At 57.2% G+C, this 454,035-nt stretch carries 446 protein-coding genes, 4 tRNA genes, 1 other RNA gene, 3 pseudogenes and 1 riboswitch (2 of these 455 only partly in view); of the genes and pseudogenes, 215 read left to right on the top strand and 239 right to left on the bottom strand.

The window, feature by feature from the left end; genetic code table 11:
* On the bottom strand, window positions 1-83 hold the 5' portion of the coding sequence (locus ACTYEO_RS02555) for a hypothetical protein (RefSeq protein ID WP_449322135.1). Its footprint begins 85 nt before the window's first position; the window shows 83 of its 168 coding nt (coding positions 1-83); it begins with the start codon at window positions 81-83; its stop codon lies off the left edge, out of view.
* Window positions 84-263: 180 nt separating this feature from the next.
* On the bottom strand, window positions 264-1,871 hold the full coding sequence (locus ACTYEO_RS02550; RefSeq protein ID WP_449322134.1) for a bifunctional metallophosphatase/5'-nucleotidase: 1,608 nt from the start codon (window positions 1,869-1,871) through the stop codon (window positions 264-266).
* Between the two features lie 123 nt (window positions 1,872-1,994).
* Here ACTYEO_RS02550 and ACTYEO_RS02545 point away from each other — a divergent pair, with 123 nt between their 5' ends.
* Genes ACTYEO_RS02545 through arsC form a run of 3 tightly spaced genes read left to right on the top strand, consistent with a single transcriptional unit; the run spans window position 1,995 to window position 3,719 of the window.
* Window positions 1,995-2,333: a DUF952 domain-containing protein gene (locus tag ACTYEO_RS02545; RefSeq protein ID WP_449322133.1), complete on the top strand. Its 339-nt coding sequence runs from the start codon at window positions 1,995-1,997 to the stop codon at window positions 2,331-2,333.
* A gap of 1 nt (window position 2,334) precedes the next feature.
* Complete coding sequence (locus ACTYEO_RS02540) at window positions 2,335-3,387, top strand: quinone-dependent dihydroorotate dehydrogenase (protein ID WP_449322132.1); 1,053 nt, start codon at window positions 2,335-2,337, stop codon at window positions 3,385-3,387.
* Entirely contained in the window at window positions 3,378-3,719 is a 342-nt protein-coding gene (gene arsC / locus ACTYEO_RS02535) for an arsenate reductase (glutaredoxin) (RefSeq protein WP_449322131.1), read from the top strand. The genes ACTYEO_RS02540 and arsC overlap by 10 nt, the downstream gene beginning before the upstream one ends.
* A gap of 76 nt (window positions 3,720-3,795) precedes the next feature.
* On the opposite strand, the gene ACTYEO_RS02530 is transcribed toward arsC, so the two are convergent.
* Genes ACTYEO_RS02530 through ACTYEO_RS02520 form a run of 3 tightly spaced genes read right to left on the bottom strand, consistent with a single transcriptional unit; the run spans window position 3,796 to window position 6,090 of the window.
* Complete coding sequence (locus ACTYEO_RS02530) at window positions 3,796-5,121, bottom strand: MATE family efflux transporter (RefSeq protein ID WP_449322130.1); 1,326 nt, start codon at window positions 5,119-5,121, stop codon at window positions 3,796-3,798.
* The gene (locus tag ACTYEO_RS02525; protein ID WP_449322225.1) at window positions 5,114-5,623 is read right to left on the bottom strand and encodes a PaaI family thioesterase; all 510 of its coding nucleotides are present in this window, start codon (window positions 5,621-5,623) and stop codon (window positions 5,114-5,116) included. Before ACTYEO_RS02525 ends, ACTYEO_RS02530 begins: the two co-directional genes overlap by 8 nt.
* Window positions 5,623-6,090, bottom strand: a complete 468-nt coding sequence (locus ACTYEO_RS02520) for a PaaI family thioesterase (protein WP_449322129.1) — start codon at window positions 6,088-6,090, stop codon at window positions 5,623-5,625. Before ACTYEO_RS02520 ends, ACTYEO_RS02525 begins: the two co-directional genes overlap by 1 nt.
* Before the next feature lie 130 nt (window positions 6,091-6,220).
* On the opposite strand from ACTYEO_RS02520, the gene ACTYEO_RS02515 reads away from it, so the two are divergent.
* From ACTYEO_RS02515 to ACTYEO_RS02470, 10 genes are all read left to right on the top strand, one after another.
* Window positions 6,221-6,595 carry a MerR family transcriptional regulator gene (locus ACTYEO_RS02515; protein ID WP_449322128.1) on the top strand — a complete coding sequence of 125 codons (375 nt, stop codon included), beginning with the start codon at window positions 6,221-6,223 and terminating at the stop codon, window positions 6,593-6,595.
* 241 nt (window positions 6,596-6,836) lie between these two features.
* Window positions 6,837-7,241: a MerR family transcriptional regulator gene (locus ACTYEO_RS02510; RefSeq protein WP_449322127.1), complete on the top strand. Its 405-nt coding sequence runs from the start codon at window positions 6,837-6,839 to the stop codon at window positions 7,239-7,241.
* Between the two features lie 56 nt (window positions 7,242-7,297).
* Window positions 7,298-9,076: an acyl-CoA dehydrogenase C-terminal domain-containing protein gene (locus tag ACTYEO_RS02505; RefSeq protein ID WP_449322126.1), complete on the top strand. Its 1,779-nt coding sequence runs from the start codon at window positions 7,298-7,300 to the stop codon at window positions 9,074-9,076.
* Window positions 9,077-9,084: 8 nt separating this feature from the next.
* Window positions 9,085-9,297 carry a hypothetical protein gene (locus ACTYEO_RS02500; RefSeq protein WP_449322125.1) on the top strand — a complete coding sequence of 71 codons (213 nt, stop codon included), beginning with the start codon at window positions 9,085-9,087 and terminating at the stop codon, window positions 9,295-9,297.
* 283 nt (window positions 9,298-9,580) lie between these two features.
* Window positions 9,581-10,228 carry a glutathione S-transferase family protein gene (locus ACTYEO_RS02495; protein WP_449322124.1) on the top strand — a complete coding sequence of 216 codons (648 nt, stop codon included), beginning with the start codon at window positions 9,581-9,583 and terminating at the stop codon, window positions 10,226-10,228.
* A 4-nt stretch (window positions 10,229-10,232) separates the two neighbouring features.
* Window positions 10,233-11,444, top strand: coding sequence for an acetyl-CoA C-acetyltransferase (locus ACTYEO_RS02490; RefSeq protein ID WP_449322123.1), 1,212 nt, complete (start codon window positions 10,233-10,235; stop codon window positions 11,442-11,444).
* A complete protein-coding gene (locus ACTYEO_RS02485; RefSeq protein WP_449322122.1) occupies window positions 11,444-11,920 on the top strand; it encodes a cupin domain-containing protein in 477 nt (158 codons plus the stop codon). Before ACTYEO_RS02490 ends, ACTYEO_RS02485 begins: the two co-directional genes overlap by 1 nt.
* Complete coding sequence (locus ACTYEO_RS02480; RefSeq protein WP_449322121.1) at window positions 11,913-14,117, top strand: 3-hydroxyacyl-CoA dehydrogenase NAD-binding domain-containing protein; 2,205 nt, start codon at window positions 11,913-11,915, stop codon at window positions 14,115-14,117. Before ACTYEO_RS02485 ends, ACTYEO_RS02480 begins: the two co-directional genes overlap by 8 nt.
* A 111-nt stretch (window positions 14,118-14,228) precedes the next feature.
* Complete coding sequence (locus ACTYEO_RS02475) at window positions 14,229-15,860, top strand: AMP-binding protein (RefSeq protein WP_449322120.1); 1,632 nt, start codon at window positions 14,229-14,231, stop codon at window positions 15,858-15,860.
* 79 nt (window positions 15,861-15,939) lie between these two features.
* On the top strand, window positions 15,940-16,959 hold the full coding sequence (locus ACTYEO_RS02470) for a hypothetical protein (protein WP_449322119.1): 1,020 nt from the start codon (window positions 15,940-15,942) through the stop codon (window positions 16,957-16,959).
* 66 nt (window positions 16,960-17,025) lie between these two features.
* Here ACTYEO_RS02470 and ACTYEO_RS02465 read toward each other — a convergent pair whose 3' ends face one another.
* From ACTYEO_RS02465 to ACTYEO_RS02425, 9 genes are all read right to left on the bottom strand, one after another.
* Window positions 17,026-18,246 carry an SPOR domain-containing protein gene (locus ACTYEO_RS02465; protein WP_449322118.1) on the bottom strand — a complete coding sequence of 407 codons (1,221 nt, stop codon included), beginning with the start codon at window positions 18,244-18,246 and terminating at the stop codon, window positions 17,026-17,028.
* A 66-nt stretch (window positions 18,247-18,312) separates the two neighbouring features.
* Entirely contained in the window at window positions 18,313-18,945 is a 633-nt protein-coding gene (upp, locus tag ACTYEO_RS02460; protein WP_449322117.1) for a uracil phosphoribosyltransferase, read from the bottom strand.
* Window positions 18,942-19,925, bottom strand: a complete 984-nt coding sequence (locus tag ACTYEO_RS02455) for an adenosine deaminase (protein ID WP_449322116.1) — start codon at window positions 19,923-19,925, stop codon at window positions 18,942-18,944. The genes upp and ACTYEO_RS02455 overlap by 4 nt, the downstream gene beginning before the upstream one ends.
* Entirely contained in the window at window positions 19,922-21,130 is a 1,209-nt protein-coding gene (locus ACTYEO_RS02450) for a phosphopentomutase (protein ID WP_449322115.1), read from the bottom strand. The genes ACTYEO_RS02455 and ACTYEO_RS02450 overlap by 4 nt, the downstream gene beginning before the upstream one ends.
* Window positions 21,130-22,440: a thymidine phosphorylase gene (locus tag ACTYEO_RS02445; protein WP_449322114.1), complete on the bottom strand. Its 1,311-nt coding sequence runs from the start codon at window positions 22,438-22,440 to the stop codon at window positions 21,130-21,132. The genes ACTYEO_RS02450 and ACTYEO_RS02445 overlap by 1 nt, the downstream gene beginning before the upstream one ends.
* Window positions 22,441-22,447: 7 nt before the next feature.
* Window positions 22,448-22,843 carry a cytidine deaminase gene (cdd, locus tag ACTYEO_RS02440; protein WP_449322113.1) on the bottom strand — a complete coding sequence of 132 codons (396 nt, stop codon included), beginning with the start codon at window positions 22,841-22,843 and terminating at the stop codon, window positions 22,448-22,450.
* 80 nt (window positions 22,844-22,923) lie between these two features.
* Window positions 22,924-24,819: a propionyl-CoA synthetase gene (locus ACTYEO_RS02435; protein WP_449322112.1), complete on the bottom strand. Its 1,896-nt coding sequence runs from the start codon at window positions 24,817-24,819 to the stop codon at window positions 22,924-22,926.
* A gap of 221 nt (window positions 24,820-25,040) precedes the next feature.
* Window positions 25,041-27,320 (bottom strand): NADP-dependent malic enzyme, encoded by a 2,280-nt coding sequence (locus tag ACTYEO_RS02430; RefSeq protein ID WP_449322111.1) that lies wholly within the window; start codon window positions 27,318-27,320, stop codon window positions 25,041-25,043.
* Between the two features lie 126 nt (window positions 27,321-27,446).
* Window positions 27,447-28,214 (bottom strand): NAD kinase, encoded by a 768-nt coding sequence (locus tag ACTYEO_RS02425; protein WP_449322110.1) that lies wholly within the window; start codon window positions 28,212-28,214, stop codon window positions 27,447-27,449.
* A gap of 221 nt (window positions 28,215-28,435) precedes the next feature.
* Here ACTYEO_RS02425 and glyA point away from each other — a divergent pair, with 221 nt between their 5' ends.
* Entirely contained in the window at window positions 28,436-29,731 is a 1,296-nt protein-coding gene (gene glyA / locus ACTYEO_RS02420; protein ID WP_449322109.1) for a serine hydroxymethyltransferase, read from the top strand.
* A 196-nt stretch (window positions 29,732-29,927) separates the two neighbouring features.
* Window positions 29,928-30,974 carry a fatty acid desaturase gene (locus tag ACTYEO_RS02415; RefSeq protein ID WP_449322108.1) on the top strand — a complete coding sequence of 349 codons (1,047 nt, stop codon included), beginning with the start codon at window positions 29,928-29,930 and terminating at the stop codon, window positions 30,972-30,974.
* Here ACTYEO_RS02415 and ACTYEO_RS02410 read toward each other — a convergent pair.
* Complete coding sequence (locus ACTYEO_RS02410; RefSeq protein ID WP_449322107.1) at window positions 30,938-31,519, bottom strand: TetR/AcrR family transcriptional regulator; 582 nt, start codon at window positions 31,517-31,519, stop codon at window positions 30,938-30,940. The two genes, ACTYEO_RS02415 and ACTYEO_RS02410, sit on opposite strands and share 37 nt — an antisense overlap.
* 21 nt (window positions 31,520-31,540) lie before the next feature.
* On the opposite strand from ACTYEO_RS02410, the gene ACTYEO_RS02405 reads away from it, so the two are divergent.
* From ACTYEO_RS02405 to ACTYEO_RS02380, 6 genes are all read left to right on the top strand, one after another.
* Window positions 31,541-31,852 (top strand): hypothetical protein, encoded by a 312-nt coding sequence (locus ACTYEO_RS02405; RefSeq protein WP_449322106.1) that lies wholly within the window; start codon window positions 31,541-31,543, stop codon window positions 31,850-31,852.
* An 89-nt stretch (window positions 31,853-31,941) separates the two neighbouring features.
* On the top strand, window positions 31,942-33,228 hold the full coding sequence (locus tag ACTYEO_RS02400; RefSeq protein ID WP_449322105.1) for a homoserine dehydrogenase: 1,287 nt from the start codon (window positions 31,942-31,944) through the stop codon (window positions 33,226-33,228).
* A 123-nt stretch (window positions 33,229-33,351) separates the two neighbouring features.
* Entirely contained in the window at window positions 33,352-34,323 is a 972-nt protein-coding gene (glpX, locus tag ACTYEO_RS02395) for a class II fructose-bisphosphatase (protein ID WP_449322104.1), read from the top strand.
* 6 nt (window positions 34,324-34,329) lie between these two features.
* Complete coding sequence (locus ACTYEO_RS02390; RefSeq protein ID WP_449322103.1) at window positions 34,330-34,893, top strand: cysteine hydrolase family protein; 564 nt, start codon at window positions 34,330-34,332, stop codon at window positions 34,891-34,893.
* The gene (recJ, locus tag ACTYEO_RS02385) at window positions 34,890-36,635 is read left to right on the top strand and encodes a single-stranded-DNA-specific exonuclease RecJ (RefSeq protein ID WP_449322102.1); all 1,746 of its coding nucleotides are present in this window, start codon (window positions 34,890-34,892) and stop codon (window positions 36,633-36,635) included. The genes ACTYEO_RS02390 and recJ overlap by 4 nt, the downstream gene beginning before the upstream one ends.
* A gap of 108 nt (window positions 36,636-36,743) precedes the next feature.
* Window positions 36,744-36,818, top strand: a tRNA-Glu gene (locus tag ACTYEO_RS02380).
* A 758-nt stretch (window positions 36,819-37,576) separates the two neighbouring features.
* Here ACTYEO_RS02380 and ACTYEO_RS02375 read toward each other — a convergent pair.
* The 5 genes from ACTYEO_RS02375 to ACTYEO_RS02355 are packed head-to-tail and all read right to left on the bottom strand — an operon-like array spanning window position 37,577 to window position 41,975.
* Complete coding sequence (locus tag ACTYEO_RS02375; RefSeq protein WP_449322101.1) at window positions 37,577-39,055, bottom strand: aldehyde dehydrogenase; 1,479 nt, start codon at window positions 39,053-39,055, stop codon at window positions 37,577-37,579.
* Window positions 39,056-39,063: 8 nt separating this feature from the next.
* Window positions 39,064-40,098, bottom strand: coding sequence for an LLM class flavin-dependent oxidoreductase (locus ACTYEO_RS02370; RefSeq protein WP_449322100.1), 1,035 nt, complete (start codon window positions 40,096-40,098; stop codon window positions 39,064-39,066).
* 11 nt (window positions 40,099-40,109) lie between these two features.
* Window positions 40,110-40,625: a flavin reductase family protein gene (locus ACTYEO_RS02365; protein ID WP_449322099.1), complete on the bottom strand. Its 516-nt coding sequence runs from the start codon at window positions 40,623-40,625 to the stop codon at window positions 40,110-40,112.
* Window positions 40,622-41,404: an alpha/beta fold hydrolase gene (locus tag ACTYEO_RS02360; RefSeq protein WP_449322098.1), complete on the bottom strand. Its 783-nt coding sequence runs from the start codon at window positions 41,402-41,404 to the stop codon at window positions 40,622-40,624. Before ACTYEO_RS02360 ends, ACTYEO_RS02365 begins: the two co-directional genes overlap by 4 nt.
* Complete coding sequence (locus tag ACTYEO_RS02355; protein WP_449322097.1) at window positions 41,376-41,975, bottom strand: amino acid synthesis family protein; 600 nt, start codon at window positions 41,973-41,975, stop codon at window positions 41,376-41,378. Before ACTYEO_RS02355 ends, ACTYEO_RS02360 begins: the two co-directional genes overlap by 29 nt.
* A gap of 108 nt (window positions 41,976-42,083) precedes the next feature.
* Here ACTYEO_RS02355 and ACTYEO_RS02350 point away from each other — a divergent pair, with 108 nt between their 5' ends.
* Entirely contained in the window at window positions 42,084-42,920 is an 837-nt protein-coding gene (locus tag ACTYEO_RS02350) for a LysR family transcriptional regulator (RefSeq protein ID WP_449322096.1), read from the top strand.
* 5 nt (window positions 42,921-42,925) lie between these two features.
* On the opposite strand, the gene ACTYEO_RS02345 is transcribed toward ACTYEO_RS02350, so the two are convergent.
* From ACTYEO_RS02345 to ACTYEO_RS02295, 11 genes are all read right to left on the bottom strand, one after another.
* The gene (locus ACTYEO_RS02345; protein WP_449322095.1) at window positions 42,926-43,699 is read right to left on the bottom strand and encodes a LamB/YcsF family protein; all 774 of its coding nucleotides are present in this window, start codon (window positions 43,697-43,699) and stop codon (window positions 42,926-42,928) included.
* Window positions 43,700-43,702: 3 nt separating this feature from the next.
* Entirely contained in the window at window positions 43,703-44,719 is a 1,017-nt protein-coding gene (locus ACTYEO_RS02340; protein WP_449322094.1) for a 5-oxoprolinase subunit C family protein, read from the bottom strand.
* Window positions 44,716-45,483 (bottom strand): 5-oxoprolinase subunit B family protein, encoded by a 768-nt coding sequence (locus ACTYEO_RS02335; RefSeq protein WP_449322093.1) that lies wholly within the window; start codon window positions 45,481-45,483, stop codon window positions 44,716-44,718. The genes ACTYEO_RS02340 and ACTYEO_RS02335 overlap by 4 nt, the downstream gene beginning before the upstream one ends.
* A gap of 51 nt (window positions 45,484-45,534) precedes the next feature.
* The gene (locus ACTYEO_RS02330) at window positions 45,535-46,071 is read right to left on the bottom strand and encodes a hypothetical protein (protein WP_449322092.1); all 537 of its coding nucleotides are present in this window, start codon (window positions 46,069-46,071) and stop codon (window positions 45,535-45,537) included.
* 129 nt (window positions 46,072-46,200) lie between these two features.
* Window positions 46,201-47,646: a Do family serine endopeptidase gene (locus ACTYEO_RS02325; RefSeq protein ID WP_449322091.1), complete on the bottom strand. Its 1,446-nt coding sequence runs from the start codon at window positions 47,644-47,646 to the stop codon at window positions 46,201-46,203.
* Between the two features lie 254 nt (window positions 47,647-47,900).
* The gene (locus ACTYEO_RS02320) at window positions 47,901-48,095 is read right to left on the bottom strand and encodes a DUF2065 domain-containing protein (RefSeq protein WP_449322090.1); all 195 of its coding nucleotides are present in this window, start codon (window positions 48,093-48,095) and stop codon (window positions 47,901-47,903) included.
* A 9-nt stretch (window positions 48,096-48,104) separates the two neighbouring features.
* Window positions 48,105-48,992, bottom strand: coding sequence for a protease modulator HflC (gene hflC, locus ACTYEO_RS02315; protein WP_449322089.1), 888 nt, complete (start codon window positions 48,990-48,992; stop codon window positions 48,105-48,107).
* Window positions 48,992-50,131, bottom strand: coding sequence for an FtsH protease activity modulator HflK (hflK, locus tag ACTYEO_RS02310; RefSeq protein ID WP_449322088.1), 1,140 nt, complete (start codon window positions 50,129-50,131; stop codon window positions 48,992-48,994). Before hflK ends, hflC begins: the two co-directional genes overlap by 1 nt.
* 105 nt (window positions 50,132-50,236) lie before the next feature.
* Window positions 50,237-51,676, bottom strand: a complete 1,440-nt coding sequence (gorA, locus tag ACTYEO_RS02305) for a glutathione-disulfide reductase (protein WP_449322087.1) — start codon at window positions 51,674-51,676, stop codon at window positions 50,237-50,239.
* A gap of 41 nt (window positions 51,677-51,717) precedes the next feature.
* The gene (rpiA, locus tag ACTYEO_RS02300; protein WP_449322224.1) at window positions 51,718-52,506 is read right to left on the bottom strand and encodes a ribose-5-phosphate isomerase RpiA; all 789 of its coding nucleotides are present in this window, start codon (window positions 52,504-52,506) and stop codon (window positions 51,718-51,720) included.
* Between the two features lie 82 nt (window positions 52,507-52,588).
* On the bottom strand, window positions 52,589-53,284 hold the full coding sequence (locus ACTYEO_RS02295; protein WP_449322086.1) for a thiamine diphosphokinase: 696 nt from the start codon (window positions 53,282-53,284) through the stop codon (window positions 52,589-52,591).
* Between the two features lie 106 nt (window positions 53,285-53,390).
* On the opposite strand from ACTYEO_RS02295, the gene ACTYEO_RS02290 reads away from it, so the two are divergent.
* Window positions 53,391-55,649, top strand: coding sequence for a hypothetical protein (locus ACTYEO_RS02290; RefSeq protein WP_449322085.1), 2,259 nt, complete (start codon window positions 53,391-53,393; stop codon window positions 55,647-55,649).
* Window positions 55,650-55,719: 70 nt separating this feature from the next.
* On the opposite strand, the gene ACTYEO_RS02285 is transcribed toward ACTYEO_RS02290, so the two are convergent.
* The gene (locus ACTYEO_RS02285; protein ID WP_449322084.1) at window positions 55,720-55,950 is read right to left on the bottom strand and encodes a DUF2842 domain-containing protein; all 231 of its coding nucleotides are present in this window, start codon (window positions 55,948-55,950) and stop codon (window positions 55,720-55,722) included.
* A 9-nt stretch (window positions 55,951-55,959) separates the two neighbouring features.
* Window positions 55,960-57,255: an adenylosuccinate synthase gene (locus ACTYEO_RS02280; protein WP_449322083.1), complete on the bottom strand. Its 1,296-nt coding sequence runs from the start codon at window positions 57,253-57,255 to the stop codon at window positions 55,960-55,962.
* A gap of 313 nt (window positions 57,256-57,568) precedes the next feature.
* On the opposite strand from ACTYEO_RS02280, the gene secG reads away from it, so the two are divergent.
* The 15 genes from secG (at window position 57,569) to ACTYEO_RS02205 (ending at window position 73,117) form a co-directional block, all read left to right on the top strand.
* Window positions 57,569-57,949, top strand: a complete 381-nt coding sequence (gene secG, locus ACTYEO_RS02275) for a preprotein translocase subunit SecG (protein WP_449322082.1) — start codon at window positions 57,569-57,571, stop codon at window positions 57,947-57,949.
* Between the two features lie 169 nt (window positions 57,950-58,118).
* Window positions 58,119-59,762 carry a CTP synthase gene (locus ACTYEO_RS02270; RefSeq protein WP_449322081.1) on the top strand — a complete coding sequence of 548 codons (1,644 nt, stop codon included), beginning with the start codon at window positions 58,119-58,121 and terminating at the stop codon, window positions 59,760-59,762.
* A gap of 89 nt (window positions 59,763-59,851) precedes the next feature.
* Window positions 59,852-60,631, top strand: coding sequence for a 23S rRNA (adenine(2030)-N(6))-methyltransferase RlmJ (locus ACTYEO_RS02265; RefSeq protein ID WP_449322080.1), 780 nt, complete (start codon window positions 59,852-59,854; stop codon window positions 60,629-60,631).
* A gap of 57 nt (window positions 60,632-60,688) precedes the next feature.
* A complete protein-coding gene (locus ACTYEO_RS02260; RefSeq protein WP_449322223.1) occupies window positions 60,689-61,129 on the top strand; it encodes a tellurite resistance TerB family protein in 441 nt (146 codons plus the stop codon).
* 103 nt (window positions 61,130-61,232) lie between these two features.
* Complete coding sequence (locus ACTYEO_RS02255; protein ID WP_449322079.1) at window positions 61,233-62,060, top strand: ABC transporter ATP-binding protein; 828 nt, start codon at window positions 61,233-61,235, stop codon at window positions 62,058-62,060.
* 31 nt (window positions 62,061-62,091) lie between these two features.
* The gene (locus tag ACTYEO_RS02250) at window positions 62,092-62,811 is read left to right on the top strand and encodes a transporter substrate-binding domain-containing protein (RefSeq protein ID WP_449322078.1); all 720 of its coding nucleotides are present in this window, start codon (window positions 62,092-62,094) and stop codon (window positions 62,809-62,811) included.
* Between the two features lie 112 nt (window positions 62,812-62,923).
* A complete protein-coding gene (locus ACTYEO_RS02245) occupies window positions 62,924-63,805 on the top strand; it encodes an ABC transporter permease (RefSeq protein WP_449322077.1) in 882 nt (293 codons plus the stop codon).
* Window positions 63,802-64,641: an ABC transporter permease gene (locus ACTYEO_RS02240; RefSeq protein ID WP_449322076.1), complete on the top strand. Its 840-nt coding sequence runs from the start codon at window positions 63,802-63,804 to the stop codon at window positions 64,639-64,641. The genes ACTYEO_RS02245 and ACTYEO_RS02240 overlap by 4 nt, the downstream gene beginning before the upstream one ends.
* Entirely contained in the window at window positions 64,638-65,972 is a 1,335-nt protein-coding gene (locus ACTYEO_RS02235; RefSeq protein ID WP_449322075.1) for a glutamine synthetase family protein, read from the top strand. The genes ACTYEO_RS02240 and ACTYEO_RS02235 overlap by 4 nt, the downstream gene beginning before the upstream one ends.
* Before the next feature lie 77 nt (window positions 65,973-66,049).
* Entirely contained in the window at window positions 66,050-66,736 is a 687-nt protein-coding gene (locus ACTYEO_RS02230; protein ID WP_449322074.1) for a type 1 glutamine amidotransferase, read from the top strand.
* A complete protein-coding gene (locus ACTYEO_RS02225) occupies window positions 66,733-68,097 on the top strand; it encodes a glutamine synthetase family protein (protein ID WP_449322073.1) in 1,365 nt (454 codons plus the stop codon). Before ACTYEO_RS02230 ends, ACTYEO_RS02225 begins: the two co-directional genes overlap by 4 nt.
* A complete protein-coding gene (locus tag ACTYEO_RS02220; RefSeq protein WP_449322072.1) occupies window positions 68,094-69,395 on the top strand; it encodes an NAD(P)/FAD-dependent oxidoreductase in 1,302 nt (433 codons plus the stop codon). Before ACTYEO_RS02225 ends, ACTYEO_RS02220 begins: the two co-directional genes overlap by 4 nt.
* Window positions 69,396-69,491: 96 nt before the next feature.
* Complete coding sequence (locus tag ACTYEO_RS02215) at window positions 69,492-70,715, top strand: DegT/DnrJ/EryC1/StrS family aminotransferase (RefSeq protein WP_449322071.1); 1,224 nt, start codon at window positions 69,492-69,494, stop codon at window positions 70,713-70,715.
* A 169-nt stretch (window positions 70,716-70,884) separates the two neighbouring features.
* Complete coding sequence (locus tag ACTYEO_RS02210; protein ID WP_449322070.1) at window positions 70,885-72,252, top strand: aminotransferase; 1,368 nt, start codon at window positions 70,885-70,887, stop codon at window positions 72,250-72,252.
* 94 nt (window positions 72,253-72,346) lie between these two features.
* Window positions 72,347-73,117, top strand: a complete 771-nt coding sequence (locus tag ACTYEO_RS02205; RefSeq protein ID WP_449322069.1) for a class I SAM-dependent methyltransferase — start codon at window positions 72,347-72,349, stop codon at window positions 73,115-73,117.
* Window positions 73,118-73,213: 96 nt separating this feature from the next.
* On the opposite strand, the gene ACTYEO_RS02200 is transcribed toward ACTYEO_RS02205, so the two are convergent.
* From ACTYEO_RS02200 to phaC, 4 genes are all read right to left on the bottom strand, one after another.
* Window positions 73,214-73,822, bottom strand: coding sequence for a hypothetical protein (locus tag ACTYEO_RS02200; protein WP_449322068.1), 609 nt, complete (start codon window positions 73,820-73,822; stop codon window positions 73,214-73,216).
* A 425-nt stretch (window positions 73,823-74,247) separates the two neighbouring features.
* Complete coding sequence (phaR, locus tag ACTYEO_RS02195; protein ID WP_449322067.1) at window positions 74,248-74,841, bottom strand: polyhydroxyalkanoate synthesis repressor PhaR; 594 nt, start codon at window positions 74,839-74,841, stop codon at window positions 74,248-74,250.
* A gap of 160 nt (window positions 74,842-75,001) precedes the next feature.
* Complete coding sequence (locus ACTYEO_RS02190) at window positions 75,002-75,457, bottom strand: Phasin (RefSeq protein ID WP_449322066.1); 456 nt, start codon at window positions 75,455-75,457, stop codon at window positions 75,002-75,004.
* A gap of 136 nt (window positions 75,458-75,593) precedes the next feature.
* Window positions 75,594-77,369 (bottom strand): class I poly(R)-hydroxyalkanoic acid synthase, encoded by a 1,776-nt coding sequence (phaC, locus tag ACTYEO_RS02185; protein WP_449322065.1) that lies wholly within the window; start codon window positions 77,367-77,369, stop codon window positions 75,594-75,596.
* A 170-nt stretch (window positions 77,370-77,539) separates the two neighbouring features.
* Between phaC and phaZ the strand changes: the two genes are divergently transcribed.
* A complete protein-coding gene (gene phaZ, locus ACTYEO_RS02180; protein ID WP_449322064.1) occupies window positions 77,540-78,805 on the top strand; it encodes a polyhydroxyalkanoate depolymerase in 1,266 nt (421 codons plus the stop codon).
* 23 nt (window positions 78,806-78,828) lie between these two features.
* On the opposite strand, the gene ACTYEO_RS02175 is transcribed toward phaZ, so the two are convergent.
* Window positions 78,829-79,527 (bottom strand): alpha/beta fold hydrolase, encoded by a 699-nt coding sequence (locus tag ACTYEO_RS02175; protein WP_449322063.1) that lies wholly within the window; start codon window positions 79,525-79,527, stop codon window positions 78,829-78,831.
* Window positions 79,528-79,727: 200 nt separating this feature from the next.
* Window positions 79,728-80,474 carry an alpha/beta hydrolase gene (locus tag ACTYEO_RS02170; RefSeq protein ID WP_449322062.1) on the bottom strand — a complete coding sequence of 249 codons (747 nt, stop codon included), beginning with the start codon at window positions 80,472-80,474 and terminating at the stop codon, window positions 79,728-79,730.
* A 164-nt stretch (window positions 80,475-80,638) separates the two neighbouring features.
* Here ACTYEO_RS02170 and thrS point away from each other — a divergent pair, with 164 nt between their 5' ends.
* The 5 genes and pseudogenes from thrS to ACTYEO_RS02145 all read left to right on the top strand — a co-directional run bounded on the left by thrS (window position 80,639) and on the right by ACTYEO_RS02145 (window position 85,467).
* Complete coding sequence (gene thrS, locus ACTYEO_RS02165) at window positions 80,639-82,591, top strand: threonine--tRNA ligase (RefSeq protein ID WP_449322061.1); 1,953 nt, start codon at window positions 80,639-80,641, stop codon at window positions 82,589-82,591.
* Between the two features lie 356 nt (window positions 82,592-82,947).
* A complete protein-coding gene (locus ACTYEO_RS02160; protein WP_449322060.1) occupies window positions 82,948-83,238 on the top strand; it encodes a BufA1 family periplasmic bufferin-type metallophore in 291 nt (96 codons plus the stop codon).
* A gap of 80 nt (window positions 83,239-83,318) precedes the next feature.
* Window positions 83,319-84,167 (top strand): annotated as a pseudogene (gene bufB, locus ACTYEO_RS02155) (MNIO family bufferin maturase).
* Window positions 84,168-84,172: 5 nt separating this feature from the next.
* Entirely contained in the window at window positions 84,173-84,913 is a 741-nt protein-coding gene (locus tag ACTYEO_RS02150) for an HvfC/BufC N-terminal domain-containing protein (RefSeq protein ID WP_449322059.1), read from the top strand.
* Window positions 84,910-85,467 carry a DoxX family protein gene (locus ACTYEO_RS02145; RefSeq protein WP_449322058.1) on the top strand — a complete coding sequence of 186 codons (558 nt, stop codon included), beginning with the start codon at window positions 84,910-84,912 and terminating at the stop codon, window positions 85,465-85,467. Before ACTYEO_RS02150 ends, ACTYEO_RS02145 begins: the two co-directional genes overlap by 4 nt.
* On the opposite strand, the gene ACTYEO_RS02140 is transcribed toward ACTYEO_RS02145, so the two are convergent.
* On the bottom strand, window positions 85,449-85,772 hold the full coding sequence (locus ACTYEO_RS02140; protein ID WP_449322057.1) for an arsenate reductase family protein: 324 nt from the start codon (window positions 85,770-85,772) through the stop codon (window positions 85,449-85,451). The genes ACTYEO_RS02145 and ACTYEO_RS02140 overlap by 19 nt on opposite strands.
* Before the next feature lie 231 nt (window positions 85,773-86,003).
* On the opposite strand from ACTYEO_RS02140, the gene ACTYEO_RS02135 reads away from it, so the two are divergent.
* A complete protein-coding gene (locus ACTYEO_RS02135; protein WP_449322222.1) occupies window positions 86,004-86,210 on the top strand; it encodes a cold-shock protein in 207 nt (68 codons plus the stop codon).
* A gap of 73 nt (window positions 86,211-86,283) precedes the next feature.
* On the opposite strand, the gene ACTYEO_RS02130 is transcribed toward ACTYEO_RS02135, so the two are convergent.
* The 3 genes from ACTYEO_RS02130 to ACTYEO_RS02120 form a co-directional block, all read right to left on the bottom strand.
* A complete protein-coding gene (locus ACTYEO_RS02130; RefSeq protein ID WP_449322056.1) occupies window positions 86,284-86,688 on the bottom strand; it encodes a DUF2177 family protein in 405 nt (134 codons plus the stop codon).
* Between the two features lie 90 nt (window positions 86,689-86,778).
* Window positions 86,779-87,255, bottom strand: coding sequence for a dihydrofolate reductase (locus ACTYEO_RS02125; protein ID WP_449322055.1), 477 nt, complete (start codon window positions 87,253-87,255; stop codon window positions 86,779-86,781).
* Window positions 87,255-88,070 carry a thymidylate synthase gene (locus tag ACTYEO_RS02120; RefSeq protein ID WP_449322054.1) on the bottom strand — a complete coding sequence of 272 codons (816 nt, stop codon included), beginning with the start codon at window positions 88,068-88,070 and terminating at the stop codon, window positions 87,255-87,257. Before ACTYEO_RS02120 ends, ACTYEO_RS02125 begins: the two co-directional genes overlap by 1 nt.
* Before the next feature lie 195 nt (window positions 88,071-88,265).
* On the opposite strand from ACTYEO_RS02120, the gene ACTYEO_RS02115 reads away from it, so the two are divergent.
* Both ACTYEO_RS02115 and ACTYEO_RS02110 read left to right on the top strand, forming a co-directional pair.
* Window positions 88,266-88,694, top strand: coding sequence for a VOC family protein (locus ACTYEO_RS02115; protein WP_449322053.1), 429 nt, complete (start codon window positions 88,266-88,268; stop codon window positions 88,692-88,694).
* Window positions 88,661-89,386, top strand: coding sequence for a DUF1194 domain-containing protein (locus ACTYEO_RS02110; protein WP_449322052.1), 726 nt, complete (start codon window positions 88,661-88,663; stop codon window positions 89,384-89,386). Before ACTYEO_RS02115 ends, ACTYEO_RS02110 begins: the two co-directional genes overlap by 34 nt.
* A gap of 66 nt (window positions 89,387-89,452) precedes the next feature.
* Here the strand turns inward: ACTYEO_RS02110 and ACTYEO_RS02105 are convergent, their stop codons facing one another.
* From ACTYEO_RS02105 to ACTYEO_RS02075, 7 genes are all read right to left on the bottom strand, one after another.
* A complete protein-coding gene (locus ACTYEO_RS02105) occupies window positions 89,453-89,806 on the bottom strand; it encodes an Mth938-like domain-containing protein (protein WP_449322051.1) in 354 nt (117 codons plus the stop codon).
* Between the two features lie 19 nt (window positions 89,807-89,825).
* Complete coding sequence (locus ACTYEO_RS02100; RefSeq protein ID WP_449322050.1) at window positions 89,826-90,578, bottom strand: sulfite exporter TauE/SafE family protein; 753 nt, start codon at window positions 90,576-90,578, stop codon at window positions 89,826-89,828.
* Complete coding sequence (gene secF / locus ACTYEO_RS02095; RefSeq protein ID WP_449322049.1) at window positions 90,571-91,539, bottom strand: protein translocase subunit SecF; 969 nt, start codon at window positions 91,537-91,539, stop codon at window positions 90,571-90,573. The genes ACTYEO_RS02100 and secF overlap by 8 nt, the downstream gene beginning before the upstream one ends.
* Window position 91,540: 1 nt before the next feature.
* Entirely contained in the window at window positions 91,541-93,205 is a 1,665-nt protein-coding gene (gene secD / locus ACTYEO_RS02090; protein WP_449322048.1) for a protein translocase subunit SecD, read from the bottom strand.
* A gap of 23 nt (window positions 93,206-93,228) precedes the next feature.
* The gene (gene yajC / locus ACTYEO_RS02085; protein WP_449322047.1) at window positions 93,229-93,510 is read right to left on the bottom strand and encodes a preprotein translocase subunit YajC; all 282 of its coding nucleotides are present in this window, start codon (window positions 93,508-93,510) and stop codon (window positions 93,229-93,231) included.
* Window positions 93,511-93,944: 434 nt separating this feature from the next.
* Window positions 93,945-94,853, bottom strand: coding sequence for a hypothetical protein (locus ACTYEO_RS02080; RefSeq protein WP_449322046.1), 909 nt, complete (start codon window positions 94,851-94,853; stop codon window positions 93,945-93,947).
* The gene (locus ACTYEO_RS02075) at window positions 94,850-95,761 is read right to left on the bottom strand and encodes an FkbM family methyltransferase (protein ID WP_449322045.1); all 912 of its coding nucleotides are present in this window, start codon (window positions 95,759-95,761) and stop codon (window positions 94,850-94,852) included. Before ACTYEO_RS02075 ends, ACTYEO_RS02080 begins: the two co-directional genes overlap by 4 nt.
* A 323-nt stretch (window positions 95,762-96,084) precedes the next feature.
* Between ACTYEO_RS02075 and serS the strand changes: the two genes are divergently transcribed.
* The 5 genes from serS (at window position 96,085) to ACTYEO_RS02050 (ending at window position 100,909) form a co-directional block, all read left to right on the top strand.
* The gene (gene serS / locus ACTYEO_RS02070) at window positions 96,085-97,377 is read left to right on the top strand and encodes a serine--tRNA ligase (protein WP_449322044.1); all 1,293 of its coding nucleotides are present in this window, start codon (window positions 96,085-96,087) and stop codon (window positions 97,375-97,377) included.
* On the top strand, window positions 97,370-98,086 hold the full coding sequence (locus ACTYEO_RS02065) for a hypothetical protein (RefSeq protein ID WP_449322043.1): 717 nt from the start codon (window positions 97,370-97,372) through the stop codon (window positions 98,084-98,086). The genes serS and ACTYEO_RS02065 overlap by 8 nt, the downstream gene beginning before the upstream one ends.
* Before the next feature lie 133 nt (window positions 98,087-98,219).
* A complete protein-coding gene (surE, locus tag ACTYEO_RS02060; RefSeq protein ID WP_449322042.1) occupies window positions 98,220-99,005 on the top strand; it encodes a 5'/3'-nucleotidase SurE in 786 nt (261 codons plus the stop codon).
* A complete protein-coding gene (locus ACTYEO_RS02055; protein WP_449322041.1) occupies window positions 99,002-99,643 on the top strand; it encodes a protein-L-isoaspartate(D-aspartate) O-methyltransferase in 642 nt (213 codons plus the stop codon). Before surE ends, ACTYEO_RS02055 begins: the two co-directional genes overlap by 4 nt.
* A gap of 132 nt (window positions 99,644-99,775) precedes the next feature.
* On the top strand, window positions 99,776-100,909 hold the full coding sequence (locus ACTYEO_RS02050) for a peptidoglycan DD-metalloendopeptidase family protein (RefSeq protein WP_449322040.1): 1,134 nt from the start codon (window positions 99,776-99,778) through the stop codon (window positions 100,907-100,909).
* A gap of 5 nt (window positions 100,910-100,914) precedes the next feature.
* Here ACTYEO_RS02050 and ACTYEO_RS02045 read toward each other — a convergent pair whose 3' ends face one another.
* Window positions 100,915-102,144, bottom strand: coding sequence for a class I SAM-dependent methyltransferase (locus tag ACTYEO_RS02045; RefSeq protein WP_449322039.1), 1,230 nt, complete (start codon window positions 102,142-102,144; stop codon window positions 100,915-100,917).
* A 481-nt stretch (window positions 102,145-102,625) separates the two neighbouring features.
* Here ACTYEO_RS02045 and carB point away from each other — a divergent pair, with 481 nt between their 5' ends.
* Window positions 102,626-105,955 (top strand): carbamoyl-phosphate synthase large subunit, encoded by a 3,330-nt coding sequence (gene carB / locus ACTYEO_RS02040; RefSeq protein WP_449322038.1) that lies wholly within the window; start codon window positions 102,626-102,628, stop codon window positions 105,953-105,955.
* A 100-nt stretch (window positions 105,956-106,055) separates the two neighbouring features.
* On the opposite strand, the gene ACTYEO_RS02035 is transcribed toward carB, so the two are convergent.
* Window positions 106,056-106,514: a hypothetical protein gene (locus ACTYEO_RS02035; RefSeq protein WP_449322037.1), complete on the bottom strand. Its 459-nt coding sequence runs from the start codon at window positions 106,512-106,514 to the stop codon at window positions 106,056-106,058.
* 109 nt (window positions 106,515-106,623) lie between these two features.
* Here ACTYEO_RS02035 and ACTYEO_RS02030 point away from each other — a divergent pair, with 109 nt between their 5' ends.
* A complete protein-coding gene (locus ACTYEO_RS02030) occupies window positions 106,624-107,205 on the top strand; it encodes a thymidine kinase (RefSeq protein ID WP_449322036.1) in 582 nt (193 codons plus the stop codon).
* Window positions 107,206-107,255: 50 nt separating this feature from the next.
* On the opposite strand, the gene ACTYEO_RS02025 is transcribed toward ACTYEO_RS02030, so the two are convergent.
* From ACTYEO_RS02025 to ACTYEO_RS02005, 5 genes are all read right to left on the bottom strand, one after another.
* Entirely contained in the window at window positions 107,256-108,203 is a 948-nt protein-coding gene (locus tag ACTYEO_RS02025; protein ID WP_449322035.1) for a 2-hydroxyacid dehydrogenase, read from the bottom strand.
* Between the two features lies 1 nt (window position 108,204).
* Window positions 108,205-108,537 carry a tRNA-binding protein gene (locus ACTYEO_RS02020; protein ID WP_449322034.1) on the bottom strand — a complete coding sequence of 111 codons (333 nt, stop codon included), beginning with the start codon at window positions 108,535-108,537 and terminating at the stop codon, window positions 108,205-108,207.
* 3 nt (window positions 108,538-108,540) lie between these two features.
* Window positions 108,541-109,353 (bottom strand): pyrroline-5-carboxylate reductase, encoded by an 813-nt coding sequence (gene proC / locus ACTYEO_RS02015; RefSeq protein ID WP_449322033.1) that lies wholly within the window; start codon window positions 109,351-109,353, stop codon window positions 108,541-108,543.
* Window positions 109,354-109,384: 31 nt separating this feature from the next.
* Entirely contained in the window at window positions 109,385-109,888 is a 504-nt protein-coding gene (locus tag ACTYEO_RS02010; protein WP_449322032.1) for a YbjN domain-containing protein, read from the bottom strand.
* Window positions 109,889-110,237: 349 nt separating this feature from the next.
* Window positions 110,238-110,486 carry an accessory factor UbiK family protein gene (locus ACTYEO_RS02005; RefSeq protein ID WP_449322221.1) on the bottom strand — a complete coding sequence of 83 codons (249 nt, stop codon included), beginning with the start codon at window positions 110,484-110,486 and terminating at the stop codon, window positions 110,238-110,240.
* A gap of 112 nt (window positions 110,487-110,598) precedes the next feature.
* Here ACTYEO_RS02005 and lgt point away from each other — a divergent pair, with 112 nt between their 5' ends.
* From lgt to ACTYEO_RS01985, 4 genes are all read left to right on the top strand, one after another.
* Window positions 110,599-111,510: a prolipoprotein diacylglyceryl transferase gene (gene lgt, locus ACTYEO_RS02000; protein ID WP_449322031.1), complete on the top strand. Its 912-nt coding sequence runs from the start codon at window positions 110,599-110,601 to the stop codon at window positions 111,508-111,510.
* Window positions 111,507-112,571 carry a class I SAM-dependent methyltransferase gene (locus ACTYEO_RS01995; RefSeq protein WP_449322030.1) on the top strand — a complete coding sequence of 355 codons (1,065 nt, stop codon included), beginning with the start codon at window positions 111,507-111,509 and terminating at the stop codon, window positions 112,569-112,571. Before lgt ends, ACTYEO_RS01995 begins: the two co-directional genes overlap by 4 nt.
* A 34-nt stretch (window positions 112,572-112,605) precedes the next feature.
* Window positions 112,606-113,355: a peptidoglycan editing factor PgeF gene (gene pgeF, locus ACTYEO_RS01990; RefSeq protein WP_449322029.1), complete on the top strand. Its 750-nt coding sequence runs from the start codon at window positions 112,606-112,608 to the stop codon at window positions 113,353-113,355.
* Window positions 113,356-113,645: 290 nt separating this feature from the next.
* Window positions 113,646-113,780, top strand: coding sequence for a hypothetical protein (locus tag ACTYEO_RS01985; RefSeq protein ID WP_449322028.1), 135 nt, complete (start codon window positions 113,646-113,648; stop codon window positions 113,778-113,780).
* 77 nt (window positions 113,781-113,857) lie between these two features.
* Here ACTYEO_RS01985 and ACTYEO_RS01980 read toward each other — a convergent pair whose 3' ends face one another.
* Window positions 113,858-114,361: an Lrp/AsnC family transcriptional regulator gene (locus tag ACTYEO_RS01980; protein WP_449322027.1), complete on the bottom strand. Its 504-nt coding sequence runs from the start codon at window positions 114,359-114,361 to the stop codon at window positions 113,858-113,860.
* Window positions 114,362-114,575: 214 nt separating this feature from the next.
* Here ACTYEO_RS01980 and trxB point away from each other — a divergent pair, with 214 nt between their 5' ends.
* Window positions 114,576-115,526: a thioredoxin-disulfide reductase gene (gene trxB / locus ACTYEO_RS01975; protein ID WP_449322026.1), complete on the top strand. Its 951-nt coding sequence runs from the start codon at window positions 114,576-114,578 to the stop codon at window positions 115,524-115,526.
* Between the two features lie 205 nt (window positions 115,527-115,731).
* Window positions 115,732-117,441, top strand: a complete 1,710-nt coding sequence (locus tag ACTYEO_RS01970) for a bifunctional sulfate adenylyltransferase/adenylylsulfate kinase (protein WP_449322025.1) — start codon at window positions 115,732-115,734, stop codon at window positions 117,439-117,441.
* A gap of 57 nt (window positions 117,442-117,498) precedes the next feature.
* Here the strand turns inward: ACTYEO_RS01970 and ACTYEO_RS01965 are convergent, their stop codons facing one another.
* Complete coding sequence (locus tag ACTYEO_RS01965; protein WP_449322024.1) at window positions 117,499-119,079, bottom strand: MORN repeat-containing protein; 1,581 nt, start codon at window positions 119,077-119,079, stop codon at window positions 117,499-117,501.
* Window positions 119,080-119,211: 132 nt separating this feature from the next.
* On the opposite strand from ACTYEO_RS01965, the gene ACTYEO_RS01960 reads away from it, so the two are divergent.
* The 3 genes from ACTYEO_RS01960 to ACTYEO_RS01950 are packed head-to-tail and all read left to right on the top strand — an operon-like array spanning window position 119,212 to window position 122,898.
* A complete protein-coding gene (locus ACTYEO_RS01960; RefSeq protein WP_449322023.1) occupies window positions 119,212-120,876 on the top strand; it encodes an NAD+ synthase in 1,665 nt (554 codons plus the stop codon).
* Window positions 120,857-122,029: an alpha-D-ribose 1-methylphosphonate 5-triphosphate diphosphatase gene (locus ACTYEO_RS01955; protein WP_449322022.1), complete on the top strand. Its 1,173-nt coding sequence runs from the start codon at window positions 120,857-120,859 to the stop codon at window positions 122,027-122,029. Before ACTYEO_RS01960 ends, ACTYEO_RS01955 begins: the two co-directional genes overlap by 20 nt.
* Window positions 122,029-122,898: a DMT family transporter gene (locus ACTYEO_RS01950; RefSeq protein ID WP_449322220.1), complete on the top strand. Its 870-nt coding sequence runs from the start codon at window positions 122,029-122,031 to the stop codon at window positions 122,896-122,898. The genes ACTYEO_RS01955 and ACTYEO_RS01950 overlap by 1 nt, the downstream gene beginning before the upstream one ends.
* Here the strand turns inward: ACTYEO_RS01950 and ACTYEO_RS01945 are convergent.
* Window positions 122,868-123,314, bottom strand: a complete 447-nt coding sequence (locus ACTYEO_RS01945; protein WP_449322219.1) for an NUDIX domain-containing protein — start codon at window positions 123,312-123,314, stop codon at window positions 122,868-122,870. The two genes, ACTYEO_RS01950 and ACTYEO_RS01945, sit on opposite strands and share 31 nt — an antisense overlap.
* A gap of 88 nt (window positions 123,315-123,402) precedes the next feature.
* Here ACTYEO_RS01945 and ACTYEO_RS01940 point away from each other — a divergent pair, with 88 nt between their 5' ends.
* Window positions 123,403-124,152, top strand: a complete 750-nt coding sequence (locus ACTYEO_RS01940) for an esterase/lipase family protein (RefSeq protein WP_449322021.1) — start codon at window positions 123,403-123,405, stop codon at window positions 124,150-124,152.
* On the opposite strand, the gene ACTYEO_RS01935 is transcribed toward ACTYEO_RS01940, so the two are convergent.
* From ACTYEO_RS01935 to ACTYEO_RS01925, 3 genes are read right to left on the bottom strand one after another with little or no spacing between them, the layout of a single operon-like run.
* Window positions 124,149-125,225 (bottom strand): 5-(carboxyamino)imidazole ribonucleotide synthase, encoded by a 1,077-nt coding sequence (locus tag ACTYEO_RS01935; protein ID WP_449322020.1) that lies wholly within the window; start codon window positions 125,223-125,225, stop codon window positions 124,149-124,151. The genes ACTYEO_RS01940 and ACTYEO_RS01935 overlap by 4 nt on opposite strands.
* On the bottom strand, window positions 125,218-125,706 hold the full coding sequence (gene purE / locus ACTYEO_RS01930; protein WP_449322019.1) for a 5-(carboxyamino)imidazole ribonucleotide mutase: 489 nt from the start codon (window positions 125,704-125,706) through the stop codon (window positions 125,218-125,220). The genes ACTYEO_RS01935 and purE overlap by 8 nt, the downstream gene beginning before the upstream one ends.
* Window positions 125,707-125,763: 57 nt before the next feature.
* A complete protein-coding gene (locus ACTYEO_RS01925) occupies window positions 125,764-125,982 on the bottom strand; it encodes a YdcH family protein (protein ID WP_449322018.1) in 219 nt (72 codons plus the stop codon).
* A 198-nt stretch (window positions 125,983-126,180) separates the two neighbouring features.
* On the opposite strand from ACTYEO_RS01925, the gene ACTYEO_RS01920 reads away from it, so the two are divergent.
* Window positions 126,181-126,639: an Hsp20 family protein gene (locus tag ACTYEO_RS01920; RefSeq protein ID WP_449322017.1), complete on the top strand. Its 459-nt coding sequence runs from the start codon at window positions 126,181-126,183 to the stop codon at window positions 126,637-126,639.
* On the top strand, window positions 126,632-126,859 hold the full coding sequence (locus tag ACTYEO_RS01915; RefSeq protein WP_449322016.1) for a DUF1150 family protein: 228 nt from the start codon (window positions 126,632-126,634) through the stop codon (window positions 126,857-126,859). Before ACTYEO_RS01920 ends, ACTYEO_RS01915 begins: the two co-directional genes overlap by 8 nt.
* A 206-nt stretch (window positions 126,860-127,065) precedes the next feature.
* On the opposite strand, the gene groL is transcribed toward ACTYEO_RS01915, so the two are convergent.
* Together groL and ACTYEO_RS01905 are read right to left on the bottom strand one after the other, a co-directional pair.
* Window positions 127,066-128,718: a chaperonin GroEL gene (gene groL, locus ACTYEO_RS01910; RefSeq protein ID WP_449322015.1), complete on the bottom strand. Its 1,653-nt coding sequence runs from the start codon at window positions 128,716-128,718 to the stop codon at window positions 127,066-127,068.
* Between the two features lie 48 nt (window positions 128,719-128,766).
* Window positions 128,767-129,054, bottom strand: a complete 288-nt coding sequence (locus ACTYEO_RS01905) for a co-chaperone GroES (RefSeq protein WP_449322014.1) — start codon at window positions 129,052-129,054, stop codon at window positions 128,767-128,769.
* Between the two features lie 242 nt (window positions 129,055-129,296).
* Here ACTYEO_RS01905 and ACTYEO_RS01900 point away from each other — a divergent pair, with 242 nt between their 5' ends.
* The 6 genes from ACTYEO_RS01900 (at window position 129,297) to ACTYEO_RS01875 (ending at window position 134,237) form a co-directional block, all read left to right on the top strand.
* Window positions 129,297-130,220, top strand: coding sequence for a manganese-dependent inorganic pyrophosphatase (locus ACTYEO_RS01900; protein WP_449322013.1), 924 nt, complete (start codon window positions 129,297-129,299; stop codon window positions 130,218-130,220).
* Window positions 130,221-130,330: 110 nt separating this feature from the next.
* Entirely contained in the window at window positions 130,331-131,203 is an 873-nt protein-coding gene (locus ACTYEO_RS01895) for a TIGR01459 family HAD-type hydrolase (RefSeq protein ID WP_449322012.1), read from the top strand.
* 119 nt (window positions 131,204-131,322) lie between these two features.
* Complete coding sequence (locus ACTYEO_RS01890) at window positions 131,323-131,775, top strand: MaoC family dehydratase (protein WP_449322011.1); 453 nt, start codon at window positions 131,323-131,325, stop codon at window positions 131,773-131,775.
* A gap of 43 nt (window positions 131,776-131,818) precedes the next feature.
* The gene (locus ACTYEO_RS01885) at window positions 131,819-132,745 is read left to right on the top strand and encodes a bifunctional riboflavin kinase/FAD synthetase (RefSeq protein WP_449322010.1); all 927 of its coding nucleotides are present in this window, start codon (window positions 131,819-131,821) and stop codon (window positions 132,743-132,745) included.
* A complete protein-coding gene (locus ACTYEO_RS01880; RefSeq protein ID WP_449322009.1) occupies window positions 132,742-133,188 on the top strand; it encodes a YcgN family cysteine cluster protein in 447 nt (148 codons plus the stop codon). The genes ACTYEO_RS01885 and ACTYEO_RS01880 overlap by 4 nt, the downstream gene beginning before the upstream one ends.
* Window positions 133,185-134,237: a threonine aldolase family protein gene (locus ACTYEO_RS01875; protein WP_449322008.1), complete on the top strand. Its 1,053-nt coding sequence runs from the start codon at window positions 133,185-133,187 to the stop codon at window positions 134,235-134,237. Before ACTYEO_RS01880 ends, ACTYEO_RS01875 begins: the two co-directional genes overlap by 4 nt.
* 32 nt (window positions 134,238-134,269) lie before the next feature.
* Here ACTYEO_RS01875 and ACTYEO_RS01870 read toward each other — a convergent pair whose 3' ends face one another.
* Window positions 134,270-134,869, bottom strand: a complete 600-nt coding sequence (locus ACTYEO_RS01870; RefSeq protein WP_449322007.1) for a DsbA family protein — start codon at window positions 134,867-134,869, stop codon at window positions 134,270-134,272.
* 100 nt (window positions 134,870-134,969) lie between these two features.
* Between ACTYEO_RS01870 and ACTYEO_RS01865 the strand changes: the two genes are divergently transcribed.
* Window positions 134,970-135,998, top strand: a complete 1,029-nt coding sequence (locus tag ACTYEO_RS01865; protein ID WP_449322006.1) for a ribose-phosphate pyrophosphokinase — start codon at window positions 134,970-134,972, stop codon at window positions 135,996-135,998.
* Window positions 135,999-136,034: 36 nt separating this feature from the next.
* On the opposite strand, the gene ACTYEO_RS01860 is transcribed toward ACTYEO_RS01865, so the two are convergent.
* The 7 genes from ACTYEO_RS01860 to ACTYEO_RS01830 all read right to left on the bottom strand — a co-directional run bounded on the left by ACTYEO_RS01860 (window position 136,035) and on the right by ACTYEO_RS01830 (window position 142,424).
* Window positions 136,035-136,385 carry an H-type lectin domain-containing protein gene (locus ACTYEO_RS01860; protein WP_449322005.1) on the bottom strand — a complete coding sequence of 117 codons (351 nt, stop codon included), beginning with the start codon at window positions 136,383-136,385 and terminating at the stop codon, window positions 136,035-136,037.
* Between the two features lie 137 nt (window positions 136,386-136,522).
* A complete protein-coding gene (locus ACTYEO_RS01855) occupies window positions 136,523-136,945 on the bottom strand; it encodes a F0F1 ATP synthase subunit epsilon (RefSeq protein WP_449322004.1) in 423 nt (140 codons plus the stop codon).
* A gap of 12 nt (window positions 136,946-136,957) precedes the next feature.
* Window positions 136,958-138,382, bottom strand: coding sequence for a F0F1 ATP synthase subunit beta (gene atpD / locus ACTYEO_RS01850; protein ID WP_449322003.1), 1,425 nt, complete (start codon window positions 138,380-138,382; stop codon window positions 136,958-136,960).
* Window positions 138,383-138,400: 18 nt separating this feature from the next.
* Window positions 138,401-139,276: a F0F1 ATP synthase subunit gamma gene (locus ACTYEO_RS01845; protein WP_449322002.1), complete on the bottom strand. Its 876-nt coding sequence runs from the start codon at window positions 139,274-139,276 to the stop codon at window positions 138,401-138,403.
* Between the two features lie 12 nt (window positions 139,277-139,288).
* The gene (gene atpA / locus ACTYEO_RS01840) at window positions 139,289-140,827 is read right to left on the bottom strand and encodes a F0F1 ATP synthase subunit alpha (protein ID WP_449322001.1); all 1,539 of its coding nucleotides are present in this window, start codon (window positions 140,825-140,827) and stop codon (window positions 139,289-139,291) included.
* Window positions 140,827-141,387, bottom strand: coding sequence for a F0F1 ATP synthase subunit delta (locus tag ACTYEO_RS01835; RefSeq protein ID WP_449322000.1), 561 nt, complete (start codon window positions 141,385-141,387; stop codon window positions 140,827-140,829). The genes atpA and ACTYEO_RS01835 overlap by 1 nt, the downstream gene beginning before the upstream one ends.
* A gap of 254 nt (window positions 141,388-141,641) precedes the next feature.
* Window positions 141,642-142,424, bottom strand: coding sequence for a class I SAM-dependent methyltransferase (locus ACTYEO_RS01830; protein ID WP_449321999.1), 783 nt, complete (start codon window positions 142,422-142,424; stop codon window positions 141,642-141,644).
* Between the two features lie 68 nt (window positions 142,425-142,492).
* Between ACTYEO_RS01830 and gloB the strand changes: the two genes are divergently transcribed.
* From gloB to ACTYEO_RS01815, 3 genes are all read left to right on the top strand, one after another.
* Window positions 142,493-143,278, top strand: a complete 786-nt coding sequence (gene gloB, locus ACTYEO_RS01825; protein WP_449321998.1) for a hydroxyacylglutathione hydrolase — start codon at window positions 142,493-142,495, stop codon at window positions 143,276-143,278.
* A gap of 214 nt (window positions 143,279-143,492) precedes the next feature.
* On the top strand, window positions 143,493-145,829 hold the full coding sequence (gene clpA / locus ACTYEO_RS01820) for an ATP-dependent Clp protease ATP-binding subunit ClpA (protein ID WP_449321997.1): 2,337 nt from the start codon (window positions 143,493-143,495) through the stop codon (window positions 145,827-145,829).
* The gene (locus ACTYEO_RS01815; RefSeq protein WP_449321996.1) at window positions 145,826-146,797 is read left to right on the top strand and encodes a M23 family metallopeptidase; all 972 of its coding nucleotides are present in this window, start codon (window positions 145,826-145,828) and stop codon (window positions 146,795-146,797) included. Before clpA ends, ACTYEO_RS01815 begins: the two co-directional genes overlap by 4 nt.
* Here ACTYEO_RS01815 and ACTYEO_RS01810 read toward each other — a convergent pair.
* From ACTYEO_RS01810 to ACTYEO_RS01800, 3 genes are read right to left on the bottom strand one after another with little or no spacing between them, the layout of a single operon-like run.
* A complete protein-coding gene (locus ACTYEO_RS01810) occupies window positions 146,794-148,449 on the bottom strand; it encodes a peptidoglycan -binding protein (protein ID WP_449321995.1) in 1,656 nt (551 codons plus the stop codon). The two genes, ACTYEO_RS01815 and ACTYEO_RS01810, sit on opposite strands and share 4 nt — an antisense overlap.
* 6 nt (window positions 148,450-148,455) lie before the next feature.
* Window positions 148,456-149,679 carry a biopolymer transporter ExbB gene (locus ACTYEO_RS01805; protein WP_449321994.1) on the bottom strand — a complete coding sequence of 408 codons (1,224 nt, stop codon included), beginning with the start codon at window positions 149,677-149,679 and terminating at the stop codon, window positions 148,456-148,458.
* 39 nt (window positions 149,680-149,718) lie between these two features.
* A complete protein-coding gene (locus tag ACTYEO_RS01800) occupies window positions 149,719-150,288 on the bottom strand; it encodes a gamma-glutamylcyclotransferase (protein WP_449321993.1) in 570 nt (189 codons plus the stop codon).
* 70 nt (window positions 150,289-150,358) lie between these two features.
* Between ACTYEO_RS01800 and ACTYEO_RS01795 the strand changes: the two genes are divergently transcribed.
* Window positions 150,359-151,360: a DUF2125 domain-containing protein gene (locus ACTYEO_RS01795; RefSeq protein WP_449321992.1), complete on the top strand. Its 1,002-nt coding sequence runs from the start codon at window positions 150,359-150,361 to the stop codon at window positions 151,358-151,360.
* A 65-nt stretch (window positions 151,361-151,425) separates the two neighbouring features.
* Here ACTYEO_RS01795 and ACTYEO_RS01790 read toward each other — a convergent pair whose 3' ends face one another.
* From ACTYEO_RS01790 to ACTYEO_RS01775, 4 genes are all read right to left on the bottom strand, one after another.
* Window positions 151,426-152,469 carry an extensin family protein gene (locus ACTYEO_RS01790; RefSeq protein ID WP_449321991.1) on the bottom strand — a complete coding sequence of 348 codons (1,044 nt, stop codon included), beginning with the start codon at window positions 152,467-152,469 and terminating at the stop codon, window positions 151,426-151,428.
* On the bottom strand, window positions 152,466-153,404 hold the full coding sequence (locus tag ACTYEO_RS01785; protein ID WP_449321990.1) for a prephenate/arogenate dehydrogenase family protein: 939 nt from the start codon (window positions 153,402-153,404) through the stop codon (window positions 152,466-152,468). The genes ACTYEO_RS01790 and ACTYEO_RS01785 overlap by 4 nt, the downstream gene beginning before the upstream one ends.
* The gene (gene hisC / locus ACTYEO_RS01780; RefSeq protein WP_449321989.1) at window positions 153,401-154,486 is read right to left on the bottom strand and encodes a histidinol-phosphate transaminase; all 1,086 of its coding nucleotides are present in this window, start codon (window positions 154,484-154,486) and stop codon (window positions 153,401-153,403) included. The genes ACTYEO_RS01785 and hisC overlap by 4 nt, the downstream gene beginning before the upstream one ends.
* A 64-nt stretch (window positions 154,487-154,550) precedes the next feature.
* Window positions 154,551-156,743: a primosomal protein N' gene (locus ACTYEO_RS01775; RefSeq protein WP_449321988.1), complete on the bottom strand. Its 2,193-nt coding sequence runs from the start codon at window positions 156,741-156,743 to the stop codon at window positions 154,551-154,553.
* A gap of 20 nt (window positions 156,744-156,763) precedes the next feature.
* On the opposite strand from ACTYEO_RS01775, the gene ACTYEO_RS01770 reads away from it, so the two are divergent.
* From ACTYEO_RS01770 to ACTYEO_RS01755, 4 genes are all read left to right on the top strand, one after another.
* Window positions 156,764-156,958 (top strand): hypothetical protein, encoded by a 195-nt coding sequence (locus tag ACTYEO_RS01770; RefSeq protein WP_449321987.1) that lies wholly within the window; start codon window positions 156,764-156,766, stop codon window positions 156,956-156,958.
* 208 nt (window positions 156,959-157,166) lie between these two features.
* The gene (locus tag ACTYEO_RS01765) at window positions 157,167-157,880 is read left to right on the top strand and encodes a DUF484 family protein (protein WP_449321986.1); all 714 of its coding nucleotides are present in this window, start codon (window positions 157,167-157,169) and stop codon (window positions 157,878-157,880) included.
* Window positions 157,881-157,884: 4 nt separating this feature from the next.
* The gene (locus ACTYEO_RS01760; protein ID WP_449321985.1) at window positions 157,885-158,808 is read left to right on the top strand and encodes a tyrosine recombinase XerC; all 924 of its coding nucleotides are present in this window, start codon (window positions 157,885-157,887) and stop codon (window positions 158,806-158,808) included.
* A gap of 57 nt (window positions 158,809-158,865) precedes the next feature.
* The gene (locus ACTYEO_RS01755; RefSeq protein ID WP_449321984.1) at window positions 158,866-159,555 is read left to right on the top strand and encodes a CDP-alcohol phosphatidyltransferase family protein; all 690 of its coding nucleotides are present in this window, start codon (window positions 158,866-158,868) and stop codon (window positions 159,553-159,555) included.
* An 85-nt stretch (window positions 159,556-159,640) separates the two neighbouring features.
* Here the strand turns inward: ACTYEO_RS01755 and ACTYEO_RS01750 are convergent, their stop codons facing one another.
* Entirely contained in the window at window positions 159,641-160,438 is a 798-nt protein-coding gene (locus ACTYEO_RS01750; protein ID WP_449321983.1) for an inositol monophosphatase family protein, read from the bottom strand.
* A 74-nt stretch (window positions 160,439-160,512) separates the two neighbouring features.
* A complete protein-coding gene (locus ACTYEO_RS01745; RefSeq protein ID WP_449321982.1) occupies window positions 160,513-161,457 on the bottom strand; it encodes a LysR substrate-binding domain-containing protein in 945 nt (314 codons plus the stop codon).
* 94 nt (window positions 161,458-161,551) lie between these two features.
* Here ACTYEO_RS01745 and metF point away from each other — a divergent pair, with 94 nt between their 5' ends.
* The 5 genes from metF to argF all read left to right on the top strand — a co-directional run bounded on the left by metF (window position 161,552) and on the right by argF (window position 165,853).
* Complete coding sequence (gene metF, locus ACTYEO_RS01740; RefSeq protein WP_449321981.1) at window positions 161,552-162,418, top strand: methylenetetrahydrofolate reductase [NAD(P)H]; 867 nt, start codon at window positions 161,552-161,554, stop codon at window positions 162,416-162,418.
* 166 nt (window positions 162,419-162,584) lie between these two features.
* A complete protein-coding gene (locus ACTYEO_RS01735) occupies window positions 162,585-163,046 on the top strand; it encodes a PaaI family thioesterase (RefSeq protein WP_449322218.1) in 462 nt (153 codons plus the stop codon).
* A 79-nt stretch (window positions 163,047-163,125) separates the two neighbouring features.
* Window positions 163,126-164,319, top strand: coding sequence for an acetylornithine transaminase (locus ACTYEO_RS01730; RefSeq protein WP_449321980.1), 1,194 nt, complete (start codon window positions 163,126-163,128; stop codon window positions 164,317-164,319).
* On the top strand, window positions 164,306-164,851 hold the full coding sequence (locus ACTYEO_RS01725) for a GNAT family N-acetyltransferase (protein WP_449321979.1): 546 nt from the start codon (window positions 164,306-164,308) through the stop codon (window positions 164,849-164,851). The genes ACTYEO_RS01730 and ACTYEO_RS01725 overlap by 14 nt, the downstream gene beginning before the upstream one ends.
* A gap of 75 nt (window positions 164,852-164,926) precedes the next feature.
* Window positions 164,927-165,853 carry an ornithine carbamoyltransferase gene (gene argF, locus ACTYEO_RS01720; protein WP_449321978.1) on the top strand — a complete coding sequence of 309 codons (927 nt, stop codon included), beginning with the start codon at window positions 164,927-164,929 and terminating at the stop codon, window positions 165,851-165,853.
* A gap of 6 nt (window positions 165,854-165,859) precedes the next feature.
* Here the strand turns inward: argF and ACTYEO_RS01715 are convergent, their stop codons facing one another.
* The gene (locus ACTYEO_RS01715; RefSeq protein ID WP_449321977.1) at window positions 165,860-166,678 is read right to left on the bottom strand and encodes an ABC transporter permease; all 819 of its coding nucleotides are present in this window, start codon (window positions 166,676-166,678) and stop codon (window positions 165,860-165,862) included.
* A 143-nt stretch (window positions 166,679-166,821) separates the two neighbouring features.
* Here ACTYEO_RS01715 and ACTYEO_RS01710 point away from each other — a divergent pair, with 143 nt between their 5' ends.
* Complete coding sequence (locus ACTYEO_RS01710; protein WP_449321976.1) at window positions 166,822-167,430, top strand: GcrA family cell cycle regulator; 609 nt, start codon at window positions 166,822-166,824, stop codon at window positions 167,428-167,430.
* Between the two features lie 79 nt (window positions 167,431-167,509).
* Here ACTYEO_RS01710 and ACTYEO_RS01705 read toward each other — a convergent pair whose 3' ends face one another.
* Window positions 167,510-167,998, bottom strand: a complete 489-nt coding sequence (locus ACTYEO_RS01705; protein WP_449321975.1) for a transglycosylase SLT domain-containing protein — start codon at window positions 167,996-167,998, stop codon at window positions 167,510-167,512.
* Window positions 167,999-168,118: 120 nt separating this feature from the next.
* Window positions 168,119-170,155: an AsmA family protein gene (locus ACTYEO_RS01700; RefSeq protein ID WP_449321974.1), complete on the bottom strand. Its 2,037-nt coding sequence runs from the start codon at window positions 170,153-170,155 to the stop codon at window positions 168,119-168,121.
* Window positions 170,156-170,277: 122 nt separating this feature from the next.
* Here ACTYEO_RS01700 and rimO point away from each other — a divergent pair, with 122 nt between their 5' ends.
* Window positions 170,278-171,642, top strand: coding sequence for a 30S ribosomal protein S12 methylthiotransferase RimO (rimO, locus tag ACTYEO_RS01695; RefSeq protein WP_449321973.1), 1,365 nt, complete (start codon window positions 170,278-170,280; stop codon window positions 171,640-171,642).
* Here rimO and ACTYEO_RS01690 read toward each other — a convergent pair.
* On the bottom strand, window positions 171,639-172,340 hold the full coding sequence (locus tag ACTYEO_RS01690) for a M48 family metalloprotease (protein WP_449321972.1): 702 nt from the start codon (window positions 172,338-172,340) through the stop codon (window positions 171,639-171,641). The two genes, rimO and ACTYEO_RS01690, sit on opposite strands and share 4 nt — an antisense overlap.
* Window positions 172,341-172,454: 114 nt before the next feature.
* On the opposite strand from ACTYEO_RS01690, the gene ACTYEO_RS01685 reads away from it, so the two are divergent.
* The 5 genes from ACTYEO_RS01685 (at window position 172,455) to ACTYEO_RS01665 (ending at window position 176,254) form a co-directional block, all read left to right on the top strand.
* Window positions 172,455-172,700 (top strand): hypothetical protein, encoded by a 246-nt coding sequence (locus ACTYEO_RS01685; protein WP_449321971.1) that lies wholly within the window; start codon window positions 172,455-172,457, stop codon window positions 172,698-172,700.
* A gap of 74 nt (window positions 172,701-172,774) precedes the next feature.
* A complete protein-coding gene (locus ACTYEO_RS01680) occupies window positions 172,775-173,635 on the top strand; it encodes a DMT family transporter (RefSeq protein ID WP_449321970.1) in 861 nt (286 codons plus the stop codon).
* 81 nt (window positions 173,636-173,716) lie between these two features.
* The gene (locus ACTYEO_RS01675; protein ID WP_449322217.1) at window positions 173,717-174,823 is read left to right on the top strand and encodes a class II histone deacetylase; all 1,107 of its coding nucleotides are present in this window, start codon (window positions 173,717-173,719) and stop codon (window positions 174,821-174,823) included.
* Window positions 174,824-174,919: 96 nt separating this feature from the next.
* Window positions 174,920-175,624, top strand: a complete 705-nt coding sequence (locus tag ACTYEO_RS01670) for a CoA transferase subunit A (RefSeq protein WP_449321969.1) — start codon at window positions 174,920-174,922, stop codon at window positions 175,622-175,624.
* A 3-nt stretch (window positions 175,625-175,627) separates the two neighbouring features.
* On the top strand, window positions 175,628-176,254 hold the full coding sequence (locus ACTYEO_RS01665; protein ID WP_449321968.1) for a 3-oxoacid CoA-transferase subunit B: 627 nt from the start codon (window positions 175,628-175,630) through the stop codon (window positions 176,252-176,254).
* Between the two features lie 60 nt (window positions 176,255-176,314).
* Here the strand turns inward: ACTYEO_RS01665 and ACTYEO_RS01660 are convergent, their stop codons facing one another.
* The gene (locus ACTYEO_RS01660; protein WP_449321967.1) at window positions 176,315-177,130 is read right to left on the bottom strand and encodes a lytic transglycosylase domain-containing protein; all 816 of its coding nucleotides are present in this window, start codon (window positions 177,128-177,130) and stop codon (window positions 176,315-176,317) included.
* 248 nt (window positions 177,131-177,378) lie between these two features.
* Here ACTYEO_RS01660 and ACTYEO_RS01655 point away from each other — a divergent pair, with 248 nt between their 5' ends.
* Window positions 177,379-177,606 carry a Flp family type IVb pilin gene (locus tag ACTYEO_RS01655; protein ID WP_449321966.1) on the top strand — a complete coding sequence of 76 codons (228 nt, stop codon included), beginning with the start codon at window positions 177,379-177,381 and terminating at the stop codon, window positions 177,604-177,606.
* 78 nt (window positions 177,607-177,684) lie between these two features.
* Here ACTYEO_RS01655 and ACTYEO_RS01650 read toward each other — a convergent pair whose 3' ends face one another.
* Complete coding sequence (locus ACTYEO_RS01650) at window positions 177,685-177,825, bottom strand: hypothetical protein (RefSeq protein WP_449321965.1); 141 nt, start codon at window positions 177,823-177,825, stop codon at window positions 177,685-177,687.
* Window positions 177,826-178,262: 437 nt separating this feature from the next.
* Here ACTYEO_RS01650 and ACTYEO_RS01645 point away from each other — a divergent pair, with 437 nt between their 5' ends.
* The 14 genes from ACTYEO_RS01645 to pdeM all read left to right on the top strand — a co-directional run bounded on the left by ACTYEO_RS01645 (window position 178,263) and on the right by pdeM (window position 193,349).
* Complete coding sequence (locus tag ACTYEO_RS01645) at window positions 178,263-178,502, top strand: hypothetical protein (protein ID WP_449321964.1); 240 nt, start codon at window positions 178,263-178,265, stop codon at window positions 178,500-178,502.
* Between the two features lie 209 nt (window positions 178,503-178,711).
* Window positions 178,712-179,533: a Flp pilus assembly protein CpaB gene (cpaB, locus tag ACTYEO_RS01640; RefSeq protein ID WP_449321963.1), complete on the top strand. Its 822-nt coding sequence runs from the start codon at window positions 178,712-178,714 to the stop codon at window positions 179,531-179,533.
* Between the two features lie 217 nt (window positions 179,534-179,750).
* On the top strand, window positions 179,751-181,139 hold the full coding sequence (locus ACTYEO_RS01635) for a type II and III secretion system protein family protein (protein ID WP_449321962.1): 1,389 nt from the start codon (window positions 179,751-179,753) through the stop codon (window positions 181,137-181,139).
* 4 nt (window positions 181,140-181,143) lie between these two features.
* Window positions 181,144-181,782, top strand: a complete 639-nt coding sequence (locus tag ACTYEO_RS01630; protein ID WP_449321961.1) for an OmpA family protein — start codon at window positions 181,144-181,146, stop codon at window positions 181,780-181,782.
* Between the two features lie 289 nt (window positions 181,783-182,071).
* Window positions 182,072-183,331, top strand: coding sequence for an AAA family ATPase (locus ACTYEO_RS01625; protein ID WP_449321960.1), 1,260 nt, complete (start codon window positions 182,072-182,074; stop codon window positions 183,329-183,331).
* Window positions 183,332-183,343: 12 nt separating this feature from the next.
* Window positions 183,344-184,819 (top strand): CpaF family protein, encoded by a 1,476-nt coding sequence (locus tag ACTYEO_RS01620; RefSeq protein ID WP_449321959.1) that lies wholly within the window; start codon window positions 183,344-183,346, stop codon window positions 184,817-184,819.
* A gap of 16 nt (window positions 184,820-184,835) precedes the next feature.
* Window positions 184,836-185,792, top strand: a complete 957-nt coding sequence (locus ACTYEO_RS01615; protein WP_449322216.1) for a type II secretion system F family protein — start codon at window positions 184,836-184,838, stop codon at window positions 185,790-185,792.
* 12 nt (window positions 185,793-185,804) lie between these two features.
* Window positions 185,805-186,782 (top strand): type II secretion system F family protein, encoded by a 978-nt coding sequence (locus ACTYEO_RS01610; protein ID WP_449321958.1) that lies wholly within the window; start codon window positions 185,805-185,807, stop codon window positions 186,780-186,782.
* Window positions 186,783-186,801: 19 nt separating this feature from the next.
* Window positions 186,802-187,371 carry a tetratricopeptide repeat protein gene (locus ACTYEO_RS01605; protein WP_449321957.1) on the top strand — a complete coding sequence of 190 codons (570 nt, stop codon included), beginning with the start codon at window positions 186,802-186,804 and terminating at the stop codon, window positions 187,369-187,371.
* A gap of 32 nt (window positions 187,372-187,403) precedes the next feature.
* Window positions 187,404-188,258 carry a tetratricopeptide repeat protein gene (locus ACTYEO_RS01600; RefSeq protein WP_449321956.1) on the top strand — a complete coding sequence of 285 codons (855 nt, stop codon included), beginning with the start codon at window positions 187,404-187,406 and terminating at the stop codon, window positions 188,256-188,258.
* A complete protein-coding gene (locus ACTYEO_RS01595) occupies window positions 188,258-188,755 on the top strand; it encodes a prepilin peptidase (protein WP_449321955.1) in 498 nt (165 codons plus the stop codon). The genes ACTYEO_RS01600 and ACTYEO_RS01595 overlap by 1 nt, the downstream gene beginning before the upstream one ends.
* A gap of 86 nt (window positions 188,756-188,841) precedes the next feature.
* A complete protein-coding gene (locus ACTYEO_RS01590) occupies window positions 188,842-190,167 on the top strand; it encodes an ATPase (RefSeq protein ID WP_449321954.1) in 1,326 nt (441 codons plus the stop codon).
* Window positions 190,168-190,237: 70 nt separating this feature from the next.
* Window positions 190,238-192,649 carry a ligase-associated DNA damage response DEXH box helicase gene (locus tag ACTYEO_RS01585; protein WP_449321953.1) on the top strand — a complete coding sequence of 804 codons (2,412 nt, stop codon included), beginning with the start codon at window positions 190,238-190,240 and terminating at the stop codon, window positions 192,647-192,649.
* A 40-nt stretch (window positions 192,650-192,689) separates the two neighbouring features.
* On the top strand, window positions 192,690-193,349 hold the full coding sequence (pdeM, locus tag ACTYEO_RS01580) for a ligase-associated DNA damage response endonuclease PdeM (RefSeq protein WP_449322215.1): 660 nt from the start codon (window positions 192,690-192,692) through the stop codon (window positions 193,347-193,349).
* Window positions 193,350-193,364: 15 nt separating this feature from the next.
* On the opposite strand, the gene folD is transcribed toward pdeM, so the two are convergent.
* The 12 genes from folD to ACTYEO_RS01520 form a co-directional block, all read right to left on the bottom strand.
* A complete protein-coding gene (folD, locus tag ACTYEO_RS01575; protein WP_449321952.1) occupies window positions 193,365-194,258 on the bottom strand; it encodes a bifunctional methylenetetrahydrofolate dehydrogenase/methenyltetrahydrofolate cyclohydrolase FolD in 894 nt (297 codons plus the stop codon).
* A 73-nt stretch (window positions 194,259-194,331) separates the two neighbouring features.
* A complete protein-coding gene (locus ACTYEO_RS01570; protein ID WP_449321951.1) occupies window positions 194,332-196,008 on the bottom strand; it encodes a formate--tetrahydrofolate ligase in 1,677 nt (558 codons plus the stop codon).
* Between the two features lie 172 nt (window positions 196,009-196,180).
* A complete protein-coding gene (ftsH, locus tag ACTYEO_RS01565; RefSeq protein ID WP_449321950.1) occupies window positions 196,181-198,097 on the bottom strand; it encodes an ATP-dependent zinc metalloprotease FtsH in 1,917 nt (638 codons plus the stop codon).
* Between the two features lie 79 nt (window positions 198,098-198,176).
* Window positions 198,177-199,424: a tRNA lysidine(34) synthetase TilS gene (gene tilS, locus ACTYEO_RS01560; RefSeq protein ID WP_449321949.1), complete on the bottom strand. Its 1,248-nt coding sequence runs from the start codon at window positions 199,422-199,424 to the stop codon at window positions 198,177-198,179.
* Window positions 199,425-199,450: 26 nt separating this feature from the next.
* Window positions 199,451-200,278: a tol-pal system protein YbgF gene (gene ybgF / locus ACTYEO_RS01555; protein ID WP_449321948.1), complete on the bottom strand. Its 828-nt coding sequence runs from the start codon at window positions 200,276-200,278 to the stop codon at window positions 199,451-199,453.
* A gap of 4 nt (window positions 200,279-200,282) precedes the next feature.
* Window positions 200,283-200,783, bottom strand: coding sequence for a peptidoglycan-associated lipoprotein Pal (gene pal, locus ACTYEO_RS01550; RefSeq protein WP_449321947.1), 501 nt, complete (start codon window positions 200,781-200,783; stop codon window positions 200,283-200,285).
* A gap of 83 nt (window positions 200,784-200,866) precedes the next feature.
* Complete coding sequence (gene tolB, locus ACTYEO_RS01545; protein WP_449321946.1) at window positions 200,867-202,207, bottom strand: Tol-Pal system beta propeller repeat protein TolB; 1,341 nt, start codon at window positions 202,205-202,207, stop codon at window positions 200,867-200,869.
* Window positions 202,204-203,361, bottom strand: a complete 1,158-nt coding sequence (locus ACTYEO_RS01540; protein ID WP_449321945.1) for an energy transducer TonB — start codon at window positions 203,359-203,361, stop codon at window positions 202,204-202,206. The genes tolB and ACTYEO_RS01540 overlap by 4 nt, the downstream gene beginning before the upstream one ends.
* Window positions 203,362-203,368: 7 nt before the next feature.
* Complete coding sequence (locus ACTYEO_RS01535; RefSeq protein WP_449321944.1) at window positions 203,369-203,842, bottom strand: ExbD/TolR family protein; 474 nt, start codon at window positions 203,840-203,842, stop codon at window positions 203,369-203,371.
* A complete protein-coding gene (tolQ, locus tag ACTYEO_RS01530; protein ID WP_449321943.1) occupies window positions 203,842-204,534 on the bottom strand; it encodes a protein TolQ in 693 nt (230 codons plus the stop codon). The genes ACTYEO_RS01535 and tolQ overlap by 1 nt, the downstream gene beginning before the upstream one ends.
* A 110-nt stretch (window positions 204,535-204,644) precedes the next feature.
* On the bottom strand, window positions 204,645-205,058 hold the full coding sequence (ybgC, locus tag ACTYEO_RS01525; protein WP_449321942.1) for a tol-pal system-associated acyl-CoA thioesterase: 414 nt from the start codon (window positions 205,056-205,058) through the stop codon (window positions 204,645-204,647).
* Window positions 205,055-205,684: a hypothetical protein gene (locus tag ACTYEO_RS01520; RefSeq protein WP_449321941.1), complete on the bottom strand. Its 630-nt coding sequence runs from the start codon at window positions 205,682-205,684 to the stop codon at window positions 205,055-205,057. The genes ybgC and ACTYEO_RS01520 overlap by 4 nt, the downstream gene beginning before the upstream one ends.
* A 149-nt stretch (window positions 205,685-205,833) precedes the next feature.
* Between ACTYEO_RS01520 and ACTYEO_RS01515 the strand changes: the two genes are divergently transcribed.
* From ACTYEO_RS01515 to ACTYEO_RS01505, 3 genes are all read left to right on the top strand, one after another.
* The gene (locus ACTYEO_RS01515; protein ID WP_449321940.1) at window positions 205,834-206,661 is read left to right on the top strand and encodes a GAF domain-containing protein; all 828 of its coding nucleotides are present in this window, start codon (window positions 205,834-205,836) and stop codon (window positions 206,659-206,661) included.
* A 2-nt stretch (window positions 206,662-206,663) separates the two neighbouring features.
* Entirely contained in the window at window positions 206,664-206,978 is a 315-nt protein-coding gene (locus ACTYEO_RS01510; RefSeq protein ID WP_449321939.1) for a hypothetical protein, read from the top strand.
* Between the two features lie 268 nt (window positions 206,979-207,246).
* Window positions 207,247-207,819 carry a GAF domain-containing protein gene (locus ACTYEO_RS01505; protein ID WP_449321938.1) on the top strand — a complete coding sequence of 191 codons (573 nt, stop codon included), beginning with the start codon at window positions 207,247-207,249 and terminating at the stop codon, window positions 207,817-207,819.
* A gap of 16 nt (window positions 207,820-207,835) precedes the next feature.
* Here the strand turns inward: ACTYEO_RS01505 and ruvB are convergent, their stop codons facing one another.
* The 3 genes from ruvB to ruvC are packed head-to-tail and all read right to left on the bottom strand — an operon-like array spanning window position 207,836 to window position 210,052.
* On the bottom strand, window positions 207,836-208,867 hold the full coding sequence (gene ruvB, locus ACTYEO_RS01500; RefSeq protein ID WP_449321937.1) for a Holliday junction branch migration DNA helicase RuvB: 1,032 nt from the start codon (window positions 208,865-208,867) through the stop codon (window positions 207,836-207,838).
* Between the two features lies 1 nt (window position 208,868).
* Window positions 208,869-209,549 (bottom strand): Holliday junction branch migration protein RuvA, encoded by a 681-nt coding sequence (gene ruvA, locus ACTYEO_RS01495; protein WP_449321936.1) that lies wholly within the window; start codon window positions 209,547-209,549, stop codon window positions 208,869-208,871.
* The gene (gene ruvC, locus ACTYEO_RS01490) at window positions 209,546-210,052 is read right to left on the bottom strand and encodes a crossover junction endodeoxyribonuclease RuvC (protein WP_449322214.1); all 507 of its coding nucleotides are present in this window, start codon (window positions 210,050-210,052) and stop codon (window positions 209,546-209,548) included. Before ruvC ends, ruvA begins: the two co-directional genes overlap by 4 nt.
* 337 nt (window positions 210,053-210,389) lie before the next feature.
* Between ruvC and ACTYEO_RS01485 the strand changes: the two genes are divergently transcribed.
* A complete protein-coding gene (locus ACTYEO_RS01485) occupies window positions 210,390-210,584 on the top strand; it encodes a DUF1127 domain-containing protein (protein ID WP_449321935.1) in 195 nt (64 codons plus the stop codon).
* 59 nt (window positions 210,585-210,643) lie between these two features.
* On the opposite strand, the gene ACTYEO_RS01480 is transcribed toward ACTYEO_RS01485, so the two are convergent.
* The 4 genes from ACTYEO_RS01480 to ACTYEO_RS01465 all read right to left on the bottom strand — a co-directional run bounded on the left by ACTYEO_RS01480 (window position 210,644) and on the right by ACTYEO_RS01465 (window position 214,727).
* A complete protein-coding gene (locus ACTYEO_RS01480; protein WP_449321934.1) occupies window positions 210,644-211,027 on the bottom strand; it encodes a hypothetical protein in 384 nt (127 codons plus the stop codon).
* 63 nt (window positions 211,028-211,090) lie between these two features.
* On the bottom strand, window positions 211,091-211,966 hold the full coding sequence (locus tag ACTYEO_RS01475; RefSeq protein ID WP_449321933.1) for a 50S ribosomal protein L11 methyltransferase: 876 nt from the start codon (window positions 211,964-211,966) through the stop codon (window positions 211,091-211,093).
* A gap of 62 nt (window positions 211,967-212,028) precedes the next feature.
* Complete coding sequence (locus ACTYEO_RS01470) at window positions 212,029-213,258, bottom strand: MFS transporter (protein WP_449321932.1); 1,230 nt, start codon at window positions 213,256-213,258, stop codon at window positions 212,029-212,031.
* Window positions 213,259-213,314: 56 nt separating this feature from the next.
* Window positions 213,315-214,727, bottom strand: coding sequence for a YcjX family protein (locus tag ACTYEO_RS01465; RefSeq protein WP_449322213.1), 1,413 nt, complete (start codon window positions 214,725-214,727; stop codon window positions 213,315-213,317).
* Window positions 214,728-214,832: 105 nt separating this feature from the next.
* Between ACTYEO_RS01465 and truA the strand changes: the two genes are divergently transcribed.
* Genes truA through ACTYEO_RS01450 form a run of 3 tightly spaced genes read left to right on the top strand, consistent with a single transcriptional unit; the run spans window position 214,833 to window position 218,021 of the window.
* Window positions 214,833-215,597 carry a tRNA pseudouridine(38-40) synthase TruA gene (gene truA / locus ACTYEO_RS01460; RefSeq protein WP_449321931.1) on the top strand — a complete coding sequence of 255 codons (765 nt, stop codon included), beginning with the start codon at window positions 214,833-214,835 and terminating at the stop codon, window positions 215,595-215,597.
* 9 nt (window positions 215,598-215,606) lie between these two features.
* Window positions 215,607-217,778, top strand: coding sequence for a selenide, water dikinase SelD (gene selD / locus ACTYEO_RS01455; protein ID WP_449321930.1), 2,172 nt, complete (start codon window positions 215,607-215,609; stop codon window positions 217,776-217,778).
* A 60-nt stretch (window positions 217,779-217,838) separates the two neighbouring features.
* Entirely contained in the window at window positions 217,839-218,021 is a 183-nt protein-coding gene (locus ACTYEO_RS01450) for a hypothetical protein (protein WP_449321929.1), read from the top strand.
* 10 nt (window positions 218,022-218,031) lie between these two features.
* Here ACTYEO_RS01450 and ACTYEO_RS01445 read toward each other — a convergent pair whose 3' ends face one another.
* The 5 genes from ACTYEO_RS01445 to ACTYEO_RS01425 all read right to left on the bottom strand — a co-directional run bounded on the left by ACTYEO_RS01445 (window position 218,032) and on the right by ACTYEO_RS01425 (window position 223,764).
* The gene (locus ACTYEO_RS01445) at window positions 218,032-219,516 is read right to left on the bottom strand and encodes an FAD-binding domain-containing protein (protein ID WP_449321928.1); all 1,485 of its coding nucleotides are present in this window, start codon (window positions 219,514-219,516) and stop codon (window positions 218,032-218,034) included.
* A 170-nt stretch (window positions 219,517-219,686) separates the two neighbouring features.
* Window positions 219,687-220,739, bottom strand: coding sequence for a tRNA 2-selenouridine(34) synthase MnmH (gene mnmH / locus ACTYEO_RS01440; RefSeq protein ID WP_449321927.1), 1,053 nt, complete (start codon window positions 220,737-220,739; stop codon window positions 219,687-219,689).
* Between the two features lie 4 nt (window positions 220,740-220,743).
* Window positions 220,744-222,012 (bottom strand): glycerate kinase type-2 family protein, encoded by a 1,269-nt coding sequence (locus tag ACTYEO_RS01435; protein WP_449321926.1) that lies wholly within the window; start codon window positions 222,010-222,012, stop codon window positions 220,744-220,746.
* Between the two features lie 3 nt (window positions 222,013-222,015).
* Window positions 222,016-222,900 carry an NAD(P)-dependent oxidoreductase gene (locus tag ACTYEO_RS01430; protein WP_449321925.1) on the bottom strand — a complete coding sequence of 295 codons (885 nt, stop codon included), beginning with the start codon at window positions 222,898-222,900 and terminating at the stop codon, window positions 222,016-222,018.
* Between the two features lie 84 nt (window positions 222,901-222,984).
* Window positions 222,985-223,764: a hydroxypyruvate isomerase family protein gene (locus ACTYEO_RS01425; RefSeq protein WP_449321924.1), complete on the bottom strand. Its 780-nt coding sequence runs from the start codon at window positions 223,762-223,764 to the stop codon at window positions 222,985-222,987.
* 159 nt (window positions 223,765-223,923) lie between these two features.
* Between ACTYEO_RS01425 and ACTYEO_RS01420 the strand changes: the two genes are divergently transcribed.
* Complete coding sequence (locus tag ACTYEO_RS01420; protein WP_449321923.1) at window positions 223,924-224,748, top strand: bifunctional allantoicase/(S)-ureidoglycine aminohydrolase; 825 nt, start codon at window positions 223,924-223,926, stop codon at window positions 224,746-224,748.
* A gap of 3 nt (window positions 224,749-224,751) precedes the next feature.
* Here ACTYEO_RS01420 and ACTYEO_RS01415 read toward each other — a convergent pair whose 3' ends face one another.
* The 3 genes from ACTYEO_RS01415 to pcaQ all read right to left on the bottom strand — a co-directional run bounded on the left by ACTYEO_RS01415 (window position 224,752) and on the right by pcaQ (window position 227,139).
* Window positions 224,752-225,234 carry an ureidoglycolate lyase gene (locus ACTYEO_RS01415; protein WP_449321922.1) on the bottom strand — a complete coding sequence of 161 codons (483 nt, stop codon included), beginning with the start codon at window positions 225,232-225,234 and terminating at the stop codon, window positions 224,752-224,754.
* Window positions 225,231-226,160 carry a LysR family transcriptional regulator gene (locus ACTYEO_RS01410; protein ID WP_449321921.1) on the bottom strand — a complete coding sequence of 310 codons (930 nt, stop codon included), beginning with the start codon at window positions 226,158-226,160 and terminating at the stop codon, window positions 225,231-225,233. The genes ACTYEO_RS01415 and ACTYEO_RS01410 overlap by 4 nt, the downstream gene beginning before the upstream one ends.
* A 61-nt stretch (window positions 226,161-226,221) precedes the next feature.
* The gene (gene pcaQ / locus ACTYEO_RS01405; RefSeq protein ID WP_449321920.1) at window positions 226,222-227,139 is read right to left on the bottom strand and encodes a pca operon transcription factor PcaQ; all 918 of its coding nucleotides are present in this window, start codon (window positions 227,137-227,139) and stop codon (window positions 226,222-226,224) included.
* Window positions 227,140-227,233: 94 nt separating this feature from the next.
* Here pcaQ and pobA point away from each other — a divergent pair, with 94 nt between their 5' ends.
* From pobA to ACTYEO_RS01375, 6 genes are read left to right on the top strand one after another with little or no spacing between them, the layout of a single operon-like run.
* Window positions 227,234-228,403, top strand: a complete 1,170-nt coding sequence (pobA, locus tag ACTYEO_RS01400; RefSeq protein WP_449321919.1) for a 4-hydroxybenzoate 3-monooxygenase — start codon at window positions 227,234-227,236, stop codon at window positions 228,401-228,403.
* Entirely contained in the window at window positions 228,403-229,191 is a 789-nt protein-coding gene (gene pcaD, locus ACTYEO_RS01395) for a 3-oxoadipate enol-lactonase (protein WP_449321918.1), read from the top strand. The genes pobA and pcaD overlap by 1 nt, the downstream gene beginning before the upstream one ends.
* The gene (gene pcaC / locus ACTYEO_RS01390) at window positions 229,184-229,573 is read left to right on the top strand and encodes a 4-carboxymuconolactone decarboxylase (RefSeq protein WP_449321917.1); all 390 of its coding nucleotides are present in this window, start codon (window positions 229,184-229,186) and stop codon (window positions 229,571-229,573) included. The genes pcaD and pcaC overlap by 8 nt, the downstream gene beginning before the upstream one ends.
* A complete protein-coding gene (gene pcaH / locus ACTYEO_RS01385; protein WP_449321916.1) occupies window positions 229,563-230,303 on the top strand; it encodes a protocatechuate 3,4-dioxygenase subunit beta in 741 nt (246 codons plus the stop codon). Before pcaC ends, pcaH begins: the two co-directional genes overlap by 11 nt.
* Entirely contained in the window at window positions 230,303-230,914 is a 612-nt protein-coding gene (gene pcaG / locus ACTYEO_RS01380) for a protocatechuate 3,4-dioxygenase subunit alpha (protein ID WP_449321915.1), read from the top strand. Before pcaH ends, pcaG begins: the two co-directional genes overlap by 1 nt.
* Before the next feature lie 3 nt (window positions 230,915-230,917).
* The gene (locus ACTYEO_RS01375; RefSeq protein WP_449321914.1) at window positions 230,918-231,751 is read left to right on the top strand and encodes a 3-keto-5-aminohexanoate cleavage protein; all 834 of its coding nucleotides are present in this window, start codon (window positions 230,918-230,920) and stop codon (window positions 231,749-231,751) included.
* Between the two features lie 9 nt (window positions 231,752-231,760).
* On the opposite strand, the gene ACTYEO_RS01370 is transcribed toward ACTYEO_RS01375, so the two are convergent.
* The 3 genes from ACTYEO_RS01370 to ACTYEO_RS01360 all read right to left on the bottom strand — a co-directional run bounded on the left by ACTYEO_RS01370 (window position 231,761) and on the right by ACTYEO_RS01360 (window position 235,166).
* Window positions 231,761-232,528, bottom strand: coding sequence for an SDR family NAD(P)-dependent oxidoreductase (locus ACTYEO_RS01370; RefSeq protein ID WP_449321913.1), 768 nt, complete (start codon window positions 232,526-232,528; stop codon window positions 231,761-231,763).
* A gap of 2 nt (window positions 232,529-232,530) precedes the next feature.
* Complete coding sequence (locus ACTYEO_RS01365; protein WP_449321912.1) at window positions 232,531-232,995, bottom strand: MarR family winged helix-turn-helix transcriptional regulator; 465 nt, start codon at window positions 232,993-232,995, stop codon at window positions 232,531-232,533.
* Window positions 232,996-233,099: 104 nt separating this feature from the next.
* Complete coding sequence (locus tag ACTYEO_RS01360) at window positions 233,100-235,166, bottom strand: FAD-dependent oxidoreductase (protein WP_449321911.1); 2,067 nt, start codon at window positions 235,164-235,166, stop codon at window positions 233,100-233,102.
* A 70-nt stretch (window positions 235,167-235,236) separates the two neighbouring features.
* Here ACTYEO_RS01360 and ACTYEO_RS01355 point away from each other — a divergent pair, with 70 nt between their 5' ends.
* Window positions 235,237-236,025: an enoyl-CoA hydratase-related protein gene (locus ACTYEO_RS01355; RefSeq protein ID WP_449321910.1), complete on the top strand. Its 789-nt coding sequence runs from the start codon at window positions 235,237-235,239 to the stop codon at window positions 236,023-236,025.
* A 51-nt stretch (window positions 236,026-236,076) separates the two neighbouring features.
* On the opposite strand, the gene ACTYEO_RS01350 is transcribed toward ACTYEO_RS01355, so the two are convergent.
* The 18 genes and pseudogenes from ACTYEO_RS01350 to ACTYEO_RS01265 all read right to left on the bottom strand — a co-directional run bounded on the left by ACTYEO_RS01350 (window position 236,077) and on the right by ACTYEO_RS01265 (window position 254,416).
* The gene (locus ACTYEO_RS01350; RefSeq protein ID WP_449321909.1) at window positions 236,077-236,994 is read right to left on the bottom strand and encodes a helix-turn-helix transcriptional regulator; all 918 of its coding nucleotides are present in this window, start codon (window positions 236,992-236,994) and stop codon (window positions 236,077-236,079) included.
* Between the two features lie 80 nt (window positions 236,995-237,074).
* Entirely contained in the window at window positions 237,075-237,506 is a 432-nt protein-coding gene (locus ACTYEO_RS01345) for an acyl-CoA thioesterase (RefSeq protein ID WP_449321908.1), read from the bottom strand.
* A 16-nt stretch (window positions 237,507-237,522) separates the two neighbouring features.
* Window positions 237,523-238,710, bottom strand: coding sequence for a benzoyl-CoA 2,3-epoxidase subunit BoxA (boxA, locus tag ACTYEO_RS01340; protein ID WP_449321907.1), 1,188 nt, complete (start codon window positions 238,708-238,710; stop codon window positions 237,523-237,525).
* Window positions 238,703-238,879 (bottom strand): hypothetical protein, encoded by a 177-nt coding sequence (locus ACTYEO_RS01335; protein ID WP_449321906.1) that lies wholly within the window; start codon window positions 238,877-238,879, stop codon window positions 238,703-238,705. The genes boxA and ACTYEO_RS01335 overlap by 8 nt, the downstream gene beginning before the upstream one ends.
* A gap of 62 nt (window positions 238,880-238,941) precedes the next feature.
* Window positions 238,942-240,393 carry a benzoyl-CoA 2,3-epoxidase subunit BoxB gene (boxB, locus tag ACTYEO_RS01330; RefSeq protein ID WP_449322212.1) on the bottom strand — a complete coding sequence of 484 codons (1,452 nt, stop codon included), beginning with the start codon at window positions 240,391-240,393 and terminating at the stop codon, window positions 238,942-238,944.
* 107 nt (window positions 240,394-240,500) lie between these two features.
* Complete coding sequence (gene boxC / locus ACTYEO_RS01325; protein ID WP_449321905.1) at window positions 240,501-242,162, bottom strand: 2,3-epoxybenzoyl-CoA dihydrolase; 1,662 nt, start codon at window positions 242,160-242,162, stop codon at window positions 240,501-240,503.
* A gap of 150 nt (window positions 242,163-242,312) precedes the next feature.
* Window positions 242,313-242,774 carry a DUF309 domain-containing protein gene (locus tag ACTYEO_RS01320; RefSeq protein WP_449321904.1) on the bottom strand — a complete coding sequence of 154 codons (462 nt, stop codon included), beginning with the start codon at window positions 242,772-242,774 and terminating at the stop codon, window positions 242,313-242,315.
* Window positions 242,771-244,324, bottom strand: a complete 1,554-nt coding sequence (locus tag ACTYEO_RS01315; RefSeq protein WP_449321903.1) for a 3,4-dehydroadipyl-CoA semialdehyde dehydrogenase — start codon at window positions 244,322-244,324, stop codon at window positions 242,771-242,773. The genes ACTYEO_RS01320 and ACTYEO_RS01315 overlap by 4 nt, the downstream gene beginning before the upstream one ends.
* Entirely contained in the window at window positions 244,321-245,145 is an 825-nt protein-coding gene (locus ACTYEO_RS01310) for an alpha/beta fold hydrolase (protein WP_449321902.1), read from the bottom strand. The genes ACTYEO_RS01315 and ACTYEO_RS01310 overlap by 4 nt, the downstream gene beginning before the upstream one ends.
* Window positions 245,142-246,683 (bottom strand): benzoate-CoA ligase family protein, encoded by a 1,542-nt coding sequence (locus tag ACTYEO_RS01305; RefSeq protein ID WP_449321901.1) that lies wholly within the window; start codon window positions 246,681-246,683, stop codon window positions 245,142-245,144. The genes ACTYEO_RS01310 and ACTYEO_RS01305 overlap by 4 nt, the downstream gene beginning before the upstream one ends.
* A 30-nt stretch (window positions 246,684-246,713) precedes the next feature.
* The gene (locus tag ACTYEO_RS01300; protein WP_449321900.1) at window positions 246,714-247,181 is read right to left on the bottom strand and encodes a 4-hydroxylaminobenzoate lyase; all 468 of its coding nucleotides are present in this window, start codon (window positions 247,179-247,181) and stop codon (window positions 246,714-246,716) included.
* 124 nt (window positions 247,182-247,305) lie between these two features.
* A complete protein-coding gene (locus ACTYEO_RS01295) occupies window positions 247,306-247,728 on the bottom strand; it encodes a hypothetical protein (RefSeq protein ID WP_449322211.1) in 423 nt (140 codons plus the stop codon).
* A gap of 45 nt (window positions 247,729-247,773) precedes the next feature.
* Window positions 247,774-248,496, bottom strand: a pseudogene (locus tag ACTYEO_RS01290) (thiolase family protein); the annotation flags it as partial.
* A gap of 10 nt (window positions 248,497-248,506) precedes the next feature.
* Window positions 248,507-250,306 carry a feruloyl-CoA synthase gene (locus ACTYEO_RS01285; protein ID WP_449321899.1) on the bottom strand — a complete coding sequence of 600 codons (1,800 nt, stop codon included), beginning with the start codon at window positions 250,304-250,306 and terminating at the stop codon, window positions 248,507-248,509.
* Between the two features lie 63 nt (window positions 250,307-250,369).
* Window positions 250,370-251,137: a crotonase/enoyl-CoA hydratase family protein gene (locus ACTYEO_RS01280; protein ID WP_449321898.1), complete on the bottom strand. Its 768-nt coding sequence runs from the start codon at window positions 251,135-251,137 to the stop codon at window positions 250,370-250,372.
* 44 nt (window positions 251,138-251,181) lie between these two features.
* Window positions 251,182-252,678 carry a TRAP transporter large permease gene (locus ACTYEO_RS01275; protein ID WP_449321897.1) on the bottom strand — a complete coding sequence of 499 codons (1,497 nt, stop codon included), beginning with the start codon at window positions 252,676-252,678 and terminating at the stop codon, window positions 251,182-251,184.
* Window positions 252,675-253,262: a TRAP transporter small permease gene (locus tag ACTYEO_RS01270; RefSeq protein WP_449321896.1), complete on the bottom strand. Its 588-nt coding sequence runs from the start codon at window positions 253,260-253,262 to the stop codon at window positions 252,675-252,677. Before ACTYEO_RS01270 ends, ACTYEO_RS01275 begins: the two co-directional genes overlap by 4 nt.
* A gap of 107 nt (window positions 253,263-253,369) precedes the next feature.
* Window positions 253,370-254,416, bottom strand: coding sequence for a TRAP transporter substrate-binding protein (locus ACTYEO_RS01265; RefSeq protein ID WP_449321895.1), 1,047 nt, complete (start codon window positions 254,414-254,416; stop codon window positions 253,370-253,372).
* A 533-nt stretch (window positions 254,417-254,949) separates the two neighbouring features.
* Between ACTYEO_RS01265 and ACTYEO_RS01260 the strand changes: the two genes are divergently transcribed.
* Window positions 254,950-256,644, top strand: a complete 1,695-nt coding sequence (locus ACTYEO_RS01260) for a helix-turn-helix transcriptional regulator (RefSeq protein ID WP_449321894.1) — start codon at window positions 254,950-254,952, stop codon at window positions 256,642-256,644.
* Window positions 256,645-256,669: 25 nt separating this feature from the next.
* Here ACTYEO_RS01260 and ACTYEO_RS01255 read toward each other — a convergent pair whose 3' ends face one another.
* The 10 genes from ACTYEO_RS01255 to ACTYEO_RS01210 form a co-directional block, all read right to left on the bottom strand.
* Window positions 256,670-259,180, bottom strand: a complete 2,511-nt coding sequence (locus tag ACTYEO_RS01255; protein ID WP_449322210.1) for a GDSL-type esterase/lipase family protein — start codon at window positions 259,178-259,180, stop codon at window positions 256,670-256,672.
* A 360-nt stretch (window positions 259,181-259,540) separates the two neighbouring features.
* Window positions 259,541-260,575 (bottom strand): ABC transporter ATP-binding protein, encoded by a 1,035-nt coding sequence (locus ACTYEO_RS01250; RefSeq protein WP_449321893.1) that lies wholly within the window; start codon window positions 260,573-260,575, stop codon window positions 259,541-259,543.
* Window positions 260,563-261,984, bottom strand: coding sequence for a mannitol dehydrogenase family protein (locus tag ACTYEO_RS01245; RefSeq protein WP_449321892.1), 1,422 nt, complete (start codon window positions 261,982-261,984; stop codon window positions 260,563-260,565). The genes ACTYEO_RS01250 and ACTYEO_RS01245 overlap by 13 nt, the downstream gene beginning before the upstream one ends.
* Window positions 261,981-262,874 carry a helix-turn-helix domain-containing protein gene (locus tag ACTYEO_RS01240; protein ID WP_449321891.1) on the bottom strand — a complete coding sequence of 298 codons (894 nt, stop codon included), beginning with the start codon at window positions 262,872-262,874 and terminating at the stop codon, window positions 261,981-261,983. The genes ACTYEO_RS01245 and ACTYEO_RS01240 overlap by 4 nt, the downstream gene beginning before the upstream one ends.
* Before the next feature lie 4 nt (window positions 262,875-262,878).
* Window positions 262,879-263,640, bottom strand: coding sequence for an SDR family oxidoreductase (locus ACTYEO_RS01235; RefSeq protein WP_449321890.1), 762 nt, complete (start codon window positions 263,638-263,640; stop codon window positions 262,879-262,881).
* Complete coding sequence (locus tag ACTYEO_RS01230) at window positions 263,640-264,476, bottom strand: carbohydrate ABC transporter permease (RefSeq protein WP_449321889.1); 837 nt, start codon at window positions 264,474-264,476, stop codon at window positions 263,640-263,642. The genes ACTYEO_RS01235 and ACTYEO_RS01230 overlap by 1 nt, the downstream gene beginning before the upstream one ends.
* Before the next feature lie 11 nt (window positions 264,477-264,487).
* Window positions 264,488-265,426: a carbohydrate ABC transporter permease gene (locus ACTYEO_RS01225; protein ID WP_449321888.1), complete on the bottom strand. Its 939-nt coding sequence runs from the start codon at window positions 265,424-265,426 to the stop codon at window positions 264,488-264,490.
* A 168-nt stretch (window positions 265,427-265,594) separates the two neighbouring features.
* Window positions 265,595-266,890 carry an ABC transporter substrate-binding protein gene (locus ACTYEO_RS01220; RefSeq protein ID WP_449321887.1) on the bottom strand — a complete coding sequence of 432 codons (1,296 nt, stop codon included), beginning with the start codon at window positions 266,888-266,890 and terminating at the stop codon, window positions 265,595-265,597.
* A gap of 325 nt (window positions 266,891-267,215) precedes the next feature.
* Entirely contained in the window at window positions 267,216-268,868 is a 1,653-nt protein-coding gene (locus tag ACTYEO_RS01215) for a sulfatase-like hydrolase/transferase (RefSeq protein WP_449321886.1), read from the bottom strand.
* Entirely contained in the window at window positions 268,865-269,389 is a 525-nt protein-coding gene (locus tag ACTYEO_RS01210; protein WP_449321885.1) for a MarR family winged helix-turn-helix transcriptional regulator, read from the bottom strand. Before ACTYEO_RS01210 ends, ACTYEO_RS01215 begins: the two co-directional genes overlap by 4 nt.
* Window positions 269,390-269,519: 130 nt before the next feature.
* Between ACTYEO_RS01210 and ACTYEO_RS01205 the strand changes: the two genes are divergently transcribed.
* The 3 genes from ACTYEO_RS01205 to ACTYEO_RS01195 are packed head-to-tail and all read left to right on the top strand — an operon-like array spanning window position 269,520 to window position 273,338.
* Window positions 269,520-270,575 (top strand): TAXI family TRAP transporter solute-binding subunit, encoded by a 1,056-nt coding sequence (locus ACTYEO_RS01205; protein ID WP_449321884.1) that lies wholly within the window; start codon window positions 269,520-269,522, stop codon window positions 270,573-270,575.
* Between the two features lie 23 nt (window positions 270,576-270,598).
* Window positions 270,599-272,899, top strand: coding sequence for a TRAP transporter permease (locus ACTYEO_RS01200; protein WP_449321883.1), 2,301 nt, complete (start codon window positions 270,599-270,601; stop codon window positions 272,897-272,899).
* The gene (locus ACTYEO_RS01195) at window positions 272,880-273,338 is read left to right on the top strand and encodes a DUF3237 domain-containing protein (RefSeq protein ID WP_449321882.1); all 459 of its coding nucleotides are present in this window, start codon (window positions 272,880-272,882) and stop codon (window positions 273,336-273,338) included. The genes ACTYEO_RS01200 and ACTYEO_RS01195 overlap by 20 nt, the downstream gene beginning before the upstream one ends.
* 7 nt (window positions 273,339-273,345) lie before the next feature.
* Here ACTYEO_RS01195 and fahA read toward each other — a convergent pair whose 3' ends face one another.
* Genes fahA through ACTYEO_RS01165 form a run of 6 tightly spaced genes read right to left on the bottom strand, consistent with a single transcriptional unit; the run spans window position 273,346 to window position 279,299 of the window.
* Window positions 273,346-274,578, bottom strand: a complete 1,233-nt coding sequence (gene fahA, locus ACTYEO_RS01190; protein ID WP_449321881.1) for a fumarylacetoacetase — start codon at window positions 274,576-274,578, stop codon at window positions 273,346-273,348.
* Between the two features lie 12 nt (window positions 274,579-274,590).
* On the bottom strand, window positions 274,591-275,217 hold the full coding sequence (gene maiA, locus ACTYEO_RS01185) for a maleylacetoacetate isomerase (RefSeq protein ID WP_449321880.1): 627 nt from the start codon (window positions 275,215-275,217) through the stop codon (window positions 274,591-274,593).
* Window positions 275,214-276,560, bottom strand: coding sequence for a homogentisate 1,2-dioxygenase (gene hmgA, locus ACTYEO_RS01180; RefSeq protein WP_449321879.1), 1,347 nt, complete (start codon window positions 276,558-276,560; stop codon window positions 275,214-275,216). The genes maiA and hmgA overlap by 4 nt, the downstream gene beginning before the upstream one ends.
* A complete protein-coding gene (locus tag ACTYEO_RS01175; RefSeq protein ID WP_449321878.1) occupies window positions 276,557-276,754 on the bottom strand; it encodes a DUF2783 domain-containing protein in 198 nt (65 codons plus the stop codon). The genes hmgA and ACTYEO_RS01175 overlap by 4 nt, the downstream gene beginning before the upstream one ends.
* Entirely contained in the window at window positions 276,751-278,352 is a 1,602-nt protein-coding gene (locus ACTYEO_RS01170; protein WP_449321877.1) for an FAD-dependent oxidoreductase, read from the bottom strand. Before ACTYEO_RS01170 ends, ACTYEO_RS01175 begins: the two co-directional genes overlap by 4 nt.
* On the bottom strand, window positions 278,349-279,299 hold the full coding sequence (locus ACTYEO_RS01165) for an MBL fold metallo-hydrolase (protein WP_449321876.1): 951 nt from the start codon (window positions 279,297-279,299) through the stop codon (window positions 278,349-278,351). The genes ACTYEO_RS01170 and ACTYEO_RS01165 overlap by 4 nt, the downstream gene beginning before the upstream one ends.
* 109 nt (window positions 279,300-279,408) lie before the next feature.
* On the opposite strand from ACTYEO_RS01165, the gene ACTYEO_RS01160 reads away from it, so the two are divergent.
* From ACTYEO_RS01160 to ACTYEO_RS01125, 8 genes are all read left to right on the top strand, one after another.
* Window positions 279,409-279,882 (top strand): MarR family winged helix-turn-helix transcriptional regulator, encoded by a 474-nt coding sequence (locus ACTYEO_RS01160; protein ID WP_449321875.1) that lies wholly within the window; start codon window positions 279,409-279,411, stop codon window positions 279,880-279,882.
* A gap of 61 nt (window positions 279,883-279,943) precedes the next feature.
* The gene (locus ACTYEO_RS01155; RefSeq protein ID WP_449321874.1) at window positions 279,944-280,090 is read left to right on the top strand and encodes a hypothetical protein; all 147 of its coding nucleotides are present in this window, start codon (window positions 279,944-279,946) and stop codon (window positions 280,088-280,090) included.
* Between the two features lie 11 nt (window positions 280,091-280,101).
* Window positions 280,102-280,785 carry a D-lyxose/D-mannose family sugar isomerase gene (locus ACTYEO_RS01150; RefSeq protein ID WP_449321873.1) on the top strand — a complete coding sequence of 228 codons (684 nt, stop codon included), beginning with the start codon at window positions 280,102-280,104 and terminating at the stop codon, window positions 280,783-280,785.
* Between the two features lie 483 nt (window positions 280,786-281,268).
* Window positions 281,269-282,255, top strand: a complete 987-nt coding sequence (locus ACTYEO_RS01145; protein WP_449321872.1) for a TAXI family TRAP transporter solute-binding subunit — start codon at window positions 281,269-281,271, stop codon at window positions 282,253-282,255.
* Window positions 282,252-282,728, top strand: a complete 477-nt coding sequence (locus tag ACTYEO_RS01140; RefSeq protein ID WP_449321871.1) for a DUF1850 domain-containing protein — start codon at window positions 282,252-282,254, stop codon at window positions 282,726-282,728. Before ACTYEO_RS01145 ends, ACTYEO_RS01140 begins: the two co-directional genes overlap by 4 nt.
* 5 nt (window positions 282,729-282,733) lie before the next feature.
* Window positions 282,734-284,743, top strand: coding sequence for a TRAP transporter permease (locus ACTYEO_RS01135; RefSeq protein ID WP_449321870.1), 2,010 nt, complete (start codon window positions 282,734-282,736; stop codon window positions 284,741-284,743).
* 4 nt (window positions 284,744-284,747) lie between these two features.
* Complete coding sequence (locus ACTYEO_RS01130; RefSeq protein ID WP_449321869.1) at window positions 284,748-286,487, top strand: sensor histidine kinase; 1,740 nt, start codon at window positions 284,748-284,750, stop codon at window positions 286,485-286,487.
* The gene (locus ACTYEO_RS01125) at window positions 286,484-287,812 is read left to right on the top strand and encodes a sigma-54-dependent transcriptional regulator (protein WP_449321868.1); all 1,329 of its coding nucleotides are present in this window, start codon (window positions 286,484-286,486) and stop codon (window positions 287,810-287,812) included. Before ACTYEO_RS01130 ends, ACTYEO_RS01125 begins: the two co-directional genes overlap by 4 nt.
* Window positions 287,813-287,949: 137 nt before the next feature.
* Here ACTYEO_RS01125 and ACTYEO_RS01120 read toward each other — a convergent pair whose 3' ends face one another.
* Window positions 287,950-288,849, bottom strand: coding sequence for a LysR family transcriptional regulator (locus ACTYEO_RS01120; protein WP_449321867.1), 900 nt, complete (start codon window positions 288,847-288,849; stop codon window positions 287,950-287,952).
* A 116-nt stretch (window positions 288,850-288,965) separates the two neighbouring features.
* Between ACTYEO_RS01120 and ACTYEO_RS01115 the strand changes: the two genes are divergently transcribed.
* From ACTYEO_RS01115 to ACTYEO_RS01075, 9 genes are all read left to right on the top strand, one after another.
* Window positions 288,966-289,388, top strand: a complete 423-nt coding sequence (locus ACTYEO_RS01115) for a DoxX family protein (protein WP_449321866.1) — start codon at window positions 288,966-288,968, stop codon at window positions 289,386-289,388.
* 151 nt (window positions 289,389-289,539) lie between these two features.
* Window positions 289,540-290,271: a DODA-type extradiol aromatic ring-opening family dioxygenase gene (locus ACTYEO_RS01110; protein ID WP_449321865.1), complete on the top strand. Its 732-nt coding sequence runs from the start codon at window positions 289,540-289,542 to the stop codon at window positions 290,269-290,271.
* 76 nt (window positions 290,272-290,347) lie between these two features.
* A complete protein-coding gene (locus tag ACTYEO_RS01105) occupies window positions 290,348-291,019 on the top strand; it encodes an NAD(P)-dependent oxidoreductase (RefSeq protein ID WP_449321864.1) in 672 nt (223 codons plus the stop codon).
* A gap of 340 nt (window positions 291,020-291,359) precedes the next feature.
* Window positions 291,360-292,661 carry an extracellular solute-binding protein gene (locus tag ACTYEO_RS01100; RefSeq protein WP_449321863.1) on the top strand — a complete coding sequence of 434 codons (1,302 nt, stop codon included), beginning with the start codon at window positions 291,360-291,362 and terminating at the stop codon, window positions 292,659-292,661.
* A 67-nt stretch (window positions 292,662-292,728) separates the two neighbouring features.
* Entirely contained in the window at window positions 292,729-293,610 is an 882-nt protein-coding gene (locus ACTYEO_RS01095; RefSeq protein ID WP_449321862.1) for an ABC transporter permease subunit, read from the top strand.
* A gap of 12 nt (window positions 293,611-293,622) precedes the next feature.
* Window positions 293,623-294,492 carry an ABC transporter permease subunit gene (locus ACTYEO_RS01090; RefSeq protein WP_449321861.1) on the top strand — a complete coding sequence of 290 codons (870 nt, stop codon included), beginning with the start codon at window positions 293,623-293,625 and terminating at the stop codon, window positions 294,490-294,492.
* A gap of 12 nt (window positions 294,493-294,504) precedes the next feature.
* Window positions 294,505-295,551, top strand: a complete 1,047-nt coding sequence (ugpC, locus tag ACTYEO_RS01085; RefSeq protein WP_449321860.1) for a sn-glycerol-3-phosphate ABC transporter ATP-binding protein UgpC — start codon at window positions 294,505-294,507, stop codon at window positions 295,549-295,551.
* Window positions 295,551-296,540 (top strand): endonuclease/exonuclease/phosphatase family protein, encoded by a 990-nt coding sequence (locus ACTYEO_RS01080; RefSeq protein ID WP_449321859.1) that lies wholly within the window; start codon window positions 295,551-295,553, stop codon window positions 296,538-296,540. The genes ugpC and ACTYEO_RS01080 overlap by 1 nt, the downstream gene beginning before the upstream one ends.
* Before the next feature lie 12 nt (window positions 296,541-296,552).
* On the top strand, window positions 296,553-297,365 hold the full coding sequence (locus ACTYEO_RS01075) for a sugar phosphate isomerase/epimerase family protein (RefSeq protein ID WP_449321858.1): 813 nt from the start codon (window positions 296,553-296,555) through the stop codon (window positions 297,363-297,365).
* A 545-nt stretch (window positions 297,366-297,910) separates the two neighbouring features.
* On the opposite strand, the gene ACTYEO_RS01070 is transcribed toward ACTYEO_RS01075, so the two are convergent.
* The 4 genes from ACTYEO_RS01070 to ACTYEO_RS01055 all read right to left on the bottom strand — a co-directional run bounded on the left by ACTYEO_RS01070 (window position 297,911) and on the right by ACTYEO_RS01055 (window position 302,152).
* A complete protein-coding gene (locus tag ACTYEO_RS01070; RefSeq protein ID WP_449321857.1) occupies window positions 297,911-298,903 on the bottom strand; it encodes an ester cyclase in 993 nt (330 codons plus the stop codon).
* A gap of 3 nt (window positions 298,904-298,906) precedes the next feature.
* Complete coding sequence (locus ACTYEO_RS01065; protein WP_449321856.1) at window positions 298,907-299,785, bottom strand: carbohydrate ABC transporter permease; 879 nt, start codon at window positions 299,783-299,785, stop codon at window positions 298,907-298,909.
* A gap of 10 nt (window positions 299,786-299,795) precedes the next feature.
* A complete protein-coding gene (locus ACTYEO_RS01060) occupies window positions 299,796-300,821 on the bottom strand; it encodes a carbohydrate ABC transporter permease (RefSeq protein ID WP_449321855.1) in 1,026 nt (341 codons plus the stop codon).
* Between the two features lie 83 nt (window positions 300,822-300,904).
* On the bottom strand, window positions 300,905-302,152 hold the full coding sequence (locus ACTYEO_RS01055) for an ABC transporter substrate-binding protein (RefSeq protein WP_449321854.1): 1,248 nt from the start codon (window positions 302,150-302,152) through the stop codon (window positions 300,905-300,907).
* A 266-nt stretch (window positions 302,153-302,418) separates the two neighbouring features.
* Between ACTYEO_RS01055 and ACTYEO_RS01050 the strand changes: the two genes are divergently transcribed.
* From ACTYEO_RS01050 to ACTYEO_RS01005, 10 genes are all read left to right on the top strand, one after another.
* Window positions 302,419-303,474, top strand: coding sequence for an ABC transporter ATP-binding protein (locus ACTYEO_RS01050; RefSeq protein ID WP_449321853.1), 1,056 nt, complete (start codon window positions 302,419-302,421; stop codon window positions 303,472-303,474).
* The gene (locus tag ACTYEO_RS01045) at window positions 303,464-303,949 is read left to right on the top strand and encodes an ester cyclase (protein ID WP_449321852.1); all 486 of its coding nucleotides are present in this window, start codon (window positions 303,464-303,466) and stop codon (window positions 303,947-303,949) included. The genes ACTYEO_RS01050 and ACTYEO_RS01045 overlap by 11 nt, the downstream gene beginning before the upstream one ends.
* Before the next feature lie 5 nt (window positions 303,950-303,954).
* Entirely contained in the window at window positions 303,955-305,268 is a 1,314-nt protein-coding gene (gene hisD, locus ACTYEO_RS01040) for a histidinol dehydrogenase (RefSeq protein WP_449321851.1), read from the top strand.
* A 96-nt stretch (window positions 305,269-305,364) separates the two neighbouring features.
* Window positions 305,365-306,129, top strand: a complete 765-nt coding sequence (locus ACTYEO_RS01035; RefSeq protein ID WP_449321850.1) for an SDR family NAD(P)-dependent oxidoreductase — start codon at window positions 305,365-305,367, stop codon at window positions 306,127-306,129.
* A complete protein-coding gene (locus tag ACTYEO_RS01030; protein WP_449321849.1) occupies window positions 306,129-307,151 on the top strand; it encodes a LacI family DNA-binding transcriptional regulator in 1,023 nt (340 codons plus the stop codon). Before ACTYEO_RS01035 ends, ACTYEO_RS01030 begins: the two co-directional genes overlap by 1 nt.
* Window positions 307,148-308,116: a nuclear transport factor 2 family protein gene (locus ACTYEO_RS01025; RefSeq protein WP_449321848.1), complete on the top strand. Its 969-nt coding sequence runs from the start codon at window positions 307,148-307,150 to the stop codon at window positions 308,114-308,116. The genes ACTYEO_RS01030 and ACTYEO_RS01025 overlap by 4 nt, the downstream gene beginning before the upstream one ends.
* A 66-nt stretch (window positions 308,117-308,182) precedes the next feature.
* Window positions 308,183-309,148 (top strand): cupin domain-containing protein, encoded by a 966-nt coding sequence (locus ACTYEO_RS01020; protein ID WP_449321847.1) that lies wholly within the window; start codon window positions 308,183-308,185, stop codon window positions 309,146-309,148.
* Between the two features lie 12 nt (window positions 309,149-309,160).
* Window positions 309,161-310,285, top strand: a complete 1,125-nt coding sequence (locus ACTYEO_RS01015; RefSeq protein ID WP_449321846.1) for a cobalamin-independent methionine synthase II family protein — start codon at window positions 309,161-309,163, stop codon at window positions 310,283-310,285.
* Window positions 310,282-310,971 (top strand): alpha/beta fold hydrolase, encoded by a 690-nt coding sequence (locus ACTYEO_RS01010; protein ID WP_449321845.1) that lies wholly within the window; start codon window positions 310,282-310,284, stop codon window positions 310,969-310,971. The genes ACTYEO_RS01015 and ACTYEO_RS01010 overlap by 4 nt, the downstream gene beginning before the upstream one ends.
* Window positions 310,971-311,666 (top strand): RraA family protein, encoded by a 696-nt coding sequence (locus ACTYEO_RS01005; protein WP_449321844.1) that lies wholly within the window; start codon window positions 310,971-310,973, stop codon window positions 311,664-311,666. Before ACTYEO_RS01010 ends, ACTYEO_RS01005 begins: the two co-directional genes overlap by 1 nt.
* A 67-nt stretch (window positions 311,667-311,733) precedes the next feature.
* Here the strand turns inward: ACTYEO_RS01005 and nanR are convergent, their stop codons facing one another.
* From nanR to ACTYEO_RS00980, 5 genes are all read right to left on the bottom strand, one after another.
* On the bottom strand, window positions 311,734-312,459 hold the full coding sequence (gene nanR, locus ACTYEO_RS01000) for a transcriptional regulator NanR (protein ID WP_449321843.1): 726 nt from the start codon (window positions 312,457-312,459) through the stop codon (window positions 311,734-311,736).
* Between the two features lie 78 nt (window positions 312,460-312,537).
* Window positions 312,538-313,812 (bottom strand): TRAP transporter large permease, encoded by a 1,275-nt coding sequence (locus tag ACTYEO_RS00995; RefSeq protein ID WP_449321842.1) that lies wholly within the window; start codon window positions 313,810-313,812, stop codon window positions 312,538-312,540.
* The gene (locus ACTYEO_RS00990; RefSeq protein WP_449321841.1) at window positions 313,809-314,306 is read right to left on the bottom strand and encodes a TRAP transporter small permease; all 498 of its coding nucleotides are present in this window, start codon (window positions 314,304-314,306) and stop codon (window positions 313,809-313,811) included. The genes ACTYEO_RS00995 and ACTYEO_RS00990 overlap by 4 nt, the downstream gene beginning before the upstream one ends.
* Window positions 314,307-314,382: 76 nt before the next feature.
* Window positions 314,383-315,363 (bottom strand): TRAP transporter substrate-binding protein, encoded by a 981-nt coding sequence (locus ACTYEO_RS00985; RefSeq protein ID WP_449321840.1) that lies wholly within the window; start codon window positions 315,361-315,363, stop codon window positions 314,383-314,385.
* Window positions 315,364-315,419: 56 nt separating this feature from the next.
* Window positions 315,420-316,250 (bottom strand): phosphogluconate dehydrogenase C-terminal domain-containing protein, encoded by an 831-nt coding sequence (locus ACTYEO_RS00980; RefSeq protein WP_449321839.1) that lies wholly within the window; start codon window positions 316,248-316,250, stop codon window positions 315,420-315,422.
* 117 nt (window positions 316,251-316,367) lie between these two features.
* Here ACTYEO_RS00980 and ACTYEO_RS00975 point away from each other — a divergent pair, with 117 nt between their 5' ends.
* Together ACTYEO_RS00975 and ACTYEO_RS00970 are read left to right on the top strand one after the other, a co-directional pair.
* Window positions 316,368-317,747: a four-carbon acid sugar kinase family protein gene (locus ACTYEO_RS00975; protein WP_449321838.1), complete on the top strand. Its 1,380-nt coding sequence runs from the start codon at window positions 316,368-316,370 to the stop codon at window positions 317,745-317,747.
* Window positions 317,744-319,015 (top strand): ribulose-bisphosphate carboxylase large subunit family protein, encoded by a 1,272-nt coding sequence (locus ACTYEO_RS00970; protein WP_449321837.1) that lies wholly within the window; start codon window positions 317,744-317,746, stop codon window positions 319,013-319,015. The genes ACTYEO_RS00975 and ACTYEO_RS00970 overlap by 4 nt, the downstream gene beginning before the upstream one ends.
* Before the next feature lie 25 nt (window positions 319,016-319,040).
* Here the strand turns inward: ACTYEO_RS00970 and ACTYEO_RS00965 are convergent.
* From ACTYEO_RS00965 to ychF, 4 genes and pseudogenes are all read right to left on the bottom strand, one after another.
* A pseudogene (locus ACTYEO_RS00965) lies at window positions 319,041-319,310 on the bottom strand (transposase); the annotation flags it as partial.
* Window positions 319,311-319,795: 485 nt separating this feature from the next.
* Entirely contained in the window at window positions 319,796-320,092 is a 297-nt protein-coding gene (locus tag ACTYEO_RS00960; RefSeq protein ID WP_449321836.1) for a DUF1330 domain-containing protein, read from the bottom strand.
* Between the two features lie 449 nt (window positions 320,093-320,541).
* Window positions 320,542-320,631, bottom strand: a tRNA-Ser gene (locus ACTYEO_RS00955).
* Between the two features lie 80 nt (window positions 320,632-320,711).
* Window positions 320,712-321,809, bottom strand: coding sequence for a redox-regulated ATPase YchF (gene ychF, locus ACTYEO_RS00950; RefSeq protein ID WP_449321835.1), 1,098 nt, complete (start codon window positions 321,807-321,809; stop codon window positions 320,712-320,714).
* 127 nt (window positions 321,810-321,936) lie between these two features.
* Between ychF and trpA the strand changes: the two genes are divergently transcribed.
* On the top strand, window positions 321,937-322,728 hold the full coding sequence (trpA, locus tag ACTYEO_RS00945; RefSeq protein WP_449321834.1) for a tryptophan synthase subunit alpha: 792 nt from the start codon (window positions 321,937-321,939) through the stop codon (window positions 322,726-322,728).
* Window positions 322,729-322,803: 75 nt separating this feature from the next.
* Window positions 322,804-323,967, top strand: a complete 1,164-nt coding sequence (locus ACTYEO_RS00940) for an alpha-hydroxy acid oxidase (RefSeq protein WP_449321833.1) — start codon at window positions 322,804-322,806, stop codon at window positions 323,965-323,967.
* A 77-nt stretch (window positions 323,968-324,044) separates the two neighbouring features.
* On the opposite strand, the gene ACTYEO_RS00935 is transcribed toward ACTYEO_RS00940, so the two are convergent.
* Window positions 324,045-325,196, bottom strand: a complete 1,152-nt coding sequence (locus tag ACTYEO_RS00935) for an MFS transporter (protein ID WP_449321832.1) — start codon at window positions 325,194-325,196, stop codon at window positions 324,045-324,047.
* 146 nt (window positions 325,197-325,342) lie between these two features.
* On the opposite strand from ACTYEO_RS00935, the gene ACTYEO_RS00930 reads away from it, so the two are divergent.
* Window positions 325,343-325,978 (top strand): 50S ribosomal protein L25/general stress protein Ctc, encoded by a 636-nt coding sequence (locus ACTYEO_RS00930; RefSeq protein WP_449321831.1) that lies wholly within the window; start codon window positions 325,343-325,345, stop codon window positions 325,976-325,978.
* A 61-nt stretch (window positions 325,979-326,039) separates the two neighbouring features.
* Here the strand turns inward: ACTYEO_RS00930 and ACTYEO_RS00925 are convergent, their stop codons facing one another.
* Entirely contained in the window at window positions 326,040-326,756 is a 717-nt protein-coding gene (locus ACTYEO_RS00925; RefSeq protein ID WP_449321830.1) for an FkbM family methyltransferase, read from the bottom strand.
* Between the two features lie 111 nt (window positions 326,757-326,867).
* Here ACTYEO_RS00925 and pth point away from each other — a divergent pair, with 111 nt between their 5' ends.
* Window positions 326,868-327,596, top strand: coding sequence for an aminoacyl-tRNA hydrolase (gene pth, locus ACTYEO_RS00920; protein WP_449321829.1), 729 nt, complete (start codon window positions 326,868-326,870; stop codon window positions 327,594-327,596).
* 79 nt (window positions 327,597-327,675) lie between these two features.
* Window positions 327,676-328,065: a DUF2237 family protein gene (locus tag ACTYEO_RS00915; RefSeq protein WP_449322209.1), complete on the top strand. Its 390-nt coding sequence runs from the start codon at window positions 327,676-327,678 to the stop codon at window positions 328,063-328,065.
* Here ACTYEO_RS00915 and ACTYEO_RS00910 read toward each other — a convergent pair.
* The 13 genes from ACTYEO_RS00910 to ACTYEO_RS00850 form a co-directional block, all read right to left on the bottom strand.
* Window positions 328,057-328,605 carry a helix-turn-helix transcriptional regulator gene (locus ACTYEO_RS00910; protein WP_449321828.1) on the bottom strand — a complete coding sequence of 183 codons (549 nt, stop codon included), beginning with the start codon at window positions 328,603-328,605 and terminating at the stop codon, window positions 328,057-328,059. The genes ACTYEO_RS00915 and ACTYEO_RS00910 overlap by 9 nt on opposite strands.
* Window positions 328,606-328,629: 24 nt before the next feature.
* The gene (locus ACTYEO_RS00905; protein WP_449321827.1) at window positions 328,630-329,058 is read right to left on the bottom strand and encodes a hypothetical protein; all 429 of its coding nucleotides are present in this window, start codon (window positions 329,056-329,058) and stop codon (window positions 328,630-328,632) included.
* Between the two features lie 52 nt (window positions 329,059-329,110).
* Window positions 329,111-329,575 (bottom strand): PepSY domain-containing protein, encoded by a 465-nt coding sequence (locus ACTYEO_RS00900; protein WP_449321826.1) that lies wholly within the window; start codon window positions 329,573-329,575, stop codon window positions 329,111-329,113.
* Between the two features lie 173 nt (window positions 329,576-329,748).
* Window positions 329,749-330,975 (bottom strand): tryptophan synthase subunit beta, encoded by a 1,227-nt coding sequence (trpB, locus tag ACTYEO_RS00895; RefSeq protein WP_449321825.1) that lies wholly within the window; start codon window positions 330,973-330,975, stop codon window positions 329,749-329,751.
* 78 nt (window positions 330,976-331,053) lie between these two features.
* Window positions 331,054-331,689 carry a phosphoribosylanthranilate isomerase gene (locus ACTYEO_RS00890; protein ID WP_449321824.1) on the bottom strand — a complete coding sequence of 212 codons (636 nt, stop codon included), beginning with the start codon at window positions 331,687-331,689 and terminating at the stop codon, window positions 331,054-331,056.
* Between the two features lie 9 nt (window positions 331,690-331,698).
* Window positions 331,699-332,058, bottom strand: coding sequence for a LapA family protein (locus ACTYEO_RS00885; protein WP_449322208.1), 360 nt, complete (start codon window positions 332,056-332,058; stop codon window positions 331,699-331,701).
* 27 nt (window positions 332,059-332,085) lie between these two features.
* Window positions 332,086-332,364, bottom strand: a complete 279-nt coding sequence (gene ihfB, locus ACTYEO_RS00880; RefSeq protein ID WP_449321823.1) for an integration host factor subunit beta — start codon at window positions 332,362-332,364, stop codon at window positions 332,086-332,088.
* Between the two features lie 202 nt (window positions 332,365-332,566).
* Window positions 332,567-332,643 (bottom strand) — tRNA-Arg (locus ACTYEO_RS00875).
* Between the two features lie 404 nt (window positions 332,644-333,047).
* A complete protein-coding gene (locus ACTYEO_RS00870) occupies window positions 333,048-333,524 on the bottom strand; it encodes a hypothetical protein (protein ID WP_449321822.1) in 477 nt (158 codons plus the stop codon).
* A 323-nt stretch (window positions 333,525-333,847) separates the two neighbouring features.
* Window positions 333,848-334,819, bottom strand: a complete 972-nt coding sequence (locus tag ACTYEO_RS00865) for a DMT family transporter (protein WP_449321821.1) — start codon at window positions 334,817-334,819, stop codon at window positions 333,848-333,850.
* A gap of 425 nt (window positions 334,820-335,244) precedes the next feature.
* Window positions 335,245-335,574, bottom strand: a complete 330-nt coding sequence (locus ACTYEO_RS00860) for a nuclear transport factor 2 family protein (protein WP_449321820.1) — start codon at window positions 335,572-335,574, stop codon at window positions 335,245-335,247.
* A gap of 378 nt (window positions 335,575-335,952) precedes the next feature.
* Window positions 335,953-336,029: transfer RNA gene (locus ACTYEO_RS00855), tRNA-Arg, on the bottom strand.
* A gap of 54 nt (window positions 336,030-336,083) precedes the next feature.
* The gene (locus ACTYEO_RS00850) at window positions 336,084-336,395 is read right to left on the bottom strand and encodes an ETC complex I subunit (protein WP_449321819.1); all 312 of its coding nucleotides are present in this window, start codon (window positions 336,393-336,395) and stop codon (window positions 336,084-336,086) included.
* A gap of 366 nt (window positions 336,396-336,761) precedes the next feature.
* Between ACTYEO_RS00850 and uvrB the strand changes: the two genes are divergently transcribed.
* Window positions 336,762-338,948, top strand: a complete 2,187-nt coding sequence (gene uvrB, locus ACTYEO_RS00845) for an excinuclease ABC subunit UvrB (protein WP_449321818.1) — start codon at window positions 336,762-336,764, stop codon at window positions 338,946-338,948.
* 196 nt (window positions 338,949-339,144) lie between these two features.
* On the opposite strand, the gene ACTYEO_RS00840 is transcribed toward uvrB, so the two are convergent.
* Together ACTYEO_RS00840 and ACTYEO_RS00835 are read right to left on the bottom strand one after the other, a co-directional pair.
* The gene (locus ACTYEO_RS00840) at window positions 339,145-339,669 is read right to left on the bottom strand and encodes an REP-associated tyrosine transposase (RefSeq protein ID WP_449321817.1); all 525 of its coding nucleotides are present in this window, start codon (window positions 339,667-339,669) and stop codon (window positions 339,145-339,147) included.
* Window positions 339,670-339,739: 70 nt separating this feature from the next.
* Window positions 339,740-340,318 (bottom strand): rhodanese-like domain-containing protein, encoded by a 579-nt coding sequence (locus ACTYEO_RS00835; protein WP_449321816.1) that lies wholly within the window; start codon window positions 340,316-340,318, stop codon window positions 339,740-339,742.
* A gap of 115 nt (window positions 340,319-340,433) precedes the next feature.
* Between ACTYEO_RS00835 and ACTYEO_RS00830 the strand changes: the two genes are divergently transcribed.
* Together ACTYEO_RS00830 and ACTYEO_RS00825 are read left to right on the top strand one after the other, a co-directional pair.
* Window positions 340,434-340,868, top strand: coding sequence for a hypothetical protein (locus ACTYEO_RS00830; RefSeq protein WP_449321815.1), 435 nt, complete (start codon window positions 340,434-340,436; stop codon window positions 340,866-340,868).
* 77 nt (window positions 340,869-340,945) lie between these two features.
* Complete coding sequence (locus ACTYEO_RS00825) at window positions 340,946-342,193, top strand: lytic murein transglycosylase (protein ID WP_449321814.1); 1,248 nt, start codon at window positions 340,946-340,948, stop codon at window positions 342,191-342,193.
* Window positions 342,194-342,205: 12 nt separating this feature from the next.
* Here ACTYEO_RS00825 and ACTYEO_RS00820 read toward each other — a convergent pair whose 3' ends face one another.
* Together ACTYEO_RS00820 and ACTYEO_RS00815 are read right to left on the bottom strand one after the other, a co-directional pair.
* Window positions 342,206-342,697, bottom strand: coding sequence for a tRNA (cytidine(34)-2'-O)-methyltransferase (locus tag ACTYEO_RS00820; protein ID WP_449321813.1), 492 nt, complete (start codon window positions 342,695-342,697; stop codon window positions 342,206-342,208).
* The gene (locus ACTYEO_RS00815; RefSeq protein WP_449321812.1) at window positions 342,690-343,286 is read right to left on the bottom strand and encodes a carboxymuconolactone decarboxylase family protein; all 597 of its coding nucleotides are present in this window, start codon (window positions 343,284-343,286) and stop codon (window positions 342,690-342,692) included. Before ACTYEO_RS00815 ends, ACTYEO_RS00820 begins: the two co-directional genes overlap by 8 nt.
* A 97-nt stretch (window positions 343,287-343,383) precedes the next feature.
* Between ACTYEO_RS00815 and ACTYEO_RS00810 the strand changes: the two genes are divergently transcribed.
* Window positions 343,384-343,860, top strand: coding sequence for a HugZ family pyridoxamine 5'-phosphate oxidase (locus tag ACTYEO_RS00810; protein ID WP_449321811.1), 477 nt, complete (start codon window positions 343,384-343,386; stop codon window positions 343,858-343,860).
* A gap of 71 nt (window positions 343,861-343,931) precedes the next feature.
* Here ACTYEO_RS00810 and ACTYEO_RS00805 read toward each other — a convergent pair whose 3' ends face one another.
* The 3 genes from ACTYEO_RS00805 to ACTYEO_RS00795 form a co-directional block, all read right to left on the bottom strand.
* Window positions 343,932-346,223 (bottom strand): right-handed parallel beta-helix repeat-containing protein, encoded by a 2,292-nt coding sequence (locus ACTYEO_RS00805; protein WP_449321810.1) that lies wholly within the window; start codon window positions 346,221-346,223, stop codon window positions 343,932-343,934.
* A 177-nt stretch (window positions 346,224-346,400) separates the two neighbouring features.
* Window positions 346,401-346,814 carry a DUF4864 domain-containing protein gene (locus tag ACTYEO_RS00800; protein ID WP_449321809.1) on the bottom strand — a complete coding sequence of 138 codons (414 nt, stop codon included), beginning with the start codon at window positions 346,812-346,814 and terminating at the stop codon, window positions 346,401-346,403.
* A gap of 77 nt (window positions 346,815-346,891) precedes the next feature.
* Complete coding sequence (locus ACTYEO_RS00795; protein WP_449321808.1) at window positions 346,892-348,475, bottom strand: lysine--tRNA ligase; 1,584 nt, start codon at window positions 348,473-348,475, stop codon at window positions 346,892-346,894.
* 117 nt (window positions 348,476-348,592) lie between these two features.
* Here ACTYEO_RS00795 and ACTYEO_RS00790 point away from each other — a divergent pair, with 117 nt between their 5' ends.
* A complete protein-coding gene (locus ACTYEO_RS00790; RefSeq protein WP_449321807.1) occupies window positions 348,593-349,012 on the top strand; it encodes a tellurite resistance TerB family protein in 420 nt (139 codons plus the stop codon).
* Between the two features lie 4 nt (window positions 349,013-349,016).
* Here ACTYEO_RS00790 and dacB read toward each other — a convergent pair whose 3' ends face one another.
* Both dacB and ACTYEO_RS00780 read right to left on the bottom strand, forming a co-directional pair.
* The gene (gene dacB / locus ACTYEO_RS00785; protein WP_449321806.1) at window positions 349,017-350,498 is read right to left on the bottom strand and encodes a D-alanyl-D-alanine carboxypeptidase/D-alanyl-D-alanine endopeptidase; all 1,482 of its coding nucleotides are present in this window, start codon (window positions 350,496-350,498) and stop codon (window positions 349,017-349,019) included.
* A gap of 80 nt (window positions 350,499-350,578) precedes the next feature.
* Complete coding sequence (locus tag ACTYEO_RS00780; RefSeq protein ID WP_449322207.1) at window positions 350,579-351,217, bottom strand: nicotinate-nucleotide adenylyltransferase; 639 nt, start codon at window positions 351,215-351,217, stop codon at window positions 350,579-350,581.
* Window positions 351,218-351,332: 115 nt separating this feature from the next.
* On the opposite strand from ACTYEO_RS00780, the gene ettA reads away from it, so the two are divergent.
* On the top strand, window positions 351,333-352,988 hold the full coding sequence (gene ettA, locus ACTYEO_RS00775) for an energy-dependent translational throttle protein EttA (RefSeq protein WP_449321805.1): 1,656 nt from the start codon (window positions 351,333-351,335) through the stop codon (window positions 352,986-352,988).
* Between the two features lie 304 nt (window positions 352,989-353,292).
* Here the strand turns inward: ettA and ACTYEO_RS00770 are convergent, their stop codons facing one another.
* The 4 genes from ACTYEO_RS00770 to ACTYEO_RS00755 all read right to left on the bottom strand — a co-directional run bounded on the left by ACTYEO_RS00770 (window position 353,293) and on the right by ACTYEO_RS00755 (window position 356,069).
* On the bottom strand, window positions 353,293-353,703 hold the full coding sequence (locus ACTYEO_RS00770) for a GFA family protein (RefSeq protein WP_449321804.1): 411 nt from the start codon (window positions 353,701-353,703) through the stop codon (window positions 353,293-353,295).
* A gap of 37 nt (window positions 353,704-353,740) precedes the next feature.
* Complete coding sequence (locus ACTYEO_RS00765; RefSeq protein ID WP_449321803.1) at window positions 353,741-354,655, bottom strand: AEC family transporter; 915 nt, start codon at window positions 354,653-354,655, stop codon at window positions 353,741-353,743.
* Between the two features lie 64 nt (window positions 354,656-354,719).
* Window positions 354,720-355,457 (bottom strand): SDR family NAD(P)-dependent oxidoreductase, encoded by a 738-nt coding sequence (locus ACTYEO_RS00760; protein WP_449321802.1) that lies wholly within the window; start codon window positions 355,455-355,457, stop codon window positions 354,720-354,722.
* A 9-nt stretch (window positions 355,458-355,466) separates the two neighbouring features.
* Entirely contained in the window at window positions 355,467-356,069 is a 603-nt protein-coding gene (locus ACTYEO_RS00755) for a glutathione S-transferase family protein (protein WP_449321801.1), read from the bottom strand.
* Between the two features lie 91 nt (window positions 356,070-356,160).
* On the opposite strand from ACTYEO_RS00755, the gene ACTYEO_RS00750 reads away from it, so the two are divergent.
* Window positions 356,161-356,640, top strand: a complete 480-nt coding sequence (locus ACTYEO_RS00750; protein WP_449321800.1) for a winged helix-turn-helix transcriptional regulator — start codon at window positions 356,161-356,163, stop codon at window positions 356,638-356,640.
* Between the two features lie 21 nt (window positions 356,641-356,661).
* A complete protein-coding gene (locus ACTYEO_RS00745; RefSeq protein WP_449321799.1) occupies window positions 356,662-357,372 on the top strand; it encodes an enoyl-CoA hydratase/isomerase family protein in 711 nt (236 codons plus the stop codon).
* Window positions 357,373-357,808: 436 nt separating this feature from the next.
* On the opposite strand, the gene ACTYEO_RS00740 is transcribed toward ACTYEO_RS00745, so the two are convergent.
* Window positions 357,809-358,219: a PaaI family thioesterase gene (locus ACTYEO_RS00740; RefSeq protein WP_449321798.1), complete on the bottom strand. Its 411-nt coding sequence runs from the start codon at window positions 358,217-358,219 to the stop codon at window positions 357,809-357,811.
* A gap of 577 nt (window positions 358,220-358,796) precedes the next feature.
* On the opposite strand from ACTYEO_RS00740, the gene ACTYEO_RS00735 reads away from it, so the two are divergent.
* Entirely contained in the window at window positions 358,797-359,303 is a 507-nt protein-coding gene (locus tag ACTYEO_RS00735) for a hypothetical protein (RefSeq protein WP_449321797.1), read from the top strand.
* 17 nt (window positions 359,304-359,320) lie between these two features.
* On the top strand, window positions 359,321-359,647 hold the full coding sequence (locus ACTYEO_RS00730; RefSeq protein ID WP_449321796.1) for a nuclear transport factor 2 family protein: 327 nt from the start codon (window positions 359,321-359,323) through the stop codon (window positions 359,645-359,647).
* Window positions 359,648-359,770: 123 nt separating this feature from the next.
* Here ACTYEO_RS00730 and ACTYEO_RS00725 read toward each other — a convergent pair whose 3' ends face one another.
* Window positions 359,771-360,391 carry an IS6 family transposase gene (locus tag ACTYEO_RS00725; protein ID WP_449322206.1) on the bottom strand — a complete coding sequence of 207 codons (621 nt, stop codon included), beginning with the start codon at window positions 360,389-360,391 and terminating at the stop codon, window positions 359,771-359,773.
* On the opposite strand from ACTYEO_RS00725, the gene ACTYEO_RS00720 reads away from it, so the two are divergent.
* Window positions 360,314-360,637, top strand: coding sequence for a hypothetical protein (locus ACTYEO_RS00720; RefSeq protein WP_449322229.1), 324 nt, complete (start codon window positions 360,314-360,316; stop codon window positions 360,635-360,637). The genes ACTYEO_RS00725 and ACTYEO_RS00720 overlap by 78 nt on opposite strands.
* Window positions 360,638-360,829: 192 nt before the next feature.
* On the opposite strand, the gene ACTYEO_RS00715 is transcribed toward ACTYEO_RS00720, so the two are convergent.
* Window positions 360,830-360,982 carry a hypothetical protein gene (locus ACTYEO_RS00715; protein ID WP_449321795.1) on the bottom strand — a complete coding sequence of 51 codons (153 nt, stop codon included), beginning with the start codon at window positions 360,980-360,982 and terminating at the stop codon, window positions 360,830-360,832.
* A gap of 133 nt (window positions 360,983-361,115) precedes the next feature.
* On the opposite strand from ACTYEO_RS00715, the gene ACTYEO_RS00710 reads away from it, so the two are divergent.
* Complete coding sequence (locus tag ACTYEO_RS00710) at window positions 361,116-361,637, top strand: DUF4329 domain-containing protein (protein WP_449321794.1); 522 nt, start codon at window positions 361,116-361,118, stop codon at window positions 361,635-361,637.
* Between the two features lie 39 nt (window positions 361,638-361,676).
* Here the strand turns inward: ACTYEO_RS00710 and gcvP are convergent, their stop codons facing one another.
* From gcvP to gcvT, 3 genes are all read right to left on the bottom strand, one after another.
* Entirely contained in the window at window positions 361,677-364,514 is a 2,838-nt protein-coding gene (gene gcvP, locus ACTYEO_RS00705; RefSeq protein ID WP_449321793.1) for an aminomethyl-transferring glycine dehydrogenase, read from the bottom strand.
* A gap of 87 nt (window positions 364,515-364,601) precedes the next feature.
* Window positions 364,602-364,964, bottom strand: coding sequence for a glycine cleavage system protein GcvH (gcvH, locus tag ACTYEO_RS00700; protein ID WP_449321792.1), 363 nt, complete (start codon window positions 364,962-364,964; stop codon window positions 364,602-364,604).
* A 21-nt stretch (window positions 364,965-364,985) separates the two neighbouring features.
* Window positions 364,986-366,086: a glycine cleavage system aminomethyltransferase GcvT gene (gene gcvT / locus ACTYEO_RS00695; RefSeq protein ID WP_449321791.1), complete on the bottom strand. Its 1,101-nt coding sequence runs from the start codon at window positions 366,084-366,086 to the stop codon at window positions 364,986-364,988.
* A gap of 138 nt (window positions 366,087-366,224) precedes the next feature.
* Window positions 366,225-366,315, bottom strand: a riboswitch (glycine riboswitch).
* 74 nt (window positions 366,316-366,389) lie between these two features.
* On the opposite strand from gcvT, the gene ACTYEO_RS00690 reads away from it, so the two are divergent.
* Window positions 366,390-366,965: a gamma-glutamylcyclotransferase family protein gene (locus tag ACTYEO_RS00690; RefSeq protein ID WP_449321790.1), complete on the top strand. Its 576-nt coding sequence runs from the start codon at window positions 366,390-366,392 to the stop codon at window positions 366,963-366,965.
* A 44-nt stretch (window positions 366,966-367,009) separates the two neighbouring features.
* On the opposite strand, the gene gltX is transcribed toward ACTYEO_RS00690, so the two are convergent.
* From gltX to ACTYEO_RS00675, 3 genes are all read right to left on the bottom strand, one after another.
* Window positions 367,010-368,332 carry a glutamate--tRNA ligase gene (gene gltX, locus ACTYEO_RS00685; RefSeq protein ID WP_449321789.1) on the bottom strand — a complete coding sequence of 441 codons (1,323 nt, stop codon included), beginning with the start codon at window positions 368,330-368,332 and terminating at the stop codon, window positions 367,010-367,012.
* Between the two features lie 135 nt (window positions 368,333-368,467).
* Entirely contained in the window at window positions 368,468-369,997 is a 1,530-nt protein-coding gene (locus ACTYEO_RS00680) for a cryptochrome/photolyase family protein (RefSeq protein ID WP_449321788.1), read from the bottom strand.
* Window positions 369,991-370,659: an SDR family NAD(P)-dependent oxidoreductase gene (locus tag ACTYEO_RS00675; protein WP_449321787.1), complete on the bottom strand. Its 669-nt coding sequence runs from the start codon at window positions 370,657-370,659 to the stop codon at window positions 369,991-369,993. Before ACTYEO_RS00675 ends, ACTYEO_RS00680 begins: the two co-directional genes overlap by 7 nt.
* A gap of 276 nt (window positions 370,660-370,935) precedes the next feature.
* Here ACTYEO_RS00675 and ACTYEO_RS00670 point away from each other — a divergent pair, with 276 nt between their 5' ends.
* The 7 genes from ACTYEO_RS00670 to ACTYEO_RS00640 all read left to right on the top strand — a co-directional run bounded on the left by ACTYEO_RS00670 (window position 370,936) and on the right by ACTYEO_RS00640 (window position 379,315).
* Window positions 370,936-372,498 carry a 2-isopropylmalate synthase gene (locus ACTYEO_RS00670; RefSeq protein ID WP_449321786.1) on the top strand — a complete coding sequence of 521 codons (1,563 nt, stop codon included), beginning with the start codon at window positions 370,936-370,938 and terminating at the stop codon, window positions 372,496-372,498.
* 182 nt (window positions 372,499-372,680) lie between these two features.
* Window positions 372,681-373,721 (top strand): rod shape-determining protein, encoded by a 1,041-nt coding sequence (locus ACTYEO_RS00665; RefSeq protein WP_449321785.1) that lies wholly within the window; start codon window positions 372,681-372,683, stop codon window positions 373,719-373,721.
* Window positions 373,722-373,767: 46 nt separating this feature from the next.
* A complete protein-coding gene (gene mreC, locus ACTYEO_RS00660; protein WP_449321784.1) occupies window positions 373,768-374,688 on the top strand; it encodes a rod shape-determining protein MreC in 921 nt (306 codons plus the stop codon).
* Complete coding sequence (locus ACTYEO_RS00655; protein WP_449321783.1) at window positions 374,685-375,218, top strand: rod shape-determining protein MreD; 534 nt, start codon at window positions 374,685-374,687, stop codon at window positions 375,216-375,218. The genes mreC and ACTYEO_RS00655 overlap by 4 nt, the downstream gene beginning before the upstream one ends.
* Window positions 375,215-377,170 carry a penicillin-binding protein 2 gene (gene mrdA / locus ACTYEO_RS00650; protein WP_449321782.1) on the top strand — a complete coding sequence of 652 codons (1,956 nt, stop codon included), beginning with the start codon at window positions 375,215-375,217 and terminating at the stop codon, window positions 377,168-377,170. The genes ACTYEO_RS00655 and mrdA overlap by 4 nt, the downstream gene beginning before the upstream one ends.
* Window positions 377,167-378,306: a rod shape-determining protein RodA gene (rodA, locus tag ACTYEO_RS00645; protein WP_449321781.1), complete on the top strand. Its 1,140-nt coding sequence runs from the start codon at window positions 377,167-377,169 to the stop codon at window positions 378,304-378,306. Before mrdA ends, rodA begins: the two co-directional genes overlap by 4 nt.
* Before the next feature lie 64 nt (window positions 378,307-378,370).
* Window positions 378,371-379,315 carry a 2-hydroxyacid dehydrogenase gene (locus tag ACTYEO_RS00640; RefSeq protein WP_449321780.1) on the top strand — a complete coding sequence of 315 codons (945 nt, stop codon included), beginning with the start codon at window positions 378,371-378,373 and terminating at the stop codon, window positions 379,313-379,315.
* Between the two features lie 70 nt (window positions 379,316-379,385).
* Here the strand turns inward: ACTYEO_RS00640 and odhB are convergent, their stop codons facing one another.
* The 6 genes from odhB to mdh form a co-directional block, all read right to left on the bottom strand.
* Window positions 379,386-380,906 carry a 2-oxoglutarate dehydrogenase complex dihydrolipoyllysine-residue succinyltransferase gene (odhB, locus tag ACTYEO_RS00635; protein WP_449321779.1) on the bottom strand — a complete coding sequence of 507 codons (1,521 nt, stop codon included), beginning with the start codon at window positions 380,904-380,906 and terminating at the stop codon, window positions 379,386-379,388.
* A gap of 6 nt (window positions 380,907-380,912) precedes the next feature.
* Window positions 380,913-383,873, bottom strand: coding sequence for a 2-oxoglutarate dehydrogenase E1 component (locus ACTYEO_RS00630; RefSeq protein WP_449321778.1), 2,961 nt, complete (start codon window positions 383,871-383,873; stop codon window positions 380,913-380,915).
* A gap of 60 nt (window positions 383,874-383,933) precedes the next feature.
* The gene (gene sucD / locus ACTYEO_RS00625; RefSeq protein ID WP_449321777.1) at window positions 383,934-384,815 is read right to left on the bottom strand and encodes a succinate--CoA ligase subunit alpha; all 882 of its coding nucleotides are present in this window, start codon (window positions 384,813-384,815) and stop codon (window positions 383,934-383,936) included.
* 19 nt (window positions 384,816-384,834) lie between these two features.
* A complete protein-coding gene (locus tag ACTYEO_RS00620) occupies window positions 384,835-385,437 on the bottom strand; it encodes a succinyl-CoA synthetase subunit beta (protein WP_449321776.1) in 603 nt (200 codons plus the stop codon).
* Window positions 385,438-385,455: 18 nt separating this feature from the next.
* Window positions 385,456-386,649, bottom strand: coding sequence for an ADP-forming succinate--CoA ligase subunit beta (gene sucC / locus ACTYEO_RS00615; RefSeq protein WP_449321775.1), 1,194 nt, complete (start codon window positions 386,647-386,649; stop codon window positions 385,456-385,458).
* 412 nt (window positions 386,650-387,061) lie between these two features.
* The gene (gene mdh, locus ACTYEO_RS00610; RefSeq protein ID WP_449321774.1) at window positions 387,062-388,024 is read right to left on the bottom strand and encodes a malate dehydrogenase; all 963 of its coding nucleotides are present in this window, start codon (window positions 388,022-388,024) and stop codon (window positions 387,062-387,064) included.
* A gap of 158 nt (window positions 388,025-388,182) precedes the next feature.
* Here mdh and ACTYEO_RS00605 point away from each other — a divergent pair, with 158 nt between their 5' ends.
* From ACTYEO_RS00605 to ACTYEO_RS00555, 11 genes are all read left to right on the top strand, one after another.
* The gene (locus ACTYEO_RS00605) at window positions 388,183-388,935 is read left to right on the top strand and encodes a sulfite exporter TauE/SafE family protein (protein WP_449321773.1); all 753 of its coding nucleotides are present in this window, start codon (window positions 388,183-388,185) and stop codon (window positions 388,933-388,935) included.
* 116 nt (window positions 388,936-389,051) lie between these two features.
* Window positions 389,052-389,918, top strand: a complete 867-nt coding sequence (locus tag ACTYEO_RS00600) for an HpcH/HpaI aldolase/citrate lyase family protein (protein WP_449321772.1) — start codon at window positions 389,052-389,054, stop codon at window positions 389,916-389,918.
* A complete protein-coding gene (locus tag ACTYEO_RS00595; RefSeq protein WP_449321771.1) occupies window positions 389,918-390,469 on the top strand; it encodes an NnrU family protein in 552 nt (183 codons plus the stop codon). Before ACTYEO_RS00600 ends, ACTYEO_RS00595 begins: the two co-directional genes overlap by 1 nt.
* A 4-nt stretch (window positions 390,470-390,473) precedes the next feature.
* Window positions 390,474-390,677 carry a DUF1737 domain-containing protein gene (locus ACTYEO_RS00590; RefSeq protein ID WP_449321770.1) on the top strand — a complete coding sequence of 68 codons (204 nt, stop codon included), beginning with the start codon at window positions 390,474-390,476 and terminating at the stop codon, window positions 390,675-390,677.
* 2 nt (window positions 390,678-390,679) lie between these two features.
* Window positions 390,680-391,717: a MaoC family dehydratase gene (locus ACTYEO_RS00585; protein WP_449321769.1), complete on the top strand. Its 1,038-nt coding sequence runs from the start codon at window positions 390,680-390,682 to the stop codon at window positions 391,715-391,717.
* Window positions 391,718-391,968: 251 nt separating this feature from the next.
* Window positions 391,969-392,352 carry a succinate dehydrogenase, cytochrome b556 subunit gene (gene sdhC, locus ACTYEO_RS00580; protein ID WP_449321768.1) on the top strand — a complete coding sequence of 128 codons (384 nt, stop codon included), beginning with the start codon at window positions 391,969-391,971 and terminating at the stop codon, window positions 392,350-392,352.
* 12 nt (window positions 392,353-392,364) lie between these two features.
* Window positions 392,365-392,736, top strand: coding sequence for a succinate dehydrogenase, hydrophobic membrane anchor protein (gene sdhD, locus ACTYEO_RS00575; protein ID WP_449321767.1), 372 nt, complete (start codon window positions 392,365-392,367; stop codon window positions 392,734-392,736).
* A 22-nt stretch (window positions 392,737-392,758) separates the two neighbouring features.
* Window positions 392,759-394,567 carry a succinate dehydrogenase flavoprotein subunit gene (gene sdhA, locus ACTYEO_RS00570; protein ID WP_449321766.1) on the top strand — a complete coding sequence of 603 codons (1,809 nt, stop codon included), beginning with the start codon at window positions 392,759-392,761 and terminating at the stop codon, window positions 394,565-394,567.
* A 9-nt stretch (window positions 394,568-394,576) separates the two neighbouring features.
* Window positions 394,577-395,416 (top strand): sulfotransferase domain-containing protein, encoded by an 840-nt coding sequence (locus ACTYEO_RS00565; RefSeq protein ID WP_449321765.1) that lies wholly within the window; start codon window positions 394,577-394,579, stop codon window positions 395,414-395,416.
* A complete protein-coding gene (locus tag ACTYEO_RS00560; protein ID WP_449321764.1) occupies window positions 395,413-395,700 on the top strand; it encodes a hypothetical protein in 288 nt (95 codons plus the stop codon). The genes ACTYEO_RS00565 and ACTYEO_RS00560 overlap by 4 nt, the downstream gene beginning before the upstream one ends.
* 27 nt (window positions 395,701-395,727) lie before the next feature.
* Window positions 395,728-396,507: a succinate dehydrogenase iron-sulfur subunit gene (locus ACTYEO_RS00555; protein ID WP_449321763.1), complete on the top strand. Its 780-nt coding sequence runs from the start codon at window positions 395,728-395,730 to the stop codon at window positions 396,505-396,507.
* Between the two features lie 237 nt (window positions 396,508-396,744).
* Here the strand turns inward: ACTYEO_RS00555 and ACTYEO_RS00550 are convergent, their stop codons facing one another.
* Window positions 396,745-397,284, bottom strand: a complete 540-nt coding sequence (locus ACTYEO_RS00550; protein WP_449321762.1) for a hypothetical protein — start codon at window positions 397,282-397,284, stop codon at window positions 396,745-396,747.
* 205 nt (window positions 397,285-397,489) lie between these two features.
* On the opposite strand from ACTYEO_RS00550, the gene ACTYEO_RS00545 reads away from it, so the two are divergent.
* Both ACTYEO_RS00545 and ACTYEO_RS00540 read left to right on the top strand, forming a co-directional pair.
* Window positions 397,490-398,350 (top strand): urea carboxylase-associated family protein, encoded by an 861-nt coding sequence (locus tag ACTYEO_RS00545; protein WP_449321761.1) that lies wholly within the window; start codon window positions 397,490-397,492, stop codon window positions 398,348-398,350.
* A 221-nt stretch (window positions 398,351-398,571) separates the two neighbouring features.
* Complete coding sequence (locus ACTYEO_RS00540) at window positions 398,572-399,744, top strand: type III PLP-dependent enzyme (protein WP_449321760.1); 1,173 nt, start codon at window positions 398,572-398,574, stop codon at window positions 399,742-399,744.
* A 172-nt stretch (window positions 399,745-399,916) separates the two neighbouring features.
* Here the strand turns inward: ACTYEO_RS00540 and deoD are convergent, their stop codons facing one another.
* The 3 genes from deoD to ACTYEO_RS00525 form a co-directional block, all read right to left on the bottom strand.
* A complete protein-coding gene (gene deoD / locus ACTYEO_RS00535; RefSeq protein ID WP_449321759.1) occupies window positions 399,917-400,621 on the bottom strand; it encodes a purine-nucleoside phosphorylase in 705 nt (234 codons plus the stop codon).
* 2 nt (window positions 400,622-400,623) lie between these two features.
* Window positions 400,624-400,932: an H-NS histone family protein gene (locus ACTYEO_RS00530; RefSeq protein WP_449321758.1), complete on the bottom strand. Its 309-nt coding sequence runs from the start codon at window positions 400,930-400,932 to the stop codon at window positions 400,624-400,626.
* A 138-nt stretch (window positions 400,933-401,070) separates the two neighbouring features.
* On the bottom strand, window positions 401,071-403,038 hold the full coding sequence (locus ACTYEO_RS00525) for a methylmalonyl-CoA mutase family protein (RefSeq protein ID WP_449321757.1): 1,968 nt from the start codon (window positions 403,036-403,038) through the stop codon (window positions 401,071-401,073).
* Window positions 403,039-403,197: 159 nt separating this feature from the next.
* Here ACTYEO_RS00525 and ACTYEO_RS00520 point away from each other — a divergent pair, with 159 nt between their 5' ends.
* Both ACTYEO_RS00520 and ccrA read left to right on the top strand, forming a co-directional pair.
* Window positions 403,198-404,598, top strand: coding sequence for a 1-acyl-sn-glycerol-3-phosphate acyltransferase (locus ACTYEO_RS00520; protein ID WP_449321756.1), 1,401 nt, complete (start codon window positions 403,198-403,200; stop codon window positions 404,596-404,598).
* 153 nt (window positions 404,599-404,751) lie between these two features.
* Window positions 404,752-406,047: a crotonyl-CoA carboxylase/reductase gene (ccrA, locus tag ACTYEO_RS00515; RefSeq protein WP_449321755.1), complete on the top strand. Its 1,296-nt coding sequence runs from the start codon at window positions 404,752-404,754 to the stop codon at window positions 406,045-406,047.
* Window positions 406,048-406,118: 71 nt separating this feature from the next.
* Here ccrA and rpe read toward each other — a convergent pair whose 3' ends face one another.
* The gene (gene rpe / locus ACTYEO_RS00510) at window positions 406,119-406,799 is read right to left on the bottom strand and encodes a ribulose-phosphate 3-epimerase (RefSeq protein WP_449321754.1); all 681 of its coding nucleotides are present in this window, start codon (window positions 406,797-406,799) and stop codon (window positions 406,119-406,121) included.
* A gap of 155 nt (window positions 406,800-406,954) precedes the next feature.
* On the opposite strand from rpe, the gene deoC reads away from it, so the two are divergent.
* Window positions 406,955-407,956, top strand: a complete 1,002-nt coding sequence (gene deoC / locus ACTYEO_RS00505; protein ID WP_449321753.1) for a deoxyribose-phosphate aldolase — start codon at window positions 406,955-406,957, stop codon at window positions 407,954-407,956.
* A gap of 46 nt (window positions 407,957-408,002) precedes the next feature.
* Window positions 408,003-410,357, top strand: coding sequence for an aldehyde dehydrogenase family protein (locus ACTYEO_RS00500; protein ID WP_449321752.1), 2,355 nt, complete (start codon window positions 408,003-408,005; stop codon window positions 410,355-410,357).
* A gap of 169 nt (window positions 410,358-410,526) precedes the next feature.
* Here ACTYEO_RS00500 and ACTYEO_RS00495 read toward each other — a convergent pair whose 3' ends face one another.
* Both ACTYEO_RS00495 and ACTYEO_RS00490 read right to left on the bottom strand, forming a co-directional pair.
* Window positions 410,527-411,126 carry a DUF1523 family protein gene (locus ACTYEO_RS00495; protein WP_449321751.1) on the bottom strand — a complete coding sequence of 200 codons (600 nt, stop codon included), beginning with the start codon at window positions 411,124-411,126 and terminating at the stop codon, window positions 410,527-410,529.
* A 21-nt stretch (window positions 411,127-411,147) separates the two neighbouring features.
* Complete coding sequence (locus ACTYEO_RS00490; protein ID WP_449321750.1) at window positions 411,148-411,408, bottom strand: hypothetical protein; 261 nt, start codon at window positions 411,406-411,408, stop codon at window positions 411,148-411,150.
* 105 nt (window positions 411,409-411,513) lie between these two features.
* On the opposite strand from ACTYEO_RS00490, the gene ACTYEO_RS00485 reads away from it, so the two are divergent.
* Window positions 411,514-412,794, top strand: coding sequence for an acetylornithine deacetylase/succinyl-diaminopimelate desuccinylase family protein (locus ACTYEO_RS00485; protein ID WP_449321749.1), 1,281 nt, complete (start codon window positions 411,514-411,516; stop codon window positions 412,792-412,794).
* 3 nt (window positions 412,795-412,797) lie between these two features.
* Here the strand turns inward: ACTYEO_RS00485 and ACTYEO_RS00480 are convergent, their stop codons facing one another.
* Complete coding sequence (locus ACTYEO_RS00480) at window positions 412,798-412,983, bottom strand: hypothetical protein (protein ID WP_449321748.1); 186 nt, start codon at window positions 412,981-412,983, stop codon at window positions 412,798-412,800.
* A gap of 185 nt (window positions 412,984-413,168) precedes the next feature.
* Here ACTYEO_RS00480 and ACTYEO_RS00475 point away from each other — a divergent pair, with 185 nt between their 5' ends.
* Window positions 413,169-414,641, top strand: a complete 1,473-nt coding sequence (locus ACTYEO_RS00475; protein ID WP_449321747.1) for an ABC transporter substrate-binding protein — start codon at window positions 413,169-413,171, stop codon at window positions 414,639-414,641.
* A gap of 72 nt (window positions 414,642-414,713) precedes the next feature.
* Here ACTYEO_RS00475 and hemC read toward each other — a convergent pair whose 3' ends face one another.
* Window positions 414,714-415,664, bottom strand: coding sequence for a hydroxymethylbilane synthase (gene hemC, locus ACTYEO_RS00470; protein WP_449321746.1), 951 nt, complete (start codon window positions 415,662-415,664; stop codon window positions 414,714-414,716).
* Window positions 415,665-415,763: 99 nt separating this feature from the next.
* On the opposite strand from hemC, the gene hemE reads away from it, so the two are divergent.
* From hemE to ACTYEO_RS00455, 3 genes are all read left to right on the top strand, one after another.
* Complete coding sequence (gene hemE / locus ACTYEO_RS00465; protein WP_449321745.1) at window positions 415,764-416,801, top strand: uroporphyrinogen decarboxylase; 1,038 nt, start codon at window positions 415,764-415,766, stop codon at window positions 416,799-416,801.
* 140 nt (window positions 416,802-416,941) lie between these two features.
* On the top strand, window positions 416,942-418,105 hold the full coding sequence (locus ACTYEO_RS00460; protein ID WP_449321744.1) for an NAD(P)/FAD-dependent oxidoreductase: 1,164 nt from the start codon (window positions 416,942-416,944) through the stop codon (window positions 418,103-418,105).
* 27 nt (window positions 418,106-418,132) lie between these two features.
* On the top strand, window positions 418,133-419,197 hold the full coding sequence (locus ACTYEO_RS00455) for a glycosyltransferase family 4 protein (protein WP_449321743.1): 1,065 nt from the start codon (window positions 418,133-418,135) through the stop codon (window positions 419,195-419,197).
* A 10-nt stretch (window positions 419,198-419,207) separates the two neighbouring features.
* On the opposite strand, the gene hemF is transcribed toward ACTYEO_RS00455, so the two are convergent.
* Window positions 419,208-420,089 carry an oxygen-dependent coproporphyrinogen oxidase gene (gene hemF, locus ACTYEO_RS00450; protein WP_449321742.1) on the bottom strand — a complete coding sequence of 294 codons (882 nt, stop codon included), beginning with the start codon at window positions 420,087-420,089 and terminating at the stop codon, window positions 419,208-419,210.
* A 264-nt stretch (window positions 420,090-420,353) separates the two neighbouring features.
* On the opposite strand from hemF, the gene ACTYEO_RS00445 reads away from it, so the two are divergent.
* Window positions 420,354-421,895 (top strand): serine hydrolase, encoded by a 1,542-nt coding sequence (locus tag ACTYEO_RS00445; protein WP_449321741.1) that lies wholly within the window; start codon window positions 420,354-420,356, stop codon window positions 421,893-421,895.
* A gap of 18 nt (window positions 421,896-421,913) precedes the next feature.
* Here the strand turns inward: ACTYEO_RS00445 and ccoS are convergent, their stop codons facing one another.
* The 9 genes from ccoS to ccoN form a co-directional block, all read right to left on the bottom strand.
* Window positions 421,914-422,072 (bottom strand): cbb3-type cytochrome oxidase assembly protein CcoS, encoded by a 159-nt coding sequence (gene ccoS, locus ACTYEO_RS00440; protein ID WP_449321740.1) that lies wholly within the window; start codon window positions 422,070-422,072, stop codon window positions 421,914-421,916.
* Window positions 422,073-422,138: 66 nt separating this feature from the next.
* Window positions 422,139-424,331 carry a heavy metal translocating P-type ATPase gene (locus ACTYEO_RS00435; RefSeq protein WP_449321739.1) on the bottom strand — a complete coding sequence of 731 codons (2,193 nt, stop codon included), beginning with the start codon at window positions 424,329-424,331 and terminating at the stop codon, window positions 422,139-422,141.
* Window positions 424,332-424,341: 10 nt separating this feature from the next.
* A complete protein-coding gene (locus tag ACTYEO_RS00430) occupies window positions 424,342-424,800 on the bottom strand; it encodes a FixH family protein (protein ID WP_449321738.1) in 459 nt (152 codons plus the stop codon).
* Complete coding sequence (gene ccoG, locus ACTYEO_RS00425; RefSeq protein ID WP_449321737.1) at window positions 424,800-426,218, bottom strand: cytochrome c oxidase accessory protein CcoG; 1,419 nt, start codon at window positions 426,216-426,218, stop codon at window positions 424,800-424,802. Before ccoG ends, ACTYEO_RS00430 begins: the two co-directional genes overlap by 1 nt.
* A 153-nt stretch (window positions 426,219-426,371) precedes the next feature.
* Window positions 426,372-426,821 carry a hypothetical protein gene (locus ACTYEO_RS00420; protein WP_449321736.1) on the bottom strand — a complete coding sequence of 150 codons (450 nt, stop codon included), beginning with the start codon at window positions 426,819-426,821 and terminating at the stop codon, window positions 426,372-426,374.
* A gap of 205 nt (window positions 426,822-427,026) precedes the next feature.
* On the bottom strand, window positions 427,027-427,920 hold the full coding sequence (gene ccoP, locus ACTYEO_RS00415) for a cytochrome-c oxidase, cbb3-type subunit III (protein ID WP_449321735.1): 894 nt from the start codon (window positions 427,918-427,920) through the stop codon (window positions 427,027-427,029).
* Window positions 427,917-428,126, bottom strand: a complete 210-nt coding sequence (locus tag ACTYEO_RS00410) for a cbb3-type cytochrome oxidase subunit 3 (protein WP_449321734.1) — start codon at window positions 428,124-428,126, stop codon at window positions 427,917-427,919. The genes ccoP and ACTYEO_RS00410 overlap by 4 nt, the downstream gene beginning before the upstream one ends.
* Before the next feature lie 12 nt (window positions 428,127-428,138).
* Complete coding sequence (gene ccoO / locus ACTYEO_RS00405) at window positions 428,139-428,861, bottom strand: cytochrome-c oxidase, cbb3-type subunit II (protein ID WP_449321733.1); 723 nt, start codon at window positions 428,859-428,861, stop codon at window positions 428,139-428,141.
* Window positions 428,862-428,876: 15 nt separating this feature from the next.
* Window positions 428,877-430,478: a cytochrome-c oxidase, cbb3-type subunit I gene (gene ccoN / locus ACTYEO_RS00400; protein WP_449322205.1), complete on the bottom strand. Its 1,602-nt coding sequence runs from the start codon at window positions 430,476-430,478 to the stop codon at window positions 428,877-428,879.
* Between the two features lie 199 nt (window positions 430,479-430,677).
* Between ccoN and ACTYEO_RS00395 the strand changes: the two genes are divergently transcribed.
* On the top strand, window positions 430,678-431,517 hold the full coding sequence (locus tag ACTYEO_RS00395) for a universal stress protein (RefSeq protein ID WP_449321732.1): 840 nt from the start codon (window positions 430,678-430,680) through the stop codon (window positions 431,515-431,517).
* Window positions 431,518-431,563: 46 nt separating this feature from the next.
* On the opposite strand, the gene fnrL is transcribed toward ACTYEO_RS00395, so the two are convergent.
* The 6 genes from fnrL to ACTYEO_RS00365 form a co-directional block, all read right to left on the bottom strand.
* Window positions 431,564-432,310 carry a transcriptional regulator FnrL gene (fnrL, locus tag ACTYEO_RS00390; RefSeq protein ID WP_449321731.1) on the bottom strand — a complete coding sequence of 249 codons (747 nt, stop codon included), beginning with the start codon at window positions 432,308-432,310 and terminating at the stop codon, window positions 431,564-431,566.
* A gap of 166 nt (window positions 432,311-432,476) precedes the next feature.
* Window positions 432,477-434,072 carry an ABC transporter ATP-binding protein gene (locus ACTYEO_RS00385; RefSeq protein WP_449321730.1) on the bottom strand — a complete coding sequence of 532 codons (1,596 nt, stop codon included), beginning with the start codon at window positions 434,070-434,072 and terminating at the stop codon, window positions 432,477-432,479.
* Window positions 434,069-435,211: an ABC transporter permease gene (locus ACTYEO_RS00380; RefSeq protein WP_449322204.1), complete on the bottom strand. Its 1,143-nt coding sequence runs from the start codon at window positions 435,209-435,211 to the stop codon at window positions 434,069-434,071. Before ACTYEO_RS00380 ends, ACTYEO_RS00385 begins: the two co-directional genes overlap by 4 nt.
* Window positions 435,212-435,241: 30 nt before the next feature.
* Window positions 435,242-436,399, bottom strand: a complete 1,158-nt coding sequence (locus tag ACTYEO_RS00375; RefSeq protein ID WP_449321729.1) for a microcin C ABC transporter permease YejB — start codon at window positions 436,397-436,399, stop codon at window positions 435,242-435,244.
* Between the two features lie 5 nt (window positions 436,400-436,404).
* A complete protein-coding gene (locus ACTYEO_RS00370) occupies window positions 436,405-438,312 on the bottom strand; it encodes an extracellular solute-binding protein (RefSeq protein ID WP_449321728.1) in 1,908 nt (635 codons plus the stop codon).
* A 166-nt stretch (window positions 438,313-438,478) separates the two neighbouring features.
* Window positions 438,479-439,003 carry a c-type cytochrome gene (locus tag ACTYEO_RS00365; RefSeq protein ID WP_449321727.1) on the bottom strand — a complete coding sequence of 175 codons (525 nt, stop codon included), beginning with the start codon at window positions 439,001-439,003 and terminating at the stop codon, window positions 438,479-438,481.
* A 109-nt stretch (window positions 439,004-439,112) separates the two neighbouring features.
* Here ACTYEO_RS00365 and ACTYEO_RS00360 point away from each other — a divergent pair, with 109 nt between their 5' ends.
* Window positions 439,113-439,943 carry a prephenate dehydratase gene (locus ACTYEO_RS00360; RefSeq protein WP_449321726.1) on the top strand — a complete coding sequence of 277 codons (831 nt, stop codon included), beginning with the start codon at window positions 439,113-439,115 and terminating at the stop codon, window positions 439,941-439,943.
* Between the two features lie 177 nt (window positions 439,944-440,120).
* On the opposite strand, the gene ACTYEO_RS00355 is transcribed toward ACTYEO_RS00360, so the two are convergent.
* Entirely contained in the window at window positions 440,121-440,981 is an 861-nt protein-coding gene (locus ACTYEO_RS00355) for a hypothetical protein (protein ID WP_449321725.1), read from the bottom strand.
* A 359-nt stretch (window positions 440,982-441,340) separates the two neighbouring features.
* Window positions 441,341-443,479 carry an esterase-like activity of phytase family protein gene (locus ACTYEO_RS00350; RefSeq protein WP_449321724.1) on the bottom strand — a complete coding sequence of 713 codons (2,139 nt, stop codon included), beginning with the start codon at window positions 443,477-443,479 and terminating at the stop codon, window positions 441,341-441,343.
* Window positions 443,480-443,707: 228 nt separating this feature from the next.
* On the opposite strand from ACTYEO_RS00350, the gene ACTYEO_RS00345 reads away from it, so the two are divergent.
* Window positions 443,708-444,628 carry a DMT family transporter gene (locus ACTYEO_RS00345; RefSeq protein WP_449321723.1) on the top strand — a complete coding sequence of 307 codons (921 nt, stop codon included), beginning with the start codon at window positions 443,708-443,710 and terminating at the stop codon, window positions 444,626-444,628.
* A 13-nt stretch (window positions 444,629-444,641) separates the two neighbouring features.
* Here the strand turns inward: ACTYEO_RS00345 and ACTYEO_RS00340 are convergent, their stop codons facing one another.
* Both ACTYEO_RS00340 and nudC read right to left on the bottom strand, forming a co-directional pair.
* A complete protein-coding gene (locus tag ACTYEO_RS00340; protein ID WP_449321722.1) occupies window positions 444,642-445,106 on the bottom strand; it encodes a hypothetical protein in 465 nt (154 codons plus the stop codon).
* Between the two features lie 62 nt (window positions 445,107-445,168).
* Complete coding sequence (gene nudC / locus ACTYEO_RS00335) at window positions 445,169-446,143, bottom strand: NAD(+) diphosphatase (protein WP_449321721.1); 975 nt, start codon at window positions 446,141-446,143, stop codon at window positions 445,169-445,171.
* A gap of 141 nt (window positions 446,144-446,284) precedes the next feature.
* Here nudC and ACTYEO_RS00330 point away from each other — a divergent pair, with 141 nt between their 5' ends.
* The 5 genes from ACTYEO_RS00330 to ffs all read left to right on the top strand — a co-directional run bounded on the left by ACTYEO_RS00330 (window position 446,285) and on the right by ffs (window position 451,176).
* Window positions 446,285-448,225 carry a bifunctional 2',3'-cyclic-nucleotide 2'-phosphodiesterase/3'-nucleotidase gene (locus ACTYEO_RS00330; protein WP_449321720.1) on the top strand — a complete coding sequence of 647 codons (1,941 nt, stop codon included), beginning with the start codon at window positions 446,285-446,287 and terminating at the stop codon, window positions 448,223-448,225.
* Window positions 448,226-448,388: 163 nt separating this feature from the next.
* Window positions 448,389-449,402: an ABC transporter substrate-binding protein gene (locus tag ACTYEO_RS00325; RefSeq protein ID WP_449321719.1), complete on the top strand. Its 1,014-nt coding sequence runs from the start codon at window positions 448,389-448,391 to the stop codon at window positions 449,400-449,402.
* Between the two features lie 62 nt (window positions 449,403-449,464).
* The gene (locus ACTYEO_RS00320; RefSeq protein ID WP_449321718.1) at window positions 449,465-450,262 is read left to right on the top strand and encodes an ABC transporter ATP-binding protein; all 798 of its coding nucleotides are present in this window, start codon (window positions 449,465-449,467) and stop codon (window positions 450,260-450,262) included.
* Entirely contained in the window at window positions 450,259-451,026 is a 768-nt protein-coding gene (locus ACTYEO_RS00315) for an ABC transporter permease (RefSeq protein WP_449321717.1), read from the top strand. Before ACTYEO_RS00320 ends, ACTYEO_RS00315 begins: the two co-directional genes overlap by 4 nt.
* 51 nt (window positions 451,027-451,077) lie before the next feature.
* An RNA gene (gene ffs / locus ACTYEO_RS00310) (signal recognition particle sRNA small type) lies at window positions 451,078-451,176 on the top strand.
* A gap of 59 nt (window positions 451,177-451,235) precedes the next feature.
* On the opposite strand, the gene ACTYEO_RS00305 is transcribed toward ffs, so the two are convergent.
* Window positions 451,236-451,574, bottom strand: a complete 339-nt coding sequence (locus ACTYEO_RS00305) for a hypothetical protein (RefSeq protein ID WP_449321716.1) — start codon at window positions 451,572-451,574, stop codon at window positions 451,236-451,238.
* A gap of 122 nt (window positions 451,575-451,696) precedes the next feature.
* On the opposite strand from ACTYEO_RS00305, the gene ACTYEO_RS00300 reads away from it, so the two are divergent.
* The 3 genes in view from ACTYEO_RS00300 to recR are tightly spaced (at most 18 nt apart) and all read left to right on the top strand, a layout consistent with a single transcriptional unit that may run on beyond the window.
* Window positions 451,697-453,454, top strand: a complete 1,758-nt coding sequence (locus ACTYEO_RS00300) for a DNA polymerase III subunit gamma/tau (RefSeq protein WP_449321715.1) — start codon at window positions 451,697-451,699, stop codon at window positions 453,452-453,454.
* 18 nt (window positions 453,455-453,472) lie between these two features.
* On the top strand, window positions 453,473-453,817 hold the full coding sequence (locus ACTYEO_RS00295) for a YbaB/EbfC family nucleoid-associated protein (RefSeq protein ID WP_449321714.1): 345 nt from the start codon (window positions 453,473-453,475) through the stop codon (window positions 453,815-453,817).
* 9 nt (window positions 453,818-453,826) lie between these two features.
* On the top strand, window positions 453,827-454,035 hold the beginning of the coding sequence (recR, locus tag ACTYEO_RS00290) for a recombination mediator RecR (protein ID WP_449321713.1). It continues 391 nt past the right edge of the window; the window shows 209 of its 600 coding nt (coding positions 1-209); its start codon is at window positions 453,827-453,829; its stop codon lies beyond the right edge, outside the window.

The raw sequence follows: 454,035 nt of genomic DNA, 5'->3' as shown, positions 1-454,035 counted from the left end.
AAGCGCGAAAGCTCGGCGATGGTCTGGTTATAGGCCGCACGTTTTTGGGCCGCGCTGCGGAGTCGAGCAATGACATCGATCATATTTCAGGTCCTTATTTGGGCCATGGCGGGAAATCCGTCGGGTTCATGACCATAAAATAAGGGAGGCGAGGCCCATTGCACAAATGCCGATAGGGTCAAGCCGCTCTGCAAATGCTGCATAGCAGCAAAAAGGGCCGACGCATGGGAATGCGCCGGCCCTTTCGCTACATGGAATGGGGATTAGTCGACGCTGGTGATACGACCATCCACATAAGGCGTATAAGGCGAATTGGCCGCGACATAATCGGCAACCACCTGCTCAAGGCCTGGCCCGAAATCATAGGCGTTCATGCCATCGCTGGAGAACACCCGATACCCGTCACCACCACCACGCATGTAGTTATTGGTGGCCAGAATATAGGTGGCATCCGCGCTGATCGGCGCGAAAGACCCATCGGGCATTTCAACCTCAACCGACGCGATGCGGCTTCCAGGCTCGGCGCTTGCACTCCAAGTGTAGCGCATACCTGCAACCTGCGGGAAACGACCTGCGCCATCGGCAACTTGGCTCACACCATTTTCAAGCGCCGCGATGACGCCCGCACCTGTCAGCTGGAAGGTGGCAAGCGTGTTCTGGAACGGCAGAACCGTCAGAATTTCGCCCATCGTAATCTCGCCCTCATCGATCGAGGCACGAAGACCACCACCATTCTGGATGACCAATTGCACGCCCTGATCGCTGGTGCGGTCCAGCATGGCATCGGCGACCAGATTGCCCATCGGGCATTCCATGGCACGGCACACATCGCGCGAGCCTTCGATGAATTCGGACGCATCGCCGATTACCTCGGCCATGGCCTCCTCGATGGGACCTGCCAATTCGGCCACACGCGCGGCAATCTCTGGGTCAGGCTCGACCGAGGCATCCAGCACCATGGTATCGCCACCTGCATAGATCAGGTTGCCCGCGTCATCGAATGTGGCTTCCAGATGGCCCAGATATTTCGAATAGGCATAGGCTTGCACGATTGGCACCATTGTGCCCTCGGGGTTCTGGGTCCATGTCGGGTAAGGGCCCGCACGATCTTCATCGGAGGACGACAGATAGGTGTGCGAATGGCCGCCCACGATCAGATCAAGCCCCGTCACCGCCTCGGCGATCCGCATATCCTGCGGCAGGCCAACATGGGTCAGCGCGATGATAATATTCACGCCCTGCTCGGTCAGTGCATCCACATCTTCCTGAATCGAAGCGATCTCGTCACCGAACACAACATTCGGGCCTGGGCTAGAGGTTTCAGCCGTGTCACTTGCGAGTGCCGAGACGATCCCGACCTGAACGCCGTTCACATCCAGAACCAATGTGTCCGCTACCCGCCCGTTCAACAGGTTCGAGCCGCTCAGATCCAGATTGCCCGAAACGACAGGAAAGCTCACCCGATCAAGGAAATCGCTCAAGCCCTCGGGGCCATCGTCAAATTCATGATTGCCGACAGCCATCGCATCAAACCCGATGGCTTCCATCATCTCGGCCTCGACCTCGCCCTTATAGGTCGTGTACATCAGGGAGCCTTGGAACTGGTCGCCCGCATCCAGAACGAGGACATTTTCGCCCTCAAGCTCGGCGCGCATCTGATTGATGGCCGTTGCAACACGGGCCACACCGCCAAAGCATTCGCCTGCGGCGTCATCTTCGGCGTTACAGGTGGAATCAAAGCGGTTAATCGGCTGAATCCGGCTATGCAAATCATTGATATGCAGGATGTGCAGGGTGGTCTCGGCGGCAACAGGTGCAGCAAGGGCCAGACCTGCCACCACGGCGGTCGAGCCTAAAACACGTGCGAGCATTTCTCATCTCCCATATTTAAGTTTACCAAAACAGCTTGGTCACGCATCGACTGCAAGTAAAGAGGCTTCGTAACGACAACACGACACTTGACCTCGGAGCGCTTATTTCGCATGCGACATGCCATGCAGATATACAAAATATTACACAGCGCCGAATGGGATGCGCTTCAAACCAAGGGCGAGACCTTGGGCGCGCCCATTGATCTGGCCGATGGCTATGTCCATTTCTCCACCGCCGAACAGGCCCGTGAAACAGCCGCCAAGCATTTCGCAGGGGCCGAAGGGCTGGTTCTTGTCGCCATGGATGCCGAGGCCCTCGGCCCTGCCCTGAAATGGGAAGTCTCGCGCGGCGACGCGCTTTTCCCGCATCTCTATGCGCCGCTGCGCCTAAGCGATGTGATCTGGCACAAACCCCTGCCTCTGGTCGATGGCCTTCATGCCTTCCCGAAGGAGATGATCTGACATGTGGGAACGCTTCGGCCTCTCGATCATGCACCGCCTCGATCCCGAGCGCGCGCATCATTTGGCAATCGCTGCCCTCAAGACAGGCCTCATGCCCGCAAGCGGCCCCGTCACCTCGCCGCGTCTTGCAACGCAGGTTGCAGGCATGGAGATGCCGAACCCCATCGGGCTTGCCGCGGGTTTTGACAAAAACGCCGAAGCCGTGACGCCCCTGTCAAATGCAGGTTTCGGCTTTCTGGAGGTCGGCGCCGCCACCCCCCTGCCCCAACCGGGAAATGCCAAACCGCGCCTGTTCCGCTTGAGCGAAGATAAAGCCGCGATCAATCGCTTCGGCTTCAATAATGACGGCATGGAGATCATTGCGAAACGGCTACAAGACGCGCCGCGCAGGGTCCCTGTTGGCCTCAATCTCGGCGCCAATAAAACCAGTGACAACCGCGCCGCCGATTTCGCCCGCGTGCTCAGCCGCTGCGGCAGCGTGGTGGATTTTGCCACCGTCAATGTCTCCTCCCCCAATACCGAAAAGCTGCGCGACCTTCAGGGCAAAGCAGCCCTCGCCGCCTTGCTTGCGGGTGTGATGGAGGCCAATTCAAGACTCGCCACCCGCATTCCGATCTTCCTCAAGATCGCGCCTGATCTGTCAGGGGATGAATTGGCAGATGTGGCCGAGGTTGCGATCTCCTCACGCATTGACGGGTTGATTGCCACCAACACGACCTTGTCGCGTGACGCGCTGCAAAGCGCACAAAAATCTGAGGCTGGGGGCCTCTCCGGCCAGCCCTTATTCGAGAAAAGCACCCGCATCCTTGCGCAGCTATCGCAAATGACCGAGGCCAAATTGCCGATCATCGGTGTCGGTGGCGTCGCAAATGCCGAGCAAGCCTATGCAAAAATTCGCGCAGGCGCTTGCGCAGTGCAGCTCTACACGGGCCTCGTCTATGGCGGCATCACTTTGGGTGGCCGCATCGCCCAAGACCTCGACGCGCTGCTGGCCCGCGATGGCCATGCCACGGTCGCCGAGGCCATTGGCACGGGGCGCAGCGAATGGCTTTAACCCTGTGGCATAACCCGCGCTGCTCGAAATCCCGCCAAACCTTGCAGCTGCTGCGCGACAAGGGTCTTGAGCCTGAGATCCGCCTCTACCTGACCGATCCGCCATCAGTGCAAGAATTGCAGACGCTGCTTGACCAGCTTAATCTCTTCGCCCGTGACCTCGCCCGCAAATCCGAGGCCGTCTTCAAGGAACAAAGCCTGAAACACGCAGATGACGCGACCCTGATAAGCGCCATGGCAGAAAATCCGATCCTGATCGAGCGCCCGATCCTGATCGCCGCAAACAAAGCCGCCATCGGAAGACCACCCGAAGCCGTCCTCGCGATTCTCTAGGGCCTTCCGCTCTGAAATTTTTGCTTTCAAAATACTTCCGCCGGAGGCCATAGCGGCGCAAAGGGCTCAATGCCCTTTAAGCCGCTGCCCGCTCCAAGGCAGGATAGCGCAGGCAAAGCGTCACGCCTCGCAGCACGAACATGCCAATCAATGCCGCCCAAAGCCCGTGATTGTCAAAAGCGGGGATGAACAGAAAACACATCGCCACATAGCCCGCGAAAGACAGAGCCATCATATTGCGCATATCGCGGGTTCTTGTAGCGCCTATGAAAATCCCGTCCAAAATCCATGCCCAACAGCCCAGAAGCGGCGCCAGCACCATCCAGAAAAGATAGACCCGAGCTTCCTCGCGCACCTCGGGCGCGGTGGTCAGGATATCAATGATATGCCCCCCAAACAGCCAAAACCCGAGAGCCATGGCAACACCCGTTCCCGCGCTCCAATAGGTGTTTAGCAGCGCCGCGCGGCGCAAAACCTTGGGGGAGCGCGCGCCCATGGCCTTGCCAACCAGCGCCTCGGCGGCAAAGGCAAACCCGTCCATCGCATAGGCAGTGATATACAGGAATTGCAGCAAAATCTGGTTCGAGGCCAAGGTGATATCCCCGAAATCTGACCCCAGAAACATGAAGGAGGTAAAGCCAGCCATCAGCAGCACTGAGCGGATCAGAATATCGGTATTCACGGCGGCCATATGGATCAGCCGCAGACGGTCAAACACACGCGGCCAATCCCGCCATGCAGGCACTGCAAAGGCCTTGCGACACAGCCACAGCCCCATAGCCAGACCTGTCCATTCCGCCACAACAGTTGCGAGCGCCACACCCTCAATTCCAAAGCCAAGCCCCAGAACCAGCACAACCGATAGCGCGATATTCAAACCGTTCATCCAAAGCTGTAGCGCAAAGACCGATGTCGTCCTTTCCTGCGCAATCAGCCACCCCGTAATCCCGTAAAGCGCGATGGCGGCGGGCGCAGAATAGATGCGGATTTGCATATAGCTACGTGCCAGCCCTTCGACCTCGGCACTGGCAGGCGCGATCTGGAAGGCGGCCCAGAAAATCGGCACCTGCAAAACGATCAGCGCCAACCCCGCAACCGCCCCAATCATCAGCACACGTGACAACAGCGCCGAGACCTCGGCATGGTCCTTGGCCCCCAAGGCTTGGCTGGTCAGCCCGACCGTGCCCATCCGCAAAAAGCCGAACACCCAATAGATGGTCGTCAGGATCACAGCCCCGATCCCAACCGCGCCAATCGGCGCTGGATCACCCAATTGGCCAACCACGCCTGTATCGACGATCCCCAACAAGGGCACCGTCACATTCGACAAGACGACTGGCACCGCAATCTTTAGAACGCGCTTATTGGAAAGCTCCGATGCGGATATGTCCGTACTAGCCATCCGAGTCAGGCATCAAGAAATGCCCCGTGGCCTGCGCGAAGGGGCGGGCATGGTTATCCTGCCATGCCTCGACATGCACACTCGCATAGCGCCGCCCCGAGCGGTTGACCCGCGCCCTTGCATAGGCGTCACGCGGCAGGCCTGATCGCAGATAATCCACGGTAAAATCGATGGTCTTGGGCATTCTGGGCAGGGTCTCGGGCGTCAGCGCTTCGGCATCCAAAGCCCCCGATTCAATATCATCCCACAGCATCTGGAACCCCAGATTAACAATCGCTGTCACTTCCAGAAATGATGCAGTTGCGCCTCCATGAATGGCGGGCAGCATCGGGTTTCCGATCAACTTCTCATCATAGCTCATCACAGCCGTCAGCTCATCCCCGCGGCGGTCGAAATGCACCCCCATGAAACGGATATAGGGCACTCCGCCCACCATGGCGGCCAACGCCTTGTCGCGGCGGTTCTTGATGACTTGAACGGATTCGGGGGGCATGCGCTTGATCATGAGGCCGCCTTCCGTGGCCGTGTGGTTTGCACGGTGAAGGCCCCCGTCGCGGTGGCGATGGGGCGCGCGGTATCCTCATCCCAAGCGGTTGCCCGCATGAAGGCGACCGAACGGGTGACATGATAGCATTCCGCACGCGCCGTGATTCTCTGACCAGGCGTTGCGGGGCGCATGTAATCAATTCTCAAATCCAAAGTCGCGGTGATGCTCGGCGTATCGGGATGGCTCATCACCGCAGCACCGCCGCAGGTATCCATCAAGGCCGAGACGGCCCCGCCATGGATCACCTTGCTGGACGGGTCCCCGACAAGCTCGGCCGCGTAAGGCATCGAAATAACGGCCAAACCATCGCTCAACTCATCCACCCGCATTTGCAGCGCTTTTGAAAAGGGCAAAGCATCAATGAATTGCCCCGCAATACGGGCCTTATCAATCACGATCTCGTCTTCGCTTTTATCGGACAATGGGAACCTCTTGGATGGCGCCCCCTCACCTACGCATTCTGCGCATGAGCGCGCAAGAGGGAACGCCTCTTGGCTTTTCCGCTTGGCTGGTGTGAAACTAGACAAGGACGATAGGAGGCGCAGTGACCGCATGACGAGTGAACGTATTGATTTCAAACAAATGTGCACCCGCTTTGGCGTCACACCCAGAACCCTTCGCCATTACGAATATATCGAATTGCTCGCACCCTCGCGCGAGGGGCGCACCCGCTATTACGGCCCACGCGAAGTGGCGCGGATGACCCTGATCCTCAGGGGGCGGCGCTTCGGCTTCAGCCTTGAAGAAATCCGGCAATGGCTGGAGCTTTACGACAAAGACCCCGAGGGCAAGCTGCAGCAGGAAGCATGGATCGCAATGGCGGACCGCCAATTGGAGGATCTTGAAAAGCGGCGCGCCGAATTGGACGAGATCATAGAGGAGTTGCGCAGCCTTCGCGCCCAAACCGCAGCCCATGATCTGGGGTAACCCCGAAAGTCAGAGCAAGATGGGCACAGCGCATGCCTGCCCTGAGATCTCATAGCCTTGTCAGGTATTTACGGCCCGATTTAGCAGAAAGCCGTCCAAAATCCGCCGAAAAGTAACGTTTGGTCATCAAAAAGTTGACGCAACGTTCAATTTACGTCAACGTCATCTTTATGTGTAGAGATACCCCTGCCAGAAATTCAAAGGAGGGGTGGATTCGATGTTTGACTGGACAAGTGACACTATGCCGACTGACACTCTGACGATCCGCGAGATGTGTGAAACCTATGATGTGACACCGCGCACATTGCGATTTTACGAATCCAAAGAGTTGTTATTCCCGATCCGTGACGGCCAAAAACGCCTGTTCACCAAACGGGATCGCGCGCGTCTGAAACTGATTTTGCGCGGCAAGCGTTTTGGCTTCAGCCTCGAGGAAATCCGGCAATTGCTGGAGTTGTATTACCTCGGTGATCAGCAGGCCACGCAGCTCAGCCGCACCTTGGATGTCGCGGGCGAACGCTTGAGCGATATGGAGAGGCAACGCGCCGAACTTGATATCGCGATCGAGGAATTGCGCGCCCAGATGGGCATGGTCGAAGATATGCTGACCGAGCGCAAAGCCGCCGAAGCCAACGCATCCGAATAATTGGGCCCGTAAGCCGTGCCCTATGCCTATACATGCTTTTCGTAAGGTTTTGACCCATGACAAGTTACACCGCGCCATTGAAAGATATTCAGTTTGTTCTGCATGATCTGCTGCAACTCAGCACACAGGACATCGAAGGTTTCGATGATATGGAGCCGAGCTTTACCAATGCTGTTCTTGAAGAGGCGGGCAAAATCGCCTCCGAGGTGCTGTTGCCGCTGAATACATCCGGCGACACCCAAGGCTGCCATCTGGAAAACGGTGCGGTGCGCACGCCCGACGGGTTCAAAGAGGCCCTGACCCAGATGAAAGAGGGCGGCTGGCCCGGCATCGATATGCCCGAGGCCTATGGCGGCCAGAACATGCCCCATGTGATTGGCAGCGCCGTCGGCGAGATGTTCTCGGCCGCCAATATGGCCTTCATGATGTATCAGGGCCTGACCCATGGCGCGGCCTCAGCCATTCTTGCCCATGGCTCCGAGCAGCAAAAAGACACCTATCTGCCCAAGATGGTCTCCTGCGACTGGACGGGCACGATGAACCTGACCGAGCCCCATTGCGGCACCGATCTGGGGCTGATGCGCACCAAAGCCGAACCTCAGGGTGATGGCAGCTTCAAGATCACCGGCCAGAAGATTTTCATCTCCGCAGGCGAGCATGACATGGCCGAGAATATCGTCCATCTGGTCCTCGCCAAGATCCCGGGTGGGCCAGAGGGCATCAAGGGCGTGTCGCTCTTTATTGTTCCCAAATTCATGGTCAATGAAGATCAAAGCCTTGGCGCGCGCAATGCCCTGTCTTGCGGCAAGATCGAAGAGAAAATGGGCATTCACGGCAATGCCACCTGCGTGATGAATTACGATGGGGCAACGGGCTATTTGCTGGGTGAGGAACATAAAGGCATGCGCGCCATGTTCACCATGATGAACGAGGCGCGACTGGCCGTGGGTATGCAAGGCTTGGCGCAGGCCGAAATCGCCTTCCAGAATGCGCGCGACTACGCCAAGGACCGCCTTCAGGGGCGCGATGTGACGGGGCCGCAAAACCCTGATGGCCCCGCCGATCCTTTGATCGTGCATCCCGATATCCGCCGCAACCTGATGGAGCAGAAAAGCTTCACCGAAGGCGCGCGCGCCCTGATGCTTTGGGGCGCTAACTTGATCGACCGCTCCCACCGCAACGGTGATGCACAGGCCGAGGGGCTGATTTCGCTCCTCACCCCAGTGATCAAGGGCTTTGTGACCGATAAGGGCTATGACATGACCGTGCAGGCCCAACAGGTCTTGGGCGGGCATGGATATATCGAGGAATGGGGCATGTCCCAATTCACGCGCGATGCACGGATCGCCATGATCTATGAGGGTGCAAACGGTGTTCAGGCGCTCGATCTTGTGGGGCGTAAGCTGGCACAGGATGGCGGCAAGCATATCATGGGCTTCTTCGATCTCGTGAAAGCGGAGATCAAGGACGATGACAGCGATGACATGATCAAGGCCGATTTCCTTGATCCGTTGAAACAGGCTTCAAAAGACCTCCAGACGGCCGCGATGTATTTTATGGCAGAGGCCATGAAGAACCCCAATAACGCGCTGGCAGGCTCCTATGATTTCATGCATCTCTTTGGCCATGTCTGCTTGGGTCTTCTCTGGACAAAGATGGCAAAAGCCGCGCAACGTGGCTTGGCCGCTGGCGCATCCGACACCGCTTTTCTGGAAAGCAAACTGGCAACAGGGCGCTTCTACATGCAGCGCCAATTGCCCATGACCGCCACCCATCTGGCGCGCATCCAATCTGGCGCTGATCCCGTCATGTCACTTGATGCCGCAAATTTCTGAGGAGCCCGATGCCCAAACGCCTTCGCCTAACCCGACGCCCCAATATCGCAATGAGCGAGGACGGTTTCCGCAAACTCCGAACCTTGAGTTCCGAGGCTGGTCTGGATGAGGGAGAGTTCCTCTCCTTCCTCTTCGAGAATTGGAACAGCGTCACAGATGCCGACAATCTGACGGCGCGGCTGCGGATCTTCAATTCAGAACTGGAAGACAGAAAACGCTAAGCATAGCGCCAATCATTCATGAGGAGGTTTCGTATTTATGGAAAGATGAAGGAAAAGGAACGCCTTGCCCATCCGAGTGTTCTCCTTGGTATCCGGATACCAAGTTGCGCTGCACGAACAGGCAAGACACCTTCACCTTTCACGGTCATCGGCTCGACAGCCTGTACCGCGACCTGATCTTGGCCCGTGATGCTTAACAAAGCGTTATGAGCCTTCATCTTTCCAAAAATACGAAAATCACGGCATCAGCCAAAGGCGCAAGCTGGCGGAAAGGGAGAGAGACATGACCAACACGCTCTATTGTTTCGGGGAATCCGGAAACGCCTATAAGGCCGCCTTGGCGCTGGAACTGGCAGGTGTTCCTTGGGAGGCGCGCTTTGTGGATTTCTTCAATGGCGAGGCGCGCGAGGCGGCGTTTCGCGCGATCAACCCGATGGGTGAGGTGCCCGTGCTTGACGCGAATGGCACGGTACTGAGCCAATCCGGCGTCATTCAAGATTGGGTGATGGCCGAGACAGGAAAGCTCTGTGGAGATGGCACCCAAGAGACACGGCGCGAAATTTTGCGCTGGACCATTTTCGACAACCAGAAAGTATCGGGCATGGCAGGCCCCTTGCGCTTTTTGATGAATTTCCTGCCCGAAGACAAACGCCCGCAAGAAGTGATCGGCTTTATGACAGGACGCCTGAAAGCCGCCCTTGGCGTGCTTGAGGCCGAGTTGAGCACCCGCGACTGGCTGGTGGGCGATGCGGTGAGCTGCGCTGATATTTCTTGCGCGGGATATCTCTACTACCCAGAGCCCTTCAATTTTGATCGGGCCTCTTATCCCGCACTCGACCGCTGGCTGGACCGTTTGGCGGCTTTGCCCAATTGGAAACACCCCTATGACCTATTGCCGGCCCCGACGCTCGGCACAGATGATCGGAGCTAATCTCATGACCGATGCCTATATCTATGACGCGATCCGAACCCCACGCGGCAAGGGGCGCAAGGATGGTGCTTTGCATGAGGTGACCGCCGCGCGGCTTTCCGCCTTCACCCTGAACGCCTTGAAAAACCGCAATGGCCTTGATGGCCATGCCGTTGAGGATGTGATCTGGGGCAATGTCACCCAAGTCGGCGAACAGGGCGGTTGCCTTGCCCGCACGGCTGTTCTCTCTTCTGAGCTGGATGAGAGCATTCCGGGCCTTGCGATCAACCGCTTTTGCGCCTCGGGGCTTGAGGCTGTGAACCTTGCGGCAAACCAGCTGAGCGGAGGCGCGGGGGCGGCCTATATCGCAGGCGGGGTCGAAATGATGGGCCGCGTGGCCATGGGTTCGGACGGCGCAGCAATTGCCGTTGATCCCTCCATCGCGATGGAGACCTATTTTGTCCCCCAAGGCATTTCGGCAGATATCATCGCCACCGAATACGGCTTCAGCCGTGATGACGCCGATCGGCTCGCGGTGGAAAGCCAGAACCGCGCGGCCATTGCATGGGCCGAGGGGCGCTTTGCCAACTCCATTGTGCCTGTCACCGATATGAATGGGCTGAGCATTCTGGAGAGCGATGAATATATGCGACCCGGAACCGATATGCAGGCTTTGGGTGCCCTCAAACCCGCCTTCAAGGATATGGGCGAGGTGATGCCGGGCTTTGATCAGATCGCGCTGATGAAATACCCGCATTTGGAGGAGATCAACCATATCCATCATGCTGGCAATTCATCGGGTATCGTGGACGGGGCCGCGGCCCTTTTGATCGGGAACAAGGCGTTTGGCGAGGCCTATGGCCTCAAGCCGCGCGCACGGATCCGCGCCACCTGCAAAATCGGCACCGACCCCACCATCATGCTCACGGGGCCAGTTCCTGCCACGCAGAAAATCCTGAAAGACAGCGGCATGTCGATCTCGGATATTGACCTCTTTGAAGTGAATGAGGCGTTTTCCTCGGTTGTTTTGCGTTTCATGCAGGCCTTTGATGTCGATCATGACCGCGTCAATGTGAATGGCGGCTCGATCGCCATGGGGCACCCGCTCGGGGCCACAGGTGCTATGATCATTGGAACGCTGCTCGATGAGCTAGAGCGCAGCGGAAAAGGCACAGGGCTTGCGACGCTTTGTGTGGCCAGCGGGATGGGGGCTGCCACCATCATCGAGAGGCTCTGATGCCCAAGATCGATCTCAGCGCAGTGCCTGTTCACACAGGCTCAGGCTACCCCGCCCCCTATGCAGACGCGATGGGAGGGCGCAGCAGCCTGCGCGTGGGCGATGCAGGTGGCTTGACCCAATTCGGCGCAAATATCGTGATCCTCGCGCCCGGAGCGCGGTCATCGCTTAGGCATTGGCACGAAAATCAGGATGAATTCGTGATCGTCCTGCAAGGTGCATGCACCCTTATCGAGGATGATGGCCCGACGATCCTGCAGGCTGGCGATTGCGCCAGTTTCAAAGCGGGTGTGGCCAATGGCCATTGCATTGCAAACCATACCGACCACGAAGCGCACTTTCTGGTAATCGGCACAAGAACACCGACCGAGACGGCTTGGTATAGCGATATCGATATGATGGTGCGGGTGGAAAATGGCCAATTCGACTTCACACATAAAGACGGCACCCCATTCAGGGAGAAACAAGATGACTGATTTCACAATGGAAAAAGGCAGTGATGGCGTTGCCGTCATCACATGGGATGTGCCCGGAAAATCAATGAATGTCCTGCAGCGCGAGGCCTTTGCCGAATGCGAGCGCCTGTTTGATGAGGCCTTGGCCGATGATGCCATTCGCGGCATCGTCATCACCAGCGGCAAGGATACATTCGCAGGTGGCATGGACCTCAATGTATTGAGCTCGATCAGCGCCGAAGCGGGCGATGAGCCTGCCCAAGCCTTGTTCGATTTCACGATGAACGGCCACCGCATCCTGCGCAAGATCGAACGCGCGGGCATGGACCCCAAGACCAATAAGGGCGGCAAGCCTGTGGCCTGCGCCATCCCCGGAACTGCGGCGGGTATCGGCACCGAGATTGCCCTTGCCTGCCATCGCCGTTTCATGGCCGACACTCCCAAAGCCAAAATTGGCCTGCCTGAAATTCTAGTTGGTCTGTTCCCCGGCGCAGGCGGCACCACGCGGTATTCGCGCATGGTAGGGGCAATGGCGGCCGCGCCTGTTTTGCTGGAGGGGCGGATGCTCGACCCGAAGAAAGCGAAATCCGCGCAATTGATTGATGAAGTAGTCGCCCCCGACGCCCTGTTGCAGGCGGCCAAGGATTGGGTGCTGCAAGCCAGCGATACCGATATCGTCAAACCATGGGATCAGAAGGGCTGGAAAATGCCCGGTGGCGCGCCGTATCACCCCGCAGGTTTCATGACCTTTGTTGGCGCATCCGCTATGATCAACGGCAAGACCAAGGGCGTTTATCCCGCCGCCAAAGCGCTGCTTTCATCGGTTTATGAAGGGGCTTTGGTGCCGTTCGACACGGCCCTGAAAATCGAGGCGCGTTATTTCACGCATATCCTAATGCACCCTTCCTCCAGCGCGATGATCCGTTCGCTCTTCATCAATAAGGGCGCATTGGAAAAAGGCGCGAACCGACCTGAGGCCCCTGATCAGGCAGTCAGGAAACTGGGAGTCATCGGGGCTGGCATGATGGGGGCGGGCATCGCCTATGTCTCGGCCAATGCGGGGATCGAGGTTGTCCTGATCGACGCTGCCCAAGACGCCGCCGAGCGCGGTCGCGCCCATGCCGAAAGCCTGCTGGATAAAAGCATGTCGCGCGGCAAGGTAACTGCAGAGAAGAAAGAACAGGTCTTGGGCCGCATTTCAGCCACAACAGAATATGACGCCCTGAAAGGCTGTGATCTGATCGTTGAGGCCGTTTTTGAGGATGTCGGCGTCAAAGCCGAGGTCACAAAAAAGGTGCTGGCAGCAGTCGGCCCTGATTGCATTTTCGCGACCAATACATCGACCCTGCCCATCACCGAGCTTGCCAAAGCCTCGGGCACGCCTGAGCAGTTTATCGGCATCCATTTCTTCAGCCCTGTCGACAAAATGAACCTTGTCGAAATCATCAAAGGCAAGGAAACGGGGGATATCGCGGTGGCAAAATCGTTGGATTTTGTTCGCCAGATCCGCAAGACCCCGATCGTTGTGAATGATGCGCGCTTCTTCTACGCAAACCGCTGCATCATCCCCTATATCAACGAAGGCATTCGCATGGTCCGCGAGGGCGTCGCGCCTGCGCTGATCGAAAATGCCGCTAAGCTGGTGGGCATGCCGCTTGGGCCGCTTCAATTGGTGGATGAAACCTCGATTGATCTGGGTGTCAAAATCGCCAAAGCGACCAAGGCCGCGATGGGAGAGGCCTATCCCGATGATGCGGTTGATGAGGTCTTGTTCTGGATGGCCGATCAGGGGCGCATGGGGCGCAAATCAAAGTCGGGCTTCTATGCCTATGACGAGGCTGGAAAGCGCAGCGGGATATGGGATGGCTTGGCCGCGCAATATCCCCAAGCCGCCGAGCAACCCGATTTGATCGATGTTCAGCACCGGCTGCTCTTTGCTCAAGTGCTGGAGGCCGTGCGCGCATTGGAAGATGGTGTGTTGACCGATATCCGCGAGGGCGATGTTGGCGCGATCCTTGGTTGGGGCTTTGCGCCTTGGTCGGGGGGGCCGTTCAGTTGGCTGGATATGCTCGGCTCGCCCTATGCGGCGGATCGTTGCGACGATCTGCAGGATCGCTTCGGGGCGCGCTTTGCCTGCCCTGCCCTGCTGCGTGAAATGGGCGATAAGGGCCAAAGCTTTTACGGGCGCTTCGGAGCGGAGGCCAAACCAGCCGCCTGACGCATCGCTGTTCAAAGTTAAGGCAGGTCGCGCTCAACCTCATGCGCCCTCTTCCCTTGCCATCTGCGCCGTGCAAGTCTGAGCCCGCAACTTGGCAAGGGAGGCCGCAATATGGGTTGGATGAAGGATGAAACAGGGCTTGAGAAGACCAAGGCCAATTACGTGCCTCTCACCCCTTTGTCGCATCTGATCCGCGCCAATCGCGTGTTCCCAAACCGAACGGCGCTGGTCGATCGGGGCTTTCGCTGCAGCTATGCCGAATATTTCATCCGCGTCACCCGCCTTGCCTCTGCCTTGGCCAAACGCGGCATAGCGCCCGGTGATGTGGTGGCATCCGTCCTGCCCAACACGGCCCCGCAGGTCGAAGCGCATTTCGGAGTGCCTGCCTGCGGCGCGGTCCTCAATGCGATCAATGTGCGTCTTGATGTCGGTACAGTCGCCTATATCCTGAGCCATGGCGAGGCGAAGATCGTGCTCGCCGATACCCAATTTCTGGGCACGGTCGAAGACGCAATCGCCACCATGGAGGGTACCCCGCCCCTGATCATCGAGGTGCCCGATGAGGCAGCAGGCTTTCCCGCTACAGGCCACCATCCCACCTATGAGGCACTGCTGGCAGAGGGTGATCCCGATTTCGAATGGATCATGCCCGAGGATGAATGGGAAAGCCTTGCGCTGAATTACACCTCAGGCACCACGGGGCGGCCCAAAGGCGTGGTTTATCATCATCGCGGGGCCTATCTGATCACCATGGGCACGCCGATTTCTTGGCGCATGACGCTCTATCCGATCTACCTCACCATCGTGCCTTTGTTTCATTGCAACAATTGGTGCCATGTCTGGACCATGCCGATGATGGGCGGCACCACTGTGTGCTGTCGTGACATCACCGCCAAGGCCATCAATGACGCCATCGCCGATGAGGGCGTGACCCATTTTGGCGGCGCACCGATTGTGTTGAGCATGCTGGTCAACGCAAAGCCTGAGGAGCGCCGCAGCTTCGACCATATCGTCGAGGTCTTTACCGCAGGCGCGCCACCTGCCGCCGCCACTTTGGCCGCGATCGAGACCATGGGCTTCAATGTGACCCAAGTCTATGGTCTGACCGAGGTCTATGGCCCCGCCACCGAATGCACTTGGCAAGATGATATCTGGGGTGATCTGCAAGGACCGGATCGCGCAGCGATCAAAGCGCGCCAAGGGGTTGCCATGCCCAATATGGACGACATCACCGTGATGGAGCCCGAAACCATGACCCAAATCCCGATGGATGGAACAGCCTTGGGCGAGATCATGATGCGGGGCAACTCGACCATGAAGGGCTATTACAAGAACCCGCAAGCCACGTCCGAGGCCTTCAGGGGCGGGTATTTCCACACCGGCGATATCGCCGTGCAGCACCCCGATACCTATGTTCAGATCGCCGATCGCGCCAAGGATATCATCATTTCGGGCGGCGAGAATGTTTCCTCGGTCGAGGTGGAGGGCGCGCTCATGCATCACCCTGCCGTGTTGCTTTGTGCCGTTGTGGCCAAGGCTGACGAAAAATGGGGCGAGGTGCCCTGCGCCTTCATCGAATTGAAAGACGGTGCCACCACCAGTGAGGACGAGATTATCGCTTTCGCACGCGACCGTTTGGCAGGCTTTAAAACGCCCAAAAAAGTCGTCTTTCAGGAATTGCCCAAAACCTCGACGGGCAAAATCCAGAAATTCGAACTCCGCAGGACCGCTCAATCTCTTTAGCGCGTATCGGGACTGTTGTCGGCGGGCCTGCGCTCGGCTATCCTTGGGGCAAATATAACAAAGCAGAACCCATGCAGGCATGACCGCGCTTGAGCAATATCAGCGACTGGAGGCGACAGGCCTTTGGCGCGCAACGCCCGATAGCCAACGCCGAGAGGTTGTGGTCAGCATCGGCAATGCCACGCTGGTGATCTCGACCCTGACTGAAACCGCCCTTTCGCATTGGTCCCTGCCTGCGGTCGAGCGCCTGAACCCGGGTCAAAGGCCCGCGATTTACGGCCCCGATACCAGCGGCGACGAAACGCTTGAGCTTGAAGATGACGAGATCATCGCCGCAATCGAGAAACTGCGCGGGGTGATTGAACGGCAGCGCCCTCATCCCGGTCGATTGCGCAATCTGATCGGGCTTGGTGCGGGCGTGGTCCTGTTTCTGGGGGCGGTTTTATGGCTGCCGGATGCTTTGCTACGCCAGACGGTCTCGCTTCTGCCTGACGCCAAACGCGCGCAAGTCGGGCGGGATGTCTTGAGCGAAATCACGCGGCTTACAGGGCGCAATTGTGCCTCGCCCGAGGGGAGCGTAGCGCTCGGCCAATTGGCGCGCCGCGTCTTCGGCGCAACCGATACCCCGCAGATTGTCGTCCTGCGCAACGCCGCGTTAGAGAGCGCGCATTTGCCGGGCAATATCATCATCATCAATCGCAATCTGGTTGAGGATTATGAAAACCCCGAAGTGCTGGCAGGGTTCCTTCTGGCCGAAGATATCCGCCGCGAGACAAGCGCGCCGATGGAACGGCTCCTCTCCGAGGCAGGCTTGCCCGCCACATTTGTGATGCTGACCACAGGGGATATCAGCGATGACCACCTCCATGATCACGCCGCGAATATCCTGACGAGCGATCCTGCCCCAGTTTCAGATACAGCGCTGTTGGAGCGGTTTGGCGAGGTGCAGATACCCGCCGAAACCTATGCCTATGCTTTGGATATTTCGGGCGAGACCACCCTGCCCCTCATCGAAGGCGACCCGATGCGCGGGCAAACACATAGCCCCTTGATGAGCGATGGAAGCTGGATCGCCTTGCAGGAAATCTGTTCGGAATAGAGCACGGCCTGCACAAAAGAAAACCCGCGCCGAAGCGCGGGCCAATTCTTTCACATAACAGATGTCTTAACGCGTTGTGGCGCTTGGGAACCCTGCGCTGCGTGCAGCGGCCAGACCTTGTGCCAAAGCGGCTGATGTCTCGTAAGGTCCTGCCAGAATGGTGTAGCTCGTCTGCCCGCCACGCTGAACATGACCGATCCGTGCGGTCAGGCCCTGCGATGCAAGACGACGCCCCGCAGCCTCCGCCTCGGCGCGGGTTGCGAAATCTGCCGCCCGCACAAAACGATGCGCCGAGTTCGCAGTGATGCGCGTTCCCTGCGGTGCAGATGCGCTTGGCGCGCGGGTGGAGGTCGTGGTTCTCAGGCGTGGCGTGGTGTCACGCGGATTGCTGGAAGACACGGTTGGCGCGGCATAGACCGTGTTGGACTGGATCAATTCACGCGGCACGGTCTGCGTCCAGATCGCATTCATCTGGGCGTCTCCCGCGGCGCTGCGCGGCCCGCGTGCAGGGTTCAAGCGACCGTCATTCCAAGCAGGGCGGAAGCCCGCAGGGGCGGCCGCGGCCACTGAGCCAACGCTTGAATAATTGGACTGACCCACACCGATGAGGCTGCCCTGCTGGCCACGTGCCAGATCACCCGGATGAACGGCTTGTGGTCCACAACGAACAGGGTTGCGGCCTTGGGACAGAATGGTGGTTCCATTGATGGTTTCCCAACGGCAGCCACCGCTATTGACCGTGCGTGCGGCCGGTGCCGCGACAGCAGCTGGTGCTGTAACGGTGCGCGCAATGCTTGCGCTGGTTCTGGGCTGCGCAATGGCTGTGTTCACGCTTGGCGCCGTGACAGTGCGCACAGGTGCCGCACTTGGTGCGATGGTGCGAATAGCCGTTGTCGTGGGGGCCGCAGAAACCGTTGTTGTGCGCGGTGCGGCAACGCGAGTGGTTGGCGCAGGGTTTTGCATATTCGCGGTCAAATCCACCACCCGTGACGGGGCGGGATTTGCAGGCGCGCTGGCTGTTGCCACTTGTGTGCTGCCAGATAGGGATGGGCGATAGCCGCATACCACTTCGCGGGCGCGGTTCACACGTGGCACCCATGAGGTCTGCTCGCCTCGGCCCACGCGGATATACACACATCCTTGGCTATCTACATATTGATTGGACGAAAAGCTGGCTGGTGGCTGCTCGGCCGGTACGGGTGATTGTGACACGCTGCGCTGCGCGACCAAAGGGGCCGCGATCAGCGCCAAGCCTGCACAAACAAAAACAACAATCGGCGTCCGCATGACACTCTCCTTATTTATGACAACAAATTGCCGTAAAAAAGCTTAAGTGTAAAGGCGCGTGATGGCTTATTTTGTGCCGAACATGCGGTCACCCGCATCACCTAGTCCTGGCAGGATATAGCCTATGTCATTCAACTGACGGTCGAGCGAGGCGGTGACAATCGGCACATCGGGATGGGCCTCCTTCATCCGCGCAACGCCTTCAGGGGCCGCCAAAAGGCAAAGGAAGCGGATATTCTTGGCCCCTGCCTCCTTGAGCATATCGATCGCGGCGGCGGAGGAATTACCTGTGGCCAGCATCGGGTCCACGACGATTGTGATCCTGTCTTCCAGCTTGGTGGGCACCTTGAAATAGTATTTCACGGGCTTGAGCGTCTCATGATCACGGTAGAGGCCGACAAATCCGACACGGGCCGAGGGCACCAGTTCCAAAATACCGTCCAGCAAGCCATTGCCCGCCCGCAAGATCGAGATCAGCGCAAGTTTTTTGCCCTCGATTTCAGGCGCGTCCAACTCCTCCAAAGGGGTTTCGATTTTACGCGTCGTCATGGGCAGATCACGGGTGATCTCATAGGCCAGAAGCAGGCTAATCTCGCGCAGCAATTGGCGGAACTCGCTGGTCGAGGTTTTGGTTTCGCGCATCAGGGTCAGCTTGTGTTGCACAAGAGGGTGATCAACGATTGTGAGGTGCTCGGTCATGTTGAAAGTCCTAGTTTTGGGCGCAGCTTGTCTTTGGTGGCCTCGTTGCAAAAGGCCGCTTCAAGCGCAGTGGTATTGATCTGGGTGAAAATCTCGTCGGTCCAGCCGAATGTATGGGCGAGGTTTTCATACTCAGCGGTCATGGTGGTGTGAAAGAAGGGCGGGTCATCCGTTGAAACCGTGACCTTCACGCCCCGTTCGCGCAAAATCTCGATAGGGTGTTTGTCCAAGGAGGGGAACACCCCCAAAAACACATTCGAGCCTGGGCAGCATTCCAGAACGATCTGCTCCTCGACCAAACGATCGACAACAGCCGCGTCATAAATCGCCTCCACGCCATGGCCGATCCGCTCGGGCGACAGCGCATCCAGCGCGTCACTGACCGATTGTGCCCCGCCCCATTCGCCTGCGTGAACGCTCAGCTTCAATCCTGCCTCGCGCGCGCAATCAAACGCCCATTTATAATCGGATGGCTTGCCTGTCTTTTCATCCCCCGCCATTCCGAAACCAACAATCCAATCCCCCGCGGTCTCCGCTGCACAGCGTGCGATGGGTTTGGATTTCTCGGGCCCAAAATGGCGAATACAGGTGATGATGCCGCGCAAGGTGATGCCGAAATCGCGCTCGGCCTCATCTGCGGCCTCCTGCATTGCCGCGAGATATTCGCGCCACGCGCCAAGATCGCCCCCGCCGCAAAAATCGGGTGACAGGAAAGTCTCGGAATAAACCACGCCATGGGCTGCACTTTCCTCAAGCACAGCACGGGTCAGGCGCGCGTAATCCTCAGGCGAGGTCAGAACACTTGTGGCGGCCTCATAGACCTCGAGAAAATGCCAGAAATCGCGGTAATCATAGGAGCCGTCTTCGCGGAAAATCCGCGACAGATCGGTTGATTTTTCTTTGGCCAAGCCACGGATAAAGGCAGCTGGCGCGCCACCTTCAAGATGCAAATGCAGCTCAATCTTCGGTATCTCTTTCATAGAAAACTCCGCCCCGGTCCTTGTGATGGAATGCCCAGATGGGTCGCAATTCCCGCCGCCACATCTGCAAAAGCCCGTATCCCCACCTGCCCCGAAACAGGGGCTTGTGCAACCAAGGGCACCCGCTCGCGCGTATGATCGGTGCCCGCCCAAGTCGGGTCATTACCGTGATCGGCGGTGAAGATCATCAAATCATCAGGACGCAAAGCCGCCAAGACGGGGCCAAGGGCTGCATCGAACCATTCCAGATGGCGCGCATAGCCCGAGACATCGCGGCGATGCCCATAAAGGCTGTCAAACTCGACGAAATTGGCAAAGGTCAGGCTGCCCTCTTCTGCGGTTTTCACACAAGCCTCCAAATGGGGCATCAACTCCGCATCCGTGCCTTTCAAGGCGTGATCCACGCCGCGCCCTGCAAAGATATCTTTAATCTTGCCAATACCATAGGTGGTGCGCCCTGCCTTTTGCGCCCAATCCAGCAAGGTGGGGGCGGGCGGCGTTATTGCGAAATCACGGCGGTTTTTTGTACGGGTATACGCGCCCGTCTGCCCGATAAAGGGCCGCGCGATCACCCGCCCCACATTCATCGCATGCAAACTGGGTGCGATCTCTTCGCAAAGCTTGAGCAAACGCTCCAAACCGAAACTGTCTTCATGAGCGGCAATCTGAAAAACGCTATCGGCAGAGGTATAGCAAATCGGCCAGCCCGTTTTTTGATGCTCCTCGCCAAGCGCGCTGAGGATCGCGGTACCAGAGGCGTGGCAATTGCCAAGAATACCCTCAACCCCCGCAAGGGACCTCACTTCTTCTACAAGATTTGATGGAAAGGTATCGGGCTGGTCAGGGAAGTAATGCCACTCCCAAGGCACAGGCAGCCCCGCCAATTCCCAATGCCCCGAAGGCGTGTCCTTGCCGCGGCTGACCTCCTGCGCACAACCCCAGAGCCCTTGAGGTCGCGCCCCCAGCCCCGCCACCTCGAAGCCTGATGCAAGATGCAACGCCGCGCCCAAACCAAGCCGATCCAGATTGGGCATGTGTAACGGACCGCTTCGGCCCTCATCGGCGCGGCCAGCGGCACAGGCCTGCGCGATATGGCCAAGCGTATTTGCCCCCGTATCGGGTAAATCACCATTGAAAAAAGCCCCCGCATCAGGCGCACCGCCGCAGCCGACCGAGTCCATCACAACCAGAAAGGCGCGCGGCATCAGGCGATCCTTTCATGGATAAGTGGGGGCGTTTCAGTCTTTTTGTCCGACAGGGTAAAGGCCTCAACCACCTGCCCCATCAATTCCCGCGCCATGGCATCGCTGACGGCATTCAGGCGCAGCAAAGGCTGTTCGCCATCCACACGCTCGCCAATCCGCGCAATCTCGGAAAGGCCAACAGCGGGATCAATCCGGTCATCTTCGCGCAAACGCCCCCCGCCCAGATGCACCACAACCTCGCCCAAAGCGCGCGTATCAATCGCGCTTACAAAACCTGCATGAGGCGGATGCACATCCACCACCACCCGCGCGGCTGGCAAGCGGTCGCGCCAGCGATCCACGAAATCCATCGGGCCACCAAGCGCTGCAATCATTTGGCCAAACACTTCTACGGCTTGGCCCGAGGCAATGGCATGATCGATCCGCCCTTCTCCGTCTGCCGCATCGGCCGCAAGCCCGCCAAGCGCCAGCACCTCACCGCCCAAAGCCACTGTCAAACGGTGCAGCGGCGTGCCCACAGCCGCACCTGTCAGCGCATCCATCACCTCGATCACTTCCAGAGCATTGCCAGCCGAACGCACCAAGGGCTGGCTCATATCGCTGACCAAGGCAGATGTCATACAGCCCGCACCCTGCGCCGTATCCACAAGAGATTGCGCTAAGGCCACAGCTTGCGCCGCATCCCCCATGAATGCGCCCGAGCCTGTTTTGACGTCCAGAACCAAGCCATCGAGACTGGCCGCCAACTTCTTAGATAAGATTGAGGCAGTAATCAGATCGATGCTTTCTACAGTGGCGGTCACATCACGCACCGCATAGAGCCGTTTATCCGCAGGCGCGATATCGCCACTGGCCCCGACAATCGCACAGCCGATATCGGCCACGATCTCCTGCAACTCGGCATTCGGTATCTGCGTGCGATATCCGGGGATTGCTTCGAGCTTATCTAGCGTGCCGCCCGTATGCCCCAAACCCCGCCCCGAAATCATCGGAACATACGCCCCGCAGGCCGCCAAGGCGGGCGCAAGCATCAGAGAGACACAATCCCCCACCCCACCCGTGGAATGTTTATCAAGCACAGGACCATCAAGATCCCATGCCAGAACATCGCCTGATTGCAGCATCCCATGCGTAAGTTGCACGCGGTTCTTGCGGCTCAAGCCCTGTTGGCACACGGCCATAGCAAAAGCCCCTGCCTGCGCATCCGACACGAAGCCCGTGGCCAAGCCTTTGGCAAACCATGTCATCTCGTCTTCCGACAGCTCCGCACCATGGCGCAGCTTGGACAGAATGGCGCGCGCATCGGCCATGGGGTGCCTAGCCTTCCTTATCCATCGAGGATTTCACAAAGGCGCCAGGCAGCAATTCGGCCATGCTCATGGTGACCTGTGCGCCGCGCGTGGTGACCATGGTCACGGGCATGTCGGGGGCGGAAAACTCGGCCAGTTTCTGGCGACACCCCCCGCAAGGGCTGACGGGATCAGGGCTATCGGCGATCACCGCCACTTCGACAATCTCGCGCTCGCCTGCGGCACACATCGCGGCAATCGCACCCGCTTCGGCGCAGGTGCCTTCGGGATAGGCTGCATTTTCAACATTCACACCTGTGAAAACCTTGCCGCTTTTCGTGCGTATCGCCGCCCCCACCTGAAATTCGGAATAGGGCGCATAAGCATTCAGACGGATCGCGCGCGCGTCATCAATCAGGGACATGGGTGAGCCTCGGGTAAAACTGCGTTTTTCACAGTTTGAATAGCCCGAGGCCCAAGCGCAAGCCTCGCTTGATGCCAAGCTCAACTTGACTTGGGGTAGCCCAATGTGGCGAGAGCGGTGGAAATCTCGTCCAAGATCACAGGATCATCAATGGTTGCAGGCGTTTTGAACGTCTGCCCATCCGCGATCTTGACCATCGTGGCGCGCAAAATCTTGCCAGACCGCGTTTTTGGCAAACGGTCCACGACAACAGCCAGCTTGAAGGCCGCGACGGGGCCGATCTTTTCGCGCACCAGTTTGACGCAGTCTTTGACCACATCTTCGGGGGCTGTCTTGGAATTGCTATTGAGGCAGAGAAAGCCAAGCGGCAACTGGCCTTTCAAATCATCGGCAACACCGATCACGGCGCATTCCGCCACATCTGGGTGCCCCGCCAGAACCTCTTCCATGCCGCCCGTGGACAATCTGTGGCCCGCCACATTGATCACGTCATCAGTACGCGCCATGATATAGAGATAGCCATCCTCATCCTTATAGCCCGCATCGCCCGTCTCGTAGTAACCGGGGAAATGTTCGAGATAGGCTCTGAAGAACCGCTCCTCTGCGTTCCAGAGCGTGGGCAAGGTGCCGGGCGGCAAGGGCAGCTTGACGGCGATTGCGCCAAGATCACCATCTTTGACGGGATGGCCACCCTCATCCAAGATTTGCACATCATATCCTGGCATCGGCACAGAAGGTGAGCCGATCTTGACGGGCATAGCTTCGATGCCAAGCGGGTTGCCCGCGATGCACCAGCCTGTCTCAGTCTGCCACCAATGGTCGATCACGGGCACGCCAAGCTTGTCCTGCGCCCAAATGATCGTATCGGGATCAGCCCGTTCCCCCGCCAAAAACAGGCTCTCAAGGCTCGAGATGTCATAATTCCCCATTAATTCGCCCTGCGAGTCCTCGCGCTTGATCGCGCGGAAGGCTGTGGGGGCGGTGAAGAGGCATTTGACCTTATGATCTTGGATCACGCGCCAGAACGTGCCCGCATCGGGCGTGCCAACTGGTTTGCCCTCAAAGACAATCGTGGTGCAGCCAAAGGTCAGCGGCGCGTAGCAAATATAGGAATGCCCCACGACCCAACCCACATCCGAGGCCGCCCAATAGACCTCGCCGGGGTTCATGTCATAGAGATTGCGCATCGACCAATTCAGCGCGACCAGATGGCCCGCGGTATGGCGCACAACACCTTTGGGCTGCCCCGTCGTGCCCGACGTGTAGAGAATATAGGCAGGGTGATTGCCCTCAACAGGGACGCATTCAGCAGGCTCGACCCCGAATTGGAACCCGTGCCAATCCAGATCGCGCTCGGGCACCATCTCGGCCACTTGCTGGTCACGTTGGAAGATCACGCAGAAATCGGGCTTGTGGGTAGCTCCTTCAATCGCGCCATCCAGCAGCGGCTTATAAGCCACCACGCGCCCCGGTTCGATCCCGCAGGAGGCTGCAATGATGCATTTGGGCTTGGCGTCATCAATCCGCACCGCCAATTCATGCGCCGCAAAGCCCCCGAACACGACCGAATGGATCGCGCCAAGCCGCGCGCAGGCCAGCATCGCCTCCAACGCTTCGGGCACCATCGGCATATAGATGATAACGCGGTCGCCTTTGCCGATCCCCTTGGCACGCAACGCCCCCGCCAGGGACGCCACGCGATCGCGCAGCTCGGAATAGGTGATTTTATGAACCGAGCCCGTTACGGGGCTGTCATGGATAATGGCCAAACGCTCGCCATGGCCCGCCTCGACATGACGGTCGACAGCATTCCAGCAGCCATTCAATTTGCCATCTGCAAACCATTCATAAATCGGCGCATTCTCGGCAAAGAGCGCTTTCGAGGGGTCTTCATCCCAATCGATGCCAGACGCGGCCTCCATCCAGAAACGCTCGGGGTCGGATGTCGCTTGGGCGTATATCTGTTGGTAATCCATGATGGCTCCTCCTCAAAAGCCATCAATTGATACGAGACCAAAGATGCAAACGGCAAGCCTCTTGGGGCAAATCAAAGGGCGAAGGGTTCAAAAATTTGCATATTTATGGATAAGCCCACAGACAAATTTGCAAAGCCCACAAACCAGCATAACAAGGATGCAAAACGGGGCAGAGTTTGCAAACCCTGCCCCGTTTGATCCGCTAAAATCGCGCCCTAAGCCTAGCCGTAAAACGACACAGGCGTCCCTGCGAGGGCCGAGATATTCAAAAGCCCGCGCGCCGTGATCGACGGGGTCACGATCTGCGCCTTATTGCCCATCCCCATCAGGATCGGGCCAACCTCCAGCCCGCCTGCTTTCATCTTAAGCACATTGCGCGCCGCGCCTGCCGCATCGGTATTGGCGAATACCATCGCATTGGCCGCCCCCTCCAGCCGCGATTGCGGGAAGATGCGTGCACGCAGTTCGGCATCCAGCGCGGAGTCGATATGCATCTCACCCTCATAGGCAAAATCAAGCTCCATCGCGTCGAGGATGTCCAAAGCCGCCCGCATGCGCCGGCCGCTATCGCTGTCGAGATTGCCAAACTGGCTGCCCGAACAAAGCGCAATTTTGGGCGCGATCCCGAAGCGTCTGACATGGCGCGCCGCACCCAGCACTGTTTCGGCAATCTGCTGAGGGGTTGGCGATTGGTGAATATGGGTATCGGCGATGAATAATGGGCCATCTTCCAGCACCATCAAGCTCAACGCCCCTACGGGGTGGCGCCCTTCCCCGCCCAAAAGCTGGGTGATGTAGTTCAGATGCCATAGATACTGACCAAATGTCCCGCAAATCAGGCTGTCGGCCTCATCACGGTGGACCATCACAGCCCCGATCGCGGTTGAATTGGTCCGCATGATGGCCCGTGCCAGATCGGGCGTGACGCCTTTGCGCGCCATCACCGAATGATAGGTCTGCCAATAGTCGCGGTAGCGCGGGTCGTTTTCGGGGTTCACCAATTCGAAATCCACGGAAGGCCTGATCGTCAGGCCCGCCCGCTCGGCGCGCGCCTCGATCACATCAGGGCGCCCGATCAGGATCGGCTTGTCGGTGGTTTCCTCCAGCATGGCTTGCGCGGCGCGCAGCACCCGCTCGTCTTCACCCTCGGCAAAAACAATGCGGCGTGTGGTGGTGGCCGCTGCTTGGAAGACGGGGCGCATGATCAATGCCGAGCGGAACACGGCTTGGTTCAACTTGGCCTTATAGGCCTCCACATCCTCCAAAGGCCGCGTGGCCACGCCCGAGTCCATCGCCGCCTTGGCAACGGCACTTGCAACAACCCCCATCAGGCGCGGGTCGAAAGGTTTCGGGATCAGATATTCAGGCCCGAATGTCAGTTGTTCGCCCTTATAGGCAGCGGCGGCTTCGGCGCTTGTGGTGGCGCGCGCCATTTGCGCGATGCCTTCGATACAGGCAATTTTCATTGCATCATTGATCTCGGTCGCACCGACATCCAAAGCCCCTCGGAAGATGAAGGGGAAGCACAACACATTGTTCACCTGATTTGGGAAATCCGAACGGCCCGTGGCGATCAGCGCATCAGGGGCAACTGCGCGCACCTCATCCGGCTGGATTTCGGGCGATGGATTGGCCAAGGCGAAGATGATCGGTTTTGGAGCCATTTTAGCGACCATGTCTTGGGTCAACACACCCGGGCCAGACAGACCGAGAAACAGATCGGCCCCTTCAATCACATCGGCAAGCGTCGCGGCGCTTTCCCCTTGCGCATAATCCGCTTTCTGCGGGGTCATGCCCGCCTCGCGGCCTTTATAGACCAGCCCATCTAGATCACAGAGAAAGACATTCTCGCGCTTCACACCCAGCTTCAGAAGCATATTCAGACAAGCAATGCCCGCAGCCCCGCCACCCGTGGAGACAACTTTGATATCTTCAAACGCCTTGCCTGCCAGATGCAGCGCGTTTGTTGCGGCAGCCCCCACCACGATGGCGGTGCCATGCTGGTCATCATGGAAAACGGGGATATTCATCCGCTCACGGCAGATTTTTTCAACGATAAAGCAATCGGGCGCTTTGATATCCTCAAGATTGATCGCCCCGAAGGTCGGCTCGAGCGCGCAGACGATATCGGCCAGTTTCTCGGGGTCGGGTTCGTTCAATTCAATATCGAAGCAATCAATGCCTGCGAATTTCTTGAACAGAACTGCCTTGCCTTCCATCACAGGCTTAGACGCCAGCGCCCCGATATTGCCCAAGCCCAGAACCGCCGTGCCATTGGTGACAACAGCCACCAGATTGCCGCGGCCTGTGTAGCGGGCCGCGTTCGCAGCATCGGTTTTGATCTCGAGGCAGGCCTCGGCCACCCCCGGACTATAGGCCAGAGCAAGATCGCGCCCGTTTGCCAAAGGCTTGGTCGCCCTGATCTCCAGCTTACCCGGCTTTGGATTCTCGTGATAAAACAGGGCAGCGGCGCGCAGTCCGTCTTTGTGATCTTCGGTCATTTGGCCTCTCGAAACGTCACGGTCTGAAATTTGGTTTAGCCTTAAACTACTTTCTAACGCCGCACCAGCAGGCAGCGGTTTGCTCAGTCAATTTAATCCCAATCACGGCTTTCGAGCCTGTCGAAATTAAACAAATTGCTCCCGCAACAGCCGCTCTTCCAACCCATGACCCGGATCAAAGAGGATACGATGCTCCACATCCGTTTCCGAGCGGATTTCCACCTCATGCACATCCAGTACCGAATGGCTGTCCGCATCGGCCATCACAGGGCGGCGTTCGGGATCAAGCACCTCGAATTTCACGACCGCCTTTTTCGGCAGCAAGGCGCCGCGCCAGCGACGAGGGCGGAAGGCGGCAACAGCCGTCAAAGCCAGCACATCCGAGCCGATTGGAAGGATCGGCCCATGCGCCGAGTAGTTATAGGCCGTGGACCCCGCTGGCGTGGACAAAAGCGCACCATCGCAAACCAGCTCAGACATCCGTTCCTTGCCATCAACATAAATGCGCAGCTTGGCGGCTTGCGGACCTGCACGAAGCAAACTGACCTCGTTGATAGCCAGCGCCTCGGTTACGCGACCATTGCCCGACACGGCCCGCATATGAAGCGGGTTCAGCACAGCCTCCTCGGCCGCCTCCAACCTCTCGATCAGGCCATCTTCGGTATATTCATTCATCAAAAACCCGACCGTTCCGCGATTCATGCCATAGACGGGCGCTTCAATCGCTTGGGTCGCGTGCAAGGTGGCAAGCATAAAGCCATCCCCGCCCAGCGCGACGATAACATCGGCATCTTGCGGGCGATGTTGACCATAGCGCTCGGACAAACGCGCCTGCGCCTCTTGGGCAAGCGGGGCGTCCGAGGCCAGAAAGGCTATGTTGCGCGCTGCGGGCATGATCTCTCTCGAGCTATGGCTTAATTGCTGTGACCATCCACCGCGCCGATTGGAAACTCAATCCCCGATCCGCTCCCAAATCGACTGGAAAGCGCATGTGATGCCTCTATATGACGCTGATGCGACGGAATCCGCACTTTTCGACAGGCGGGTTCTGCCTTAAAGGATGCAGAACGACGCTTCCCGTCGACCCCATACAAGCTGCCCCGAGGAGATAGCTCATGAACGCGCCCCACCGTGACGCAGGATTCTTTACCGAAACGCTAGAAACGCGCGATGCCGAGATTTTCGGCGCGATCCGCAAGGAACTCGGTCGCCAACGCGACGAGATTGAATTGATCGCATCCGAGAACATCGTCTCCGCTGCCGTCATGGAAGCGCAGGGTTCGGTGATGACCAATAAATACGCCGAAGGCTATCCGGGCCGTCGCTATTACGGTGGTTGCGAATTCGTCGATATCGCCGAGAACCTCGCGATTGAGCGCGCCTGTGCGCTGTTCGGCTGCGACTTTGCCAATGTGCAGCCCAATTCGGGCAGCCAAGCAAACCAAGGTGTGTTCACAGCCCTTCTCCAGCCTGGTGATACGATCCTCGGTATGAGCCTTGATGCAGGCGGACACCTGACGCATGGCGCCAAGCCGAACCAATCGGGCAAATGGTTCAACGCCATCCAATACGGCGTGCGCAAGCAAGACCTCGAAGTTGACTATGACGCGATCGCCGAATTGGCGCTTGAGCATAAGCCGAAAATGCTGATCGCAGGTGGCTCGGCCATCCCGCGCATCATCGATTTCGCAAAAATGCGCGAAATCGCGGATAGCGTTGGCGCATATCTGCTGGTCGATATGGCGCATTTCGCGGGTCTGGTGGCTGCTGGCCATTACCCATCGCCCTTCCCCCATGCGCATGTGGCTACAACCACCACGCATAAAACCCTGCGTGGCCCCCGTGGCGGCATGATCCTGACCAATGACGAGGCGATTGCAAAGAAATGCAACTCGGCCATCTTCCCTGGCATTCAGGGCGGCCCCTTGATGCATGTTATCGCGGGCAAGGCGGTTGCCTTTGGCGAAGCGCTGCGCCCCGAATTCAAGGATTATCAGGCCCAAGTCATCCTGAACGCCCAAGCCTTGGCTGATCAGTTGATGAAAGGTGGCCTTGATATCGTGACAGGCGGTACCGATACGCATTTGATGCTGGTTGACCTGCGCCCCAAAGGCGTGAAGGGCAATGCCACCGAGAAGGCACTCGAGCGGGCGCATATCACCTGCAACAAAAACGGCATCCCCTTCGATGACGAAAAGCCGATGATCACCAGCGGTGTGCGCCTTGGCACCCCTGCAGGCACAACCCGCGGTTTCGGCGAGCCTGAATTCCGCCAGATCGCGGATTGGATCGTCGAAGTGGTGGATGGACTTGCCGCAAACGGCCCTGATGGCAATGCCGAGGTTGAAGCGAAGGTTGCCGCTGAAGTCAAAGAACTTTGCGCACGCTTCCCGATCTACCCATCCCAGTAATGCCCAATACCTACGCAGGGCGGCTTATCTTTAGCCGCCCTGCGTTAACTAATTTCACAAAAACAGCCCCTTGATCCGCGCAGGATTGAGGCCAAATTAGAAGCAGGGCACACTGCGTGGGAAGCAGGGGTTTACTGCCCGACGCGCGGTATATTTCGCCGCATGTGGTGTTTTTAATTTCGGTGGGGGCTTTGTGATGTCTTCCAAGCTGGCGTTTGAACAGGTTTTTCGAAAAGAAGCGGAACGCGAAATTCGCGCGTTCACGCGCGAATGGGCCAAGCGCGATGACAGGATCGCAGCGGTCTCGTATTCAGCGACTTTCCTTGTTTATTTCACCACGCTCTTTGCCGCGCTGGCCTCATGGCCGAACCTCTGGCTCAGCCTGCCTGCGATCTTGCTTACGGGTTTGGCCAGCGTCAGGCTGTATGTGCTGCAACATGATTGCGGCCATGCCTCGCTGTTTTCCACCACAAGACGCAATACTTGGGCAGGCTATGGCTTGTCGGTATTCACCCTGACGCCCTTTAGCGTGATGCGCTTCAACCATAATGAGCATCACACCCATATCGGCAATCTTGATGAGCGTCATACGACCGAGATCAAGACAATGACCTTGCGCGAATGGGAGGAGGCCCCTTTTGTGCAAAGGCTGTTTTACCGGCTCTATCGCAACCCATTCCTGATGATCCCGATTGGCGGGTTATACACCTATGTGCTGGCCTATCGCTGGCCGCGCAATGTCGCCAAAATCGGCATACGCGAGGTGGTTCTCCACAATCTCGGCATCGCGCTTTGGGTCGCCCTGATCTGGAGCGGCTTCGGTATTACAGGCGTCGCGGTCTATCTCTCAACGGTATTTGTCGCGGGCTCGGTCGGGGTCTTCCTTGTCTATCTGCAACATAATTTCGAAGACACCTATTGGGATCGAAAGCCTGATCTGAATTATGCGCAAGCCGCCCTTCAAGGGGCCTCAGCGCTTGATCTTGGCTGGTGGTTTGACTTGGCGGTGGCCAATATCACCTATCACGACATCCACCATTTCAACGCCAATATCCCCTCATACAGACTGCGCAATTGTCACCGCGCCCTACGTGAGCATTATGATATTCCAACAATTCGTTGGCGCGAAGCCTTTCGCAGTTTCACCTTGAAGCTCTGGGATGAAGACGCAGGACGGCTTGTGCCCTTCCCCAAAGAAAAGGCCCCTCAGGCCGCGACTGCCTTGCGCACCATATCCCAATAGATCGCTTCGACCTCCAAACGGTCCAAACGCCCGCCCTCGCGAAACCATGTGGTCACGCCCGTCAGCATGGCGATGATGGCCATGGTCGCCAATTTGGTATCGGGCACCGCAAAATCGCCCGCCGCCTGCCCTGCCCGTAGCACCGCTTCAAGCCGTTCTTCATAATCGCGGCGCAGGCCTTCGATGATGGCGAAATTCCCCACCTCCAGATTTCTGAGTTCCATATAGGCGATGAAGACCAATTCGGGCCGCTCAAGGTGAAACCCGATATGATGGCGGGTGAAATCCTCAAGCTGCTGCAAGGGCGGCGCATCAGGTGGCACCCAATCGGCCAAAAGCTCTTCCATATGGCCGCGCATCAACTCGAATAGAAGGGCCTGTTTATCGGGCGTATATAGGTAGAGCGCGCCTGCCTGCACCCCGACCTCCGCCGCGATCTGGCGCATGGAAACAGCCGCAAACCCGTGCCGCGCAAAGAGTTTCAGCGCAGCGGCGCGCACTTTCGGACCCGTGATATCAGCGTGACTGCCTTGTTTTCTTGCCATGCGCGCATTCTATATGAACAGATGTTCAATTCAAGCGCGCTGGACCTGCGCGCAAAGGCGCTGTATCGAGACGGCATGCGCATTCTAGGCCTCATATTTCTGGGCATCGCCATGACCCTCTCCGCCTGCGGAGACCCGCTTCCGGGATTGGACGCGCGTTTGAGCGAAACCTCCCAGAATGCTGATTTCCCCGAATTGGTGCCGCTCGGGCCCCTTTTGAGCCAGCGCGACGCCCTTGAGCCGCTGGATACCGCTGCGGAAGGCGAAACACTGGAAGCCCGCGCCGCCGCTCTGCGAGGGCGCGCTGCCATCTTGCGAAATATGGCTCTGTAAAACTCTGCACGCCTGCGTTGCACCTCCCATCCGAGTTGGGTAACAGGAACGGGTCATTGAACTTGCCTTTGCCTGATTGGAGATCTCCCATGTCTGACCCCTTGCGCCTTGGAATTGCAGGCCTTGGAACCGTCGGCGTGGGGGTTGTGAAAATCATCCAGCGCGAAGCCGATCTATTGGCCAAGCGCTGTGGCCGTCCGATCGAGATCGTTGCCGTCTCAGCCCGCTCCAAAGACAAGGATCGCGGCGTGAACCTAAGCCGCTTTGCATGGGAAGATGACCCTGTCGCCTTGGCCAAACGCGATGATATCGACGTCTTTGTTGAATTGATGGGTGGCTCGGAAGGCCCTGCCAAAGACGCAACCGAGGCCGCGATCGCCTCGGGCAAAGATGTGGTCACCGCCAATAAGGCCCTTTTGGCCCTGCATGGGCAGGCTTTGGCGGAAGCGGCCGAAGACACCTCCCTTGCCTTGCGGTTCGAGGCCGCCGTTGCGGGTGGCATTCCCGTCATCAAGGCCCTGACTGAAGGCTTGGCAGGCAATCAGATCACCCGCGTGATGGGGGTAATGAATGGCACATGCAATTACATCCTGACCCGTATGGAAAATGCAGGCCTCAGCTATCAAGAAGCCTTTGATGAAGCAGACGGGCTTGGCTATCTGGAGGCAGACCCGAATTTGGATGTCGGCGGCATTGATGCGGCCCATAAGCTGACCCTTCTCAGCTCCATCGCCTATGGCACCAAGGTTGATTTCGCCTCGGTCGCTTTGGAAGGCATCGGTGCGATTACAATCGAAGATATCCGGCGTGCGTCCGATATGGGCTATAAGATTAAACTGCTTGGCGTGGCCCAGATGACGGGCCGTGGCCTTGAGCAACGCATGTCCCCCTGCCTTGTTCCCGCGACATCGCCGCTTGGCCAGTTGGAAGGCGGCACCAATATGGTTGTGCTTGAAGGCGATAGCGTGGGCCAGATCGTGCTGCGCGGCGCGGGCGCGGGCGAAGGCCCCACCGCCAGCGCTGTGCTGTCGGATATTTGCGATCTGGCGCGCGGCATTCGTGTGCCAACCTTCGGCCAGCCCGCTCGCGGCCTGATGGACGCACCCGCCGCAAGCGCATCGGGGCCTTGCCGCTACTACATCCGTATGGATCTCAAGGATAAGCCCGGCGCTCTGGCCAAGGTCGCGACCGTTCTGGGAGATAATGGCATCTCGATCGACCGGATGCGCCAATATGATCACCCCGAAGATCACGCGCCCGTTTTGATCGTCACGCATAAAACCGCGCGCCCGTCACTGGATGCGGCCCTAAAGGATTTGCCCGAAACAGGCGTCTTGGAAAGCACCCCCGTTGCGCTGCGCATCGAAGAGGTCTGACCCAAGCCGTCCCTTTTTTGGTTTTTTCTCGATGTTAGCGCAGACAGTCGCCTGTCGGTGACTTGCCGATGCCGCGACGGACAGGTAACCCCAAGGATAGTATCTCCTAGGTAAGGAAAACCGATGTCTGCCAATTCAACGACCGATTTCAATGACCGTATGCTCTCGCTCGGCCTCGCGCGTGTTTCAGAAGCGGCGGCCCTTGCCTCGGCAGACCTGATCGGACGCGGCGATGAAAAGGCAGCGGACCAAGCCGCCGTGAACGCGATGCGTGAGCAGCTCAACAAGCTCGATATTCGTGGCACCGTTGTGATTGGTGAGGGCGAGCGTGACGAAGCCCCGATGCTCTATATCGGTGAGGAAGTGGGCACAGGCTCAGGGCCTGAGGTGGATATCGCACTCGACCCGTTGGAAGGCACCACGCTGACCGCCAAGGATATGCCAAACGCCTTGACCGTCATCGCGATGGGGCCGCGCGGCTCGATGCTGCATGCGCCAGACACCTATATGGACAAACTGGCCATCGGCCCGGGATTTGCCAAGGATGTTGTCAGCCTTGATATGTCCCCCACCGAGCGGGTTGCAGCCCTTGCCGAGGCGCGTGGCTGTGCGGCCTCCGATATTACCGTTTGTGTGCTAGAGCGCCCGAGACACGAAGCCATGATCGCCGAAATCCGCAGCACAGGCGCTGCGATCCGCCTGATCACCGATGGGGATGTTGCAGGCGTGATCCACACCGCCGAGGCCGAGCTGACGGGCATTGATATGTATATGGGCCAAGGTGGCGCGCCCGAGGGGGTGTTGGCCGCCGCCGCGCTGAAATGCATGGGCGGGCAGATGTGGGGCCGCCTTTTGTTCCGCAACGAGGATGAAAAGGCCCGCGCCGCCAAAGCAGGCATCACCGATCTGGACCGTATCTATAACCGCGATGAGATGGTCACACAGGATGTGATCTTCGCGGCGACGGGCGTGACCTCAGGATCCATCCTTGCAGGGATCAAGCGCGAGCCCGGATATATGACGACCGAGACAATCCTGATGCGATCGAAAACGGGCTCGATCCGCCGGATGACCTATCGCAACCCAACAACGTGAGCCCAGATGCAAGCGGCGTTAATCCTGATTGATTTCCAGACAGGCTTTGACGCCCCCCTTTGGGGCGCGCGCAACAACCCTGATGCCGAAGCAAAAGCGGGCGCGCTGCTGGCCCATTGGCGCAAGCACGGCGCGCCCGTGTTGCATGTGCGCCATCTCAGCACTGAGCCCGGCAGCCCCTTGGGCGCAGCCACGGGCGGGATTGATTTCAAGCCCGAGGTCACACCGATTGGCGGCGAACCCGTTTTCGAGAAATCGGTCAATTCCGCCTTCATCGGCACAAACCTTGAGGCCCATCTGCGCAGCAATGCCATCTGTGATCTGGTGATCTGCGGCCTGACCACGCCGCATTGCGTCTCGACGACCACTCGGATGGCGGCCAATCTGGGCTTTGGCGTCCGCCTTGCCCATGACGCCTGCGCAAGTTTCGCTGTTAATGCCGATACAAGCTGGCAGGCTGGCCTTGCGCCATTGGAGCCCGAGGCGATCCATCAAACCGCGATCTCACATTTGCACGGTGAATTCGCGCAAGCGGTCTCGGTGGCGGAGCTTCTGGATGGCCAGCCATGACGGCTTTTCTGGGCGTTGATCACTCACTGACGGGGCGGCGTTGGGTCGGGCCTGATAGTGCCGAGGAACGCCTTTCAGATGCCATCGCCCGCGAAGCTGCCTTGCCCCCTGCCGTAGCGCAGGTTCTGGCCAAACGCGGGGTAGCCCCTGAAGCCGCGCAAAGCTTTCTCAAACCCGCCTTGCGCGACCTGCTGCCCGACCCGATGACCATGAAGGATATGGAGCCTGCCGCCTTACGGGTACTGGCCGCAGTCAAGGCCAAGCAACGCGTGGCGATCTTTGCCGATTATGACGTGGATGGCGGCAGCTCGGCCGCCCTGCTGATAGATTGGTTCCGCCAGATGGGGCTGAACACCACCCTTTATATCCCCGACCGCATTGATGAAGGCTATGGCCCGAATGAAGCCGCCATGGCCGATCTGGCCCGCGCGCATGATCTGATCATCTGTGTGGATTGCGGAACTCTATCGCATGGCCCGATTGCCGCCGCGAAAGAGGCGGATGTGATTGTGCTGGATCACCACTTGGCAGGCGTTGAGCTTCCGGATTGCGTGGCTGTCGTGAACCCGAACAGGCAGGATGAGGATGGCGCGCTCGGCCATCTCTGCGCGGCGGCCGTGGTGTTTATGCTGCTGGTTGATGTCAATCGCAGGCTGCGAGCTGAGGGCGTTGCAGGCCCTGATCTGATGGCGATGCTTGATCTGGTGGCGCTGGCCACCGTGGCGGATGTGGCGCAGCTTACAGGGGTCAACCGTGCCTTTGTACGGCAGGGGCTGACCGTGATGGGGCGGCGCGACCGTGTGGGGCTTGTGGCGCTTGCCGATATTGCGCGGCTGGACCGTGCGCCTTCCTCCTATCATCTTGGGTTTGTTCTGGGGCCGCGCATCAATGCAGGCGGACGCATCGGTGAGGCTGATCTGGGCGCACGCCTTCTGGCCAGCACCGACCCGCATCAGGCCGCCACGATGGCCAAACGGCTTGATAATCTCAATACAGATCGCCGCGAGATCGAGGCGCGGGTGCGCGACGAAGCCATGGAGCAGGCCAAAACCCGCGGCGCGGAGGCTCCTCTGGTCTGGGCTGCCGCCGATGGCTGGCATCCAGGCGTTGTGGGGATTGTGGCCAGCCGCCTGAAAGAAGCCACCAACCGCCCCGCCATTGTGATCGGCTTTGACGGCGATGACGGAAAAGGCTCGGGGCGGTCTATCTCGGGCGTTGATCTGGGTGCCGCGATCCAGAAACTCGCGGCTGAGGGCTTGTTGCTCAAAGGCGGCGGGCACCGCATGGCCGCAGGCCTTAGCCTGACCCGCGCACAGCTTGAACCTGCAATGGCGCGCTTGACGGAGTTGATGGCCAAACAGGGCGCAGGCGAGGCGGGCCCCGCCGATCTGCGCCTTGACGGTGTGATGATGACCGAGGCCGCAACACCCGAATTGATCGACCAGATCGAGGCCGCTGGCCCCTTTGGTGCAGGCGCCCCCGCCCCGCGCTTTGTCTTTCCCGATATGCGCATCAAATTCTGCAAACCTGTCGGCGAGGGGCACCTGAAACTGACCCTTGGCGATGGTGGCCCCGTGACGCTGGATGCGATCTGCTTCAATGCGGTGCAATCGGGCCTGTTTGACGCGCTTTCAAACCATCAGGGCCGCAAACTCCATGCCGCTGGCCGGATCGAGGTCAATCACTGGCAAGGACGCCAGCGCACCCAACTGCGTTTGGATGACGCAGCATGGAGCAGCTAGAGCCGCGTTTTCTTTGGTGTTTCGCGGGACACTCAAAAAAGATTTGAGCCAAGCGAGAATCCTCTTGCGCCCCCCCTCGGGTTTTCCTAATAACCGCCCACCACGAGTGGCCCGTTCGTCTATCGGTTAGGACGCCAGGTTTTCAACCTGGAAAGAGGGGTTCGATTCCCCTACGGGCTGCCACTTCTCCGTAAATCACCAAATAAATTTAATGGCTTAGTAAACATTAAAGCCTCGCACCCCCATATTCGTCCCCACAGCGCATGACGCTTTCACAAGTAAATGGCGATACGTGCAGGCCAAAAAATTTCTTAAAATAGACTGATCTGGCAAATCATGCGCCGAACTCAGACATAATGTTACGATTAGCGCGAGCCACCGTCCCACGCGCGTGGCTGCGTGTTTGCTCCCGCCCGCGCGCGCGTTGCTTCCGCTTTGCCCTAGATAAGGTCGGCAGCTCACGCCGCTCCAGCGCAGTCCTTGGGGTGGAAATGCGGTTTTAGGGCATAAGGTTAGACGTGCAGTTTAGAACCGCGCAGCGATACCGATGCTGGCTCCCCAGCTGCTGTCGGCGTTGCTACTGTCCAGTGCCATGGCTTCAGCACTCACAACTGCGCCGTTGGCAAGGCTGTGTCCTACGCCAAGGCGGAGGGACGTGATAGTGTCGTCGTATACGCCGCCGTTGTAGCTCACTGCCGTGTCGTTGATGGTATAACTTGCAGTCGCGCCGCTCCGCACGTCACGGCGCCAAGCACCAGCTATGCCGTATAGACGTGTGCTGTTAGATGCCTGATAGCCGAGGGTGAGTTCTGCCTTAGCATGGGCCTGAACAATCGTGCGGCTATCCCACGCGAAGTAGTTCTGCTCGGAGTAAGAGCCTACACGGGGGCAGAAAACAAAAAGACAACTGGATAAAGTCGACGCAACAACAGGTCGCGCCTTCAGCGCATGACGAAGGGGTTTGCCATCGGCGCGTCCGAGGTATTGATCCAGACAGTTTTGGTCCGTGTGTAATCCAGCACCGCCTCCACACCCGCTTCCCGACCATATCCCGATTGATTGAACCCGCCAAAAGGCGCCATCGGCGAGATCGCGCGATAGGTGTTGACCCAGCAAATCCCGCTGCGAAGACGGCCCGAAACACGATGCGCCCGCGCGATATTCTGGGTGAAAATACCTGAGCCAAGGCCAAACTCGGTGCTATTGGCCAGCGCGATGGCCTCCTCCTCGGTGTCAAAGGGCAAGAGCGACATCACGGGGCCAAACATCTCGATCTGCAAGGTGGCGGTTTGCGGGCTTGCGCATTCGATCAGCGTTGGTGCCATGTAATTGCCCGCCCGATCCTCAGGCGTGCCGCCGAAATGGATGCGCGCACCTTGGGTTTGCGCCTTGGCCAAGGTGGATTTGATCACGTCGATCTGCGCTTTGGTGCAAAGCGGCCCGACATGTGTGCTTGCCTCCAGAGGGTCGCCCACCACAATGCCAGCCGCCTTTTCCGAGATCTTCGCAATCAGCTTTTCCAAGACGGGGCGATGGATCAACCCGCGCGATCCCGCCACGCAGCTTTGGCCCGATGCGCCAAAATTGCCTGCGATCAACCCATTGGCGGCACCATCCAGATCGGCGTCGTCAAACACAATAATCGGGGATTTGCCGCCAAGCTCAAGCGTTGTCACCGCGAAATTTTCGGCCGAATTGCGCACAACGTGGCGCGCGGTTTCCGGCCCACCCGTAAAGGCGATACGGTCAATCATGGGGTGGCGCGTCAAAGGAATGGCGCAATTCTCGGCGTCGCCCGTGACCACTGATACCACACCGCGCGGAAAGCCCGCTTTTTCGATCAAATGCGCAAATTCCAGCATTGGCGCAGGCGCGATTTCCGAGGCTTTGAGAACAGCGGTGCAGCCTGCGGCCAAGGCTGGCCCCAGCTTGGTCGCAGTCAAAAACATTTGCGCATTCCAAGGCACAATCGCGGCCACAACCCCGATCGGTTCGCGCCGCGTGAACACATGCATATCGGGCTTATCGATTGGCAAAACCGCGCCTTCGATCTTATCGGCCAGCCCCGCATAATAGCGGTAGTAATCGCCCACATAGCCCGTTTGGCTGGAGGTTTCCGCCAGCAGCTTGCCGCTGTCCATCGTTTCGACCCGGCCAAGATCGGCCGCATGTTCCACGATCAGATCAGCCAAACGATACAGAAGCTTGCCACGCGCCGTCTGCGTCATGTCGCGCCATTCGGGGTCCTGCAAGGCACGGTTGGCCGCCTGCACGGCGCGCTCAACATCATCCGCGCTGGCGCAAGCAAAACTCGCCCAAGTGTCACCCGTTGCGGGGTTGCTTGAGGTCATCACCTGACCTTCGCTGCCCTCGACCCATTCGCCATCAATGAAAAGCTTGTAATGCGCAATCTGTTCCATACCCGTCCCTAACCGAATGCTGGCATCACGTCACCGATAAAGCGGGCAAGCGAGGCCCGTTTGCGCTCGGCGCTCATGCCGCTATCGATCCAGAATGCAAATTCATCATAGCCAAGATCTTCATACCGCTTGATGCGGTCAATAACCTCGGAGGCGGTGCCAATGGTCAAATCGCGCGCCATGTTTTCTGGCGCCATCATTTTATTGGCCGCTATATCCTCATCACTCAGCCGCTCGATCATGCCTTGCTGGACGGGGCGCTTATTCTGGAACCATGCGCCAAAGTAATTGTAAAAGCGCGATAGCTCCGTTGCTGCTTGGGCCACGTCATCAGCATCGGAACCGACATAGGAATGATGCAAAAGCATGACCTTGGGACGGGGTCCTTCATATGTATCGCAGGCTTCATTGAAACGCGACATCAGGGTTTCCACCTCCTCCATGCCTTGCCAGAGTGGGGTCACCTGCACATTGAAACCGTTATGGACGGCAAATTCATGGCTGTTCGGGTCACGCGCCGCGATCCAGATTGGCGGGCCATCGGCTTGGGCGGGTTTGGGGGCGGATGTGGTGGCTGGAAAGCTGTAAAATTCACCCTCATGCGCATGATCGCCAGCCCAAAGCTTGCGCAGCAAAGGCGTGCTCTCGCGCATACGCTGGCCCGCCTCCCACGCATCTAATCCGGGATGCAGGCGTTCATATTCATAGGAATAGGCCCCACGCGCGATCCCGATCTCCAAGCGTCCTTTGGTCATCAAATCGGTTGCAGCCGCCTCGCCCGCCAGCTTGATCGGGTGCCAGAAGGGCGCAACCACGGTTCCTGTTCCAAGGCGCACATTCTTGGTGTGATGGGCTAGATCGACAATCGACAAGAACGGGTTCGGGGCGATGGTAAATTCCATCCCGTGATGCTCCCCCGTCCAGATCGCGTGCATACCGCCGTCATCAGCCATTTTGCACAGGCCGATAAAATCCTCGTAAAGATCATCATGAGGCTGGTTGGCATCAAGCCGTTCCATATGAACAAAGAGCGAGAAATCCATATGCATCTCCTTCAGGTTGTGGGGGCATGAACGGGGGCGTTTGACGGACCGTTCCCAAGTTGAAAATATGCGCCATCTGCGTAGCCGAGGCCGGCTGCATCATTGCGCGCGGCATCCCGCACCTCCCCCATCAAGACGACATGATCGCCCGCGGGGATGATCTTGGCCGTGACACAGGAAAACTGCGCCGCCGCACCATCAATCACCGGTACATCATGGAGGTCGTAGCTGTGGCGCACACGGGCGAAACGATCACCTTTGAAGCGCGCGAATACATCCAAGACCTCCTGCTGATCCGCCGCCAAAACGCTGACCGCAAAATGCGAGCAGGTGGAAAACACCTCAAAGCTGGACAAAAACTGCCCCGGACAGACCAGCAATAGCGGCGGGTCAAGCGAGACCGAGGTAAAGGAATTGGCCGTAAAGCCCACAGGGCTTCCCTGCGCATCCCGCGCCGTGACAACCGTGACACCTGTGACATAGTCCCCAAATGCTGCGCGCAGGCTGGATTGATCGATCACAGTCATTGGATGCATCCCTTGACGAAATCACAAAGCAAATGCGCAACATCCTCGGCATGGGTCATCGGCATCATATGGGCGGCCCCTTCAATGATCGTGGCGTGGCCATGAGGAGCCAGATCGGCCATGGATTTTGACATGGCGGGGGTGGAGTTCGGCTCCTGCGCGCCAGTGACGAAAAGGGCGGGTATCGCAAGCTGGCTCAAAGCCGCATCGCTTGGCGCATCGGCGCGGGCAAACACGCTATAGGCCGCGCGGTAGCCGGCTGGATCAACACCACCAAGCCACGCAGCACAGGCTTGGCGCTCAGGGTTATCGGCGTTGCCGAACCAGCGGTTCAAAGTTGGCTCGGGGTCAGGCAAACTGGTGCCATCCAGCGCATCCGCGCGGGCAAGAACAGCCTCCTGCGCCTCAGCCCCCCGCCTATAGATCGCGTTAAGCGCCGCGATGCCCACCACTTTCGCAGGGTAGCGCACTGCCATATCAAGGGCGATCATCGCCCCCATGGAATGGCCTATGACAATTGCGGGCCGATCAAGGGCTACCGCCATGGCATCCGTAAAGTCCTGCAAATCCGCAATGGGCTGCAGGCCCGCGCTGTGACCGTGACCTGGCATATCCACCGCGCGCAGCTCGCCCAATTGGGCCAAGCTCTCGCGCTGCCCGCCCCAAGCTTCTGCACGCAGCCCAACCCCGTGGATCAGGATGATCAAAGGATCACCCTGCCCCGCCGCGATCAGCGACAGTCGGCCTATGCTAGACCGAGGCTGGGTTATCCACGTCATGTCCGAGATCCTTAAGGTCTTGATAGCGGTCACCGATACGATGATGTGGACGGCCCGTTGTGGCAGCCCCGAGGACGACGACAATTTCATCGGCGCGCGGCGCATCGGGGATAGCGAATTGAATGGTCAAATAATGCGAGCGCCGACCCGCATCATTTTTATCCATCAAAGGCACCATGATCGGCGCATTGGCGGGCCCGCGCGTATTGGTGAAGGACAGGTAGGATTTCGCATCCACAGCCTGCCTGTAATGATTGCCAAAACGCAGGGTGTGGATCAGCCCCGAGGCATGCTCCACCTCGCCATCAAGGCCGACAACCGCCGCCTTGCCATAGGCCTCGATCGCGTCACCGCTGCCAGCAAGCGCGATCATGCGGTCGGTTAGCAATTCACCCAAAACCGGGCCGTAGGCTTGGATTTCGGGCTTGAGGTCTTCGACAAAGCGACCAGCCCAAGGGTTTTTCACCACAGCCGCCACGGCAAACATCCGCCAAGGCGTCTCGGCTGCGCGATACCCCTCGATGAGGACCTCTTCATCGAAGGTGACGATTTTTCTGATTTCAGGGGTCATCTTTTCCTCTTGGCATTTGTGCGCCCATCTCGCGGATCGGGCCGCGTTTTGACAAACGAAAGAAATGATGGCTTAGGTATTAGGAATATTAATATCGGGATTGACTCCATGGCGCGCAGCCTTCCTCCGCTGACTTGGTTTCGAACCTTTGAAGCCTCGGCACGACATCTGAATTTCACCGCCGCCGCTCAAGAATTGGGTCTGACCCAATCGGCTGTCAGCCAGCAGATCAAAAGCCTCGAGACCCGCCTGAGAACGGCCCTTTTCACACGCCATGCGCGCGGCCTGTCCTTGACCGATGAGGGGCGCAAACTGCTGCCCACAATCGCCAAAGCCCTTGATACGCTGACCCAAGCGACCGAGACCTTTGCACCTGGCCCCGCGAAAACCAGTGTAAGCGTTGCGGCGTCCGTCAGCCTGTTGCAATGGGTGATCTCGCCCAAGATCAAGGCCTTCACAGCCGCGCATCCCGAGTTGAATATCCATTTCAAAGGCACGATCTGGTCCGATGAATTCAGCGCTGTCAGAGCCGATGTCGATATCCGCTTTGCCTCGGAAAAACAGGCAGGCCCTGCGGCGCAGCGGCTTTTCCCTGATCGCTTGGTCGCCGTGCGCGCACCTGATTTTGACCAAGACATCTCGCAAGCCCCGTTGATCGAGGCGGTTGGCGTCTCAAGCGGGTGGCGCAAATGGGGGGATACGGCGGGTTTCGGCCTGCTTCAGCCTAACCTGTTTTGTGATTCTTATGGCACCGCGCTGCAAATGGCAGCCGATGGCGCAGGCATTGCCCTGACAAGCGAATATCTTGCATTGCGGGCGATCAAGTCAGGCCGCTTGATCCGTGCCGATGATCACGCAATCGAAGCGGAGGAAACGTATTTCCTGAACCGCAACACCGATACGATGGCCGCGCGGTCCTTTTGTGACTGGATACTCTCGCTCTAGCGGGATCAGCCGCGCGCGCCTTCAAAGGCCCTGACCGCAACGCCTGCCCCTTCCAACTCACGGCGTAGCCCGCCAGCGATCTGCACCGCCTCGGGCGTGTCGCCATGCAGGCAGATCGTGTCGATCCGAGTAGGGATATGCTTGCCGCTTTCCGAGATGATCGCACCTGCGCACAGCATTTCGAGAATACGCGCCGCCGCACGCTCGGGGTCATGAATAACAGCGCCCGCCTTGCGTCGATCCACCAAAGTGCAATCATCGTTATAGGCACGGTCAGCAAAAATCTCGCAGGCCATTTTGCACCCCAGATCGGTTGCGGCCTGTTGCTGTGCTGTGCCTGCCAAAACCATGATGATGATCTCGGGCGCGACCGACAGGGCCGCCTCGTAGCAGGCCCGCGCCATATCAACATCCTCTGAGGCCATATTGGCCAAAGCGCCATGCAGTTTAAGATGCCTGACCGAACCACCCGCCGCCCGCGCCATCGCTTGCGCCGCGCCTATCTGGTAGCGGACGAGGTTTCCCAGCTCTAAATGGTTCAAATCCATTCGCCTGCGGCCAAAGCCTTGCAGATCGGCAAAGCCAGGATGCGCACCGATCCCGACATCGCGCGCCACCGCCTGCGCCATGACACGCGCCATCACATCCGCATCGCCCGCATGAAACCCGCAAGCAATATTGGCCGAGGAAACCACCTCCAACAGAGCATCATCCGCGCCCATTGGCCATGGGCCGAACCCCTCGCCCATATCGGCATTCAGATCGACACTTGCCTGCATGTGTTACTCCTCCTCGGTTCCAGCGATCACACCACTGATCAAGTCATAGGCCAGAAGATCGCGCATGTCCTGCGGGTCGCGCACGAGCCGCGTGAGATTGGCACGCAACCCCTTGCGCGATTGCGCGGCCGCGCGTTCGGCTATGAGGGCCTCTTCAAGGCTTACAAAGCGGAATTTCAACCTCGCACCAGGGGCGGCTTGTGCTATGCGCGGCAGATCGCAAGGCAGGACCGAGCCGATCCTTGGATAGCCGCCCGTGGTTTGGCATTCTGATAGAAGAACAAAGGGCGTGCCATCGCCCGTGATCTGGATATCCCCCGGCACAATCGCCTCGGATAAAACCGATAAACCCGCCTGTGATTGAAACCCTTCCCCCTCAGGCACAAGACGCACGCCCATCCTGTTGCCGCGGCTGTCCCGCGTGAAGCTTTCAGCTTCAAAGCGCGCGATTTGGTCCGCGCTGAACAGGCCCGTTTGTAATCCCGCCACAACCCGCAGCACACCGCCATTGAAACGGGTATCAGCAGCAAGGCACAGCCCTGTCTCAGTGGCCCTTCCATCAGGCCCGAGGTCCAGCTTGGCCCCGTCTGCAATCACCTGCCCCAGCCCCGCCGTCACATGAACCGAACGCGCGCCAAGTGTACGTGCACCCACAATGCCACCGCCCAAATGGAGGTAACCGTAAACACCTTCCACCGCAGGCCCGATCACCAGCCGCGCGCCTTTTCGCAAAAGATGCGAGGCATTCCAGACGAGCGGGGCGCCATCAATACTGGCGCGCATTTGCGCCCCTGTCAGGGCGATGCGGCTGTCTTGTGTAACCTCGAATTCGCCGCCCATGCCCGCCATTTCCAACACGGCGCAATCCTCACCCTGCCCCAGAAGCGCCGCCCCTTCGGCAAGCGCCAAACGGTCCACCGCACCGCCCCGCGACAGGCCGAAAGCCAGATACCCTGTTCGGCCAAGATCCTGCACAGTGAGCGCAGGCCCTGCTTTATGCACATGCAATTGAGCGCTCATGCGATCACCTGCGCCTTGGCGCCGCCATCGGGGCCATCCATCCGCATCCGTTCATAGGTGTCGCGGCTCACAGCCTCAAACAGCACCTCATCTCCGGGACGAAGAACAAAAGCTTCCTCCGCCTCGGGGCGAAACAGGCGAAAAGCCGTTTGCCCGATATGCCGCCAGCCTGTGGGGGTTGAGACGGAAAATAACACCAATTGCCGGATCGCCACGACCAATGCGCCAACGGGGACTTTATCGGTCAGGGCCTGCTGGCGGGGAATGTTCCATGGAGGGGGCAATTCGCCCAAATAGGGCTGGCCAGGTGCGAAACCGATGGTCTGCACGCGCACAGGGGTTGATGATATCTCGGCAATAGCGTCCGCCGCGCTCATGCCTGCGGCAGCGGCGGCTTCTTCCAATTGGGGGGCAAGGTCGGTGCCGTAAACCGTGGGAATACGCCAGAGCCGCCTGCCTTGTGGCAGCTCGGCCCCATACCAATCACGGCTTTCCAGCAGATCCCGCAGCCGCGCAATCAGCGCATCATGGGGCAGTTCAAAGGGGTCGAATTTCACCAATGTCGAGACAAGCGATGTTGAGGTCTCGCAGAGGCCTGCCAAACCTTCGCGCTCAACCGCATGGCGAAAGGCCAAGGCCGCGCGATTGGCAGGCTCGCTCAAGCTGTCGCCAAAGCTGACAAGCACACCATCCACCCCAAGCGTACGGATCGCGGGCCAGATGATCTCTGGGGTTTGGGACTGAAGGGTGCTGGATGCGCTCATGGCGCTAGAATGCACCGCAATGCGCTGATGTCCAGTTCGGACGGGCGAGGATCACTGCGGATCAGCATCCTCAGGGGCAAGGGTGGCAAGCTCGGGGGTCTCCACCACAGGCTCGGCACAGGCGGCGGCCAAACGGGTGCTCAGCGCGATCCCACCATTTGCAACCTCATCGATGCGCCAAGCAGGACCGCTTGAGAGCAGGGTGAAGGTGATCACCTCTTGCACCACCTCGCGCTGCAGGACCGACACGGCGATCTGGGCGGCCGAGCTTGTCTGGGCCAGCGTATCAACACGGTAGCTTGCGCGGCGATAGTCCTGCGTAGGCAGAAGCGGGTTGAAATCGAGCGAGGCCGCACTTTGCGTGATCGCGCATGTCTCGGCTGCCGCGATCTCTTGGGACAGGCTTGGCGTGAAGAAGGAGGCGCGCTGCGCAGGGTCGGCGAAGGCATCAATCTGGACGCTGCGCCCATCATAGATGCGGGCCATCAGGCCTTGCGGGCCGCTCAATGGGGCCGATGGTTCAGACGCTACACAAGCGCCAAGCGCCAGAACTGTCATCAGTAAAATCGCAGGTCTCATCATCACCATGCCCCAAATTCAATATGCGCTGGCTCCTACCCCATTCGACGCGTCGAGGGAAGAGGTTTGCCCATGGCGGGAAAAGGAAAGCCGCCCATAGGCAAGTATGGGCGGCTTTCGGATTGCTGTTTGGTCAGATCAGTCTTCGAGGCTCAGCGCCACAAAGCGGGGGTTGCCCGCGCGGCGGATCAGCAAAAGAATGCTCTTTTGTCCCGCCTCGCTTGCCTCCGAGATACGCTCCTCGAAGGAAGCGAGATCAACAACCGCTTGCTGCCCCACTTCGGTGATCACATCCCCTGCCTGCAGGCCTTTTGCAGCCGCATCGCTTTCGACGTCAACGGCCTCGATAACCAGCCCTTCAACCCCTTGCGCGCCCAATTGTTCGCGCAGCTCGTCGGTCAGGGGGGTGACGGTCATGCCCAGAACCTCGCCCGAGCTTGGCTCAACACTTGGCTCTTCACCGGGCATGGCCTGATCGGCTGTCTCGGCCGTTTCGCGGCGGCCCAAGGTCACCCGCAGGGTTTGTGTCTGGCCATCACGGAAGACAACCATGCGAACCGTCTCGCCCACGGGGGCTGCGGCCACCACACGGACAAGCTCACGCGTATCCTGAACATCACGACCATCGAAATTGAGGATCACATCCCCCACTTCAACGCCCGCATCGCGTGCAGGGCCTTCTGGCACATCTGTCACCATCGCGCCGCGCGCATCCTCAAGCGCGAGGCCTTCGGCGATATCTGCGGTGACATCCTGAATGCGCACACCCAGCCAACCACGACGGGTTTCGCCAAATTCATTGAGCTGCGAGACCACATCCTCAACCACGGCCGAGGACATCGCAAAGCCAATCCCGATCGAGCCGCCATTGGGGCTGAGGATCGCGGTATTCACGCCGATCACGTCCCCTTCAAGATTAAACAAAGGGCCACCCGAATTGCCGCGATTGATGGCGGCATCGGTCTGAATATAGTCATCATAAGTGCCAGACAGGGCGCGCTCACGGGCCGAGACGATCCCCACCGAGACCGAGAAGCCCTGACCAAGCGGGTTGCCCACGGCCATCACCCAATCGCCAACACGCATCGCATCGCTATCACCAAAAGCCACAAAGGGAAGCGCCGCGTCAGGCTCTACCTTCAACAGCGCGATATCGGTATTCGGGTCTGTCCCGACAATCGTTGCTTCCAATTCTTGGCCTGAGCGAAACTCGATGATGATCTCGTCCGCGCCTTCAATCACGTGGTTATTTGTGACGATGAACCCGTCCTCGGAAATCACGAAACCCGAGCCAAGCGCCTGACTGCGACGTGACTGGTTTTCACCCGGACCGTTGCGGTTCATGAAGTCATTGAAGAAATCTTCCAAAGGGGAGCCTTCGGGCACAACAGGCTGTGGCCCAGTGCGGCCCGCCACAATCGCCGATGTGGTGATATTGACCACCGAGTCGCCAACCTGATCGACCAGATCAGCAAAGCTGTTGGGGGGCGCGGATTGCGCGCGCGCAGGGTTGGCGCTCAGGATCGCTGCCAGCAACAGCATGGCCGACATCAAGATCAGCATAGCAAAACGATATGATGTCATGCGGTCTTGGGTTTGCGCCCGAGCGACGCTCTGGCTTTTGGATTGAACACGCTCTTGGCTATTCACGAACATTCCTCCTGTTCTGCCGTTAACAAGCGCAGGCAGGCCGCGCTTATTCGTTCCCAGTAATATTTGCCTTCGCATCCCATCAATCAAGCGCGTGAGATGAATTCTGCGTCACATGGACGTGATGGCGTCTGTACCTTGGCGCTGCCTCTTGGCCTCAGACAGGGCGCGGCTCACGGGACCCCTCCTCAAATCAGGCTCATCCCCAATGAGACAAGCACAGCCCCCAAGGCAACCGCCGCCAATCCAACCAGCCGCCGCGTCTCAAGCGGTATCTGCGCGATCAGCCGCAACATATCTTCGAAGCGTGAAGGGGCCAGTGCGAACACCAGCCCCTCAAACACAAGCACCATTCCGATGCCCAATATCAGCAGATCGAACATGCCCGACCCTTATTGTGCAGGGACCACTCCGCCAGATGCACCCAGATACTCGAAAAATTCGCTATCTGGGCTGATCACCATGGTCGAATCCGTTCCATCCAGCGCACGGCTATAGGCGGCCATGGAGCGATAGAATTCAAAGAATTCCTCGTCCTGTGTAAAGGCCTCGGCAAAGATACGGTTCCGCTGCGCATCCGCTTCACCGCGAATGATCTCGGCTTCACGATTGGCGTCCGAGACCAGCTCGACCACCGTACGATCAGCCTGCGCGCGCACACGCTGCGCGGCTTCCGCACCACGGGCCCGCTCATCGGTGGCTTCCCGCTGACGTTCGGCCTCCATACGTGCGAAAGTCGCTTCAAGGTTTTGCTGTGGCAATTCCGTCCGCTTCAAGCGCACATCAAGCACTTCCAGACCAAGACGTTCACCCAAGCTGCGGGCGCGCAATGTGATCTGCGCCATCAAGGCGGCCCGTTCATCAGAGAGGATGGTGTTCGATGTAACGCCATCCGCACCAAGCACGGCACGAATTTGCGGGTTCAAAATATCCTCAAGCTGGCCTTCGGCGGCGCGCATGCCACCTGCGCCAACCGCCTGACGGAACGCCACAACATCGGAAATCCGGTACCGCGCGAAAGCGTCAACAACCAAACGACGATCATCCGAAGGCGTGACCTCGATCGGGGTGGTGTCGAGCGACAGGATACGGTCATCATAAAAGACAACTTCCTGAATGAACGGCACTTTGAATGCCAAACCCGGCTCTTCAATCACTTGGCGAATTTGACCAAATTGAAGGACCAGCGCCTTCTGGCGTTCATCCACGATGAAGATCGAGCTGAGGACCAAAGCCACCGCAAGGAAGACGACAGGGATAAGATAGGTAATGCGTTTCATCAGTTATTCTCCCCAGTCGAGCCACGGCGCAAATCATTGAGCGGCAGATAGGGCACAACGCCATTGCCGCCGTTTTCGCCTTCGCCAAGGATAACGAGGTTAACGTCACCCAAGACCTGCTCCATTGTTTCGAGATAAAGACGACGACGGGTCACGTCGGGTGCGCCTTGATATTGTTCCAGAACAGCGAGGAAACGGCTGGCCTCACCTTCCGCCTCATTGACCACGCGGGCGCGGTAACCTTCGGCTTCTTCCAGAACCTGAGCCGCTTCACCACGTGCACCCGCAAGGGCTTGGTTGGCATAGGCATCGGCCTGACGCTCAAGACGGTCACGTTCCTGCTCGGCGGCCTGAACGTCGCGGAATGCGTCGATCACTTCGGCGGGCGGGTCAGCGCGGTCAAGGTTAAGACGCACCACATTCACACCAGCATCATAGCTATTCAGCGTGGTCTGGATCAGTTCACGAACATTTTCCGCAATCAATTCACGATCCCTGTTCAGGATCGGCGAAAGCTCGGATTGTGCGATAACTTCGCGCATCGCAGCTTCCGACACCGCGCGCACAGTCGCTTCGGGATCGCGCAGGTTGAACAGGAATTCGGCTGGATCATTGATGTTCCAGACAACCTGGAAATCGATATCGACGATGTTTTCATCGGTGGTCAGCATCAAACCTTCTGCATCACGGGCAATGCCCAATGCTTCGGTTCGCTGAGTTGTCACCTCGATCACTTCGGCAGTCACGAAAGGCCAAGGCGCGATATGGGGGCCATCACCTGTGGTGCGGGAATATTCGCCAAGGAACAGTTCGACACCCTGCTGCGAAGGCTGCACCGTGTAGAAGGAGGCGAAGAACCAAGCTGCCACAACACCCGCTGCACCCAGTGCAAACATGCCCTTGGTAGGCTTGAAGCCTTCACCATTGCCACCGCCGCCGCCATTGGGGCGATTGCCGCCACCACGACCGCCCATCAGGACGCGCAATTGTTCCTGACCTTTGCGCACGATCTCGTCGATCTCGGGCAACTGCTGGCCGCCATTATCCTCGGGCCTGCGCCCGCCACGATTGTCATTATCACCGCCGCGGTTTCCACCACCGGGGCCGCCGCCCCAAGGTCCGCCATTATTGCCAGCCATCCTGTGCCTTTTCCTCCGTTATAACCGCCCTGCGCTGTTGAGAGCGCCAGATACGCGATGCGCATCAAAGGCCTTGCTGGGTAACTGTGCGTTTTCAGCCATATTTCAAGCCGTACGCACAGGTTCTTTCATTGTCACAAGCTCTTCGGACATTGTCGGATGCACTGCAACCGTCCGATCGAAATCTTCTTTTGTCGCGCCCATCTTCACCGCGATGCCCGCAAGCTGGATCATTTCACCCGCCCCCGGCGCGACGATATGGCACCCCAAGACCTTACGCGTGGCCTGACTGACCACAAGCTTCATCAAAACCCGATCCGAGCGGCCCGCAAAGGCGCTTTGCATCGGTTTGAAGGAGGTGCAGTAAATCTCGACAGGTTCAATCTCGCGCGCGTCTTCCTCGGACAGGCCGACCGTGCCGAATTCAGGCTGGGTGAAGACCGCCGAAGGGATCAATGCGTGATCAACCTTGGTGGGGTTTCCTTTAAACACCGTCTCGACAAAGGCCATCCCCTCGCGGATCGCAACAGGCGTGAGGTTCACGCGGTTCGTCACATCGCCGATCGCATAGATCGACGGAACCGAGGTCTGGCTATAGTTATCAACCAGGATTTCACCGCGACGCCCGATCTCGACGCCAAGCTCTTCCAGCCCGAGGTCTCGGCTGTTCGGATCACGCCCAGTTGCAAACAGAACCGCATCATAAACGGCTTCTTGCCCATTGGAGGATTTAACCCAAACAGGGCCTTTGGTCTTGGCGCTATCACCTTGTGATACATCACTTTGTGTCATCGGGGCACCCATGCCCGCGCTGTCAATCGTGACATCCGAGGCAGGCATCATATCGATGATATTGGTGCCCAGATGCAGATTGATACCCTTCTCGCACATCATATCCGAGATCAGCCCGCGCGCTTCTTCATCAAAGCCGCGCAGAATTTGCGCCCCACGGTAGAATTGCGTGACCGCTACGCCCAATCCGTTCAACACGCCTGCAAATTCACACGCGATATAGCCGCCGCCCACGATCAGGATGGATTTTGGCAACTCAGGCATTTGGAACAGGTCATCCGAGACCATGCCGAGATGGGCATTCTTCATATCGGGGCGCACGGGATGGCCGCCTGTGGCGATCAGGATATGCTTGGCTGTCTTTTCCTCACCCGAGGATAACAGCACGGTATGTGCGTCTTTCAACTTTGCGCGCGCGTCAAAAATCTCGACCTTGGAGCCATCCAGCAGCTTGCGATAGACACCTTCGAGGCGGTCTAACTCGGCATTCAATTTGCTGCTGAAACCTGTCCATTCAAAAGCACCTGCCTCGACATCCCAGCCATAGGAACGGGCATCTTCGAACATGTCGCGATAGCCGCTGGCAAACACCATGATCTTTTTGGGCACGCAGCCACGGATAACGCAGGTGCCGCCCATGCGGCTTTCTTCGGCCAGCGCTACCTTCGCGCCTTCGGCCGCCGCCACCCGAGCCGCACGCACGCCGCCAGAGCCGCCGCCGATTACAAAGAGATCATAGTCAAAATCACTCAACGTTCTTCCCCCTCGTGTCGCAGCGCAACCTCTGGCCTTGTTTAGCTTTCGTTATCCGCGAACAGATTATCCGTCTCGATTATATCGATGCGCTCATGCTCGACCGTGCCACTATTGATATCGCGCACTTCCACTGTGCCATCCGCATTGCCGATCACAACGATGTCGCAGATATCAAGGAAGAGGCCATTTTCAACCACACCAGGGATCTGGTTCAGCACAAGGCTGGTCTGCTGTAGCTTGGGAATGCGCTTGAGATGCAGATCGATGATCAGGTTGCCCTCATCCGTGCGGAACGGGTCATCCCCGTTCAAACGCAAAGAGGTCGTGCGCCCCAAGACATCAAGATTGGTCAGCATTTCCTCGATCAATGCTTTTGTGGTTTGCCAGCCAAACGGAATAACCTCGACAGGCAAGGGAAAGGCCCCAAGCGTGGCGACCTGTTTGCTGGCATCCGTGATCACGACCATCTGGTCTGATGCGGTTGCCACGATCTTTTCCTGCAACAGCGCGCCGCCCCCGCCTTTGATCAGGTTCAGGTCGGCATCGAATTCATCCGCGCCATCAATCGTGAGGTCGAGCCATTTTACCTCATCAAGGGTTTTGACCGGAATGCCCACTTCGCGCGCAAGCTCGGCCGTGCGTGTCGAGGTTGCGACACCTGTGATCCGCATCCCCTCATCGCGCACCATTTCGCCAAGACAGCGCACCATCCATGCCGCCGTAGAGCCTGTTCCAAGCCCCACACGCATCCCGTCTTCAACGAGTTCCACAGCCCGCTTTGCGGCCACGAATTTCGCTTTGTCTATCGGGTTAAGCTCCGCTGACATCATGCGCGCTCCATCTTTCCAGTATTGTTCCCCCGCAAACCTTTACAGAAGCGCGCGGCCCGTTGCGAGAGGGAATCCCACCTCATTGAAGCGCTTGCAGCACCAATGGCAAAACCTCGCGTGGCAAAATCACCAAAAGTCCCGCATCATCGCTTTCCAAAACCATTTTGGAAGATGTGGTCTCGTTCGAGGTGCCAATACGCGTCCAAGGGGACATCTGCAGGTTCTCGACAGGCCAGCGTAACCCCGTGGCTTGAACAGAGACTTGCGCCATTGGAAACAGGGAGACACGGGTCGCAAGCGGCAGGGATAATTCAATGCGGCCATTCAGATGGAAGGCCAGATCATCCTCGCCCAGAATAATGCACGGCATGGCAGGGCGGGTGATCAGCGTGTGATAGGCCGCCAATTCATGGTCGATCCGACGCCCCGTAAACCCGACCGCCAAAACACCTTTGGCATCTATATTGCGCAGGGCTTTGTCAAAATCGGTGCTGTCTTGCTCCTCTATCGGGTGTAACACATCCGCGCCAAGGCTCTCACGCGCCTGAGATGAAAGCGAATCCATATCCCCGATCACCGCAACAGGGCTATGGCCAAGCGCCAAGGCCTGATCCGCACCGCCATCGGCAGCCACCAAGACAGGCGCAAAGCCCAAAGCCTGCTCAAGCGTGGCGGGATTAACGGCCCCGCCACCTAAAAGTGTTACAAAAGTGGCCGATTGGATAATCACAGGTGTTTGAGGCACATTCTCGCCATGTTTCAGGGGAAAGATCATTGAATGGTCTTAATACTGTCCCGTTTTATTGGAATCATTTGGATATACCACAGCCAAGTGGAACAATTTCGGTCAATCGCCGAACGAGCAGAATTTGAGTGAGCTGATGAGTGACGCACATAAAATTTTAACGGTATCCTACGGAACCTTCTCCTGCACATTGGAAGGCTTCGATGATCCGTTCTCCGCCATGAAGGGCATTGCGGAGTATTTTCGCGATCTCGCGGCTGATGATCGCTATTTCGGCGCTGAGCCTCCGACCCCTGACGCAAAGATGCTGCAGCAGATCACCGAGCAGGCCAGCCAGCGCCGCGTAAATGCTCAGATATCGGATCAAGGCATGGTTATGCGCCCTGACGTTGAGGATGCGCAGGAAGCCAAGCCCGCTGCGGCTCCTGCTGCGCCAGCGGTCGCTGAACCTACCCCCCAGGCTAAAGATCAGCCCGTCGATCAGGCGGACACCAATATTGCAAATGCTCTGAGTGCCGCGGCCCCTATTGCCGAGCAAGCGGCCCCTGAGCAGCCCGAGGCCCCGACAGCCCCTCTCGCTCAAGCCGCTCAGTCCGAGCAGGCCGAGGCATCAGAGCCCAGCATTGAAGACAGCATTTCACAGCTGACTGAACAGACCGCCAATGAAGCGCCCGTTGCCGAGGCCGAAGTCGCAGAGCCTGTAGCTGAGCCTGTTCTGGCCGAAGCCGCCACACAGACCGAAGAAATTGCCACCACCGAGCCTGAAGCAGCGGAGCCAGATGTCGTCGCTGAACCCGTCGAATCTGTCGCGGCACGCCTTGCACGCCTTCGCGGCGACACGGCTCAAGCAGCTGCCCCGCAGGCGACCGATGCCGATAGCGTTGCTGCCAAGCTTGCGCTCATGCGCCAAATCTCCAACGATGACGCGCCCGCCGACGACGAACCCGCATTCAGCGAAGACCAGCATGCGGAAGCAGGCGAGACAGACCAAGACTTGAGCGAAGTCATCTCGCGGATTGAAACGGGTACAACGCCTGATCTTCCCGCAGAGGCCGAGGAAGAGGCCGCAGAAGGGATTGAAGAAGTTCTCGACCCCAATGAAGAAGCAGAGCTTATGGCTGAATTGGCAGCCATTGAGGCCGAAACCAAGTCACAAGACTTGGCTCAGGATGCCGCCGATGCCAGTGAAACTCCCGAGATCGACCTTTCCGCAATCGCGGATCAGGTAGAAACAGCAGCACCCGCTGTGGTTGCAACTGCTGGTGTTGTACAGGCCGCGCCCGAAGCCGAGGACACTTTGCTTGGCGAAGACACGCTTTCCGCCATCGCGGGTGTCATGGACAGCACGCAAGAAAACATTTTCAACGCGGACCAAACCGAGGAGGTACCTTCCGAAGAGGTCGCCATTGCGGCTGACGAAGATGAAGCGCCTGCCCCCCGCTCGGAGCCGTTCAACAACGCCGCCGACGAAGAGGTATCGCGCCTTCTGGATGCAACCGATGATCGTTTGGCCAGCTCTGAGACCTCGCGTCGCCGCGCCAATATCGAGCATCTGAAAGCGGCGGTTGCCGCGCGTCATGCCGATGAGGAACTGGCAGATGGCGACCAGCCCGCGACAGATGAAAAAGCCGAGTATCGCGAAGATCTGGCGCAAGTGATGCGCCCGCGCCGTGTTCAGGTCGCAGTTGAGCGTCGCGCCAAACGCCCCGAGCAACGTCCAAGCCCGCTGCTTCTGGTTTCGGAACAGCGCGTTGATGAAGAGCCATCCACCCAACCCGCAACACCCGTTCGCCCGCGTCGGGTTAGTGCAGGCGGTCTGGCCCTTGCCGATCAAGACGATGCACAAAGCCCGAACCCGATGCGCCTGACAGCAAGTCAGCTTGATCAGGCCACCGCAAATGCGCAGGCCCAATTGGCGCAGCCCCCTCGCAAGGTCGCACGCGGTCTGGCCGCCTTGGCCGCACGCGCCAGTCGCGTTCTGGAAGGCAACCCTGAGGTGCAGGAGACACCAACGCAGGTCACAGAAGCCACCCCAGCGCCTGAAGCGGCGCCTGTTGCAGCGCCTACACCTGCCCCGGCCCCTGAGGTAGCACGCTCCAACACGGCTGCACCCGCAGCCGCAAGTGATGGAAGTTTTGGCGAATACACCGCAGCCTTTGCTGGTGCCGCGCCTGAAACCATCCTTGAATTGTCGGCCGCCTATCTGACCAAGGTTCAAAGCCAACCCGTCTTCACCCGCAACGAGATCATCGAGCTGGCTGAAACAGCCGATGCATCGCAGATTGCACGCGAAGACAGCTTGCGCGCTTTTGGTATCCTGCTTCGTGAAGGTGTCCTGATCAAAGAAGCGCGGGGACAATATTCACTGTCGCGCAAATCGCAGCATTACCGCTAAGCGATCCGACAAAATGAAAAAACGGCCGCAGCTTTCCCAGCTGCGGCCGTTTTTCATTCAAATCAGGTGATCAATCGGCTGGGTCTTCTGCGTCAGGATCAGCTTTGCCAACCCCTTTGAACACAGCCTTGAGCGGTAGGGCCCAAAGAACGCCCAAGAAAATATACACCAGCAATTCTACCAAGACGGACGGCCGATCGAACAGGCTGACAACAAACCATGCCGCCGCGATATAGGCAGGCAGCCCAAAGAGCAGAACAAAGATCGACAGTCTTTTGCGTGTTTTATAGCTCAGAGCCATGCTGTGTCCTCAATCGGTGAACGGGTCCGTCACAAGGATTGTGTCGTCGCGTTCAGGCGAGGTTGAAAGTAGGGCGACAGGGCATTGGATCAACTCTTCGATATGGCGCACATATTTCACCGCATTGGCGGGAAGGTCATTCCATGACCGCGCACCTTCGGTCGACTCGCTCCAGCCATCAACCTCTTCATAGATGGGTTTACAGCGCGTCTGCTCTTCGGCAGCCGTCGGCAGGTAATCAAGGCGCTCTCCATCAAGCTCATAGCCAACACAGATTTTGAGCTTCTCGAACCCGTCCAGCACATCCAGCTTGGTCAGAGCGATGCCTGTGATCCCCGAAATGGCGCATGTCTGGCGCACAAGGGCGGCATCGAACCATCCGCAACGGCGCTTGCGCCCTGTCGTGGTGCCGAATTCATGGCCGCGCGTTCCAAGACGCTGGCCATCTTCATCATCAAGTTCGGTCGGAAACGGACCTTCGCCAACGCGAGTGGTATAGGCTTTCACAATCCCCAGCACATAGCCAATGGCATTGGGCCCAAGCCCAGTACCAGCCGAGGCCTGCCCCGCAACCACATTGGACGAGGTCACAAAAGGATAGGTGCCAAAATCAATATCCAGCAGCGAACCTTGCGCGCCTTCAAACAAGATACGTTTGCCAGCTTTGCGCTTTTCGTTCAGCTCGTGCCAGACAGGTGCGGCATAGGGCAGAATCTGGGGGGCAATCTCGCGCAAAGCCGTCAGCAGGGCTTCCCGGTCAACGGGATCAATACCAAGGCCCTTGCGCAGCGGATCATGGTGCTGCAAAGCACGGTCCACACGCGCCACAAGCGTCGCGTCATCGGCCAGATCGGCCACGCGGATCGCGCGGCGACCAACCTTGTCTTCATAGCAGGGCCCGATACCGCGGCCGGTTGTTCCGATCTTGGTGCCTTTGCTGGCCGCTTCTTCGCGGGCGCGGTCCAATTCACCGTGGATCGGCAGGATCAGCGGTGTGTTCTCGGCGATCATCAAGGTCTCAGGGCTGATATCTACGCCTTGCGCGCGGACGGTCTCAATCTCTTTGATCAAGTGCCATGGGTCAAGAACAACGCCATTGCCGATCACCGAGAGCTTACCACCCCGCACAACGCCAGATGGCAGGGCGTGCAGCTTATACACATTCCCGTCGATCACCAAAGTATGGCCCGCGTTATGACCGCCCTGAAAGCGGCAGATCACATCCGCACGCTCGCTCAGCCAATCAACGATTTTGCCTTTGCCCTCATCGCCCCACTGAGCGCCAACGACCACAACATTTGCCATATCCAAGGCTCCTTTTCGGAGATCATGTAGTGAAAACCCTCGCCGCTATACCTATCCAAAGCCTGAGGTGAAACCGAATTCTTGCTGCGGCGGCACAAGCCAGCACATAAAGCTGCGCGCCCGCCTGCCCTGAAATCCAAGGAAGACAGCCGTTTGCGGCCAGATCACCACCCAAATCCGTCGCTAAATTCGTGTCTTAATGGGGCGTTTACATCTATATGTGTTGTTGAGTTGGGCTTGCGGCGGCAGGTCGCATCCCCTAAGTAGACGCAAATTCGAAGCAAGTGACTTTAAGGTCGTACGGAACCCACCCATGGAAAATATCATCCTCGTTGTACATCTGATCCTCGCCATCTGTTTGATTGGCGCAGTCCTTCTACAACGCTCTGAGGGTGGTGGGCTTGGCCTTGGTGGCGGCGGTGGCGGCGGCGTGATGAGCGGCCGTCAGGCAGCGACAGCCGTTGGCAAGCTGACTTGGGGTTTCGCGATCGCCTTTCTGGCCACATCGATCACGCTAACAATTCTTGCGGCGCAGAATTCCTCCACCGACTCGGTTCTGGACCGTATCGGCGCAGGCGAGCCTGCCGCTGTTGAGGGCGAAGCGCCTGCCGATGGCACGGCCCTGCCGCCTGTTGGTGATCTTCTGCCACCCACCTCTGGTGATGCGCCCGCCCTTCCGCCCCGCGCGGATTAAGGCAGTTTTCAATAAATATTGGGGCAATGCCCCACCCGCTAACATCATCTAGCGTGTAGGGTTGCCCTACCCGCCCGAATCCTGTTATTCTCAAATCCCGTGATACAGGGATTGGAGCTTGATGCTGGAACGCGCCTTCCAGCCAGCCCACACGGGAGTTTACGACTTTATGGCACGTTATATTTTTATCACCGGTGGTGTGGTTTCTTCTCTTGGAAAAGGCCTCGCCTCGGCGGCTCTGGGTGCGCTTTTGCAAGCCCGTGGCTACACCGTTCGCCTGCGTAAACTCGACCCTTATCTCAATGTTGACCCCGGAACGATGTCGCCCTTTGAGCATGGCGAGGTTTTCGTCACCGATGATGGCGCGGAAACCGACCTCGACCTCGGGCATTATGAGCGCTTCACAGGCGTGGCCGCGCGCAAAACCGATTCCGTTTCTTCAGGCCGCATCTATTCCACCGTTTTGGAAAAAGAACGCCGTGGCGATTACCTCGGCAAAACCATTCAGGTGATTCCCCATGTCACCAATGAGATCAAGGAGTTCATCGCCATTGGCGATGACGAGGTTGATTTCATGCTCTGCGAAATCGGCGGCACCGTGGGCGATATCGAAGGTCTACCCTTCTTCGAGGCGATCCGCCAATTCGGCCAAGACAGACCGCGCGGCGAATGTATCTTCATGCATCTCACCCTGCTGCCCTTTATCAAAGCCTCGGGCGAGTTGAAAACAAAGCCGACCCAGCACAGCGTCAAGGAACTCCGCTCGATCGGTCTAGCCCCTGATATTTTGGTGTGCCGTTCCGAGGGGCCGATCCCCGAGAAAGAGCGCGAGAAGCTGGCCCTGTTCTGCAATGTCCGCCCTGATGCCGTGATTGCTGCACAGGACCTTTCCACCATCTATGACGCCCCCCTCGCCTATCACCGCGAAGGCATGGATCAGGCGGTTCTTGACGCCTTCCAGATCAGCCCCGCGCCCAAGCCCGATCTGTCGCGTTGGGAAGATGTCTCGGACCGCATCCATAACCCTGAAGGCGAAGTGCGCGTGGCCATTGTGGGCAAATACACGCAGCTTGAAGACGCCTATAAATCGATCGCCGAGGCGCTGACCCATGGCGGCATGGCCAACCGCGTGAAGGTGCGCGCCGAATGGATCGACGCAGAAACCTTCGACCGCGAAGATCCTGCCCCCTGTCTCGAAGGCTTCCATGCGATCCTTGTGCCGGGTGGTTTTGGTGAACGGGGAACCGAGGGTAAGATCAAAGCCGCAGAATTCGCGCGCACCCGCAAAATCCCCTATCTGGGTATCTGCCTTGGCATGCAAATGGCCGTGGTCGAGGCCGCGCGCAATCTGGCGGATATGCCCACTGCAGGCTCTGAAGAGTTTGACCATGAAGCGGGCAAGAAGCGGTTTGAGCCTGTTGTCTATCACCTCAAGGAATGGGTGCAGGGCAATTACAAGGTGACCCGCAATTCCGACGATGACAAAGGCGGCACCATGCGCCTTGGTGCCTATAATGCGGTTTTGAGCGAAGGCTCCCGCGTGGCGCAAGCCTATGGCACCTGCAATATCGAGGAACGTCACCGCCACCGCTATGAGGTGGATATCAAATACCGCGAACAGCTCGAGGCCAAAGGCCTGATCTTCTCGGGCATGTCACCTGATGGCAAACTGCCCGAGATTGTCGAGGTAAAGGACCATCCATGGTATATTGGCGTGCAATTCCACCCCGAACTCAAATCAAAACCCTTTGCTCCGCATCCCCTGTTCCGCGATTTCGTGCGCGCTGCGAAAGATGTGAGCCGTCTGGTCTGATCCGAATTCAGCATAAGCGCCAATTGCACCCCGAGGCTCGGCGCCTCTCGCTGAGTAAATGCCTGTAAACGCTTCTGAGAGGCCACAACATGCTCTCCTACCAGCACATCTACCATGCCGGAAATCTGGCCGATGTGCATAAGCACGCGCTTTTGGCTTGGATGCTGTCCTACCTCACCCAAAAGGACAAACCGCTCTCTTATCTCGAAACCCATGCAGGGCGCGGCCTCTACCAGCTTGATGCCGAGCAAGCCCTGAAAACGGGTGAAGCCGCCGCAGGCATCGGCAAACTGGCCGAAGCTTTCGCCAAAACCCACCCCTATCGCCGCTGCCTTGATGAGGTGCGCACCCGCTACGGCGCCCATGCCTATCCCGGATCACCGCTGATCGCGGCGCTGTCCTTGCGGGCCCAAGACAGCCTGCATCTGGCCGAGTTGCACCCGCAGGAACATGAAGCCCTGCTTGAGGCGATGTATGAATTCCCAGCCTACCCCCATAAGCAGGACGGGTATGAAATGGCCCAATCGCTTTGCCCGCCCATGCCGCGGCGCGGGCTTTTGCTGATTGATCCACCCTATGAGCTCAAAGATGACTACACCCGCTTGCCGCGCATCATCGAGACACTGCACCGCAAGTGGAATGTGGGCATCATAGCGCTTTGGTATCCGATCCTTGGATCGGGGCTGCATAGCCAGATGCTCGCTGAACTGACCGCCGCCCATCCCGATGCCCTGCGCCATGAGGTCAAGTTCGGCCCCGCCCGCGAAGGTCACCGCATGATCGGCTCGGGCATGTTCATCGTGAACCCGCCCTATGGTCTGCAGGACGAGGTCAAGCGGCTGGCCCATATCTTTCGAGCCCATATTTGACCAAGCCAAAGCAGAATGCCCCTTCACCCCGCAAGGCGCGCGCCCTATATCAAACCCATGTTTGGTGAATTGCTCCGCCGTTTGACGGCACAAGAACCCGCCCCCCTTGATCACGGGGATGCCCGCCTAGCTCTGGCTGCACTGCTTGTGCGCATTGCCAGAAGCGATGGCGATTATGCTCAATCCGAGATCGAGAGGATCAGCCACGTGCTGGCCACGCGCTACAGCCTGTCCGAGGCGGATACGGCCGATCTGCGCCGCAATGCCGAAGCGCTTGAGGCCGAAGCCCCCGATACCGTGCGCTTCACCCGCGCGATCAAAGAGGCGGTGCCTTTTGACGACCGTATCGAGGTGGTCGAAGCCCTTTGGGAAATCGTGCTGGCCGATGGCGAACGCGATAGCGAGGAAAATTCCCTACTGCGCATGATCGCACCGATGCTGGGTGTAAATGACCGCGACTCGAACCTTGCGCGGCTTAGGGTCGATCAACGGGGCTGAGGCACCGCCAGAAATCCAGCCGCGCCTGATATTTGATCACCCGCCCTAAAAACTGGCAAATTTCGTCAATTCCCCAGCGTCATCTGGCGATCAGACGTTGCATATGCACGCATATTCAGCACAAATCGTCCAAACAATCGGGAAACGCTCAGTGACCTCTGCACAACCGCCGGTCATTCAAATCACCGGCCTGCATAAAAGCTATGGACATCTCGAGGTGCTGAAAGGCGTCGATATGACCGCGCGTGCGGGCGATGTCGTGTCTTTGATTGGCTCCTCAGGATCGGGGAAATCCACGCTATTGCGCTGTGCCAATTTGCTCGAAGACAGCCAGCGCGGCGATATCCTGTTTGAAGGCGAAGCAGTGACATGGCGCGGCACAGGGCTCAACCGCACCCCTGCCGATCCTGCCCAAATCCGCCGCATCCGCACGAACCTGTCGATGGTGTTCCAGCAGTTCAACCTCTGGTCCCATATGAGTATCCTGCAAAATGTGATGGAGGCCCCCGTGACGGTCTTGGGTCAGGATAAAGCGCAGGTCGAGGCCCGTGCACGCCTGCTTCTCGACAAAGTCGGGATCGGCGACAAAGCCGATGCATGGCCCGCGCAATTGTCAGGTGGCCAACAGCAACGCGCCGCGATTGCGCGCGCCCTTTGCATGGAACCCCGCGCTCTGTTGTTTGATGAACCCACCTCCGCGCTTGATCCTGAACTGGAGCAAGAGGTGGTCAAGGTTATCCGCGACCTCGCCACCGAGGGGCGCACCATGATCCTCGTGACCCATGACATGCGGCTGGCCCGTGATGTCTCGGATCACGTTGTCTTTCTTCACCAAGGCCTCATCGAAGAAGAAGGCCCGCCTGAAGACCTCTTTGGCGCACCGAAATCAGCGCGCCTTCAACAATTCCTCAGTCACACGCATGCGGCCTGAGGCGATCTCAACCAAAACTGGGAGCTATTTCATGAAAAACCTGATCCTTTCCGCTGGCATCATTGCCTTGACCGCAACTGCGGCCTTTGCCCAAGACGTTGTCCGCATGGGCACCGAGGGCGCCTACCCTCCCTATAACTTCATCAATGATGATGGCGAAGTCGACGGCTTCGAGCGCGAGCTTGGCGATATGCTGTGCGAAATGGCCGGCCTGAGCTGCGAATGGGTCACCAACGAATGGGACTCGATCATCCCCAACCTGACCTCGGGCAATTACGACACCATCATCGCAGGCATGTCGATCACCCCCGAGCGCGAGGAAATCGTTGATTTCACGCAAAACTATATCCCACCTGCAAGCTCGCTTTTCATCGCGCTTTCTGATGATGCCGATCTCGAGGGCGGCGTAATCGCGGCGCAAACCAACACCATTCAGGCAGGCTATATCGCTGAAACTGGTGCCACCTTGCTGGAATTTGCCACCCCTGACGAAACCGTCGCAGCCGTACGCAATGGCGAGGCCGATGCCGTTTTCGCCGATGGCGACTACCTGCTGCCCATCGCCAATGAAGATGCCGATCTGATGGTTGTCGGTGATCCCGTCCAATTGGGTGGTGGCGTTGGCATGGCCATGCGTGAAGGCGATGAGCGCCTCGACGCGTTCAATGCAGCAATCCAATCCATGAAAGATGACGGCTCGCTCAACGAAATGATCACCCGTTGGTTCGGCGAAGAAGCCGCAACCTTCTGAGTGTCACAGAGGGCGCGCGCGGCAATGGTCGCGCGCGCCTCTTTCATCTTTCTCCAAATACGAAAACAGCACCATGTGCCATTTGGAGCCGCCCTTCCTCCTCTGAGGCAAAATGTTCGAAATCTGCGCAGATCCAAGCCAATTAAAAACCCTCGTCTGGTTTGGGTGCTACCTGACCAATGGCGCGCATTTTCTATTCTACCAAAGTTTCCTGATTGTCTTCGCCATCCTTGCGCTCACGGCCCCGACAGCATTGGCATTCGGCTTTGCCGCCGCTGCCGCTGCACGCTCCAATATTCTGCCCATCCGCTGGCTGGGGCGGCTTTATACGGCGATGGTGCGCGGTGTTCCCGATATCGTGTTTTTCCTCTTTTTCGTCCTCGTGCTGGATCAGGGCATCGAATACCTGTTCCACGTCACACTCTGCCCCGATTGGGACGAGCCGATCCGCCAAGGCCCGAATTTCATCGTCTGTGATGCTGCGCGCACGCCCCAAAGCAATTCGCCGCAATGGGTGCATGAGACCTATAATTTCACCCTCGCCATCTTCACCTATGCGATCGTGTTCGGGGCGTTTTGCGCCAATGTCCTTTTTGGCGCCATGCAGGCCGTTCCGCGCGCGCAGCTTGAAACTGCCGAGGCCTATGGCATGTCGCGCCGCCAAATTTTCTGGCGCGTTCTGGTGCCGCAAATGTGGATTTATGCCCTTCCGGGCCTGAGCAATGTCTGGATGATCCTGATCAAAGCCACCCCGCTTTTGTTCCTGCTTGGCATCGAAGATATCGTCTATTGGGCGCGCGAATTGGGCGGCTCGCGTACCTCAGCCTATCAATACCCGCACCCCGATTGGCGGTTTTGGTATTTCCTTGGCCTGTTGATCTTCTATCTCGCCTTCACCCGAGTCTCGGAATTGGTGCTGTCGCGCCTGACGGCACGACTGTCACGCGGGCAGGCCACCTTGGCGGGCGAGCAAATGCGCAGGGCAGATATATGAGTTGTTGGGACAGCCTCCATGCCTATGGTCTGCGCTCCATCGGGATTGGCGAGCGGCTTTTGCCGCGCACGGATATCACCCTATGCGACCAGATCGTTCTGATCGGCTCGGGCATGATCTGGAATGTGTATTTCGGGGTGCTGGCGCTTGGCTTTGGGTTCTTTTTCGCCGTGGCCTTAGCGCTAGGCAAAAACTCGGCGCGGGCAATCGCGCGCAAGCCTGCGGAATGGTTCATCTTCATCTTCCGCGGGTCCCCCCTCTTCATCCAGTTTTTCATGGCCTATGAGGCCTTTGTGATGCTGCCGCGCCTTGGTGTCGAATTCGAGGTTTTCGGCATCATGATCGAGGCCGAGACCCGCTGGTTTGCGCGTGCATGGCTTGGCGCGCTGCTGGTCCTGTTCTGCAATACATCCGCCTATGCCGCCGAGATTTTCTATGGGGCGTTGCGCTCGGTTCCCAAGGGCGATCTTGAGGCCGCCGATGCCTATGGAATTACAGGCTGGAGCAAGTTTCGCCGCATCACCTTTCCCACCATGATGCGTCTGGCATGGCCCGGCTATACGAATGAGGCGATCTTTTTGTTCCATGCAACAGCGCTTGTGTTCTTCTCCTCCTTCCCCGCTTTCCAGCAAAAGGGGGACGCGCTCTATTACGCGAGCTATTTTGCCGATCGCACCTTTAACCCCTTCGTGCCCTACCCGATTGTTGCGGTCTATTTCGTGGCCCTTACATTGGTGATCATCACCTTGTTCGGATGGATCAATCGCAGGCTGAACAGCCATCTTCCAAAGACCGAACGCCCACGCCTTCGCATTCGTATGAACCTGATCAGATGACCGATTTCCTGCTGGAAAACCCCGAAATCAAAACGATCCGCGTTGCGGCATCCGATCTCAATGGGCAGCCGCGCGGCAAACGGATCGCGCGCCGCTTTGCAGGCAAGGCTCTCGAGGAAGGTACGCGCTTTCCCTTCTCCGTCCTGAACCTCGATATCTGGGGCGAGGATATTGATGACAGCCCCTTGGTCTTTGAAAGCGGCGATCCCGACGGGGTGCTGCTGCCTACGGAACGGGGCTTTGTACCGATGCCATGGTTGCAGGCCCCCACGGCGCTTTTGCCGCTTTGGATGTTCCATGAGGATGGCCGCCCCTTCGCAGGCGATCCGCGCCATGCACTAGCCACAGTGGTCGAGCGCTACAAAAAACTGGGGCTGACACCTGTGGTGGCGACCGAGCTGGAATTCTACATCATCGATGACAAAGGGGCAGAATTGCGCGTGCCGCGCTCGCCACGCTCGGGCAAACGCCGCCAACAGGCCGAAATTTTGGCGCTGCGCCAGCTTGATGCTTTTGATGAGTTTTTCACCGATCTCTATGACCATTGTGAAGCCATGGATATCCCCGCCGATACCCTGATTTCCGAGGCAGGCCCAGGGCAGTTCGAGATCAATATGATGCATCAAAACGATGCCCTGAAGGCCGCCGATGACGCATGGCTTTTCAAACTATTGGTGCGCGGGCTTGCGCGGAAATACGGCTTTGCCGCCAGCTTCATGGCCAAACCCTATGTCGATTATTCGGGCAATGGCATGCATATGCATTTCTCGGTTCTCGATGCGCAGGGAAAGAACATCTTTGATGATGGGACCTCCAAAGGCGCTGATAAATTGCGCCATGCCGTGGCGGGCTGCATGAAGGCGATGGCGGGCTCGATGCTGGTTTTTGCGCCGCATGCCTCAAGCTATGACCGTCTTGTGCCGGGGGCCCATGCGCCCACTGGAATTGCTTGGGCATATGAAAACCGCACTAGCGCGCTGCGCATCCCCTCGGGCGCGAACGCCGCCCGCAGGATCGAGCATCGCGTCGCAGGCGGCGATACCAACCCTTATCTGCTGATCGCGGCCATCCTTGGCGCGGCGCTGAACGGTATCGAAGATGGCAAGGCCCCCCCCGCGCCCATCACGGGCAATGCCTATGACAAAGACCTCACCCATCTGCCCGCCACATGGGGTGGCGCGATTGACGCCTTTTCCGAAAGCCCCGAGATCGCGCGGATTTTCCCCAAAGGCCTGATCCAGAATTTCCTCGCCACCAAAAGGCAGGAATTGAAATATATGGAAGATCTCAGCCCCGATGAGCAATTGGAGCTTTATCTCGACACCGTATGAGCCACGCGATCAAATCCCCTTGCCCGCATCCAGCCTGAAGCATACCGTATCCAAGTAACCCTGTTGACGAGCACCCAATGAAAATCGGCATCCTTCAAACTGGCCATCTGCCCGACGATATGCGGGCAGCGCATGGCGATTACGCGGCTATGTTTGCAAATCTATTTGACGGGCGCGGCTATAGCTATGTCGTGTTCAATGTGGTCGATATGGAGTTTCCCGACAGTCTTGATGCAGCGGATGCATGGCTGGTCACAGGCTCCAAACACGGGGTCTATGAAGATCACGCCTTTATCGCACCGCTTGAAGACCTGCTTCGTGCCATCCGCGACAAGGGCGCGCCCTTGGTGGGGATCTGTTTTGGCCACCAGATCATCGCGCAAGCCTTTGGCGGCCATGTCGAAAAATTCGCAGGCGGCTGGTGTGTCGGGCGGCAGAATTACTTAATCAATGGCGAAAGGCTGCACCTCAATGCATGGCATCAGGATCAGGTGATCACCTTGCCTGAAGGGGCGCAAACCCTTGGGTCATCAGATTTCTGCGCCCATGCCGCGATTGCCTATGGTGAGCGTATCCTGACAGTCCAGCCCCATCCTGAATTCCAAGCCCCCGTGGTCAACCACCTGATTGAGACCCGTGGACGCGGCGTGGTGCCTGATGATTTGCTGGCAAAGGCCGAAGACGGTCTGGCCCATGCCACACAGAATGAAAGGCTGGCCGAAATGCTTGCCGCCGTTCTGGACAAGGCACAGGTGCCCGCATGAGCACCTCTGAGGACTTTTTGGACAAGCTTCCCGAGGTCGCGCGCCTTTTTCTGGAGAACCGTCGCCTTGATGAGGTGGAATGCATCGTCTCGGACCTTGCAGGTGTAGCGCGCGGCAAGGCGATGCCTGGCCCGAAATTCGCGCGCCAGTCGCATTTCTACCTGCCCAATTCGATCTTTTTCCAGACCATCACGGGCGATTGGGCCGATGCCTCATCCGATGGATATACCGAACCTGACATGGTCCTGACACCTGATTGGGAGACCGCCCTGCCCGCCCCTTGGACGGCAGATTGGACGCTTCAGGTGATCCATAATATCGACGACCAACAGGGCAGGCCTGTTCCCTTTGCGCCGCGCAATGTGCTCAAGCGTGTGGTCGAATTGTATAACGCCAAAGGCTGGGATCCGATCGTCGCCCCCGAGATGGAATTCTACCTCGTCGCCCCCAATACCGACCCCGCCCGCGAGATCGAGCCGCCGATGGGACGCTCGGGCCGCAGGGCTGCCGCGCGGCAGGCCTATTCGATGAGCGCGATTGATGAATACGGCCCCGTGATCGACGATATCTATGATTTCGCTGAAGCCATGGGCCTCGAAATTGATGGCATTTTGCAAGAAGGCGGCGCGGGCCAGATCGAGTTGAACCTGCGCCATGGTGAGCCTGTGCGTCTGGCCGATGAGATTTTCTTTTTCAAACGGATGATCCGCGAAGCCGCGCTGCGCCACAACTGCTATGCCACATTCATGGCCAAACCCATCGAGGGCGAGCCTGGAAGTGCGATGCATATCCACCACTCCGTCGTCGATCAGGCAACGGGCAAGAATATCTTCTCACATCCCGATGGCTCGGAGACGCCTGCTTTCCTGCATTTCATCTCGGGCATGCAGCGCCATATGCCATCGACCATCGCTTTGCTGGCCCCTTATGTGAACAGCTACCGCCGCTATGTGCCTGATTTCGCAGCGCCCATTAACCTTGAATGGGGGCGCGACAACCGCACGACAGGGCTGCGCGTTCCTGTCTCAGATCCTGCCAGCCGCCGCGTTGAAAACCGCCTTCCCGGCATGGATAGCAACCCCTATCTCGCCCTCGCGGCCTCATTGGCCTGTGGCTATCTGGGCCTGACCGAAGGCAAGGACCCCAGCCCCGAATTCAAGGGCGATGCCTATGCCAGCGATGATGGAATCCCGCGCGGACTTGGCGATGCGCTTGGGCTTTTCTCGGAAAACGAAGCCATGGCAGAGACCCTCGGGCCTGAGTTCTGCCGCGTCTACACGGCGGTGAAGGAATTGGAATATAAAGAATTCCTGCAAGTCATCAGCCCGTGGGAGCGCGAACATCTGCTGACGAATGTATGAACCCGCTTTATCGCAATGACAGGCTTGGGCAGCACGCGCCCTCCAGCTATCTGGCGGGCCTGCCTACCCCGCCCGAGCGCCCGAAATTTCAGGGCCATATCAGTGCAGATGTCGCCGTCATCGGCGCAGGTTTCACGGGGCTTTGGGCCGCTTTGACCTTGGCACGCGCGGGCAGGCGCGTGGTTGTGCTGGATGCCCATCGCGTTGGCTTTGGCGCATCGGGCCGCAATGGCGGGCAGGTCCATTCTGGCTTCAATAAATCGCAAGACTGGCTGGAACAGAAACTGGGCCAGACCCGCGCCCATGCGCTATGGGACATCTCGCAAGAGGCCAAGGCGCAATTGCGCAATTTCTGCAAGGATCACGCGCCCGAGGCCAAGTATAAATCGGGCATCGCGCATGGCGAATACAAACAAGCCGATCTGGCCCATGCCCGCGCCGAGGCCGAGCATCTGGCCGAACGCTACGGCCATCACACCGAGGTCATGGAGCGCGAGGCCTTCGCAACCCTTGTGAAATCCCCGCTTTATGTTGGTGGCACAATCGATGCATCGGGCGGGCATCTTCAACCGCTGGCCTATGCTTTGGCCCTAGCGCGCGAAGCCGAAGCGGCAGGTGCCTTGATCTTCGAGCAAAGCGAAGTGACCGATGTTCAGATGGGCAGCAAATTGCGGCTGATGACGCGTGGCGGCTCGGTCAGTGCGGGGCATGTGATTGTCGCGGGCAATGGTTATCTCCCCGATATCCTGCCGCAAGTGAACACCAAGGTCTTGCCGATCAATTCCTTCATCGCCGCAACCGCGCCTCTGCCCGATCGTTGGCAGGAAGTTCTTGCAGAAGATTTCGCCGTATCGGATAGCAAATTCGTGGTGAATTACTATCGCTTCGACGATGAAAAGCGCTTTCTCTTTGGCGGGCGCGAGAGCTATTCCATCGGCTTTCCCCGCGATATCTCCACAGCGCTTATTGCGCGGATGGAACATCTTTTCCCGCAACTCAAAGGCGTGGCGGTTGATCACGTCTGGGGCGGGTCGCTGGCCGTGACGGTCACCCGCTTGCCACATGTGGCCCGCATCGCGCCCAATGTCTTGTCGGGTGCGGGGTTTTCGGGCCATGGCGTGGCGCTTTCGGGCATGGCAGGGCGCGTGATGGCCGAGGCCGTCTTGGGCCAAGAAGAGGGTCTGGCCACATTCGACGCGCTGCCCGTCCCGACCTTTCCAGGTGGGGATGCATTGCGCAGCCCGATGCTGACCCTTGCCATGACTTGGTTCGCCTTGCGCGACAGGCTCGGCATTTAACCGCGACAAGACGAAGTGTCACAAAAGCTTCGCTGGAATTTTATCCCCGCTTCATGTAAAGAAATTTGAAAGAGAGAATTTCAAAAAGGTTAATTCATGGCCCTCGCACCGAACGTCTATGATGCCGAACCCATCCCAGAAGCTGCACGTGCGGAAATAGACCGCCTTTTGCAGTCAGGTGACCTCTTTCGCTACACTGCGCCCGCAGACGCCCCCGTGGCCCTGCTGGAGCGTGAATTTGCGGATATGATGGGCTCGAAATACGCGCTGGCGGTTTCAAGCTGCTCAGCCGCGCTGTTCTTGTCGCTCGAAGCGCTTGGCCTTGAAGCGGGTGCACGCATCTTGATCCCCGCATTCACTTTCGCGGCCGTGCCATCCTCAATCGTGCATGCCCGCATGCAGCCCGTTCTGGTCGAGGTTGGCCCGAATTACCGAATTGATATGGACGACTTCAAAGCCAAGCTGGATGACAGCATCAACGCCGTCATGATCAGCCATATGCGCGGCCATACCTCCGATATGGATGCAATCATGGCGCTTTGCGATGCGCGCGGCATTCCTGTAATCGAGGACGCCGCCCATTCGCTTGGCACGCAATGGCATGGCAAAAAGATCGGCACGATTGGCAAGATCGGCTGTTTCAGCTTCCAATCCTACAAGATGCTCAATGCAGGCGAGGGTGGCATTCTGATCACCAATGACGCCGATGTTGTGGCGCGCGCAGTGATCATGTCGGGCGCATATGAGCATAACTGGAAAAAGCACAAAGGCCCGAATGGTCAGAACGACCCCGAATTGGCCGAGGCGTTCGCCCGCTGGCAGAACAAACTGCCGCTCTATAATCTTCGGCTGCAAAACCTCTCTGCGGCTGTGATCCGCCCCCAGATCGACGAGCTTCCGCGCCGTGTGCGCGACGGTTTGGCCAATCATGATTATGTGGCTGATCGGCTGAACGGCTCGGCTTGGCTCGATGTGCCACCCCCCCTCGGCCCTGAGGAGCGTGCGCCAGATTCGATCCAGTTCAATCTGGTCGGGTTCGACAGCGATGAAGATGCCCGTGCATTCCAAGCCGCAGCCGATGCCCGCGGTGTGAAAGTGCAGGTCTTTGGCCTCTCGACAGATAATGCGCGCGCCTTCTGGAACTGGCAGTTTATCCCTGGCGATATGCCCGAGCTGCCACAGACCCGCGACATGCTGATGCGGGCCTGCGATGTGCGCCTGCCTGTGCGCCTCACAAAGCCCGAACTGGATTTCGTTGCAGACGCCCTGCTGGCGGCCGCCGCAGATGTGATGGAACAGCCACGCGCCTACGGCACCTAAAGCCGAAACATCTCATTTCTCGAATTGAACGCGCGCCCTGCAAGGCGCGCGTTTTTTAATGCCTCACATGCCAAGACAGATGAGTGCGACCGCTGGATCCCATAATCCAGATTGCGGCGTCTCAATCCCCGCGATAGCCTTTACCTACATGTCACCCAATGAGGCCATCATGACCGACCATGCCCCCAATTCATGGGAAGCCCGCGCCGAGGAATTCAGCCTCTACGGCTTTACCGACCTACCCTCGATCCGCGATCGGGGAACCGTTGTTCTGACCCACGGGGAAGGGCCCTATGTCGTCGACACCCATGGCAAACGCTATCTCGATGCCAATTCGGGCCTTTGGAATATGGTTGCAGGCTTTGATCACAAGGGTTTGGCCGAAGCTGCAAAAGCCCAATATGACCGATTTCCAGGCTATCACGCTTTCTTTGGCCGCATGTCGGACCAAACTGTTGCCCTATCCGAGCGGCTGGTCGAGGTCTCGCCCTATCCGCGCGGCAAGGTCTTCTATACCAATTCCGGCTCAGAAGCGAATGACACCATGGTCAAGATGCTGTGGTTTCTTAACCGCGCCGAAGGCCGCCCGCAGGCCCGCAAAATCCTGACCCGTCATAATGCCTATCACGGGGTGACGGCTGTTTCGGCTTCGATGACAGCGAAACCCTATAACGAGTTGTTCGGCCTGCCGATGGATGGCTTTGTTCATCTGAGCTGTCCGCATTTCTGGCGCTTTGGCGCGGAAGGCGAGACCGAAGCCCAATTCACGGCGCGTCTGGCGCAGAAGCTGGAAGATGTCATCGCCCGTGAAGGCGCTGACACCATCGCAGGCTTTTTCGCCGAACCCGTCATGGGCGCAGGCGGGGTCATCCCACCATCCGAGGGGTATTTCCAAGCGATCCAGCCCATCCTCAAGAAACACGGCATCCCCCTGATCGCCGATGAGGTGATCTGCGGCTTCGGGCGCACGGGCAATATCTGGGGCTGCGAAACCTATGACTTCATGCCCGATGCCATCATCTCCTCCAAAGTGCTGACGGCGGGGTATTTCCCTATGGGCGCGGTGATCCTCGGGCCTGACATGGTGGACCGCCTGCAAGCCGCCATCGATCCGGTCGAGGAATTCCCGCATGGCTTCACCGCCTCGGGCCATCCTGTGGGCTGTGCGGTCGCGCTCAAGGCGATTGATGTGGTGCTCAACGAAGGCCTGCTCGAGATGGTGCGCGACGGCGCGCCGCGCATGGAGGCGGGGCTGGCCGAAATCGCCAAACACCAAAATATCGGCGAGCTACGTGGCATCGGTTATATGTGGGCCCTTGAGGCCGTGCGCGACAAGGACAGCAAAACACCCTTCGAGGGGCATCTTTCCGTCAGTGAGCGCATCGCAAATACCTGCACCGATCACGGGCTGATCTGTCGTCCTCTGGGTCAATCTGTCGTGCTCTGCCCGCCATTCATCCTGAGTGATACGCAGATGGACGAGATGTTTGATAAACTCGACGCCGCGCTGAAATCGGTTTTTGCTGAACTGGGGTGAAACTTCGCAGACGGGCCAAAAATAGTTACCCCCCTCCCCCGAAGTGAACGCGTTATGCTATGATCGCCCTGTGTGACCAGCCGGAGCAAAAGCCATGACCCGCGATCATGTGTCCGTCAATCGAGATATCTGGAACGCCGATGCCGCCAATTGGGTGGCAACTGGCACGCGCCTTTGGGCGGCGACCGAGCCTGAATGGGGCAATTGGGGCCAGCCTGAGACCACTTTGAATATGTTGCCCCGTGACATGGCGGGCATGGATGCCATCGAGCTGGGGTGCGGCACAGGCTATGTCTCGGGATGGATGGCGCGGCGCGGCGCATGCGTCACGGCCATAGATGTTTCACCCGCACAACTGGAAACAGCGCGGCGACTGGCCCGCGAAAACGCGGCTGATATCACCTTTATTGAAGGCAATGCCGAGCAGACAGGCCTGCCAGATGCCAGTTTCGACTTTGCCATTTCCGAATATGGCGCGGCAATCTGGTGTGCGCCGAAACTCTGGCTGCAAGAGGCATGGCGATTCCTCCGATCCGGCGGAGAACTGTTTTTTCTGGGCAACCACCCCCTATCACTCATCTGTTCCCCTCTGGATGGCGCCCCTTGCGACAGGCAGCTTCACCGCCCCTATCGCGGCATGTGGGGGGCGGATTGGACCGAGGTTGAATTCGAGCCCAGTGGTGTGTGTTTTAATCTGACCCTATCCGGTTGGATGGCGCTCTTCTCAGAAATCGGCTTCGCGGTGACAAAATACCAAGAGGTCTACGCACCCAATTGGGCCGAGGGGACCCGCGGTGCCATCCCCGCAGACTGGGCGAAAAGCTACCCGATTGAGCAGGTCTGGCATCTGCGAAAGCCTGACTGAGGATCGAGGGGCATCCTATGGGTGACCTGAAGCAATGCTGCGTTACTGCGGGTCGGCAGAGAGCCCAGAGCCGACGCCTTAGCTAGTCCCGGCGAATTACGCCTCCCTCTCGAACAGCATAAGTTCAATGCAACGGACTTGTGACGGAGAATAGTCGTGATGGGCCTCGATGGCTTCGGCAACAGATTCCAACCAAGAGTAGGTCTTGGCAAGTTCTGAGTGAACAAAGTCGAAGTATCTCAGATAGGCTTGCTTGGTATTGATCTGGTAAGAATGGTTAAGCTTGAAGTTTCTTCTTGCAACCCTGCTGTCCCAGATCGGAAAGCTCTCAGAGCTCAAGAAGTGCAGAAGTTTACTCGTGCCAACCCAAGAACGATTTATCGGAGCAATCTCGTCTATCGCCTCAAGAAAAGTACGAGCGGAATTGACCGTCTTAGCACCTCTAATCGAAGCGATAGGATTCGGACAATTGAATTTCTCGGGTTCAAAATGCTTTAAGATCGTCGGCATCCAGCCGTAACTCGCGCAAGCCAGTGCATGTAATCCGTCCTCGGATTGATCGTCTTCGATTTGGGAGGCGAGTTTAACGAGCGCACGATGCGACCCATAATATTCCTGCGAATGCAAATTCTCGACAGCACTATTTTGAGTTAGGCTGCCAAGGTAAGAACTTGCCCCACTTGTATCCCAGCTTTTTAAAGTCATGAAGTGAATACCCTCGCATTGATATGGTTCGTCTAGGTGACTAAAATTGCACACAAATTCTTAGTCTGTGCAATGCGTTCCTACTGGAATGTCTCTGAGCCCGTTCGACAAGCATCTTGGGCTGCCTTAGAGGAATCTCTTTCTTCTGAAGCGCCTTAGATCGGCCCAATAATCGTATGGACAGAATGCCCCCTTTGTCCGCACAGCCGACGTTCCACGCAGCATAGCGCAGGCGTCCACTTTTGCCCATCTCGCCATTCGGAACCTAATCCGCTACGGGGCTGAGAGCAGCGATAGAGCCACATATGGTGAACAGCAGCAAAGCCCCGCAAAACCGATAGCAGGCAGGCGTCTCAGTGGCAGCGCTTACCGCCCCGCCCCACGCATCGCGAGGCGGTCATGGGCGGCCCCGAAGGCTCCAACTCCTAAATCTTGGAAAGCTTCGACTGCAATTCCGCCAATTGCTTGCGAATTTCCGCCAGCTCTTCGGCGCTGCTCGGCTCGGCGCTTGGCTCGGGGGATGCCTCCTCGGGCGCAGGGGCCGACCAATTGGTGGCAAGCCCGCCTGTCATGGCTTTCATGAAGGCCTCTTGCTGCGCGCGCATCGCGTCAAACCCTGGCATATTGGTCATGTTCTCAAGGCCTGGCACAGCCGCAATCGGGTTGATCGCCGTCATGCTTTCCATCATCTGCGACTGTCCTTGCTTGAGCATATCAAAGCTCATGGCAAGGAAATCAGGCACAACGCTATTGGCCTGCGAGGTGTAGCTTCTGACCAGATCGGTCAAAACACCAATGGGCAGCACGCTTTCGCCACGGCTTTCATGCTCGGCGATGATCTGCAGGAGATATTGCCGCGTCAGGTCATCACCAGATTTCAGATCGATGATATTGACCTCACGACCTTCGCGAATGAACCCCGCGATATCCTCGAGGGTCACGTAATCCGACGTCTCCGTGTTATAGAGGCGGCGGCTGGCATATCTCTTGATCACAAGGGGATCAGTGGGTGTAGGCATACTGGAGTTCTCTCCCTCTCCTGCAGTGCAGAATGAGCTTACGCTCTCGCAGCAGAATTGCAAGCCGCAGCGCGGCATATGAAAAGGGCGGACCTTTTTAGGCCCGCCCTCTCAAGGTCGTATCTATCGGGGAGGACGATGATGCGAGAAACCTAGTGACTTACTTCGCTGCAGCAGTTGCTTTCTTAGCGGCAGTTGTCACTTCGCTTGTTGCTTTCTTGACAGCGGCAGTTGCTTCTTCCGAAGCTTCTTTGCCAGCAGCCATCAGCAACTCAACAGTTTCCATCTGAACTTTTTTCGCAACTTCTGCGAAAGCGGCCATGGATTCTGTGGCCATTTCAGCTTGTGCCGAAGCAAAATCGGTTACGGACTGGCCGTACTCTGCTGGCTCTGCTTTGGTTTTTGCGACATCGCTGAGTTTCGCGATTGTGTCTTTTGCCCAAAGGGTGTGGATCTCGGTGGACTTTTCAGCCGCTTCGAGCGCGACCTTGGAAAACTTCTCGCCGAGTGCGGCGGAGTTTTTGAATGCGTCGGTCATTGCAGACATATCCATTGGGTACGACCCCATCAGGTCTGTCATGTATTTCGTGAAATCGGGCGCTGCTGCTTTAGCCATGATAGTTCTCCTGAGGTAACGTTTACGCGTGAGGCGGCGATGACTTCGCTGCATCTGCAAACATATATCTATGCTGCAGCGCAGAATGTCAACAGTTTTTCTGCATCGCAGCAAAATCACTCAAGGAGACAGCAGCTCAATCCTCAAGCTGCTCGCTGACATAGGTGCCTGGTGCGTCACATAAAGCGGGATAGCCCGCCTCACCCGGAATGCGGGCCGCAACTTGCTTGCCCGATTGCTTGGAGAGCCATGTTTCCCAACGCGGCCACCATGACCCTTCATTGAAATCCGCGCCCTCGCGCCAATCGGAATTGGACAGCGAGATATCGTCATTGGTGTAATGGCCGTATTTCTTTTTAGAAGGCGGATTAACGATGCCCGCAATATGGCCTGACTGCGACAGGATGAAGGTCTTGCTCTTGGAGCCCATTTTCTGGACCCCGCGGTAGCTGTCCTTCCATGCCGCGATGTGATCGGTCTCGCAGGCAATGGCGCAGACAGGCACGGTCACATCGCTGATATGAAGCACCTCGTCAAAGAGCGAGAACCCGTCCCCCGCCAGCGCATTGCTCTGACACAGACCCCGAAGATACTGGATCGCCATTTTCCCGGGCAGGTTGGTGCTGTCGCCGTTCCAGAACAACAAATCAAAGGCAGGCGGGGCCTCGCCCATCATATAGCTGCGCACGGCAGGCGCATAAACGAGGTCATTGGCGCGCAAATAGCTGAAGGTCTTGGACATGAAATAGCTGTCCAGAATGCCCGTTTCCTCAACCTGTCGCTCAATCGCATCGACAAAGTCGTTCTGAAGGAAGACCGTGAACTCACCTTGATCCGCGAAATCCACAAGCGTGGTGAAGAAGGTCGCCGATTTAACGGGCGTCTCGCCACGCTTCTTTAGCAGCGACAAGGTCAGGCTGAGGGTCGTGCCCGCGATGCAATACCCAACGGCATTGACCTGTTTCTCATCGGTGATCTCACGAACGACATCAAAGGCCTTAAGGTAGCCATCCTCGATATAATCCTCGAGGCCCGTATCGGCATAGCTTTGATCGGGGTTTTTCCAACTGACCACAAAGAGGGTATAGCCCTGATCCACGATCCATCTGATCAGGCTATTCTGTGGCTTGAGATCCATCACATAGAATTTGTTGATCCAAGGCGGGAAGATGATAAGCGGTGTTTTATGGACCGTGTCGGTGGTCGGCGCGAATTGGATCAGCTCCATCATACGGTTGCGATAGACGACCTTGCCCTTGGCTGTGCCGATATTTTCCCCAAGCGCGAAAGCGTTCGGATCGGCAAGGGTGGGCAAAAACTCGCCCTTATGCGCTTCGATATCGCGCACAAGGTTCTCCATGCCCTTCACAAGGCTTTCCCCATCGGTTTCGACCGCGCGTTCCAAAGCATCGGGATTGGTCGCAAGGAAATTGGTGGGCGAGAACATATCGATCATCTGGCGCGCGAAGAACTCGACGCGGTGTTTATCCTTGCCCTCAAGCCCCTCAAGCCCAAGCACCGCCTCCTCAACCGCTTTGGCCGAGGTCAGATATTGCTGTTTAACAAAGTTGAAATAGGGGTGCGTTTGCCAAAGCGGGTTTGAAAACCTGCGATCCGTCGCCTCGTCCTCAGCGGGGGGAACTTTGAAGCTGCCGCTGGCAATGGCGTTTTGGGCATCCATGTAATGGGTCAACGTCTCGGCCCAGTATTGGACCTGCTGTTCCATCAATTTGGCGGGGTTGTTCATCATATCCTGCCAATAGGCCATGCCCGCCTTGAGATAGACCTCCTGCCCCGGACCATAGAGACCCGCATCCCCGGGTTCACGCTGTGACAGGGCTGCGACAAGCCTTTGGCTGAGTTCCTCAACCCTTGCGAGATTGGCGTTCAAGCGCTCGAGGTTTTCCCCCATTTTAGCCAACTCCCTTTTCGTTCCCTGACGTCTCAACTTGATTTTGCATCAAAAATGCTGCATGTGCATTGTAAGCTTTGACACGGAGAGGGGTCAAAGCAACCAATTGCAACTGGGTTTGTCCTGACTCTAGGCACTTAATCCAGTTTGTCACGGCAGGAATGAGCATAATGAAATACCTTCTCACCTATGATCTGATCGAATCGATGCGCGTCACCAACCAATGGTTGGGCTCCACCGCACGTGCGATGTGCTCTTATCCCCAGCTTGGCCTCATGGCCAATCCTGCCATTCAGATGACCGCCGCTTGGGGCGAGGTCATGGAGCGCAGTTTCGCGCGCATGGTTGCCAAACCCGATTGGGGCATCGACTCGATCGCTGGCCCAGACGGGCGCGACCATACGATCTCGATCGAAACAGTTTTGGCGCGCCCCTTTGGCGATTTGATCCGCTTCAAGGTAAATGACCGCGCGCCAACAGGCCGTAAGGTTTTGCTGGTCGCTCCGATGTCTGGACATTACGCCACGCTGCTGCGTTCGACCGTGGTCAGCCTTTTGCCCGATTGCGATGTCTATATCACCGATTGGCACAATGCCCGCGACATCCCCGTCAGCGTCGGCAAATTCGATATCGAAGATTACACGCTCTATCTGGTGGATTTCCTGCGCGAGATGGGGCCTGACAGCCACGTCATCGCCGTGTGCCAGCCAGCGCCCCTTGCCTTGGCGGCCACCGCCTATCTGGCCGAGGAAGACCCTGACGCACAGCCGCGCACCCTGACCCTGATCGGGGGACCAATCGACCCAGACGCGGCCGCAACAGATGTAACCGATTTCGGAAATCGCGTCACAATGGGGCAGTTGGAACAGCATGTGTTGCAGCGTGTAGGCTTCAAACATCCTGGTGCAGGGCGCATGGTCTATCCGGGCTTGCAGCAGCTTAGCAGCTTTATTGCCATGAATGCCGAAAAGCATGGCAAGGCCTTCAGTGACCAGATCATTCGGGTCGCCAAAGGCGAGGCCTCGGATCAGGATAAGCACAATAAATTCTACGATGAATATCTCGCCGTGATGGATATGACGGCCGAGTTCTATCTCTCCACCGTGGAGCGCATTTTCAAAAATGGTGAGATCGCGCAGAACCGTTTTGTTGTGGATGGCAAGCAAGTTGATCTTGGCAAAATCACCACTGTGGCGGTTAAAACGGTTGAAGGCGGCAAGGATGACATCTCGGCACCCGGTCAATGTGTTGCCGCTTTGCGGTTATGCACGGGCCTGCCCGAGGCGAAAAAGGCCAGCTATCTCGAACCCGAAGCAGGGCATTACGGGATTTTCGCAGGGAAAAGCTGGCGTCAGAATATCCGCCCGCTTGTCATCGATTTCATTGATGCCAATTGCGATGTGCCCAAAGCGCGAGCCTCACACGCTGCCGAGTAATTGGCGCCTGTAACGCGGGCGCGTCAGGCCTCCAGCCAGTTGCGAAGGACGTGCAGCGTTTCGCTTGGCCGCTCCAAAATCGGGATATGGGATGCCCCCCCGATGATCTCCAGATTGGCACGCGGGATCAGGTCGGCCATTTGCTCATGCCTGCGCGGCGGGGTCAGCGCATCAAATTCACCGCACACCACAGAACAGGGCACCCTGATCCGCGGCAAGGTTCCTTGCTGATCATCGCGGCGCTGTAGCGCGCGGGATTGCGCGACAAAAACATCCGGCCCCAAGCTCAAGGCCATATCCAACATCAATTCCGCAATATCATCCCTTTTATGGTCGGCGCGCAAAAGGCTGGGGATCACCTCGTCGCGCATCACATATTCCAGACGCCCCGCTTTTACGCGGGTGATATGCGGCTCGCGCGCGGCGGCTTGGTTGGGGGTTTCAGCCAAAGGCGAGGTATCCATGAACATCACCCGCGTCACCCGTTCAGGCGCGCGGCGGATCACCTCCATGGCAACAATGCCGCCCATGGAAAACCCCAGCATCGCGAATTTCTCAGGGGCGCTGACCAGCACTGCTGAAGCCATTTCAGAGATCGTCTCAGCCCCCGCGATCGCGGGGAGATGCAGGCTGCGTTCAGCCGAGAGCTCCGACAAAAACGGCCACCACAGCCGCGCGTCGCACATCATTCCAGGTATCAGGACCAATGGGTCAACTGACATCTTCGCTCTAAGCATTTTGCGTTCCCTCTAACTCGGTCACATTCTCTCACAGCGGGAAGGGCGTCAACATCGCGCGCGAGGTCAGAGGCGGAAAGACAGGGGAAATGCGCAGGGCCCGATGAGCCGAAATTGTGGGGGACCGGGTATCAGACCCTGCGCGCCGATATCGGCAAGGCCTAGCGTGCATAATCCGTGCCAAATCAGGCTTGCGGCAAAAGCGCCTCTAGGGCCGCTTCAATCACGCCCAGACAATGCGCATCCGAAAACCTGTGATCCGCCCCTTTGACCAGTTCCAAATGAACCTGCGGGCCGTTCAAATGCTCAAGCAGGCGGAGGGCCACTGACATATCCACGGCATCATCGGCTGTGCCTTGCAACAATCGCACAGGCACGTTCAGATCAAGCGGCTCGCGCAGCACCAACTGGTGGCGACCATCCTCGATCATGCGCCGTGTGATGATCATCGGCTCGCCATATTCTGACGGAAGCGCCACCTGCCCGTCCTCCATGATCTGGCGGCGCTGCTCCTCCGAGAATTCGGCCCACATGCCATCCTCGGTAAAATCGGGCGCGCCCGCGATGGTCACAAGGCCTGCCATCCTCTCGGGCATGCGTTTGGCCAGCAAAAGCGAAATCCAGCCCCCCATGGAGGAGCCTACAAAGACCTGTGGGCCTGTCGTCAACGCAGAAATCGCCGCCTGCGCGTCCTCAGCCCAATCGCCAATACAGCCTTGCGTAAATTCGCCCGAGCTTTGGCCATGGCCAGAATAGTCAAACCGCAAAAAGGCTTGGCCACGCGCCTTGGCCCAATCTTCCAGAAACAGCGCTTTCGAGCCTTCCATATCCGAGCGCAAGCCACCCAGAAACACAACACCAGGCCCCGCGCCTTCATGCTTGTGATAGGCGATTTGGCGGGATTGGGCAGTCTCGAGATATTGCGGTGTCATCTGGTTTTCCTTCCTCAATGCCTCTTTGTGCAGAGACTTCACCAAAACGGCAAGACCACCTAGCAAGCCCCGTTGACTTGGACGCATCTGCAAGGCACATAGCCCCTGAACCCTTACCCGCAACCGGGCGTTTTGTAGGCGCCAAACTGACGAGGAGACAGGCCATGAGCCAGATTTCCCTTAAATTCCCCGACGGCAATGCCCGCGACTATCCCGCTGGCATCACGGCTTTTGCCGTTGCAGAAAGCATCGCGCCCTCGCTGGCCAAGCGCGCGATTTCCGCGACGCTGGACGGTGCCCATATCGATCTGGCCTGGCCGATTGACGCCAGCGGCGAGATCGCGATCAACACGATCAAGGATAATGACGCCGAGGCGCTGGAACTGATCCGTCACGACTTCGCCCATGTCATGGCGCGCGCGGTGCAGGAAATCTGGCCTGACGTCAAAGTCACCATCGGCCCCGTGATCGAAAATGGCTGGTATTACGATTTCGACCGCGAACAGCCCTTCACGCCCGAAGATCTCGGACAGATCGAAGCCAAGATGAAAGAGATCATCAACAAGCGCGACCCGATCCGCACCGAGCTGTGGGAACGTGACCGCGCTGTTGCCCATTACGAGGCGTCTGGCGAACCCTATAAGGTAGAGCTGGTCGGCATGATCCCCGAAGGCCAGCCGATCCGCATGTATTGGCATGGCGAGTGGCAGGATTTGTGCCGTGGTCCGCATCTGCAGCATACAGGCCAATTGCCCGCCGATGCCTTCAAACTGATGAAGGTGGCGGGGGCCTATTGGCGCGGCGATAGCGACCGCCCGATGTTGCAGCGTATTTACGGCGTGGCCTTCAAGAACCGTGATGACCTCAAGGCGCATCTCAATTTTCTTGAGGAAGCCGAAAAGCGTGACCACCGCCGCTTGGGCCGCGAGATGGACCTGTTCCATATGCAGGAAGAGGCCCCCGGTCAGGTGTTCTGGCACCCCAATGGCTGGAGCATCTATACCAATCTGCAAGACTATATGCGCCGCAGGCAGCAGCTAGGCGGTTATGTCGAGGTCAATACCCCGCAAGTGGTGGACCGCAAACTCTGGGTCGAGTCTGGCCATTGGGAAAAATACCAAGAGCATATGTTCATCGTCGAGGTTGACGAAGAGCATGCCCGCGAAAAAGCAGTCAACGCGCTCAAGCCGATGAATTGCCCCTGCCATGTGCAGATTTTCAACCATGGCCAGAAATCCTATCGCGACCTGCCTTTGCGCATGGCCGAATTCGGATCCTGCAACCGTTATGAGCCTTCGGGCGCATTGCATGGCATCATGCGGGTGCGTGGCTTTACCCAAGACGATGCGCATATCTTCTGTCGCGAAGAACAGATCAAGGAAGAGACCCGCATCTTCATCGAGCTTCTGTCTTCAGTCTACGCGGATTTGGGCTTTGAAAGCTTCAAGATCAAATTCTCTGACCGCCCCGAGGCGCGCGCTGGATCGGATGAGGTTTGGGACAAAGCCGAAAGCGCGCTGAAAGCCGCGACCGAGGCCGCAGGCTGCACCTATGAACTCAACCCCGGTGAAGGGGCGTTTTACGGCCCAAAACTGGAATTCGTTCTGACCGACGCAATCGGACGTGACTGGCAATGCGGCACGCTGCAGGTGGATTTTGTCCTGCCCGAGCGCCTGGATGCCAATTACACCGCCGAGGATGGGGCCAAACACCGCCCCGTCATGCTGCACCGTGCGATCCTCGGCTCTTTCGAGCGTTTCCTTGGCATTCTGATCGAGAATTTCTCGGGCAAACTGCCCTTCTGGTTGGCACCACGTCAGGTTGTTGTGGCCTCGATCGTGTCGGATGCGGATGAATATGTGCTGGAAACGGTTGCGATGCTCAAAAGGCTTGGCCTGCGCGCCGAAGCTGATCTGCGCAATGAGAAGATCAATTACAAAATCCGCGAGCATTCGGTCGGTAAGGTTCCGGTGATCCTTGCGGTCGGGCGTAAGGAAGTTGAAGAGCGCACTGTGACCGTGCGCCGCTTGGGAGAAAAGCAAACCCGTGTCGAGGCTTTGGATGACGTGGCCGCCGCCTTGGCCGCCGAGCGTATCCCGCCCGATCTTCGCGACTAACACACCGCGCAAGCACAATAACGAATCTGAAACGGGGGCAGGAGACTGCCGCCGTTTTCTATTTGCACCTTCACGCGTTGAAACATTCGTCCGTTAGAGCGGGCTTCAACCCCATATAGAAATGAAACATTCTGACCCCGCATGTGGCCCGAAACAAAATTTTTCCAATTTTTCTCAGTGGCTTAAACCTGACCCAAACTCATACAGGTCTCTCACATGATCTTCGCAACCGCTCACGACGCCGTGCCACACATGTCTGTGATTGGTTTGTGAACACGGCCTGACCCTAGTCTGCTCTCAGTCGGATGAAGCTTCATCAGGCATTTTGAAATTCAACTTTTCGGGGAGCAACCCATATGACTACTCAGATCAAATCCGCCGCCGTTCTTGGTGCAGTTGCCGCAGCCGTAACCGCTTATGGCACCATGCCTGCCGCCGCTCAGGAGCAAGAGAAATGCTATGGCATCAGCCTCGCTGGTGAGAATGACTGCGCAGCAGGCCCTGGCACCACTTGTGCGGGCACATCCACTGTAGATTATCAGGGCAACGCATGGACATTCGTTCCTGCGGGCACCTGCGCCGATGTTGAACTGCCTGATGGCCGCATGGGCGCGCTCGAAGAGCTGGACCGCGACCTACCTGCATAAACCAAGGCAAACCCCCAAGGCGCCTTTGCCTTGGGGGTTTTCTACATCGCCTGCCTACGCATAATTCCGGAGCCACCAATATGCTCGACATGACCCCAACCCCCCTTCCGACCGCGGCAGGCGTCGGCTTCAAATCGCAGCATTTTGCAGAGGTTATGGAAGATGCAGGGCCGATCTCATGGCTCGAGATTCATGCCGAGAATTACATGGGGGCTGGTGGCCGCCCGATTGCTCAACTCAAAGCGCTGGCCGAAAAATTTCCGATCTCGGTACATGGCGTGGGTCTGTCCATCGGGGGCGAAGCGCCGCTGGACCGCGACCACCTTGCGCGGCTGCGTCATCTTTGTGACTGGCTCAACCCTGCCTCATTTTCCGAGCATCTTGCATGGTCCAGCCATGATGTCGGCTTTTTGAACGACCTTCTGCCCCTGCCCTATACCGAGGCCACCTTGGCCCGCGTTTGCCACCATATCGATCAAACGCAGGATGCGCTTGGCCGCCGTATGTTGCTGGAAAACCCTTCGACCTATCTCGCCTTTACCGAGACGACCCTATCGGAGGTCGAGTTCCTGACCGAGATTGCGACCCGTACGGGCTGTGGCCTGTTGCTGGATGTGAATAATGTTTTTGTATCTGCCGCCAACCAGAATTGGGATGCGCGCGCCTATATTGATGCCTTCCCTCTGCATCTGGTCGGCGAAATCCATCTGGGCGGGCATGATGAGGATAGCGACGAGCATGGCGCGCCCTTATTGATCGACAGCCATGGCCGCGCGGTGGTGGACCCTGTCTGGAACCTTTACGCCCATACCATCGCCGCCGCAGGCCCCAAGCCCACATTGATAGAATGAGACACCGATGTGCCGACGCTTGATACGTTGAAGGCGGAAGCCACGCGTGCCGCGCAACTCCTTCCCGCCACGGTATGACCCCAATGCAAAACGGTTTCACCCAAGCCCTTCTTGATGGCGCTCAGACGCCACCCGCTGGTCTGGTCGACCCCCAAGGTCGCCCCGCAACCAAGCGGTTTGGCGTCTATCGCAACAATGTTGCGGTCAGTCTGACATCGGCCTTGGAAACGGGCTTTCCTGTGATCGCCAAATTGGTGGGCCCTGAGTTTTTCAAGGCCATGGCGGGCGTGTTTCTGCGTGCCCATCCGCCCGAGACCCCCTGCATTGCCACCTATGGCACCCGCTTTCCCGGCTTTTTGCAAAGCTTCAAGCCTGTCGCGCATTTGCCCTATCTGGCCGATGTCGCGAAACTGGAACTGGGTTTGCGCCAATCCTATCACGCAGCCGACAGCACCCCTTTGAATGTCCAAGGGCTGGAGCCTGCAGCCGTGATGCAATCGCGCCCGAGAATGGCCCCTGCAAGCCTTGTGCTGCGCTCGAACTATCCGGTGTTCTCGATCTGGCAGGCCAATATGACACAGGACGCGCCCAAGGTTGTGATGCAGCCCGAAAATGTCCTGATCACCCGCCCCCTGTTTGACCCTGCCCCCCATTTGATGCCCGAAGGCGGCTTTGATCTGGCACGCAGCCTCAAGGGGCGCAGTACCCTCTCAGATGCGATGGCCGCGTCACTGGCCGCTTGCCCTCAGGCCGATCTGGGCGCTGTACTGGCTTTATTTATGACAAAATCTGCATTGACCTTGGATGAAGGACCCCAATTATGAACGCGCTCATTTCCTTGCATAATCGTGGCTTTGACTGGCTCGAAGCCCGCATCGCCCCTGCTCTGCTGCCGACATTGGCGCGGCTGGTCTTTGCAGGGACGCTCTTGGTGTATTACTGGAAATCGGGCCTGACGAAATTGGGGGACGGGATCACTGGCTTGTTCAATCCGGGCTTCGGAGCTTACGGCCAAATTCTGCCGCGCGTCTTTGAGGCCTCGGGCTATGATCTGAGCCAGATCGGCTTTTTGCCGCGCATGGTGGTTTTGGCAGGCACTTGGGCCGAGTTCATCCTGCCTGCCCTGCTTCTGATCGGCTTGGCCTCACGATTGGCAGCACTTGGCATGATCGGTTTTGTTGCCGCGCAATCTTGGGTCGATATCAACGGACATAACTTGGCCGCTGCCGATATCGGCACATGGTTCGATGGCAACCCAGCCTCCTTGATCGTGGATCAACGCGCCTTCTGGGTTTTTGTGCTGCTCATGATCGTCCTCAAAGGTGCGGGACCCATTTCGGTCGATGCAATGCTATCGCGCTACAAAAGGGCCGCCTGAACATCCTTGCCCCAACCCAGATGATATACGTCCCCATCCACAATCACGGGGCGTTTCATCAGGGTTGGATGCGCGCCAAGCAGTTCCAAGGGCAGCTTCTCGCGCTCCTCCTCGGATAGCTGCCGCCATGTGGTGGATTTACGGTTCACCAAGGCATCTTTGAAATAATGCAAGAATTTCACCTGCTCAGCCATGGTGAGCGGCTCGGTTCGGACATCGCGGAAGGTTACATCCTTGCCCGCTTCTTCCAGAGCCTTAACCGCCTTACGGCAGGTATCGCAGGTCTTAATTCCAATCACATCCATGTTGCTGCCTTTTTCATCACGTCAGTCAATTTCTGCCAAGTGGCTCTACCGTCACCAGAGTTTCACTTGATTTTTTATAAATCCCAACCAATTTTTGTGACTATGGTTGGGTTTTCGTCCGGTCTGCCCCGTAAAAAAGGGCAACATAAAAGGCGCGCGCCCGTCATGATCACCACTCCGCCGAAGAAGTCTGGCGGGTTGTTAGACCTGAGAAAGAAAGTCGAGAGCACCATGCCCACTGGCACAGTAAAGTGGTTCAACACCACAAAAGGATTTGGTTTCATTGCCCCCGATGGCGGCGGCACGGATGTATTTGTCCATATTTCGGCCGTTGAACGCGCCGGAATGAAGGAACTCCCCGATAATATGAAGATCGGTTATGAATTGCGCGAAGGCCGTGATGGTCGCTCCTCAGCGGTCGAGTTAACGGCCCTCTAAAGCGCTTCGCGTTCGACGTGACCGAGTGGACATGGTTGACCCGCAGGGCCTTGCGGCTTTGCGGTCACTGGCTTTATGCGAACAATGCCCGCGTGGCCAATACGCCACCCCATGCAGCGCCCCCTGTAAGCACGCTGCCCCAAATCACATCCATAGCCACCATTTGCGGATGCCAATCCCGCATCACGGCCCATGAGGTGAACTCATAGGTGCCATAGGCCACCAGCCCCAAAATCGCACCATTCAGCAAGGCCTGCGACGGCACCCCAGCCTGTAGCGCAGGCCATGAGGCGAAATACATCACCCCGCCCATATAGGTGAAATAGAACAAGAGCGCAGGCAGCAACCTGAAGCCCCCCTCATAGAGCAAATCCCCCAGATGCCGCGCAAATACAGGATGCAGAACCGAGCGCAGCATGATCGCATCGGCCACAAGAAAGAGGACCGAGGTGATCAGGAACAGGGTCAGGAATGTCATTTGGTCGCTCTCCGGTATGCTTTATTCAAGGAACCTAGTGCGACAGGCAGGGCTGCCAAGGCCTCGGCAATGGTGGCCAGATGTGGCAGTTTAGCGCCTCACCAACTCTCTCAATTCACAGCGCGGACCTTCCTCGCGGATCACCGAGCGGCCCAATTCCCGCCACGCGCTTTCGTCCAGTTGCGGGAAAAAGGCATCGGCCTCCTCGATCTCCAGATCGACCTCGGTCAGAAGCAGACGGTCGGCCAGCGGCAACATCTCGGCATAGATGCTTTGCCCCCCGATGCCATAGACGCGCCGATAGCCCGAAGCATAGGCCAAAGCCACGGCCGCCTCGACGCTGCCCACAACATGCTCAGACAGCGAGGTATCACGGCTGACCACGATATTGAGTCTGTTCTTGAGCGGTTTGAACGGCAGGCTGTCCCAAGTGCGCCGCCCCATGATGATGGCCCCACCCGTGGTTTCGCGCTGGAACATGGCAAGATCTTCAGGCGCATGCCACGGGATGTCATTGCCCTTCCCGATGGCTCCGTTCTTGGCGCGCGCAACGATGAGGCTCAGCATTACACAGCCACCGGCGCTTTGATGGCGGGGTGCGGATCATAACCCTCGAAGATGAAATCCTCATAGCGGAAATCAAAGATCGAGCTTACATCCCGCGCCAATTTGAGTTGCGGCAAGGGCCGTGTCTCGCGGCTGAGTTGCAGCGCGACCTGATCCATATGATTGGAATAGATATGCGCATCCCCGATGGAATGCACAAATTCGCCCGGCTCATAGCCTGTGACATGGGCCAGCATCACGGCCAGAAGCGCATAGGACGCGATGTTGAAAGGCACACCAAGGAACATATCGGCCGAGCGCTGATAGAGTTGAAGGTTCAGCTTGCCGTCCAGAATGCGCACTTGCCACAATGTATGGCAAGGCGGCAGCGCCATCTGATCAACCTCTCCGGGGTTCCAAGCTGATACGATCAAGCGGCGGCTATCGGGTGTTTTGCGGATCGCCTCGATCAAAGTCGTGATCTGGTCGACCTCACCTATGATGACCTGCTCGCCTTCGCGGGTGATCTTGGGGAAATGACGCCATTGATGGCCATAGACAGGCCCCAGATCGCCATCCTCATCGGCCCATTCATTCCAGATCGAGACGCCGTTTTCCTTGAGATAGGCGATATTGGTATCGCCCGCGAGGAACCAGAGCAATTCATGCACAATGGATTTGAGATGCAGCTTCTTGGTCGTGACCAAGGGGAAGCCCTCGCTCAGGTCATAGCGACATTGCAGCCCGAAATAGGAGGTCGTGCCCGTGCCCGTGCGATCCGTCGAGGTCGCCCCTTTCTCAAGAACTGTGCGAAGCGCATCCAGATATTGCTGCATCAGGGGTCCTTTCGACCAATCTCGGGGGTGGCGACTCGGGCTATACCATATTTTGCCGCAAGACTTGGGACAACCACCATATACTGCAAGACTGCTCAGAAGAGACCAACGGGAAATTTACATCTCTTGGGGGTGTGCAAGCGGCAGCTTGGCGCTAGGCTGTTTTGAACGAAACGCAAAAGAGAGAGCGCCCAGATGGGATTGAAATACCTTCATACCATGGTCCGCGTGCAGGATCTGGATGCCAGCATCGCCTTTTTCACCCTTCTGGGCATGACCGAGACCCGCCGCCATGAAAGCGAAGGTGGCCGTTTCACATTGGTGTTCATGGCCCCGCCCGAAAACCCCGATTGCCCAGTTGAGCTGACCTATAACTGGGATGGGGATGAGGGGCTGCCCTCCGATAGCCGCCATTTCGGCCATCTCGCCTATGCGGTTGATGATATCTATGCCACCTGCCAGCATTTGATGGACAACGGCATCACCATCAACCGCCCCCCGCGTGACGGCCATATGGCTTTTATCCGCTCACCCGATAATATTTCGATCGAGTTATTGCAGGCGGGTGAGGCTTTGGCCCCTGCTGAGCCGTGGGCCTCCATGCCCAATACGGGCCATTGGTAAGGCGGCTCACCCGAGCCATATGTTTTGCCGGAGCGCTTGCCGCTCCGGCCCCTGCGCTTGCGCAAAACGAGCAATGCCGCCTAGCGCTGCTTTTGGCACTGGATGTATCGGCCTCGGTGGATGCCGATGAATATGCCCTTCAAATGCAAGGCCTTGCCTCGGCCTTGATTGACGAGCAGATCACACGCGCTTTTCTGGACGGGCCCGGCCCTGTTGCTCTCTCGATCTATGAATGGTCGGGCAGGTTCCAGCAGGACCTTCTGGTGGATTGGACGATGATCACGTCTCAAGCAGATCTGCTGGCCATTGCAGAACGGCTTGCCAATGCACAGCGTGGCTATTCCGATTTCCCCACCGCTATTGGCTATGCGCTTGGCTTTGCCGCCGAGCACTTCGCCTCGGCACCACCCTGCCTGTTCCAGACCCTTGATGTCTCGGGCGACGGGCAAAACAATGACGGCTTCCCACCCGCCTTGGCCTATGAGCATTTTCCTTTGGACAATGTAACCGTGAACGGGCTGGCCATCGGTGGGGCATCGCGCCAGATTCAGGAGTATTTCGCTGAAGAGATTATCCGAGGGCCTGGCGCATTTGTGGAATACGCGCCCAATCACCAAGCCTTCGAGCAGACCATGCGCCGCAAGCTAGAACGCGAATTGCGCGCGATGATCCTTGGCAGTCTGTCAGAGTGACGGCATGGCGTGGAACGCGCATCGGATTTTCGTATTTTTGGAAAGATGAAGACGGGCGCGATGCACTCAGACGGGCAGCAAAGCGGCCCCGATGCGGCGCCCTTCCCCAAGCAAGACGTTATATGTGCGCGCGGCTGAGGCCGAGGCCATGATCTCTACGCCGAGGCCGATACCTTCGAGGGCTTGGCGCAGATCGCTTGGGATATGGGCGATCTCAGGGCCTGTTCCAATGAGCAGCACGTCTATCTTGCCAATCGCTGCCAGAAGCGGGCCGCGATCCTCATAGCCCGCCCATTCGCTGACCGAGCCGGGCATTACGAGTGTTGGTCCTTGGATGACCTCGCCCCCGACGCGGAAAAAACCCGGGCCATAGCCGTCAATCGGGGTGCCTGTCTCGAAACTCACTTCCGTCAAACGCATGCGCGGATGTCCTTTATCCTCAATCCCAGATCGGAAGGCCCGAAAGCCCCGCCAAGCCGATCAAACCGAAGGCCAGCGCGCGATAAAATCTTGCGCGATGGGGCGCGAAAGCCCAAGCGCCGAGCCTTGTCCCGATAGCATAAGGCAAGAGCAGTATAATCCCAAGCCAAAGCGCGCGTTCACTCAAAAGACCCTGCACCCAAAGCTGCGGCAAAAAGCTCAGCGAGCTTATGGTGAGAAACACGGCCAGATTGGCGCGGGTGACCTCGACAGGTTGATCGGAGCCGAGGTTGAAAAGGATAACAGGGGGGCCGTTCAATCCTGTTGCTCCGCCGAAGATGCCCGAGAGGCCTCCGATACCGACCCTGAGGCCCCAGCCGCCCTTTGCGGGCACTTTCCAGCCGAAAATCAGAACCGCCAAGGTGATCAGGGTCAGGCAGGAGATGACCAAGCGGATGCTGTCAGCAGGCGCGATGCGCAACAGCGCGACCCCCATAGGGGTTGCCACAATGGCCGCGAGAAGCATGACGCCCACGACCTTTCGATCAGCCACGCGCCACGCGCCCGGCACGACTGTAACCAGAGAGGCCAGCGCCGAGAGAGAGAACGCGCCGATGGCCACCGCCGGAGGTAAGAAAATCGCTGATAGAGGCATGAAGATCAGGGCCGAGCCAAAGCCCGCAAAACCGTAAACCAGCCCTGCCAGAAGCGAGACCAAAGCGATCAGGGACAGCGCGGGCTCGGCCAGCGCTGCCAGCAGAGCCTCAGGCATCAATATTGGAGAATTGCGTGCCAGCCTTGTTGTCAGGCTTTGTCCAGTCACGCTTCACGCCGATCATCAGCACCACATTCTTGGCAACATAGATCGAGGAATAGGTGCCCACGATCACGCCCCAAGTAATGGCGAAGACAAAGCCGCGGATCACATCACCGCCCAAAACCAAAAGTGCGATCAGCGCCAACAGCGTGGTGCCCGATGTCATCAAGGTACGGCTCAGCGTTTCATTGGCCGAGATATTCATGACCTCTTGCAGATCACGCTTTTTGTATTTGATCAGGTTTTCGCGCAGGCGGTCGAAGATCACCACGGTGTCATTGATCGAATAGCCGATGATCGTCAGCAGGGCAGCGATGGTGGCCAGATCAAACCGGATTTGCAGCAAGCTGAACACGCCGATGGTCAGCACCACGTCATGGACCAAGGCCGCAACAGCCCCCACCGAGAACTGCCATTCGAACCGCAGCCAGATATAGATCAGGATCGCGACGAGAGAGGCCCCGACAGCCAGCATCGCCGTCATGATCAACTCGCCCGACACTTTCGGGCCCACGGACTCAACGGACGGAAAACTCAAGCCCGGGTCATAGGCAAGCAAGGCCTGTTCAATCGCGGCTATGGTTTCGGGGGTGACCGATTCAGCGCCCTCTTGCGCCTGGATGCGGATCATTCCGACATGTTGATCCGCCGCAAAAGTGGGGTCGAAAACTTCGGTGATCGAGATGTCGCCAAGACCCAATGGATCAAGCGCTGCGCGATATTCGGCAACATCCACTGCTTGGGAGGATTCCGTGCGGATCGTCGTGCCGCCCAGAAAATCGATGCCGAAATTCAGCCCCATCGAGAGCCAGACGGCAAGCGACAGGACCATCGCCACCACCGAGGCCCCGAAGGTCAGGCGGGCATATTTGAAGAAATTGATCGTCGTGTTGTCAGGAACCAGCTTCAAGCGCATCTCAGACCTCGATGGATTTTGGACGCGCCCGGTCAAACCAGGTCACGATCAGAAGACGGGTGACGTAAATCGCGGTGAAGACCGAAGTCAAAATCCCGATCCCCAAGGTGATGGAGAACCCGCGCACAGGGCCCGAGCCAAGCACGAAGAGGATCGTCGCGATGATGAAGGTTGTGATATTGGCATCCGTAATCGCCGAGAGCGCACGGGAATAGCCAAGCTCGATCGCGCGGGCGGGGCCGCGGGCGGTCTTGAGTTCCTCGCGGATACGCTCAAACACGAGCACATTGGCATCAACCGCCATACCGATTGTCAGAACGATCCCTGCAATACCGGGCAATGTGAGTGTAGCTCCGATCAGGCTGAGGATGCCGAAGATCAGCGCCACATTGAAGATCAGCGCGATATTGGCGAAGAGGCCGAACAACCCGTAGCTGGCAATCATGAAGACCAGCACAGCCGCAAAAGCGACAACCGCCGCGATGCGACCTGCCTCAATGCTATCGGCGCCCAATTCGGGGCCAATGGTGCGTTCCTCAAGAAAGGTCATTTCGGCGGGCAATGCGCCTGCGCGCAGCAATACCGCAAGCTCGGTTGAGCTTTCGACGGTGAAATTGCCGCTGATCTGGCCAGAGCCGCCTGTGATCGCCTGACGGATCGTGGGGGCCGAGATCACCTCGCCATCCAGCACAATCGCAAACGGCGCGCCGACATTGGCCGAGGTGTATTCACCAAACAGGCGCGCGCCATGGGTGTTGAAGCGGAAGGACACATTGGGCTGGCCGTTTTGCTGGTCAAATCCCGGCTGGCTGTCAACAAGATCATCCCCTGTCACAACGGGGGTTTCCTCGAGGATATAGAAGCTTTGCGGGTCTTCGATATCGGGCAGGATGATCTGGCGCAGCCCTGCGCCCTCGGCACTGTCGCTGCGACCGATCACGGGGTGGAAGGTCAGGCGCGCGGTGGTGCCGATGAGCTCTTTAAGCTCTTGTGCCGAGCCGATGCCAGGCACCTGAATAAGGATGCGATCTGTGCCTTGACGCTGGATCGTCGGCTCACGGGTTCCGGCCTCATCAACGCGGCGGCGCACGATCTCGACGGATTGCTGCATGGTGCGGTCATCGGTAGCTTGCTGCTCGGCCTCCGAGAGCGTCACGATCACGATATCACCCTGCCCCTGCACATCCAGCGTAGAGGAGCCGACCCCTGTCAGGCTGACCACAGGCTCGGCCAGTGTACGCACGGCGGCGACGGCCTCGCCCATGCCCTCCTGCTGGCTGATCTGGACACGCAATTCACCGGCGGGGGCGTCTTGGCGACGGATCGTTCCGACCGTCTCGCGTTCCTCGCGCAGCACATCGCGCACTTCAGGCCAGAGCGCATCCATCCGCGCGGTATAGACATCTTCGACCTCAACCTCGGCCAGCAGATGCGCACCACCCCGCAGATCAAGGCCTAGATTGACAAGGCTCGAGGGCAGGACGGACGGCCAAGCGGCTGCATCCGCATCAAGGGCCGCCGTGCTGGCCCCCGTTGCTTCGATCGCGGCCAGCGCATCATTGTGACGCTCGACCCGTTCATAGAACAGATTGGGCATTGCGAGCGCGACCCCAAGGGCCAGAAGCCCCCAGATCAGCACGCGGTTCCAGAGAGGGATTTGCAGCATAATGCACTCGCGGCCTTATCAGATCAGTTATTGGCGGGTTCGGTCTTGGAAATCACTTGAGTGATCGTCGAGCGCACAACACGTACATTGACGCCCGAAGAAATCTCGACCTCGACCTCAGTTTCATCCTTAACCTTGGTCACTTTGCCCAAAAGGCCGCCCGCAGTCACAACTTGGTCGCCACGACGCAGCGCCTCGACCATGGCCTGATGCTCTTTGGCTTTCTTTTGCTGGGGACGGATCAACAGCAGATACATGATTGCGAAAATCAGGATCAGGGGGAAGATTGATTCGAAGCCTTGCATAGGTTTTCCTCTTTTATGGCGCGCAGCCGAGGGGGCTTCCCTCAGGCCGAAATCGGCGGAACGTTAATTGCGGGTCCCATCGAAGGCAAGCCACGGACCTTACAGCCACAAACCCCGCCCCCAAAAGGTGTTCTGAGGCGATATGGGGCATGGCAGGCGGCTTGTCACCCCAATTCGGGGGCAAATTTTTTCCTCGCCCTTTGTAAGTTGTGCTTTTTTTTGGGGGGGGTGTGGGGGGAGGGCGATGGAATATCCACTTTGGTTCTGTGATCGAATGCTTGCTGGACCTGTCACGGGCATGCTCAAAGCCTCATGTCACACCCAGGTTGCAATTTCCGACCAAGTTCTCGCCAGTAACGGATTACGGCATATGCCTTGTTTGCCATAGTGCAAACTGACGTCCCCCTCGGCTCAATCCTAATTGGTGTGCGGCTCTATTGGGTTTGTGAATCTATTTGCTCGTAAAAGTGACTGAACTCAGAAATCGCCATGCTGGCTGCCTGATCGCCAAATAATTCCTTTAGCCAATCAAAAACCTCAAGGGCGCTCGGCCACGAAGACAGCCACTTAAAGTCATGATAATGCATGAAATATGGTTTAAATTCCGGAATGTAAGCTCTTGCCGAGATTGCATAATTAAATTCATCAGGGCATATGTTGTATTCTAATCCAAATCTCTTCAAGGTCACCGGCAAAGAGATTTGGTCAAGCCACGGTCTTTTTAATGCGACCGGACAATTGAAATCGATTTCGCGCGCGGTATCCAACCATAAATCCCCAAAGCCCTTATCAGGTTTTTTCAAAACGCCATCTTCAAATAGAACAAAACCTGCATTGAAATACGGTACAAATTCCACGCGCTTGCGGCGAGCCATCCTTATGGTTTCACTTGGGAAAGCAAGATCGAAGTGATCATAGACACGTTGCCACCGATCTGTGCCATACCCCCAGGTTGGTGTCCCTTCGGGCGCGACAGAAACAGCATTAGAGCGCTTTATCTGAGTTAGATCCAACTGCTTTGTACAAATTAGGTCGGTATCAAGAAAAGCGGACCATCGGCCTGCTCTATGCAATCGTGCAGCAAGAATCTTGTTGCCGTGAGGGTAAGGTTTTTTCCAAGTTTCCGGAGGGACATCGAACGTTACAAGTTCGATCTCTGCAAGAGAGAGGACTTCTCTTGTAACCGGCGACAGTCGGTCAAGGCTATCGCGGGGTACATATGCATAAATATTGAAACACCCCTCATTGTGTTTGTGCAAACTCGTCGCCAGAAGGATTGCCTGTGCTTCAAGCTTTCCAATGTCCACAATAAAGAATAGGTTGTCCTTGTTCCTATCAGTCATCGAAAGTCTTTCTGGATCATATCGCGAGGCATCAGTTCAAGATAGGATTCAGGCACTGACGCATCGAGCGTGCCGCGTCGAACCAGCTCATCCAAAGCGTAAATACAGACCGAATGGCTTTCGATAACCATCGACGACAAGATCGCGAGCGACAAGACCTTTTCCGTATTCCAATTCGCAATTGTATTGAGATCCCTAATGTAGGTCGCGTCCCCATCGACAAGCTGATCGGCCACTCGTTTATCTCGTATCTTTGCGCTTTGCGAGTTGTGGATAGCCATAGATTTGTTAAAATCGAACTTGTGTAGAACAAACCCATTTTGACGAAGAATACGGTCCACTTCACCAAACATAGGTTCGTTTTCGTAGAGAGAAAGATACCGGACTTCGGTCGTAACAAGAATGCATGAGGCAAGTGTATTGGATGCGCCTTGGAACACCGAATGCTCACCGCCCTGAATATCTATCTTCAAGTAATCACAAGCCTGTACTTCCTCGACATCATCTAGTCTTGAGGTGGACATTTCGACTTCTTCAGAAATATGGGGCCAATGAAACATACCCAAAAGGCGCATATTTATTGCATTTGGCAAGAACTGAGATGTGAGGCCAGGTGAGCGATATATCCGAAGCGTGATGTTCGTTCCGTTGCCAGCGGCTTTTTGAACATACGTCTCGAATTCTTTTCCTTCCGCTTGCAGCTTTTTGAATTGCGCCTGGTTTGGTTCAAAACCATAGACATGGCACAGCTCAGCATCAACTATGGACTGATAGTTGGGGCGATTGATGGGGCTCGCGCCAACGTCAACGACAGACACAGGTGGTGTTAATGACTGCCCATGGCTTTTCATTATTCTTCGAAAGAACTCCATCTTCGCAAAGTTAGACTCGTTTAATGACTGGTCCATTGTCTCAACAAAACCGTTTCGCAGTGTTCCCAGCGGCAGACTTGACTGGTCCAGACAATAGTTGCAAGCGCGATCCAAAAATTCACAACGCAACTATGGTTCAAGAGCAATGAATGAGATCCGCGCGACCCCTGATGCCTTTGACGTTGCGCCGTCCAAAGTTCCGCCTCACGCGCCCACGATCCGCTCCAGCTCTCCTTTAGTCGCAGCACCCAACACACACTTCCCAAACCAGCCCCTGAACCTAACCCCCTTCCCCCGCGTGCTCCAATATTGCATACCGCCCTCATCAAACCACTAAGCCGCAACCCGAGGCCCGACCCATGCATGATATCCGCGCGATCCGTGACACCCCTGATGCCTTTGACGCCGCTCTGGCGCGCCGTGGGCTATCGGCGCAATCGCCCGCGATCCTCGCCCTTGATGAGGCCCGCCGCGCCTGCATCCTTGCCGCCGAAACAGCGCAAGCCGATCGCAACGCCGCCTCCAAGCTTGTGGGCGCCGCCAAAGCCAAGGGGGACGAGGCCGAATTCGAACGGTTGCGCGCCCTCGTGGCCGAAAAGAAAGATGAAATCGCCCGCCTCGAAGAGGACGCCAAGGCCAAGGATGAGGAGTTGCGCAGCCTGCTCGCAGCCCTTCCCAATCTGCCCGCCGCCGATATCCCCGATGGCGCAGATGAAGACGACAATGTCGAGATCGGCCGCTGGGGCACGCCGCGCAGCTTCGATTTCACCCCGAAAGAGCATTACGAGTTGGCAGGCGTTGCCCCCAATATGGATTTTGAGACCGCGGCCAAACTCTCGGGTTCGCGCTTCGTGCTGCTTGGCGGGGCCATCGCCCGTATCCACCGCGCGCTGGCGCAATTCATGCTCGACACCCATGTCGACCAGAACGGGCTGACCGAAATGAACGCCCCCGTTCTTGTGCGCCCCGAAGCGATGCAAGGCACGGGGCAATTGCCGAAATTCGGCGAGGACAGCTATGAAACCACCAATGGCTGGTGGCTGATCCCCACCTCTGAGGTCTCCCTAACCAATATCGTCTCGGGCGAGATCGTCGAGGAACCCTCCCTGCCTTTGCGCTACACCGCCCATTCGCTCTGCTTCCGTTCCGAGGCAGGCTCGGCAGGCCGCGATACCGCAGGCATGTTGCGCCAGCATCAATTCGAAAAAGTCGAGATGGTCTCGGTCACCCACCCGGACACATCCGATGATGAGCAAAAACGCATGCTGCGCTGCGCCGAGGGCATCCTAGAGGCGCTTGGCATTCCCTATCGCACAGTGGTTCTTTGTGCAGGCGATATGGGCTTTGGCGCAGTGCGCACCTTTGATATCGAAGCATGGCTGCCCGGTCAGGACACCTATCGCGAGATCTCTTCGGTCTCCAATTGTGGCGCGTTTCAAGCCCGTCGGATGAATGCCCGCTTCCGCCCCGAGGGCGGCGGCAAGCCTGATTTCGTCCATACGCTGAACGGCTCGGGGCTGGCTGTGGGGCGCTGCCTGATTGCGGTGCTGGAAAACGGCCAACAGGCCGATGGGTCGGTTGACCTACCGCAAGTTCTGCACCCCTATCTGGGCGGCAAAACACAGCTTGACGCGGAGGGCGCCCTTGTCTGATTTCGCAACACCCAAAACCAAAGCGGCCCTCGTTCTTCTGACCAGCATCGCTTTCGCGATCTCACCCGTCTTCACAGCGCCCTTTACTGGCTTTGATCCTGCGTTTTTCACCACCACACTCGAGCGCCCGCCGGTCCAGCCCGCAGGCTACGCGTTCTCGATCTGGGGGCTGATCTATATCTGGCTCATCGCCGCCGCGGTTTTTGGTTGGCTCAAACGCCGCGAGGATGCAGGCTGGGATGCCACGCGCCTGCCGCTTCTGGTCAGCACAGGGATCGGCGCGACATGGATCGCGGTCGCCAATACCTCGCCAATCGCCGCGACCCTGTTGATCTTTGCCATGCTGATCACCGCGCTCATGGCCCTATTCCGCGCGCCGATTTCGGATAAATATTGGCTCCGCGCACCGCTTGGCCTTTATGCAGGCTGGCTCAGCGCGGCCAGCTTCGTGTCGCTGGCAACTATCCTCGCAGGCTATGGCATTTTCTCGCGCGAGGCCGCAGGCTGGCTCGGCCTTCTGGGCGCGCTGGCAGTTGCCGTCACCTTAGCCAATAACCTGCGCGCGCCAGGCTATGGGATCGCCGTGATCTGGGCACTGATCGGGATCATCGTGGCGCAATGGCAAAGCGATACGCTTCTGGCAGGTGCTGCAGCAGGTGGCGTTGTGGCTGTCCTGACCTATACCCTGCGCCCCCGCGCCGCGGCCTGATACAGCTTCTCTATCCCCCAAAATACTCAGGGGTAGGCGGCCCCGCCGCCGCAGGGGCAGCGCCCCTGTTCTGCTTGCCGTATCGCGGACCCTCCGTTAACACCTGTTGCAAGCAGCACAGATAGGAGCAGGCATGCGCATTCTCATCACCAATGACGACGGGATCAATGCACCGGGGCTCAAAGTGCTCGAAGCAATCGCCACTGAGGTCGCAGGCCCCAAGGGCGAAGTCTGGACGGTCGCGCCTGCATTCGAGCAATCGGGCGTTGGCCATTGCATCTCTTATGTGCACCCCACCATGATCGCGGAACTCGGCCCCCGCCGTTTTGCCGCCGAAGGCAGCCCCGCTGATTGCGTGATGGCTGGCCTGCATGATGTCCTCAAAGACAGCCCCCCTGACCTTATTCTTTCGGGCGTCAATAAAGGCAATAACGCCGCCGAAAACGTGCTTTACTCGGGCACGATCGGCGGCGCGATGGAGGCCGCTCTGCAGGGTCTTCCCGCCATTGCCCTGTCGCAATATTTCGGCCCCGATAACGCCCATCTCGATGATCCATTCGACGCCGCCGCAAAACATGGTGCCGAAATCGTACGCGCGCTGGTCGAGCAGGGCCATTGGGATCAAGAGGATTACCGCCTCTTTTACAACGTCAATTTCCCACCCGTGGCAGGTGCGGATGTCAAAGGCCGCCGCGTCACGCCTCAAGGGTTCCGCCGCGGCACGGGCTTCGGCATGGAGCCCCATATCGCCCCCAATGGCCGCCGCTTCCTCTGGATCAAAGGTGGCCCACAAAACATCCCGACCGAGCCTGGCACAGATGCCCATGCAAATCTCGAAGGCTATGTCTCGATCACGCCGATGCGGGCCGACCTTACAGCCCATGACAGCATCTCCGATCTGAAAGCCGCGCTGGAATGAGCCTCGACCCCGAGATGCAGATGCAATTTCTTTATGCCCTGCGCTCGAAAGGGGTAACGAATACCCGTGTCCTTGCCGCCATGGAAAAGGTGGATCGTGGTGCCTTTGTGCGCGGCCATTTCGCCGATCGGGCCTATGATGATATGCCCTTGCCGATTGCATCGGGCCAGACAATCTCACAACCCTCGGTTGTCGGCATGATGACCCAAGCGCTTGACGTGCAACCGCGCGATAAGGTGCTCGAAGTGGGAACAGGGTCGGGCTATCAGGCCGCCGTCCTGTCGCATCTGGCACGCCGCGTCTACACAATCGACAGGCACCGCAATCTCGTCCGCGAAGCGGAACGGCTGGTGCATGAACTTGGGTTGAGCAATGTTACTGTGATGTCGGGCGATGGCTGCTTCGGCATTCCCGAACAAGCTCCATTCGACCGGATCATTGTCACCGCCGCCGCCGAAGACCCGCCCGGACCGCTGATGGCGCAGTTGAAAATCGGCGGCACGATGGTGGTACCTGTCGGCCAGTCAGACTCGGTCCAGAGCCTGATCAAAGTGACCCGCAGCGAAAGCGGATATGACTATGACGAACTCATGCCTGTGCGCTTTGTGCCCCTGATGGAAGGTGTTGCAAGCGAATGAGCGCGCATCTCGCAAGCAGGGCTGGAAAACCCCTCTAATCTTGGTGTATGCTGCAGCTGCAAAGGCACAGGTCGATTTTCGACAAAATAATAATCAGTGCCGTTATTTGAGACACATGAGGATGAGCAGCCCATGACCCGCCGCAACCCGATGCTTCTGCTTGCTATTTGCACGCCCCTTCTCACTGCCTGCATCGGCGCAGGCGGACCGATTGATTTCGATTTCCGCGGCAATGCCATCTCGAATGCGAATGCGCCTGAAACGGCCGCACGCCCCGAACCTGATGCGCAAGGGCTGATCACCTATCCGAATTACCAAGTTGTCGTTGCCCGCAGCGGCGATACGGTCGGCACGGTTGCAACCCGTATCGGGATAGAGGGCGAGGAGCTTGCCCGCTTCAATGGCCGCACCGTCAATGACCCGATGCGCGGCGGTGAAGTGCTGGCCCTGCCCCGTCGTCTGGACCCCGCCGCAGGCACCACCGCAACCACCACCGATATCACCCAGATCGCCACAAGCGCGATTGATGCCGCAGAGGCCAGCGCGCCACCACAGACCATCGAGGTTCAAGATGGCCAAGAGCCCGTGCGCCACCGCGTCACCCGAGGTGAAACCGCCTATTCCGTTGCGCGGCTATATGGCGTCTCGGTGCGCGCCTTGGCCGATTGGAACGGGCTGGGGCCCGATCTGTCGGTGCGCGAAGGCCAATTCCTGATCATCCCGCTGGTCATCGAAGAGGCAAGCACGGCCCCAGATGCCGCCGCCCCTGGCGCCTCGGCGACGCCCGAGCCCCCTTCGGCCGCAACAGCCTTGCCAGAGCCCATTGCCACAGCCGCGGTCCCCGCCGCGACCTCAAATGAGACAACCGCCGCCCCTGCCCCGACACCTGCACCGGCAGCAACCCCATCCGCCTCAAGCAATGGGCAGCTGTTGCGCCCTGTCTCGGGGGATATTCTGCGGCCCTTCTCGGGATCAAATGAAGGCATTGATATCTCGGCGGCCACAGGCACCAATGTCAGCGCCGCCGCTGCGGGCGAGGTCGCGGCCATCACCCGCGATACCGATCAAATCCCGATCCTCGTGCTGCGCCACCCCGACAATATGCTGACGGTCTATGCCAATATCCAGAATATCCGTGTCAGCCGCGGCGACACGATCACCCGCGGCCAGACCGTCGCCGATGTTGGCCCGGGCGATCCGTCCTTCCTGCATTTTGAAGTGCGCCGCGGGTTTGAAGCCGTGGACCCAACCAACCTGTTTGAATAGAGGCGTCACTCCGCAGCTTTGAGCCGCGCCTCGCTTTCCTGTTCAGAATAGAGATAGTCCCGCGTCAACGGCACGGCCGTTTGGTCACGCGCCAATTGGTATTGGAACACGGTCTGCCCCGTATGCCGAAAGGCATATTCCGAGGCCTTCAGGTAATAGCGCCACATGCGGCAGAACCTGTCATCATAAAGGGCGAGAGCGTCACTTTGGCGGGTCATGAAGCGGTCATACCAATGCTTCAAGGTCTCGGCATAATGCAGCCGCCAAATCTCGATATCAGTGGCGCAGAGCCCCTCTTTTTCTACGGCCGCCGACATCTCAGACAAAGCAGGCACATATCCGCCTGGAAAGATATATTTCGTGATCCAAGGACTGGTCGTGCCAGGCGGGCCGCTGCGCCCGATTGTGTGGACAAGCGCTACGCCATTCTCTTTTAAACGCGCGTGGATATGTCTGAAATACTCACGGTAATGCGGGGCGCCCACATGCTCGAACATGCCGACCGAAACGACACGGTCGAATTGGCCCGTGACGGTTCTGTAATCGCGCAATTCAAACCTGACCTTATCGGACAGACCCATATCACGCGCCCGCGCGCTGGCGATCCGATGTTGCTCTGTCGATAGCGTTACACCAAGAACCTCAACCCCGTAATCGCGCGCCAGACTCAGGCTCAGCCCGCCCCAACCGCTGCCGATCTCCAGCACCTTCATTCCCGGCTGCAGAAGCAGTTTTCTGCCGATATGGCGCTTTTTCGCCTCCTGCGCTGCCTCAAGTCCCATATCGGGATGCCGAAAATACGCGCAGGAATATTGGCGGTCCTCATCAAGGAAAAGATCATAGAGCCGTGCATCAAGATCATAGTGATGGGCCACATTCGATCTTGCGCGCGAGATTGGGTTCCACTGATCAAACACACGCCTGAACCTGCGCCCTCTTAAGATCGCATTGCGCCACCACAGCCCTCTTGAGCGTGCGATATTGACCGCAACCAAAGCCATGAAACCATCAATATCATCGTCAACAATCTCCAAGGCACCGTCCATATAGGCCTCACCCAGAGCCAAATCCGTGCGCAAAACCAGGTTTTTCGGAAGATCCTCAGCCTGCAAACGGATCTGGACGGGCGCGTCGCCCTCGCCGTAAAGCCTTGCCTGCCCGTCGGGATAGACAACCCGCAAAGCGCCTTCAGTAATGAAGCTGCGAAACATCGCATCAAGGATCAGGGTCCACATGCCATACCTCATTGCTTGAGACAAAACGTGCCGGTTCCTGTCGGGCAGATTACTTCAAATTGCCAAAAAACTCAAAATACGGGAAAGCGTGGGCCCGCCTCAAGCTGCCACAGGCAGCCCTCACCGCGCCCATTTGCCTTCGGCGAGAGTATTTTGGGGATGAAGAATAGAGCGACGCGCTTTTAGCAAAAAATTCACCAAATTGCGCTGAACTCCGAGGGCGGTACAGGCGGGAGCGCCGATGACCGTGGATGGAGAAGGCCTCTGCCCCTCGGATTGTCCCGGGCAGAGGCTGGACCTTTCCGGCTTCTCTATCCCAAAAATACTCATCAACACCTGCCAAGCAGCGCTGTGGGTGGTCTTTTGGCGATTATCTCCCGCTCATCCCCTTGCGCCCCCACGCCCCATGTCTATAACGCATTCAATTTGCGCGCGAGGACATCTCTGCGCGCCCCAATTGCTGCCGCACCCGGGGGTCGAAATGCCAAAAAGAACCGATATCCAATCCATCATGATCATCGGAGCGGGGCCTATCGTTATCGGTCAGGCCTGCGAGTTCGATTATTCTGGCGCACAGGCCTGTAAGGCACTGCGCGAAGAAGGCTACCGTGTCATCCTCGTGAACTCGAACCCCGCGACAATCATGACCGATCCCGGCCTTGCCGATGCCACCTATATCGAGCCGATCACCCCTGAGGTCGTGGCCAAGATCATCGAGAAAGAACGCCCTGATGCGCTTTTGCCGACAATGGGCGGGCAGACGGGTCTTAATACCTCACTCGCACTTGAGGAAATGGGTGTGCTGAAGAAATTCGGCGTTGAGATGATCGGCGCAAAGCGCGATGCGATCGAGATGGCCGAGGATCGCAAGCTCTTCCGTGAAGCAATGGACCGGATCGGGCTGGAAAACCCCAAAGCGACCATCGTGACATCGCCCAAGCTCGAGAACGGCAAATACGACATCAAGGCCGGTATCGCCGAGGCATTGGACGCGCTGGAAGATATCGGTCTGCCCGCGATCATCCGTCCTGCCTTCACGCTTGGCGGCACCGGTGGTGGCGTGGCCTATAACCGCGACGACTATGAGCATTTCTGCCGCTCGGGCCTTGAGGCCTCGCCCATGTCGCAAATCCTGATCGATGAAAGCCTGCTTGGCTGGAAGGAATTCGAGATGGAGGTTGTCCGCGACAAGGCGGATAACGCGATCATCGTATGTGCGATTGAGAATGTGGACCCGATGGGGGTGCATACGGGCGACTCGATCACCGTGGCCCCTGCGCTGACGCTGACGGATAAAGAATACCAGATCATGCGCAATGGCTCGATCGCTGTTTTACGCGAGATTGGCGTCGAAACGGGCGGCTCCAATGTGCAATGGGCGATCAACCCTGCCGATGGCCGAATGGTCGTGATCGAGATGAACCCTAGGGTCTCCCGCTCCTCAGCGCTGGCCTCGAAAGCGACGGGTTTCCCGATCGCCAAGATCGCCGCGAAACTGGCCGTGGGCTATACGCTGGACGAGTTGGACAATGACATCACCAAGGTCACGCCTGCCAGCTTTGAGCCGACTATCGATTATGTCGTCACCAAAATTCCGCGCTTTGCTTTTGAGAAATTCCCTGGCTCCAAGCCGGAACTGACCACCGCCATGAAATCGGTGGGTGAGGCCATGGCCATCGGTCGGACCTTCCACGAATCGATGCAAAAAGCGCTGGCCTCGATGGAAACAGGGCTGACCGGTTTTGACGAGATCACCATTCCGGGTGCGCCTGAAAAGGCCGCCATCACCAAAGCCCTGAGCCAGCAGACACCAGACCGCATCCGCGTGATCGCGCAGGCCATGCGCCACGGTTTATCTGATGAAGATATTGCAGCCGTCACCAAATTCGACCCGTGGTTCCTTGCCCGCATCCGCGAGATCATCGAGACCGAAGAAGTCATCCGTGAAGCGGGGCTGCCAACCGATGAAGATGAGCTGCGCAAGCTGAAGATGATGGGCTTCTCAGATGCCCGCCTTGCCGCACTTACGGGCCGAAGCGAGGCCAGCATTCGCGCGGCCCGCGTGGCCCAAGGCGTGACAGCCGTTTTCAAGCGGATCGATACCTGCGCGGCGGAATTCGAAGCGCAAACGCCTTATATGTATTCAACCTATGAAGCCCCCGTGATGGGCGAGGTGGAATGCGAAGCGCGCCCCTCGGATGCCAAGAAGGTCGTCATTCTGGGTGGTGGTCCGAACCGTATCGGCCAAGGTATCGAATTTGATTATTGCTGCTGTCATGCCTGTTTCGCCCTGACCGATCAGGGCTATGAAACCATCATGATCAACTGCAACCCCGAGACTGTCTCGACCGATTATGACACCTCGGACCGCCTCTATTTCGAGCCGCTGACCTATGAGCATGTCATGGAGATTTTGCGCGCCGAGCAAGAGGCAGGCACATTGCATGGTGTGATCGTGCAATTCGGCGGGCAAACCCCGCTGAAACTGGCCAATGCGCTGCATGATGCAGGCATTCCGATCCTTGGCACCACGCCCGATGCCATCGATCTGGCCGAAGATCGTGAGCGCTTTCAGCAATTGGTCCAGCGGCTTGGCCTGAAACAGCCAGAAAACGCGATTGCCCATTCCGATACCGAAGCCAAAGCCGCCGCCGAGGCGCTTGGCTACCCGCTGGTGATCCGCCCCTCCTATGTTCTGGGGGGCCGTGCCATGGAGATCGTGCGCGATACAGCGCAACTCAATCGCTATATCGCCGAGGCTGTTGTGGTCTCTGGCGACAGCCCTGTTCTGCTCGACAGCTATCTCGATGGCGCGGTCGAAGTGGATGTCGATGCGCTTTGCGATGGCGAAGCGGTCCATGTCGCGGGCATCATGCAGCATATCGAAGAGGCGGGCGTGCATTCGGGCGATAGCGCCTGTTCGCTGCCACCCCATACCCTTTCGACCGAGACGCAGAACCGCATCATCGAGCAGACCGAGGCTTTGGCGAAAGCGCTGAATGTTGTCGGCCTGATGAATATCCAATTCGCCGTCAAAGGAGAGGATATCTACCTGATCGAGGTCAACCCGCGTGCTTCGCGCACCGTGCCTTTCGTGGCCAAGGCCACCGATAGTGCCATCGCCTCGATTGCCGCGCGTTTGATGGCGGGCGAAAAGCTTTCGGCTTTCCCCTTGGCCAAGCCGCATAAACAGGTTGATGATGACACCATCATTCCGATGGGGGATCCGCTATCGCTGGCTGATTTCCGCACCCCTTGGTTCAGCGTGAAAGAGGCCGTCTTGCCCTTCGCCCGCTTCCCCGGTGTCGATACCCTCTTGGGGCCAGAAATGCGCTCGACAGGCGAGGTTATGGGATGGGATCGCACCTTCCCGCGCGCCTTCCTGAAAGCGCAGCTTGGCGCAGGCACGCAATTGCCTGATAGCGGCACGGTATTCCTGTCGATCAAGGATGCGGACAAGACGGATCAACTGGTCGAGACTGCCCAGACCCTGACCGAGCTTGGCCTGACCATTCTTGCCACCTCCGGCACCGCGAAATTCCTTGAGGGCCACGGGATCGCATCGGATGTGGTGAATAAGGCCTATGAAGGCGGGCGCACCATTGTTGATATCATGAAGGATGGCATGGTCAGCCTTGTGCTGAACACCACCGAAGGCGCACAGGCTGTTGAGGATAGCCGTTCCATGCGCTCGGTCGCACTTTATGACAAAATCCCCTATTTCACCACGCTGGCTGCCAGCCATGCAGCCGCTTTGGCGATGAAAGCCTCCCGCGAGGGGGAATTGGGTGTGCGCTCGCTTCAGGGCTAAGACTTGATCAAGCAAACCACCTTGGGCCGTTACGGCGGCCCTTAGGTGTTTCGGAGCGAATGACGGATGGCTTTGGGTTCTTCGCTTTAAACGCGAAGCTTCAGGTTTCCGCCTCGAGGTGGAGCTTGATTTCCACCAGCACCTTTTGCAGCTCGACCGTTTCATGCAACAGCCGCTTGGCCTCATTATTCGAGATTTTGGCATCCTGAATGGCTTGGTGATATTCCGCCATCAATAGGGCAAAGCGCTGGCTCAACTCTACCACATGGCTGTTCACCCCACCGACGCTGCGCGGGCCTTGCGTGGGTTTGTCATGGCTCAGCGATATCCCGTTCAGCTCGGCCATTGCGCTGGTGACATGCGGATAGCTGGCAACCGCTTCCAGTTGAACGGCCGTATCAATTGGCATGAAACGGTTAACATGCTCGGATGCGTCAGAATAATACCGCCCCAAAGTCGCCTTGGACTTCCCCGTGACCTCGCAGGCCGTGGCATAGCCCACATCCTTGATCAGCGCCTCGGAATGTTTCTTCAGGTAATTTGTCACTCTATCGGTCATCTGATCTCTCCTGCATCCGACATGTAGCAGAACCTTTTTTGCCCATGCAGGTCAATGAAGCGCGGATAGATGCTTGCGAAACTGCCTTGGCTTGAGGCAAATGCAAAACATGGCAAAACTATACTTCAACTACTCGACCATGAATGCGGGCAAATCGACCCTGCTGCTTCAGGCATCCTATAACTATATCGAGCGCGGGATGCAGACCTATCTGTTGACCGCCAATTTTGATGATCGTGCAGGAACGGGCAGCATTGGAAGCCGCATTGGCATCAAGGCCGAGGCCGATACCTATACCCAAAGCGATGATCTTTTTGCCAAGATCAAAGCCCGTTTGGAGCAAGGCCCTTGTGCCTGTGTCTTGGTGGATGAAGCCCAATGGATGACCAAGGATCAGGTCTGGCAACTGGCCCGCGCCGTGGATGATCTGAACACGCCTGTGATGTGCTATGGCCTCCGCGTTGATTTTCAGGGAGAGCTGTTTCCAGGCTCTGCGGCATTGCTGGCGCTGGCCGATGAAATGCGTGAAGTGCGCACTATTTGCCATTGCGGCAAGAAGGCCACCATGGTGATCCGCACCGATGAGCATGGCAATGCCGTCACGCAAGGGGCGCAGATCGAAGTGGGGGGCAATGACCGCTATGTATCGCTCTGCCGCACCCACTGGCGCGAAGCCACAGGCGACCGCTAGGGCGCACGCCAGCTCTCCCCCTGCATTGAACAGAAAAAACCGCGCCCAGTTCACACGGGGTTGGGCAATTCCTGTCCCTCTTCAAAGGCGATGATATTGGCCAGCGCCAAGCGCCCCATATCCTCACGCACCTCTAAGGCGGCTGTGCCCAGATGCGGCAGGAGGGTGACATTTTCCATTCGGGTCAAAGCCTCAGGAAGCGCGGGCTCGAATTCATAAACATCAAGGCCAGCGCCACCGATCTGCCCTGCCTCCAAGGCGGCAACAAGGGCCTGTTCATCCACCACATCCCCGCGTGAGATATTAACCATGATCGCATGGGGCTGCATCGCGGCCAAAGCATCCTTGCTGAATAAATGATGGGTCTCAGCCCCGCCAGGTGTCGCCAGCACAACCACATCCGCCGCGCCGATCGCATCCAGAAGCTGCATCTGCTCGGCGGGAAACTCCATATCCTTGGCCGAGCGGTTGGCATAAACAATGCGGCAGCCAAAGCCGAAATGGCAGCGCCGCGCGATGGCCTGACCGATGCGGCCCATTCCGATCACACAAACCGTCTTGCCGCTGAGATGCAGGCCAAGCATCTGGGTCGGGTGCCAGCCCTCCCATTTGCCAGCCCGCACCATCCGCTCGCCCTCGCCAGCGCGGCGCGCGGTCATCAAGATCAGGGTCATAGCGATGTCAGCCGTGGCATCTGTCACAGCACCGGGCGTATTGGTTACGGCAACCCCGGCTTCGCGGGCGGCATCCACATCGATATGGTTATACCCGACCCCGAAATTCGCCAGCAGCTTGCAGCGTGGGTTTGGCGCGGCCTCAAAAGCGGTGGCGCGAAAGGCATCGCCCAAGGTCGGCAGGACCACGTCATAATCACGCAAACCCGCAACCGCTTCGTCATGATCCATAGGTTGGGTTGTTGAACGGGTCGTCACCTCGAACCGTGCTTCCGCCTTGGCCATCACGCTGTCAGGCAAGCGGCGGGAAATCAGCAATTTCATATCAGGCCATCCTTGCGCCATCGGGAACGGGTGTATCGGGCGCGATCAAAACAACCGCTCCCTTTTCATCGTGCAGTCCAAGCACCAAGGCCTCGGACATGAAAGGCCCGATCTGGCGGGGCGGGAAATTCACCACCCCCATCACCTGCCTGCCAATCAAATCCTCTGGGGTATAATGCGCCGTGATCTGGGCCGAGCTTTTCTTGACCCCGATCTCACCACCGTAATCAACCCAAAGCTTGATCGCTGGCTTGCGCGCCTCAGGGAAGGTTTCGGCGTGGGTCACTGTGCCCACACGGATATCGACCTTCATGAAGTCATCAAAGGAAATCATCGCTCAGCCTTTCAATTCACGAGACCGGTTGGCCGCCGCCCCGACAGTGCGACGGATCAAAGGGGCAAGCCCGCTGTCCTTATCCATCAAGACCTCAAGCCCCGCCTGCGTCGTGCCATTGGGCGAGGTGACATTGATGCGCAATTGCTCGGGCGTCTCGGGCGCATCTTCGGCCAAGGCGCCAGCCCCCGCGACGGTGGCTTTGGCCAATTGCATCGCCATATCCGCAGGCAAGCCTTCGGCGCGGGCGGCGGCGGCAAGCGCGTCAATCATATAAAAGATATAGGCAGGGCCGGAGCCAGACACGCCTGTAACCGCATCAATCTGGTCTTCATTGTCCAGTTGCACCACCTGACCGACCGCCTCCAGCAGGGAGGAGGCCAGTTCCAGATCAGAGGTGCTGGCCGCCACATTCCCGACAATCGCCGTGATCCCTTTGCCAACAGCCGCGGGCGTATTCGGCATGGAGCGGACCACGCGGCTATCCGCGCCAAGATGGTCTTCGAAAAAGGAAATCGGCGTGCCCGCCGCGACCGAGATAATCAGGCTTCCACCGCCGCCAAAACGGGCGATCTGGGGCAAAGCCTCGATCATCATTTGCGGCTTTACGGCCACCACGACCACGGCTGCATCATCAGGCGGGGCTTGGTTGATCTGCACGCCCTGTGCCAGCAGCCAATGCGATGGATAGGGGTCAATCACATGGACCGAGCTTGGCGCAAGACCCCGCCCCAACCAGCCCTGCAACATGGCCGATCCCATCTTGCCGCAGCCCAACATCACCAGACCGCGGCGTTTCACGTCGTCGAAATTCATCCTGCCTCCCGAGGGTTAACTCGGGCTCAGGTTAGGCGCGACCGTAGGTCTCTGCAATGGCGACCTGCATCGCTTGCTGCGGCGTCTCGTTGCCCCAGCATGCCAATTGGAAGGCAGGATAATAGCGCTCGGCGGCGAATACGGCTGTCTCGACCATGCATCCGATCTGCTCGGGGCTTGCCAATTGATCGCCCGCAAGGACCAGACCGTAACGATAGACCATCAAGCGCTGTTCGAGCCAATAGCTGAAAGCCCCCGCCCAACATTTGTCATTGGTCAGGTTCAGCACCTCATAGAGCTTTGGCAGGCTATCCTCGGGTGGCTCCATGTCGAAGGTGCAAATCATGCGCAGCGTTTCGTCATAGGAAGACCAAGCCAATGTGATGGAATAGGTGCGCCACTGACCTTCAATCGCCATGGCGATCTGGTCATCAGCGACACGATCAAAATCCCATTCATGGCGCGTGGCCAGATTTTCTACGATATCAATGGGATGGAGATCATCGACGTCAAGATATTCTTCGGATAGCGACATTGCCCAGGCCTCTTTGTTGGCAGCCGTGCGGGGCCTCGGTTATCGCTCCAAGACGCCCACCAATGGCTGGGTGCATCTACCATGGGTCGCCGGAACAGCCCGACCCCATACCAAATATGGTGATGCGACTTGAGCCACCTGTAAAGCGATATTTTGATGACGGCACTGCAAATCGTGTTTGAGGCGGTATCTGTCCACAAGATTTTGGGTGCTGTGCATTATTCTGCGGCGCTGTGAAAACTTATCCCCAAGCGCATAGGATTGTCGCCAAAGGATGGGTCGGCAGATCTGGACTGCAGAAACGAAAACGGGCGCCAAAGCGCCCGCCTATCCTCCGCTAAGGCGAAGATTATTTTTTAGGCTTGGTTTCCAGCGCGTCTAGACGGGCCTTCAAAGCCTCATTCTCTTCGCGGGCTTTTTGCGCCATGGCGCGCACTGCGTCGAATTCATCGCGGGTGACGAAATCACGATCGGCCAGCCAGCGATCCATCATGGATTTCATCGCGTTTTCGGCTTCATCCTTGGCACCTTGCGCCACGCCCATGGCGTTGGTCATCAATTGACCGATATCTTCCATGATTTTATTGCGGGTCTGCATCATGTGCTCCTCTTTTGCTGACCCTTATATGGGGTAGCTTTGCGCCTGCATCAAGGTTGACATCGCCGCATCCCCCAATCATCCAAGCGGTAAATCTTCATTCGGAGCGCCCATGAACACCGCGATCCCCTTTCCCGACCTCTCGCCCGAGATTTTCGCGATCTCGATAGGCGGGTTCGAGTTTGCGCTGCGGTGGTATGCGCTGGCCTATATTGCAGGCCTGCTGCTGGCATGGTGGCTGGTGGTCAGGCTGATGGCGCGGGCCGATCTGTGGCGCAACACCACCCCGCCCATGACCAAGGAACAGGTCGAGTCGCTTCTGACTTGGATGATCCTTGGGGTGATCTTGGGGGGGCGGCTTGGCTTTGTGCTGTTTTATCAGCCCGCCTATTACCTGCAAAACCCAATCGATATCCTGAAGGTCTGGCAAGGCGGCATGGCCTTTCACGGCGGCCTATTGGGCGTTGTCGTCGCGGGATACGGCTTTGCGCGGCTCAATAATATCCCCGCGCTCAGCCTTGGGGATGCCGTGGCCATGTCAGCCGCACCGGGGCTGTTTTTTGGCCGTATCGCCAATTTCATCAATGCCGAATTATGGGGCCGCCCCACGGATATGCCATGGGGTGTGATCTTCCCCGGAGAGGCCGCCCAAACCTGCCCCGGCCCTGAGGGCTTGATCGAGCGGGCTTGGCAAACGCTCTGCGCACGTCACCCGTCACAACTCTATGAGGCCGCCCTTGAGGGTCTGATCCTTTTTGCGATTCTGCTTTGGCTGGTCTATCGCCGTGGTTGGCTGAAAATTCCGGGCCAGACCATAGGGCTGTTCTTTGCAGGCTATGGGCTGTCGCGGTTCATCGTCGAATATTTCCGCCAACCCGATCTGCAATTCTTTGAAAACCATCCCCGCGGCTATGCAATCTGGATGAGTGACACAGTTGGATTGACCATGGGGCAAATTCTGTCGCTGCCGATGCTGCTGCTGGGGATTGCGCTGATTATCTATGTCAGACGGGCGGCGCGATGACGGCGCTTAAGGAGTCCTTGCTGCGGCGGATCGAACAGTCTGGCCCGCTGAATGTCGCTGAATATATGGCCGAGTGCCTGCTGCATCCGAAGCATGGCTATTACACAACGCAAAGCTCGGTCGGGGCTGAGGGCGATTTCATCACTGCGCCCGAGATTTCCCAGATGTTTGGCGAGGTGATCGGGCTGTGGTTGGCGCAAGTCTGGCTGGACCAAGGCGCGCCCAAGCCCTTTTATCTAGCCGAGCTTGGCCCGGGTCGTGGCACCTTGATGGCGGATATTTTGCGCGCTACGGCAGCTGTACAGGGCTTCCATGATGCGATGCAGCTTCATTTGGTAGAGGCCTCACCAATTTTGCAAAAGGCCCAAAGTGACGCTTTGCAGGGGCATGACATCACCCATCACCTATCCGTCGCCGATTTGCCCGAAGGCCCGCTGTTCCTTGTCGCTAACGAGTTCTTCGATGCCCTGCCCATTCGGCAATTCCAGCGCAGCGGGAACGCATGGCGCGAGCGTCTGATTGGCGCGAAAGACGGGGCGCTGCATTGGGGCCTTGGCCCTGAAGGCGCCATCCCGCCCCTACAGCACCGCCTTGCCGACACGGAAGAGGGGCAGATCATCGAGCTCAACCCCGCCTCCGAGGCGATCGCAGAAGATATCGGGCGCAGGATTGCCGACCATGGTGGCGCGGGTTTGATCATCGATTATGGAGATGCGCTGAGCCGCGAAAACACCTTTCAGGCTGTTAAAACCCATGCCTATACCAACCCGCTGGAAGAGCCGGGTCTTGTTGATCTGACCGCCCATGTAGCCTTCGGGCCTTTGGCACAGGCCGCACAGCCCGCGCGGGCCTCGAAGCTCACAGCGCAGGGCGTGTTTCTGGAACGTCTCGGCATCACGCAACGCGCGCAAACGCTGGCCGCGGCCCTAAGCGGCGAGGCCCTGAATACCCATATCGCCGCACATAGGCGGTTGACCCATCCCGAAGAAATGGGGAACCTGTTTAAAGTGCTCGCCCTGACGCCAGCCTCCGCTCCCCTGCCCCCTGCCCTAGACGTGTAGCGAGACCATGTGCCCACACTCTCTCAAACTGGAAATGATATCCTCGCCTTTGCTTGAGGGAACGCATCACGGTTTTTTCACCCGTCGCGGTGGCGCATCATCAGGCATATTTGAAGGGTTGAATTGCGGGCCAGGCTCTTCTGATCAGGCAGGGATTGTGGAGACCAACAGGCAGCGCGTGGCCGATGCGATGGAGGTGCCGATTGAGCAGCTCTTTACCATCCACCAGACCCATTCCGCCGATGTGGTTGTGGCCGACACGGAGCAGCCCGCCACCAAACCGAAGGCAGACGGCCTTGTCACTGCCACCCCCGGCACAGCGATTGCGATTTTGACCGCCGATTGCCAGCCCGTCCTTTTTGCCGATACGAAAGCCCGCGTCATCGGAGCAGCCCATGCAGGCTGGCGCGGTGCACTGGATGGCGTCTTGGACCAAACCATCGAACAGATGATCGCGCTTGGCGCGACGCGCGAGAATATTCACGCCGCAATCGGCCCCTCGATCAGCCAAGCCGCCTATGAAGTCGGTGAGGAGTTTTTCGAACGCTTCTATGATGATGACCCTGACAATGCGCGCTTCTTTGCAAATGGCAAAGAGGCGGGGAAATATATGTTCGATCTTCCAGCCTATGGTTTGATGCGCCTGCGCGCCGCAGGCATCGGAGATGCGGAATGGACGCGGCACTGCACCTATTCCGATGATACCCGCTTCTTTTCGTTCCGCCGCTCCGTGCATCGCAAGGAAGCGGATTACGGTCGTCTGATCTCGGCGATTCGACTCTAGGGGTGGCCAGATTCGGGCAAAGATGCCCAACTTGGCGACGTCCCGCGAAAGATTGCGGCACCTTGGCGGCAGGCCGCGCCACGGGCTTGCCCCAATCGCATCACGCCGACCTCGAAATGTTTCATAAAATACCCGTAAAATAAGGCGGAATGATCGCCACAGAAATGCCCCAAGTATTTACCGAATATTATGATCTTGGTCGCAAGACTGCCTGAAAGCTGAAGCAAATTGTCTGCAAGTCAGAAACAAAAGACCGAATGGTCGCTCAGCAGTTGAATAGGAACAAGACAATGAAAACACGTCGTTGGATGCAGGCAGTTTTGGAAGAATCCAAGAAGGACCAAATCGAGATGCCGTGGGCCCGTGAGCTTCGCGCAAAACGCCGCGAAGAGGCCGCGTTGGAAGAATTTCAACAAGCCAGCTAATTTAGAACAAGCGAATGCTTGCGAAGGGGCGGCCAGAATGGCCGCCTTCTTTCATTTAAACGACAGAGATTTTGCGCCTAGGTTGCTGCGCGGCTCAAGCGCTCTTCCATGACATCAAAGGGCACGCCCGGTTCATCCTTGGCACCACGGATCACCAAAGATGTGCGCACACTGGCCACATTCGGGGCCGAGGTCAGATGTTCGGTCAGAAAGCTTTGGAAGGTCGATAAATCAGGCGCCACGCATTTGAGGATGAAATCGATCTCCCCGTTGAGCATGTGACATTCCCGAACAAAGGGCCATGACCCGCAACGCTCCTCGAACGCGACAAGATCGGCCTCGGCTTGGCTATGAAGCCCGACCATGGCGAAAACCTGCACTTCGAATCCCAATTGGCGCGCATCGACCTCGGCGTGATAGCCCTTGATATACCCAGCCTCTTCCAAGGTGCGCACACGGCGCAAGCAAGGTGGCGCAGAGATGCCAACCCGTTTGGCAAGTTCCACATTGGTCATGCGCCCGTCATCCTGAAGCTCGGCCAGAATCTTGCGGTCAATCGGGTCGAGTTTGCTCGTTGACATATTGGTCGCTCTCCAAGGGTTTTCAGAAATAATCAACACGTGCGTCCGTTGCGCAACTTTATTTCACAACTGCGCAATATATGGAATAGGAACCCTGCGAATGCAAGGCTCTCGCAGGGCTTTCCACTCGGAGGACAGGTGGCTATATCCGAGGAAAGCCCATAGTTACGCCGCGCGGGTCATGGGGCCTGCGCAAGATGCAAGGAACACTGCCATGTCCGAGACCCGACATACCCGCCTTTTGATCATCGGCTCCGGCCCTGCTGGTTATACGGCCGCTGTTTACGCCAGCCGCGCGATGTTGGAGCCGATCCTTGTGCAAGGCATCCAGCCAGGCGGTCAGCTGACCATCACGACCGATGTTGAAAACTGGCCAGGTGATGCAAGCGTTATGGGCCCCGATCTTATGGTGCGCATGGAAAGCCATGCCCGCGAAATGGGCACCGAGATCATCTCGGACCATATCACAAGCCTTGACCTTCAGAACCGCCCCTTCACCGCAAAAGGCGATACAGGCACGACCTATACCGCCGATGCGATTGTTCTTTGCACGGGCGCACAGGCCAAATGGCTTGGCCTTCCTTCTGAGGAACATTTCAAAGGCTTTGGCGTCTCGGCCTGCGCCACCTGCGACGGTTTTTTCTATCGTGGACAAGAGGTTGTCGTGATCGGCGGCGGCAACACCGCCGTAGAAGAGGCGCTGTTTCTGACGAATTTCGCCTCCAAGGTCACGCTTGTGCATCGCCGCGACAGCCTGCGCGCCGAAAAAATCATGCAAGAGCGTCTCTTTAAGAACCCGAAGGTGGAAATCCTGTGGGATCACTCCATCGATGAGGTGGTCGGCGGCGACAACCCGCGCGGCGTTGAAGCGGTGCGTGCCAAACATGTCGAAACAGGCGCGATCACCGAGATTCCCTGCAAAGGCTTCTTTGTGGCAATCGGCCATGCCCCTGCGAGCGAGTTGATCAAAGACCAGCTCGAGCTGCAGAATGGCGGCTATGTGAAGGTGGAACCAGGCACCACACGCACCTCAATCAAGGGTGTGTTTGCGGCAGGCGATCTGACCGATGATGTCTACCGCCAAGCGGTCACCAGCGCGGGAATGGGCTGCATGGCTGCCCTTGATGCCGAAAAATACCTCGCCGAGCTTGATGGCGACGCCTAAGGGCTAACCCGATGTTCCAAGGCGTGACACATCCTGCGAACTTGCGTTCGCGGGATGGGGTAAATTTGGAACGCTTCCTCTCAATTCCCTAAAAGCAACACGCCCAAGCTTGAATCTGGCCTTATTGAGACGTTAGAGAGCGCGTGGTGTCGCCCGTTTGCGCGCCAATTTGCCCTTAATTGATACTGATTTGGATATACGCCTCATGGCCATGCCGCACCACGCCCCGATCCCCGAACTCTATGTCTCCTATGACAGCGCGCAGAAGCTGAAACTCGAAGCGGCCGAGCTGCCTTCTTGGGATCTGACCCCGCGCCAGATCTGTGATTTGGAACTGCTGATGAATGGCGGGTTCAACCCGCTCAAAGGGTTCCTCGGGCAGGAAGATTACGACAGCGTTGTCGAGACGATGCGTCTGGCGGATGGCACGCTTTGGCCCATGCCCATCACCCTCGATGTATCCGAGAGTTTCGCCGACACGATCGAAACGGGCAAAGATATCGCCCTGCGCGACCAAGAAGGCGTTATCCTCGCGATCCTGTCGATCTCGGATAAATGGGTTCCCAATAAAGCACGCGAGGCCGAGAAGGTTTTCGGGGCCGATGACATCGCCCATCCTGCGGTGAACTACCTGCACCATGTCGCGGGGCCTGTTTATCTGGGCGGTGCGATTACGGGCATCCAGCCCCCCACCCATTATGATTTCCGCGCCCGCCGCGACACGCCCAATGAACTGCGCGCCTATTTCCGCAAGCTCGGCTGGCGCCGCATCGTTGCCTTCCAGACCCGCAACCCCTTGCACCGCGCGCATCAGGAACTGACCTTCCGCGCCGCGAAAGAGGCGCAGGCCAACCTGCTGATCAACCCCGTTGTCGGCATGACAAAACCGGGCGATGTGGATCATTTCACGCGCGTGCGTTGCTATGAGGCCGTTCTGGATAAATACCCTGCCGCAACCACCACGATGAGCCTGCTCAACCTTGCTATGCGCATGGCTGGCCCGCGTGAGGCCGTCTGGCACGGGCTGATCCGCAAAAACCATGGCTGCTCGCATTTCATCGTGGGCCGCGACCATGCGGGCCCAGGAAAGAACTCCAAGGGCGAGGATTTCTACGGCCCCTATGACGCGCAAGTTCTGTTCAAGGAACATGAAGAAGAAATCGGCCTCGAAATGGTTGATTTCAAGCATATGGTCTATGTGCAGGAACGCGCGCAATATTACCCCGCAAACGAGGTTCCCGAGGGCACAACCGTTCTCGATATCTCGGGCACTGAGCTGCGCCGCCGTCTGGCTGAAGGCTTGGAGATCCCTGAATGGTTCAGCTTTCCCGAGGTTGTCTCGGAGTTGCGCCGCACGCGCCCCGCGCGGTCCAAACAGGGCTTCACCGTATTTTTTACAGGGCTGTCAGGCTCGGGCAAATCGACCATCGCCAATGCGATCATGGTCAAATTGATGGAAATGGGCGGCCGCCCTGTGACGCTTCTCGATGGCGATGTGGTGCGCAAGCATCTGTCATCCGAGCTTGGCTTCTCCAAGGAACACCGCGATATCAACATTCGCCGGATCGGCTATGTCGCCTCCGAGATCACCAAGAATGGCGGCATCGCAATCTGTGCGCCGATCGCGCCTTATACGGCCACCCGCCGTTCGGTGCGCGAAATGGTCGAGGATTTCGGCGCCTTTGTAGAAATTCATGTCGCAACCAGCCTTGAGGAATGCGAACGCCGCGACCGTAAAGGCCTCTACAAGCTGGCCCGTGAAGGTAAGATCAAGGAATTCACAGGCATCTCGGACCCATATGAAGAACCCGAAACGCCTGAGCTGAGGCTTGATACCGTAGGCTCCGAGGTGGATTACTGCGCACAGCAGGTTCTGCTGAAACTTGAAAGCATGGGTCTGATCACCGGCAATTAAGGGCGATCAACCTTCAACCATTCAAAGGCGGAACCTTGATACTGGGTTTCGCCTTTTTTATTGGGTTTCTGCTGGAAGCTCGGCTGGCGCTTCGGTTGGCACATCGGGGGCCTGCTGAGGGGTCACAGGCTCAGGCACAGCCTCCGGTGCGGGCGCATCCTCGCTTGCGGAATTCAGCCTGCCATCTTCCCATTCACCTTCGGCAACCTCACCTGTGGCATAGCGCATTGTGCCATCGCCCTGCCGCCGCCCGTTGACAAAATTGCCCTCATAGACATCACCGCTGGAATAGGTCGCGATGCCCGCGCCATTCATTTCGCCATCCTGCCATTCGCCTTCATAGCGGAAGCCATCGGCCATCACCAAAACGCCTTGCCCGCTGCGCTGACCTTCCTCGAAACCGCCCTCATAGGAGGTTCCATCGGCATATGTCGCAATGCCCTGCCCATGGCGGAGCCCGTCTTCCCAAGCCCCTTCATAGCGATACTCGAACTGGGGCTCAGCGCCTGCGCTATCGGTGTCGGATACCTCGCGCGGCAATGTCATGACGCCTTGGCCATGCTGGACCGCGTTGAGGAACTGCCCCTCATAAATCAGCCCATTGGTATAGCTTGCAATCCCAAAGCCTTGGATCACACCATCGGCCCAATCGCCCTCATAGGTGGAGCCGTCAGGATAGGTGATTTTGCCTGTGCCATGCGCCACATCATTGCGGAACTGGCCTTCATAAATTGATCCGTCAGGATAGGTCACCAGACCCTGCCCTTCGATGCGGCCATCGGTCCATTCCCCGACATAGCTATAGCCCTCGGAGCCTGTGAAACTGCCTTGACCATGGCGCCTATCCTCGAGGAATTCACCCTCATAGACATCGCCATTGCTGTAGCGCACGACGCCTTGCCCTTGGCGCTGTCCATTGACCAACTCGCCTTCATAGCTGTCGCCATTGGTTTGCGTCAAAAGACCGGTGCCATTGATCTGGCCCTCGGCCCATTGGCCGTCATAGACCATACCATCCGCCATCTCGAGGCGTCCCTGCCCCGCGCGCTGGCCCGCAACAAAGCTGCCCTCATAAATCGCGCCGTCAGGATAGGTGATGCGGCCCTGACCCTCTTTCAAACCGTTGACCCAAGCTCCCTCATAGCGGTAGCCGTCGGGGTTCATCATGGTGCCTTGCCCGTGATGCAGCGAATTGAGGAATTCGCCCTCATAGCTCACGCCATTGCTGTAATAGGCGATGCCCGATCCATTGATCCGCCCGCCAACCCATTCACCCTCATAGCTGGAGCCATCCGCAAAGGAGATCGCGCCAAACCCTTCGGGCTGGCCCGCAACAAAGCTTCCCTCATAGACCGAGCCATCAGGGAATACCGCGCGCCCTTGGCCGCGAATTTCACCATCGACCCATTCGCCCGTGTATTCATAGCCATTGGGCAAACGATAGGTGCCAGTGCCATGCTGGATACCATTGCGGAATTCACCTTCATAAATGCCGCCATTGTCATATTGCTGCACATCGACGCGCGTTGCGTCTTCTTGTGCGTGAAGGGGCAAGGCAAAAAATGCAGCCACAAGCCCCAGACGAGCCCCTTGCCAAATTGTGCCGCGATTGCGTTCTTGCACGTGATCCTCCGTCATGGGGTCAAAATTCCATTGAACCAAATCTAAGTGACCCATAGACCACCCGCAATGGCTTTTGACCACAGCGTCTTGGCCTTGGGCCATGATCTGCTAAGAAGCGACTGACCCAATCGAAAGGCAGCCCCATAAATGGCCGACCGCTTCCGCCTGAGCCTTGCGCAATTGAACGCAACCGTCGGAGACCTTGCAGGCAATGCTGCAAAGGCCAAAGCGGCATGGGAAACAGCCCGTGATGCAGGTGCTGATTTCATCGCCCTGCCCGAGATGTTCCTGACGGGGTATCAGTTGCAAGACCTTGTGCGCAAACCCGCTTTCGCCGCCGATGCTCACCGCATTTTGGACGAATTGGCCGCCGAATGCGCCGATGGCCCCGCCCTTGGCATTGGCGCGCCGATGCTTGGCGGCGACAAGCCTTTCAACGCCTATTACATCCTTGAGGGCGGCAAGATCACGGCAGAGATGCTCAAGCATCACTTGCCGAATTCCTCCGTTTTCGATGAAAAGCGCTATTATCACGCGGGCAATGTCTCGGGGCCTGTGCGGATCGGGCCAATGCGGGTCGGCATCCCGATTTGTGAGGATGCTTGGCATGAGGATGTCTGCGAAACGCTGATGGAATCGGGTGCCGAGATTTTGGTTGTGCCCAATGGCTCGCCCTATCACCGCAATAAATTCGGGCTGCGCCAATCGCTGATGGTCTCCCGCGTGATCGAAACTGGCTTGCCGCTGGTCTATCTCAACCTGCTTGGCGGGCAGGATGATCAGGTGTTTGATGGCGCAAGCTTCGTACTGAACCCGCATGGTGTTTTGACCCACCAGATGCCCGCCTTTACCGAGGCGATCACCCATGTCGATTTCGAGCGTGGCGATGCGGGCTGGCAGGCCATCGAGGGCGAAAAGGCCCATCTGCCAGATGAATGGGAGGCCGATTACCACACGATGGTCTTGGCCCTGCGCGACTACATGCGCAAAACAGGCTTTGGCAAAGTGCTGCTTGGCCTGTCAGGCGGGATCGATTCCGCCATTGTCGCCGCCATCGCGGCGGATGCGCTCGGGCCCGAGAATGTGCGCTGTGTGATGCTGCCCTCGCGCTATACCTCGCAAACCTCGCTGGATGATGCAGCCGATGTTGCACATAGGCTTGGCACGCGGCTCGATACCGTTTCGATCACAGGCCCGCATGAGGCCGTTTCTGATGCGCTTGCGCCGCTTTTTGAAGGCACCAAACCAGATGTAACCGAAGAGAATATCCAGTCACGGCTGCGCGGCGTAACGCTGATGGCCTTGTCGAATAAATTCGGGGAAATGCTGCTGACCACAGGCAATAAATCCGAGGTCGCAGTGGGCTATGCTACGATCTATGGCGATATGGCGGGCGGCTATAACCCCATCAAAGACCTCTATAAAACCCGCGTTTTCGAGACCTGCCGCTGGCGCAATGCAAACCATCGTCCATGGATGATGGCCCCCGCAGGCGAGGTTATCCCCCCGCGCGTGATCGACAAGCCCCCCACCGCGGAACTGCGCGACAACCAGAAAGACGAAGACAGCCTGCCGCCTTATGAAGATCTCGACGTGATGCTGGACATGCTGATCGACAAGGACGCGTCAGTCGCGGATGTCGTGGCCATGGGCTATGATCGCGACACCGTGAAAAAGATCGAACACTTGATCTACATCTCGGAATACAAGCGCTTCCAATCTGCCCCGGGCGCACGCCTGACCGAACGCGCCTTCTGGTTGGATCGGCGCTATCCCATCGCCAATCGCTGGCGTGACCCAAGCCACGACTGATCCAGTGACCAGCCCGCTGCCTCCCCTCACGATCACTTGTGCACAGGTGCTGCGCCCTGACGGGTTGAGCGATACGCCATTGTCGCTGGCAGGTGGTGTGATTGTGGCCAAGACGGGCCGCGAGATTGATTTGTCGGGCTATCTCGTCCTGCCCGGAATTGTGGATGCCCATGGCGACGGGTTTGAACGCCATCTTGCCCCGCGCCGTGGGGCTTTGGGCAGCCCCGAGGCGGGATTGCAGGCCGCCGATGCGGAATTGGCGGCCAACGGGATCACCACCGCCGTGTTGGCGCAATTCTTCTCATGGGAAGGGGGCATGCGCGGCCCCGATTTCGCGGAACGCATGGCCGAGGCTTGGCTTGCCATGCGCGCCGACAGCCAGACGGATATGCAGCTGCAATTGCGGCTCGAAATCAATCTGCTGGATGAATATGACCGTGCACTGGCCTTGATTGACCATGCAGGGATCAAATTCGTCGTCTTCAATGACCACCTGCCCCATAGGGCTTTGGCCGCAGGAAAGCGGCCCCCACGGCTGACGGGGCAAGCGCTTAAATCAGGCCGCTCGCCTGAGGCGCATCTGGCGCTTTTGCAGGGGCTTCATGCAAGGCGAGACGAGGTTCCAGACGCGCTGGAGAAGCTCGCTCAGAAACTGACCGCGCGGGGCATACGGCTTGGCAGCCATGATGATCACTTCCCCGAAGATCATCTGCGCATGGCCCGTATCGGCGCTGTCATAAGCGAATTCCCCGAAACCGAGGCCGCCGCGAAAACCGCCTTTGAGGCAGGCCATCCCGTGATCATGGGCGCGCCCAATCTGGTGCGCGGTGGATCACATGATGGCAGGGTGTCTGCCGCCCAAATCATCGAGCGCGGCTATGTCACGGCGCTCGCCTCGGATTACCACTACCCCGCGCCGCGCCAAGCCGCTTGGAAACTGGTGCAGGGCGGTATGCCCTTGCAGCAGGCTTGGGCCTTGGTCTCCTCAGGGCCTGCCGAACTGCTGGGGCTGCCCGATCGCGGCCATATAACCGTAGGTCTGCGCGCCGATCTGACGATCTTGGAGGCCGAGACCAAACGTGTTGCCGCCACCATCACGGGCGGGCGGTTGGCCTATCTCTCAGGCGATATCGCGCAGAGGTTTCTTTCGTGATGCGCCTCGCTTTGCTGACCGCGCTGACCATGCTGGCCTTTGCCGCCAATTCCATCCTCAATCGCGCAGCCATGGGCGCGGGCCATATCGAGGCAAGTGATTTCGCGCTGATCCGCGTGATCGCGGGCGCAGTGACGCTGGTGGCCCTCGCCATTCTCGGCAAGCGCCAGCTCGCGCTGCTGTTGCCATCGCGCCTATGGGGGGCGGTGACGCTCAGCCTCTATCTCATCGGGTTTTCCGTGGCCTATCTCAGCCTCGATGCGGGTCTTGGCGCTTTGATCCTGTTTGGCGGGGTGCAGGTGACCATGTTTGTAGGCGCGGCCCTTGCGGGTGATGCCTTGCCCGCCCGCAGATGGATCGGATCAGGCTTGGCTTTTGCTGGTTTGGTCTGGTTGCTCTGGCCTACAGGCGCGGTTGCCGTACCTGTGGCGGCGGGGCTTGCCATGTGCATCGCAGCGCTTGGCTGGGGGCTGTATTCCTTGGCAGGGCGGGGCAGCAAAGACCCATTGGCCGATACGGCGGCGAATTTTCTGCTGGCCGTGCCGCTTTGCGGCCTTGCCGTTGTACTGACACCCGAAGCCGCACAAGACACTCCGATCACACAAACGGGGCTGACCCTTGCGATCACCTCTGGCGCTGTGACATCAGGGCTTGGCTATGCCCTCTGGTATCAACTGCTGCCGAAACTTGAGGCCTCGGTCGCGGGTTTGGTGCAATTGTCTGTCCCCGTGATTGCCATTTTGGGCGGGATCATTTTGCTGAGCGAACCCCCCAGCCTTCGGTTGATCGGTGCGGGCATTTTGGTGCTTGGCGGGATTGCCTATGGATTGGGCGCGCTTCAGCGCAGGATCGGCTCAAGCGGGTCATAAAATATCCCCCCATCCCAAGCGATCTCGGCCAAACTGTCGGGTTTGACACGCAGGCCCGCAAGCTCTTCGCGCGTGACCAAGCGCCGCTCGGTCACAACCCCTTCGGGATCGGTCCAAGGGGCTGCGGGATCACCCGAGATCAAGCTGACACGGAAATACACATCGACCTGATGGAAACTGCCATTCGGGTCATGAAACTCGTTCACAAGGCAGGGCTCTCCCACCGAAATGACAAGCCCCGTTTCTTCATGAAACTCTCTGATCAGGTTGTCAGGCAGGGAACTACCCGCCTCAACACCGCCGCCCGGCGCGCAGAGCAGGTCGCTTTTGCCATCAGGCCATGCATTGACCAGTAGCAAACGGTTTTCGATCAGAAGAAGGCCTCGGACAGCCAAACGGGGACGCGCGCGGATCATGGAGCAACACTGGCCCGCAGGGTGACGTAGCGCAAGGCTGACCTCCCACCTTCTCGAAAGTTTCATACTTAACCCCTAGATAGAGGGTATGAACCGCTTCACCACCGTTTTGACCCTCGGCCTGATAGGTCTCGGCGCGCCCGCCTCGGCAGAATGCGTGATCTTGCTGCATGGCTTGGCCCGCAGCGAAGTCTCACTGACGATCATCGAAGAAACACTCGAAAACGAGGGGTATCAGGTTCTCAACCAAGGTTACCCGTCCACATCAGCCCCGATCAGCACGCTTGCGCCAGAAACGATCGACCCTGCCATCGCACAATGCGGCGATGAGCCGATCCATTTTGTCACCCATTCCATGGGCGGCATCTTGGCCCGCTATTATTTCGCGGAACATGAGATCGCGAATCTAGGCCGTGTGGTGATGCTGGCCCCGCCAAATCGCGGATCGGAACTGGTGGATGTCTTGGGGCATCTACAGGCCTTTGAATGGATCAATGGCCCCGCAGGCATGCAGCTTGGAACCGAAGATGGCTCCCTCCCGAACCGGCTGCCGCCCGTTGATTTCGATCTTGGCGTGATCGCAGGAGATCGTTCTTTGAACCCTGTCTATTCCGCACTGATTGAGGGGCCAGATGATGGCAAAGTGGCCGTGCAAAGCACAAGCGTGGCGGGCATGGCCGACCATATCACGCTGCCCGTGACCCATACTTTCATGATGAACAACCCCGTCGTCATCGCCGAGGTCGTGGCCTTCCTTGAGGCAGGCGCGTTCAACCATGACATGAACTTCTTTGAGGCTGTGGGCGATCTCGTCGAGAAGCGGCGCAACTCACCCTAATCGTTGGGTCCCGTTACTCGGTTGATATGGGCCATCTTACGACCGGGCCGTGTCTCGGCCTTGCCGTAAAGATGCACCTGCACGCCTCTCTCGCCTGCAAGCTCGGCCACCCGCTCCACATCATCCCCGATGAGGTTCTCCATCACCACATTCGCATGCCGCGAGCCGTCGCCCAAAGGCCAACCGGCAATGGCGCGAATATGCTGCTCGAACTGGTCAACGGCGCAGCCCGCCTGTGTCCAATGGCCTGAATTATGCACTCGAGGCGCGATCTCGTTTACGATCAACCCCTCTCGGGTCACAAACAGTTCCACCCCCATGACACCGACATAATCAAGCGCATTCAGAATGCGCGAAGCGATCAATACCGCATCTGTGACCAGCGATGAGGGCATCGCGGCGGGTACGGTGGTGGTGGATAAAATGCCATCGACATGGACATTCTCACCCGGATCAAAGGCCGCCATCGAGCCGTCTTGCCCACGGGCTGCAATGACCGAAATCTCCTTGGAAAACTCGACAAACCCTTCCGCAATCGCAGGCGCGCCTTTGAGGCTCTCAAACGCAGCGCTTGCCTCAGATGGCGCCATCACACGGGCTTGTCCCTTACCGTCATAACCGAAACGGCGGGTTTTCAAGATGGCGGGAACAGCCGTGCTGGCCAAAGCCGCGTCCAGCCCTTCGGCCCCGTCAATTGCTGCAAATGCTGCCGTTTTCAGCCCCAACCCCGCCAGAAAGCTCTTTTCCAGCAAGCGATCCTGACTGGTTTCAAGCGCGCGTTGATCAGGGAAAAGCGGGCAGGTTTGCGACAGGATTTCCAGCGCGGGCGCGGGAATATTCTCGAACTCAAAGGTGATCAGATCGCAGCTTTGCGCAAAACGCTTCAACGCCTCCAGATCATCATAGCCCGCGGTTGTCACTGCATGGGCAACATCGCCTGCGGGCGGGTTTGGGGCAGGCTCGAAAATATGGGTCTTATAGCCCAAACGCGCCGCCGCCATCGATAGCATCCGGCCCAATTGGCCGCCGCCCAAAATCCCGATAACCGACCCTGCCGCAAGACGCTCACTCATCAACGGGTTCCTCAGGGATCGAGGCCGACAAATCAGCGCGCCATTGATCAAGCCTTGCGGCCAATTCCTCATCCTGCGTGGCCAAGATGCCAGCCGCCATCAGGCCCGCATTTGCAGCCCCCGCCGCCCCGATTGCCATGGTGGCCACAGGAAATCCGCGTGGCATCTGCAAAATGGAATAAAGCGAATCGACCCCCGACAGCGCCTTGGTCTGAACCGGAACGCCAATCACAGGCACCCGCGTTTTCGAGGCCATCATGCCTGGCAAATGCGCGGCTCCACCTGCGCCTGCGATGATCACTTTCAACCCTCTGGAGACAGCGCTTTTGCCATACTCCCACAGCCTGTCAGGCGTGCGATGCGCCGATACGATCTTCGTTTCATAGGGCACGCCAAGCGCATCCAGCATTTCGGCTGCTTCACGCATTGTGGGCCAATCAGACTGGCTGCCCATAATGATCCCGACCTGAATTTCTGCCATATCCCGCGCCCCTTTGCGCCCATCAAAAGAAGCGCGCACTATAGCCACGCGATCAAGTTACGCAATGATATCAGGCGTCAGTTCATCTTCGATTTTGGCGATGCTGTCTTTGAGGAAGAGTTTTTGCTTTTTCAACCGCCGCAAAGTCAGAGGATCGGGCCGCGTAACCTGCTCCAAAGCGAGGATCGCGTCGTCAAGATCGCGATGCTCACGGCGCAGCACCTCCAACTTGATGCGCAGCACCTCCTCATGGGACATTTCGGTCGGGGCGTTCATCAAATAATCCGTGCCTTGTTCTGGCCTGCTCAAGCAACGAGTCGGCCCGCAGAGTGAGAGGATACCCCCAAAACCATCGCTGGCAAAGGTTAAGCAACCCTTGCAAGGACAAATTCACCACCCCATATTCCTTTACAGACGGGCTGCCAATCATGGGGCCCAAAACGCGCAGATCGCTTTGCTGTAAAGGATGTGCTTATGACGAAACTGACACTTGCCTCGCATCCCTTCCTGTTGGGATTCGACCAGCTTGAACGGCTGGTGGAGCGCACGGCCAAATCCGGCAATGAGGGCTACCCGCCCTATAATATCGAACAATATGGCGAAAACGCCTATCGCATCACCTTGGCCGTTGCAGGCTTCCGCGAGGATGACCTCTCGATCACGGTTGAGGACCGCCAATTGGTGATCCGCGGCCGCCAATCCGATGAGGATAGCAACCGCGTCTTCCTGCATCGTGGCATCGCAGGGCGCCAGTTCCAGCGCAGTTTCGTGCTGGCCGATGGTGTCGAAGTTGCGGGCGCCACAACCGAACATGGCTTGCTGCATATCGATCTCACACGCGCCGTGCCCGAAACCGTGGTGCGCACCATCGAGATCAAATCCCAGAAAGCCGATGCAAAACAAATGAAAACCGGAGGTAAGACAAATGCATGAACCCCATAACGTGATCGCACAAGATGGCAGCAAGATTGTCTATATCCGCGAAGTCGCCGCCGCTGACCTTCCCGACAATATTCGCGAACAAGCCGGTGACGTCGAAAGGCTCTATGCGATTGGCAATGAAAAGGGTGAACAACTGGCCTTGGTCATTAACCGCGACCTCGCATTCGATGTCGCCCGTCAACATGACATGGAGCCTGTGAGCGTGCACTGACCTACTCCCAATCTCAAAACTACCCTAAGGCCCTCGCATCGCGGGGGCTTTTTCATGCCGAGAGGGCACCCACATCAAAAGCGATAAGAAGCGTGGCGCGCCCTGCCCATCTTTGCTTCAAAAATACTTAAATGAAAAAAGGCCCCACATTTGCGGGGCCTTTCCAAACTCGGGGCAGGTGATGCCCTTTCGCAAAAGCGAAAGGATTACATCATGCCGCCCATGCCGCCCATGCCGCCCATATCGGGCATGCCGCCGGCAGCTGCGCCGCCGTCTTTGGATGGCTTATCCGCAACCATGGCTTCTGTTGTGATCAACAGGGCCGCAACCGATGCTGCATCTTCCAGAGCAGTGCGCACAACTTTTGCAGGGTCAATCACGCCGAATTTGAACATGTCACCATATTCTTCGGTCTGCGCGTTGAAGCCGAAAGTCTTATCGCTCGACTCGCGGATTTTGCCGGCAACAACTGCACCGTCAACGCCTGCATTCTCGGCGATCTGACGCAGTGGTGCTTCCAGCGCGCGACGCACGATGGAGATACCTGCATTCTGGTCAGCATTCTCAGCTGTCACACCTTCAAGCGCCTTGGCACCTTGGATCAGAGCAACACCACCACCAACAACGATGCCTTCTTGAACGGCAGCACGTGTGGCGTTCAATGCGTCATCAACGCGGTCTTTGCGCTCTTTCACTTCGATTTCGCTCATGCCGCCAACTTTGATGACCGCAACGCCGCCTGCCAGTTTGGCAACACGCTCTTGCAGCTTCTCTTTGTCATAGTCGGAAGATGTTTCTTCGATCTGCTGACGGATCTGGCCAACACGGGCTTCGATCTCGGCTTTGTCGCCTGCGCCGTCGATGATTGTGGTGTCATCTTTCTTGATGAGCACTTTCTTCGCGGAACCCAGCATATCGAGCGTAACGCTCTCAAGCTTCATGCCCAGATCTTCCGAGATCACCTGACCGCCTGTCAGGATAGCGATATCCTGCAACATGGCCTTACGGCGATCGCCAAAGCCGGGTGCTTTTACGGCGGAGATTTTCAGGCCGCCACGCAGCTTGTTGACCACGAGGGTCGCAAGCGCTTCGCCTTCAACATCTTCAGCAATGATCAAAAGCGGCTTTTGCGACTGGATCACGCTCTCGAGAAGCGGAACCATTGGCTGCAGCGAAGACAGCTTTTTCTCGTGCAACAGGATGAGGCAGTCATCAAGATCTGCGATCATCTTGTCAGGGTTGGTCACGAAATAGGGGCTGAGATAGCCACGGTCGAACTGCATGCCTTCGACAACATCAACCTCGGTCTCGAGGCCTTTGTTTTCTTCGACAGTGATAACACCGTCATTGCCGACTTTCTGCATCGCGTCCGCAATCATGCGACCGATCTGCGCTTCGCCATTGGCCGAGATAGTGCCGACCTGAGCAACTTCATCGGAATCAGCAACCGCACGGGCCGAGGCCTTGATGCTTTCGATGACGGTTGCAACCGCAGTGTCGATACCGCGCTTGAGGTCCATCGGGTTCATGCCAGCAGCAACCGACTTCATGCCTTCTTTAACGATGGCTTGCGCAAGTACAGTTGCAGTGGTTGTGCCGTCGCCGGCTTCGTCATTGGTGCGGCTGGCGACTTCTTTCACCATCTGCGCGCCCATATTCTCGAACTTGTCTTCCAGTTCGATTTCCTTGGCAACCGATACACCATCCTTGGTGATGCGCGGTGCGCCGAAGGATTTGTCGAGAACAACATTGCGGCCTTTTGGGCCGAGGGTAACTTTCACCGCGTCAGCGAGAATATTTACACCTTTGAGCATGCGATTGCGTGCGTCGGTGCCGAACTTTACGTCCTTAGCAGCCATGTTTGGCTCCTCCTTGGAATGGGTTTGTATTTAGGAAACCGGATCGGCTCAGGCGATGAGGCCGAGGATGTCCGATTCCTTCATGATCAACAGCTCTTCGCCATCAACGGTGACTTCTGTGCCGGACCATTTGCCGAACAGAACACGGTCGCCCGCTTTAACAGCCATCGGGATCAGCTCACCCGAATCTTTGCGAGCACCTTCGCCACAAGCGATGACTTCGCCTTCAGCTGGTTTTTCTTTCGCGCTTTCAGGGATGATAAGACCACCTTTGGTCTTCTCGTCGCTCTCAACGCGGCGCACAAGAACGCGGTCATGCAGCGGTGTGAATGCCATTTGTCGAACACTCCTTAGGTTCGTGATTACTCTCCCGTTAGCACTCACCGTCTGCGAGTGCCAACAGTCGGGAGATAGGGAGGGGAGCCGACCCTGTCAACGCTTCACCAATAAAAAAAATCGCACCGATTTCCGCCCTTAATTCTTCTTGCGACATTGCAACGCCACAAGGCCCTCGTGACATTGTACCGCCCCGCGCCTATAAGGCGGCAAAACTCCAAATCGACAAACGGATTACCCATATGACCACTCTCGTTTTTGGCCACAAATCGCCTGATACGGATTCCACCGGCTCGCCCATCATCTGGGCGTGGTATCTCAATGAAATTCAGGATGTGAAGGCACAGGCCCGTCTGCTGGGTGAACCCAATACCGAAGCCGCTTTTGTGTTGAAGCGCTGGAACCTCGACAAGCCCGAGATCATCTCGGAGGTGGCCGCCGATACACCCGTTGTGATCGTGGACACGAACAACCCCGCCGAATTGCCTGACGCGATCAATGCCACCGATATCCGCCAAATCATCGACCACCACAAGCTGGTCGGCGGGTTGGAAACGAAAGGCCCCATCGATATCCGGATCGAACCTTTGGCCTGCACCGCCACGATCATGTATAAAATGATCGGAAAGGACATGGCCCAAGCCCCGACAGCCATCAAAGGTGCGATGCTGTCCTGCATCTTGTCGGACACGCTGGAATTCCGCTCGCCCACCACTACACAGGAAGACCGCGCCATCGCAGAAGCACTGGCAAAGGATCTGGAGATCGATATCCCCTCCTATGCGGCTGAGATGTTCGCGGCGAAATCCGATGTCTCGACCTTCTCGGATGCGGAATTGCTGCGCATGGATTCCAAAACCTTCGAGGTCAGCGGCAAGACCTTCCGCGTCTCGGTTCTGGAAACCACATCGCCCGACACCATTCTGGCGCGCAAGGACAGCCTGATGGAAACGATGACCGCTGTCGCAACCGAAGACGGTGCCGATCAGGTGCTGCTCTTCGTGGTGGATATCCTGAACGAGCAAAGCACGCTGTTGGTGCCCAATGATCTGGTCAAGCAAGTGGCCGAGAAAAGCTTTGCCACGCTTGTCGGCGATGGAGATACCGTGGTTCTTCCCGGTGTGGTCAGCCGTAAGAAACAGATCATTCCAAACCTGACACTTTAATATAATTAATATAAGGGGCGGCCAGAACGGGCCGCCCTTTTTTCTATCTTACCCCTTCCCTTTCGGCGGCCCCTTAGCCCGCCCGTCCAGACCCATATTGCAGGATCCCAATGAGCCAGATCATCGAGCACCTCTCCGATATCTCTGACCGCTATGACGCGCTGTTTTGTGACCTCTGGGGCTGCGTCCATAACGGGATCGCACCCTTCGCCGAAGCGATCAGCGCCTTGCAAGCCTTCCGCGCCAAGGGCGGCACCGTCTTGCTGCTGACCAATGCGCCGCGCACACGGGCTTCGGTGCAGCGGCAGCTGGAACGGATGGCGCTGCCTGATGATACTTGGGATGTGATCGCAACCTCGGGCGATAGCGCGCGGGCTGCCATGCTGCGCGGCGCTGTAGGTGAAAAGGTCTATTTCATCGGCGAAGATCGCGACCAAAGCTTTTTCGACCCGATGGAGCTGATCGACAATCCTTTGACGATAACACAAGTCCCGTTGGAAGAGGCCGAGGGCATCGTGTGCACAGGCCCATTCGACGCCCTTGCCGACCCCACCGTGTTGCGCCCCGAATTGCTTTTGGCCAAAACCAAGGGCCTGAAATTCCTCTGCGCCAACCCCGATATCGTGGTAGACCGTGGCGAAAGCCGTGAATGGTGCGCTGGTGCATTGGCGGCCCTTTACACCGAAATGGGGGGCGAAAGCCTCTATTTCGGCAAGCCGCATCCCCCCATCTATGACCTTGCGCGCAACCGATTGCGCCAGATCGGCAAGGATATCCCCGATGAGCGTATCCTTGCGGTCGGCGATGGCATCTTCACAGATGTCACAGGCGGGATGGGCGAGAATATCGACACATTGTTCATCACAGGTGGCTTGGCAAAAGAGGAAACCGGTACCGAGCGCCAGCCCGTGCCAGAGAAACTTGATACAATGCTGGCCAAGGCGCAGGCCAACCCAACCTATTCCATCGGCTATCTACGATAAATCTGTGCGCAACATAGTTGCAGCTATATCGCCTTAAATTGAATTTTTATTACTCAGCGGATTGCCGTGACCCCTTCCTTGCGCTATTCAAAGCGCATTGAAGCTGGGGAATCTATTTGATGTTGGACACAACACATAACCTGCCGCGCGGCACGATCTGCATCGAAGATATCGAGATCGGCATGATGCGCCATCTGACCAAGACGGTCACAGATCGTGATATTGAGCTTTTTGCCGAAGTCTCGACCGACAGAAACCCTGTTCATCTTGATGATGATTACGCCCAAGATACCATTTTCGAGGGCCGGATTGCCCATGGCATGCTGACCGCAGGGCTGATCTCGGCTGTGATCGGGGAACAGCTTCCCGGACATGGCACCGTCTATATGGGTCAAACCCTGAAGTTCATGGCCCCCGTTCGCCCCGGTGATCAAGTGCGGGTCGAGGTTGAGGTAACGGCTGTTGATTACACCAAGCGCCGCGTCACGCTGGACACCCGCTGTCTGGTCGATGGCAAACCCGTCCTCAAAGGCGAAGCGGTGGTTTTGGCCCCGTCCCGCAAGTTCGACTAAGCGCCTTCTTGCACCTTGCATCGCGCGCGTTTAAGCCCGTTTTATGCGCATCGTACGTGACCACCAATATGTAAACCCGGATGACCGAGGGGCCTCGGTTGCCATCGGCAATTTCGACGGCGTTCATCTGGGCCACCAACATGTGATCGAACTTGCCCGCCGCGATGACGCGCCGCTTGGTGTGCTGACCTTCGAACCCCATCCGCGCGAATTCTTTGCCCGCGACGCAAGCCCCTTTCGCCTGATGAATGCCGATGCCAAGGCCAATCGCCTTGAGAAGCTCGGCGTTGATATCTTGTATGAATTGCCCTTCAACCGCGCCCTGTCGGAATTGGAGGCCGAGGCTTTCGCCCGCGATATCCTGAGCGAGGGTCTGGGCCTGACCCATGTCGTGGTTGGCGCGGATTTCTGTTTTGGCAAAGGCCGTATTGGAACCGCCAAAGGCTTGGTCGAATTCGGCAAACGTTTCGGCTTTGATGTCACGATCGCCGAATTGCTTGCAGGCCAAAGTGGCGCTGTGTCTTCAACCGCGATCCGTACCGCACTGAGCGAGGGCCTCCCGCGCGATGCCGCGAAAATGCTGGGGCATTGGCACCGCATTGAGGGGCCAGTGATCCATGGTGAGAAGCGCGGGCGACAATTGGGCTACCCCACAGCGAATATGTCCCTTGAGGGGCTGCATGTGCCGCGTTTGGGGGTCTATGCCGTGTTGGTGGATGTGCTCGATGGCCCGCATGCTGGCAGCTATAACGGCGTGGCCAGCCTTGGCGTGCGACCCATGTTCAACGGGGAAGAGCCCAATCTGGAAACCTTCCTCTTTGATTTTACGGGTGATCTCTACGGGGCAGAAATGTCTGTTGCGCTGATTGATTTCCTCAGGCCCGAAGCGAAATTCGACGGTTTGGACGCCCTGATCGCACAGATGGATAATGACAGCGCACAAGCCCGCGCACTTCTGGCGGCCCTATGAGAAAGCGGTTTTGGGAAACTGTCCCCATGGCCAAAATGACAGCGCAGGAATGGGAAGCGCTGTGCGATGGCTGCGGGAAATGCTGCCTCAACAAGCTTGAAGATGAAGACACGGGCGAAGTGGCCCTGACCCGCGTGGCTTGCCGCCTGCTCGATGATCAAAGCTGCCGCTGCGGGCAATATGACATCCGCAAGAGCCTTGTGCCCGAATGTATCCAACTGACCCCCAAGACGATGGGGGATGTCGCCTATTTCATGCCCGAAACCTGCGCCTATCGCTTGCTGCATGAAGGCAAACCCTTGCAAGAGTGGCACCCTTTGGTGTCGGGTGATCCCGAGACGGTCCACACGGCAGGCGTTTCAATGCGCGGCATGACGGTGCCTGAATTCGAAATTCCCGAAGAGGACTGGGAAGACTATATCATCGAGGAACCCGGAACATGATCTTTGCCTCCGACAATACTGGCCCCGCCCATCCCAAGGTGATGGAGGCCGTAATGCGCGCCAATGAGGGCTATGCCATGCCCTATGGCAATGACCCGATCATGCCCGATGTCACCGCAAAACTGCGCAGCCTGTTTGAAGCGCCCGAGGCCAGCGTGCATCTGGTCTCGACCGGGACGGCCGCGAATTCGCTGGCGCTGGCCTGTATGGCCAATCCATGGGACGCGATATTCTGTCACCGTGTGGCGCATGTGGAAATGGATGAATGCGGCGCGCCCGAGTTCTATTCCAACGGGGCCAAGCTGACGCTGGTCGATGGCCATGATGCCAAGATGACGCCCGAGGGCTTGCGCGCGGCCATCCTGCAAACGGGCGATAAAGGTGTTCACGGCGTCCAGCGTGGCCCTGTGACGATCACCAATATCACCGAAGTGGGCACCGCCTATAGCTTGGCCGAGATCAAGGCCCTGACAGATGTCGCCAAGGAATTCGGCCTCAAGACCCATCTCGATGGGGCGCGTTTTGCCAATGCCTGTGCCGCGCTTGGCTGCACGCCCGCCGAGATGACCTGGAAAGCAGGCATTGATGCGGTCAGCTTTGGCGGCACCAAGAACGGCTGCATGGCCGTGGAGGCAGTGATCTTCTTTGACCCCGCCCAGTCATGGGAGATGGAGTTGCGCCGCAAACGCGGGGCGCATCTTTGGTCGAAGCATAAATACATGTCGGCGCAAATGGATGCCTATGTCACCGACGGGCTGTGGCTGGAATTGGCGCAGGACGCAAACGCCCATTGCGCCACGCTGGCCGAAGCAATCCGCGCCCTTCCAGGTGCAAAGCTGGCCTATGAGCCTGCGGGGAACATGATTTTTGCAGAACTTCCCCGCGCCGCGCATCGCCGCGCGATGGAGGCAGGGGCGCAATATTACCTCTTCCCCTTCTCAGCCACGCTCGAAGGACCGGATGATGAGCCAATCCTGTGCCGCTTGGTGACCGATTGGTCATGCAGCAAGGACAACGTCGATCAGATCACAGCGCTCTGGCGCGGCTGAGCGGCCCGCGGGCGGGCTTACGTTTTTTCAGATCAAAGCTTTCCAGCAAGATACAGATCGAGGTCTTCGATCCTGTCTTGGCCCCAGAAATGCGCGGTATTATCGACCACATAGAAAGGCGCGCCGAAGACGCCTGAATTCACCGCATCTTCGAGATTGCGGCCATATTCTTCGGCGCTGGCCAACATATCGCGATCGGCCAAAGCGGGATCAAAGCCTGCTTCTTCCAAACAGGCGCGGATCACCTCATCTTGCGAGATATCCTTTTCATCGGCCCAAACAGATCGGGTCAGCGCATGCACCAAAACACCCAAATCACCCCCGCCCGCCTTCTGCGCCGAGATGATCGCAAAAGAGGATGGCGCGGGGTTGGCGGGCCAAAACATCGGTTTTTCGTTCAGGGCAAACCCTGTTTTCTTCGCGCTGCGCACAAGGTCCTGTAGGCGGTAAGCCTGCCGCGACGGATGCCTGTCCTTGGGGGGCGTGCCGCCCGTGCGTGCGAAAAGTGCCATAATGTCCAAGGGTTTGAAGGTGACCGTGCAGCCATGCTTGGCCGAAACCTCCGCCAGCCGCTGCCCCGAGAGATAGGTATAGGGCGACAAGGTCGCGAAGTAATAATCGATATGGGCCATGAGCCGCTCCCTTTTGACTTTGCGAAGACGGTAGTCGGATGATAGTGGGTGTCAACGGGCATTGGGGGCCCAAATAAACACGACAAGGAACACCAAAGATATGGCTGCCAGCGACCCTAAACTGATCTCAGGAAATGCAAACCGAACTCTGGCCGAAGCGATGGCGCGGCGCATGTCGATGCATCGGGGTTTGGCAGTCGATCTTGTTGACGCGCGGGTTGAGCGTTTCAACGACCAAGAGATTTTCGTCGAGGTCTACGAGAATGTCCGCGGCGAAGATATGTTCATCGTCCAGCCAACCTCAAAGCCTGCCAATGACAACCTGATGGAGCTGTTGATCATCTCTGATGCTCTCAGACGTTCCTCGGCCAGCCGTATCACCGCCGTGATCCCTTATTTCGGCTATGCCCGTCAGGACCGCCGCACAAAGGCGCGCACACCTATCTCGGCCAAGCTGGTGGCCAATCTCATTGCCGAGGGCGGTATTGAGCGCGTTTTGACGATGGACCTGCATGCAGCCCAGATTCAGGGCTTTTTCGACATCCCCGTGGACAACCTTTATGCGAGCCCCATTTTCGCGCTCGATATCCTGCACCAATTCGAAGGCGATGTATCCGATGTGATGGTGATTTCGCCAGATGTCGGCGGTGTGGCCCGCGCACGCGAGCTGGCACAGCGGATCGGTGCCCCCCTCGCGATCGTGGATAAACGCCGCGAGAAACCAGGCGAGATTGCCGAGATGACCGTGATCGGTGATGTCCGCGGCAAGAAATGCCTTATCGTCGATGACATCTGCGACACGGCCGGCACCTTGTGCAAAGCAGCCGAGGTCCTTGTGGAGCATGGCGCGACCGAAGTGCATGCCTATATCACCCATGGTGTCCTATCAGGCCCCGCAGTGGAGCGGATCACGAATTCGGTGATGAAAGCGCTCGTCATCACAGACACGATAGAACCCACTGATGAAGTAAAGGCCTGCAAGAACATCCGCATCGTGCCAACAGCGCCAATGTTCTCCCAAGCTATTCTGAATATCTGGAACGGCACCAGCGTCTCGTCGCTGTTTGATACGAAGACGCTCTCACCGATCTATGAGGGGCTCTATCCCAATGGCATGTATGGCCGCTAAAGCGCAAAGGGCCGCCTTGGCGGCCCTGACTAAGCGTCAGTAAAGCTGCCAGTCATCCTCATTGGACAACTCGCCAATGGACATCCAATCCGCACGGACCCGCGCCACGCGGCTATCGCCCCATGTTTTGAAAACGATCTCGAATGAGGTTTCGGTTATATTCTCGGCCTTGAGATCCGCGCGCTGATTGGTCTTGCCATCCGTATCCCACATGGTGAGGGATACATGCACTACGGGTGGCGTTTTATAGGCCTTGCCGAATTCGGTTGGAAAGCGGGCCTCACGGGGGCCTTCCCCCGTCCACATCACGCCTCCTTCCTCAAAATCCGAGAACAGGATGCGCGACCCTTGATCAATACCAACACTATTTGCGTTTAGCTGCTTCATACTGATTTTGCCTGTTTTCTTCTACCTAAGGATCAATTGGACCCAGTCCAAGCAAAAAGTGGTTAACAACAAGAAAGCCCCCGAAGACACGCGGTCTGCGGGGGCTTTGAAACCATTATCCTAAGATGGAATGTAGCTCAGTTTCCGATCTGGATATGATCGCCAAGCGCAACCATGTCAGACAGAAGCTTTGCCGCATCATCAACAGGACCAGGCTGATTCTCGAAGCCATCTTTCGCAGCTTCATGGGCCGCGCGATATTCCTCGACCCATTCGGCGAACAGCTCTTTGGAGACCTCAGCGCGCGGCAAAGCACGCTCGGCCAGAACGGTAACACCTGCAGGTGAGATATCGGCAAAGCCGCCAATGACCACATATTCATCAACGCCACCCGCATGGGTGACCTTAAGAACACCTGGACGCAGCGTGGTGATCGTAGGTGCATGATTGGCCATGGCCGTCATGTCACCGTCAGCACCCGGGATCTGCACTTCACTCGCTTCGACCGAGGCCAGACGGCGCTCGGGCGAAACCAGATCGAACTTCATTGCGTCGGCCATAAGGCCCTCCTATCAGGCTGCGTCTGCGGCCAGCTTTTCGGCCTTGGCTTTCACGTCCTCGATGCCGCCCACCATGTAGAAGGCTGCTTCGGGGAGGTGGTCGTATTCGCCAGCAACAACCGCCTTGAACGAGGCAATCGTATCTTCCAACGGCACCTGAATGCCATCAGAGCCAGTGAAGACTTTCGCCACGTCGAATGGCTGCGACAAGAAGCGTTCAATCTTACGCGCACGGGCAACGGACAATTTGTCCTCTTCAGACAATTCGTCCATGCCGAGAATGGCGATGATGTCCTGCAAAGACTTGTAACGCTGCAGGATTTTCTGAACGTCGGTCGCAACCTTGTAATGCTCTTCACCCAAGATCATCGGATCAAGCAGACGCGAGGTCGAACCAAGCGGGTCCACAGCAGGATAGATACCTTTTTCCGAGATCGCACGATCCAGAACGGTTGTCGCATCGAGGTGGGCGAAGGATGTCGCAGGCGCAGGGTCGGTAAGGTCATCCGCAGGCACGTAAACGGCCTGAACGGAGGTGATCGAACCGTTCTTGGTCGAGGAAATCCGTTCCTGCATCGCGCCCATATCGGTTGCGAGTGTTGGCTGATAGCCCACAGCGGAAGGAATACGGCCAAGAAGCGCAGACACCTCAGAGCCAGCCTGTGTGAAGCGGAAGATGTTGTCCACGAAGAACAAAACGTCCGAACCCGTATCGTCACGGAACTGTTCCGCAAGCGACAGACCGGTCAAAGCAACACGCATACGCGCACCGGGAGGCTCGTTCATCTGGCCATAGACCAGTGCAATCTTCGAGTCTGGCAGGTTATCGGGAACGATAACGCCGGATTCGATCATCTCGTGGTAAAGGTCGTTGCCCTCACGGGTCCGCTCACCAACACCCGCGAATACGGACACACCCGAGTGTACCTTCGCGATGTTGTTGATCAATTCCATGATCAAAACGGTTTTACCAACACCAGCACCACCGAACAGACCAATCTTACCACCCTTGGTATAGGGCGCGAGAAGGTCGATGACCTTGATGCCTGTTGTCAGGATTTCAGTCGCGGTGGACTGCTGGTCGAAGGTAGGGGCATCACCGTGGATCGAACGTGTTTCTTTCGCGTCCACAGGGCCTTTTTCGTCAACAGGGTCGCCTGTGACGTTCAGGATGCGGCCCAATGTGCCTGAGCCGACTGGAACCTGAATTGGGGCGCCAGTATCCGTGACCACTGCACCACGAACGAGACCTTCCGTCGCGTCCATAGCGATGGTGCGAACTGTGTTCTCACCAAGGTGCTGCGCCACTTCGAGAATAAGGCTTTTGCCATTGTTCTCGGTCGTGACAGCGTTCAGGATCTCCGGCAGGTGATCTTCGAACTGCACGTCGACGACGGCGCCGATGACCTGCGTAATTTTACCGACTGCTTTTGCCATGTCGTGTCTCCGGTTTCCTTAGAGCGCTTCCGCGCCCGAGATAATTTCAATCAGTTCATTGGTGATGACCGCCTGACGCGAGCGGTTAAACTCGATGGTCAGTTTGTCGATCATCTCGCCTGCGTTGCGGGTTGCGTTATCCATTGCAGACATACGCGCGCCCTGCTCCGAGGCGGCATTTTCAAGAAGGGCGGTGAAAATCTGCGTTGCCACACCACTTGGCAATAGATCTTCAAGGATCGCCTCTTCCGAGGGTTCGTAATCATAAGGCGTCTCGTTTGTCGCCTCACCTTCCGTCTCGAAGACGGCAGGGATGATCTGCTGTGCTGTTGGCACCTGACTGATCACAGATTGGAAGCGGTTGAAGAAGATCGTGGCAACATCAAACTCGCCTAGATCAAACCGTTCCATCACGTCTTTTGCGATGTCAGCCGCATTGGCATAGCCAACACGCTTCACATCACCCAGATCGATATGGGCAACCATATGATCCGCAAAGTCACGGTTCAGTTGCTCACGGCCTTTTTTGCCAACAGTGAGAATTTTCACTGTTTTGCCTTGGGCCAGAAGCTCCTGCACGCGGGCCTTCGCCAGACGCACGATCGTGGAGTTGAAACCACCGCACAGACCCCGCTCCGAGGTCATCACGACCAGAAGCTGGGTTTGATCGGAACCGGTACCAGCCAGAAGGCGCGGCGCGCTTTCGGACTGTCCAACCGACGCCGCCAAACCACCAACAACAGCCGTCATCTTCTCGGCATAGGGCCGAGCGGCTTCCGCAGCTTCCTGCGCACGGCGCAGTTTAGCCGCGGCCACCATCTGCATGGCCTTGGTGATCTTGCGGGTCGATTTGACCGACTCGATCCTGTTTTTTAGGTCCTTGAGACTTGGCATACCAAGGCCCCCTTACGAAAAGTCTGCAGCGAATTCTTCGATGACTTTCTTCAGTCGATCAGCAGCATCACCTTTGATTTTCGGATCGTCATTCGTGATCCAATCGAGGGTGTCTTTATGCTTGCCGCGCAGGTGCTGCAGAAGGCCTTTTTCAAAGCGACCTACATCACTTACCGCGATTTCGTCGAGGAAGCCTTCGGTACCTGCGAAGATCACGCAGACGATTTCAGCATTGGTCAAAGGCGCATATTGTGGCTGCTTCATCAATTCGGTCAGACGCGCACCACGGTTCAGCAAACGCTGTGTCGAGGCATCAAGGTCGGAACCAAACTGGGCGAAGGCCGCCATTTCACGATACTGCGCCAATTCCAGCTTAACCGGACCAGCAACTGTCTTCATCGCATTGGTCTGCGCGGAGGAGCCAACGCGGCTTACCGAAAGACCTGTGTTCACAGCAGGACGAATGCCCTGATAGAACAGATCGGTTTCGAGGAAGACCTGACCATCGGTGATCGAAATCACGTTGGTTGGAATAAAGGCCGAAACGTCACCACCTTGGGTTTCAATGATCGGCAAAGCCGTCAGGGAGCCCGAGCCGAACTCTTCATTGAGCTTCGAAGACCGCTCAAGCAGGCGGGAGTGGAGATAGAACACGTCACCAGGATAGGCTTCACGTCCGGGTGGGCGACGCAGAAGCAGCGACATCTGGCGATAGGCAACCGCTTGCTTGGAAAGGTCATCATAGATGATCAAAGCATGCTTGCCGTTGTCGCGGAAATATTCAGCCATCGATGTGGCAGCATAAGGCGCAAGGAACTGCATAGGTGCAGGATCGGACGCGGTCGCTGCAACCACGATTGAATATTCGATCGCACCGGTTTCTTCGAGCTTTTTCACCAGCTGAGCAACGGTCGAGCGCTTCTGGCCGATCGCAACATAGACGCAGTAGAGCTTCTTGCTCTCGTCGTCGCCCGCGGCGTCGTTATAGCTTTTCTGGTTCAGGATCGCGTCGAGCGCCACGGCTGTCTTACCAGTCTGACGGTCGCCAATGATCAATTCGCGCTGGCCACGGCCAATCGGGATCATCGCGTCAACGGCTTTGAGGCCAGTCGCCATCGGCTCATGCACCGATTTACGAGGGATAATGCCAGGCGCTTTCACGTCCGCAACACTACGGTCCTTGGATTTGATCGGGCCCTTGCCATCCAGCGGGTTGCCAAGACCGTCAACAACGCGGCCAAGCAATTCTGGACCAACAGGCACGTCCACGATGGAGTTTGTGCGCTTGACCGTGTCACCTTCTTTAATGTCACGGTCGGAGCCGAAGATCACGACACCGACATTGTCAGTCTCGAGGTTGAGCGCCATTCCCATGATACCACCTGGGAATTCGACCATTTCACCGGCCTGCACGTTATCGAGCCCATATACGCGGGCGATACCATCACCTACGCTAAGCACGCGGCCAACTTCGGCCACTTCGGCATCCTGACCAAAACTTTTGATCTGGTCCTTCAGGATTGCAGAAATCTCTGCTGCTTGGATCGCCATTATCCGACCTCTTTCATAGTGTTCTGGAGGGAGTTGAGCTTGGAGCGGATCGACGTGTCGATCATCTTCGAGCCCACCTTAACAACAAGACCGCCGATGAGGGTTTCATCAACGGTCGCATTCAGTTTCACGTCTTTGCCAACGCTGGCCTTCAAGGATTTGGCCAGTTTGTCAGCCTGCGTCTTGGTCAAGGCCTTGGCAGAGACCACATCCGCAGTAATTTCACCTTTATGATCCGCGATCATGTCGCGCAAAACGCGCAACAGGGCCGGAAGCACAAAGAGCCTACGCTTCGACGCCATCAGCAACAGCGTGTTCGTCGAAATTTCGTTGAGGGACATCGCCTTGGCGACAGCGCCAATCGCGGCCTGCGCTTCATCGCGGCTGTAGATTGGCGAGGAAATGACATCGCGCAGATCGGCACTTACAGCAAGCGCGGCCTCCAGCGCATCGACGTCTTGTTCCAATGCGGCGAGAGCTTTCGCCTCCGTGGCCAGATCAAACATCGCGGTCGCATAACGAGAGGCAATGCCGGTAGAAATGGAAGCTGGTTCGGACACGTCCACCCTTTCAACGTAATGGCCCAGTCACGCGAGAGTTGCGCGCCGGACGTTCAAAATACAGGCCAAACACTCGGCCCGAGTTTGCGTTAATTTCGCGTCGATTTAGCAGAGGGTGTTTCATGCTGCAACCGCTCAAAGACAATTAAAGCTGCGGCGCTTTTGCTTTATTTTAAAGGCCTTCTTCGATGTTCAGAAAACTGCGACGCTTTGAAGCTGCAAGATTCCGACAAAATTGGCAGGGATTCTTGCCTTTAATCGTCCAAATGCATGGAATGACTCGGCCCCACCAAGCCTGAGGCACCCGCTGGCTTTGGAACGCCTTCCAGCACTCGAAGCGGTTGGCGCACGCGTTCGGCAAGCCCGGGTCTTGTCGGGGCATAGACCTGTTTGGACGCCTCCACCATAATCACGCCGCCCGCGTAGTAAGATGATAATTTGCGCCCGACACGCTCGACCATGCCTGATGATTTCAACCAGAACCGTCCATGGCTTGGTGGCGCGAACAAGGCCGCGACATGACGCTCGGGCACAAAACCGTGCCGTTTGAGCTGCGCTTCCAACTGGCTGAGCGAATAGGGCCGCCCGAAACCAAAGGGCGTTGCGTCCCGCCGCGACCACAGCCCGCTGCGATTGGGCACGATAAACAAGGCGCGCCCACCCGGCCCCAAAACGCGCGAGGCTTCCTCTAATACGGCCGAGGGATCTTCCGAGGTCTCCAACCCATGCAAGCAAACCAGCCTATCCACAAACCCTGTCTGGATCGGCCATTGCCCTTCGCGGCTGAGCGTGGACACATTCTCCATACCCGCAGGCCATGGCATCACGCCTTGCTCGGCAGGCATCAACCCGATGACCCTGCGCGCTTTGGGCAAATAGGGCCGCAACAGAGGAACCGCGAAGCCAAAGCCAACCACGGTCTGGCCGTCTGCTTCTGGCCAAAGCGCAAGCATTTGATCGCGGATCGCCTTTTGTGCGATCCGGCCCAATCTAGTTCGATAATAAAACTGGCGCAGGTCCAGCACATCCAGATGCATTGCAAACCCCGATGCGGTGCGCGAAGGTCATGTTGACGCTCACCTTAGCCCCTCGGAAGAATAAAGCCATGCCTGAGACAACCCCTTCCGCTGAAATCGTCACGATCCCCTGCCTGCAGGATAATTACGCCTATCTGCTGCATGACAAGGCGACAGGCCAGACCGCTGTGATTGACGTGCCAGAAGCCGCCCCGATCGCCGCCGCGCTAGAGGCCAAGGGCTGGGTGCTGAGCCATGTTTTGATCACGCATCATCATTATGACCATGTCGATGGCTTGGCTGAATTGCTGAATGGCAGAAAAGGCGTTCAGGTGCTTGGTGCCACCAAGGATGCCCATAGGCTACCCCCGCTGGACCGCGCTTTGAGCGAAGGCGAAAGCATCACGATTGGTGATCTGACGGGGCATGTCTTGGACGTCTCGGGCCACACGGTCGGGCATATCGCTTTTCACTTCCCGCAAGCGCGCGCCGTTTTCACCGCCGATAGCCTGATGGCGCTTGGCTGCGGCCGCCTTTTTGAAGGCACGCCCGCGCAGATGTGGGAGAGCCTGTCAAAACTGGCCAAATTGCCGCCAGAGACGCTGGTCTGCTCGGGCCATGAATATACCGCCGCCAATGCAAATTTTGCGCAAAGTATTGAACCCGCCAACTCAGAGCTTAAGTCCCGTTCAGAGATGATCACACAGCATCGCACACAAGGTCTGCCGACTGTTCCCAGCCTTCTCTCGGAAGAATTGATGACAAACCCGTTCCTGCGGGCCCATCTTCCCGAGGTGAAAGCGGCAATCGGCATGCAAGATGCCTCTGATGTGGATGTCTTTACCGAGATACGATCACGAAAAGATCACTTCTAACCCGCGCAGCACCAGATGCGCCCGTAAAATATGCTGCGAAAAAGTGCATGGGGGCCAGTTTTCCCCCGCTAAAAGGTCAGATCGCAGCGTCAACCGCATTTTTTTCGTAAGTTTTGCTTGAAACCCGCGAAATAAAACCGAACGTTATAGTTATGAGGCCAAAGTCAGGCGGGCCACTGAAACACCCGTCGACGCAACGAAAGGAGCACATATCGTGCCGTCGTTTTCAAACACTCTTGAGCAGGCCATTCACGCAGCGCTGGCCCAAGCCAATGCGCGTAAACACGAATTGGCAACATTGGAGCATTTGCTGCTCGCCCTTCTGGATGAACCAGACGCGCTAAAGGTCATGAAAGCCTGTAGCGTTGACGTAGATGAATTGCGCACGACCGTCGTGACCTTCATCGACGAAGATCTGTCCACACTGGAAACCGATATTGAAGGAAGTGAAGCGGTTCCTACCGCAGCCTTCCAGCGCGTGATCCAACGCGCCGCGATCCATGTGCAATCCTCGGGCCGTACCGAGGTGACGGGTGCAAATGTGCTTGTCGCGATTTTCGCCGAACGCGAATCCAATGCCGCCTATTTCCTGCAAGAACAGGATATGACCCGTTATGACGCTGTGAACTTTATCGCGCATGGCGTTGCCAAGGACCCATCCTATGGCGAAAATCGCCCCGTTGCAGGCTCCTCGGACGAGGATGAAGACCCGATGTCCTCGGCACAGACAGGCGAAGGCGAGGCGGATAAAAAAGAATCCGCGCTTGCGAAATACTGCGTTGATCTAAACGACAAGGCCAATAAGGGCGATGTTGACCCCTTGATCGGCCGCGATCATGAGGTTGAGCGCTGCATTCAGGTGCTGTGCCGCCGCCGCAAGAACAACCCGCTTTTGGTTGGCGATCCAGGCGTTGGTAAAACAGCGATTGCCGAGGGTTTGGCCAAGAAGATCGTGGAAGGCCAAACGCCTGAAGTCCTGTCGAAATCGACCATCTATTCCCTAGATATGGGCGCGCTTTTGGCTGGAACGCGGTATCGCGGTGATTTTGAGGAACGCCTCAAGGCGGTCGTGACCGAGCTGGAAGATCACCCCGATGCGGTGCTATTCATCGATGAAATTCACACCGTAATCGGTGCGGGTGCGACATCGGGCGGTGCGATGGATGCCTCCAACCTGCTCAAGCCTGCGCTTCAGGGCGGCAAGCTGCGCTGTATGGGGTCGACCACTTATAAGGAATTCCGCCAGCATTTCGAAAAGGACCGCGCGCTCAGCCGTAGGTTCCAGAAAATCGACGTGGCCGAGCCATCCGTGGATGACGCGGTGAAAATCCTGCGTGGGATCAAATCCTATTTTGAAGACCATCACCATGTGAAATACACCGCTGATGCGATCAAGACCGCGGTGGAGCTGTCCTCGCGTTACATCAACGACCGCAAATTGCCGGACAAAGCCATTGATGTGATCGATGAGGCGGGTGCCGCGCAGCATTTGCTACCCGATAGCAAGCGCCGCAAGACCATAGGCACCAAGGAGATCGAATCTGTTGTCGCCAAGATCGCCCGCATTCCGCCCAAGAACGTCTCCAAGGATGACGCCACGGTCCTCAAGGATCTCGAGGTCACCCTCAAGCGTGTGGTCTTTGGGCAGGACAATGCCATCGAGGCGCTGTCCAGCGCGATCAAACTGGCGCGTGCAGGATTGCGTGAGCCTGAAAAGCCAATTGGCAATTACCTCTTCGCGGGCCCAACAGGTGTGGGCAAAACCGAAGTTGCCAAGCAATTGGCAGATACGCTCGGCGTGGAATTGATGCGCTTTGACATGTCGGAATACATGGAAAAACACGCCGTTTCCCGGCTGATCGGCGCCCCTCCCGGCTATGTCGGCTTTGATCAGGGCGGGCTGTTGACCGATGGCGTTGACCAGCATCCGCATTGCGTCTTGCTGCTCGACGAGATCGAAAAGGCCCATCCCGATGTGTTCAACATCCTGCTGCAAGTCATGGATCATGGGACCTTGACCGACCATAACGGTCGCTCGGTCGATTTCCGCAATGTGATCTTGATCATGACATCGAATGCGGGTGCAGCCGAACAGGCAAAAGCGGCAATCGGCTTTGGCCGTGATCGTCGCGAAGGTGAAGACACTGCCGCGATTGAACGGACCTTCACGCCTGAATTCCGCAACCGTCTGGATGCCGTGATCAGCTTCGCGCCACTTGGCCGCGAGATCATCATGCAGGTGGTCGAGAAATTCGTGCTCCAACTCGAAGCGCAATTGATGGACCGCAATGTGACGATCGAACTGACACAGCCCGCCGCTGCTTGGTTGGCCGAGGAAGGCTATGATGATCGCATGGGCGCGCGCCCGCTTGGCCGCGTGATCCAAGAGCATATCAAGAAACCGCTGGCCGAAGAATTGCTATTCGGCAAGCTTGCCAAGGGCGGAAACGTCAAAGTGGGCGTCAAGGATGGCAAAATCGATCTGCGGATCGAAGAGCCTGAGAAAGCGCGCATTTCGTCTAAAAAGCCCCCGCTTCTCACGGCGGAATGACACAGCGCAGTTTAAGCTTTGCGGCGGCCCTTTCGGGGGTCGCCGTTTTTGCATCCAGCGCCCTTGCCGATGCCCCCTCCCTGCTCTTCCCAGTCGATTGCGAATTGGGCGAGACCTGTTTCCTGCAACAATTCGTTGACCGCGACGCAGGGCCCGATGCCCGCGATTTCACCTGTGGGCCGCAAAGCTATGACGGGCATCAAGGCACCGATATCCGCCTCGCCGATTTTGAGGCGCTGAGCCTTGGCTGGCCCGTGCTGGCCGCTGCCAGCGGAACCGTTCTGGGCAGCAGAGATACCGTCGCCGATGACGGCATCGCGATGATGCCTGAGGGGCAGGATTGCGGGAATGGTGTGGTGCTGGACCATGGGGATGGCTGGCAGACCCAATATTGCCATTTGGCCCAAGGCTCGGTCACGGTTCAGCAGGGCGATACGGTCGAGGCGGGGGCCGCTTTGGGCCAAATCGGGTTCTCTGGCCGCTCTGAGTTTCCCCATCTTCATATGACGCTGCGCCATAACGGGCAGGTCATCGACCCATTCGATCCGACCGAGACCGCAAGCTGCGGGATCGGTGCGCCTGACCTTTGGATTGAGGATATCAGCCATAATGCGGGCGATGTGATGTCGGCGGGCTTTGCGCAAGACATCCCCGAATTCGAAGCCATCAAACAAGGCACTGCCGATGCCGCCTTCCTGACCCGAACCGCCCCTGCCCTTGTGCTTTGGGGCTTTGTTCACAGTGCCCGCGCGGGCGACCAGATCAGGATCTTGATCACTGATCCCGACGGCGTGGTGTTTCATGACCAATTGGTCGAGTTAAACAGGACCCAAGCACAGCTTTTCCGCGCCTCGGGCCGCCGCGCACCAAATGGGGGTTTGCAGGCAGGCCTGTATCGCGGGCAAGTCTCACTGCTGCGCGGCGGGCTCGCGATCAGCCAGCGCAACACCCAGATCGAAATCCGTTAGCGCTCGGTCAGTTTCAATTCGATACGGCGATTCTGCGCCCGTCCATCCGCGCTGTCATTGCTTGCAATCGGGCGGAATTCACCAAAGCCCGTGGCGGCCAAACGGAAAGGCGGGATGCCCAGTTCTTCGCTCATATAAAGCACCACTGACAAAGCGCGTGCTTGGCTCAACCGCCAATTCCCTGCCCCGTTATCCGCGCCGAAAAGCGGGATATTATCGGTGTGACCATCCACGCGGATAATCCAATCAATGGCCTCGGGTATGTCATCGGAAACCTCAAGCAAAAGCTGCGCGACATTGGCAATCTGCGCGCGCCCCTCAGGCAGCAATTCCGCAGAAGCCGAGGTAAAAAGCACCTCCGAGGAGAATACAAAACGGTCCCCTTCGATCCGCACGCCTTCGCGTCCCTCAAGCAATTCACGCAAACGCCCGAAAAACTCTGAGCGGTAGCGTTCAAGATCCTGCGCCTCAAGCGCCAGCCGCGCGGCTTCCGCCGCCTCAAGATTGGCCCGCGCGCTTTGCTCGGCCGCAACCTGCGCCAGCGCAGCATTCAGGCGGCTACCCAAAGCCTCGATCTGCACCAAAGCTTCGGCATCCCGCGCCTCAGAGGCATCGAGCAGCGCTTGCAACGCGCCCAATTGTGACCGCAAGGCCGCGATCTGCTCATTAAGAACCGCAATGCGACGCTGCCCTTCGGCTGATTGCGCCTCCACCTCGGCCAATTGCTGGTTGGCCACCGCAAGCAGCGCGGCTTGGCGTTCCGCCTCGGTGAGTTGACGGTCTTCCATCTCGGCAATTTGGGCCGCCAATTCATCCCGAGAAAACGAGGCCGCGGCCAGCATGGTCAGGGTTTCCTCGGCTTCGCGACGCTGTTCTTCCAAGGCCAATGTCATCGCGGTCAACTCGGCATCAGCATTCTGAAGGCGTTCGCGCAAAGCCTCAGCCGCGGCGGCCTCCACAAGACGGGCGGCCTCCTCCTCAGAAAGGGCTGTCTGGAGGCGGTCAATTTCGCTCAATTGCCCTTCGGTTTGCGTCTCCAGATCAGCCACCAGAGCCTCAAGGGCCTCGCGACGGGCGGCTGCCAAACGTGCGGCTTCTGCGGCGGCATCTATCTCGCTGCGGGCCTGTGCAAGCGCAAGGTTGAGCGCCTCGCTTTGGCTCAGGCTTTCGGCCAATTCGGCGGCCGTAGCATCTAACTCGGTGGCCGTGGCATCCCGCTCGGCAATCGTAGTATTCAGCTCGGCGGTCAGCTCGGAATTTGCGGCCAGAAGCGAGGCAACCTGTTCCTCGAAACTGGCAATCTGCGCGGTCTGTTGGGCATTTGCCGCATTCAGCGTTGCGATCAGGCTTTGTTGCGCCTCGATCTCGGCATTGGCCTCCTCAAGGCTGGTGCCAAGGGTGGCCACCCGCGCCTCCAAGCGATCCGCGCGCCCCTGTTCGAGGCCCAATGCATCCGCCAGTTCATTGAGTTGCGAATTGAGAAGGTTCAGTTCTTCGTCTTGCGTGCTGATCTCTTCGCTTAGAACAAATTGAACCACCATGAAGATGGTCAGCAGGAAGATCATCACCATCAAAAGGGCAGTGATCGCATCCACAAATCCCGGCCAGATCGCGGCGGTAAATCGGTTGCCTGTCCTACGGTGGAAGGCCATCGCGGATTACTCTTTCGCCTTGGGCGCGCGGCGCGGCGCGGGGGCATCATTGGGTTCCGGCGTCGCAGCCGCTTGGGTCAAGGCGCGCAAGGCCGAGCTGAGTTCGTTGATATCGCCGCGCAGGGCCGAAATTTCCTGCTGCCGCCCTGCCCCGATTTCCTCAAAAATCTTGAGCAATTGCACATCAATCGAGCGCAGGCGCATCTTGGCCTCGTCATCCATACCGCCGCTATCGCCCTGCATCGACAGCATGGCCTCAGATAGGCGATCTTGCGCCACAGCCAGACGCTCCGTGGCAGCCACCTGCCCCGGGCCCAGTCTTTCCGTCAAATTCTCGACCGAAGCCGCCAATGAAATCAGGCGGTCTTCTGTCTCGGCGCGGCGTGTCTCGGAGCGTGCAAAGAGGCTCTCGAGGCTGTCGATCTGATCCACCATGTGGTCCAAAACGGTCGCCACCGCTGCGCGGTCAATACCGCCGCCCTCGCCATCGCCCGTGGAGAACCCGACACGCGTGATGGTCGAGAGCCATTCCTCCATCTCGCGGTAAAAGCGGTTCTGGCCATGGCCTGCGAACAACTCCAGCAGGCCCACAACCAATGATCCCGCAAGCCCAAGCAGCGAGGACGCAAAGGCTGTGCCCATGCCGCCCAATTGATCCTCAAGCCCTGCCATCAGCCGCCCGAAGACAGCCATCCCCTCCTCGCCCTCGGTTGGTTGCAGCGAGCGGATCGTTTCAACAACGGCAGGAACGGTGGTGGCGAGACCAAAGAATGTACCCAAAAGGCCAAGGAAAATCAGAAGGTTCGCAATGTAGCGTGTGATATCGCGGCTTTCTTCCATCCGCGCACCGACCGAATCCAGAACCGAACGCGACGAGGCGGTTGAAAGCTGCATCCGCGCGCCACGCCCCCGCAGGACACCCGCCAAGGGCGCCAAAAGCTGGGGGACACGATTGCTTTGCGGGCCTTGCAAGCCCGATGCGGTGTTCTCGATCCATGAGACCGAGGAATAAAGCTGCAATACCTGCCAAAAACAGGCCAGCACACCCACGAGAAACACAACGGCGATTGTGCCGTTCAGATAGGGATTGGCCAAAAAGACAGGCTGGACCATCGGGAAGATCAGCACACTCCCGAAGGCAAACAGCCCGCAGATGATCAACATCAGCAAAATCTGACGCGTCGGTCTGGTGAAACGAAGCGCCTCGGCGCTGTCTGCTCTGCTTGTCATTGCGGTTCTCTGACGCTTGCTTGGCCTGTCGCGGACAGACTAGCCGCGTTCCGCCGCGCTGCCAACACTCGCCTTTAGCTGCAGCACGCGCTCGACAAGCCAATCAAGATCGGGGTCTGCCAACCCCAGAGAGGCCAGATGCGATGCGGTTTGGAGAAGATATTCATCATTCGGGCCACGCCCCCCCACCGCTTGGGCGATGATTTGGGCTTGGTCCTCCAAGGGCATGCCGCCCAGATATTGCTCATGATCGCCGTCGATCACATAGGTCAGCACATCGCCTTGCGCGGGACCATCATGGAATTGGAGCCTCTGACGAGTTTCGACATAGGCCGAGGAAATCAGTTCACGTTCGCGCAAATAGGCAATCGTGGCCTCTTCACTGCCCGTTTCCGCGCGAAAGGCGATCCCGTCGCAATAACTGTCAGGCGCAACATCAAGGGCCAGCACCAAGCCCGGAGCCTCGGGCGTGCCGCGATGATGGATAGAGGACATGCAAAAAGACCGATGCCAACCGTCGAGCCGCGCAACACGGCGCTCGGCCACTGGAAAGCCGGGGTTCCAGATCAGGCTGCCATAGCCAAACACCCAAAGAGGATCATGCGACATCGGATTGGTCCTTTCTTCAACTCTTGCCTATATGCAGGGTAAAGGCGGGTTTGAAGGGGAATCGAAGCCAATGCGGAAACTGATCTGGGTTATCGTCATCTTGACCGCTGGTTGGGGGGCGATCTGGTTTGCAGGGTCAAAGGCCAGCGAAGCGCTTTTGGCGGGCTGGCTGGAGGATCGCGCGGCCGAGGGCTGGCTGGTGAATTATGCCGAGCTCTCGACAGGCGGGTTTCCAAGCTTGCTCAGAACCGAGATTTCGCAATTGCAACTGGCCGATCCCGAAACAGGATGGGCATGGGAAGCGCCCTTGGTCATTTTACAACAACGCCCGTTGCGCGCCGATCAAGTCACCGCCATCTGGCCAGATCAGCAAAGCCTTGCCTCGCCCTTCGAGCGGCTGGAGATCACCAGCAGCGAGATGACCTCGGATCTGGATCTGCGCCCCTCGGCCAATCTGGCCCTTGATCTCTCGGAGACGCAATTGCGCGATCTGGCGATTGCCAGCAGCGCGGGTTGGTCCAGCAGCCTACGCACAGGCACGCTTGTGGCGCAACGGGTCGAGGGCGAAGATCAGCTTTATGATCTGGTCTTCGAGGCCGAGGGCTATGTACCGCCCGAAGGCGCATCCCGCATTCTGGACCCTGCGGGGCTTTTGCCTCAGGAAATCGAAACCCTGCGCATCGAAGGGCAGTTCGGGTTTGACCGCCCATGGGATCTGGATGCGATTGAGGTTGCGCGCCCGCAATTCACCTCAATCGAGCTTGAGGAAGCGCAAGCAGTGTGGGGCGATATGCGATTGCGCGCCTCAGGTGATTTGGTGGTGGATAGCTCGGGCAGACCCGCAGGCGAGATCGCCATCCGCGCCGAAAACTGGCGCGCGATGCTTGATCTCGGCGTGAATGCGGGCGTAATTACAACGGATGCGCGCCGCATGATTGAGCGTGGTTTGGGCTTTCTGGCAGGGCTTGGCGGCGATCCAGATAATCTTGACGCGCCTTTAAGCTTTCGGGATGGGCTGATGTTTTTTGGTCCGATACCGATCGGGCAAGCGCCACAATTTGTTCTGCGTTAGGGGCTTTGCCCCTTTTGGCCTATGGCCAATTCACCCCAAAGTATTTGGGAAGCAAAGATGCAGGCTCAGCGGCAATACGGACCCGAGCGGTAACTTGCGACATCAAAATGGAAATGGTCGCGGTGGAACCGATCAGAATTCGGGCCAAGCACAGTGCCAAAGGGGCCACAGGCTTCTTGATGCATGCGGCGCAGCAGGCGCGAGCTTTGACCCGAGCGCCATCCCGTAAGCACCGTTAATTCCGTGCCATTCACAAGACCGATGCCCGCGATATCAATCGCATTGCCTGTGGAATGTTCGGACAGGCGCGCGCCGGGTTGGTTATTGCGGGTGCGGCAGGCATAGGAGGCCACCACGCGGAGCGAAGACACACCGCCACCTGTGCGCCCAACCACGGGCACAACGCCCTCCCGCAACCATGTTTGCAGCGCGAGGGCTGCATCACAATTCAAGGTGGCCGGCTGGTTCAGCGTGACGCCATCGATTTCGCGAACACGCACTGGCTCGGGGATGCCGCAGCCCCTGATCCGACCGGGGATGGTTTCAAGCCGATCTCCCAAAATGCCTGCGCTGCCGCAAAGCGCTCCTCGAGCTCCGGGCTGCGTTACCCGCCCTGGCGTTGCGCGTGTGGAAGCCGCGCGGCTGCGTTCCTCCAAGCCGTCAGGGCGTAAGCTGGGGCGGAGCGAGATGGCAGCCGCATATTGCGTGGCACCTTCGATCACCCGCACCTCGACACTGCGGCGCACAGTCCCGAAAAGACCACGCCGTTCGATAACTTGTGTCGTGGTTTCAACGCTGACAGGAGTTGCATCGGCCTGAACGGGGACGGAGGACTGAACGGGCGGCATGCCGCCGCGTTCTTGCGGGCGCAAAGATCCGCGCGGGGCCAGTGATGAAGCCCGAAGAATAACGGTCGTCGCCGCGGCGGGCCCTGTCGGGGCACGCACGGGCTCGGCCGTTTCGATCTGATCAGCAGGTGTAGGAACGGATGGTACAGGTGAGGCTTGGGGGCGCGCGATCGGACGTAGTGAATTAGACGGAGCCTCCGCCAAGAGCGGTTGCGCTGTCATCACCAAAACTGCCCCCAAAACACCCCAAATTCGCATCATGGCATTTTGGGTGGCCGTGGTTTGGAACTTGTGCGCCCGAAATTCGGCGCATCCGTATCCTGCCCCGCTTCGATGATGCCTCGACGAATTTCGCGGGTGCGGGTGAAGTAATCATGCAAATGATCGCCATCGCCCGTGCGGATCGCGCGCTGAAGCGCGAAGAGCTCCTCGGTGAAACGGCCAAGGATTTCCAGCGTGGCCTCTTTGTTCGACAGGAAAACATCGCGCCACATGGTCGGGTCAGAGGCCGCGATCCGCGTGAAATCGCGGAAACCTGCGGCGGAATATTTGATCACTTCGCTGTCTGTTACGCGGCGCAGATCATCTGCCACACCCACCATCGTATAAGCGATCAGATGCGGCGTGTGGGAGGTAACGGCCAGCACCAGATCATGGTGATCGGCATCCATTTCCTCGACATTGGCGCCGCATTTTTCCCAAAGCAGGCGCAAATTGGCGACCGCTTGGGGGTCTGCCTTGGGCTCGGGTGTGATGAGGACATAGCGGTTGTCGAACAATTCGGCAAAACCCGAATTGGGGCCAGAATGCTCGGTTCCCGCCAAAGGGTGGGCGGGGATGAACTGCACATTTTCAGGCACATGCGGGCCAACCGCGCTGATCACATCCCGTTTGACCGACCCGACATCAGTGAGCGTTGCCCCTGCCTTGAGATGCGGCGCGATCTGTTCAGCGACCTGCGCCATCACGCCCACGGGCACGCAAAGTACAACCAGATCGGAATCTTTCACGGCTGAGGTAAGATCATCCTCGATCCGGTCGCAAAGCTGGATATCGCGCGCGATCTGGCGGCTGCCTGCAGAACGGGCATAGCCCACCACTTCCCCCGCCAGCCCCGCGCGTTTGATCGCGAGCGACAAAGAGCCTGCAATAAGGCCAAGGCCGATGAGCGCCACTCGGTCATAAATCTGGCTCATTGCGCCCCCTTGAAACCCGCAAGCGCATCCAGCACGCGGGTATTGTCATCAGGTTGGCCCACGGTGATGCGCAGGCATTGCGGCAGCTTATAGCTTTTGGGATGGCGCACGATAATACCGCGGGATTTGAGATAGGCATCCGCTGCATCAGCCTCGGCCTCATCCTTGAAGCGCGCCAGAACAAAATTGGCATAGCTTTCATCGCAAGGAATACCGATCTGGCGCAAGCTTCCGGTCAGCCTTGCGCGTTCCTCGGCATTGATCCGCACACAGTCCTGCGCGAATTCGGTATCAAGCGCTGCCGCTTGCGCCCCTGCCAATGCCAAGGTCGACAGATTGAAAGGTTGGCGGATACGCCCCAGCACATCGATGATGGATTGGTCGGCATAGCCCCAGCCAACCCGTAGACCGCCCAAACCATAGAGCTTGGAAAAGGTGCGTGTCATGACAACATTCGGCCGCGCTTCGACCAAGGCCTTGCCGCCATCATAGCCTTCGGCAAATTCGGCATAGGCGGAATCGATCACCAAAAGGCACCGCTCGGGCATGGCATCGGCCAGACGTGCAAGCTCATCCGTGCCAAGCATGGTGCCTGTGGGATTGGCGGGGTTGGCGATGAAGACAAGCCGTGTCCGATCGGTCAGGCCCGCAATCAGATGGTCGATATCGACGCGGCGCTCGACCTCGGGAACCTCAACGGGGGTTGCCCCCACCATCAGCGCACAGATGCGATACATCGAGAAACCGTGCTCGGTATAAAGCACCTCATCGCCCAGCCCTGCATAGGCATGACACAGGAATTGCAGCACCTCATCCGAGCCGACACCGCAGATCACGCGGGCAGGATCAACGCCGTGGATTTGGGCAATCGCGTCGCGCAGCTCGGCATGATCGGTGGAGGGGTAGCGATGCATTTCCTCGGCTGCGGCCTTGATCGCGGCTACGGCTTTGGGGCTCGGGCCGAACGGGTTTTCGTTCGAGCTGAGCTTGAGCACATCGTCTTGGCCGTCGATCTTACTTTGCCCTCCTTGGTAGAGGGCGATCTCCAAAATGCCGGGTTTGGGCTGCATTGGCGCGGACATGGGGCGGGATTCCATTAAATGTTTCGAGGGTTTTAGCGAGGCAGGCCGCGCAAGGGAACCGCAATCAGTAGAAGCTTTGCGGATCGATATCGACCGAGAGGCGCAAAGTGTTGGGCAGCTTGAGATTACCCGTCCAACGCGCAATGGCGGCTTGCAGGGCAATACCTTTGGGGGCCTTGACCAACAACCTGACACGGTGGCGGCCACGCACACGGGCAATGGGGGCGGGCGCGGGGCCGTAGACAATGGCCCCCACATCGCGCAAGGGCTGGTCATTTCGCGCCAAATGCGCGCCCAAATCAAAAGCCTGCGCGGCATCGGGCGAGGAGATGATTATGCCTGCCAGCTTGCCATAAGGGGGCATGCCCGTTGCCTGCCGTTCCTCTGCTTCGGCCTGCCAGAACCCTTCATCATCGCCTGCAAGCGTGGCGCGGATCACGGGGTGTTCTGGCTGGAAGGTTTGCAACAAAGCCTCCCCCGTTTTTTCGGCACGCCCCGCGCGCCCCGCAACTTGGCGCATCAATTGGAAGGTGCGTTCAGCCGCGCGCAAATCCGAGCCTTGCAAGCCAAGATCGGCATCAATCACGCCCACCAAGGTCAGGCGTGGGAAATTATGCCCTTTGGCCACAAGCTGCGTGCCGATGATGATATCGGTCTCGCCTGCGGCAATTTCCTCGATCTGGGATTTCAACGCGCGCGCCGAGCCAAAGAGATCAGAGGAGAGGATCGCCTGTTTTGCATCGGGGAACAGCATAGCGGCTTCTTCGGCCACACGCTCAACCCCGGGCCCCACAACAGCCATTTTCCCCTCGACCTTGCAGGACGGGCAGACCTGCGGCACGGGTTTGGTTTCACCGCATTGATGGCACATCAGCCGCTTTTGAAAACGGTGCTCGACCATGCGTGCATCGCAATGGTCACAGCCCACCTGTTCGCCGCAAGCACGGCACAGGGTGACAGGCGCATAGCCACGACGGTTCAGGAACAACAGCGATTGCTCGCCCGCTGCCAAACGCTGCTTCACGGCCATTTGCAGGCTTGGGGAAATCCATGACCCTGAGGGCAAATCCTCGACCCGCATATCAACGGCATGCATGGCAGGCAGCTCGGCCGCGCCAAAGCGGGCCTGAAGATCAAGGCGGGCATATTTGCCTGCTTGCGCATTGGACCAGCTTTCAAGCGAGGGGGTGGCCGAGGCCAGAACGACTTGCGCCGAATTGAGCGAGGCACGCAGCACGGCCATGTCGCGGGCATTATAAAGAACACCGTCCTCCTGCTTGTAGGAGGTGTCATGTTCCTCATCGACCACGATCAAACCAAGATCGCGGAAAGGCAAAAACAGCGCCGAACGGGCCCCCACCACCAATTGCGCCTCACCAATCCCGACCATTTTCCAGCAGCGCCGACGCTCGGTCATGGTCACGCCCGAATGCCATTCGGCGGGCTTTGCGCCAAAACGCGCTTCAACGCGGGTTAGGAATTCACTGGTCAGGGCAATTTCGGGCAAAAGCACCAAAGCCTGTCGTCCTGCCTTGAGGCACGCCGCAACCGCTTCAAGATACACTTCGGTTTTGCCCGACCCCGTTACCCCTTTCAGCAAGGTGGTGCCGTAGATGCGCGATGTGATCGCCTCGCGCAGGATTTTTGCAGCCAGCGCTTGGTCTGTCGTCAAAGCCTTACTCGGCAGGTCGGGATCAAGCGGCAAATAGGGCGTATCGCGCGGGGTATCGACTTCCTCGACCGCGCCTTGAGCAGCAAGCCCCTTCACCACGCTTGAAGTCACGCCCGCCATTTCGGCCAGTTCTTTCAAGGTGAAGCCAAGCCCGCCATATTCCTCAAGCACCGCCAGAACACGGGTGCGCGCATCGGTCATACGGTCGGGTGTTGTGGCTCCAAGACGGTAGATTTTGCGCATCGAAGGCGGATCGGACAGGCCAGGCGCGCGGGTTGCCAAACGCAGCATCGCAGACATGGGCGTCAGCGTGTAGGCGCCTGCCTTTTCCAAGAAGCTGCGCAGCTCTGCACGCATCGGGGCCACATCGAGAACGCGGCGCACTTGGCGGACTTTGGCAATATCCCAATCCCCCTTGCCTGCCCCCCAAACAACACCCAAGACCTTGCGCGGACCAAGCGGCACTTCGACGAAGGCACCAAGCCAACACCCGCCCTCGGGCGCTTTGTAGTCAAGCACCCGATCAAGCGGCTCGGCCGTCAGCACGCCAACCAATTCGCCTTGTGTGAAATAGTCTTGGGTCATGCTTTCCCGCTGGCAGGGCATTGCGCTACTGGGCGGCAACACACATCGACTATGCCTTAAAAGCCAGCACAGCCATTAAATTATTTATAGACACCGCCGATATCGATGCGATCCGCGCGTTCAATGATTTTGGTCCAGCCGATGCTCTGACCATGACCCGTTCTATCATCATGAAATCCAGCAATGACATCAAGGATGTGACCAAGGAATTCTGAGATACGCGCAATGAACCCGTTTTTGCCAAGACCATTTCGCTGGATACCAAGCGGGATTGCTTGCTGTGATCAAAGCGATAGCCGATCAAACCCCTTGCGATAACGGCTAGGACACGTTCATGAGGGATGAAGCAAAAAACAGGGCAGAAAATCCTGAAGAGATCGTGTATGGTCGCGCCAAATCATAAAAAACACTTGAGGCATACCGGTGACTGAACGAGCAGAATTGTTGGAAGATTGGCGCGAACGCGTCTTGGCAGACCCCGAACTGGTGCTCGAGGATCGCGACCTGATGCGGGCGCTGATCTCGGCAAATGACCGCCAGATGGGCGGCAATATCGTGGATATGCGCGGCATCGCGATGGAGCGTCTGGAAAACCGGCTCGACCGGCTTGAAGATACGCACCGCTCGGTGATTGCGGCGGCTTATGAGAACCTTGCAGGCACCAACCAAGTGCATCGCGCCCTTCTCAAGATTCTGGAACAACCCGATTTCGAGACCTTCCTCAAAGCACTTGGCAACGAAATTGCCGAGATTTTGCGCGTGGATCGCATCAGGCTTGTTCTGGAAAGCAAGGATGTCACCGAAAGCTCTGCCGCAACTGTGCAGAAGCTGGAAGACGTGCTGACAGTCGTGCCCGCTGGCTTCATCGATCTTTATCTCTCGGCAGGGCGCGACGTGCCACAGCGGATAGTCACGCTCAGGCAGGTCGGTGACAGTTCCGAGGAAATCTTCGGCGATGCAGCAAGCTGGATCGGTTCCGAGGCGCTGCTCCGGCTTGATCTGGGCAAGGGCCGCTTGCCTGGTATGTTGGTGATGGGCGCGGAAGATCCGCACCAGTTCCGCCCCAACCAAGGCACCGATCTTTTGGCCTTTTTCACGGGCGTGTTCGAACGCGCGATGTGGAAATATCTGGACTGAGGCAATGAGCCTCGCCCTTTCCCCTGCGGCCCGCGATCTGCTTCAACGATGGCTTGCACATGTGCAATCCATCGATGGGGCATCAGACGCCACGATCGACGCCTATACCCGCGACCTGCTGGGATTTCTCAGCTTTCAATCCGTTTATGCAGGTGACAGCCTCGGGCTGGGGCCGCTGCAAAGGCTCGGGGTTCGCCAGATGCGCGCATGGATGGCCGAGGAGCGCGGGCGCGGTGTGGGCGCGCGGTCTCTGGCGCGCAAATTATCGGCAGTGAAAAGCTTTTATCGCTGGTGGTCGGACCATGAGCGCTTTGACCCTACGCCCGTCCTTTCGGTGCGCGCCCCGAAATACCAACGCCCCCTGCCCCGCCCTTTGAGCGAAAGCGCCGCTAAGGATGTGCTGGAGGTTGTGGGCCAGCAAGACGCGCGTGATTGGGTGCAAGCCCGCGACACTGCAATTGTGACCCTTCTTTATGGCTGCGGCCTGCGCCGCTCCGAGGCGCTCGGGCTCACGGGGGCAAATCTGCCCATGGGGGATGCTCTGCGCATAACAGGCAAGGGCGGGAAAGACCGCGAGGTGCCCGTACTGCCTGCCGCGCGGGACGCCGTGGCCCGCTATGTTGCCCTCTGCCCCTATCGCTCCGATCAAAGCGAGCCCCTTTTTCGCGGTATCCGCGGCGGGCCGCTCAACCCGCGCCAGGTGGCAAAAATGGTTGAACAGGCGCGTTTGCAACTGGGCCTTCCCGCAAGCGCCACCCCCCATGCCATGCGCCACAGCTTCGCAACCCATCTGCTCAATGCGGGCGGCGATTTGCGTGCCATTCAGGAATTATTGGGCCATGCGTCATTGTCGACCACGCAGGCCTATACGGCGGTTGATACCGCGCGTTTGCTCGAGGTCTATAACGCCGCGCATCCGAAAGCGTGAGCGGTCAGTGTCACAGAACTGTTGCACTCTCTCCCACAAGGAGGCATGAGGCATCAAATGACCCAACGCCATAAAGCCTTCCTGATCCATATGTTGACCGCCGTGGGCGCATCGCTTGCGATGCTGGCCCTGCTTGAGGCGATGCAGCACAACTGGGCGGGCATGGCGCTTTGGCTGGCAGTTGCCTTTGTGGTCGACGGGATCGACGGGCCCTTGGCGCGCCATTACGAAGTCAGCGAACATGCCCCCGAGATTGATGGTGTGATCCTCGATCTCATGGTCGATTTTCTGACCTATGTGATGATTCCCGCCTATGCGCTTTACGCCTCGGGGCTTTTGCCTGGATGGAGTGGCTGGGTCGCGGTTTTGCTGATCCCTTTTGCCAGTGCGATTTATTACGCAGACACGCGGATGAAGACGGCGGATTACAGTTTCAGGGGTTTTCCCGGGTGCTGGAACATGCTGGTTTTGCCGCTTTTGGTGATCGTTCCACCTTGGTGGGTCACGCTTGGTCTGGTGGTGCTTTTGGCGGCAGCGATGTTTGTGCCCCTGAAATTTATCCATCCCGTGCGCACCAAGCGCTGGCGGCCCTTCTCTCTCGGCATGGCTGTCCTTTGGACGGCTGGCATCACCTATGCCGCTTGGACGGATTTCGCATCAAACCCCGCGCTCACAATGGTAGTGGCCGCGACATCCGTTTACCTGATGGTCGCAGGTATCCTTCAGCAAATGACGGAAAACCACTGAAGCCTAGAGTTAGGAACGCCTAATGCCGCCTGAAATCACAGATTTCGGCGCGTGATGCTTCGCTCAACACCTGAGGGTGAATGCTTTAGTCTTTCGCGCTGCGAATGACTTTTGCGAAAGACTCGAACATCGTGCCCGAACCCGCAATCAGATGGCCGTCTTCCAAGATATTCTGATCCTCGCGGATAGGCTCGACAAACCCGCCTGCTTCGCGCACCAAAATGATGCCCGCTGCGATATCCCACGCATTGAGATCATATTCCCAATAGCCCTCATAGCGACCGGCCGCGACATAGGCCAAATCCAGCGATGCAGCGCCCCAACGGCGCACACCCGCCGTCATCGGCAAAAGCTGCCCCAGATCACGCAGAGCGGCGGGAAGGTATTTCTTGCCGCCAAACGGAAGACCCGTGGCAAAAACCGACTCGATCATCCGGTTGCGCCCTGAGACGCGAATGCGCTGGCTGTCATTAAGCCACGCGCCCGAGCCTTTTTCAGCATAGAACATCTCGTCCTTGGCAGGGTCAAAGACCACGCCTGCAACGATCTCGCCCTTATGCTCAAGCGCGATGGACACGGCCCAATGCGGCATGCCGTGCAGGAAATTCGTGGTGCCATCCAGCGGATCAACGATCCAGCGGCGGGTTGGATCAGTGCCCTCGATCGAGGTGCCCTCTTCGCCCAAGAACCCGTAATTCGGGCGCGCCAGCATCAGCTCTTCCCGCAAGATATCCTCGGCGGCCTTATCGGCACGGCTCACGAAATCTCCGGGGCCTTTGGAGGAGACCTGCAGGTTTTCCACTTCGCGGAAGTCTTTCACGAGGCTGCGCCCTGCTTTGCGGGCCGCCTTGATCATGATGTTGAGATTGGCTGAACCTTGCATAGTCTTATCCTTGGGCGTGCGACAAGCGCGGCGTATAGCGGGCAGTGCGCCTTATGCCAAGGGGGGCAAATCCTTTAACTTGCCGCCCTTTGGCCAAGGGTTGCCCCAGTTTGATCGCGCCGCTGGAGTTTCGGTGGCTCGGTACGGGCCAGCTTCAAGACATGCGACATGAAAGGTTTGGTCGTATCATCACGTCGCGTCGCCCCATAGAGCCGCTTGGTCAGGCCCGTTTTTGTCAGCGGTTTGGTCACAAGGCTGGAGCTCTGCCCCTGCCCGCGCACCACCCAATCGGGCAAAACCGCAACGCCTCGATTAGAGGCGACCAAAAGCAGGATCACCGCCGATAGCTCCACCTGCCGTATGGTTTTCGGCTCCAGCCCTGCGGGCATTAAAAGCCCCGTGAACACGTCAAGCCGCGTGCGTTCAACAGGATAGGTGATCAGCGTCTCATTGGTGAAATCCGAGGCCTCGATATATTCTTTCTGGGCCAGAGGATGCTGGTTTGAGCAAATGAAAACAGGCTCATAATCAAAAAGCGGCGTGAAATCGACGCCTGGCAAATCTTCTGGGTCCGAGGAGACGACCAAATCCACCTCCTCGCGCAGCAATGCGGGCAAGGCCTCGAATTGCAGACCGGGGCGGATATCAACATCAATATCAGGCCATGCTTGCCTGAAGGCTTCCAGCACGGGCAGCAACCAATCAAAACAGGCATGACATTCGATGGCGATATGCAAGCGCCCCGTCTTGCCCGAGCGCAGGCCACTGAAATCTTCCTCCAAGGCGGCGATCCTTGGCAGGATGTCTTCGGCCAAGCGCAGCAGCTTCATTCCCGCAGGCGACAGCTTCATCGGCTTTGAGCGCCGCACGAACAACTCAACCCCCGCCTGATCCTCAAGACCCTTGATCTGATGGCTGAGGGCAGATTGCGTGATATGCAGGGTATCCGCCGCTTTCGCGAGGCCACCCGATTCATGAATGGCCTTGATGGTTTTCAGATGTCGAAACTCGATATGCATGTGCGGCTCATATAGATGATGAGTTTTATGAATTTGTCTCACTAGAGCAATCTATGCGACATCATGGGGTAATAGATCAAGGATTGAGAATCACATGACTACGCCGCGCGTTTCCTTCGAATTCTTCCCGCCCCAGTCGATCGAGGCGTCATTCAAGCTGTGGGATACGCTCGGAGTTCTGGCACCGCTCTCGCCTGAATTCGTCTCGGTAACCTATGGCGCGGGCGGCACAACGCGTGATCTGACCCATGATGCGGTCAAAACAATCCATGCCAATTACGGGGTAAAGGTTGCGGCGCATCTGACCTGTGTGAAAGCCACCCGCGAAGAAACCCTTGAGATCGCCAATAGCTATGCCGCCGCTGGCGTGACCGATATCGTAGCGCTGCGCGGCGACCCGCCAAAGGGCGAAGGCCATTTCACACAACATCCCGGCGGCTTTGCCAATTCGGTCGAACTGATCGAAGCCTTGGCCGAGACAGGCAAGTTTAACATCCGCGTTGGTGCCTACCCAGACCCACATCCCGAGGCCGCTGACATGCAGGCCTGCGTTGACTGGCTCAAGCGCAAGGTGGATGCAGGCGCGTCCTCGGCGATCACGCAGTTTTTCTTTGAAGCCGAAACCTTCTTCCGTTTCCGTGACGCCTGCGTAAAGGCGGGCATTGATGCAACGATCATTCCGGGCATCCTGCCGATCAATAAATGGAAAGCGGTCCGCCGCTTTGCCGCGGCCACTGGGGCCTTCATTCCAACTTGGGTGGATGAGGCCTATGACAAAGCCGAGCGTGATGATCGCGAACATCTTCTATCCACCGCGATCTGTACTGAGCTTTGCTCGGACCTGATCGAGGGCGGTGTAGAGGACCTGCATTTCTACACCCTCAACACCCCTGACCTGACCCGCGAGATTTGCGCAGCCCTTGGCGTGACCCCTCAGGCCAGCCTTGCCGAAGTCGCCTAAGGCATTTCTTTTACGATCACCGTTATGAAAGGGTGCGAGCCAGCTCGCGCCCTTTTTCGTTGCGTCGGTTTTTAGCGCGGCCTCTTGCCCAATCACGGAAGGCAGGCCAGCATAGCTCCTATACAAATAAGGAGCGCCCATGGCCGAACCGATTTTCGCAAGTGATATGAACGGGCTTGTCTCCCGCGAGGTGCTGACCTCGATGTCGGGCTATGACTTCATGCGCGCAATCCTTGAAGGGCGCCTGCCCCATCCGCCGATTGGCCAAGGCATCAATTACCGTCTCGCCAGTGTTGAGGATGGCCGCGTCACTTTCCACGGCTGCCCTGAGTTCGAGCATACAAACCCGATGGGAACGGTGCATGGCGGTTGGTATGGCACATTGCTTGATAGTGCGATGGCCTGCGCCGTCATGACCAAAGTGCCCAAGGGCGCGGTCTATACAACGCTTGAATACAAGGTAAACATCACCCGTTCGATCCCATTGGGCATGGAGATTGTCGCGGAAGGTGTGGTCTCGCATGCGGGGCGCTCCACGGGTGTTGCCGAGGGTACTATCCGCGGCGTGCAGGATGGCAAGCTCTATGCGACAGGCTCGACCACCTGTATTATCATGAATGCTGCTTGACCCCATAAGCGGCCTTTAATTGACTTGGGCGTGGCTTTCGGGCAAGCAAATCCCTTCGATTCAATCCAAGGAGATTCCGATGATTTCGCCGGTCCTGCCAAGCTACTCGCGCGCACCTCTCTCTTTCGTCAAAGGCGAAGGGGCATGGTTGGTCGAGGCAGATGGCCGACGTTTTCTCGATTTCGCCTCGGGCATTGCGGTCATGGCGCTTGGTCATGGCCACCCTGCGGTTGTGGGGGCCTTGAAAGATCAGGCCGACCAGCTTTGGCACACCTCGAACCTTTATAATGTGCCCCAGCAGGAAGCGCTGGCTGAAAAGCTTGTTGAGCATACTTTCGCGGATACCGTGTTTTTCTGTAATTCCGGCACGGAAGCTGCGGAACTGGCCATCAAGATGGCGCGGAAATACTGGTATGAAAAAGGCCAGTCTGAGCGCACAGGCATCATCACCTTTGAGGGCGCGTTCCATGGCCGCTCCACGGGTGCGATTGCGGCTGCGGGTGCCGAGAAGCTGACCAAGGGCTTTGGTCCCTTGATGGAGGGCTTCCTGCATCTGCCATTCGGCGATCATGAGGCGCTGACCAAAGCCGCCGCACAGGCTGATATCGGCGCGATTATGATCGAGCCTATTCAGGGCGAAAGCGGGATCCGCCCACTGCCTGATCAATGCCTCAAAGGCCTGCGTGATCTCTGCGACGAACATGGCCTGCTGCTGATCCTTGACGAGATTCAATGCGGCATGGGCCGGACGGGCAAGCTCTTTGCGCATGAATGGGCGGGCGTGAACCCCGATATCATGATGGTCGCCAAGGGCATCGGCGGGGGGTTCCCGCTTGGCGCTTTGCTGGCCACGGAAGCTGCCGCATCTGGCATGACGGCAGGCACGCATGGCTCCACCTATGGTGGCAATCCGCTTGGCTGCGCGGTTGGCTGCGCTGTGGTGGATGAGTTGACCAAAGACGGCGTGCTGGATGATGTGAACCACCGCGCGGGGTTCCTGCGCCAAAAGCTCGAAGGGATTGTTGCGGCGCATCCCTCAATCTTTGAAGGCGTCCGTGGCCAAGGCTTCATGATTGGTGTGAAATGCAAAATCCCCAATCTTGATGTGGTCAATGCGGGCTATGATGCGGGCCTGCTGACAGTACCGGGCGGTGATAATGTGATCCGTGTTCTGCCCTCGCTCTTGATCAGTGAGGACGAGATCAATGAAGGGCTTGAGCGGCTGGACAAAGCCGCGACCGCCTTGGAGGCAAAGGCCCATGCCGCAGAATAGCCGCTATCATTTCCGCGCCATCACGCGCGCCGATTATCCGATGATCAGGGATTGGCTCAACCAGCCCCATATCGGCGGTTGGTGGGGTGAGGCCGCGCTGGAGATAGCCTTGATCGAGGAAGATCTTGAGAACGGCCCCACGGATATGCGGATTGTTGAGCTTGCGGGCGCGCCCTTTGCCTTTGTGCAAGACTACCCCGCGCATCATTGGCCCGCCCCGCAATATCGTGGTGAGGCTGAGGATGCGCGCGCGATTGACACCTTCCTTGGCGATCCTGCTTTTCTGGGCAAAGGTCATGTCCAAGCCTATCTTCGCCAGCGGGCAGAAGAATTGATGGCGCAAGGCACCTCAACAGTCTTGGTTGACCCCGACCCGAATAATGCCCGCGCGATTGCGGCCTATAGAGGTGCAGGGTTTGTGCCCCTTGAAGACCGCATTTGCGAGGATGGCGACCGCGTGCTGGTCATGCGCTACCGACAAGACGCCGCCCCTTTCCCAAAAGAAAAGGCATTCGCGCAGTCTGTTTGCTGATACCCAGACCCAGACCTGTTCGATCGAAATTTCAATCCATGGGCGCGCGCTCGTCCAAAGAACAAAGACATCCAGATGAACCATTTTCTCGACATCAATAAAACCGACCCAGCCGCATTGAGACATATGATCGATAATGCGTCATCCATGAAAGCCGCCCGCGCGGGCCGCCCCAAGGGCGCGCTTGATGATGATCTTCCGCTCAAAGACCATATGGTCGCGTTGATCTTCGAAAAGCCCTCGACCCGCACGCGCGTGTCATTCGATGTGGGTGTGCGCCAGATGGGTGGGCAGACAATGGTGCTATCAGGCTCGGAGATGCAGCTTGGCCATGGCGAAACAATTGCCGATACAGCACGCGTTCTCAGCCGCTATGTCGATATGATCATGATCCGCACCTTTGAAGAAGATGTCCTGTTGGAACTGGCGGAATATGCGACGGTGCCTGTGATCAACGGCCTGACAAACCGCACCCATCCCTGCCAGATCATGGCCGATATCCTGACCTATGAGGAACATCGCGGCCCGATCAAAGGCAAGAAGGTCACTTGGTGCGGCGATGGCAATAATGTCTTTGCCAGCTTTGCCCATGCTGCCGGCCAGTTCGGTTTTGATCTGACCTTTGCAGGCCCTGAAACGTTGGACCCCGAAAAGGTCTTTCTGGATGAGGCGCGCGCCAAGGGCGTCAGGGTCGAAATCACCCGCGATGCTGTTGAAGCCGTGACCGATGCCGATCTGGTGGTGACCGATACTTGGGTGTCGATGCATGACAGCCAATCCGCCCGCGAAAGACGCCATAACCAGTTGCGCGGCTATCAGGTGAATGCCGATCTGATGAAACATGCAAAAGACGACGCGCTTTTCATGCATTGCCTGCCTGCCCATCGTGAAGATGAAGCAACCTCAGAGGTTATGGATGGCCCCCATTCGGTGATCTTTGACGAGGCCGAGAACCGCCTCCATGCGCAAAAGGCCATCATGCAATGGTGTCTGGGCCAATAAAGCGCCCTAGCTTTTGAGGCGGTAGCCCGTCTTGAACCAGCGCCATGCAAGGGTAATCACGGCGGCTGTGGCAAAACTCGCCACTGCCAGCCCCTTCCATGGCGAGCTGTCCGAAACACCCAAAACCCCATAGCGCGCCCCGTCGATCAGGTAAAAGACGGGATTCCAATGGCTGATCGTGTTCATAAAGCCCGGCACTGCTTCAATCGAATAGAAGGTGCCTGACAAAAAGCTGAGCGGGATCACAAGGAAATTGGTGATTGCAGCGATCTGGTCGAATTTCTGCGCCAGAATGCCCGCGACCACGCCAAGCGCGCTAAGGAAGGCTGCCCCCAGCAAAACGAAGACAAGCGCCCAGACAGGATGCGCAATTCCCAGCCCCAAAATCGGGAACAAGATCACGGCCACCGCAACCGCCACGCATAGCCCGCGCATCACACCGCCCGTGACATAGCCAATGACCAATTCAATCGGGCTGAGCGGCGGCATCAATGTATCAACGATATTGCCTTGCACGCGCGAAATCACGATGGAGGAGGAGGTATTTGCAAAACTGTTCTGGATCACCGTCATCATCAAAATGCCCGGTGCGATGAAATGCAGGAAGCTTACCCCCATCACATCTCCACGCTGACCACCGATCGCGAGCGAGAAAATCAGGATGAAAAGACCTGCCGTCACCAAGGGGGCCAGCAAGGTTTGGGTCCAGACGGTTGTAAACCGCATCACCTCACGCCAACTTAAGGTATACAGACCCAGCCAGTTCATACGCCCGAAACGGCGCACGCCCATGCCTTCATTCGTGCTTTGCTCTGCCTGTGACATCAGTTTCCGCTTTCTTTTCCTGTGTCCGCCATTGTGTCTGCCACTGGGGAAGGTAAAATGGCTCTTCCAATTCGCGCGTAAGCGCTCCATATGCAAGGGTCCCTTTTGAAGGGGCTTTGTGCACAGATGATCAGGAGGACGGAATGTCCTGGACCGACGAGCGCGTCGAAATTTTGAAAAAGATGTGGGGAGAGGGCCAATCGGCCAGCCAGATCGCCAAGGAACTTGGTGGTGTGACCCGCAATGCGGTAATCGGCAAGGTGCATCGCCTTGGCCTGTCCAATCGTGCAACAGCAAGCGGAGCCTCGGCTTCCAAAGCTAGCAAGGACAGCAGCGCCAAGGCCGCCCCTGAGGCCAAGCCAAAGGCCGCCGCACCCAAACGCGCGCCTGCCAAGCCCGAAGCCGTAGCCGAGCCCGCCAATTCGCCAGAGCCTGCCCCCGCGCCGCGCCCGACGAATATCATGCCTTTGCGCAAGCCAATCGTGCCTGCGGGCCAGCCTTTGCCACCCCAGCCTTCGGCCAATGAAATCAGCCCCGAGGCTTTGGCCAAGGTAAGCGAAGTCGAAAAGCACGCCAAGAAGATCAGCTTGATGGAACTGACCGAGCGGACCTGCAAATGGCCCATCGGCGACCCCGCAACTGATGATTTCTACTTCTGCGGCCTGCCCGTTCAGCAGGGCAAACCCTATTGCGAAGCGCATGTGGGCGTGGCCTTCCAACCGATGAGCGCGCGCCGCGACCGTCGCCGCTAGGGCATAGACCACGCGAAAAAACAAAAAGCCCGGAGCGCATTCGCCTCCGGGCTTTTTTGTTTGTGGTCGACAGGATGACCTAGCCGCAATGGCGCGCGATCTCGCGGGTCCGCAGACCTGTTTCAACCAACTGGCATCGGTCACGCGCCTCATAATAATAGCCGCGCGCATACCACATCACCGCCTCGTCGATATCGCCGTCCGACACCAACCAAGCCCCGCGCAAATACCGCACCGCGTAGCGCAGATTGGTTTCGGCATCCAAAAGATCATTGGCCGTGCCTTCAAACCCCATGCCTCGCGCAGTCTCGGGCAGGATTTGCATCATCCCGTAATAGGGCCCATTCCGAGCCGCAGGCCTGTAGTCGCTTTCGCGCTGGATAACGCGATGCACCAATTCACGCGGGATCTCGTTTTCATCGGCATATTGATTAACCAATACCCTGATTTCAGCCGTCTCACCTGGAAATAGTGCGGGGTTATAGCCCGAGGATGACACCCCGCCACCGCCCGAGCCGCAGGCGGCAAGCAAAGCCAAGCTGGACAAAAGATAAGCCAATAGCCGCATGTAACACCCTTAGACCCTGTTTCGTGATCTGCTCACCTAGACCAAAAGCACGATCTCTGACCAGTGGGTAGCCGCTGCCATGTCAGGGATCGGCGGGAAACTGCCCTTGGCCCTTTGGCGTTAATCGCGCTGAAACAGGTTTCGCAGCTGTTGTTCGGCCTCTTGGCGCAGGCGATCTTCCAGACTGTCTTGGATCTCTTCGGTGGTCGTCTCGCTATTCACATCCACGCCAAGGGCTTGGCCCACCTCTTCCTGCACCCGCTCACGTGCCTCTTGCTCAAGGCGGTCACGCTCTTCCTCTAGGCGGGCGCGGGCCTCGGCCTCCAAGCGCTCCCGCTCGGCAGCCAATTCTTGTTCTGCCAGAAATTCAAGATCAGGCCGGAAGCTCAGATCAGCCCAAGGCCCACGGATCAGGATCGGGACGCTCAAGCCGTTTTCGCCACGGGTGACCGTTGGAATAACGCGATATTCCAGCGTTTGACCGCCCAGATCAGCGCGCCCTGCCCCGCTGACGCCACCCCATGGGGCGGAAAGCAGCAGATCGTCATTTTGCAAAACACCGGATGCAATGGCGAATGTGGCGGTGACACTGTCATAGACCGTGCGCTGCCCTTCACCGCGATAGCCTGCATCGAAATTGCGGATCATCCCCGCCAGATCAAAGCCCTCAATCGCGCCCTGACCGAAGGTGATCGAGCCACCGCCATCAAGGCTCTCCATGATCGCCTGAAGCGATGCGCCCGAGCCAAGGAATCGCACCGCGATATCGCCACTGCCGCTTAGCCGCTCAAAATCGGCCAATTCGGTGAGCAAAGGCTGCAATTGCACGCCGCGAAACGCGAGATCACCGCGCATCGAATTGCCCCCGCGCCCATTGAGAACCATCTCGCCCGAGAGCGTGCCACCATAGGCATCCGCACGCGACAGGCTCATGACCATGCGGCCATTATCAAGCGTGGTGCGCAGATCGATATTCGAAGTCTCGAGATAACCGAAATCAAGAACACCCAAGCCCAAAACCAGTTCTGCATCCACAGCGAACAGCCCCGACAGATCAATCGGATCGCGCGGCCAGCCCGAAGCGCCACCGCCCGAGGAAGAGCCGCCCTGTGCCGCATCGCTGCCTGTCAGCGCCGAAAGGTCCATGGACGCACCGCTTAAAGACCCGCGCAGACGCGGGCGCTCATCACCTTGGTACAGATCCAGCGCCGCATCGAATTGGCGGCCATCCAGTTCGATCTGGCCATCGCGCAGATGAACCGAGCCTTCGGGCGCAAGAACCACTTGCCCCGATACGCCAATACTGTCGCGGCCAAGCCCTGCGGGCAAAGGCGCAAGCTGGGTGCCCGCCAAGGCGGCAAGTGGGGAAAAATCACTTGCGTCAATCTCGGTCTGGGCATCCAGAACAAGCGGGTCCAAGCCTGCCACACCATCAATAACAGCCGTGCCGCCATCCCATTCGACACGCAGGGAGATCGGCTGCACCTCGCCATCCAGCAGGCCTGCAACACTTTCAATCTGCGCATTGCCCGACAGGCGCTGGCCATTCACGCGCGCCGAATAAGCGGCCGCGCCTTGGGCGGCAGCGCTTGGCATGGACAGGGTCAGGTCAAGCTCGGTCACCACGATATCGGTGCCTGTGCTTCTATCAATATAACGCATGGCGCCATTGGTGATCCGCGCCTCATCAAAGCCGAGGCTGGCAATGGCCGACCCGCTGCCCTCAGCGGCGGCGGCCTCAGGCTGATCGGCTGCGACATCTGCTGTGGCTTGTGAAAAATCCCAGCTTTCGCGCCCGTCAGCCGCACGCACCAAAGTGATGTCAGGGCCTTCAAGAATGGCCTCTTCAATCTGGATTTGGCCCGAAAAAAGCGGCGTCAAAGCCACGCCTACGGCCAAGGCATCTGCGGTGATCAAAGGGCCATCGGCTTCGGCCCAATCAGGGTTGCCGATCTCCAGTCCCTCAGCCCGCACACCGAGGATGGGATAAAGAGTAGGCCTGACATCGCCTGAAATGACAACGCGACGTTGCAGCGATTGTTCAAGCCGAGAGGTGGCAATCTCTGCAATCCGCTCGGACGGAATTGCAAAAAGCACCGCAACGCCCAACACCGCAACCAAAATCACCGCGCCCAGAAGCCTGACGATCCACCGCATCTCTACCCCCATAGATTTGTTCTGATCCAAGCGTAGCAACAAAGGTATTTATGAAACAGGGGCAACAGGGCTCTTTTTCTTGACCCTTCCCGAAAGCGTCAGGGAAAGCTATAGCCAGCCTCATGAGTCAGAACCCACCCGATCTTCGCCCCGACCTTGCCCGCGCCCGCGTGACCGAAACCATGCGCGCAGGCCAACCGACCATTGGCATGGTCTCACTTGGCTGCCCCAAGGCGCTGGTCGATTCCGAGCGTATCCTCACGCGGCTTCGCGCCGAGGGCTATGGCATCTCGGCGGATTACAATGGCGCGGATGCGGTGATCGTGAACACCTGCGGCTTTCTCGATTCCGCCAAGGCAGAAAGCCTTGATGCCATTGGCGAGGCTTTGCGCGAGAACGGTAAAGTCATCGTGACGGGCTGTTTGGGGGCTGAGCCTGATTACATCACTGGCGCGCATCCAAAGGTTCTGGCGGTGACAGGCCCGCATCAATACGAGCAGGTGCTGGACGCCGTGCATAACGTGGTGCCGCCCGCGCCCGATCCCTTTATTGATCTGCTGCCTGCCTCTGGCGTCAGCCTGACACCGCGCCATTACAGCTACCTCAAGATTGCCGAAGGCTGTAACCATAGCTGCAAATTCTGCATCATCCCCGACATGCGCGGCAAGCTGTCCAGCCGCCCTGAAAAGGCAGTTCTGCGCGAGGCGGAAAAGCTGGTCGAGGCGGGTGTGCGCGAATTGCTGGTGATCAGCCAAGACACCTCGGCCTATGGCACGGATTGGTCCGATCGGCCCGAGAAGTTCCCTATCCTGCCGCTGTCACGCGCTTTGGGGGAATTGGGCGCTTGGGTGCGGATGCATTACATCTACCCCTATCCGCATGTGCGCGAGATGATCCCGATGATGGCCGAAGGCTTGATCTTGCCTTATCTCGATATCCCGTTCCAGCATGCCCATCCCGAGACACTCAAACGTATGGCGCGCCCTGCCGCAGCGGCCCGCACCTTGGACGAGATCGCAGCTTGGCGGGTGGATTGCCCCGATATCACCCTGCGCTCGACCTTCATTGTAGGCTATCCTGGCGAGACGGAAGACGAATTCCAGACCCTGCTTGATTGGCTGGATGAGGCGCAGCTCGACCGTGTTGGCTGTTTCAAATACGAAAATGTCGATGGCGCGCGCTCGAACGCATTGGACGGGCATCTTCCCGAAGAGGTGAAGCAAGACCGCTATCACCGCTTCATGGAAAAGGCACAGGCCATTTCCGCTGCCAAGCTGGAAGCAAAACTGGGCTCGCGTTTGGACGTGATCGTTGACGAGGTGGACGCCGAAGGCGCGACCTGCCGCACCAAGGCCGACGCGCCCGAGATTGACGGAAACCTGTTCATCGATGAAGGGTTCGATGCCCTCAAAGCAGGCGACATCCTGACCGTCGAGGTGGATGAGGCCAGCGAATACGACCTTTGGGGAACAATCGTCGCCGATTAACAGCCGCGCGCCGCCATCTGGCGCACGGTCTCGATCCGCGCGGCATTGGGCGGATGCGTGCCAAGGAAACGATCGCCCGGATCAGGCAAGCGCGTGAAATATTCAGACCCGCGCAGCGAGTTATAGCCCGCGCGGCAGGCAATCACGCTGCCAAGGGCATCCGCCTCCAACTCATGATCTTGCGAGAACCGCCGCGCGCCCACGGTCGCACCAATTTGCGCGGCACTTTCCGCCACCGCCTGATTGGCCCCGCTCAAGGTTGCCAAGACCCCAAAAATCAGCGCACCACTTTGGGCCGAGGCCTGTTGCTGCGGGATATGGCGCGCAATGTGATGCGCGGCCTCATGGCCCATCACAAAGGCCAATTCATCCTGATTGCGCACATCCGCGATCAGACCCACCGTAAACACAAGATAAGGCTGCCCCCCACGCAGGGTTTGAAAGGCATTGATCCCCGAGGCGGGATCGTCATCAACGGCAATAATGAAATCGCAATTCTGGTTCGGCGTTTCGACCCTGCAGGTTTGTTCGGCCACAGGTTCTACGCGCGCGACAACCTCGCGAAAATTGGCAATCGCCTGCTGCGATGACAGGCGGGGGGTATTCGGGGCGGCGGTTTGCGGGCTTGGCGGCGCGCTGACTGTTTGACACGCAGACAGGCCGATCAAGGCAGCAAGCAAAAGGAAGGACCGCAACATATTCTCTCCGAACCGGTTTGAGCTGCCCCAAGATTTAGCATGTCGCGCGCTCGCGTCCAATCACAGCTACGGGTTTGCATTGCCATGGCTCCAATTCCCGCCTAGCCTTGTCCCATGTTCACCATCGAGCACGATTTTGACGCCACCGTAATCACCCTTGTTGATGAGGGAAACGCGCCTTTGCGTGAGGATGCCGTGATCTCGGCTTTCTCTGAGGTGATCAGGATTGAGCAATATGACCCCCGTACGGATCGGACGCAAACCATCGAATTGTCGATTGCCCAATTGCACGATCTTGGTGCCGCACTGGATTTGCCCGAAGGGGTGTACAGAATCGAACTTGCCAAGGATGCGGATTGAGACCGTCCGCTTGGGCTAGACTTACGCCGCGCACAGGCGCAGAGTTTTGAAACACGTCTAGCGCGCAGGGTTTCATGGACAATATCAAAGGCAGTCTTCTCATGGTCGCGGCCATGGCGGGTTTCGCGCTTGAAGATATGTTGGTCAAAGCCGCCGCTCAGGATTTACCCGTCGGGCAGGTTCTGATCGTTTTCGGGTTTGGCGGCATGGCGATTTATGCCTCTATCGCGCTGATGCGGGGTGAGGCCCTTCTCCACCCGCAAGCCTTTAGCCGCCCGCTTCTGGCGCGTGCTTTTTTCGAAATTCTGGGCAGGCTCGGCTATACGGTCGCCATTGCGCTGACGCCGCTTTCCTCTGCCTCGGCCATTTTGCAGGCCGCCCCATTGGTTGTGGCCGCGGGCGCCGTGATGGTCTTTGGGGAAAAGGTCGGGTGGCGGCGATGGCTGGCCATTATCATCGGCTTTATCGGAGTTCTGATGATCTTGCGCCCTGGCACAGGCGGGTTTGAGCCGCTCTCTGTCTTTGCAGTTTTGGGCATGATCGGTTTTGCAGGTCGTGACCTTGCCACCCGCGCGGCCCCGCCAAGCATGACCAATGCACAGCTTGGCCTATACGGTTTTGCGATGATGGCGATTGCAGGGGCCATCGCGCTGTCATGGACAGGTGGTGCTACATTGCCTGACGGTCAATCAAGCGTGCTTTTGGGCGGGGCCATCGTAATGGGGGTGCTTGGGTATTCCTGCCTGACAGGTGCAATGCGCACAGGCGAGATCGGCGTTGTAGCCCCGTTCCGCTATATCAGGCTGGTCTTTGCGATGATCCTTGGTGTGCTTGTCTTTGCCGAACGGCCCGATGCCATGACCCTTTTGGGCAGCGCCGTGATCGTGGCCAGCGGGCTTTACACCGTTTTTCGCGGACAGCGCGCCAAGGCCTGAGCCCTCAGCACAGCCCTGTGCAAACCCGTTGCGCGCTATCTGGCTGCGTGCCACTCTCTTGCAAAATCGGAAGGGATGCAGATGACAACAGGCTTTTTCTGGGATGAGCGCTGCTTTTGGCATTCAGGCGGCAATTACGCGTTTTTGACCCCTGTAGGCGGGTTGGTTCAGCCACAAGCCGCAGGTGGAATCCCCGAAGACCCTGAAACCAAGCGCCGTTTGAAAAACCTAGTTGAGGTCACAGGCCTCTTTGCCGAGCTGGATACCCGCCATGCGCCCCCTGCCAGCTATGAAGACCTGTTGCGCGTGCATCCTGCCCAATATCTCGAAACCTTCCGAAAAACCTCGGAGGCGGGGGGCGGTGAATTGGGACTTCGCACGCCTTTCGGGCCAGATGGCTACGAGATCGCGGCCCTGTCAGCAGGGCTTGCCAAGGAGGCCTTCTTGGCCACCCTGAGGGGTGAGGTCCACAATGCCTATGCGCTGTCGCGCCCGCCGGGTCATCATTGCTTGCCTGATTTTCCGAATGGCTTTTGCCTGCTGGCCAATATCGCCATCGCGATCGAGGCCGCGATGGAGGCCCGCATGGTCGAGCGCGTCGCTGTGATTGATTGGGATGTCCATCACGGCAATGGCACCGAGGCGATCTATTATGATCGTGATGATGTGCTGACGATCTCGATCCATCAGGAACGCAACTACCCCAAGGATTCGGGCGATTTCGAAGATCGCGGATCGGGCGTAGGCATGGGCTATAACCTCAATATCCCCCTTCCTCCGGGGGGTGGGCATGCGACCTATCTTGAGGCGATGGAACGGCTGGTCCTGCCCGAGCTGCAACGCTTCCAGCCCGATGCGATTGTCATTGCCTGCGGGTTTGATGCCTCGGGCTATGACCCGTTGAGCCGCATGATGGCGGGCAGCAACACCTTCCGCGCGCTGACCGCGATGGTGATGGAAGCGGCCGCTGATCTGTGTGACGGGCGGCTGACCATGGTGCATGAAGGCGGCTATTCCGAGGTGCATGTGCCCTTTTGCGGCCATGCCGTGCTCGAGGCGATGTCAGGCAGCAAGATCACGGCCGAGGATCCCCTTGCAGCAAGGCTGGCCTATCAACAACCCGGCCCACGGCCTGAGGCCTTCTTTTCCAGCCTGATCACGGAAATGGAAGACGCGCTTGATTTTTGAGAGCCTTGATGTCGCGCCATGCCGCGCTTCGTTGACACGCCCCCTGCGACAGGTCACCTTGCAGAAAATCCAGTCTCAAACACGGGAATATGCGCCATGAAAAAGGTTTACGGATCGGCCGAGGAGGCGCTTGAGGGCGTGCTATCGGACGGAATGATGATTGCGGCAGGCGGCTTTGGCCTTTGCGGCATCCCCGAGCTTCTGATCGACGGCATTGTCGCCACAGGCGTCAAAGACCTGACCATCGCGTCCAATAACGCAGGCGTTGATGATTTTGGCCTCGGCAAATTGCTCGCCACCCGCCAAGTCAAAAAGATGCTGTCTTCCTATGTGGGCGAGAATGCCGAATTCATGCGCCAATATCTGTCGGGCGAGCTGGAGCTGGAATTCAACCCGCAAGGCACCTTGGCCGAGCGTATGCGCGCAGGCGGCGCGGGCATTCCGGGCTTTTTCACCAAGACGGGCGTGGGCACAGTGATTGCCGAGGGCAAGGACCACAAGGATTTCAATGGCGAGACCTTTATCCTTGAAGAAGGCATCTTCGCCGATCTCGCCATCGTCAAAGCATGGAAAGCCGATGAGACGGGCAATGCGATCTTCCGCAAGACCGCGCGCAATTTCAACGTGCCTGCCGCGACCTGCGGCAAGATCTGCATTCTTGAGGTAGAAGAGATCGTGCCAACGGGCAGTCTTGACCCCGACATGATCCACCTTCCCGGCATCTATGTGCATCGCATCATCAAGGGCGAGCATGAAAAACGGATCGAACAGCGCACAGTGCGCCAGCGTGAGGAGGTCTAAGCCATGCCATGGGATCGTAACCAGATGGCCGCACGCGCGGCTCAAGAACTCCAAGACGGTATGTATGTGAATCTCGGCATTGGTATTCCGACACTTGTCTCCAATTACATCCCCGAAGGCATTGACGTGACCTTGCAGTCGGAAAACGGCATGCTTGGCATGGGCCCTTTCCCGATTGAGGGGGAAGAAGATGCCGATCTGATCAATGCGGGCAAGCAAACCATCACCGAATTGCCCAATACCGCCTATTTCGACAGCGCCACATCCTTTGCCATGATCCGTGGCGGCAAGATCGCCATGGCGATCCTCGGCGCGATGGAGGTCTCGGAGACGGGCGATCTGGCCAATTGGATGATCCCTGGCAAGCTGGTGAAAGGCATGGGCGGCGCGATGGATCTTGTGGCGGGTGTCGGCCGCGTTGTGGTTGTGATGGATCACACCAATAAACATGGCGACTCGAAAGTTCTGAAATCCTGCACCCTGCCTTTGACGGGTACGGCTGTGGTGCATCGGATCATCACCAATCTTGGCGTGCTGGATGTGGTCGAGGGTGGCCTCAAAATCGTCGAGCTGGCCGATGGTGTCTCGGAAGATGAGATGCGCAGCGCCACCGAGGCCAAACTGGTCTAACGAATAATAGCAAGGGCGCGGTATCTTCGCGTCCTTGCTATTGTATGGGCTGCTGGTTCCTCAACCACCTGTCATTGTGCGAAATACGCACCCATCCCAAATCAGTTCAGGCGGTGTCAGGCATAACAGCCGCGCCAATTGCCATGTGGCCAGCACTTTGGGCACATAGCGGCGCGTTTCGGCAAACTCAGGCACGCCATCCGCGCTGCGTATTGCGCCCTCGCCTGCATTATAGGCTGCAAGCACGAGCACAGGATCACGGTCGAATTCTTCCATAAGCCAATCGAGATAGGCGACGCCGCCTGCGATATTCTGCGAAGGATCAAAGCTGTCGGTTACCCCGAAGCGCTCGGCAGTGGCGGGGATCAACTGCATCAGGCCCTGCGCGCCCGCGATGCTTTCAGCATCGGGCTGTCCCGCCGATTCGACGGCCATCACCGCCAAAACCAAGGCCGGCGACACGCGTGTTCCTATGGTTGCGGCCAGAATCGAGGCGCCATACTCGGCCGCCATCTGCCCCAGGTCATCGGCACGCGCGACACCAAGGCTGGCCGCTTCGGGCGCATCGGCCAAATGGGCAAGCGCCAATTGAAACCTGATCGCCCCGCCTGTGATTGCATCAGGCACTTCGGACCAGAACCAAGCCACATCCTGCGCAACAGGCGGAGCATCAAGCTGGGGCGGCACGCTTGAGGGCGCTATATCGGCCTGCGGCACAATCTGGATATTTATCCGCGGTGCCGTATCCCCACGCGCAGGGGGCGTAACGCTTCGGAAGGTAAATTCGGGAAAAGGGGCAGGTTCGCTGCTTTGCGCCAGCGATTCACTTGAAAATAAAAAGAGCGAAAAAATCGCCCCCACCCATTGCACCCGCATATCTGCCCTCGACCATTTTTCGGCACCATGCCGCAATAGCCCTTATTTTTAAAGGCGTTGTCGGAATTTCAGCCCTGCGTTGTGGTAAATTCGCCCTGAACAAACCGCGAAGAATTCTCATAAAATTCTAAACCTTGCCCAAGTCTCGCCCTGATCTGGGGGGATAACAGCATCAACCGAGGCGGCAGACACTTCCTCGGGAAACAAGACAGACACAAACATACAAAACTTGAAACTGGAGCAATATCATGAACCTCTTCACAAACTTCGTAAAATCCGAATCTGGTGCCGTAACTGTTGACTGGATCGTTCTGACCGCAGCAATCGTTCTTCTTGGTGGCGCAGTTGTTGGTGCCGTTCAGACTGGCGCCGTTTCCGCAGCTGGCAACATCTCGACCGCAATGACTGGCGTTGGTGGCAGCACTGGTGGCGAAACAACTTCTGAAGAAACAACTACTGAAGAAACAACTAACTAATTCTTCGATCTGGCAGGAGGCGGAAACACTCCTTCCCTCCCGTCGATCAACTCAAAACTCAAAAACGCCGCGTGATTATCACGCGGCGTTTTTCGTATTTGGAAACAGTCCCATCCGACTTATTCCACCCCGCGCGGCATCGCCGTAATTCCGCCTCAATTCGACCACATCTGCGCCCGATTTCGCCGCAATAAAGCCCTTGTCTGCCGATTGCGTCATAGTTCGCGCAATTTGTTTTTGATTGGTGATCTCGCGGCTTTCGCGATGATCCTCTGGTTTCAAGCGCTGCCAATTTGGCACTGTGTTTCTGTCGGATAGAACGTGCCAAATCGGCCAACACGATCAAGGGCCTGAGAATGTCGTGGCCCGTGCAATATGTCCTGCACGGCCACGACATCCCCCCCAACAAACCGCACCCTCCTGGCACTACAAAAAGCAGCCTCGCTATAGGTAATTTGATAAAAACATTAGGTTTTCTGCGCTTGTCTGACCCGCAAGCGCCATATTCGCGCCCCAAGTCTCAAGCCTTTTACAACCAGCGAGATCAGAATGCTCTGTCTCGTGGAGGTCGCTTTCCAAACCAGATTGCGGCCCCCTCCCTTTCAAAGGCGCAGAACGCGCCTGCTTAATCACCACATGATAGCAGGAGCAATCGCATGGCTTTCACATCAATCACCAGTTTCGCAAAAAACGAGTCGGGCGCTGTAACAGTGGACTGGGTTGTCCTGAGCGCGGCATTGGTCGGTCTCGGTGTCGCGGTGGTCTCTGTCGTTTCAGGCGGCATGCAAGACCTCTCGACCGATATCAGCCAATCCCTCTCGGATACCAACCCGAATACCAGCCCGTTCTCCGCTGATGAAGAAGCCCCAGCCCCTGAAGAAGGTGGCGACGGTTAACACCGCGCAAGGTTTCTGGTTTCGTATTGATATCGCACTCCGCGGGGAACAGGCCTTCGGCTGGCATTGCTTTGTGCCAGCCGTATAAACCCCAGAAATTCCACCCCAGAACCATTTTTTCGCCCGAATTCTCCAGCATTCCGAGGGGGAATAATTTTGTCATGCCGCCTCAGATGATGCGGCCAACTGATAATTGAGGAACGTCGAAAATGCGGTTGATCTTTATGCTAGTTCTGATCGTGGGTGTTGGCCTTGCGGGCATGGCTGTATTTTATGCCAAAGACCGGTTTGACCAATATCGCAACGCTCTCGCGACCCAACGGGACGCCATCATCGAAACCACCGATGTGGTCGTTATGAATACGGGCCTTCGCTATGGCCAACAGCTGCGCCGTGAAGATGTGCGCGTCATCAGATGGCCAGCAGACAGTGTTCCTTTCGGCACCTTCCGCGCGATTGATGAAGTCTTCCCCGAAGGCTCTGATGAGTTGCGCACAGTGCTGCGTATCATGGAACGCGACGAGCCTGTGATGCTGTCTAAGGTGACGGCCCCGGGTCAGGACGCGGGCGTCGCCTCGCGTCTTTCCTCCGGTATGCGCGCCTTTGCCCTCCGCGTGGATGTGGCCAGCGGCGTATCGGGCTTCATTCGCCCAGGTGACCGCGTGGATGTCTATTGGAGCGGTGAATCCCGCGATGGCGATGTCACACGTTTGATCGAGGCCAGCCTCCAGATTATCGCCGTTGACCAAGTCGCTGATGAAGATCGCAACAACCCGATGGTTGCACGGACTTTGACGGTTGAAGCCCGCCCAGACCGGATCGCAGCCCTTGCCCAAGCGCAGGCCACAGGCTCGCTCAGCTTGGCGCTTGTTGGGGTGAATGACGATATCCAGAGTGAAATCGTGCAAGCCGGTCAGAATGAGATTTTGGGCATTGTCGAGGCCGCCCCCGCCCAAGCGGCACGGGTTTGCACCGTCAGATCACGCCGTGGTGGCGATGTGGTTGTCGTGCCAGTGCGCTGCACCAACTGATCCCCAAAACCCCAAATATCACACCATGTCAGGGCCTTGGACCTTCCAAGGCTCTGACATTTTCGATTAAAGTGATCGCCATTAGACTTAAGGGGTTAAAATCCCTCTTCTGCCTTACAGTGATAGGAATTCTTGCAAGAGCAGAGCTTTTGAGGCAGTATGCGCCGAAAGGGATGACAAAATCCCAAAAGATAGTGATCAGAGAGGCAGGATCACAATGAGCATAAAATCAATTATCGGCGCCTGCCTTATGGGCTGCGCTGCTGTGTTATTTCAGGGCCTACCCGCGCAAGCACAAAACTTGCGGGTTGTGGAAGGCTCGACATCCTCGACATTGCGCGTCCCCTTGAACCGAGCGGTTGTTGTTGAAAGCGATGTGATCTTCGGAGAGCTTTCTGTCGCCAATCCCGGCATTGCGGATATCGCGACGCTCTCGGAAACGACGATCTATATTCTGGGCCGCGCGCCCGGACGGACAACGCTGACCCTTCTGGGGCTTGATGGCTCCTTGATCTCGAATGTCGAGGTGCAAGTCGTCTCGGATGTGGCAGAGTTGCGCGAACGTCTGGGTGAAATCCTGTCTGGGGAAGAGATTGAAGTGCGCACCGCAAATGACGGTATCGTGCTATCGGGCACTGTCAGCTCGGGCCAGATCGTGGACCGTGCGATGGAACTGGCCAACCGCTATGCACCTGACAGGGTCTCGAACCTGATGTCCGTGGGCGGCACGCAGCAAGTCATGTTGCAAGTACGATTTGCCGAGATGTCCCGTTCTGTGCGCCAAAACCTATCCGCGAGTTTCGCCGTTGGCGGTGGGGACACTCTTATCGGCACGGGCGCACTGGAGGCCGGCGGTGGAACAGCTTCTCCCTCGCTTGGCAATTCCTCATTCCTTGGCAGACAAGGCGCGCTTGCAGTCTCCTTCGGCGCAGGCAGTGCGCAGATCGGCATTATGCTGGAAGCCCTTGAAACCAACGGTCTTGTACGGACCTTGGCCGAGCCGAACCTCACAGCCCTGTCTGGGCAATCTGCAAGTTTCCTTGCGGGCGGCGAATATCCAATTCCTGTGCAAACCAATACGGGCGTTGCCATCGAGTTCAAGGAATTCGGTATTCAATTGGACTTCACACCAACCGTCGTAAGCGAGGGGCTGATCAATCTAGTTCTGGATACCGAAGTGTCTTCACTCGGCGATTCCGTGACATTGGCTGAATCGTCCATTCCATCGCTCAACACGCGGTCGGCCTCGACGACAGTCGAGATGCGCGATGGAGAGAGCTTTGCGATTGCGGGCCTGCTTCAGGATGATTTCCGCGACTCGATCAGTCAGGTTCCATGGCTTGGCGATCTGCCGATCATCGGCACATTGTTCCGAAGCACCAATTACCAGCGTCAACAAACCGAGCTTGTGGTCATCATTACCGCGCATCTTGTCTCGCCCACTCGTGGTGAAGCGCTGACCTTGCCAACCGACCGTGTTGCAATCCCCACCGAGCGTGAATTGTTCCTGCTTGGGCGCACCACAGGGCGCACCCCGACATCGGGTGCAGCAGGCGATGTTGCGCAGCAGGATTTCGGCGGCTCCTACGGTTATGTGATGGAGTGAGCCAATGAGTTTTCCTCACCATATCAGCGCCGCGATTTTTGCCATCGCAACCTTGGCACTGGCGGGCTGCGATCAAACCGTCGGCGCTGATCTAGATGAAGGTGGCTTCGGCAACCCCATGATGAACAATCACCTCGTGATGACGGGGCAGCGCAGCTATGTCTCCGACCTCGCGGATCGTTTCGCGCGCGATGTTCCGACAACGGTGACTTTCGCTTTCAATTCGGCCCAACTTGATGGTGCCGCGCATAGCGTTTTGCGGCAGCAAGCCGCCTTCATGAACCAATTCCCCGAAGTGCGCTTCAGTGTTTATGGTCACACCGATCTGGTTGGGTCCGATCAGTATAACTACCAGCTTGGCCTTCGCCGCGCGCGTGCAGCAGTCAATTATCTGGTCAGCCACGGCGTTGATCGCAGCAGGCTTGAGGCGCTGGTCTCGCTTGGCGAGACCCAGCCCCTGATCTCGACCAGTGATCGCGAACAACGCAATCGCCGCGCTGTCACCGAGGTTTCGGGATTCGTTCAAAGCCATCCAGCAGTTTTGGATGGGCAATACGCACGGATCGCATATCGCACCTATTCAAGCGGCAGCGTCACCATTGCGCCAAGCAGCGATGGCGGCACCACAGGCGGCGGCGAGTAGCCCACAAACACCTGTTAATTATCAATTAATATGGAATGGCAGCTCAAAAGGCTGCCATTTTTTCGTTTCCTGACACGCTACGAAACACTTTAAAATTCCCCATAGTTTCATTTTTTTAGCCGCAATCTTGCCCCAGTTCTCAACGACAAAGAGCCTCGTGGAGTAGGGGTACTCTGTCATTTTGAACGACGGAACATATCCCCTCAGTATCAATATCTTGAACGCGCTTTCGCGGGTTCGAACCTATGAAAATGACCCGGACAGCCGGGCAAATTTGGGAATTGAGCAAATGAGCGGCGGACTTGCGCTACAGTCTGATCCTACACCGATCGTGGCCTGCACGGTCTCTCGGGACGTGGAGAATTTCGATCTCTTGATCGAGGATATGGAGACCGAGCTTGGCGATGCGTGGGGTGACCTGAGCATTTCGCAAGCGCAGGCCTTCTTGAGCCAACCTGAAGGCGAGTCCCTCGAACTTATCGCGATTGCGGTCGATCAGAAGGACGAGAGCGATATTGGCACGGTGTCCGAAATCATCCGCCTTGCCAAACAAAATGGAACCCGCGTGATCCTGATTGCTGACGGGTTAAGCCCCGCTGGTCTGCACCAACTCCTCAAACTGGGTGCCGATGATTTTGTGCCCTACCCGCTGCCCACTAACGCGCTGCATGAAGCTATCACCCGCGTCCGCGCGCTGAATGAAGCACCTGAGCCAACCTACGCTCCTGCGGCAGGCCGCACGGGCACAGACATCGCGCGCCAGACCTTGGGAGGGGTAAAAGCTGTATTCGCAGTACAATCACTCGCAGGTGGCACGGGCGCAACAACTTTGGCTGTGAACCTTGCATGGGAATTGGCCAATATCGACAAAAAGAACCCGCCAAGCGTTTGCCTGATCGATCTGGATCTACAGTTTGGCACCGTGGCGACCTATCTTGATCTCTCCCGTCGGGAGATGATCTTGGAGATGCTCACCGACGCGCAATCCATGGATGAGGACGCCTTCAAACAGGCTATCGTGACCTACGGGAACAAGCTGTCGGTCTTCACCGCCCCATCCGAGATTTTGCCTCTCGATATGATCAGCCCCGAAGATGTGACCGCGATCCTGCGTCTTGCGCGGGAAAGCCATGACATCGTGGTGATCGATATGCCCTCGACCATCGTGCAATGGACCGAAACAATCCTAAGCGAGGTTGATGTCTATTTCTCGGTTCTCGAACTGGATATGCGCTCTGCGCAAAATGCGATGCGTTTCATCAAGGCGCTGAAATCAGAAGATCTGCCCTTGGAAAAGGTCAATTTCGTTCTGAACCGCGCGCCTGGCATGACGGATATGGGCGGAAAATCCCGCGCAAAACGCCTCTCCGAAAGCTTGGGCGTCAAGATCGCCACCAACCTTTCCGACGGTGGCAAGCAGATCAAGCAAAGCTGTGATCATGGCAGCCCCTTGCTGGAAATGGGCAAGAAGAATGCCCTGCGCAAAGATATTTTGAAACTCGCCACGGGGCTTCACAGCGCCATGCTTGATGACACAAAAACCGGCTGAAAGTAGGACCATATGTTTTCTCGCTACACAAAAACAACTGGGGCAGAGCCTGTAGGGCGCCCAAAGCCAGCCGCACCAAAAGAGCCTGAAAAAGCCGCGCCCGAAGTGGCGGCGGACGCACCAGCTGCGGCCCCCTCCTCATTGCGCCGCCCCATGCCTGGCCCGTCGCAGGACGTGGTCGCAGCGCAAGCGCAAAGCGGTGAAAAGGATATCAAACGCCGCCAGCGTCTTGATGAAATCAAGACCGATATGCACCATCGCCTTCTTGAGAACCTCAACCTTGCCGCGCTTGAAAGCGCAAAGGAAAGTGAGCTTAAGGCCGAGATCATCTCGATCACGAATGACGAGCTTGGTGCCATGGGCGTGGTCCTCAACCGCGAAGACCGCCAGACCCTGCAAGTCGAATTGTTCGACGAGGTTATGGGGCTTGGCCCGCTTGAGCCGCTTTTGAAAGATGAGACCGTCAACGATATTCTGGTCAACGGCCCGAACCGTGTGTTCGTCGAGCGCGCAGGCAAGCTGCAACTTACTGATGTACGCTTCAAGGATGAACGCCACCTTCTTCGTATTATTGATAAAATCGTATCTGCCGTTGGCAGACGCGTCGATGAATCAAACCCATATGTCGACGCGCGCCTCAAGGATGGTTCACGTTTCAACGCCATGGTCCCACCTGTTGCGGTGGATGGATCTTTGGTTTCGATCCGTAAGTTCAAAAAGGAAAAGCTCGGAGTTGATGATCTGGTCCGCTTTGGCGCTTTCTCCGAGGAGATGGCCGCCTATCTTCAAGCCGCTTGCGCCTGCCGCCTGAATGTCATCGTCTCGGGCGGTACGGGTTCGGGTAAGACAACAACCCTCAATGCGCTGTCCTCCTTCATTGACAACAAAGAACGTGTTCTGACCATCGAGGATACGGCCGAACTTCAGCTCCAGCAGGTGCATGTCGGCCGGATGGAAAGCCGCCCCGCGAATGTGGAAGGCAAAGGCGAAGTGACCCAACGCGATTGTTTGCGCAACGCGCTGCGGATGCGTCCTGACCGAATTATCGTGGGTGAAACCCGTGGTGAGGAAGTGATCGACATGTTGCAGGCCATGAACACAGGCCATGACGGATCGATGACGACAATCCACGCCAACTCGGCGCGTGATGCTTGCTCGCGTCTGGAAAACATGGTCGCGATGGCAGGTATCGAAATGCCGCTTAAGGCGGTCCGCGCGCAGATTTCTTCTGCTGTGAACCTGATCGTTCAGGCCAGCCGTCTTCAGGATGGCTCGCGTCGGATGACCTCGATTACCGAAGTCACCGGTATGGAAGGCGAGGTCGTCTCGATGCAGGAGATTTTCCGCTACCAACGCCTTGGGCTGAAGCCCGATGGCACGATCATTGGCCGCTTCACCGCCTGTGGCGTGCGTTCGCATTACTCCGAGCGTTTCCGCCAATGGGGCTATGATTTGCCAATGTCACTCTTTGACCCTGCGGGAGACTGATCTCATGCAACTTTGAATCGAACCCCTCATTTATATCGGGATTTTCATTGGCGTTGTTGCGCTTATCGAAGGTCTCTACCTGATGGTTTTCGGCAAATCGATCAGCTTGAACGCCCGCGTCAATCGTCGCCTGACAATGCTGGAAAAGGGATCCAGCCGCGAAGATGTTTTGGCCAAACTCCGCAAGGAGATGGACCAACATATGAAATCGCGCACGATCCCGCTCTATTCCCTGCTGTCGGATAAGGCGCAAAAGGCAAATATCGCTTTCACGCCCAGACAGATGATTATGGTCATGGGCCTGATCGCCGCGGTTGCGTTTTTGGCGCTGACACTGGGGACAGGCACCTCTTTCCCTGTTCGCATTGGTCTTTCCGTTTTGATGGGTGTTGGTGGCGTTTTTTACTGGGTGTCCAACAAAGCCAAAAAACGCCTCGCCATGATCGAGGAGCAATTGCCTGACGCGGTAGAATTGTTGGTGCGCAGCCTGCGTGTTGGCCACCCGTTTGTGGCCTCTCTCAACACGGTTGCGAAAGAAGTTGCCGACCCTCTCGGCTCCGAGCTTGGTATCATCGCGGATGAAGCGGCCTATGGCCTTGATGTCTCCGAGTCGATCGCCACCATGGCCGAGCGTCTGGATATGCAGGATTTGCGCTTCTTGGCCGTTGCTGTGGGTATTTCGCAAACCTCGGGTGGTAACCTTGCGGAGGTACTCAACGGCTTGGCGCAAGTGATCCGCATGCGGTTCAAACTGTTCCGCCGCGTAAACGCGATTACATCCGAGGCGAAATTCTCGGGCAATTTCCTCTCCGCCTTTCCGGTGCTGGCCCTGATCATGATCAATATCATGCAGCCAGGCTATTATGATGATGTAATGCAATCTTCAGCCTTTCTGCCCGCCTGTATCATCGTTGGCGCCATGCTCGGGCTGAACCTCTTCTTCATGCGAATTCTGGTGAACATTAAGGTCTAAGGGAGACAACAGATGAAACTTGTTACAAACCTTATCGATACGGCCAATCAGTTCATCATCGAACAGCTTGGCGAATTTGGACCGCTATTCGTAGCAGCAGGTCTGGGCATCCTCATGATTGCGATTGCCCTTCCACTGGTTCTGTTCCGCAAAAAAGACCCGATGGAAAAGCTGCTGGAGCAGCAGAAAACGACCCAAGTCTCATCTGGTAAAGACGGCGGGCTTCGTGTGGGCGGCAAAGACCAGAGGCTGGACCGCTTTGCCCAATATCTGGAGCCGACAAACCAGAAAGAACTCAGTGATATCCGCCTCAAGCTGATCCGTGCGGGCTACCGCTCCAAGGGGGCAGTGCAGACCTTTCATTTCGCGCAGCTGGCCCTTGGCCTTGGTATGCTGGGGCTTGGCACGATCTATATTCTCATCTCGCCGGGGCAGACGCCTCAGGCCACGGCCATGTCCGTGCTTCTTCCCGGCATGATCGGTTATATGGCTCCGAAATACTGGGTAACCAAACGCGTGCAGCAGCGCGAAGAGGAAATCATCACAGGCTTCCCAGACTCGCTTGACCTGATGCTGGTTTGTGTCGAGGCGGGCCAATCCCTTGATCAGGCCATCATCCGCGTCGCAAAAGAGATGCGCACCTCCTACCCTGCCCTGTCCGAAGAATTCGAAATCATCGCCTATGAGATGAAAGCGGGTAAGGACAAAACCCAAGTTCTGCGCGACATGGCAGAACGTGTCGGCGTGCAAGATGTTAACAGCTTTGTCACAACTTTGATCCAAGCCACAACCTACGGTACCTCCATTGCCGATGCGCTTCGGGTCTACGGCAGCGAAATGCGTGACAAACGGGTGATGCGCGCCGAGGAAAAGGCGAATAAGCTGCCCGTGAAACTGACACTGGGCACAATGTTCTTTTGTGTGCCGCCGCTTCTTGTGATCCTGATCGGACCATCGGTTTACGGGATCACCCAGAATTTCGGGGGCTAACGACGAAATACGGAGGCGGATGTTGCGGGGGCTCATCACGATAACAGCTTTGATCGGTCTAGCGGCGTGTCAGCAAAATCCTGACACGCTTGCTGCATTGCGCGAGGGCCCAAGCGCGCCTGAAGGAACCGTGGTGCTTCGCGATGCCGTGGACGGCGTGTTGGTCGGGCACCGCTTGATGGATGCGGGCGAATATGACTTGGCCCTGCGCGCCTTTTACAGGGGCGCTGCCGATCAAGGGCTTACCGCGGATGTCCTGTCGGGCATCGGATCGGCCAATCTGCGTTTGGGGCGATTGGGCCAAGCCGAAGAAAACCTCAGAATGGCCATCGAGCTTGACGAAGATTTTCCGCCTGCTTGGAATAATTTGGGCGTCGTCTTGATGGAAAAAGGTGAATATGGCGAAGCCATGCGCGTTTTCCAGCAGGCTTTTGCACTCGATAGTGGCCAATCGGACTCCATTCGCGAAAACTTGCGACTTTCTATCGAAAGAATGGAAAATCCAAGCTATAGTGCGGAAAACAACCAAAGCCACTTTGATTTGGTCCGCCGCGGTGGGGGCAGATATACCCTCACCTCAGCCCCATGAAACAAAGGGCATGAGCAGTAAGAGGTCGCAAAATGCGCCTAACGTACCGAGCGGGTATGGTCTGTGGATTAGCGCTTGCGCTCGCTGGATGTCAAAACTCCGGCGGCGAGGTCAATCGTTCCATGGACGCTTTGAATGTCATTGATGAGTCAAATCTCAATGACATAATGCTAACCGCCGCTGACCCTGATGAGGCTGTGGCCTATTTCCGCCGCGCTACGCAGGAAAATCCCGACAGGATCGATCTGCAAAGAGGGCTTGGGCAAAGCCTGATCCGCGCGCGCCGCGCCACCGAAGCCACCGTCATCTGGCGCGATATCGTGCAAAGCGATGAAGTCACTGATCAAGACCGTGTCGATTACGCCGATGCCTTGATCCGCGCCAGCGAATGGGAAACCGCCGAAGAGCAGCTTGATCTCGTGCCGCCCACCTTCGAGACCTATGAACGCTACCGTCTGGAAGCGATGGTTGCAGACTCGAACCAAGAATGGGACCGCGCCGACAGTTTCTACGAGACCGCCGTCGGCCTGACCACGCGGCCAGCGTCCGTCTTGAACAATTGGGGCTATTCCAAATTGTCCCGTGGGGATTTCGAAGCGGCCGAGCGCCTCTTTACCGAGTCCATCACCTATAACCCCGAATTGTTTACAGCCAAAAACAACCTCGTGCTGGCCCGCGCCGCGCAAGGAGATTTTAACCTTCCTCTCGTACGCACAACCCAAGTCGAGCGCGCGCAGCTTTTGCACACGATGGCTCTGGCAGCGATCCGTCAGGGAGAGGTTGATCTTGGACGTGGGCTTCTTGCCGAGGCCATCGATACGCATCCACAACATTTCGATGCTGCCGTACGCGCGCTGCGTGCGCTGGATACAGAGGTGAGAAACTGATGAATATTACCTTTCAAGAAGCCGCATGGTTCCTGCCCTTCGTCCTTCCGATCTGCCTGTATGTTTCTTGGACGGATCTGCGGGATATGCGCATCACAAATTATTCGGTTCTGGCCCTTTTCGCAGTTTTTGCGGTTGGCGGTCTCTTCCTGCTGCCGCTTGAGGTTTATGGCTGGCGCATGCTGGCGCTGGCCCTCGTGCTGGTCGCGGGCTTTGTGATCACCTCGCTTGGCATGGTCGGGGCGGGGGATGCAAAATTCGCAGCCGCGATGGCCCCCTTTGTTGCACAAGGGGATGGGCTGTTTTTCGTGACCTTGTTCGCAATGGTGCTCATCGGTTCATGGATCACGCATCGCAGCGCGGGCCGCATTCCCGCCGTTCGCCGCGCCACACCTGACTGGGTGTCTTGGGAGCGTGGAAAACTGTTTCCAATGGGTGTCGCTCTTTCGGGCGCATTGGTGATCTATCTTGTCATGGGGCTTGGGCTTTGGGCCTAAGGCCCCTTGACGGTAACGAGTTTCATGGCCCCCAAACCTCTTTGGGTATTGTCGTCGCATAGCCACTCCATTTCCGAGAGTTTGTCATGAATATGCATACCCCCAGCACTGACGCGATCGCGCCACCCGCGCTGCGCAAGATGACCGATACGGGTTTGTCGACCGTGGTTATGCGGGATATCCTGCTCAAGACGATCTTCCGCAAGAATGTCGAGACAGCGACCGATATCGCACAGGCCGTCGCCCTGCCCGTCACCTTGACGCAGCAATTGATCGACGCCTTGCGCGACATGAACCTTTTGCAGGCGACAGGCACCCTTCATGCCACATCGCAGGGCGAGATGGGGTTCCAACTCACCGAAAGCGGCAAGGCCCGCGCGATGGATGCGCTCAAGCAATCCGAATATTTCGGCGCAATGCCCGTCCCGCTTGAGGCTTATAAACTACAGGCCAAGCGCCAATCGATCCGTGATATCAACCTCACGCGGGAGATGCTTACGAAATCCATGGGGCATCTGGTCTTGCCAGATGGTCTGATTGATCAGCTTGGCCCTGCCGTGGGATCAGGGCGCTCTGTCCTGATGTATGGACCGCCCGGCAATGGTAAATCCTCGATTGCGGAAGGCATCCGTTCCGCAATGGGCGACAATATTTATGTGCCCCATGCCGTGTTCTACGCAGGTCAGGTCATCACGCTGTTCGACCCGATCGTGCATACACCTGTCAGCCAAGCCGATACACCTGATGTTAATCCGTCGGCATTGCGCAAATCCATGATTTTGCATGATACGCGTTATATCCTATGCACCCGCCCCACTGTGATGACGGGCGGGGAATTGACGTTGGATATGCTGGATTTGAAATATAATTCCGTCAGCCGCACCTATCAGGCCAGCCTGCAGCTTAAATCAACGGGTGGCGTGTTCATCGTGGATGACCTTGGCCGTCAGGAAGAGCCGCCCCAGACACTGATCAACCGTTGGATCGTTCCGATGGAAATGGGCTATGATATTCTGGCCCTGCAATCGGGTGAGAAATTCGAAGTGCCCTTCGACACATTGGTGATTTTCTCGACCAACTTCCACCCGAACGAGATTTTCGACCAAGCCGCTTTGCGCCGTATCTTTTTCAAGGTCAAAATTGCGGGTCCAACGCAGGAACAATTCCTCAAGATTTTCGCCATGGTCGCGCGCAAAAAGAAGGTCCCGCTGGACGAGGCGTCTTTGCTGCATCTTCTCAAGAAGAAATATCCCAGCATCGACAATGTCTATGCCAATTACCATGCGCCCTTCCTGCTGGATCAGATCATCGCGATTTGCGATTTCGAAGGTATCCCATACCAGATGCGGCCAGACCTCCTCGATCGGGCATGGGAAAACATGTATGTCCGCGAAGAAAAGATCGTGCGCTAATCAGGCCGCTTTCCCGCTTTTGCCTATCCTATCCGTTGGCTCACGCCTTGTGGCGGCCTATGTCTAGGGAATGACAGCCCTTCCCCCCGAGATTGGCGCTTGGTTCACCGCGCGCAACTGGCACCCACATCCCCATCAATTGGAGATGCTGGACCGCGCGCAGGAGCCTTGCCAATTGCTGATCGCCCCCACGGGCGGGGGCAAGACGATGGCGGGGTTTCTGCCCTCCTTGGTTGAACTGGCCGAAGGCGAGCATAAGGGGCTGCACACGCTTTATGTCTCACCGCTCAAGGCCCTTGCCGCCGATATCAAACGCAACCTCTCAGGCCCCGTTGCCGAGATGGGCCTGCCCATCCGTATCGAGGATCGCACCGGCGACACCCCATCCTCGCGCAAGCGCAGCCAACGCGCCGATCCGCCCCATATCCTACTGACCACGCCTGAAAGCCTTGCGCTTCTGGTGTCCTATGAAGATGCGGGGCGCACCTTTGCAGGGCTCAAGCGGATCATCGTGGATGAAATCCATGCTTTGGCGGAATCCAAAAGGGGCGATCAATTGATGCTCGCGCTCTCGCGGCTTTCAAGCTTGGCACCCGGTTTGCGGCGCGTGGGGCTTTCGGCCACGGTGGAAGACCCAGCCGCCATCGCGCATCTGCTGGCCCGCCACCCTGATCCATGCGCCATTTTGCAAGCCGATCCCGGCCCTGATCCCGATATCAGCATGCTGCAAACCGAAGAGCAGCCCCCTTGGTCAGGGGGCGGCGGGCGCTATGCCATTCCTGCCGTTCTGGAACAGGTCAAGAAACATCGCACCACGCTGATTTTTCACAATACCCGCGCGCAGGCCGAGATTTTCTTTCACCATCTGTGGCTGGCCAATGACGACCAGCTTCCCATTGGCATCCACCACGGCGCTTTGGCGCGCGAGCAACGCGAAAAGGTCGAGGCCGCGATGGTGGCAGGCGATCTGCGTGCGATTGTTTGCACAGGCTCGCTGGATCTGGGGATCGACTGGGGGGATGTCGATCTGGTGATACAGGTGGGCGCGCCGAAAAACGTAAAGCGACTGGTCCAACGCATCGGGCGTGCCAATCACCGCTATAACGCGCCTTCCAAAGCCCTTCTGGTTCCCGCCAACCGCTTTGAGGTGGTGGAATGCATCGCCGCCCTGCAAGCGGTCAAAGCCCGCAGCCTTGATGGCGACACGGATCATTCCGGCCCTCTGGATGTTTTGTGCCAGCATATCTTGATCCGCGCGGCGGCAGGCCCCTTCATGGCAGATGATCTTTTTGCCGAAATCCAAAGCGCGGGGGCCTATTCCGACCTTTCGCGCGAAAGCTTTGATCGCTGCCTGCAATTTTGCGCCACGGGCGGCTATGCCTTGCGCGCCTATGATCGGTGGCAGCGCCTTTTGCAGCGTGAAGAGGGCGGGCCATGGCAATTGCGCGACCCAAGGGCTGCGACGCAAATCCGGATGAATATCGGCACCATCGTGGATGCCGATAAGATGAAGGTGCGCTATCAAAAAACCCGTGGCGGCGCGCCTTTGGGCGAGGTTGAGGAATATTTCGCCTCGACCTTGCGCAAGGGGGATACCTTTTTGATCGGCGGGCAAATCGTGCGTTATGAGGGTATGCGCGAGATGGTGGTCGAGGTCAGCCGCACCCCCAATCTCAAGCCCAAAATCGCGACCTTCATGGGCACGAAATTCGCAACTTCCACGCAGCTCTCGGACCGCATTCTTGCGATGTTCAAGCAGCAGGATTGGCCCGATCTGCCCGTCCATACCCGCGATTGGCTGAAGCTGCAGCGCAAGCTCTCCAAACTGCCCGAACGCGAACGCCTTCTGGTCGAGAGTTTCCCCCATGATGGCCGCGCCCATATTTGTGTCTACGGGTTTGCAGGCCGCAATGCGCAGCAGACGCTTGGGCTGTTGCTGACGCAACGCATGGAGCGCGAGGGGCTGAACCCGCTTGGCTTTGTCGCAACCGATTACGCCACACTGATCTGGGGGCTTGAGCCATTGCGCGACCCTGCCCCGCTTTTTGCACGCGACAACCTGATCGAGACATTGGAGACATGGCTTGCCGATAACGCGGTGATGAAACGCACTTTCAAATCCTCGGCGATCATCGCGGGCCTGATCGAGCGCAATTCACCCGGCAAACGCAAGACAGGGCGACAGGCGACCTTTTCCACCGATATCCTCTATGACACCTTGCGCAAATATGACCCAGATCATGTGATGCTTGAGATCACCCGCAACGAAGCCATGCGCGGTTTGGTTGATTTCGGCCGCATCGAAGAGATGCTTGAGCGCATCGGTACCCGTATCGACCATGTCGAGCTTGAGCGTGTCACACCATTGGCAGCGCCCCTGTTTCTTGAGGCAGGCCGCATTCCCGTCAAAGGCTTGGCCGAGCAAAAGCTGATGGAGGAAGAAGCCACACGCCTGATGACCCTTGCAGGGCTGAAGGTGTGAGGGCTTGCGCCAAACGCAATCCCATGCCACCCAAGGGCCTATGGACGCGCTGGACTTTGCTTTTTCGGGAACGCTTCTGACAGCGTTATCCTCAGGTGCCCTTTGGTGGCCTGACGAGGGGGTTCTATGCGTCTCGGACCTTCATCTTGGAAAATCCGAGCGGATGGCGCGGCGCAGTGGCACAATGCTACCGCCCTATGAGGTTGAAGAAACCCTCAATCGATTGTCTGAAGATATCGCGGCCACGGCCCCCAAAACCGTGATCTGCCTTGGCGACAGTTTCGATGATCTGGAGGCGGCCGAGGCCGTTCAGGCGGAGTTGAGCCTCAGGCTTGCGCCGATGATGGCAGGGCGGCGTTGGATTTGGATCGAAGGCAACCATGATCCCGGGCCTGTGGATTTGGCAGGAACGCATCTGGCCGAACTGGCCCTTGGCCCCCTGTTCTTTTGCCATATGGCGCGCGCCGATGGCCCGCAGGGCGAGGTTTCAGGCCATTACCACCCCAAAGCGCGGCTTGGCGCAGGCGGGCGCGTGATCTCGCGGCGTTGTTTCTTGCTTGATGAGCGGCGTGTGATCTTGCCAGCCTATGGCACCTATACAGGCGGGCTTTTCGCCGATGACCCTGCCCTGACCAGCTTGATGCAGGATCAGCCGCGAGCCATTTTGCTCAACAGCCCACCCTTGATGATCCCCGTTTAAAGCAAAGCGCCGTGCTTAGGCCGTGAGGCCCTCAGGCTCGGGCAAGCCGTTCGCGCGGGCGCAAGCCGTCAGCGTATTGGCCAGCAGGCAGGCAATCGTCATAGGCCCCACACCGCCGGGCACAGGCGTGATGGCGCCGGCAACGGCAGCAGCGCTCTCAAATGCGACATCGCCGACCAGTTTGGTCTTGCCCTGCTCGCCCTCAATCCGGTTGATGCCCACATCAATCACGGTCGCGCCCGGTTTGACCCAATCGCCCGTGACCATTTCGGGGCGTCCGACCGCTGCCACCAGAATATCGGCGCGGCGGCAGACCTCCTGCAAATCCTTGGTCCGCGAATGGGCGATCGTGACCGTGCAGCTATCGCCAAGCAGCAATTGCGCCATCGGCTTGCCCACAATATTCGAGCGCCCGACAACCACAGCATTCATGCCAGACAGGCTGCCATGATGATCACGCAACATCATCAAACAGCCAAGCGGCGTGCAGGGCACCATGCTTTTCTGTCCCGTGCCCAAAAGCCCCACATTGGAAATATGGAACCCATCGACATCTTTGGCGGGATCAATCGAATTGATCACCAATTCACTATCCAGATGCGCAGGCAGAGGCAGTTGCACCAAAATGCCATGCACCTCGGGGTCGGCGTTCAGCTTGTCGATCAGGGCTAGCAAATCTTCCTGCGAGGTCGCGACATCCAGCTTATGCTCATAGGAATTCATCCCGACCTCAACGGTCAGCTTCCCCTTGGAGCGCACATAGACCTGACTTGCAGGGTCTTCGCCAACCAGAACAACCGCCAGACCGGGCGTGATACCATGCGCGTCTTTAAGGGTTGTCACCTGCTCGGCCACTAGGGCGCGCAGTTTGGCCGAGAAGGCTTTGCCGTCGATAATCTGGGCAGTCATCTGTGTCAGTCTCCGATCAAGGGGCGTTCATTCGGTGACAGCGTCTTAGCATGCCACCGAACTGATGGAACCCTCAGAACAGGCCTTCAATCTCGCCTGCATCATTGAGGCGGATATTCTCGGCCGATGGGACGCGTGGCAGGCCTGGCATCGTCATGATCTCACCGCAGATCGCAACCACGAAACCCGCGCCCGCCGAAAGCCGCACCTCACGCACTGGAATGGTGAAATCTGTGGGCGCACCGCGGCGCTCAGGATCGGTGGTGAAGGAATATTGGGTCTTGGCCATGCAAACAGGCAAATTGCCATAGCCTGCCTCTTCCCATTCCTTGAGCTGTGCTTTGATCTTTGCGTCCAGCACGACACCATCAGCCCGATAGATTTTCGTGGCGATGGTGTCGATCTTATCGGCCAAGCCCATTTCATCGGGATAGATCGGCGCGAAATCGCCCGTGTCAGCATCGGCGATCTCGGCCACACGGGTGGCCAATTCGGTCACGCCAGCCGAGCCATCAGCCCAATGCTTGCACAAGATCGCCTCAGCCCCGACGCTGGCCACATATTCCTTAACCGCCTGCACTTCGGCCTCAGTATCGGTGACGAAGTGGTTGATCGCCACCACGACAGGCACGCCGAAAGATTTGATATTTTCGATATGGCGGCCAAGATTGGGGCAGCCGTTCTGCACGGCCTCGACGTTTTCAGACCCGAGATCAGCCTTGGCCACACCGCCATTCATCTTCATCGCGCGCACGGTGGCGACCAGCACAACCGCGCTAGGCGCAAGCCCTGCCTTACGGCATTTAATATTGAGGAATTTCTCGGCCCCCAGATCAGCGCCGAACCCTGCTTCGGTCACAACGTAATCGGCCAGCTTCAGCGCCGTTGTCGTGGCGATGACCGAGTTGCAGCCATGCGCAATATTGGCAAAAGGGCCGCCATGCACAAAGGCGGGATTGTTTTCGAGGGTTTGGACAAGGTTGGGCTGCATCGCATCCTTGAGCAGAACCGTCATCGCCCCATCGGCCTTGATATCGCGGCAATAGACGGGGCTGCGATCTCTGCGATAAGCCACGATCATATCGCCAAGGCGCTGTTGAAGATCCTTCAGATCCTTTGACAGGCACAAGATGGCCATGACCTCAGAGGCGACCGTGATGTCAAACCCCGTCTGGCGCGGGAAGCCATTGGCCACGCCACCAAGCGAGGTCACGGTATCGCGCAAGGCACGGTCATTCATATCAAGCACGCGCCGCCAGCTGACACGGCGCTGATCAATCTCGAGCGTATTGCCCCAATAGATATGGTTGTCGATCATCGCCGAAAGCAGGTTATGGGCCGAGGTGATGGCGTGGAAATCCCCTGTGAAATGGAGGTTCATTTCCTCCATCGGAACGATCTGCGCATAACCGCCGCCCGCCGCGCCGCCCTTCATGCCGAAATTCGGCCCAAGCGAGGCTTCGCGAATGCAAATCGCGGCTTTCTTTCCAATTGCGTTCAACCCATCCCCAAGGCCCACGGTCGTCGTGGTTTTGCCTTCGCCTGCGGGCGTGGGGTTGATGGCCGTCACGAGGATCAGCTTGCCATTGGGCCGCGATTGCACCGAATTGATGAAGTCTTGCGAAACCTTGGCCTTGTCATGCCCATAGGGCAGCAAATGCTCCGAAGCGATGCCCAGTTTCGCGCCAATATCCTGAATGGGCTGCTTCTTTGCTTCGCGGGCGATTTCGATATCGGTTTTAAAAGCCATGTGTGACGTCCCTATTGGCGCAATTGTTCTTACTTCGCCTAATAAACTGTCACATGCCAAGCCTTAGGATCATTTCCGACTATTTGCCCGCAGGCCCCGCCATCTTGGACGGGGCGCTGGCACAACGCGCCAATGAAAAACCCCGGCACTTGGACCGAGGTTTTTTATTTGCTTAGGCCGAGGGCTCTGGCTCCATCCCGCCATCATCCGCGGGCTTGGCCTTGGATTTGGTCTTGGGGATCGCCGTGATGGACGGCGTGCCGCCCGTGCCCGTATCATCGCTGTCATCGCCACGATTTAGCGCCTCACCCGCAATCACACGGGTGATCTCGGAGCCTGTCAGCGTTTCATATTCCAACAAACCCTGTGCAAGACGCTCAAGGTCATCGCGCTTTTCAGTCAGAATACGCTTGGCCGTTTCATATCCCTCATCAACCAAGGCCTTCACCTTATCATCGATGATTTTCTGGGTATCCGCGGAATGGCTTGCGCCACCACCATAGCTGCCCAGATAGGATTGCTGCTCATTTGCGTAATCGACATAGCCAAGCTCCTCGGCATAGCCGAATTGCGTGACCATAGCGCGCGCGATCTTGGAGACCTGCTGGATATCCGAAGACGCACCCGAGGTAATGTTTTCCTTCCCAAAGACCAGCTCTTCAGCCACACGCCCCCCCATCGCCATGGCGATTTTGGAGGTGTATTTCGTGTAGCTGACGGAAAGCTGATCCCGCTCAGGCAGGGACAAAACCAGACCAAGCGCACGTCCGCGAGGGATGATCGTGGCCTTATGGATCGGATCATGCTGCGGCACATTGAGGCCGACCACCGCATGGCCCGCTTCATGATAGGCGGTCAGCTTTTTCTCGTCCTCGGTCATGACCATGCTGCGACGCTCGGCGCCCATCATGACCTTGTCCTTGGCATTCTCGAAATCTTCCATTGTCACGAAACGGCGGTTGATCCGAGCCGCTGTCAGCGCCGCCTCGTTCACGAGGTTGGCCAGATCAGCGCCCGAGAAACCGGGTGTGCCGCGCGCGATGATACGCAGGTCGACATTGGGGCCGAGGGGCACTTTGCGCGCGTGCACGCCCAGAATTTTCTCACGGCCCTTAATGTCGGGGTTTGGCACCTGAACCTGACGGTCAAAGCGCCCCGGACGTAGCAGCGCAGGGTCAAGAACATCGGGGCGGTTGGTGGCCGCAACGATGATGATACCCTCATTGGCCTCAAAGCCGTCCATTTCGACCAGAAGCTGGTTCAATGTCTGCTCACGCTCGTCATTGCCGCCGCCATAGCCTGCGCCACGCGACCGGCCTACGGCGTCGATCTCGTCGATGAACACGATACAAGGCGCGTTTTTCTTGGCCTGTTCGAACATGTCACGCACACGCGATGCACCGACACCAACAAACATCTCGACAAAGTCGGAGCCAGAGATGGTGAAGAAAGGCACGCCCGCCTCACCCGCGATTGCACGCGCCAAAAGGGTTTTACCCGTGCCCGGAGGGCCAACGAGCAAAGCCCCTTTGGGGATCTTGCCACCAAGGCGGCTAAACTTCTGCGGGTTGCGCAGGAATTCGACGATCTCTTCGAGTTCTTCTTTCGCTTCATCAATGCCCGCCACGTCATCAAAGGTGACGCGCCCGTGCTTTTCGGTCAGCAGCTTGGCCTTGGATTTACCAAAGCCCATAGCACCGCCTTTGCCGCCGCCCTGCATACGGTTCATGAAGAAAATCCAGATGCCGATCAGCACCAGAACCGGCAGCCACAGCGACAGGATCGAGAAGAAGCCCGATTGTTCCTGCGGACGCGCATCCACATTGACATTATATTGCAGCAGCAGGCTGGTCAGATCCGTATCAAGCGGACGCACCGTCTGATAGGTGCCATCGCCCGTTGTATATGTGACGGTCTCGCCATCCAGTGTCGCGGTGGTCACTTCGCCTTGCTGGACCTCGCGGACAAATTCGGAATAGGCCACCGAGCTTGTGTTCACAGCTGTCTGGTTTCCGCTGAACAAATTGAACAGCGCCAAAATCAGTAGGAACAGAATAACCCAAAAGGCTATGTTTCTTGCGTTACCCAAGAGTAGTCTCCTCGCATTCGTGGCTGGGAAATACCCATGCCCGACCTTCCCACCTAAGATAGAGATGCTTGGCGCGACTTCAATGCGATAATATCGATCTATGGAACTCGGCTGATGCGGCGTATTGCGCCTGACAAAGCGCTACATGTAGCAGATGCGGGGCCGCAATCAGGGTATTGCCCGACCAAAGCGCGGGAAATGAATGCAAAACAGGCTTGGGCAATCCATGGCTTGTTTCGATTCTCGCGGCACCTTCCTCGCCCAATGGACGGATCGTCACACCATTCAGACGCTGCCCTTTGACCCGCCATCGGCGGTCCCAAAAGCTCTGACCATCGGCGGGGCATTCCATGGCCGCAACCGCATTGAATTCGCGCACCACCAAAAGGCGGTCTTTATGCGGAAAAATCTGGCCACCATGCAGGGTGGAGCCCTTGCCTCCCAAAGCATCCGCCAAGGCCAGTTCAAGCGAGGCCAAGCGCGGGCGATAGGGGGCCGAGCTGATACATTGAAGACCATGCGCCAGCAGGCGCAGCTGCGTCTCCTCCTCGATCTCGGCAAGCGCGGGCAAGGAGAAAGACAAAACGCCGGGCAACACTTCGGTCACGGCGCTGCTGGCCACTTGCGAGGCCCGTATGGCCAGTGCTTTTTGCGCACGCCCCATATGGGTTGCCGTTTTGGCCAGACCTTCGACCGTGATCCCCAATTCGGATAGCTCGGCCAGCGCCTTGCGCGCCTTTACGCGCTGGAATTTGTCATTGTCGTTTGAAGGGTCCTCGACCCATCCAAAGCCCGCAGTTTGAAGATGGTCGCGCAAGGCTTGCCGGTCGGCCCATAGCAAGGGCCGCAACAGCGGTGCTGAACCTGCCTTTAGGGCCTCGGCAGGCTCCACGGGGGCCGCTTTCATGCCCGCCAATCCGTCCACACCAGAACCGCGCGCCAAACGCATCAGCATGGTTTCCGCCTGATCATCTTGGGTATGACCCACAAGGATCGCGTCAATATCAGGTTGCACGCGGCGGCGCCAATCCTGCACCAAGGCATACCGCGCGGCACGTGCGGCGGCTTGCAGATTGCCCTGCCCGCTCCAGCCTGTCCAAGGCAGGGTCACATGTGAAACCCCCATCGCGGCAGCTTGCCCTGCCACCCAGTCCGCCTCCGAGGCGCTTTCCGCACGAAGCCCATGATCCACGGTTACAGCCACCAAACCAAGGTCATACGCCACGGCCCAATCCCGCGCCAGTAACAACAGCGCCATCGAGTCACTGCCGCCCGATACCATCACAGCCAAAGCGCGCGGCTTAACCGCGCCCAAAAGCTGGGTCATCTCATCTGAAAAACGCGTCTCTAGAGTCAATTGCAGCCGATATTCATCATGGCCGATTGCGCCTCTAGCACGGCAGGCGAGCCGGGATAGCGCGTGCCGACCTCAGCCAAGGCCAAACAGGCCTCATCAGGGCGTTCAAGCTGCGCAAGGCTGGTGCCCAATTTCATCAAGGCCTCAGGCGCGCGCGGGTTGTCGGGCGAGCCTGAAAAACTGTCGAGATAGGCCCGCGCGGCACGGCTCCACTGGCTTTGTTGGGCCTCGGCCTCGCCGCGTAGGAAATGCGCCTCGCCCGATAGCGGACCACCCGAATAGGTATCGGTGAAGGCTTGGAACAGGCTGGCCGCCTCGGACCAGTTCTGCGCATCAAACGCCTCGCGGGCGCGGTCGAAATCGGCCTGCTCGCTCACCGCAAGCTGGGGGCCTGCGGGATCGGTGGAGGGGGCGGGGATGATCGGCATTGCACTGCCCGTATCACCGCCAAGGCTGGGTGCGTCGCCCAAGGTCGCGATATCGCAGGCTTCTTCCAGTTCACACAAACGAAACTCCAGATCGCCGATGCGGTTGGACCCGTCCGAGACCACGCGCTCCACGCGGATTTGAAGCTGTTCCGTCATGCTGGTCAGACGGCGCAATTCCGCCTCGATGGCGTCAATGCGGTCCAGACTATTGCCACCGACAACCGGATTATTGGGTGCACCGGTTGTCGATAATTCAGTTCGCAAGCGTTGGATTTCAACAAAGATCACCGAAAGCTCCTGCCGAATATCAGCAAGGGTTTCGCTGCGGTCCTGCGCAAACGCAAAACCGGGCGCGAAACAGGCGATCCCCAAAGACAGAACCAAGGCTCGCAACATCACATCAGGCTCCTGCGCCAGCAGCAATCACCGAGACCGAGCGGCGGTTACGGCTATAACAGCTTTCATCCGAGCAAATCTCGATCGGGCGTTCCTTGCCGTAGGAGATGGTGCGAAGGCGGTTGGCCGCGACACCTTGGCTGACCAGATATTCCTGAACCGAAGCCGCGCGCCGCGCGCCAAGCGCAAGGTTATATTCGCGCGTGCCCTGCTCATCGGCATGGCCTTCGATGATTGCGGTATAGGCAGGGTTGGACAGCAACCATTGCGCCTGCCCCGCCAGAATGCCCTGCGCCTCTGGCGAGAGCGAGGATTGATCAACCGCAAACAACACGCGGTCGCCGATGGTCTGGTTGAAATATTCAGGCGAGGCTGGGTCAAATGCGCCCGCGCCCGATGCGTTCAGATCAACCGAATTGCTTCCACCTGGGCCAAAGCCGCCTTGCGAACAGGCCGCAAGACCAAGAGAGGCAACCAGAAGGGCCGTCTTTGTAGAGAATTTCATGTGCTCGTTCCTCGTTACAGGCATTTATTTATGCCAAGTTTATCACGGGTGAGGCGCTGTGCAAATCACACCTCGTTGCAGTGCTATTGTAAAAGCGGCGACCATGCGGGGTCAGATGCCATACCCGGCGTTGCAACCCGCTGAAGATTGCGCCCCGAGATATCAACCGAATAGAGACCCGGCCCACCATTTGCGCCTGCGGTTTCACGGGTGAACATGATGACACGGCCATTGGGGGCCCAACTTGGACCTTCATCAAGGAAAGACGCAGTCAACAAACGCTCCTCCGAGCCATCGACGCGCATCACACCGATATGGAACCGCCCGCTTTCCTGTTTGGTAAAGGCGATGTAATCGCCACGCGGAGACCATACGGGGGTGCCATAGCGCCCCGAGCCTTGGCTGATCCGACGCGCCTCACCACCCGAAGCAGGCATGATATAGATTTGCTGGGTGCCCGAGCGGTCACTTTCAAACACGATCTGGCTGCCATCAGGCGAGAAGCTTGGCGCGGTTTCAATCGAAGGGGCTTGGGTCAAACGGCTGCGCTGACCCGAATTCAGATCAAGCAGATAGATATCGGTATTCCCGCCGCTCTCCAGCGAAAAGACAACGCGGTTCCCGTCAGGCGAAAAGCGCGGCGCGAAGGTCATCGTGCCGGGGAAGTCTTCCAAGGGGCGGCTTGTGACGCTGGCCACATCCATCAAATAGATGCGCGGCGTGCCGCTTTCATAAGAGGTATAGAGCACCCGCCCACCATCAGGCGAGAAACGCGGGGCCAGAACGATTGAACGGCTATCGGTCAGATACTGAACATTCGCGCCATCATAATCCATAATCGCCAGCCGCTTGAGGCGCGCATTCTTGGGTCCATCCTCGGACACAAAGACAACGCGCGTGTCGAAATACCCGCTTTCGCCTGTGATCCTCTGATAGACTTGGTCGGCCACATTATGCGCCATTCTGCGCCAGCTTTCAGGGCTGCCCACAAATTGCAGGCCCTCGCCAAGGGGTTGCTGCGCAAAAACATCGAACAGGCGGAATCGCACGACCAACTGGCCATCTGCTGTCTGTTCAACCGAGCCCGTGATCAAGGCTTGGGCATTGATTGCCTGCCAATCATTGAACTGAACAGGGCTGTCGAAACTAGTGATGCTCGAAATATGGGCCGAGGAAGGAATATCGCGAAACAGCCCCGTGCCGCGCAAATCAGCGGCAATCACCCGTGTGATATCTTGGGCGGCATCTGCGGCCGCTCCGTTTTCAGCGATAAACACCGGCACGGCAAAAGGCAGCGGCTCGATCACACCTTCAGTGATCTCAATTCGAAGCGGCCCGGGGCTGGTCTGCGCCTGCGCGCCCGATGCGAAACTGCCCAATACGGCAAGGCCAGCGAGCATAAGGGGTACCATGAATAATTTCATCTCAGCCTCATTTGTTCGGGATTAAAGACCATCTCGATTGTGGCCCAATGGTCATATTTGTCTTGTGGAAGGTCAAATCCGTTCGCGCCGCAGCGCAAAATTGCGCGGCGACCTGCCTCGAATGCCTGACGCGCTGCCGCGTCCGATCCGCCCTCGGAGGCGATCATGCGAATAGATCCGCTCTCGGGTCGGCCATCAGCGGCCATTTGCACCGAAATCGTCACGATTGTGCGCTGCGCCTCGGAGGATAGCGAGCCCACATTCCAACAGGCGCGCACATCCGCGATCAGACCGTCAACCTCGCCTTGGGTCAGTGGCGGGCCAGATGGCGCGGCAGGGCTTGGGTTGGCCGCAGCATCCGCAACCGCTGCCGCGATGGCATCGGCCATGCTGTCTTGCTGTGGCTCGGCCTCGGCGGCGTCAGGTGTTTCAGGGGCTGGCGCATCGGCGGCTGTCTCGACTTCTGGTGTGGGCGGTGGTGTCGGGCGCGCAGGCCGCGCGGTAGGGCGCGAAGAGGCAAGCGGCGCATTGCTGGCCGAAGGCGTTTCCGCCTCGGTCACGATCTCGGTCGTGGCCTCCTCGGGGGCGGTCTCCACAATCTCTTCTACGGGGATATCGGCCTCTTCAGGCTCGGAGGGCTGCTCCACCACATCAGGGGCAGTTTCTACATCTGGCGGCGGCGCGGGTGCAGGTGTGGGGGCAACGCGCGGGGCCTCTTGCGGGACGGGCGTATCAGACGGGGCCGAGTTCGGATCACCTTGGGGGGGTGCGGCCAGCGCCGCCACCTGATCGGTCACCTCAGTTTGAGGGATAGGGTCAGGTTCCACAATTTGCGGGGGCGTTTCTACGGGGGGCGTTACGGGAGCGATCGGCTCGCTCACCTCAGGGGCTGCCGTTTCCTGTTCGGGCGGCTCGGGCAATTCTGCCTGTGGCGCGGGCGTCAAAGCCTCGGGCGCTTCGGGCGTGGAGGGGGCTTGTGGGGTCTCGAAGGATACGCTTTGCGTCAGCTCCTCGAACTCGGCGGTCGAGATGATCTGTACGCCTGTTACCTGAAACTCGGTCTCGTCGGTGGCGCGGAACAAACTTCCTCCTATCGCGACCCATAACAGGATCGCGGCATGGATACCGGCGGAGGCGTAGAGTTCCCGACGCATAAGCGCGTCACCCCCCAGACCCGTCAAGCGCGGGGCCGCCAGCATCGGTCACCAGACCAATTTCGCGGAACCCGCCTGCATTAAGCGCACCCATCACAGTCATCACCTGATCATAAGGAATGCCGCCATCGGCCCGCAGGAACACCCTCGCGCTTTCCCGCTCGGCCGCGATGGCCTGCAGGCGGGGCACCAGATCAGCCAGCGGCACTTCGGTTTCTTGGATCATCACCCGCCCGTCACCCGCCATGGTGACCGACAGCGGCTCCTCCTGCTCGGAGGGCAGCGCTTCGGCGGCGGTTTCGGGCAGTTCGATCGGAACACCAACCGTCATCAAGGGCGCGCTGACCATGAAGATGATCAGCAAACACAGCATCACATCCACAAATGGCGTGACGTTGATTTCGGACATCGGACGGCTGCTGCCACCACGACGACCGCGCCTGCGCCCGCCTGATGATTTCTGTGCGACCGAGGCTCCCATCAGTCCAGCTGCCTTGACAGCAAGGTCGAGAATTCATCCGCAAACCCTTCATAGCCCGCAATCAAGCGATCAGAGTCGGAGGAGAGTTTATTGTAGAAAATAACCGCAGGGATCGCAGCCAAAAGGCCCAGACCCGTGGCAAGCAAGGCCTCGGCAATACCGGGCGCCACAACGGCCAGCGATGTATTGCCTGAAACCGCAATTTCCTGAAAGGAGCGCATGATGCCCCAAACCGTACCGAACAAGCCCACGAAAGGCGAGGTCGCACCCGTTGTGGCCAGCACGTTGAGACCACCTGAGAGCCGCTCGGATTCCCGCGCAATCGCGACATCCATCGAGCGGTCAACACGCTGCTGCACACCTGGGATCAGCGCACCATCATCGCGAAGCGAGCGGCGCCATTCCGTCATACCTGCCACAAAAACACGCTCGGACGCGCTGCGCGGGTTTTCTGCGAGCTTGTCATAAAGCTCATCCAGCGGCTCGCCCGACCAGAAGGCCGCGTCAAATGCAGCCGCATTGCTGCGCGCGCGGCGATACATCCGGTATTTATTGATTGTAATCGCCCAGACCCAAACAGAGGCCACGATCAGCGCGATCATAACCAATTGGACCGTTAGGCTTGCCCTAAAGAAAAGTGCAATCAGCGTAAAATCCGCTTCATGCACCATGTTCAGCGTTTCAGCTTCCATGCCTGCTCTTTCCGTCTGCCCCAAGATGGGATGGGTGCCTGATTTTTATATGGCACCTCATTTCGCGGTGATTCTACCAAGTTGAAACGGGAAACACCAACAAAACCGCATCAACTGCCTGTGTTTGGCGATAATCTTTCAATTCTTTGGCGGATATCCGCCGGAAGCCGCGCTGCGCGGCCCAGATCATTCAGGCAGACAAGCTGGACATTGGCGAAAAACAGACGTGTATCGCCGCGCAAAACGACCTGCTCCATCACGAAACTGGCGCCTTTGGAGGCGGTCAATCTGGTCTCGACCACCAACTCGTCATCAAATTTTGCGGGGCTGAGATATTCGGCCTCAACGCGCTTTACCGCAAAGACGATCCCGTGCTCGGATTTGAGCCGCGTTTGATCGATATCTGCCGCGCGGACCATTTCCGTGCGGGCGCGTTCGATGAATTTGAGGTAATTGGCATAATAGACGATCCCCGCCAGATCAGTGTCTTCATAGTAAACACGAAGCGCGAAACGATGGGTCATTGCGGGGCTCCGATACGGGCTGCCAAGCGGATGGCATGGGAAGGGTCGGTGGCGCAAACGGGCATGACCGGATCATAGCCCGCGCGGATCAGGGCCGCGACATCAGGCTTGAGCACCGCAGGCCCGCCTTCCTCCAGCACCGCGAGCGGCGATGTGCCCAGAAAAGCCTGATCCGACCAGAGCAGAATGGTCTGCACCATTTGGCTCAGCGCAATGGTTTCTGCAGGAATATCGGCCATGGCCGCATCCATCCGAACAAAAACAAACCCCGCCTTGATGCCACCATCGGGATCAAAGCGGAAACTGCGATACTGGTTTGCATCCGCCGCTTTCAGCCGCGCCACGGTCTGCGCCAGATCGGGGATCAAACGGTCGAGATTTGGCGTCTCGGTCAACTCGTCCCATTCCCGAAAGAAAAACACCATCAGGTTCGCCCCAAGCTCGGGGTCGGTTTCGGCCATTTTATGCCCCGCCAGTGCCACCACCGCCTCGATTGCGCCTTTGAGAACAGACACCGTTTCATCGGTGGCCCCGAAGACCACAGGCACAATCGGACGCCCCCAACGCGCAAAGAGATACGACCCGTCTGATCGCGTAAAAAGGGGGGTGATGTCTTCTGCTGTCATACTGGTCTCTTTCAATCCTTTGGTCGGGATACGTGCGAAGGCTGATCGGTTCAACTATTCGCCCGCCGAAAAATTCGGAAAACACGCATCCCTCCCCCTATAAACGGCATCTACCTCTCCGTTCTATGACCTGACCATAGGAGAGAGTTATGAGTGAGACTTACCAGTCGGCAGATACACCGATAAATGAGCATGCTCGCGTAGAACGCGTTCGGCGCACAGGGTTGATGGACACCGATCAATCGGCACGATTTGATGTGTTCACAGAGCTGGCCACGACGCTGACAGGTTGCCCTGGAGCCTATACAGGCCTGCTTGATGAAGAGCGTCAGTATTTCTTGTCGCGCGATTTCGGCGATGCCAATGACCTTCCCGATAGCGAGGTTGGACGCCCCGCGACCTTGTGCCAATATGCGCTGCTCTCCTACCAGCCTTTGGTTGTGGAAGACCTGCGCGAGCATCCGATCCTCAAGAACAATGCGCTGGTGCAAAACCCGCCGCATTGGCAATTCTGGGCAGCCTTCCCGCTGATCACCCATGATGGGCTGGTGCTCGGTACGCTCTGCGTGATCGACTACAAACCCCGTCAATTGTCGCAAGAAACGCTCGACCTGATGACGCGGGTTGCGGAAACCATGACCCGCCAGATCATCCAGCAGATGGATAACCGCGAAGCACTGGCCGAAAAGATGCACGACCTTCTGGGCGCGGCCCTTGCCCGTGAAACGGCTGTATCCGTCGCCGCCCTACACGGCTTTATGGCGCTGACCGCCGATTTGCCCGTCGCACCCGAACAGGGCGAGGCGGCTGTTGCCGCAGGTCTTGCCTGCTCTGTCGGTACCGCTTTTGAATTGAGCGAGGAAGGCCGCCGCCTCCAGCAAGAGCACGGATTGGTCGAAAGCACCTATCGCCGCCGCATGGCAGCCCCCAAGAAATCCGTCAGCCTTGATGATCTCTTGATGGCGATGGAGGACTAAGCATGCTTGCAAGAACCTATGAAATCACCTTTGCAGAAGCCAAGGATGCGCAACTCAGCGTCGAGGTTGTGAACGCCCTTTTGGGCAAGGATGTCGCGACCCAGAACGTGGCTGGCATCAAAGCCTTGCTGCGCCGCGACGGTACTTTGCTGGTGGTCATCCTGTTCGATGAGTTGGAAGACCTTCGTGCCTATGACGCGCGAACCTTCACCTTTGCCGATACGCTGAAGGCAAGCTTTCCCTGTGAAGTTGAAAAGCACAACTCGGTCGCGATCTTCGAGTTTGAACGCGAAGCCCGCATCTCGATGGGTGTCTAGCAAGACCAGCGACACCCCCTGCGGCCTGCCATTTTGGCTCAATCCGAAACGGCAGGCCGCAGGGGGCTCGGCTCCTCTCGCGATAAACTGGGGCAAACGCCCTCTCGCCTGAGGCTTATTGCTCTCGAAGGGCGGTTGCCGCCGTCCCTTTGCGCATCTTCGTGGTTCAAGTGGGCGGCACCCACGCTCTTTCGTTGAAAAGCTGCATGGCTCTCTAACCTCGGCCTCCAGCCTTCCGTTCCACCATGAACAGATTGGAGAGAGCCTTATGTCAGATCAATTCGAGCCAGCCCCACACCCTATCAATGAGTTCGCCCGCGCGATGCGCGCCAAGGCCACTGGCCTGATGGATGCGGAACCCTCAACCCAATTCACGCATTTCGCCACTTGGGCGCGCAGTACCGCGAACTGCGCGGGGGCCTATATCAGCCTACTGGATGATACGCAGCAAAAGATCCTAGGCGTTGATTTCGGCGATCACGAAGATCGTGCCGTGCCCGAGGCGGACCGTTCGCGGACATTGTCGCAATATGCGCTGTTATCCTATCAGCCCAAGATTGTTCCCGATCTGCGCGAACATCCGATTTTGAAATCACATCCGCTTGTGAAGGGCCCTGCCGCTTGGGTCTTCTGGGCGGCCTTCCCGCTGATCACCAAAGACGGTTTGGTTTTGGGGGCGATGACGGTGGTCGATTACAAACCGCAAAACCTGCCGCAAGACAGCATTGATGAGCTGCAATTGATTGCGGGCAAAATCAGCGATCTGATCAACTCGATCGGGGTTGAGGCGCAGCATTGCCTGCGTGACGGCAACCCCGTTCCGATGGGATCCGCCGAATAGGCACGCAGGCGCGGCCTTAGCTTGAAAAGAGGTCCCGATCCGTTTTTGGGGCCTCAAGGCCCAGATGTTTGAACGCGCTTTGGGTGAGCATCCGCCCGCGCGGCGTGCGCTGGATCAACCCTTGTTGCAGCAGGAATGGCTCAACCACCTCTTCCAAGGCATCGCGGCTTTCGCTCAGCGCCGCACTCAAGGTCTCGATCCCGACAGGGCCACCGCCATAGGACTCGGCGATCAGCTTCAGGTAGCGCCTGTCTGCGCCATCAAGGCCAAGATCATCCACACCAAGCCGTGTCAGCGCACGATCGGCAATGGCTTGGGTGACGCAGCCATTTCCCTCGACCACCGCGAAATCGACAACACGGCGCAGCAAGCGCCCTGCGATCCGCGGCGTGCCACGGGCGCGTCTTGCGATCTCATGGGCGCCACCTTCTTCGGCTGGTGCCCCCAAGAGCCGCGCGCCGCGATCCACGATCTGGTGCAATTCATCGACATTGTAGAAATTGAGCCGTGTCGGAATCCCGAACCGATCCCGCAAAGGCGTTGTCAAAAGCCCAAGTCGCGTGGTCGCGCCAATCAAGGTGAAAGGCTGCAATTCGATCCGAACAGTGCGCGCGGCAGGGCCTTCCCCGATGACAAGGTCCAACTCGAAATCCTCAAGCGCGGGGTAGAGAACCTCTTCCACCGCTGGATTGAGGCGGTGGATTTCATCGATGAACAAGACATCGCGCGCTTCAAGATTGGTCAGGATCGCCGCCAAATCCCCCGCCTTGGCCAAGACAGGGCCCGAGGTCATGCGAAAATTCACACCCAATTCCCGTGACATGATCTGCGCCAGCGTGGTTTTTCCAAGCCCCGGAGGGCCATGAAATAAGACATGGTCCATCGCTTCATTGCGGCGACGCGCGCTTTCGATGAACACCGAGAGATTTGCACGCGCTTCCTGCTGACCAATGAAATCGCCCAAGCGTTCAGGCCGCAGAGCACGGTCGGAACTGGGGGGATCTTCGGGCTGGCGGTCAGGCCGCAGGGTGGGGTCTGGTTCGGTCATCTCAATCCTTTGGCGCAAGCAAACGAAGGGCCGCGCGGATCAGGGCAGGTGTCGGCGCATCGGGCGCCTCGCCCGCCGCCGTGGCGACGGCGCTGGCCGCCTCAGACGGGGCATAGCCGAGGTTTTGCAGCGCTGAAAGGGCCTCTGCCTGCGCTGCTGCTTTCGGAGCGGGCATATTCGGCTTAGGTTGGGGCGGGGCTGCGGTTGGGGCACTTGGCTCGATCACCTGTGCCTCGTCATCGCCCATGGCCGAGGGCAGCGAGCCGCCAAGCGCCATAATCGCGGGCCCCTTATCCTTCAATTCATTCACGACACGCTGCGCAAGCTTTGGCCCCACACCAGGTGCCGCTTTGACAGCGCCCCAATCGCCAATCGCAATCGCGCGGCCAATACCTTCGGCCCCAAGCGTGCCAAGAATGGCCATCGACGCCTTGGAACCGACCCCTTGGACCGAGATCAGCAGACGGTGCCATTCCCGTTCAAACAGCGTCAGAAAACCGAAAAGCTGCAAATTATCTTCGCGCACCAATAACTCGGTATAAAGGGCGGCAACCTGCCCTGCACCGGGCAGCGAGGACAGCGTCCTATCGGAGCAATAGACGATATAGCCCACGCCATTCACATCAAGCAGCACATGATCCGTGCCACGATAATCCACCCGTCCTGTCAATTTGCCGATCATCGCCCTGCCCCAATTGCTTTGGCCAATCTTTGCGAGTTTTGTGCATGGAAGGAATGGCAAATGGCAATCGCCAAAGCATCCGCAGCATCGGGGCCCGCGGGAACAGCGCCGGGCAATTGCATGCGCACCATATGCTCGACCTGCTGTTTTTCGGCATGCCCCACACCGACAACCGCCTTTTTGACGGCATTGGGCGCATATTCAGCCACAGGCAACCCCGCCTGCGCAGGCACCAGCATCGCAATGCCGCGCGCCTGACCCAGCTTGAGCGTGCCCGCCCCGTCGCGGTTCACGAAGGTTTGCTCGACGGCGGCCAGATCGGGTTGATAGGTTTCGACCACTTTGGTGAGTTGGCGGTGCAAAGACAAAAGGCGCAGCGCCAGTTCTTCACGCGCAAGGCTTTCACAGACACCATTGGCAACATGGCTGAGGCGTGATCCCTCAACATCGATCACCCCCCAACCGAGGCGTTGTAACCCTGGATCAATCCCGATGATACGCATCTTGGCCTGCCCCTGCTCTGATTTATGCGGCTTTTTCGCACCACTAGCACGAAACAAGAACATTGAATAGCCCAAGGTGCAAATCCGTCATCCCCTGTTCCGAATTCGACGCGCGCCGCACCCTATATGCGAAAAGCGCCAAAACACCGCTCAAAAGCGACCATAAAAATGCGAAATATTCTTATGTTTTTAAGGCTGAAATCACAATTTTCAGCTATCTGAAATTCTTGGTGGATTTGGCATGAAATTCGCTCTTGTGTCGTGCAAACCGCAGGATTAAGTGCGGCAATTCACGTTGCTAACTCAATATAACTGAAAGGACCTCCAGATGGCTTCCATGACCAATCGCACCCTCGGCGCAAGCCCTCTGGGTACGGCCACTCTCGCCTCGGTCGTCGCACGTATCTCGGCTTGGAATGATACCCGCGTCACCCGCAAATATCTGTCGAAACTCTCGCTGCGCGAGCTGGATGATCTAGGGCTGATGCGCGCTGATATCGAAGATATCGCCCAAGGCCGTTTCCGCCGCTAAGGCCGATCACGCCACCAAGACCTCAAAAGCCGCGCTGCTGCACCGCACACGCGGCTTTTTCATGCCAAGCTTTCCGCCTTTTCCGAAAGCCATTGCAGGCCATTGACCAACAGATCATACCCTTTGGCCGCGAAATCAGACATCGGATCAGGGGTCAGGACAAAGCCTGCCAGCCGCTCATAAGGCTCACCGACCAGCAGTGCCTCAACAATGGCCGCCATGTATTCCTCACCCAAATGCCAAGTCGCATAGCCTTTGGCCAAGGCAAACAGGATCATGAGCGACAACAGCATTCGAACAGAAGACGGCAAACGCCGCTTGGGGCGCGATACAGGACCCAAGACACCATCTTCCCCAACACGATATGCATTGGGGATATGCGCCTCGCGCGCGCTGTCTATCCGCCCGAGCCGCTCATAATATGTCTTGAGTTGGTCTTCCATCTGACAATCCTATTGGGCGCGTTGCCGCAACGGATAAGTCCATATCAACAGGTTTGATCAATTCTATGTCCGAGACAGGGCCAAAGTGAGGCAAGACCATTCGCCGTGAACCGAGTGGCGGGTCAATTCAAAGCCCTCGGCGATATAGGCCGCGATCACGGCCTCGGCCTGTTCATTGAGCAAACCCGACAGGATCACGCGCCCATCTTGCGCGCAATGGGCGCGCATATCAGGGGCCAGTTCGATCAAAGGGCCTTTGAGGATATTTGCAAAAATCAGATCAAACGGCGCGCGGGATTTGATGTCTTCATGCTCAAACCCTGCCGCTTCAACGCAGATCAGCCGGTCTTCTAACCCATTGGCTTTCGCATTGGCCAAAGCCACATCAACAGCGACCTCATCGATATCGCTGGCCAACACGGTTTCGGGCCAGACCTTCGCCGCAGCCAAGGCCAAAACAGCCGTTCCGCAGCCGATATCGGCCACGTTATGTGCGGTGAAACCTTCATTCAGCAAGACATCAAAAGCGGCCAGACAGCCTAGCGTGGTGCCATGGTGGCCCGTGCCAAAGGCCATTGCGGCCTCGATCAGCAGCGAAACGGATTGGTCAGGCACCTTATCGGCGTCATGGCTTCCATAAACGAAGAAACGACCCGCCTCGACAGGGTGCAATTCACGTTTCACATGCGCGACCCAATCGGTGTCAGGCAATTCCGAGACTGCGAAATCCCTTGCGCCATGGGCTGCTGCCAAAAGCGCCAAAGCAATCTCGTCAGGGCTCTCAATGAAATAAGCCCCCACTTCCCAAAGGCCTGACCCGTCTTCCATCTCGAAAACGCCAACACCAGTCGGGGTGGGGTCAAGCTCCTCCAAAGCCTCACCAAGCGCTTCGGCGGGGGCTTTGCCTGAAAGGGTGGTCAGCGCGGTGAAGGTTGGCATGGGCGTGCTCCGTTTGGAATGAGAGGTCGCAATAGGGCTGGCGTGATCAAATCACAAGGCGGCTATTGCGCGGCCACGGGTATGGGGCGGGCCAAAATCGTCTCATGGCCTTCCTCGGGGTGGCGCGGCACCAAGAAGGACAAGAGGAGCGAGATCACCGCCATACCTGCCGCCAGCAGGAATACCGTGATTGGGGAGGTCAGCCAAATATAGCCCAGAACCGCTGGCAAAAAGACCGCCGCGATATGGTTGATTGTGAAGGCCACCGCCGCGGTTGGCGCAATATCCCCCGGTGAGGCGATTTTCTGGAAATAGGTTTTGATCGCGAGTGCAAGGGCAAAGAAAATATGGTTGGCCACATAAAGCCCTGCCGCCATCCAAGGCCCCCAATCGAAATAATAAAGGCCCGCATAAAGCACAAAGATGACCGCCAGACCGACATATTCAAAGATCAGAGCCATACGCTCGCCAAAGAAAGACACGGCCCGCCCCAGCAAGGGCGCCGCAATCATATTGGCCACCAAGGTCAGCATGAAAAGCGCGGTGATTTCATGCACGTCATAGCCATAGCGCTGCACCATCATAAAGCCCGCAAACACCACGAAAATCTGACGCCGCGCGCCCGACATGAATTGCAGCGCGTAATACAGCCAATAGCGCTTGCGCAGCACCATTTTCTTGGTCTGGGGGTTGGGGCTTTCGAATTGCGGATAGATCAGGAATGCCGCCAATGCGAGCGATGCTGTCACCCCGCCTGATACCCAATAGACAAGGCTATAGCTCAGATCAAAGCTGCGCCATGTCAGCACAATCAGCCCATAGGCCACCAAGGTCGCCGCCGACCCCATCGACAAGAGCCAGCCCAAGGTTTGCGGGGCGCGCTTTTTGTCGATCCATTGAAGCTGCAGGGATTGATTGACCGTCTCGTAATAATGAAACCCGATCGAGCTGAGCAGCGTGACCACCAGCAGACCCTGAAGCGATGGAAACTCGGCCGTCACCGCAGTTGCGACCCCCAAAAGCACTAGCGAAACCAGACCCAGAACCTGTTCACGAATAAAGATAATCAGAAAGATCACCCCAATCGCCAGAAAGCCGGGTATCTCGCGCACTGTATGAAGCCAGCCGATATCCGAGCCGTCAAATTGCGCGGCCTCAACCACGAAATTGTTCAGCAGCGCCGACCATGTCGCAAAGGCAATCGGCATAGCGAATGCCATCAGAAACAGTAGCGCCACAGGGCGGCGCCATAGTGGCAGCGATTGTGCTTGGGACAGGGTGATTGTTTTCATAACCCAAGGCCTTACGCCCGTTTTGAAAAAGGGGCAACGCTCTCGATCGTGCTGGTCTAACGCAAACGATCGCCCAAGAGGAACTCGGCGGCGGCGTCCAATCGGATATGGGGCGGGCCTTCTTGAGGTTTGAGGTCGATCACAGCAGGCGCAAAGCGCATCGCGGTGAAATCGCCGTCCAGCCATGCCCCTTGACCCGCACGCGCAGGCGCAAGAATGGCCTTGGGATCGCTTGGCAATTCTCCGGGATGAAAGGCCGCTTGTTTGCCGCTATCCAGCAAAGTGCCGCGAACCATATCAACCATAGCGCCTTCATGCACCCGCGTTTCCTCGACCGTGGCCCGCAAGGCTGCAATGGCCATGGCGCGGGTCTCGGCCCCTGCGAAATCGGCACGGTCGCGCGCATCGCGCACCAAAGCCTCCATGATCGCGGCCAGTTTGCTGTGCTGGCTATGATGCAGATGATCGGCCTTGGTCGCGGCGAATAATATCCGCTCCACCCGCTTGCCAAGGATCGAGGATAAAAAGGAATTCCGCCCTGGACGGAAGGCACGCAAAATCCCTTCCATGGTCTGGCGCAAATCCTCAACCGCGCGCGGGCCTGCATTGATCGCGCCCAGCGCATCGACCAGCACAACCTGACGGTCCAGCCGCGCGAAATGGGTGCGAAAGAAGGGTTTGACCACTTGTGATTTATACGCCGCAAAGCGCCGCGCAAATTCCCGCTTGAGGGAGCCGCGCGGAGAGGCCCCTTCGGGCAAGGGCGCAAAGGTCAAAGCGGGCGAGCCTTCCAACTCTCCCGGCAGTAAGAACCGCCCCGGTGTGCAATCTGAAAACCCGTCCTCACGCGCCTGTTTGAGATAGGCGGTATAGCTGCGTGCAAGCTCCTGCGCTTTGGCCTCATCCAGTTTGCGCGCGCCATCAAAGCCCTCAATCAAGGCCAGATACTCGGCCGCTTGCTCCCGCGTTGCGGCCTTGGCCAGCGCGGCCTCGGCCCATTGTTCATAGCTTTGATCCAACAGGCCCAGATCAAGAAGCCATTCACCGGGGTAGTCGACAATATCCAGATGCACAGTGCGCGGCCCTTGCAGCCCAGATAACAAACCAGAAGGCTGCACCCTGAGCGACAGGCGCAGTTCCGAGACATGACGCGTGCTTTCGGGCCAATAGGGCGTGGGGCCCGTCACGGCCGCCAAATGGCTCTCGAATTCAAACCGCGCCACGGTGTCATCTGGTTGGGGTTGCAGAAAACCCGCCTTGATCCGCCCTGATTGCGCGGCTTGCAGGCCCGCCATCCTGTCACGATCCAGAAGATTGGCGACAAGCGAGGTGATGAAAACCGTTTTGCCCGCGCGTGACAGCCCCGTCACGCCAAGGCGAATGACAGGCTCGAAAAAGGTCTCCGACACTGTCGAGGTCACGCCTTCAATGCCACGCCCCAAATTGTCTGCAATCGTTCCGATAACCAAGGGGCGCGTTCCGTCCTGAAATTCCGATATGGAGACAATAAGCACTGCGCGCAGCAGTTTACAGGGCTGATTGCGCGAGAGCACAGTTTGGGGTAGCGGAAGGGCATGCCACGCTATGCTTTGAAAATCGAATACGATGGCCGGCCCTTCTATGGTTGGCAGCGCCAGATTGACCACCCTTCGGTGCAAGGGGAAATTGAGGCCGCCCTGTTAAACCTGAACGAAGAGACCACTGTCGTCGCCGCAGGACGCACCGATGCCGGGGTTCACGCCACAGGCCAAACCGCGCATTGCGATCTGCTGCGCGACTGGACACCGTTTCGCCTGTCAGAGGCGTTGAATTTCCACCTCAAGCCACACCCGATCGCCATCGTTGATTGTTCGATCATGGATGGCGAATGGCATGCACGGTTTTCCGCATTGGAGCGGCGCTATACCTACCGTGTCATCAATCGCCGTGCGCCGATAACCTTTGAGGAAGGGCAGGTCTGGTCCGTGCGCGGCAAGCTCGCCCTCGCCCCGATGCAGGAGGCGGCGAAGCATCTGATTGGCAAGCATGATTTCACAACGTTCCGCTCAACCGAATGCCAAGCCAAAAGCCCTGTCAAAACCCTCGATGAGATCGATATCGAAGCGATTGAGCTGGCCAGCGGAACCGAGTTCCGCTTCCATCTGCGCGCGAGGTCCTTTTTGCATAATCAGGTCCGCTCGCTTGTCGGCACGCTGGAGCGTGTGGGCGCGGGCAGTTGGACGCCCGAGCGCGTCAAACAGGTCCTTGAGGCCCGCGACCGATCTGCATGCGGGCCAGTTGCCCCACCTTTTGGCCTTTACATGACAGGCGTGGAATACCCCACCCCGCCGTTTTCCTGAGCGCCCGAGATGCAGCAGCCCCCCATTCCCTTCGTCAAAGATGTGGTCCTGATTGGCGGCGGGCATAGCCACGCATTGGTGTTGAAAGCATGGGGCATGAAGCCTGTGGCGGGCGCAAGGCTGACCCTTGTTAACCCCGGCCCGACTGCGCCCTATACTGGCATGTTGCCCGGCCATATCGCGGGCCATTACCCGCGCGAGGCGCTCAATATCGACCTGATCCGCCTTGCCCGTTTCGCAGGCGCGCGTATCATTCTTGATCGCGCTATTGGTCTGGAGATGGATGCCAAAACCATCACCCTTGCAGGGCGTGCGCCCATTCCCTATGATCTCGTGTCGATTGATATCGGCATCACCTCCGACATGCCCAAACTGCAAGGCTTTTCCGAGCATGGCATTGCGGCAAAACCCTTGGATAAATTCGCCGATGCTTGGGAGCGGTTCTGCGTGGAGGCCACCTCCCCCCAGATCTCCGTGATCGGCGGCGGGATCGGCGGGGTCGAGCTTGCCATGGCCGCTGCGTATAAAATGGCCGTTCTGGGGCGAGACGCCCAAGTCACCCTTCTTGATCGCGGTGAAATCCTGAAAGGTCTTCCCGCTTCCGTCAGGCGCGCTTTGCGGCAGGCCTTGTCCGAAAACCGCGTCACCATCCGTGAAAATGTTGGCATTGCTGCCGCAGAAGCCAATTCCGTCCTTCTGGATACAGGTGAGAAGATCGCCTCAAACTTCACAATCGGGGCGGCGGGCGCGCGCCCGCATGACTGGTTGGCCCAAACAGGTCTGCATCTGACCGATGGCTTTATCACCGTAGATAAACAGCTTCGCAGTGTCACAGATAGTGCCGTCTTTGCGACAGGGGATTGTGCCCATCTCTCCCATGCGCCGCGCCCCAAAGCGGGCGTTTTCGCCGTGCGCGCTGCCACGATCCTGACCCATAACCTCAGAGCAGAGCTTATCGGCACGCCCCCCCGCACCTTCCACCCCCAGAAATCCTTCCTCAAGCTTGTCTCCTTGGGCCGCAAATCGGCCCTTGCCGAAAAGGCAGGCCTTAGCATTTCAGGCCCCGCTCTTTGGCGCTGGAAAGACCGTATCGATCAAAGCTTCATGGAAAAGCTCGGGCAGCTTCCAGCCATGCCACAGCCGCCTCTGCCCGACGACACAGCCCTTGGCGTGGCCGAGGCTATCGGCCCGAAACCCATGTGTGGAGGATGCGGTGCAAAACTGGGCGCTGATGCCCTTAGCGCAGCGGTAGCAAAGCTGCCCCATAGCCGCCGCGATGTCCTCAGCACACCCGGCGACGATGCGGCGATCCTGCAAACGGGCGGGGCGACACAAATCCTCACCACCGACCATCTGCGCGCCTTTTCCAACGACCCCGCCTTGATGGCGCGGATCACGGCGCTCCATGCTTTGGGCGATATCTGGGCCATGGGGGCCAAGCCGCAAGCGGTTCTCGCCAATATCATCCTGCCGCGCATGGCCAGCGACAAGCAGAGCGTTTGGCTGCAAGAAATCATGGAAGAAGCCGCCCAAATCTTCACCGAAGAAGGGGCCGAGATTGTGGGTGGCCACACCACAATGGGCGATGAGTTGACGCTTGGCTTTACCATCACAGGGCTGCTCGAAAACCCCGCGATAACCCTTACAGGCGCGCAAGGCGGCGATGCGCTGATCCTGACGCGCGGGATTGGCTCGGGCACCATTCTGGCCGCTGAAATGGCCCTGCAAGCACGCGGCGAAGACGTTGCGGCCTGCTGGTCGGAGATGTCCAAAAGCCAAGCGGCGGCCAGCGCCTGCCTTGCCCCCCATGCCACTGCCATGACCGATGTAACGGGCTTCGGGCTTGCGGGGCATTTGTGGAATATCTGCGAGGCCTCGAATTGCGGCGCCGAGATTGATCTGGCCGCCATTCCCGTCTTTCAAGGCGCATTGGATCTGGCGCAGCAAGGCATCCGCTCAACGCTTTATCCGCAAAACCGTGCCGCTCTCTTGGGCAAAGTCAGGGGCGCAACAGGCCCCCATGCCGATCTTCTCTTTGATCCACAAACCGCAGGTGGTCTTCTGGCGGCCGTGCCCGCTGTAAAGGCCGAAGAATTGCTCAGCGATCTGCAAGGCCTCGGCTTTGACGCCGCGCAGATCGGCGTTTTGACCAAAAGCACCCCGCATATCACGCTTGGCTAATTTCACGGTTTTCTCAAATCACGGGTGACGAATCTGAGACAAGGCCGTTAAGCTGGCCCTATGAAACATGTGCCCAAGAAAACAACAGATGAGGCGCTTATTCAGGAGTTTCTGGATAAGGGCGGCAAGGTCAGCGTTGGCAAAACCAAGCCACTTCCAAGCGAGTTGGGGCTGAGTAACAACACTTGGAACAATAAGCTGACCCGCGAAGAAAAAGCCGCGCGCGACAAGAAGCTGCCCTGAGGCCCGCCTCTCAAAAATCAAAGGCCCCCTGACGCGGGTCCTTTGGCTTTTTGCGATTTGCGCGATCATTCACAAAATGGCCCTGCGGGTCTTTTCGGCTCGCATGTTTATCAATCACCCGCGCAGCCTCGCGGCGGTGACCTGCATTCTTTCTCAGCCCATAGACCTGCTCGCGTGCAAAGCGTGCCGCTGCAGCCACGTCGACAATTGGGGCTGGGTATTTCAACCGCGCCGCACCATCCCATTTCCAAGGTTCCTGCAGATAGATATCGGGCACCTCCGCCAATTCAGGCACCCATCGCCGCGTGAAACGGCCTGTCGGATCCTGATCCAGCCCCTGTTTGATCGGGTTATAAATCCGAACTGTATTCATCCCCGTCGTGCCCGATTGCATCTGAACTTGCGGCCAATGAATGCCCGGCTCGAAATCTGTAAACTCGCGCGCCAGATGCAGGCCCGTTGCCCGCCAATCCAGCCATAGATGATAGGAGGCGACCGCCATCAACATCGCGCGCATTCGAAAATTGATCCAACCGCTGGCCGCCAGATAGCGCATGCAGGCATCCACAAAGGGCAAGCCCGTCTCGCCCTTCTCCCAAGCCTCTCGCCGCGCCGTATCATCGCCGCGCAAACCTTCATAGGCGGGATGCAGGCAGTGATGCTCCAGCGCGGGCTCATCCTCCAGTTTCTGCATGAAATGGTCCCGCCAAGCGATGCGCGACTGGAAAGACTTCAGCGAGGCACTCCACCCTCCTGCAACCTCGCGTTGGCGCGCAGCCCCCGCTTGCGCGGCCTCACGCCCCGACAAACATCCATACGCAAGATAGGGCGAAAGGCGCGAACAGGCCTGCTCTGCCGCCAAAGGCGATGACATATCCCGCCGATAGGTTTCAGCGCGATGGGTCAGGAAGCTGCCCAAAACAGACAGCCCCTGTTCCCGCCCCCCGATCTGGCGCTTGGGGCAATAATCAGACCGCGTCAAAGGCGGCACATCCACCTGCCCTGCATCCAAGCCAACAAGGTCTCGCGGAACGGCCCGCTGCGGCTCTGCCACAAAACGGTTGCGCGTGGCCGCCCATCCATCCCGACCATTGAGCCGCCTCACCACGCCCGATTGCGCCAGCTCCGTCCAGACCACGCCTTGTCCTCGCGCCCAATCAGCGACGTCGCGGTCGCGCGCATAGGTCCAGCCATTGCCCGTTTCTTCATGGCTGACCAGCGAGGTGACCCCATGCGCCTGCCGCAACTCCTCCAAGACCTGCGGGACAGCCCCAACCCGAACGGCAAGATCCAAGCCCAAAGCCTTCAACTGGGCTGCAAGATCGAACACAGACTCGCGTAGAAATTCAAACTGGCGCCCCGACACATCGGGTTGCGCCCAATATTCAGGCTCGAACACATAAAGCGGCAACATAGGTCCTTGCTGCGCCGCAAAGACCAAAGCGGGGTGATCTGAGACACGCAAATCCCGCTTGAACCAAAGGAGTGCCGTCAAAACCCCGCCTCGCCTGCATCACAATACATCAACATGCAGGGTTAACTGGCGCACGCGCCAGATTTGACCAGCCCAAATCCGCCACGCCGCCAAAGCAATTTCTTTGTTTCAAAAATACCTTGGGGGGAGGCGCGCAAAGCGCGGCGGGGGGGCAAAGCCCCCATACAGCCTCAAAGCTGCGCCATTCTCTCGGCAATCCGCTCTGCCAGCGCATCAAGCGCGGGCGCATCCAAGGAAGGCGTCTCGAACTCCGCGACCACCCCGCCGCCATTGCGCTTGCGCGCGCGGGCATAGGCGGGGTCATAATGGCGGGTCATCAACTCTCCCGCCAGATCAACCAAACGCCCCTCGCGCAGCAGCACAAGCCAGCTCTGCACCACGTCATGCCCCACCAATTTGGTGAGCTGACCCAGCAGGCCTGCCAGTTTTGGCGTATCGTCTGATATATCCGAATAAGCCGAAGCAAGATATTCCGCGCGTTGTGGCAAGGGCGCCGAGACCGTCAAACAGGGGGCATCCTTCATCGCCGACCATATAGAAGGCGGCACCCGCAATGCCCCGATGCGCGAAGATTCAGCCTCAACCAGCAAAGGCCGCGCGGGATCAAGCATGGCGATCTCGGCGCAAAGCGCGCTCTCGAAGGCTTTTTGCGAGGGCTGCCCACCCGGCATATCGCCCAGAACCGACCCGCGATGCCCCGCCAACCCCTCAAGATCGATGACCTGAACACCCATAGTTTTCAATCGCTTGAGAATATCGGTCTTCGCCGTTCCCGTATTCCCATCAAGGCGGAGCACCCGCAGCCCCAGCGGTTCCTCGTAAAGCCGGCGCACCACCAGACGCCGATAGGCCTGATACCCGCCCTCAATCGTCTCGGAGCGCCAGCCGATCTGCTTCAGGATCACCGAAAAAGAACCCGATCTCTGCCCCCCGCGCCAGCAATAGACCAATGGCTGCCAGCCGCCGCTCTGCTCCATCAGCGCGGTTTCAATATGGTTTGCGGCATTGCGGGCAACCAAAGCAGCCCCGATCTTGCGGGCCACGAAAGGGCTGTCTTGCGTGTAGATGGTGCCGACCCTTGCGCGCTCCTCATCGGAGAGAACAGGCAACGAGATCGCACCGGGGATGTGGTCCTCGGCAAATTCGGCAGGGCTGCGCACATCAATGATCGTGTCAAACCCGTTCCATTCGGGCCGCTGCAAATTGGTCAATGTCAAAGGCATGGCATCAGCCGCCCTGCGCAGGGATAAAGATCGCGCGGAAATCATTCACATTGGTATGGGTGGGGCCTGTTGTCACGACACCGCCCGCCTTGGTGAAATAAGCCAGCGCATCATGCCGCATCAGGTAATCACTCGCATCCAGATCGAGCGCGCGCGCGGCCACCTCGGGCGTCCAGACAGCGCCTGCATTCTCGCCCATGCCGTCAATTCCATCCGTGTCACACGCAATCGCCGAGATGCCTTCAGGCGCATGCATTGCAAATGCCAGCAGGAACTCCGAATTCCGCCCGCCCTGACCGGGCGCATCATGGCGCAGTGTCACGGTCGTCTCACCCCCCGAGAGTAAAAGCGCAGGCGCTGCAACGGGAAGCCCATGGTCATGGATCGAACGGGCAATCCCTGCCATGACCCGCCCCGCCTCGCGGGCCTCTCCTTCCAGCGCATCACCCAGCATGACGATGTTCATCTCAGGAGCCAGCGCCTCGGCCTTGGCCTTCGCGGCCTGCAAAGCAGCCAGCGGGGTCGCGATCATATGCGTCTCGGCACTGCCAAAAACCGGATGATCTGGCGCAGGCGTTTGCGCGGCCTCACTCTCAAGATAGGCAGCCACCTGTGGTGGCACATCCAATCCGTAGCGGGCGATAATGGCCTTGGCATCCGCAAGGGTCGAGCTGTCGGGCACGGTCGGACCCGAAGCGATGATGGACGGATCATCGCCCGGAACATCCGAGATCGTCAGCGTCACAACCCGCGCGGGATAGGCCGCAACAGCCAAACGCCCGCCCTTGATTGCCGATAAATGCTTGCGCAGGCAGTTCATCTCATCGATTGCCGCGCCTGTTTTCAAAAGGGCTTTATGGACGGCCTGTTTGTCTTCAAGGCGCAACTCCTCGCCCGGAACCCCCAAAAGCGCCGAGCCGCCCCCCGAGATCAGGCAGAGCATGACATCGCCTTCGCCCAAGCTCTCGGCCATCGCAAGGATACGCCGAGCCGCCGCCTCACCAGCCGCATCGGGCACAGGGTGGCGCGCTTCGACCAGCTCGATGCCTTGGGTTGGCAAAAGCGAGCCATAGGGCACAACAACCAGCCCCTCGCATGGGCCCCAAACCGTCTCGACGGCTTGGGCCATCTTGGCCGATGCCTTGCCGCCGCCCACCACCAGAACGCGGCCCTTTGGGCGCTCGGGCAAATGATCGGCCAGCGTTTTCGCGGGATCAGCGGCGGCAACAGCCGCCTCGAAAAGGTCACGCAAAAACGGCTCGGGGTTTTGCATAGATCAGATATCCATCCCATGCATTTTGCGGAAGCGCTGGATCAGGCTGGAGGTATCCCAACGTCCACCACCCATGGTTTGCACCTCGGCATAAAACTGGTCGACAAGCGCGGTAACAGGCAGGCTCAGACCCATCTCCTTGGCTTGCCCAAGTGCGATCCCAAGGTCCTTGCGCATCCAATCCACGGCAAAACCGTGGTTGAATTCATTATCCACCATCGTGCCTGCACGATTGGCCAATTGCCATGACCCGCCTGCGCCCTGACTGACAAGATCCGCGACCTTTTTGGGGTCGAGACCGGCCTCCATCGCAAAGAACAACCCTTCCGAGACCGCTTGGATCGCGCCTGCAATGCAGACCTGATTGATCATCTTGGTGATCTGCCCATTGCCGGTTTCACCGAAATGCACAGTGGCCTTGGAATAGGCATCAATGACAGGTTCAACGGCAGCAAAATGCGCATCATCCCCGCCGCACATGATGGCAAGTTGGCCGTTTTCGGCCCCTGCCTGACCACCCGAGACGGGTGCATCCACCCAGCCCACGCCTTGCTGCGTGGCCTCAGCCGCCAATTCGCGGGTCACCAGTGCCGAAACCGTGGTGTGATCGACAAAGACAGACCCGAAGGACATCCCCTTGAGCGCGCCATCCTCACCCAGAACGACAGAGCGCAAATCATCATCATTGCCAACACAAGACATCACGAAATCGCAACCTGTCGCCGCTTCGCGTGGGGTGGTTGCGAATGAACCGCCATGCTCTTTGGCCCAAGCCTCGGCCTTGGCGGTTGTACGGTTATAGACCGTCACATCATGGCCAGCGGCCTTAAGATGCCCCGCCATTGGGTAGCCCATTACACCAAGCCCGAGAAATGCCAGTTTCGCCATGATTAACCCTCCATACGCCGAAGCGATCTACTCTTTAACAGGTATTTAGCAAGCCCGCGCCTTGGGGACCAGAACCCATGATGATTAGCCCAACCACGGCTTGGCCCAATTCAGACCATGCTTTTCGTGATATTCGCAGCCAATCCAGCCCTGATACCCCATCTGCTCCAATGCAGGCAGCAGCGCGTCAAAGCCGATCTCGCCACTGCCCGGTTCATTCCGCCCCGGATGATCGGCCAATTGGATATGCCCGATTTGCGGCAAAAGCGGTTCCAGCGCATCCGCTCGAGCGCCATCTTCCATTATATGCATATGATAGAGATCATATTGCAGCTTTAGATTGGGGGATGCCACTTGCTCCAGCACCCATAAGGCATCTGCGCTGGAGTGTAGCAAATAGCGCGGCATATCTATCTTGGTGTTCAAAGGCTCGATCAAAACCGTCACGCCTGCCGCCTCGGCGCGTGCGGCTGCATAGCTGAGGTTGTCGCAAAACGCGTCCCAATAGGGCGCATCATCCGAGCCATCGGGTACAAGCCCCGCCATGACATGGATGTTTTTGCACCCAATCTCATGGGCGTAATCCAGCGCCCGACCGAATGCCTCGCGAAACGCGGCCTGCCGCATCGGCAAAGCCCCGATCCCGCGCTCGGCCGCGGTCCATGCACCGCCTGCGGCATTGATCAAAACGGGGGTAAGGTGGTGTTCGTCCAGCACCTCGCGGAACGCGGTGCCTTCCAACTCCTGATGCGGAAACAAAACCTCGACACCGCGAAACCCCGCCTGCGCCGCGAGGGCTGCACGGCGGGCCAGATCATGGGTTTGGAACATCATGGTGAGATTTGCGCAGAGCTTGATCGGCATACAGATAGTTATGGCAGATACAGCCCCCATGTCATTGCCAAAAAACACGTCAGTATTTTCGCATAAACCCGAATAGTCCTGCCGATCATCTCGCGGTAGCGCATAATGCACCGTCAGGGCATACTGCGCCCAAACCCCATTCCCGAACCTGAGGCCCCTATGCCCGCCACCTATGCCACACCACCCGCAGGCCTGCCCGATCAAACCCAGCTTCTGACAGATCGCGCGGTTTTTACCCAAGCCTATGCGGTCATCCCCAAAGGCACGATGCGCGATATCGTGACAAGCCTGCTGCCCTTTTGGGAGGCGAGCCGCTTTTGGGTGATTGCACGCCCGATGACAGGCTTTGCCGAAACCTTCAGCCATTATATCGCCGAAGTCCTGCCCGGTGGCGGGTCAGACCGCCCCGAGGATGATAGGGGCGCGCAAGCCGTGCTGTTTGTGGTCGAAGGCGAGCTCGAGCTGGTATTGGACGGGGCCACCCATACACTGTCCACGGGCGGCTATGCCTATATTCCCGCTGGCATGGCTTGGACGCTGCATAACCGCAGCGGATCAAAGGCAATCTTCCACTGGATTCGCAAAGCCTATGACGCGGTCGAGGGCCTGCCCCATCCCGATCCGATCATCACCAGCGACGAGGCCGTCGCGCCGACGCCGATGCCCGACACCGATGGCAAATGGGCCACCACCCGTTTTGCCGACCCAAATGATCTGCGCCATGACATGCATGTCAATATCGTCACGCTGGAACCCGGTGCCGTGATCCCCTTTCTTGAGACCCATGTGATGGAGCATGGTCTCTATGTGCTGGAGGGGAAAGGTGCCTACAAGCTCAACACCGATTGGGTTGAGGTTGAGGCAGGAGATTACATGTGGCTACGCGCCTTTTGCCCGCAGGCCTGTTATGCGGGCGGGCCCGCCAAGTTCCGCTACTTGCTCTATAAGGACGTGAACCGCCACATGAAGCTGACGCAGCGCTAAAGCTCAGCCTATGGTATAGGGGGTCTCGAACCAGAATTCCTCAAGGTTCGCGCCTTCGCCGATCCGGTCAATCACCGCAAAAAGGCCGGGCTCGGCCAAGGGTGTCAGAACGCCGTGCCAGATATTGCGGTGGAAATTGATGCCCTGCCCCGCCTCTGTGCGAAAGGCCATGGGTCGACCGGGCCTGCCCCCCTCATCTGGGGCCACCACCACAAGAAAGGGATCAAAGCTCATCGGGATGAATGCCTGACTGCCATCGGGGTGGCGCTCCACCATCTCAAGCTTATAGGGCAGGACCCGTGCCTCAGATTTGAAAATACTGATCCCAGCACGCCCATCCGCAAGATCGATCTTGGCACGGTCATGAAACCGCCCGCACAGGCCCTGATTGATGATCTTATCGGCCTCGCCCACGGCCTCCAGAATATCGCCAAAAGGCGCAAAGGCCTGCGCCGTGATGGGGGTAATCTCCAGATGCTCGGTCATGTTTGTTCGCTTTCGATATCTGTTATCTTCACCGCAGCCGCGATGCGGTCGATGATAAACTCCATAAACAGCCGTGTCTTCGGATCTTGCCTGCGCCGATGCGTGTAAAGGCAGGCCATCTGCACGGGGGCGGGTGGGGTCTGTTCGGCCACGGGCAACAAGCGCCCCGCTTTGAGATGTTCGGCCACCTCGAACACAGGTTTGAGCACAATGCCTTTACCCGACAAGGCCCAATCAGTCAGAACATCGCCATCGTCACATTCATAGCGCCCCGTAACCGCGAATTTCTTGGGGCCGTCCTTGGTGATTAAACGCCATTGAAACTCGGTCGCGCCTGGGTAGCGCAGATTGAGGCATTCATGGCGATCTTCCACAAGATCTTTGCCAGAATTCGGCATGCCACGCGCCGCGATATAGGCAGGGGCCGCGCAGAGCACCCGCGCGCAATCGGCGATCTTGCGAATGCGCAACGTGCTGTCTTCGGGTTGGCCTAAAAAGAAGGACAGGTCCAAGCCCTCAGTTGTCAGATCCACCTTTCTATCGGTCAGACGCAGGCGCAGGCTGACCTCAGGATATTCCGCCAGAAAGGCAGGCACCTGCGGTGCAATCAAGCGCCGCCCAACACCAAGCGGCGCCGCCACATAGAGCGCGCCTTTGGGGTTTTCAGTGATATCGACCACCCCCGCCTCGGCCCGCTCGACGGCATCAAGCACCTCAACAGCGCCGCCATAAAAGGCTTTGCCTTGCTCGGTCGGGGTCAAGTTGCGCGTGGTTCTTTGAAACAGACGCACCCCCAAATGATCCTCAAGCTGCGCAATCCGCGACGATGTCACGGCAGGAGAGATACGCAAATCCCGACCTGCGGCAGACATCGAGCCCAGTTCATAAACGCGCACAAAGGTTCGGACATTGTCAAAATAGGACATTATTCGCTTATTCTTGAAAACAGAAACTATTGCCAGACATAGCAGAACAATGCTGCGGGCACTAGCGCAACTCCAGCGCCTCGGCGGTTTCCAGAACGGCCATGCGGAAGAGCCGCGCCAAAGGCATCACCTCATCCTCAGAACGCGCCATGATACCGACAGGGCCCGAGGTGATTTCCGTGTCGATATCCATCGCACGCATGATGCCCGCCTCGATCTCAGAGGCCACAACTCCGCCCGAGATGATCCAGACCGCCTGTGCAGGCCCCAGCACCATCGCGCGCCCGAAAGGCTCTGACACCGTTTCGATCCTGTCCGGCAAAACTCCCATCCCGAGCGACAGAAACAATCGGTCCACCGAAGGACGGATCGCCGCGCCGCGCGGGGGGTAAAGAACGGGCCATTCCGATAGGGCCTCAACCCGTGATGACCCCGCAAGCATGTGATCGGCGGCAGTGACCAGCATCACGCGCTCGGAATAAACTTGGGTAAAGGACAAACCCGCCATCGTCTCGGGCGCACCAAGCCGCCCCACTACAAGGTCAAGCGCCCCACTGCGCAACCCCGCCACCAAGGTCTCATGCGAGCCTTGCTCGATGCTGAGATCAGCGGCCTGCGCCAAATCCCGAAACCGCAACACGGCCCGAGGCAGAAACCGCGCAGCCACACTGGGCAAAGCGCCGATCCGCAACTGGCCAGCTTGGCCCGACTTCAACGCCTCAAGCGAGGAAAGCCCATGTTGCAACACCGCCAAGGATTGATCCGCGTAATGCAGGAACACCTCACCCGCTTCCGTCAGGCGTGCTCCGCTGCGGTCCCGCTCGAACAAGGTAAAGCCGATGATCCCTTCAAGGTCTTTCAACAGTTTGGAGACGGCGGGCTGGGTCATATTCATCGCCTCGGCCGCAGGTTTCAGCCCCTTGCGGCGGGCAATTTCGACGAAGCCACGCAAATGGCGCTGTTTGATCCTGTGATGCATTTACATTCCATTATGGCAAGTTAAATGGCCGTTTATTCAATTTACTTCGCATAATTTGGAATACATTCTCTCCTATACAAAGGGAAGAACGATCATGAGAACACAAGTTGCCATCATTGGGGGCGGGCCGTCTGGCCTGCTTTTGTCCCAGCTTTTGCATGTCCGCGGGATCGACTCGGTCGTGCTGGAACGCAAAACCCGCGATTATGTCCTATCGCGCATCCGTGCAGGCGTGATGGAACGCGGGCTATATGAGCTGATGAAAGAAGCAGGCTGCGGCGCGCGTATGGAACGCGAGGGCATGCCGCATGATGGCACGCTGCTCTCCTATGGCGATGAGATGTTCCGCGTCAATTTCAAGGATCTCACAGGCCACCCCGTGATGGTCTATGGCCAGACGGAGGTGACACGCGATCTCTATGACGCGCGCGAGGCCGCTGATGGCAAAATCGAATTCAATGCCGAAGATGTCGAGATTTGCGATGCCGATACCGACAGCCCCTATGTGACGTACCGCGTAGGTTCCGAAAGCCGTCGGATCGATTGTGATTTTATCGCGGGCTGTGACGGGTTTCATGGCGTCTCGCGCAAGACGATCCCCGCTGATGTGCTGAAGGAATATGAGCGCGTCTATCCTTTCGGCTGGCTTGGCGTCCTGTCGGAAACACCGCCCGTCAATCACGAACTGATCTATGCAAACTCGCCGCGCGGCTTCGCGCTATGCTCCATGCGGAATGCAAATCTGAGCCGCTACTACATTCAATGCCCCACCACCGATAAGGTCGAGAATTGGTCGGATGAGGATTTCTGGGAAGAACTCAAGCGCCGCATCCCTGCCGATCAGGCCGAAAATCTGGTCACGGGCCCAAGCATTGAGAAATCGATTGCGCCGCTGCGCTCCTATGTGGCCGAGCCGATGCGTTGGGGCCGCCTGTTTCTATGCGGTGATGCCGCCCATATCGTGCCGCCAACAGGGGCAAAGGGGCTGAACACTGCCGCCTCCGATGTGCATTACCTCTATAACGGGTTGCGCCAATTCTATGAGGAAGGCGATGCCGAAGGGATTGATCGGTATTCCGAGCGCGCCTTGTCGCGCGTTTGGAAGGTCGAACGGTTCTCATGGTGGTTCTCGGGTCTGATGCACCGCTACCCCGACCAGACGGATTTCGACCTCAAAATGCAGATCGCCGAGCTGGAATTCCTGCGCTCCAACACAGATGCACAGCGCGCCATGGCCACGAATTACGTAGGACTGCCCTATTGATGCAATCAATACGCGTAAATGGCATCAACCTGCACTGGCGCGAGGATGGCGACCCTTCGGGCCAGCCAATTGTTTTTGCCAATTCGCTTGGAACCGATCTTCGCCTTTGGGATGACATCATTGCGCGCCTGCCCGAAGGCTATCGCGCGATCCGCTATGACAAGCGGGGGCATGGCCTCTCAGAGTGTCCGCCATCGCCCTATAGCATGGAGCAATTGGTGGCTGATGCCGAAGGGCTGATCGAGGCACTTGGCCTGCGCGATGTAATGTTCGTAGGTCTTTCGATCGGTGGAATGATCGGGCAGGGTCTGGCGGCCAAACGCCCCGATCTGATCCGCGCTTTGGTCCTGTCAAACACCGCCGCCAAAATGGGCACGCCCGAGATGTGGCAAAGCCGCATGGCCCATATCCGCAAGGGGGGTCTCGCCTCCATGGCAGATGCCGTGCTTGAGCGTTGGTTTGCGCCCGAGTTCCGCGCCTCGCCCGCCTGCATACCTTGGGGCCATATGCTGTGCCGCACCCCTGTTGAGGGTTATCTGGGATGTTGCGCAGCGATTGCCGAGGCCGACCTTTCCCCAAGCACCCGCACCCTGCGCCTGCCCGTCTTGGTCATCGCTGGCGAGTTGGATGGGGCAAGCCCCCCTGATCTGGTGCGCGGCACGGCGGATATGATCGCAGAAAGCCAATTCCATATCATCCCCGCCACGGGCCACCTGCCCTGCGTCGAGGACCCCGAAACCTATTCCGCCCTATTGGCAGATTTTCTGAAGGAGACAGCGCATGTCTGACCTATTCGAGACCGGCATGAAGGTGCGGCGCGAAATTTTGGGGGATGCCCATGTGGATCGCGCCGAGGCGAATAAAACCGCCTTTGATGCGCCATTCCAGACGCTGATCACCCATGCCGCTTGGGGCACGCTTTGGGCCGATGACACCATCAGCAGGCGCGAACGCTCCATGCTGACCTTGGCGCTTTTGGCCGCTTGCGGGAATTTCGAGGAAATCCCCATGCATATACGCGCCACAGCCCGAACAGGCGCAAGCAAGGAAGATGTTATGCAAGCCTTCCAACATGTGGCAATCTATGCGGGCGTGCCCAAGGCCAACCATGCGATCAAGCTGGCCAAGGCAACCTATGCCGAGATGGAGGAGGCCTCAGATGAAGAATGATCTGCCGCGCAAAGGGGGCTATGTCGGGCGCGACCACTCGGTCCATCCCGATGCCTTCCATGCACCCTATAAAACCAGCGTAAAACGGTCCCCGACAGCGGCGCTTTTGTCCTTTCCATCCACCTTGTCCGAGGAAACAGGACCCGTCTTCGGGCATAATATTCTTGGACCTCTTGATAATGATCTGATCCTGAATTTCGCGGCCCCTGACCAGATGGCCATCGGCCCGCGCATCATCGTATATGGCCGTGTCATCGACGAGACAGGCCGCGGCGTTGCAGGCGCTTTGGTCGAGGTTTGGCAGGCCAATGCAGGCGGTCGGTATCGTCACAAGAAGGAGGGCTATGTCGCAGCCCTTGATCCCAATTTCGGCGGCTGCGGTCGCTGCATCACCGATGAGCAGGGGAATTACGAATTCCGCACTGTCATGCCTGGCCCCTATCCTTGGCCCAATGGCGCAAACGACTGGCGGCCTGCCCATATCCATTTCTCGGTCTTTGGACGCTCCTTTGCGCAACGCCTGATCACCCAGATGTATTTCGAGGGCGACCCATTGATCTGGAAATGCCCCATCGTGGGAACGATCAAGGATAAGGCCTCGGCCGAGCGGTTGATCGCGCCTTTGGATATGACCCGCACCATCCCGATGGATGCACGCGCCTATAAATTCGACATCGTGTTGCGTGGGCGTCGTCAATCCTTCTTTGAAAACCGTCCGGAGGGCATGTGATGCAAAAGCTTGACCTGCTTCATGAAACGGCCTCGCAAACCGCAGGCCCTTATGTCCATATCGGCTGCACACCAACCTTTTGTGGCATTGATATTTACGGGGGCGATCTTGGGGCTTCGATGAAAACGGGGCCTGTACAAGGCCCCGAGATCACCATCACAGGCGCAATCCATGACGGGATGGGCATGGTGATGAAGGACGCCATGATCGAGATCTGGCAGGCCGATGCCGCTGGTCTGTTCAACTCGCCCGAAGAAACACGCGGCGCGGCCGACCCGAATTTCACGGGCTGGGGGCGGTCACCGGGTGATATGGAAACCGGCGAATTTACTTTTGAGACCGTCAAGCCCGGACAGGTGCCTTGGCCTGATGGCAGGATGCAGGCCCCCCATATCAGCGTCTGGATCGTGGCGCGCGGGATCAATCTCGGCCTGCATACCCGCCTTTATTTCGAGGATGAGGCCGAAGCCAATGTGGTTGATCCGATCCTGAGCAGGATCGAGCATCAAAACCGCATTCCGACCCTATTGGCCAAGTCGCTTGGGGATGGCCGTTACCGCTTTGACGTGCATATTCAGGGGCCGAATGAAACAATCTTTCTGGATATGTAACCCATGACCGCACCCTGCATTATCTGCGTCGCCATCACTGGAAGTGTGCCGCAGAAATCGGACAATCCTGCCGTGCCGATTACGGTTACTGAACAAGTGGAAAGCACGCAGGCCGCCTTTGAAGCGGGGGCCACGATTTGTCATGCGCATGTGCGTCTGGAGGATGGCACGCCCAGCTCGGACCCTGACCGCTTCGCCCGCCTCAAAGAAGGGGTCGAGGCGCATTGCCCGGGCATGATCATCCAATTATCTACGGGCGGAAGATCGGGTGCAGGCCGCGCCCGTGGCGGCATGCTGCCTTTGCGCCCCGATATGGCCTCGCTTTCTGTGGGGTCGAATAATTTCCCCAGCCGCGTCTATGAAAACCCGCCCGATCTGGTGGATTGGCTGGCCGCCGAGATGCAGCGGTTTGAGATCAAACCCGAGATCGAGGCCTTCGATCTCAGCCATATTTTTCGCGCAGCAGAAATGCATAAAAATGGCCAATTGACTGGCACACCTTATGTGCAATTTGTCATGGGTGTGAAAAACGCGATGCCTGCCGATCGGGAGGTTTTCGACTTCTATATCAAGACCTTCCACCGCTTTTTCGGGGAAGACGCCCCTTGGTGTGCGGCTGGAATTGGCGCAAACCAGATCGTTTTGAATGATTGGGCGATCTCGATGGGGGGGCACGCCCGCACGGGGCTTGAGGACAATATCCGCCTCAACCGAAGCGCATTGGCCCCCTCGAACGCCGCACTTGTGCAGCGCACGGTTGAGGTTTGCGAGAAATATGAACGCCCAGTTGCAAATGTGGCGCAAGCCCGAGCCATCCTCGGGCTGCGCGCTGCTTGACCGCTTGGATTAGCGCGGAGCCATCCGGATTGCGCCATCAAGGCGAATGGTTTCACCATTGAGCATCTGGTTGTCGAGGATATGGCACACCAGCGCTGCATATTCTGCCGGCATTCCCAAGCGCGACGGATGGGGAACCTGAGCCCCGAGCGAATCCTGCACCTCTTGCGGCAACCCCTCCAGAAGCGGGGTCAGGAATAGGCCAGGTGCAATGGTGCAAACCCGAACGCCCTTATCCGCCAGATCACGGGCCATGGGCAAAGTCATCCCCACCACACCCCCTTTGGACGCGGCATAGGCCACCTGCCCGACTTGGCCTTCATAGGCCGCAACCGAGGCGGTATTCACAATAACGCCACGCCCGCCATCATCCCCAATTGGGTCAAGCGCCACCATGCGCGCCGCCGCTTGGCTAGCACAGTTGAAACTGCCAATCAGGTTCACACCAATCGTTTTGGCAAACATGCCTGCATCATGCGGCTCGCCTCGGGAAACGGTCTTGGCAGCAGGGCCGATGCCCGCGCAATTCACCATCACGCGCAATTGCCCGCCCGCCTCAAGTGCTGCATCAAACCCTGCGGCAACGCTGGCGGAGTCCGAGACATCTACCTTGTGAAAGCTGCCCCCGATCGCGGCGGCATGTGCCTCACCCGCGTCTGCGTTGAGGTCAAACAGCGCGACCTTCAAACCTTTGTCAGCCAGCGCTTGCGCGGTTGCCGCGCCAAGCCCTGAGGCACCGCCCGTTACAACCGCGATGCTTCCCTTTTCAAAAATCATGCTCACTCCTCCTCCAAACCTGTGCGCAATTTGCCAAGAATAGAGAGCAAAGCCCCCCGCTCCTGATCGCTGAAATCCTTGAACATTCGATCCTCGAGATCCCGAATATCGCGCAAGACAACATCATAGGCGGCACAGCCCGCAGATGTTGGATGCAAGGCCTGCACGCGCCGATCACCTGGAACAGGCTCGCGCTTGACGAAACCGCGACCTTGCAACTTGTCGACCAGCGCAACAAGGCCCGAGCGTTCAATGCCCAACTGCCGCGCAACCTCGCTTTGGGTGATACCGGGATGGCTCATAACCAAGGAGAGGGTCGCAAATGCACTGGGGGTCAGATCATGTGGCTCAAGCACGCGACGCGTGGCGCCTTGCACCAGCAAATTCGCACGTTTGAGGTTATATCCAATGAAGCCATCCAGCTGCCCCGCGCGCAGCTTTGCATTATCCTCAATCTGATCGGCCATGATCCCTCACTCAGTCTCGCGGCCTTGGACAGGCCTTTTGCAGCACCAGCATTACAGCATAATGTTTAGCAGCGTAACAGTTATGTTGCACATACAAACTGGGGCTAGCCGCGCACCCAATCGGCAAAGCGCAAACCTTTGGCGGCGCAATCCTCGATAAGCGGGCTTGGCTTCCAGACAAGCGCATCCTCTTCGCTCAACTTTTGGAGGGCCCCCAGAATGGCCGTGGCCCCGAGCGTATCGGCATAATGCATCAACCCGCCCCGCCAGCGCGGGAAGCCATAGCCAAACACCGTTACCAGATCGATATCGCGGGCCGAGGCCGCAATGCCCTCGTAAAGAATGTCACAGGCTTCATTGATCATCGCCATCAACATGCGGTGGCGGATGTCGCCATCGCTCAGCTCATAACGGGTGATCTTGGCAAAATGGGCCTCTTCCAAGGCCAGATCAGCGACGATCGGGTCTTCGACCTTCCCGCCCCCGCCCGGATAGCGATACCACCCTGCTCCGGTTTTCTTGCCCAATTTGCCAAGCTCGATCATGCGGTCGGCAATCGGTATGTAGCGGCGGTTCGGGTCTCGGGTGGCATCAAGCCTGCGCCGATTGGCGAAGGCGATATCCAGCCCTGAAAGATCCTGCGTCTCATAAGGCCCCATGGCATAGCCGAACTCGACCATGGCCTCGTCAATCTCCCATGGGGTGGAGGCATCCATCAGCACGGTATCGGCGGCCTCGCGGTAGCGAAACAAGATGCGATTGCCAATAAATCCGTCGCAAACACCTGCCAGAACAGGGATTTTCCGAAGCAATTTGGCCAGAGCAAACCCAGTTGCCAAAGAGGTGTCGGAAGACGCATCCGCCCGCACGATCTCAAGCAATTTCATGATATGGGCAGGCGCAAAGAAATGCAGCCCCACCACGCGCGACGGGTCAGCGACCACGGCGGCAATCTCGTTCACATCCAGATAGGACGTATTGGTCGCAAGGATCGCGGTTTTTGGCAAATGGGCCTCAAGCGCCGTGAAGACCTGTTGCTTGACCTCCATGCTTTCGAACGCCGCCTCAATCGCCAGAGTGGCGGAGGATGCTTGCGCATAATCATGGGCAAAATTGATGCGCGCGCGGCGGTCCTCGGCAGCCTGATCCGTGATCAAACCGCGCTTCAGGCTCGCCTCGATGATCTTTTCGACATTCGCGCGCGCCCGCGCCACGCCTTCTTCGTCTGTTTCCAACAGGGTCACACGCAGCCCTGCATTGAGCAGCGCATAGGCGATCCCTGCCCCCATTGTGCCACCACCCACAACGGCCACATGTTCAAGCGCGACAGGTTCTGCAACCAACCAATCAGGCGCTTTCGCTGCGCGTTCCGAGAAAAACATATGCCGCAAGGCACGCGCTTGATCGGAATGGCGCAACTCAAGAAACTGTGTGCGCTCCGCCGCCAACCCCTCAGCCATCGGCACCTGAGCGGTCCCCGCGATCAGGTCAATCGCAATCAATGGCGCGTTTACACCACGCATCCGTTTGAGCGCCACTTCGCGCGCCGCCTCAACCGCCTCAGGGGCGGGGGTGGGTGCAGGCAAATCACAGATCTGCGCACTCAACTCAATCGTGCCCAGATCAAGCGAGGCCGCCAAAGCAACAGGATCATCGGCGATGCCATCGACAAGGCCTATTTCCTCGGCCTTTTGCGCTGAAACAGGCTTGGCCGTGGGGATCATTTCAAGCGCTTGTTTTATGCCAACCAAGCGCGGCAAACGCTGCGTTCCGCCCGAGCCGGGGACGATACCCAAATTCACCTCGGGCAAGCCGATCTGTGCCTTGGGGGCGATGATGCGGTAGCGGCAGGCAAGCGCCAATTCGCATCCGCCACCAAGAGCGACCCCATTAATGGCCGCCACCCACGGAACCTCGGAGGCCTCGATCTGGTTGATAATTTCATTGAGATGCGGCTCAAGCGCTGGCCCGTCGAATTCGCGGGCATCCCCACCGGCCGCAAAGGCGCGCCCCTGTCCCGACAAAACCACCCGTGACAGGCCTTTTTCACCCGTCACCCAATCAATGGCGCGCTGCAAACCGTCGCGCGTGGCAAGCCCGATTGCATTGACCGGAGGGTTGGCCATTTCGACAAAGGCAACCGCCCCGTTCCGATGAAATTCAACGCTCATATGGACTCCCAAGAATTTTGCGTTTTATTGCACCTTGTGCGATAAATTGCAAATTCGACGGAGGGGCAAAATGTCCGAAAACCCAGTTCTTTTTGACGTGAATGATGGCATTGCCATGGTCCGGCTGAACCGCCCTGAGCGGTTGAACGCGGTTACCCGACCGTTGATGATCGGGCTTGCCGATATTTTGCGCAAATTGTCTGAGGATGATGCGGTGCGGGTGATCTGCCTGACGGGTGAAGGGCGCGGGTTTTGCGCAGGTCAGGACCTCTCGGAGCGTGATCCGCGCGCCCATCCCGATGGCTTCGATCTTGAGGCACTCCAGATCGAATTGTTCCACCCCGTTGTGACGCTCATCACCTCCATGCCGAAGCCTGTGCTGGCCAAGGTCAATGGCGTGGCCGCAGGTGCAGGCGCAAGCCTTGCGCTGGCCTGTGACTTCGTGATCGCCGCCGAAAGCGCCAATTTCACTCAGAGCTTTTCCAAGGTCGGGCTGTCTGTTGATGCAGGTGGCGGGTGGCATCTGACCCATGCGCTTGGCCCCGCACGCGCCAAGGCCGCCCTGATGCTGGCCGAGACGATCAGCGCAACTGAGGCACATGCCTTGGGGCTGATCTACAAAGCCGTGCCCCAGGACGCCCTTGATGAAAGCGCTGATGCGCTGCTGGCACAGCTTGCCCGCACGCCGCGCATGGCCCTCGCCTCAATCAAGAAAAGCGTGGCCGCCGCCAGTTCGGGTATGGATTTTGAAGCCTATCTCAAAGCCGAAGCTGCCGCCCAAGGCGCAGCAGGTCGCCACCCAGACTATGCCGAAGGCGTCCTATCTTTCCTTGAGAAACGCAAACCGAATTACCGCTAAAACGCGCTGCGTGCGATGGTCCGAGCAACCCAAGATAAAAGGCGCAATACCCTAGTCGAGAAAATGGCGCGCTTCGACCAAAGCCAGCAAACCCGCCAGTGATTGCTCGAGATTTTGGGCAGATGTATCCAGTTGTGCATGCGCACGATCATAAAGCGCTTCGCGATTAACAAGGATGGATTTCAACTGCGCCATCGCCTCGGGGTTGCCTGCCATCGGGCGTTCATCCCCTTGGGCGCGCACGCGATCCATATGTTCCTGCGGGCTGGCTTTGACCCAGACGGTATGAAACCGCGATAGCAGTTTGTTATAGGTCGACGTCTCGGAGACGATCCCGCCTGCCACAGCCAAAACCACGCGGTCATAGGTGGCAACCACACGGTCAAGCGCATCGGCCTCCAGCTTGCGATACCCTTCCTGTCCGTAAAGCGCGATGATCTCGTCCACGGGCATTCCGCCATGATTTTCGATCTCGCGGTTCAATTCGACAAAAGGCGCACCAAGCTTTTCGCCAAGCATGCGCCCCAAGGTGGATTTCCCCGCGCCGCGCAATCCAACAAGACATAGACGTTGCGCGCGCTGTGTTCCCGCACTGTCATAGTTCAACAGACGCAGCACAGCCTCCTGCGTGGAATGGTCGGCAACACGGAACAGATCAGCCACTTGCAAAAGGTCGGATTCCCAAGGGTCTTCCGCACCGACCAAGCTTTCCAAGCTTTGATCAAGGGCAATTGCGACCCGTTTGAGAAGCCCGATCGAGATATTCCCCTCACCACCTTCTAGCTGCGCAAGATAACGCGGCGAGACACCTGACATCTCGGAGAGAACACGGCGCGGCACGCCCTTTAGCTCACGCGCTTTGCGTACCCGCGCACCCACTTGGCTGAGAAGGGCCGCCACCTCGATATCGGCGAGGGTGTCGCCGTCTACCTGTGTGGCATTTCCGCTGAATGTCGTGATCTCGGCCATGTGCTGCTCATATGAATTATAATGCACATGATAGCCGCGCCATTGCGGAATTCAAAGACTTAAAACGAGGTTGCGCCTACTCAGCTTGGCAGGAATTCTTCGACCAATTTGCGAATGGTTTCAGGCGGTGGTTGCTTTTTGAACGCATCCGCCTTGGTGAAGACACTGACGAAATTGCCCGAGAAACATAAGGTGCCATCCTGCTCGGCTTCGACGCGGAACTCGATGGATGTTTCCCCGAGGCGGACGGGCCAGACATGGCAGATCAGACGGTGGCGCGGTGTCACGGGCGCGTGGAAATCAAGCGACATATGCACGAAAGGCGTGCCCATATTACGGTCGATCTCCATCTGGAACCAACCATCGCCACCCAATCGTTCCTCCCACCATGCATTGATCGCATCAAGGGCAAACCAAGGAAGGCGGCCCGTATAGGCGATGCGCGCAGGGTCGCAATCGCCCCAAGTAACGCGGATTTCATGCCGAAGAGCGGTGTCGGGGCGCGCGGTCATTTAGCTGTGCCGCCCCTCAATAGGTTTCGACATGGTAGCGGCCATCTTCGCGCAATTTGGTGCGCAACCCCTCCCAGTCCTCGCCGATATTTTCTGCGATCTGGGCAAAGGCTTTGTCCACGCCTTCCTCCATGCCGCGCAAGCCGCAGATATAGACATAGGTCTTTGGATCGGACAGCAGCTCACCCACACGCGCAGCCTCTGAGAGCAGACGATCCTGCACATATTCCTTGGGCGCGCCCTCAACACGGCTATAGACAAGATGTTGTTCCAGAATATCGGAGGGCACCTTTTTCAAAGGGCCGAAATAGGGCAGCGCCTCGGGCGCACGGGCGCCGAAGAACATCGTCATCCCGCCCGATGGCCCCGCTGCCGCGCGCTGGCGGCGCATGGTGAAAGCCCGCATAGGAGCCGAACCTGTGCCCGTGCAAATCATCAAGAGTTTCGCATCAGCTTCATCGGGCATCAGGAAAGTCGCGCCGAAGGGGCCGGTCACCTGAACCTCATCGCCCACACTCAGATCGCACACATAGTTTGAGCAAAGCCCGTTTTCCTCACGCTTCACGGTCAGCGAGATATTGTTGAAATTCGGACGCTCGCCATCACGGGGCGAGGAGATGGAGTAGAGCCGCGGAAGATGGGGTTTGCCATCTGCATCCAACCCCGGAGGGATGATACCAACCGATTGGCCTTCCAGCACCGGAAAGGGCAAGGCCCCCAGATCAAGAATGATATGGCGCACATCATGCGTGGGGTCTTTGGTCAGGGCCAGATTGCCCGTGACCTTCGCCGTGGCAGGCTTGCCAAGCGTATACATATTCACCGAAGCTTTCGCAGCACTTGCAGGGGCTTTGGCCTTGCCGCCTGCGCCCTTATGGGCATCAGCCAGCAGCTTGGCCATTTCCTCATCCAGCGCTTCAAGCCCTGTATCGGCCTCATCGCTGCCAAGCTCTTCCTGCTCGGGCAGCTCATCCCAGCCATATTGATCTTCAAGGCTGTAGGGCTCGGCCACCACGCGCCATTCATCAATCGAGCCTGTGGGGCAAACCGGAATACAATCCATGCAGAAATTGCAGCTTTCCGCATTCACAACGACATTATTATCGTCATGTTCGATCGCGCCCACAGGGCAGGTCATCTCGCACGTGTAGCAGCGGATGCAAATCTCGGGGTCGATCAGGTGTTGCTTGAGAGGCTTATTCATTGCGCGCTCCGCGTGTCAGGATGGTGTCGGGCAGGGTCATGACCTCAATCAAGGCCTGACAAAGACCCGTGCATTTCGTGCAACCGATGCACGGACCCGAGAGAGAGGCCACATCTTGCGCCAAGCGTGTGACACGATCAGCCGCGCCAGCTTTGAGTTGCATCTGCATGATCTCTCTCCCCCTCAGGTCAGCGAAAGGGGCAGCGCGTTGCCGCCCCTTGCTTGATCACCTTACGCCATATGCAGTTTGACGTATTCAAAATCGCCAGGCTTGTTATCGATGCCCACTTTCGGGGGCGAAATCCAGCTTGCGAATTTTCCGGGCTCATAGCAGGGCTTCATCAGGGATTGGATGAAATCACCATCTGCCATGGTCGGCAGCCAATCGGGGGCCTTCTGATCCCATTCCGCCTGCGAAATGATATCGCCCTCTGGGTTGGCCTTGATGGCCGAGAACACACCGATCTGGCGGTGGAAGGCTTCATGCGGCAGCGCCAGTTGGAATTCGACACCGGCTTTTTCGATGATCTTGTTCCAGCGCCCGATGCCACCCGATGCGTCACGGATATAATCATCGCGCAGACGCATATTGATCGCGGTCAGGGCAGGCACGTCTTCGGCCACAATAGCGCCGTCCTTGACAGTCCGTACGATATAGCTGTCATTTTTCAGCTGGTGGTCGTCATCCAGACGCCCTTCCATATAGCGACCCTTGATGCCGCAATTGAAGGCTGTGGCCGCATTGGTCGAAACTTCCTGACCAAAGAGATCAAGGCTGAGCGAGTAATGCAGGTTCAGCTTTTTCTGAATTGTGGGCAGGTCGATTACGCCAAGGTCACGGATCTTGTCGATGTCATAGGGGTCTGTGATGCCCGCTTTGTTCATCGCCTCGACGGTGGCTTGGATCGTACGGCCAACACCTGTTTCACCAACAAACATGTGATGCGCTTCTTCGGTCAGCATGAAGCGGCAGGTCCGGCTGAGCGGGTCAAAACCCGATTGCGCCAAGCTTTCCAGCTGCATCTTGCCGTCACGGTCGGTGAAATAGGTGAACATGAAGAAAGACAACCAATCAGGTGTTTCTTCATTGAACGCGCCCAACATGCGCGGCGCTTCTTCCGAGCCCGAGGAGCGCTGCAGCAAATCATCCGCTTCTTCACGGCCATCCTTGCCGAAATATTTGAACAGCAGATAGACCATCGCCCACAGGTGACGGCCCTCTTCTACGTTGACCTGAAACAGGTTGCGCATGTCGTAAAGCGATGGCGCAGTCAGGCCGAGGAAGCGCTGCTGCTCAACCGATCCAGGCTCGGTATCGCCCTGAATGACGATCAGACGCTTGACCATATTGCGGTATTCACCCGGCACTTCCTGCCAAGCTTTCTCGCCCTTATGCTCACCAAAGGGGATCACACGCTCTTCGTTTTGAGGCGCCAGCAAAACGCCCCAACGGTAATCGGGCATTTTGACATAATCGAACTTCGCCCAACCCTTCGGGTCAACCGAGACCGCCGTGCGCAGATAAACCATCGATTCCTGAAAGTTCTGCGGGATCAGGTCATTCCACCAGTTGATATAACCAGGGTGCCAACGCTCCAGCGCCTTGAGGACCTTGCGGTCAGCACTCAGCCCGACATTATTGGGGATTTGGGTGTCATAGCTCACATTGATCAGGTCAAGCATCATACTCTCCATTCAGAAGCGGGGCTGGCCCGCACGTTACCTTTGCAACGGTACCGATCACTGCCGGAGCCCGTGAGGCGGGTTTGCCCCCACCAAGCAGAGCGCGCCTAGACGCGCTCCATATTGTAATCGCCCCGAACGCCAGTGCCGTAGCGCTGCAACGCGCCATCCGCACCAACCGCATTTGGTCGATTGAAAATCCAGTTCTGCCATGCCGTCAGACGCCCGAAGATACGGGTTTCCATCGTCTCGGGGCCAGCAAAGCGCAGATTGGCTTCCATCCCCGTCATCGCATCGGGCGAGAAGCTTGCGCGCTCCTCCATGAAGACGCGGATCTCGTCTTCCCAATCGATGTCATCAAGGATCATGGTCACAAGGCCCAGCTCATCGGCGTCTTCCGCCTCCAAAGCCTCATCCATCCGCGCCTTGGCCGCATCCACGGCCTCGGGCTCGCCAAGAAAACGGGTCTCAAGGCGGGTCAGGTCATTACCCATCGGGAAGGGGCCGAAATTGGCATCGCTCAGGGTGACAGCAGCCAGTTGGCGGTTATCGCCCTCGAATTCGTCTTCCATCATATAGGAGCGGTCCACCGCAAAGAGCAGCTCGGCCAGAACGCCTGCAAAGCAGGAGCCATGCTCGACCAGCGCCACCAAGGAGCGCGAGGTCACATCGACCCGCTTGAGCACACGTTTCCAATATTTCAGCACCTCATTGGCCAGCCAATGATCAGCATTTTCCAGAAGCAAGGCCTCATGCGACAAAAGCTTGTCTGCATCGCCCTGCGTGTGGAATGCCCAAAGGCCAAGCTCCATCTCGTTGAGGCGCAGATGCAGGATCGCATCATCCAATTCACGGGCAAGGCGCAGCATATAGGCCTCGGCACCTTGGTCGGTGAAAGCGTTCATATCCTTGGGCGCATCGTCTTTCGGGCCATGGATCATGATCGTGGCCTTGCGGCCTGCGCGATCGACCGTGACCTCAACAGTGGAATAGGTCACCGAGCCGTCTTCGCCAAAGCTGCGCTGTAGGGGGGTCAATGCGATCCCCTTGGCGACATCTGCCTTTTTGGAATTGGCTGCGAATTCTTTGGCGCGGGCGATGACGGTTTCGTCAAATTTGGAATTGGCCACAACCTCATCCACCAAGCGCCAGTCTTTTGCGCGCTGGCCCTTCACGCCTTCTTCGACGGAACAGAAAATATCGGCACGGTCGCGGCGCACCTTGCGCTTGTCGGTCACACGGGTCAGGCCACCTGTCCCGGGAAGCACCGCCAAAAGCGGGACCTCGGGCAGAGACACCGAAGACGTGCGGTCATCGGTCAGCATGATGTAATTGCAGGCCAAAGCCAGCTCATACCCGCCGCCCGCACATGCACCTTTCACGGCCGCAATATATTGCTGGCCTGAATCTTCTTCCGCCGCCTCAAAGGTATTGCGCGTCTCATTGGTGAATTTACAGAAATTAACCTTATGGCTATGCGCCGCCCCACCTAGCATGCGGATATTTGCGCCCGCGCAAAACACCTTGTCCTTGGCCGATTGCATGACCACGGTTTTGACCTCGGGATGCTCGAACCGCATACGCTGCACGATATCAGCAAGCTCGATATCCACGCCCAGATCATAGGAATTGAGCTTGAGCTGATAGCCATCAAAAAGGCCACCATCCTCGTCTACATCCATGAATAGATTGGCCACAGGCCCATCATACTCCACCTTCCAGTGGCGATATGTGGACGGGTCCACCTGAAAATCGATGACCTTGGACATGGTGTATCCTCTCCCTCGTTAGTTGCATTATAGTGCCGCGCCAAACGGAGTAAAGGCTCGGCATGAAAAAAATTAGCGCCTTATCCTGTTGTTTTTATGTATAAAACAGGTGTCGCACTCAGTATTTAACAAAATATGCACTATATTGCACTAATTTTCAACTGAGTCGTTTGCAATTAAATGCACATGCGCCACCAATTCGCGCAGATCACCCTGTGACATCTCCAGCACCGCACCATCGGCACGGCGCAGTGCATCCTCAAAAAGGGCATCGGCTTGGGCATAAAGCCGCGCTGCCGCCTGCGGGCGCTGCATGCGGGTTTTCAAACCAGCATTGGCAAGCTGCACCAGAGCTTGCACAAAAACACGCTCGGCACTGTTTGGGGGGCAGGCCATCCAAACGGGTTCCAGCATCTCATGGGCTTCCCAGAAATAGGCCTCCCTGAGAAAGACGAGCCCCGCCGCATAGGCCTGACTGCGCGCCAACCCCTCGGCGGGGGTCGCCGCATCCACATCTTTCAGATGATCGAACAATTCCTCGTCATGGCGCGGGCTCTGCCCCGGCACATAGGCATGGGGCGGACGCCAGCTGAGGGGTGATTGCGCGCTCACAAGCCGCCAAGTCTTGCGTTGCTTTGCAGACGCTCCAGCAGGGCTGGACCTCCCTGAATAGCGGTGCGCTGCATATGGAAGCGCAAACCGCGCAAGCCACCCAGCTCCTCACCGCCGCCTGCCCGACCTGGCCCGCCATGGGTGCATTGCGGCATGACGATCGCGTGGCCCGTATGGTTTTTGCCAACCTCCTCATCGACAACCAAAACCCGCCCATGCCAAGGGGCGAGGCCCAAGATAACAGCGTCCTGCACGGCGGGATCATTGGAGAACAGGCTAAGGGCAAGCGAGCCTTCTGCCTTGGATGCCAAGGCCATCGCCTGATCCAGATCGCTATAGGGCAGCATGGTGGCAACTGGGCCGAAAACCTCGATCTCATGCACAAGCTTCGCGCCCGCGGGATCGGTGCAGCGCAAAAGCGTAGGAGCCACAAAACCCGATTGCGCAGCGACATCCCCAAGAGGCGCTTCACCAACCACCGAGCATTCTGTGGCCAGCTTGGCGATCTTTTCCAGCGCCTCGGTCTTTTGGGCCGCATTAATCAATGGGCCAACCCGCGTAGCCTCCTCTGCGGGGTCGCCCACAACAAGCGTGCCAAGCTTTGAGGCCACCGCTTCTCCAAAGGCATCGGCATGGGCGGCGGGCACAAAGATACGGCGGATATTCGTGCAAAGCTGCCCCGCTTTGACGCTGAGTGCCTTGACCACCTCACGCACCGCCAGATCGAAAACAGGCGTTCCGGGCGCGGCATCCTCTCCGAGGATGGTCGCATTGACCGAATCCGCCTCAATCGTCACGCGACAACCCGAGGCAATCACGGCGTCATGGCGCGAAATCATCTGGCCCGTCGCAGCCGAGCCTGTGAAGGCGATGGAATCCATTGGCCCGACCGCTTCAAGCAGAGCCTCACCCCCGCCGCAGATCAGGCTGAGCGCGCCTTCGGGCAGCACCTTCGCCTGCGCCACATCCCGCACCATTTCATAAGACAGAAGCGCCGTCGCCGTGGCAGGCTTGGCGATAGAGGGCACACCCGCCAGCATGGCAACGGCCACCTTCTCCCACATGCCCCAAGAGGGGAAATTAAAAGCATTGATCTGCACCGCAACGCCGGGGCGGGTTGTCCACAGATGCTGTGCTACAAAGACAGATTCCCGCCCAAGTTGATCGCGGCCGTCTTCAAGCATTGTCTTTGCATCACCAAGGCTTTTGGCAAGGAAGGCGTAATATTTCAGGGTCCCGATACCACCATCAATATCGATCGAGGCATCTAAGCCCGTATTGCCTGAATTGCGCTGCGCAATCTCGACATAGCGGTCGCGATTGGCCCCCAGAACCTCGGCCACAGCCTTAAGCAAAGCGCCACGCTCGGCAAAGCTGAGGGACCGCAAGGCAGCCCCGCCCGTCTCACGCGCGAAAGCAACGGCCGCTTTCACATCAAGCCCTGTCGCATCAGCGCGGGCGATTTCCTCACCCGTTACGGGATTGACCAAAGCGCGGCCCTCGCCTGTGCCTTCGACCCAAGTATTCTGAAGATAGCTTTGCAGTTTCATGCGATTTTGACGCTCTCGTTTTCGATGCGGATAAGATGCGCGCTGAACTGGGCCACGGCATCAATAACGGCTTGGGGTTGGTCGATATGGGGGGAATGGCGGCAGTCATCCAGAATGACCGTATCAACGGGCGCATAGCTGCGCGTCTCGATCTCCTCGATCTGGGCCAGCGTGCCGTATTGGTCCTGCCGCCCCTGAATGGCCAGCGTAGGGATGCGGAAATAATCAATCACTTCGCCAATATCCCATTTCTTGAAATCGGGATGAAGCCATGCCTCATTCCAGCCACGGAAACTATGTTCAGGATCATTGTGATATTTGCCAAGCCGCGCCTTCATATCTGAAGTGGCAAAACTTTCACGCGCCTGAGCGATGGCGGCAAGACCCACCTCTTCGGTGAAGAAATGCGGTGCGATCAGCACAAGCCCGCGCACGCGGTAATCATTGATCGAACCTGCATAGATCGCGGAAATCGAGGCCCCATCGGAATGGCCCAGAAGCACCCCGCTTTGAAACCCGAAAGCGTCCAGAACCTGCGGTAGAACCTCAAGCGCCTCTTGGGTCATATAATCAAGCGGACGCGGAAGATCGGCCGCCTCCGATCCACCATATCCCGCGCGGGAATAGACAAACACGCCAAGCCCTGTCGCCTCGGCCAGCTTTTGCGGAAAATCCCGCCAAAGGGCGATACAGCCCAAACCTTCATGCAACATCACAATCGTTGGCGCTTGATCAGGTGCGGGGCCGAAACAGGCATATTCCAGCGCCTTGCCGCCCGCCTCTATCTTGCCAGTTGCGCCATCAGACCAAGTCACACTCATGCATCCACCTCACGTAGTTTGAAGCGCTGGATTTTGCCTGTGGCCGTTTTTGGCAGATCATCAACGATCTCGATCCAGCGGGGATATTTCCATTTTCCGATACGTTCTTTGACGAAATCCTTAAGCCCATGCTGGACATCTGCAGCGTCGCTTCCGTTTTTCAGCACGATGAAAGCTTTGGGTTTTTCCAAACCATCCGTGTCACGCGCAGCAACAACGGCGGCTTCCAACACGTCATTATGGGCCGACAGCGCCTGCTCAATCTCGAAGGGGCTGACCCAGATACCCGAGACCTTGAACATGTCATCCGTACGCCCGCAATAGACGAACCTTTCGCCCTCCTGCCGGATGTATTTATCACCCGTGCGGGTCCATTCGCCTTCAAAGGTTGTGCGGCTCTTGTCGCGTTTGTTCCAATAGCCATCCGCAGCCGATGCACCGCGCACCAGCAATTCACCGACGCCGCCAATCTCGACATCCGCGCCCTCTTCATCAACGCAACGCAGATCATATCCGGGCACGGCGGTCCCAGAAGTGCCATAGACAACATCGCCCACGCGGTTCGACAAAAAGATATGAAGCATCTCGGTGGAGCCCACACCATCGAGAATATCCACGCCCCAAACCTCGCGCCAACGATTGCCGATCTCCTCAGGTAGAGCCTCGCCCGCTGACACGCAAAGCCGCATCGCCGATGGGGGTGTTTCGCGCCCGTCAAGCGCTGCCAAGGTGGCGGCATAAAGGGTCGGAACACCGTAATAGATGGAAGGCTTCATCTCCGAGATGATCTGCAAGACCGCATCGGGGGTAGGTCTGCCATTGAACAGGATTGTCGTGGCCCCGACCGACATCGGGAAGGTCAGCGCATTGCCCATGCCATAGGCAAAGAAGATCTTGGCCGCCGAGAACACCACGTCATCCTCGCGGATCCCCAGAACCTGCGCGCCATATGTATCTGATGTCGCCCTCAGCGCCCCATGCACATGCCGCACACCTTTGGGCTGCCCCGTGGAGCCCGAGGAATAAAGCCAAAAGGCCGTCTCATCTGCGGAAACCTCAATCGCGGGCAGAATATCGGCCCCGTCCATAAAGGCCTCATAGGATAGGGTGCCTTCAGGCGCATCGCCACCAATCACCACGATCTTTCGAAGATCAGGGCAAAGCCGCGCGGCGGGCATGACCACATCTAGCAATTCCGCCGAGACAAACAGGATTGCAGCACGGCTATCCTTCAGGATCACCTCATAGACACTGGTCGCAAGAAGCGTGTTCAGCGCCACAGGGATGGAGCCCGATTTCAACCCGCCCCAGAAAATCTCAGGGTATTCCAACTGATCCAGAACGAGGCAGGCCATGCGCTCTTCACGGTGGATGCCTGCGCGTTTAAGCGCCCCTGCCACTTGGCCCGATCTCGCGGCCAATTCACCATAGCTTTGGCTGCGTTTTGCCCCTGCCGCCTCCATGAAGGCAGGCTTATCGGCGCGACCTTCTTCTAGATGCCGATCAACAAAATAGAGCGCTGCATTGTCATGTGTCATCCAGTCCCCCTCCCAAAGGCGCTGAGTGCATTACTTTCCAGTGAACTCGATAGCTCCTTCTGGAAGAAGATAGAGGATATAGGCATCGCCTCCGCTGACGGTCGGATGATGCTCAGAGCCCGCGCCATAGACATACCAGCCCTCGGCCCTGCCATCGAAACGCGGCGCGCCTTCGATGGGGAAAATCGCGCCAATCTCGCCATTGGTATGGATGTGATGGGGGCCTGAGACGTCTTTCATGCGCACGACATCAACACTGAACTCCGCCGCCGCTGTGCCGGGTTTGACCGCGCGGCCAAATTTGATCCCGCCCATTTCGCGCGACATCAGCCAGCCCTCGGCCTCGCCTTGCGCACAGAGTTTGGACAGGGTGATAAAATAATTCGAGTTGGCAGCGAATTCGCTGTTCAACCGCGCCTCTAGCGCCTCATCCAAGGGTGCTCCGGAAATGGCATTGGCCACTTTCCCAACCAATTCGACGAATTGCGTTTCGGACATGAAACCCTCCCTGGCTTTGCTGAGTCGGCATTATATTGGCTATATAATGCAAACTCACACCCGATCAGGCAAGTGTTTTGACAGCTTTATGCATTTTTTTGCATAAAATTCCGCATGAGGTGGATCACCCCACCCGAATAAGCACCGCCATCGCACTATCGCCAGCCGCGCAGCCTTGGAACAGGCCCAAACCACCACCGCGCATTTCCAGCTCTTCGATCATCTCCATGATCCCGCGAAGCCCCGTTGGCCCCTGCGGATGCCCCCAGATCAGAGAGGAGCCGAAATTGTTCATCTTGCGCCAATCAAGATCAAACGCCTTTGAGAAGGCAATATCATTTACCGCAAAGGGGTTATGGGATTTGAACACATCGACATCCGTGATCGCCAAACCCGCCTGCGCCAAGACCCGCTTGGTGGCCTCGATCGGCGCGGCGGGCATATGGCCTTTTTCTTCACGCGCTTGCGCCAAGGCAAGAACCTCAACCACAGGTTTAGAACTGCCCGCTATTTCCTGCGCGCGGGCACGATCTTTAACCACAACCATACCTGCATTGCCGTCAGCGGGGTGGGTCTGGCCCGCAAAGGTCACCGTGCCGCCCTGTTTGACGGGCCGCAGCCCTGCCATTTTCTCAACATCGAGGGGCTGAACCCCTTGGTCACCCTCCAGCACGGCAAGGGTTTTGCGAAAGCGCGCATCGGGCACGTCGAAAGCGGCCTGCATATAGCGTTTTTGAAAGGCGCGATCATCCTTGAGCGCATCTTGATATTGGCCATGGCGATAGGCCACGACCTCATGCTGTTCGGCGGTCTCGATTCCGAAACGCGCGGCGACATTTTCGGCGGTATCGACCATCGCGCCGCAAGCATAGGGATCATTGCTGAAACTGCGCAGCACCCAATCCTCGGATTGGCCCGTGCCGCCAACCCCCGTGGGCGCGGGGAAATAGATATGCGCCCCGTTGGAGGTGCGATCCCCCGCAGCCAGCAGGGCCACGCTTCCCTCACCGCGGGCGAAATCCCCCGCAGCATTTGCCAAAAGGCGCGGGCCTGTCGCACAGGCTTGGTTGACGGTCGGACAGGCCAGATGTTCGGCCCCGATCATCGCGGTGAACCATGGGCCTGCATAAAAACAATCGGGCTGGATGACAGTCCAGCCATAGACTGCCATATCGAAAACCTCGGGCGCGATATCGCGCTCAGCCAAGGCTTCCTTGGTGACATGGGCCGCGAATTCGATGGAATGAAGATGGGCCAAAGCGCCCTGCCAGCGGGCGAAAGGTGTCGACCAATAAGCGCCATAGGGTATGAACATCAGCTTGCCCTCAGATATGGATCACAGATTGATCAGCATCGTCATAAAGCCGCGCCAATAAGCCTGCGCGCCGCGTCAGGATTTTGCGGAAGTTGAGATTGCCTTTGGCTGTCATCTCGCCATCCCCCATCGAGGGCGGCTCGCTGAGCACCAGCGCCCGTGAAATCCGACTGGCCGAGCCTTGGCTTTTGCGCCCCTCCAGCTTTGCGATCACGGCTTTGGACAAAGCCTCACTGGTCAAAGCACCGTTTGCATCCTCAGCCCCGTCCGCCATCGCCAGCGCCTCGGGCGAGGGGAAGATGAACAGACCGATCTCGGATTTATCCGCCCCACAAATCACGATGTCTTGGCACAGCGGCGCAAGCTCGCCCAGAAGCTCAAGCCGCAGATTGGCAGCGCGCACCCAAGTGCCCGTCATCAGCTTGAAATCTTCCGAGATACGCCCGTCGAAACGCAGCCCGAGATTGATATCCTCGGCATCCACGAATTTCACCGCATCCCCAGAAATCAGGAAGCCTTCTTCGTCAAAAAGCTCATCCGTTCTTTCGTCATTCTGGAAATAGCCTGGCGTGATATTGGGGCCGCGCACGCGCAGATCGCAGCGCATATCTTCATCAGGGATCAGCTTGACCTCACAGCCCGTCATCGGCACGCCGATAATGCCCGAGGCAGTCGTGGGTTCATGCACGATCAAACAGGCAGGCGCGGTTTCGGTCATCCCCCATGACGAGGTCATCAAGGGGACATCCCCGCGCACTTCACGCGACATCGCCTCAAGATCAGCCCAGACATCCTGCGGCAGCGAGGCACCTGCGTAAAAGATCATATCGAGATCCGAGAAATAGCTTTGGCGCAGCTCTGCATCCTCGCGCATGGCATCGCGCAGCATGGCAAAGCCAACAGGCACATTGAACGCCAAAGTGCCATTCATCAGGCGATTGTTCTCGATGGTCTGCCCCACCAGCGCCTTCACGGGTTTGCCCGCATCGATATAAAGCGAGCCGCCATTGGCCAGCATCATATTGAAGTTATGCGAGCCACCGAAAACATGGTTCCAAGGCAACCAATCCACGATGCGCGGCGGGCGCGCCCTCAGGAAAGGCATAGCATCGGCAATCTGGCTTTGATTTGCGCAGATCATACGCTGCGTTGTGATCACTGCTTTGGGGTTGGAGGTGGAGCCCGAGGTCATCAGGTATTTCGCCACCGTATCAGGCCCGACCTTTGCGGCCACTGCATCAAGGTCAACGCCGCTATCGCCTTTGAGCAGGTCTTCGAAAGAGGTGACGCCGTCGCCCGCATTGCGGCTTGCAACCTTCTCGACGCCCTCGAACACTTCCAAAGCCAAGGCCCCTGCATATTTCGCAGCATCATCGGCAAAGACCAGTTTCGGCTTCACCAGATCGGCGCAATAGGTGATCTGGCCATTGGCCGCGGGGATCAGCGAATATTGCTCGGCCAATGGAACGGTCGGAATGCCCGCATATTGCGCAGCCAAAGATAACAGGCCGTGATCCACGCCATTGCCCGACAGGATCATGATCGGCGTGTCGCCACCCAGACCCCGTGCAAGCAGGCTGGATGCCAAGGCGCGCACCATCTCACGGGCTTGGCCATAGCTGACCTCGCGCCATGCAGGGCCTGATCGTTCGGCGATGAAAACGGCGTCTGGCCTGCGGGCCGCCCAATCATCAAGCCAGTCACCCGATTTCGATACATATTCGCTCAACTCATAGCCTGAGCGCAGTATGATCGATCCGTCCTCGCAGATTTCGCGCTGGACATTATGAGGCAGATATTTGCCGCTCATATCAGTTTCTCCTCCCTCGGCGGGGCTGTCAGACCCGCCTCCCCTGCAAATCCAATTCGCCGCCTAGCGGAATTTCGGCGCGCGCTTTTCAAGGAAAGCCTTGAGGCCCTCCACCGCATCAGGACTTGTCTGCGCCAAGGCGGCACAGAGGCTCTCGACAAAGAGCCCGTCCGATTGGGACATATCATTGATCCGCGAAATCGCCTGAATCATGAAGTAATTCGACAAAGGCGCATTGCCTGCGATCTGGCGGGCAAGCTCCTTGGCGCGGGTCAGGGCCTCGCCCTCGCCGACAACGTAATGGGCAAGCCCAAGGGCCATGCCCTCCTCAGCGCCATATTTACGGCCCGTCAGCATCATTTCGGTCATGCGGTCCGGCCCCAAAATACGCCCGACCCGTGCGGTGGCACCGCCGCCCACAAAGATGCCGCGCCGCCCTTCGGGCAGTTGGAACAGGGTTGAGGGCTCGGCCACACGCACATGGGTTGCCGATGCAATCTCAAGCCCGCCACCCATCACAGCGCCATACATGGCCGAGACAACAGGCAGTCCGCCAAACTGGATTTTATCGATCACCGCATGCCAATGGCGGGAATGGTAGATCCCCTCCTCGGCTTCGCGGTGGACATGTTCGGACAGATCAAGCCCTGCACAAAAATGCCCGCCCGAGCCCGTCAGCACCACCGCCCGCACGCCCTTGGGCGGGGCCGAGAAAAACACGTTCAACTCTTCGATAAACGCATCCGAGACGGCATTGCGCTTATCGGGGCGGTTGAAGGTCAACACGGCGATATCATCTTCGACATCTATCAGAACGAGAGGTTCGGACATCAGGGCTCCTTTTGCCACTTTGGCAGTCTAATTCAGCGGTCCACTCAGTAGAGCAGGAACAGCGTGATCACGGGGAAGGCGACCAGAAGCGACACGCGCAGCAGATCGGTCACCACAAAATACATCACGGCCTTATAGGTCTCGACCATCGGGGTTGAGCGATCCATGGCGTTGATAACAAAAAGGTTCATACCCACAGGCGGTGTGATCAGGCCGGTTTCAACGACGATCAGAACCAAAATGCCAAACCAGATGGCGACATATTCCGCCTCAAGGCGATTAACGCGGCTCTCGGTAATGGAGACACCAAGGGCGCGGGCCTGTTCACGGGTCAGTTCAATGCCTGAGGCCACCGAGGCCTGAATATTCGACAACATATCCGCCGCCATGCCCTCAGGCACGCCTGATGCCAATATCCGCGCGGCTTCTTCCAGCTGCATGGAGGTGAAATCAAGAAAGCCGAAATCCAGCGTCATAATAACGGGAAAGAAGATCGGAATGGTCAGCAGGATCATCGACAGGCTGTCCATCACGCAACCAAACACGAGATAGAGCAGCAAGATCACGATCAGCACGGTATAGGGTGTGTAGCCTTGGCTCACGACCCAATTGGACAATTCCTGCGGCACTTGTGTCAGCGCCAGAAACCCGTTGAAAAACGCAGCCCCCAGAACGATCAGGAAGATCATCGCGGTCGAACGCGCGGTGGCGGTAAAGCTGTCGGCCAAGGTGTGACGGGTCAGCCCGCCATTGAAATAGGCGATCAACCCTGTACCGATTGCACCGATTGCAGCGCCTTCAGTCGGGGTGAAAATACCGCCATAGATACCGCCCACGACTGCAACGAATACCGACAGAACGGGCCAAGTATTGAACAAGGCTTTGAAGCGTTCGCTATAGGGAATTGCAGGGCGCGTTCCTGCCGCATTGGGGTGCAGGCGCACATAGATCGAGATCGCCAGCATATAGCCAAGTGCGGCCAGAATACCTGGAATGAACGCGGCGAGGAAAAGCTTGGCGATGTTTTGTTCCGCCAAGATCGCATAGATCACCAAGACCACGGAAGGCGGGATCAAAATGCCAAGAGTGCCGCCCGCAGCCAAGGTGGCCGAGGAAAACCCGCCTGCATATCCGTAGCGTTTCAGCTCGGGCAAAGCCACGCGGCTCATTGTGGCCGCTGTTGCCAGCGATGAGCCACAAATCGCGCCGAAGCCCGCACAGGCCCCGATGGCCGCCATGGCAACCCCGCCTTTACGATGCCCCAAAAAGCCTTCAGCGGCCTTGAACAGCGATTGCGACATCCCCCCGAGTGTCGAGAAATAGCCCATCAACAAGAACATAGGCACAATCGACAAGGAGTAATTCGAGAAGGTGGTATAGGCCTCGCTCTTGAGGCGGGCCAAGGCCAGAATAGCATCGCCCTGAATGGCGATAAGGCCCAGAAACCCTGTCACGAACATCGACAGACCGATTGGAACGCGCAGGAAAATCAGAAGCAGCAGAAACGGAAAGGACGCCATGCCGATTTGAAGGTTACTCAATGTTCGGCTCCCAGTTCGTCGTCTTGGGCAATGCTTTGCCCCGTAATCAGTTCAACAACCCGCACGCCCGCATGATAGATCGCAACCAGCGCCGTGATGATCGCCCCGAACAGGCTTGCCGCATAAGGCCACCAGACAGGGAATTGCAAAAGCAGCGTGGTTTGCCCGCTGCTGATGCGGCTATCCATGCCCTCTTTCAACTGCCAAGCGATGATCACGAAAACCACCGCAAACAGAACCTCGATAAAGGCTTTGAGGATACGGTCGCCCCGCCCCTTCATCCATGAGGTGAAGACATCCACGGCAGCATGTCCGCCGGTCATTTGCGTCAGCGGCATAAAGGCAAAAATGGTGAACGCCATCAGCGCTTCGACCAGTTCAAAATCACCACGGATCGCGCCGATGCCCATATCGATCAAGCCGCGCGCCGCATCGCCCAAAAGGGCTTCGGCCACAGCGGAATGAAGAAAATCATTCAAGGCGCGCCCAAGGATCGAGACCCCGATAATCAGGATCATGGCACCCAAGGTCACCCCGCCAAGAAGGGCCATAAAGCGTGCAACTGACATGACAAAACGATGCATGAAACGCACCCCGTGGTTTTTTGGTATTTCAATGAAATGAAATGGATCGCGGGGCGCGTAAGCGGGTCCGTACCCCGCGATCCTGATATTATGGCATAGCCTTCGGCTTAGCCGTCATAGGCGTCCATCAAGGCGCGGGCTTCGTCGATCAATGCCTGACCGTCGAGGCCACGTGCATCCATATCGGCGATCCATGTCTCGTAGATCGGCTGAGCAATCTCGCGCCATTCGGCGGCCTGCTCCTCGGAGACGGTGATGATGTTATTGCCCATCTCGACCGCTGCTTCACGGGCAGGGCCATCAGCATCCGCCTGTGTGCCGCCTGCGAAGATCGAGAATTCCAGACCGGAGTTCTGATCAATCACAGCCTGAAGATCGGCAGGCATACCATCATAGACATCTTGGTTCATCGCCAGAACAAAGGTCAGGTTATAGAGCGCAGGACCTTCGAACTCGGTGTGGTTCTCAACCAATTCAGGAACACGCAGCGCCGCTGTTACTTCCCAAGGAATGGTTGTGCCATCGATCACACCACGCGACAGCGCCTCGGATACGGCAGGCACAGGCATGCCGATCGGCTCGGCACCGAGCAATTCGAGAAGCTGGTTCACCAGACGCGATCCACCACGAATTTTCAGACCTTCGAGGTCAGCGGGGCTTTCCACTGGAACATTGGTGTGGAAGTTGCCGGGGCCGTGAACCCAAGTGCCCAGAATGTGCACACCGTCAAACTCAGTGTCGCGCATATGGGTCTCGAACATCTGCCAATAGGCAGACGAGGCCGCGCGGGCATCGGCTACCATGAAGGGCAGCTCGAAAACTTCTGTGGTTGGGAAACGACCGGGCGTATAGCCGACAACCGTCCAGATCACGTCGGCCACGCCGTCCATAACCTGATCCATCAACTCAGGGGGCGTGCCGCCAAGCTGCATTGCGGGGTAGCGCTCAACGACGATACGGCCATCCGAGTCGGCCTCGACATTGTCGGCCCAAACATCAAGAACCTGACGCGGAACATTGGCCTGAGCAGGCAAAAACTGGTGCAACCGCAAGGTCACTTCTTGCGCCATAGATGCTGTCGTCGACAGTCCGGTGGCAATGGCAGCCATCCCAAGGGCACTTGCGAACCCCATCAAGTTTCTACGATTAATCATGTGTATTCCTCCCTAGCTTACTCGAACAAATTTTTGCACTATCATGCCAAAATTGTCTCTCTCGCTGCGACAAGCTATGCATGTGTAGCACTTTATTGCAACAATAACTTCAGCCGCCAATGCAGGGTATCAATCACATCACCCCAGATTTGAATGCTGCTATTGGTGCCTTCCATCCGACCTTTTTTCGTTGCGTTCTATCAGCTAAACGTAACGAGATCAGAACAAACACCTTACAGCAAGCGGCTTTAGCAATCGCACTCCCTGACAGAAATAGAACCTGCGAAACAAGATTGGTCAATAGTATAATTGTTTTGCTACTTAACAATATTATGAAGAGGGAGGGTGGAATCTGCCTTTGCAGATGAATTCAAAGCCGCGCGATTGCACATGCACGTGATGCCTTGGCTTGACCGCAGGGCCAAATCACTGAGTATGATTCTCACTAATTCCATGAATGCCTAAACGCTGCCTGCACGCAGAAATTTTTGCCGAAACCACTTTTGCCGAAACGATATTGAACAGTAGCCCAGATGAACTCTGATGATGACCCCAAGAAACAAAACCCCGACCTGCACCAGCAGCACCGTGCGGCGATGCAAAGCTTGGACGGATACAGCGCGTTCCTAGAAAGCCTGCATCTTCAAACCGAGACACTGGAAACAGGTCAAATGCGCGGTGATCCCCTATTCTCTGACTTTGAGGAATATGCGGCAGCAGCGGTACAGAATTTTCTGGATACGTCTCCCAATTCGCTCAGCGGCGACACCCAAATCCTTGCCAAACATGACTGCGCCGCTGTCACCGTGACACAAGCGGGTCAGATACAACAAGCCAATGAGCAAGCCCGCACGGATTTCGGCCTGATCAGCGAAAAGACATTGGAAGAATGCAATATCCAATTGCTGGGTGACACCGATGGCCCTTTTCTGCGGTCCTTGCTCGAAACCGAAATCGATACCCTTTTTCATATCCTGCAGGCGCGGATCACGACGAGCGATACTTATCTGACCGCAGCAATCTCGCGGATCGAAGATACCGAAGCCAGCCAGCCCCTATTCCTGATCCTACTGATCAGACCGCCAGATTCCTCCCTTGCCACGCAAATCCTGACGCAGAAATTCGGCTTCACAAATAGTGAAGCAGATGTTGCCAAGGCCTTTCTGGACGGTGTGTCCCTGCGCGAGATCGCGGGTTTGCGCAAACGCTCCTACACGACCATCCGGAACCAGTTTCAAAGCGTTCTGGATAAATCGGGCTGCGACTCGCAAACCGCTTTTTTCCGTCTGGCATTCAGCCTGCTGCAACTCGCGGATCGAACCAAACAGGTGACCGCAGCGGCCCGCCCAACCAAGACGCGCATTGTGTCCCTGCCCCGCCCGAAAGGCCGTGTTGTGGAGTTGGCGATTTGCGGCGATGAGATGGGGCGGCCCCTGCTCAGCCTCCCGAGCCTGTTCGGGCACGGGATCACGGCCGAGATCGAGGCATTGCTGCATGAACGCAATATCTTCCTGATCAGCGTCATGCGCCCCGGCTTCGGGGATACATCGCCCGTGCCACAAGATGCAGACCTCTTTGACTGCACAGCAGCTGACGTGGCCGCGATCCTCAACTCGCTGGAAATCACCAGCTGCCCAATCATTGCCCGAGCCTCGGCTGCGCGACCGTTTTACAACCTCCTGTCGCGCCTGCCCGATCGTTTCACCAAAGGCGTGATGGTAAACGGGCTTATCCCTCGAAATTACATCGCGGGCAAAACGGTGGCCTCTAAATGGACCACCGCTTTGATGAGTGTCTCGGTCCTGTCTTTTCCGATCGCGAAACTCATCTTGGGCACAGGCAACAGGCTTTTGATGCGCTCCAAGGGCGGTGCATTCTTGCAGAAGATGTATCAGGAATCCCCGTCTGATCAGATCGTCCTTGCAGATGCAGATGTCGTCCACTCGATCAAATCAGGTGTCCAAAAAATCACCCAGCAAGGGCTGACATCAGGCGTTCTCGAGATCGTTGACGGGTTCAAGAACTGGTCTGACGAATTGGCTGGGGTCACCACACAGGTGACACTCTATCACGGGGCGGATGACCCCAATGTGCCCCTTGAAGGGGTTGCTGAATTCGCAAATGACCACCCAAGCGTCCTGACCCTAGTCACCGAAAGCAAGGGGGGCGGGCAGCTCAGCTATTCGCATTTTTCGCGGATTTTGGACATCGCTTTCGGGACAGAATGATCTGCCCTAGGCTGCACAACACCGCTTAGGCCAATGCGTCCCTGATCAACTTTGCCAAAAGGCCATAGCCCGTTGCATTCACATGCAAGGGGTCTGCGCCATAGAACATCCCGCTTGGGGCGCCATCGGCATCCAGCATGGGTGTATGGAAATCGATGAAAGTCCAATTGGGATCATCGGCAACCCCTGCTTTGATCAAGGCATTGGCCTGCTGTATCTGCGGCTGGAGATGGGCCCGAAAGGGGCTCGGTTTGATCGAGACGACATAGCATTTTGCTTGCGGTAAATGCTCTTGCACCTCGGCGCGGAACAGCTCGAAGGCCGCGGCGACTTCTTCGCCCGACGCTCCCGTGCCAATGTCATTATCGCCTGCATAGAACACCAAGGCACTGGGATCATGCGGCAAGACCAGCCGTTTGAAATAGCTGCGGCAGGCGGTCAGGGTCGCCCCGCCAAACCCGAGATTGACCAGATCGGATTGACCAAGATCGCGCGCGGCATCGCTCCAAAGGCGGAAGGTCGAGCTGCCATAAAGCGCCACCCGTCCGGGATGTTTGCGCCGTGCCAAGCGAAATTCCAGCTCGCGCACATCCGCCTCGAATTCCTGCTCCACGGGGCTGACAAGCCCGACATTGGTGATCACCCCTTCAGGCGGTGTCGCGGCGCGGGCATTGACCTCTTCGGCCAGTTCGCGTGCCTCGGCCACATAGCCGCGGAAAATCTCGCGATACCAAGCGAGGAAATCTCCCATCTCGTTGCGGTCATTCACATCCTTCACATGATCGCTGATCAGGAAGGGGGGTTTGATCACCGCCGCATAGGTGGTTTGCGCAACCGAGTAGTCGAAATTGGCCAGCGCAATGGGCACCAGATAGGGCGTGGGCTTTAATTGGGCGGCCAATAGAAACGCCCCAGGCTTGAAAGGGCCAGGTGATGTCGGCGTCAGGTTATCTGGCGTCTCCGATGTACCCTCGGGCGCGATTGCAAGCGGGCGGCCTGCATCAAAAGTACGCTGAGCCTCAATGAAAAGCTGCGCTTTGCGCCGCTCTTTTTCCTCTGGGGTTTCATCAATCCAATCGGATTCGGCATTGCTGACAAAGATATTGTCCAGCCGCGCATAATAGCCGTTGCGCCAGAATTCGGTGTTGCGGCTGGCACGGACGATCCGCTGCCCGCCATCCCCGTATTTCGGCGTAAGGATCTTGGAGGATACAAAGTGACTATCCACCGAGAAGGCATGACCATTTGCCAACTCATTCTCGGGGCAAGCCGCGAGATGGTTGTAGAAATAGATATTGCTGGCGGTCTGGGGCAGATGCTCCATCCCTTTGATCGCATAGGCGACTTGGTCAAAAGCGCGCGAGAAATCGGCATTCGAGAGTTCCCGCAAGGTCACGGGGTTGGTCGCGCGGGCCGCACTTGTAACACGGGTATAAACGGCATTGAGCCCTTTGAAAAAGCGGTGCTCCCGTTCAACCCCATCCAGCACATCCATCATCAGCCCCGCGACCGAGCGTTCGGCATCATTGCCCGTCACGATGGCATCATAAACACTGTCCAGCGCATGACCGACTGTGAAGCGGTTACGCAGGGCATGGGGCACGCCATGCAAAACCGACTCCACAGGAATGCGAGCGGAATTATCTTGCAACAGCGCCTCGATATGAGCGGCCTCATCATCGGTTGCGGTAAAGCTCAACCCAGCAGCGGTCTGCTGGTATCGGCCCAATTGCCAGATTTGGCTTTGGAACAGCGTCGCGGCCAGTGTCGGGGCCTCGCTGATCAAGCGCTGGATGTTTTCGGGCGACAGGACCAGCATCGTGGTATCCCGCGTCGCTGTCACGGTATAGGGGGCGGCCATATCGCTATGACCATTATGCCAAGACAGCGCCACACCAGGGCGAACCACTGTGCGTACCCGCTCCTTCGGTCCGCCTTTGCGCGCATCGGTATAAGCGGCGGCAACCCGACCCGAGAACAGAATTTTGACCCCATCCGAGGGCGCGCCCTCAACAGCAATCCGTTGTCCTGCCGAGAACAGTTTCATCTCGGAATAACTCAGGAGCTGCGCAATTCTTTCTACGCTGAGGGGGGAGAAGAACGGCGCATCAGCCAGACGGCGCGCCACATCGAAATCACTGCCATGGCCCGCACCTTCATCGCATGAGGGATGTTCCGCAGGCGGGGCTTCGGGCAAGCCACGTGTCGCCCATAGAAGCTTGGTCGCTTGAGCCAGAACAAGGCTGTAGAATTGGGCCGCAAAGGGTGGATCAATCATGAAAAGATCGCGCAGAGCATCAAGATCAAGGGTGATATATTCACTCCCCGCCGCGAGTTTGATCTCGGATAGATACCGCCCAGGTGAATTCAACCCCGACACGCCCAAAGGCACCAAATGCCCCGTGACTGTTCCCAGCAATGTGGAGGTCGTGCGGCGTTGCTTGAAAAGCTGTGCCTTGCCCGAGACCAGAAAACACAACCGATCAGCAATGGCGTTTTGCTGCAGAACAACCTCATCCTGCGCGGCGGTTTGCATCGTCGCCAAGCTCGCAAATCTCGCTTGGCTATCGGCGCTGACTTGAAATGGGATATTGCGAGTTTTCGCAACGGCGGAGAGCGCTTCTAAAATATGTGTAGAGATGACTTCAATCCTACCTTGCCAAGCTGATGCAACGACCGTCTTTGACGTGCCAATACTCATAGCACCAGCAGTGGAAAAAGAGGTGGAAAGATCAATGCTCGCGCGGGTCTATGCGCACCGCGCAGCCATCACTTTGCATGATTTTATAGATCAATGCTTAAAAAACATGCAGATGGAAAACCATCCGAAAAAGTAGAGGGCTCAGGGCACAGCGCGCCTTGAGCCATCTAAATCGGCAAGCCCTTGCGGGTCGCGTCAGATGCGCAAACCGCTTTCGCTATCAAAGTAATGGGCCAGCTCAGGCTTGACGGTGAAGCCAATTGTGCTGCCTTTTTCCTCGGCGGGCGGCTTCTCGGTCTTGGCGATGAATTCGGTGCCATTTGCTGTGATCAGGTGGACCAAGGCGTATTCACCAAGGTTTTCGACCAATTCCAAACGGCCCTCGACAACGGCTTTGGCAGCCGTCGAGACGGCCAAATGTTCAGGGCGCAGGCCCACTTGCTCGGTGGCCGCGAGATCACGACCCAAAACCTTACCTGCATTTTTGCCAAGATCGCTTGCCGTGAAGAAATTCATCTTCGGGCTACCGATGAACTGGGCCACAAATGCATTCGCAGGGCGGTCATATAGCTCGATCGGGGAGCCGACCTGTTCGATCCGACCATCCCGCAGCACCACGATTTTATCGGCCAAGGTCATCGCCTCGACCTGATCATGGGTGACATAGATCATCGTGGTCTTCAGACGTTGGTGAAGGCGCGCAATCTCGAGGCGAGTTTGCACGCGCAAGGCCGCATCAAGGTTCGAGAGCGGCTCGTCAAACAGGAACACCTTCGGGTCGCGCACAATCGCACGGCCAATCGCGACACGCTGGCGTTGACCGCCCGATAGGTTGCGCGGGCTGCGGTCGAGATAATCGGTGATCTGCAGAATTTCGGCTGCGTCTTTTACGCGGCGGTCAATCTCGGCGGGGTCGGTCTTGGCCTGTTTGAGACCAAAGGCCATATTCTTATAGACGGTCATATGCGGATAAAGCGCGTAGGACTGGAACACCATGGCCACGCCCCGCTTTGAGGCAGCGACAGAATTGACCTCCTGATCCCCAATCGCGACGGTGCCGTCCGAGATTTCTTCCAGCCCTGCGATCATGCGCAGCAAGGTGGATTTTCCGCAGCCCGAGGGACCGACGAAAACGACAAATTCGCCATCCTCAATGTCGAGATCAACCCCGTGCATGACTTGCAGGTCGCCATAGCTTTTGCGCACATTGCGCAGTGTCAGACCGGCCATTTTGTCTCCAATTCTTTAATTTCATCGCGCAGAGTTTCAATGAACTCGGGATAGGTTTCGGGCAGCTCGCCCCAAAGCTGACGATCTGTCAGGAACGCGTCGCTTCCCAGCAGTGCCGAGAGGTCATCCCAAGCGGGTTCCACATAGGCAAAGGGTATCTTGCCTGCCGCGACATGGCGGGCAAAAACATACCAACTGGCGATACTGCGGATGCCATGGATGGGCAGGATGCCCTGCGCAAAGCACCCTTCAAGCGTGGGGCGAATGAAGATCGGGAATTTCGCCATTCCATCTGCGGAAATGCGGGCCACCGTATCGCCGATCGCCTCATTGCCAAAGCGCCGCGTGATATGGGCAAGGTAATCCTGCTTCGAGAAGGGCAGATCAATCGTGATCGCGGGCAGCACTTCCTCGGTCTCATAGCTTTGGAAATGCGCGTTCAGATGTGGCTGGCGCATGGCCGCGTCGAAGGTCTCGATCCCCTCAAGGGCCGCAAGATAGACCAAGGCAGTATGCCCGCCATTCAGAACCCTGATTTTGGTTTCTTCATAGGGGTCGACATCAGCGGTGACCGTTACGCCTGCTTGGGCCAGATCAGGCATGCCAGAGGCTTTGCTATCTTGTAGAACCCATTGGGTGAAATCCTCGGCCATGATCGGCGAGGTCACATCCTTGCCCAACATGGCGGATAGATCGCGCCCAAGGGCGTCAGGGCTGCGAGGGGTGATCCTGTCGACCATCGAACAGGGGAAGGCCACATGGGCGGCAACCCAATCGGCCAATGCCTGATCGCCGCAAGCCTCCAGATAGGCCAGAAGATTGCGGCGCAACATCTTGCCATTTTGGCGGATATTATCACAGCACGCGATTGTCAGAGGGGCGGAGCTATTGGCCATACGCAGGCCAAGTGCCGCGCGCAGATAGCCATAAACGCTCTGCGCATCGCCGCCCGAAACCTCGGATGCGATCATCGGATCGGCGGTGTTCAGCGCGCCACTGGGCCCAGTGTAGTAGCCACTTTCCGTCACGGTGATTGTCACCAGATGAACAGAAGGCTCGGATAAAAGAGCCTCGGACTGCGCCTTGTCATGGCTCCAATCTGCAAAGGCGACATGGCTGCGAACGCGGCGCAGCTCAACCTCTTCATCGGCAGAATAGGATTTCAGGAAATACCCGTCATGACGCGCGATATCGGCTTGGGCGGCTGCAAATTGCTCGGCTTCCGAGCCGCGCAAATTCACTGCCGCAATCCCCCAACGCAGATCGCCCGAGGCTTCCATATAGTCATCCAGATACACGGCCTGATGGGCGCGGTGGAACGCTCCAAAGCCCAAATGCACCACACCAATCTGGCAGGCAGACCTGTCATAGCGGGTGGCGAAATCAGGGATCAGCGACGCAGTGTTCACGAGGTAGACTCCAAATGCGGTGCAAGATCCCTACGCGCGGTGTCGCGGTATTCGGAAGGTGTCATGCCCTTGAGCTTCAGGAAATGTCGGTTGAAATTGGCAAGGTTCTTAAAACCCGCCATCTCGGCGATCATGATGATCTGATCATCGGAGGCATAGAGCATGCCGCAGGCCTCGCCGATGCGGATACGGTTCAGGAACGCCACAAAACTATGCCCCGTGACCGCCTGAAAATTTCGGCTAAACGTAATCTCGGTCATGCCCGCCATTTCGGCCGCTTGGGCAAGGGTCAGACCTTCGCTGAAATTCTTGACGATGTAATCGACAACTCCTGCGATACGGGCCTGCTTGCTGCCACCTTCGGGCTGGATCAGCTTGGCCGAGGAGAGGGTTTTCTTTTCGGCATGTTCATTGAGGCGGACAAGAAACCGCACAAAGGCCAGAATGCGCTCGGCCCCCTTATTGTCGCGGATCGCCTCCATATGGCCGCGCGCGAAAGTGGGGTTGAAACCCTCAAACAGAATGCCCGATTGCGCCAGTTTAAGCATCTGCAGCACTTGGGCAAATTCGGGAAAACCTTCGGCCAGTTTTTCAACGCTGGAATGGCTGAACTGAACCAGCATATCGCGGATCGCCACAGGCTCGGACCAGACCTGATCGGTGATCCAGTTATGCGGCAGATTGGGCCCTGTCATGAACAGATCACCCGCTTTGAAGTCACCGATATGGTCCCCCACAAAGGCCTTGCCCCGCGTCGCCGTAATCAGGTGGAGCTCGTATTCTTCATGCGCATGCCAGCGGCACAATTCACTGGGCCAGCCATGTTCAAGATAGCGGATGGACCGTGTCTTGCGGTCAACCATTTCAATCTCTGGGGCAATAATCGACATCAGATCACCTCAGCACATTGCCGCCATCGACACCGATGGTTTGCGCGGTCATGTAGGATGATTGATCGGAAGCGAGGAAGACAGCGGCCCGTGCGACATCATCGGGCTGGCCCATATAGCCAAGCGGTACGGCCTCACCGACCTCGCGCTTTTTCTGCCCCAGTTCCTTGCCCTCAAATCTGGCAAAAAGGGCATCAACGCTTTTCCACATGGGCGTATCGATCACACCAGGGCTGATGGCATTGACCCTGATGTGATGCGGCGCAAGGGCCAAGGCCGTGGATTGCGTGTAGCTGATAACGGCCGCCTTGCTCGCGCAATAATGCGCCACAAGAGCCTCGCCGCGATGCCCCGCTTGAGAGGCAAGATTGATGATCGAGCCCTTCTGATTATGCGCGACCATTGATTTTGAGGCGGCCTGCAAAATCGCATAAAAGGCGCGCACATTGACGCCGAACAAACGGTCGAGCTGATCCAGATCACCCTCTTCCAAAACACTGCCCATTCCGAAAATGGCCGCGTTATTGAACAAGATGTCAGGTTTGATCTCGGCAATCCAATCGGTGCAAGCCCCCAGATCAGCACCATCTAGAAGATCGAATTTTTTATAGCGGGCAGGCCCGTCAAAGCTGTCGGAAATGTCGGTGGCATAGACCTGCGCCCCAAGCGCCGCGAAATGCGCAACAGCACTGGCCCCAATGCCGCCGCTGGCACCTGTGACCAAAGCGGTCTTTCCCGTCAGATCTGTGGGGGCGGCGTTCAACATTACTTGACCGCTCCGAAGGTAAGGCCCTGCACCAATTGCTTTTGACAGAACCAGCCCAAAACAACGATCGGGGCGATGGCCGCCGTGGAAACCGCTGAAAGGCGCCCGAAGAACAGACCCTCAGGCGCGCGGTTGCCCTCGATCAGCTTCGACAGGGTCGCTGCATCAATCGTGGTCAGGCGCACTGTCCAATAGGCCTCGTTCCAGCAGAAAATGAAGGTCAGCAACGCCGTAGAGGCAATGCCGCCCCAAGCCAGCGGAATAAGGATATCCTTGATCTCGCCCCATGTGCTGACACCATCCATTTTGCCTGCTTCAATGATCTCCTTCGGGATTTCCTTGAAATAGGTGAACAGCATCCAGATCACGATCGGCAGATTGATCAGACACAGCACCAAGATCACAAGGAAATGGGTATCAAAAATCCCTAGGAAATTCTTGGTCAGGAAGGTCATCGGATACAGCACCGCCGCCGCTGGCAACATCTTGGTCGACAACATCCACATCAGGATGTCTTTGGTGTGACGGCTGGGGTCAAACGCCATCGCATAGGCCGCAGGCACCCCAACAAAAAGGGCAAAGACAGTCGCGAAGCTGGAGGTGATGACCGAATTGATCGCAAAGCGCCAATAGTCATAATTCTCGGTCATATTCGTGTAATTCTCCAAAGTCGGCGTGAAGAAAAACAGGTGTTCAGGGCGCACTGCATCGGCATCGGTCTTGAAGCTGGTAAAGACCAGCCAGAAGATTGGGAAAAAGAAGATCAGCGCGATGGTCCAAGCCAGAGCCGGCCAGAGGACATTGCTGAGTTTTGAGGATTGAGCGACTGTTGCCATGATCTTGGTCCTTAATCCATCAAGCTCTTGCCAACCATTCGCAGCAAAAAGATTGCGATGATATTGGCAAGGATGACTGCGAAGATGCCCGTAGCACTTGCAGCACCGATATTATTCGAGGCGAATTCACCGATCAGATAGGGAAGGTTCTTGTTGCCGTTCCCTCGGCTGACAATCTCGATTTCCGCATAAAGCGACAGGTGAAAGATCGACTGGATCATCACCACAATCGCGATCGGACGCGCCAGATGCGGCACCGTCAAATTGATGAATTGCGACCATGCGCTGGCCCCGTCCAATGTGGCGGCCTCTTTCTGGGACTCGTCCTCGGATTGAAGCGAGGTCATGAAAATCAACACCGCGAAAGGTGTCCATTGCCAAGCCACCATCATGATAACGGCATAGGATGAGGTCTGGGTCGCGCGGAAGGAGATCGGCTCGATCTCGGGCCAGAGCGAGAAGAACCCACCCAATACAGGGAAATCGCGCATACCCGCCACAAAATCATTCAAGCCCGATACCGCGATCCCTTGCAGGCCCAAGACAGGGTCAAGGATCATGTTGATCCACAACACGGCATTCACCGCGGGCATCACGAAAAAGGGCGAAATCAGAAGGACCCTGACAATCCCGCGTCCGGGGAAGGAGCGGTTAACCAGAACCGCAATGCCAAGGCCCAGAATAACGGTGATCACAAGGATACTGCTGACGATGAAAACGCTGTTCTGGACTGCGAACCAGAAATCGCGCGCATTCAAAACATATTCGTAATTCCCGAAACCCCGCCAGTTGCTCAGCGCAGGGGTGGTCCATTCAGGCCGGATCGAGCTGTTCAGAACATATCTGATAAACGAGAAATACAGCGTCATGCTCAGCGGAACCAACATCCAAACCAGCAAGAGAAGCACAGCTGGGGTTTGGAGAATTCGAGGGAGCGTGCGTTTCGACATAACTCTCGTGCCCTTTGCGAAGCGGAGGTTTCGGTAGGTTTTGCAAGTGTCAGGATATCGATCAATGGCGCAAGGGCGCTATGGTCAAATCCGACGGCTGATCAAATCAGCGAGGGCGGTAGAAGGACCCGAGATACAACCCGGGCCCTTCGATCTTTTCAAAGACGATTAGTAGTAACCGGCTTCAGACATGATCGCGTCTGCGGCAGCTTGTGCATCCGCCAGAGCTTCTTCAACTGTTTTCGCACCGGACAGAGCAGCTGCGATTTCTTGCGCAACGGCTGTGCCTACTTCGGGGAATTCAGGGATAGCTGCGAACTGAACGCCAACGTAGGGCTTCAGGTCTGTGGCTTCAGGAGCCGCAGATTCAATCGCTGCCATTTCAGCGGCTGCAAAACCAGCAACTGCTTGGAACTCAGGGTTTGCATAGGTGGATGCGCGTGTCCCTGTTGGAACCGAACCCCAACCAAAGTCAGGATGTGCAGCTACCGCTTCAACATAGGCCTGCGAAGTTGCCCATTCGATGAAGTCATGTGCAGCTTCGGAGTTTGGCGACCCCGATGGAACAGCCATTGCCCATGCCCACAACCAGTTTGCACCAACAGGGTTACCTGCATTTGGCGATTGAGCGTAATCTACGCCGTCAACTTCGAGGAAGGACGCCGCGATTGTTGCGTCGATCCACATGCCACAACGACCTTCGTTATAGAGCGCGAGGATCTCGTTGAAGGAGTTACCCTCGGAACCGGGAGGGCCATAGGTGCCCAGAAGGTCAACGTAGAAATTGATCGCTGCATTCCATTCGTCGGAATCGAGTGCTGGACGCATATCTGCATCAAACCAAGCGCCACCGAAGGAGTTCACAACAGTGGTCACGAAGGCCATGTTGTCGCCCCAGCCGGGCTTGCCGCGAAGACAAACACCGTAGACACCCTCATCAGGGTTGTGGATCGCATCAGCGGCTGCGCGGATGTTATCCCACGAGTCATTGTCAGCGATTGTGACGCCAGCGGCATCTGTCAGGTCACGACGATACATGACCATCGAGGATTCACCGTAGAAAGGCGCAGCATACAATGTGCCTTCATGCGACAGGCCATTGCGAATGGCTGGCAGCATGTCGTCGATATTGTAGTCAGCACCGAATTCAAGTGGCTCGATCCAACCGGCTGCGCCCCAGATGGGTGCTTCCTGCATGCCGATATTGATGATGTCGTACTGGCCGCCACCGGTGGCTGTGTCCGAGGTTACCTGTTCACGAAGAACGCCTTCTTCCAGCGATACCCAGTTCAGCTCAACGCCTGTATCAGCGGTATAGGCTTCGGCAACAGTCTGCATGTTGATCATGTGGCCGTTATTGACGATCGCGATGGTCAGTGCCTGCCCGTGACCGTCCGCCATTGCAAAAGATGCACCAGCCACGCCAAGCGTCAGGCCGAGTGCGGTTGTCCGCAAAAGTGTCATGTTATTCCTCCCAGAAAACATAGATTCGTTAAAGTCTATGAAAAGAGCATGGAGAGTTATCGAACCCCGCTCCAATACAATACGGACAATTGATTGTAGGATTCTATCAATATGCATCGCAGATTGCGGCAGATGGGGTAGCATCCTTAATGGCGGTCCGTTTTGCGATAAGGATGCGCGATGCCTCTCGACCGCTTTGCTCGGCTTTGTAGCTGGCAATGCCTCTGCGCGTATTCTTGCACGCCACACAGCGCAGAAGCCCCCCAATTGGCCCCTGTCGAGATGCTCTTGATTGCTTCTTTTGACGGTGAGGGCAGCCTTGCGCCTAGCCCTTCTTGCGGCCCATGGGAGTGAGGCTGTCGAATTCGATCCCTGTGGCGGCTTTATATTCGGCCCTATCCCAGAACCCGATCAGGATACCTGTTTCAGCGGCTTTTTTCTGGCGTGCCAGCACCGTGGGTGTCGCCGTGATCCGTGTATGGTGACGCGTGGCCCAATTGAGCAAAGCCGCCTCCATCCGCGCGCGAACGGCCACGTGGTCGGCCGCCTCGGAGCCACCCAGATCATTCACTTCCTGCGGATCGGTCTCAAGATCAAACAGCACAGGGCGGAACCCTTCGCAGCGGATGTATTTCCAACGTCCGTCAAAGATCATCGTGGTATGGGCATGTTCCTGCGGCTGCTCCAGCGTACGGGCCATGTCGGACCAGTGATAATCATGCTGGCTGATTGCGTAATTGCGCGAGAACCCGTCGGTACCATGCAGGATCGGCGTTAGGTCACGGCCTTCGATCACATGGGGTTTTGGTGCACAGCCCAAGGCGGTCATGAAGGTGGGTGCAAGGTCGATCATCTCGACCAGTGCATCCGATACGCTGCCACGGCTGGCATCTGCATCCTTGCGCGGGTCTGCGATGATCAATGGCACTTTCACCGCCATTTCGTGATAGAAATCCTTATCACCCATCCAGTGATCGCCCATGTAATCGCCATGGTCGGAGGTAAAGGCGATGATCGTATTGTCGCTGATCCCCGCCTCATCCATCCATGCAAACAGCCTGCCTAGATTGTCGTCCAATTGTTTGATCAACCCCATATAAGCGGGGATCACATGCTCGCGGACCTCATCGCGGGCAAAGCTCTGACACACCCGCGCGCCCAGATAGGCCTGCATCAACGGGTGGTCATTGTCATGCTCGGAAGCTGAGCGCACAGGCGGCACGATGTGACTTTCGTCATAAATGTCATGATAGGGCGCAGGCACGATGTAAGGCCAATGCGGCTTGATATAGCTCAGATGGCACATCCATGGCCGCCCGTCGGCTTCGGCCTCTTGCATGAAGTCAATCGCGCGATCCGTCATATAGGCGGTCTCGGAATGCTCTTCGGGCACATTGGCAGGCAGGCGCGAGTTCTCTAGCAGCCAAGCCGAAAGCAGGTCGCCATTCTCATCCAGCCCCGAATTGGCGAAATCCTCCCACGGGTTATCCGAAGTGAACCCATGCGCCACCAAATAATCATCATAGGCCGACCAGTTCTGCCGCGCGCTATCAGGGTGCAGACCGTCATCGCGCTCATAGGGTTCAAACCCACATTCCGAAACACGCACACCGATCTCGCTGGCAGGATCAATCCCAAGCCATGCCATGCCCTCGGCATCGGCGGTCATATGGGTTTTGCCCACCAGCACGGCGCGCGCGCCTGCTTCGCGCAGGTGATCCCCCAAAGTGGGCTCGCCCACACGCAACGGCATTCCATTCCAAGTGGAGCCATGGCTGCGCACATAGCGCCCCGTATAGGCCGACATCCGCGAGGGGCCACACACGGGCGATTGCACATAAGCATTGGTGAAGCGCACCCCTCGCGCGGCCAGCGCATCCAGATGCGGCGTGTGCAGATGCGGATGGCCGTAACAACTGAGGTAATCAAACCGTAATTGATCGGCCATGATCCACAAAACATTCGGGCGCTTGGTCATGAAAGATTGTCCTTTTCGGCAGGCTGGTCCGCGATCAATTGATCCACCGGAATGCGCATAAAGTCTTCCAGCCGATCAAGAAAGCCCGCCAGAACGCGAATTTCATCTTCGGAGAAAACCTTGCGCAAAGCAGCACGGCGGCTGGCCATCACAGGCGCGGCTTCTTCATAGGCAGCACGGCCCTTGTCAGTTAGGCTCACAAGGGTCTGTCGCCCGTCCCTGCTGTCACGGTCCATCGTTACATAGCCCTTGTCGCGGATATCGGGCAGCGCACGGCTGAGCAGAGAATGATCCGCCCGCTGGATCGCCGCCAGATCCCGAATCGTCAAAGGACCCGCCTCGGCCAAATCCCAAAGCGTGCGCCATTCCACGATCGACAAGCCACCGCCCAGTGCCAGAAAATTGCGCCCCTGAACCCGCGATGCCGCATAAACAGCAGGCAATCGCGAGAAGATATTCAGCCCCTCACGCTCCATTCGCGCGCGAATTTGTGCGGCATCAATCTCCACCTGCTCGGTCATCAGCTCTCCTCCTGAGGGCATCATGGGCCGAAAGAAAATACGTGACAAGTCATATAAACTCTGCAAGCGTGATTGCGGGCTCCATGCCTGCGCGCCTTTGGAGGAAGGCGCGGGATCAAGGGAGGATATTATGATCAAGACAGCAATTCTTGGAGCAGCGGTCGCGCTGGCTCCGCTTGCCGCTGCCGCACAGGCCACTTTGACGGCAGAGACAACGACACCGGGATCAACCCCGCATTACATTGATACAACACTGGCCGCGATCCTTGACAGCGCGGGCGTGGCCACCATGCAGATCACCGAAGGCGCGACCCTGACAAATTCCGTACAAGCGGTTGCGGAAGGGCAGTTGGATATGGCCCCTGCCCCGCTGATCCTGCCCTTCTTGTTGTCGCGCGGTATTGGCCCCTATAGCGGTGTCGGCCCTGAAGATGGCGCCGCAATGGCCGACAATTTGCGCGTCCTGTTCTGGAATGCAGGCTCGGCGCAGATTTTTGGCTATTATAACAGCAACCCCGTTGAAGATATCACATCTCTGGACGGCATGCGCATCTGGAACGGACCGCCACGCGGGGCTGCACTGACCTCGGGTCGCGCAATGGTGCAGCTGCTCTCGGGCGGCAATGATGGCGAAGACTACGAAGGCATCCAGACGCCTTGGCCCGATACCGTTGGAAGCATCACAGGCGGCGGTGCCGACGCATGGACCATTCCCGAAGGTCTGCCCTCTGGCCGTCAAATCGCGATTGCGGCGGCAGGTGGCATCACCATCCATGACGTGCCATCCGATCTGCTTGCCAGCGAATTGGGTCAACAGATTCTGGCCGCGCCTGGCCATGCGCCTTATTCGGTTCCGGTCGAGGAATTCCGCGCAGCCTATGCTGGCAATGACATCACCATCGTCACTGATGATGATACATTCGACAGCTTCGCCACCGCTTTTGGCCAGATCGTAAACGCCTCAATGGATGAAGAGCTCGCCTATGAGATCACCAAGGCGTATCTCGAAGGGGAGCAGCGCTTCCTCGAAGGCTCTCCGCGCGGACCATACACGATGCTAAGCTTTGGCGATATCGATGGTGTGTCTCAAGGCGCATGTGGTGCAGTTCAGATCAAGATGCATGCGGGTGCCATCCGTGCCTTCGAAGAGGCAGGCCATAGCATCGCTGATTGCTTGCGCCCCTGATCGCTTGAGGAAAGCAATAGAGCATGACCACGCAGACAGCAGACCAACCGCTTGGACGGCGCATCGCGATCGTATTGGCGCTGGTGCTGGTCTGCGTGGGCATGCTCAACACAATGCCCGAGGTTACAGGGCTTCAAGATTGGGCGCGCGACCTGAGCGGGCGCCCTTTCTTTCGGGTCTCGAACTTCCCGCCTGAATATTTCTACCCACCCGTTTTCTTTTTGATGATGACCATCGTGGCGCTGGATGCCAGCGTTTACCGCGCATGGCGGGCCGAGAAACCCCATTTGGCATGGTTGGGCCTTATGCTCGATGCAGGGCTTTTACTGGCCGCCTTTCTGGCCGCCTTCGGCTTTCTGGTGGAAATCGATTCCATCTGCCTGATCGACCAGATCACGGGCGAGCGGGCAAGGCTGATCCAAGATGCGGCCGAGCGCTCGGCAGGTGTGATCCCCGGCATTTCGTTTGAGGCCGAGGTCCCCTCCTGTCAGGCCCGTTTCGGCATTTGGATTATCCCGCTGCTATTCGTCATCATCACCCTGTTCTTTCTGTATAACATCCGCGTCTGGGGCCTTCCTCTGGTCGCTGTGGCCAGCGTAGTGGTGCTCTACACGGTTGGCACGGCGCTGATCTGGATGTTCGATCTGTCCGATAACAACTTCCTGCTGACCAAGCTGGGGGCTGATGGCGGCGATATACGCGCCGCGGCCATCCAGAAGGTCACCAATATCTTTGTCACGCCTGACGGATTCATGGGGCGGTTCATGGATATCATCGTGAACCAAGTGTTCCCTTATGTGGTTCTTGGCGCCTTATTCGGCACCTCGGCGGGCGGCACCTCCTTGATCAAGCTGGCAGTGCGCGCCACCCGCAATCTGCGCGGCGGCCCCGCACATGCCGCCATCGTCTCATCCGCGATGTTCGGCACGATCACGGGCGGACCCGTCACCAATGTGCTGTCTACGGGGCGGCTGACCATCCCGATGATGCGGCGCAACGGGTTTTCCAAGGAATTCGCAGGCGGTGTCGAAGCGGCGGCCTCATCGGGCGGGCAGATCATGCCGCCTGTGATGGGGGTTGCGGCCTTCGTGCTCGTCGCCCTGACGGCCGTTCCCTATACCAAAGTCATCACCGCAGCCTTCTTACCTGCGATGTTCTTTTTCTTCTCGATCTTTCTGGCCGTGATGTTCCAAGCCCGCCGCGAGAAGGTCGAGGCGATGCGCGAAATCCCCCCCGATCAGATCATGGATCGCCAAGATTGGCTGAACCTGATCATTATCGTAGTGCCCATCCTGACCATCCTGTTTCTGCTTTTGGGCAATAAGGACGCCATCGGCACCGGCGTGCTGGCGGCCATCTTGCCAACAGCGCTATTGCAGACGATTTCGAATTCAACGGGCGATGCGGTCTCGGCGGGGTGGTGGGCTGTTGCTGTATTGATCCCGCTCTTGCTACTCGATCCCGAGACACGCAAGACACCGTCCAAAATCCTGAAATCGCTGGCGGATGGCGGCATTCTGATCTCGCGGCTTTTTCTTTTGCTCTTTGCGGTCTCGATCATCTCGGCCTTCCTGAATGAAAGCGGGCTGACGGGCGAATTGACCCGCGCCGTAACTTCATGGCTGGAACAGGCACAGGTGATCCGCATATTCGGCTATGATTTGCAGGTGGTCGGCGGGGTCTATCTGATGCTGGCACTGACTTGTGCGATGCTCTGCGCGATCCTGCTTGGAATGGGCATGCCGACCGTACCCGCCTATGTGAATGTCGCCTTGCTGCTTGGGCCGCTGCTGGCCAATCTGGGCGTCAGCTTTTTCACGGCACATATGTTTGTGTTCTATTTCGCTGTCGCCTCGGCCATCACGCCACCCGTTGCGGTTGCCGCCTTTGCTGCGGCTTCCATCACGGGAGCCGAGCCAATGCGCACAGGCATTGCCGCCGTACGCGTGGGCATTGTGATGTTCACGATCCCCTTCATCTTTGCGTGGTATCCCGAGCTTCTTTTGATCCCCGAGGCCGTAACCATCACCGACTCAAACGGCGCGCGCACCCTGATCGAAGGCTATAGCGGCGAGGTAGAATTGACCGCCCTTGCCCTTCTATCCGCACGGTTGGTTTTTGCGCTCTATTTGGTGGCCTCGGCTCTGGCCCGATATGACCGCGCACCGCTTCGCAGCTGGGAAATCACAGCGCGGCTTGGGCTTGCCATTTTGATCATGTGGAAAACCGAAGGGGTGATGTGGTTCGGCATTCTGGGCGCTGTGGCGCTGATCGTGCTGCATGTTGTGCAATCTCGGAGATATCATGCAACCGCCTCAACTTGAATTCGCCTGCCAGCTACAGGTCGAACTGGGCCCGATCCGCGAGATGGGCACAGGACGCGCAGGGCGCCGCAGGATCATCCCGATCATCGGCGGAACCGTCACAGGGCCAAGACTATCGGGGCGCATCCTGAACCTCGGGGCTGATTGGCAAACCGTCTTCGCCAATGCCACCGCCGAGTTGGACACGCGCTATGCTTTTGAGACCGATGATGGAGCAACGATTGAGGTATGCAATTACGGCTACCGCCATGGCCCTGCCGAAGTGCTTGCCGCAATCGCCCGCGGCGAAGACGTGCCTGAAGACAGCTACTATATGCGCACCCATGCCCGCCTTGAAACAGGCGATGCACGGTATGATTGGGTGAACCAAACACTCTTTGTCGGTACAGGCAAACGCGAGCACACGCGGGTCATCGTCGATCTTTACGCGTTGACCTAAATGCCGCTCACGTCTTGGCTGGAAGCACTGTGCCCGAACATGCGCCAAAGCCGATGCGGAAGCCCGCGCCGCAAGCCGCCCCGCGCAAGGTCAGGGTGTCCCCATCCGCGAGGAAGCTGCGCTCCTCGCCCGTATCAAGCGTAATCGGTTCCTTTCCACCCCAGCTCAGCTCCAGCAAGGCACCACGGCTGTCTTTGGTCGCGCCCGAAATTGTGCCCGACCCCAGCAAATCGCCCACCCGCATCGGGCAACCGCTGCTTGTGTGATGGGCCAATTGCTGCGCCGAGGAATAATACATCTCTTTGTAATTGGTGCGCGCAATCACGGTCTCGGATTTGCCCTCAGGCATCAGGCCAACCTCAAGCTCGATGTCATAGAGCATGGGGGCGGTGTCGGCGATATGGGGCAGCAAGGCGAATTCACGCTCGGGCGTGGGGCGGCGGAACGGCTCGAGCGCGGCGGCGGTCACGATCCAAGGGCTGATGCTGGTGGCTGTGGCCTTGGCCTGAAACGGCCCAAGCGGTTGGTACTCCCATGCCTGAATATCGCGCGCAGACCAGTCATTCAGGATCACATAGCCGAAGATATTGGCAAACGCCTCATCCACGGAAATAGGCGCATCCGAGGGGACCCCGACAATCGCGCCCATCTCAAGCTCGAAATCGAAACGCGCAGAGGGCGCAAAACGCGGCCGCGCATCATTTGGCCCTTTCAACTGCCCATAGGGGCGGCGGATATCCGTGCCATCCACCACAACAGACGAGGCCCGCCCGTTATAGCCGATGGGAATATGCAGCCAATTCGGCGGCAAGGCGTTCTCGGCCCCGCGAAACATCGTGCCGACATTTGTCGCATGATTGCGCGAGGCATAGAAATCGGTGAATTCCGTCACCGTGAAGGGCATATGCATCTGCACGCCCGCCATCGGCACCAGCAGGGGCGCAAGCTGATCTTGGGCCGCACTCCCCTCGGCCAGCATATCCGTCAGGCTTTGCTGCAGGCGCGCCCAAGCCGCCCTGCCCTGTTCCATAAAGGCATTCCACGCAGGCCTTTGCAAAGCCCCGTCAAAATCAAGCAGCCCTTCTGTCTCCATTGCGGCCATGTCCAATATCTGATCGCCGATGGCCACGCCACAGCGCGGCGCGCCGCCGTTGGAGAACACGCCATAAGGCAGGTTGTTCAACGGAAAGTCGGTTTCGGCGGTATTGGCCGTTTCAACCCATGATCGCTTCAAAGTCATACTCGTCTCCGTCTAGGCCGCATCGGGCTGGTTTTGGGGGTGGGCTGCATCAAAGGCAGGCAAAGCAAGGCAGCGTGCCTCGATCTCGGTCAGGCGTGGGAAAGGCGATAGGTCAACACCCCATCGATGCGCATTATAAAGCTGCGCGACAAGGCAGATATCGGCAAGGCTCAAGACGTCCCCAAAGCTGAACGCGCCGCCCGGGATCAATGCATCATAGGCTGTGAACCCGCGTGTCATCCAATCCTGCATCCATGCGACGGCCTCATCGTGATCATGGCCCATGGCCTTGAGTTGCTGCACCACTTTGAGATTGTTCACCGGATGCACATCCGCCGCCATGACCAGCGCCGCGGCACGGATCAGGGCGGCTTGCACCGGATCGCGCGGGATCAGGGTTGGGTTGGGGTGGCGCGCCTCGATCCATTCGAGGATGGCCATGGATTGCGTCAGAACCGTGCCATCCTCCAGCACCAGCGCGGGCACGCCAGCCACGGGGTTAACCGCCAGATACTCCGCATCGCGTTGGTCCCCCGCGACCAGATCGACCGGCACGGTTTCAAAGGCAATCTGCTTGAGATGCAGCGCGATGCGGACGCGGTAGGAGGTGGTTGAACGCCAATGGGAATACAGCTTCATTTCTTACCAGGCGTGCCGTCAAATTTCTTCTCAAGCGAGGTCCAGCAATCGATGTAATTGTCCTGCAAAGGTGCCTCCTTGCCCGCATATTCTGTCAGATGCTGGGGAAAACGGGTCTCGAACATGAAGGACATCGTGCGGTCGAGCTTATCTGCCCCAAGATTGGCATTTGAGGCTTTCTCGAAGGCCTCCATATCGGGGCCATGGGGCAGCATCATATTATGCAGTGACATGCCACCCGGAACAAAGCCTTCGGGCTTGGCGTCATATTGGCCATAGATATTGCCCATCAACTCGGACATGACGTTTTTGTGGTACCAAGGCGGGCGGAAGGTATCCTCGGCCACCAGCCAGCGTTCGCGGAACAAAACAAAGTCGATATTGGCAACGCCCGCTTGACCACCAGGTGCTGTCAGCACGGTGAAGATTGACGGGTCGGGATGGTCGAACAGGATCGCCCCGACAGGGCAATAGGCCCGCAAATCATATTTCATCGGGGCGTAATTGCCATGCCATGCCACAATATCCAGCGGGCTATGGCCGATATGGGTTTCATGGAACTGACCGCACCATTTCACGGTGACGGTGCTTGGGGTCTCACGGTCTTCAAAGGCGGCAACGGGGGCCTTGAAATCGCGCGGATTGGCAAGGCAATTGGCCCCGATCGGGCCCCTGTCAGGCAGATCGAACTTCGCCCCGTAATTTTCGCACACAAAGCCACGGCATGGGCCTTCCAGCACCTCGACACGGTAGACCAGACCACGCGGGAGAATGGCGATTTCCTTAGGCTCCACATCGATGATCCCAAGCTCGGTGGCGAAACGTAGCTTGCCCTGTTGCGGCACGACCAGCATCTCGGAATCTGCCGAATAGAAATAGGCATCCTTCATGCTTTGCGTCACCAGATAAACATGTGAGGCCATCCCCACCTGCGTATTCACATCCCCCGCCGTGGTGATGGTGCGCATGCCTGTCAGCCAAGTCAGATCGCCCTCGGCCTCAATGGGGTTCCAGCGGTATTGGCCGAGCGAGGTGACATCCTCGACGATATGCGGCGCGGATTTCCAATAAGGCAGATCAATGCGGGCAAAACGGTGGGTATGTTTGACCGAAGGGCGAATGCGGTAGCACCAAGTACGCTCTGGCGCGGGTTGGGTGAATGCGGTGCCTGAAAGCTGCTCGGCATAGAGGCCGTAATTCACCTTTTGGGGCGAGTTCATGCCAATAGGCAAAGCCCCCGGCAGGGCTTCGGTTTCAAAATCATTGCCCCAGCCCGACATATAGCCCGGCGTGGTACTGGCCCCGTCGGATTGGATCAGGCTATGCGGTTCCATGGATGTCATGTGCTCGCTCCTTTCGCGGCGCTCAGGGCCGCGCGCAAAACGGCGCGGTCGCCAATGTGATTGGCCAAAATCAACACCAGACGGGCATTCAGGCTTTGGCTGTCTTCCAGTGACAGCCCGTCATGCACAGCCAGAAGCTCGGCATAAAAGCCGTCGGGATCGGTGATATTTGGGGATAGGTTCAGATCGCTCATGCGGCACCTCCCAGAGCTATATGCATCGCATCTGCCAGTGTCGACGCCTCCACATCAGGCCAGCGGGCCGCGATATGCTGATCAGGGCGGATCAGATAGACCGCCGAGGGTGCATCGCCCAAATAGCGCTCTCTCAATTCCGCAGAAATCTCTGCCTGCCCGATATGCAACGCAACAGCACCCTCCAGCGACGGGGCCTCTGTGCCGATTGCCAGCACGGTGAATTGGCCCGCCAGATGGTCCAGCAAATACCCGCCGCCCAAAGGCGCATCAGGACAGGGCGCGCCCGGCCTTGTGCGTGCGGGGCCGCCAAGCGCATCCGAGCCATTCAAGGGCGAGCCGTCATAAACACTTGGAAGGCTCAAGCGGCCTGAATTGATCAGCGGGCGGGCAAAGGCATGTTCTTTCGCGAGATCGAGCACCGCATTGCGGAAAATCTTGGACATTTGCGATTTCGGGGTCAGGAAATCGGTCGAACGGGTGGAGTTAAGGATATTCTCATCCGCCGCCGCTGCGCGTTCCAGCTCATAGCTGTCCAGAAGCGCCGCAGGCGCGCCATTGAGCACAGCCGCCAGTTTCCAGCCGAGATTATCGGCATCCTGAACGCCTGAATTGGCCCCGCGCGCCCCGAAAGGCGAGACTTGATGCGCGGAATCGCCCGCGAAGACCACGCGGTTATGAACGAATTTCTCCATGCGGCGGCATTGGAACGTGTAGATCGAGCACCAATCCAGCTCGTATTCCACATCGGGCCCCAGCATCTGATCGACACGGGCGCGGATATTCTCGGGCTTGAGTTCCTTTTCGCGGTCGATATCCCAGCCAAGCTGAAAATCGATCCGCCAGATATCATCGGGCTGCTTATGCAGTAAGGCGCTGTCGCCTGATTTGAACCACGGCTCGAACCAGAACCAGCGCTCGGTTGGGAAATCAGCCGTCATTTTCACATCGGCAATCAGGAAATTATCCTCAAAGACACGGCCCTCAAACCCCAGCCCCATCATATCGCGAATGGGCGAGCGCGCGCCGTCACAGGCCACCAGATACTCAGCCTCGATCTGATAGGGGCCATCGGGTGTCATCACGGTTAGGGCAATGTGATCGCCTTTGTCCTCAACCGCATCCACACGGTTCTTGCCGCGAACCTCAACAGGTGCATCCGAGGCATCAATCGCTTCCATCTGGTATTTTTCAAAATGCATCTGGCTGAGATTGATGAAAGCAGGGCAGCGATGGCCATCCTCAGGTAGAAGATCAAACTCGAACACTTCGTCGCGGTCACGGAAGACGCGGCCCTTTTGCCAGACAACGCCCTTATCCAGCAGGGCTGCCCCTGCCCCCAAACGGTGCATGATCTCGAGCGTGCGCTTGGCAAAGCAAATCGCGCGCGAGCCAAGCCCGACCCCTTCATGATCATCCAACACCAGCGCAGGCACCCCGCGCTGGCCCAGATCCATGGCGAGGGCCAAGCCGATTGGACCGCCCCCAACGATCACCACAGGATGCCGCACGGGCGATGCCGCATCTTGATCCGCATTGCGCTGATAGGGGTAGAGCCTGAAAGCCAGCGGATAACGATCAACCAGCGGCGCGTTCATCCCTGAAGCGCCTCCCACATGTCCAGATCGCGCTGCGCGGTCCAGATGCGGGGATGGGCAATGCCGCGCGCCTCGTCATAGGCGCGGGCCACGTTGAACGGCAGGCAATGCTCATAAATCGCATAATCCTTGAATTTCGGATCACAGGCCGCGCGCACCGCATCCCAAGCATCCTTGAGGCTGCCCCCTTTGGCCGCCACAGGTTTGACCGCGTTATAGGTGCTATCCACGAAATCCCGCGTATTCGCGATGGCCGCATCCACCATTTCGCGCCCGACCAGCGCATCGCCGCGCCCCGGTGCAATCGATTGCGGGTCATAGGCTTTCACGGCATCCAGCGTCGCCCCCCATTCTTCATAATGGCCATCGCCGCAATAGCAGGCCGAATGGTATTCTACGATATCGCCTGTGAACATCGTCTGCGCATCGGGCACCCAGACCACGCTATCGCCAGCCGTATGGGCGCGGCCGATCTGCTTGATCTCGACCCGACGATTGCCAAGGAACACGGTCATGGCATCGCTGAATGTCGTGGTTGGATAGGTCAATCCAGGGATACTTTCATGCCCCTCGAACAGGCGCGGAAAGCGTTGGAATTCGCTGTCCCAATCTTCCTGCCCACGCTCCATCACCATGGAGCGCGCGGCATCCGACATGATGATCTGATCCGCCCCGAAAGCCGAGGCCCCCAGCACGCGAACCGCATGATAATGGGTCAGGACAACATGGCTAATCGGTTTATCGGTGACGCTGCGCACACAGTCGATGACCTTATTGGCCAGCCGCGGGGTGGCTTGCGCTTCGACGATCATCACGCTGTCATCGCCGATGATCACGCCCGAATTCGGATCCCCCTCAGCGGTAAAGGCATAAAGCCCCTCGCCCACTTCGGTGAAACTGATCTTCTTTTCCGTCAGATCGCCCGCTGACGCGAATGTCTTCGCCATGAATCCTCCCCATGGGCGAGCCATCTCGCCCTTTGTTGCAATTGCAATGAATTATATCGTTGCGATTGCAACGAAAGTCAATATTCTATGGTTATCTCAAGGGGTGCACATGAGCACAGATTTCGACCTCGCGACCTTTCTGCCCTATCGACTGGCCTATATCTCGGAACGGGTGAGCCAACGGCTCTCTGCCGATTACGGAAAGTCACATGGGCTATCGGTTGCCGAATGGCGGGTCTTGGTGAATTTGCAATATCTCGGCACTGCTTCGGTGCGCGATATTCAGGTCTATACAAATCTCGAAAAATCCCGCGTCAGCCGCGCAGTTGCGCGGATGGAGAGCGCGGGGCTGGTCGCAAAGCGCGCGGGCGCAAAAGATGCCCGACTGGTCGAGATCGGGCTAACCAAGAAGGGGGTGGCAACGCTTGACGCAATCCTCCCTCCCGCCATCAAGGTTGAGCGGGGGCTGCTTGAAGGGCTCAGCGACGCGCAACGCAAGACCTTCAATGAAGTGATAGAACATTTTCATCGAGTGCTGGACAATGACCCCGATGCCAAACCGAGATATGAAGCCACACGGTAAGAAATAAGGCTACAACTCCAATCTGATATAAGATCAAATTCACTAACGGTAGAAATTGGCGATGTCGCATCAAGTAACATGGAATGGTCCAACCTTCACCGAATGCAGCGGGTTTGCCGAATGTTACGGGCAGGTCAACGCCGAAACTCGCGGCGGCGATAGTTTCACATGGACCGCTGCGATGGTCATCGAATTTCTTAACACATAAAGGTTTCCTGCATGAAACGCTCAACCATAAATACAATCATGGCGGACGCGGATGAGCTTATTCGCAAGCATGGGTTTGCCCTGCCACCCTTCGCCTATTGGTCGCCCGAGGAATTTACTGCGCGTAAAGACGAAGCGCGCAATGTGATCTCGGCACGCAATGGTTGGGATATAACCGATTACGGCGCAGGCGATTTTGACAGGATGGGGCTGTTTTTGTTCACCTTGCGCAATGGCCGTCTGGCGGATCTGAAACGGGGTGGAGGCATGTGCTATGCGGAAAAGTTGCTGATCTCGCGGCAAGATCAACTCAGCCCGATGCACACCCATATCCTTAAGGCCGAGGATATCATCAATCGCGGCGGCGCGACGCTGATCGTCGAGCTTTATGGCTCGGATGATCAGGGCCGCTTTGCCGAGGACAAGGGCGGCACTGTTCATTGCGATGGCATCCGCATCGATTACGAGGCGGGGCAGAAACTCAAGCTCGCACCAGGTGAGAGCGTGACACTCATGCCAGGGGATTGGCACGCTTTTTGGGGCGAAGGCGGCGACGTTCTGATTGGCGAAGTCAGCACCGTCAACGACGATGAAACCGACAATATTTTCCGCGACCCTATCGGCCGCTTCGCCAATATCGAGGAAGACGTTGACCCAACCCACCTGCTGGTCAGCGACTACGCCAATTGCCTATGATCCCCTCGCGCAGGACCGAGTTGAAGTATTCCTGCAGAAATAGCCTTGGTCCCTTCAGGCGCTGGAGGGAGATCACCACATCTGAGACGCGGAGGTTAACACCGTACTTCCCGTTCGTTATCTAGAAAGTGCCGCTGTAATGCTGACTGTGCCCGTAATTCGACACGTGACCACAGCTTGATGCATAGGGGTATCAAAATGGATTGCAAAAACTAGACAGCGATTTTTATAGCGACCACGCATATGCCCACGCCGTGACAAACAGGCGCTACCTGCGTCCACTGCGTTTTTGCGGGCCACTCCACCAACGCCCGCGCCCTGCTGGCGGTAATTTGCGCCAAGTTTGGCGACTTATTGCCACGGAGTTGGGGAAAAGCGCAAAAATTTTAACCCCAACCCATCCGTTTTGCGTAGCGTTTAGCCTGACCCGGGAGGATTCGGGTTTAATTGGTGGGCAGACTGCCCGATCTGGGAGGATCAATAATGTTCAATACTTTCACGCGCAGGTCTTTTGGCCTGCTTGGTACGGCTGCAGTTGTGGCCATGGGCCTTAGCGCGCCAGCGGCCGCTCAGGAGCAGCTTTCGATCGCAACTGGCGGCACAGGCGGCGTTTACTACCCTATGGGTGGCGGCTTGGCCGAAGTCATCAATAACCACGTAGATGGCTTTTCGGCGACCGCCGAGGTCACAGGCGCCTCTGTTGAAAACATGGGTCTGATCGCCACGGGCGATGCTGATTTTGCAATCGGTCTGGCCGATACAGTTGCACAAGCTCAAACGGGCACAGGGCGCTTTGAAGGCCAGCAACTTGAAATGATCCGCGGTGTTGCATCGCTTTATGCAAACATGATCCACATCGTGGCGCTTGAAGGTTCGGGCATCACGTCGCTCGAAGATCTTCGCGGCAAGCGCGTATCCATCGGTGCGCCAGGTTCTGGTACCGAAGTCAACACGGCTGCTATCCTCGAAGCAAATGGCATCAGCTATGATGACATCGACGAGCAGCGCCTGAACTTCAACGAAACGGCTGACGCGCTCGGCAACGGTGACATCGATGCGGGCTTCTGGTCTGTTGGTGCGCCAACATCGTCGATCCTCAACCTCGCAACGACTCAAGACATCGTAGTTATTGCGCTGTCCGAAGCCGAGCTTGAAGCGGCAATGGGGGCACATGAAACCTTCGCTCAGACCACACTTGCTGGTGGTACATATCCTGGTGTTGATGAAGACATTTCCGTGCTCGGCATTCCGAACGTACTGACTGTGTCTTCTGAAATGTCCGATGATGTTGTTTATGCGGTGACAAAAGCGATGTTCGAAAACATTGCAGACATGCAGGCCATTCACCCCGCAGCGAACCAGACAACCGTCGATCTTACAATCGCGGCAACGCCAATTCCGCTGCACCCTGGTGCGATCCGCTACTACGAAGAGATTGGCGCGACCATTCCGGATAACCTCCGTCCATGAATGAGATGCCTTGGGGAGGGGGAGGCAAAGGCCTCCTCCTTCTCGTTTTGATGCTTTTGCCAGTTTCTGCATTCGCAGATGAACTGATCGCCACGCGCGAAGACGGCACAGAGATTGCCCGTCTGTCCGTTCCAGAAGGAACCGAGTGGTGCGTGCTTTGGAACCATTCTGTACAGGGTTTTCCCGTGGCAGATTGCTACGAAAACCAAGCAGGCCAAATGGTTCTAATGCACGCACATCTTCCTGATTTTGCGGCTGGCCTCGATCACATCCCTGGTCGTGGTCGGCAAATCACGGATGGCCAAGGTGGCTACTTTATTCGCGACATTCATGAGCCTGTACCAGGAAATGCTTATGTTCTGCGCCCCGGTGCAGGCCCAGTTAATCACCGATTACAGGTTGGAAACACAACCGTATCTCTATCTGCTGTAGCGCCGCGCGAACGCGTGCGGATTGCTCTTACAAGGAATTAAGACCGATGAGTTCGACCACAGACGAAATAAAGCTCCCCCTTGAGCAGCCTAAAACGATTGTGCGGACCATTACCGTGATCGGGATCGCTCTATCGCTGTTCCAGCTTTACACGGCGGGCCTGCAACCTTTGGGGCTGTTTTTTCAGCGCCCTATTCACCTTGGGTTTGTTTTGGTGCTCTGTTTCCTGATCTACCCCGTTTTCGGACGTTACAAAACGCGCGGTGTCATTGGGTGGATCATTGACAGCGCACTGATTGTCGCAAGCATCGCAGCGGGTGCTTGGGTGCCGTTGAACATCGACATCATCGCCAATCAAGTCTTCCCGCGCGACATCGACGTCATCATGGGTTTTGTGACCATGATCGTCGTTTTGGAAGCCGCCCGCCGCGCCGTGGGGCTGGGTATGACACTGATTGGTGCCTTCTTCATTGTCTACGCATTCTCAGGCAGCCGTGGGGAACTTCCGTTCCTCGCCGACGTTATGCCAGGCATCCTTAATCACCGTGGTTATTCTCTTGAACGGCTGGCCAGCCAAATGACCCTTGGTGCAGAAGGCATCTTTGGCATCCCCTTGGGCGTGGCTGCCACATTCGTTTTCGTCTTTGTGCTGTTCGGTGCCTTTCTGGAAGTCACAGGTGCAGGCAAATTCTTTATTGATCTTGCTTATGCCGCAGCTGGCAAAAAACCCGGGGGGCCAGCCAAGGCGGCTGTGATTGCCAGCGCAGGCATGGGTTCAATCTCGGGCTCTGCGATTGCCAATGTGGTCACGACGGGTGCGTTCACCATCCCCTTGATGAAGAAACTTGGCTACCGTCCCGCACAGGCGGGCGGGATCGAAGCAGCGGCCTCAACGGGTGGGCAAATCATGCCACCGCTTATGGGTGCGGGTGCGTTCTTGATGAGCGAATTCACCCAAATGCCATATGTCCAGATTGTTCTGGTTTCGATTTTTCCTGCGTTTCTATATTTTGGCTCTGTCTACCTGTTGGTCCATATCGCGGCCGTGAAACTGGGGATGAAAGGCCTTCCAGCCGAAGATCTGCCAAATATGCGCAAGATCTTGGCAGAGGGTTGGCATTTCCTGCTGCCACTTGTTGCGCTTGTGGCATTGTTGGTCGCGGGTTACTCGCCTATGCGGGTTGGCTTTTACGCGATCTTGTCGATCATTGCCGCGGCCTCGGCCCGTGCCCTTTGGTCATTCATACGCTCCGAGCCGACGATTGAAGGCTTTATTGCCCTGTGTAAGCGAGGGGTCGATCTAACGCTCCACGCGCTGGATCTTGGTGCGCGCAATGCAGTCGCTGTATCGGTTGCCTGTGCTGTTGCTGGCATCATTGTGGGCGTCGTCGGCTTGACCGGTCTTGGGCTGAAATTCTCGGCGATGATGATTGCCTTCTCTGGCGGCAATATCATTCTTGCCCTGATCCTAGTGCTGCTTGCGAGCCTGATCCTTGGCATGGGTCTGCCGGTGACGGCAGCCTATATCGTCCTGATCATCCTTGTTGGTCCCGCATTGACCGAGCAGTTTGGCATTCCAATTTTGATCGCGCACCTTGTTGTCTTCTGGTATTCGCAAGACAGTAACGTGACACCTCCGATTGCACTCGCCGGCTTTGCAGGTGCTGCGATCGCGGGGTCGAAACCGATGGAAACAAGTATTCAGGCATGGAAATACGCCAAAGGCCTTTATCTGATCCCGCTTTTCATGGTCTTCAACCAGCAGATCATTCTTGGTGGCCCGCTGCCGCTGGTCCTTTGGGGAGGTGCCATCGCAATCGTGGCTCTGGTGGCCTTTGCCGCGATCCTCGAGGGGTTCTTGTTCCGTCCAATCGCGTTGTGGATGCGGGTATTGCTTATGTTCGGTGTGGTCGCCGTTTTCTGGTCAAATCTGACCTACGAAATCGCAGGGTTTGTACTGATCCTGGTCTTGCTCGGCGTGAACTGGTTTCAGGCGCGGCGGGAAAGAAACCTTCCCGACGGCCCCCCATGGTTGAAAACACCATCGGAGGCCTAAGCCTGTGAAGCTGGTCCGGCCACTCCTTCTTGCCGGACTAGCGGCTATTCTGAGCTGGGTAGTTGTGCAAAATCTTGCACTTGGTTCAGCCCGAACAGAGCTGGACCAAACCCTGCTTTTGACAACGCGCGCCGTCGAAGCGGAAGTCGAACGCCTGAGGTCTCTGCCAGCAGTCGCCGCCGAAGATGTGCGCGTACGCGATGCCTTGGCCGGAACGGGGTCCTTGCAGGACGCAAACCTATATCTTGAGACCCTCACCGCCCATACCCAAGCTGGCGATCTGTTCTTGATCAATGCGCAGGGCGATACGATTTCCGCGTCAAACTGGAACAGCCCTGGAAGTTTTGTGGGGCAGAATTATGCGTTTCGTCCCTATTTCCAAGAAGCGATGCAGACGGGACAAGGCGATTTTTATGCAATCGGCGTGACAACTGGCGTTCCGGGGTATTTTCTTTCTACTCGGGTAGAGGCAGGCGGGGCCGTCGGTGTGTTGGTCGTCAAGCTTGATCTGCGTCCGCTAGAGGCGATCTGGCGCGCTGCAAATGCGGATGTTGCCTTGGCAGATGGGAACGGGATTGTGTTTCTCTCAGCCCGACCAGAATGGCAATATCGGGCCCTTACTCAGCTCAGCCCTGAGGTCATTGCACAGCTTGATGAAACTCGCGCCTATGAGGGGGTGGACCTCGCCAACTCAGCCCCGCTTATGGATACAGAAACCGAGCACGGAAACGCATCTTGGGACGATTGGATTGCTCGGATTTCCCCGATGCCGTCCACCAACTGGCAAGTGATTGCGGCGCGCGGCACAACAGGGCTACAGGTTTTGTCCTTGGCCTCAGCCATCTTGGCAGCACTTGCAACATTGGCGATTGCGGCTGCATTCAAGGCATGGGAACAGCGACGACAGATCATTGCATTGCGGCTCTCGCAATCGGAAAAGCTTGAATCCATGGTCATTGCAAGAACCGCAGATTTGGCCCGAGAAGTTGAGGCGCGCACCGAAATCGAGATTGATTTACGCACGACGCAAGAAGCATTGATACATACCGAAAAAATGGCCGCTTTAGGGCGTATGTCTACGGCGATTGTTCATGAAATTAGCCAGCCGCTTGCTGCTTTGGAAGCAAGCATTGCAGCAGCCGAACTTGGATTGAACCAACAAGACGCCCCAACGGCAAAACGGCTCGATAAGGCCCGTGGCCTGATCCGTCGGATGCAACGCACCACAAAACACCTCAAGAGCTTTGCGCGGAAAGAGACCGCCGAGCGTAGCTTGATCGACCTCTGCGCTCCAGTCCGATCCGCGATCGATCTTGTGGAGCCGCGCGCGCGCGCCATGGGGGTTGTGCCGACATTTCATGCCCCAGAAGGCAGGTTTGAGGTCATGGCAGGCGTAATCAGGATCGAGCAAGTTGTGGTGAATCTCCTGCTTAACGCGCTGGATGCAGTCGCCGAAACGCCCGACGCGCAGATCAGTGTCACTTTGACAACCGAAGATGGCCAAGCGAGGCTGTGCATTGCGGATACGGGCATAGGCATCCAAGAGGAGGATCTGCCAAAAGTGACTGAGCCATTCTTTTCAACAAAGTTAACAGGTGAAAACTTGGGCCTTGGCCTCGCAATTTGCAAAGCGATCCTTTCCGATTTCAAAGGCACCCTCGATATCGGCGCTGGTCCAGATCGCGGAACACAGGTTGTGGTCACGCTGCCTTTGGCCCTTGATAAAACGGCGCAAGTCGCATGAGCGCACTTCTTTTCATTGTTGATGATGATGCAGATCACCTCTCGTCCTTGGCTGATCTGGTCGAAGCATCTGGATATGCCGTACAAGCCTTCCCTTCTGCGGCAGAGGCCTTGCAGGCTATGCCGGCCAACCCAGACCTTATCATCAGTGATCTGCGCATGCCCCAGATGGACGGGATAGAATTTGTAAAAGAGCTACGGACCCAAAAACAAGCTGTGCCAGTTGTGCTTCTGACGGGCAATGGTGATGTCGGCCATGCGGTTGACGCTATACGCGCAGGTGCTGAAGATTTTCTAGAAAAGCCCTACGATTCAACACATCTGATGGCCGTTGTTCGCCGCACGTTAGAAGCGCAAGCCGCCCGCAGGGAAGTGACGCGCCTGAAGCAGATGTTGGCAGAGAAGGCCAATGATAGCATTCTTGGCAAATCGCGTGCGATGCAGCAATTTCGCAAACGCATAGCCGCTTTGGCATCGGTTGATCTTGATGTTCTTATCACTGGCGAAACGGGCACTGGAAAAGAGCTTGCAGCGCGCGCGATCCATGCCGCCAGCAGCCGCTCTAGCGGGCCTTTCGTTGTGCTGGATTGTGCCATCTTGCCAGAATCCGCAGCCGAGACGGTCCTGTTCGGTCACGGTGAAGGCGTTTTTGCTCATGATGCAAAGGGGCGCGCGGGCAAGCTGGAAACGGCCCATGGCGGCACCTTAATGCTGGATGAGGTCGAGGCGATGCCAATGGTCATTCAGGCCAAGCTTTTGCGGGTCTTGCAAGAGCGCAGTTTTGAACGGATGGGCGATACTGACGCAAGGCCGCTTGATGTCAGGGTTATCGCGACCACCAAAACCAATCTGCGGTTGCTCGATACCTTCCGCCCTGATCTGTTCTTCAGGCTCGCTGGCGCGGAATTTACAACGCCAACCCTGCACGAAGCGGGCGAAGACATTCCTTTGATCTTTGCGCATTATGCCCAGCTTGCTGCCCAACGCTATGGGCGCAGTGCCCCCAAACTTGAATGGGCAATGGCACAAAAGATCAAGCGCCAGACATGGAGCGGCAATGTGCGCGAACTTAAAACCAGCGCCGAAGCCTTTGCACTTGGGCTATTCGAGTTGGAAAGCTCTGGCATCCCAGCCTCTGGCCCCAAGGCCCTTGCAGACCGCGTGTCTGAATTTGAGGCCCGCGAAATTTCAGCGGTGCTAGATGCTTGCGCTGGAAACACGCTACGCGCTGCAGAAATCCTCGGGGTGCCGCGCCGAACCCTTAACGACAAAATGCGCCGATACGGAATTTCCTCCAACCTTGAGCGCAAGGAAGGCGAGCCATAAAAATCGCAGCAACTTAGCGGAGCAAAATGGGGCTCTGACGCAAAGGCTCCAAACTCAAGCTTTGAGCACAAAGTTAAAGGCGGGACTCATTGGGCGCATCACCGATAGTGCTAATGGTCGCCTCGACAGCCCTGCCCTTAGGCGTTGCCTCGCGCAATCGTCGCCATCAAAAACGTGCCCGCCGGGCCCAATGCTTTGTCTTTATGCCTTGTCACAACAGTCTTGAAACGCGGCATCGTATTTGAAGAACCCCATTGCTTGGGCTTCAATTCTACGAGGTCCCCACGGGCGAGATCGGCTTCAATCATCGGGCGCGGCATAGACCCCCAGCCGATCCCGTCTTTGATCAAGTCATATCGCAACCGCACCTCGCTGACGCGCCATTGGTTGACCCCCACCACACCATACGCGGTGCCGTCTCCGACGGCCTTGGGGTCAGAGACGACAATTTGCAAATGATCGCGCATTGCTGCGTTTGGAAAATGAGGCGGCAGCTTCGCGAGCGGATGCTCAGGCACCGCGACAGCCACGAAGTCCAACTCGGTGATCAGCAGGTTTTCCAAGTTCGGCTCTGGCTTTGGCGATTGCAGGCATATCCCGAGGTCGGCACGGTGTTCCAAAAGCTGGCGCGCGGCATCCAGCGGCGGTACCGCGTTGATCCGTAGATGCACCATTGGATATTCGTCGTGAAACCGCCGCAGAGCAGGGGCGATCATCGATAGCGGCAAAAAGGTCTCAATCACCAGAACCAACTCAGCCTCCACACCCTGTGCCATGCTTTGCGCTTGCACGCGAAATTCACCGACATCCTCCAAGATGCGGCGGACACGTGGCAGCAAGGCATGCCCTTGCTCGGTTAGGGTGGGTCGGTAGGCTGCGCGGTCGAACAGCAGGACACCGCTTTGGTCCTCCAGCTTTTGAATAGCATAAGTGATGGCCGATTGCGCCCGCCCAAGCTTGCGCGCAGCAGCGGCAAAGCTGCCTTCTTCGACGATCGTCAGGAAGACAGTGAATTGGTCCAGAGTAATCGCATCCATAACGTTCAAATTATATGAACATGATCTTCAAAACTATCCCTATTTTTTAGCTTGGCGGGTGTGGCTATCTCTGAGCCCAAGAGAAGAGACCACATAACTTTTAAAGGAGAACACCCATGACAACACAATCCCTGACAGCGCCCGCCTCTAAAGGGACCAATATCAGCATCTGGGTCGCGCAAGTGATCGGCGCTGCCCTATTCATCATGTCGGGCGCGATGAAGCTTTTCACGCCAATCCCTGAGCTTGCCACAATGATGCCTTGGGCGGGTGAATACTCAGTTGGCTTTGTCCGCTTTATTGGTGTTGTCGACATTGCGGGTGGTCTTGGCCTTTTGTTGCCATCGCTGACCCGCATCATGCCGCGTCTGACCGTAATTGCAGCCGCAGCCTGTGTAGTGCTGCAAATCCTCGCCATCGGGTTTCACGCGATGCGTGGTGAATTCGAAGTGCTTCCTCTGAACGTCGTCTATATCGCCTGTGCCTTGATCGTGCTGTGGGGTCGTGGACGCAAAGCACCGATCGCTCCACGCGGATAAACAAAGGGGTCCGGCGTCAAGCCGGACCCAACTCTCCAGAGAGAACGACGCATCCAGTTGGCACTAGAAATGGAGTGAGAACACCATGACCACAACGCTTCCTACCTACTTCATCTCGCATGGTGGCGGTCCCTGGCCTTGGGTCCCCCCTATGCGCGACTTTTTCGCCCCGCTTGAAGCCTCGCTCAAACAGATGATCATTGACCATGGCGCGCGCCCAAAAGCGATCTTGATGATCTCGGGGCATTGGGAGGAGGAGGACGTGGCCATCATGGGTTCGGCTAAGCCTCCAATGATCTATGACTACTCGGGTTTTCCGCCCCATACTTATGAAATCACCTATGACGCACTTGGCGCACCGGATATCGCAGACCGAACGCTCGGCCTTCTGCAAGAAGCTGGAATCGCTGCTCATATAGACCCTGATCGGGGCTTTGATCACGGGCTATATGCTCCGATGGCGGTCATGTATCCAAATGCGGATATGCCGATCTTTCAACTTTCTATGCTGAAATCCTATGATCCGGCTGACCATTTTGCCATCGGCCGAGCGCTCAAACCCTTGCGCGATGAAGGGATCATGATCGTCGGTTCAGGTCTGAGCTTTCACAACCTCCGCCTGCCCCGTGGGGTCGGAAAAGCACCATCGGCGGAGTTCGACGCATGGCTGTATAATGCAATGCTGGCAGCGCCCGATATAAGACGCCAAGCCATGCTAGATTGGGAAGCCGCTCCTGCCGCCCGCATCTGTCATGAAGAGGAGGATCATCTTGTGCCGATCTTCGTAGCCCTTGGGGCTGCCGAGGACGAGCCAGCAAAGAGGATCTACCACCACACCAGCGAAATGACCGGCATCACCGTTTCAAACTATCGGTTTGGCTAAACCAAACCGCCCCCTCCCATGGCCAGCGCAAGCCGCAGCCCCATGCGTCACCCCCCAATGGAAAAGGATCAGGCGCATGACCATACCGAATAAAAAGGAAGTTAAAATGAAAATTCTCGTACTTGGCGCCAGCGGGCGCACCGGCAAACTGATCGTCGACCAAGCCCTTTCCCGTGGGCATCAAGTTACCGCTTTGGTGCGCAATCCTGACTCCCTGACGGCTAGGGACGGCCTGAAAATTGTAAAAGGCACACCGATCAACGAAGCAGATCTTGCCGCTGCCGAGAAAGGTAGCGACGCTATTGTGGTCGCCCTCAACAACCCGCGCACCTCCGACGCCCCTTGGTCAAAGCCTGTAACGACCGAAAAGCTTCTAACCAAGGTTGCTCACAACATCATTGCCCTTGGTCGCAAGCGTGTCGTCTTCCTGTCGGCGATTGGCGTTGGTGACAGTTTGGATGACACGCCATGGATCATGCGCTTCCTGATCAAGCGTACCAACCTGAGCTATGCCTATAGCGATCACAATAGCGCGGAACAGGCATTCCGTGCCTCCGACGCCTCTTGGACACTTGTGCGCGCCATGGGGCTGTCCAATAGCGAAAAGGACAAAGAGCTGATCATCGGCACGGCCACCACACCAAAGCCCGGCATGATGGCCCGCCGCAGCGCCGTTGCTGGCTTTATGTTGGACTGTGCCGAAAATGGCAGCCACATCGCCGAAACACCCGTGGTGTCAGAAAAATAAGACAACCGGTTCTGTTGTGTTGAGTTTTATTAGGTGAACCGCGCTGCGTCTGCGAGAGGAAACAGTTCTATACCAACGCCCCGTGTTGTCAGGTAAAAACGACCCGTGTTGTCAGGTAAACTCGCGACGCGGGTTCTCGCGCGCGATCAGGTTTCACGGAACTGAAATGTTACCGTCAATAGCTCGTTACATCGACTTGCCATGCATCTCTCAACCGAAGGTCAGAGGCCACTTCTGCTTTCGGGTCGTCTGATCACTTCGACGCAGTCCGCGTCGGTAGGTTCAAGCTGTGGGCATGTGGGGACCCATTGCCTGCGACATTTCTTTTGGAGAGAAGCAAATGAAGCGTCTTATTTTGTCTGCTGCAACAGGCTTGACGATGATGTCATCCGCCGCTGTTGCACAAACCGAAATCACATTCTGGCACGCCATGGGCGGTGCTTTGGGTGATGCGGTGAACCAGATTGCCGAAGATTTCAACGCAAGCCAAAGCGACTATGTGATCACCCCTGTTTTCAAGGGCACATATGAAGAAACGCTGACAGCCGGTATCGCCGCGTTCCGCGCAGGCGAGCAGCCAAACATCATGCAGGTGTTTGACGCAGGCGCGGCCACTGTGATCGCAGCACAAGGCGCGACCGTTCCTGTTCAGGATCTGATGGAAGCCAATGGCGTTGACTTCGATATCGAAGATTACATCTCGGGCGTGCGCTACTTCTATGCCGATAGCGACGGCACCATGATCGGCATGCCGTTCAACTCCTCCTCGCCAATCATGTATTACAATGTTCAGGCCCTCGAAGCCGCAGGCGTAACCCCTCCTGTCACTTGGGAAGAGTTCCAGGACGTGACCGCACCTGCGCTTGTTGAAGCAGGCTATATCCCATTGGCGCAATCGCACCTGCCATGGATCTTCACCGAGAACTTCCACTCCCGTCACAACCTGCCATTCGCGACCAACAATAATGGCTATGACGGTCTCGAGACTGAAATCCTCGTAAACAACCCTGCAATTCAGGCGCATTTCACAGCGCTCAGCGATTGGCAGGAGCGTGGTTTCTTTGAATGGTACGGCACTGGCTGGGGCGACAACCAGACCCCGTTTGAAGAAGGCAATGTTGCAATCTGGCTCGGCTCCTCGGGCTCCTTCGGTGGCCTTTCGCAGCTTGACCTGCCTTTCGATTTCTCGGCAACTTTCCTGCCTTATTGGGAAGCCGTAACCACAACGCCAACACAGACCTTTATTGGCGGCGCATCCTTGTTCGCGATGGCTGGTAAATCGGACGCTGAAAACGCAGCAACTGCAGCTTTCTTCGAGCACCTGACCTCCCCTGAGGTTCAGTATATGTGGCACCGCGAGACCGGCTATGTGCCAATCACCACAGCCGCTTATGAGCTTGCGCAAGCCGATGGCCATTACGAGCGTTTCCCTGCTGCCGAAGTTGGCATCCAGCAGTTGTCCTTGCCAGCAGGTGACAACACACGCGGCTACCGCATGGGCTTCTACGTCCAGATCCGTGACGTGATGAACCGTGAATACGGCCGCATCCTGACAGGTGAAACATCGGTTGAGGACGCGTTCAACACAATCGAAACAGAAGCGAATGAACTGCTGGCGCGCTTTGCGCAGACGCAGGGCTAATCCCTTCACATCCGATCGAGCGGGCGCATTCCGGATGCGCCCGCTCTCCCCTTTTTAAGGCAAGACAATGAAACGCGCGCTTTTCTCCAATATTTGGCTACCGGTTGCGCTGCTACTGCCGCAACTCGCGATCATCGCGATATTCTTCTATTGGCCCGCAGGCTATGCCGTCCAATCTTCGTTCTATTTGCAAGACCCCTTCGGGTTCGGGTCCACATTCGTGGGCTTAGGCAATTATGAAAACCTGTTCCGAAACAACGAATATCTGAGAATTGCCAATTTCACGCTGTGGTTCACAGCACTTGTCACCTTTTTCTCCCTCGCGATTGCTTTGCTTCTGGCGGTCAAAGCGGATCGCGTTCTGAGGGGCGCGCGAACCTATCGCACGCTTTTGATGTGGGTCTATGCGGTCGCCCCACCTGTTGCCGGATTTATCGCCGTGATCATGTTCAACCAAAGCTGGGGCCCGCTGACCGAATTTTTCGCCCTGTTCGGATACCGCTTTCAGGTCGGCGTCAATTTCAACGATACAGCTTTTGCGATGGTCCTCACCTCCATCTGGAAACAGGTGCCCGTGAATTTCATCTTCTTTCTGTCGGGCCTGCAATCCATTCCCCGCTCGGTCCGCGAGGCGGCCCTGATCGATAATCGCTCGGCATCGGGGCGGTTCTGGACGGTCACCTTCCCGCTTCTTGCGCCAACGGGTTTTTTCTTGCTGATCATCAACATCACCTATGCGCTTTTCGACACATTCGGGATCATCGACACCGTGGTCAAAGGCGAGCCAGGGAACAACCCGATGACCCTTGTTTACAAGGTCTATGTCGATGGTTTCCGAGGCAATGATCTGGGTGGCTCTTCTGCACAATCGGTTTTGCTGATGATCTTGGTGCTGGCTTTGACCTTCGTGCAATTCCGCTTGGTCGAGCGGCGCATCCATTACACCTGAGGAGGCAGCGATATGACCCAAATACGCGTGCGCAAGCGGATCAAACTATCGCAAGTGATCGATCACGCTGTCCTCATCGCGGGATCACTTTTCATGCTGCTGCCCATGCTCATGGTGCTGCAATTGGCCAGCGTTCCGGATGCCGAAATTATCCAACGCGGTCCAAGCCTGCATATTGGCGACCAGCTAGACGATAATTTCGTAAAAGCCATGTTCGAAGCATCAGGGTTCTCGGGCGAGAATACGGGCATGTCGATGTTGATGAATTCCTTCATCCTCGGGATCGGCTTTGCCGTCGGCAAAATCATTCTGGGCATGATGGCCGCCTATGCGATTGTCTATTTCCGCCTGCGCTTCGCCACTCTGGCCTTTTGGGCGATTTTCACCACATTGCTGCTGCCATTGGAGGTGCGCATCCTGCCCTCCTATGAAATCGTACAATCCCTAGGCATGCTCAATACCTATCAGGGTTTGATCATTCCCTTGATCGCATCGGCCACGGCCACCTTCTTCTTTCGGCAATTCTTTATGTCGGTGCCAGAAGAACTGGTTGAGGCTGCGCGGATCGATGGTGCGGGACCTGTGAAATTCTTCATCGATATTCTGGTGCCACTGTCGCGCACGATGATCGCGGCGATGTTCATCATCATGTTTGTCTATGGCTGGAACCAATATCTCTGGCCGACAATGATCACCACCGACGAAGATATGTACACGCTCGTTCGTGGGATCAAACAGATCATTCAGGTCTTTGAAGGCACAAACCTACCCGAATATGGGCGCGGCAATCTCTTGGCCCTGATCGCGGTGATCCCGCCTGTCTTGATCGTGGTTTTCTTTCAAAGCTGGTTCGTCAAAGGCCTCACCGAGAGCGATAAATAAAGGAATACAAAGATGGCTGAAGTCCATTTTGAAGCGGTTCAAAAAATCTATGGCAATGGGTTTGAGGCGGTTAAACCTGCAAGCTTCGAGATTGAAAACGGTGAATTTGTTGTTCTGGTCGGCCCCTCAGGCTGCGGAAAATCAACCATGTTGCGGATGATCGCGGGGCTTGAGGATATCTCGAACGGGGTTCTCAAAATCGGGGATCGGGTTGTGAACAATGTCGACCCCGCCGATCGTGATATCGCGATGGTGTTCCAGAACTACGCGCTCTACCCGCATATGACGGTGCGCAACAATATCGGCTACGGGCTGAAAAACCGTGCCATCCCGCGCGACCAGATCGCCGCTAAGGTTGATGAGGCAGCAAAAATCCTGAACCTCGGTGAGTATCTGGATCGCAAACCCAGCCAATTGTCAGGCGGCCAGCGCCAGCGCGTGGCCATGGGGCGCGCCCTTGTGCGCGACCCTGCCCTGTTCTTGTTTGACGAACCTTTGTCAAATTTGGATGCCAAGCTGCGCAACCAGATGCGGATCGAAATTAAGGCCTTGCAGCGCCGCCTTGGGGTCACATCGGTTTATGTCACCCATGATCAGGTTGAAGCCATGACAATGGCCGACCGGATTATTGTGATGAATGGCGGCGTGATCGAGCAAATCGGCACCCCGTCCGAGATCTACCAGCACCCTGCCTCGACATTCGTGGCCTCTTTCATGGGCGCGCCGCCAATGAACCTTTTGGAGGTCACCCGCGAGGGCAGCGGCCTGCGCCTTGCCGATCAGATATTGCCCCTTGCGGCCCCTGATACGGGCAAGCCCCTGACGCTTGGCATCCGGCCCGAGGATATCGCCCCCGACCCAAACGGGCCGCTATCCATCAGCATTGAGATCGTGGAGGAATTGGGCGCGCATCGCTTGCTCCATGGCCGATTGGGCGAGCAGGCGATCACAGTGCATGTCCCCAAAGATTACATCGTTGAGGCAGGCACCCTGCGTTTCGCGATGCCTTTGGAGGTGGTGTCTTTGTTCGATGCGGATACTGGGTTGAGGGTGGCATAATGGCTGTCTCGGAATTGCCCATTGTCGACGAACAGATGCGCGAGCGCATCCTGACTGCGCCAAGAACGCGTGCGGCCCATGAAGCTCTGCTTGCCGAAATGGAGGCTCTGAACACGGTGGAACTGGGCGGGGAGGCAAGTGCCCCGCTTTTGCCGCACGAGATCTCGACAGTGGCATGGAATGTCGAGCGCTGCCTGTTTCCTGAAGCATCGGCGAAACATCTCGCGCCTTTGGCCCCTGATCTGCTTCTGCTCTCGGAAGTGGATTGCGGCATGGCCCGCACAGGCCAACGCCACACGACAGCCGAAATGGCGAGCTTCATGGGCATGACCTATGCTTACGGCGTTGAGTTTTTCGAGATGGGCCTTGGCGGCGACACCGAGATGCCCTTTTGCAAGGACCGTAAAAACGAACGCGGGTGGCATGGTAACGCCATCTTGTCACGCGCCCCGATTTTGCGCGTGATGATGCGGCGTCTGGACAGCCATGGCCATTGGTTTGCCAATGGCAGCGCCGTTGATCCGAACCAGCCCCGCATCGGCGGGCGCATGGCGCTCTTGGCCGTCATCGAGAGCGAAGCAGGGCCGATTTGCGCGGTGTCCACGCATCTGGAAAGCAATGCCGATGCCAAGCACCGCATGGCGCAATTTGCGCATCTCTTGGATGCCATCGATGATTTCGCCCCCGATATGCCTGTGGTCATCGGCGGCGATCTGAATACTGGCAACCATATGCCACCCGATTTTGAATGGCACAGCGAAGGGCTTTTCGATCTGGCCCGCGCGCAAGGCTATTCATGGGAGGTGAACCCCGCAGGCATGACCACAAGACCCAGCCTTCTCACCCCGCATCCCTTGCGCAAGATGAAACTCGACTGGTTCGCCCTGCGCGGCCTGACGGGCAAGCAGGGCCGGATTATTCCCGCCGTCACCGAAAGCGGCGAGACGCTTTCAGACCATGACGCCATCTGGTGCGAACTCGTCCTTTAAAGGATCACCCTCATGACCCTCTCCTCTATCGGTGTAGCTGTGACCCGCACAGGGTTTGATACTCTGCAAAACTGGATTTGCGATCAGGATCGTCCGATCGAAATACAGGATTTTGTCGAAACTGACCTGATTGCGGGCGATTGCTCCGAGCTTGTGGCCCATTACAGACAGGCGCTTGTCGCCCATCACGGTCACCGTGGCATCCATGGCCCGTTTTTTGGCTTGGATATGGCCAACCCAGATCGCGATATCCGCGCAATCGTGCAAAAGCGTTTCCTCAAAGGCCTTGAGATCGCCGAAGCGCTATCGGCCACGCATATGGTGATCCATAGCCCGTTCTCTTATTGGGATTTGCTCAATCGGGACAATTACCCGAAATCCATCCCCGCGATGTGTGATGCAGCAGCGCAATGTTTGTCAGAGGTGTTGCCACGGGCAGCAGATATTGGCTGTGATCTTGTGATCGAAAATATCGAAGATACCGACCCGAGGATGCGTGTCGAGCTTATCCAGCAAATCGCCCATCCCAATCTGAAAGCCTCGATTGATACAGGCCATGCCGATCTTGCCCATGGCCGCTACACCGCGCCGCCTGTCGTAGATTTCATCGCTGCCGCTTCTGGGTATCTGGGGCATGTTCATTTACAAGATGCTGATGGCTATGCGGACCGTCACTGGCATCCGGGTCAGGGGCGGTTGAACTGGCAGCCAATCCTCAAAGCGATTGAAGAACTTAACGAGGCTCCACATCTGATCTTGGAGGTTCGCGATCAAATCGCGCTGCTGCCAGACACCGCCGCATGGTTGGAAGGTTTGGCGATCTGAGTGCAGGCAAAGCGAGGCATTTCGCTGCCCTGAGCAACTAAAGCCGCAACACATCCCGACGCAAGATTAAAGCGGTTGTGTTACGATGGAGACGATGTCCTATTTGAGAGGGCAGCAGACTATTAAATTTTTTTAATTATCAGATAGATAAGATGACCTGAGTTGTTTTCACGTGGAGCAGAATGTGTAGCAACCTTCTGTGCGTTAAGTTTATCAAACCCACAATAATACAACAATGAGCCTACCCGTAACGATTGGCCTTAGAGATGACGCTGCTTGATAGTAAGCGCCATACGCGGACAGCCCTTAGCTGCCATTCGTATGACTTGGAAGGAACGTCCGCTTGGGGGGGGCGCGATGGTTCACATTCGCATTTTTTCCTTAGGGGCACGATGGCGCGGTGAAAAAGAGCTGGGGGACGCCGTCAATAGCAGCCTACGGTTTTCCGAGCCTTGGCTCATCTCGCGGTTGCACTCCTCTGACGTGAACCTTGGCTATTTCCAAGGCCCTTTCCCTTTATCGCTTACTGGCTGAATTGTTTGTCCCTAAGTATCGCTCAAACGCCCCAACACGTCCAAACCCTGCTGGTTGAGCCAGTGCAGCATGTCGATGAAAATCCAGTTTTCTGCAAGCTTATCACCGTCACGCCGATACATATCCACCACGCGCATGTCTGCCGGCTGACCTGCGGGAAGGCCCATATAGCCGCCTGCATTGGTAACGGTCAGATTGGCCCAACCGAAGAAGCCACCAAAATCGCCCTCTGCAATTCGGCAGACATGGCCGTTATAGACACGGTCTTTGATATAAGTGCGGAAGGGCTTTTGATGTTGGTCGATATAGCGGTCAATTGTATAGGTGGCGCCGATGCCTGCGGGCCCCCACCAAATCATGTCATCATGCCAACATTGTGCGAGCTCTTCTTGGCGCGTCTTGTATTTTTCGTGACCGTTGATGTCGCCGATCATGCGGTTGATCAAGTCTAGGGTCTTGGTGCCTTCGGTTTGTTCGGCATCCTCATAAAGCAATCCGCCATGTGTCATCGGACCGGGTTGCACGAGATGCGCGCCCGTTTGCGGCGGCAATGGGTATTGGCCTGCTTGCATCATGAGGTGCAGTAGATCGACAAAGAGCGATGTCTCTACAATTTCGCCGTTTTCAACGCGGTAAAAACTGGCATAGCGCAGCATCGCTATGCGGCCTGTGGGCTTTATGCCAAGAAAGGGTGCATCGAACAGGCCCATCAAATGGCCCATGCTACCCACCCATGTGCTTGCCCCATCATCACAATCATTGAGCCCTGCAAAGAACAGGTCTTCACGCCGCTGGATCCGTGTAAACGACTTCAGAAACGGGATGTAGAAGCTCTCGGCCACGGCGGCTGCGCCAAATTGCTCGTGAAACGGATGCATCCCGCGCCAATGCCAATTTGCTGATGTGTGCTGTGCCAGCGCGCTTTCTACGGTTGCAGGCGTCGCCAAATGCAAAGCGGCATGATGGGCGCGAACCAGCGCTTTGGCGTCTTGAAACTTGGTCACGGGTTATCCTTTCACCGCGCCTGCTGTCAGGCCCGATACAATTTGGCGCTGGAAGAACATGATCATCACAAAAAGCGGCGCAGTGATCGAAACAACGGCTGCAACGGCAAACATCACATTGCCCTTGGTTTGCGTGGTACCAAGGAATGAAGCCAGTTTGGGCACCATTGTCTGGTTCTCTGCGCTCAAAAGCATCGAGGTCACGGCAAAATCATTATAGGCCAGCAGGAAGCTGAACAGCCCCGTGGTGATCACCCCCGGCCACATGACAGGGATGATGACATGACGGAAAGCCTGAAACCGCGTGCAGCCATCCACCATAGCGGATTCATCTAAATCCTTGGGGATATTCTTGAAAAAGGAATGCAGCATCCACAGGGTAAATGGCTGGTTGATCGCCACCAATACAATGATGGTGGTGCTCAGATGTCCCCAGAGGTTCCATTCAAAAAAGGGCACGAGATAGCCCGATACCAGAATGATCGGCGGTGTCGCGCGGAAGATCAGCGCAAAAAGCAACAGCCAGAACGCATAGCGATAGGGAGAGCGCGACAGCGCATAGGCCGCCAATGTTCCGCAGGTCAGAGAGATCGTCACCACGCAGAAACACACGATCAGCGTGTTCAGGGCTGCGCGCCAGAACTCTTCCTGAATCCATGCCCCGAAATAGCCAGCGCCCGTGAAGGTCGAGCCTGTTTCCGTCTGTGTCAAAGTGCCGAAAATCGAATAGGCCCAATCGGCTTTCGAGAAGAAATCCCCTTCGACTTTGAAGGATCCCCAAAGGGTCCAGAGGAAGGGAAAGCCTGCCATGATCAGCCAGAGCATCAGGAAACTTCCAGCAAGGAAGCGGATGGTCAAAGGGCGGCGGGTGGCGACAGACATGGGCGGTCCTTCAGTTTTTTGTGCCGAACTCGCGCCATGTCCGAATAAGGACAGGCGAAAGAAGAATGGCCACAAAGATGATCGTCAGAACCGAAGTGGCGGCTGCCGAAGACAGCAGACGCGTTTCGCCGCCCAGATCGCTGAAAATCGCAATGGAGAGCGAGCGCGCATGTGCCTGAGCCTGAAACGAGATGATCGGCTCGAACACGCGGAAGTTATCCATCAACTGGATAAGGGCGATGAAGGTTGTCAGGGGGGCCAGATGCGGGATCACCACATAGCGGATGCGCTCCCACCGATTGGCCCCGTCGATCATGGCAGCTTCCAATGTGTCCTGATTTACGGTTTGCAGCCCTGCATAATAGACGATGAAGGCAAAGGGGATCGAACTCCAAGTGCCGTAGACCATCAGCATGATCCACATCAGAGGTGTGGAGGCCTTGACAGAAAGGGTCGGATCATTGGCCAGCCATTGCAGCCCCGCGCCAAGGATACCGCGGGCATCGACCATCCAGAACAGGATCAAAGCGCCGACCAACGGCGTCACGATCATCGGCAAGAGCGACAGAAAGATTGTAGGACCGCGCATTGACCGCGCGACCGAGTTGACGGCGATTGCGACAGCAAAGCCCAGAATGATAGTCATCGGGGTCACGATGGCCGTGTAGGTCAAGGTGAAGGCCATTGCCCCGTAAAAGGGCAAATTCATCAAGGTGTTCCAGAAACCGCGAAAGCTGTCAGAACTTTCCCAAGCCTCTGCAACGTCAGCGACGGCAAGGTGGTTGCGATCCCGATAGATATCAAGGCCGACATACTGCCCCAGAGGCTGCGCCTCGCGCAGGGCGCGGGTTGCGTCTTGGTCAACGGATTGCACCTCGGTGCAGCCGAACGGGCCGCAATTCTCGACGGTGACAATAACCTGTTCGTGCTGGGTATATATTGACTGCGTAACCACCGAGACGATCGGGAACGTAATAAACAAGAGCATCAGGACAACAGATGGCAGGACGAACCAAAAGAAGGACTTGTGTTTCATCGCGTATGCGCCCCCGGCCTCATGGATGATCTTGGGAAATGGGGTGCGCGGGGCCTAGGCCGGCCCCGCGCGTCAGCCAAGTTTTACTGCAGGTAGCCTTGCTCGGTCGCTGCAGCCACATAGGCGGCTTCGATGTCTGCCAATGTCTGCTCGGCGCTTTCATTGCCTTGCAAGAAATCGGCGATGTTGTCACCCAGTGCTGTGTGCAGCAAGCCTTGGAACGGCACCATTGGATATGGCGTTGCGCTTGCCGCAACGGAGGCCAAAACACCCTCATTCACAGGCTGTGCCTCGAAGCCGTCCATCAGCCATACGGCCTGCGACATTGTCTCGTCATTCAGCAATGCAGGCGATGTTGCATGGGCAAGTGCCTGGAAGGTCGCGGCGGCGTCCTCGTCGCTGACATTCTTTGCAACGGTCCAGCCGTCCCACCACAGCGTGGTCGCAGGTGTGCCGCTATCGCCAACGGTCAGAGGGCCACTTACGGCCGTGTTTTCATAAACCTCAGGGGCAGAGCCCTCGTCATCCATCAAAACGCCCGTCCGGCTGCCCCACATATTCATGAGAGCAACATTGCCTGCTTCCCACTCAGCAGAGGTCGCGTTGCTGTCATGGGTCAAATAGTCTGGGTTCATGTATTCGCTCAGGGCACGCATCATTTCCAAGGCTTCGACACCTTGCGCATTATTGATGGTGACATTGGCTGTGCCTGGCTCGAAGAACTGGCCGCCTGTACCGATATACATGTTGGTGAATTCCTGCGCGAGGTTCCAGCCAGCGGCATAGGCCCCTCCGACAGGGTTCTCCATGATGCCAGCGGCGCGGATCGCCTCGGCTGCGGCCAGTACCTCTTCATAGGAGCTCGGCACGTCCAGACCAACCTGCTCCAGCACGTCCTGACGATATACGAGATGTTGGGCGTTCGCCATGAAAGCGACAGCCATGATCTGGCCATTCACAGTGATCAACTGGTGGGCGGGAATATCCTGCCCGTATTCAGCGACCAAATCATCCAGCGGCCGAATAACATCCTCGTTGATCAATGCAACGATGGATGAGTTGGCAACGATGGCCGATGTGTATTCCGCCGGATTGCCGGTCATGCCAGCCACATTCAGCGTCTGGTGGTCGGCGGTGAGGTTGGATGCGGTCTCGGCACCTGCGGCACATTCCAGCGCCAAGGCAGCAACGGATTGGATCGCGGGGAATTCGTTACCGATGATGCTGACACGGCCAGTATCAATGGCGCAGCCATGGCCGTCTGCCATGGCGGCCGTGCTTGCGACTGCGGCAATCGCTGTTCCAAGCAGTGTGGTCTTAAACATGTTCATGTGAATGAACCTCCCAGTGTTTCGTCAAAATGGGCCGGTTATCCGGCACTTGTTCCAAGCAGTCATTCGACCACCCAGCCATATGGCGACAGGGCCACGCGAATCGCAACCGCTTTGCATACGTTTGCAAATAATCGGCGAATTGTTTCGTATTGCAAGTTTTTTACCACGCCGCATTGCAGAAAAATTCATATAAAAATATGGGTTGCCAGCGAAATGAATTCGCGTCAGTCTTTTGCATGCGTATGCAATAGTGGGAGCCAACCATGGCCGAAATCCAGCTTCGTAAAGTGTCAAAACGCTGGGGCAGCTTTGTCGGTGTGCAGGAATTTGATCTGACGATTGCCGATCAGGAATTCCTTGTGCTGCTCGGGCCTTCGGGCTGTGGCAAGACCACAACCATGCGCATGATCGCGGGGCTAGAGGATGTGACCAGCGGGGATATTCTTGTCGACGGGAAGCGGATCAATGACCTTGACCCCAAGGATCGTGATGTCGCCATGGTCTTCCAATCCTACGCCCTTTATCCGAACATGAATGTCTATGAAAACATTCGGTTTCCGCTGAAAGTACGTGGCATTCCAGCCAGCGAACATGATGCGCGGGTCAAGCGCGCATCGGCAATGGTCGAGCTTGACGATTTCCTGCATCGCAAACCTGCGGAACTCTCGGGCGGACAGCGCCAGCGTGTTGCCTTGGCCCGTGCTGTGGTTCGTGAACCCAATGTATTCTTGATGGACGAACCGCTCTCCAATCTCGACGCCAAGCTGCGCGTGTCGACACGGGCGCAGATCAAGAATCTCAGCCACGAGCTTAAAACCACGACAATCTACGTGACCCATGACCAGATCGAGGCCATGACATTGGCTGATCGTGTTGTTGTCATGTCCAAGGGTGTCGTTCAGCAGGTCGGAACCCCGACCGAGATTTACGACAACCCCGCAAATACATTCGTTGCGGGCTTTATCGGCTCGCCCGCGATGAACCTTGTGGATGGAACGCTGGAAAACGGGGTTTTCTCGGCGGAAAATATCAGCATTTCGGGTTTGCCAACTGATCATTCAGGCGGGGTGACACTCGGTTTCCGCGCGGAAGATGCAAGCGTTGCCCAAGGGCCTGCACAGGCCAATTCACAAGTCTATTCCCTAGAATTGCTGGGAGAGGCGACGATGGTCACGATGCGTGCTGCGGGCACCATCATTTCTGTGAAATCCGACAAAGACTATCGCACGCAGATTGGTGATGCGGTGCATGCAACCATCCCTGCCGATATCTGCCATCTCTTCGATACCAAAACAGGTGAGCGCCTTCATGCCTTATGACGAAAAATCCGCAGCCTCCCTCGCCGCTGTAAAGGCGATGGAAGCAGGGCTCGCGGCAAATGAAATGGATATGACGAAATACTTCACGGAGGATTTCGTATGGCGGGGCAATCAAGGCTCGGGCACCAAACACGGTATCGCGGAATTCCAACGCAATTGGCAATTTCCGCTGCGCGCGGCCTTCACGGACCGAAAATACCTGACCGAACATTTCATGGCCGATGGTGATTGGGCGTCATGTTTTGGCTATATCGACGCCTTGCATAGCGGGCCTTTCATGGGAATTCCCGCAACCAATAAGCGGGTTAAAATCCCTTATATGGATTTCTGGCGGATTGAAGACGGGCGCATCGCTGACAATCCAGTCTCGGTCGATCTGGCCCATGTTCTGTTTCAGCTTGGTGTTGATGTGTTCGATGGCAAGGGGTGGGAAAATTATGACAACGGCACACTTGAGCCGCCAAAGCCGGAGTAAGAACCATGGCGATCAGATATCTTAAACACGGCAAACCAGAGGCTGAACGCCAGCAGGATGATGCCAAAGTTCGCAAAATAGTCGAGGACACGCTGGCAAATATCGAGGCCCGCGGAGATATGGCTGTGCGCGAGCTGTCACAGAAATTCGACAATTACGCCCCCGAGAATTTCCGCCTCAGCCAATCCGAGATTGAAGCGGCGATGTCCAAGGTCAGCACCCGCGACATGGATGATATCCGCTACGCGCAAAAACAGATACGGCGCTTTGCCGAGGCGCAGCGGGCCTCCATGACGGATATCGAGATCGAAACAGAACCGGGCGTGTTTCTGGGCCACCGCAATATTCCCGTGCAATCTGTTGGTTGCTATGTGCCTGGTGGCAAATTCCCGATGGTCGCCTCGGCGCATATGTCTGTGTTGACGGCCTCGGTGGCCAAAGTCCCGCGTATCATCGCATCGGCACCGCCCCAAAACGGCGAACCACATCCTGCGATCGTTGCAGCCATGCATATGGGGGGTGCACATGAAATCTATGTGATGGGCGGCATGCAGGCCGTTGGCTCCATGGCGATTGGTACGGAAAGCATCGACCCCGTGCATATGATCGTGGGTCCTGGAAATGCCTTTGTGGCCGAGGCGAAACGCCAACTCTTCGGGCGCGTCGGGATTGATCTGTTTGCAGGGCCGACCGAGACGATGGTGATCGCCGATGACACAGCCGCTGACGCCGAACTTTGCGCGACCGATCTGCTGGGTCAGGCCGAGCATGGGTATAACTCGCCCGCGGTTCTTCTCACCAATTCAGAAAAGCTCGCGCGCAACACATTGGTCGAAATTGAGCGGTTGCTAGACATCCTCCCAACCGCAGAGACCGCGCGGACCTCATGGGAAGAATACGGCGAGGTTATCGTCTGCGACACCTATGATGAGATGTTGGCCGTGGCGGATGATATTGCCTCGGAACATGTGCAAGTGATGACGGACCGTGATGATTGGTTCCTTGAGAACATGACCTGTTATGGTGCGCTCTTTTTGGGGCCGCGTACGAATGTGGCGAATGGCGATAAGGTGATCGGCACGAACCACACTCTCCCGACCAAGAAGGCGGGCCGCTATACAGGCGGTTTGTGGGTGGGCAAATTCCTGAAAACCCATAGCTATCAACGCATTGAATCAGACAGCGCGGCTGCTGAAATGGGGGCCTATGGTTCACGGCTCTGCATGCTTGAGGGCTTTGTTGGTCATGCCGAGCAATGCAATATCCGTGTCCGTCGTTATGGGGGCAAAAATGTTCCCTACGGCACAGCTGCCGAGTAACGCGCAAACATAAAAGGAGCAGTCTTTTCACCTGTTAAACATATCGCCCGAGAGAAGGGCTTTGGTTTTTGAAGGTCGAAATTCAGGATCACTGTCATGAGCTTACCGCAGACACCCACCTTTCGGCTTGATGGAAAGCGCGCGCTTGTTACGGGTGCGTCTTCGGGAATTGGCTTGGCCTGCGCCGTGGCTTTGGGGCAAGCGGGGGCGGAGGTCACGCTTGCCGCCCGTTCGATTGACAGGCTAGAGGCCACCGCCAAAGCCATGACCGAAGCGGGTATGATGGCCAGCGCAATACGCATGGACGTGGCAGATGTGGCCAAAACCCAAAGGCAAGTCGCGGAGCTTGGCCCCTATGACATTCTGGTGAATTCGGCGGGGCTTGCACGCCATAGCGCCGCACTTGAGACCACGGAAGAGGATTTCGACTTGGTCAGCGGCCTCAACCTAAAGGGCGCTTATTTCCTGACCCAAGCGGTGGCAAAGGGCCTGATCGCGGCTGGCAAATCAGGCTCGCTGATCAATATTTCCAGCCAGATGGCCTATGTCGGCGGTATCGACCGCGCCGTGTATTGCGCCACTAAACATGGCATTGAGGGTTTCACGAAATCCATGGCCATCGAATGGGGGCCGCTTGGCATTCGGGTGAACACGATCTGCCCAACCTTCATCCGCACCGCGCTCACGGAGCAGACATTTGACAACCCAGACCGCGTGAAATGGCTGGAAGAAAAAATCAAACTCGGCCGTGTGGGTGAAGTCACGGATATCATGGGGCCTGTAGTCTATCTCGCGTCTGATGCCTCCGCTTTCATGACGGGGACACATCTTATGATCGACGGAGGTTGGACCGCTGACTGATGGAACATACGCGCATCACATCCATGCAAGTGGCCGAACGAGCGGGCGTTAGCCAATCCGCTGTCAGCCGCGTCTTTACACCAGGTGCATCGGCCAGTGCCAAAACCATCGCCAAGGTTAAAAAAGCAGCCGAGGAGCTTGGCTATCGCCCCAATCTTGTCGCTCGGGCCATGATCACGGGCAAAAGCCGGATCATCGGCTTGGTCGTGGCCTATCTGGATAATCAGTTCTATCCGCAGGCGCTCGAACATCTTTCCAATGCCCTGCAGGACAAGGGTTACCATGTCCTTGTTTTCACCGCGACCAACAGCCCAGAAAAGGTCGAAGAGGTGATGCGCGACCTGCTTGATTATCAAGTGGACGGGATCATCACGGCTTCGGTTGCGGTCACATCGGACCTTTCCGATAGATGCAAAGCGGCAGGTATCCCCGTGGTCATGTTCAACCGTGGTCAAGACGGGGTCGAGACCAATGCTGTGACCTCGGACAACCTAGCAGGGGGCCGCAAGATCGCGGAGTTTCTGGTAGAATGTGGCCATACGCGCATCGCCCATATTTCGGGTTGGGAAGGGTCTTCCACGGGACGGGATCGCCATCAGGGTTTTGTCGCGGGGCTGGCTGCCCATGGTCTTGCTCCCATGCAAATCATTGATGGGATGTATGACCGCAACGTCGCGAGCCAAGCCGCGCGGGATTTGATGGCCTTGCCGCAACCGCCTGATGCCATTTTTGTGGGCAATGATCATATGGCCTTTGCGGTCATGGACACGCTGCGCTTTGAGCTTGGCCTCAGAATTCCCGAGGATGTTGCGCTTATCGGCTATGATGATGTGCCTCTCGCAGCCTGGCCGTCATATGATCTCACAACTGTGCGTCAACCGCTCAACCGGATGGTGGATGCAACAATTGATATGCTCATCGCGCAAATCGACGAAGGGGTTGTCACGCCCCGACGGGTCTCCTTCGATGGCCCGTTGATCCTACGCGGCACAACCCGCCAACCCAAAGGACAAACGATATGAAGGGTTTTAACCCCAAGTGGAAAGACTTCCCCGATTACATCATCGGTATCACCAAGGAAATTTGGGAAGATCGCGGGGTGGGCACGCTGAACCATTATTACGCGCCCGACATTCCGGTGCGCACACCAATGGGTGTGGCTATCGGAAATCAGGCAACGATTGCAGCCACCATGGCCACGATTAACGAGTTTCCGGATCGGGAGCTTTTGGGGGAGGATGTCATCTGGTCAGGCAATGAGGATGACGGTTTTTTATCGTCGCATCGACTGCTGACCAAGGCCACCCATACCCGCGATGGTCAGTTCGGTCCGGCAAGCGGCAAACCATGGGTCGTACGCGTGATCGCAGATTGCGCGGCCAAGGACGATGTCATCTATGACGAATGGTTGGTCCGCGATTATGGCGGCGTTGTGCGCCAACTGGGGATGGACCCGAAAGACTTTGCCGCTGGCTTGATTGATAAAGAGGGCGGGCCAAGCCATGCGAAACCCGTTTTTACGCCTGCGATGGATGTGGAAGGCGATTATAAAGGCCGAGGCAATGATAACCCTTGGGGCCAAAAATACGCAGATATCCTGACGCGGATCATGGAAACCGATTTCACGACGATAAACCGTGATTTCGACCGTGCGGTTATCGGCGAATATGCAGGCGCGCAAACCTCTATCGGACGCGCGGGTTGCATGGCGTTCTGGGTTGGATTGCGGTCGTCTTTCCCCAATGCCACCTTCAAGATCCATCACCAGATCGGCATGGATGCAGATATGCTCTCGCCTCGCGCTGCAATCCGTTGGTCGCTTGATGGGGTTCATGATGGCTGGGGCAGTTTCGGAGAGCCGACAGGCGCTGCGGTCCATGTCATGGGCATGTGTCACGCAGAATTCGGACCATGGGGGCTGCGCCGCGAATTTGCGCTCTATGACGAGGTCGCAATCTGGAAACAAATTCTAATGGGGGCGGCTTGAAGGGGCTTTTGCAATGCATCGCCCGCAGAAATCAATCCAAGCGCCTTTGACCGGAGGGAGAGGAAGATGACACCCGCTGATATGGAAGCCCGAATCGTTCGCTATGGCGATTTGCACCCTTGCAAAACCGCCTTTATCGACGCGCATACGCCCGGCTCGAACCAGAAAGAGAATTTTACGATCATCGGTGGTGGTGTCTCGGAATCGCCCGATCAGCACGTCCATATTGCAATCCCGCACGGCTTCAATATCGGGGCTGCGGGCCAGCCTCCGAAATGCCGCAACTCATTGCACAGCCATCGAACGGCCGAGGTGTTTTTCGTGCTCAAAGGCCGCTGGCGCTTCTTTTGGGGCCGCCATGGCAATGCGGGTGAGGTTGTTTTGGAAGAAGGGGATATCTTCAATATCCCGACAGGTATCTTCCGCGGCTTTGAAAACATCGGCACGGATTACGGAATGATCATGGCGATCCTTGGCGGGGATGATGCGGGTGGCGGAGTGATCTGGGCGCCTGAAGTGATCGAAGATGCCAAAGACCATGGCTTGATCCTTGGTGAGAATGGCAAGCTCTATGACAGCAAGGCGGGGCAATCTTTGCCGCAGGGTGTCAACCCGATGCCCTTGTTGAATGACGCTGAGTTAAAGAATTTTCCCGAACCGACCACGCATGACGTCGTGCCCAAATTTGTCGCGCGATACTGGGATATGATGGCCTTGGCCGATCGCAAACCCGCCCTCGTCATCGGCGAGACGGGCATGCTGCAAGACAAACCCGGCTTCGAGGTCGGTTTCGTGAACCGCAATTCTGCAACGCCAGAGATGCACCAGCATGATGTTCCAAGTGTGTTGATGCCCATGCGCGGCCATTGGCGCGTAATCTGGGACGGCGGTGAGGCGACCCTTGCCCCGGGCGATACAATCTCGGTGCCTGAAAACCTTATGCATACTGCCGTGCCATCCATGACTGGCGAGGCCAGCATGTTTCATATTGTTGCCACAAGCGACCCTGCCGGTCACACCTGGCTTGGATAAAAGGAAGCGAAAATGTCCAATATCAGAACAACCCATGTCGGATCGCTGCCACGGACGCAGAAGGTCGTTGATTTCATCTTCGCACGTGAACGCAACGAGACCTATGATCAATCCGCCTTTGACGCATGTATGACCGAAGCGGTTGATGCGACCGTTGCGAAACAGGTCAAAGCAGGGGTCAATATCGTCAGCGATGGTGAAACCTCAAAGATCAGCTACGCCACCTATGTCAAAGACCGCTACACTGGGTTCGACGGGGACAGCCCGCGCAATGCGCCCGCTGATCTCAAACTGTTCCCCAGCTTTCTCAAACGTCTTGCCGATGATGGTGGTACGCCCAAATACGCCCGCCCGATGTGCGTTGGAGAGGTCAAATCCAAAGGTCAGAGTGAGCTGCAAAAAGACATCAGCAATCTCAAAGCGGCCATGGCCAATCACGGGGTTGATCACGGCTTCATGAATGCGGCGTCGCCTGGGGTTATCTCGCTCTTTTTGCAAAATGATTTCTATAAAACGCGCGAGGCCTACCTTGCGGCTTTGGCAGATGCGATGAAGGAAGAATACGAGACCATCGTGGCCTCGGGTCTTGATTTGCAGCTCGATTGCCCTGATCTCGCCTTGGCCAAGCATATGCTGTTTCAGGACGTGACCGATGAAGAATTCGTCAAGATCGCGGCGGGTCATGTCGAGGCGCTGAACCATGCCCTATCTGATATTCCAGCGGATAAGGTGCGTATCCATATTTGTTGGGGCAATTATGAGGGGCCGCATGTCTGTGACATCCCGATGGCCAAAATGTTCGACACATTGATGTCGGCCAAAGCGCGTTATGTGCTGTTCGAGACGTCAAATCCCCGCCATGGGCATGAATGGACGACCTTCCGCGACCGCAAGAATGACATCCCCGAGGATAAGATCCTCGTGCCAGGTGTAGTCGATACCACCACGAATTTCGTCGAGCATCCCGAACTTGTTGCGCAACGTCTGGACCGCTTTATCAGTATCGTGGGCGCTGATCGCGTTATCGCAGGGTCTGATTGCGGCTTTGGCACATTCGCAGGGTTCGGCTCGGTTGATCCTGATATCGCTTTCGCCAAATTGCGTGCGCTGTCTGATGGAGCCGCACTGGCGTCATGACACCTCTCGTTCTGCTTCCCGGAATGATGTGCGATGCGCGGCTTTGGTCCGGGCAAATCGCTGCATTCTCGGGCGAGCGAGTGGTTCATACCGCTCCAATGGTCCGCTCGGAGATATCCGAAATTGCGGCAGATATCCTTTCAAATGCACCCCCCATCTTTGCGTTGGCAGGGCTGTCGATGGGGGGGATTGTTGCCATGGAAATTCTGCGGCAGGCCCCTGAACGGGTAGAGCGTCTGGCATTGCTGGATACAAACCCATTGCCCGAATTGGCAGAAGTTGCAGCACGGCGCGAGCCACAGATCGAAAAGGTCCAGCAGGGCAAACTTGATGCCGTGATGCGGGACGAAATGAAACCGAACTATTTGGCCGATGGACCGAACCGCCCCGCGATACTTGACCTTTGTATGGAGATGGCGCAATCGCTTGGACCCGAGGTTTTTATTGCCCAATCCCGCGCTCTTCAATCGCGCCGGTCCCAAATCGAGACCCTCAAGGCGAGCGACATCCCCACGCTCATTCTTTGCGGGCGGGATGACAGGCTTTGTCCTGTTGAACGGCATCAATTGATGCATGAGTTGATGCCCCACGCGACATTCACCATCATCGAGAATGCGGGCCATCTGCCGACACTTGAACAACCACAAGAAACCACAGCGGCTCTTGCGCGCTGGTTGGAGGCATAATGAATAAAGACCTGCTCAATCTCCTGCGCTCGGTCGATACGCCGACTGTGTGCAACGCCATTGAGGTCGCACAAGGCAAACGGGGCTTTAGCGCGTTCACGCGCGGCACAATGCTCTGCTCGGCCCCAGATGCCCCCCCAGTTGTTGGCTATGCGATCACCGCGAAGATACAGGCCGTTAATCCACCGACAGAGCCGCCCGAGGTTATCCGTGCCCGCCGCATGGCGTATTACAAATCCATGGCGGAGGGGGCAAACCCGAGCGTCGCTGTGATTGAAGATACGGATTTCCCGCATGCCATTGGAGCGTTCTGGGGCGAGGTAAACACCACGATCCACAAGGGCTTCGGCCTGTCGGGAACACTGACAAATGGCGTGATGCGTGACCTGGGTGATATGGCAGAGGGCTATCCTGTGATTGCGGGTTCTATTGGCCCCAGTCACGGCTTTGTCCATGTGACCGAGCTTGGCACCCCTGTGAAGGTTTTTGGCTTGGACGTGTGCCAAGGTGATTTGATCCATGCAGATCGACATGGCGCTGTGGTCGTGCCGCCTGAAGTGGTGGACCAATTGGCCAGTGCTATCCAGAAGATGCAGGAAACGGAGCAGCTTATCCTTGGCCCCGCCCGCGAGGCCGAATTTGACTTTTCAAAATTCGAGGCGGCTTGGGAGGCTTTCGAAAAATCGCGAACCTAGATGTTTGCGGGGGTAAGACAGAAGTTCTAAAGGCATTCTTGCAACGTCACCGACTTACGGCCCAAACTTAACCATTTTCGTAAAGTGGGTCTGAGCGATTAAGGTGATCTCCCATCAATCTTACTGCACCCGAGACATCCTTCGCTTCTAGCAAGTCCACGATACGGGCATGCTCCATCAAGGTGGTATCTTCTCTCCCCGACCAATGTAGAACAGGTTTATAATAAGCAGAAAGCCAAGACAGCATGGCTTGGGTTACCGCTTGAATCAGGGGGTTTTCCGTCAGTGCAGCAATCGCGACATGGAAGGCGATATCCGCTTCGATGAATGCTTTTTCCTGCCCCAGTTTGTCGCGCTGTGCCTCCACGAGTGCACGGAGGTTTGCGATGTTCTTTGGTGTGCAATTGCCCGCAGCAATCTGGATCGATCCGGCCTCAAGGATTTTTCGGAATTGCTTGAGGTTTTCCAGATTCGAAGGCTCGCTCGACAAAAGCAATTTTGCGATGCTGTCGACTTGATCAAATGCAATTCCGGGGGTGAGTTTATTGACCTTACTCCGCTCGCCATGGGAGATTGAGATCAACCCCTTGTTCGCCATGGATTGCAGCGCTTCCCGAACAGCGGGACGGCCCACATTGAAACGCTCCATAAGCGCCCGCTCGGAGGGCATGGTATCACCCGGCGAAAGCTCACCCGATTGTACCATTGCCCAAAGGCGATCAAAAACCTGATCCGACAATTTCTGACGAACTATAGGGGCGTCAATGGGATCAAAATCAACCTTAGCGCTCATTTTGCGACGTTCTCCTCTGTTTCGTTTCTCCAGTATTCACACATATATGACAAGATAACCACCCGACCTGCTGCTTGGCTATTGCATCACGTCTCGTAGAAATAGCGAAACTTGCGGCACATAAGTTATGATCATCAGGGCGGTGATCATCGTCAAAACGGGAATGACCAGCGTTTTGAACATCCGCTGAACCGGAATATTGGCCACTTGTGCGGCGGCAAACAGATTCACCCCCAAAGGCGGCGTGAACATACCCAAGGCAAGGTTCACCACAATGATGATCCCGAAATGTACCGGATCAATACCGAAAGCCATGGCAACAGGCGTAAGGATCGGCGCAAGCACAAGGATGGCCGCTGATGTTTCAATGAACATACCGATGAAGAACAGCAGCGCGTTGATGGCCAACAGGAAGGTCCAGGCACTGGTAAAGGTACCTTGCGCCCAAGCACCGACAGCATTTGGCATTCCGGACAGGCTGATCAAAAAGCTGAACAGGGATGCCGCAGCGATGATCAGCATGACAGCCCCCGACGAGATCGCGGCACTTTTGAACAATTCCGGCAGGTCGCGCAGGGTCATCTCTTTGTAGACGACAAGCCCGAGGAAGAGGGCATAGACAACCGCAATCGCGGCCGCCTCGGTTGGAGTGAAAATACCCCCATAGATGCCACCAAGAATGATTACAGGCATCATCAAGGCCCAGAAGGCGCTGAAAAAAGAGCCGATGATTGGTTTTTTGTCTTCTCCGTCCAGCTTTCCGTGGCCCTGCATACGACACCAGATTTGCACCATAAGGATAAGTGCCGCCGCCACCAGCAGACCAGGACCGATCCCGGCGATGAACAGCTGGGTGATCGAGGTCTGGGTCGAGACCGCAAAGAGGATCAGGGGCACGGAGGGCGGGATGATCACGCCAAGCTCCGAGGAAGACGCCTGGATAGAGGCCGCCATGTTGACAGGATATCCATGCCTAATCATCGCGGGGATCAAGATTGAGCCGATGGCAAAAGTTGTGGCAACCGAGGAACCGGAAATCGCAGCAAAGACCATACAGGCCACGACACAAGTGCTGGCCAATCCGCCTTGAGTGCCCCCTACAAGGGATTTTGCGAAATCTACCAGACGATGTGACACGCCACCCTTCGTCATAAGGTTTCCTGCAAGAATAAAGAAAGGCACAGCCATCAGCGGAAAGCTATCAAGGCCTGTGAACATCTTTTGCGGAACAACCAGCAAAGGTAGGTTGGAGAAGAACACGATACCGAAAATCGACGCCAGCGCGATTGAGACCGCGACAGGGATGGTGATCGCGAAAAAGAAGATAAGCGAAAAGGCGAGCGCACCGTTCATGTTGATACCTCCACTGCGCTGAGATGTCCGCGCTCGGCGTCAAGATGTGCAAGAAAGAGGCCCGGAATGGCCAGCAACGCGCCTATCGGGATCGATACATAGAACCATGCAACCGACACATTGAGCATGGCGACCTGCTGGTTCACGACGCGTAAGGTCATTTGATAGCCGTACCAAATGAGAACACACAGAAACAGGGCGATGGCTGCAGTGACAATCCGGATTATCCAGATTTGCTTGTTCTGCGGCAGAAGGCTGCGCAACACATCAATGGGGATCATTTTGCTATAACGGATTGCGGGTCCCATGATCAGGAATACACCCCAGACAATCACCGCGCGGGCAAGCACCTCTGACCAGACCGCTGCATCGTTCAGAATGAAACGCGTCAAGACCTGATAGAACACCAGAAGCGCTGCAACCGCGAGCATCGAGGCCGCAAGATAATGCGTCATACGAACGATAGTCTCAGACAGCTTGATCAAAAAGTTCATGTTCCCCTCCCTTGAGAAAAAGGGCGCCACACGAGATTTCGTCCGGCGCCCCCAGTTTGTATTAGCTTAGGAACGCTTACTGCTGTGCAGCTTGGATGTCCGCGATCAGATCGGCAACGCCCATCTGCTCTGCGAACTGCGCATATGCAGGCGCAACCGCAGCAGCAAAGGCGGCCGAGTCGACCGATTCTACCACCTGCATGCCATTTTCACGGAGGAGGGCTACGCCATTAGCTTCGTTCTCGGCGACTGTTGCACGGGTTGCCGCAGCGGCCGCTTGGCCAGCAGCGATGAACCAACCCTGCTGCTCTTCCGTCAGGCCATCCCAACGGCTTTCGGACATGACGACAACGGCAGGCGAATAGACATGCTGTGTCAATGTCACATGCTCTTGGATTTCCCACATGTTATTGGCAACCAGAACAGGGATAGGGTTTTCCTGACCGTCGATGGTGCCTTGCGCCAAGGATGTCAGAACTTCGGTCCAGCTCATTGGTGTCGGGTTTGCGCCTGCCGCCTCGAAGGCCGCGATATGTACCTGATTTTCCATGGTACGAAGCTTCAGACCCTCAAGGTCTTCAGGCACGTTGATCGGACGGATATTGTTGGTAACATTGCGGAAGCCGTTTTCACCCCAAGCCAGACCAACAAGACCGTGGTCCTGGAACTCTTCCAGAAGGCCTTGGCCGATTGGACCATCAAGAACGGCATGTGCTTGATCGTAGCCTGCGAAGAGGAACGGGAAATCAAGTGCATAGATTGCCGGTACGAAGTTACCGATCGGGCCAGTCGACGAGATCGCGAGATCAACAGTACCGATCTGCATTCCTTCGATCACGTCACGTTCGCCACCCAATGCACCTGCTGGACGCAGATTGATCGTGATGGAGCCACCAGACAGTTCAGCCATCGTATCAGCAAAGGCTTGGCCGCCATCACCATAGTGTGACTCAAGGGGTGGTGTGAAAGCCAGATTGAATTCCTGAGCCATGGCTGCACTTGCAGTCATCCCCAAAACAACGGCTACACCAGTCAGTGTGTTGTTCAACATACGCATTTGGTTTCCTCCCTTTAGCGTTCTTTGTAATCAGGCAGAGGCCCGATAACCTTGGATCAGGTGATCCGGTCGACACTCGCTGCGATTTCGTCATCGTCGAAACAGCGCAACCAGTCGTCTTTCATCAGGACCGGAATCCCGAATTCAATTGCTTTATTGGCCGCGTCGGAAAACACGCCCTTGTGCTCGTCAAAAATGACCGCGCCCATGATATTCATATGGCCGAGCAGAAAGTCGCGAGCGCATTCAAAAGGGACGCCCTTCTTGACGACTTCATCCATCGCCATGCGCAACACCTTCAAAAGCGAGCCGTTGACCGTTTCGGACAGGCCCGGCTCGAGCAAGGCGAACTGCTTGAGCGTCACACGATGTGACCGCACAACAGGCGCATAGATCGCTTTTCCTACGCGTTCTCCCAAAGCGTAGTCTTCTTCTGGGCCCTGAACCAAAACATTCACAATGCCCTGATCCGCCGAGATACCTCCAAAGTAATCGCGGCGCTGCTCGGTCGAGTTCACATTATTCCAGATCGGAGGGTGGCAGGGATGCGACATGAAATAGGTCACGTCAGCGCGCTCAGGCATATGGCCCGCAAACGGAGCCGCACCGTCGAGAACGAAAATCATTGCTCCCGATTTTACTTTGTCGATGATCCCGTGGGACACCTTGCCAATCAGCGTGTCAGGCACGGCAAGCACAATGATATCCGCGCCATCCAGAGCCACATCCACATCCACGCAATCCACGCCGTAAGCTTCGCGAACAGCAGCGCGCCCTGCTTCGGACACCTCGACATGCATGGTTTCGAATTCATTGTTCTTGGCGAGGTTTGCACCAAGGCGCATCCCCATTTTTCCACCCGCACCAAACAAAGCCAGTTTCGGCATGAATTCTCCTCCCGTGTTTCCCGCCATCCGAGCGGGAATAAATTGACAACTGGTATAATCAGTAGCTAAGTATGTGTTTATGTCAAACGCTTTTTATTCGGCAAGGAGCGAACCGCTATGAGGCAACCGATAAACGCACTGCCGGACGGACCTCTCGTCGCTTGGTATGCTGATGACTTCACGGGGGCGGCGGCTGTGATGGAGGTGCTGACCTTTGCAGGTTTGCCTGCCATGCTTTTTCTGGAGCCACCAACTCAGGAACACCTCGCCAAGTTCCCTGATTTGAAAGGCATTGGCGTTGCTTCAACCGCGCGTGCGCAATCCCCCGAATGGATGGATGCCGAACTGCCAGAAATTTTTGCGAAACTAGCGGCCCTGAACCCGGCCTTAATGCATTATAAAGTTTGCTCTACCCTAGATTCTTCACCAGAAATCGGGTCCATCGGTCGGGCCATTGAAATCGGTGCAGACACCTTTTCACCCGCCGCTGTTCCGATCCTGATCGCAGCTCCGCAGATGCGGCGATATCAATCCTTCGGGCATTTATTTGCAGGCTTTGGTGATGCGGTTTTCAGGCTGGATCAGCACCCTGTCATGTCGCGCCATCCCGTGACGCCAATGTGTGAATCGGATGTGGCAAAACATATCGCCCTGCAATCAGCCAAACTGGATACGCGCTGCCTGAACTTGGAAGATATTTCCGCTGGAACGCTTCTGCCAAAAACCGCCAAAATCCCAGCTCGGATTGATACGGTCACGCTCGATTGCATGGATGAGGCGACAGAATCAGCCGTTGGACATCTGCTCTGGGAAGGGCGTCATACCAATCGCTTCGTCGTTGGGTCTCAGGGTGTGGAATACGCCCTCGTGCGCCACCTGCAAGATAAGGGCAAGATTGAAAAAACTCCCGCTGCAAAAGGGATCGGGCGGTCGGAGCGGATGATTGTTGTATCGGGGTCAGTCTCACCCACCACTGCCGCACAAATTTCATGGGCCAAGGCAAATGGATTTGAAGGTATTGCTTTTGATACGACCAGTGTCTGCAAAGGCCCTGACATCCTTGAAGGCGAGATCACGCGCTGCGTTACGGCCTGTCTTGAGGCAATAGAGCGGGGTTTAGACCCTCTGGTCCATACCGCAGAGGGTCCGGATGATCCCGCGGTTGAAACTTTTACAAAGGCCGTCGCCCAAATGGGCCAGAAGATGTCGCAGGCCAATCAAAAGGTCGGCGAGGCCCTTGGGCAGGTTCTACATCAAAGCTTGATGCAAAGCAGCGTGCAGCGCGCCGTGGTATCAGGTGGCGACACGTCAGGTCATGCGACACGGCAATTAGGCATTTATGCTCTATCGGCGCTGGCCCCCACCATTCCTGGTGCTGCCTTGTTTCAAGCACATGCAGAGGGGCCAATGGATGGGCTTCAGCTTGCACTAAAGGGCGGCCAAATGGGCAGCCATGATTACTTCGGCTGGATCCGAAGCGGAGGAGGACCCCGATGACCCGAATTACAGCAACCTATGACATTGAGACCCCAGTAGGCCTTGAGCGCGCGGCACAGGTGCTTGCAGGCGAGCAATCCACAGGCACATTCACCAGATTGGCCTCCGAAACAGATGCCCTGCGCGAACGCTCCGCCGCACGGATCGAGGCGATCGAGGTCACGGGCAGCAGCTCCACGCCCTCGCTCCCATGCCGCAAGACCGCAGAGCGTTACGAGCGTGGCACCGTCACCATCAGCTGGTCGCTGGACAATTTCGGCACCTCCTTGCCAACCCTGCTCTCTACATTGGCGGGCAACCTGTTCGAACTGGCCGAGCTTTCCGCCATTCGCCTTACCGATATGTATCTGCCAAGCGTCTTCGCCGCAGATCATCCCGGCCCTCAATTCGGCGCAGAAGGCACGCGGGACTTCATGGGCGGCCATCAAGGCCCCCTAATCGGAACGATCATTAAACCAAGCGTCGGTTTAAGCCCCACAGAAACTGCCGCCCTCGTCCAAACACTTATTGATGCGGGGATCGACTTCATCAAGGATGACGAGCTGCAGGCAAACGGACCCCATTGCCCGTTTGAAGAACGCGTCAGTGAAGTGTCCCGTGTTCTGAATGCTCATGCAGACAAAACGGGCAAAAGGATCATGTATGCGTTCAATCTCACGGATGAGATTGATCAGATGTGGCGCAATCTTGACCTACTGGAAACACATGGCGGCACCTGCGCAATGGTGTGCATGAATTCCGTCGGACTGACGGGCCTGCGCGCGCTGCGCAACCGCAGTTCCATGACGATTCACGGACATCGCGCCGGATGGGGGATTTATTCACGCTCGCCCGATATCGGGATCAGTTTTCCCGTGATGCAAAAACTCTGGCGTCTCGCGGGTGCCGACCATTTGCACGTCAATGGCCTGTCCAACAAATTCACTGAAACCGATGATGTGATCGCGCAATCGGCGACCTCGGTCCAAACCCCAGTCTCTGATGGCGGACCGCCGCATCTGGCCATGCCTGTTTATTCGTCTGGGCAAACTGTTTGGCAGCTCGACCCTGCTCGCACCCTATTGAACAATGACGATTTCATCTTCTGCGCAGGCGGCGGTATTTTGAGCCATCCGGGCGGAGCAGCAGCAGGCGTTATCGCCCTTCGCCAAGCAGCAGATGCAGCGCGCAAGGGCGTAGACATAAAAGACTACGCAAAACAGCACCCCGAATTGCGGGCAGCAATCGACACATTCCCCGAGACGAAAGTCACATTAAAAGCTCTTTAATTTTCGCTTAGGCATCTCAGAAGTTTCCCGATGCGGCCTCCTTCAAGATTAGCTGGTCCAGCGTCAGGTCAGAAACTGCGCGACGCAGACGCTCGTTCTCTTTCTGCAGCCGCTTCAACTCCTTGAGTTGTTCTATGCCCATTCCACCGTACTTCTTCTTCCCGCGGTAATAGGTTTGTTCAGTCACGATGATCTGCCGGATCGCATCAATCTGGGGCATGCCTTGCCCCATTAGGACTTCAAACTGCCGTAACTTCACGACAATCTCTTCGGTCTTGGGTCTCTTAATAGCCATCTTTGGTCCTGCGCTTTCCTAACTATAGGGGCGGACCACTTGAATGGGGGAGGCTAACGACATGACCCCTGAACAGGCACAACGCCTTATGGCGGCATCAAGTGGCCTCCTTGCTGCGAGTCAATCTCTCCAAGCTTCTGAGAGCGCCAACTATACGCAACCGCAAATGACACGTTTTCTTAGAAACCGCTGGCGGATAAATGGAAACCAGATGTGCCAATACAGTGATGGCAGCGTCCTGAACATGGGCATCAACTTATGCCCACTATCCATTTAATCCATACCAAGTAGACGCAATACAAGCGTGGTTGAGGCCCAAAGGTTCACACGTGCTTCTGGACTCCTAATACCCAACCCTGCCACGCTCTCAGCCCCGCTACGGGCCATCCAAAGGCTTGCTGCGGGTCGACTGGGTAAACCAGTCACAACAAATTTCTGATGCCAACGCCATGCCAACTCATATATTTGCTATGGTTGCGGCTGAACTACTCAGCGCCCTCAATGATCATCAGATCAGTATCAGAACATGTTTCCCGCACAGCCTTTGCTGCTTGGTACTCGGCACTAAAGTAGAACGTTTCGGCAGCGTTCTTGCTCTCAAACTCAATCATCATCACAGTGCCAGCGAGGTCACCTTCGTGCCTGTCCGCTAAGGGGCCTCTAGCCAGAACCTTACCGCCATATTTCTTGATGGCTGGTGCTGCCATCCCTGAAAATTCTTGGAACATTTCAGCGTCAGTGACCCGAATGTTCGCCACCAAGTACCCCTTTGGCATTTCCATACCTCCAACCTTTTAATCTGATATGTCCTCTCTCAGATTTACACGCGCGTATTAGAATAACCAGTCTTTCCTCCAGAGTGGTGTCGGGTTGTATGGCCACGATAAGACTTCGCGTAAGATTGCATTTCGATGTTCTGGGCTGTCACCCTACCCAAAAAGCTCCCATACCCCCCTGCCACGGCCACACCTCCGCACAAAACGATAGCAACGCGCGCGCGGGCGGGAGCAAACACGCAGCCACGCGCGTAGGACGGTGGCGCGCGCTAATCTCAACATTATGTCTAAGTTCGGCGCATGATTTGCCAGATCAGTCTATTTTAAGAAACTTTTGGCCTGCACGTATCGCCATTTCTTTGTGAAAGCGTCATGCGATGTGGGGACGAATTTGGGGACAAAATCCCCACATCAGCCTCTAAGCTCATGTAAAGATTGAGTATTAAGGGGAAAAGTGGCGGAGACGAAGGGATTCGAACCCTCGAGACCCTTCCGGGCCTACTCCCTTAGCAGGGGAGCGCCTTCGACCACTCGGCCACATCTCCGCTGGCGGGTCTAATGTGTCAGTTGGCGAAGGACAAGCAGAGATTTAGCCGAATTTGCCGAAGAAATACTTGAATTGCCCTCAGGCGTTGAACAGGAAATGCAAAACATCGCCATCCTTGACGATATAGCTTTTCCCCTCGACCCGCATTTTGCCCGCGTCCTTGGCCCCCTGTTCACCATTCAGCGCGATGTAATCCTCATAGGCGATCGTCTCGGAGCGGATGAAGCCGCGCTCGAAATCGCCATGGATCACGCCTGCGGCCTGCGGGGCGGCGGTGCCTTTGCGGATGGTCCATGCGCGGGCCTCTTTCGGGCCCACGGTGAAATAGGTCTCGAGGTCGAGCAATTCGTAGCCCGCGCGGATCAAACGGTCGAGGCCCGCCTCCTCCAGCCCCATTTCACCGAGGAACATTTCAGCTTCCTCGGCGTCCAACTGGCTGATCTCTTCCTCGATCTTGGCCGAGATAACCACGCAAGCCGCCCCTTGCGCGGCGGCCATTTCGGCCACGCGGGCCGATTGCGCATTGCCTGAGGCGGCGTTCTCTTCCTCGACGTTGCAGACATAGAGAATGGGTTTCGTGGTCAGAAGCTGCAGCATCTTCCATGCTTTGGCGTCTTCGTCATCCACCTCGACCAGACGGGCGGGTTTGCCCTCCTCCAGCATTGCGGCGGCTTGTTTGAGCAAACGTTCCTGCTGGATGGCTTCTTTATCGCCACCACGCACCTTGCGGGTCAGGTTCTGCATGCGTTTTTCGATGCTTTCAAGATCGGCCAGCATCAATTCGGTCTCGATGGTTGCGGCATCGGCAATCGGGTCCACGCGGCCCTCGACATGGGTGACGTCATCATCGACGAAACAGCGCAGGACCTGCGCGATGGCATCGGTTTCACGGATATTGGCAAGGAACTGATTGCCCAGACCTTCGCCCTTGGAGGCCCCCTTCACGAGGCCCGCGATATCCACAAAGGTCATGCGCGCAGGGATGATCTGTTTGGAGCTTGCAATCGCGGCCAGTTTATCGATGCGCGGATCGGGCACGGCGACATCGCCGACATTGGGTTCAATCGTGCAGAAGGGAAAATTTGCAGCCTGTGCGGCAGCCGTTTTCGTCAATGCATTGAACAAGGTCGATTTCCCGACATTCGGCAAACCCACAATACCCATTTTGAAACCCATGACCGCTCTCCGATATGCGCAAAATCCGCCTGCTTCTACGGCGGCGAGGAGGTTTGGGCAATGGCCCCCATTGATTTCTGCCCCCCTTTGGCCCAAACCCGTCCCGACTTTGGGACAAGAGGACGCCATGACTCGCATCGACGACACATTCGCACGGCTCAAGGCCGAAGGGAAAAAGGCTTTCGTGGCCTATGTCATGGCGGGTGACCCCGATTATGAGACCTCGCTGGAGATCGTCAAAGGCCTGCCCGAGGCGGGCGTCGATATTATCGAGCTTGGCCTGCCCTTCACCGATCCGATGGCCGATGGCTCGACCATCCAGCTTGCCGGCCAGCGCGCTCTTGATGGCGGGCAAAGCTTGGAGAAAACCCTGCAAATCGCCCGCGAGTTGCGCAAAGGGAATGACACAACCCCAATCGTGATGATGGGATATTACAACCCAATCTACAGCCGTGGTGTGGAGCGTTTTCTAAGCGATGCGAAAGAGGCTGGGATCGACGGCTTGATCATCGTGGATTTGCCGCCCGAGGAAGATGGTGAGCTGTGTATCCCCGCACAAAAAGCGGGCTTGAATTTCATCCGTCTGGCCACGCCCACCTCTGACGATAAGCGCCTTCCCAAGCTGTTGGAGAATACCAGCGGCTTTATCTATTACGTCTCGATCACAGGCGTCACGGGGGCTGCGGCGGCGCAATCGGGCGATGTTGGCCCTGAGGTTGCGCGCATCAAATCCCATACCGATCTGCCCGTGATCGTGGGCTTTGGTATCACCACGCCAGAGGCCGCCGAAAATATTGCAAGCGTTGCGGATGGGGCGGTTGTGGGCTCGGCCATCGTGAACCAGATCGCTGAAGGCAAGCCCGTGCCCGAGATTCTGGAGTTTGTGAAATCGCTGGCAGATGGGGCGCATCGCGCCTGATCCAATACGGATTGCCGCCGCCCTGCTGAATTGGTACAAAACTTTAACCAATCCAGCGCAAAGGGAGGCCGCGCCATGCCAGTCATCACCGAGATCGAAGATCTGCGCCGCCTCCATGAACGCCGCACACCGCGTATGTTCTATGATTATGCGGAATCTGGCAGTTGGACCGAGCAGACCTTTCGCGAGAATTCCTCGGATTTTGACCTGATCCGCCTGCGCCAACGCGTGGCGGTAGATATGTCGGGCCGCTCTACTGCCGCGCAGATGATCGGGCAGGATGTATCTATGCCAGTGGCTCTGGCCCCTGTGGGCCTGACGGGGATGCAGCGCGCCGATGGCGAGATCAAAGCCGCCCGCGCCGCCGAGAAATTTGGTGTGCCCTTTACGCTGTCCACAATGTCGATCTGTTCCATTGAGGATGTGGCCAAGAACACGAGCAAGCCCTTCTGGTTTCAGGTCTATACGCTGAAAGACAATGACTTCATGACGCGGCTTTTTGCGCGCGCCAAGGATGCAAACTGTTCCGCCATCGTGATCACGGTTGATCTGCAGCTTTTGGGACAGCGACACAAAGACCTTAAAAACGGGCTATCCGCGCCGCCCAAGCTCACGCCCAAATCCGTCGCCAATATGATGACAAAGGTGCAATGGGGCTGGGAAATGCTGCAAACAAAGCGGCGGTTTTTCGGCAATATCGTAGGCCATGTGAAGGGGATCACTGATCCTTCCTCTTTGAGTTCATGGACAGCGCAGGCCTTTGATCAGAGCCTTGATTGGGACCGGATCAAAGAGTTCCGCAAAATGTGGGACGGCCCCGTGATCATCAAAGGTATCCTTGATGTAGAAGATGCGAAGAAGGCCGCTGAGGTGGGCGCAGATGCGATCATCGTGTCGAACCATGGAGGGCGCCAGCTTGATGGGGCTTTGTCCTCGATCCGGATGCTCGAGCCCATTCTGGACGCGGTTGGCGATAAGATCGAAGTGCATCTGGATAGCGGCATTCGCTCGGGTCAGGATGTTTTGAAGGCCTTGGCGATGGGAGCCAAGGGCACCTATATCGGGCGCGCTTTCGTCAATGGTCTGGGAGCGATGGGTGAGGCAGGCGTGACCAAGGCGCTTGAGGTGATCCATAAGGAACTTGATGGAACCATGGCGCTTTGTGGGGAGCGGGAAGTGAAGGATTTGGGGCGGCAGAACTTGCTGGTGCCCAGAAACTTCTCGGGCGATTGGGCCTGAATGCGGTGAATGACGCGGCCCTGCGGGTCCGCGCAATGCCTCCGGCGGAAGTATTTGGAAAGCAAAGATGGGCAGGGTCAGGCGCGCCGAAGACGGGGCAGCAGGATCAGCGGGATCAGCAGAACCATCATGCCGACCACGATGAACGAGACCCGAAGCGATGTGATGGCCGAGAGCCAGCCCATCAAGGCAGGCGATAAGAAGAAGCCCAGAAAGCCAAAGCCCGAGACCCGCGCGATCACGGTGGAGCGCGTCTGAGAAGTGGCGCGGCGCCCGACCAGCCCCAAGGCCAGAGGGGCAATGACCGAGACGCCCATGCCCAGAATTGCAAATCCGAGATAGGCCACAAAGGGAACTGCTGCGATCGCTGCGATTATGGCACCGCTACAAGTCATCAATGAGGCCCAGAAAATGACCTTGGTATCATTGAGCCGCGAGGCGAGCGTTTGCCCTGTCAGGCGACCGATCCCCATGGTGAAGCCGAGCAGGAAGGGCCCGAGCGCCCCTTCGACAGCCCGCCCGCCAAGGGAGCGTTCCACATGCAAGGCAGACCAGCTTTCGATTGAGGCTTCGGTCATGAAGGCAATCATGACGACCAATCCGCCCAAGGCGATCAAGGCGTTCGGGAGTTTACGCGCCTCAGGCGTCGCTGCATCATCGGATTGAAAAGACGGCTCGATCCGCGTTCGGGTGACCAGCGCAAGGATGACGACAAAATAGAGCAGGAACACCAAAAACGCGGTTGCACCGGCTTCACGCAACAGGCCGGTCATCAGGGCCGAGAAGGCATAGGCGAATGAAAACATCGCGTGATTGAGACTCATCATCGGCCTGTCTTCGCGAGCCTCAATCTCGGAGACACGCGTGTTCATCAACACATCTGTCAGCCCTGAACAGGCGCCCGCAAGAAACATGGCCACTCCGAAAAGGGCGGGTGTCGGCGCCCATCCGATCAACAGGAAACTGCTGGCCATAGACATCACCGCCAGCGGCAAGCTGGAAGCCCTGAGCCAGCGTTCGAATTTGAGAGCGAGCCATATCGCCGACACCAGCCCGAAAGCCGAGAGCAAGAGCAATGTTCCAAACAGGCCATCGCCCACGCCGATCCGGAGTTTGATTTGTGGCACGAGAGCTGCGAATCCACCCCAACACATGCCAAGCATCATGAAGGCCAATGCGGGGCGTTGGGATAGCAAAAGGGTCTCGCGCAGGTCTTGAAGTATTCTCATGGCATCGCCGCTAGCCTGCCCTGAAGCACTATGCAATGGGTTGGCGAAAATTGCCTCTAGCCATCGCGGCGATTCACGTCTATACGCGCGACTTCAATCGGGCCCGACACCCTTGGAGGCGGCCCTTAATTATATGGAGAATAGCTATGGCTGGTGAGATTCCTGATCTTATCGCTGAGGCACGGACGGGGACAGGCAAGGGGGCCGCTCGTCAAGCTCGCCGTGAAGGCAAAGTGCCCGGTATCGTGTATGGTGGTGGTGCAGACCCCGTTGCGATCCAGATCCCCTTTAACGTGCTTTTGAAGCGCCTCAAGCAGGGTCGTTTCCTTTCGACACTGTTCAACCTGCAGGTTGAAGGCCAAGAAGATGTGCGTGTGATCTGCCGCGGTGTTCAGCGTGATGTTGTGAAAGACCTTCCAACCCATGTTGACTTTATGCGTCTGCGCAGGACCTCGCAGGTGAAACTTTTCATCCCTGTCGAGTTCATCAACAATGAGACCGCCCCTGGCCTCAAGCGCGGTGGTGTTCTGACCGTTGTACGCCCTGAAGTTGAACTGACGGTGACCGCAGGCGATATCCCTGATCACCTGACTGTTGATCTTGAAGGTTTGGAAATTGGAGATACGATCAACATCTCCAATGTGACCCTGCCTGCAGGTGCAAAGCCAACCATCGACCGTGACTTCGTTATCGCCAATATCACAGCACCTTCGGGTCTGGTGAGCGCAGATAACGCCGCCTCGGATGAAGAAGGTGGTGAAGCGGAAGCCGAAGCAGAATAAGACTGCGGCTTTTTGCTAACACAGATTTGAGGCGTGGCCCTTTGCGGGCTGCGCCTTTTTCTTATGTCTCTTTCTGATCCGTGCTCCAGACCCGCCGAAACCCGAGGATTTTGCGTGTCGAGACGACCGGATCATAGGTCATATCCATGGCGGACATGAAATCGACGATCTTCTTGATCACCTCGGCCCCGTATTTCTTTGGATGAAGCTCAAGCACGAAAAACCGCAAGGGGCATTTCCAGCGTTTGTCGAAGAGATGTTCTTCAGCACCTTCCACATCCATCAAGATGACATGTGGCCGATGCGCGGCAATCAGATCGGTGACAGATACAAGCGGCACCGTAACCTTGCGCCCGCTGCCGCCTGACAGGCTGGAGGCGGTGTAGAAATCAGCCAGATGAAACTCGGCCGTGCTGCCTTCGGGAACATCGCCTGCAACAGCGGCGTGCAGGACCGTGGCCTCAGCTTGACCGTTGCGGGCAAGATTGCCCTCAATCACTGGAATAAGGTCGGGGTTGGCCTCAACGGAAAGCACATTCGCCGCACCTGCCGCGCGGGCCGCAAGCGAGGAGACATAGCCTATACCAGCGCCAAGCTCCAACACGCGCGAGCCTTGCCGGATGCAGCGATCAACAGCGCGCGCTTCATCTTCTTCATAGGTGCCGTCGCGCAATTTTCCGACGATCTCATCGGCGGCCAAAGCTGCGGGAAGCCGTAAATCCAGACCATTGATCCCGATCGAGACCTCATCCGCGCTTGTTGATCCAGCCTGTGTCACGCCTCTGCGCCTCGGTTCTGTGTTGTTCCAAACTGGCCCCCAAACTTGCACAAGCGCCCTGCCCTGCCAAGTAGCTGGAACCGCGCCAAGTTCCGCGCTAGAGAAGGTGGCATGAAACTTTGGGTAGGGCTAGGCAATCCGGGCGCGAAATACGCGATGAACCGACATAATATCGGGTTCATGGCGCTTGAACGCGTGGCCGAAGACAAGGGCTTTGCGCCATGGCGCAGCAAATTCCAAGGCAGCCTGACCGAAGGCAATCTTGGCGGCGAGAAAGTGCTGCTTCTCAAGCCTGAAACCTTCATGAACCTCTCGGGCCAATCCGTGGGTGAAGCCATGCGCTTTTACAAACTGGCCCCCGAAGATGTGACCGTCTTTCATGATGAGCTGGACCTTGCGCCTGCCAAGCTGCGGCTGAAAACAGGGGGTGGGCATGCGGGGCATAATGGCCTGCGCTCGGTCCATGCCCATATCGGCGAGGCCTATAACCGCGTGCGGCTTGGCATCGGGCATCCGGGCCATAAGGATCGGGTTGCAGGTTTCGTGCTGTCGGATTTTGCAAAGGCGGATCAGGACTGGCTTGATGATCTGATGCGCGGCATCTGCGATGGTGCCGCGGAACTGGCCAAAGGGGATGGCAGCAAATTCCTTAACGCGGTGGCGCTGCGTGTAAACCCGCCACGATCGGGCACTGGTCAGGCCAAGCCGACCGAGAAAGGCGCGCCCAAATCCGACAACAAACCCACGCCCAAGCCACCTGCCGAGCCTAAACCTGAACCAGAAGCTGAGCCCGACACCCGCAGTCCGCTTCAACGATTGGCGGACCGGTTCAAATCGTGACGCTGGCTGCCCTTGCGCATCCTCGCGCAAGCTCTACCCTGAGAGGCGAGACCAGCAAGGAGCCTGTGATTTGTCCGAGATAGAGCCATCCATCAATGTGCACGGAGCGCCTTTGGCCAGTTGTTCGACAGACCCCGTCACGGGGTTCTTTCGCAACGGATGCTGCGATACAGGCGCGATGGATCATGGCTCGCATACGGTTTGCGCCGTGATGACGGCCGAGTTCCTCGCCTTTTCCAAATATCTTGGCAATGATCTGTCGACGCCTCGGCCAGAATTCGGCTTTGCAGGCCTGAACCCTGGCGATCACTGGTGCTTGTGTGCCTCGCGTTTTTTGCAAGCGCATGATGAAGGCGCGGCCCCCGATGTGAACCTTGCAGCCACGCATCAACGCGCATTGGATATCGTGCCGCTTGATGTTCTGGAGGCCTATGACATCACGCGACACCAAGATGATGGGTCAGCCTGAGATCGGCTCTTCGCTTTGCGCGCGCGGCGCGGGCTCTAGCTCCGGCGCGGGCAGCAGGCTTTCCCCCATTAGATCCTCGACAAACAGGCTGAGGAATTGCGGGCGGCCCGTGACCCCAGCCTTGCGATAGATCGCGTTTGTCTGCGCCTTTACCGTGCCTTCTGACGTCTCGCGAAGCTGTGCGATTTCCGTCAGGCTCATGCCTTTGAGCGCGAAAAGGGCGACATCCCGTTCAGCAGGGGTGAAGCCCCATTCGGTGAAATGCTCCTCCACCAATTCCATAAAGGCGCCCGAGGCCACACGTAGGGCCTGTTCCGCCGCGCGGGTTCTCCTGCGGGCGCGGCTGAGCAAAATCGCACTGAGCACCACCCCCGAAATCAGGCCGAGCGCCGCCGCGATTTCCATCGCCTCTTGGTAGCGCCAAGGCACCGGATTGATGGGAATACCCAGCACCGAGAAGATGATATCCGATACAAAAAAGATCGCGCAAAGCAATTGCAACACAAGGATCGTAGCATATGTGCCCGAGCGGTTCAGCATAGGCAAAGAATGCCGCTCACGGGATCAATCGTCATCGCCATCATCCCCGTCGTCATCATCCCCGTCGTCATCACCATCATCGTCATCATCGTCATCACGGTCGTCGCGGTCATCGCGATCATCATCGTCTCGCGCATCTTCCCTGTCATCGTCATCATCGCGACGAAAGCCCCAGATGCCCGCCTCTCCGTCATCGGAATAGCTGTAATCACGCAGGATTTCTCCATTGCGCGGGTCAAACACGATCTCGCGGGTGAAATCATTCCTCTCGGCAATGATGCGGACACGGCCCAGAAGCGTCCGGTTTGTTTCTTCAATTTCGAAGCCTTGGCGCTGCAACTGGTCAATCACCTGCTCGGTGACGCTTTGGGCCAAGCCTGCCCCCGCCAGAACAAGGATCAAACCACCACCAAGAAGTATTGAGCGAAACAGGTTCATCATTTCCAAATCCATGGGCTGTCTCTGGCTCTGCCAGAGACAGCCTAGAGGTTAAACGTAATGCGCTTTAGTCATCATCGCTATCGCGATCGTCATCATCATCGTTGTCACTATCATCGTTGTCGTCATCGTCATCATTGTCGTCGTCATCGTGATCGTCGTCATGATCATCATCGTCATCGTCGTCATAGCGCCCATTATCATCGTCATCATCCCGACCATTGTCATCATCATCGGTAAAATCACGCGCTCTGGTTCTGATCTCATAGCCCCTCAATCCACGGTCTTCAGCGTCGGCAGGTCCAACCTCGGTGCTCAGGACAGCGCCAGTCACGGCATCGTAGACCACTTCGGTTTCCTGTCCCGCGCGAATACCTTCGACCTTGATCTGATTCAGGCCCCGTTGGACTTCGATATAGTCATATCCCTCTTGCTGATATTGCGCCAAGAGTTGGTCAGCTAAATCCTGTGATACGGCCATGCCTGCCGAAAGAAGAACAACGCCTGTTGCTGTCATAATCGTTTTCATCATGGGTCTCCCATCTGGTTGCGGCGCAGCGGAAGTGCCACGCCTTGCAGGACAGATGGAGAGGAAACCCAGCTTGAGAAATTGGCTAACCGTTTAGAAGCGGGTCCGTAAACCCGCTATCTACACGCATAAACCAAAGGTTGATGAGGAATGGAAAGGCTGTTTGGGTGGTTGCCCTAGCCGTTCATTTCCCAGCCGAGCGCACGCGCCACGGTAAAGATATCCTTGTCGCCACGGCCACACATATTCATGCAGATGATATGATCCTTGGGCAGATCAGGCGCGATCTTGGCGACATGGGCCAAGGCATGCGACGGCTCCAGCGCGGGGATGATCCCTTCGGCTTCACAACATAGCTGGAATGCATCAAGCGCCTCGGTATCAGTGATCGAGACATATTGCGCGCGCCCGATCTCGTGCAGCCAAGAATGTTCAGGGCCAATACCGGGGTAATCGAGACCCGCGCTGATGGAATGGCCTTCCAGAATCTGGCCATCGCCATCCTGCAACAGATAGGTGCGGTTGCCATGCAGCACACCGGGGCGCCCACCTGTCAGCGAGGCGCAATGCTCCATCTTGTCATTCACACCTTTGCCACCCGCTTCGACGCCGATGATATTGACCTCTTTGTCGTCAAGGAAAGGGAAGAACAGACCCATTGCGTTCGAGCCGCCTCCAATCGCCGCGATCAGCGTGTCGGGCAAACGGCCTTCGGCCTCCATCATCTGCTCTTTGGTTTCCTTGCCGATGATCGCTTGGAAATCGCGGACCATCGCGGGGTAAGGATGGGGGCCTGCAACGGTGCCGATGCAATAGAATGTGTCGCGCACATTGGTCACCCAATCGCGCAGCGCGTCATTCATCGCGTCTTTCAGGGTGCCACGGCCGCTGGTCACGGGCACAACCTCGGCCCCCAGCAATTTCATGCGGAACACATTGGGCGCCTGACGCTCCACATCATGTGCGCCCATATAGACCACGCATTTCAACCCGAATTTCGCGCAGACAGTCGCCGTGGCAACGCCGTGCTGGCCAGCACCCGTTTCCGCAATGATGCGGGTCTTGCCCATGCGACGCGCCAGAATGATCTGGCCCAAGACGTTGTTGATCTTATGCGCGCCTGTATGGTTCAGCTCATCGCGCTTCATGTAGATTTTCGCACCGCCAAAACGCTCGGTCAGACGCTCGGCATGATAGAGCGGCGAAGGGCGGCCGACATAATGCTTCCACAAGAAATCCATCTCATCCCAGAAGCTCTGGTCTGTTTTGGCAAACTCGTATTGCTCTTCCAGCTCGAGGATCAGCGGCATCAGGGTTTCCGACACAAACCGCCCGCCGAAATCGCCGAAGCGGCCGCTTTCATCAGGGCCTGTCATATAGCTGTTCAGGATGTCATCGGGCATAGGTTACGCCTCCTCTTTGCTGTTCAATCTGCCTAACGCGCAGCGCAGAAAGGAGCAAGGGCGCGAGGCGTGGTTCGGCTAGGCCAACGCTTGGGCAAATGCGCGCATCAAGCCCGCATCCTTAACCCCCACGCTGCTTTCAACGCCTGAGGAGAGATCCACTTGGCGCGCGCCCGTCATCTGCACGGCCAGCGCGACATTTTCAGGCGTTAAACCTCCCGCCAATATCCAAGGCACAGGCCAACGACGGTTTGCGATCAAGCGCCAATCAAAGGCCAAGCCATTTCCACCTGGAAGCTTGGCGGTTTTGGGCGGCTTTGCATCAACCAAAATCTGGTCGGCAACCTGCGCATAGACATCAAGCTGCGGCAGATCTTCGGCATCGGCGATGCCAACCGCTTTCATCACAGGCAAGCCATACCGCGCCTTGATCTGCGCCACACGCTCGGGGCTTTCCTTACCGTGGAGCTGCAGGATATCCAGCGGAACCTTCGAAGTGATCTCATCAAGAAACGCATCATCGGCATCCACAACCAAGGCCACCTTGGCCACACCAACGGGCACCTCGACAGCAAGCAGACGCGCCTCATCGGGCGTCACATTGCGCGGAGATTTGGAAAAAAACACAAAGCCGACATAGCGCGCACCCGCATCAGCGGCCGCGACAACATCTTCGACACGGGATAACCCGCAAAATTTGATAGATACGCTCATAACGCAGACCTAGCGCGCGGCGCTGCCATCCTCAAGCAGAGCCAGCACCTCGTCCTTGCCCTCATTCTGACGGCCTTTGAGGGTCTGCACTTCGCGCTCAAGCTTCTTCTTGTCACGCTTATGCAGCTTGGCATCGGCACGGTGGCGATGCTCACGCAGCCATTCCCAAACGAAACCAACCAAAAGCCCGACAGCCACACCCCCGAAGATGACTAGAAACAGCGGCAATTCGATCGCAAAGGACCACCCAGCCCAAACCGCCAGATCCTCGGGCAGAACCCGCAAAGTCACTGGATCGCGGTTCGCCAAAGCAAGCAGAACCAAGGCCAGCGCGACAAGAGCAAGAAAGGCGTATTTGAGGTAGCGGATCACTGCGTTGCTCCTAGGTGGGACAGATCAGGCGTTCAAACGATCGCGTAGCAGCTTACCCGCCTTGAAGAAAGGCACATGCTTTTCTTCCACTTGAACACTTTCACCCGTGCGCGGGTTGCGGCCCATACGCGCATCGCGCTGTTTCACCGAGAAAGCGCCAAAGCCACGAAGTTCGACCCGATCACCCCGCGCCATCGCTTCAATAATCTCTTCGAAGATCGCGTTCACAATACGCTCAACATCGCGCTGAAACAGATGCGGATTTTCTTCTGCGAGTTTTTGAATGAGCTCTGATCTGATCATAGGTAGCCTCCCCGACGTGACGAGACAATTTTTACCGATAGGCCAGATGCTTACAATCACCAAAGGGCGTGCAAGCCATGAAAGATCGGGTTTTTTGGGCTTTTTCGCCCCGATCTGGGGAATTGTGGCAAGAAAACTCTCACTTTGCGAAATCAGACGGCATTCAAACTCGAAAAACAGCGCATGATTCGGAGAATGCGTGTGGCGATCCCTTAAGGACTCGAACCCTCAACCTGCTAATTAGAAGTCAGCTGCTCTATCCAGTTGAGCTAAGGGACCAGAACCTATTTTTCCAACTTATTTAGGCTCAAACAGAGTTTCAAGAAGCATTAAACTACGCTATGCTTCGCAAACTTACCCTGTTTTGTCTCGCTGAGGGTCTCGCTGATAAATGCCCACCTTATCCTGCGTCTAGCAGCGCAACTACAAAACCCTCCGGTGGCTTCTGCCTGCCAAAATATGAATAGATGGACATTGCCCTTACGGTATCGCCGGCGACGGACATGGTTACATTCCACTCCTCACCAGCGCTTGGGCGAATGATAAACTCAATCTGCCGCTCTGGAGCGCCTCCGCAGTAAACAACCCCCTCTGGAGCCTCCATGGCTGCAGCTGCAAACACCACCAAGCAAAGCAAGGCAACTATAATCGCTCCAATCCTCTGCGCCATTAATTGCTGTCCTCTAATCTCCTGGGACTATTTGATTCACAAGTAGCAGAGGCGGAGGCTTATTTCGCTCTCCTAATTTCACTATTTTGTCGGCCTGTGATTTGCGCTCAATCAAATATGCAAATGATTGGGTAACCTCATGGAGGCGAGTCTCGGCCGTCTCAGCCCTTATGGCGTTTGCCGCAGACTGACGCTCAACGCTCTTAATATGATCTTTGAGTTGACGACGCTCTGCCTTTACGATTTCGAGGGAAACTGCATATTGAAGCAGTTCATCTTTTTTACTCTCTAGCTTTTGAGACAAATCTAGGATTTCAACTTTCTGACTGCGCTCAAACGAACCGATCTTGAACAATAGCTTTAGTGCAACATCAACATCAAGTCCGTCCTCTCCGATCTCAGTCAAATCAAAGAGACTCGTGGCCATAAAAGAAAGTGTAGCTTTGTTTCTACCCGTGATTTTTGCAAGTTTTTCCCATTGAATAACCATAAAATTTTCGTAGCCTTAATTTTAGAATTAGCGTGAAAGTGTGTCACATCAGGCTTTTGGCATCAAGAACTGCGTTAACGAAGCGAGTGTCCAGTTCATCTAGTTTACTTCGTTACTCGCACATCAGATTGCATAAAAGTATCCATTTTGCCAAAAGAAAATACTCCGATGTCCGTTGGCGAAGGCAAAGCTCAGCTATGCTGTTCCAGCTAAGCAGTCTGGCGTGTACCCATCGGTTGGTCCACCAACGGAGACTGTTTTTTCCTGCAGATCGGAAGATTACTTTCAAAAAGCTTCTCCACGATTAAGGTCGAATTGATCAGCTAAGCAGTCTCGCTTTCGTCATTCTTACGCTCAAACATAATGAACACAACGAGAGCAGAGATCACTATCCCTCCACCAACCAACATCATCATAGTTGGTTTTTCTCCCATGCCCCACCATACCCACAGAGGCCCCAATATTGTTTCAGACAACATGATTAAGCTTACTGTTGAAGGTTTTATGCTCCGTGCAGCATAAGAAAGTGCTACGAACGACAGTGGCAAAATAATTATACCAGTAAAGGCAATTGAAATCATTTTAGCTATAGAGAGCCATTGTAACGTGTCAGCGAACAAAAAGCCCACCAAAGCTGCACACATTGCTCCAATAGCCAATGCTAGTGGAAAAGGTGCTTCGCTATCCTTACGTATTAAAGTAAAATTCATTGCAAGTGCTAGTGCTACTCCTAACCCTAGCAGCAATCCAATCAAAGTATTTGTGTCCAGCCTTAAGCCCTCAACTTCATTTCCTAGTAGTGAAATTAACAATCCAGCCATAACCACAAGTGCGGTAACTAGCGTTAACTTAGAAACTGGTTCGTTCAGGATAAATATTGATAAAAGGGACGCAAATATTGGAACTGTAGAAACGCCAATAAGGACTATCACAACGGGAGCCAGTGCAATCGCTAGGCTAAAAAATACAGCATTAAGTATTTGACAACATATTAGAACGCCAAAGCTAAGCGTTGCTGCTTTTGGCAAACTCTTCCAGCCATTCAACACTACCCAAATAATGAAATAGGCTAGGCTACTTAAGCCCCCACGCCAAATAAGCATATTCCAGCCATCCAGTTGTGAAAAGCGCATCAGAAAAGTATCAGGCGTTAACAACAATGCTCCGATTGCTGCCAGGATAACTCCCATTGTGGTAGTGCCGATTCCGGTCGTAATCTGCTGAAGCCTCGTATTTGGTGTGTTAATGGTGCCAGCATTGACACGATCATTAATCCCATACCGTTTCAAGCCCATTAGCTCCACCTATGCTCTGGTAGATCTAGTCAACTGGTGAGCTTGAGTTCCCTCGGATGTACGTTTCGATCACCAAGGGTATGCGTTATTTCTAAGATTTCTTGGATTATATAAGCACAGGATAAAACTATCGCCGTTGTTGAGCCACTTTCAGCGGACTATTCTGGGGCAGCTAGAAGTTTGATGAAGCCGCTCAATACCGCGTTAAAATGACAGTACGAATCAATAAAAAACATTTCCAACTTCAAAAATGCCGCGCAAAAAGTCAGTCACGTATTCATAATTTGCGCCATTTCCGATCTGCTCATAAATTGACTAGCTGAGACACTCACGCCCAAGCCGTTTGTCTGTTGTTTTGGATAGCTAGGACGCCGATGGCAACGCGCTAGCTTTGGCCATACAGACTGCTCTTGTGGCTAAACTTTTTACTGAAGAGATAGCGGTGTTGCGCCGGACTCCATTCTTGTAATTTTTCCATCTTTCACCACACGCACCAGCATCACTGCATTTCTACCCGCTGGTCCGTCTAATATTGAATGACTGACAATGATTTCATCATTCTCATAGATTAAACGTCTGGCCTCAGATTTTACTTGATCTCTGACGCCTGTCATCAAGTAATCAATGAACTCATTCTTGGTCATCTTCTCGCCAGTATTATGTCTGACAAAAATAAAGCTGTCGTCCAACAATTCTTCCATACTTGGCCTGTCGAGTGCGTTTGCTGCGTCCCACCATTTATTAAATAAGCTCACCTTTTGCTCCTTGTTTGAGGCCAGACTGACAGTCTAATCACTTCATGCACAAACCAAATTTCTATTTTGGATATTCAGGCCAAAACCATCCCAAGGCAATCCTTCTCAGAAAAAAATTAGAGTTCGCTACTCCTGTTTGCAAATGAGCGCTCACGGCGCCTCCACTTCGTTCTTTCATCTGTTGGACTGTGGCGGCTGATAACATTAACCACCGATAGCAACGCACGCGCGGGCGGGAGCAAACACGCAGCCACACGCGTAGGACGGTGGCTGGATTTTTTACATCAACTTACGCGATTCCACGCCACTTCGTCTCGCTGATTGTCTCGCTGAAATTCTACACGAAGGTTTATATGCGGACTTTTTAGCTTATTTTTATGGCGATCCCTGAAGGACTCGAACCCTCAACCTGCTGATTAGAAGTCAGCTGCTCTATCCAGTTGAGCTAAGGGACCGCTGGCTGCGTCACTACGCAATGATTTTGGCCACGTCTACCGCGGACAAAAAGATTAGTGGGTCCAAACGCCACGGCGATTGGTCGCGAAATTATCGCCATAGCCGCCCGCGCGGATATTCTGCTTGCGGGATTTGGGCTTGAGCACCACGGCCTCGATCCCTTTGGATTGCGCGTAATCCTTTGCGGCCTCCGCGCTCTCGAAACTCAGGCGGACCTGCGAATTCATGTCGGACGAACTTGTCCAACCCATCAAAGGATCAACCTCGCGGGACGACTCGGCTGCAAATTCCAGAACCCAATCCTTCGTCTTGGCAGTGCCAGAGGACATGGCGGTTCTTGCAGGTTTGTAGATGCGCGCTCGCATGGGCAACTCCCGTGTTCGGATCGGCCTTCTATATCGGCAAATCTGCCTTGTAATGCAACGGGGTTTGCAGCCGCGCCTTGCGATTTTTCAAGGGGCCGGTGCGCAAATGTGGTTGCCCCCCACGGAGGTGGGAGCGAGGGGTGGGTGGGTGAACCAACCGCGAGGGACAACCGGTCGTGCTGCTTGCAAGGCCAGACTATCGCCCCATCCATGAGAAATTGGTTAATGCGATCCCGTTCATCGGCATAAAACTTATGCAGAATTTTAGCGAATTCTGGTCAATCGCGCCGCGGCATGCAGGACCGCCCTTGAAGAAGAACAAAATAAGACCATTCTAGAGGTCTCCCCCGATGCAAGGATTCGGTCATGCATAACAACTCGCCCGAGCAAATGCCCGAGCTGCCAAACGTGATCTCCCCCGCGCGCGAAAAACTCGAAGGGGGCAGGCGTTTCGTGTTGCACACGGAGTTCGAGCCCGCAGGCGACCAGCCGACCGCGATCAAGGAATTGAGCCAAGGCCTCAATGAGGGAGAGCATAATCAGGTTTTGCTTGGGGCAACAGGCACGGGCAAAACCTTCACCATGGCGAAGGTAATCGAAGAAACGCAGCGCCCCGCGATTATTCTTGCGCCGAACAAAACATTGGCCGCGCAGCTTTACGGGGAATTCAAAGGCTTCTTCCCTGAAAACGCGGTGGAATATTTCGTCAGCTATTATGACTACTACCAGCCCGAAGCCTATGTCGCGCGCTCGGACACCTATATCGAGAAAGAATCCCAGATTAACGAGCAGATCGACAGGATGCGCCACTCGGCCACCCGCGCGCTGCTCGAACGCGATGATGTGATCATTGTCGCCTCGGTTTCCTGCATCTACGGCATCGGCTCGGTCGAGACCTACACTGCCATGACCGTCGATCTGCATGTGGGTCAGGAATACAATCAACGCCAAGTCATGGCCGATCTGGTGGCGCAGCAATACAAGCGCAATGACCAAGGGTTTCAACGTGGCAGTTTCCGCGTGCGGGGCGACAGCCTCGAGGTTTGGCCCGCCCACCTTGATGACCGCGCTTGGAAACTGTCCTTCTTCGGCGAGGAGCTGGAGAGCATCACCGAGTTTGATCCTCTCACGGGCGAGAAAACCGACAGCTTCGAGAAAATCCGCGTCTATGCGAATTCGCATTATGTAACGCCGCGCCCAACGATGAACCAAGCGGTCAAGGGCATCAAAGCCGAATTGCAGATGCGCCTCGACCAGATGGTGGGTGAGGGTAAATTGCTTGAGGCACAGCGCCTTGAGCAACGCACCAATTTCGACCTCGAGATGCTGGAGGCCACGGGCGTGTGCAATGGCATCGAGAATTACTCGCGCTATCTGACAGGCCGCGCACCGGGTGAGCCGCCGCCCACTTTGTTCGAATACATCCCCGATAACGCCATCGTCTTCGCCGATGAAAGCCATGTCTCTGTGCCGCAAATCGGCGGCATGTATCGGGGCGACTACAGGCGTAAATTCACACTGGCCGAACACGGGTTCCGCCTGCCCTCCTGCATGGATAACCGCCCTCTTAAATTCGAGGAATGGGACGCCATGCGCCCGCAATCGGTCTATGTCTCGGCCACCCCTTCGGCATGGGAGATCGATCAGGCGGGTGGCGTCTTCACCGAGCAGATCATTCGCCCGACAGGGCTGTTGGACCCAATGATCGAAATCCGCCCTGTGCAAATGCAGGTCGATGATCTTCTAGATGAAATCCGCCGTGTCGCCGCTGACGGGATGCGCACGCTTGTGACCACGCTGACCAAACGCATGGCCGAGGATTTGACGGAATACCTGCATGAGCAGGGCATCCGCGTGCGCTATATGCATTCCGATATCGACACGATCGAACGGATCGAGATTTTGCGCGACCTGCGCCTTGGCGCCTTTGACGTGCTGATCGGGATCAACCTGTTGCGCGAGGGTCTCGATATTCCCGAATGTGGTCTGGTGGCCATTCTGGATGCCGATAAAGAAGGCTTCCTGCGCTCCGAAACCTCGCTGATCCAGACCATCGGGCGCGCCGCGCGCAATGATAAAGGCCGCGTGATCATGTATGCCGACAAGATCACTGGCTCCATGGAACGCGCCATGGCCGAGACCGAGCGTCGCCGCGCCAAACAGGCCGCCTATAACGAAGAACATGGCATCACGCCCGCAACCGTAAAGAAGAATGTCGAGGATATTCTGGCGGGTCTCTATAAAGGCGATGTCGATATGAACCGCGTCACCGCCAAGGTGGATGCGCCTATGGTGGGCGCGAACCTGATGGCGCATCTGGACGGGTTACGCACGCAAATGCGCAAGGCAGCCGAGAACCTCGAGTTTGAGGAAGCCGCAAGGTTGCGCGATGAGGTGAAACGTCTGGAAGCGGTCGAGCTTGCCGTGGCCGATGACCCGCTGGCCCGCCAATCCGCCGTGGAACAAGCGGCAGAAGATGCGGTGAAAGCCAGTGGCCGTTCAACAGCGGGCAGACCGGGTCAACGGGGCGGCGTGAAGCGGCGGGGGCGGTGATTATGGCCTATTTTGGCTTTCCAATTGTCGTAGCTGTTCGACCATCAGAGAATAGCCATCGCATATACATCTCGTGCATCCTGACGCCCGAACGGCCCCTCCTCCGAGCTGGGTAGGGTGGGCAATCCTGCCCACCAGCGCGGGCTGCAAGACCACCCTCCATCGCATGATCAAATGGTGGGCGGTATCGCCCACCCTACTCACCGAATGCGCCATCGAATTTGGGCGAAGACCAGCCGTTTGGCACACGGCCTGCGCGATGGTCGCGGTGGATCGAGGATAGTTCCCAATCCATCGCGGCCGCGACCAGACCGTGGCGAACGGGGTTTGCCCAACAATACTCGACATGCATCCGGTAATCGCGATCATCTCGGATAGCGTGTTCCCAATAGCGGCGCTGCCAAAGCCCGACCTCCCGCTTTGCGTGTTTGGAGGCAGAACGCGGATAGCGCTTGCCCAAAGCATGACTGAACCGCGCCTTGATCCTGCGCCATCGTTCAGGAAAATCGCTGTCGCCTTGCGGTAGCGTCCAGACGGCATGCATGTGATCGGGCAGGATCACGATGGCATCTGTCACAAAAGGCAATTCTGACGCCGTAGCGCGATAGGCCTGCCGCAAGAGATCGGCATGATCGGTCAGGACAGATCTACTCCGCGCCGCCGTGACGACCGTGAAGAAAAACGTCCCACCAGAAATGCGCAAACGGCGATAGTTCGACATGCACGACAGCATGGCAAACAAGCGTTAACGAAGGGATAACGTTGGATAAGACAGCCTCCCCCTTGCAGCCTCACATACCCGGAACCACGGTCAGCCCGAGCATGTTCCAGTTCTGCATTCCGCCGCGATAGTAATAGATTTGCTCGGCGGGATAGCCCGCCTCAATCATACGGCGCGCGGCGGTGGGGGATTGGCCGCACCAAGGGCCATTGCAAAACAGCACAACGCGCGGCACCTCTTCGCAAATCCAGCCGTCGAAATCGACTTCACAGCCCAATTCCCCCAAACGATCCGCGGCTTCGGTATAAGGCACCGAGATCGCACCGGGGATGGTGCCCGATTCAAAATTCGGGCGGATGCGGCCGTCAATCAGCACGGCATCCTCGGCTTGCAGCATCTCCAGCACCTCCAATTCGCCGATGGTTGTCACACCGGGTGCGGGGGTCATCGGCTGGATGCAGAAATTCGGGCAAGAGCGCGAGGTGAGAGTCCAGTCGCCCTCAAGCCGGTTGGCATTGTCCTGAATACGCGAAATCTCAACCTCGCCTTGCGGCGTCTCGACGGTGACGGACATGATATCGGGTGTGATCCCGACAGGCTCGGCAAAGGCAGCCCCTGTCATTAGGGCTAAGGCGATTAGGCTACGCATGATTGGTCCTCCCTGAACATCTTGGTGCCAAGGTCGGGCCATCTGCGTATCGGGTCAAGCCTTGGTCGCGAAATGTCTGTTTTGACGCAGGCAGGTTTCACGCTAATTTTGCGGTATGAAATTATGTGTAAGCTTGTTTTTATTGATGCTCTCCACCCCTGCGCTTGCTTGGGAGGCAGGCTTTGACGGGCCTTTATGCACGCTTGAACATGATCAAGACGGCGCGCAAATGCGGCTGACCTATAACCCCGCAGGTCCGCTTTACACCATCACGGTCACCAGCCCTCAGGCATGGTCGGACAGCCCCTATTTCGGCATCCAGTTCCAAGGCCCCTCGCCCAATATCATCACCACGGATCGTCATTCCCTCTCGGAGAGCCGCGATGCCTTGAGCGTCAGCGATCGTGGCTTTGGAAATGTTTTGAACGGCCTGTCTGACAACGACATTGCATTGGCCTTCACGCCAAATGCCAGCATCGCCTTCGATCTTGAGGGTGCCGCCCCCGCCGTTGCCGCCTTTGAAGCCTGCGCCACCAGACCTTTGGCATAAATCCGCGCAGGGTCTTGTGCAAAAACCCTGTTCCGTAGAGACTCAGGGAAAAACACGAGCAGAAAAAGAGCGTTCCAATGAAAACCTCGCGTAGAAGCCTGTTAATCGGCGCAACTGCTTTGGGTCTGTCGGGCTGTATCCCCGCAAGCCCTTTGGTCACATCACAAGCCGCGTCCTCGCCACTTGATCCCGACCTGCTGCCAACACCGAATGCAAGCTATGATGCATGGGTTGCGGCCTTTCGCACTCGGGCGCAAGCGCGGGGCATTAGCGCGGCAACCCTGAGCCGCGCCTTTCGAGGAACGGGCTTTCTACCAGGTGTGGTGGAACGCGATCGCAATCAGGCCGAATTCACCCGCACATTGGAAGACTATCTGGCACTTGTTGCCAGCGAACCAAAGGTGACCGCAGGCCGCGCAGCTTTTGCTCGGCAAGGCGCTGTCCTGCGCCAGATCGAGGGGCGCTATGGCGTGCCCGCCGAACTGGTCTGCGCCATCTGGGGTGTGGAGAGCAATTTTGGCACAAGACGCGGTGATATTCCTGTGATCTCGGCAACCTCAACGCTGGCCTTTGACGGGCGGCGCGGCGAGTTCTTTGAGGCCCAACTGATCGCGGCCCTTCGTATTCTCGAAAATGGCGATACAACGCCTGATCGTCTTGTCGGGTCTTGGGCAGGCGCGATGGGGCATACCCAATTCATCCCCACCACGTTCGAGGCCTATGCCGTGGATTTCATGGGCGATGGACGGCGCGATATCTGGTCGGAAAACCCGATAGATGCATTGGCCTCGGCTGCGGCGTATCTCTCCCGTTCAGGGTGGCAGAGCGGCCAGCCTTGGGGGCTGGAGGTGCGCATTCCCGCTGGCTATGCTGGCCCATCTGGCCGCAGCACCCGCAGAAGCGTCTCAGCATGGCGCGCGGCTGGTGTGCAACCTGTCCGAGGCGGCGGCATACCCGATGCAGGCGAGGCCGCGCTTTTGCTGCCACAAGGGGCCGCTGGCCCCGCTTTCCTTGTGTTCCGCAATTTCAATGTAATCCTGCGCTATAATAATTCCGAAAATTACGGACTTGGCGTTGGCTATCTGTCGGGCCGCATTGCAGGTGGTCCACCGATCGCGGGGCGTTTCCCGCCTGACCGATACGGGCTTGTCATGGAGGAGCGTCTGGAATTGCAATCCCGCCTCAATGCAGCGGGCTTTGATGCAGGCACCCCCGATGGCGTTCTGGGCCGCAGGACCGAAGCCGCGATCATGGCCTATCAGCAAAGAAACGGCCTGCCTGTCACTGGCACCCCGTCACAGGATTTGCTGCAGCGCTTGCGCTAGGGTGTTTCGCACCTATCCCAGAACATGGCCCCGCATCGCCAGATAGGCTGCAGCCGTTGCAGCATTTGCCAAGTTGAGCGAGCGGATATGTTCACTGAACATCGGCAGGCCGAAAATCCTGTCTGGGTAGTCCTCCAAAATCTCGGGCTGGATACCCTTGGTCTCGCGCCCGAAAATCAAATAAGCGTCACGCGGATACGCCACCTCATAGGCCGAACCCGCGCTGTCATTTTCATAGAAGAACATCTGCTCTTTTTGCGGCTGGCGCTCGGCAATGAAGCTGGCCCAACTGTCATATTCGCTTAAATGGACATGCTGCCAATAATCCAACCCCGCCCGTCGCACCGATTTCTCGGTGATGTCGAAGCCATAGGGACGGATCAGAATAAGCTCCATATCCAGCGCGACACAGGTCCGCCCGACCGAACCAGTATTTCCGGGTATCTCGGGGGTAACCAGAACGATTTTCATATTATGCGGCGCAATTGGCCTTTGTTCAGACATGCTTGCCCACTGTCCATCCCGTCGTATCGGCCAAACGCGCCTTACCTTTAGAAATTGGCAAATCCTCAAGCGCCGACCCCATCGAGTCGTTCCAGCGGTTGAGATACCCGAAAAGGGCGACAACGCCCATGATCTCGACCACGGCATCCTCAGACCAGTTCGCATTGAGCCGCGCGCCGATCTCGGGGGTGACTGCATTGGGCACTTGCGTGGCGGCATGGGCAAAAGCAAGTGCTGACTTTTCAGCCTCGGTGAAATGCGGGCTGCCTTCGAAATCAAACACATCACCCAGCCGCTCCTCTGAGGCCCCGAAACGCTCGGAGGCAAGGATCATATGCGCCTGACAATACATGCACCCCGAAGCATAGCTGCTGACATAGCCTATCAGCCGTTTAAACTCGGGTGTGACGCTGCCGTAATCGGTCATCACGGCCACGTTCAAATCGGTAAAGGCGCGCGCAATCGGACTGCGATGTGCCATGGTGCGGACGCTATTGGGGATCACGCCAAGCGGCCCTTTGAAAAACTGCACATGCTCGGCCAGAGCGGGGTCCATCTCGTCTTCTTCCAGCGGTCGCACCAATGCCATGTCTCTCTCCTCCGTCAAAGCTGCATGGCAACCGTGGCGCGGGCGCACCGGACATGCAAGACCACGCGCGTAAGCAGTATTTCGGGGCGGGCGCGATATGGCCGATAAAATCAATTCGATCAGGGAAACCGATGATGAGGCCCGCGCCCTTGCCCGACGCCTTCTAGCGGACGCCTCTTTCGCAGCCCTTGGAGTGATCGAGCCCGAGACAGCGACCCCTATGGTGTCGCGCATCGCGCTGGTCGCAGCACCTGATGCTGCACCGTTGAGCTTGATCTCGGACCTGTCCCTGCATTCTGCCTGCCTTGCCGCCAATCCCGCCTGCTCTTTGCTGGTGGGCGAGCCCGAGGCTAAAGGCGATCCGCTGACCCACCCACGCCTCACCCTGCAAGCCCGCGCGACCCAAGCCGATAAGGCAGCACTCAAAGCGCATTACCTCGCGGCCTATCCCAAGGCGAAGCTCTATTATGATTTCGGAGATTTCCGTTTGATCCGTTTTGAGGTCAGCCATGCCTTCCTCAATGGCGGCTTTGGAAAGGCCTATCAGCTGAGCCCCGCCGATCTGCTCGGGTAAGGCCCACACCATCAAAAAGCCCCGACACCGCGATAACGGAGCCGAGGCCAATTGCTAGGATCAGAACGAACCTATGGTGTGTCGCAGCGTGCCGTTAGCTGCACTTTACCCTTCACGGCTTGCGACCAATTGATACGGATGGAGCCACGCCCCACACCATGCCGCACCGTTGCAAAAGGCATCGTATAGACCGCCACATTGGATGCATTTCGTATAGCCCCTTCGGGCAGAACCGAAACCGCGACACGCGCCTGCGTGGTGAAGGGGAGGTAGTCGCGCAGGTCGACTTCCCATGTGCTTAGCGCGGTATTCTCAGTCACGGCCAAAGTAATTGGGTTCTGCGAATCCTTGACGATGCCGTGATACATATTGCCCGTCATGGTCAGGTTCTTGGTGCGGCTGGTATCAAGAACAGCCACACTCTCATCCACGCCATCAACCGCATCAAGAGCAGAACCATTGGTCTGCTTAAAGGCATTATCCGTGATCGACACCGCATTCAGATAATGGTTCGGCCCCATCGGTTTGATCATGATAAACTTGAACCACGGCGCCGAGCGGATCGACATGAAAATATTACCCGTGATGGTCAGACCGCCAAAGGACAATTCATTCTGCATCTCAGGCTCGGGGTCATGCTCATTCACCCATTCGATCGCACAATTGTCGATGTAATTGCCATTGATCGTGGTTTTGCAATTGGTCTTGGTGATCACGATACCTGCCGTTCGGGTGCCATTGGTTTCATTATCGCCCTGAAAGAAATGATTGCCCGAAATCAGGTATCCCGTGCCTGCCGTGACCAGAAAATGTTTGAATTTCACGGCCCGATTATCGCGGATTTTGGCGTCGTTATTATTAACATTGATCGCGATCGAGACCCTGTCGCGCACATTCAGGACTTGCTCGTTGGACAGGAATTGGCAACGATCCACCTGCATGCCCTGACAGCCATCCCCCGCCGATGTGATCCCGCGATCTTTCGGCCCCGTGAAGAAACAATCCTGCACCTGAAAGACAAGCCCGTCCATTGGCAGCAAAAGCCCACTGCACCACCCCGCACAGAGAAACTCGATATCCGAAATCACAAAGCGCTGCAGGTTCTGGAAGCCCTTGAAATCCAAAAGGTATTTAAAGCGACGGAACTCATAGCTTTGCGATGTCGGCGGCACCCCAAGCGATTGCGACAGCGTGACCGTTCCAGCCGTCACGTTGGTTGCTTTCACATAGACCTCACGGCCCACGCCCTGCGCTGCAGTCACGAGCGACCCGATTGCGATATTGCCCACATTGCTGACATTGCTCAGCAAAAACGGAGAGGAGGCCGACCAAGTCGCAGTCGAGCTATGCACTTCATCCTCCCAACCTGCGCTATTATCAGCCGCGAGTTGCCCATTCCGGATCACGCGGCGATTGGCGTAGGAGGTGCGGTTATCAACCACCGCCTGCACATCCACAGGCTCGCTCAGCAAGACCCGTCTGCCGCTCAGATCAAAAGCCTCATGATCGGATTGATTGAACAATGTCTGAAGCCCTTTTTTCAGACCCGTCACTTCATCCCCGAAAGCATCGGCATAGCCAGCAAGGTCAAAATTCTGGTTCAAGGCAACGCGCACGGCGTCGGGCGTCTCGATCCGCCCTTCAAAGCGCATGCGATTGTTCATCGTCAGGTTCGAGGCAATATGGAACACACCCGCAGGCACAAGCACCTCCCGCCCTGCAGCAGCCGCATCAGCAGCAAAAGCGGCGCGGCAATCCGTGACACCATCGCCGATAGCGCCATAATCGGTGACATCGACCCAATCCATGATCTTGCGATGAAAGATCGAGGTGACATCTTCGATTTCGATGCTTTCGATGCGGATGATTCCGCCATTGCCACCCGTCAGATCGAGGCCGAAATGCCCATAGGTCGCCGTCTCGCCCCAAGGCATATCGACGCCGATACGCTCACCCGTTCCGACAATGGCAGAAACGGTGACCACCTCGCCATAGTCGGTCAATGTGGTTGTGGGGCCTGTTTGCGGCACGCCCGAGACATTTGCACTGCTGGAATTGCCCGCCCATCCCGCGATGCGAACCGAGGGCAACAACCCCGCCAAACCTTTGACGCGCGCCGAGACCCGAAGATACATCCCCGCACGGATCGGGGTGCTGCCCATATAGCGCAATTTCGTGGTTGTCTCGATCTTGATCAGCTCAAGACAAGTGCCGAAATCCTGATCTGCCGCAACCAGCGCTGCATTTGGTGCGGTGGAATAGGTATCAGAGCCCGGCACACCATCTTGCCGTGACCACACGCCAAGCCCGTCGCCGAAAGATGGCGGCATAAGGGTCAGCCCATCCGTGATTACTTGGTTCATATTGAAACCCTTTCCCGCGCGCTGCTCCGCGCGCGTCAGGCCCCGCTAGGGCCCGCAACGAAAAGTGTGAGGGCCAGCAAGGCATCCTCATTTGTTGCAGTTTTCGAAAAGTGACCAAGCAGCATTGCCAAAGGGTCGCTTGGCGAAAGGCGTTAGACCAAACTGGTTAAGATGGCGTTAAACACCAATGCCGGGTGCGCGCAGCAATTGCACACCATTGACGAGCCAACCCGCTTCGGTTTCAATCATCTGATAGGCGAGAATATGGGCCCGCCCTGCCCTATCGATGACCTGCACCCGCTGCACGGTCACGCCGCCAAGGGTTTGAAGATCAACAAACTCGACATCGGCAGGCCGCCACACCATGGGGTAGCCCCCCTCGACCATTCTGCCGAAATTCTCGGGCGTTCTGAACAGGCGCTGGATATTGGGGCTGGCGAATTGCCAAGCCGCTTCGACATCATCCAGCAAGAAGGCCTCAAGCTGGTTCTGGATCGTGCTCTCGATATCCGCGTTCGGGGCGAGCCTCTCTTGGGCATGCGCCAAGCCAGCTGCCAAGCTGCATATCACTACAAGAAAAAACCGCCGCATCTGAACCTCCACGCGTCACTGTTACAAAGTGAAACGTAGAAGCCCAAAGCTGGCGGTCAATTCACAGCCATGTCAAATCAGGCCTTCACAAGCTTGCCTGCAAGGCCATCCTCGATCAAAGCTATGGTCTCTGGGACGCCGTAAAGCGCGATGAAACCGCCGAAACGTGGGCCTTGGCTTGCTCCCATCAGCACTTCGTAAAGCGCCTTGAACCAATCACGCAGAGGGTCGAACCCGTGGTCCTTGCCAACAGCGAAAACGATGGTCTGAAGGGCTTCATCCTCCAGCCCACCATCATAGGCTTTCAGCCGCTCGACCAAATCCTGCATCGCTGCACGCTCTTTTTCATCGGCGGGGCGGAAGGTTTTGTTCGGTTTCACGAAGTCATTGTAATAGCGTACAGCAAAACCCGCCGCCTGATCCAGATCAGGGTTCGTCTCGGCTGACGCCTCGGGCGCGTAGCGGCGGATGAAGCCCCAAAGGGTCTCCTTATCCTCGGCACCTGAGACGCTGGCAAGGTTGAGCAGCATCGCAAAGGACACAACCATCGTCGAGACAGGCACCTCACCATTATGGATATGATGGACAGGGTTGGCCAATTGCTGCGTGGCGTCTTGCGTGTGATAGGCCCGCAATTGCTGGTGATATTCATCAACGGCCTTCGGGATGACATCAAAATACATCCGCTTGGCGGTCTTGGGCTTGAGATACATGAAATAGCTCAAGCTTTCAGTAGAGGCATAGCTCAGCCATTCATCAATCGAGATACCATTGCCCGACGATTTGGAGATTTTCTGCCCCTGATCATCAAGGAACAATTCATAGGTGAAATGCGCAGGCGCAGGCGCACCCAAAATACGGCAGATCGCATCATAGATCGGCGTATTGGTCGAATGGTCCTTGCCATACATCTCAAAATCGACACCCAAAGCGGCCCAACGCGCGCCGAAATCAGGCTTCCATTGCAGCTTTACGTTTCCGCCCGTCACAGGGAGCGTCCATTCGCGCCCGTCTTCATCATCGAAGGTGATCGTATAATCTGTTGCATTCACCTCCTTCATCGGCACGTAAAGCACACGCCCCGTTTCGGGATGGATCGGCAGGAAGATCGAATAGGTCTGGCGGCGCTCCTCCCGAAGGGATTTCAACATGACCTTCATGATCGCGTCATATTGCTCAACGGCGCGTTTCAGAACCTCGTCGAACTGGCCCGATTTGTAGAATTCGGTCGCGGAATAGAATTCATAGTCAAAGCCAAAAGTATCAAGGAACCGCCGCAGCATCGCGTTATTGTGATCGCCAAAACTGTCATGGGTCCCGAAAGGATCAGGCACGCTGGTCAGCGGTTTTTGCAAATGCTCCTGCAACATCTCTTGGTCCGGCACATTGCCTGGAACCTTGCGCATGCCGTCCAGATCATCTGAGAAACAGATCAGGCGCGTTGGAATATCCGAGATAAGCTCGAATGCGTTGCGGATCATGGTGGTGCGCAAAACCTCTCCAAAAGTGCCAATATGCGGCAGGCCCGAGGGGCCATAGCCCGTCTCGAACAGCACATAACCCTTTTCGGGCGGGGCTTTCTCGTAACGTTTGAGAACAGCACGCGCCTCTTCAAAGGGCCAAGCTTTGGAGTTCATCGCAACGTCACGCAAATCCGACATTTTCCTCATCCATTCTTTTTCAGCAGCACCTTGCCGCATGGGCTGTGCACCTATTGCGGCTAGGCCTCGGGGTCAATATTCTCTAAGCATTCAGTTAGCCCTCCAAGGAGAGAGATTATGAGTTCGACAACAAGCCTTTCATCCCAAGATGCCCTTGTTGCCCTCATGGTGGCGGTCTCTGCCTCGGATGAACGGATCGGCACGGCCGAACTGGTCGCGATTGAACAGATCGTCAATCATATGCCCATTTTCGCGGATTATGATGCCGACCGCATGCGCCGTGCATCGGCCATGGTGTTCGAGCTGTTCGAGGATGAAGACGGGTTGGATGCCTTTTTTGGCCTGATCAAAACAGCCCTGCCCGAACGCCTGAACGAAACGGCATATGCATTGGCCTGTGATGTTGCCGCCGCTGATGGCCTTCTCGGCCAGTCCGAGCTGCAAATGCTGATGGAAATCCGCTATCAGCTCGATATTGACCGCCTTGCCGCCGCAGCGATTGAACGTGGCGCGCGGGCGCGTCACATGACGCTCTGATCGGCTAGCCGTAAACTCCAGCCCATCGCTCAATCAAGCTTTGCTGAAGCCGCCTTGCGCGGCGGCTATAACTGCGGCCTCCTGGGGGGCGCTCTACCTCGTCGGGGTTCAGCGCCTCGCGCCTTGGAAGATCGGCGCAGAACACCGCAAAAGCGATCACACGACCAGTCGGGGCCTGCGCATAGCCTGCCAGTGCCGAGACGAAGTTCAATGTGCCCGTTTTGGCCGAGACCTGAACGGGGTGATCGGAAACCGCAGCTCCATCGGCATCCCGCATGACATGATTGCGCATCAAACCCCGCAACGCCCCCTCGGGCCCTGCCGCAATCAGGCATCGCACCATATCGGCGGCCGTTATTCGGCTGTCAGGCCCAAGCCCCGAATGATCAACAAAAGCAGGCCGCCGCGCACCCAGGCGCTGCGCCATCCAATCCGACATCATGCCTGCCGATTGTGTCAGGGTTTCAGGCTGTGCCCCGCCGGCAATACTGGCCGACAAGCCCAATGTTTCGGCGGTAAGATTGGTCGACCATCTCAACATATCGCGCGTGATCTCATCCAAGGGCGGGCTTGTCTGATCTACCATCACCAAGCCATCCGGCGGGGCGATCGCGGCAATATCAGGCCCGTCCAGAACAATCCCATGCGAGCGCGCCAGAATTTGGAATACCTCGGCGGCATAGAGCGCAGGGTCACGAACAGGCAGCCAGCGCGACCCGCCATTTCCCAAAGCCGCGCGGGCGACCGTCCAATTCTCACGCCCCTCAGCCGCGTCATAGGTATAGACGGGCGCGTCCCGATCAGCCACGCGCATCCTTTGCCGCGTCACACCGGGCCTGATCCGTTCCGAGCGCGCATCCATCCTGACGGTATAATCCCCTGCCTCACGCAGCCATTCGAAATGCACGCGATTGAAATTTAGGTTCAGCCCCGAAATCGCGGGGTTATAGCCGACATGATCAGGCTGGGAGGAGTCGATCTCATAGATATAGGGCAAGGCGGTGGAGACCACTTTCAACCGCCCCGTTACTTCGCGCAAACCAGTCGCCCTGAGCGCGCGGGCCATGTCATTGATCTTGTCGGTATCAAGAACAGGGTCGCCACTGCCGATCAGATAGAGATCACCGCGCAGCCGCCCGTTCTCGATCACGCCATCGGCCTGAATCTGCGATCTGAACCGATGCCCCGCCCCGAGCTTGTCCAGCGCATAGAGCGCAGTCATCGCCTTGGCAGTGCTCGCAGGCGGCATTGGCAAGACGGGGTTATATACCTCCAAGACCTCGCCCGTGCGCGCATCTGCCGCCAAGGCCGAGACACGCCCGCCCAAAGCGGCTTCGGCAACCAATCCCTCGACGGAAGGAAAGCGGCGCAAGCCGATTGCGTCAGGTCGCAGGAATGGCCTTGGCGATATCTCGGGCGGCGCGGCCCAAGCCTGCCCCGCCGTCACAGCGGCTGCGCCCGCCAAGAACTCACGCCTTGAAACCATTCGTTTTCGACCTTTCCCCAACAGGTGCAACTAAAGCGCAGCTGGGAAAATGGCTCAAGCCCTTCTCATAGAGTAATGGACTAGCGCACCCAATCCCCCTGCGCCCGAATACGAGTGGAGGACATATTAACCATCGGCATATTCAGAAAACACCAAGCGGGCGTATCCGAGAAGGCCAGCCGATCAGCCGCCAAAGCGGGCAGTTTGTATTCGCGGTAGACCTGCGCGGCCTTGCCCATCCGCGCCGAAATTCGCTGACCGGGGCGGGCCAAAACACCGACCGGCACGGTTTCCATGATCCAGTCCCAATCCTGCCAGAGATGGAATTGCGCCAGATTATCGGCCCCCATCAACCAGACAAACCGCACACCTGGATAAAGCGCAATCAGGCGGCGCAGGGTTTCAGCCGTAAAACGGGTCTGCAGGCGGGCCTCCAGATCGGTAACCTCAATGCGGGGGTGCTTTACCAAATCGCGCGCGGCCTGCATGCGGCGGTCCAACGGGGCGGGCCCTTCGGATTTGAGCGGGTTTCCAGGACTCACAAGCCACCAGACACGATCAAGCCCGAAGCGTTTGAGCGCTTCACGACTAACATGCACGTGGCCCGCATGCGGCGGATCAAAAGACCCTCCAAACAGGCCCACGCTCATCCCGTGGCGGGCATATGGCAATCCGTGGCGCAAAACGGCCCTCCAACTTTCATCACGCGGCTCTAACATGCGGATAAACTCTCGCAAAGCGGGGAGTGGAAAAACACCACCGCGCCCGATTGCCCCCAAGCCCGCAGACGCATACATATCGAGAAATTGAATTTACCCGACGGAGCAAGATCACATGGCCTCGTATCAGTATGTCTATCACATGGATGGTGTCTCCAAGACCTATCCCGGCGGCAAGAAATGCTTTGAAAATATCCGCCTGAGCTTTTTGCCAGGTGTGAAAATCGGTGTCGTTGGCGTCAACGGTGCGGGTAAATCCACGCTGCTGCGGATCATAGCAGGCTGGGACAAGGATTTCAGCGGCGAAGCTTGGGCAGCAAAAGATGCCAAAGTCGGTTACCTCCCGCAGGAGCCGCAGCTCGATGAAACGCTGTGCGTGCGGGACAATGTCATGCTCGGTGTGGCCGAGAAGAAAGCCAAGCTTGATCGTTTCAACGAATTGGCCATGAACTATTCCGACGAGACCGCCGATGAGATGGCAGCCCTTCAGGACGAGATCGACAGCAACAACCTGTGGGATCTCGACAGTCAGGTTGATGTCGCGATGGAGGCCCTGCGCTGCCCCCCAGATGAGGCGATGCCCGCCAATCTTTCGGGTGGTGAAGCGCGCCGTGTTGCGCTGTGTAAATTGCTGCTCGAAGCGCCTGACATGCTGCTGCTCGACGAACCGACCAACCACCTTGATGCGGAAACCATCGCGTGGCTTCAGCAACATTTGATCGACTATAAGGGCACCATCCTTTGCGTCACGCATGACCGTTATTTCCTTGACGATATCACTGGCTGGATTCTGGAACTCGATCGCGGGCGCGGTATTCCCTATGAGGGGAATTACTCCGCTTGGCTGGAACAAAAAGCCAAACGCCTTGAGCAGGAAGCCCGTGAGGACAGCTCGCGCCAGAAGACGCTTGAGCGCGAACTTGAATGGATCAGGCAAGGTGCCAAGGCCCGTCAGGCGAAGCAGAAGGCGCGTATCAACGCCTATGAGGATCTGGCCTCGCAATCCGAGCGCGACAAGATCACCCGCGCGCAGATCGTCATCCCCAATGGTCCGCGCTTGGGCCAGAAGGTGATCGAGGTTGAAAACCTCAAAAAGGGCTATGACGACAAATTGCTGATCGAAGACCTCAGCTTTGCGCTGCCTCCGGGTGGTATTGTTGGTGTGATCGGTCCGAACGGCGCGGGTAAATCCACGCTGTTCCGCATGCTCACCGAGAACGAGACGCCTGATGGCGGCACGTTGGAATATGGTGATACGGTGAAACTCGCCTATGTCGACCAATCCCGCGACGCACTCGACCCGAACACCACCGTTTGGGAGGAAATCTCGGGCGGCGCGGAAGTGATCGAACTGGGCGATGCCTCGATGAACAGCCGCGCCTATTGCTCGGCTTTCAACTTCAAAGGCGGCGATCAGCAAAAGAAGGTGGGGCTTTTGTCAGGCGGTGAACGCAACCGCGTGCATATGGCCAAACTGCTGAAATCCGGCGGCAATGTGTTGCTGCTCGACGAACCGACCAACGATCTCGACGTCGAAACCCTGCGTGCGCTGGAAGATGCTTTGACCGATTTTGCAGGCTGCGCCGTGGTGATCAGCCACGACCGTTTCTTCCTTGACCGTATCTGCACCCATATCCTTGCCTTCGAGGGCGAGGCGCATGTGGAATGGTTTGAAGGTGGCTTCACCGATTACGAAGAAGACAAAAAGCGCCGCCTTGGCGCAGATGCGCTGGAACCAAAGCGGGTCAAATACAAAAAATTCGTGCGCTAGGCTGGCTCAGCGAAGCTGATAGAAAGGGCCGCTCTGAATGGGGCGGCCTTTTTGTGTAGGTGATACGCACCACGCCGCAAATGGCTGGTTTGAGCCCTTTCCGGACATGTCCAGCCTTTATGTCTCGGCTCAGTCCAACTTCGGGACTCTGAAACGGTTTTCTACGCTCCACCTGCGACCCAATATCAATGACATCAAATGCGCAATTCGCAAATGGCGCGGGTCCGCAACAAGGAAAACCGAATACTCGCGGGGCGTGTTCGGAGTTATCTGCTTCAGAAAGCCTTCGCGGCATAGGTTCCTGTCAGGGCGTCGTATCGGATTTGGGAAGGATCGGATCCATGACATCCCAAGGCTGTGCGCTTTTAACAAAGATGTCACGGCTGGGGGTATACCAACTCGGATCGTCCAGACTTCCTGCATAGACCACAATCGCACCCTCGCCAGCGCCGTTGATCAGGAACAATGGCGACCCGCATGTCGCACAGAAGCCTCGGCGCATGGCATGTCCACGATCGGCGGGGCGTTCAAACCAGCTTGGCTCACCCTTCTCGATTTTGAAGTCGGATTGCTTAACCAGAACCGCGGGGAAATAGGCACCTCCGGTGGCCTGCTGACAATGGCGGCAATGACAGTTGCCCATGTAGCGTGCAGGACCTGAAGATGTGTAGCGGATCGCACCGCAGGCACAGCCTCCTGAAAAACTATCTGTCATATTTTCTCCTTGCTACAATTTTCATTTGTCTGCCGCATTACAGCGCGGCCGCCAGTGTGACTGTCACCAGCGACCCTATCGAAGAATAGAGAATGGCCCGGGCGATGGCGTCAACCAGCACGCCATAGTTCAGCGCCAGCATGAAGGCCATGACCCCGCAGGGCGCGGCTGCGACCATCATGGCAGGGTTGCGCACCTCGGGCGTCAGTTGCAGCACCCCGGCAAAGATGGCCCAGGCCAGCAATGGGTGAACGACCAGCTTCACACCGGTTATGGCCACCGGCAACATGGGGCGGGCGCCGCTAGCCTTCTGGCTCAGAATAACGCCAAGCGCGAACAACAGCACAGGCGAGGCTGTCGCGCCCAAGAAGTCCGCGAAGACATCAAAGCCTGTGGGTACCGAGACGCCCAACAGTCCGATCACCAAGCCAAGCACCATGGCAACCAGCGGCGGATTTCGCGTGATCTTTCCCAGCGTGTGCCCAAGAGAGGCACCTTTGGTGGACAGGACGTCCATCAGGATCAAAGAACCGCTGAAAATCAGGATTCCGTCCATGGAAATGATCGCGACAATCGGCATCGCGGCGGTCTCTCCGAACAGGGTGACCGCAATCGGCAGAACGAAGAGGATATGGTTGCTCAGGGCGATGGCCAGGCCCAGAAGGGCGGCCTCCATAACATCGGTTTTGAAGACCCGCCGCGCGATCAGAAATCCGACCGCATACGTCACCACTTCGGTGACGAAATACCCACCCAGCATGGCAAAGTTGAACTCTGCCAGCGGGGCATTGGCCAGCAATTGAAACCCCAGTGCGGGCATGGCGACAAACATCACAAATTTGTTCAGGGCCATGGCCATGTTGAAATCGAAAGTGCCGCGCAGGCCAAACACGTAGCCAAGCGCGCCAATCCCAAACACCGGCAGCACTCCGTTCAGCAATTGGTCGAGCATGGCGTCTCTTTCTGCTTGTCTGGTGGAAGACCGGCCTGTCTGGAACCGCACAGGCTGTCAGCTGTCACCATGTTTCGGCGAAGGGGCGGATATCCAGTTCGTGGGTCCAGCCGTCGCGCGTCTGGTGGTGCAGGGTCCAATAGGCTTCGGCAATGCTGTCTGGGTTCATCAGCGTATCCGGGGGCAGGGTATCGGGATCATTGCCCGCTTGTCGGACCCGGTCGCGGACAAAGGCGGTGTCGACGCCTGCATCAATGACCAAGTGCGCGACATGGATGTTTTCGGGGCCCAACTCGCGCGCCATGGACTGCGCCAGCCCGCGCAGCGCAAATTTGCCAGAAGCAAAGGCAGCATATCCCGCACTGCCACGGACTGAGGCCGTTGCCCCGGTGAAAAAGATCGAGCCTTTCTGTCGCTCCACCATATATTTCGCCGCTTCACGCCCCGAAAGAAACGCAGCATAGGCGCACATTTCCCACACCTTGCGAAAGACGCGCTCGGTTGTGTCCAGAATGGGGAACCGCACATTGCCGCCGACATTGAAGATGCAGATCTCTATCGGTCCGATCTCGGCCTCGACCATTGCGAACATCTCGGTCGCGGTCTCTTCCTTGCGGGCATCCCAAGTGAACCCCTGGGCGCTGCCGCCTTCTGCTTCGATATCGGCGATCAGTGGGGCAAACAATTCCCCTCGGCGGCGGCCCATCACGACATGAAACCCACCTTTGGCAAAACGCCTAGCGATGGCAGCACCGATGTAGTCTCCGGCACCGATGATCAGACAGATGGGCTTTGCGTTCATATAGTAACTCTATTCCGCTTCTGCCGTCTGAAAGGCGGGCCGGGCCTCTAGTCGATCCGCGTATGCTGAGAGGTTCGGCAGGCTTTCGAACGCCGCACCAAGGCGGCGCGACATGACGACGGCGTGTCCGGTGATAGTATCCGCAACCGTGAAATCCCCGGCGAGAAAGTCACGCCCTTCCATATGATGCTCGACCGCCGCGAGCGTGCGGTTCAAAAGCTTGAGCGCGCGCATCGCGATCTCATCGTTGCGCCGTTCAGGGGGGAGAAGGATGGTTTCGACCACATAGTTGTTGATCGGTGGCATTATCATGCCCTCGGCATAGTGCAGCCATTGCAGGTATTCGGCAAAGTTCTTGGCGTCAGGTGCAGCAGCCAAGTTGGGTGCATATTTGGCCGCCAGATACTGTGCAATAGCGGTGCTTTCGCTGATCGTAATATCGCCATCAACCAGTGTGGGCACCCTGCCATTAGGGTTGATCGCCGTGTAGTCCGGACCGCGCATTTTTTTCTGGCCCAATGTGAATTTCACTAGCGCATAAGGCTGACCCATTTCTTCAAGCAGCCAAACCGTCCGCACGGCGCGTGACTGTGGGGCAAAATAGACTTTCATTTAAGGCCTCTCGAATATGCGACGGGATTTGTTGACAACCAGGAGACTTCAACTTTAACAGTTAGTCAATTTGAAAAAGAAGTGACTATTGATGAGCCGCTCTAACCTTCCGTCGCACACCTGCACCATCGCGCGCGCCGTTGCGCAAGTCGGCGATGAATGGACGCTTCTGATTGTGCGGGAAATGTTCCTTGGGACTCGACGCTTTGACGATTTCTTACGCCTTATGGGCATGTCATCTCACCTTTTGACGCGACGTCTAAAGAAGCTGGAAGCAGAAGGGGTGATCCGCCGCGCGCCATATTCAGAACGCCCGCCACGTTATGAATACCACCTGACCGAAAAAGGGCTCGACCTGTGGGCGGTGATCATCGCGTTAAAGCAATGGGGCGATCGCTGGTTGGGCACGGATGACACCCCTGTGCATATCACGCACATCGCCTGCGGCAAGGTTGTCAGGCCCCATATGACCTGCCCGGATTGCAGCGAGCGCATAGAGGCCCACGACGCCGAAGCCCAGCTTTCGCACAGTTTTGAATTGGAACGACAGGCCGCAAGGCGTGCGCAGTAAAATCTGCCAAAGGTCAAACATATGGATTATGAAACACTTCGCTTCGAGATTGCCGACGGCATTGCGACAATCACTTTGGACCGTAAGGACAACGCGGCCAACGCACTGAACGCGCGGATGGCCGAAGAGCTGTTTGATGTCGGTTTACGTTGCGGTGCGCCCGACGTGCGCGCCGTGATCGTTACCGCCACGGGCAAGATGTTCTGCGGCGGCGGTGATCTAGCTGAAATGGATGCCGCAGCCGACAAACACGCGCATCTGACCCGAATGGCAACGATGCTGCATGCAGGTCTGATCCGGCTTACCCGGATCGATGCGACGGTCATCATGGCGGTGAACGGCACCGCGGGCGGTGGTGGATTCTCTGTCGTCCTATCTGGCGATTTTGTCATCGCGTCGGACAAGGCTAAGTTTGTCGCCGCCTATACGTCCTCGGGTCTGACACGGGACGGATCGTCGACCTACTACCTTGCGAAACAGGTCGGGTTGCTGCGAGCAAAAGAGCTGATGCTGACAAATCGCGTCCTGACAGCTGACGAGGCTCAGGCCTGGGGCCTGGTCAACAAGGTGGTCCCGACAGAGACCGTGATAGACGGAGCTCGAGCAATGGCGCAATGCATCGGCACCGGGCCGACCACGGCTTTTGACGGTTTAAAAAGACTTCTGGACACGGCATTTTCATATAGTTGGAAACCCAGCTGGATCGCGAGACGCGCTCTATCGCCGACATGATGCGCACAACGGATGGTCCTGCCGGGATCGCGGCTTTCCTGGCCAAGGAGACGCCCCGGTTCGAGGGGGAGTGATCCGGTCTTGAGCGACAGTGTATCGGGCAACGTTTCAAACATCGATAGGGGGCAGTAAGGTGCTGTCAAACCAATTCGAACCAGTCTCAGTTTACCTCAGAACGCGTGAACTTATCCGGAACACAGCTGGCGCCACTCAGTAAGAGCAGCGAGTCGATAATACTTGAATGTGCCTCGTACGTGCAAATGGCTTGATTGATAATCTCCGGGCTCGTTTTGAAAGAGCGGAACGGGGAGCATGTTGTCATACAGCAACGCTATGTGACCAACCTGCCCGCCTAAAGCTCGTTTTGTCTTACAGTGCCTACGCCACAGTTATGGCTCTGGCAGCGTTTCGTATGAATGTGGAAAGCTCTGTTGCATCAGGCCGGGATCATTGTCCCCTGCATGATTGCGACCTGCTTTCGCACTCCTTTAGTTTCAGAGAAAACTTCCGCCGTTGTGACGACCAGTCGACGTCCTGCCCGAACAACCCGGCCTTCGGCAAACAGCCAATCCCCCAAGATGGGCGACAGAAGGTTGATCTTCATTTCTACAGTCATGACTTCGGCATCTTCCGGCATAACTGAAAGAGCCGCATATCCTGCTGCCGAGTCGCCTAAGCCAAAAGCAAGCGCCGCGTGACCTGCCCCATGTTGTTGGCGCGCGACAGTAAGTATCGGCGCACGAATGACAACAAATCCTTCTTCAACAGCTTCAATCGAGGCTTCGAAGGTCTTCATAAGTGTCTGCTTGTCAAAACTGTTGCGGATCCGATCAGTGATAACTGCCATTGGTCAATACCCTTGTCTTAGTCGTTTAAAACTGCGCTACCATTTAATTGTCACGGAAAAGATGGTGAATACCGAAGTCGCTCTGCCCGCCTCAAGCTCGTCTTGTCTGACGGTGCTAGTCCGCACACTCTTAGAAAATTCTTAATAATACGCAATTAATTTCGGCTGACGATGCCACCATACCCTTTGTTGTGGGTAGAGATTAGGGTAGCGTAAGGCAGATCAATTATTCTGGAAATGGTTACAGTTACTTATGCAGAATACGTGGCGGTGCTGTCAGACCAATTCGATCCAGTCTCAGATTACCGCGGGACGCGTGAACTTATCCGGAACACAGCTGGCGCCACTCTGAGAATGCGGCTCTTCGATTTAGCTTGGAAGCGTCTAGTGAGTAGAAGTGGCCAGACAATTGCCGTGTCAGCACACGGGCACATAGCCGCGGAGGCGCCCGCGCGCGTGACATAAGTTTGGCGTGGAGCGTAACAACTCGTATCAAACCATTTACACGGGGAACTCTGATTTTGCTATGGGTTAACTCAGCTATAGCTTAGTTCTCCCACGCAAAATAAACAGTAAAATGATCCTTGTAGTAACTACTTCAATAAAGAGAGTAGATTTTAAAAAATTGAATAGTAGGCTTACTATAAATTCGATAGAATCACTGAAATGGAGACGAAAAATGCTTGGTGATAAGGCCGGATCAATGACTCTTCAGGAGAGCAGTAAGCCAATAGAATCTGGGCGATATGGATTACCTGCCATGGAGACAAGCACTGTTGGTGGCGGTAAATTGCTGGGCCATGATGTTCAGACGCAAGCAACATTTACGGCTCATATGAAGCCTGATGGTTCTTGGCTAGGCCATGCTCATGCAGGGGTTATATTTTGTGCAGAAGGTGTCGCCACATACAAATGTGATGGTGTTGGAAATATGACTGAAGCCGGTGGCGTTTCCTTTAGAGGCGGTGCCATCTTTGAAACGACGTCAGAAGCGTTATCTGAACTAAATGGTAAATATTACATGTTTACTTACGAGTCTGATCCAGATGGTAAAGCAGAATGGCATCTTTATCCCTGTAATTAAAAAAAAGTGGATTTAAAATGCTCTACGATAAACTAAGGACTGCATGGGAAAATTGTGATGTTGAGTCAGAAATGGCCCTTTATCACAGCGACTATGAATTTAAGTTTCACTCAACCGGCGATGTTATGAGGAAATCTGATATCAATCTTGATACTCGTATTGCGTTCATGAAAGCAGTCAAACAACACAATCATCGATGCATTTATGAAAACAATGATATTATGGTCGCTCACAACATAACCGATTTTCCAAATGGTACCACAGATGCAGTTATGATAGTGCATTTGAAGAAAGATGGGCTTATCTGGAGAACCGAGACAGGTTCGACACCAATACCTAAGTGACACATAAACACTCCAACTCGCCCAAACTTTGAGACAAACTGTCTAAGGTGCTGTCAGACTAATTCGAACTGGCCTCAGATTGCTGCGGAATGCAGGAACCTATGCTGAACAAAGCTGGCGCCACTAAGTAAGAGCCGCGGTGCGAATGAGTTTGAAAGTGTCTCGTGAGTAGAAGTGGCGCTCCTGGTTGAAATGGTTGTGGACTGATGAATGAACTGAGGCAAATTTCTGCAGGGACCGCATTTGCCTGAAGCGCAGCATCGCCCGTTCTCGTCGTCTAAACGGGAGGTGGGAATTCTCAGCCCGATTATTCAACCAGCGGCCAGTTTCTTGCCGGTTGTCGTTTCCTATAACTCGCATTGCGGCGCAATAAGACCGCAGTTTGTCAGTCACGATAATTTCAGGTTTGCCGCAACGCTTCATTGATTTCCTTAGGAATTTCAAAGCTGCCTCGCGGTCACGGCGCTTTGTCACATAGCTTTCCAGGACTTCTCCCTCATGGTCAACTGCCCGCCAGAGGTAGTGCGTCTCACCATTGATCTTCACAAACACCTCGTCCAAATGCCACTGCCAGTTCGAATAAGATCGCATCCGACTAACTCGGTTTCTTCGGATCTCAGCCGCGAACATTGGGCCAAATCTGTTCCACCAGAACCGAACTGTTTCATGGCTTACGTCGATGCCACATTCGTGCAGAAGATCTTCGACGTTGCGGAGCGAGAGCGGAAACCGAACGTACATCATGACCGCCAGGCGGATGATCTCAGGGCTCGTTTTGAAGTACCTAAATGGATTGGGTTTTGTCATCCAGCGAAGCTACGCAACCGCCCTGCCCGCCTCAAGTTAATTTGCTCTGACAGTACCATCGCCGAAGTTGTCCTGCCTCGCCTGTTTGCTGAATTGCCAACCATTCGTCTGGATGGCCCGACACAGATCGGCGGATGGGCATTCCGTGGTCCCACCAGCACGCCGGTTGCTTGGGGTGTTTAGCCTGCACCGTCAAAGCGGCCATTGGTGCAGCCGCAGCGAAATGGTACTATGTCCGCATAGCAGACCTCGGCGGTGACCACAGCGAACGGCCCGCCTCTTTCCTCAGGCAACTTCACTCCGCCACTCATTTATCAGTAGCAAAAAGGCCGCCCCCATCGGACCGACCTTCACATCGGGCAGAGGTCATTGCCCTCAGCCGAAGCGGAACTGGATGACTAGCAGAATTGGAATGATGAAAGCCGCCCAAAGGCAGAAGAACATCGCAGCACGCCCTGCATGGTTCCACATCTTCATTTCCCATTCATCATCGGTCTCGCGTGATTTGATGAGTTCGATCAGTGACATGCTCTTTCTCCCAATAATTTCCCCGTTTAAGGCCTGCCTTTAACGGTAGAGTTCGAAAGTCGAAAAGCAAGGTCTGGCGTCCTTGGCCATTTCATCTATCCTTGCACCAAAGCAATTCAGGGAGGCCCGCCCCATGCGCAGATTGATCGCAGCACTGGCACTGTTGGTATTTTCCAACACCGCAAACGCGCAAAGCGCCGAAGAAACCGAGTTCATGATTGCCTTGATGCATTCGATGAACCCCGCATCCATTCAGAATAACCGCGAGATTTGTGGCCATGTCCTGCGGGGGCCGAATGGCCGTATGACCAGCTCCAAGATATCTTGGGGCGGACCTGCCTCCTGCGCGTCCCTGCCCATTGCCCCTGGGGTTGAGGTTTTATCCTCATGGCATACCCATGCCGCTTGGGCCCCCAGCTATGATAATGAAGTGCCCTCGACCGTGGATGTCGAAGGCGATTTATCGCGGGGCATCAATGGTTGGGTCGGCACCCCGGGTGGGCGGCTATGGTTCATCAATGGGCAAACTGGCGATATGCATCAGGTCTGTGAGGAAGGCTGCCTTCCCGTGGATCCCAATATCGGTTTGGACGGCAACGCGCCTGTCGCCAAAAACTATACGCTTGAGGAGCTCTACACCCGTTTCGGACGCTGAGCCCATCTCGCAAGTTATTCCGCCTTCCCCCCCTTCGGCTTACTCCGCCGCGTCGAGGTATTCCTCTAGGGGTGGACAGGTGCAGATCAAGTGCCTGTCGCCATGAACATTATCCACGCGGTTCACGGGTGGCCAATATTTATCAACGCGGAACGCGCCTTCGGGAAAGCAGCCTTGCTCGCGCGAATAGGCGCGGTCCCATTCCCCCACAAGGTCTTCGACGGTATGGGGCGCATGCCGCAGCGGGCTTTGCTCGGCCGTGATCTTGCCTGCTTCCACCTCGGCGATTTCATCGCGGATCGCCAGCATCGCGTCGCAAAAACGGTCAATCTCGGCTTGGGTCTCGGATTCGGTGGGTTCAACCATCAAGGTGCCCGCAACGGGCCAGCTCATGGTTGGTGCGTGAAACCCGTTATCCATCAAGCGCTTGGCGATATCATCAACGGTAACGCCCGCCTCCGAGAAGCCGCGGCAATCCAGAATACATTCATGCGCGACATGATCGCTCTTGCCTGTGAACAGGATCGGATAGGCCTCGCTCAGCCGTGCCGCGATGTAATTGGCATTCAGGATTGCGACCTTGGTGGCCTGCGTAATCCCCTCGCCCCCCATCAGATGGATATAGGCATAGGAAATCGGCAGGATCGAGGCTGACCCGAACGGCGCACCCGAAACAGGGCCTTCCACGCCGCCCATCTCGGGATGGCCAGGCAGATAGGGGGCAAGATGCGCCTTAACACCAATCGGCCCCATGCCCGGCCCTCCGCCGCCATGTGGAATGCAGAAGGTCTTATGCAAGTTGAGGTGGCTGACATCGGCCCCAATCTCACCGGGTTTTGACAGGCCCACCATCGCATTAAGGTTGGCCCCATCGAGATACACCTGCCCGCCATGGGTATGGGTGATCTCGCAAACCTCACGCACCGTGCGCTCGAACACGCCATGGGTCGATGGATAGGTGATCATGCAAGCGGCCAGCCGATCGCCTGCTGCCGCTGCTTTCTCGCGGAAATCCTCAACATCGATGTCGCCATTCTCGGCGGCTTTCACCACCACCACTTGCATCCCGCACATCTGGGCCGAGGCAGGGTTGGTGCCATGCGCTGACACGGGAATAAGGCAAATATCACGCTCTTCGTCCCCGCGCGCCTTGTGATAGGCCGCAATCGTCAAAAGCCCCGCATATTCGCCCTGCGCGCCCGAATTTGGCTGCATCGACATCGCGTCATAGCCCGTGATCTCACACAGCTTCGCCGATAAATCCTCGAGCATTTCGGCATAGCCCTCGGCCTGATCAGCAGGCGCGAAGGGGTGCAAAGCTCCAAATTCCGGCCAAGTGATCGGCATCATCTCCACGGCGGCATTCAGTTTCATCGTGCAGGAGCCAAGCGGAATCATCGCACGATCAAGCGCCAGATCACGGTCCGACAGACGCCGCATATAGCGCATCATCTCGGATTCAGCTCGGTTCATGTGGAAAATCGGATGGCTCAAATAAGCGCTGTCGCGGTGCAGCGCGTCAGGGATGGCAGGCAAAATCTGCGGCCGCGCCAGCAGCACGCCAAAAGCGCGGCAAACCGCTTCAAGATGCGCCTCGGTTGTCACCTCATCCACGGATATACCGATGCGGTCCTGCCCGACATCGCGCAGATTGATCCCGCGTGCCACGGCGGCCGCCATGATCCGAGATTGCTTATCGCCGACATGCACGGTGATCGTGTCAAAAAAGCTCTCATTCTCGGGGGTAAAGCCGCCCGCCTGAAGGCTGGCCGCCAAACGCACAGCGTTCAAATGAACGCGCTGTGCAATGGCTTTCAGCCCCATCGGCCCATGAAACACAGCATAGAGCGAGGCCATCACCGCCAAAAGCGCCTGCGCCGTGCAGACATTGGAAGTCGCCTTTTCGCGGCGGATATGCTGCTCGCGGGTTTGCAGCGAAAGCCTATAGGCTTGATGCCCATGCGCATCCACCGACACCCCGACAAGCCGCCCCGGAAGATTGCGCTTATAAGCATCCTTGCAGGATATGAAGGCCGCATGGGGGCCACCATAGCCAAGCGGCACACCGAAACGCTGCGCGCTGCCCACGGCAATATCGGCCCCCATTGCACCGGGCTCCTTGATCAGCGTCAAAGCCAGCAGATCCGTGCAGACAATCCCGATCGCCTTGGCCTCATGGAGCGTTGCAATCTGGGCCGAAGGGTCGCTCAAGCCGCCAAAGGTTCCAGGGTATTGGAAGACCGCGCCAAAGACCTTATCCGCCTCCATGGCAGCAGGGTCCCCGACAATCACCTCGATGTCCAAAGGGGCCGCGCGCGTCTTGATCACCGCGATATTCTGCGGATGGCAGTTTTCATCCACGAAGAAAGCGCGCGCCTTCGATTTCGCCACACGCTGCGCCATCACCATCGCCTCGGCGCAGGCTGTCGCCTCATCCAGCAGCGAGGCATTGGCCACCTCCAGCCCCGTCAAATCCGCCACCATCGTTTGGAAGTTCAGCAAGGCCTCAAGGCGTCCTTGTGCAATCTCGGGCTGATAGGGGGTGTAGGCAGTGTACCAAGCAGGGTTTTCCAGCACATTGCGCTGGATCGCAGGAGGGGTGTGGGTGTTGTAATAGCCCTGCCCGATCATGCTCACCATGACCTTATTCTTGCCCCCGATCTCACGCATATGGGCGATCAGTTCCGCCTCGGACATGGCAGGCCAATCCAAGGGTTCTGCCTGTCTGATCGAGGTCGGAAGCGTCTGGTCAATCAAGTCGTCCAGATCGGCCGCTCCAACCCGTTCGAGCATCGCCTCCATTTCAGCAGGCGATGGTCCGATATGACGGCGGTTGCCGAAATCGGTGGGGTCATAATCGACAGGGGTCCATGGCATGGGGCGGGGTCCTTTGGCAAAAGTCACAACAGGCAAGACGGTCCAAAAACAGATACCCGCGCGCGAGGTCGCGCGCGGGGCGTTCACTCATTCACCGATGAGATCCTTGTATTCATCCTCGGTCATGTAATCGTCGATTACACCCATATCGACGGGCTTGATCTTGAAGAACCAAGCCTCGCCAGTCGGGTCATCATTGACGAGGCTGGGGTTGTCGATCAGCGCGTCATTAACCGCGACGACCTCACCATCGATTGGCGCCAGAATATCGGACGCGGCCTTCACCGACTCGATCACAACGATCTCGTCACCCTTGGCAACGGCCGTCTCCAATTCAGGCAATTCCACGAAAACAACATCCCCAAGCTGGGTGGCAGCATGTTCGGTGATGCCCACAATAACCAGATCACCATCCACCAGCAGCCATTCATGTTCTTCAGTATATTTCATCAGCGTAGTTCCCTCGAAGTGTTATCGTTTGTAAGTCGCTTTATGGAAGGGCAGCGGCACCTGCTTGGCAGGCAGACGCTTACCGCGCACCTCTCCATAAATAATGGCCTCAGGTGCAAGGCCCGCGTCAACCAAAGCCATCGCAATCGGATGCCCAACCGAGGGGCCGAAACCACCCGATGTCACAATACCGATCTGACTGCCGTCTTTTTCTGCATCGAACAAAGCCACGCCACCGCGCATCGGCGCACGGCCCTCGGGCACCAAGCCGATCCGTTTGCGTGCCGCGCCAGTGCTGCGCTCTGCCTCGATCCTGTCAGCCCCTGGATAACCCAAAGCCCGCTCCTCGCCCGCGCGGCGGACCTTGGAAATTGCCCAAGACATCCCCGCCTCAATTGGCGAAATCTCTTCACTCAAATCATTTCCATATAGCGGCAAGCCTGCCTCAAGACGCAGCGAATCCCGCGCGCCAAGTCCAACGGGCGCAACCTCTTCCATAGCCAAAAGCGCGCGCGCAAATGCATCTACGCTGGCAGCAGGCACCGATATCTCGAACCCGTCTTCGCCTGCATATCCCGAGCGTGAAACCCACAGCTCCGCCCCTTCCCAATCGGCCCTGAGCACATCCATAAAGCGCATCTCGGCTATCACGGGCAGCAAACGCGACAAAGCGGTCTCGGCCAAAGGCCCCTGAAGCGCCAAAAGCGCCCGATCCATAACCTCTACAACACCGCTCAAATGGGCGCGCAAATGTGCAAGATCATCCGCCTTGCGCGAGGCATTCACCACCAAGAACAAATCCTCGGCCCGCCGCGCGATCATCAGATCATCAATCACGCCGCCACTATCCGTTGTGAACAAGCCATAACGCTGCCGCCCAACCGCAAGGCCAAGCACATCGACTGGCACCAAGGCCTCCAAGGCAGCATCCTGATCCGAGGGTAGCAAAACCTGCCCCATATGGCTGACATCAAACAAACCCGCCTTCTCGCGCGTCCAAAGATGCTCACTCATGACACCTGCCGCATATTGCACAGGCATCTCATAGCCTGCGAAGGGCACGAATTTAGCACCCATTTCGGCATGGAGGTCTTTGAGGGGTAAGTTGATCAAATCAGCCATTCGTCACCTGTTTGGCACGGGCACGGCCCGGCATCGTTGCGCCGCGAAATCGCAGCCTTGCGATGCCCCCTCTGTCCTTTCGCCTGAGATCGTTATCCCGTCGGCGGACGCATAAACGCGCCTCTCTCCAGAGTTTGTTGATCCAGACAGGTCCTTTTGCCTGAGAGTTTACCGGGGCGGTTGCTCCTTCGGCCCTGACATAAATGCCAGCGTCTCCCTATCCAGATTGCAACAACATACCCATTCCAACCGCCCCGACAAGAGGCCTTGTGCAAAAACGACCCATAGGCCATCCCTAGCGGCATGAGCATTTTGAACCAATCGCCATTTTTCTTTGGATATGGCAGTCTTGTGAACCGTGCCACCCATGCCTATCCAAACGCCGCCCGCGCGCGCGTCATCGGCTGGGGGCGGGCGTGGAAGAAAACAAGCCTGCGCAAGGGCGCGTTTCTCACCGCCGTAGAAGCCCATGGGAGCGAGATCGAAGGCTTGATCGCAGCCGTGCCCGGTGCGGATTGGGCAGCGCTCGATGAACGAGAATTCGCTTATCACCGCCTGCCTGTCACAGACATAAGCCATGAGCATGACGGGTCTCTAAATGTCCAAATCTACCAAACCCGCCCCGATCTCGAGGTCGAGAATTCAGATCCGCATCCCATCCTTCTCAGCTATCTCGATGTCGTCGTGCAAGGCTATCTCAAAGAATTCGGCCAAGATGGCGCCATGCGCTTTTTCGAGACGACAACAGGCTGGGACTGCCCGATCCTCAATGACCGCAGCGCGCCGCTCTACCCACGCCACCAAATCCTGAGCACCACCGAGACGGGCTTCATTGATGACCGCTTAAAAGAAATCGGCGCGGAGTATATCCGCGCCTGATCCTATCTTTGCTTCAAAAATACTTCCGCCGGAGGCGGCTGTCTTCACAAGCTCGGCTTCTTTTGCAAAAGCACCATTACATCAGCCATTTCGGGCCCGCGCTCCAAGCCCGTCACAGCTTTGCGCAAAGGCATGAACAAACCCTTGCCCTTGCGGCCTGTCGCCTCTTTCACCGCAGTGGTCCATGCGCCCCAAGTCTCGGCATTAAAGGGTGGCTCGGGCAACATATCAAATGCTTGCGCAACAAAAGCTTGGTCTTCTTCCGCCACCAAAGGTTTCGCTCCGTCACGAAACAAGGCCCACCAATCCGGCAAGTCGTTCAAGGTGGTGATGTTCTCGCGTGTCACATTCCAAAATGTCGCCGCCAACTCCTGCGGAACCCCCAAGGCCGAGACCTGCTCGGCAACCGCCTCAAGCGGAAGCGACCCGAGATAGCGCCCTGTCAGGGGGTAAAGGTCATCCACGTCAAATTTTGTCGGCGCCGAGCCGAAATGCGACAGATCAAACCCTTCGGCCAATTCATCAACCGAACCCACAAGCTCAATAGGCTGCGATGATCCGATCCGCGCCATATGGCTCAGCAGTGCGGCAGGCTGAACGCCCGCCTCGCGCAGATCGCGCAAGGACAGCGTGCCAAGCCGCTTGGACAGTGCTTCGCCTTGCGGGCCTGTCAAAAGCGAATGATGCGCGAAGGAAGGCGCGGAAAACCCGAGCGCTTCCATGATCTGGATTTGCGTCGCGGTATTGGTCACATGGTCCGAGCCACGCACCACATGGGTGATCCCCATATCTGTGTCATCCACAACCGAGGCGATGGTATAGAGCACCTGCCCGTCTGCGCGGATCAATACAGGGTCCGAGACACTGGCCGCATCAATCGAGATCGACCCCAGAATGCCATCTTCCCATTCAATCCGCTCCTGATCGAGCAGGAAACGCCACACACCTTGACCACGCTCAGCGCGCAGCGCGTCTTTTTCCGCATCTGTCAGCTTGAGCGCGGCCCTGTCATAAACAGGTGGCTGCCCCATATTGAGCTGCTTTTTCCGCTTCAGGTCCAACTCGGTCGGTGTCTCGAAGGCCTCGTAAAAGCGGCCCTTTTCGCGCAGCTCATCGGCTGCCGCGGCGTAACGGTCAAGCCGTGTCGATTGGCGCTCAATCCTGTCCCATGTTATCCCCAACCATTCGAGGTCTTCCTGAATGGCATCCGCATATTCCTGCTTGGAGCGCTCCTGATCCGTATCATCAAGACGCAGGATAAATTGCCCCCCCGCCTTTTTCGCGATCAGATAGTTGAACAAGGCAGTACGCAGATTGCCGACATGGATAAAACCTGTCGGCGATGGGGCAAAGCGGGTGACGGTCATGGTCCGGATCTCCAAATCTCAAGCGCTTCGTTTTTCATAGCATGCCCGAATTGTCCATATCGCCCTAGCCGTTCTGGACCTCCGATGGTCCAGCGGCCAAATCAGATGCGGCGCATTGGACCGAAAAACAAAACCCTAAACGCGTTCGGCTTTATCCAAACGGTCCAGAAACTGCGCTGCCGATTGCAAATATTCAGCGCGCTTATCGGAATCGATACGGTCCCATGTGCGGTACATCTGGGCCATGCGCGGGTTCTTTTCGAACCTGTCGCGATGGCGGTCCAGAAAATTCCAGTAAAGGTAGTTGAAAGGGCAGGCCCTCTCGCCCGTCTTCTCGGCCACCTCATAGGCACAGGATCCGCAGTAATCCGACATTTTCTTGATGTAGTTGCCGCCCGAGACATAGGGTTTGGAGCCTACAATCCCGCCATCTGCAAACTGACTCATCCCGATGACATTCGGGGCCTCGACCCATTCATAGGCATCCGCATAAACCGCCAGATACCATTCATGCAGTTGAAACGGATCAACCCCCGCCAAAAGCCCGAAATTGCCCGTGACCATGAGGCGCTGGATATGGTGCGCATAGGCCTCGTCGCGGGTTTGCTCCACGGCTTTTGAGATACACAGCATATCCGTCTCGGCCGTCCAGTAGAATGCGGGCAAAGGTTTGTCATGGGACAGGGTGTTGCGCTTGATATAGTCAGGCCCCTCACGGAAATAGATGCCGCGCATATATTCGCGCCACCCGATAACCTGCCGAATAAACCCCTCGACCGCATTGATCGGGGCATGGTCGTTTTCCAATGCCTGCGCGGCCGCCTCGCAGACCTCCTGCCACGTCAGCAGACCCGCATTAAGATACATCGAAATCACCGAATGGTAGAGAAAGCGGTTATCGCGCAGCATTGCATCTTGAAAATCACCAAATCGCGGGAGTGCCAAGCGAATGAAATGATCCAGAGCTTTCAAGACTTGGTCGCGATCCGTGCCGAACCAGAATGGACGCAAGGTGCCGAAATTCTGGCCGAACCGCGCCTCGACCAGATCAAGCACCTCTTGCACAACCTCATCTGGTTCAAACTGCAAAGGGCCATCAAAACCGATCTCGTCAGGGGCAGGTTTGCGGTTGTCATGGTCAAAGTTCCACTTTCCACCTGCAGGCTTCCCCTCCTCCATCAAGAGCCCCGTTTTGCGCCGCATCTCGCGGTAGAAAAACTCCATCCGCAATTCTTTGCGGCCCTCGGCCCAATCCTCAAACTCCTTATGCGAGCATAAGAACCGATCATCGGGGAATTGATGAACAGGGATCGGGCAATCCTCCAATGCCGAGATCACCCGCCATTCTCCCGGCTCAGTGGCCAGCACCTCCGATGCACCGCTCGCCTCAGCCGCACGCAGCAGCTCGCCAGTGATCGAGCCACTATTGCCCTTATCATCCAGCTTTGTGTATCGAACCTGCCACCCAGCCTCTTCCAGCCTTTTGGCGAATTTGCGCATGGCGGCGAAAAGGAAGGCGATCTTTTTGGGGTGATGCGGCACATAAGAAGCCTCATCGGCCACCTCGGCCATCACAACGATATCGCTCGATTTGTCTGCTTCACGCAGCGCGCTTATCTGCTGGGATAATTGATCCCCCAAGATCAGGACAAGGCGCGTCACCACGGTACCACCTTTCCCGCCCAATCAAAGAATTGGCCCGATTGCGCGGGCGTCAAACCCTCCATGACATTCGCCAGATGCGCTGCGGCCTCGGCGGGCTCAACGGCGGGGTGGCGGCCAAGATATTTCTGGGTAAAGGCGGTTTTTACCGTGCCTGGATGCAGGGCCACCACAATGGCTTGCTTATGCGAACGCGCCAATTCGATCGCTCCCCCATGCACGATCTGGTTCACCGCTGCCTTCGCCGCGCGGTAGGAATGCCACCCCCCCATACGATTATCCCCAATGGACCCCACGCGCGCAGACAGAACCGCAAATACCGCGCGCCTATCCTTTGCCAGCAAGCGCGCGCCATGCTTGAGGCAGAGCGCAGGCCCGACGGCGTTTAAAGCAAACTGGTCCATCATTGCCTTAGCCGTGATCTGCTTGAGCGCCTTTTCAGGGGCCGCGCCATCGATTTCTAAAGCACCCGTTGCCACCATGATCAGATCGAACGCGCCCTCTATTGCATCAAAAGCCCTTTGCAGGTTGTCTTCATCCGTCACATCCAGCCCCGTGCCAGATCGCGACAGGCCGACAACCTCCCAACCCAGTGCTTCATAATGCGCCACCAAGGCGCGCCCGATTCCGCCTGAGGCGCCGATGATCAATGCTCGTTGTGTCATCACGAGCCAGCTAGCAGCGATTTGCGCCGCGTCAACGCCCGTGAAAGCGCCTGTGCAAAAAGGGGGTTTTCAAACAGCATACCTTGCGCAATATTCGCGCCCATGATGACGCAACGCCATATCACGACCCTTACCGCCCTTCAGGCGGCTCTTGGCCTGCGCGCACTACTGCTTCTTAGCCGCCTCTGAGCGTGCCATTCGGCGCGACCGCTCAGGGGAGGAAGTAGCGCCGAAAATCACCTCAGACCTTCACGGCTAAGACCAAGGATCAAACCTATGACCAACAAGAACAAAGTGTTGATTTTCGACACAACCCTGCGCGATGGCGAGCAATCCCCCGGCGCAACCATGAGCCATGACGAAAAGCTCGAGATCGCCGCGCTGCTCGATGAGATGGGTGTCGATATCATCGAAGCGGGCTTCCCGATTGCCTCGGAAGGCGATTTCGCAGCCGTCTCGGCGATTGCACAGCAATCCCAAAACTCGACCATCTGCGGCCTCGCGCGCGCCAATTACAAAGATATCGACCGCTGTTGGGAAGCTGTGAAGCTCGCGAAAAGCCCGCGCATTCATACCTTTATCGGAACCTCACCCCAGCACCGCGCCATCCCGAACCTGAGCATGGATGAAATGGCCGAGCGTATCCATGACACCGTCACCCATGCGCGCAACCTGTGTGACAACATTCAGTGGTCGCCCATGGATGCAACGCGAACAGAATGGGATTACCTGCGCCGCGTTGTGGAAATTGCCATCAAGGCAGGTGCCACCACCATCAATATCCCCGATACAGTGGGCTATACCGCACCGCGTGAAAGTGCTGCTTTGATCGCGCGGTTGATCGCCGAGGTTCCGGGTGCTGATGATGTGATCTTCGCCACTCATTGCCATAATGACCTTGGCATGGCGACCGCGAATGCCTTGGCCGCCGTTGAAGGTGGCGCACGCCAGATCGAATGCACCATCAATGGTCTTGGCGAGCGCGCGGGCAATACCGCGCTGGAAGAGGTCGTGATGGCGCTCAAGACGCGCAATGACATCATGCCGTTCCATACGGGCATCGACACGACCAAAATCATGCATATCTCGCGCCGTGTTTCGACCGTGTCGGGCTTTGCGGTTCAATTCAACAAGGCGATTGTCGGCAAGAATGCCTTTGCGCATGAATCTGGCATCCATCAGGATGGCATGCTGAAATCAGCCGATACATTCGAGATCATGCGCCCCGAAGATGTGGGTCTGTCAGGCACATCGCTGCCTTTGGGCAAACATTCGGGGCGGGCAGCTTTGCGTGCCAAGCTCAAGGAATTGGGCCATGACATGATCGACAACCAACTCAATGACCTGTTTGTGCGCTTCAAAGCTCTGGCGGATCGCAAGAAGGAAGTCTTTGACGATGATTTGATCGCCTTGGTCACCGATGCCGGTGCTGGCGATGCCTCGGATCATCTGGAGTTGAAATTCCTTCGCGTCATTTGCGGCACCGAAGCACCCCAATCAGCCGATCTGACCCTACGCATCGGCGAGAAGGAGCATCAGGTGACCGCGCAAGGTGATGGCCCCGTGGACGCGGCTTTCAACGCCGTCAAAGCCTTGTTCAAGCATGATGCGCGCCTTCAACTCTACCAAGTGAATGCTGTGACCGAAGGCACGGATGCCCAAGCCACGGTTTCGGTCCGCATGGAAGAAGAGGGCCGCATTGCAACGGGCCAATCGGCCGATACCGATACGGTCGTGGCCAGCGTGAAGGCCTATATCAACGCGCTCAACCGACTGATCCTGCGCCGCGAAAAAGCGGGATCAGATGCCAAGGAAGTGTCCTATAAGGATGCGGGCTAAGCAAATGAAGCGTCGGGGCCGCCTAGGGCCCCGACGCTTTTGTGGTATTTCCAAGCAATATTACGCTGGTAGCCCGCGCCAACGCCCTTTACCTTAGGGGATACGCCTGCCTATATGCGGGCCGGTTTGGGTGTCTCGAGTCTTGGTGCGCCCTCTAATGAATGTAGTAGGAGCCAACACGTATGGCCTTGGGATTTGGCAGCCTTTTTTCCGCTGATATGGCGATCGACCTCGGTACCGCGAACACGCTTGTTTATGTGCGTGGCAAAGGTGTCGTGCTGAATGAACCTTCGGTTGTTGCATACCAGGTCAAAGATGGTGTGAAAAAGGCTTTGGCCTTTGGCGAAGATGCGAAATTGATGCTGGGTCGTACACCCGGCTCCATTCAGGCCATCCGCCCGATGCGCGATGGTGTGATCGCGGATTTCGACGTTGCTGAGGAAATGATCAAACACTTCATCCGCAAGGTCCATAAACGCACCACCTTTACCAAGCCAAAAATCATTGTCTGTGTGCCCCATGGTGCGACCCCCGTTGAAAAGCGGGCGATCCGTCAGTCGGTTCTCTCGGCTGGCGCGCGCAAGGCGGGTTTGATTGCCGAACCGATTGCAGCGGCGATCGGCGCGGGCATGCCCATTACTGACCCAACGGGCAGCATGGTTGTCGATATCGGTGGTGGTACGACCGAGGTGGCGATCCTGTCTTTGGCTGATATCGTTTATGCACGTTCGGTGCGCGTGGGTGGTGACCGCATGGATGAGGCGATTATCTCCTATCTTCGTCGCCAGCATAACCTGCTGATCGGCGAAGCCACGGCTGAACGGATCAAGACCACAATCGGCACAGCCCGTATGCCCGATGACGGGCGCGGCAGCTCGATGATGATCCGTGGCCGTGACCTGCTCAATGGTGTGCCCAAGGAAACAGAAATCAATCAGGCGCAAGTCGCAGAAGCGCTCGCCGAACCCGTGCAGCAGATTTGCGAAGCGGTGATGAGCGCGCTTGAAGCTACCCCACCCGATCTTGCAGCAGATATCGTGGATCGCGGCGTTATGCTGACAGGCGGCGGCGCTTTGCTGGGTGAGTTGGACCTTGCCCTGCGCGAGCAAACTGGCCTGAGCATTTCCGTCGCTGACGAGAGCCTCAATTGTGTGGCACTTGGCACAGGCAAGGCGCTGGAGCATGAAAAACTGCTGCGCCACGCGATCGATTACGACAGCTGATCTCAATGGGCCGCGTCAGCGGTCCAGCTTCAACGCAAGGGTGTGAATGGCACGGGAACGCAGCGATCAAAGCCTTGCCCGCCCCGTCAGACGTCTGATGGTCGGCGTTCTTGCCCTATGTCTTATTCTACTGGTCCTTCTATGGCGCATCGATAATGCGCGGGTTGAGCGTATCCGCGCCGCAATCCTCGATCGTTTTGTGCCCAATATGGAATGGGCCATGGCACCGGTGACAAGTGCGGGACGCATGATTGATGATTTCCAATCCTATGCGCGTCTCTATGAACAAAACGACCAGCTTCGCCGTGAATTGCAGCAAATGCGGGCTTGGCGTGAGGCCGCCATCCAATTGGAGCAGGAAAACGCCCGATTGCTGGACCTCAACCGCGTTCAACTCGACCCTGAGCTGACCTTTATCACAGGAATTGTTCTGGCTGATTCAGGCTCTCCTTTCCGCCGCTCGGTCCTCCTGAATGTCGGAGAGCGTGATGGCATTCTCGATGGTTGGGCCACGATGGACGGGCTTGGTGTTGTTGGGCGCATCTCAGGCGTGGGCGCGCGCACATCGCGGGTTTTGCTGCTCACGGATTCCAACAGCCGTGTGCCGGTGACTGTGCAGCCCTCGGGCCAGCAGGCCATCTTGATGGGCGATAATACCCTCGCGCCCGTGATGGAATTTCTTGAAACACCCGAAGATATCTCGGCAGGCGACAGGATTGTGACCTCGGGCGATGGCGGGTTGTTTCCACCCGGTTTGTTGATTGGTCAGGTCGCCATCACCCCCGACCGCCGCGTTCGCGCGCGCCTCTCGGCTGATCTTTCGCGGCTGAATTTCTTGCGGGTGATGCGCAGTTATCAAAGCAATGAAGTCACTGATCCAGGCTCGCTGATCGGCCCGCCATGGCCGCCAGAGCCAAGCTTAAGCGCGCCTGAGGACATCGTGGAAACGGGTGAGTTGGAAGAATGATCACGAAGTCCAGCCAACATCTATGGACCTATCGGGCGCTTTTTCTTGGCCTTTGCCTTCTCATCATCACAGCAAAAATCCTGCCCATTACACTTGATCAGGGACGCTTGCCTTCTCCTGACATTCTGCTTGCCGTGACCCTTGCATGGCTTTTGCGTCAGCCCTCAGCAGTGCCTGTTCTATCTATTGTGATTGTGTTTTTGCTTGCTGACTTTTTGTTGCAGCGCCCCCCTGGTCTCTGGACCCTGTTGGTTCTGCTGGTCTCGGAAGGTCTCAGGCGTAAGCGGGCGCAGATGACCGAGTTTCCCTTCCTCGTGGAATGGGGCCTGTTTGCAGTGGCCGTCTTCGCCCTGATCTTGATGAACAGGATCGCGCTATTTGTCCTTTTCGCCGAGACCGACAGGCTTGGAATTTCGCTCGCTCATGGGATTGTGACCGTGGGGATATACCCTGTGGTTGTTGCCCTCTCGAAATATGGCTTGGGATTGCGTAAATTGCGCCCGACAGAAACCGAGAGCAAACCCACATGAAGCAAAACCCCAAAGATCTGGAGGACAGCGCCAAGACGATCTCTCGGCGTGCGCTCTTCGTGGGGGGCTTGATGGCAACCACCGGCATCGTGCTGGGGGGCAGGATGCGCTATCTTCAGGTTGAGCGTGCTGATGACTTCCGCCTTTTGGCCGAAGAAAACCGCATCAATATCAGGCTTCTTCCCCCTGCCCGTGGTCAGATATATGATCGCAATGGGGTGCTGCTGGCCGATAATGAACAGAATTACCGCATCACCATGGTGCGCGAAGATGCAGGCGATGTTGATCTTGTCCTGTCGCGGCTATCCCAGACCGTCAATCTTGATCTGGAGCGGCTGGATCGCGCCCGTGAAGAAATGATGGCCCGCCCGCCTTTCGTACCCGTGACCATCGCTGACAGGCTGACATGGGATGAGTTGTCCGCAGTGGCTGTCAACGCACCTGCCTTGCCAGGCATTACGCCTGAAATGGGTCTGAGCCGCGTCTACCCGCGAGATACCGATTTTGCCCATGTTATCGGCTATGTCGGCCCCGTCTCAGATTACTATCTCGACACCACTGGCGACACCGACCCTGTCCTGCAAATCCCCGATTTCCAAGTTGGGCGCTCCAATATCGAGGCCCGCATGGAGAGAGCCTTGCGCGGTCGCGCAGGTACCAAACGCGTCGAGGTGAATGCCGCGGGCAGAACAATGCGAGAGTTGGATCGGATCGAGCCAATTTCAGGGGCCGATTTGCAGCTGACCATCGATGCGGCGCTGCAAAACTATTCCGAGGCCCGTCTAGCTGGTGAAAGCGCGGGCGCTATAATTATGGATGTCCAGAATGGGGATATCCTGTCGCTGGCCTCTGCCCCCACATATGACCCGAACCTCTTTGTGCGCGGGATATCAACGACCGCATGGAACGGTTTGAACGAAGATATCTACCGCCCATTGGCGAATAAAGCGACGCAGGGCCTCTATCCACCGGGCTCCACATACAAAATGGTCGTGGCGCTTGCAGCCCTTGAAGCGGGCGTCATCACGCCTGAGGAAACCATTCCTTGCACAGGCTTTGTTGAAGTGGCCGAACGGCGCTTCCATTGCTGGCGTCGCAGCGGGCATGGCGCGGTGAATTTGCTCACAAGCATCGAGCAATCTTGTGACTGCTATTACTATGAGCTGGCACAACGCACAGGGATCGAGGCCATCTCCGCAATGGCTGTTCGGTTTGGCTGCGGCGTGCGGCATGATTTGCCATTATCCGGCATCGCCACGGGCCTTGCGCCAACCATGGCGTGGAAACGCGAAAACCGTGATGCGTCTTGGGTGGTGGGCGACACGCTCAATGCCTCCATCGGGCAGGGCTTTGTTCTCTCCTCACCCCTGCATCTGGCGGTGATGACCGCGCGTATTGCGACAGGCCGCACCATCACCCCAAGGATCATTCGCGCCATTGATGGCGTTGAACAACCCATCGAGGGTGGTGAGGATATGGGCCTCAACCCTGCCCATTTCGACCTGATCCGCGAAGGCATGTACCGCGTGAACAATAGCGGACGCGGTACAGCCTTTGGCAGTCGTGTGCCCAGCGCGGAATATACGATTGCGGGCAAAACGGGCACCTCTCAGGTGCGCAACATCACAGCCGCCGAACGCGCACGCGGTGTAACCCGCAACGAAGACTTGCCATGGGAACGGCGCGACCACGCGCTTTTTGTGGGCTATGCGCCTTATGACAACCCGCGATATGCCTGTTCGGTGATTGTCGAGCATGGTGGCGGCGGGTCAACGGCTGCCGCGCCAATCGCGCGTGATTTGCTGCTTCGCGCACAGGTCGGGGATATTCCTCCTGCAGAACTCTACCCAAGCAACCAGCGCCAAAGCTACCAAGACATGATCGACAATATGGAGCTGCGCCCGGTTGAACCTGTCCCTGAGGGACCCAGCAGCGGAAGCAGCCGCGCATGAGTTTTCTGGAATACAGCCTGAAGACCATGCCGCGGGGGATCACCAAGGTCCTCTATATGAATTGGGCCTTGATCCTGTTGCTCTGCGCGGTGTCGGGCGTTGGCTTCATGATGCTTTATTCCGTGGCAGGCGGCTCCATGTCGCCATGGGTAGAGCCGCAATTGCAACGCTTCGGCATTGGAATGGCGATCATGTTCATCGTTGCGATGGTGCCGATTTATTTCTGGCGAAACGTATCGGCGCTGGCCTATGCCTTTTCAATTTTGTTGCTGCTCTATGTGGAATTCTTTGGAACAGTCGGTATGGGCGCACAACGCTGGATTGATCTAGGCTTCATGCGCCTTCAGCCTTCGGAATTGACCAAGATCACCCTCGTGATGCTGATGGCCTCCTATTACGACTGGCTGGATGTCAAAAAGAAATCCCACCCGCTCTTTGTGTTGCTCCCTCTGCTGATCATTGCCTTGCCCGTCTTTCTGACGCTGCGCCAGCCCGACCTCGGCACGGCTCTCTTGCTGTTTTTGGGTGGTGGTGCGGTCATGTTTGTAGCCGGCGTTCATTGGGCCTATTTCGGTGCTGTTATCGCCGCAGGCGTCGGCACGGTTGCTGCTGTGTTCACATCCCGCGGGACGCCGTGGCAGCTTCTGCAGGATTATCAGTATCGGCGGATCGACACCTTTCTTGATCCAAGCCAAGATCCGCTTGGTGCAGGCTATCACATCAGCCAAAGCCAGATCGCGCTTGGCTCGGGCGGGCTGACGGGGCGCGGCTTTATGGAAGGCACGCAAAGCCGCCTGAACTTTCTGCCCGAGAAACATACAGACTTTATCTTCACAACCTTGGCCGAGGAATTCGGGTTTGTCGGGGCGGTCTCGCTACTTGTGCTCTACCTCCTGATTTTGGCTTTCAGTATCTCGACAGCCCTTCAAACCAAGGATCGCTATGCCTCGCTTCTGACGCTTGGCATCGCGGTTAGTTTCTTTCTCTATTTTGCGGTCAATATGGCGATGGTCATGGGGCTTGCGCCTGTGGTGGGTGTGCCCCTGCCCTTGGTCTCTTACGGCGGCTCGGCGATGCTGGTGCTGTTGGCGGCTTTCGGTCTGGTCCAATCGGCCCATATCCACCGCCCCCGCTGACCCCCCCTTTTGCAAGGGCGACCGCTCTGCTAGCCCTCGTTTATGTAACCTCAAGGAGCCGCCCATGTCGTCCCGCCCTATCATCCTCTTTGCTGCAAAGGCTGAACGCTGGACAGAATATGAAGCGCCGCTGCGCGCTGCTCTTGAGGCGGCCGATCTGGGGCATGCCCATCTGACCACTGAAGCCGCACCTGAAACCGTCGACTACATTGTCTATGCGCCTAATTCAGGCCTGACAGATTTCGCCCCTTTCACCCGCCTCAAAGCCGTTCTGAACCTTTGGGCTGGGGTTGAGGATGTTGTGGGGAACCCCACGCTGTCAGCCCCCCTTGCAAGGATGGTCGATAGTGGTTTGACCGAAGGCATGGTGGAATGGGTAACGGGCCATGTCCTGCGCCATCATCTGGGGATGGACACTCATATCCTTGGACAAGACGGCATCTGGCGCTCTGAGAGCGTCCCGCCCCTTGCCCGTGACCGCCATGTTGCGATCTTGGGTCTTGGCGAATTGGGTGAGGCCTGCGCCAAAGCCTTGGTTGCGTTGAATTTCAACGTCTCGGGCTGGTCCCGCAGCCCCAAGATGATTGACGGCGTTACAAGCTATCATGGGGCGGACGGGCTTGATGACATCTTGGCCAAAGCCGAAATCACCGTGCTGCTTTTGCCCAAAACCCCTGCAACCGAGAATACTTTGGACGCAAAGCGCCTTGCCCAAATGCCCAAAGGGGCCGTTATCATCAACCCGGGCCGTGGGCCCTTGATTGAGGACGAGGCCTTGCTGGCCGCGCTCACATCGGGGCAGATCGGCCATGCCACCTTGGATGTGTTCCGGACCGAGCCTTTGCCCGCAGATCACCCCTATTGGTCCCATCCCAATGTGACCGTGACCCCGCATATCGCCTCGGCAACTCGGACGGGCACGGCCTCAAAGGTGATTGTCGAAAACATCAGGCGTGGTGAGGCCGGCGAGGATTTCTTGCATCTGGTCGACCGCAAAGCGGGTTATTGATCCATACATAAGAAAACCCCGCCAAGCTTGCGCCAGACGGGGTTTTTATTGGTTGGGGTAGCTCTCTGGATTACAGATCCATCAGCAAGCGCCGTGGGTCTTCCAAAGCTTCCTTAACACGAACGAGGAAGGTCACAGCGCCTTTGCCATCAACGATCCGGTGGTCATAGGACAGCGCCAGATACATCATCGGGCGGATCACAACCTGACCATTGATCGCCATTGGGCGGTCCTGAATTTTATGCATGCCAAGGATACCCGATTGTGGCGGGTTCAAAATCGGCGAGGACATGAGCGAGCCATAGACACCGCCATTCGAGATGGTGAATGTGCCGCCCTGCATTTCAGCCATGGACAGCTTGCCGTCACGGGCGCGTTTGCCCTTCTCAGCAATGGCTTTCTCGATATCAGCAAAGGACAAGGCATCTGCATCACGGATGACTGGCACCACAAGGCCAGTCGGCGTGCCCGCCGCAATACCCATATGGACGAAGTTCTTGTAGACGATATCAGTGCCATCAATCTCGGCATTGACCTCAGGCACTTCGCGCAGCGCATGGACGCAGGCCTTGGTGAAGAAGGACATAAAGCCCAGTTTCACACCATGCTTCTTCTCGAAGAGGTCTTTGTACTCTTTGCGCAGCGCCATCACCTCGGTCATATCGACCTCGTTATAGGTGGTCAGCATTGCTGCTGTGTTCTGGCTATCCTTGAGGCGCTTGGCGATTGTCTGGCGCAGACGCGTCATCTTCACGCGTTCCTCGCGCGAGGCGTCCTCGGCGGCAACAGGGGCACGGGGTGCCGCTGCAGGCGCAGCTGCCGCCGCGGGTGCCGCCATCGCTTTCATCACATCTTCTTTCATGATCCGACCATCCTTGCCCGAGCCTTGAACTTGATCTGCGCTCAACCCTTTTTCCGCCATCAGCTTCTTGGCCGAAGGCGCATCCTCAACGTCACGTCCGCCAGCCGCAGGAGCGGCAGCCTGTGCAGCAGCAGGCGCTGCCGCCTCGGCCTTTGGCGCAGCAGCACCAGCAGCACCGCCAGCAATCACCGCCAGCTTCGCGCTTGCATCAACCGTGCTGCCCTCAGCCGCTACGATTTCAGTCAAAACACCCGTTGCAGGCGATGGAACTTCGACCGAGACCTTATCCGTTTCCAACTCGCAGAGCATCTCGTCTTGCGTGACGCTATCACCGACCTGTTTGAACCATGTCGACACTGTTGCTTCGGTCACGGATTCGCCAAGTGTTGGCACCATCACATCAACCGATTTGGCGTCAGCGGCCGCTGCAGCAGCGGGCGCTGCATCCGCTTTGGCAGGTGCTGCCTTGGCAGGAGCGGCAGTAGCAGCGCCACCTTCGCTCAAAGTTGCCAAAAGCGCGTCAACGCCGACTGTCTCACCCTCTTGGGCCACGATCTCCCCCAAGGTGCCAGCAGCAGGGGAAGGCACTTCAACCGTGACTTTATCGGTTTCCAGCTCGCATAGCATTTCATCCACAGCAACCGCATCGCCGGGCTGTTTGAACCATGTCGCAACCGTCGCTTCGGTTACACTCTCGCCCAATGTGGGCACGCGCACTTCAATCGACATTTTCTCTTATCCTTTAATCGTCAACGCGTCGTTCACGAGCGCGCTTTGTTGTGCTTTGTGCATTGATGCCAAGCCAGTGGCAGGAGAGGCAGACGCCACACGACCCACATAAGCAGGGCGTTTATGGGTGGCGCCAATACGGGTCTGAACCCATTCAATATTGGGTTCGACAAAGGACCAACCACCTTGGTTCTTGGGTTCTTCCTGACACCAGACAACCTCGGCCTGCTTGAACCGTTCCATTTCCTTCATCAACGCCATGGCGGGGAAAGGATAGAATTGCTCAAGACGCATCAGATATATGTCATCAATCCCGCGGGCATCACGTTCCTCGAGAAGGTCGTAATAGACCTTGCCCGAGCAGATCACTACGCGCTTGATCTTATCATCCGCCACCAGCTTGGTTTCGGAATGGCCATATTGCGCATCATCCCAGAGAACACGGTGGAAGGACGACCCCGTGGTGAACTCCTCCGCCTTGGACACGGCCAGCTTGTGACGCAGCAAGGATTTCGGTGTCATCAACACCAAAGGCTTGCGGAATGTGCGGTGGATCTGGCGGCGCAGAATATGGAAGTAATTCGCGGGCGTCGTGCAATTTGCAACGATCCAGTTGTCCTGACCACACATCTGCAAGAAACGCTCAAGCCGTGCCGAAGAGTGCTCAGGCCCTTGGCCTTCAAAACCATGCGGCAGCAGCATCACAAGGCCCGACATCCGCAACCATTTGCTTTCGCCTGAGGAAATGAACTGGTCGAACATGATTTGCGCGCCATTGGCGAAATCGCCGAATTGCGCTTCCCACATGACCAGCGCGTTCGGCTCGGCCAGCGAATAACCATATTCAAACCCGAGCACGGCATATTCCGAAAGCATCGAGTCGATGACCTCGTATTTTGCCTGCCCCTCGCGAACATTATTGATAGGGTAGTAACGCTCTTCCGTGTCTTGATCGATCAAGCCCGAATGACGCTGGCTGAATGTGCCGCGGGTTGAATCCTGACCGGCAAGCCGCACGGGATAGCCCTCGGTTGCCAGCGAGCCAAAGGCCAAAGCCTCGGCCGTGGCCCAATCAAAGCCCTCGCCCGTGTCGAACATCTTGCGCTTTGTCTCAAGCAAGCGCGTAACGGTCTTATGGAGGTTATACCCTTCAGGTGCAGTGCTCAGCGCGCGTCCGACCTCTGCCATGGTCTCGGGCTTGATGGCGGTTTCACCACGCTGGTATTCCTCGCCCTCACGGTTGAGATGCGACCAGCGCCCATCCAGCCAATCGGCCTTATTGGGTTTGTATTCCTTGCCTGCCTCAAACTCTTCGTTGAGATGCGACTGGAACGCGGCCTTCATATCCTCGATCTCGCCCTCGGGGATAAGACCGTCTTTGACCAAGCGCTCGGTATACAGTTGCAGCGTGGTTTTCTGCTTCTTGATCCGCTTATACATGACCGGATTGGTGAACATGGGCTCATCGCCCTCATTGTGACCAAAGCGGCGGTAGCAGAAGATATCCAGAACAACGTCTTTGCCGAATTTCTGGCGGAACTCGGTCGCAACGCGTGCAGCATGAACCACCGCTTCGGGGTCATCGCCATTCACGTGGAAAATCGGTGCTTCAACCATCAAGGCGATATCCGTTGGATATGGCGAGGAGCGGCTGAAATGCGGCGCCGTCGTAAAGCCGATCTGGTTGTTTACGATGATATGGATCGTGCCGCCTGTGCGGTGGCCGCGCAGGCCCGACAGGCCAAGCCCCTCGGCCACAACGCCTTGGCCCGCGAATGCCGCATCACCATGCAAGAGCACACCCATAACCTGCTGGCGTTCCTTATCGCCAAGCTGGTCCTGCTTTGCGCGCACCTTGCCCAGAACAACTGGGTTCACAGCCTCGAGATGGCTTGGGTTCGCAGTCAAAGACAGGTGGACGGTATTGTCATCAAAGGTGCGGTCGCTCGAGGCGCCCAGATGGTATTTCACATCGCCCGATCCGTCGACATCCTCGGGCTTGAATGAGCCACCTTGGAATTCATTGAAGATCGCGCGGTAGGGTTTGCTCATCACATTGGCCAAGACGCTAAGACGGCCACGATGCGGCATGCCGATGATGATCTCTTTCACACCAAGCGCACCGCCGCGTTTGATGATCTGTTCCATCGCGGGGATCAGCGCTTCACCACCATCAAGGCCGAAACGCTTGGTTCCCATATATTTCACATGCAGGAATTTCTCGAAGCCTTCCGCCTCGACCAATTTATTCAGGATCGCCTTACGACCTTCGCGGGTAAAGGCGATTTCCTTGCCATAGCCCTCGATCCGCTCCTTGAGCCAGCTTGCCTGCTCAGGGTCGGAGATATGCATATATTGCAGCGCAAAAGTGCCGCAATAGGTGCGCTTCACGATATCAACAATCTGCCGCATCGAGGCCATTTGCAGACCAAGCACATTATCGATGAAAATCGGGCGATCCATATCGGCATCGGTGAAGCCGTAGGATTTCGGATCAAGCTCGGGATGCGGGGTTTGGGCGCTCAGGCCGAGCGGGTCAAGGTCGGCCACAAGATGGCCACGAATACGATAGGCACGAATGATCATCAGCGCACGGATGGAATCGAGCACAGCGCGCTGGATTTGCTGATCGGTCAGCTCAACGCCCTTCTCGGCCGCTTGTGCGCGGATTTTGGTCTCGGCGCCTTTTACTTCGGCTTTCGCCTCGGCCCATTCACCCGTCAGGGCAGAGGTCATCTCATCGGCAGGCTGGGGCGGCCAGTCGGTGCGCGACCATGTTGGCCCCGCCGCTTCGGCTTTGGCGTCTTGGGGTGTATCACCCAAGGCCGCGAAGAAATCCCGCCACTGCTCATCGACCGCATTCGGGTCTTCGGCATAGCGTGCATAGAGTTGCTCAAGATATTCCGCGTTATGGCCCTGCATAAAGCTGGAGGCGTGGAACAGGTCGTTGGAGCTTTGATCCGTCATGGGTGCACCCGAGATGATTTAAGTCCCGCGCGAAGCCATCCCCGCGCGGGTGTGTTTGATTTAGCCAATAGCTTTGAGGACAGCCTCACCAAGCGATGCGGGGCTTTCTGCCACCACGATCCCTGCGGATTTCATCGCTTCGATCTTGTCTTCTGCACCACCTTTGCCGCCTGCAACGATCGCACCAGCATGGCCCATGCGGCGACCGGGAGGGGCCGTGCGGCCCGCGATGAAGCCAGCGGTTGGCTTCCAGCGGCCCTTCTTGCGCTCATCAGCCAAGAACTGTGCAGCTTCTTCTTCAGCCGAGCCACCGATCTCACCGATCATGATGATGCTTTGCGTCTCTGGATCAGCAAGGAACATCTCCAAGACGTCGATATGCTCGGTGCCCTTGATGGGGTCGCCTCCGATGCCGACAGCCGTGGATTGGCCAAGGCCTGAATCCGATGTCTGCTTTACCGCCTCATAGGTCAGCGTGCCCGAACGCGACACAACACCGACCGAGCCACGCTTGTGGATATGGCCAGGCATAATGCCGATTTTGCAGGCATCAGGTGTGATAACGCCAGGGCAGTTTGGCCCGATCAGGCGTGATTTCGACCCTTCGAGGGCGCGCTTCACCTTCATCATGTCCAGCACAGGAATGCCTTCGGTGATGCAGATGATCAGCTCCATCTCGGCGTCAATCGCTTCAAGGATCGAGTCAGCCGCGAAGGGGGGCGGCACATAGATCACCGATGCGTTTGCTTCGGTGACATGCTTGGCCTCATGGACCGAGTTGAACACGGGCAGGTCCAGATGGGTTTGACCACCTTTGCCTGGCGTCACACCACCAACCATCTTCGTGCCATAAGCAATGGCTTGCTCGGAATGGAAGGTGCCTTGGCTGCCGGTAAAGCCTTGGCAGATCACTTTGGTATTCTCGTCAACGAGTACGGCCATGTGCCTGTTCCTCTGTTTGTTATTCGTCGGACGGCGTCAGCCGTTCCACAAAGATGAAAGTCTCGGTGCCGTCCTGATACGGGCGCGTGCCCGCATGGACCACGGCAACGCGGTTCGGGTTAAGCTGACGGGCGGCGAGAAGCTCGGTGCCCGCAAGCGGAGTGTAGGTGTCAGGTAAAGGGGCTTGCATCACGATGCCTTCCGCAGCCAGACCGCCAATCGCGGCCTCAGCAGCCAGCGCCGCAAAGGAGCCATCGAAAGCAATCTCGCAGCGACGGTCGGTTCCAGCGGTTACCGCACGACCAGTGGCAGGGGAAATCTCGACATTGGAGAAGGGCCTGAGATCGTAGAAATCGATCCGAACCTCGTCCATCGCCAAACGCTCCTGCGCCAGATCGGCGGTCAGAAAAGGGCTAAAGCAATTCTGCGCAAAACGTTGCACAGCTTGCTCGGCCACATTCTGGGTGACGGTCTGTGATGCTTCGGCACGGGCTTGCCCCAAGGCCAACAGCACAAACACGGCAATCGCTACAAGATGCAGCGCCGCCCACAGCCCGATCCCCCGAGAGGGATGCGACTGGCTGGGGGCCGCTTTTGCCATTGTCTGTGTACGCTGGTTCATGAGGCGCGCCATAGGCCGTTACCCTTTAACCGCTTTCACGATCTTTTCGGCACCGTCCTTGAGGTCATCGGCGGCAATCACATTGAGGCCAGAGCTGCGGATGATCTCCTTGCCCTTCTCAACATTCGTACCTTCAAGGCGCACAACAAGCGGCACCTCAAGCCCGATCTCCTGCACGGCAGCAATCACGCCCTCGGCGATGATGTCACAGCGCATGATGCCGCCAAAGATATTCACGAGGATGCCTTTAACGTTCGGATCACTGGTGATGATCTTGAAAGCCTCGGTCACCTTCTCTTTGGTCGCGCCGCCGCCAACATCAAGGAAGTTCGCAGGCTCGGCCCCGTACAGCTTGATGATATCCATCGTCGCCATCGCCAGACCCGCACCATTCACCATGCAACCGATCTCGCCATCCAAGGCGATATAGTTGAGGTCGAATTTCGACGCGGCGAGTTCTTTGGGGTCTTCTTCCGTTTCGTCACGAAGGGCTGCGATATCGGCATGGCGGTAGACCGCGTTGCCGTCAAAACCAACCTTGGCGTCCAGCACCTTGAGGCTACCCTCATCGGTGACGATCAGCGGATTGATTTCCAACATCTCCATGTCCTTCTCGACGAAGGCTTTATAGAGAAGGCCCATCAAAGCCACACATTCTTTGACCTGCTTGCCTTCCAGCCCGAGGGAGAAAGCGACGCGGCGACCATGGAACGCCTGATAGCCGGACGCGGGATCAACACTGAAGCTGAGGATTTTCTCAGGTGTCGACGCGGCGACCTCTTCGATATCCATGCCACCTTCTGTGGAACATACGAAAGACACGCGGCTTGTCTGGCGATCAACCAGAAGTGCGAGATACAATTCGCGCTCAATGCCCGAGCCGTCTTCGATATAGATGCGGTTAACCTGCTTGCCCGCAGGACCCGTCTGATGCGTCACAAGCGTGCGGCCAAGCATCTTCTTGGCCTCTTGGGCTGCTTCCTCAACCGATTTGGTGAGGCGCACGCCGCCCTTTTCGCCTGCATCGGCCTCCTTAAAGGAACCCTTGCCGCGACCGCCAGCATGGATCTGAGCTTTCACAACCCAGAGAGGGCCGTCCATCTCACCTGCTGCTGTTTTGGCTTCTTCAGCTTTCATTACGACGCGGCCATCACTGACCGGAGCGCCATATTGGCGAAGCAATGCCTTCGCCTGGTATTCATGAATGTTCATGAAACTGTCCCGTTTTGGTGTCGTTCAAATGTGTCTAAGCACGAGTTCATCACGATAATAAACGGATATTTATCGCAGATTATAGCTTTTGGCGAAAATTCCTACATTTGTGATCACAGTTGAAAAAGGTGTGATCACAAATTTTTGGCCTTAATATTCCCGTAAGTACCCCACCTCCCAGCCCATCCAAGGGGCGGGCGACTCACCTCTGGGTTGCTTGACCAACGATCCAGAACATAAATTCGGTGGCCAATACCTCACTCCGAACCCTGCCCCAACCGAAAGGCCGATGCACATTCGGCATGCTTGTGAGCAGGTTCGGGCAAACCACACCCATTTCCGTCAAGCCGCAGAACAAAAAACGCGCCCCTGATTAGGAGCGCGTTTTCCGAATTCTTCCGATCAAGCGTGATCAGCTCAGGCTTGGGTCAATCGCTTTACACGCATCCACAAGGCCTTTGACCGCTTCGACCGAGTTGTCGAACATGGATTGCTCGTCCTTGGTCAGCTTGATCTCGACGATACGCTCGATACCGCCTGCGCCGATCACTGTTGGCACACCAACATACATCGACTTCAGGCCAAACTGGCCCTCGCAATAGGCCGCACAAGGCAGCACGCGCTTTTGATCCTTGAGGAAAGCTTCCGCCATTTCGATCGCGGATGTCGCAGGCGCATAAAACGCCGAGCCTGTTTTCAGCAGCCCGACGATCTCGGCACCGCCATCACGGGTGCGCTGAACAATTGCATCAAGCTTGTCCTGCGTGGTCCAGCCCATCTCGATCAGGTCAGGCAAAGGAATACCCGCAACTGTCGAATAGCGCACAGAAGGCACCATCGTGTCACCATGGCCGCCCAGAACGAAGGCTGTGACGTCTTTCATCGACACGTCGAATTCTTCGGCAAGGAAATGACGGAAACGGGCAGAGTCGAGAACACCCGCCATGCCGCAGACCATGTTATGCGGCAGGCCCGAGAATTCGCGCAGCGCCCATACCATCGCATCAAGCGGGTTGGTGATGCAGATCACGAATGCATTGGGCGCATGATCACGGATGCCTTCGCCGACCGATTTCATAACCTTCAGGTTGATGCCCAAAAGGTCGTCACGGCTCATGCCGGGCTTGCGTGGAACACCTGCGGTTACGATGCAGACATCGGCGCCTGCGATATCCGCATAGGAGGTCGTGCCCTTCAGCTTGGCGTCGAATTTCTCGGACGGGCCGGATTCGGCGATGTCGAGGGCTTTACCTTGCGGGGTGCCATCAGCGATGTCGAAAAGGACGACGTCGCCCAGTTCCTTGAGCGCGGCGAGATGAGCGAGTGTGCCGCCAATCTGTCCTGCGCCAATAAGTGCAATCTTGGGTCTGGCCATGAGATGTGTCTCCGGATCCGGTGTTGATTATCGAGCGAGGCCTAGCCGCAGTGCAGCGTTCGTGCAAGAGAAGCCTGAGCAAAGCAATGGCACAGTTGGCGCTAGCAACGCTGTCAAAACCTTGTAAAACAGAGCAAAATAGCCAAAGGGATAAAACCATGCTTGAAGGCTGGGTCTGGGTAATTGCGGCCATTGCTGTGCTTTTGGCGGGAATTTCCAAGGGCGGATTCGGCTCAGGCGTGGCTTTTGCCAGCTCCGCGATTCTCGCAATTGTCATCGAACCCGCTATTGCTTTGGCGCTTATGTTGCCGCTTTTGATGCTGATCGATGTGGCATCCCTCAAGCCTTATTGGGGTAAATGGCATGCGCCTTCGGTTAAGGTTCTTATCCTCGGCGGCATTCCCGGAACGGCGCTTGGCGCGGCTCTGTTCACGGTTGTATCGGCTGATTTCATTCGCGTTCTGATCGGTGCCGTCGCCCTTGGCTTCCCCATCTTCCAACTGGCCCGTGCGCGCGGCTGGCTTTCCCCCAAACCCCGCGCTTTTAATGCGCGCAGCGGATTTCTGGCAGGAATTGCAGCGGGCTTCACCAGTTTCATCAGCCATGCCGGCGGCCCGCCCATGGCTGTTTTCATGCTCTCGCAGGAGGGGATTGGCAAAACCAGCTATCAGGCCAGCACTGTCATCGTGTTCTGGATCATCAATATGATGAAATTCGTGGTCTATGCGATGATCGGCATTTTTTCATGGCAAATCCTAGGAACCGCCACTTTGCTAGCCCCGTTTGCCCTGCTTGGCACCTATATAGGCGTGCGTGCGCATCACCTCATCCCTGAGCGGCTTTTCTTTGGGCTGACCTATGTGATGTTGGTGCTGACAGGCCTCAAGCTGATTTGGGACGGGCTGGCCTGAAAATGTGTGCGACATAATATTTCGCAAAAATCCACAAAATTGGAACTTGCGTTCGCGCGCATTGATGTGCTTTCTGCAGCGCAACACGAATACTCTCTATAAAAGGCCCATCCTTCATGGCTTTGACCTCACGCCCCTATCGCTCGGTTCTTTATATCCCCGCCTCGAAAGAGCGCGCCTTGGAAAAAGCCAAGGGGTTGCCAACCGATGCGATTATTTTCGATCTCGAAGATGCCGTGGCCCCTGACGAAAAGCCGAATGCGCGGGCCTTGCTTGCTGAAACGCTCACGCTTGGTGGGTTCGCGCCGCGTGCGCAGCTTGTGCGGATCAACGCGCTTGATACCGAATGGGGTGCGGATGATCTGGCAAGCAATGCAGCGGTAGGACCCGAGGCGATCCTGCTTCCCAAGGTGAACAACGCCAAGGATATCGAGGCATTGGCCCGCCTGCTTGATGCATATCCTGCCGCAAAAGACACTAAAATCTGGGCGATGATGGAAACACCTCAAGGTATCCTGAATGCTGCCGAAATCGCGGGGGCGCCGCGCATGGAAGGCTTTGTGATGGGAACCAATGATCTGGCCAAGGATTTGGGCGCGCGCAATCGCGCTGCGATGCTAACGGCCTTGCAACATTGCCTGCTTGCGGCACGGGCCTATGGCATTCTTTGCATCGACGGAGTGTTCAACGCCTTCAAAGACGAAGACGGCCTGCGCGCCGAATGCGTGGAAGGGCGCGACTGGGGGATGGATGGCAAAACCCTGATCCACCCCGCGCAGCTTGAGATTGCCAATCAGGCCTTTGCCCCGTCCAATGCCGAGATCGACCTCGCGCGTCGCCAGATTAGCGCCTATGAGACAGCCATCGCGCAAGGGCAGGCCGTTGCCGTTGTCGATGGCAACATCGTTGAAAACTTGCACATCGAGACTGCACGCGCCACGCTCGCGAAAGCTGAAGCAATTGCAGAACTGGAGTCTGTCTGATGGGCTATCCCTTACTAATCCTCGGCGTGGCGGTTTTCGCCCTCGCCCATTTGTTCAAACGCCTCGCGCCCGCGCGCCGTGCAGAAATGGGCAATTCAGGAAGAATAATCGTCACAATCGCGATGTTTTCAGGCATCATCTTGATGGTGATCGGATATCGCGCGGCCCCTGTCGTCCAACTCTGGAACCCGCCGCAATTCCTCAACCACGTCAACAACCTGCTGATGCTGATTGCATTCTGGTTCTTCGCCCTCTCGGCCATTCCAGGAACCATGTCGGCGCGGATCAGGCATAAACAGCTTACCGCCCTCAAGACATGGGCGATTGCGCATTTGCTGGTGAATGGCGACCTCGCATCGCTGATCTTGTTCGGCGGATTGCTGGCTTGGGCCGTTTTCTCCGTCATCAAGATCAAAAGAGCCGAGCCTGAATGGGAGCGTCCCGCCAATGCCTCGGTCAAGAACGATATTATCGCCTTGGGCGTCGCTGTCGTTGTGATGGGGCTGGTCGGCTATATTCACGGGCTTCTTGGATACCCAGTTTTCGGATAATCACATGAAAATCTATCGCCTATTGACCGAGGATGACACCTCGGCCTTCTGCCACAAAGTCTCCGAGGCGCTCAGCAAAGGTTGGGAGCTATATGGCACCCCGACATATGCGTTCGATTCAGCACGCGGTGTGATGCGCTGCGGGCAGGCTGTGACAAAGGATGTCGAGGCGGAATATTCCCCCGACATGAAACTGGGGGCGCAATAACGATGGCAAGCAAGACAAGCTCAGGCAATTTCTTTGAGGGTTACAGCCTCGGGCAGGTCTTTGAACATGCCGTTCCCCGCACCATCTCGGGCGGGGAGCGCGCGATCTACCATGCGCTCTACCCTGCGCGCCACGCGCTCTATTCCTCGGATGAGTTTGCGCGCGCCTGCGGTCTGCCGCAAAGCCCGATTGATGATCTGGCTGCTTTTCATATCGTTTTCGGAAAATCCGTTCCCGATATTTCGCTCAATGCTGTCGCCAATCTTGGCTATGCCGAGGCGCGCTGGCTGCATCCGGTCTATCCCGGAGATACGCTGCGCTCCTCGTCGGAGGTGATAGGCCTCAAGGAAAACTCTTCGGGAAAGACAGGCGTTGTCTATGTTCGCACGACAGGCACCAATCAACATGGCGCCAAGGTTATGGAGTTCTGCCGTTGGGTGATGGTCCGCAAGAAAGACCTTTCCGCGCCCGCCCCCGAAACGGTTGTGCCCGAACTTGCCTCTGCCTTGACGCCCGATCAATTGACCCTGCCCGAGGGGATCGATTTCTCGGGCTATGACTTCACCCAATCAGGCGAGCCGCACCGCTTTGCAGATTACGCGATTGGCGAAGTTATTGACCATGTGGATGGCGTCACCATTGAAGATGCCGAACATATGATGGCCACGCGGCTTTGGCAGAACACTGCCAAAACCCATTTTGATGCAACCAACAGGCCTGATGGCAAACGGTTGATTTATGGCGGCCACGTGATCTCGATGGCACGCGCGCTCAGTTTCAACGGGCTGGCCAATGCGCAATGTATCGTCGGGGTGAATGGCGGGGCGCATGCCAACCCCTGTTTTGCAGGTGATACGGTTCGGGCTTGGTCCGAGGTGCTTGATAAAGCGCCAACCACAGCCCCTGGCGTTGGTGCGATCCGCTTGCGCTTGGTGGCCGTCACCCAAGCGGGACAAGCTGGCGTATTGAAGGGTGAGGATGGCAAATACCTGCCCCATGTTCTGCTTGATTTGGATTATTGGGCCTTGATGCCACTGTAATGCCTTGCCCGCTGCCAAGCGGTGGCGAGCCTGAAAACCTTTCAATGGGTCCCCCGCGCCTCATCCAATCTGGATGCCTCATAATGTGATCACACGTTTTATTTTCGTGATCACAAACGGCAAACTGCGGCGTTTGGACCCAAGAATTTTGTCTAAAATCACCCCTGAACACGTGACAGAGGTTTAAAACTCGCTATGGATTGGCGTTATAAAGTATTCCAGACCAAGCATAACCTGAAAGGGTGTCCGCCATGGCAGACGTTAATCGGGGCAATCGTCCCCTGTCGCCCCATCTGCAGATCTACCGCCCGCAGCTGAACTCCATGACTTCGATTCTGAACCGCATCACGGGCAATGCGATGCTCGTTACCGCGCTTCTGATCATCTGGTGGCTGACCGCCGCTGCAACCAATGCCGCCTATTTCGAAATGGCAGATGGCATCCTGACATCCTTTGTCGGCGATATTGTAATGACATTATCGGTGCTCGGCCTGTGGTATCACGCGCTTGGCGGACTACGTCACCTGATATGGGACACCGGCCGCGGGCTGGATGTTGAAACAGCTGACAAAATGGGGTGGGGCATGCTGATTGGTTCGGTCGCCCTCACCTTCCTGACCGTCATCGCGATTTGAGGAGGTAGGCATATGAAATTCGCAACCGACCGCAAACGCGTCGAAGGCCTAGGCTCCTCACGGACCGGAACGCATCATTTCTGGGTCATGACCGTGACTTCGGTGGCCCTGTTGGTGCTGACTCCGCTATTCCTGTTCTCCTTCGGACCACTTCTGGGCGAGCCGCATGACGAGGTTATTGCAGCCCTGTCCCACCCCTTCCGCGCCGTCGTGACAGCATTGATGCTGATCGTCGGCCTTCATCATTTCCGTCTCGGCGTGCAGGTGCTCATTGAAGATTATGTGCATGGCCTCGCCCGCAAAATCTCGATCCTTGTAATGACCCTCGTTAGCTACGGGATGATGGCCGCTGGCCTCATCGCGCTGGCGATGATCGCGCTTTGAGACAACTGGAGCAGACCAAAAAATGACCGCTTCCTATGACATCACCCATCACAATTATGACGCCATCGTAGTCGGTGCGGGCGGCGCAGGTTTGCGCGCGACCCTCGGCTTGGCGGAACAAGGGCTGAAAACAGCCTGTGTGACCAAGGTTTTCCCCACCCGTTCGCACACAGTTGCGGCCCAAGGTGGTATTGCAGCATCGCTGTCCAATATGGGCCCTGATAACTGGCAATGGCATATGTATGACACCGTGAAAGGGTCGGACTGGCTCGGTGATACGGATGCGATGGAATATCTCGCCCGTGAGGCCCCCAAGGCGGTTTATGAGCTTGAGCATTACGGCGTGCCTTTCTCGCGCACCGAAGAGGGCAAAATTTACCAGCGTCCCTTTGGCGGGCACACAACCGAGTTTGGCGAAGGCCCGCCCGTTCAACGCACCTGCGCGGCGGCTGACCGCACGGGCCACGCCATGTTGCACACGCTTTATGGCCAGTCGCTCAAGAATAACGCGGAATTCTATATCGAGTATTTCGCAACCGATCTGATCATGTCGGACGATGGCCAATGCCAAGGCGTTCTGGCTTGGAAACTTGATGACGGCACGCTGCATGCGTTCAATGCCAAGATGGTCGTTCTGGCCACGGGCGGTTATGGCCGCGCCTATTTCTCGGCAACCTCGGCCCATACCTGCACAGGCGATGGTGGCGGCATGGTCGCGCGCCAAGGGCTCCCGCTTCAGGATATGGAATTTGTTCAGTTCCACCCCACTGGCATTTACGGTGCGGGCTGCCTGATTACTGAGGGTGCGCGCGGTGAAGGCGGCTACCTGACCAATTCCGAAGGTGAGCGCTTCATGGAGCGCTACGCGCCAACCTATAAAGACCTCGCCTCACGCGATGTGGTCAGCCGTTGCATGACCATGGAAATCCGTGAGGGCCGTGGTGTGGGCAAGGACGGAGACCATATTTACCTCCACCTCAACCACCTGCCGCCCGAGACATTGGCCCTGCGCCTTCCCGGCATCTCGGAAAGCGCGCGCATTTTCGCAGGCGTCGATCTGACCAAGGAACCGATCCCTGTTTTGCCAACCGTGCATTACAATATGGGCGGTATTCCAACCAATTATTGGGGCGAAGTCCTGAACCCAACCGCGAAAGACCCTGACGCAATTGTTCCGGGCTTGATGGCTGTGGGTGAAGCGGGCTGTGCCTCGGTGCATGGGGCCAACCGCCTCGGCTCGAACTCCTTGATCGACCTTGTGGTCTTTGGCCGCGCCGCCGCGATCAAGGCAGGGCAAGTGGTTGACCCAAGCACGGCCAACCAGCCGCTCAACCAAGCCAGCCTCGACAAGGCCGTCGCAAGGTTTGACGGGTTGCGCCACGCAAACGGCACCACAGCCACGGCCGAGCTGCGCCTTGAAATGCAGCGCAACATGCAAGCCGATGCGGCCGTGTTCCGCACCGACAAGACCTTGGGCGAGGGCGTCAAGAAAATGGAAGCTGTCGCCGCCAAGATGGATGACATCAAGGTCACCGACCGCTCCCTGATCTGGAACTCGGATTTGATGGAAACGCTTGAGCTGACCAACCTGATGCCCAATGCGATGGCCACCATCGTCTCGGCCGAGGCGCGCAAGGAAAGCCGCGGGGCGCATGCCCATGAGGATTACCCTGATCGCGACGACAAGACGTGGCGCAAGCACAGCCTTGCCGTTGTGGATGGCGCCAAGACAGATCTGTCCTATCGCCCCGTCCATCTCGACCCGCTGACCAAGGTGGAAGATGGTGGCATTGACCTCAAGAAGATCGCGCCCAAGGCGCGCGTCTACTAAGGTCAGGTGGTGATCGCGGTGCCCACAGAAGATTTCGAGGATGCGGTGGTCGATCAGGCCATCGCCCCCCGAATTATTTGCGTCGGCACACATCACAAAACAGGCACCCTTTGGATGCGATGGGTGTTCCGCAAACTCGCGGAAGAGCTTGGCCTGCCCTATGGCGTTGGCGGCTCCTTGGGCGAGGCGGGTATCAAACCAACCCTGCAGGATGACCGCAGCATCATTATGCAATGGTCGTCGAATTTCACGAACCGTTTGCTGCGCAGGGCCGATGCCCGCTTTCTGCATCTGATCCGCGATCCGCGTGATGTGCTGCTCTCTGGCATGAGCTATCACCGCCAGATTGATCCAGCGCGGGAACAGTTTCTATCAAAGCCGATCCCATCACTGGACGGGCGCAGCTATCAGGAGCATCTGAATTGGCTGGCATCCGACGAAGACCGCCTTTTGTTCGAGATGCGCGGCAAACATGCGCAAACCGTGGCTGAAATGCTGGCATGGGATTACACCCGCGATACCTGCGCAGAAGTCACCTATGAAGCCCTGATCACCGATACCGATGGCAGCTTGTTCCAAGATATCTTGCGGTTTCTTGGCCTCTCCGCTGAGGAGGCCGCTTTGGGCCGTAAAATCTTTGTCGAACGCAGCCTGTTTGGCCCGATGAAGCATGCAGGCTTTACACAGCAGGACCTCGACACTCATATTCAGTCAGGCAAACCACAGCGCTGGAAAACCGAGCTTCCCCGCGCCGTGGCCGAAACCTATGCCACGGAATTTGGCGATGCCTTGGTGAGCCTTGGATATGAAGACCACCCAAGCGCTTGGCTTGAGGAGATCGCGGCATGACCAGTGAAGCCACGATGTTCTTGGTGATTGCGGCAGGCTTGGTGCTCGCAGGTTGCGGCCCCGCCTCGCCTGAGCGCGCCTATGCCACCTGCTCCGAGCGGGCCCGCGCGGCCCTCGGGCCCACTGGCACCTTCAGCATTGGCACAGGCTCGGGCGGCACGCGCACGGGCGCCTCTATCAGTATTTCCACCGATTACCTCGCAGGGCGTGACCCGCATGAGGTCTATCAATCCTGTTACACCCAAATGACGGGCACTGCGCCCACACGCCCCCTGTCGCTTTGACAGGGGCAGATCGAGACGGAGAAGACCATGGCAGAATTTACTCTACCGAAGAACTCTCGGATCAAGACCGGAAAAACCTGGCCGAAACCAGCGGGCGCAAATAATCTGCGCAAGTTCCAGATCTATCGCTGGAACCCCGATGACGGCCAGAACCCTTCGGTTGATACCTATTGGGTTGATATGGACACCTGCGGCCCGATGGTTCTGGACGCGCTGATCAAGATCAAGAACGAGATCGACCCAACCCTGACCTTCCGCCGCTCCTGCCGCGAAGGTATCTGTGGGTCCTGCGCGATGAATATCGACGGGATCAACACCTTGGCCTGTATTTACGGGATGGATGAGATCAAGGGCGACGTAAAAATCTACCCCCTGCCCCATATGCCTGTGGTCAAAGACCTGATCCCAGACCTGACGCATTTCTATGCGCAGCATGCCTCGATCATGCCATGGCTCGAGACCAAGACACAGCGCCCCGAAAAGGAATGGCGCCAGTCGATTGATGACCGTGAAAAGCTCGATGGTCTCTATGAATGCGTCATGTGCGCCTGCTGCTCCACCTCCTGCCCCAGCTATTGGTGGAACGGTGACCGCTATCTCGGGCCAGCAGCCCTGCTGCATGCCTATCGCTGGATCATCGACAGCCGCGATGAAGCCACCGGCGAGCGTCTGGACGAGCTGGAAGACCCGTTCAAACTCTATCGCTGCCACACCATCATGAACTGCGCCAAGACCTGCCCCAAGGGTTTGAACCCCGCCAAGGCAATCACGCAAATCAAAAAGATGATGGTCGAGCGCCAAGTTTAAGCGCGGCAGCGCGAAACATAGCCTTTAGTTTTTTCACTACTCCACCCCTAGCCTATCTCGGGGTGGAGCCTTCTTATCTGCGCCCTAACATTTAACAAATTGCGACAGTCAGATGGGGTACTCGCGGCGGATACCACTCCGCAACCAAATTCCAACGCAATATGGCCATTGCGATAACGAATATTGCGTAGCACAACTCCTTCTCGACGGCACAGTCTACGGTACTCTCGCTCGATTTTACGCATTGTCGCCCCCCAAATGGACTTTCTTCACTCTCGCCGCTTCCCGCAGCATCAACGCAGGCGACCATTCTGGGCGGTGAGGAAAGCGAAACGACAAATCACGCCAAGCGTTTCTGCTCGTTCCAGACGCAACCTTTGAAGCCCATTCAGATGGAGTATAGCGGCCCGTCGAGTCTTCAATTTTTCCGTCGACCACTTTTGCAAAATGGTAGGCATTGGCATACTGCATTCTTACTTGAGAGCCATTTGGAACAACAACTTCCTTCCAAACCAGTGGCTTTATATCCTTCTGCTTCTCCCCATGATTTCTGTCAAAATCACGGGCAGCCCTGTCCGATAAAATTTCTGGGTAGTGCGCAGCCAAGAATTCCTCGAACCGCGTACCAAAAATGCCGTGAGCATCGTCCTCTTCGGTGAACTGAATGTGATCATCAAAGAGCATCAACGCGAACTCAATCAGATCGACCTTTCCATCAGAAAACCGAGTGACATCGTTGTACAACTTTCGAGGCACAGGGAGATAAATCATGTCCATTTCAACACTCCAATATTAGCTAAGATAGCGCTGATTTCGCTAATTCTACCATAGCTTAAAATTGCCCCCCCCCGCAAGAAGAATATTTAAAATAGCACGAAAAAAACTAAAACTGCGCGATCTTCAAAAACACGGGCGCCCCCAACGACACCACTTGCCAATTTCACACAGCCCTGCCTTCATCACCGAAAATAGGATGCCAGCGATGCCCAACCCAAATCTCGACCAAAACAACGCCCCCCATGACGCCGACGCCCGCCGCGCTGTCAAACCCGTGATCTGCTACCCCAATGACAGCCTGCCCCCCATCGATGCCGCACGCAGCACTGCTGCCAAAACGGGCCTCGTCAAACGCTCCGAGACCATCGCCCCCGCACGTGATGCGGCCTGTTTTCATGTGAAAGCCGGGCAGGTCTTCCGCATATCCTCGGTTGATGGCCCGCAGGTCGGTGATCTCAATCTTTGGAATGCGCATGATTTGTCCGAGCGGTTCTTCTCGGGCAAGACCCGCGCCTTACATGGCACACATGTCACAACGGGCGAACGGCTTTGGTCGAACCTGCCGCATCTGCGCCCGATGGCAACGATCATCGAGGATACGCTGAGCTGGTACGGCATCGATTCCTTTGGTGGCTCGGTCCATGACGTGATCGGCACCCGCTGCGACCCTTATACGCATAACCTGTTGTCAGGCGGGCAATACCATCATTGCTGCCACTCCAACCTAACGCGTGCGCTGGCCGATGAAACGGGGCTCTCCCTCGAGCAAGCCGAGCCGCATATCCATGACGTGCTCAATGTCTTCATGTGCACAGGCTTCACCCGCGACACGGGCCAGTATTTCATGAAAGCCAGCCCCGTTCGCCCCGGCGATCACATTGATTTTCTGGCAGAAATCGACCTGCTCGGCGCCCTCTCGGCTTGCCCGGGCGGGGATTGTAGCTCGGAGCATTCCTCCGACACAGCCGCCTGCTACCCCCTCAAGATCGAGGTTTTTGATTGCGACCTGACCCAAGATTTCCAGAGCGCAGACCTCAACGCCTATGATCAAAGCCATGGTCGCTGATCTCAACCCTTTTGGTCGCGCCTGCTGCCAAAGGTGATATTTTCAGATCCCTGAAAAATTCCACTTGCATCGACTCACCAAAACAAGCAAACGCCGCGACATAGACGCCAACGCACGCGCCTCTGGCGAGGTGGGCTAATTCCCACGTGGTTTACGTAGCGACGGTAACGTCTCCCTTGGAAGTGAGCGGTCATATATGGCCGGGTCTATTGGAGATGACCATGAACGCTACATACGCCGATTTCTCGGCAGCTACTGCTGTCGACGCATCCTCCCGCATTGAAACCTTCATTCGTGAGAACAGTTTTGACCAGCCCACGCTTGTCCTCGATATCGACCATGTGGAGGCGCAATATCACGCGCTCAAAGCAGGGCTTGGCAGGGCTGACATCCATTATGCCGTAAAAGCCAACCCAGAGCGTGAAGTGATCGCACGTCTGGTCGCGCTTGGTTCTCATTTTGATGCCGCCTCCCGTGGTGAGATCGAGTTGTGCCTATCGCTTGGCGCACGCCCCGAGACGATCTCCTTCGGAAATACAGTCAAACGCTGCAGTGATATCGCCTTTGCCTTCGCGGCTGGCATCACCCTCTTCGCAGCCGATGCCGAAGAAGAGCTGGAAAAAATCGCCAAATACGCCCCAAAGGCGCAGGTCTATATCCGCTTGATCGTTGAAGCCTCGGGAGCTGATTGGCCGCTGACCCGTAAATTCGGCACATCGCGCGACAAGGCGATCACGCTGCTGCACTATGCGCGCAAGCTTGGCCTCGACCCTGTGGGCTTCTCCTTCCATGTCGGCAGCCAAACCCGCGACCCCGCCATGTGGGCTGAAACCCTCGATCAAGTCGCAGCAATTTGGGCAGAGGCCTGCAAAGCAGGGTTCAACCTGACACTTCTCAATATCGGCGGCGGCTTCCCAGCCTTTTATGGCGACGCGATCCCGCATCCCACATTCTACGCGCAAAACGTCATGGAGCAGGTCACGCAACGCTTTGGTCAAGACATCCGCATCATGGCTGAGCCTGGTCGCGGGCTTGTCGCCGAAGCAGGCATGATCGCAGCCGAAGTGCTGCTTGTCTCCAGAAAATCCGATGATGATCTCTGCCGTTGGGTCTATCTTGATATCGGTAAGTTCTCTGGCCTCGCCGAAACCATGGATGAGGCCATCCGCTATCAATTCATCACCGATCACGACGATGAGGCGACAGGCCCATGCATTCTCGCAGGCCCCTCCTGCGACAGTGCCGATGTGCTCTATGAAAAGCGCCCCGTTCAATTGCCACTTGGCCTCAAGGGCGGCGATCGCATCATAATCCGGAATTGCGGGGCCTATACGTCAAGTTACAGCTCGGTCGGCTTCAACGGCTTCCCACCACTAAGCGTCGTCGTGATTTAAAAGACAATCGGGTGGCTCCAAGCTTCGCGGCCACCCCAGCATTTCTTTGTTTCCAAAATACCTCGGGGTGAATTGGCCAAAGGCCAAGAGGGGCAGCGCCCCTCTAAACTCTTCATAGACCATAAAGCCGCAATGCCCCCCAACTCAGCACCACCGAAACCGTGGGCATGGGTCAGGAAAATGCCGCCCCTAAAGCAATCTCGACCATATCGGAAAAGCTTGATTGCCGATCCGATGCAGGCAAGGCTTCATGCGTCAGGAGGTGGTCGGAAATCGTCAGAACTGCCAAAGCACGAATGCCATAGCGCGCTGCCAGATTATACAATTCGGCTGTTTCCATCTCGACGGCCAAAACCCCATGACGCGTCATTATTTCATTCAAATCAGGGCGTTCATCATAAAAAACATCTGAAGAATAAATGCCACCAACATGCGTGGGCACGTCCTTCTCCAAGGCAATGCGTTGCGCGGCTTGTAGCAAGTCAAAATCAGCACAGGGCGCAAAATTCAATTCACGAAAAATCCCTGATGAGGGCGAAGACAAAGTCGACGCAGTCATTGCTAAGACAACATCGCGCAGTCTTACCTTAGGTTGCATTCCACCTGCCGAGCCGATCCGGATGATGGTCTTGACGCCAAAATCCTTAATCAATTCATTTGCATAAATTGAAAAACTGGGCATTCCCATGCCAGAGCCGTGGATCGTAACAGGATGGCCATTCCAGCGCCCTGTAAATCCATAAATTCCCCGCACCTCATTCACGAGACGTGGTTCCTCTAGGAATGTTTCGGCCGCCCATTTAGCGCGGAGCGGGTCTCCGGGCATAAGAACCGTCTCGGCAATATCACCACGCTCCGCACCAATATGAACTGTCACCTTCAGATCGCCATATCATCCAGCGATTTTCCCGCAGCCAAGGCATCCTTGACCCAAGCAGGTTGGCGTCCGCGACCAGTCCATGTCTGGGATGCATCTTCAGGATTGGCGTATTTTGGTGGCGATTTGGGCCCAGTCGTCTTTTTACCCAGAATTTCCTCAAGGCTGAAACCATGTTCCTGAGCCGCTTTTTGAGCCGCGGCAAGCGCTTCTTTTCTTTTACGTTTTTCAAAATCGCGGATCGCAACATCCGCTTGCTTGCGCAAATCATGCAATTCCGAAAGCGACATTGTTGAAAGATCAATAGCCATTTTTAATTCTCCAAACTGGAAGTCAACCCATTCGGATAGAACTGAAAATCCATTTTAACAAGAAATTTCGATATCTACTTCAGCAAGAACGGGATGTCTTTTGATCGTCAACAACTGATGAAATTGGGGCCCCGAGCCCTATTCCGCAGCAATTGGGTTGGGCGCAGCCAGTGTCACAATATCCATCATGATCCGATTCAATTCAAAGTCTTTCGGCGTATAGATACGTGAAACGCCAAAGGAATTGAGGGCCTGCACATCTTCATCGGGAATAATGCCACCGACAATAACGGGGATATCTCCTAACCCCTCAGCACGCAGCCTCTCCATCACATCTTTGATCAAAGGGATATGGCTGCCCGACAGGATCGACAGGCCAATGACATGCGCATTTTCGGCCTTTGCAGCCTTAACAATCTGCTCGGGTGTCAGGCGTATCCCTTCATAGGAAATATCCATTCCGCAATCGCGTGCCCGAAATGCGATTTGTTCAGCCCCGTTCGAATGTCCGTCCAATCCCGGCTTTCCAACAAGAAATTTCAACCGTCGTCCCAGCTTGTCACTGACCAGATCAACGGCATCGCGAATATCATCCAAGCCTTCAGTTTTGTTTGAGACCGCTTTCGAAACACCCGTTGGCCCGCGATATTCCCCAAAGACGCCCCGCATAACACCCGCCCATTCACCAGTCGTCACGCCCGCTTTGGCAGCGGCGATTGAGGCAGGCATGATGTTTTCACCATCCATTGCGGCGGCTCGCAGCGCGGCCAAGGCTTGGGTCACCTCGCTTGCATCGCGCCCCTCGCGCCACGCTTTCAATCCATCAATCTGGCTCGCCTCCACTGCGGGATCAACCACCATGATGCCCCCATCGGCCCCGACCAGAGGGGAAGGCTCGGATTGGGTGAATCTATTAACACCGACAACAACCGTATTGCCTTGCTCGATACCGTTGACGCGGTCGGCATTGCTCTCGACGAGGCGGGATTTCATATAATCGATGGCTGCAATCGCCCCTCCCATGGAGTCGAGATTTGCCAATTCGGCCCTTGCACCTTCTTTCAAGGCCTCAACCTTGGCATCAACCACAGGATTGCCGTCAAACAGATCCTCATATTCCAAAAGGTCGGTTTCAAAGGCCATGATTTGCTGCATCCGCATGGACCATTGCTGGTCCCATGGGCGAGGAAGCCCCAAGGCCTCATTCCATGCAGGAAGCTGAACGGCCCTGGCCCGCGCCTTTTTTGACAAGGTCACGGCAAGCATTTCGATCAAAATACGGTAGACGTTATTCTCAGGCTGCTGCTCGGTCAGGCCAAGAGAATTGACCTGCACCCCATAGCGGAACCGCCTGAATTTCGCATCCTGCACACCGTAGCGCTCCAACAAGATCTCATCCCAGAGATCAACGAAAGCTCGCATCTTGCACATCTCGGTGACAAAACGGATACCCGCATTCACAAAGAAAGAAATCCGGCCACATAGGGCTGGAAAATCCTCGGCGGGAACGCGCGGCTTTAATGCATCAAGAACAGCAATCCCCGTTGCCAATGCAAAGGACAGCTCTTGCTCAGGCGTCGCGCCCGCTTCTTGCAAATGGTAGGAACACACATTCATCGGGTTCCATTTGGGCACATTGGAATAGCAATACTCCGCCACATCCGCGATCATTTTCAACGAGGGCTGTGGCGGGCAGATATAGGTGCCGCGGCTTAGATATTCTTTGATCAGATCGTTCTGCACAGTGCCCTGAAGCGCCGCGATATCGGCGCCTTGCTCTTCCGCCACAGCAATATAAAGCGACAGAAGCCAAGGCGCCGTCGCATTGATCGTCATGGAGGTATTCATCTTATCCAGCGGGATATCATCAAACAGCGCGCGCATATCACCCAGATGCGAAACAGGAACACCCACCTTGCCCACCTCGCCGCGTGCAAGCTCGTGGTCGCTGTCATAACCCGTCTGGGTGGGGAGATCGAAAGCAACCGAAAGGCCCGTCTGTCCCTTTTCAAGATTGCTTCGATACAAGGCGTTAGAGGCTTTTGCAGTCGAATGGCCTGCATAGGTTCGAATGAGCCAAGGCTTGTCTGAATGTTGCGCGGCCATTTTGCCTCCAGAATCGACAGATGCGTAATTTAATTTCACTTGGTGTGATATATGAACAATTATATGTCTCTGTCAATTCGCTGCATTGCGGCAAAATAATGCCGCTCCGCCACGTAACTTGTGATTGTGGGCAGCGGGCTTTCCTGCGAATTTCCCAACATGACGACGACTGTGGCTGTTCCGCTCTGGCTTTTTATCCTGATCGTGCTTTTTGCAGCGGTCACCTTTGCCTCGCATTTCCTGTTTCCATCGGTGCGCTGGTTTCTGCGCAGGCGCTTGGAAATGGCTGTAGAACGTCTAAACCAGCGCCTGACGCGGCCAATTCAGCCGTTTAAACTGGCGCGACGCACCGATACGATTCGCAGGCTCGTTTATGACCCCGAGGTGGCGCAGGCGATTTCCGACTATGCCAAGGAAACGGGCGTGCGCGAGGATGTCGTCTTTCAGCGCGCCGAACGCTATGCGCGCGAGATCGTGCCCGGGTTTTCGGCCTTCACCTATTTCACCTTTGCAATCCGTCTTGCGCGGTTCTTCAGCAAATCCCTCTACCGCGTGCGCCTGACAGAAGGGAATGAACAAGCCCTTGCCGCGATCCCGCCTGATGCGACCGTGATTTTCGTGATGAACCACCGCTCAAATATGGACTATGTCCTTGTCACATGGTTGGCGGCGGAACGATCAGCGTTGGCCTATGCCGTTGGGGAATGGGCGCGTGTCTGGCCGCTTCGCAGCCTCGTGCGCGCTTTGGGCGGTTATTTCATCCGCAGACGTTACAATAACCCGCTCTATCGCAAGGTCTTGGCGCGCTATGTAAAAATGGCCGCGGAGGCAGGGTTGACCCAAGCCGTCTTTCCTGAAGGCGGACTCAGCCAAACGGGGTCTCTCGGCGCGCCCAAACTTGGCCTTTTCTCCTATATTCTAGAAGGGTTTGAGCCGGGCGTTTCCCGTGATGTCGTCTTTGTGCCGATTGCCTTGAATTATGACCGCGTCATGGAAGACCGCGTGCTGATTGACGCCCATGCCAAAGGCACAAGGCGGTTCCGCTTCTCGCTCAAGCCGATCTATCGCTACTTGCGGCGGCAGATTTGGCAGCGTTTGACGGGTAGCTTTCGGCATTATGGTTACGCAGCGGTCGGCTTTGGTGATCCGCTTAGCCTGACGGAATTTATGGAACAGCATGAAAACCATGAGACACAGGCCCTTGGTGAGGAATTGATGTCGCGCATTGGTAAGGTCATGCCCATCACCCCTGTGCCCTTGCTGTGTTTGTCGCTGATCAACGGGGCGCGCAACAGAGCGGCTTTGCTGCAAGGTGTTACAGACAACGTCGCGAGGGCCAATGCCCTTGGCGCCAGCATCTACCTCCCCGAAGAAGATATCGCCGGAACAGTCGAATTCGGTTTGCGGACCCTGCGGGAGCGTAAATTGCTTACAATATCACCCGAGGGGGAGATCGATATCACGGCGGAGGGGCAGCGCCTCGCCGCCTTTTACGCAGCCTCGATCGAGCATTTATTGCCCGTTTCACCAGAGCACAGGCAAGCTCCGCAAACATCCTAGAAAATCCTTCGCGACATAATATTTCAAAAAAATTCATTTTCCGTTTGAATTATTGCGTGGCCGTTTTATACATTGCTGCAGGAGCGGAATGATTCCGCAGTGCAGCAACCGCCATGGGCAAACCAAACCTATGGCCGATTCTACGGAGGCCTCATGGCTTTGGATATCAATCCCGCAGCCGTCATCTATGACGCACCGCAAAAAGACCTTTATGAAATGGGCGAGATGCCTCCGATGGGGCATGTGCCATCTCAGATGTATTCTTGGGCCATCCGCCGCGAACGCCACGGTGAGCCTGACAAGGCCTTCGAGATGGAAGTCGTTGAAACACCCGCAATCGACAGCCATGAGGTTCTGGTTCTCGTGATGGCAGCTGGCGTGAATTACAACGGCGTATGGGCGGGCCTTGGCCAGCCGATCAGCCCTTTTGACGGCCACGGCGCACCTTATCATATCGCAGGCTCCGATGCCTCGGGCATTGTTTGGGCCGTCGGCGATAAGGTCAAAACATGGAAGGTCGGCGATGAAGTCGTAATCCATTGTAACCAAGACGATGGTGATGATGAGGAATGCAATGGCGGCGATCCGATGTTCTCGCCCACGCAGCGCATCTGGGGCTATGAGACGCCCGATGGCTCCTTTGCACAATTCACCCGTGTTCAAGCGCAGCAATTGATGCCCCGCCCCAAGCACCTGACTTGGGAGGAAAGCGCCTGCTACACGCTAACCCTCGCAACCGCCTATCGGATGCTGTTCGGGCATCACCCCCATGAATTGAAGCCTGGTCAGAATGTTCTGGTCTGGGGCGCGTCTGGCGGCCTTGGGGTTTATGCGATCCAGCTGATCAATACGGCAGGTGCAAATGCGATTGCCGTGATCTCGGATGAGGATAAGCGCGATTTCGTGATGTCGCTTGGCGCAAAAGGCGTGATCAACCGCAAGGATTTCAATTGCTGGGGTCAACTGCCCCCTGTCGGCACGCCTGAATACAAAGAATGGTTCACCGAAGCCCGCAAATTCGGCAAGGCGATCTGGGACATCACTGGCAAGGGCAATAATGTCGATATCGTTTTCGAACACCCCGGTGAGGCGACTTTCCCCGTCTCGACGCTCGTGTGCAAAAAGGGCGGCATGGTCGTGATTTGTGCAGGCACCTCGGGTTTCAATTGCACATTCGATGTCCGCTATATGTGGATGCATCAAAAGCGCCTTCAGGGCAGCCATTTCGCCCATCTCAAACAGGCGGCTGCAGCCAACAAGCTAATGATCGAGCGTCGCCTTGACCCGTGCATGTCCGAAGTGTTCCCATGGGCCGAACTGCCCGGCGCGCATACCAAAATGCTGCGCAATGAACATAAGCCCGGCAATATGAGCGTGCTTGTTCAGGCCCCGCGCACAGGCTTGCGCACCTTGGAAGACGTGCTTGAAGCGGGCCCGACAGCAAACTGACCCCCACTCACGAAAAAGCCCCGCGTGATGCAAGTCAGGCGGGGCTTTTTTGTGCAATTGAGACGCGCGGATCAACCGCCGATCGAGGCGCGGATCGCGCGCATATTGTCACCATAGACCTCGGGCTTATCGACCGAGCCGCCTTTGAATACGGCCGATCCTGCAACCAAAACATCCGCCCCTGCGTTCACAACCAGCGGGGCTGTATTGGGGTCAACACCGCCATCGATTTCGATATGAACAGGCCGATCCCCGATCATGGACCGCAGGCTGCGAATTTTATCCGACATATCGATGAATTTTTGCCCGCCAAATCCGGGGTTCACGGTCATCACACAGATCAGATCGGTCAAATCCAGCAGATGGGCAACAGCCTCGGCAGGCGTGCCAGGGTTAAGCGCCACACCCGCTTTCATCCCCGCACCACGGATCGCCTGAAGCGTGCGGTGGATATGGGGGCCCGCTTCGATATGCGCCGTGAGGATATCCGCACCCGCCTCGGCATAGGCATCGATATAGGCATCGACAGGCGAGATCATCAGATGAACATCCATCACCGTTTTCACATGCTTGCGAAACGCCTTCACGGCAGGCGGCCCGAAGGTCAGGTTCGGCACAAAATGGCCATCCATTACATCGATATGGACCCAATCGGCACCTTGCGCCTCAATGGCCTGAATTTCCCGTCCGAAATCAGCAAAATCAGCGGAAAGGATAGAAGGGGCAATCTTGACAGAACGGTCAAAACTCATCGGAGTCTCCCATAGAATTACGGCCTCCCCTTAGCGCGTGGCGGGGGTGGTGTCACGCTTTTGTGCGGCCATTATAAATTTTACCATTTGGTCAAGCTTGCCTTTGGCCACCACCCATGAGACGCTTGATTCAAACCTCTAAACCAGTGAACACCATGACAGTGATCCAAACCAACCCCGCCGGCATCACCAAGCCCCAGCTTCCGCAGGTGCAAGAGCCGCGCAATGCAGGCATGCCGCTTGATCTGGACTGGGTGGCCAGCCTGCAAGCCAATACCTCAGCCATCGAGCGCCGCGCCGCCAGCCTGCCAGGCCGGCGCAGCGTGAAGAAGGAATTTCAGGCCGCTTGGCTGGCTAAGGCGATCACATTGATCGACCTCACGACCCTTTCGGGGGATGATACCGAGGGGCGCGTGCGGCGTCTTTGCGCAAAAGCGCGCCAACCTGTTCGGCAGGATATCCTCGATACGCTTGGCCTGCCCGCTCTGACAACGGGGGCGGTCTGCGTCTACCACGAGATGGTCGAGACCGCCCTGCGCGCGCTGGAAGGCAGCTCTATCCCTGTGGCCGCCGTTTCAACTGGGTTTCCCGCAGGTCTTTCGCCCTTCAAGCTCCGCGTCGCCGAAATTGGGGAAAGCGTGCGCGCAGGGGCCAAGGAAATCGATATCGTCATCTCGCGCCGCCATGTTCTGACAGGCAATTGGCAGGCCCTATATGACGAGATGCAGGAATTTCGCACGGCATGCGGCGAGGCCCATGTCAAAGCGATCCTTGCAACGGGAGAATTGGGCACTTTGCGCAATGTCGCCAAAGCCTCGGTGATCTGCATGATGGCTGGGGCCGATTTCATCAAGACCTCAACAGGCAAGGAAAGCGTAAACGCCACCCTGCCCGTCAGCCTCGTGATGATCCGCGCCATTCGCGCCTATGAAGCCGCAACAGGGTTCAAAGTGGGCTACAAACCTGCCGGCGGCATTTCCAAGGCGAAGGACGCGTTGGTCTATCTCAGCCTGATGAAAGAAGAACTTGGCAATCGCTGGCTGCAACCTGACCTCTTCCGCTTTGGCGCCTCAAGCCTTTTGGGAGATATCGAGCGCCAACTCGAACATCACGCAACAGGCGAGTACTCCGCCAGCTATAGACATCCGATGGCATGAGATATGGCCGCCTCCTTTCCTTCCGTTTCCCCAAGAAGAGCATGACATGACCACAGCCGATATCTTCGAGAGCATGGATTACGGCCCTGCCCCTGAATCCGACAAGGAGGCGCGGGCATGGATCGCCGAAAATGGCCCCGAATTCGGTCATTTCATTGATGGTGGCTTTACAAAGGCCAAGGAAAGTTTCGCCACCCGAAACCCCGCAACGGGCGAAGAGCTTGCCCAAATCAGCCAAGGCACAGCGCAAGATGTCGATCTTGCGGTGAAAGCGGCCCAAAAAGCCTTCCCAAAATGGTCCAAGCTTTCGGGTCATAAACGCGCAAAATATCTCTATGCGATTGCGCGGCTGCTGCAGAAACACAGCCGTCTCTTTGCTGTGCTGGAAACGATGGATAACGGCAAACCGATCCGCGAAAGCCGCGATATCGATATCCCGCTCGCGCAGCGCCATTTCTACTATCACGCAGGCTTGGCGCAATTGCAGGAGCACGAACTTCCCGACCATGAAGCATTGGGGGTCTGTGGTCAGGTGATCCCGTGGAACTTCCCTCTTCTAATGCTGGCATGGAAAATCGCCCCTGCTTTGGCCGCCGGAAATACCGTCGTGCTGAAACCTGCGGAATATACATCCCTTACGGCGCTTCTGTTCGCACAAATCTGCACGGAGGCGGGCCTACCCGCAGGCGTGGTCAATATTGTCACGGGCGATGGCGCAACGGGTGAGGCCATCACAACGCATGACGGCATCGCAAAAATCGCCTTCACTGGCTCTACCGAGGTCGGCCGCCAAATTCGGCGCGCGACCGCAGGCCAAGGCAAAGCCCTCACCTTGGAGCTTGGCGGCAAATCTCCCTATATCGTCTTTGAGGATGCCGATATCGACAGCGCGATCGAAGGGCTTGTCGATGCGATCTGGTTCAATCAGGGGCAGGTCTGTTGCGCAGGCTCGCGCCTTCTGGTGCAAGAAGGCATCGCCGAGGATTTCCACAAACGCCTGAAGGCCCGCATGGACAAACTGCGCATCGGCGATCCATTGGATAAATGCATCGATATCGGCGCAGTGGTCGACCCGATCCAGCACCAGACCATCACGCGTCTGGTCGATAGCAATAACGAGGGCGAGACCTATCAGGCCGCCATCTCCATGCCAGAGCAAGGCTGCTTCTACCCCCCCACCCTGATCACGGGCCTCTCCCCCTCATCGCCCCTGATGCAAGAGGAGATCTTCGGCCCCGTCCTTGTCTCCACCACATTCCGAACACCAAGCGAGGCCGTGGAACTGGCCAATAACACCCGCTATGGATTGGCCGCCAGCCTCTGGAGCGAGAACATCAATCTGGCCCTGGATATCGCGCCGAAACTGGTCGCGGGTGTTGTCTGGGTAAATGCCACCAACCTCTTCGATGCTGCCGCCGGATTTGGCGGCACCCGCGAAAGCGGCTTTGGGCGGGAAGGCGGATGGGAAGGGCTTTTGAGCTATCTCAAACCTCGCGCAAAAATGACCCCAGTCAAACCGCTCCATCCAATCGCGCCCCCTGCCAATGCAGCGGCACCCGATCTGGACCGGACTGCAAAAATGTATATCGGCGGCAAGCAATCGCGCCCCGATAGCGGGTATTCCCGAGCGGTGTTCTCTCCCAAAGGAAAAATCCTCGGCCATGTCGGTATCGGAAGCCGCAAAGATGTTCGAAATGCTGTTGAGGCCGCGCGCGGAGCTTCGGGCTGGAGCAAAACAACAGGCCATTTAAGGGCGCAAATCCTTTACTATATTGCTGAAAACCTATCAGCGAGAGCTGCCGAATTCACAGCGCGTCTAAGCGATCTGACGGGTGTAGCTAAAGGAAAGGCCGACGCCGAAGTCGAGGCCGCAATCGCGCGCCTCTTCTCCTATGGGGCATGGGCCGATAAATACGACGGGCAGGTCAAATCCGTACCCTTGCGCGGGGTTGCCCTTGCTATGAATGAGCCCTTGGGCGTGATTGCAGCCCTCTGCCCCGATGAGGCCCCGCTGCTCGGCGCGATTTCCACTCTCGCCCCCGCCATCGCAATGGGCAACCGCGTCATCTTGGTCACTAGCCAAGCCGCGCCTTTGGCAGCAACCGATCTCTATCAAATCCTCGACACCTCGGATGTCCCTGCGGGCGTGGTCAATATCATAACGGGCGATCACACCGAACTTGGCAAAGCGCTTGCTGGTCATATGGATGTGGACGGGCTCTGGTCATTCTCCTCAACGGCAAAGCAGGCCATTCTGGAAGACGCCTCCTGCTCGAACCTCAAACGCCTTTGGCTCAATGAGTCAGGCAACCCCGATTGGCTCGGGCATCAAGGCGAGGGTCGTCTCTTCCTTCAAAAAGCAACCGATGTAAAAACGATCTGGGTTCCCTATGGCGCATGAAGGCATGCGCTCATCGGGGCCATCGAGGCCCCGATGAGCGCGCGGCCTCCGGCGGAAGTATTTGTAAAGCAAAGATAGGAAGACAGATTCTCCATCTTTCTTTGTTTTCAAAATACCTCGGGGGACGGGTGGCAAGGCCACCCGCGGGGGCAGAGCCCCCGTCTAACCCTCAGCGCTTGAAACGGTCTTTGAACTTCGCCCATTGAACCGAGGATTTATCCACCAGCGGATCGATCACGCGATCTTCAAATCTTTCCCACATGCGCCACAGCAAGAATATGAACAGAGCGAAGACAATCAGCAGGATGATATTCACCCAAGGGAAAAGGCGCGTATCAGGTCCTGCCACTGGGTTCAGCGCAACAGCATTCGGATAGGTGGTCAGAAGCTGCGATCGCCAGCCATAATGTGTCACCGCAATCCATTCGGTTTCTGCAGCCGATGAGATCAAGCTTGCAGCTTCGGCTTGCAGATCGGCACTGTTGAATTTGAAATAGGGTGGCCAACCAAACCCCGTATCTTCGTTGCGATAGACCCTTACGGTACCATCCGCCGAAATCGTATTGATCAACCGCAAATCGCGACTGGTTGTTTGCGCATTACCACTATCAGCTTGCGCATAAAAAGTGCGGTTCCAACCCGAAAAATCCTGCCGGATGATCTCGGTATCTGCCACGCGAACAATATCGCGTTGTGGCAAGGTGTAATGCAGGAATGCCACCGCAATGACGAGCAAGATCAGGTAAAATATAATCCGTGGCCAGCGCATCGGCAGGGCCCCTTTCAGAAATCAGTTGGTCAGAAACACAAAGGCTCCTAATGACACGATCGGCAGCACATAGACAATCACTATGAGCCAGCCATGCAAGCGCGCAGCTTTCGGTGCAAGGCGAGTGTCCACCCAGTCCTCGCGCTCGCCCGGTCTGCCTTCCATCACCCATCCCTCTTCTAGCCGCATTTTGATGCCTGACCGCAAGTAGAGAAACAAAAACACGTAGAAAATCGACAGAACGACCATCATCACCACTGCCAATCTGGCAATCCCAAGCATGTTCGGCCTCCTAAATGATGAAACAAGCTTAACCTCTAATATAGGGTGCCGAAACCCTATGAGCAGGGCTTGCATGACCAGAATTACGCGCGCAAGGTCGCAATTATGACAAAGCTCGACGATGTACTCAAATTGGCGGTGGCTGCAAAAGAAGCCGAGCTGGTACAGCTGTGCCAAGACCTCATTCAAATCCCGACCCTCAACCCACCGGGTCTGAAATATTTCGAGATTTGTGAATTTCTGGGCGCGCGGCTGCGCGACAAAGGGTTTGTCGTTGAATTGATCCGAGCCGAGGGCGCCCCTGCCGATTCCGATCAATATCCACGCTGGAACATGGTTGCGCGCCGCGAAGGGCCGCGCGCAGGCGATTGCGTCCATTTCAACAGCCACCACGATGTGGTTGAGGTGGGCCATGGCTGGACGACCGACCCTTTCGGGGGCGAGTTGAAAGACGGGCGTGTTTATGGCCGTGGGGCCTGTGATATGAAGGGTGGCCTCGCCTCAAGCGTGATTGCCGCAGAGGCCTTTCTGGAGACCTGCCCCGATTTTGCAGGGGCAATTGAGATCAGCGCCACGGCAGATGAAGAATCGGGCGGTTATGGCGGCGTGGCCTATCTGGCCAAGCGGGGCTATTTTGACCCTGATCGTGTGCAGCATGTGATCATTCCAGAACCGCTTAACAAAGACCGCATTTGCCTCGGACATCGTGGCGTGTGGTGGGCCGAGATTGAAACCAAGGGCCGTATTGCGCATGGCTCCATGCCGTTTCTGGGCGATAGCGCCATTCGCCATATGGGAGCCGTGTTGGAAGAGATGGAGCGCTATCTTTACCCGCTGCTTGCATCAAAGCACACGGATATGCCCGTGGTCCCAGAAGGCGCAAAGCAGTCAACGCTGAACATCAACTCGATCCATGGCGGCGAGGCTGAGCAGAGCGAGGATTATACAGGTCTGCCCGCCCCTTGCGTCGCAGATCGCTGCCGCATCATCATCGATCGAAGGTTCCTGATTGAGGAAGACATCGATCAGGTGAAAGCCGAAATCACTTCGATGCTGGAAAGGGTCAAAGCCCAGCGCCCCAAATTCGAATATGAGCTGCGCGATCTTTTCGAAGTGCACCCAACGATGACGGATGAAAACGCGCCTGTTGTGCGCACAGTTCAAGCCGCAATTGAAAAGGTTTTATCCCGTCAGGCTGAGTTCGTGGTCAGCCCCGGCACCTATGACCAAAAGCATATTGACAGGATCGGGCGGCTTAAAAATTGTATTGCCTATGGCCCAGGTATTCTGGACCTCGCCCATCAACCTGATGAATGGGTGAGCGTTCAAGACATGGTTGATGCGGCGCAGGTTATGGCGCTCACTTTGGCTGAATTACTGGCCTGAGTCTTAGGCCTCGACAGCAAAACCCAAATGCTGGATCGCGCGGTTGGCCATATCGTCTCCTGACAAGGCCCGCTCATTCAGGCGCTGCATAAGAACGTGCAAGCTACGGGAACTTCTTTGATCTGCAATGAATTCAGCAATAGCGTCGGTTGAAAGAGCTAAAATATCCTCGGGCTGCGGCAGCGGCATTGGACGAATCCCTTTAGTAGACATGCCCCCCAGCAGGCACGGGGAGAATTTAACAACCCAAAGTGATTCCCGCGACTCCAAAGTTAAAGTTTTGTGAATGGGGCGTGAGGCACTGCCAAGATAGCCTTGCAAAATTGGCCTTTTGCGCCCTACGGTCAATCAACAAAAACGGAGGGAGACCTAACATGGTTCACCAATTGAAGCTTGGCGTTGCCGCCTTTGCCTTGATGGCCAGCGCTGCTTGGGCACAGCAAACCGATATCACAATCGGCATGGGGCTTGAGCCGCCAAATCTTGACCCGACAGGCGGCGCGGCGGCAGCCATTGATGAAGTGGTCTATGCCAATGTTTTCGAAGGTCTCACGCGCTTTGCCCCCGATGGGTCCGTCATTCCCGGTCTCGCCTCCTCTTGGGAGATTTCTGAGGATGGTCTGACCTATACCTTCACCCTCCGTCCAAACGTGACCTTCCATGATGGAACGGCCATGACGGCCGAAGATGCTGTCTTTTCGCTGGACCGCGCCCGCGCCGAAGACACGACCAATGCGCAAGCGGCCCTTTTTGCGGGCATCGAAAGCGTTGAGGCAGTTGATGACACCACCCTTCGCGTGACCCTGTCTGCGCCAAATGGGGCCTTTTTGTTCAATATGGCATGGGGCGATGCGGTTATCGTCGCACCTGAAAGCGCCGAGACAAACGCCACAAACCCGATTGGGACGGGGCCATTCCTGTTCTCAGAATGGGTGCAAGGTGACCGCGTAGAGTTGACCCGCAACCCAGACTATTGGGGCGAGCCCGTGGCGCTTGAGGCGGCCAGCTTCCGCTTTATCTCGGACCCGAATGCGGCTTTTGCAGCGATGATGGCGGGCGATGTCGATGCCTTCCCAAACTTCCCTGCGCCTGAGACGCTCAGTCAGTTTGATGCCGATCCGCGCTTTACGGTGATTGTTGGCTCAACCGAGGGTGAGACGATTCTCGCCATGAACAACGCCCAAGCCCCGCTTGATGATCTGCGCGTGCGTCAGGCGATCAGCCATGCGATCAACCGTCAGGACATTATCGATGGCGCGATGTTCGGCTATGGCACCCCGATTGGCACTCATTTCGCCCCCCATAACCCCGACTATGTCGATCTGACGGCGAACTCCGCCCATGATCCCGAGCGCGCCCGCGCGCTGCTGGCCGAGGCAGGGTATGAGGACCTCACTTTGCGCCTGATGCTTCCCCCTCCCGCCTATGCGCGCCGCGGCGGTGAGATTATCGCTTCGCAATTGCGCGATGTGGGTATCGAGACCGAGATCACCAATCTCGAATGGGCACAGTGGCTGGAGCAGGTCTTCCGCGGCAAGGATTTTGACATGACCATCGTCAGCCATACCGAGCCTGCCGATATCAATATCTACGCGCGGCCTGACTATTACTTCCAATATGACAGCGCCGAGTTTCAGGCTTTGATGGAAGAGCTGACACTGACCAGCGACCCTGCTGCCCGTTCTGCGCTTAACCAGCAGGCACAGGAAATGATCGCAAACGAGTATGTGAACGGCTTCTTGTTCCAACTGGCCAAAACCGGTGTCGCAAACGCCAATATCGAAGGTCTTTGGGCCAATTCGCCAACGCAAGCCAATGACCTGACAGGCGTGCGCTGGACCCAGTAAGGGGCTCACTCCAAGCAAAAAGAAACCCCGCCAGATTTGGCGGGGTTTTTCATTTCGCGTTATGGATGCAGCTTAGCTGGTGATCCAGTCAAAGAAATCCGGCCCCACCTTTTCGCGCAGTTTCATAGCCATCTCGGCCCCCAGTTTCTCGCCATCCTCGATGGCGCAGCTCTGGTCATCGCGCAGCACCTCTGACCCATCGGGCCGCAATATCTCACCGCGCAAACGCAGCGTGCCACCATCCAGTTCCGCAAGCCCCGCAATCGGCGTCTCGCACGACCCGTCAAGCCCACGCAAAAACGCGCGCTCCGCTGCGAGGCGTTGCCCCGTTTCGGTATGGTGGATGGCCTCAAGCATCATGGCCGCACGGCTATCATCCATGCGCCTTTCAATCCCGATCGCGCCTTGGGCAACGGCGGGCAAAACATCTTCCACCGCAATCGCTGAACGCGCGACCTCTTCCATGCCCAAACGGCGCAGGCCCGCCATGGCTAGAAAGGTTGCATCCGCCACGCCATCGCCAAGCTTTTTCATGCGGGTTTGGACATTGCCGCGAAACTCGACCACTTCGAGATCAGGCCGCCGTAGCATCAATTGCGCGCGCCGACGCAGTGAGGAGGACCCCAGTTTCGCACCCGCAGGCAGATCAGCAAGGGAGTTATGGCTCAGCGAAACAAAGGCATCCCGCACATCTTCACGCGGGAGGTAACAATCAAGGATCAAACCTTCCGGCTGCTCCACCGGCATATCCTTCATCGAATGAACGGCGATATCGATCGCACCTGACAGCATGTCCTCTTCGATCTCTTTGGTGAACAGGCCTTTCCCGCCGATCTCTTTCAAAGGGCGGTCGAGCACCTTATCGCCCGTAGTCTTGATGACCACGATCGAGAAAGCCTCGAGCGGCAGGTCAAGAGCCTCGGCAAGCCGCGCGCGGGTTTCATGAGCCTGAGCCAGCGCGAGGGGCGAACCACGGGTGCCGATATTCAGGGGTTTGGCAGGGCTTGGAAGGTCGGTCGTCATATCTTCTCTTTATCTGTCAACTTAACTTGACAACTCTGGACGGGTTGACACTCTGGGTCAACAGCAAGACGTTGCGCGAATGACAACAAGGAACCGAGAATGACCGAGAAGAAAACCCTCCTGCGTGCCCTCGCGGGTGAAACCCTGCCTATACCACCTGTTTGGCTGATGCGCCAAGCGGGGCGTTACTTGCCAGAATACCGTGCAACCCGCGCCCAGGCAGGGGATTTCTTGTCACTATGCTACAACTCGGACCTTGCGGCCGAGGTCACATTGCAACCGATCCGCCGCTACGGTTTTGATGCCTCGATTCTTTTTGCCGATATCCTTTTGATCCCCGATGCATTGGGCGCTGATTTATGGTTCGTCACGGGCGAAGGCCCGCGTCTGTCGACCATCACGGGGCGTGAGGGTTTGGCCAAGCTCAAAGGCAAGGATGATATTCACGACCACCTCGCACCTGTTTACGAGACGGTCAAAATTCTGGCCCGCGAATTGCCCGAGGAAACAACGCTGATAGGGTTTGCAGGCGCGCCATGGACCGTCGCCACTTATATGATTGCAGGGCGCGGCACCCCCGATCAGGCCCCAGCCCATAAACTGCGCCAAGAAGATCCAGAGACCTTTGACGCGCTGATGGATTTGCTGACCCAAGCCACAATCGAATACCTCGCTATGCAAGTGGAAGCGGGTGCCGAGGTGATCAAGATTTTCGATTCATGGGCGGGATCCCTCAAAGGTGAGGCCTTCATCAAATACGCTTTGGAGCCTGCCAAGAAAATCACACAAGAGCTGAAGCGCCGCTTCCCTGACCTTCCCGTCATCGCCTTCCCTCGCGAAGCAGGTGAGGCCTATATTGGCTTTGCGAAAGCGGTGGGTGCGGATTGTCTGGCGCTTGATACGAAGGTTGATCTCACTTGGGCCGCCGAAAACCTGCAAAAAGACGGCTGCGTCCAAGGCAATCTGGATCCGAAACATATGATCACAGGTGGCGAGGCCCTCGTCTCCGAGACCCGTCGAATCGTCGATGCTCTCAAAGGCGGCCCGCATATCTTCAATCTCGGCCATGGCATCACACCCGAAGCCGATCCCGAGAATGTGCATTTGCTGCTGGAAACCATCCGCAACCCAAGCTGAGCCACGGCGCACGGGTGGGAAGCCCTCGGATTTTCGTATTTGAAGAAAGATGAAAGCGGTGCGCGCTCTAGTCTTTCATCTTTCCAAAAATACGAAGATGCTCAACCCAGACACTGGAGTTCGTGTTGAGGAAAGGCGCCATGGGAAGCAAAGCAGATTTTGCCGTTATTGGGCGCGGCCTGATGGGAACGGCTTGCGCAAGATATCTGGCGCAAACCGGCGCCTCGGTTGTCTTGATCGGGCCCGATGAGCCCCTTGACCGCGCCACGCATGACGCGCCTTTTGGCAGCCATCATGATGAAGGCAGGATCACACGCCGCTTGGCGGTTGATCCTGATTGGTCGCTTCTTTCCACCCGTTCAATTGCGCGTTACGCCATGCTGGAAGAGGAAAGCGGGCTTTCTCTTTTTGATCCATGCGGCGCGATGATGGTGGGACCCGACGGGCATGCCTTCACATCGTCCTTCCTGAACGTCGCTCGAGACTTGGATTTGCCCTCTCAGCATTTTCACGGCGACGCATTGGCCGCGCGGTTCCCCTATCTTTCCTTCGAGGCGGAAACCACGGCACTTTGGGAAACATCTGGCGGCACGATCAATCCGCGCCGTTTCCGTTTGGCTGAGGAGCGTCTTGCCATGCGCGCAGGCGCCCAGATCATCAAAGATACCGCGCAGGCAATTGAGGGCAGGAAAATCACCCTCGCCTCTGGCGCGCAGATTGAGGCAGGGCATATTGTTGTAGCCACTGGCAGTTATGCACATACGGATAACCTGCTGCCCGCGCGCGCCGAGATGGATGTCATGGCGCGCACCATTTCCTTTGCCGAGGTGACGCAAGCCGAGGCCGAGATGATTGCCGATATGCCAAGCATGATCTGGATGCCGCATGATCTGGAATATGATCTCTATTTGCTGCCCCCCATCCGCTATCCAGATGGCAAGCTCTGGATCAAGATCGGCGGTCAGGAAGACAGCCCTAAACTCCATACCGATACCCAGATGCGCGACTGGTTCCGCTCGGACGGTGAGCCTGAGGTGGGGGCCGTCTTACTTAATAGCCTGCGAGGCCTGATGCCAGATATGAGTTTTCCTCAAACCTATACGGGCTCTTGCACGATCAGTTTCACACGCACGGGCCATCCTTATATTGAGCGGCTTTCCGATCACTTGACGATCCTGACAGGCGGGAATGGTGCAGCCGCCAAGAATTGTGACGAGATCGGCAGGCTCGGGGCGATGACAGCATGTGGCGACGCCTTGAGCGGCGAGGGATATCAAACCGATTTCCACGCGGTTCTTGCCTGATCAGCGCAAGGGCCTTATGCGCGGGGCATGACAGATTTTCTCGACCCATCCGGCATTGATGTCATCGCGCCGAACTTCAAAAAACGCCTATCGGGTGTGACCGCGACTGTGGTGCGCCTTGTGCCCCTTCAGGCCCAATCAATCGCGATTGCGGCTGTGGCACCCGTTTTGCCGCGTCATGTCCCGCAAATCCGCATTCGCGACCTGATCACCATGCCCCGTCGCGGGCCCTCGGGCGCGCGCGTTTGGCATGCGCGGCGCAATACGGAAATGCTTGCAGGCCTCGCGCTCAAATATATCCTGCGGAAAGATTTGAAACTTCTGTTCACCTCCGCCTCGCAGCGCAAGCATACGGGCTATTCAAAATGGCTCATCGCGAAAATGGACCATGTGATCGCGACCTCGAGCAAAACCGCAGGCTATTTGGAGAAGCCTCCGACCATCATCCTCCACGGGATTGATCTGGCGAGCTTCACCCCGCCACAAGACCGCGCCGCATTAAAGGCCGAGCTTGGCTTGCCCGCAGGCCCATTGCTTGGCTGTTTCGGACGCATCCGCGCGCAAAAGGGCACCGATGTTTTTGTCGATGCCATGATCGAGGCTTTGGCCACCAGACCCGAGGCCACCGCCATCATATTGGGGCGCGCGACCGAGAAATATGTGGGTTTTGAAAAAGAGCTGCGCGCGAAGATCGATGCGGCTGGGTTAGGGGAACGCATCCGCTTTCTGGCGGAGGTTCCCACCCATGAAGTCGCAAAATACTATCAGGCGCTTGATATCTTTATCGCACCGCAACGTTGGGAAGGCTTTGGCCTTACCCCGATTGAGGCCATGGCTTGCGGGGTGCCGGTGATTGCCACCACTGTTGGCGCTTTTGAGGAGTTGGTTCTGCACGGCGAAACAGGCGCTTTGATCCCACCTGGTGAGGTGGCGCCGATGGTCAACGAGGCGGCAAAGCTGATTGATGACACCGCCCTCCGCGCCAAGCAATCAAAAGCCGCGCGCAGCCATATGGAGGCCAATTTCGCGATCGAGGGCGAGGCCGCCGCGATCACTGCGATCTATCGCCAGCTCTTGGAAGAAAGCGCGTAAAGCGCCCCTCTCAGTACCATTTGGCGATAGGGGGCAGGCTCATCAAAACGGCATTGGCGTCATGCCCAGTCTCGAGGCCGAATTTGGTGCCCCGATCATAGACAAGATTATACTCCGCATAGAGGCCGCGATGGATGAATTGCACTTCGCGGTCGTCTTGCGTGAAGGGCATATGCCGCCGCTTTTCCACTTGGCCCACAAAAGCGGGTAGGAAGGCGCGGCCCACATCTTGGGTAAATGCAAAATCTGCCTCCCAATCGCCCGTATTGTGGTCATCGTAGAAAATGCCGCCCACACCACGCGCACGGTTGCGGTGCGGGATATAGAAATACTCATCCGCCCAAGCTTTATAGCGCGGGTAATATTCCGCATCATGGCGATCACAATGTGATTTCAACACATCGTGGAAATCGGCCGTGTCTTCATCATATTCGATGCATGGGTTCAGGTCAGACCCACCCCCGAACCACCATTCATGCGGCGTCCAGAACATGCGGGTGTTCATATGGACGGCAGGCGCATGGGGGTTTTGCATATGCGCCACAAGGCTGATGCCCGCGGCCCAAAAGCGCGGGTCATCATTCAAGGCTGCAAGATCTTTGCGCGCAGCCATAGCTTGGACCGCGCGAGGCCCCAAAGTGCCGTAAACGGTCGAGACATTGACCCCCACCTTTTCGAACACTTTTCCACCACGCATCACGCTCATCAGGCCGCCGCCTGCATCCGAGCCATCATCAGAATGACGGGTGGTTTCAGTCACCTCAAACCGGCCAGGTGTGCCCTCGCCATTCTGGCTGTCTTCCAAGCCTTCAAAGGCAGCTACGATATCGTCGCGCAAATTACGGAACCAAGCAGAGGCGCGGGCTTTGCGGTCATCAAACAAGTCGGTCATCAAGTATCTTTCATCACTCTTTTGCCCAGATAACACCACCCAAATGGAAAGGTCACGCCCAGAGTGCCAATTGGGTGGGCATTTTGGTTTCATCTATCTTGGGGAAGGATCAGCATTTCCCCCAATATCTGCCACCCCCGAAAAGGGAGTCATGAATCTTTAGATAAAACATGCCTTTACCGTGGATTTTTAATCCGAATTGGATTACGGTTTCTCCTAATCGCCGCGTTAGACGGCATCCCTGAGGCAGACAGAGCAGGTCTGGTGACATATAAACGTTTCATATCCGCCCTTTTGGGGCTGACTTCGCTATTATGCGTATTGGTAGTCTTGGCATCGCCTGCACGTGCAGCGCCCTATGCCGCGATGGTGATTGACGCGCGAAGTGGCGAGGTTCTGCATTCGCGCAATGCCGATACGCGTTTGCACCCTGCCTCCCTAACCAAAATGATGACGCTCTACATCGCGTTCGAGGCCGTGCGCCTTGGTGAATTGACGATGGATACGCCCATCACGATCTCTTCCAATGCCGCCGCCGAACCCCCTTCGCGGCTTGGTTTGCGTGCGGGGCAGACGATCCGTCTGCGTTATCTGGTGCGAGCCGCAGCGGTGCGCTCGGCCAATGATGCGGCCACCGCGATCGGTGAGGCCATCGCCGGATCCGAAGCCGCCTTTGCACGCCGTATGAACCGCACCGCGGCAGCTCTCGGAATGACACGCACGACATTTCGCAACGCCCATGGCCTGACCCAAGACGGGCATATGTCAACGGCGCGCGATATGACGACGATGGGGCGCCGGATTTTTTATGATTACCCACAATACTACAATATTTTCTCACGCCGCTCGACGGATGCCGGGATCGCGACTGTGCGCAACACAAACCGCGCGTTTCTCGATGCCTATCGCGGCGCGGACGGGATCAAGACAGGATATACCCGCGCTGCAGGGTTTAATCTGGTCGCATCTGCCGAACGGGGACAGGAACGCATCATTGCAACAGTCTTTGGTGGGCAATCAACGGCTTGGCGCAATCAACGGATGATGGAGCTTCTGGATATGGGCTTTGCGCGCGCGCCATCGCGGGCCGCGGTTCGCACGCCAAGTTTGCCCGTCTATACCGATGACCCGAACGAGCTTGACGCCCAAGGCCTTGCAGGGCGCACAATCAGGCCATCGGGTGCCGTAACTGCAAGCCTCGTGCCCCTGCCTCGCCCAAGAGCGGAGCCCGAGCCAGCCCTCGTTGCGGCTGCGACAATCGAAGACCCCGTTGAAATGCCAGACCCCGAAGAGGTTTTGGAGAATACGGCCATAGCCCTTGCCGAACGCCTGATCGAGCAGGCCGCGCCGGCCGAGCAAACCGAAACCGCATCAGTCGAGCAGGTCGCAGACGCAGCGCCGTCAAATGACAATTCGGTTTTTGAAGATGCTTTGGCCTCGCTGGAACAGGACGCCTCGGACCCGATTTCAGAGACCCCGCGAATGCGCCCCGATGTGATTACAGAAGTGATTGCGCGCAATGCCATTCCGCTCGAACCCGAGATTGTGACCCGTGCTTCATCTGATGGAAGCCGCCTCTATGGTGTTTCGCTGGGGCGTTACCCGTCGCGGAATGCCGCCGAAAGGCTGCTGCTGCAAACGGCCCTTGCGGAGCTGTCGACCTTTCAAGAAGCCTTGCGCCATGTGGTCAACCGCTCGGGCGGGTATGAGGCCCAGTTTGCAGGCATGACCGAAGACCAAGCAGGGCGGGCCTGCGCGCGTCTGATGACACGCAATGTGGTCTGCACGATCATCAGCCCCCAATAACGCGCGCCACGTTAGGCGTCAGTCTTTGGGGTGCTGGTCGTAATCCTTGCGCAGGATGCGCGCGGCATCCCCGTCAGGATCTTCGAACTGACCACGCTTGAGCGCCCAGAAAAACGCCCCCAGCCCAACAAGGCCTAGGAGGAGCGAGATCGGGATGAGAAGTCCGAGTATTGCCATGTGTTTTTTCCTATAGTGTGTCTGGTTCAACCAGAAACAAGTGACGGAAGTTAACCCCAAACCCCATTATCTCAGCCGCAAGGCGTTCAGCGATACGGTGATCGACGAGGATGACATCGCCAAAGCCGCGACCAATGGTGTTGCAAGCCCGATGACGGCAAAGGGCACGGCGATCACATTATAGACCGATGCAATCGTAAAATTCTCGCGGATGCGCTTGCGGGCCTGACCTGCTGTCTCAACAGCATCAAGGATCACCGAGAGATCAGCCCCCATCATCACAATATCGGATGCACTGCGCGCGGCATCAACCGCACTGGCGGGAGAGATGGAGACATGCGCAGCCGCAAGGGCTGCTGTGTCATTCAACCCATCGCCCACCATCAAGACCTTCGCTCCGTCTTTGGCAAAGCCTGCAATGCGGTCGGCTTTCTCGGCGGGCAGTGCTTCTGAGTGGACCTCATCAATACCAACCTCACGGGCCAGACGTGTCACCGCACCCGATGTGTCGCCCGAGATCAGAACCACCCGCTTGCCCTGCGCCTTAAGCGCCGCAACCGTTTCCGCCGCACCTTGCCTCAGGCTATCGATAAAGCTGATCTGCATCGCGGCCCTATCCCCGATCTGGACAAAGCTTGCCGTAACATCGGGTGCGGTGGCCCCAAGCCATGCCGCCCGTCCAAGACGCACCTTCTGCCCGTCCCAGATGCCTTCCACCCCAAAGCCCGGAACCTCATGCAGTTCCGTGATGTCGGCAGGGCGCAGGTCCAACTCACGCAGGCAATTTGCCATCGCAATCGCCAAAGGATGCGAAGAGCCTTGCGCCAAACCCAGCGCAACGCGCTTTGCGCTCAATGAAAGCGCCTCAAGGCCCACAGGCCGTGGCGCGCCGATGGTCAGGGTGCCCGTTTTGTCGAAGACCACAGTATCGATTTCGGCCAAACGCTCCAGCGCTGTGCCATCTTTGATCAGCATGCCCTTGCGAAACAGCCGCCCCGAGGCCGCAGTGGTCACCGCAGGCACCGCAAGCCCCAGCGCACAGGGGCAGGTGATGATCAGAACAGCCGCCGCAATATTCAGAGAAATCCGCACATCTTGCGTGGCAAGCCACCATCCGATTGCCGAGAGGCCCGCCAGAATATGCACGCCTGGCGCATAAAGTTTTGCGGCCTGATCCGCGAGCGAGGTGTAATTGCCCCGCCCCGCTTCGGCCACGGCGACCAGTTCGGCGATTTTATGGAGCGCCGTTTCTCGGCCCGCAGCCTGCGTCTCGATCACAAGGGGGCCTGTCAGGTTCACCTCGCCCGCATTCACAACCGTATCAGGGCCTGCAAAGGCAGGAAGCGTTTCCCCCGTCATCAAGGAGCGATCCAGCTCTGATTGCCCCTCGCGCACCACACCATCGACAGGGATGCGCCCACCTGCCTTCACCAGCACAAGATCGCCTGCAACAAGATCGGCGGCGGCGACCCGCTCCTCTATGCCATCGCGAATACGCCATGCGCGGGGTACATCCAGCGCCGCCAATTCCTGCGCAGCCGAGCGCGCGCCCGCCCGCGTGCGGTGATCAAGATAGCGACCACCCAAAAGGAAAAAGCACAAGGAAATCGCGGCATCAAAATAGGCGTGTTCCCCAGATTGGATCGTCTCGAAAAGCGAAGTGCCAAGTGCCAGAACAATTGCCAGCGTAATCGGCACATCCATGTTCAAGCGCCGCCCCCGCAAAGCCCAAAAGGCCGACACATAGAAAGGCCGCCCGCAAAATATCACCGCAGGGATCGCAATAGCCGCACTGATCCAATGCAGCATGTCGCGCGTTACCCCTTCCGCCCCCGACCACACGGCAACCGAAAGAAGCATCACATTCATCATGGCAAAAAAGGCAACTGCCAGACGCATCAACAGATCGCGCCCCTGAAGATCGGCCTGCGTCGTGGACAGAAGTGCTGCGTCCAACTCATGCGCCTCATAGCCCGCCTCTTGCAGGACGCGGGTTAAATCCTCAGGCGAAATCGCAGGCACGGCCTCAACTGCCACGCGTCGCAGTGTCAGGTTCACCCGCGCGCTATGCACGCCTTCGACCTGCATAAGTGCCGCCTCCACCCCCGAGATACATCCCGCGCAATGGATTTGCGGAAGCGACAGCATGATCGTGCTGTCTGTCTCAGGCAGATCGGCCAGATGCTCGGCCAAAGGGGCCGCCATACAGGCGGGGCAAGCAGCGGCGCGTGATCTCGGTTGCGCTAGCGCGACACTCATCGCGGCACCCCTAGTTCTGTCTGAAGGTCAGGTTATGGCGATAGGCGGTGCCGTCTTGTGCGATGCCCGTCAGCCGCAAACGCCACAGCCCTTCACCCATGACCACAGGCGCTTGATAGGCCCCATCAACCAAAACGAGGTCCAGCACCTGATCTTCCCTGCGATTGGTGGGGCGCGTCAGCAGCGCATCCAATTGCGCAGGCCGTGCCACTGCACCGTCAGGGGTGTTGAGATGCAAGGTTAGAACACCGCTCTCCACCTCGACCGAGGCGTGCCAAGCAAGGGCTTCCTGCGCCCTGCGTCTGACATCGAAATCCTGACTATCGGCATAGGAGGAAGACACCTCCAACCCCGGGAATGTCGATACTGCCTTCCATGCGAGAACCAGATTTACAGCCAGCATCACGCCGAAGAAAACAAGGAAAACCATCAAAACCTTACTACCAGTGAGAACATGCGTATTGGTCATTATTGATCCCTCCCGATAAAAATAGTGTCCGTAGAACTGCGCGTGCCCTGATCGAGGTTTTCGGCCCAAAGGCGGAAAGATGTTCTGTCAGACAGGCTCGCCGTCGCATCTGGCTCGGCGGTTACGTAAGCGCGGACTTGCAAGGTCTCGTCCGCAGGCACTTCGATCTGCGGCACCCCGCTGCCCTCAAGGCTGATCTCAAGGCCGTTTTCGCCCGTGATAGACAGCTCGAACAGCGCTGCGTCATGGGTCATGTTGCGCAAACGCAGGTCATAGGCATTGCGGATTGTCCCATCCGAAAGCATCACAAATTGCGGGTTACGCACGGGGGCCACGGTCATGTCGATATCGGAGCGGATAAAGAGTGCGACCACCAAAGCCACGCCGATCCCCGACCAGAGCGCGGTATAGAGAAGCGTCCTTGGTCGGAAAATATGCTGCCAGATCGGTTTTTTGGGATGGCCCGCGCGCTCATGCGCCTCATCGGTTAGGGCCATGTAATCGATCAACCCACGGGGCTTGCCGACCTTGGCCATGATGTCATCACATGCATCGATACAAAGCGCGCAAGTGATGCATTCAAGCTGCTGGCCATCGCGGATATCGATCCCCACAGGGCAGACCGAGACGCAGGCGTTGCAATCAATGCAATCCCCTGCCCCGTCCCGCTCCTTACCTTTGGCGCGCGGCTCACCGCGCCAGCCACGATAGGCAACGGTGATCGAATCCTCATCCATCATTGCGGCCTGAATGCGCGGCCATGGGCACATATAGATGCAGACCTGCTCGCGCATGAAGCCGCCAAAGACAAAGGTCGTGGCTGTCAGAATGGCGATTGTCACATAGGCAACCATATGTGCCTGACCAGAAACCAGATCGACCGCTAAGCTTGGCGCATCGGTGAAATAGAAAACCCATGCCCCACCTGTCGCCATGGCGATCAGCAGCCAGACAATCCATTTCGTGACCCGCAGGCGGATTTTCCGCAGGTCCCAATTCTGTTTCCACAATCTCAGGCGTGCGTTGCGATCGCCCTCAATCCAGCGCTCGACCGTGAAGAAAAGATCGGTCCAGACGGTTTGTGGGCAGGTATAGCCGCACCAAACCCGACCAAGCGCCGAGGTGAACAAGAACAGCCCCAACCCCGCCATGATCAAAAGGCCCGCAACGAAGTAAAATTCATGCGGCCAGATTTCGATCCAGAAGAAAAAGAACCGCCGATGTGCCAGATCAACCAGAACGGCTTGGTCAGGCAGGTTCGGCCCTCGATCCCATCTGATCCATGGCGTCAGGTAATAGATACCCAGCGTCAGCGCCATGATCAGCCATTTCAGGTTTCGGAATTTGCCTTTTACCCGTTTAGGGAAAACGGGTTCTTGCGCTGCATACAGCTTGGGTGTCGTGCCGGTCACACTCATTTGGGCGGGCCCTTCGCATCTTGTTCGTTGTTCGCAAGATGTGATTAGCCCGCCAGCGCGCCCTCCTCCTTGACGTGGATCAACTCAAGGCCCTTGAACGGCAAAAAGGCACCCGTCTTGGATGCCCTTTCAAATTCGCAATGGAAGACGCGATCAGGCGTTGGGATCGACCAATCCACGCGTGATCGCCTCATCCCGCGCGATCCAGTATTCGTCATGATAGGTGTCGACAGGATGTCCCGACCCCATTGGGGTTTCGGAATATTGCGCTGTGTTTTGCATGTGATCGAGAAGTTGCTGATCCTCGAAACCAGCCATCCATTCAGAATATTCATTATAGATGCCGGGATTGTTCATTTCCCACTGTCCCGACACCCAATCCGTCGTCCCTGAAGAGTCTCCGTCGCCATGCAACTCCGCGCCAGGATCAATCGAGGCCATATGGCTTCCCAAGGCTGCGGAATTGGTATCGAGTGCCCCAGATACAAGGGCCACCACTGGCGTTCCAATTAGAACAGTTGCAGCCGCCAACATGATCCAGTCCACCGTAACGGCACCGGATTCGTTTTGGAGGAATGAATATGGGTTCAATTTCGGGGTCATGTCCTTGCCCTTGCTAAATCCTGATTTCCTTCAAACGTAAAACCCAATTGCGGAGCAGGTTTGGCACGACTGTGAAGAAGTCTATTCAATATTTAGGTAAGAAAAAGGCGGCACCGACCCTTTTGGAAACGCGCGAACAGGACCAGGGTCGGTGCCTTGGCCGACGCTCGGAAGGGGTGAGCGTCGGATTTCAGCAGGGCAATGGCTATTCGCCACCGCCAAGGGCGTGGACATAGACCGACACTGCGCGAATATCGGATTCGGACAATCGGCTCTGCCAAGCAGGCATCACGCCGAAACGCGCATTGCGCACGGTGTATTCAATCGCCTCATTCGATCCACCATAAAGCCAGATCGCATCGGTCAGATTGGGCGCGCCCAAGAAACGGTCGCCCGTTCCGTCATCCGAATGACAAGCGGCACAATTGTCGAGATAGACAGTTGCACCTGCATCAGCCAAAGCGCGGTCGGCCTCCTGCCCCGAGATATCGCGGACATATTGGACCACTTGGCTGATTTCTTCATCCGACAAGATGCCCTCATAGGCTGTCATTTGCGAATAACGCGCATCGGGGTCCTCTTCATTGCGGATGCCATGACGAATAGTGAGGTGAATATCCTCGACCGAGCCGCCCCAAAGCCAATCATCATCCAACAGATTGGGATAGCCTGATGCCTGAACGCCAGCGGCGCCCGAGCCGTGGCATTGCGCGCACCATGTTCTGAAAATCGCAGCCCCGCCTTGGATCGCGTAATTATAGAGATCAGGATCCGCTTGCGGCGTGATTGAGGCCAGTTCCACCGTCTCGATCTGCGCGCGCAAATCCGAATTCATCGCCTCGAATTGCACGATCTCCTCGGCAACATTGGCCCGCGTCGAAAACCCGATCACACCAGGTGTTGCACCTGTGATCAACGGCCAAGCGGGATAGGCGATGGTGTAGATAATTCCCCAAAAAATCGTGAAATAAAACGTCCAGAGCCACCAACGCGGCAGAGGATTGTTGAATTCCTGAATACCATCCCAAGAATGGCCCGTTGTATCGGGGTCGCCATCCTGAAGGGTCGTATTTTGGGGGTGATTGCGTTGCTCAGTCATGGCCGCGCCTCCGTATTTTCATTGGCAGCGGTGGTCTGTACCGCAGGCCTGTCATCATGGCGAAAAGGGATATTTGCGGTATCGCGATAGATTTTCTTACTGCCTGGACGCAGCACAAAAATGACCACTCCCAGAAAGGAGACCGCAAGAAACACAGCCCCCCATGACCCCGCAAAAACCCGCAAAATGTTATAGCTGGCTTCCATAATGCATCCCCCTCAACGGCTTTCGTCAGGCGAGAAGGTCGAGAAATCGACCAAAGTGCCCAACATTTGCATATAGGCGATCAGAGCATCCATTTCGGTCACGGCAGGGTTTCCGTCGAAATTCCTCTGCTGCGCGCCCGGATAACGCTCCACCACCCCACGATCTCCGAACTCGGTGGCTTGCTCGACAAAATCCAGCTCGGCCATCTCGATCATGTCGTCGGTATAGGGAACACCCACAAAACGATGCGTCTCCATCAGATCGGTGACATGCTCGGGCTCAATCTCGACATCCGCCAGAAAGCCGTAAGGCGGCATAACGGATTCAGGCACAACCGATTGCGGATCGGTTAAATGGTCCAGATGCCACCCATCTGAGTACCGCCCGCCAACACGCGCCAGATCAGGCCCCGTGCGTTTGGAGCCCCATTGGAACGGATGGTCATACATCGATTCCGCGGCAAGGCTGTAATGGCCATAGCGCTCCACCTCGTCGCGCATCGGGCGCACCATCTGGCTGTGACAGCCATAGCACCCCTCACGGATGTAGATTTCACGCCCCGCCAATTCGAGCGGGGAATAGGGGCGGACGCCCTCCACATCCTCAATGGTGTTCTCAAGGTAGAACAAGGGCGCGATTTCAACGATGCCGCCTATGGTGACAACCACAAAGCTCAGCGCCATTAGAAGGGTCGCATTGGTTTCGATTTTCTTATGATGATCGAGTGCAGCCATGATCCCTGCCCTCCCTTATTCAGCCGGAGCCATGGCAGGAGCGGCACCTTGGGCCTCCCCTTTGCGCACGGTCATCCAGAGGTTTACAGCCATGATCACCGCACCGCTGAGATACATCACCCCACCCAGTCCTCGGATCACATACATTGGAAATTTGGCAGCGACGGTGTCAGCGAAGGAATTCACAAGGAAGCCCTGCGCATCCACTTCACGCCACATCAGCCCTTCCATGATCCCCGTCACCCACATCGAGGACGCGTAAAGAACGATCCCGATCGTGGCCAACCAGAAATGCCAGGACACAAGGCGCAGCGAATAGAGCGCCTGACGGTTCCAGAGCTTTGGAACAAGATAATAAAGCATCCCGAAGGTGATCAGCCCGTTCCATCCAAGCGCACCGGAATGCACATGGCCAATAGTCCAGTCAGTGTAATGCGACAGCGAATTCACCGCACGGATCGACATCATCGGCCCCTCAAAGGTCGACATGCCGTAGAAAGCCAACGAGGTCACCATCATCCGTAAAACAGGATCGGTGCGCAGCTTGTCCCAAGCGCCCGAGAGCGTCATCAAGCCGTTGATCATCCCACCCCATGAGGGCATCCAAAGCACGATCGAGAAGACCATCCCCAAGGTCGAGGCCCAATCCGGCAGGGCTGTATAATGCAGATGGTGCGGGCCCGCCCAGATATACAAGAAGATCAACGCCCAGAAATGGATGATCGACAGCTTGTAGGAATAAACGGGGCGCTCGGCCTGTTTGGGCACGAAGTAATACATCATCCCCAGAAAGCCCGCCGTCAGGAAGAACCCGACCGCATTATGGCCATACCACCATTGGGTCATCGCATTCTGCACGCCCGAGAACAGCTGGACAGACCGCGACCCGAAGATCGAAACAGGAATAGAGATATTATTGACCAGATGCAGCATCGCCACGGTGACGATGAAAGACAAAAGGAACCAGTTTGCGACATAAATATGTGGCTCGCGGCGGTTCAGCAGCGTGCCAACATAGACCGCCAGAAACGCCACCCAAACCAAGGTCAGCCAGATATCAACATACCATTCCGGCTCGGCATATTCTTGGCTCTGCGTGGCCCCCAGCAAATATCCAGTTGCCGCCAAGACGATGAAGAGCTGATAGCCCCAGACAACGAACCAAGACAGCCCGCCCCCCCACATCCGAACAGCCGATGTGCGCTGTACAATATAGAATGACGCCGCAATTAAGGCATTGCCACCAAAAGCAAAAATCACCGCCGAGGTGTGCAAGGGCCGCAATCTACCAAAATTCAGATAGGGCTGCGCCCAATCAAAATTGAGCTGCGGAAAGGCAAGCTGGAAGGCAATAAATGTACCCGCCAGAAAGCCCACCAAACCCCAAAACACCGTCGCAATGACCGCCGTGCGAACGGGGCCATCCATATATTCATCCTTGGGTGCGGGATGTTTCGGCTCGTCGATTTGGCGCAGCTGCCACAAAAACATGCCTGCCGCGACAAGCATCACGAGAATCGCATGCACCATATAGGGCAGGTCTCGTGCATATTGCGCCGCAATTGCGGCCAGAATGGCAATCAAGCCAAGAACCAGAAGTTTAAAGTAATCGAGCATCATATGTCCCCTCGCCTATCCCTCGGGTTTGGCTCCTGTTCGAAAGCCAGCCGAGGGTTTCATCCCCTCTCAATTCGCGCAAAGCGGCAGCGCTGACCTTGATCCATGTCAAAACCTCGCAGGCTTTGTGTTGACGCAGGTCAAACCCTTGCCGCGCGATGGCGGCTAGCATTCAGGGGACCATTCAAGGAGAAGCGATATGGCCTATAAATCGATCCTCACCGTCCTGACCGATGATCAAGATGTAGATCGGGTTCTTGATGCCGTGATCCCCTTTGCCCGCGCCGCCAATGCACATCTCGATGTTCTGTGCTTGGGCGTGGATCACACCCAAACAGGCTATTATTTTGCAGGGGCGACCGCGCTGGTGCTCGATGACGCCTTGGAGTTCACGAAACAAGAAGCCCTCAAGCTTGAAACAGCCGTGCGCACGCGACTGCATAAATCCGAGATTTCATGGGGCGTAGAAGCCATCGTGACCCAGACCACAGGCCTAAGCACGATCGTCTCCCGCCGGGCGCGTTTCGCTGATCTCGTGATCCTGTCCAAACCTTATGGCGAGGGGCATGGGGCCGATGATCCGGCGGTGGTGGAGACCGCTATGTTCCAAGGTCAGGCGCCTGTTCTGATTCTGGCCGATGGCACGCCATTGCCGAGCAAGCCGAAACAGGTCGTGCTGGCATGGAACGAGTCGCCCGAGGCCCTCAGCGCCGCGCGGCGCGCACTGCCTTTTCTGAAAATGGCCAATGAGGTCAGCATCCTGATCATCGGGGCCGAGCGTCACAGCGCCGGCGTGGCTGATCCTGGCATGGCGCTGGCAACATGGCTCAGCCGCCACGGGATCAAAGCCGAGATATCGCTTGTCGCGCAAACCCTGTCGCGCGTATCAGACCAGATCAACCGCTTCGTGGAAGACCAGAACGCCGATTTGCTGGTGATGGGGGCCTATGGCCATTCGCGTTTCCGCGAAGCAATCCTAGGGGGCGCGACACGCAACCTTCTTGAGCACGCCACAGGGCCCGTTTTTCTGGCGCATTGAGGTATTCATGAATTGGGCGCGGCCCAATATGGTGCTGTACCCCGCGCTACTCGAGCGCCCCGTCATCCACATCATCACCTGTTTCCTCCAAGAGGCGGCTAAATTCAGGAATAACAATCCGGCGCTTACCAACCAATTCAATAATGCCATCCTTGCGCAACGCCGTGATCTGGCGGCTGACCGTCTCGATGGTCAGCCCCAGATAATCAGCCATCGCTTCGCGGGTCAGTGGTAGCTCAAAGCTGAACGCGCCCTGCATAGGTTGGTTCAACAATTGCGCATCACGACGGGCAATAATCGACAAAACACTGGCGATCTTTTCACGCGCGGTCTTGCGCCCCAAAAGCAACATCCACTCCCGCGCTGCATCCAGCTCATCCAGAGACATCTCGAGCAAGCGCTGGCTGACATGGGGTGTGCTCTCCAGCATCTGCTGAAACGGGACACGGCGAAAACAACACAGAACCAAATCCGTCACAGCAACCACATCATAGGGCGCATGCACACGGTTCGGACGGCCAAGGAAATCCGATGGCAACAAAAGGCCAACCATCTGGCGCCGCCCGTCTTCCATGGTCTGCGTCAAACTCGCAACACCCGTCACAACCGAGGCCACGAATTCCATCTTGTCCCCAGCCCAAGCAATCGTCTGCCCCGCCGAAAAATTCCGATAATATTTGATCGCATCAAGCTGGTCCAATTCATCAGGCTCACAGCGTGAGCAGACCGCACGATGCCGGATCGGGCATCCCGAACAATCCTGATTTGAAATTGAGAAGCTACGATTTAACATTCGGACCACCATACGCGATCAAGGGATGCGCCACGCGGGCGCAAAATTCATCCATCCCCTATGCAATAAATACCTAACCCAAGCCCAACCCCTGCGCAACGCGCAAAGCCTGCCGCTCTTTCGGGCTGGTTTTCATCTTTCTACAAATACGAAAATCCCGACGGCGCTAGGCCACGCTATCCCCACCAAATGCGGCAGCCATCAGCGCGCGCGTATATTCGGTCTGGGGGTTCGAGAATATCTCATCGCGCGTGCCTGCCTCGACGATATCGCCTTGCTTCATCACCATCACCTTATGGCTTAGCGCGCGTACCACTTTGAGGTCATGACTGATGAACAAATAAGCCAGCCCATGCTTACGCTGCAAATCGCGCAGCAACTCTACGATCTGCACCTGCACCGTCATGTCCAGCGCCGATGTCGGCTCGTCCAGCACCACAAGGCGCGGGTTCAAAATCATCGCGCGCGCAATCGCGATCCTTTGGCGCTGACCGCCCGAAAACTCATGCGGATAGCGATCCATCATCGCAGGGTCGAGGCCCACTTCATGCAGGATCTCAGCAACCATTTCACGGCTATCCTTGCCAGCCGCCGTGCCATGCACATTCAAGCCTTCGCTCACGATCTGTTCAATCGTCAAACGCGGGCTGAGCGATCCGAACGGGTCTTGGAAAACGATCTGCATATCCTTGCGCAAAGGCTTCAGCGCCGCTGATTTCCAACTCTGGATATTCTGCCCCAGAAAGACCACAGGGCCTTCCGAGCTGATCAGCCGCATGATCGCCAAGGCCAAGGTCGTCTTGCCTGAACCAGATTCGCCAACAATTCCCAATGTCTCGCCTTCGCGCACTGAAATCGTCGCGGCATTCACCGCTTTGATATGCCCGACCGTGCGCCGCATCAGCCCGCGGGTGATCGGGAACCAGATGCGTAGGTCTTGGGTCGAGACAATCTCGCTGGCGCCGTCAGGCACGGGTGCAGGCTGGCCCGAGGGCTCCGCATCCAGCAAGGTTTTGGTATAGGGATGCCGGGGGTTTGCAAAAATCTCAGCGGTTTTGCCCTGCTCGACGATCTCGCCCCCTTGCATCACGCAGACACGGTCGGCAATGCGGCGCACGATCCCCAGATCATGGGTAATGAACAAAAGGCTCATCTTTTCCGAGCGTTTCAGATCGGCCAGCAATTCCAGAATTTGCGCCTGAATGGTCACATCAAGCGCTGTTGTCGGTTCATCGGCGATCAGCAAATCAGGACCATTGGCCAAAGCCATCGCAATCATCACGCGCTGGCGCTGCCCGCCGGAAAGCTGGTGCGGATAGCTTGATAACCGCGTTTCAGGGTCGCGAATACCGACCTTGGTCAACAGCTCAAGGATCCGCTCGCGCGCGGCCTGCCCTGACAGCCCCTGATGCAGCGACAGGCTTTCACCCAATTGCTTTTCAATCGGATGCAAGGGGTTCAGCGATGTCATCGGTTCTTGGAAAATAAAGCTGATATCATTGCCCCGCACACGCCGCAGGCGTGTCTCGGGGGCATTTACCATCTCGTCGCCCCGATATCTGATTGACCCACCCAGCACCGCGCTATCGGGCAGCAAAGCCACCGATGAAAGCGCCGTGACCGATTTGCCCGAACCCGACTCGCCCACCAAAGCGACCGTTTCGCCTTCCTCGACATGGAAGGACACACCCCGAACCGCATGCGTCTCCATTCCGCTCTGGCGGAAGGTGACAGTCAGGTTGTCGACCTCAAGCACATTCATTGGAAAGTCTTTCTCGGGTCAAAGGCATCGCGCACGCCTTCAAAGATGAAGACAAGCAAGGACAGCATGATCGCAAAGGCGAAAAACGCCGTGAAGGCCAACCACGGGGCTTGCAGGTTATTCTTGGCCTGCAAGGTCATCTCGCCCAATGACGGGGCCGAGGAGGGCAACCCAAAGCCAAGGAAATCCAGTGCGGCCAAAGTGCCGATTGTGCCTGTTACGATGAAGGGCAGGAAGGTCAGCGTCGCCACCATGGCATTGGGCAGAACATGGCGGAAAATGATCACGCGGTTCGACACGCCAAGCGCGCGCGCCGCCCGCACATATTCGAAATTCCGTGCCCTGAGGAATTCGGCCCGCACCACGCCAACCAGCCCCGTCCATCCAAACAGCACCATCAAAAACACCAGCGTCCAGAAATCGATCGTGAAAATCGCCCCGATGATGATGATGATATAAAGGCTCGGGGTCGCGCCCCATAGCTCGATGATCCGTTGAAAAAACAAATCGATCAAACCGCCAAAATACCCCTGAATGGCCCCTGCCGCGATCCCGATTACCGAGGTCAGAACCGTCACGATCAAGGCGAAGCTGATCGACAGGCGAAAGCCATAGATAACCCGCGCAAGGACATCGCGGGCGGTGTCATCGGTGCCAAGCAAATGATCGCCATCAGGCGGCGAAGGGGCGGCGCGCCCGATATCATTGACCGTGTTGTAGCTATAGGGGATCAGCGGCCATAAAACCCAACCTTGATCCACGGCCTCACCCTCGAACATGCCGCTTTCTTGAACCTCGGCGATCACGCCTTCGGGGTCATCCCAGCATGTATCCAGCCCGCCCGAGATGATCAGGCATTCCACCTCGATATCGCGGTAGACGGCCTCGGTACGGAAATCTCCGCCGAACTCGGTCTCTGCGTAGAAATTGAAAATAGGCGTGTAATAGGCACCTTCGAACTTCACCAGCAGCGGCTTGTCATTGGCGATCAACTCGGCCCCAAGGCTGATGACATAGAGCAGCGAAAAAATGATCAGGGACCACAGCGCGCGCCTGTTGTTTTTGAAATTCTGCCAGCGCCGTCTGTTTAGCGGCGAAATCCACCCTTTCCGCTCGGGCGGGAGAGGGGGCGCTGCCATATCCTGTGTATTATCGGGAAGGGCCATGGCTCAGGTCTCCCGCGTCTCGAAATCGATGCGCGGATCGATCCAGACATACATCAGATCCGAGATGATACCGACAATCAGACCGATCAGGCCAAAGACGAAAAGCGTGCCGAAAATCACAGGGTAGTCACGGCTGACCGCAGCCTCAAACCCAAGCCTGCCCAGACCATCCAATGAGAAGATCGTCTCGATAATCAGCGAGCCGCCAAAGAACACACTCACGAAAACGGCAGGAAAGCCCGCGATCACGATCAGCATCGCATTGCGGAATACATGGCCATAGAGCACGCGGTTTTCAGGCAGCCCCTTGGCCTTGGCCGTCATCACATATTGCTTCTTTATCTCATCGAGAAAACTGTTCTTGGTCAGCAAGGTCAGCGTCGCAAATGCCGATATGGTCGATGCCAGAACAGGCAGCGTGATATGCCAGAAATAATCCCCGATTTTGGCCAGCAGGCTGAGGTCTTCCCAATTATCCGATGTCAGCCCCCTCAGCGGGAAAATCTGGAAATAGGAGCCGCCTGCAAACAGCACCAAAAGCAGGATCGCAAACAAAAAGCCGGGGATCGCATAGGCCACAATGATCAAGCCCGAAGTCCATGTGTCAAAGCTGGTGCCATCGCGCACCGCCTTGCGGATGCCAAGCGGGATCGACACGAGATAGGCAATCACAGTGGACCAAAGCCCCAATGTAATGGAGACAGGCAGTTTCTCGATGACCAGATCAACAACCGAGATCGAGCGGAAATAACTCTCGCCGAAATCGAAACGCATATAGTCCCACATCATCAGGAAGAAGCGCTCCAATGCGGGAATATCCTCGCTCACGCATTCATCCGCGCGAAGATCAGGTTCGCCCTGATAGCCATCAGTGCAAACGATCCGCGCAAAATTGAACTCGATCTTGAGCGAGTCGAGAAATTGCGGGGGCAGGCCTCGGCCGCCCTGATAATCCCCTCCAGCCGCATCCAGCTCGATCTCGCCCGCCTCATTGCCGCCGCCCGAGATACCCGCGAAAACATCGCCTTCGCCCTCAAGCTGCGCCAAAACCTGTTCGATCGGGCCACCGGGCACGAATTGAACAAGGGCAAAGTTGATCACCATCACCCCGATCAGGGTCGGGATGACAAGCAGCAGACGTCTGAGGATATAGGCGCCCATAGAGTTCAGAAAATTCCCTGATCACGCAAGGCTTGCTCGGCCTCGGGATCGACCCACCAGAAATCCAGAAAGCCAAGCGAATAGGGCGGCAAGGCTTCGGGGTAGCGGTACATGTCGTAATAGGCGACCCAGTGGTTAGGGTTATACCATTGCGGCGCACGGAAGACATGGGCTCGTAAGACACGGTCCAGCGCCTGCACGGCGGGGGTCAGCTCTTCTTGGGTTTCAGCGTCAACCACCGCTTCGATCAAGGCATCAACGCCTTCATCGGCCAAGCCCATCACATTGAACAGCGACTCATCTGCGCCAATCGACCCGAAATACTGGCGCAGCGAAGAACCAGGTTCATAGGACATCGGGAAATGATCTGTCACAATGTCGAAATCGGCGTCGCGCTGGCGTTGCTGCAATTGCGCGTTATCCACCCGCGTCAGCACCGCGTTCACGCCAATGGCGCGCAGATTCTCGACATAGGGGTTGATGATCCGGTCAAACAAGGTGCTGGAATTCAGGAATTCGACATCCAGCGTGTCCCCCGCCGCATTGCGCAGCAAACCGTCATCACCGGGAACCCAGCCTGCCTCTTCCAGAAGGGCGATGGCGCGGCGCGATTGGCGACGGTCCAGCGTGCGGTCTGGGTTTGACAGCGGGGTGGCGAAAGCTTCTTCCGTGAATACACGTTCGGGCAACATATCGCGAAGTGGCTCCAGAATGGCCAATTCCTCGTCACTTGGCAGGCCCGAGGCCGCAAGCTCGGTATTTTCCCAGAAGCTCACATTCGGGGCATAGAGCCCGTAGAACAAGGTCTGGTTTGTCCATTCGAAATTGAACATCAGCGCCAAGGCCTCGCGCACGCGGACATCCTGAAATTTCTCGCGGCGCAGGTTGATTGCGAAACTCTGGCCCGAACTGATCGTGCCATCATGCAATTCCTCGCGCAGGACGATCCCCTGCTCAAGGCGCGGGAAATCATAGCCCGTGGCCCAAGATTGCGAGCTGGATTCCTGACGGAACAGATAATTGCCCGCCGTGAATCCTTCAAAGGCCGCAATCGCATCGCCGTAATACTCGATACGAATGCTGTCAAAATTATTGCGCCCGATATTGATGGGAAGATCGTTGCCCCAATAATCACGGTTACGCTCATACACGACCCGCTGCCCAGGCTCGACCTCGGCAAGCGTATAGGGGCCTGAGCCGATCAGAGGCTCCAAGCGGCTATCTTCAAAGGCCAACCCCGAGGCGTCATGGCTGGCGCGGCTGAACACGGGCAGACCACCCGCCGCTTGAATGCGCCCACGCAGCGGCGCGTCAGGGTTGAAGTCATAGCGAATGCGCCGTTCATCCAGCACTTCGGCCGAGGCGATCGTGAGGGGGATAGATGCGCGGAAACTTGGCAGGCCTTCGTCGCGCAGAATTTCATAAGAGAACAGCGCGTCATCCGCCGTGACAGGCGTGCCATCCGAGAATGCAGCCCCTTCGCGGATCGTGAAGATCACGTATTCGCGGCCCTCAGGGTAAGCGATGCTTTCGCAGAGCAGGCAATAGGAAGAGCCGATCTCATCCGCCGTTGACGTCAGCATCGCTTCGAAAAAGACATTCGCCAGAACCGCCGCGCGGCCAACGCGCGTGTAGGGATGCATTGAATCGAACGAGCCCGAGGACCACGCAAAGGACATCTCGCCACCTTGGGGCGCATCGGGGTTCACGTAATCAAGATGTTCGAAATCAGGGCCGTATTTCGGCACCCCGAATGTCGAAAGGGCATGAGTGACAATCAGATCATCGCTTTGCGCGCGCGCGGCCCCTGCAAATAGGGCCACAGCAAGAATAGGCAGAACCGCCCAACCGAACAAAATATCGGAACGAAAGCGGGAGGCGGCTTTGGCCTCGACTGGTTTGCTGCGCATCATGTCCTCCGGATCTTTGAAAAATCTCAAACCAATATGTGGTGCGCATTACGTTAAGGACCACCCATGCCTGCACACAAGTTGATATTCTGTGATCAACGCATTCTTGATGCAAAAAGAAAGAGCCGCCCTGATAGGAGCGGCTCTCATCTGTGATTATTTTCCAAGCTTAGTTGGTGATCGTTGCCAGATAGGCGATCAAGTTCGCACGATCTTCCACGTCACGCATGCCGTTATAGGACATGGCCGTGCCAGGTGCGTATTCGCGTGGGTTCTCGATAAAGGCGCTGAGGTTCTCAGGGGTCCAGTCGCCATCTTGGCCCATAAGAGCGTCGGAATAGCCAAAGCCTTCTGCCGAATGCTTGGCGCGGTTCACAACACCGTGCAGGTAAGGCCCAACACCGTTCACGCCTGCTTCCAAGGCGTGGCAGGCAGAACACTGACGCCAAAGGCCTTCGCCTTCAGCCGCATCTGCATTTGCATAGACATCAGCGAATGCAACTTCGATGACTTCTTCAGCTTCTGCAGGCGCTGCTTCTTCAACTTCGATAGGGTAACCGGCCACATGGTCGTCATCGTGAGAGTCTATACCAACATGGTACAGACCTTCAGAAGCCCAACCGGCCAGCAGGAAGACAAGCAAGGCTGCACAGAGCGAGCCGCCGATCTTGGTGATGGTCATTGTGTCAAACATCGAGAATCCCGTTATCATCTACTGATTTGGCGGCTATCTATTACCTTCCCTCATACCTTCGCAAGGTGTAGGAAGCGCGACGAAACGCCCATTTGGAAGAAAATACCCAATGAAAGCCCGTATCGCATTTCAGGGAGAGCTTGGTGCCTACTCCCATCAGGCCTGCCGAGAAGCCCGCCCAGACCTTGAAGCAATGGCCTGCGCAACCTTTGAGGATGTGATCGAAGCGGTGCGCTCGGGCGAAGCGGAACAGGCCATGGTTCCAGTGGAAAACTCCACTTATGGGCGTGTGGCCGATATCCACCGCCTGCTTCCCGAAAGCGGTTTGCATATTCTGGATGAGGCTTTTGTGCGCGTCCATATCAACCTGCTTGGCCTGCGCGGTGCAAAATTGGCGGATGTGGAGGAGGCCTATAGCCATCTGGTCTTGCTGCCACAATGCGCAGAATTCTTGCGGAGCCATGATATCAAAGGCCAAGTCAGCACCGACAATGCGCGCGCCGCCCGTGATGTGGCGGCTTGGGGCGACCCAACCAAGGCCGCGCTCGCCTCGGAGCTTGCAGGCGAGATTTACGGGTTGGACGTTCTGGCCCGCCATATCGAGGACCATGACCGCAACACCACGCGCTTCCTGATCATGTCGCAAAACGCCGATATGACGCGCCGCGCCGAGCGGATGATGACCACCTTCGTTTTCCGCGTCCGCAATATTCCCGCAGCGCTCTATAAGGCGATGGGGGGCTTTGCGACCAATGGTGTGAACATGACCAAGCTGGAAAGCTATATGGTCGGCGGGTCATTCACCGCGACGCAATTCTATTCCGATATCGAGGGCCACCCCGAGGATGCCTCGGTCAAACTGGCGATGGAAGAGCTGGACTATTTCACCTCCGAGATCAAAATTCTGGGCACCTACCCCGCCGACCACGCCCGCGATTGAGCGTTTCGGCCGTCGTGAGGTGGGATGTAGGGAGGTGAGGTGATTGGGTTCTCACTGCGAAAGTAGCAGGTCGTGGCATCGCGGTTTAGGTCTGGTTTGAGCCCATTCTACCAGCTTTCTGTATCACAACGAGTGTCTGCTTATAACTCGTGTCCGTCGCGGGGGCAGGTAGTTTTCTTATTGGCAATCAGTAGCCGCGGTTTCTAACCGATGCCTCTGCAAAGACAGATTTTGCGACAACGCTGTGTATTCAAAAACGATTCTCGCGCCTCGATCTACCAAGTCTCGAAAGAGAGGATCGGAACAAACATTTCGATGCACAATCGCACTCATCAAAGGTTCGAACACTTCAGTACTTAGATCAGCAGAATTCCCCGTGAGGGAGTACTCTAACAACAGCGTATTGCCATTTGCCGCCACAGCCATAAGCGTGGTTTCAGCATCGACGGGCTGCGGCGCATTCGAGTCCAAGATAGCAGCCTGAACCCGAACGGCGCGACCAATGGGCAAATTTGCGACATTCACAGCGGCATTTCGGTTCGTGTTGTCAAAGACGACTCTGACAAACGAGCCGACAAAAACAAGCGCAACAGCAGCAACCGCGAATGCTACAACTCTCCCCGCAAGTGCTGCCTTCGCCCTCTGGTCAATACGCGTTCGATCTCCGGGCTTTTTGAAAATCAATACGAGACAAAGGATTGGGATCACAGCCATAAAAGCATAGCCCGTATCGCCATAGGCATCAACAGCACGTCGCCGCGCCGCATAGGCGAGGAGCGCCATAAAAATTGCCGTCACTGCCAACCAAACGATTGCAGCTGTATCTACATCTTCTGCTGCTACCAACAAGAATACCGACGGTAATACGGTAAAAGCCATGGCGGTAAGAAGATTAACAACTCCAAAACCAAACCTATTCAAAGGCTTCGGGCGTCCTGACACAGACTCAATTATTAAAAGCGCGACAACAAAAAGCCCCGCAACAATCAGAAACCTAGTAAAAAAATTGTTCGTTCCAAGAATAACAAATTCAGCCAACGCTAAGCCCTTTCAATACGCATTTTCTTGTGACGCCAAAACTTGCATCGCTACTCCACAAATCCAACTGATTTCTGAACGACTTCGCCACCAGACATACCGATAGGCGGCGCAATGACGGCTTTGGGGCGCGTTGTTCACCCGAGCGGCACTGAACAGCGAGCGGAGAGTAACTTGGCCAGCATAAAGCAAACCGCCGCGAAGCGGGTTCGCCATGCCGCGGCCCTGCGCTGCGCGGCTTTCCAGCAGATCCAATATCTCTTCACCCCATCATACATCCCCAACAAAAAGCCCCCCGCAAATTCCTTTGCGGGGGGCTTCTTTTTCAACCCCTTCTCTCGAAGGGTCGCGAAAGGGTGTTACTGCGCGGGGATCGCGAAGAACATTGTCTCGCCGGAATGATCGTCAACGCCGTCATTATCCGTAGAGACCCACATGGTGCCATCTTCAGCAATCGCCAGACCTTCGACCTTGTCGAGGACATAGCCACCTGTCGATGTCAGATAGGGCAGCAGGTCGACGACCAATTCGGTCTCCAACACGGCTGGTGTCTCGCCAAGGGCGACCATGCCAGCCATCTGATCCATCGACACGCGCGTGATCTGCTTGGTGACAGCGGCTTCACCATGCTGGTTATCGCGCTCGATGAAATACATGTAATCCCCATGAGCCACGATCTCAGACAGACCAACCCAGCCTGTTTCAGGCGCGGTCAGCGGGTAATGGGCAACGCTCCATTCCTCGGTCTCGAGGTTGTAGCCAAGAACCTTGGCGTGGTTCTCGGGATCATCACGCCATTCACGCTGCACAGCGATATAGAGCATGTCGTCAACGCGGGTGATGCCTTCAAAGCCGAAGCGGCGCTCAACCGCCAAAAGCTCCTCGGGAAGCGCGATGTAATCTTCAATCGCGCCATCCGCGCCCACATTGTAGATCGCATGTGGAACAAGACGGTCTGAGCGCCCTTCAGAGGCGATCCAGAAACCACCTTCACCATCCAGAGCAATGCCTTCCATATCCATCAATTGCGCTGGCTGCCCTTCACGGGTCACGCGGATTGCATCAACGATTTGCGCAGGTGTCTGGCTGACATCGATGTGGAAGATGGTGGGCTGCATGCCATAGAAGCTGTCGGACACGGCGTAGATCGTGCCATCCTCGGCCATGACCTGACCCGAGATCGCGCCCCAACCTGTCAGCTCGTCCATGCCGGCGCTGGTCAGATGTGGGTAGGTGGCAGGTGCGTTCTGATACTCAAAAAGCATGACATGGGCGCGTGGGCCCGCATCATCAACTTCATTGGCCGAGACCAGAAGATTGCGCGAGGGGATTGTGACATAACCCTCAGGCCCGATACCCGATGGCAGAAGCTGCTCGAGCACAGGGTTTGCAGGATCGGTCACATTATACACACCAACAACCGAGGAGCGTTCCGCACCGATGAAGACATAAGGCGTGTCTTCGTAAACGCCGAAGGTCGCGCTTTCAGGCTCGACACCTTTATTGCCCGAACGCTCTTCGGGGTAATGGCCGATTTCCACGATGGCGTATTCAAAGCTTGTTCCGCTTTCATAGATTTCAACACCGTCCTGACTGAAGATGGTCCAGCCACGGCTGCCGCCATCCATATCGCCTTCATTGGCTATGGCGACATGCGTGTTGTCGATCCAAGTGATCGCATCAGGCTCACGCGGAACAGTGATCGTGTCGCTGAAAATCAAGGCGCCTTCTTCGTCGGTATCCACACCTTCCAAGGTGACTTCACCTGCGGAGAAATGGCTCAAGACCTCACCAGTCGAGGAGACAACAACGATGTGGTTGTTTTCCTGAAGGGTGACAACGATCTCGCCTTCTTCGTTGATTGCAACGAATTCGGGCTCGGGATCTTCTGGGGCGACATCAGCCAAGCCTGTCAGGTCAACGCGGATTTGCGCGTCGCAATCCATGGAGCTGCCTTCAACGGGCTGGATCGCCAGATAACCTGCAGGCATTTGGCCAACGCGGCCATCGCCCAAATCTTCATCGCGCTCATTCTCGATCGCGACCGCAACAAAGCTGCCATCGGTGGAGACGGCGACACTGTCAGGCTGACCACCCAGATCACAATCCATGATGGCTTCACGGCTTGCTACATCAAACACCTGCAGGTGGCCCGAAGGATCGGTATAGCTCTCGGAGGTGTTGATCCCGACAAAAGCGGTTGTGCCATGGACGGCCACGGCAGTTGGCTCACCATCCAATTCGATGGCACCGGCAGGCTGTGGGTTTGCCGCATCGCTGATATCGATAAAGCCCAAAGCGCCCGCAGGGCTGTCGGAATAGACCAGCGTCATACCATCGCCAGTTACAGAAATAATCTCGGCCGAGCTTTCTTCCGCCTCGGGCGAGTTCTGGTGCACGGGGAAAGACGCAATACGGTTGAAATTCATATCTTGGGCCAAAGCTGGCCCTGCGATCAGTGCGAGGCCAGTTGTGGCCAACAACACGCGCTTGTTCATCGGAATATCCTCTCAATTGAACAGAAGAGAGTTTCCGACTGCCCGATCAAGGTGACAGGCATGCAACACAATGATGACACTCAGATGAAGCATGCGGTCATCACCGCGTAGAGATTGGCCAGTCGCGCGCTCCGTGCCCCCCCCCTGCCAAGCTCCATGCCAAGCCCCTTGCCTATCCCCATGCCAAGGCGCATCCTGAGGTCCATACGACAACAATCCGAGCACATCATGAACCCTCTGCGTGGCATTGCCTTCAAGATCGGCTCGGTCTGCGTTTTTGTTGCTATGGCGGCGCTGATCAAAGCCTCATCAGGCACCATCCCTCCTGGCCAAGCGGTGTTCTTTCGCTCGGCCTTTGCGATACCAGTGATTGTGGCATGGCTGGTCTGGCGACATGAATTGGCCATAGGGTTGAAAACCGTAAACCCTATGGGACATTTCTGGCGCGGCTTGGTGGGCACCTCGGCCATGGGTCTTGGCTTTGCGGGGCTGGGGCTGCTGCCGCTGCCCGAGGTCACGGCCATAGGCTATGCGGCACCCTTGCTGGTGGTGGTATTCGCCGCCATGTTTTTGGGCGAAGAGGTACGGCTGTTCCGCTTGTCCATGGTGGCGTTAGGGATGGTGGGCGTCTTGATCGTGCTATCCCCAAGGTTGCAAATCAATGCCAGCGCGGTCAGCCATGCGGAAACCCTTGGGGCGATCATCGTGCTGATGGGGGCCACTTGTGCAGCGCTCGCACAGGTTTTCGTGCGCAAACTGGTCCAGACCGAGCGGACCTCGGCCATCGTGTTCTGGTTTTCGATCACAGCATCCTGTTTGGCGCTCTTTACCTTGCCATGGGGTTGGGTCTGGCCTTCAGCTACTGAGGCCGTTCTGCTGGTCAGCGCGGGCTTGTTCGGTGGTTTGGGGCAAATCCTGCTGACGTCGAGCTACCGCGAGGCAGATGCCTCGTTGATTGCCCCCTTTGAATACACATCCATGTTGCTCGCCCTGATCGTGGGCTATGCAATATTTGATGAAGTGCCGTCCCTGACGATGATGGCAGGCGCGGCCATCGTCATTCTAGCAGGCGTCCTGATCATCCTGCGCGAACGCCATCTTGGCCTAGAACGCGCACGCCAGAGAAAGGCGATGACCCCGCAGGGGTGATACATCACCCGCCTTATTGATTGCGGTAATCGGCCTCGATCTCATTGCCGCGCCGCACCAAGCTGCCCGTCATTTTCTGCAACACCCGACCGCGGGCCAGTTTCAGGGTCTGGATGATCAGGCGTGCACTCAATGTATTGGGTTTAAGCTCAAGCACTGTGGCAATGCGGGTGATTGTCGGAGACATCTCGTAAAATGTCATCTCGTACGAGCAATCCATGCCGCCCACCTTGCTCTCGACCAAGATGGTGTCGTTCTCGGCCATATGGCCAATCACGGCATCAATCCTGCGTGGTTTGCCGCGTACTGTGACACTGCCTTTCCACGCGCGCTCCTCTGCGGCTTGCGTCCAGTTGCCTTCACGCCTCAGCTCGGCACCGCGCCCTCGGATTTCATCTTCGAGGCGGGAAAAATCTGCCATCCGAGAATAGACAAAATCCAGCGGCGCATCGACATCTTCGGCCACTTTGAATTTCATAATCGGTCTTCCTTCTTATTCGTCAGTTCAAATGCGGCTGGCCCCAGCGCGATTGCTTTGGATTAATCCAATCGGTCCGCAAGCCAGTTTTCCAGCAAAAACCCTGCAATTGCGCCATTTCTAGGGCGAGAAATTGAGGAATGTCGCCCAGCGAACACATCAAGCATATCTTCACGGCTGATCCAGATCGCATCTTCCAACTCTTCTGGGTCCACCGTGATCTCGCAGCTGGTTGCATCGCCTTTGCACCCAAACATCAGCGAGGCGGGATAGGGCCAAGGCTGGCTTGCGAGGTAATCCACCTGCCCCACGCGAATACCCGATTCTTCAAAAACCTCTCGGCGCACAGCCGCCTCGATGGTTTCACCGGGTTCAATGAAACCCGCCAAAAGCGAATACATCCCCTCGGGCCAATGCGGAGAGCGGCCAAGCAAGACATCATTGCCATGGGTGATCAGCATGATCACTACTGGATCGGTGCGCGGAAAATGATGCCCGCCACAAGAGGCACATTTGCGCACCCAACCGCCATCGGCCATATCGCTTTGTTTGCCACAGCGCGAACAAAACAGATGCGTCTTGTGCCAGTTCCAGACCGCCCGCGCAGTGGCCGCCAATTCCGCGTCCCGCGCGGTGAGCAGGGTCATCACATTGCGCAATTCCAGAAACCTTGCGCCATTAGGCGCGGATGGATGAACCTGCTCGGAGCGGTCGAGGAAGGAGTCGATCTGCATCTCGTCCACTTCAAGCGGTTCCCAATCGGAAATATCGGCTGCGAAACGTGGGGTTCCCTCGTCGAGACCCAAAAATATTCTCTCAGAGTTCGCTTTCGCCAAAACGGGGCTGTCACTACCCAGAAAGACCAAGCTTTCCACCCCATCCGTGTCGTTTCTGCATAACAATTTGCCCCGCCACAGCGGAACCACGCACTGCGTTCCGTCAACGAGCATCTTGTCTAAAGCACTGGTATCTTTACGGATATGGGCCGCTCGGTCCAAACCTGACCCTCCGAAGGTCACCTCTTCGGCTCGTTTCATACCTGCTCCTGCATGCGCGTCTCGATTTATACGGTTCTTTGACAAGGAGTTTGGCAGATTGCCCCAAGCGGCGCAATCAACTGGTCGGCGTTAACCATTGCAGACTGGAAATTTTTCAAAGCCACTGATCTAGTGCAAGAAATGGGGACCATACTGGCTCAAGACAGGGGTGATAGCATAGCGCTCGAGGAAACTTCGCAGGCAAGCCCGCAGGCGCAGCTGCGCCTTTGCATCATGGCCACAAGCGATCTGCATGCCCATCTTCATCCCTATGATTATTACAGCGATCAGCCGCAAAATGATGTCGGGCTTGCCAGAGTTGCATCCCTGATCACCGCACTGCGAAATCAGGAGAGCAACACCTTGTTGCTGGATAATGGCGACACATTCCAAGGCACACCGCTTGGGGATTTCGGGGTCGCGGAGCGGGTCGAAAAAGACCAAGCCCATCCTATGATGACCGCGATGAACAGCCTCGGCTATGACGCGATGACCTTGGGCAATCATGATTTCAATTTCGGCCTGCCCAATCTGGAGCGCATTCTGGAGGACGCCGAATTCCCCGTCATTCTTGGCAATGTCTCGCGGGCGGATGGAACCCCGCTGCTGCCCGCCCATGTGCTGCTGCACAAAAAGGTCATGGATGAGGCAGGGCAAACCCAAATCCTCAAGATCGGGATTCTTGGCGCCACCCCGCCCCAGATCATGAAATGGGATAGAACCTTGCTTGAGGGGCAGCTTCAAACCGCCGAAATCGTGCCAAGCGTCAAACGCAGCGTGGCCGCCCTGAAAGATGCAGGCGCCGATCTGATCATCGCGCTTTGCCATAGCGGGATGGGAAGCCCTGAGGACCTGCCCGATCAGGAAAATGCCGCTAGCGCGGTTGCTCGGATTGAAGGCGTTGATGCGCTTGTTGCGGGTCATACGCATGAGGTTTTCCCCAATCCCTTGCGGCCAAATCCGACCTGCGCCGACCCCGAAGCAGACCACTCCGCAGGCACCCTATCGGGCAAGCCCATGGTTCAGCCAGGATATTGGGGTGGCCATCTTGGGCGGATAAGCCTGCATCTTGCGGCTGATGATCAAGGCAAATGGGCTGTGGTCAGCGGTCAGGGGGAGGTCTTACCAATTTCTGCTAATGATACACAGGCCGCGTCCATTGAGGCGCTTGTGCCAAGCGACCCGCAGATCATTGCAAACTCGACCGAGGATCATCTCGCGACATTGGAATTCATGCGCCGCAAAATCGGTGCATCCACGGAGCCTTTGGAAAGCTATTTTTCCCTCATCTCCAATTCCAGCATTGTGAAGCTGGTGGCAGATGTGCAGCGCGAAGCCGCATCTGCGCTTCTGCAAAGCCACCCGCTGTCGCATCTGCCGCTCTTGTCAGCGGCGGCACCGTTCAAGGTCGGCGGGCGCGGTGGCCCGAGGTTTTTCACTGATATCCCGCGCGGCCCTTTGGCAATCAAGAATGCCGCCGATCTCTATGTTTTTCCCAATATGCTTCAAATCCTCAAAGTCACGGGTGAGGGGGTGAAAGATTGGCTCGAACGCGCGGCGAGCGTCTTTTTCCAGATCGACCAAAACGGCGGTGAACAGAGGCTGATTGATCCCGTTTTTGCGGGATATAATTTCGATGTGATCGATGGTGTGACCTATGAAATCGACGTCACGCAACCAAGGCTCTATTCCGCAAATGGAGAAACCCGTTTCGATGGGGAAGGCCGCGTTTTCAATATATGTTATCAAGGCCAACCTATTCGGGCTGATCAGGAATTTCTGGTGGTGACCAACACCTATCGCGGGTCTGGTGGCGGCCATTTTGCAGCTGCGGCCCAAGCCGGCCCTGTGCTGACCGACCCGCGATATCTGCGCGACATCCTGATCGCCCATATCGCCAAAGAGGGCGTGATTGCGCCTCAACCAACAACGGCTTGGCATTTCACCCCATTGGGCGGGTTTTCTGTCATTTTCGAAACGGGCCCTGCAGCCCTGAACCACCCCGAACGCATCGAGGCACTTGGCCTTGAACATCTGGGGCAATCCCCCTCGGGATTTGCCCAATTTCGCCTGACCCTCTAACGATAGCAACGCATCTGCACATTTTGCTATCATAGTGATTAATTTTTGTGCATGCTCCCCGATACAAACACGATCGAGGCAGCCGCGAATTGACGGTGGAGCGCGCAGCAAATCACGGTAACTGGCCGATATAGATCAACCTTCAACAGTTGGAGTTTACACCTTGTTCAACAAAGCTATCCCGACCCTTGCAGCAACGCTGATTTTGGCCAGCCCGCTCGCGGCCCAAGACACAGAAATTGCCTTCGCGCTTGATTGGCGTTTCGAAGGCCCCTCCGCCCCCTATTTCCTTGCCCTCGATAACGGCCATTTCGCGGCCGCTGGTCTAGATGTGGAAATCACCGCAGGCGAAGGCTCGCTGGATGCGATCCCGAAAGTGGCCTCTGGCTCTTTCCCGATCGGGTTTGCCGATATCAATTCGCTCGTGCGCTTCCTTGACCAAAACCCAGGCGCGCCCGTCATCGGCGCTATGATGGTCTATGACAGCCCCCCCTTCTCGATCGTGGGCCGCGTAAGCCAAGGCATTTCGGGCATCGAAGATCTTGAAGGCTCCGTGCTTGGTGCGCCTCCACCCGATGGTGCATGGGCGCAATTCCCGATTCTGGCTGCGGTCAATGATATCGATGTCAGCACCATCACCGTGGAGCCCGTTGGCTTCCCCACCCGTGAGCCGATGCTGGCCGAGGGCAATGTGGATTCCGTGACAGGTTTCAACTTCTCCTCCTATCTCAGCCTCGCGCGCCTCGGCATCCCTGAGGATGACATCACCACGATCCTTTTCGCCGATTACGGTGTTGAGCTTTATGGCAACGCGATCATCGTCAACACCGATTTCGCAGCGGCAAACCCCGAAGTTGTAACGGGTTTCCTCGCGGCTGTTGCGGCTGGTGTGAATGATGCGATTGCCGATCCTGCAGCGGGTGCCGCCGCTGTCATCGAGCGCAACCCCGCGGGCGATGCAGCACTTGAGCAGCGCCGACTGGAGCTGGCACTCGAAGCCAATATCGTCACTGATTATGTGCTGGAAAATGGCATGGGCGGTGTCGATGCCGACCGTATGGATCGCGCCATTGAACAGATGCGCATCACCTATGAGTTCCAAAGCGAACCCGATGCCGCGCTCTACTTCACTGATGCCTATCTGCCCCCAGCAGAGGCACGGATGCTGAGCGAGTAAATACCTTCATCGGGCCGGCTGAAACAGCGCCGGCCCGATTTTCCCAAGAAAAGTAAGTCCTCATGACAACTCAGATCGAACTGAAGGATGTGACCCATGCCTATTCAACGGCATCTGGTCCTCTTCCCGTTCTCGACCATCTTTCCTTGTCCATCCCCAAAGACAATTTCTGCGCTGTGGTCGGCCCTTCGGGCTGTGGCAAATCCACATTGACGCGATTGGTCTCAGGGTTGATGCGCCCCGATCAAGGCGAGGTTTGGCTGGCTGGCCAAAAAGTTACCAGCCCGCGTCCCACTGTTGGAATGGCCTTCCAGAACCCTGTTCTGCTGGAATGGCGCAGCATTTTGCAAAACGTGCTGCTGCCCCTCGAGATTGTGAAATCTGGCATGAGCAAGGCCCAAGGGCTGGAACGCGCGCATTACCTGCTGGAACTGGTCGGTCTGAAAGGCTTTGAGGATAAGCGCCCATCCGAGTTGTCAGGCGGCATGCGCCAGCGCGCCTCGCTTTGCCGCTCGATCATTCATAAGCCTGATGTGCTGATCCTTGATGAACCCTTTGGCGCGCTTGATGCCTTCACCCGCGAAGACCTGTGGTGCACCATGCATGATCTGCGGGCGCAAGAACCCTTCACCTGCCTTTTGATCACCCATGATCTGCGCGAAAGCGTCTTTCTGGCCGATCAGGTGATTGTGCTCTCGGGGCGCCCTGCCAGCGCGCAATTCGTGCTTGAGGTCGATATTGAAGGCAAGCGCACCCTTGATGATCTTTATACGCCCAAAGCCGTGGAAATGCTGGCCACGCTGCGTCACCAAATTCAGGTCGCCCAAGGCCGCGCCTCGGATGAGGAGGTAAGCGCATGAGCAATCTATTCCGAAAAGTCGGGGTTCCGACCCTGTTCATCCTTGCCGTGATCGCCCTTTGGGAATGGTTGGTCTGGGTCAATGGCCTGCCTGATTACCGCATGGCCTCACCTTCCGATCTGGTGCCGAAATTCTGGCAATTCCGTTGGCTCTTCCTTGAAGCCTCATGGGAAACCTTGTGGCGCACGGTTGTTGGCCTTGGCGTTGCTGTGATCTTCGGCACGCTTTTGGGCATGGTCATGGGGTTTTCACGTGTGGCGCGCGATGGTCTTTACCCGCTTCTGGTGGGGTTCAACGCGATCCCCAAAGCAACCGTGGTGCCGATTGTTGCGCTGATCTTTGTGGGTCAACATGACTTCAACACGATCCTGATCGCCTTCATGATCTCCTTCTTCCCCATCGCGGTCTCGGTCTCTATCGGCTTGTCGACGCTGGAGCCTGAATATCGTGACATCCTGCGCTCCCTCGGGGCATCGAATTTCACGATCTTCTGGAAAATCGCCCTGCCCAAGACGCTGCCCGAGTTCTTCGGTGCGCTGAAAGTGGCCGTCACCTTGGCCTTTATCGGGACCAATCTGATGGAGATTGTCAGCCCACATGGGCGTGGCTTGGGGGCCTTGTTCGACTCAGGGCGCATCAGTGCCGATTACCCGCTAATGTTTGCGGTGCTCTTTGCGCTGGCCGCTCTCGGGATCGTGCTGTTTTATGTGGTGGTCTTCCTTGAACGCGTCTTTGCAGGATGGGCCGACCGCTCTCCAAGCTAAGGTCAAACGCTCCGCCTTGCGACTCTGGCTGCGATTGCCTATATGCGGGGTTGAGAGGTTGGCGCGGGCAAGCGCCTCGCCAACCTGGTCAGGTCCGGAAGGAAGCAGCCACAACGAGCCCCGCTTGGGTCGATGTCCAGCCTCTCACCTTACAAAAAACGCCGCTCCTTTCGGGGCGGCGTTTTTGTTTCAAAGCGTCCCAAGGCGGATCACATGCCATTCACCAAAGACGTCATCGTATACATGCCCATAAAGGCCAAGACGGTGGCGGCAATGAAATAAACCGTCGCCCCTTTGATGAACCAAGCGCTCCAGCCGCGTGCGACTTTTGCCCGCCACAAAATCAAACCTGCCGCAATTGAAGGGGGATGCGCCAGAATGAAGACCGAGGTCAGCGCCAATCCCATCCTGTGAAACACGCTATCACCGCCCGAGGCCTGAAATATCCAGACCAACCAAACGAGCGCCACCAAAGCCGAAACCGCCAATAAAAACACAAACAAGGCGCCGTGGATCGGGCGCCAATTCGTTTGAAACTCATCTTGCATAATTCGGCCCTTTTCCAGCTTGCCTGATCCGCGGGGGATATAATCATGCGCGCCAGAGGAACAGGTTGCCGCGCCTCGCCACAAGCCCTAGTTTAGCACGAGGATTATGAAAGTAGGCACCCATGAGCGAAACCGACCAACCCGTCTATCAGGTTCTGGCGCGCAAATACCGCCCGGCAAGCTTTGCCGACCTGATCGGTCAGGAGGCGATGGTCCGCACGCTCAAGAACGCCTTTGCCGCCGACAGGATCGCACAAGCCTTCATCATGACGGGTATCCGCGGAACGGGTAAAACCACCACCGCGCGGATCATCGCCAAAGGGCTGAATTGCACAGGCCCCGATGGCACTGGCAAACCCACGACCGAGCCTTGCGGTGTCTGCGAAAATTGCATGGCCATCGCCGAGGGGCGGCATGTGGATGTGCTTGAAATGGACGCGGCCAGCCGCACGGGCGTAAATGATATCCGCGAGATCATCGAAAGCGTGCATTACCGTGCCGCCTCGGCGCGGTACAAAATCTACATCATCGACGAAGTCCATATGCTCTCGACCAGCGCGTTCAACGCGCTGCTCAAGACCTTGGAAGAGCCGCCCGCCCATGTGAAATTCATTTTTGCTACCACGGAAATCCGCAAAGTGCCTGTCACGGTGCTGTCGCGCTGTCAGCGTTTTGATCTGCGCCGCATCGAGCCTGAAGTGATGATCGCGCATCTCCAAGGCATTGCTGGCAAGGAAAACGCCCAGATCACCGTAGATGCGCTTGCGCTGATCACACGCGCTGCCGAAGGATCGGTGCGCGATGCTTTGAGCCTTCTGGATCAGGCAATCTCGCATGGCGCGGGCGAGACCACCGCCGATCAGGTGCGTGCGATGCTGGGATTGGCAGATCGCGGCCGCGTCATGGACCTGTTCGATATGATCATGCAGGGCGATGCCGCAGGGGCCATAAACGAGCTTGGCAGCCAGTATTCAGACGGGGCCGACCCGATGGCCGTGCTGCGCGATCTGGCCGAGATCACCCATTGGTTGAGCGTGATCAAAATCACGCCCGAAGCCGCCGAAGACCCCACGATCGGCCCAGATGAGCGCGCACGAGGTCGCATGCTGGCTGAAAAGCTGCATATGCGTGTGCTCAGCCGGATGTGGCAGATGCTGCTCAAAGCCTTGGAAGAAGTCGCCTTGGCCCCCAATTCCATGATGGCCGCCGAAATGGCCGTGATCCGCATGACCCATGTGTCTGATTTGCCCACGCCGGGTGATTTGGTGCGCAAGCTGCAAGATATGCCACCGCCGCCAGCAGGCAGCGCGACACCCTCGGCCGCTGGTCCGTCAACGAGTGGCTCAGGCCCCAGCGCCACAATACCGCAGGGGCCACAGGGCGGCGGCACGATGGCCCGCTCAGGCGCGCAGACGGCGGTCGCACTCGCCCCCGAAGAGGCCCTCGCCCATTACCCGAGCTTTGAAAGCGTTGTGGCGCTGATTGAAGCCAATCGTGATATCAAATTGCTGGTGGAAGTGAAAACCTCGCTCAGGCTTGTTTCTTATTCGGCGGGACGCATCGAATTTGAACCGACCGAACGCGCACCTGCCGATCTTGCACAACGCCTTGGCGCGCGTCTGAAAGACTGGACGGGGCAGCGTTGGGGCATCTCGGTCGCCTCCACAGGCGGCGGCGCGACCCTGGACGAGCAGGAAAACGACGCACAGCGCAAGCTAGAGGAGGAAGCCGCGGCCCATCCAATGATGCAGGCCGTGATATCCGCCTTCCCCAAAGCGAAAATAACCGAAATCCGCACCCGCGAGGAAATCGCAAATCAGGCCGCCGTCGAGGCGTTGCCTGAGGTCGAGGATGAATGGGACCCATTTGAAGATGACTGATCTGAAAGGACAAAGATCATGCTGAAAGGACTAGGCGGGCTTGGCGATATGGGCAAGCTGATGAAGCAGGCCCAAGAGATGCAGAGCAAAATGGCCGAGATGCAGGAAAGCCTCGCCTCGATCACCGTGACGGGCGAATCTGGTGCAGGCCTCGTCAAGGCGACCTCTACGGCCAAGGGCGAATTGACAGCACTTGATATCGACCCTTCGATCTTTAATGGCGATGACAAGGAAGTGGTCGAAGACCTGATCCTTGCCGCGATCAAGGACGCGCAGAAACGCGCAGCCGAGCGCAGTCAGGAAGAGATGCAGAAACTGACCGAAGGCATGGGTCTGCCCGCTGGCATGAACCTGCCCTTCTGAGGCCGAATTTTGGCTGATGCGACACGCGAGATCGAAGCGCTGATCGATATGATGGCGCGGCTTCCGGGGCTTGGGCCCCGCTCGGCGCGGCGTGCCGTGTTGCAACTTATCAAAAAGCGCGGGGCGCTGATGCGCCCCCTATCCGAGAGCATGGCCCGCGTTGCCGAAACCGCGCGCGAATGCCTGAATTGCGGTAATATCGGCACGGGCGATATCTG

It is taken from the genome of Rhodophyticola sp. SM2404, from assembly GCF_053570515.1.
The sequence above is the reverse complement of the archived record's forward strand: the minus strand, read 5'-3'. Positions and strand labels throughout refer to the sequence as shown.

Coding starts and splice junctions, on each gene's coding strand:
- ACTYEO_RS02550 (WP_449322134.1), bottom strand. CDS start 1,871: ATGCTCGCACGTGTTTTAGGCTCGACCGCCGTGGTGGCAGGTCTGGCC.
- ACTYEO_RS02545 (WP_449322133.1), top strand. CDS start 1,995: ATGCAGATATACAAAATATTACACAGCGCCGAATGGGATGCGCTTCAA.
- ACTYEO_RS02540 (WP_449322132.1), top strand. CDS start 2,335: ATGTGGGAACGCTTCGGCCTCTCGATCATGCACCGCCTCGATCCCGAG.
- arsC (WP_449322131.1), top strand. CDS start 3,378: ATGGCTTTAACCCTGTGGCATAACCCGCGCTGCTCGAAATCCCGCCAA.
- ACTYEO_RS02530 (WP_449322130.1), bottom strand. CDS start 5,121: ATGGCTAGTACGGACATATCCGCATCGGAGCTTTCCAATAAGCGCGTT.
- ACTYEO_RS02515 (WP_449322128.1), top strand. CDS start 6,221: ATGACGAGTGAACGTATTGATTTCAAACAAATGTGCACCCGCTTTGGC.
- ACTYEO_RS02510 (WP_449322127.1), top strand. CDS start 6,837: ATGCCGACTGACACTCTGACGATCCGCGAGATGTGTGAAACCTATGAT.
- ACTYEO_RS02505 (WP_449322126.1), top strand. CDS start 7,298: ATGACAAGTTACACCGCGCCATTGAAAGATATTCAGTTTGTTCTGCAT.
- ACTYEO_RS02500 (WP_449322125.1), top strand. CDS start 9,085: ATGCCCAAACGCCTTCGCCTAACCCGACGCCCCAATATCGCAATGAGC.
- ACTYEO_RS02495 (WP_449322124.1), top strand. CDS start 9,581: ATGACCAACACGCTCTATTGTTTCGGGGAATCCGGAAACGCCTATAAG.
- ACTYEO_RS02490 (WP_449322123.1), top strand. CDS start 10,233: ATGACCGATGCCTATATCTATGACGCGATCCGAACCCCACGCGGCAAG.
- ACTYEO_RS02485 (WP_449322122.1), top strand. CDS start 11,444: ATGCCCAAGATCGATCTCAGCGCAGTGCCTGTTCACACAGGCTCAGGC.
- ACTYEO_RS02480 (WP_449322121.1), top strand. CDS start 11,913: ATGACTGATTTCACAATGGAAAAAGGCAGTGATGGCGTTGCCGTCATC.
- ACTYEO_RS02475 (WP_449322120.1), top strand. CDS start 14,229: ATGGGTTGGATGAAGGATGAAACAGGGCTTGAGAAGACCAAGGCCAAT.
- ACTYEO_RS02470 (WP_449322119.1), top strand. CDS start 15,940: ATGACCGCGCTTGAGCAATATCAGCGACTGGAGGCGACAGGCCTTTGG.
- ACTYEO_RS02465 (WP_449322118.1), bottom strand. CDS start 18,246: ATGCGGACGCCGATTGTTGTTTTTGTTTGTGCAGGCTTGGCGCTGATC.
- upp (WP_449322117.1), bottom strand. CDS start 18,945: ATGACCGAGCACCTCACAATCGTTGATCACCCTCTTGTGCAACACAAG.
- ACTYEO_RS02455 (WP_449322116.1), bottom strand. CDS start 19,925: ATGAAAGAGATACCGAAGATTGAGCTGCATTTGCATCTTGAAGGTGGC.
- ACTYEO_RS02450 (WP_449322115.1), bottom strand. CDS start 21,130: ATGCCGCGCGCCTTTCTGGTTGTGATGGACTCGGTCGGCTGCGGCGGT.
- ACTYEO_RS02445 (WP_449322114.1), bottom strand. CDS start 22,440: ATGGCCGATGCGCGCGCCATTCTGTCCAAGCTGCGCCATGGTGCGGAG.
- cdd (WP_449322113.1), bottom strand. CDS start 22,843: ATGTCCCTGATTGATGACGCGCGCGCGATCCGTCTGAATGCTTATGCG.
- ACTYEO_RS02435 (WP_449322112.1), bottom strand. CDS start 24,819: ATGGATTACCAACAGATATACGCCCAAGCGACATCCGACCCCGAGCGT.
- ACTYEO_RS02430 (WP_449322111.1), bottom strand. CDS start 27,320: ATGACCGAAGATCACAAAGACGGACTGCGCGCCGCTGCCCTGTTTTAT.
- ACTYEO_RS02425 (WP_449322110.1), bottom strand. CDS start 28,214: ATGCCCGCAGCGCGCAACATAGCCTTTCTGGCCTCGGACGCCCCGCTT.
- glyA (WP_449322109.1), top strand. CDS start 28,436: ATGAACGCGCCCCACCGTGACGCAGGATTCTTTACCGAAACGCTAGAA.
- ACTYEO_RS02415 (WP_449322108.1), top strand. CDS start 29,928: ATGTCTTCCAAGCTGGCGTTTGAACAGGTTTTTCGAAAAGAAGCGGAA.
- ACTYEO_RS02410 (WP_449322107.1), bottom strand. CDS start 31,519: ATGGCAAGAAAACAAGGCAGTCACGCTGATATCACGGGTCCGAAAGTG.
- ACTYEO_RS02405 (WP_449322106.1), top strand. CDS start 31,541: ATGTTCAATTCAAGCGCGCTGGACCTGCGCGCAAAGGCGCTGTATCGA.
- ACTYEO_RS02400 (WP_449322105.1), top strand. CDS start 31,942: ATGTCTGACCCCTTGCGCCTTGGAATTGCAGGCCTTGGAACCGTCGGC.
- glpX (WP_449322104.1), top strand. CDS start 33,352: ATGTCTGCCAATTCAACGACCGATTTCAATGACCGTATGCTCTCGCTC.
- ACTYEO_RS02390 (WP_449322103.1), top strand. CDS start 34,330: ATGCAAGCGGCGTTAATCCTGATTGATTTCCAGACAGGCTTTGACGCC.
- recJ (WP_449322102.1), top strand. CDS start 34,890: ATGACGGCTTTTCTGGGCGTTGATCACTCACTGACGGGGCGGCGTTGG.
- ACTYEO_RS02375 (WP_449322101.1), bottom strand. CDS start 39,055: ATGGAACAGATTGCGCATTACAAGCTTTTCATTGATGGCGAATGGGTC.
- ACTYEO_RS02370 (WP_449322100.1), bottom strand. CDS start 40,098: ATGGATTTCTCGCTCTTTGTTCATATGGAACGGCTTGATGCCAACCAG.
- ACTYEO_RS02365 (WP_449322099.1), bottom strand. CDS start 40,625: ATGACTGTGATCGATCAATCCAGCCTGCGCGCAGCATTTGGGGACTAT.
- ACTYEO_RS02360 (WP_449322098.1), bottom strand. CDS start 41,404: ATGACGTGGATAACCCAGCCTCGGTCTAGCATAGGCCGACTGTCGCTG.
- ACTYEO_RS02355 (WP_449322097.1), bottom strand. CDS start 41,975: ATGACCCCTGAAATCAGAAAAATCGTCACCTTCGATGAAGAGGTCCTC.
- ACTYEO_RS02350 (WP_449322096.1), top strand. CDS start 42,084: ATGGCGCGCAGCCTTCCTCCGCTGACTTGGTTTCGAACCTTTGAAGCC.
- ACTYEO_RS02345 (WP_449322095.1), bottom strand. CDS start 43,699: ATGCAGGCAAGTGTCGATCTGAATGCCGATATGGGCGAGGGGTTCGGC.
- ACTYEO_RS02340 (WP_449322094.1), bottom strand. CDS start 44,719: ATGAGCGCTCAATTGCATGTGCATAAAGCAGGGCCTGCGCTCACTGTG.
- ACTYEO_RS02335 (WP_449322093.1), bottom strand. CDS start 45,483: ATGAGCGCATCCAGCACCCTTCAGTCCCAAACCCCAGAGATCATCTGG.
- ACTYEO_RS02330 (WP_449322092.1), bottom strand. CDS start 46,071: ATGGTGATGATGAGACCTGCGATTTTACTGATGACAGTTCTGGCGCTT.
- ACTYEO_RS02325 (WP_449322091.1), bottom strand. CDS start 47,646: ATGACATCATATCGTTTTGCTATGCTGATCTTGATGTCGGCCATGCTG.
- ACTYEO_RS02320 (WP_449322090.1), bottom strand. CDS start 48,095: ATGTTCGATCTGCTGATATTGGGCATCGGAATGGTGCTTGTGTTTGAG.
- hflC (WP_449322089.1), bottom strand. CDS start 48,992: ATGAAACGCATTACCTATCTTATCCCTGTCGTCTTCCTTGCGGTGGCT.
- hflK (WP_449322088.1), bottom strand. CDS start 50,131: ATGGCTGGCAATAATGGCGGACCTTGGGGCGGCGGCCCCGGTGGTGGA.
- rpiA (WP_449322224.1), bottom strand. CDS start 52,506: ATGTCAGCGGAGCTTAACCCGATAGACAAAGCGAAATTCGTGGCCGCA.
- ACTYEO_RS02295 (WP_449322086.1), bottom strand. CDS start 53,284: ATGATCTTTCCCCTGAAACATGGCGAGAATGTGCCTCAAACACCTGTG.
- ACTYEO_RS02290 (WP_449322085.1), top strand. CDS start 53,391: ATGAGTGACGCACATAAAATTTTAACGGTATCCTACGGAACCTTCTCC.
- ACTYEO_RS02285 (WP_449322084.1), bottom strand. CDS start 55,950: ATGGCTCTGAGCTATAAAACACGCAAAAGACTGTCGATCTTTGTTCTG.
- ACTYEO_RS02280 (WP_449322083.1), bottom strand. CDS start 57,255: ATGGCAAATGTTGTGGTCGTTGGCGCTCAGTGGGGCGATGAGGGCAAA.
- secG (WP_449322082.1), top strand. CDS start 57,569: ATGGAAAATATCATCCTCGTTGTACATCTGATCCTCGCCATCTGTTTG.
- ACTYEO_RS02270 (WP_449322081.1), top strand. CDS start 58,119: ATGGCACGTTATATTTTTATCACCGGTGGTGTGGTTTCTTCTCTTGGA.
- ACTYEO_RS02265 (WP_449322080.1), top strand. CDS start 59,852: ATGCTCTCCTACCAGCACATCTACCATGCCGGAAATCTGGCCGATGTG.
- ACTYEO_RS02260 (WP_449322223.1), top strand. CDS start 60,689: ATGTTTGGTGAATTGCTCCGCCGTTTGACGGCACAAGAACCCGCCCCC.
- ACTYEO_RS02255 (WP_449322079.1), top strand. CDS start 61,233: ATGCACGCATATTCAGCACAAATCGTCCAAACAATCGGGAAACGCTCA.
- ACTYEO_RS02250 (WP_449322078.1), top strand. CDS start 62,092: ATGAAAAACCTGATCCTTTCCGCTGGCATCATTGCCTTGACCGCAACT.
- ACTYEO_RS02245 (WP_449322077.1), top strand. CDS start 62,924: ATGTTCGAAATCTGCGCAGATCCAAGCCAATTAAAAACCCTCGTCTGG.
- ACTYEO_RS02240 (WP_449322076.1), top strand. CDS start 63,802: ATGAGTTGTTGGGACAGCCTCCATGCCTATGGTCTGCGCTCCATCGGG.
- ACTYEO_RS02235 (WP_449322075.1), top strand. CDS start 64,638: ATGACCGATTTCCTGCTGGAAAACCCCGAAATCAAAACGATCCGCGTT.
- ACTYEO_RS02230 (WP_449322074.1), top strand. CDS start 66,050: ATGAAAATCGGCATCCTTCAAACTGGCCATCTGCCCGACGATATGCGG.
- ACTYEO_RS02225 (WP_449322073.1), top strand. CDS start 66,733: ATGAGCACCTCTGAGGACTTTTTGGACAAGCTTCCCGAGGTCGCGCGC.
- ACTYEO_RS02220 (WP_449322072.1), top strand. CDS start 68,094: ATGAACCCGCTTTATCGCAATGACAGGCTTGGGCAGCACGCGCCCTCC.
- ACTYEO_RS02215 (WP_449322071.1), top strand. CDS start 69,492: ATGGCCCTCGCACCGAACGTCTATGATGCCGAACCCATCCCAGAAGCT.
- ACTYEO_RS02210 (WP_449322070.1), top strand. CDS start 70,885: ATGACCGACCATGCCCCCAATTCATGGGAAGCCCGCGCCGAGGAATTC.
- ACTYEO_RS02205 (WP_449322069.1), top strand. CDS start 72,347: ATGACCCGCGATCATGTGTCCGTCAATCGAGATATCTGGAACGCCGAT.
- ACTYEO_RS02200 (WP_449322068.1), bottom strand. CDS start 73,822: ATGACTTTAAAAAGCTGGGATACAAGTGGGGCAAGTTCTTACCTTGGC.
- phaR (WP_449322067.1), bottom strand. CDS start 74,841: ATGCCTACACCCACTGATCCCCTTGTGATCAAGAGATATGCCAGCCGC.
- ACTYEO_RS02190 (WP_449322066.1), bottom strand. CDS start 75,457: ATGGCTAAAGCAGCAGCGCCCGATTTCACGAAATACATGACAGACCTG.
- phaC (WP_449322065.1), bottom strand. CDS start 77,369: ATGGGGGAAAACCTCGAGCGCTTGAACGCCAATCTCGCAAGGGTTGAG.
- phaZ (WP_449322064.1), top strand. CDS start 77,540: ATGAAATACCTTCTCACCTATGATCTGATCGAATCGATGCGCGTCACC.
- ACTYEO_RS02175 (WP_449322063.1), bottom strand. CDS start 79,527: ATGTCAGTTGACCCATTGGTCCTGATACCTGGAATGATGTGCGACGCG.
- ACTYEO_RS02170 (WP_449322062.1), bottom strand. CDS start 80,474: ATGACACCGCAATATCTCGAGACTGCCCAATCCCGCCAAATCGCCTAT.
- thrS (WP_449322061.1), top strand. CDS start 80,639: ATGAGCCAGATTTCCCTTAAATTCCCCGACGGCAATGCCCGCGACTAT.
- ACTYEO_RS02160 (WP_449322060.1), top strand. CDS start 82,948: ATGACTACTCAGATCAAATCCGCCGCCGTTCTTGGTGCAGTTGCCGCA.
- ACTYEO_RS02150 (WP_449322059.1), top strand. CDS start 84,173: ATGCAAAACGGTTTCACCCAAGCCCTTCTTGATGGCGCTCAGACGCCA.
- ACTYEO_RS02145 (WP_449322058.1), top strand. CDS start 84,910: ATGAACGCGCTCATTTCCTTGCATAATCGTGGCTTTGACTGGCTCGAA.
- ACTYEO_RS02140 (WP_449322057.1), bottom strand. CDS start 85,772: ATGGATGTGATTGGAATTAAGACCTGCGATACCTGCCGTAAGGCGGTT.
- ACTYEO_RS02135 (WP_449322222.1), top strand. CDS start 86,004: ATGCCCACTGGCACAGTAAAGTGGTTCAACACCACAAAAGGATTTGGT.
- ACTYEO_RS02130 (WP_449322056.1), bottom strand. CDS start 86,688: ATGACATTCCTGACCCTGTTCCTGATCACCTCGGTCCTCTTTCTTGTG.
- ACTYEO_RS02125 (WP_449322055.1), bottom strand. CDS start 87,255: ATGCTGAGCCTCATCGTTGCGCGCGCCAAGAACGGAGCCATCGGGAAG.
- ACTYEO_RS02120 (WP_449322054.1), bottom strand. CDS start 88,070: ATGCAGCAATATCTGGATGCGCTTCGCACAGTTCTTGAGAAAGGGGCG.
- ACTYEO_RS02115 (WP_449322053.1), top strand. CDS start 88,266: ATGGGATTGAAATACCTTCATACCATGGTCCGCGTGCAGGATCTGGAT.
- ACTYEO_RS02105 (WP_449322051.1), bottom strand. CDS start 89,806: ATGCGTTTGACGGAAGTGAGTTTCGAGACAGGCACCCCGATTGACGGC.
- ACTYEO_RS02100 (WP_449322050.1), bottom strand. CDS start 90,578: ATGCCTGAGGCTCTGCTGGCAGCGCTGGCCGAGCCCGCGCTGTCCCTG.
- secF (WP_449322049.1), bottom strand. CDS start 91,539: ATGCGCTTGAAGCTGGTTCCTGACAACACGACGATCAATTTCTTCAAA.
- secD (WP_449322048.1), bottom strand. CDS start 93,205: ATGCTGCAAATCCCTCTCTGGAACCGCGTGCTGATCTGGGGGCTTCTG.
- yajC (WP_449322047.1), bottom strand. CDS start 93,510: ATGCAAGGCTTCGAATCAATCTTCCCCCTGATCCTGATTTTCGCAATC.
- ACTYEO_RS02080 (WP_449322046.1), bottom strand. CDS start 94,853: ATGACTGATAGGAACAAGGACAACCTATTCTTTATTGTGGACATTGGA.
- ACTYEO_RS02075 (WP_449322045.1), bottom strand. CDS start 95,761: ATGGACCAGTCATTAAACGAGTCTAACTTTGCGAAGATGGAGTTCTTT.
- serS (WP_449322044.1), top strand. CDS start 96,085: ATGCATGATATCCGCGCGATCCGTGACACCCCTGATGCCTTTGACGCC.
- surE (WP_449322042.1), top strand. CDS start 98,220: ATGCGCATTCTCATCACCAATGACGACGGGATCAATGCACCGGGGCTC.
- ACTYEO_RS02055 (WP_449322041.1), top strand. CDS start 99,002: ATGAGCCTCGACCCCGAGATGCAGATGCAATTTCTTTATGCCCTGCGC.
- ACTYEO_RS02050 (WP_449322040.1), top strand. CDS start 99,776: ATGACCCGCCGCAACCCGATGCTTCTGCTTGCTATTTGCACGCCCCTT.
- ACTYEO_RS02045 (WP_449322039.1), bottom strand. CDS start 102,144: ATGTGGACCCTGATCCTTGATGCGATGTTTCGCAGCTTCATTACTGAA.
- carB (WP_449322038.1), top strand. CDS start 102,626: ATGCCAAAAAGAACCGATATCCAATCCATCATGATCATCGGAGCGGGG.
- ACTYEO_RS02035 (WP_449322037.1), bottom strand. CDS start 106,514: ATGACCGATAGAGTGACAAATTACCTGAAGAAACATTCCGAGGCGCTG.
- ACTYEO_RS02030 (WP_449322036.1), top strand. CDS start 106,624: ATGGCAAAACTATACTTCAACTACTCGACCATGAATGCGGGCAAATCG.
- ACTYEO_RS02025 (WP_449322035.1), bottom strand. CDS start 108,203: ATGAAATTGCTGATTTCCCGCCGCTTGCCTGACAGCGTGATGGCCAAG.
- ACTYEO_RS02020 (WP_449322034.1), bottom strand. CDS start 108,537: ATGATTTCCTTTGATGACTTCATGAAGGTCGATATCCGTGTGGGCACA.
- proC (WP_449322033.1), bottom strand. CDS start 109,353: ATGAATTTCGACGACGTGAAACGCCGCGGTCTGGTGATGTTGGGCTGC.
- ACTYEO_RS02010 (WP_449322032.1), bottom strand. CDS start 109,888: ATGTCGCTATCCGAAGAATATCTTGACGTCGATGATCTCCATCCCATT.
- ACTYEO_RS02005 (WP_449322221.1), bottom strand. CDS start 110,486: ATGCAGACCCGCAATAAAATCATGGAAGATATCGGTCAATTGATGACC.
- lgt (WP_449322031.1), top strand. CDS start 110,599: ATGAACACCGCGATCCCCTTTCCCGACCTCTCGCCCGAGATTTTCGCG.
- ACTYEO_RS01995 (WP_449322030.1), top strand. CDS start 111,507: ATGACGGCGCTTAAGGAGTCCTTGCTGCGGCGGATCGAACAGTCTGGC.
- pgeF (WP_449322029.1), top strand. CDS start 112,606: ATGATATCCTCGCCTTTGCTTGAGGGAACGCATCACGGTTTTTTCACC.
- ACTYEO_RS01985 (WP_449322028.1), top strand. CDS start 113,646: ATGAAAACACGTCGTTGGATGCAGGCAGTTTTGGAAGAATCCAAGAAG.
- ACTYEO_RS01980 (WP_449322027.1), bottom strand. CDS start 114,361: ATGTCAACGAGCAAACTCGACCCGATTGACCGCAAGATTCTGGCCGAG.
- trxB (WP_449322026.1), top strand. CDS start 114,576: ATGTCCGAGACCCGACATACCCGCCTTTTGATCATCGGCTCCGGCCCT.
- ACTYEO_RS01970 (WP_449322025.1), top strand. CDS start 115,732: ATGGCCATGCCGCACCACGCCCCGATCCCCGAACTCTATGTCTCCTAT.
- ACTYEO_RS01965 (WP_449322024.1), bottom strand. CDS start 119,079: ATGACGGAGGATCACGTGCAAGAACGCAATCGCGGCACAATTTGGCAA.
- ACTYEO_RS01960 (WP_449322023.1), top strand. CDS start 119,212: ATGGCCGACCGCTTCCGCCTGAGCCTTGCGCAATTGAACGCAACCGTC.
- ACTYEO_RS01950 (WP_449322220.1), top strand. CDS start 122,029: ATGCGCCTCGCTTTGCTGACCGCGCTGACCATGCTGGCCTTTGCCGCC.
- ACTYEO_RS01945 (WP_449322219.1), bottom strand. CDS start 123,314: ATGATCCGCGCGCGTCCCCGTTTGGCTGTCCGAGGCCTTCTTCTGATC.
- ACTYEO_RS01940 (WP_449322021.1), top strand. CDS start 123,403: ATGAACCGCTTCACCACCGTTTTGACCCTCGGCCTGATAGGTCTCGGC.
- ACTYEO_RS01935 (WP_449322020.1), bottom strand. CDS start 125,225: ATGAGTGAGCGTCTTGCGGCAGGGTCGGTTATCGGGATTTTGGGCGGC.
- purE (WP_449322019.1), bottom strand. CDS start 125,706: ATGGCAGAAATTCAGGTCGGGATCATTATGGGCAGCCAGTCTGATTGG.
- ACTYEO_RS01925 (WP_449322018.1), bottom strand. CDS start 125,982: ATGAACGCCCCGACCGAAATGTCCCATGAGGAGGTGCTGCGCATCAAG.
- ACTYEO_RS01920 (WP_449322017.1), top strand. CDS start 126,181: ATGACGAAACTGACACTTGCCTCGCATCCCTTCCTGTTGGGATTCGAC.
- ACTYEO_RS01915 (WP_449322016.1), top strand. CDS start 126,632: ATGCATGAACCCCATAACGTGATCGCACAAGATGGCAGCAAGATTGTC.
- groL (WP_449322015.1), bottom strand. CDS start 128,718: ATGGCTGCTAAGGACGTAAAGTTCGGCACCGACGCACGCAATCGCATG.
- ACTYEO_RS01905 (WP_449322014.1), bottom strand. CDS start 129,054: ATGGCATTCACACCGCTGCATGACCGCGTTCTTGTGCGCCGCGTTGAG.
- ACTYEO_RS01900 (WP_449322013.1), top strand. CDS start 129,297: ATGACCACTCTCGTTTTTGGCCACAAATCGCCTGATACGGATTCCACC.
- ACTYEO_RS01895 (WP_449322012.1), top strand. CDS start 130,331: ATGAGCCAGATCATCGAGCACCTCTCCGATATCTCTGACCGCTATGAC.
- ACTYEO_RS01890 (WP_449322011.1), top strand. CDS start 131,323: ATGTTGGACACAACACATAACCTGCCGCGCGGCACGATCTGCATCGAA.
- ACTYEO_RS01885 (WP_449322010.1), top strand. CDS start 131,819: ATGCGCATCGTACGTGACCACCAATATGTAAACCCGGATGACCGAGGG.
- ACTYEO_RS01880 (WP_449322009.1), top strand. CDS start 132,742: ATGAGAAAGCGGTTTTGGGAAACTGTCCCCATGGCCAAAATGACAGCG.
- ACTYEO_RS01875 (WP_449322008.1), top strand. CDS start 133,185: ATGATCTTTGCCTCCGACAATACTGGCCCCGCCCATCCCAAGGTGATG.
- ACTYEO_RS01870 (WP_449322007.1), bottom strand. CDS start 134,869: ATGGCCCATATCGATTATTACTTCGCGACCTTGTCGCCCTATACCTAT.
- ACTYEO_RS01865 (WP_449322006.1), top strand. CDS start 134,970: ATGGCTGCCAGCGACCCTAAACTGATCTCAGGAAATGCAAACCGAACT.
- ACTYEO_RS01860 (WP_449322005.1), bottom strand. CDS start 136,385: ATGAAGCAGCTAAACGCAAATAGTGTTGGTATTGATCAAGGGTCGCGC.
- ACTYEO_RS01855 (WP_449322004.1), bottom strand. CDS start 136,945: ATGGCCGACGCAATGAAGTTCGATCTGGTTTCGCCCGAGCGCCGTCTG.
- atpD (WP_449322003.1), bottom strand. CDS start 138,382: ATGGCAAAAGCAGTCGGTAAAATTACGCAGGTCATCGGCGCCGTCGTC.
- ACTYEO_RS01845 (WP_449322002.1), bottom strand. CDS start 139,276: ATGCCAAGTCTCAAGGACCTAAAAAACAGGATCGAGTCGGTCAAATCG.
- atpA (WP_449322001.1), bottom strand. CDS start 140,827: ATGGCGATCCAAGCAGCAGAGATTTCTGCAATCCTGAAGGACCAGATC.
- ACTYEO_RS01830 (WP_449321999.1), bottom strand. CDS start 142,424: ATGCATCTGGATGTGCTGGACCTGCGCCAGTTTTATTATCGAACTAGA.
- gloB (WP_449321998.1), top strand. CDS start 142,493: ATGCCTGAGACAACCCCTTCCGCTGAAATCGTCACGATCCCCTGCCTG.
- ACTYEO_RS01815 (WP_449321996.1), top strand. CDS start 145,826: ATGACACAGCGCAGTTTAAGCTTTGCGGCGGCCCTTTCGGGGGTCGCC.
- ACTYEO_RS01810 (WP_449321995.1), bottom strand. CDS start 148,449: ATGGCCTTCCACCGTAGGACAGGCAACCGATTTACCGCCGCGATCTGG.
- ACTYEO_RS01805 (WP_449321994.1), bottom strand. CDS start 149,679: ATGACAAGCAGAGCAGACAGCGCCGAGGCGCTTCGTTTCACCAGACCG.
- ACTYEO_RS01800 (WP_449321993.1), bottom strand. CDS start 150,288: ATGTCGCATGATCCTCTTTGGGTGTTTGGCTATGGCAGCCTGATCTGG.
- ACTYEO_RS01795 (WP_449321992.1), top strand. CDS start 150,359: ATGCGGAAACTGATCTGGGTTATCGTCATCTTGACCGCTGGTTGGGGG.
- ACTYEO_RS01790 (WP_449321991.1), bottom strand. CDS start 152,469: ATGATGCGAATTTGGGGTGTTTTGGGGGCAGTTTTGGTGATGACAGCG.
- ACTYEO_RS01785 (WP_449321990.1), bottom strand. CDS start 153,404: ATGAGCCAGATTTATGACCGAGTGGCGCTCATCGGCCTTGGCCTTATT.
- hisC (WP_449321989.1), bottom strand. CDS start 154,486: ATGTCCGCGCCAATGCAGCCCAAACCCGGCATTTTGGAGATCGCCCTC.
- ACTYEO_RS01775 (WP_449321988.1), bottom strand. CDS start 156,743: ATGACCCAAGACTATTTCACACAAGGCGAATTGGTTGGCGTGCTGACG.
- ACTYEO_RS01760 (WP_449321985.1), top strand. CDS start 157,885: ATGAGCCTCGCCCTTTCCCCTGCGGCCCGCGATCTGCTTCAACGATGG.
- ACTYEO_RS01755 (WP_449321984.1), top strand. CDS start 158,866: ATGACCCAACGCCATAAAGCCTTCCTGATCCATATGTTGACCGCCGTG.
- ACTYEO_RS01750 (WP_449321983.1), bottom strand. CDS start 160,438: ATGCAAGGTTCAGCCAATCTCAACATCATGATCAAGGCGGCCCGCAAA.
- ACTYEO_RS01745 (WP_449321982.1), bottom strand. CDS start 161,457: ATGCATATCGAGTTTCGACATCTGAAAACCATCAAGGCCATTCATGAA.
- metF (WP_449321981.1), top strand. CDS start 161,552: ATGACTACGCCGCGCGTTTCCTTCGAATTCTTCCCGCCCCAGTCGATC.
- ACTYEO_RS01735 (WP_449322218.1), top strand. CDS start 162,585: ATGAACGGGCTTGTCTCCCGCGAGGTGCTGACCTCGATGTCGGGCTAT.
- ACTYEO_RS01730 (WP_449321980.1), top strand. CDS start 163,126: ATGATTTCGCCGGTCCTGCCAAGCTACTCGCGCGCACCTCTCTCTTTC.
- ACTYEO_RS01725 (WP_449321979.1), top strand. CDS start 164,306: ATGCCGCAGAATAGCCGCTATCATTTCCGCGCCATCACGCGCGCCGAT.
- argF (WP_449321978.1), top strand. CDS start 164,927: ATGAACCATTTTCTCGACATCAATAAAACCGACCCAGCCGCATTGAGA.
- ACTYEO_RS01715 (WP_449321977.1), bottom strand. CDS start 166,678: ATGTCACAGGCAGAGCAAAGCACGAATGAAGGCATGGGCGTGCGCCGT.
- ACTYEO_RS01710 (WP_449321976.1), top strand. CDS start 166,822: ATGTCCTGGACCGACGAGCGCGTCGAAATTTTGAAAAAGATGTGGGGA.
- ACTYEO_RS01705 (WP_449321975.1), bottom strand. CDS start 167,998: ATGCGGCTATTGGCTTATCTTTTGTCCAGCTTGGCTTTGCTTGCCGCC.
- ACTYEO_RS01700 (WP_449321974.1), bottom strand. CDS start 170,155: ATGCGGTGGATCGTCAGGCTTCTGGGCGCGGTGATTTTGGTTGCGGTG.
- rimO (WP_449321973.1), top strand. CDS start 170,278: ATGAGTCAGAACCCACCCGATCTTCGCCCCGACCTTGCCCGCGCCCGC.
- ACTYEO_RS01690 (WP_449321972.1), bottom strand. CDS start 172,340: ATGTTGCGGTCCTTCCTTTTGCTTGCTGCCTTGATCGGCCTGTCTGCG.
- ACTYEO_RS01685 (WP_449321971.1), top strand. CDS start 172,455: ATGTTCACCATCGAGCACGATTTTGACGCCACCGTAATCACCCTTGTT.
- ACTYEO_RS01680 (WP_449321970.1), top strand. CDS start 172,775: ATGGACAATATCAAAGGCAGTCTTCTCATGGTCGCGGCCATGGCGGGT.
- ACTYEO_RS01675 (WP_449322217.1), top strand. CDS start 173,717: ATGACAACAGGCTTTTTCTGGGATGAGCGCTGCTTTTGGCATTCAGGC.
- ACTYEO_RS01670 (WP_449321969.1), top strand. CDS start 174,920: ATGAAAAAGGTTTACGGATCGGCCGAGGAGGCGCTTGAGGGCGTGCTA.
- ACTYEO_RS01665 (WP_449321968.1), top strand. CDS start 175,628: ATGCCATGGGATCGTAACCAGATGGCCGCACGCGCGGCTCAAGAACTC.
- ACTYEO_RS01660 (WP_449321967.1), bottom strand. CDS start 177,130: ATGCGGGTGCAATGGGTGGGGGCGATTTTTTCGCTCTTTTTATTTTCA.
- ACTYEO_RS01655 (WP_449321966.1), top strand. CDS start 177,379: ATGAACCTCTTCACAAACTTCGTAAAATCCGAATCTGGTGCCGTAACT.
- ACTYEO_RS01650 (WP_449321965.1), bottom strand. CDS start 177,825: ATGACGCAATCGGCAGACAAGGGCTTTATTGCGGCGAAATCGGGCGCA.
- ACTYEO_RS01645 (WP_449321964.1), top strand. CDS start 178,263: ATGGCTTTCACATCAATCACCAGTTTCGCAAAAAACGAGTCGGGCGCT.
- cpaB (WP_449321963.1), top strand. CDS start 178,712: ATGCGGTTGATCTTTATGCTAGTTCTGATCGTGGGTGTTGGCCTTGCG.
- ACTYEO_RS01635 (WP_449321962.1), top strand. CDS start 179,751: ATGAGCATAAAATCAATTATCGGCGCCTGCCTTATGGGCTGCGCTGCT.
- ACTYEO_RS01630 (WP_449321961.1), top strand. CDS start 181,144: ATGAGTTTTCCTCACCATATCAGCGCCGCGATTTTTGCCATCGCAACC.
- ACTYEO_RS01625 (WP_449321960.1), top strand. CDS start 182,072: ATGAGCGGCGGACTTGCGCTACAGTCTGATCCTACACCGATCGTGGCC.
- ACTYEO_RS01620 (WP_449321959.1), top strand. CDS start 183,344: ATGTTTTCTCGCTACACAAAAACAACTGGGGCAGAGCCTGTAGGGCGC.
- ACTYEO_RS01610 (WP_449321958.1), top strand. CDS start 185,805: ATGAAACTTGTTACAAACCTTATCGATACGGCCAATCAGTTCATCATC.
- ACTYEO_RS01605 (WP_449321957.1), top strand. CDS start 186,802: ATGTTGCGGGGGCTCATCACGATAACAGCTTTGATCGGTCTAGCGGCG.
- ACTYEO_RS01600 (WP_449321956.1), top strand. CDS start 187,404: ATGCGCCTAACGTACCGAGCGGGTATGGTCTGTGGATTAGCGCTTGCG.
- ACTYEO_RS01595 (WP_449321955.1), top strand. CDS start 188,258: ATGAATATTACCTTTCAAGAAGCCGCATGGTTCCTGCCCTTCGTCCTT.
- ACTYEO_RS01590 (WP_449321954.1), top strand. CDS start 188,842: ATGAATATGCATACCCCCAGCACTGACGCGATCGCGCCACCCGCGCTG.
- ACTYEO_RS01585 (WP_449321953.1), top strand. CDS start 190,238: ATGACAGCCCTTCCCCCCGAGATTGGCGCTTGGTTCACCGCGCGCAAC.
- pdeM (WP_449322215.1), top strand. CDS start 192,690: ATGGACGCGCTGGACTTTGCTTTTTCGGGAACGCTTCTGACAGCGTTA.
- folD (WP_449321952.1), bottom strand. CDS start 194,258: ATGACTGCCCAGATTATCGACGGCAAAGCCTTCTCGGCCAAACTGCGC.
- ACTYEO_RS01570 (WP_449321951.1), bottom strand. CDS start 196,008: ATGGCTTTTAAAACCGATATCGAAATCGCCCGCGAAGCAAAGAAGCAG.
- tilS (WP_449321949.1), bottom strand. CDS start 199,424: ATGACCCAGCTTTTGGGCGCGGTTAAGCCGCGCGCTTTGGCTGTGATG.
- ybgF (WP_449321948.1), bottom strand. CDS start 200,278: ATGTTGCGAGCCTTGGTTCTGTCTTTGGGGATCGCCTGTTTCGCGCCC.
- pal (WP_449321947.1), bottom strand. CDS start 200,783: ATGAAATTCTCTACAAAGACGGCCCTTCTGGTTGCCTCTCTTGGTCTT.
- tolB (WP_449321946.1), bottom strand. CDS start 202,207: ATGAAATTATTCATGGTACCCCTTATGCTCGCTGGCCTTGCCGTATTG.
- ACTYEO_RS01540 (WP_449321945.1), bottom strand. CDS start 203,361: ATGCGTCGGGAACTCTACGCCTCCGCCGGTATCCATGCCGCGATCCTG.
- ACTYEO_RS01535 (WP_449321944.1), bottom strand. CDS start 203,842: ATGGGAGCCTCGGTCGCACAGAAATCATCAGGCGGGCGCAGGCGCGGT.
- tolQ (WP_449321943.1), bottom strand. CDS start 204,534: ATGGAAGCTGAAACGCTGAACATGGTGCATGAAGCGGATTTTACGCTG.
- ybgC (WP_449321942.1), bottom strand. CDS start 205,058: ATGACCCATCGTTTCGCGCTTCGTGTTTACTATGAAGACACTGATCTG.
- ACTYEO_RS01520 (WP_449321941.1), bottom strand. CDS start 205,684: ATGACAGCAGAAGACATCACCCCCCTTTTTACGCGATCAGACGGGTCG.
- ACTYEO_RS01515 (WP_449321940.1), top strand. CDS start 205,834: ATGAGTGAGACTTACCAGTCGGCAGATACACCGATAAATGAGCATGCT.
- ACTYEO_RS01510 (WP_449321939.1), top strand. CDS start 206,664: ATGCTTGCAAGAACCTATGAAATCACCTTTGCAGAAGCCAAGGATGCG.
- ACTYEO_RS01505 (WP_449321938.1), top strand. CDS start 207,247: ATGTCAGATCAATTCGAGCCAGCCCCACACCCTATCAATGAGTTCGCC.
- ruvB (WP_449321937.1), bottom strand. CDS start 208,867: ATGACCGAACCAGACCCCACCCTGCGGCCTGACCGCCAGCCCGAAGAT.
- ruvA (WP_449321936.1), bottom strand. CDS start 209,549: ATGATCGGCAAATTGACAGGACGGGTGGATTATCGTGGCACGGATCAT.
- ruvC (WP_449322214.1), bottom strand. CDS start 210,052: ATGCGTATCATCGGGATTGATCCAGGGTTACAACGCCTCGGTTGGGGG.
- ACTYEO_RS01485 (WP_449321935.1), top strand. CDS start 210,390: ATGACCAATCGCACCCTCGGCGCAAGCCCTCTGGGTACGGCCACTCTC.
- ACTYEO_RS01480 (WP_449321934.1), bottom strand. CDS start 211,027: ATGGAAGACCAACTCAAGACATATTATGAGCGGCTCGGGCGGATAGAC.
- ACTYEO_RS01475 (WP_449321933.1), bottom strand. CDS start 211,966: ATGCCAACCTTCACCGCGCTGACCACCCTTTCAGGCAAAGCCCCCGCC.
- ACTYEO_RS01470 (WP_449321932.1), bottom strand. CDS start 213,258: ATGAAAACAATCACCCTGTCCCAAGCACAATCGCTGCCACTATGGCGC.
- truA (WP_449321931.1), top strand. CDS start 214,833: ATGCCACGCTATGCTTTGAAAATCGAATACGATGGCCGGCCCTTCTAT.
- selD (WP_449321930.1), top strand. CDS start 215,607: ATGCAGCAGCCCCCCATTCCCTTCGTCAAAGATGTGGTCCTGATTGGC.
- ACTYEO_RS01450 (WP_449321929.1), top strand. CDS start 217,839: ATGAAACATGTGCCCAAGAAAACAACAGATGAGGCGCTTATTCAGGAG.
- mnmH (WP_449321927.1), bottom strand. CDS start 220,739: ATGCCTTTGACATTGACCAATTTGCAGCGGCCCGAATGGAACGGGTTT.
- ACTYEO_RS01435 (WP_449321926.1), bottom strand. CDS start 222,012: ATGCAAAACCCCGAGCCGTTTTTGCGTGACCTTTTCGAGGCGGCTGTT.
- ACTYEO_RS01430 (WP_449321925.1), bottom strand. CDS start 222,900: ATGGCGAAACTGGCATTTCTCGGGCTTGGTGTAATGGGCTACCCAATG.
- ACTYEO_RS01425 (WP_449321924.1), bottom strand. CDS start 223,764: ATGCCGATCAAGCTCTGCGCAAATCTCACCATGATGTTCCAAACCCAT.
- ACTYEO_RS01420 (WP_449321923.1), top strand. CDS start 223,924: ATGCCCGCCACCTATGCCACACCACCCGCAGGCCTGCCCGATCAAACC.
- ACTYEO_RS01415 (WP_449321922.1), bottom strand. CDS start 225,234: ATGACCGAGCATCTGGAGATTACCCCCATCACGGCGCAGGCCTTTGCG.
- ACTYEO_RS01410 (WP_449321921.1), bottom strand. CDS start 226,160: ATGTCCTATTTTGACAATGTCCGAACCTTTGTGCGCGTTTATGAACTG.
- pcaQ (WP_449321920.1), bottom strand. CDS start 227,139: ATGCATCACAGGATCAAACAGCGCCATTTGCGTGGCTTCGTCGAAATT.
- pobA (WP_449321919.1), top strand. CDS start 227,234: ATGAGAACACAAGTTGCCATCATTGGGGGCGGGCCGTCTGGCCTGCTT.
- pcaD (WP_449321918.1), top strand. CDS start 228,403: ATGCAATCAATACGCGTAAATGGCATCAACCTGCACTGGCGCGAGGAT.
- pcaC (WP_449321917.1), top strand. CDS start 229,184: ATGTCTGACCTATTCGAGACCGGCATGAAGGTGCGGCGCGAAATTTTG.
- pcaH (WP_449321916.1), top strand. CDS start 229,563: ATGAAGAATGATCTGCCGCGCAAAGGGGGCTATGTCGGGCGCGACCAC.
- pcaG (WP_449321915.1), top strand. CDS start 230,303: ATGCAAAAGCTTGACCTGCTTCATGAAACGGCCTCGCAAACCGCAGGC.
- ACTYEO_RS01375 (WP_449321914.1), top strand. CDS start 230,918: ATGACCGCACCCTGCATTATCTGCGTCGCCATCACTGGAAGTGTGCCG.
- ACTYEO_RS01370 (WP_449321913.1), bottom strand. CDS start 232,528: ATGATTTTTGAAAAGGGAAGCATCGCGGTTGTAACGGGCGGTGCCTCA.
- ACTYEO_RS01365 (WP_449321912.1), bottom strand. CDS start 232,995: ATGGCCGATCAGATTGAGGATAATGCAAAGCTGCGCGCGGGGCAGCTG.
- ACTYEO_RS01360 (WP_449321911.1), bottom strand. CDS start 235,166: ATGAGCGTTGAATTTCATCGGAACGGGGCGGTTGCCTTTGTCGAAATG.
- ACTYEO_RS01355 (WP_449321910.1), top strand. CDS start 235,237: ATGTCCGAAAACCCAGTTCTTTTTGACGTGAATGATGGCATTGCCATG.
- ACTYEO_RS01350 (WP_449321909.1), bottom strand. CDS start 236,994: ATGGCCGAGATCACGACATTCAGCGGAAATGCCACACAGGTAGACGGC.
- ACTYEO_RS01345 (WP_449321908.1), bottom strand. CDS start 237,506: ATGACCGCGCGCCCCGACACCGCTCTTCGGCATGAAATCCGCGTTACT.
- boxA (WP_449321907.1), bottom strand. CDS start 238,710: ATGAATAAGCCTCTCAAGCAACACCTGATCGACCCCGAGATTTGCATC.
- ACTYEO_RS01335 (WP_449321906.1), bottom strand. CDS start 238,879: ATGCAGATGCAACTCAAAGCTGGCGCGGCTGATCGTGTCACACGCTTG.
- boxB (WP_449322212.1), bottom strand. CDS start 240,393: ATGCTTGACCTGATCAATGTGAGCTATGACACCCAAATCCCCAATAAT.
- boxC (WP_449321905.1), bottom strand. CDS start 242,162: ATGTCCAAGGTCATCGATTTTCAGGTGGACCCGTCCACATATCGCCAC.
- ACTYEO_RS01315 (WP_449321903.1), bottom strand. CDS start 244,324: ATGAAACTGCAAAGCTATCTTCAGAATACTTGGGTCGAAGGCACAGGC.
- ACTYEO_RS01310 (WP_449321902.1), bottom strand. CDS start 245,145: ATGAGTGTGACTTGGTCTGATGGCGCAACTGGCAAGATAGAGGCGGGC.
- ACTYEO_RS01305 (WP_449321901.1), bottom strand. CDS start 246,683: ATGACACATGACAATGCAGCGCTCTATTTTGTTGATCGGCATCTAGAA.
- ACTYEO_RS01300 (WP_449321900.1), bottom strand. CDS start 247,181: ATGTCCGAAACGCAATTCGTCGAATTGGTTGGGAAAGTGGCCAATGCC.
- ACTYEO_RS01295 (WP_449322211.1), bottom strand. CDS start 247,728: ATGGTTGTGGTTAAAGATCGTGCCCGCGCGCAGGAAATAGCGGGCAGT.
- ACTYEO_RS01285 (WP_449321899.1), bottom strand. CDS start 250,306: ATGAGCGGCAAATATCTGCCTCATAATGTCCAGCGCGAAATCTGCGAG.
- ACTYEO_RS01280 (WP_449321898.1), bottom strand. CDS start 251,137: ATGTCCGAACCTCTCGTTCTGATAGATGTCGAAGATGATATCGCCGTG.
- ACTYEO_RS01270 (WP_449321896.1), bottom strand. CDS start 253,262: ATGCATCGTTTTGTCATGTCAGTTGCACGCTTTATGGCCCTTCTTGGC.
- ACTYEO_RS01265 (WP_449321895.1), bottom strand. CDS start 254,416: ATGATTAATCGTAGAAACTTGATGGGGTTCGCAAGTGCCCTTGGGATG.
- ACTYEO_RS01260 (WP_449321894.1), top strand. CDS start 254,950: ATGAACTCTGATGATGACCCCAAGAAACAAAACCCCGACCTGCACCAG.
- ACTYEO_RS01255 (WP_449322210.1), bottom strand. CDS start 259,180: ATGCAAACCGCCGCGCAGGATGAGGTTGTTCTGCAGCAAAACGCCATT.
- ACTYEO_RS01250 (WP_449321893.1), bottom strand. CDS start 260,575: ATGGCCGGTCTGACACTGCGCAATGTGCGCAAAAGCTATGGCGACCTG.
- ACTYEO_RS01240 (WP_449321891.1), bottom strand. CDS start 262,874: ATGTCGATTATTGCCCCAGAGATTGAAATGGTTGACCGCAAGACACGG.
- ACTYEO_RS01235 (WP_449321890.1), bottom strand. CDS start 263,640: ATGTTGAACGCCGCCCCCACAGATCTGACGGGAAAGACCGCTTTGGTC.
- ACTYEO_RS01230 (WP_449321889.1), bottom strand. CDS start 264,476: ATGGCAACAGTCGCTCAATCCTCAAAACTCAGCAATGTCCTCTGGCCG.
- ACTYEO_RS01225 (WP_449321888.1), bottom strand. CDS start 265,426: ATGTCGAAACGCACGCTCCCTCGAATTCTCCAAACCCCAGCTGTGCTT.
- ACTYEO_RS01220 (WP_449321887.1), bottom strand. CDS start 266,890: ATGACACTTTTGCGGACAACCGCACTCGGCCTGACGCTTGGCGTGGCT.
- ACTYEO_RS01215 (WP_449321886.1), bottom strand. CDS start 268,868: ATGACCAAGCGCCCGAATGTTTTGTGGATCATGGCCGATCAATTACGG.
- ACTYEO_RS01210 (WP_449321885.1), bottom strand. CDS start 269,389: ATGACCGAGCAGGTGGAGATTGATGCCGCACAAATTCGCGCGCGAATG.
- ACTYEO_RS01205 (WP_449321884.1), top strand. CDS start 269,520: ATGATCAAGACAGCAATTCTTGGAGCAGCGGTCGCGCTGGCTCCGCTT.
- ACTYEO_RS01200 (WP_449321883.1), top strand. CDS start 270,599: ATGACCACGCAGACAGCAGACCAACCGCTTGGACGGCGCATCGCGATC.
- ACTYEO_RS01195 (WP_449321882.1), top strand. CDS start 272,880: ATGCAACCGCCTCAACTTGAATTCGCCTGCCAGCTACAGGTCGAACTG.
- fahA (WP_449321881.1), bottom strand. CDS start 274,578: ATGACTTTGAAGCGATCATGGGTTGAAACGGCCAATACCGCCGAAACC.
- maiA (WP_449321880.1), bottom strand. CDS start 275,217: ATGAAGCTGTATTCCCATTGGCGTTCAACCACCTCCTACCGCGTCCGC.
- hmgA (WP_449321879.1), bottom strand. CDS start 276,560: ATGACATCCATGGAACCGCATAGCCTGATCCAATCCGACGGGGCCAGT.
- ACTYEO_RS01175 (WP_449321878.1), bottom strand. CDS start 276,754: ATGAGCGATCTGAACCTATCCCCAAATATCACCGATCCCGACGGCTTT.
- ACTYEO_RS01170 (WP_449321877.1), bottom strand. CDS start 278,352: ATGAACGCGCCGCTGGTTGATCGTTATCCGCTGGCTTTCAGGCTCTAC.
- ACTYEO_RS01165 (WP_449321876.1), bottom strand. CDS start 279,299: ATGGCGAAGACATTCGCGTCAGCGGGCGATCTGACGGAAAAGAAGATC.
- ACTYEO_RS01160 (WP_449321875.1), top strand. CDS start 279,409: ATGAGCACAGATTTCGACCTCGCGACCTTTCTGCCCTATCGACTGGCC.
- ACTYEO_RS01155 (WP_449321874.1), top strand. CDS start 279,944: ATGTCGCATCAAGTAACATGGAATGGTCCAACCTTCACCGAATGCAGC.
- ACTYEO_RS01150 (WP_449321873.1), top strand. CDS start 280,102: ATGAAACGCTCAACCATAAATACAATCATGGCGGACGCGGATGAGCTT.
- ACTYEO_RS01145 (WP_449321872.1), top strand. CDS start 281,269: ATGTTCAATACTTTCACGCGCAGGTCTTTTGGCCTGCTTGGTACGGCT.
- ACTYEO_RS01140 (WP_449321871.1), top strand. CDS start 282,252: ATGAATGAGATGCCTTGGGGAGGGGGAGGCAAAGGCCTCCTCCTTCTC.
- ACTYEO_RS01135 (WP_449321870.1), top strand. CDS start 282,734: ATGAGTTCGACCACAGACGAAATAAAGCTCCCCCTTGAGCAGCCTAAA.
- ACTYEO_RS01125 (WP_449321868.1), top strand. CDS start 286,484: ATGAGCGCACTTCTTTTCATTGTTGATGATGATGCAGATCACCTCTCG.
- ACTYEO_RS01120 (WP_449321867.1), bottom strand. CDS start 288,849: ATGGATGCGATTACTCTGGACCAATTCACTGTCTTCCTGACGATCGTC.
- ACTYEO_RS01115 (WP_449321866.1), top strand. CDS start 288,966: ATGACAACACAATCCCTGACAGCGCCCGCCTCTAAAGGGACCAATATC.
- ACTYEO_RS01110 (WP_449321865.1), top strand. CDS start 289,540: ATGCGCGACTTTTTCGCCCCGCTTGAAGCCTCGCTCAAACAGATGATC.
- ACTYEO_RS01105 (WP_449321864.1), top strand. CDS start 290,348: ATGACCATACCGAATAAAAAGGAAGTTAAAATGAAAATTCTCGTACTT.
- ACTYEO_RS01100 (WP_449321863.1), top strand. CDS start 291,360: ATGAAGCGTCTTATTTTGTCTGCTGCAACAGGCTTGACGATGATGTCA.
- ACTYEO_RS01095 (WP_449321862.1), top strand. CDS start 292,729: ATGAAACGCGCGCTTTTCTCCAATATTTGGCTACCGGTTGCGCTGCTA.
- ACTYEO_RS01090 (WP_449321861.1), top strand. CDS start 293,623: ATGACCCAAATACGCGTGCGCAAGCGGATCAAACTATCGCAAGTGATC.
- ugpC (WP_449321860.1), top strand. CDS start 294,505: ATGGCTGAAGTCCATTTTGAAGCGGTTCAAAAAATCTATGGCAATGGG.
- ACTYEO_RS01080 (WP_449321859.1), top strand. CDS start 295,551: ATGGCTGTCTCGGAATTGCCCATTGTCGACGAACAGATGCGCGAGCGC.
- ACTYEO_RS01075 (WP_449321858.1), top strand. CDS start 296,553: ATGACCCTCTCCTCTATCGGTGTAGCTGTGACCCGCACAGGGTTTGAT.
- ACTYEO_RS01065 (WP_449321856.1), bottom strand. CDS start 299,785: ATGTCTGTCGCCACCCGCCGCCCTTTGACCATCCGCTTCCTTGCTGGA.
- ACTYEO_RS01060 (WP_449321855.1), bottom strand. CDS start 300,821: ATGAAACACAAGTCCTTCTTTTGGTTCGTCCTGCCATCTGTTGTCCTG.
- ACTYEO_RS01055 (WP_449321854.1), bottom strand. CDS start 302,152: ATGAACATGTTTAAGACCACACTGCTTGGAACAGCGATTGCCGCAGTC.
- ACTYEO_RS01050 (WP_449321853.1), top strand. CDS start 302,419: ATGGCCGAAATCCAGCTTCGTAAAGTGTCAAAACGCTGGGGCAGCTTT.
- ACTYEO_RS01045 (WP_449321852.1), top strand. CDS start 303,464: ATGCCTTATGACGAAAAATCCGCAGCCTCCCTCGCCGCTGTAAAGGCG.
- hisD (WP_449321851.1), top strand. CDS start 303,955: ATGGCGATCAGATATCTTAAACACGGCAAACCAGAGGCTGAACGCCAG.
- ACTYEO_RS01035 (WP_449321850.1), top strand. CDS start 305,365: ATGAGCTTACCGCAGACACCCACCTTTCGGCTTGATGGAAAGCGCGCG.
- ACTYEO_RS01030 (WP_449321849.1), top strand. CDS start 306,129: ATGGAACATACGCGCATCACATCCATGCAAGTGGCCGAACGAGCGGGC.
- ACTYEO_RS01025 (WP_449321848.1), top strand. CDS start 307,148: ATGAAGGGTTTTAACCCCAAGTGGAAAGACTTCCCCGATTACATCATC.
- ACTYEO_RS01020 (WP_449321847.1), top strand. CDS start 308,183: ATGACACCCGCTGATATGGAAGCCCGAATCGTTCGCTATGGCGATTTG.
- ACTYEO_RS01015 (WP_449321846.1), top strand. CDS start 309,161: ATGTCCAATATCAGAACAACCCATGTCGGATCGCTGCCACGGACGCAG.
- ACTYEO_RS01010 (WP_449321845.1), top strand. CDS start 310,282: ATGACACCTCTCGTTCTGCTTCCCGGAATGATGTGCGATGCGCGGCTT.
- ACTYEO_RS01005 (WP_449321844.1), top strand. CDS start 310,971: ATGAATAAAGACCTGCTCAATCTCCTGCGCTCGGTCGATACGCCGACT.
- nanR (WP_449321843.1), bottom strand. CDS start 312,459: ATGAGCGCTAAGGTTGATTTTGATCCCATTGACGCCCCTATAGTTCGT.
- ACTYEO_RS00995 (WP_449321842.1), bottom strand. CDS start 313,812: ATGAACGGTGCGCTCGCCTTTTCGCTTATCTTCTTTTTCGCGATCACC.
- ACTYEO_RS00990 (WP_449321841.1), bottom strand. CDS start 314,306: ATGAACTTTTTGATCAAGCTGTCTGAGACTATCGTTCGTATGACGCAT.
- ACTYEO_RS00985 (WP_449321840.1), bottom strand. CDS start 315,363: ATGCGTATGTTGAACAACACACTGACTGGTGTAGCCGTTGTTTTGGGG.
- ACTYEO_RS00980 (WP_449321839.1), bottom strand. CDS start 316,250: ATGCCGAAACTGGCTTTGTTTGGTGCGGGTGGAAAAATGGGGATGCGC.
- ACTYEO_RS00975 (WP_449321838.1), top strand. CDS start 316,368: ATGAGGCAACCGATAAACGCACTGCCGGACGGACCTCTCGTCGCTTGG.
- ACTYEO_RS00970 (WP_449321837.1), top strand. CDS start 317,744: ATGACCCGAATTACAGCAACCTATGACATTGAGACCCCAGTAGGCCTT.
- ACTYEO_RS00960 (WP_449321836.1), bottom strand. CDS start 320,092: ATGGAAATGCCAAAGGGGTACTTGGTGGCGAACATTCGGGTCACTGAC.
- ychF (WP_449321835.1), bottom strand. CDS start 321,809: ATGGGTTTCAAAATGGGTATTGTGGGTTTGCCGAATGTCGGGAAATCG.
- trpA (WP_449321834.1), top strand. CDS start 321,937: ATGACTCGCATCGACGACACATTCGCACGGCTCAAGGCCGAAGGGAAA.
- ACTYEO_RS00940 (WP_449321833.1), top strand. CDS start 322,804: ATGCCAGTCATCACCGAGATCGAAGATCTGCGCCGCCTCCATGAACGC.
- ACTYEO_RS00935 (WP_449321832.1), bottom strand. CDS start 325,196: ATGAGAATACTTCAAGACCTGCGCGAGACCCTTTTGCTATCCCAACGC.
- ACTYEO_RS00930 (WP_449321831.1), top strand. CDS start 325,343: ATGGCTGGTGAGATTCCTGATCTTATCGCTGAGGCACGGACGGGGACA.
- pth (WP_449321829.1), top strand. CDS start 326,868: ATGAAACTTTGGGTAGGGCTAGGCAATCCGGGCGCGAAATACGCGATG.
- ACTYEO_RS00910 (WP_449321828.1), bottom strand. CDS start 328,605: ATGCTGAACCGCTCGGGCACATATGCTACGATCCTTGTGTTGCAATTG.
- ACTYEO_RS00905 (WP_449321827.1), bottom strand. CDS start 329,058: ATGGATTTGGAAATGATGAACCTGTTTCGCTCAATACTTCTTGGTGGT.
- ACTYEO_RS00900 (WP_449321826.1), bottom strand. CDS start 329,575: ATGATGAAAACGATTATGACAGCAACAGGCGTTGTTCTTCTTTCGGCA.
- trpB (WP_449321825.1), bottom strand. CDS start 330,975: ATGCCCGATGACATCCTGAACAGCTATATGACAGGCCCTGATGAAAGC.
- ACTYEO_RS00890 (WP_449321824.1), bottom strand. CDS start 331,689: ATGAGCGTATCTATCAAATTTTGCGGGTTATCCCGTGTCGAAGATGTT.
- ihfB (WP_449321823.1), bottom strand. CDS start 332,364: ATGATCAGATCAGAGCTCATTCAAAAACTCGCAGAAGAAAATCCGCAT.
- ACTYEO_RS00870 (WP_449321822.1), bottom strand. CDS start 333,524: ATGGTTATTCAATGGGAAAAACTTGCAAAAATCACGGGTAGAAACAAA.
- ACTYEO_RS00865 (WP_449321821.1), bottom strand. CDS start 334,819: ATGGGCTTGAAACGGTATGGGATTAATGATCGTGTCAATGCTGGCACC.
- ACTYEO_RS00850 (WP_449321819.1), bottom strand. CDS start 336,395: ATGCGAGCGCGCATCTACAAACCTGCAAGAACCGCCATGTCCTCTGGC.
- uvrB (WP_449321818.1), top strand. CDS start 336,762: ATGCATAACAACTCGCCCGAGCAAATGCCCGAGCTGCCAAACGTGATC.
- ACTYEO_RS00840 (WP_449321817.1), bottom strand. CDS start 339,669: ATGTCGAACTATCGCCGTTTGCGCATTTCTGGTGGGACGTTTTTCTTC.
- ACTYEO_RS00835 (WP_449321816.1), bottom strand. CDS start 340,318: ATGCGTAGCCTAATCGCCTTAGCCCTAATGACAGGGGCTGCCTTTGCC.
- ACTYEO_RS00830 (WP_449321815.1), top strand. CDS start 340,434: ATGAAATTATGTGTAAGCTTGTTTTTATTGATGCTCTCCACCCCTGCG.
- ACTYEO_RS00825 (WP_449321814.1), top strand. CDS start 340,946: ATGAAAACCTCGCGTAGAAGCCTGTTAATCGGCGCAACTGCTTTGGGT.
- ACTYEO_RS00820 (WP_449321813.1), bottom strand. CDS start 342,697: ATGTCTGAACAAAGGCCAATTGCGCCGCATAATATGAAAATCGTTCTG.
- ACTYEO_RS00815 (WP_449321812.1), bottom strand. CDS start 343,286: ATGGCATTGGTGCGACCGCTGGAAGAAGACGAGATGGACCCCGCTCTG.
- ACTYEO_RS00810 (WP_449321811.1), top strand. CDS start 343,384: ATGGCCGATAAAATCAATTCGATCAGGGAAACCGATGATGAGGCCCGC.
- ACTYEO_RS00805 (WP_449321810.1), bottom strand. CDS start 346,223: ATGAACCAAGTAATCACGGATGGGCTGACCCTTATGCCGCCATCTTTC.
- ACTYEO_RS00800 (WP_449321809.1), bottom strand. CDS start 346,814: ATGCGGCGGTTTTTTCTTGTAGTGATATGCAGCTTGGCAGCTGGCTTG.
- ACTYEO_RS00795 (WP_449321808.1), bottom strand. CDS start 348,475: ATGTCGGATTTGCGTGACGTTGCGATGAACTCCAAAGCTTGGCCCTTT.
- ACTYEO_RS00790 (WP_449321807.1), top strand. CDS start 348,593: ATGAGTTCGACAACAAGCCTTTCATCCCAAGATGCCCTTGTTGCCCTC.
- dacB (WP_449321806.1), bottom strand. CDS start 350,498: ATGGTTTCAAGGCGTGAGTTCTTGGCGGGCGCAGCCGCTGTGACGGCG.
- ACTYEO_RS00780 (WP_449322207.1), bottom strand. CDS start 351,217: ATGTTAGAGCCGCGTGATGAAAGTTGGAGGGCCGTTTTGCGCCACGGA.
- ettA (WP_449321805.1), top strand. CDS start 351,333: ATGGCCTCGTATCAGTATGTCTATCACATGGATGGTGTCTCCAAGACC.
- ACTYEO_RS00770 (WP_449321804.1), bottom strand. CDS start 353,703: ATGACAGATAGTTTTTCAGGAGGCTGTGCCTGCGGTGCGATCCGCTAC.
- ACTYEO_RS00765 (WP_449321803.1), bottom strand. CDS start 354,655: ATGCTCGACCAATTGCTGAACGGAGTGCTGCCGGTGTTTGGGATTGGC.
- ACTYEO_RS00760 (WP_449321802.1), bottom strand. CDS start 355,457: ATGAACGCAAAGCCCATCTGTCTGATCATCGGTGCCGGAGACTACATC.
- ACTYEO_RS00755 (WP_449321801.1), bottom strand. CDS start 356,069: ATGAAAGTCTATTTTGCCCCACAGTCACGCGCCGTGCGGACGGTTTGG.
- ACTYEO_RS00750 (WP_449321800.1), top strand. CDS start 356,161: ATGAGCCGCTCTAACCTTCCGTCGCACACCTGCACCATCGCGCGCGCC.
- ACTYEO_RS00745 (WP_449321799.1), top strand. CDS start 356,662: ATGGATTATGAAACACTTCGCTTCGAGATTGCCGACGGCATTGCGACA.
- ACTYEO_RS00740 (WP_449321798.1), bottom strand. CDS start 358,219: ATGGCAGTTATCACTGATCGGATCCGCAACAGTTTTGACAAGCAGACA.
- ACTYEO_RS00735 (WP_449321797.1), top strand. CDS start 358,797: ATGATCCTTGTAGTAACTACTTCAATAAAGAGAGTAGATTTTAAAAAA.
- ACTYEO_RS00730 (WP_449321796.1), top strand. CDS start 359,321: ATGCTCTACGATAAACTAAGGACTGCATGGGAAAATTGTGATGTTGAG.
- ACTYEO_RS00720 (WP_449322229.1), top strand. CDS start 360,314: ATGGCTTACGTCGATGCCACATTCGTGCAGAAGATCTTCGACGTTGCG.
- ACTYEO_RS00725 (WP_449322206.1), bottom strand. CDS start 360,391: ATGATGTACGTTCGGTTTCCGCTCTCGCTCCGCAACGTCGAAGATCTT.
- ACTYEO_RS00715 (WP_449321795.1), bottom strand. CDS start 360,982: ATGTCACTGATCGAACTCATCAAATCACGCGAGACCGATGATGAATGG.
- ACTYEO_RS00710 (WP_449321794.1), top strand. CDS start 361,116: ATGCGCAGATTGATCGCAGCACTGGCACTGTTGGTATTTTCCAACACC.
- gcvP (WP_449321793.1), bottom strand. CDS start 364,514: ATGCCATGGACCCCTGTCGATTATGACCCCACCGATTTCGGCAACCGC.
- gcvH (WP_449321792.1), bottom strand. CDS start 364,964: ATGAAATATACTGAAGAACATGAATGGCTGCTGGTGGATGGTGATCTG.
- gcvT (WP_449321791.1), bottom strand. CDS start 366,086: ATGGCTGATTTGATCAACTTACCCCTCAAAGACCTCCATGCCGAAATG.
- ACTYEO_RS00690 (WP_449321790.1), top strand. CDS start 366,390: ATGAGCATTTTGAACCAATCGCCATTTTTCTTTGGATATGGCAGTCTT.
- gltX (WP_449321789.1), bottom strand. CDS start 368,332: ATGACCGTCACCCGCTTTGCCCCATCGCCGACAGGTTTTATCCATGTC.
- ACTYEO_RS00675 (WP_449321787.1), bottom strand. CDS start 370,659: ATGACACAACGAGCATTGATCATCGGCGCCTCAGGCGGAATCGGGCGC.
- ACTYEO_RS00670 (WP_449321786.1), top strand. CDS start 370,936: ATGACCAACAAGAACAAAGTGTTGATTTTCGACACAACCCTGCGCGAT.
- ACTYEO_RS00665 (WP_449321785.1), top strand. CDS start 372,681: ATGGCCTTGGGATTTGGCAGCCTTTTTTCCGCTGATATGGCGATCGAC.
- mreC (WP_449321784.1), top strand. CDS start 373,768: ATGGCACGGGAACGCAGCGATCAAAGCCTTGCCCGCCCCGTCAGACGT.
- ACTYEO_RS00655 (WP_449321783.1), top strand. CDS start 374,685: ATGATCACGAAGTCCAGCCAACATCTATGGACCTATCGGGCGCTTTTT.
- mrdA (WP_449321782.1), top strand. CDS start 375,215: ATGAAGCAAAACCCCAAAGATCTGGAGGACAGCGCCAAGACGATCTCT.
- rodA (WP_449321781.1), top strand. CDS start 377,167: ATGAGTTTTCTGGAATACAGCCTGAAGACCATGCCGCGGGGGATCACC.
- ACTYEO_RS00640 (WP_449321780.1), top strand. CDS start 378,371: ATGTCGTCCCGCCCTATCATCCTCTTTGCTGCAAAGGCTGAACGCTGG.
- odhB (WP_449321779.1), bottom strand. CDS start 380,906: ATGTCGATTGAAGTGCGCGTGCCCACATTGGGCGAGAGTGTAACCGAA.
- ACTYEO_RS00630 (WP_449321778.1), bottom strand. CDS start 383,873: ATGACGGATCAAAGCTCCAACGACCTGTTCCACGCCTCCAGCTTTATG.
- sucD (WP_449321777.1), bottom strand. CDS start 384,815: ATGGCCGTACTCGTTGACGAGAATACCAAAGTGATCTGCCAAGGCTTT.
- ACTYEO_RS00620 (WP_449321776.1), bottom strand. CDS start 385,437: ATGAACCAGCGTACACAGACAATGGCAAAAGCGGCCCCCAGCCAGTCG.
- sucC (WP_449321775.1), bottom strand. CDS start 386,649: ATGAACATTCATGAATACCAGGCGAAGGCATTGCTTCGCCAATATGGC.
- mdh (WP_449321774.1), bottom strand. CDS start 388,024: ATGGCCAGACCCAAGATTGCACTTATTGGCGCAGGACAGATTGGCGGC.
- ACTYEO_RS00605 (WP_449321773.1), top strand. CDS start 388,183: ATGCTTGAAGGCTGGGTCTGGGTAATTGCGGCCATTGCTGTGCTTTTG.
- ACTYEO_RS00600 (WP_449321772.1), top strand. CDS start 389,052: ATGGCTTTGACCTCACGCCCCTATCGCTCGGTTCTTTATATCCCCGCC.
- ACTYEO_RS00595 (WP_449321771.1), top strand. CDS start 389,918: ATGGGCTATCCCTTACTAATCCTCGGCGTGGCGGTTTTCGCCCTCGCC.
- ACTYEO_RS00590 (WP_449321770.1), top strand. CDS start 390,474: ATGAAAATCTATCGCCTATTGACCGAGGATGACACCTCGGCCTTCTGC.
- ACTYEO_RS00585 (WP_449321769.1), top strand. CDS start 390,680: ATGGCAAGCAAGACAAGCTCAGGCAATTTCTTTGAGGGTTACAGCCTC.
- sdhC (WP_449321768.1), top strand. CDS start 391,969: ATGGCAGACGTTAATCGGGGCAATCGTCCCCTGTCGCCCCATCTGCAG.
- sdhD (WP_449321767.1), top strand. CDS start 392,365: ATGAAATTCGCAACCGACCGCAAACGCGTCGAAGGCCTAGGCTCCTCA.
- sdhA (WP_449321766.1), top strand. CDS start 392,759: ATGACCGCTTCCTATGACATCACCCATCACAATTATGACGCCATCGTA.
- ACTYEO_RS00560 (WP_449321764.1), top strand. CDS start 395,413: ATGACCAGTGAAGCCACGATGTTCTTGGTGATTGCGGCAGGCTTGGTG.
- ACTYEO_RS00555 (WP_449321763.1), top strand. CDS start 395,728: ATGGCAGAATTTACTCTACCGAAGAACTCTCGGATCAAGACCGGAAAA.
- ACTYEO_RS00550 (WP_449321762.1), bottom strand. CDS start 397,284: ATGGACATGATTTATCTCCCTGTGCCTCGAAAGTTGTACAACGATGTC.
- ACTYEO_RS00545 (WP_449321761.1), top strand. CDS start 397,490: ATGCCCAACCCAAATCTCGACCAAAACAACGCCCCCCATGACGCCGAC.
- ACTYEO_RS00540 (WP_449321760.1), top strand. CDS start 398,572: ATGAACGCTACATACGCCGATTTCTCGGCAGCTACTGCTGTCGACGCA.
- ACTYEO_RS00530 (WP_449321758.1), bottom strand. CDS start 400,932: ATGGCTATTGATCTTTCAACAATGTCGCTTTCGGAATTGCATGATTTG.
- ACTYEO_RS00525 (WP_449321757.1), bottom strand. CDS start 403,038: ATGGCCGCGCAACATTCAGACAAGCCTTGGCTCATTCGAACCTATGCA.
- ACTYEO_RS00520 (WP_449321756.1), top strand. CDS start 403,198: ATGACGACGACTGTGGCTGTTCCGCTCTGGCTTTTTATCCTGATCGTG.
- ccrA (WP_449321755.1), top strand. CDS start 404,752: ATGGCTTTGGATATCAATCCCGCAGCCGTCATCTATGACGCACCGCAA.
- rpe (WP_449321754.1), bottom strand. CDS start 406,799: ATGAGTTTTGACCGTTCTGTCAAGATTGCCCCTTCTATCCTTTCCGCT.
- deoC (WP_449321753.1), top strand. CDS start 406,955: ATGACAGTGATCCAAACCAACCCCGCCGGCATCACCAAGCCCCAGCTT.
- ACTYEO_RS00500 (WP_449321752.1), top strand. CDS start 408,003: ATGACCACAGCCGATATCTTCGAGAGCATGGATTACGGCCCTGCCCCT.
- ACTYEO_RS00495 (WP_449321751.1), bottom strand. CDS start 411,126: ATGCGCTGGCCACGGATTATATTTTACCTGATCTTGCTCGTCATTGCG.
- ACTYEO_RS00490 (WP_449321750.1), bottom strand. CDS start 411,408: ATGCTTGGGATTGCCAGATTGGCAGTGGTGATGATGGTCGTTCTGTCG.
- ACTYEO_RS00485 (WP_449321749.1), top strand. CDS start 411,514: ATGACAAAGCTCGACGATGTACTCAAATTGGCGGTGGCTGCAAAAGAA.
- ACTYEO_RS00480 (WP_449321748.1), bottom strand. CDS start 412,983: ATGCCGCTGCCGCAGCCCGAGGATATTTTAGCTCTTTCAACCGACGCT.
- ACTYEO_RS00475 (WP_449321747.1), top strand. CDS start 413,169: ATGGTTCACCAATTGAAGCTTGGCGTTGCCGCCTTTGCCTTGATGGCC.
- hemC (WP_449321746.1), bottom strand. CDS start 415,664: ATGACGACCGACCTTCCAAGCCCTGCCAAACCCCTGAATATCGGCACC.
- hemE (WP_449321745.1), top strand. CDS start 415,764: ATGACCGAGAAGAAAACCCTCCTGCGTGCCCTCGCGGGTGAAACCCTG.
- ACTYEO_RS00460 (WP_449321744.1), top strand. CDS start 416,942: ATGGGAAGCAAAGCAGATTTTGCCGTTATTGGGCGCGGCCTGATGGGA.
- ACTYEO_RS00455 (WP_449321743.1), top strand. CDS start 418,133: ATGACAGATTTTCTCGACCCATCCGGCATTGATGTCATCGCGCCGAAC.
- hemF (WP_449321742.1), bottom strand. CDS start 420,089: ATGACCGACTTGTTTGATGACCGCAAAGCCCGCGCCTCTGCTTGGTTC.
- ccoS (WP_449321740.1), bottom strand. CDS start 422,072: ATGGCAATACTCGGACTTCTCATCCCGATCTCGCTCCTCCTAGGCCTT.
- ACTYEO_RS00435 (WP_449321739.1), bottom strand. CDS start 424,331: ATGAGTGTCGCGCTAGCGCAACCGAGATCACGCGCCGCTGCTTGCCCC.
- ACTYEO_RS00430 (WP_449321738.1), bottom strand. CDS start 424,800: ATGACCAATACGCATGTTCTCACTGGTAGTAAGGTTTTGATGGTTTTC.
- ccoG (WP_449321737.1), bottom strand. CDS start 426,218: ATGAGTGTGACCGGCACGACACCCAAGCTGTATGCAGCGCAAGAACCC.
- ACTYEO_RS00420 (WP_449321736.1), bottom strand. CDS start 426,821: ATGACCCCGAAATTGAACCCATATTCATTCCTCCAAAACGAATCCGGT.
- ccoP (WP_449321735.1), bottom strand. CDS start 427,920: ATGACTGAGCAACGCAATCACCCCCAAAATACGACCCTTCAGGATGGC.
- ACTYEO_RS00410 (WP_449321734.1), bottom strand. CDS start 428,126: ATGGAAGCCAGCTATAACATTTTGCGGGTTTTTGCGGGGTCATGGGGG.
- ccoO (WP_449321733.1), bottom strand. CDS start 428,861: ATGGCTGCACTCGATCATCATAAGAAAATCGAAACCAATGCGACCCTT.
- ccoN (WP_449322205.1), bottom strand. CDS start 430,478: ATGCTCGATTACTTTAAACTTCTGGTTCTTGGCTTGATTGCCATTCTG.
- ACTYEO_RS00395 (WP_449321732.1), top strand. CDS start 430,678: ATGGCCTATAAATCGATCCTCACCGTCCTGACCGATGATCAAGATGTA.
- fnrL (WP_449321731.1), bottom strand. CDS start 432,310: ATGTTAAATCGTAGCTTCTCAATTTCAAATCAGGATTGTTCGGGATGC.
- ACTYEO_RS00385 (WP_449321730.1), bottom strand. CDS start 434,072: ATGAATGTGCTTGAGGTCGACAACCTGACTGTCACCTTCCGCCAGAGC.
- ACTYEO_RS00380 (WP_449322204.1), bottom strand. CDS start 435,211: ATGGCAGCGCCCCCTCTCCCGCCCGAGCGGAAAGGGTGGATTTCGCCG.
- ACTYEO_RS00375 (WP_449321729.1), bottom strand. CDS start 436,399: ATGGGCGCCTATATCCTCAGACGTCTGCTGCTTGTCATCCCGACCCTG.
- ACTYEO_RS00370 (WP_449321728.1), bottom strand. CDS start 438,312: ATGATGCGCAGCAAACCAGTCGAGGCCAAAGCCGCCTCCCGCTTTCGT.
- ACTYEO_RS00365 (WP_449321727.1), bottom strand. CDS start 439,003: ATGTTTGACACAATGACCATCACCAAGATCGGCGGCTCGCTCTGTGCA.
- ACTYEO_RS00360 (WP_449321726.1), top strand. CDS start 439,113: ATGAAAGCCCGTATCGCATTTCAGGGAGAGCTTGGTGCCTACTCCCAT.
- ACTYEO_RS00350 (WP_449321724.1), bottom strand. CDS start 443,479: ATGAACAAGCGCGTGTTGTTGGCCACAACTGGCCTCGCACTGATCGCA.
- ACTYEO_RS00345 (WP_449321723.1), top strand. CDS start 443,708: ATGAACCCTCTGCGTGGCATTGCCTTCAAGATCGGCTCGGTCTGCGTT.
- ACTYEO_RS00340 (WP_449321722.1), bottom strand. CDS start 445,106: ATGAAATTCAAAGTGGCCGAAGATGTCGATGCGCCGCTGGATTTTGTC.
- nudC (WP_449321721.1), bottom strand. CDS start 446,143: ATGAAACGAGCCGAAGAGGTGACCTTCGGAGGGTCAGGTTTGGACCGA.
- ACTYEO_RS00330 (WP_449321720.1), top strand. CDS start 446,285: ATGGGGACCATACTGGCTCAAGACAGGGGTGATAGCATAGCGCTCGAG.
- ACTYEO_RS00320 (WP_449321718.1), top strand. CDS start 449,465: ATGACAACTCAGATCGAACTGAAGGATGTGACCCATGCCTATTCAACG.
- ACTYEO_RS00315 (WP_449321717.1), top strand. CDS start 450,259: ATGAGCAATCTATTCCGAAAAGTCGGGGTTCCGACCCTGTTCATCCTT.
- ACTYEO_RS00305 (WP_449321716.1), bottom strand. CDS start 451,574: ATGCAAGATGAGTTTCAAACGAATTGGCGCCCGATCCACGGCGCCTTG.
- ACTYEO_RS00300 (WP_449321715.1), top strand. CDS start 451,697: ATGAGCGAAACCGACCAACCCGTCTATCAGGTTCTGGCGCGCAAATAC.
- ACTYEO_RS00295 (WP_449321714.1), top strand. CDS start 453,473: ATGCTGAAAGGACTAGGCGGGCTTGGCGATATGGGCAAGCTGATGAAG.